General features: G+C 69.9%; 400 protein-coding genes, 1 tRNA gene and 1 pseudogene (2 of these 402 cut by a window edge). 212 read left to right on the forward strand and 190 right to left on the reverse strand.

The genetic code is table 11. The features are described from left to right. Positions 1–372: the 5' portion of an ABC transporter substrate-binding protein gene (locus OHA25_RS51670; protein WP_327584198.1), read on the reverse strand. It extends 993 nt beyond the left edge of the window; the window shows 372 of its 1,365 coding nt (coding positions 1–372); it begins with the start codon at positions 370–372; its stop codon lies beyond the left edge, outside the window. A 200-nt stretch (positions 373–572) separates the two neighbouring features. On the opposite strand from OHA25_RS51670, the gene OHA25_RS51675 reads away from it, so the two are divergent. The 5 genes from OHA25_RS51675 to OHA25_RS51695 all read left to right on the forward strand — a co-directional run bounded on the left by OHA25_RS51675 (position 573) and on the right by OHA25_RS51695 (position 7,906). Next, the gene (locus tag OHA25_RS51675; RefSeq protein ID WP_327584199.1) at positions 573–2,942 is read left to right on the forward strand and encodes a glycoside hydrolase family 2 protein; all 2,370 of its coding nucleotides are present in this window, start codon (positions 573–575) and stop codon (positions 2,940–2,942) included. 5 nt (positions 2,943–2,947) lie between these two features. Then, complete coding sequence (locus tag OHA25_RS51680; RefSeq protein WP_327584200.1) at positions 2,948–4,576, forward strand: hypothetical protein; 1,629 nt, start codon at positions 2,948–2,950, stop codon at positions 4,574–4,576. Positions 4,577–4,598: 22 nt separating this feature from the next. Continuing rightward, positions 4,599–6,155, forward strand: coding sequence for a hypothetical protein (locus OHA25_RS51685; RefSeq protein ID WP_327584201.1), 1,557 nt, complete (start codon positions 4,599–4,601; stop codon positions 6,153–6,155). Positions 6,156–6,220: 65 nt separating this feature from the next. After that, positions 6,221–6,682, forward strand: coding sequence for a GbsR/MarR family transcriptional regulator (locus tag OHA25_RS51690; RefSeq protein ID WP_327584202.1), 462 nt, complete (start codon positions 6,221–6,223; stop codon positions 6,680–6,682). Positions 6,683–6,703: 21 nt separating this feature from the next. Then, the gene (locus OHA25_RS51695; protein WP_327584203.1) at positions 6,704–7,906 is read left to right on the forward strand and encodes a cytochrome P450; all 1,203 of its coding nucleotides are present in this window, start codon (positions 6,704–6,706) and stop codon (positions 7,904–7,906) included. A gap of 2 nt (positions 7,907–7,908) precedes the next feature. On the opposite strand, the gene OHA25_RS51700 is transcribed toward OHA25_RS51695, so the two are convergent. Continuing rightward, positions 7,909–8,115, reverse strand: coding sequence for a hypothetical protein (locus OHA25_RS51700; RefSeq protein ID WP_327584204.1), 207 nt, complete (start codon positions 8,113–8,115; stop codon positions 7,909–7,911). Between the two features lie 28 nt (positions 8,116–8,143). On the opposite strand from OHA25_RS51700, the gene OHA25_RS51705 reads away from it, so the two are divergent. The 7 genes from OHA25_RS51705 (at position 8,144) to OHA25_RS51735 (ending at position 15,000) form a co-directional block, all read left to right on the forward strand. Further along, complete coding sequence (locus OHA25_RS51705; RefSeq protein WP_327584205.1) at positions 8,144–8,563, forward strand: hypothetical protein; 420 nt, start codon at positions 8,144–8,146, stop codon at positions 8,561–8,563. A gap of 11 nt (positions 8,564–8,574) precedes the next feature. Beyond that, positions 8,575–9,312: a TetR/AcrR family transcriptional regulator gene (locus OHA25_RS51710; protein ID WP_327584206.1), complete on the forward strand. Its 738-nt coding sequence runs from the start codon at positions 8,575–8,577 to the stop codon at positions 9,310–9,312. Between the two features lie 202 nt (positions 9,313–9,514). Further along, positions 9,515–10,900 (forward strand): APC family permease, encoded by a 1,386-nt coding sequence (locus OHA25_RS51715; RefSeq protein ID WP_327584207.1) that lies wholly within the window; start codon positions 9,515–9,517, stop codon positions 10,898–10,900. A 22-nt stretch (positions 10,901–10,922) separates the two neighbouring features. Further along, on the forward strand, positions 10,923–11,558 hold the full coding sequence (locus tag OHA25_RS51720) for a GOLPH3/VPS74 family protein (RefSeq protein ID WP_327584208.1): 636 nt from the start codon (positions 10,923–10,925) through the stop codon (positions 11,556–11,558). A gap of 70 nt (positions 11,559–11,628) precedes the next feature. Then, on the forward strand, positions 11,629–12,888 hold the full coding sequence (locus OHA25_RS51725; protein WP_327584209.1) for a lamin tail domain-containing protein: 1,260 nt from the start codon (positions 11,629–11,631) through the stop codon (positions 12,886–12,888). Between the two features lie 79 nt (positions 12,889–12,967). Continuing rightward, a complete protein-coding gene (locus OHA25_RS51730) occupies positions 12,968–13,528 on the forward strand; it encodes a hypothetical protein (RefSeq protein ID WP_327584210.1) in 561 nt (186 codons plus the stop codon). 137 nt (positions 13,529–13,665) lie between these two features. Continuing rightward, positions 13,666–15,000 (forward strand): glycoside hydrolase family 30 protein, encoded by a 1,335-nt coding sequence (locus tag OHA25_RS51735; RefSeq protein WP_327584211.1) that lies wholly within the window; start codon positions 13,666–13,668, stop codon positions 14,998–15,000. A gap of 54 nt (positions 15,001–15,054) precedes the next feature. Here the strand turns inward: OHA25_RS51735 and OHA25_RS51740 are convergent, their stop codons facing one another. From OHA25_RS51740 to OHA25_RS51750, 3 genes are read right to left on the reverse strand one after another with little or no spacing between them, the layout of a single operon-like run. Beyond that, positions 15,055–16,155, reverse strand: a complete 1,101-nt coding sequence (locus OHA25_RS51740) for a 5-methyltetrahydropteroyltriglutamate--homocysteine S-methyltransferase (RefSeq protein ID WP_327584212.1) — start codon at positions 16,153–16,155, stop codon at positions 15,055–15,057. Between the two features lie 6 nt (positions 16,156–16,161). After that, positions 16,162–17,631, reverse strand: coding sequence for an acyl-CoA synthetase (locus OHA25_RS51745; RefSeq protein ID WP_327584213.1), 1,470 nt, complete (start codon positions 17,629–17,631; stop codon positions 16,162–16,164). A gap of 43 nt (positions 17,632–17,674) precedes the next feature. Continuing rightward, a complete protein-coding gene (locus OHA25_RS51750; protein ID WP_327584214.1) occupies positions 17,675–18,457 on the reverse strand; it encodes a PaaX family transcriptional regulator in 783 nt (260 codons plus the stop codon). A gap of 104 nt (positions 18,458–18,561) precedes the next feature. Between OHA25_RS51750 and OHA25_RS51755 the strand changes: the two genes are divergently transcribed. Genes OHA25_RS51755 through OHA25_RS51775 form a run of 5 tightly spaced genes read left to right on the forward strand, consistent with a single transcriptional unit; the run spans position 18,562 to position 23,027 of the window. Beyond that, a complete protein-coding gene (locus tag OHA25_RS51755) occupies positions 18,562–19,749 on the forward strand; it encodes an ABC transporter substrate-binding protein (protein ID WP_327584215.1) in 1,188 nt (395 codons plus the stop codon). A 3-nt stretch (positions 19,750–19,752) separates the two neighbouring features. Further along, positions 19,753–20,508, forward strand: coding sequence for an ABC transporter ATP-binding protein (locus tag OHA25_RS51760; protein ID WP_327584216.1), 756 nt, complete (start codon positions 19,753–19,755; stop codon positions 20,506–20,508). A gap of 28 nt (positions 20,509–20,536) precedes the next feature. Further along, a complete protein-coding gene (locus OHA25_RS51765) occupies positions 20,537–21,196 on the forward strand; it encodes an ABC transporter ATP-binding protein (protein WP_327584217.1) in 660 nt (219 codons plus the stop codon). Then, the gene (locus OHA25_RS51770; protein WP_327584218.1) at positions 21,193–22,053 is read left to right on the forward strand and encodes a branched-chain amino acid ABC transporter permease; all 861 of its coding nucleotides are present in this window, start codon (positions 21,193–21,195) and stop codon (positions 22,051–22,053) included. The genes OHA25_RS51765 and OHA25_RS51770 overlap by 4 nt, the downstream gene beginning before the upstream one ends. Beyond that, complete coding sequence (locus OHA25_RS51775; RefSeq protein WP_327584219.1) at positions 22,050–23,027, forward strand: branched-chain amino acid ABC transporter permease; 978 nt, start codon at positions 22,050–22,052, stop codon at positions 23,025–23,027. Before OHA25_RS51770 ends, OHA25_RS51775 begins: the two co-directional genes overlap by 4 nt. Positions 23,028–23,030: 3 nt before the next feature. Here OHA25_RS51775 and OHA25_RS51780 read toward each other — a convergent pair whose 3' ends face one another. The 5 genes from OHA25_RS51780 to OHA25_RS51800 form a co-directional block, all read right to left on the reverse strand. Continuing rightward, a complete protein-coding gene (locus tag OHA25_RS51780) occupies positions 23,031–27,296 on the reverse strand; it encodes a cation-translocating P-type ATPase (RefSeq protein WP_327584220.1) in 4,266 nt (1,421 codons plus the stop codon). 131 nt (positions 27,297–27,427) lie between these two features. Further along, the gene (locus OHA25_RS51785) at positions 27,428–28,315 is read right to left on the reverse strand and encodes a universal stress protein (protein WP_327584221.1); all 888 of its coding nucleotides are present in this window, start codon (positions 28,313–28,315) and stop codon (positions 27,428–27,430) included. Between the two features lie 89 nt (positions 28,316–28,404). After that, positions 28,405–29,037: an MBL fold metallo-hydrolase gene (locus OHA25_RS51790; protein ID WP_327584222.1), complete on the reverse strand. Its 633-nt coding sequence runs from the start codon at positions 29,035–29,037 to the stop codon at positions 28,405–28,407. A gap of 395 nt (positions 29,038–29,432) precedes the next feature. Continuing rightward, entirely contained in the window at positions 29,433–29,636 is a 204-nt protein-coding gene (locus OHA25_RS51795; RefSeq protein ID WP_327584223.1) for a DUF397 domain-containing protein, read from the reverse strand. A 33-nt stretch (positions 29,637–29,669) separates the two neighbouring features. Then, complete coding sequence (locus OHA25_RS51800; RefSeq protein WP_327584224.1) at positions 29,670–30,542, reverse strand: helix-turn-helix domain-containing protein; 873 nt, start codon at positions 30,540–30,542, stop codon at positions 29,670–29,672. Between the two features lie 286 nt (positions 30,543–30,828). Between OHA25_RS51800 and OHA25_RS51805 the strand changes: the two genes are divergently transcribed. Next, positions 30,829–31,056, forward strand: a complete 228-nt coding sequence (locus OHA25_RS51805; protein WP_327584225.1) for a hypothetical protein — start codon at positions 30,829–30,831, stop codon at positions 31,054–31,056. On the opposite strand, the gene OHA25_RS51810 is transcribed toward OHA25_RS51805, so the two are convergent. After that, positions 30,996–31,760: a class I SAM-dependent methyltransferase gene (locus tag OHA25_RS51810; RefSeq protein ID WP_327584226.1), complete on the reverse strand. Its 765-nt coding sequence runs from the start codon at positions 31,758–31,760 to the stop codon at positions 30,996–30,998. The genes OHA25_RS51805 and OHA25_RS51810 overlap by 61 nt on opposite strands. A gap of 176 nt (positions 31,761–31,936) precedes the next feature. Here OHA25_RS51810 and OHA25_RS51815 point away from each other — a divergent pair, with 176 nt between their 5' ends. Continuing rightward, complete coding sequence (locus OHA25_RS51815) at positions 31,937–33,055, forward strand: DUF11 domain-containing protein (protein WP_327584227.1); 1,119 nt, start codon at positions 31,937–31,939, stop codon at positions 33,053–33,055. Here the strand turns inward: OHA25_RS51815 and OHA25_RS51820 are convergent, their stop codons facing one another. Beyond that, positions 33,056–33,514 carry an Lrp/AsnC family transcriptional regulator gene (locus OHA25_RS51820; RefSeq protein WP_305920767.1) on the reverse strand — a complete coding sequence of 153 codons (459 nt, stop codon included), beginning with the start codon at positions 33,512–33,514 and terminating at the stop codon, positions 33,056–33,058. It lies immediately after the preceding gene. 159 nt (positions 33,515–33,673) lie between these two features. Between OHA25_RS51820 and OHA25_RS51825 the strand changes: the two genes are divergently transcribed. Both OHA25_RS51825 and OHA25_RS51830 read left to right on the forward strand, forming a co-directional pair. After that, positions 33,674–37,063: an indolepyruvate ferredoxin oxidoreductase family protein gene (locus OHA25_RS51825; RefSeq protein ID WP_327584228.1), complete on the forward strand. Its 3,390-nt coding sequence runs from the start codon at positions 33,674–33,676 to the stop codon at positions 37,061–37,063. Further along, positions 37,060–38,199 (forward strand): acyl-CoA dehydrogenase family protein, encoded by a 1,140-nt coding sequence (locus OHA25_RS51830; RefSeq protein WP_327584229.1) that lies wholly within the window; start codon positions 37,060–37,062, stop codon positions 38,197–38,199. The genes OHA25_RS51825 and OHA25_RS51830 overlap by 4 nt, the downstream gene beginning before the upstream one ends. A gap of 228 nt (positions 38,200–38,427) precedes the next feature. Here the strand turns inward: OHA25_RS51830 and OHA25_RS51835 are convergent, their stop codons facing one another. Then, on the reverse strand, positions 38,428–39,108 hold the full coding sequence (locus OHA25_RS51835) for an adenylate kinase family protein (RefSeq protein WP_327584230.1): 681 nt from the start codon (positions 39,106–39,108) through the stop codon (positions 38,428–38,430). Between the two features lie 187 nt (positions 39,109–39,295). Between OHA25_RS51835 and OHA25_RS51840 the strand changes: the two genes are divergently transcribed. Together OHA25_RS51840 and OHA25_RS51845 are read left to right on the forward strand one after the other, a co-directional pair. Beyond that, on the forward strand, positions 39,296–40,543 hold the full coding sequence (locus OHA25_RS51840) for a C39 family peptidase (protein ID WP_327584231.1): 1,248 nt from the start codon (positions 39,296–39,298) through the stop codon (positions 40,541–40,543). 155 nt (positions 40,544–40,698) lie between these two features. Further along, entirely contained in the window at positions 40,699–45,147 is a 4,449-nt protein-coding gene (locus tag OHA25_RS51845; protein WP_327584232.1) for a caspase, EACC1-associated type, read from the forward strand. Here the strand turns inward: OHA25_RS51845 and OHA25_RS51850 are convergent, their stop codons facing one another. Beyond that, positions 45,148–46,656, reverse strand: a complete 1,509-nt coding sequence (locus OHA25_RS51850) for a glycoside hydrolase family 43 protein (protein WP_327584233.1) — start codon at positions 46,654–46,656, stop codon at positions 45,148–45,150. It lies immediately after the preceding gene. Between the two features lie 415 nt (positions 46,657–47,071). Between OHA25_RS51850 and OHA25_RS51855 the strand changes: the two genes are divergently transcribed. Then, positions 47,072–48,145: a LacI family DNA-binding transcriptional regulator gene (locus tag OHA25_RS51855; protein WP_327584234.1), complete on the forward strand. Its 1,074-nt coding sequence runs from the start codon at positions 47,072–47,074 to the stop codon at positions 48,143–48,145. Between the two features lie 50 nt (positions 48,146–48,195). Here the strand turns inward: OHA25_RS51855 and OHA25_RS51860 are convergent, their stop codons facing one another. The 4 genes from OHA25_RS51860 to OHA25_RS51875 form a co-directional block, all read right to left on the reverse strand. Then, complete coding sequence (locus OHA25_RS51860; RefSeq protein ID WP_327584235.1) at positions 48,196–48,621, reverse strand: cytotoxic translational repressor of toxin-antitoxin stability system; 426 nt, start codon at positions 48,619–48,621, stop codon at positions 48,196–48,198. Then, positions 48,621–49,034, reverse strand: coding sequence for a prevent-host-death protein (locus OHA25_RS51865; protein WP_327584236.1), 414 nt, complete (start codon positions 49,032–49,034; stop codon positions 48,621–48,623). Before OHA25_RS51865 ends, OHA25_RS51860 begins: the two co-directional genes overlap by 1 nt. Before the next feature lie 85 nt (positions 49,035–49,119). Next, positions 49,120–50,124: a zinc-dependent alcohol dehydrogenase family protein gene (locus OHA25_RS51870; protein WP_327584237.1), complete on the reverse strand. Its 1,005-nt coding sequence runs from the start codon at positions 50,122–50,124 to the stop codon at positions 49,120–49,122. Next, positions 50,117–50,248, reverse strand: a complete 132-nt coding sequence (locus tag OHA25_RS51875; protein WP_327584238.1) for a hypothetical protein — start codon at positions 50,246–50,248, stop codon at positions 50,117–50,119. The genes OHA25_RS51870 and OHA25_RS51875 overlap by 8 nt, the downstream gene beginning before the upstream one ends. 85 nt (positions 50,249–50,333) lie before the next feature. Between OHA25_RS51875 and OHA25_RS51880 the strand changes: the two genes are divergently transcribed. After that, on the forward strand, positions 50,334–50,903 hold the full coding sequence (locus OHA25_RS51880; protein ID WP_327584239.1) for a TetR/AcrR family transcriptional regulator: 570 nt from the start codon (positions 50,334–50,336) through the stop codon (positions 50,901–50,903). 67 nt (positions 50,904–50,970) lie between these two features. Here OHA25_RS51880 and OHA25_RS51885 read toward each other — a convergent pair whose 3' ends face one another. Continuing rightward, complete coding sequence (locus OHA25_RS51885) at positions 50,971–53,886, reverse strand: endo-1,4-beta-xylanase (protein ID WP_327584240.1); 2,916 nt, start codon at positions 53,884–53,886, stop codon at positions 50,971–50,973. A 221-nt stretch (positions 53,887–54,107) separates the two neighbouring features. On the opposite strand from OHA25_RS51885, the gene OHA25_RS51890 reads away from it, so the two are divergent. Together OHA25_RS51890 and OHA25_RS51895 are read left to right on the forward strand one after the other, a co-directional pair. Beyond that, entirely contained in the window at positions 54,108–56,363 is a 2,256-nt protein-coding gene (locus OHA25_RS51890; RefSeq protein WP_327584241.1) for a pectinesterase family protein, read from the forward strand. A 61-nt stretch (positions 56,364–56,424) separates the two neighbouring features. Further along, positions 56,425–56,811: a RidA family protein gene (locus OHA25_RS51895; protein ID WP_327584242.1), complete on the forward strand. Its 387-nt coding sequence runs from the start codon at positions 56,425–56,427 to the stop codon at positions 56,809–56,811. A 105-nt stretch (positions 56,812–56,916) separates the two neighbouring features. Here the strand turns inward: OHA25_RS51895 and OHA25_RS51900 are convergent, their stop codons facing one another. Together OHA25_RS51900 and OHA25_RS51905 are read right to left on the reverse strand one after the other, a co-directional pair. After that, positions 56,917–60,156, reverse strand: a complete 3,240-nt coding sequence (locus tag OHA25_RS51900) for a discoidin domain-containing protein (RefSeq protein ID WP_327584243.1) — start codon at positions 60,154–60,156, stop codon at positions 56,917–56,919. After that, entirely contained in the window at positions 60,153–61,541 is a 1,389-nt protein-coding gene (locus OHA25_RS51905) for a glycoside hydrolase family 43 protein (protein ID WP_327584244.1), read from the reverse strand. Before OHA25_RS51905 ends, OHA25_RS51900 begins: the two co-directional genes overlap by 4 nt. A 325-nt stretch (positions 61,542–61,866) precedes the next feature. Between OHA25_RS51905 and OHA25_RS51910 the strand changes: the two genes are divergently transcribed. Continuing rightward, on the forward strand, positions 61,867–62,754 hold the full coding sequence (locus OHA25_RS51910; RefSeq protein ID WP_327584245.1) for an intradiol ring-cleavage dioxygenase: 888 nt from the start codon (positions 61,867–61,869) through the stop codon (positions 62,752–62,754). On the opposite strand, the gene OHA25_RS51915 is transcribed toward OHA25_RS51910, so the two are convergent. Beyond that, positions 62,751–64,700, reverse strand: coding sequence for a translation factor GTPase family protein (locus tag OHA25_RS51915; protein ID WP_327584246.1), 1,950 nt, complete (start codon positions 64,698–64,700; stop codon positions 62,751–62,753). The two genes, OHA25_RS51910 and OHA25_RS51915, sit on opposite strands and share 4 nt — an antisense overlap. Before the next feature lie 236 nt (positions 64,701–64,936). On the opposite strand from OHA25_RS51915, the gene OHA25_RS51920 reads away from it, so the two are divergent. The 3 genes from OHA25_RS51920 to OHA25_RS51930 all read left to right on the forward strand — a co-directional run bounded on the left by OHA25_RS51920 (position 64,937) and on the right by OHA25_RS51930 (position 68,890). Further along, positions 64,937–66,913, forward strand: a complete 1,977-nt coding sequence (locus OHA25_RS51920) for an amino acid transporter (protein ID WP_327584247.1) — start codon at positions 64,937–64,939, stop codon at positions 66,911–66,913. 241 nt (positions 66,914–67,154) lie between these two features. Next, positions 67,155–67,739, forward strand: coding sequence for a TetR/AcrR family transcriptional regulator (locus OHA25_RS51925; RefSeq protein ID WP_327584248.1), 585 nt, complete (start codon positions 67,155–67,157; stop codon positions 67,737–67,739). Further along, positions 67,736–68,890 (forward strand): FAD-dependent oxidoreductase, encoded by a 1,155-nt coding sequence (locus tag OHA25_RS51930; protein ID WP_327584249.1) that lies wholly within the window; start codon positions 67,736–67,738, stop codon positions 68,888–68,890. The genes OHA25_RS51925 and OHA25_RS51930 overlap by 4 nt, the downstream gene beginning before the upstream one ends. Before the next feature lie 5 nt (positions 68,891–68,895). Here the strand turns inward: OHA25_RS51930 and OHA25_RS51935 are convergent, their stop codons facing one another. The 5 genes from OHA25_RS51935 to OHA25_RS51955 all read right to left on the reverse strand — a co-directional run bounded on the left by OHA25_RS51935 (position 68,896) and on the right by OHA25_RS51955 (position 77,011). Next, a complete protein-coding gene (locus OHA25_RS51935; RefSeq protein ID WP_442942245.1) occupies positions 68,896–69,207 on the reverse strand; it encodes an SRPBCC family protein in 312 nt (103 codons plus the stop codon). After that, positions 69,204–71,186 carry a zinc ribbon domain-containing protein gene (locus OHA25_RS51940; RefSeq protein WP_327584251.1) on the reverse strand — a complete coding sequence of 661 codons (1,983 nt, stop codon included), beginning with the start codon at positions 71,184–71,186 and terminating at the stop codon, positions 69,204–69,206. Before OHA25_RS51940 ends, OHA25_RS51935 begins: the two co-directional genes overlap by 4 nt. Before the next feature lie 162 nt (positions 71,187–71,348). After that, on the reverse strand, positions 71,349–71,738 hold the full coding sequence (locus tag OHA25_RS51945) for an SRPBCC family protein (RefSeq protein WP_327584252.1): 390 nt from the start codon (positions 71,736–71,738) through the stop codon (positions 71,349–71,351). Between the two features lie 45 nt (positions 71,739–71,783). After that, complete coding sequence (locus OHA25_RS51950) at positions 71,784–71,918, reverse strand: hypothetical protein (protein ID WP_327584253.1); 135 nt, start codon at positions 71,916–71,918, stop codon at positions 71,784–71,786. A 77-nt stretch (positions 71,919–71,995) separates the two neighbouring features. Further along, entirely contained in the window at positions 71,996–77,011 is a 5,016-nt protein-coding gene (locus tag OHA25_RS51955) for a hypothetical protein (RefSeq protein ID WP_327584254.1), read from the reverse strand. Positions 77,012–77,133: 122 nt separating this feature from the next. Between OHA25_RS51955 and OHA25_RS51960 the strand changes: the two genes are divergently transcribed. The 3 genes from OHA25_RS51960 to OHA25_RS51970 all read left to right on the forward strand — a co-directional run bounded on the left by OHA25_RS51960 (position 77,134) and on the right by OHA25_RS51970 (position 78,850). After that, positions 77,134–77,682 (forward strand): hypothetical protein, encoded by a 549-nt coding sequence (locus tag OHA25_RS51960; protein WP_327584255.1) that lies wholly within the window; start codon positions 77,134–77,136, stop codon positions 77,680–77,682. A gap of 42 nt (positions 77,683–77,724) precedes the next feature. Beyond that, the gene (locus OHA25_RS51965; RefSeq protein WP_327584256.1) at positions 77,725–78,099 is read left to right on the forward strand and encodes a hypothetical protein; all 375 of its coding nucleotides are present in this window, start codon (positions 77,725–77,727) and stop codon (positions 78,097–78,099) included. A 67-nt stretch (positions 78,100–78,166) separates the two neighbouring features. Next, positions 78,167–78,850 carry a DUF6766 family protein gene (locus tag OHA25_RS51970; protein ID WP_327584257.1) on the forward strand — a complete coding sequence of 228 codons (684 nt, stop codon included), beginning with the start codon at positions 78,167–78,169 and terminating at the stop codon, positions 78,848–78,850. Here OHA25_RS51970 and OHA25_RS51975 read toward each other — a convergent pair. Next, a complete protein-coding gene (locus OHA25_RS51975) occupies positions 78,823–79,623 on the reverse strand; it encodes a 1-aminocyclopropane-1-carboxylate deaminase/D-cysteine desulfhydrase (protein ID WP_327584258.1) in 801 nt (266 codons plus the stop codon). The two genes, OHA25_RS51970 and OHA25_RS51975, sit on opposite strands and share 28 nt — an antisense overlap. A 43-nt stretch (positions 79,624–79,666) precedes the next feature. On the opposite strand from OHA25_RS51975, the gene galK reads away from it, so the two are divergent. Further along, positions 79,667–80,779, forward strand: coding sequence for a galactokinase (gene galK, locus OHA25_RS51980; protein ID WP_327584259.1), 1,113 nt, complete (start codon positions 79,667–79,669; stop codon positions 80,777–80,779). A 300-nt stretch (positions 80,780–81,079) separates the two neighbouring features. Here the strand turns inward: galK and OHA25_RS51985 are convergent, their stop codons facing one another. After that, a complete protein-coding gene (locus OHA25_RS51985; RefSeq protein WP_327584260.1) occupies positions 81,080–81,853 on the reverse strand; it encodes an enoyl-CoA hydratase-related protein in 774 nt (257 codons plus the stop codon). A gap of 49 nt (positions 81,854–81,902) precedes the next feature. Here OHA25_RS51985 and OHA25_RS51990 point away from each other — a divergent pair, with 49 nt between their 5' ends. Then, complete coding sequence (locus tag OHA25_RS51990; protein WP_327584261.1) at positions 81,903–82,640, forward strand: tyrosine-protein phosphatase; 738 nt, start codon at positions 81,903–81,905, stop codon at positions 82,638–82,640. Here the strand turns inward: OHA25_RS51990 and OHA25_RS51995 are convergent. The 4 genes from OHA25_RS51995 to OHA25_RS52010 all read right to left on the reverse strand — a co-directional run bounded on the left by OHA25_RS51995 (position 82,612) and on the right by OHA25_RS52010 (position 85,888). Then, positions 82,612–83,748, reverse strand: coding sequence for a nitric oxide synthase oxygenase (locus OHA25_RS51995; RefSeq protein ID WP_327584262.1), 1,137 nt, complete (start codon positions 83,746–83,748; stop codon positions 82,612–82,614). The two genes, OHA25_RS51990 and OHA25_RS51995, sit on opposite strands and share 29 nt — an antisense overlap. Positions 83,749–83,995: 247 nt before the next feature. After that, a complete protein-coding gene (locus OHA25_RS52000) occupies positions 83,996–84,427 on the reverse strand; it encodes a hypothetical protein (RefSeq protein WP_327584263.1) in 432 nt (143 codons plus the stop codon). A 1,049-nt stretch (positions 84,428–85,476) separates the two neighbouring features. Next, complete coding sequence (locus OHA25_RS52005) at positions 85,477–85,713, reverse strand: hypothetical protein (protein ID WP_327584264.1); 237 nt, start codon at positions 85,711–85,713, stop codon at positions 85,477–85,479. 103 nt (positions 85,714–85,816) lie between these two features. Further along, positions 85,817–85,888 (reverse strand) — tRNA-Asn (locus OHA25_RS52010). A 129-nt stretch (positions 85,889–86,017) separates the two neighbouring features. Here OHA25_RS52010 and OHA25_RS52015 point away from each other — a divergent pair. Beyond that, positions 86,018–86,347: a YtxH domain-containing protein gene (locus OHA25_RS52015; RefSeq protein ID WP_327584265.1), complete on the forward strand. Its 330-nt coding sequence runs from the start codon at positions 86,018–86,020 to the stop codon at positions 86,345–86,347. A gap of 24 nt (positions 86,348–86,371) precedes the next feature. Here the strand turns inward: OHA25_RS52015 and OHA25_RS52020 are convergent, their stop codons facing one another. From OHA25_RS52020 to OHA25_RS52030, 3 genes are read right to left on the reverse strand one after another with little or no spacing between them, the layout of a single operon-like run. After that, on the reverse strand, positions 86,372–86,848 hold the full coding sequence (locus tag OHA25_RS52020; protein ID WP_327584266.1) for a hypothetical protein: 477 nt from the start codon (positions 86,846–86,848) through the stop codon (positions 86,372–86,374). Beyond that, positions 86,845–88,119 (reverse strand): amylo-alpha-1,6-glucosidase, encoded by a 1,275-nt coding sequence (locus tag OHA25_RS52025; protein ID WP_327584267.1) that lies wholly within the window; start codon positions 88,117–88,119, stop codon positions 86,845–86,847. Before OHA25_RS52025 ends, OHA25_RS52020 begins: the two co-directional genes overlap by 4 nt. Before the next feature lie 32 nt (positions 88,120–88,151). Next, on the reverse strand, positions 88,152–88,325 hold the full coding sequence (locus OHA25_RS52030; RefSeq protein ID WP_305920807.1) for a hypothetical protein: 174 nt from the start codon (positions 88,323–88,325) through the stop codon (positions 88,152–88,154). A gap of 178 nt (positions 88,326–88,503) precedes the next feature. Here OHA25_RS52030 and OHA25_RS52035 point away from each other — a divergent pair, with 178 nt between their 5' ends. The 7 genes from OHA25_RS52035 to OHA25_RS52065 are packed head-to-tail and all read left to right on the forward strand — an operon-like array spanning position 88,504 to position 96,812. Then, a complete protein-coding gene (locus OHA25_RS52035; RefSeq protein WP_327584268.1) occupies positions 88,504–89,673 on the forward strand; it encodes a hypothetical protein in 1,170 nt (389 codons plus the stop codon). Next, positions 89,670–91,811: a serine/threonine-protein kinase gene (locus OHA25_RS52040; protein WP_327584269.1), complete on the forward strand. Its 2,142-nt coding sequence runs from the start codon at positions 89,670–89,672 to the stop codon at positions 91,809–91,811. The genes OHA25_RS52035 and OHA25_RS52040 overlap by 4 nt, the downstream gene beginning before the upstream one ends. Beyond that, the gene (locus tag OHA25_RS52045) at positions 91,808–92,668 is read left to right on the forward strand and encodes a PP2C family serine/threonine-protein phosphatase (protein WP_327584270.1); all 861 of its coding nucleotides are present in this window, start codon (positions 91,808–91,810) and stop codon (positions 92,666–92,668) included. Before OHA25_RS52040 ends, OHA25_RS52045 begins: the two co-directional genes overlap by 4 nt. Further along, positions 92,661–93,947, forward strand: coding sequence for a vWA domain-containing protein (locus tag OHA25_RS52050; protein WP_327584271.1), 1,287 nt, complete (start codon positions 92,661–92,663; stop codon positions 93,945–93,947). The genes OHA25_RS52045 and OHA25_RS52050 overlap by 8 nt, the downstream gene beginning before the upstream one ends. Then, complete coding sequence (locus tag OHA25_RS52055) at positions 93,947–94,624, forward strand: FHA domain-containing protein (protein WP_327584272.1); 678 nt, start codon at positions 93,947–93,949, stop codon at positions 94,622–94,624. The genes OHA25_RS52050 and OHA25_RS52055 overlap by 1 nt, the downstream gene beginning before the upstream one ends. Further along, positions 94,621–96,006 carry a hypothetical protein gene (locus OHA25_RS52060; RefSeq protein WP_327584273.1) on the forward strand — a complete coding sequence of 462 codons (1,386 nt, stop codon included), beginning with the start codon at positions 94,621–94,623 and terminating at the stop codon, positions 96,004–96,006. The genes OHA25_RS52055 and OHA25_RS52060 overlap by 4 nt, the downstream gene beginning before the upstream one ends. Continuing rightward, entirely contained in the window at positions 96,003–96,812 is an 810-nt protein-coding gene (locus tag OHA25_RS52065) for a transporter substrate-binding domain-containing protein (RefSeq protein ID WP_327584274.1), read from the forward strand. The genes OHA25_RS52060 and OHA25_RS52065 overlap by 4 nt, the downstream gene beginning before the upstream one ends. 49 nt (positions 96,813–96,861) lie before the next feature. Here the strand turns inward: OHA25_RS52065 and rpoD are convergent, their stop codons facing one another. Next, the gene (rpoD, locus tag OHA25_RS52070; RefSeq protein WP_305920815.1) at positions 96,862–97,965 is read right to left on the reverse strand and encodes an RNA polymerase sigma factor RpoD; all 1,104 of its coding nucleotides are present in this window, start codon (positions 97,963–97,965) and stop codon (positions 96,862–96,864) included. A gap of 898 nt (positions 97,966–98,863) precedes the next feature. On the opposite strand from rpoD, the gene OHA25_RS52075 reads away from it, so the two are divergent. Continuing rightward, a complete protein-coding gene (locus OHA25_RS52075; RefSeq protein WP_327584275.1) occupies positions 98,864–99,721 on the forward strand; it encodes a PASTA domain-containing protein in 858 nt (285 codons plus the stop codon). Continuing rightward, positions 99,718–100,341, forward strand: a complete 624-nt coding sequence (locus OHA25_RS52080) for a hypothetical protein (RefSeq protein WP_327584276.1) — start codon at positions 99,718–99,720, stop codon at positions 100,339–100,341. Before OHA25_RS52075 ends, OHA25_RS52080 begins: the two co-directional genes overlap by 4 nt. 33 nt (positions 100,342–100,374) lie before the next feature. Here the strand turns inward: OHA25_RS52080 and dnaG are convergent, their stop codons facing one another. Beyond that, positions 100,375–102,219, reverse strand: a complete 1,845-nt coding sequence (gene dnaG / locus OHA25_RS52085; RefSeq protein ID WP_327584277.1) for a DNA primase — start codon at positions 102,217–102,219, stop codon at positions 100,375–100,377. A gap of 130 nt (positions 102,220–102,349) precedes the next feature. Between dnaG and OHA25_RS52090 the strand changes: the two genes are divergently transcribed. Then, the gene (locus OHA25_RS52090) at positions 102,350–103,246 is read left to right on the forward strand and encodes a M23 family metallopeptidase (RefSeq protein WP_327584278.1); all 897 of its coding nucleotides are present in this window, start codon (positions 102,350–102,352) and stop codon (positions 103,244–103,246) included. Here OHA25_RS52090 and OHA25_RS52095 read toward each other — a convergent pair. Both OHA25_RS52095 and OHA25_RS52100 read right to left on the reverse strand, forming a co-directional pair. Continuing rightward, a complete protein-coding gene (locus tag OHA25_RS52095) occupies positions 103,218–104,381 on the reverse strand; it encodes an NAD(P)/FAD-dependent oxidoreductase (RefSeq protein WP_327584279.1) in 1,164 nt (387 codons plus the stop codon). The genes OHA25_RS52090 and OHA25_RS52095 overlap by 29 nt on opposite strands. Before the next feature lie 90 nt (positions 104,382–104,471). Further along, positions 104,472–105,692: a deoxyguanosinetriphosphate triphosphohydrolase gene (locus OHA25_RS52100; RefSeq protein WP_327584280.1), complete on the reverse strand. Its 1,221-nt coding sequence runs from the start codon at positions 105,690–105,692 to the stop codon at positions 104,472–104,474. A gap of 82 nt (positions 105,693–105,774) precedes the next feature. On the opposite strand from OHA25_RS52100, the gene OHA25_RS52105 reads away from it, so the two are divergent. Together OHA25_RS52105 and OHA25_RS52110 are read left to right on the forward strand one after the other, a co-directional pair. Next, the gene (locus tag OHA25_RS52105; protein WP_327584281.1) at positions 105,775–107,265 is read left to right on the forward strand and encodes a M48 family metallopeptidase; all 1,491 of its coding nucleotides are present in this window, start codon (positions 105,775–105,777) and stop codon (positions 107,263–107,265) included. 72 nt (positions 107,266–107,337) lie between these two features. Then, positions 107,338–107,787, forward strand: a complete 450-nt coding sequence (locus OHA25_RS52110; protein ID WP_327584282.1) for a DUF6194 family protein — start codon at positions 107,338–107,340, stop codon at positions 107,785–107,787. A gap of 93 nt (positions 107,788–107,880) precedes the next feature. On the opposite strand, the gene OHA25_RS52115 is transcribed toward OHA25_RS52110, so the two are convergent. Continuing rightward, positions 107,881–108,312, reverse strand: a complete 432-nt coding sequence (locus tag OHA25_RS52115) for a DUF1003 domain-containing protein (RefSeq protein WP_327584283.1) — start codon at positions 108,310–108,312, stop codon at positions 107,881–107,883. A gap of 46 nt (positions 108,313–108,358) precedes the next feature. Beyond that, on the reverse strand, positions 108,359–109,699 hold the full coding sequence (locus tag OHA25_RS52120; protein ID WP_327584284.1) for a sensor histidine kinase: 1,341 nt from the start codon (positions 109,697–109,699) through the stop codon (positions 108,359–108,361). 114 nt (positions 109,700–109,813) lie between these two features. Here OHA25_RS52120 and OHA25_RS52125 point away from each other — a divergent pair, with 114 nt between their 5' ends. Together OHA25_RS52125 and OHA25_RS52130 are read left to right on the forward strand one after the other, a co-directional pair. After that, positions 109,814–110,653, forward strand: coding sequence for a S1C family serine protease (locus OHA25_RS52125; protein ID WP_327584285.1), 840 nt, complete (start codon positions 109,814–109,816; stop codon positions 110,651–110,653). A gap of 20 nt (positions 110,654–110,673) precedes the next feature. Beyond that, a complete protein-coding gene (locus OHA25_RS52130; RefSeq protein WP_327584286.1) occupies positions 110,674–111,348 on the forward strand; it encodes a response regulator transcription factor in 675 nt (224 codons plus the stop codon). A gap of 38 nt (positions 111,349–111,386) precedes the next feature. On the opposite strand, the gene OHA25_RS52135 is transcribed toward OHA25_RS52130, so the two are convergent. The 4 genes from OHA25_RS52135 to ppdK form a co-directional block, all read right to left on the reverse strand. Further along, positions 111,387–112,433 carry a class I SAM-dependent methyltransferase gene (locus OHA25_RS52135; RefSeq protein ID WP_327584287.1) on the reverse strand — a complete coding sequence of 349 codons (1,047 nt, stop codon included), beginning with the start codon at positions 112,431–112,433 and terminating at the stop codon, positions 111,387–111,389. A 116-nt stretch (positions 112,434–112,549) separates the two neighbouring features. Further along, positions 112,550–117,874, reverse strand: coding sequence for a non-ribosomal peptide synthetase/MFS transporter (locus OHA25_RS52140; RefSeq protein WP_327584288.1), 5,325 nt, complete (start codon positions 117,872–117,874; stop codon positions 112,550–112,552). Next, complete coding sequence (locus tag OHA25_RS52145) at positions 117,871–122,700, reverse strand: non-ribosomal peptide synthetase (RefSeq protein WP_327584289.1); 4,830 nt, start codon at positions 122,698–122,700, stop codon at positions 117,871–117,873. The genes OHA25_RS52140 and OHA25_RS52145 overlap by 4 nt, the downstream gene beginning before the upstream one ends. A 416-nt stretch (positions 122,701–123,116) precedes the next feature. Further along, a complete protein-coding gene (ppdK, locus tag OHA25_RS52150; protein WP_327584290.1) occupies positions 123,117–125,753 on the reverse strand; it encodes a pyruvate, phosphate dikinase in 2,637 nt (878 codons plus the stop codon). Positions 125,754–125,982: 229 nt separating this feature from the next. On the opposite strand from ppdK, the gene OHA25_RS52155 reads away from it, so the two are divergent. Then, positions 125,983–127,335: a cytochrome b gene (locus tag OHA25_RS52155; RefSeq protein ID WP_327584291.1), complete on the forward strand. Its 1,353-nt coding sequence runs from the start codon at positions 125,983–125,985 to the stop codon at positions 127,333–127,335. Here OHA25_RS52155 and OHA25_RS52160 read toward each other — a convergent pair. From OHA25_RS52160 to OHA25_RS52190, 7 genes are read right to left on the reverse strand one after another with little or no spacing between them, the layout of a single operon-like run. Continuing rightward, a complete protein-coding gene (locus OHA25_RS52160; RefSeq protein ID WP_327584292.1) occupies positions 127,327–128,496 on the reverse strand; it encodes a HAMP domain-containing sensor histidine kinase in 1,170 nt (389 codons plus the stop codon). The two genes, OHA25_RS52155 and OHA25_RS52160, sit on opposite strands and share 9 nt — an antisense overlap. Further along, positions 128,493–129,158 (reverse strand): response regulator transcription factor, encoded by a 666-nt coding sequence (locus tag OHA25_RS52165; protein WP_327584293.1) that lies wholly within the window; start codon positions 129,156–129,158, stop codon positions 128,493–128,495. The genes OHA25_RS52160 and OHA25_RS52165 overlap by 4 nt, the downstream gene beginning before the upstream one ends. Positions 129,159–129,183: 25 nt before the next feature. Beyond that, a complete protein-coding gene (locus OHA25_RS52170) occupies positions 129,184–130,035 on the reverse strand; it encodes a S1C family serine protease (protein WP_327584294.1) in 852 nt (283 codons plus the stop codon). Next, positions 130,032–130,973 (reverse strand): VWA domain-containing protein, encoded by a 942-nt coding sequence (locus OHA25_RS52175; RefSeq protein ID WP_327584295.1) that lies wholly within the window; start codon positions 130,971–130,973, stop codon positions 130,032–130,034. Before OHA25_RS52175 ends, OHA25_RS52170 begins: the two co-directional genes overlap by 4 nt. Further along, positions 130,970–132,019: a DUF58 domain-containing protein gene (locus OHA25_RS52180; protein ID WP_327584296.1), complete on the reverse strand. Its 1,050-nt coding sequence runs from the start codon at positions 132,017–132,019 to the stop codon at positions 130,970–130,972. Before OHA25_RS52180 ends, OHA25_RS52175 begins: the two co-directional genes overlap by 4 nt. Continuing rightward, positions 132,016–133,029, reverse strand: coding sequence for an AAA family ATPase (locus OHA25_RS52185; RefSeq protein WP_327584297.1), 1,014 nt, complete (start codon positions 133,027–133,029; stop codon positions 132,016–132,018). The genes OHA25_RS52180 and OHA25_RS52185 overlap by 4 nt, the downstream gene beginning before the upstream one ends. Further along, positions 133,026–133,172: a hypothetical protein gene (locus OHA25_RS52190; protein ID WP_305920842.1), complete on the reverse strand. Its 147-nt coding sequence runs from the start codon at positions 133,170–133,172 to the stop codon at positions 133,026–133,028. Before OHA25_RS52190 ends, OHA25_RS52185 begins: the two co-directional genes overlap by 4 nt. Positions 133,173–133,296: 124 nt before the next feature. Between OHA25_RS52190 and OHA25_RS52195 the strand changes: the two genes are divergently transcribed. Continuing rightward, positions 133,297–134,214: a dienelactone hydrolase family protein gene (locus OHA25_RS52195; RefSeq protein ID WP_327584298.1), complete on the forward strand. Its 918-nt coding sequence runs from the start codon at positions 133,297–133,299 to the stop codon at positions 134,212–134,214. An 81-nt stretch (positions 134,215–134,295) separates the two neighbouring features. Here OHA25_RS52195 and OHA25_RS52200 read toward each other — a convergent pair whose 3' ends face one another. From OHA25_RS52200 to OHA25_RS52210, 3 genes are all read right to left on the reverse strand, one after another. Beyond that, positions 134,296–137,403, reverse strand: a complete 3,108-nt coding sequence (locus tag OHA25_RS52200; protein WP_327584299.1) for a M14 family metallopeptidase — start codon at positions 137,401–137,403, stop codon at positions 134,296–134,298. Between the two features lie 479 nt (positions 137,404–137,882). After that, positions 137,883–139,268 carry a glycine--tRNA ligase gene (locus tag OHA25_RS52205; protein ID WP_305920845.1) on the reverse strand — a complete coding sequence of 462 codons (1,386 nt, stop codon included), beginning with the start codon at positions 139,266–139,268 and terminating at the stop codon, positions 137,883–137,885. A 95-nt stretch (positions 139,269–139,363) separates the two neighbouring features. After that, positions 139,364–139,657 carry an antibiotic biosynthesis monooxygenase family protein gene (locus OHA25_RS52210; protein ID WP_305920846.1) on the reverse strand — a complete coding sequence of 98 codons (294 nt, stop codon included), beginning with the start codon at positions 139,655–139,657 and terminating at the stop codon, positions 139,364–139,366. Positions 139,658–139,760: 103 nt separating this feature from the next. On the opposite strand from OHA25_RS52210, the gene OHA25_RS52215 reads away from it, so the two are divergent. Beyond that, entirely contained in the window at positions 139,761–140,105 is a 345-nt protein-coding gene (locus OHA25_RS52215) for a DUF6703 family protein (protein ID WP_327584300.1), read from the forward strand. On the opposite strand, the gene OHA25_RS52220 is transcribed toward OHA25_RS52215, so the two are convergent. Genes OHA25_RS52220 through sucC form a run of 6 tightly spaced genes read right to left on the reverse strand, consistent with a single transcriptional unit; the run spans position 140,102 to position 147,013 of the window. After that, positions 140,102–141,637, reverse strand: coding sequence for an aldehyde dehydrogenase family protein (locus OHA25_RS52220; RefSeq protein ID WP_327584301.1), 1,536 nt, complete (start codon positions 141,635–141,637; stop codon positions 140,102–140,104). The two genes, OHA25_RS52215 and OHA25_RS52220, sit on opposite strands and share 4 nt — an antisense overlap. A gap of 26 nt (positions 141,638–141,663) precedes the next feature. After that, on the reverse strand, positions 141,664–143,385 hold the full coding sequence (gene gcl / locus OHA25_RS52225) for a glyoxylate carboligase (RefSeq protein WP_327584302.1): 1,722 nt from the start codon (positions 143,383–143,385) through the stop codon (positions 141,664–141,666). Next, complete coding sequence (locus OHA25_RS52230) at positions 143,382–144,242, reverse strand: NAD(P)-dependent oxidoreductase (protein ID WP_327584303.1); 861 nt, start codon at positions 144,240–144,242, stop codon at positions 143,382–143,384. Before OHA25_RS52230 ends, gcl begins: the two co-directional genes overlap by 4 nt. Beyond that, positions 144,239–145,003: a hydroxypyruvate isomerase family protein gene (locus OHA25_RS52235; protein WP_327584304.1), complete on the reverse strand. Its 765-nt coding sequence runs from the start codon at positions 145,001–145,003 to the stop codon at positions 144,239–144,241. Before OHA25_RS52235 ends, OHA25_RS52230 begins: the two co-directional genes overlap by 4 nt. Then, a complete protein-coding gene (sucD, locus tag OHA25_RS52240; protein ID WP_327584305.1) occupies positions 145,000–145,881 on the reverse strand; it encodes a succinate--CoA ligase subunit alpha in 882 nt (293 codons plus the stop codon). The genes OHA25_RS52235 and sucD overlap by 4 nt, the downstream gene beginning before the upstream one ends. A 1-nt stretch (position 145,882) precedes the next feature. Further along, positions 145,883–147,013, reverse strand: a complete 1,131-nt coding sequence (gene sucC / locus OHA25_RS52245; protein ID WP_327584306.1) for an ADP-forming succinate--CoA ligase subunit beta — start codon at positions 147,011–147,013, stop codon at positions 145,883–145,885. A gap of 88 nt (positions 147,014–147,101) precedes the next feature. Between sucC and OHA25_RS52250 the strand changes: the two genes are divergently transcribed. The 3 genes from OHA25_RS52250 to OHA25_RS52260 all read left to right on the forward strand — a co-directional run bounded on the left by OHA25_RS52250 (position 147,102) and on the right by OHA25_RS52260 (position 149,516). Next, entirely contained in the window at positions 147,102–148,400 is a 1,299-nt protein-coding gene (locus tag OHA25_RS52250; protein WP_327584307.1) for an MFS transporter, read from the forward strand. Between the two features lie 105 nt (positions 148,401–148,505). Continuing rightward, a complete protein-coding gene (locus OHA25_RS52255; protein WP_327584308.1) occupies positions 148,506–149,249 on the forward strand; it encodes a GntR family transcriptional regulator in 744 nt (247 codons plus the stop codon). Between the two features lie 90 nt (positions 149,250–149,339). Further along, positions 149,340–149,516 carry a hypothetical protein gene (locus OHA25_RS52260; protein WP_327584309.1) on the forward strand — a complete coding sequence of 59 codons (177 nt, stop codon included), beginning with the start codon at positions 149,340–149,342 and terminating at the stop codon, positions 149,514–149,516. Positions 149,517–149,558: 42 nt separating this feature from the next. On the opposite strand, the gene OHA25_RS52265 is transcribed toward OHA25_RS52260, so the two are convergent. The 7 genes from OHA25_RS52265 to OHA25_RS52295 all read right to left on the reverse strand — a co-directional run bounded on the left by OHA25_RS52265 (position 149,559) and on the right by OHA25_RS52295 (position 159,422). Next, positions 149,559–150,524 carry a TerC family protein gene (locus tag OHA25_RS52265; protein ID WP_327584310.1) on the reverse strand — a complete coding sequence of 322 codons (966 nt, stop codon included), beginning with the start codon at positions 150,522–150,524 and terminating at the stop codon, positions 149,559–149,561. Continuing rightward, positions 150,521–151,009 (reverse strand): hypothetical protein, encoded by a 489-nt coding sequence (locus tag OHA25_RS52270; RefSeq protein WP_327584311.1) that lies wholly within the window; start codon positions 151,007–151,009, stop codon positions 150,521–150,523. The genes OHA25_RS52265 and OHA25_RS52270 overlap by 4 nt, the downstream gene beginning before the upstream one ends. After that, a complete protein-coding gene (locus OHA25_RS52275; protein ID WP_327584312.1) occupies positions 151,009–152,415 on the reverse strand; it encodes an Nramp family divalent metal transporter in 1,407 nt (468 codons plus the stop codon). Before OHA25_RS52275 ends, OHA25_RS52270 begins: the two co-directional genes overlap by 1 nt. A 164-nt stretch (positions 152,416–152,579) precedes the next feature. Beyond that, complete coding sequence (locus OHA25_RS52280; RefSeq protein WP_327591166.1) at positions 152,580–154,697, reverse strand: acetate--CoA ligase family protein; 2,118 nt, start codon at positions 154,695–154,697, stop codon at positions 152,580–152,582. A gap of 72 nt (positions 154,698–154,769) precedes the next feature. Beyond that, positions 154,770–155,996 carry a formyl-CoA transferase gene (gene frc, locus OHA25_RS52285; protein ID WP_327584313.1) on the reverse strand — a complete coding sequence of 409 codons (1,227 nt, stop codon included), beginning with the start codon at positions 155,994–155,996 and terminating at the stop codon, positions 154,770–154,772. A 202-nt stretch (positions 155,997–156,198) separates the two neighbouring features. Continuing rightward, entirely contained in the window at positions 156,199–157,869 is a 1,671-nt protein-coding gene (locus OHA25_RS52290; RefSeq protein ID WP_327584314.1) for a thiamine pyrophosphate-binding protein, read from the reverse strand. Positions 157,870–157,949: 80 nt separating this feature from the next. Beyond that, positions 157,950–159,422, reverse strand: coding sequence for a molybdopterin-binding protein (locus OHA25_RS52295; protein WP_327584315.1), 1,473 nt, complete (start codon positions 159,420–159,422; stop codon positions 157,950–157,952). A 124-nt stretch (positions 159,423–159,546) separates the two neighbouring features. Here OHA25_RS52295 and OHA25_RS52300 point away from each other — a divergent pair, with 124 nt between their 5' ends. From OHA25_RS52300 to OHA25_RS52340, 9 genes are all read left to right on the forward strand, one after another. Continuing rightward, the gene (locus OHA25_RS52300) at positions 159,547–160,524 is read left to right on the forward strand and encodes a 2-dehydropantoate 2-reductase (protein WP_327584316.1); all 978 of its coding nucleotides are present in this window, start codon (positions 159,547–159,549) and stop codon (positions 160,522–160,524) included. A gap of 37 nt (positions 160,525–160,561) precedes the next feature. After that, the gene (locus tag OHA25_RS52305; RefSeq protein WP_327584317.1) at positions 160,562–162,463 is read left to right on the forward strand and encodes a molybdopterin oxidoreductase family protein; all 1,902 of its coding nucleotides are present in this window, start codon (positions 160,562–160,564) and stop codon (positions 162,461–162,463) included. A gap of 4 nt (positions 162,464–162,467) precedes the next feature. Further along, positions 162,468–164,297 (forward strand): NAD(P)H-dependent oxidoreductase subunit E, encoded by a 1,830-nt coding sequence (locus OHA25_RS52310; RefSeq protein WP_327584318.1) that lies wholly within the window; start codon positions 162,468–162,470, stop codon positions 164,295–164,297. Continuing rightward, positions 164,294–165,136, forward strand: coding sequence for a 2Fe-2S iron-sulfur cluster-binding protein (locus OHA25_RS52315; RefSeq protein ID WP_327584319.1), 843 nt, complete (start codon positions 164,294–164,296; stop codon positions 165,134–165,136). Before OHA25_RS52310 ends, OHA25_RS52315 begins: the two co-directional genes overlap by 4 nt. A 20-nt stretch (positions 165,137–165,156) precedes the next feature. Continuing rightward, the gene (fdhD, locus tag OHA25_RS52320; RefSeq protein ID WP_327584320.1) at positions 165,157–166,017 is read left to right on the forward strand and encodes a formate dehydrogenase accessory sulfurtransferase FdhD; all 861 of its coding nucleotides are present in this window, start codon (positions 165,157–165,159) and stop codon (positions 166,015–166,017) included. 158 nt (positions 166,018–166,175) lie between these two features. Continuing rightward, entirely contained in the window at positions 166,176–167,150 is a 975-nt protein-coding gene (locus OHA25_RS52325; RefSeq protein ID WP_327584321.1) for a metal ABC transporter substrate-binding protein, read from the forward strand. Next, positions 167,147–167,947: a metal ABC transporter ATP-binding protein gene (locus tag OHA25_RS52330; protein WP_327584322.1), complete on the forward strand. Its 801-nt coding sequence runs from the start codon at positions 167,147–167,149 to the stop codon at positions 167,945–167,947. Before OHA25_RS52325 ends, OHA25_RS52330 begins: the two co-directional genes overlap by 4 nt. After that, complete coding sequence (locus OHA25_RS52335; protein WP_327591167.1) at positions 167,947–168,813, forward strand: metal ABC transporter permease; 867 nt, start codon at positions 167,947–167,949, stop codon at positions 168,811–168,813. Before OHA25_RS52330 ends, OHA25_RS52335 begins: the two co-directional genes overlap by 1 nt. Beyond that, positions 168,810–169,202, forward strand: coding sequence for a Fur family transcriptional regulator (locus OHA25_RS52340; protein ID WP_305920870.1), 393 nt, complete (start codon positions 168,810–168,812; stop codon positions 169,200–169,202). Before OHA25_RS52335 ends, OHA25_RS52340 begins: the two co-directional genes overlap by 4 nt. On the opposite strand, the gene OHA25_RS52345 is transcribed toward OHA25_RS52340, so the two are convergent. Then, positions 169,139–170,116, reverse strand: coding sequence for a DMT family transporter (locus OHA25_RS52345; RefSeq protein WP_327584323.1), 978 nt, complete (start codon positions 170,114–170,116; stop codon positions 169,139–169,141). The genes OHA25_RS52340 and OHA25_RS52345 overlap by 64 nt on opposite strands. Positions 170,117–170,151: 35 nt before the next feature. On the opposite strand from OHA25_RS52345, the gene OHA25_RS52350 reads away from it, so the two are divergent. Both OHA25_RS52350 and OHA25_RS52355 read left to right on the forward strand, forming a co-directional pair. Beyond that, complete coding sequence (locus OHA25_RS52350) at positions 170,152–170,679, forward strand: CGNR zinc finger domain-containing protein (protein ID WP_327591168.1); 528 nt, start codon at positions 170,152–170,154, stop codon at positions 170,677–170,679. Positions 170,680–170,727: 48 nt separating this feature from the next. Beyond that, a complete protein-coding gene (locus OHA25_RS52355) occupies positions 170,728–171,054 on the forward strand; it encodes a hypothetical protein (RefSeq protein ID WP_327584324.1) in 327 nt (108 codons plus the stop codon). Here OHA25_RS52355 and OHA25_RS52360 read toward each other — a convergent pair. Further along, entirely contained in the window at positions 171,051–172,325 is a 1,275-nt protein-coding gene (locus OHA25_RS52360; RefSeq protein WP_327584325.1) for an ATP-binding protein, read from the reverse strand. The genes OHA25_RS52355 and OHA25_RS52360 overlap by 4 nt on opposite strands. Before the next feature lie 645 nt (positions 172,326–172,970). Next, positions 172,971–173,747 carry an alpha/beta fold hydrolase gene (locus tag OHA25_RS52365; protein WP_327584326.1) on the reverse strand — a complete coding sequence of 259 codons (777 nt, stop codon included), beginning with the start codon at positions 173,745–173,747 and terminating at the stop codon, positions 172,971–172,973. A gap of 104 nt (positions 173,748–173,851) precedes the next feature. Between OHA25_RS52365 and OHA25_RS52370 the strand changes: the two genes are divergently transcribed. Then, positions 173,852–174,346 (forward strand): NUDIX domain-containing protein, encoded by a 495-nt coding sequence (locus OHA25_RS52370; protein ID WP_327584327.1) that lies wholly within the window; start codon positions 173,852–173,854, stop codon positions 174,344–174,346. A gap of 43 nt (positions 174,347–174,389) precedes the next feature. On the opposite strand, the gene OHA25_RS52375 is transcribed toward OHA25_RS52370, so the two are convergent. Continuing rightward, positions 174,390–174,947, reverse strand: a complete 558-nt coding sequence (locus tag OHA25_RS52375) for a dihydrofolate reductase family protein (protein WP_327584328.1) — start codon at positions 174,945–174,947, stop codon at positions 174,390–174,392. 207 nt (positions 174,948–175,154) lie between these two features. Continuing rightward, positions 175,155–176,027, reverse strand: a complete 873-nt coding sequence (locus OHA25_RS52380) for a hypothetical protein (protein WP_327584329.1) — start codon at positions 176,025–176,027, stop codon at positions 175,155–175,157. A 186-nt stretch (positions 176,028–176,213) separates the two neighbouring features. Between OHA25_RS52380 and OHA25_RS52385 the strand changes: the two genes are divergently transcribed. Further along, a complete protein-coding gene (locus OHA25_RS52385) occupies positions 176,214–176,678 on the forward strand; it encodes an alpha/beta fold hydrolase (RefSeq protein ID WP_327584330.1) in 465 nt (154 codons plus the stop codon). On the opposite strand, the gene OHA25_RS52390 is transcribed toward OHA25_RS52385, so the two are convergent. Together OHA25_RS52390 and recO are read right to left on the reverse strand one after the other, a co-directional pair. Continuing rightward, positions 176,648–177,421 (reverse strand): isoprenyl transferase, encoded by a 774-nt coding sequence (locus OHA25_RS52390; protein ID WP_305920878.1) that lies wholly within the window; start codon positions 177,419–177,421, stop codon positions 176,648–176,650. The genes OHA25_RS52385 and OHA25_RS52390 overlap by 31 nt on opposite strands. After that, positions 177,418–178,152 carry a DNA repair protein RecO gene (recO, locus tag OHA25_RS52395; RefSeq protein WP_327584331.1) on the reverse strand — a complete coding sequence of 245 codons (735 nt, stop codon included), beginning with the start codon at positions 178,150–178,152 and terminating at the stop codon, positions 177,418–177,420. The genes OHA25_RS52390 and recO overlap by 4 nt, the downstream gene beginning before the upstream one ends. A gap of 140 nt (positions 178,153–178,292) precedes the next feature. On the opposite strand from recO, the gene OHA25_RS52400 reads away from it, so the two are divergent. Continuing rightward, positions 178,293–179,804 (forward strand): CDP-alcohol phosphatidyltransferase family protein, encoded by a 1,512-nt coding sequence (locus tag OHA25_RS52400; protein WP_327584332.1) that lies wholly within the window; start codon positions 178,293–178,295, stop codon positions 179,802–179,804. After that, positions 179,801–180,520 carry a DUF5941 domain-containing protein gene (locus tag OHA25_RS52405; RefSeq protein WP_327584333.1) on the forward strand — a complete coding sequence of 240 codons (720 nt, stop codon included), beginning with the start codon at positions 179,801–179,803 and terminating at the stop codon, positions 180,518–180,520. Before OHA25_RS52400 ends, OHA25_RS52405 begins: the two co-directional genes overlap by 4 nt. A 54-nt stretch (positions 180,521–180,574) precedes the next feature. On the opposite strand, the gene OHA25_RS52410 is transcribed toward OHA25_RS52405, so the two are convergent. Beyond that, positions 180,575–181,852, reverse strand: coding sequence for an MFS transporter (locus OHA25_RS52410; RefSeq protein WP_327591169.1), 1,278 nt, complete (start codon positions 181,850–181,852; stop codon positions 180,575–180,577). Positions 181,853–181,923: 71 nt separating this feature from the next. Here OHA25_RS52410 and OHA25_RS52415 point away from each other — a divergent pair, with 71 nt between their 5' ends. Further along, a complete protein-coding gene (locus OHA25_RS52415) occupies positions 181,924–182,409 on the forward strand; it encodes a MarR family winged helix-turn-helix transcriptional regulator (protein WP_327584334.1) in 486 nt (161 codons plus the stop codon). A gap of 99 nt (positions 182,410–182,508) precedes the next feature. Here the strand turns inward: OHA25_RS52415 and OHA25_RS52420 are convergent, their stop codons facing one another. Next, on the reverse strand, positions 182,509–183,801 hold the full coding sequence (locus OHA25_RS52420) for an ATP-binding protein (RefSeq protein ID WP_327591170.1): 1,293 nt from the start codon (positions 183,799–183,801) through the stop codon (positions 182,509–182,511). A gap of 41 nt (positions 183,802–183,842) precedes the next feature. On the opposite strand from OHA25_RS52420, the gene OHA25_RS52425 reads away from it, so the two are divergent. The 3 genes from OHA25_RS52425 to OHA25_RS52435 all read left to right on the forward strand — a co-directional run bounded on the left by OHA25_RS52425 (position 183,843) and on the right by OHA25_RS52435 (position 187,019). Next, positions 183,843–184,688, forward strand: coding sequence for a hypothetical protein (locus OHA25_RS52425; protein ID WP_327584335.1), 846 nt, complete (start codon positions 183,843–183,845; stop codon positions 184,686–184,688). A 118-nt stretch (positions 184,689–184,806) separates the two neighbouring features. Further along, positions 184,807–185,514, forward strand: coding sequence for a vWA domain-containing protein (locus OHA25_RS52430; RefSeq protein WP_327584336.1), 708 nt, complete (start codon positions 184,807–184,809; stop codon positions 185,512–185,514). Between the two features lie 128 nt (positions 185,515–185,642). Then, on the forward strand, positions 185,643–187,019 hold the full coding sequence (locus tag OHA25_RS52435) for a glycoside hydrolase family 16 protein (RefSeq protein WP_327584337.1): 1,377 nt from the start codon (positions 185,643–185,645) through the stop codon (positions 187,017–187,019). Here OHA25_RS52435 and OHA25_RS52440 read toward each other — a convergent pair. After that, positions 187,000–187,959 carry an isopenicillin N synthase family dioxygenase gene (locus tag OHA25_RS52440; RefSeq protein WP_327584338.1) on the reverse strand — a complete coding sequence of 320 codons (960 nt, stop codon included), beginning with the start codon at positions 187,957–187,959 and terminating at the stop codon, positions 187,000–187,002. The two genes, OHA25_RS52435 and OHA25_RS52440, sit on opposite strands and share 20 nt — an antisense overlap. A 62-nt stretch (positions 187,960–188,021) precedes the next feature. Here OHA25_RS52440 and OHA25_RS52445 point away from each other — a divergent pair, with 62 nt between their 5' ends. Continuing rightward, positions 188,022–189,194 (forward strand): hypothetical protein, encoded by a 1,173-nt coding sequence (locus tag OHA25_RS52445; protein WP_327584339.1) that lies wholly within the window; start codon positions 188,022–188,024, stop codon positions 189,192–189,194. A gap of 6 nt (positions 189,195–189,200) precedes the next feature. Here the strand turns inward: OHA25_RS52445 and OHA25_RS52450 are convergent, their stop codons facing one another. Then, entirely contained in the window at positions 189,201–191,549 is a 2,349-nt protein-coding gene (locus tag OHA25_RS52450; protein WP_327584340.1) for a GH1 family beta-glucosidase, read from the reverse strand. Positions 191,550–191,642: 93 nt separating this feature from the next. Between OHA25_RS52450 and OHA25_RS52455 the strand changes: the two genes are divergently transcribed. The 3 genes from OHA25_RS52455 to rocD all read left to right on the forward strand — a co-directional run bounded on the left by OHA25_RS52455 (position 191,643) and on the right by rocD (position 194,270). Continuing rightward, positions 191,643–192,116 (forward strand): Lrp/AsnC family transcriptional regulator, encoded by a 474-nt coding sequence (locus OHA25_RS52455; protein ID WP_327591171.1) that lies wholly within the window; start codon positions 191,643–191,645, stop codon positions 192,114–192,116. A 134-nt stretch (positions 192,117–192,250) separates the two neighbouring features. Beyond that, the gene (gene ddaH / locus OHA25_RS52460) at positions 192,251–193,048 is read left to right on the forward strand and encodes a dimethylargininase (protein WP_327584341.1); all 798 of its coding nucleotides are present in this window, start codon (positions 192,251–192,253) and stop codon (positions 193,046–193,048) included. A gap of 1 nt (position 193,049) precedes the next feature. Further along, complete coding sequence (gene rocD / locus OHA25_RS52465; protein ID WP_327584342.1) at positions 193,050–194,270, forward strand: ornithine--oxo-acid transaminase; 1,221 nt, start codon at positions 193,050–193,052, stop codon at positions 194,268–194,270. Between the two features lie 249 nt (positions 194,271–194,519). Here rocD and OHA25_RS52470 read toward each other — a convergent pair whose 3' ends face one another. Then, on the reverse strand, positions 194,520–195,236 hold the full coding sequence (locus OHA25_RS52470) for a class I SAM-dependent methyltransferase (RefSeq protein WP_327584343.1): 717 nt from the start codon (positions 195,234–195,236) through the stop codon (positions 194,520–194,522). 21 nt (positions 195,237–195,257) lie between these two features. Next, on the reverse strand, positions 195,258–196,826 hold the full coding sequence (locus OHA25_RS52475; protein WP_327584344.1) for an alkaline phosphatase D family protein: 1,569 nt from the start codon (positions 196,824–196,826) through the stop codon (positions 195,258–195,260). 214 nt (positions 196,827–197,040) lie between these two features. Between OHA25_RS52475 and OHA25_RS52480 the strand changes: the two genes are divergently transcribed. The 4 genes from OHA25_RS52480 to OHA25_RS52495 all read left to right on the forward strand — a co-directional run bounded on the left by OHA25_RS52480 (position 197,041) and on the right by OHA25_RS52495 (position 201,822). Further along, complete coding sequence (locus OHA25_RS52480) at positions 197,041–198,318, forward strand: Glu/Leu/Phe/Val family dehydrogenase (protein WP_327584345.1); 1,278 nt, start codon at positions 197,041–197,043, stop codon at positions 198,316–198,318. A 249-nt stretch (positions 198,319–198,567) separates the two neighbouring features. Beyond that, complete coding sequence (locus OHA25_RS52485; RefSeq protein ID WP_327584346.1) at positions 198,568–199,935, forward strand: APC family permease; 1,368 nt, start codon at positions 198,568–198,570, stop codon at positions 199,933–199,935. Continuing rightward, positions 199,932–200,936 (forward strand): acetamidase/formamidase family protein, encoded by a 1,005-nt coding sequence (locus OHA25_RS52490; protein ID WP_327584347.1) that lies wholly within the window; start codon positions 199,932–199,934, stop codon positions 200,934–200,936. Before OHA25_RS52485 ends, OHA25_RS52490 begins: the two co-directional genes overlap by 4 nt. Before the next feature lie 58 nt (positions 200,937–200,994). After that, a complete protein-coding gene (locus OHA25_RS52495; protein ID WP_327584348.1) occupies positions 200,995–201,822 on the forward strand; it encodes a trypsin-like serine peptidase in 828 nt (275 codons plus the stop codon). On the opposite strand, the gene OHA25_RS52500 is transcribed toward OHA25_RS52495, so the two are convergent. Genes OHA25_RS52500 through OHA25_RS52510 form a run of 3 tightly spaced genes read right to left on the reverse strand, consistent with a single transcriptional unit; the run spans position 201,806 to position 203,957 of the window. Continuing rightward, on the reverse strand, positions 201,806–202,693 hold the full coding sequence (locus OHA25_RS52500; protein ID WP_327584349.1) for a Gfo/Idh/MocA family protein: 888 nt from the start codon (positions 202,691–202,693) through the stop codon (positions 201,806–201,808). The genes OHA25_RS52495 and OHA25_RS52500 overlap by 17 nt on opposite strands. Continuing rightward, entirely contained in the window at positions 202,690–203,601 is a 912-nt protein-coding gene (locus OHA25_RS52505) for an NAD-dependent epimerase/dehydratase family protein (protein WP_327584350.1), read from the reverse strand. Before OHA25_RS52505 ends, OHA25_RS52500 begins: the two co-directional genes overlap by 4 nt. A gap of 2 nt (positions 203,602–203,603) precedes the next feature. Next, entirely contained in the window at positions 203,604–203,957 is a 354-nt protein-coding gene (locus OHA25_RS52510; protein WP_327584351.1) for a YrdB family protein, read from the reverse strand. 115 nt (positions 203,958–204,072) lie between these two features. Between OHA25_RS52510 and OHA25_RS52515 the strand changes: the two genes are divergently transcribed. The 3 genes from OHA25_RS52515 to OHA25_RS52525 are packed head-to-tail and all read left to right on the forward strand — an operon-like array spanning position 204,073 to position 205,997. Then, on the forward strand, positions 204,073–204,771 hold the full coding sequence (locus tag OHA25_RS52515; RefSeq protein WP_327584352.1) for a TetR/AcrR family transcriptional regulator: 699 nt from the start codon (positions 204,073–204,075) through the stop codon (positions 204,769–204,771). 24 nt (positions 204,772–204,795) lie between these two features. Further along, positions 204,796–205,119: a PadR family transcriptional regulator gene (locus OHA25_RS52520; RefSeq protein ID WP_327584353.1), complete on the forward strand. Its 324-nt coding sequence runs from the start codon at positions 204,796–204,798 to the stop codon at positions 205,117–205,119. Then, positions 205,116–205,997: a hypothetical protein gene (locus OHA25_RS52525; protein WP_327584354.1), complete on the forward strand. Its 882-nt coding sequence runs from the start codon at positions 205,116–205,118 to the stop codon at positions 205,995–205,997. The genes OHA25_RS52520 and OHA25_RS52525 overlap by 4 nt, the downstream gene beginning before the upstream one ends. Here OHA25_RS52525 and OHA25_RS52530 read toward each other — a convergent pair. From OHA25_RS52530 to OHA25_RS52545, 4 genes are all read right to left on the reverse strand, one after another. Continuing rightward, the gene (locus OHA25_RS52530; RefSeq protein WP_327584355.1) at positions 205,984–206,586 is read right to left on the reverse strand and encodes a TetR/AcrR family transcriptional regulator; all 603 of its coding nucleotides are present in this window, start codon (positions 206,584–206,586) and stop codon (positions 205,984–205,986) included. The two genes, OHA25_RS52525 and OHA25_RS52530, sit on opposite strands and share 14 nt — an antisense overlap. 9 nt (positions 206,587–206,595) lie before the next feature. After that, the gene (locus OHA25_RS52535; protein WP_327584356.1) at positions 206,596–208,917 is read right to left on the reverse strand and encodes a PEP/pyruvate-binding domain-containing protein; all 2,322 of its coding nucleotides are present in this window, start codon (positions 208,915–208,917) and stop codon (positions 206,596–206,598) included. Then, the gene (locus OHA25_RS52540) at positions 208,914–210,296 is read right to left on the reverse strand and encodes an MDR family MFS transporter (RefSeq protein WP_327584357.1); all 1,383 of its coding nucleotides are present in this window, start codon (positions 210,294–210,296) and stop codon (positions 208,914–208,916) included. Before OHA25_RS52540 ends, OHA25_RS52535 begins: the two co-directional genes overlap by 4 nt. A 167-nt stretch (positions 210,297–210,463) precedes the next feature. Then, positions 210,464–211,405, reverse strand: a complete 942-nt coding sequence (locus OHA25_RS52545; RefSeq protein WP_327584358.1) for an ArsR/SmtB family transcription factor — start codon at positions 211,403–211,405, stop codon at positions 210,464–210,466. Positions 211,406–211,598: 193 nt separating this feature from the next. Here OHA25_RS52545 and OHA25_RS52550 point away from each other — a divergent pair, with 193 nt between their 5' ends. Next, positions 211,599–214,577: an AfsR/SARP family transcriptional regulator gene (locus OHA25_RS52550; protein ID WP_327584359.1), complete on the forward strand. Its 2,979-nt coding sequence runs from the start codon at positions 211,599–211,601 to the stop codon at positions 214,575–214,577. A 95-nt stretch (positions 214,578–214,672) separates the two neighbouring features. Here the strand turns inward: OHA25_RS52550 and OHA25_RS52555 are convergent, their stop codons facing one another. Continuing rightward, positions 214,673–215,893, reverse strand: coding sequence for an MFS transporter (locus OHA25_RS52555; RefSeq protein ID WP_327584360.1), 1,221 nt, complete (start codon positions 215,891–215,893; stop codon positions 214,673–214,675). A gap of 151 nt (positions 215,894–216,044) precedes the next feature. Between OHA25_RS52555 and OHA25_RS52560 the strand changes: the two genes are divergently transcribed. Further along, a complete protein-coding gene (locus OHA25_RS52560) occupies positions 216,045–216,224 on the forward strand; it encodes a hypothetical protein (protein ID WP_327584361.1) in 180 nt (59 codons plus the stop codon). Positions 216,225–216,598: 374 nt separating this feature from the next. On the opposite strand, the gene OHA25_RS52565 is transcribed toward OHA25_RS52560, so the two are convergent. The 3 genes from OHA25_RS52565 to OHA25_RS52575 form a co-directional block, all read right to left on the reverse strand. Beyond that, on the reverse strand, positions 216,599–217,594 hold the full coding sequence (locus OHA25_RS52565) for a hypothetical protein (RefSeq protein ID WP_327584362.1): 996 nt from the start codon (positions 217,592–217,594) through the stop codon (positions 216,599–216,601). A 139-nt stretch (positions 217,595–217,733) separates the two neighbouring features. Next, complete coding sequence (locus OHA25_RS52570; protein WP_327584363.1) at positions 217,734–218,573, reverse strand: hypothetical protein; 840 nt, start codon at positions 218,571–218,573, stop codon at positions 217,734–217,736. 495 nt (positions 218,574–219,068) lie between these two features. Next, positions 219,069–219,467, reverse strand: a complete 399-nt coding sequence (locus OHA25_RS52575) for a hypothetical protein (RefSeq protein WP_327584364.1) — start codon at positions 219,465–219,467, stop codon at positions 219,069–219,071. Between the two features lie 781 nt (positions 219,468–220,248). Here OHA25_RS52575 and OHA25_RS52580 point away from each other — a divergent pair. Beyond that, the gene (locus OHA25_RS52580) at positions 220,249–222,105 is read left to right on the forward strand and encodes a phytanoyl-CoA dioxygenase family protein (protein ID WP_327584365.1); all 1,857 of its coding nucleotides are present in this window, start codon (positions 220,249–220,251) and stop codon (positions 222,103–222,105) included. On the opposite strand, the gene OHA25_RS52585 is transcribed toward OHA25_RS52580, so the two are convergent. Beyond that, the gene (locus OHA25_RS52585) at positions 222,056–224,365 is read right to left on the reverse strand and encodes an OmpL47-type beta-barrel domain-containing protein (RefSeq protein ID WP_327584366.1); all 2,310 of its coding nucleotides are present in this window, start codon (positions 224,363–224,365) and stop codon (positions 222,056–222,058) included. The genes OHA25_RS52580 and OHA25_RS52585 overlap by 50 nt on opposite strands. Before the next feature lie 275 nt (positions 224,366–224,640). Continuing rightward, the gene (locus OHA25_RS61715) at positions 224,641–225,135 is read right to left on the reverse strand and encodes an ATP-binding protein (RefSeq protein WP_442941998.1); all 495 of its coding nucleotides are present in this window, start codon (positions 225,133–225,135) and stop codon (positions 224,641–224,643) included. A gap of 148 nt (positions 225,136–225,283) precedes the next feature. Here OHA25_RS61715 and OHA25_RS52590 point away from each other — a divergent pair, with 148 nt between their 5' ends. Next, the gene (locus OHA25_RS52590) at positions 225,284–226,111 is read left to right on the forward strand and encodes a helix-turn-helix domain-containing protein (protein ID WP_327584367.1); all 828 of its coding nucleotides are present in this window, start codon (positions 225,284–225,286) and stop codon (positions 226,109–226,111) included. After that, positions 226,099–226,311, forward strand: a complete 213-nt coding sequence (locus tag OHA25_RS52595; RefSeq protein ID WP_327584368.1) for a DUF397 domain-containing protein — start codon at positions 226,099–226,101, stop codon at positions 226,309–226,311. Before OHA25_RS52590 ends, OHA25_RS52595 begins: the two co-directional genes overlap by 13 nt. Positions 226,312–226,536: 225 nt before the next feature. On the opposite strand, the gene OHA25_RS52600 is transcribed toward OHA25_RS52595, so the two are convergent. Continuing rightward, on the reverse strand, positions 226,537–226,773 hold the full coding sequence (locus OHA25_RS52600) for a hypothetical protein (RefSeq protein WP_327584369.1): 237 nt from the start codon (positions 226,771–226,773) through the stop codon (positions 226,537–226,539). A 368-nt stretch (positions 226,774–227,141) separates the two neighbouring features. On the opposite strand from OHA25_RS52600, the gene OHA25_RS52605 reads away from it, so the two are divergent. The 3 genes from OHA25_RS52605 to OHA25_RS52615 all read left to right on the forward strand — a co-directional run bounded on the left by OHA25_RS52605 (position 227,142) and on the right by OHA25_RS52615 (position 230,175). Next, positions 227,142–227,384 (forward strand): hypothetical protein, encoded by a 243-nt coding sequence (locus OHA25_RS52605; RefSeq protein WP_138672816.1) that lies wholly within the window; start codon positions 227,142–227,144, stop codon positions 227,382–227,384. Beyond that, entirely contained in the window at positions 227,381–229,588 is a 2,208-nt protein-coding gene (locus OHA25_RS52610) for a hypothetical protein (RefSeq protein ID WP_327584370.1), read from the forward strand. Before OHA25_RS52605 ends, OHA25_RS52610 begins: the two co-directional genes overlap by 4 nt. Before the next feature lie 257 nt (positions 229,589–229,845). Then, complete coding sequence (locus OHA25_RS52615; RefSeq protein ID WP_327584371.1) at positions 229,846–230,175, forward strand: hypothetical protein; 330 nt, start codon at positions 229,846–229,848, stop codon at positions 230,173–230,175. Positions 230,176–230,309: 134 nt separating this feature from the next. Here the strand turns inward: OHA25_RS52615 and leuA are convergent, their stop codons facing one another. Further along, a complete protein-coding gene (leuA, locus tag OHA25_RS52620; RefSeq protein WP_327584372.1) occupies positions 230,310–232,016 on the reverse strand; it encodes a 2-isopropylmalate synthase in 1,707 nt (568 codons plus the stop codon). 194 nt (positions 232,017–232,210) lie between these two features. After that, positions 232,211–232,957, reverse strand: a complete 747-nt coding sequence (ddaH, locus tag OHA25_RS52625; RefSeq protein ID WP_327584373.1) for a dimethylargininase — start codon at positions 232,955–232,957, stop codon at positions 232,211–232,213. A 38-nt stretch (positions 232,958–232,995) separates the two neighbouring features. Here ddaH (OHA25_RS52625) and OHA25_RS52630 point away from each other — a divergent pair, with 38 nt between their 5' ends. Both OHA25_RS52630 and OHA25_RS52635 read left to right on the forward strand, forming a co-directional pair. Beyond that, positions 232,996–233,241 (forward strand): DUF2630 family protein, encoded by a 246-nt coding sequence (locus OHA25_RS52630; RefSeq protein WP_327584374.1) that lies wholly within the window; start codon positions 232,996–232,998, stop codon positions 233,239–233,241. 55 nt (positions 233,242–233,296) lie between these two features. Beyond that, positions 233,297–234,271 (forward strand): GNAT family N-acetyltransferase, encoded by a 975-nt coding sequence (locus tag OHA25_RS52635; protein WP_327584375.1) that lies wholly within the window; start codon positions 233,297–233,299, stop codon positions 234,269–234,271. A gap of 88 nt (positions 234,272–234,359) precedes the next feature. Here the strand turns inward: OHA25_RS52635 and OHA25_RS52640 are convergent, their stop codons facing one another. Then, positions 234,360–234,521 carry a hypothetical protein gene (locus OHA25_RS52640; RefSeq protein WP_327584376.1) on the reverse strand — a complete coding sequence of 54 codons (162 nt, stop codon included), beginning with the start codon at positions 234,519–234,521 and terminating at the stop codon, positions 234,360–234,362. A gap of 235 nt (positions 234,522–234,756) precedes the next feature. Between OHA25_RS52640 and OHA25_RS52645 the strand changes: the two genes are divergently transcribed. From OHA25_RS52645 to OHA25_RS52655, 3 genes are all read left to right on the forward strand, one after another. After that, complete coding sequence (locus OHA25_RS52645) at positions 234,757–235,668, forward strand: glycoside hydrolase family 16 protein (RefSeq protein WP_327584377.1); 912 nt, start codon at positions 234,757–234,759, stop codon at positions 235,666–235,668. Positions 235,669–235,833: 165 nt separating this feature from the next. Continuing rightward, a complete protein-coding gene (locus OHA25_RS52650; protein ID WP_327584378.1) occupies positions 235,834–236,727 on the forward strand; it encodes a hypothetical protein in 894 nt (297 codons plus the stop codon). Continuing rightward, positions 236,724–236,948: a hypothetical protein gene (locus OHA25_RS52655; RefSeq protein WP_327584379.1), complete on the forward strand. Its 225-nt coding sequence runs from the start codon at positions 236,724–236,726 to the stop codon at positions 236,946–236,948. Before OHA25_RS52650 ends, OHA25_RS52655 begins: the two co-directional genes overlap by 4 nt. A gap of 60 nt (positions 236,949–237,008) precedes the next feature. On the opposite strand, the gene OHA25_RS52660 is transcribed toward OHA25_RS52655, so the two are convergent. From OHA25_RS52660 to OHA25_RS52695, 8 genes are all read right to left on the reverse strand, one after another. Further along, the gene (locus OHA25_RS52660) at positions 237,009–237,623 is read right to left on the reverse strand and encodes a YesL family protein (RefSeq protein WP_327584380.1); all 615 of its coding nucleotides are present in this window, start codon (positions 237,621–237,623) and stop codon (positions 237,009–237,011) included. Beyond that, positions 237,623–238,384, reverse strand: coding sequence for an NAD-dependent epimerase/dehydratase family protein (locus tag OHA25_RS52665; RefSeq protein ID WP_327584381.1), 762 nt, complete (start codon positions 238,382–238,384; stop codon positions 237,623–237,625). Before OHA25_RS52665 ends, OHA25_RS52660 begins: the two co-directional genes overlap by 1 nt. A gap of 12 nt (positions 238,385–238,396) precedes the next feature. Then, positions 238,397–239,374: a carbohydrate ABC transporter permease gene (locus OHA25_RS52670; RefSeq protein ID WP_327584382.1), complete on the reverse strand. Its 978-nt coding sequence runs from the start codon at positions 239,372–239,374 to the stop codon at positions 238,397–238,399. Further along, a complete protein-coding gene (locus OHA25_RS52675) occupies positions 239,371–240,324 on the reverse strand; it encodes a carbohydrate ABC transporter permease (RefSeq protein WP_327584383.1) in 954 nt (317 codons plus the stop codon). Before OHA25_RS52675 ends, OHA25_RS52670 begins: the two co-directional genes overlap by 4 nt. A 2-nt stretch (positions 240,325–240,326) precedes the next feature. Beyond that, positions 240,327–241,319 (reverse strand): hypothetical protein, encoded by a 993-nt coding sequence (locus tag OHA25_RS52680; protein ID WP_327584384.1) that lies wholly within the window; start codon positions 241,317–241,319, stop codon positions 240,327–240,329. Between the two features lie 48 nt (positions 241,320–241,367). Further along, complete coding sequence (locus tag OHA25_RS52685) at positions 241,368–242,873, reverse strand: ABC transporter substrate-binding protein (protein ID WP_327584385.1); 1,506 nt, start codon at positions 242,871–242,873, stop codon at positions 241,368–241,370. Positions 242,874–242,921: 48 nt separating this feature from the next. Then, positions 242,922–244,256 carry a sulfatase family protein gene (locus tag OHA25_RS52690; protein WP_327584386.1) on the reverse strand — a complete coding sequence of 445 codons (1,335 nt, stop codon included), beginning with the start codon at positions 244,254–244,256 and terminating at the stop codon, positions 242,922–242,924. A 182-nt stretch (positions 244,257–244,438) separates the two neighbouring features. Then, positions 244,439–245,452: a LacI family DNA-binding transcriptional regulator gene (locus tag OHA25_RS52695; protein ID WP_327584387.1), complete on the reverse strand. Its 1,014-nt coding sequence runs from the start codon at positions 245,450–245,452 to the stop codon at positions 244,439–244,441. 251 nt (positions 245,453–245,703) lie between these two features. On the opposite strand from OHA25_RS52695, the gene OHA25_RS52700 reads away from it, so the two are divergent. The 6 genes from OHA25_RS52700 to OHA25_RS52725 all read left to right on the forward strand — a co-directional run bounded on the left by OHA25_RS52700 (position 245,704) and on the right by OHA25_RS52725 (position 254,206). Further along, positions 245,704–247,269, forward strand: coding sequence for a hypothetical protein (locus OHA25_RS52700; protein WP_327584388.1), 1,566 nt, complete (start codon positions 245,704–245,706; stop codon positions 247,267–247,269). Positions 247,270–247,278: 9 nt separating this feature from the next. After that, positions 247,279–248,415, forward strand: a complete 1,137-nt coding sequence (locus tag OHA25_RS52705; protein ID WP_327584389.1) for a mandelate racemase/muconate lactonizing enzyme family protein — start codon at positions 247,279–247,281, stop codon at positions 248,413–248,415. A gap of 27 nt (positions 248,416–248,442) precedes the next feature. Then, on the forward strand, positions 248,443–250,767 hold the full coding sequence (locus OHA25_RS52710; RefSeq protein ID WP_327584390.1) for a glycoside hydrolase family 6 protein: 2,325 nt from the start codon (positions 248,443–248,445) through the stop codon (positions 250,765–250,767). A gap of 119 nt (positions 250,768–250,886) precedes the next feature. After that, positions 250,887–252,200 carry an MFS transporter gene (locus OHA25_RS52715; protein WP_327584391.1) on the forward strand — a complete coding sequence of 438 codons (1,314 nt, stop codon included), beginning with the start codon at positions 250,887–250,889 and terminating at the stop codon, positions 252,198–252,200. 9 nt (positions 252,201–252,209) lie between these two features. Beyond that, positions 252,210–252,875: a response regulator transcription factor gene (locus OHA25_RS52720; RefSeq protein WP_327584392.1), complete on the forward strand. Its 666-nt coding sequence runs from the start codon at positions 252,210–252,212 to the stop codon at positions 252,873–252,875. Continuing rightward, positions 252,872–254,206: a sensor histidine kinase gene (locus OHA25_RS52725; protein WP_327584393.1), complete on the forward strand. Its 1,335-nt coding sequence runs from the start codon at positions 252,872–252,874 to the stop codon at positions 254,204–254,206. Before OHA25_RS52720 ends, OHA25_RS52725 begins: the two co-directional genes overlap by 4 nt. Before the next feature lie 16 nt (positions 254,207–254,222). Here OHA25_RS52725 and OHA25_RS52730 read toward each other — a convergent pair whose 3' ends face one another. Next, complete coding sequence (locus OHA25_RS52730) at positions 254,223–255,128, reverse strand: TAXI family TRAP transporter solute-binding subunit (protein ID WP_327584394.1); 906 nt, start codon at positions 255,126–255,128, stop codon at positions 254,223–254,225. 26 nt (positions 255,129–255,154) lie between these two features. On the opposite strand from OHA25_RS52730, the gene OHA25_RS52735 reads away from it, so the two are divergent. Continuing rightward, positions 255,155–255,880 (forward strand): Mut7-C RNAse domain-containing protein, encoded by a 726-nt coding sequence (locus tag OHA25_RS52735; protein WP_327584395.1) that lies wholly within the window; start codon positions 255,155–255,157, stop codon positions 255,878–255,880. On the opposite strand, the gene urtE is transcribed toward OHA25_RS52735, so the two are convergent. Genes urtE through urtA form a run of 5 tightly spaced genes read right to left on the reverse strand, consistent with a single transcriptional unit; the run spans position 255,877 to position 260,349 of the window. Beyond that, positions 255,877–256,566 (reverse strand): urea ABC transporter ATP-binding subunit UrtE, encoded by a 690-nt coding sequence (urtE, locus tag OHA25_RS52740; protein WP_327584396.1) that lies wholly within the window; start codon positions 256,564–256,566, stop codon positions 255,877–255,879. The two genes, OHA25_RS52735 and urtE, sit on opposite strands and share 4 nt — an antisense overlap. Next, a complete protein-coding gene (gene urtD / locus OHA25_RS52745) occupies positions 256,544–257,293 on the reverse strand; it encodes an urea ABC transporter ATP-binding protein UrtD (protein ID WP_305923327.1) in 750 nt (249 codons plus the stop codon). Before urtD ends, urtE begins: the two co-directional genes overlap by 23 nt. Then, positions 257,277–258,299 (reverse strand): urea ABC transporter permease subunit UrtC, encoded by a 1,023-nt coding sequence (urtC, locus tag OHA25_RS52750; RefSeq protein WP_327584397.1) that lies wholly within the window; start codon positions 258,297–258,299, stop codon positions 257,277–257,279. The genes urtD and urtC overlap by 17 nt, the downstream gene beginning before the upstream one ends. Continuing rightward, positions 258,296–259,144, reverse strand: coding sequence for an urea ABC transporter permease subunit UrtB (gene urtB, locus OHA25_RS52755; protein ID WP_327584398.1), 849 nt, complete (start codon positions 259,142–259,144; stop codon positions 258,296–258,298). Before urtB ends, urtC begins: the two co-directional genes overlap by 4 nt. Beyond that, positions 259,144–260,349, reverse strand: a complete 1,206-nt coding sequence (gene urtA, locus OHA25_RS52760) for an urea ABC transporter substrate-binding protein (RefSeq protein ID WP_327584399.1) — start codon at positions 260,347–260,349, stop codon at positions 259,144–259,146. The genes urtB and urtA overlap by 1 nt, the downstream gene beginning before the upstream one ends. A gap of 198 nt (positions 260,350–260,547) precedes the next feature. Here urtA and OHA25_RS52765 point away from each other — a divergent pair, with 198 nt between their 5' ends. The 7 genes from OHA25_RS52765 (at position 260,548) to OHA25_RS52795 (ending at position 265,989) form a co-directional block, all read left to right on the forward strand. Beyond that, positions 260,548–260,850: an urease subunit gamma gene (locus tag OHA25_RS52765; RefSeq protein WP_138710073.1), complete on the forward strand. Its 303-nt coding sequence runs from the start codon at positions 260,548–260,550 to the stop codon at positions 260,848–260,850. Beyond that, complete coding sequence (locus tag OHA25_RS52770; protein WP_305923331.1) at positions 260,847–261,158, forward strand: urease subunit beta; 312 nt, start codon at positions 260,847–260,849, stop codon at positions 261,156–261,158. Before OHA25_RS52765 ends, OHA25_RS52770 begins: the two co-directional genes overlap by 4 nt. Then, positions 261,151–262,869 carry an urease subunit alpha gene (locus OHA25_RS52775; protein WP_327584400.1) on the forward strand — a complete coding sequence of 573 codons (1,719 nt, stop codon included), beginning with the start codon at positions 261,151–261,153 and terminating at the stop codon, positions 262,867–262,869. The genes OHA25_RS52770 and OHA25_RS52775 overlap by 8 nt, the downstream gene beginning before the upstream one ends. Before the next feature lie 27 nt (positions 262,870–262,896). After that, positions 262,897–263,790 (forward strand): urease accessory protein UreF, encoded by an 894-nt coding sequence (locus OHA25_RS52780; RefSeq protein ID WP_327584401.1) that lies wholly within the window; start codon positions 262,897–262,899, stop codon positions 263,788–263,790. A gap of 15 nt (positions 263,791–263,805) precedes the next feature. Next, complete coding sequence (gene ureG, locus OHA25_RS52785; RefSeq protein WP_327584402.1) at positions 263,806–264,480, forward strand: urease accessory protein UreG; 675 nt, start codon at positions 263,806–263,808, stop codon at positions 264,478–264,480. 335 nt (positions 264,481–264,815) lie between these two features. Next, positions 264,816–265,511: an urease accessory protein UreD gene (locus OHA25_RS52790; protein ID WP_327584403.1), complete on the forward strand. Its 696-nt coding sequence runs from the start codon at positions 264,816–264,818 to the stop codon at positions 265,509–265,511. Positions 265,512–265,515: 4 nt separating this feature from the next. Continuing rightward, entirely contained in the window at positions 265,516–265,989 is a 474-nt protein-coding gene (locus OHA25_RS52795; RefSeq protein ID WP_327584404.1) for a hypothetical protein, read from the forward strand. A 73-nt stretch (positions 265,990–266,062) separates the two neighbouring features. On the opposite strand, the gene era is transcribed toward OHA25_RS52795, so the two are convergent. From era to OHA25_RS52835, 8 genes are all read right to left on the reverse strand, one after another. Further along, complete coding sequence (era, locus tag OHA25_RS52800; protein ID WP_305923337.1) at positions 266,063–266,971, reverse strand: GTPase Era; 909 nt, start codon at positions 266,969–266,971, stop codon at positions 266,063–266,065. Positions 266,972–266,989: 18 nt separating this feature from the next. After that, entirely contained in the window at positions 266,990–267,466 is a 477-nt protein-coding gene (locus OHA25_RS52805) for an NUDIX domain-containing protein (RefSeq protein ID WP_327584405.1), read from the reverse strand. Position 267,467: 1 nt separating this feature from the next. Beyond that, positions 267,468–267,785, reverse strand: a complete 318-nt coding sequence (locus tag OHA25_RS52810) for a cytidine deaminase (protein WP_327584406.1) — start codon at positions 267,783–267,785, stop codon at positions 267,468–267,470. 10 nt (positions 267,786–267,795) lie between these two features. Further along, complete coding sequence (locus OHA25_RS52815) at positions 267,796–268,428, reverse strand: hypothetical protein (RefSeq protein ID WP_327584407.1); 633 nt, start codon at positions 268,426–268,428, stop codon at positions 267,796–267,798. A 502-nt stretch (positions 268,429–268,930) separates the two neighbouring features. Then, positions 268,931–270,226 carry a hemolysin family protein gene (locus OHA25_RS52820; protein ID WP_327584408.1) on the reverse strand — a complete coding sequence of 432 codons (1,296 nt, stop codon included), beginning with the start codon at positions 270,224–270,226 and terminating at the stop codon, positions 268,931–268,933. Further along, positions 270,223–270,699, reverse strand: coding sequence for an rRNA maturation RNase YbeY (gene ybeY, locus OHA25_RS52825; RefSeq protein WP_305923342.1), 477 nt, complete (start codon positions 270,697–270,699; stop codon positions 270,223–270,225). The genes OHA25_RS52820 and ybeY overlap by 4 nt, the downstream gene beginning before the upstream one ends. Continuing rightward, on the reverse strand, positions 270,696–271,736 hold the full coding sequence (locus OHA25_RS52830) for a PhoH family protein (protein ID WP_327584409.1): 1,041 nt from the start codon (positions 271,734–271,736) through the stop codon (positions 270,696–270,698). The genes ybeY and OHA25_RS52830 overlap by 4 nt, the downstream gene beginning before the upstream one ends. A gap of 91 nt (positions 271,737–271,827) precedes the next feature. Beyond that, entirely contained in the window at positions 271,828–272,172 is a 345-nt protein-coding gene (locus OHA25_RS52835) for a histidine triad nucleotide-binding protein (RefSeq protein WP_327584410.1), read from the reverse strand. A gap of 279 nt (positions 272,173–272,451) precedes the next feature. Here OHA25_RS52835 and OHA25_RS52840 point away from each other — a divergent pair, with 279 nt between their 5' ends. Both OHA25_RS52840 and OHA25_RS52845 read left to right on the forward strand, forming a co-directional pair. After that, positions 272,452–272,964 (forward strand): SigE family RNA polymerase sigma factor, encoded by a 513-nt coding sequence (locus tag OHA25_RS52840; protein ID WP_080047132.1) that lies wholly within the window; start codon positions 272,452–272,454, stop codon positions 272,962–272,964. Next, positions 272,961–273,584, forward strand: coding sequence for a hypothetical protein (locus tag OHA25_RS52845; RefSeq protein WP_327584411.1), 624 nt, complete (start codon positions 272,961–272,963; stop codon positions 273,582–273,584). The genes OHA25_RS52840 and OHA25_RS52845 overlap by 4 nt, the downstream gene beginning before the upstream one ends. Positions 273,585–273,782: 198 nt before the next feature. On the opposite strand, the gene OHA25_RS52850 is transcribed toward OHA25_RS52845, so the two are convergent. From OHA25_RS52850 to hrcA, 3 genes are read right to left on the reverse strand one after another with little or no spacing between them, the layout of a single operon-like run. After that, on the reverse strand, positions 273,783–274,508 hold the full coding sequence (locus OHA25_RS52850) for a 16S rRNA (uracil(1498)-N(3))-methyltransferase (RefSeq protein WP_327584412.1): 726 nt from the start codon (positions 274,506–274,508) through the stop codon (positions 273,783–273,785). Continuing rightward, positions 274,505–275,644, reverse strand: a complete 1,140-nt coding sequence (gene dnaJ / locus OHA25_RS52855; protein ID WP_327584413.1) for a molecular chaperone DnaJ — start codon at positions 275,642–275,644, stop codon at positions 274,505–274,507. The genes OHA25_RS52850 and dnaJ overlap by 4 nt, the downstream gene beginning before the upstream one ends. Before the next feature lie 11 nt (positions 275,645–275,655). Continuing rightward, positions 275,656–276,669, reverse strand: a complete 1,014-nt coding sequence (hrcA, locus tag OHA25_RS52860; protein ID WP_305923347.1) for a heat-inducible transcriptional repressor HrcA — start codon at positions 276,667–276,669, stop codon at positions 275,656–275,658. A 497-nt stretch (positions 276,670–277,166) separates the two neighbouring features. On the opposite strand from hrcA, the gene OHA25_RS52865 reads away from it, so the two are divergent. The 3 genes from OHA25_RS52865 to OHA25_RS52875 are packed head-to-tail and all read left to right on the forward strand — an operon-like array spanning position 277,167 to position 279,258. Then, the gene (locus OHA25_RS52865) at positions 277,167–277,691 is read left to right on the forward strand and encodes a hypothetical protein (RefSeq protein WP_327584414.1); all 525 of its coding nucleotides are present in this window, start codon (positions 277,167–277,169) and stop codon (positions 277,689–277,691) included. A gap of 17 nt (positions 277,692–277,708) precedes the next feature. Further along, positions 277,709–278,515: a DUF3097 domain-containing protein gene (locus OHA25_RS52870; protein WP_327584415.1), complete on the forward strand. Its 807-nt coding sequence runs from the start codon at positions 277,709–277,711 to the stop codon at positions 278,513–278,515. Next, entirely contained in the window at positions 278,512–279,258 is a 747-nt protein-coding gene (locus tag OHA25_RS52875; protein ID WP_327584416.1) for a DUF4870 domain-containing protein, read from the forward strand. The genes OHA25_RS52870 and OHA25_RS52875 overlap by 4 nt, the downstream gene beginning before the upstream one ends. On the opposite strand, the gene hemW is transcribed toward OHA25_RS52875, so the two are convergent. Then, entirely contained in the window at positions 279,255–280,475 is a 1,221-nt protein-coding gene (hemW, locus tag OHA25_RS52880) for a radical SAM family heme chaperone HemW (RefSeq protein ID WP_327584417.1), read from the reverse strand. The genes OHA25_RS52875 and hemW overlap by 4 nt on opposite strands. Before the next feature lie 88 nt (positions 280,476–280,563). Here hemW and OHA25_RS52885 point away from each other — a divergent pair, with 88 nt between their 5' ends. Both OHA25_RS52885 and OHA25_RS52890 read left to right on the forward strand, forming a co-directional pair. Further along, positions 280,564–281,772: a styrene monooxygenase/indole monooxygenase family protein gene (locus OHA25_RS52885; RefSeq protein WP_327584418.1), complete on the forward strand. Its 1,209-nt coding sequence runs from the start codon at positions 280,564–280,566 to the stop codon at positions 281,770–281,772. Positions 281,773–281,839: 67 nt separating this feature from the next. Then, positions 281,840–283,084: a glycoside hydrolase family 18 protein gene (locus OHA25_RS52890; RefSeq protein WP_327584419.1), complete on the forward strand. Its 1,245-nt coding sequence runs from the start codon at positions 281,840–281,842 to the stop codon at positions 283,082–283,084. A gap of 25 nt (positions 283,085–283,109) precedes the next feature. On the opposite strand, the gene OHA25_RS52895 is transcribed toward OHA25_RS52890, so the two are convergent. Both OHA25_RS52895 and OHA25_RS52900 read right to left on the reverse strand, forming a co-directional pair. Then, a complete protein-coding gene (locus tag OHA25_RS52895; protein WP_327584420.1) occupies positions 283,110–283,736 on the reverse strand; it encodes an MOSC domain-containing protein in 627 nt (208 codons plus the stop codon). 35 nt (positions 283,737–283,771) lie between these two features. Further along, positions 283,772–284,080 (reverse strand): hypothetical protein, encoded by a 309-nt coding sequence (locus tag OHA25_RS52900; RefSeq protein ID WP_327584421.1) that lies wholly within the window; start codon positions 284,078–284,080, stop codon positions 283,772–283,774. Between the two features lie 106 nt (positions 284,081–284,186). On the opposite strand from OHA25_RS52900, the gene ccmA reads away from it, so the two are divergent. Both ccmA and OHA25_RS52910 read left to right on the forward strand, forming a co-directional pair. Next, the gene (ccmA, locus tag OHA25_RS52905; protein WP_327584422.1) at positions 284,187–284,810 is read left to right on the forward strand and encodes a heme ABC exporter ATP-binding protein CcmA; all 624 of its coding nucleotides are present in this window, start codon (positions 284,187–284,189) and stop codon (positions 284,808–284,810) included. Positions 284,811–284,832: 22 nt separating this feature from the next. Further along, the gene (locus OHA25_RS52910; protein ID WP_327584423.1) at positions 284,833–286,335 is read left to right on the forward strand and encodes a DUF6297 family protein; all 1,503 of its coding nucleotides are present in this window, start codon (positions 284,833–284,835) and stop codon (positions 286,333–286,335) included. Between the two features lie 7 nt (positions 286,336–286,342). Here OHA25_RS52910 and OHA25_RS52915 read toward each other — a convergent pair whose 3' ends face one another. Further along, on the reverse strand, positions 286,343–286,834 hold the full coding sequence (locus tag OHA25_RS52915; protein WP_327584424.1) for a GNAT family N-acetyltransferase: 492 nt from the start codon (positions 286,832–286,834) through the stop codon (positions 286,343–286,345). Positions 286,835–286,892: 58 nt separating this feature from the next. On the opposite strand from OHA25_RS52915, the gene OHA25_RS52920 reads away from it, so the two are divergent. Together OHA25_RS52920 and OHA25_RS52925 are read left to right on the forward strand one after the other, a co-directional pair. Then, complete coding sequence (locus OHA25_RS52920) at positions 286,893–287,186, forward strand: hypothetical protein (RefSeq protein WP_327584425.1); 294 nt, start codon at positions 286,893–286,895, stop codon at positions 287,184–287,186. Further along, positions 287,183–287,599 carry an acyl-CoA thioesterase gene (locus tag OHA25_RS52925; RefSeq protein ID WP_327584426.1) on the forward strand — a complete coding sequence of 139 codons (417 nt, stop codon included), beginning with the start codon at positions 287,183–287,185 and terminating at the stop codon, positions 287,597–287,599. Before OHA25_RS52920 ends, OHA25_RS52925 begins: the two co-directional genes overlap by 4 nt. Before the next feature lie 3 nt (positions 287,600–287,602). Here the strand turns inward: OHA25_RS52925 and lepA are convergent, their stop codons facing one another. Next, a complete protein-coding gene (gene lepA / locus OHA25_RS52930) occupies positions 287,603–289,432 on the reverse strand; it encodes a translation elongation factor 4 (RefSeq protein WP_327584427.1) in 1,830 nt (609 codons plus the stop codon). A gap of 55 nt (positions 289,433–289,487) precedes the next feature. Here lepA and OHA25_RS52935 point away from each other — a divergent pair, with 55 nt between their 5' ends. The 6 genes from OHA25_RS52935 to OHA25_RS52960 all read left to right on the forward strand — a co-directional run bounded on the left by OHA25_RS52935 (position 289,488) and on the right by OHA25_RS52960 (position 298,266). After that, on the forward strand, positions 289,488–290,474 hold the full coding sequence (locus OHA25_RS52935) for a hypothetical protein (protein ID WP_327584428.1): 987 nt from the start codon (positions 289,488–289,490) through the stop codon (positions 290,472–290,474). 109 nt (positions 290,475–290,583) lie between these two features. Next, the gene (gene rpsT / locus OHA25_RS52940; RefSeq protein WP_305923359.1) at positions 290,584–290,853 is read left to right on the forward strand and encodes a 30S ribosomal protein S20; all 270 of its coding nucleotides are present in this window, start codon (positions 290,584–290,586) and stop codon (positions 290,851–290,853) included. A gap of 157 nt (positions 290,854–291,010) precedes the next feature. Next, complete coding sequence (locus tag OHA25_RS52945) at positions 291,011–294,040, forward strand: FtsX-like permease family protein (RefSeq protein ID WP_327584429.1); 3,030 nt, start codon at positions 291,011–291,013, stop codon at positions 294,038–294,040. Beyond that, the gene (locus tag OHA25_RS52950; RefSeq protein ID WP_327584430.1) at positions 294,037–296,607 is read left to right on the forward strand and encodes an FtsX-like permease family protein; all 2,571 of its coding nucleotides are present in this window, start codon (positions 294,037–294,039) and stop codon (positions 296,605–296,607) included. Before OHA25_RS52945 ends, OHA25_RS52950 begins: the two co-directional genes overlap by 4 nt. Next, on the forward strand, positions 296,607–297,581 hold the full coding sequence (locus tag OHA25_RS52955; RefSeq protein WP_327584431.1) for an ABC transporter ATP-binding protein: 975 nt from the start codon (positions 296,607–296,609) through the stop codon (positions 297,579–297,581). The genes OHA25_RS52950 and OHA25_RS52955 overlap by 1 nt, the downstream gene beginning before the upstream one ends. Next, complete coding sequence (locus tag OHA25_RS52960; protein ID WP_327584432.1) at positions 297,574–298,266, forward strand: ABC transporter ATP-binding protein; 693 nt, start codon at positions 297,574–297,576, stop codon at positions 298,264–298,266. Before OHA25_RS52955 ends, OHA25_RS52960 begins: the two co-directional genes overlap by 8 nt. A gap of 102 nt (positions 298,267–298,368) precedes the next feature. On the opposite strand, the gene OHA25_RS52965 is transcribed toward OHA25_RS52960, so the two are convergent. Continuing rightward, complete coding sequence (locus tag OHA25_RS52965; RefSeq protein ID WP_327584433.1) at positions 298,369–299,358, reverse strand: quinone oxidoreductase family protein; 990 nt, start codon at positions 299,356–299,358, stop codon at positions 298,369–298,371. 86 nt (positions 299,359–299,444) lie between these two features. On the opposite strand from OHA25_RS52965, the gene OHA25_RS52970 reads away from it, so the two are divergent. Continuing rightward, on the forward strand, positions 299,445–300,035 hold the full coding sequence (locus OHA25_RS52970) for a CGNR zinc finger domain-containing protein (RefSeq protein WP_327584434.1): 591 nt from the start codon (positions 299,445–299,447) through the stop codon (positions 300,033–300,035). A 132-nt stretch (positions 300,036–300,167) separates the two neighbouring features. Here OHA25_RS52970 and holA read toward each other — a convergent pair whose 3' ends face one another. Further along, entirely contained in the window at positions 300,168–301,151 is a 984-nt protein-coding gene (holA, locus tag OHA25_RS52975; RefSeq protein WP_327591172.1) for a DNA polymerase III subunit delta, read from the reverse strand. Positions 301,152–301,271: 120 nt separating this feature from the next. Between holA and OHA25_RS52980 the strand changes: the two genes are divergently transcribed. Further along, positions 301,272–302,789 (forward strand): AAA family ATPase, encoded by a 1,518-nt coding sequence (locus tag OHA25_RS52980; protein ID WP_327584435.1) that lies wholly within the window; start codon positions 301,272–301,274, stop codon positions 302,787–302,789. A gap of 279 nt (positions 302,790–303,068) precedes the next feature. Here OHA25_RS52980 and OHA25_RS52985 read toward each other — a convergent pair whose 3' ends face one another. The 6 genes from OHA25_RS52985 to OHA25_RS53010 all read right to left on the reverse strand — a co-directional run bounded on the left by OHA25_RS52985 (position 303,069) and on the right by OHA25_RS53010 (position 311,987). Next, positions 303,069–305,603: a ComEC/Rec2 family competence protein gene (locus tag OHA25_RS52985; protein WP_327584436.1), complete on the reverse strand. Its 2,535-nt coding sequence runs from the start codon at positions 305,601–305,603 to the stop codon at positions 303,069–303,071. A gap of 1 nt (position 305,604) precedes the next feature. Beyond that, positions 305,605–306,174: a ComEA family DNA-binding protein gene (locus tag OHA25_RS52990; RefSeq protein WP_327584437.1), complete on the reverse strand. Its 570-nt coding sequence runs from the start codon at positions 306,172–306,174 to the stop codon at positions 305,605–305,607. Between the two features lie 896 nt (positions 306,175–307,070). Beyond that, a complete protein-coding gene (locus OHA25_RS52995) occupies positions 307,071–308,027 on the reverse strand; it encodes a DegV family protein (RefSeq protein ID WP_327584438.1) in 957 nt (318 codons plus the stop codon). Positions 308,028–308,066: 39 nt separating this feature from the next. Further along, positions 308,067–309,275: an amidohydrolase family protein gene (locus tag OHA25_RS53000; protein ID WP_327584439.1), complete on the reverse strand. Its 1,209-nt coding sequence runs from the start codon at positions 309,273–309,275 to the stop codon at positions 308,067–308,069. Positions 309,276–309,806: 531 nt separating this feature from the next. Then, positions 309,807–311,210, reverse strand: a complete 1,404-nt coding sequence (gene hflX / locus OHA25_RS53005) for a GTPase HflX (RefSeq protein ID WP_327584440.1) — start codon at positions 311,208–311,210, stop codon at positions 309,807–309,809. An 84-nt stretch (positions 311,211–311,294) separates the two neighbouring features. Beyond that, on the reverse strand, positions 311,295–311,987 hold the full coding sequence (locus tag OHA25_RS53010; RefSeq protein ID WP_327584441.1) for a DUF4097 family beta strand repeat-containing protein: 693 nt from the start codon (positions 311,985–311,987) through the stop codon (positions 311,295–311,297). A gap of 155 nt (positions 311,988–312,142) precedes the next feature. Between OHA25_RS53010 and aceB the strand changes: the two genes are divergently transcribed. From aceB to OHA25_RS53045, 7 genes are all read left to right on the forward strand, one after another. Continuing rightward, a complete protein-coding gene (gene aceB, locus OHA25_RS53015; protein ID WP_327584442.1) occupies positions 312,143–313,720 on the forward strand; it encodes a malate synthase A in 1,578 nt (525 codons plus the stop codon). 27 nt (positions 313,721–313,747) lie between these two features. Next, entirely contained in the window at positions 313,748–315,184 is a 1,437-nt protein-coding gene (locus tag OHA25_RS53020) for an FAD-linked oxidase C-terminal domain-containing protein (protein ID WP_327591173.1), read from the forward strand. Next, positions 315,184–316,371, forward strand: coding sequence for an FAD-binding oxidoreductase (locus tag OHA25_RS53025; protein ID WP_327584443.1), 1,188 nt, complete (start codon positions 315,184–315,186; stop codon positions 316,369–316,371). The genes OHA25_RS53020 and OHA25_RS53025 overlap by 1 nt, the downstream gene beginning before the upstream one ends. Then, positions 316,372–317,574 (forward strand): (Fe-S)-binding protein, encoded by a 1,203-nt coding sequence (locus OHA25_RS53030; protein WP_327584444.1) that lies wholly within the window; start codon positions 316,372–316,374, stop codon positions 317,572–317,574. It abuts the gene before it with no gap. 64 nt (positions 317,575–317,638) lie between these two features. Further along, positions 317,639–318,382, forward strand: a complete 744-nt coding sequence (locus OHA25_RS53035; RefSeq protein ID WP_327584445.1) for an IclR family transcriptional regulator — start codon at positions 317,639–317,641, stop codon at positions 318,380–318,382. Between the two features lie 19 nt (positions 318,383–318,401). Continuing rightward, the gene (locus tag OHA25_RS53040; protein ID WP_327584446.1) at positions 318,402–318,614 is read left to right on the forward strand and encodes a DUF2277 domain-containing protein; all 213 of its coding nucleotides are present in this window, start codon (positions 318,402–318,404) and stop codon (positions 318,612–318,614) included. 55 nt (positions 318,615–318,669) lie between these two features. Next, a complete protein-coding gene (locus OHA25_RS53045; protein ID WP_327584447.1) occupies positions 318,670–320,583 on the forward strand; it encodes a hypothetical protein in 1,914 nt (637 codons plus the stop codon). An 86-nt stretch (positions 320,584–320,669) separates the two neighbouring features. On the opposite strand, the gene OHA25_RS53050 is transcribed toward OHA25_RS53045, so the two are convergent. Continuing rightward, the gene (locus OHA25_RS53050; protein ID WP_327584448.1) at positions 320,670–321,086 is read right to left on the reverse strand and encodes a hypothetical protein; all 417 of its coding nucleotides are present in this window, start codon (positions 321,084–321,086) and stop codon (positions 320,670–320,672) included. 93 nt (positions 321,087–321,179) lie between these two features. Between OHA25_RS53050 and OHA25_RS53055 the strand changes: the two genes are divergently transcribed. The 6 genes from OHA25_RS53055 to OHA25_RS53080 all read left to right on the forward strand — a co-directional run bounded on the left by OHA25_RS53055 (position 321,180) and on the right by OHA25_RS53080 (position 326,329). After that, the gene (locus OHA25_RS53055) at positions 321,180–321,857 is read left to right on the forward strand and encodes a response regulator transcription factor (RefSeq protein ID WP_327584449.1); all 678 of its coding nucleotides are present in this window, start codon (positions 321,180–321,182) and stop codon (positions 321,855–321,857) included. After that, a complete protein-coding gene (locus OHA25_RS53060) occupies positions 321,854–323,092 on the forward strand; it encodes a sensor histidine kinase (RefSeq protein ID WP_327584450.1) in 1,239 nt (412 codons plus the stop codon). The genes OHA25_RS53055 and OHA25_RS53060 overlap by 4 nt, the downstream gene beginning before the upstream one ends. A gap of 35 nt (positions 323,093–323,127) precedes the next feature. After that, entirely contained in the window at positions 323,128–323,451 is a 324-nt protein-coding gene (locus OHA25_RS53065; protein WP_327584451.1) for a PepSY domain-containing protein, read from the forward strand. A 761-nt stretch (positions 323,452–324,212) separates the two neighbouring features. Further along, complete coding sequence (locus OHA25_RS53070; protein WP_327584452.1) at positions 324,213–324,779, forward strand: hypothetical protein; 567 nt, start codon at positions 324,213–324,215, stop codon at positions 324,777–324,779. Between the two features lie 86 nt (positions 324,780–324,865). Further along, positions 324,866–325,606 carry an isocitrate lyase/PEP mutase family protein gene (locus tag OHA25_RS53075; protein ID WP_327584453.1) on the forward strand — a complete coding sequence of 247 codons (741 nt, stop codon included), beginning with the start codon at positions 324,866–324,868 and terminating at the stop codon, positions 325,604–325,606. Between the two features lie 72 nt (positions 325,607–325,678). Further along, positions 325,679–326,329 (forward strand): hypothetical protein, encoded by a 651-nt coding sequence (locus OHA25_RS53080; protein WP_327584454.1) that lies wholly within the window; start codon positions 325,679–325,681, stop codon positions 326,327–326,329. Here the strand turns inward: OHA25_RS53080 and OHA25_RS53085 are convergent. Beyond that, positions 326,305–327,219, reverse strand: coding sequence for a ribonuclease Z (locus OHA25_RS53085; RefSeq protein WP_327591174.1), 915 nt, complete (start codon positions 327,217–327,219; stop codon positions 326,305–326,307). The two genes, OHA25_RS53080 and OHA25_RS53085, sit on opposite strands and share 25 nt — an antisense overlap. Before the next feature lie 10 nt (positions 327,220–327,229). Between OHA25_RS53085 and OHA25_RS53090 the strand changes: the two genes are divergently transcribed. The 8 genes from OHA25_RS53090 (at position 327,230) to OHA25_RS53125 (ending at position 334,434) form a co-directional block, all read left to right on the forward strand. Next, positions 327,230–327,742, forward strand: coding sequence for a methylated-DNA--[protein]-cysteine S-methyltransferase (locus OHA25_RS53090; protein ID WP_305923381.1), 513 nt, complete (start codon positions 327,230–327,232; stop codon positions 327,740–327,742). Positions 327,743–327,755: 13 nt separating this feature from the next. Then, positions 327,756–328,661, forward strand: coding sequence for a tRNA (adenosine(37)-N6)-dimethylallyltransferase MiaA (miaA, locus tag OHA25_RS53095; RefSeq protein WP_327584455.1), 906 nt, complete (start codon positions 327,756–327,758; stop codon positions 328,659–328,661). A 9-nt stretch (positions 328,662–328,670) separates the two neighbouring features. Next, positions 328,671–329,483, forward strand: coding sequence for a diaminopimelate epimerase (gene dapF, locus OHA25_RS53100; protein ID WP_327584456.1), 813 nt, complete (start codon positions 328,671–328,673; stop codon positions 329,481–329,483). 48 nt (positions 329,484–329,531) lie between these two features. Further along, positions 329,532–330,287, forward strand: coding sequence for an SCO6745 family protein (locus OHA25_RS53105; RefSeq protein ID WP_327584457.1), 756 nt, complete (start codon positions 329,532–329,534; stop codon positions 330,285–330,287). 19 nt (positions 330,288–330,306) lie between these two features. Beyond that, the gene (locus tag OHA25_RS53110; protein ID WP_327584458.1) at positions 330,307–332,583 is read left to right on the forward strand and encodes a tetratricopeptide repeat protein; all 2,277 of its coding nucleotides are present in this window, start codon (positions 330,307–330,309) and stop codon (positions 332,581–332,583) included. A gap of 240 nt (positions 332,584–332,823) precedes the next feature. Continuing rightward, positions 332,824–333,582: an SDR family NAD(P)-dependent oxidoreductase gene (locus tag OHA25_RS53115; RefSeq protein WP_327584459.1), complete on the forward strand. Its 759-nt coding sequence runs from the start codon at positions 332,824–332,826 to the stop codon at positions 333,580–333,582. A 25-nt stretch (positions 333,583–333,607) separates the two neighbouring features. Continuing rightward, positions 333,608–333,994: a hypothetical protein gene (locus OHA25_RS53120; RefSeq protein WP_327584460.1), complete on the forward strand. Its 387-nt coding sequence runs from the start codon at positions 333,608–333,610 to the stop codon at positions 333,992–333,994. Positions 333,995–334,125: 131 nt separating this feature from the next. Further along, positions 334,126–334,434, forward strand: a complete 309-nt coding sequence (locus tag OHA25_RS53125; protein ID WP_327584461.1) for a helix-turn-helix domain-containing protein — start codon at positions 334,126–334,128, stop codon at positions 334,432–334,434. A gap of 41 nt (positions 334,435–334,475) precedes the next feature. Here OHA25_RS53125 and OHA25_RS53130 read toward each other — a convergent pair whose 3' ends face one another. From OHA25_RS53130 to OHA25_RS53140, 3 genes are all read right to left on the reverse strand, one after another. Beyond that, positions 334,476–334,862 carry a hypothetical protein gene (locus tag OHA25_RS53130; RefSeq protein WP_327584462.1) on the reverse strand — a complete coding sequence of 129 codons (387 nt, stop codon included), beginning with the start codon at positions 334,860–334,862 and terminating at the stop codon, positions 334,476–334,478. Between the two features lie 29 nt (positions 334,863–334,891). After that, the gene (locus OHA25_RS53135; RefSeq protein ID WP_327584463.1) at positions 334,892–335,158 is read right to left on the reverse strand and encodes a ribbon-helix-helix domain-containing protein; all 267 of its coding nucleotides are present in this window, start codon (positions 335,156–335,158) and stop codon (positions 334,892–334,894) included. 67 nt (positions 335,159–335,225) lie between these two features. After that, on the reverse strand, positions 335,226–336,209 hold the full coding sequence (locus OHA25_RS53140; protein ID WP_327584464.1) for a helix-turn-helix domain-containing protein: 984 nt from the start codon (positions 336,207–336,209) through the stop codon (positions 335,226–335,228). A 249-nt stretch (positions 336,210–336,458) separates the two neighbouring features. Between OHA25_RS53140 and OHA25_RS53145 the strand changes: the two genes are divergently transcribed. Next, entirely contained in the window at positions 336,459–337,130 is a 672-nt protein-coding gene (locus OHA25_RS53145; RefSeq protein WP_327584465.1) for an HNH endonuclease family protein, read from the forward strand. Positions 337,131–337,479: 349 nt separating this feature from the next. Here OHA25_RS53145 and OHA25_RS53150 read toward each other — a convergent pair whose 3' ends face one another. Further along, positions 337,480–337,986 (reverse strand): winged helix-turn-helix transcriptional regulator, encoded by a 507-nt coding sequence (locus OHA25_RS53150; RefSeq protein WP_327584466.1) that lies wholly within the window; start codon positions 337,984–337,986, stop codon positions 337,480–337,482. A 92-nt stretch (positions 337,987–338,078) separates the two neighbouring features. Between OHA25_RS53150 and OHA25_RS53155 the strand changes: the two genes are divergently transcribed. Beyond that, positions 338,079–338,522, forward strand: coding sequence for a tautomerase family protein (locus tag OHA25_RS53155; protein WP_327584467.1), 444 nt, complete (start codon positions 338,079–338,081; stop codon positions 338,520–338,522). Between the two features lie 94 nt (positions 338,523–338,616). On the opposite strand, the gene miaB is transcribed toward OHA25_RS53155, so the two are convergent. After that, positions 338,617–340,113, reverse strand: a complete 1,497-nt coding sequence (gene miaB / locus OHA25_RS53160; RefSeq protein WP_327584468.1) for a tRNA (N6-isopentenyl adenosine(37)-C2)-methylthiotransferase MiaB — start codon at positions 340,111–340,113, stop codon at positions 338,617–338,619. Between the two features lie 138 nt (positions 340,114–340,251). Here miaB and OHA25_RS53165 point away from each other — a divergent pair, with 138 nt between their 5' ends. The 6 genes from OHA25_RS53165 (at position 340,252) to OHA25_RS53190 (ending at position 346,377) form a co-directional block, all read left to right on the forward strand. Further along, positions 340,252–341,007: an amino acid ABC transporter ATP-binding protein gene (locus tag OHA25_RS53165; RefSeq protein ID WP_305923394.1), complete on the forward strand. Its 756-nt coding sequence runs from the start codon at positions 340,252–340,254 to the stop codon at positions 341,005–341,007. 22 nt (positions 341,008–341,029) lie between these two features. Continuing rightward, on the forward strand, positions 341,030–341,893 hold the full coding sequence (locus tag OHA25_RS53170) for a glutamate ABC transporter substrate-binding protein (protein WP_327584469.1): 864 nt from the start codon (positions 341,030–341,032) through the stop codon (positions 341,891–341,893). Between the two features lie 58 nt (positions 341,894–341,951). Beyond that, positions 341,952–342,620 (forward strand): amino acid ABC transporter permease, encoded by a 669-nt coding sequence (locus tag OHA25_RS53175; RefSeq protein WP_327584470.1) that lies wholly within the window; start codon positions 341,952–341,954, stop codon positions 342,618–342,620. Then, positions 342,617–343,534, forward strand: coding sequence for an amino acid ABC transporter permease (locus OHA25_RS53180; protein ID WP_327584471.1), 918 nt, complete (start codon positions 342,617–342,619; stop codon positions 343,532–343,534). Before OHA25_RS53175 ends, OHA25_RS53180 begins: the two co-directional genes overlap by 4 nt. Before the next feature lie 112 nt (positions 343,535–343,646). Beyond that, the gene (locus tag OHA25_RS53185) at positions 343,647–344,492 is read left to right on the forward strand and encodes a glutamate ABC transporter substrate-binding protein (RefSeq protein ID WP_327584472.1); all 846 of its coding nucleotides are present in this window, start codon (positions 343,647–343,649) and stop codon (positions 344,490–344,492) included. A 49-nt stretch (positions 344,493–344,541) separates the two neighbouring features. Continuing rightward, a complete protein-coding gene (locus OHA25_RS53190; protein WP_327584473.1) occupies positions 344,542–346,377 on the forward strand; it encodes a S9 family peptidase in 1,836 nt (611 codons plus the stop codon). Positions 346,378–346,412: 35 nt separating this feature from the next. Here the strand turns inward: OHA25_RS53190 and rny are convergent, their stop codons facing one another. The 3 genes from rny to recA all read right to left on the reverse strand — a co-directional run bounded on the left by rny (position 346,413) and on the right by recA (position 350,865). Next, positions 346,413–348,032 (reverse strand): ribonuclease Y, encoded by a 1,620-nt coding sequence (rny, locus tag OHA25_RS53195; RefSeq protein WP_327584474.1) that lies wholly within the window; start codon positions 348,030–348,032, stop codon positions 346,413–346,415. A gap of 524 nt (positions 348,033–348,556) precedes the next feature. Beyond that, positions 348,557–349,687: a recombination regulator RecX gene (gene recX / locus OHA25_RS53200; RefSeq protein ID WP_327584475.1), complete on the reverse strand. Its 1,131-nt coding sequence runs from the start codon at positions 349,685–349,687 to the stop codon at positions 348,557–348,559. 86 nt (positions 349,688–349,773) lie between these two features. Further along, positions 349,774–350,865, reverse strand: coding sequence for a recombinase RecA (gene recA, locus OHA25_RS53205; protein WP_327584476.1), 1,092 nt, complete (start codon positions 350,863–350,865; stop codon positions 349,774–349,776). 338 nt (positions 350,866–351,203) lie between these two features. On the opposite strand from recA, the gene OHA25_RS53210 reads away from it, so the two are divergent. Beyond that, entirely contained in the window at positions 351,204–351,479 is a 276-nt protein-coding gene (locus tag OHA25_RS53210) for a hypothetical protein (protein WP_327584477.1), read from the forward strand. Here the strand turns inward: OHA25_RS53210 and OHA25_RS53215 are convergent. Together OHA25_RS53215 and OHA25_RS53220 are read right to left on the reverse strand one after the other, a co-directional pair. Next, positions 351,462–351,656, reverse strand: a complete 195-nt coding sequence (locus OHA25_RS53215) for a DUF3046 domain-containing protein (protein ID WP_305923404.1) — start codon at positions 351,654–351,656, stop codon at positions 351,462–351,464. The genes OHA25_RS53210 and OHA25_RS53215 overlap by 18 nt on opposite strands. Positions 351,657–351,904: 248 nt before the next feature. Continuing rightward, positions 351,905–352,393, reverse strand: coding sequence for a VOC family protein (locus tag OHA25_RS53220; RefSeq protein WP_305923405.1), 489 nt, complete (start codon positions 352,391–352,393; stop codon positions 351,905–351,907). A gap of 116 nt (positions 352,394–352,509) precedes the next feature. Between OHA25_RS53220 and OHA25_RS53225 the strand changes: the two genes are divergently transcribed. The 11 genes from OHA25_RS53225 (at position 352,510) to OHA25_RS53275 (ending at position 367,644) form a co-directional block, all read left to right on the forward strand. Next, positions 352,510–357,342, forward strand: a complete 4,833-nt coding sequence (locus tag OHA25_RS53225; protein ID WP_327591175.1) for an Lhr family helicase — start codon at positions 352,510–352,512, stop codon at positions 357,340–357,342. A gap of 158 nt (positions 357,343–357,500) precedes the next feature. Further along, positions 357,501–358,079, forward strand: a complete 579-nt coding sequence (locus OHA25_RS53230) for a TetR/AcrR family transcriptional regulator (RefSeq protein WP_327584478.1) — start codon at positions 357,501–357,503, stop codon at positions 358,077–358,079. A gap of 63 nt (positions 358,080–358,142) precedes the next feature. Continuing rightward, on the forward strand, positions 358,143–358,922 hold the full coding sequence (locus OHA25_RS53235) for a hypothetical protein (protein WP_327584479.1): 780 nt from the start codon (positions 358,143–358,145) through the stop codon (positions 358,920–358,922). 26 nt (positions 358,923–358,948) lie between these two features. After that, on the forward strand, positions 358,949–359,632 hold the full coding sequence (locus OHA25_RS53240; RefSeq protein WP_327584480.1) for a GntR family transcriptional regulator: 684 nt from the start codon (positions 358,949–358,951) through the stop codon (positions 359,630–359,632). 78 nt (positions 359,633–359,710) lie between these two features. Next, positions 359,711–361,324: an ABC transporter substrate-binding protein gene (locus OHA25_RS53245; protein ID WP_327584481.1), complete on the forward strand. Its 1,614-nt coding sequence runs from the start codon at positions 359,711–359,713 to the stop codon at positions 361,322–361,324. Beyond that, positions 361,324–362,283 carry an ABC transporter permease gene (locus tag OHA25_RS53250; RefSeq protein WP_327584482.1) on the forward strand — a complete coding sequence of 320 codons (960 nt, stop codon included), beginning with the start codon at positions 361,324–361,326 and terminating at the stop codon, positions 362,281–362,283. Before OHA25_RS53245 ends, OHA25_RS53250 begins: the two co-directional genes overlap by 1 nt. Beyond that, positions 362,276–363,106, forward strand: a complete 831-nt coding sequence (locus OHA25_RS53255; protein WP_327584483.1) for an ABC transporter permease — start codon at positions 362,276–362,278, stop codon at positions 363,104–363,106. The genes OHA25_RS53250 and OHA25_RS53255 overlap by 8 nt, the downstream gene beginning before the upstream one ends. Further along, a complete protein-coding gene (locus OHA25_RS53260; protein WP_327584484.1) occupies positions 363,103–364,068 on the forward strand; it encodes an ABC transporter ATP-binding protein in 966 nt (321 codons plus the stop codon). The genes OHA25_RS53255 and OHA25_RS53260 overlap by 4 nt, the downstream gene beginning before the upstream one ends. Then, positions 364,065–365,000, forward strand: coding sequence for an ABC transporter ATP-binding protein (locus OHA25_RS53265; RefSeq protein ID WP_327584485.1), 936 nt, complete (start codon positions 364,065–364,067; stop codon positions 364,998–365,000). The genes OHA25_RS53260 and OHA25_RS53265 overlap by 4 nt, the downstream gene beginning before the upstream one ends. 50 nt (positions 365,001–365,050) lie before the next feature. Beyond that, positions 365,051–366,913 carry a gamma-glutamyltransferase family protein gene (locus OHA25_RS53270; RefSeq protein WP_327591176.1) on the forward strand — a complete coding sequence of 621 codons (1,863 nt, stop codon included), beginning with the start codon at positions 365,051–365,053 and terminating at the stop codon, positions 366,911–366,913. After that, complete coding sequence (locus OHA25_RS53275) at positions 366,910–367,644, forward strand: sulfite exporter TauE/SafE family protein (protein WP_327584486.1); 735 nt, start codon at positions 366,910–366,912, stop codon at positions 367,642–367,644. Before OHA25_RS53270 ends, OHA25_RS53275 begins: the two co-directional genes overlap by 4 nt. 21 nt (positions 367,645–367,665) lie before the next feature. On the opposite strand, the gene OHA25_RS53280 is transcribed toward OHA25_RS53275, so the two are convergent. Continuing rightward, complete coding sequence (locus OHA25_RS53280; protein ID WP_327584487.1) at positions 367,666–368,319, reverse strand: M15 family metallopeptidase; 654 nt, start codon at positions 368,317–368,319, stop codon at positions 367,666–367,668. Between the two features lie 12 nt (positions 368,320–368,331). Further along, positions 368,332–369,489 carry an ROK family transcriptional regulator gene (locus OHA25_RS53285; protein WP_327584488.1) on the reverse strand — a complete coding sequence of 386 codons (1,158 nt, stop codon included), beginning with the start codon at positions 369,487–369,489 and terminating at the stop codon, positions 368,332–368,334. Positions 369,490–369,655: 166 nt separating this feature from the next. Here OHA25_RS53285 and OHA25_RS53290 point away from each other — a divergent pair, with 166 nt between their 5' ends. The 4 genes from OHA25_RS53290 to OHA25_RS53305 all read left to right on the forward strand — a co-directional run bounded on the left by OHA25_RS53290 (position 369,656) and on the right by OHA25_RS53305 (position 374,418). Further along, entirely contained in the window at positions 369,656–370,984 is a 1,329-nt protein-coding gene (locus OHA25_RS53290; protein ID WP_327584489.1) for an extracellular solute-binding protein, read from the forward strand. 101 nt (positions 370,985–371,085) lie between these two features. Continuing rightward, on the forward strand, positions 371,086–372,006 hold the full coding sequence (locus OHA25_RS53295) for a carbohydrate ABC transporter permease (protein WP_327584490.1): 921 nt from the start codon (positions 371,086–371,088) through the stop codon (positions 372,004–372,006). Continuing rightward, complete coding sequence (locus tag OHA25_RS53300; protein ID WP_305923420.1) at positions 372,003–372,854, forward strand: carbohydrate ABC transporter permease; 852 nt, start codon at positions 372,003–372,005, stop codon at positions 372,852–372,854. Before OHA25_RS53295 ends, OHA25_RS53300 begins: the two co-directional genes overlap by 4 nt. 79 nt (positions 372,855–372,933) lie before the next feature. Further along, positions 372,934–374,418, forward strand: a complete 1,485-nt coding sequence (locus OHA25_RS53305) for a glycoside hydrolase family 3 protein (protein ID WP_327584491.1) — start codon at positions 372,934–372,936, stop codon at positions 374,416–374,418. A gap of 23 nt (positions 374,419–374,441) precedes the next feature. Here the strand turns inward: OHA25_RS53305 and OHA25_RS53310 are convergent, their stop codons facing one another. After that, entirely contained in the window at positions 374,442–375,620 is a 1,179-nt protein-coding gene (locus OHA25_RS53310) for an ROK family transcriptional regulator (protein WP_327584492.1), read from the reverse strand. Positions 375,621–375,856: 236 nt separating this feature from the next. Here OHA25_RS53310 and OHA25_RS53315 point away from each other — a divergent pair, with 236 nt between their 5' ends. From OHA25_RS53315 to OHA25_RS53325, 3 genes are all read left to right on the forward strand, one after another. Beyond that, entirely contained in the window at positions 375,857–376,306 is a 450-nt protein-coding gene (locus OHA25_RS53315) for an RrF2 family transcriptional regulator (protein ID WP_305923423.1), read from the forward strand. A gap of 190 nt (positions 376,307–376,496) precedes the next feature. Then, positions 376,497–377,501, forward strand: coding sequence for a PP2C family protein-serine/threonine phosphatase (locus tag OHA25_RS53320; protein ID WP_327584493.1), 1,005 nt, complete (start codon positions 376,497–376,499; stop codon positions 377,499–377,501). 798 nt (positions 377,502–378,299) lie between these two features. After that, positions 378,300–379,085, forward strand: a complete 786-nt coding sequence (locus OHA25_RS53325; protein ID WP_327584494.1) for a DNA-formamidopyrimidine glycosylase family protein — start codon at positions 378,300–378,302, stop codon at positions 379,083–379,085. On the opposite strand, the gene OHA25_RS53330 is transcribed toward OHA25_RS53325, so the two are convergent. From OHA25_RS53330 to OHA25_RS53355, 6 genes are all read right to left on the reverse strand, one after another. After that, positions 379,082–379,438 (reverse strand): helix-turn-helix domain-containing protein, encoded by a 357-nt coding sequence (locus OHA25_RS53330; protein ID WP_091084154.1) that lies wholly within the window; start codon positions 379,436–379,438, stop codon positions 379,082–379,084. The two genes, OHA25_RS53325 and OHA25_RS53330, sit on opposite strands and share 4 nt — an antisense overlap. Before the next feature lie 286 nt (positions 379,439–379,724). Beyond that, the gene (locus OHA25_RS53335; protein ID WP_327584495.1) at positions 379,725–380,213 is read right to left on the reverse strand and encodes a CinA family protein; all 489 of its coding nucleotides are present in this window, start codon (positions 380,211–380,213) and stop codon (positions 379,725–379,727) included. Between the two features lie 6 nt (positions 380,214–380,219). Further along, complete coding sequence (gene pgsA / locus OHA25_RS53340) at positions 380,220–380,789, reverse strand: CDP-diacylglycerol--glycerol-3-phosphate 3-phosphatidyltransferase (protein WP_327584496.1); 570 nt, start codon at positions 380,787–380,789, stop codon at positions 380,220–380,222. Between the two features lie 82 nt (positions 380,790–380,871). Then, entirely contained in the window at positions 380,872–382,281 is a 1,410-nt protein-coding gene (gene rimO, locus OHA25_RS53345) for a 30S ribosomal protein S12 methylthiotransferase RimO (protein ID WP_327584497.1), read from the reverse strand. A 122-nt stretch (positions 382,282–382,403) separates the two neighbouring features. After that, on the reverse strand, positions 382,404–383,174 hold the full coding sequence (locus tag OHA25_RS53350; protein WP_327584498.1) for a helix-turn-helix domain-containing protein: 771 nt from the start codon (positions 383,172–383,174) through the stop codon (positions 382,404–382,406). A gap of 101 nt (positions 383,175–383,275) precedes the next feature. Beyond that, a complete protein-coding gene (locus tag OHA25_RS53355; RefSeq protein WP_442942000.1) occupies positions 383,276–385,645 on the reverse strand; it encodes a DNA translocase FtsK in 2,370 nt (789 codons plus the stop codon). Positions 385,646–385,932: 287 nt separating this feature from the next. On the opposite strand from OHA25_RS53355, the gene OHA25_RS53360 reads away from it, so the two are divergent. Next, positions 385,933–386,598: a tyrosine-protein phosphatase gene (locus OHA25_RS53360; protein ID WP_327584500.1), complete on the forward strand. Its 666-nt coding sequence runs from the start codon at positions 385,933–385,935 to the stop codon at positions 386,596–386,598. Here the strand turns inward: OHA25_RS53360 and OHA25_RS53365 are convergent. After that, a complete protein-coding gene (locus tag OHA25_RS53365; protein ID WP_327584501.1) occupies positions 386,588–387,208 on the reverse strand; it encodes a response regulator in 621 nt (206 codons plus the stop codon). The two genes, OHA25_RS53360 and OHA25_RS53365, sit on opposite strands and share 11 nt — an antisense overlap. After that, positions 387,208–391,224 (reverse strand): HAMP domain-containing protein, encoded by a 4,017-nt coding sequence (locus OHA25_RS53370; RefSeq protein WP_327584502.1) that lies wholly within the window; start codon positions 391,222–391,224, stop codon positions 387,208–387,210. The genes OHA25_RS53365 and OHA25_RS53370 overlap by 1 nt, the downstream gene beginning before the upstream one ends. 103 nt (positions 391,225–391,327) lie before the next feature. Between OHA25_RS53370 and OHA25_RS53375 the strand changes: the two genes are divergently transcribed. Continuing rightward, the gene (locus OHA25_RS53375; protein WP_327584503.1) at positions 391,328–393,763 is read left to right on the forward strand and encodes a SpoIIE family protein phosphatase; all 2,436 of its coding nucleotides are present in this window, start codon (positions 391,328–391,330) and stop codon (positions 393,761–393,763) included. Here OHA25_RS53375 and OHA25_RS53380 read toward each other — a convergent pair. The 3 genes from OHA25_RS53380 to OHA25_RS53390 form a co-directional block, all read right to left on the reverse strand. Then, complete coding sequence (locus OHA25_RS53380) at positions 393,753–394,688, reverse strand: aldose epimerase family protein (RefSeq protein WP_327584504.1); 936 nt, start codon at positions 394,686–394,688, stop codon at positions 393,753–393,755. The two genes, OHA25_RS53375 and OHA25_RS53380, sit on opposite strands and share 11 nt — an antisense overlap. Further along, positions 394,685–395,647 (reverse strand): LacI family DNA-binding transcriptional regulator, encoded by a 963-nt coding sequence (locus OHA25_RS53385; RefSeq protein ID WP_327584505.1) that lies wholly within the window; start codon positions 395,645–395,647, stop codon positions 394,685–394,687. Before OHA25_RS53385 ends, OHA25_RS53380 begins: the two co-directional genes overlap by 4 nt. 97 nt (positions 395,648–395,744) lie before the next feature. Further along, positions 395,745–396,539 (reverse strand): NAD-dependent epimerase/dehydratase family protein, encoded by a 795-nt coding sequence (locus OHA25_RS53390; protein ID WP_327584506.1) that lies wholly within the window; start codon positions 396,537–396,539, stop codon positions 395,745–395,747. Positions 396,540–396,675: 136 nt separating this feature from the next. On the opposite strand from OHA25_RS53390, the gene OHA25_RS53395 reads away from it, so the two are divergent. From OHA25_RS53395 to OHA25_RS53415, 5 genes are all read left to right on the forward strand, one after another. Then, positions 396,676–397,986: a sugar ABC transporter substrate-binding protein gene (locus OHA25_RS53395; RefSeq protein WP_305923438.1), complete on the forward strand. Its 1,311-nt coding sequence runs from the start codon at positions 396,676–396,678 to the stop codon at positions 397,984–397,986. Beyond that, complete coding sequence (locus tag OHA25_RS53400; RefSeq protein WP_327584507.1) at positions 397,983–398,909, forward strand: carbohydrate ABC transporter permease; 927 nt, start codon at positions 397,983–397,985, stop codon at positions 398,907–398,909. Before OHA25_RS53395 ends, OHA25_RS53400 begins: the two co-directional genes overlap by 4 nt. Next, positions 398,906–399,766, forward strand: a complete 861-nt coding sequence (locus OHA25_RS53405) for a carbohydrate ABC transporter permease (protein WP_305923440.1) — start codon at positions 398,906–398,908, stop codon at positions 399,764–399,766. Before OHA25_RS53400 ends, OHA25_RS53405 begins: the two co-directional genes overlap by 4 nt. 64 nt (positions 399,767–399,830) lie before the next feature. Then, positions 399,831–400,598, forward strand: a complete 768-nt coding sequence (locus OHA25_RS53410) for an IclR family transcriptional regulator (protein WP_327584508.1) — start codon at positions 399,831–399,833, stop codon at positions 400,596–400,598. A gap of 12 nt (positions 400,599–400,610) precedes the next feature. After that, positions 400,611–401,516 (forward strand): 5-dehydro-4-deoxyglucarate dehydratase, encoded by a 906-nt coding sequence (locus tag OHA25_RS53415; protein WP_327584509.1) that lies wholly within the window; start codon positions 400,611–400,613, stop codon positions 401,514–401,516. A 163-nt stretch (positions 401,517–401,679) separates the two neighbouring features. Here the strand turns inward: OHA25_RS53415 and OHA25_RS53420 are convergent, their stop codons facing one another. Further along, positions 401,680–403,149, reverse strand: coding sequence for an aldehyde dehydrogenase (NADP(+)) (locus OHA25_RS53420; RefSeq protein ID WP_327584510.1), 1,470 nt, complete (start codon positions 403,147–403,149; stop codon positions 401,680–401,682). 89 nt (positions 403,150–403,238) lie between these two features. On the opposite strand from OHA25_RS53420, the gene OHA25_RS53425 reads away from it, so the two are divergent. The 3 genes from OHA25_RS53425 to OHA25_RS53435 all read left to right on the forward strand — a co-directional run bounded on the left by OHA25_RS53425 (position 403,239) and on the right by OHA25_RS53435 (position 406,832). Next, positions 403,239–404,510, forward strand: a complete 1,272-nt coding sequence (locus OHA25_RS53425) for a glucarate dehydratase family protein (RefSeq protein ID WP_327584511.1) — start codon at positions 403,239–403,241, stop codon at positions 404,508–404,510. A 71-nt stretch (positions 404,511–404,581) separates the two neighbouring features. Further along, positions 404,582–405,715: a hypothetical protein gene (locus OHA25_RS53430; protein WP_327584512.1), complete on the forward strand. Its 1,134-nt coding sequence runs from the start codon at positions 404,582–404,584 to the stop codon at positions 405,713–405,715. 646 nt (positions 405,716–406,361) lie between these two features. Beyond that, a complete protein-coding gene (locus OHA25_RS53435; protein WP_327591177.1) occupies positions 406,362–406,832 on the forward strand; it encodes a DUF5946 family protein in 471 nt (156 codons plus the stop codon). Between the two features lie 122 nt (positions 406,833–406,954). Here OHA25_RS53435 and OHA25_RS53440 read toward each other — a convergent pair whose 3' ends face one another. The 3 genes from OHA25_RS53440 to OHA25_RS53450 form a co-directional block, all read right to left on the reverse strand. Beyond that, complete coding sequence (locus OHA25_RS53440) at positions 406,955–407,452, reverse strand: DUF402 domain-containing protein (protein WP_327584513.1); 498 nt, start codon at positions 407,450–407,452, stop codon at positions 406,955–406,957. A gap of 82 nt (positions 407,453–407,534) precedes the next feature. Beyond that, on the reverse strand, positions 407,535–408,176 hold the full coding sequence (locus OHA25_RS53445) for a response regulator transcription factor (RefSeq protein WP_327584514.1): 642 nt from the start codon (positions 408,174–408,176) through the stop codon (positions 407,535–407,537). Then, positions 408,173–409,420 carry a sensor histidine kinase gene (locus OHA25_RS53450; RefSeq protein ID WP_327584515.1) on the reverse strand — a complete coding sequence of 416 codons (1,248 nt, stop codon included), beginning with the start codon at positions 409,418–409,420 and terminating at the stop codon, positions 408,173–408,175. The genes OHA25_RS53445 and OHA25_RS53450 overlap by 4 nt, the downstream gene beginning before the upstream one ends. A gap of 112 nt (positions 409,421–409,532) precedes the next feature. Here OHA25_RS53450 and OHA25_RS53455 point away from each other — a divergent pair. From OHA25_RS53455 to OHA25_RS53465, 3 genes and pseudogenes are all read left to right on the forward strand, one after another. After that, a pseudogene (locus OHA25_RS53455) lies at positions 409,533–410,180 on the forward strand (ABC transporter ATP-binding protein); the annotation flags it as partial. Between the two features lie 68 nt (positions 410,181–410,248). Then, positions 410,249–411,013 carry an ABC transporter permease gene (locus tag OHA25_RS53460; protein ID WP_327584517.1) on the forward strand — a complete coding sequence of 255 codons (765 nt, stop codon included), beginning with the start codon at positions 410,249–410,251 and terminating at the stop codon, positions 411,011–411,013. A gap of 142 nt (positions 411,014–411,155) precedes the next feature. Continuing rightward, positions 411,156–411,932, forward strand: a complete 777-nt coding sequence (locus OHA25_RS53465) for an ABC transporter permease subunit (protein WP_327584518.1) — start codon at positions 411,156–411,158, stop codon at positions 411,930–411,932. A 115-nt stretch (positions 411,933–412,047) separates the two neighbouring features. Here the strand turns inward: OHA25_RS53465 and OHA25_RS53470 are convergent, their stop codons facing one another. The 3 genes from OHA25_RS53470 to OHA25_RS53480 form a co-directional block, all read right to left on the reverse strand. After that, positions 412,048–413,733 carry a ribonuclease J gene (locus OHA25_RS53470; protein ID WP_305923002.1) on the reverse strand — a complete coding sequence of 562 codons (1,686 nt, stop codon included), beginning with the start codon at positions 413,731–413,733 and terminating at the stop codon, positions 412,048–412,050. Positions 413,734–413,787: 54 nt separating this feature from the next. Next, positions 413,788–414,705, reverse strand: a complete 918-nt coding sequence (dapA, locus tag OHA25_RS53475) for a 4-hydroxy-tetrahydrodipicolinate synthase (RefSeq protein WP_327591178.1) — start codon at positions 414,703–414,705, stop codon at positions 413,788–413,790. Positions 414,706–414,817: 112 nt separating this feature from the next. Further along, complete coding sequence (locus tag OHA25_RS53480) at positions 414,818–415,264, reverse strand: GNAT family N-acetyltransferase (RefSeq protein WP_327584519.1); 447 nt, start codon at positions 415,262–415,264, stop codon at positions 414,818–414,820. A gap of 386 nt (positions 415,265–415,650) precedes the next feature. Between OHA25_RS53480 and OHA25_RS53485 the strand changes: the two genes are divergently transcribed. From OHA25_RS53485 to OHA25_RS53500, 4 genes are all read left to right on the forward strand, one after another. Then, on the forward strand, positions 415,651–416,367 hold the full coding sequence (locus tag OHA25_RS53485; RefSeq protein WP_327584520.1) for a GntR family transcriptional regulator: 717 nt from the start codon (positions 415,651–415,653) through the stop codon (positions 416,365–416,367). A 234-nt stretch (positions 416,368–416,601) separates the two neighbouring features. Further along, positions 416,602–417,258, forward strand: coding sequence for a JAB domain-containing protein (locus OHA25_RS53490; RefSeq protein WP_327584521.1), 657 nt, complete (start codon positions 416,602–416,604; stop codon positions 417,256–417,258). Positions 417,259–418,199: 941 nt separating this feature from the next. Then, positions 418,200–418,688, forward strand: coding sequence for a GntR family transcriptional regulator (locus OHA25_RS53495; RefSeq protein ID WP_327584522.1), 489 nt, complete (start codon positions 418,200–418,202; stop codon positions 418,686–418,688). A gap of 39 nt (positions 418,689–418,727) precedes the next feature. Then, positions 418,728–419,171: a GntR family transcriptional regulator gene (locus OHA25_RS53500; protein WP_327584523.1), complete on the forward strand. Its 444-nt coding sequence runs from the start codon at positions 418,728–418,730 to the stop codon at positions 419,169–419,171. Between the two features lie 168 nt (positions 419,172–419,339). Here OHA25_RS53500 and OHA25_RS53505 read toward each other — a convergent pair whose 3' ends face one another. Next, a complete protein-coding gene (locus tag OHA25_RS53505; protein ID WP_305923009.1) occupies positions 419,340–420,362 on the reverse strand; it encodes a hypothetical protein in 1,023 nt (340 codons plus the stop codon). A gap of 47 nt (positions 420,363–420,409) precedes the next feature. Further along, positions 420,410–421,426 (reverse strand): DMT family transporter, encoded by a 1,017-nt coding sequence (locus OHA25_RS53510; RefSeq protein ID WP_327584524.1) that lies wholly within the window; start codon positions 421,424–421,426, stop codon positions 420,410–420,412. Between OHA25_RS53510 and OHA25_RS53515 the strand changes: the two genes are divergently transcribed. The 9 genes from OHA25_RS53515 (at position 421,425) to OHA25_RS53555 (ending at position 432,194) form a co-directional block, all read left to right on the forward strand. Beyond that, positions 421,425–422,828, forward strand: a complete 1,404-nt coding sequence (locus OHA25_RS53515) for an aminotransferase-like domain-containing protein (RefSeq protein WP_327584525.1) — start codon at positions 421,425–421,427, stop codon at positions 422,826–422,828. The genes OHA25_RS53510 and OHA25_RS53515 overlap by 2 nt on opposite strands. 128 nt (positions 422,829–422,956) lie before the next feature. Further along, positions 422,957–423,472: a CGNR zinc finger domain-containing protein gene (locus OHA25_RS53520; RefSeq protein WP_327584526.1), complete on the forward strand. Its 516-nt coding sequence runs from the start codon at positions 422,957–422,959 to the stop codon at positions 423,470–423,472. Between the two features lie 44 nt (positions 423,473–423,516). Next, the gene (locus OHA25_RS53525) at positions 423,517–424,125 is read left to right on the forward strand and encodes a GNAT family N-acetyltransferase (protein WP_327584527.1); all 609 of its coding nucleotides are present in this window, start codon (positions 423,517–423,519) and stop codon (positions 424,123–424,125) included. Continuing rightward, positions 424,125–425,000, forward strand: coding sequence for a 1,4-dihydroxy-2-naphthoate polyprenyltransferase (locus tag OHA25_RS53530; RefSeq protein WP_327584528.1), 876 nt, complete (start codon positions 424,125–424,127; stop codon positions 424,998–425,000). Before OHA25_RS53525 ends, OHA25_RS53530 begins: the two co-directional genes overlap by 1 nt. Positions 425,001–425,168: 168 nt before the next feature. After that, positions 425,169–425,867 carry a GAF and ANTAR domain-containing protein gene (locus tag OHA25_RS53535; RefSeq protein ID WP_327584529.1) on the forward strand — a complete coding sequence of 233 codons (699 nt, stop codon included), beginning with the start codon at positions 425,169–425,171 and terminating at the stop codon, positions 425,865–425,867. 100 nt (positions 425,868–425,967) lie between these two features. Continuing rightward, positions 425,968–427,200: a KAP family P-loop NTPase fold protein gene (locus OHA25_RS53540; RefSeq protein ID WP_327591179.1), complete on the forward strand. Its 1,233-nt coding sequence runs from the start codon at positions 425,968–425,970 to the stop codon at positions 427,198–427,200. Positions 427,201–427,203: 3 nt separating this feature from the next. Further along, positions 427,204–428,175, forward strand: a complete 972-nt coding sequence (locus OHA25_RS53545) for a hypothetical protein (RefSeq protein ID WP_327584530.1) — start codon at positions 427,204–427,206, stop codon at positions 428,173–428,175. After that, positions 428,168–430,891 (forward strand): hypothetical protein, encoded by a 2,724-nt coding sequence (locus OHA25_RS53550; protein WP_327584531.1) that lies wholly within the window; start codon positions 428,168–428,170, stop codon positions 430,889–430,891. The genes OHA25_RS53545 and OHA25_RS53550 overlap by 8 nt, the downstream gene beginning before the upstream one ends. 70 nt (positions 430,892–430,961) lie before the next feature. After that, the gene (locus OHA25_RS53555; RefSeq protein WP_327584532.1) at positions 430,962–432,194 is read left to right on the forward strand and encodes an FxsB family cyclophane-forming radical SAM/SPASM peptide maturase; all 1,233 of its coding nucleotides are present in this window, start codon (positions 430,962–430,964) and stop codon (positions 432,192–432,194) included. Positions 432,195–432,245: 51 nt separating this feature from the next. On the opposite strand, the gene fxsT is transcribed toward OHA25_RS53555, so the two are convergent. After that, the gene (gene fxsT, locus OHA25_RS53560) at positions 432,246–434,759 is read right to left on the reverse strand and encodes an FxSxx-COOH system tetratricopeptide repeat protein (RefSeq protein ID WP_327584533.1); all 2,514 of its coding nucleotides are present in this window, start codon (positions 434,757–434,759) and stop codon (positions 432,246–432,248) included. A gap of 165 nt (positions 434,760–434,924) precedes the next feature. Between fxsT and OHA25_RS53565 the strand changes: the two genes are divergently transcribed. Further along, a complete protein-coding gene (locus OHA25_RS53565; RefSeq protein ID WP_305923020.1) occupies positions 434,925–435,083 on the forward strand; it encodes a hypothetical protein in 159 nt (52 codons plus the stop codon). Positions 435,084–435,238: 155 nt separating this feature from the next. Further along, a complete protein-coding gene (locus tag OHA25_RS53570; protein WP_327584534.1) occupies positions 435,239–437,263 on the forward strand; it encodes an nSTAND1 domain-containing NTPase in 2,025 nt (674 codons plus the stop codon). Here the strand turns inward: OHA25_RS53570 and OHA25_RS53575 are convergent. The 7 genes from OHA25_RS53575 to OHA25_RS53605 form a co-directional block, all read right to left on the reverse strand. Further along, positions 437,243–438,634: an MFS transporter gene (locus OHA25_RS53575; RefSeq protein ID WP_327584535.1), complete on the reverse strand. Its 1,392-nt coding sequence runs from the start codon at positions 438,632–438,634 to the stop codon at positions 437,243–437,245. The genes OHA25_RS53570 and OHA25_RS53575 overlap by 21 nt on opposite strands. 294 nt (positions 438,635–438,928) lie before the next feature. Continuing rightward, positions 438,929–439,414: a GNAT family N-acetyltransferase gene (locus OHA25_RS53580; RefSeq protein WP_327584536.1), complete on the reverse strand. Its 486-nt coding sequence runs from the start codon at positions 439,412–439,414 to the stop codon at positions 438,929–438,931. Between the two features lie 184 nt (positions 439,415–439,598). Beyond that, positions 439,599–440,336 carry a 4-hydroxy-tetrahydrodipicolinate reductase gene (gene dapB, locus OHA25_RS53585; protein WP_327584537.1) on the reverse strand — a complete coding sequence of 246 codons (738 nt, stop codon included), beginning with the start codon at positions 440,334–440,336 and terminating at the stop codon, positions 439,599–439,601. A 582-nt stretch (positions 440,337–440,918) separates the two neighbouring features. After that, the gene (locus tag OHA25_RS53590; RefSeq protein WP_327584538.1) at positions 440,919–442,229 is read right to left on the reverse strand and encodes a M16 family metallopeptidase; all 1,311 of its coding nucleotides are present in this window, start codon (positions 442,227–442,229) and stop codon (positions 440,919–440,921) included. Next, positions 442,226–444,565, reverse strand: a complete 2,340-nt coding sequence (locus OHA25_RS53595; protein ID WP_327584539.1) for a polyribonucleotide nucleotidyltransferase — start codon at positions 444,563–444,565, stop codon at positions 442,226–442,228. Before OHA25_RS53595 ends, OHA25_RS53590 begins: the two co-directional genes overlap by 4 nt. Positions 444,566–444,883: 318 nt before the next feature. Further along, the gene (gene rpsO, locus OHA25_RS53600; RefSeq protein ID WP_127930725.1) at positions 444,884–445,153 is read right to left on the reverse strand and encodes a 30S ribosomal protein S15; all 270 of its coding nucleotides are present in this window, start codon (positions 445,151–445,153) and stop codon (positions 444,884–444,886) included. Between the two features lie 159 nt (positions 445,154–445,312). Further along, positions 445,313–446,239, reverse strand: coding sequence for a bifunctional riboflavin kinase/FAD synthetase (locus OHA25_RS53605; protein ID WP_327584540.1), 927 nt, complete (start codon positions 446,237–446,239; stop codon positions 445,313–445,315). A gap of 82 nt (positions 446,240–446,321) precedes the next feature. Between OHA25_RS53605 and OHA25_RS53610 the strand changes: the two genes are divergently transcribed. Next, a complete protein-coding gene (locus tag OHA25_RS53610; RefSeq protein ID WP_327584541.1) occupies positions 446,322–447,341 on the forward strand; it encodes a TRM11 family SAM-dependent methyltransferase in 1,020 nt (339 codons plus the stop codon). 241 nt (positions 447,342–447,582) lie between these two features. Here OHA25_RS53610 and truB read toward each other — a convergent pair whose 3' ends face one another. From truB to rimP, 8 genes are all read right to left on the reverse strand, one after another. Beyond that, a complete protein-coding gene (truB, locus tag OHA25_RS53615; RefSeq protein ID WP_327584542.1) occupies positions 447,583–448,455 on the reverse strand; it encodes a tRNA pseudouridine(55) synthase TruB in 873 nt (290 codons plus the stop codon). Positions 448,456–448,507: 52 nt separating this feature from the next. Continuing rightward, on the reverse strand, positions 448,508–449,548 hold the full coding sequence (locus OHA25_RS53620) for a DHH family phosphoesterase (protein WP_327584543.1): 1,041 nt from the start codon (positions 449,546–449,548) through the stop codon (positions 448,508–448,510). Then, on the reverse strand, positions 449,545–449,991 hold the full coding sequence (gene rbfA / locus OHA25_RS53625; protein WP_327584544.1) for a 30S ribosome-binding factor RbfA: 447 nt from the start codon (positions 449,989–449,991) through the stop codon (positions 449,545–449,547). The genes OHA25_RS53620 and rbfA overlap by 4 nt, the downstream gene beginning before the upstream one ends. A 39-nt stretch (positions 449,992–450,030) precedes the next feature. After that, positions 450,031–450,327, reverse strand: a complete 297-nt coding sequence (locus OHA25_RS53630; protein WP_127930718.1) for a DUF503 domain-containing protein — start codon at positions 450,325–450,327, stop codon at positions 450,031–450,033. A 120-nt stretch (positions 450,328–450,447) separates the two neighbouring features. Next, complete coding sequence (gene infB, locus OHA25_RS53635) at positions 450,448–453,657, reverse strand: translation initiation factor IF-2 (protein WP_327584545.1); 3,210 nt, start codon at positions 453,655–453,657, stop codon at positions 450,448–450,450. 125 nt (positions 453,658–453,782) lie between these two features. Then, a complete protein-coding gene (locus OHA25_RS53640; RefSeq protein WP_305923033.1) occupies positions 453,783–454,082 on the reverse strand; it encodes a YlxR family protein in 300 nt (99 codons plus the stop codon). Beyond that, positions 454,066–455,070 carry a transcription termination factor NusA gene (nusA, locus tag OHA25_RS53645; RefSeq protein WP_327584546.1) on the reverse strand — a complete coding sequence of 335 codons (1,005 nt, stop codon included), beginning with the start codon at positions 455,068–455,070 and terminating at the stop codon, positions 454,066–454,068. Before nusA ends, OHA25_RS53640 begins: the two co-directional genes overlap by 17 nt. Before the next feature lie 12 nt (positions 455,071–455,082). Then, positions 455,083–455,568: a ribosome maturation factor RimP gene (gene rimP / locus OHA25_RS53650; protein WP_327584547.1), complete on the reverse strand. Its 486-nt coding sequence runs from the start codon at positions 455,566–455,568 to the stop codon at positions 455,083–455,085. Positions 455,569–455,788: 220 nt separating this feature from the next. Between rimP and OHA25_RS53655 the strand changes: the two genes are divergently transcribed. Next, on the forward strand, positions 455,789–456,274 hold the full coding sequence (locus OHA25_RS53655) for a hypothetical protein (protein ID WP_327584548.1): 486 nt from the start codon (positions 455,789–455,791) through the stop codon (positions 456,272–456,274). Beyond that, the gene (locus tag OHA25_RS53660) at positions 456,271–456,723 is read left to right on the forward strand and encodes a ferritin-like domain-containing protein (protein ID WP_327584549.1); all 453 of its coding nucleotides are present in this window, start codon (positions 456,271–456,273) and stop codon (positions 456,721–456,723) included. The genes OHA25_RS53655 and OHA25_RS53660 overlap by 4 nt, the downstream gene beginning before the upstream one ends. A gap of 141 nt (positions 456,724–456,864) precedes the next feature. Here OHA25_RS53660 and OHA25_RS53665 read toward each other — a convergent pair whose 3' ends face one another. Both OHA25_RS53665 and OHA25_RS53670 read right to left on the reverse strand, forming a co-directional pair. Beyond that, entirely contained in the window at positions 456,865–458,607 is a 1,743-nt protein-coding gene (locus OHA25_RS53665; RefSeq protein WP_327584550.1) for a proline--tRNA ligase, read from the reverse strand. Between the two features lie 91 nt (positions 458,608–458,698). Further along, positions 458,699–459,163 carry the 3' portion of a hypothetical protein gene (locus OHA25_RS53670; RefSeq protein ID WP_327584551.1) on the reverse strand. It continues 207 nt past the right edge of the window, so 465 of the gene's 672 nt are visible here — the last part of the coding sequence; its start codon lies beyond the right edge, outside the window — the gene reads right to left on this strand; its stop codon occupies positions 458,699–458,701.

Here is a 459,163-nt window from a genome sequence, read left to right on the forward strand (position 1 = left end):
GCTCGCGTGTGGCAGCTTCTCGACCTCTCCGGTGATGTCGGCGACCTGACGCCGCTTCACCATGCCGACCGGCTCGGTGAGCGGGACCTGGAAGACCGTCTCGAGCTGCCCGCCGGCCAGGCGGGCGGCGAAGGTCTTGGCCTCCCATTTGGACTCGCGCGGCTCGATGTCGATGTCCGGGTTCTGCTTCTCGAACGCCGCCACCTGGTCGAGGAACTGCTGGCGCACGTTCTGTTGGGTCGTGGGCGGCATATCCGCGACGGTGATCAGCGTCTTGCCGGCGGTGGGCTCGGATGAGGAACCGGACGAGCAGCCGGCGACCGTGGCAACGGCGAGCACGGCGGCGAACAGGCCCGGCAGTCGTTCTCGCATGAGAGCTCCGTTCAGGGGGTGGGCCTTCTTTACATGGCCGTCACTTTGCATTAACGAGCACAGGGCTGTCAATAGAGGGATATGAAGCGCCTCATAAACGCAGATGCCCATCTGAACTGGGGGTTGACGCGATCGCACACCGATCATATGGTCAAACTACTTATGCGCTTAAGTTACATCCTTCGACCTGTGGAGATCATGTGAGCGTGTACCGCCCGCTGGACCGCGGCTGGGCTGTGACCGCCGTCGCGGCCGAGCCGCCTGTCGAGCGCGTGCCCGCCACCGTTCCCGGCTGCGTGCACACCGACCTGCTCGCCGCCGGTCTCATCGACGACCCATACCTGGACGACAACGAGGACCGCCTGGCCTGGATCGGCCGCACGAGCTGGCGGTATGAGACCGAGTTCGCCTTCGGCGGGCCCGGCGACGACCAGATCGACCTGGTGTTCGAGGGGCTGGACACGGTCGCCACCGTGTCGCTCAACGGCGTCGAGCTCGGCTCCACCGCCAACATGCACAGGACCTACCGCTTCCCTGTGCGCGATCTGCTGCGCACGGGCAGCAACACGCTGGCCGTCGACTTCGAGTCGCCCTTTGACCACGCCGAGCGGCAGCGCGCCGCGGTCGGCGACCGCCCTGGGCCCTATCCGGCGCCCTACCAGTTCATCCGCAAGGTGGCCTGCAACTTCGGCTGGGATTGGGGTCCCGCCCTCGTCACCGCCGGCATCTGGCGGCCCGTCGGCCTGCACACGTGGAGGATCGCGAGGCTCGCCGAGGTCCGCCCCGAAATCACCCTTGACGGGCGCGACGGGTTGGTCCGGGTCCACGTGGCGGTGGAGCGGGCCGCCGACGTCCCCCTCACGGTGACCGCCGCGGTGGCCGGTACGGTCGCGGCCGCGTCGCTGGCGGCGGGTGAGCACGAAGCCGTGCTGGAACTGCGGGTACGGGAACCGGGCCTGTGGTGGCCGCGCGGCTACGGCGCACAGGCCCGGTATCCGCTCACCGTGACGCTGGAGCAGACCGGGGAGACCTGGACGCGCCTGGTGGGCTTCCGCTCGGTCCGGCTGGACACCTCACCGGACGCGGAGGGATCGGCCTTCACCCTCGTCGTCAACGACGAGCCGGTCTTCGTACGCGGCGCCAACTGGATACCCGACGACTGCTTCCCCGCCAGGACGACCCACGATCAGCTGGCCGAGCGGTTCGCCCAGGCGTGCGAGGCCAACGTGAACCTGTTACGAGTGTGGGGCGGCGGCCTCTACGAGAGCGACGCCTTCTACGACCTGGCCGACGAGCTCGGCCTCCTGGTCTTCCAGGATTTCCCATTCGCCTGCGCCGCCTACCCGGAGGAGGAGCCGCTCTCCTCGGAGGTGGCGGCCGAGGCATGCGAGCAGGTGGTGCGCCTGGCCCCGCACCCGAGCCTGGCGTTGTGGATCGGCAACAACGAGAACTTCCTGGGCTACGCCGACTGGGGCTGGGAGGAGCGGCTCGAGGGCCGCACCTGGGGCGCGGCCTACTACCTGGACGTGCTGCCGGGCATCGTCGCCGAGCTGGACCCGACGCGCCCCTACTGGCCCGGCACGCCGTACTCCGGAGACCCGGGCCGCCATCCCAACGCGCCCGAGCACGGGACCGTGCACATCTGGGATGTCTGGAACGAGCGGGACTACCTCCACTACGCCGGTTGGCGGCCCCGCTTCGTGGCCGAGTTCGGCTTCCAGGGCCCGCCGACCCACGCGACCCTGCGCCGCGGCAGCTCCCAGAAGCCGCCGGTCTCCCATCAGAAGGCGGCGGACGGTGACGCCAAGCTGCTGCGCGGACTGGGAGATCACCTGCCTCGCCCGCGCTCCTTCGACGACTGGCACTACCTCACCCAGCTCAACCAGGCCCGTGCGGTGGCCTTCGGGATCGAGCGGTTCCGCGCGCTCATGCCGTACTGCATGGGGGTGATCGTCTGGCAGCTCAACGACTGCTGGCCGGTCACCTCCTGGTCCGTCGTCGACGGCGAGGGCCGCCGCAAGCCCGCGTGGTACGCCCTGCGCCGTGCGTACGCCGACCGCCTGCTGACCGTCCAGGACGGCGACGTCGTCGTGATCAACGACTGTCCTCACCCGTGGTTGGGCGAGCTGGAGCTGGTCCGCCACAGTCTGTCCGGCGAGCCGCTGGCCAAGGAGTTCGTCCCGGTCCAGGTGCCGCCGCGCGGCCTGGCGCGGGTCCCGCTGCCCGTCCCGGCCGAGCCGGAGGCCGAGGTGCTGGTGGCCGTCCTCGGGGAGGCGCGGACCGTGCACTTCTTCGCCGAGGACACGGCGATCGCGTTCCCGCCGGCCGCGTTCGAGGCGGAGGTGCGGCCGGTGACGGACGGCCACCTCGTCACGGTCACGGCCCGGACGATCCTGCGCGACCTGGCGCTCTTTCCCGACCGGCTCGATCCGGACGCGACCGTGGACGACCTGCTGATCACGTTGCTGCCCGGGGAGCGGGCCGTCTTCCACGTGCGCGGCTCCCGGGATCTCGACCCCGCCGCGCTGACCTCGGCTCCCGTGCTCCGTTGCGTGAACGATCTGAGGTAGGACGAATGGGACTCGACGCGTACGTGGCAGAGCTGGACGCCCGATATGAAGCGGACGTCCACATGCCCTGGTCTCTTCACGCGGGGAACGACTACCACACGCGCCTGCGCAGAGGGACCCGCGTCCACCAGACCAAGGAGGCCGCCGACTACGCCCTCGCGCTGCTGCGACTCGGCAGGGCCGACCGTGCGGCCGACGTGCTGGACGCGCTGGCCGGCCTGCAGGTGACCGATCCCCTGTCCGAGCATTACGGGCTCTGGGGATGGTTCCTGGAGGAGCCACCCGGGCAGATGGCACCGGCCGACTGGAACTGGGCGGACTTCATCGGAGTACGACTGGCGCAGGCCCTGGCCGTCCACGACGAGTCGCTCGACCGCGGCGTACGCGAACGGGTGAGTGCCGCGCTGCGCCACGCCGCGCTGGCGATCTTCCGGCGGAACGCCGACCCCGGCTACACCAACATCGCGGTGATGGGCGCGGTGACCACCGCCGCGGCGGCCGAGATCCTCGGCCTGCCCTTCCTGCTCGACTTCGGCCGGCGACGCCTGCGCGCCGTGCTCGCCCTCCACGACCGGAGCGGAGGATTCACCGAGTACAACTCCCCCGCCTACGGGCGGGTCGTCCTGGAAGAGCTGGAGAGGGCGGCGCTGATCGTGGCCGACGACGGCTTCCGCGCCACCGCCGAGGAGCTGAGGCGGCGCACGTGGGCGGCCCTGGCCGAGCGCTTCCATCCGGGCACCGGCCAGCTCGCCGGGCCGATGAGCCGCGCGTACCACGACTGGCTCCAGCCGGACCTCGCCGCCTACCTCGCCGCGCAGACCGGCTCGCCGATCAAAGCCAGGGAGGAAGGGGTGGGTGCCCCGCTCCTCGTGCCGCCCCTGCCCTGCCCGCCGGAGCTCGCCGGGCGGTTCGGAGCCCTCAAGGAGGCGCCGGTCCAGCTGCGCACCCGCTTCACCGCCACCACCACCGGCACTACCTGGCTCGCCGAGGACGCCTGCCTGGGCTCCGCCGACGAGGAGTGCGCATGGGTTCAGCGGCGTCCGCTGCTCGGATACTGGCGGACGCCCGAGGATCCCGCGGTGGTCCTGCGCGCCAGGATGCTGCTCAACGGCCACGACCTGAGCGCCGCCTGGTGCCGCCAGCATCAGGACGGCCCGCGCGTGCTGTCGGCCTGGTGGCTCAGCTACGACTCCGGCGACGTCCACCCCGAGCTCGACCGCCCGCCCGGCAGCGTCTTCGATGTCAGCGACCTGCGGCTGCGCGTCTCGTTGCAGGGCCGTGGAGCCACGGTGCGCGAGCTGCGCGACGGCGTGTTCGCGCTGACGGCCGGAGCGCGCCAGGCCGTCGTGCACACCGGGCCCGCGGAGTTCCTCGGCACGCCGAGCACGTGGCGGGCCAGGGAAGGGGGCGGGGCGGCGGGCGCGGAAGTCGTGCTGTACGCAGGCCCCTCCGCGCCCGTCGACTTCCACCAGGCCAGACTGCACGCCGCCTTCGCCCTGGAGCTGATCCGGGTGGGACGGCACCACAGCACCGCCACCCTGACCGCCTCGCGGGAGGCGGCCGGGACCATCCGCTGGGGCTGGGACGGACTGACCGTGTCCACCCCGATCGACCCGACGCCCTTCGACCGGTAAGACCCGCGGCAAAGGAGTTCACATGTCCCCGATTTCGCGACGCAACCTGGTACTCGGCGTACCCGCCCTGGCGATGGCCGGCGCGCTCGCCGGGCAGCGCCCGGCCGCCGCCGGCACGCTGCTGGTCGACCGGTACGGCCAGTACCTCTACGAAGACTGGCCGGGCAAGGTCACCTCGGACGAGCAGTTGAAGCGCGAGTACGCCGAGGAACGGGCGAGACTGTCCGGGATCACCTTCGACTCCACCACCTACGACCGGTACGGCGGCCTGAAGAGGCTGGGACGCCGTGCGGCCACCGGATACTTCCGGCTGGAGAAGGTGGACGGACGCTGGTGGTTCGTCACACCCGACGGCCACCTGTTCTTCCTCAAGGCAGTGGACGCCTTCTCCGCTGACGAGTGGGGCTACGGCACCCTGTACAAGAACGCCGACGGCAGCCCCAGGCAGGTCTTCCAGGAACTGCCCGACCCCGGCCGGTTCGCCGCGGCGTACGCCGTCGTCGAGCAGGGGTTGCACACGGTGAGCTTCCTCAAGGCCAACCTGATGCGGAAGTACGGCGACGACTACCGGGACGGGTGGCGCGACCTCAGCAGGCGCCGGATGATCGATTGGGGGTTCAACGCGCAGGGCAAGTGGCATCGGGATCCGGCCGTGGTCATGCCGTACATCGAAAGGGCCCCCACCCCCGTCGACGTCATCCGGGTGCGATGGGGCATCGACCCGTTCGACCCCGACTTCTCCGCCAAGCTCGATCGCGCCTTCGACGACTTCGGCCTGCGGCGCTTCCGCGACGATCCCTGGCTGATCGGCTACTTCTTCGAGAACGAGCGCGGCTGGAACCGTGACGTCGTGGCCGAGGTGGTGCGGCAGGGCTCGGGCCTGCCGGCGAAGCGGTCGTTCGTCACCTACCTGGAGGAGACGTACGCGGACCTCGCCCGGGTCAACGACCTCCTGGGGACCGGCGCGGGCTCGTTCCGTGAGCTCACCGACCTCGCGATCGACATCGCCAGGGTGCCCGCACAGGACGTGCGGGCGTTCATCACCCTGGCCTCGAAGACCTACTTCAAGAAGGTGCGTGCCGCGATCAGGCGGCAGGACCCGCACCATCTGTTCATCGGCTCGTCCCTGGTGCCGACGTGGCGGACCAGCCCCGAGTGGAACGTCGGCGGGATCGAGCACCTCGACGCGATCTCCTTCGACTGGTATTCCAGGAGCGCCGACTACCTGCGGCAGTACGAGACCTACGACAAGCCGATCGTCAACATCGAGTTCTCCTTCTGCTATCCGAGCAGGGGCCTCACCTCGCACAACGCGGGGATCACCGCGACCAGCATCGCGAACCGCGGCGAGCTGTTCCGGTCGTTCGTCGAGGCACAGGCGAAGAGCCCGGTGTTCGTGGGGTACGCCTGGTTCGTCCACTACGACCAGGCCGTGACGGCGAAGCCGGGCGCCACCGAGTCGTTCAACATGGGCCTGGTGAACCAGCAGGACCAGCCGTACCACGAGATGACCGACATCATGCGCCTGACCAACAGGGACCTCGAAACGGTCCACCTGCGCGGCGCCGACGGCTTGTAAAAGGCGGAGGGCCGACGTAGCGTACGTAAAGTACGTACTTGACGAACCTCATGAGGTTGGCGCCGATGAATCCGCGGGAGAGCGAGTTCGTCGACCGGATGGGGCTGATCATGGAGCGTCTCGGCGGGACGCGGACGATGGGCCGGCTATATGCGTGGCTGCTCATCTGCGACCCGCCTGATCAGTCCCTCACCGATCTGGCGGCGGAGCTGGGCGTGAGCAAGACGGCGACCAGCACGGTGGCCCGGCAGCTGGAGCTGACCGGGATGATCGAGCGCGCGCCCACGGCGAAACGGGAGCACCGCTACCGGGTGGTCGGCGGCGGATGGACGCACGTCCTGCAGGTCCAGCTGGCCGCCGTGCGGCAGACACTGGACGTCCTCGACTTCGGACTGTCGATCATCGATGGAGACCGCCCCGAGCAGCGGGGACGGCTGGAGGAGACCCGGAAGTTCTTCGCCTTCACCGTGCAGGACGCGGACGAGATGCTCCAGCGCTGGGAAAAATATCGCGACAAGTCGGACTGAGAACAAGGGGAGGGAGAGGCGATGGCCACCATCGTCGAGCGGTACAACGTTCCCAAGCAACACTTCTGGCTGCACGGACCGCGAACCGGCCAGCCGGTCGAGTACGACCCCGACACCGGCCTGTGGAGCGTCTACGGCTACCCGGAGCTGCTGGAGGTCCTCGGCGACCCCGCGACCTTCTCCTCCGACACCATGCGCATCGTGCCCAAGGACCAGCTGCCCGAGGGCGAGGAGATCTCCTTGGCGGGCTTCATCACCCAGATCGACCCGCCCGAGCATGGCAAACTGCGCAAGCTGGTCAGCAGCGCCTTCACCCGCAAGGTCATCGCGGATCTCGAGCCGAGGATCGCCGCCCTCACCCGCGAGCTGCTCGACGCGGCCCGCGATCGCGACCGGTTCGAGCTCGTGACCGATCTGGCCTACCCGCTTCCCGTCATCGTCATCGCGGAGCTGCTGGGCGTGCCCACCAGCGATCGCGTCCTGTTCAAGGACTGGGCCGACGCGCTGTTCCAGCGTGACGCCAAGCTCTCGCTCAAGGAGACCCCCGAAGAACGGGGCGTGGACGTGCAGGCCACGATGACGGCGTGGCGGGACATGTTCGCCTACCTCGCCGGCCACGCCGCGGAGCGCCGGCGGCAGCCGCGCGCCGACCTGCTCACCAAGCTGGTCGAGGCCGAGGTGGACGGCGAGCGCCTGCCGGACGATCAGGTCGTCAACTTCGCGATGGTCCTGCTGCTGGCCGGGCACATCACCACGACGATGCTGCTCGGCAACACGGTGCTGTGTCTGGACGCCTTCCCCGAGCAGCAGGAGAGGGTACGGGGCGACCGCACGACGATCCCGGCCGTCATCGAGGAGTCGCTCCGCTACCTCACCCCGTTCGCCGCCCTCGCCCGCGCCACCATGCGCGAAGCCGAGCTCGGCGGGGTGACGATTCCGGCCGACACCCTGGTCATGTGCTGGCTGGCGACCGCCAACAGGGACGCCCGCCAGTTCCCCGACCCGGACGCCTTCGACCCGGACCGCGACCCCAACCCGCATCTCGGCTTCGGCCGCGGCATCCACTTCTGCCTGGGCGCCCCCTTGGCCCGGCTGGAGGGGCGGGTCGCGCTGGACATCCTGCTCGACCGGTTCCCCACCCTGCGCACCGACCCCGACGACCCCGTGGACTTCATCCCCACGCCGACGATGGCGGGAGTGCGCCGCCTTCCGCTGCTGGTCTGACGTCAGTAGGGGTGCTTCACGTAGGCGTCGCGGTGCGCGGCCGGCTGCGCGTGGCGGGGACGGCGGCGGCGCGCCCGCGCGGGATGGCGCTGGTGGCCCGGCCCCGCGAAGGCCTCCCTGGGGCGGCGTACGGTGTCCACCTGGACGTACAACGGCGTCGTGCCGGGTCCGCGGATCGAGGCCACGGCCGGGAGATCGTCAGAGTGCACCCAGCACGACCGCGGCCTGTACGGACCCTTGATCGTCGCCGACCCGCATGAGCCGCTCGGCTACGACGAGGGGTTCACGGTGCTGCTCGACGACTGGCTGGACGGCATCGGCGGCACCCCGGACGACGCGCTGCGCCGGCTGAACTCCACCACCCAGCACGACGACACCCTACGCAGTGACGCGCTCGGCGGCGTGGCGGCGGAGCTGCGCCATCCGCTCTACCTGGTCAACGGCCGCACGCCGGACACGCCCGCGACGTTCGCCGGCACGCCGGGACGGCGGGTCAGGTTCCGGGTGATCAACGCGGCCGCCGACACCGCGTTGCGCTACGACGTCCTCGTACGGGGCCGCGCAAGGGTACGGTCCGCCGCCTCATGGCGCCACCCACGGCCACTAGGCATCCGCGCACGACGTGCCCATTTGCGTACGGCGTGCGCCACGCGCTAGGGTGTGGTCCCATGGCAGCAGACAAGCAACCGCTTCCGTCGGTGTGGGCCCGCCCGCGCAAGGAGCGGGAGCAGCCGGTCCTGAGCAGGGAGCACATCGTGGCCGAGGCCGTGCGGCTCCTCGACGAGGAGGGCATGGACGCCCTGAGCATGCGCCGCCTGGGCAGCAGGCTGGGCGCGGGCGCCACCTCGCTCTACCGGCACGTGGCCAACAAGGACGAGTTGTTCGAGCTGGCCGTGGACGAGGTCTATGGCGAGCTGGCGCTGAGCGCGCCGGGTGATCCGGCCGCGTGGCGGGCCACCGTGACCGAGGTCGCCGGCGGACTGCGCGCGACGATCCTGCGCCACCCGTGGGTGGCCGCCAAGCTCGGCGAGGCAGGGCTGTCCTACCTCGGGCCCAACGTGCTGCGCCGCTCCGAGCACCTGCTCGCTGTGTTCGAGGGCGCCGGCTTCTCGCTGAAGGAGGCCGATCGGGCGATGAACGCCGTCATCGCCTACGTGCTGGGCGTCTCCACCAGCGAGGCCGCGTGGATCTCCATGGTCGCCCGCAGCGGGCAGAGCGAGCAGGCGTGGGCCGAGCAGCTGTGGCCGGCCGCCGAGCAGGCCGTCCGGGACTTCCCCCGGCTGCGCGCCCTGTATGCCGAGCAGCGCGAGGCCGAGCCGTCCGCGGAGAACGAGGACAACTTCGACTACGGCCTCCAGCGCCTCCTCGACGGCCTGGAAGCCCGCCTCCGCACCGCCGCGGGCTGACCCCGCCTCACCACGGCGGGCAGCATGGCCGCCCCGAGCAGGGGTGTTCCGAGCCTGGCTCACGATGTGATTCGCGTGGCACATCCTGGCCGGACCTTGCGACGTGACCCCGGGCTACGGAAGGATCACCGGGTCGATACACCCCCCTCGCGCCCTGGGCACCCCCCGCCCTATGGCCGCATGACGACATGGAGAGGCTGTCGTGCGCACACAGGAGAGCATCGAGCAGTTCGGTTACGAGCAAGAGTTACGACGCGGAGTCGGGCTGCCAGACCTCGTGTTCTACGGCCTGGTGTTCATGGTGCCGATCGCGCCTTTCGCGATTTTCGGCCTCGTCTACTCGCAGTCGGGCGGCATGCCGGCGCTGGCGTACCTGATCGGGATGATCGCGCTGCTGTTCACGGCCGCGTCGTACGCGCAGATGGTCAAGGCGTTCCCGCTGTCGGGGTCGGTCTACAACTACGCCGGCCGCGGCATCGCGCCGCCGGTCGGGTTCCTGACCGGGTGGATGGTGCTGCTCGACTACATCCTCGTCCCGTGCCTGCTCTACCTTGTGGCGTCCATCGCCATGAACTCCAGCGTGCCGCAGGTGCCCGTGTGGGCGTGGCTGGTCATCTTCGTGGTCGTCAACATGGTGATCAACCTGCGCGGCATCCGGATGACGGTCAAGCTCACCCGCGTGATGATCGCGTTCGAGCTCGTCGTGCTGGCGTTGTTCCTGCTGATCGGCGTCTGGGCGCTGCTGCAGGGCAAGGGCCAGGGCTTCAGCCTCGCGCCGCTGTTCAATCCCGAGACGTTCTCCTGGCCGGTGATGTTCGCCGCGGTCTCGGTCGCGGTCCTGTCGTTCCTCGGCTTCGACGGCATCAGCATGCTGGTCGAGGAGTCCACCGGCGGCTCCGTCCAAGTGGGCCGGGCCATGCGGGTTGCGCTGGCCCTGGCCGGGGTGTTGTTCATCGCGCAGGTGTGGGTGGCCGCGCTGCTGGTGCCCGACCCCGCGGGGCTGCTGAGTGAGGGCAGCGAAACCGCGTTCTACGACGCGGCGGCGCTCGCCGGCGGCGAGTGGCTCAGGCACGTCACCTCGACCGCCACCGCGCTCTCCTGGGGCCTGGCCAACACGCTGGTGGCTCAGGTCGCCGTGTCGCGCCTGCTCTACGCGATGGCGCGCGACAGACAGCTGCCGTCGTTCCTGGCCAAGGTGTCGGTCCGGCACTCGGTGCCGTCCAACGCCATCATCCTCATCTCCGTGTTGTCCATCGGGCTCGGGATCTGGATGACCACCCGCGACGACGGCGTCGTGCTGCTCTCCAGCCTCATCAACATGGGCGCTATGGTCGCCTTCGTGGTCCTGCACCTGTCGGTGATCGTCCACTACGAGTTCCGCATGCGGTCCGAGAACATGTGGTCACACCTGATCTCGCCGCTGATCGGAATGGCGATCCTCGTGTTCGTCGTGATCAACGCCAACGTGTGGGCGCAGGTGCTCGGCCTCGCCTGGTTCGGCATCGGCGTCGTGGTGCTGGGCGTACTGTACGGCCTCGGCCTCCGTCCCGCCCTGCCCGGCATGGGCGTCAAGTCGACCCGCCGGTAGCGGACAAAGGATTCACACCGCCATGAACCGGCTGCCGCTTCATCAGGACCTCTATCTCGTCGCGCACGACCAGTCCGGCAAGCCCTTGATCCATCAGTCCTCGATGGCGCTCGGGCTGGCCGGCGCGGCGCTGCTCGACCTGGCCCTGGACGGCCGCGTCGCGGTCGCGAGGGGCCGGGTCGCGGTCTCCGACCCCGTCGTCCCCACCGGTGACCCGCTCACCGACGACCTGCTCGCGCTCGTCGCCGGGGAGCCAGGGGACGTGCGGTCACCGATCAAGAAGGTGGCCGAGCGGGCCTACGACCGCACCCGGGAGGATCTGGTCGCGGCCGGCGTGTTGCTGCGGGTGACCAAGAGGGTGATGGGCGTGCTGCCGACCACGCGCTATCAGCTCGCCGACGTCGCCTCGGTCGTACGCGCCTCTTCGGGGGCGCGTTCCGCGGTCGAGGGCTGGAAGAAACCGGACGCCCGGGCTGCGGCGCTGTGCGGCCTGGTGGCCGTGCTGCGGCTGGAGGCGGAGCTCTACCTCGACCTGCCGTCGAGCGAGCTCGTCGGCCGGCTGCGCGAGATCGTCCGCGACAGTCCGCGGGTGGTCGACGAGTTGGTCGCCGTGGTGGACACGCTGGTCGCGGAGGCAGCAATAGCGGTATATCGCTGATTTGTCGTGATACATGGACGATGCCCCAAACGCGAGTTACGCTCCGCTCGCCGAGATATGGGGGGAATTCATGAGTTACACGCTATTACGGGGCAATTTTGTCATCCGATATCCGGACCTCCCGCGACAAGGGCCGGAACCGGACGGTGACACGGTCAAGTTCCTGCCCGACAATCCCGCGCTGGTCGAGGCGCTGCCCCGGCACTCCGGCTCGCCGCCGGACATCACGCGCCGCGGCATCTCCGCACGTCTGGAGGCCATCGACGCGCTGGAAACCCACTTCGGCGAAACCCACCAGGAGCTGACGGGTGCCGAGGCGGCAAGGGACGAGCTGCTTCGGCTGCTCGGCTTCACCAACGTGGTCTTCTGGGACGACCTGCCGAACAAGGTCCGCTCCGCCGACCAGGACGCGATCCGCGGCCACGTGCTCACCAACGGCATCGACGCCAACGGCCGGCTGATCGCGTTCGTGTTCGCGGGCGACCATCCGGGGGCGGACGGCTCCCGGGTGTTCCTGGACGGGCCGCTGGCCGACGCCTCCGTCAACGCCGCGCTGCTCGCCGCCGGGCTGGTCTATCCGGCGTTCTACGCGACCCTGCCCGCCGAGCTGCGTACGCACCTGGCGGACGTGTCGGCGGCGGCCAGGCAGAAGGCGCTCGCCACCGGCATCTGGCCGCGCTCCACCGCCGACCCCGACGGCGTGGCCGTCATCCCCGACCTGGCCGCGGCCGAGCAGCTGGTGATGTGGCCCAAGCTGTTCCGCCGCATCGTGCCGTACCTCGCGGCGGGATTCCCCGACTTCGACGGCTTCGACGCGTGGCTGCGGGCCGACCCGGTGCACCGCGACGACGAACTGTTCCTGCTCGACAAGCTCGAACGGGGCAACCTGCACGACGTCGTCTGGGCCTCCGGCCACCAGATCCAGCTGACGGTGTGGCCGGAGTCGTTCATCATCAACCCGGATCCCGCGCCGCCGGGCTCGACCGTCAACCCGCCGCTCATCGCCGTGGGCGACGTGCTGATCGTGGCCGCCCTGCCCGACCCCGTGGGCGCCGACCGCGGCGCGGAGTCGGTCACGTTGCTCAACGTCACGCCAGGCCCGGTCGACCTGTCGGGCTGGTGGTTGTCGGATGCCACCAACGCCCGCAAGGACCTGAGCGGGGCCGTGGCGGGCGGCACCACGCTGAGGGTGCCGCTCGACGGGGCGCTGCAGCTCGGCAACCAGGGCGACGGCCTCGTCCTCGTCGATCCCCGGGGGAACACGATCGATCAGGTGAGCTACAAGGGCGAAAGGGTACGCGCGGGCCGCACCATTTGCTTCGGCCGCTGAAGCACGGCGGTTCCGCTGGCCAAGGGCGGCCTCACGTCGGAGACTGGGCGTTCCGACCGGCGATACGAAGGAGTTCGCGATGTTCATGGCGCGGTACATGACACGTTCGATGCTCAGGTTCGCGGTGGGGGCGGCGGCGGGGTACATGCTCGCGGTGCGCCCGTGGCACCTGCGCTGGGGCGCCGACGACGGCGAGGTCTACGGTGAGATGGCGGGTGACGACATCGTCCGCACGCCGCAGTACCAGGCGACCCGCGCCATCACCGTCGAGGCCTCCCCTGCGGCCGTCTGGCCCTGGCTGGTCCAGCTGGGCGGTCCTCCCGCGGAGGAAGCGGAGCAGGGACTCAAGGTCGGCGACACGCTGCGCTCCGGGCCTGATGGCGCCGGGTTCGTCGTGGAGCAGACCGATCCGCCGCACACGCTCGTCCTGGTTCATCGGGGCGAAGAGGCCATCACCACGTGCTCCATCTCGCTCCGCGAGATCGACGACGGCAGGACCAGGATGGTGTTCCGCGTCCGGATCAAGGCCGAGCCAGGCCTGAGCGGCACCCTCTATCTCGCCAGGATGGACCTGGCCGACTTCCTGACCGTGCGGAGGCAGATGCAGACCATCAAGTCCCGCGCCGAGTCCGCGCGCTGAACGCGGGAGCCCAGCGGCGCCGTCCCCTTCCTCGGGGGACGGCGCCGCTTGGTGTTGACGGCAGACCTTGACGCCGATTACGGTTCCGGCACGATTGGTGAAATATTCGCCACTTTTCCGAAACTTTCGGAGGCACCATGTTACGAGGACTTGTCGCCATCACCGTGCTCGGTCTCCTGGCGGTGAACCCGGCGCACGCCGCGCCGGCACCGGCCATCACCGTGAACGAGCGCGTCACGCACCAGCAGATGGACGGCTTCGGCGTCTCTCAGGCGTTCCGCCGCAACGAGTTGCTCGAGGCGCTGTCGCCGGCGCAGCAGCGGGAGATCCTCGACCTGTGGTTCGACCGGGAGAAGGGGGCCGGCCTCAGCATCCTGCGGCTCGGCATCGGCTCCTCCCCCGCGGGCAGCCCGTACGACCACATGGTGTCGATCCAGCCGGAGAACCCCGGCGGCCCGGACGCCCCGCCCAAGTACGTGTGGGACGGCGACGACAACAGCCAGGTCTGGGTGGCCAAGGAGGCCAAGGCGTACGGCGTGAAGCGCTTCTTCGCCGACGCTTGGAGCGCGCCCGGCTACATGAAGACCAACGGCGACGACAAGAACGGCGGCAACCTGCTGCCGGAGTGGGAGAAGGCGTACGCGAACTACCTGCTGGCGTACACGAAGTTCTACGAGCGGGAAGGCATCAAGATCACCGACCTCGGGTTCACGAACGAGCCCGACTGGACGGCCACGTACGCCTCCATGCGCTTCACCCCGGAACAGGCCGCCCAGTTCGTCAAGGTGCTCGGCCCGATCGCCAAGGGCAACGTGAACCTGGTGTGCTGCGACTCCTTCGGCTGGAACCAGGCCAAGGCGTACACGGCGGCGATCGAGGCCGACCCCGAGGCCCGCCGCTGGGTCAAGACGCACGCCGGCCACACCTACGCCAGCCCCGTGGACGCCCCGCTGCCGACCAGCAGGAAGACCTGGATGTCGGAGTGGAACCCCAACGGCTCGACCTGGAACGAGGCCTGGGACGACGGCAGCGGCTACGACGGCTTCACGATCGCGCAGGCCATCCACGACGCGCTCACGCTGGGCGACGTCAGCGCCTACATTTACTGGCTGGGCGCCTCGCGCGGCACGACCAGGGCGTTCATGCAGGTCGACGACACGGCGAAGACCTACAAGGTGTCGAAGCGGTTGTGGGCGATGGCGGCCTACAGCCGGTTCATCCGGCCGGGCGCGGTCCGGGTGGACGCCTCGGCGGCGAATCCGGCGCTGAAGGTCTCGGCGTTCCGCAACACGGACGGGTCGAAGGTGATCGTGGCCCTCAACACGGGCACCGAGGCCGTCACGTGGGACGGCGTGCGCGGCAGGGCGACCGCGTACGTGACGAACAACGACAACTCGCTCACCCCGTCGGCCGTGACCGGCCGCACGGTGACCCTCCAGCCGCGGTCGCTGACCACCATCGTGGTCCGCTGATCGGCGGCGAGAGCCCGGAGCCGGTTTCCCCGGGCTCTCGCCGCATCCCTGCCGTCAGCCCCAGACCTCCTGGGCGGTCTCGACGATCAGGCGGAGCTTGGCGAACTGCTGGTCGGCCGTCAGCTCGTTGCCTTCGACTGTGGAGGAGAAGCCGCACTGCGGCGACAGGCAGAGCTGGTCGAGGTCGATGAACTTGGCGGCCTCATCGATGCGCCGCTTCAGCGTGTCCTTCGACTCCAGCTCCCCGTGCTTGGTCGTGACCAGCCCCAAAACGACCATCTTGCCCTTGGGCACGAATCGCAGCGGCTCGAATCCCCCGGACCGCTCGTCGTCGTACTCCAGGAAGAACCCGTCCACCTTCAGCTCACCGAACAACGCCTCCGCGACGAAGTCGTAGCTGCCCGAGGCGGCCCAGGACGAGCGGAAGTTGCCGCGGCACATGTGCGTCGTGATCGTCATCCCGGCCGGCTTGGCCGCGAGCGCGGCGTTGATCTGCTTGATGTAGCGCAGGTGCATGTGCTCGGCGTCGTCGCCCCGCGACTCCAGCTCCGCCCGCTGGGCCGGGTCGTTCAGGTAGGCCAGGCTGGTGTCGTCGAACTGCAGGTACGTGCACCCCAGCGCGCCGATCCTGCGCACCTGCTCGGCGTAGGCGGCGCTCAGGTCACGCCAGAACTCCTCGACGTCCGGGTAGACCTTCGGGTCGATGGCGGCCGGCCCGCCGCGGTAGTGCACCATGCTGGGCGACGGGATGGTCAGCTTCGGCACGACCGTGCTCACGGTGTCCCGCAGGAACATGAAGTCGTCGGCGAAGATCGGCTCACGCAGCTTGATCCGGTCGTGCACGCGCAGCGCCGCCGGGGTGAACTCGATGTCGCCCTGCTCGTTGTGGAAGCGGACCGTGATGTGCTCGTCGGTGGCCTGGCCGATGCCGCCGAGCCGGTAGATGAAGTCCATGTGCCAGGAGGCCCGCCGGAACTCGCCGTCGGTCGCGCTCTGCAGGCCGATCTCCTCCTGCCTGCGCACCACCTCTCGGATGGCCGCGTCCTCCGCTTCCCGCAGTTCGTCGCCCGCGAGGCTCTCGCGGGCGCGGAGCAGGGACTGCGGGCGCAGGAGGCTGCCGACGTGGTCGGCGCGGAAAGGCGGTGAGGTACGCATTGCGGATCAACTCCCGTAGAGCTTTCTGAGCGGGGCCTTGAGCAGCTTGCCCGCCGCGTTCTTGGGCAGTTCAGAGACGAATTCCAGATATTTCGGGATTTTGAAGCGGGCCAGCCGACCGTCCAGGTGCTTCAGCAGCTCCTCGGGCTCGGCCGTCGCGCCCGGCCGCAATACGACCAGGGCCTTGCCCACTTCATCCCACCGGTCGTCGGGCACGCCGATCACCGCGCACTCGGCGACCGCGGGATGGCTGTAAAGGACGCTCTCGACCTCGGCGGGGTAGATGTTCTCGCCGCCGGAGATGATCACGTCGTTGAGCCGGTCGGAGATGCGCACGTAACCGTCCTCGTCGGCGACGCCGACGTCGCCCGAGCGGAACCAGCCGTCCGGCGAGAGCACCTTCGCGCTCTCCTCGGGCCGGCGCCAGTAGCCGGGCATGACGTTGGGTCCCTGGACGTAGACCTCGCCGGGCTCGCCGGGGGCCGCCTGCGCGCCCTCGATCGTGACCAGGCGCACGTCGGAGAAGAAACACGGCACGCCGGCCGTCCCCGCCTTGTCGATGGAGTGCTCGGCGCCGAGGAAGAGCGCGCCGGGCGCGGTCTCCGTCATGCCATAGCCCTGCAGGAACGTCAGCCCCCGTTCCTGGTAGGTCGTGATGAGCGGCAGGGGCACCGGCGCGCCCCCGCACAGCAGGTGGCGCAGGCTCGACAGGTCGGCCTTGGGCCAGCGCGGCGACTGGGCGAGGAAGGCGAACATCGACGGCACCCCGAACATCACCGTCACCCGCTCGGCCTCGATCAGGTCGAACGTGCGGTCCACGTCGAAGGACGGCTCCAGGATGGCCCGCCCGCCCTTGAGCACGCTCGGGATCAGCGTCTGCGCCAGTGCCGCGATGTGGAACAGGGGTGCGCTGATCAGCGTCACCTCGTCGTGTGCGAGCGGCACGTCCACCAGCAGGTTGACGGCGTTCCACGTGAGGTTGGCATGCGTGAGCATCGCGCCCTTGGGCCGTCCGGTGGTGCCGGAGGTGTACATGATCAGGCACACGTCGTCCTGGCCGACCGGCTCGTCGATCGGCTCGGGCGAGCCTGACGCCAGCAGGTCCTCGTAGTCCGCGGCCGGGATGTGGCGGCCGGGCAGCCCTTCGCCGTCCCGCCCTTCGCCGAGCAGCACCACCGACGCGTCCGCGTCCTGGAGGATGAAGCGCAACTCGGGCGTGGCCAGCCGGGTGTTGAGCGGGACGAACACCGCCCCCAGCAGCCCTGCCGCGAAGAACGTCTCGACCAGCGCGCAATGGTTGGGCCCGAGGTAGGCCACCCGGTCGCCGCGCCCCACGCCCAGCGCGGAAGCCAGCCGATACGTACGTTCCCGCAGGTCACGGTAGGTGTGATCGCGCCCGCCGCAGGTCAGCGCCACCCGGTCGGGCGTCATGCGGGCCCTGCGTGCCGGCCACGATCCAAGCCCCTGGTTCCGCATCAGTGCTCCTCCAGGCTCAAGTTAGGCCACTAGACGATCGCTGTCATCGTTCTGCCCAACTTTCGTCGGGGACCGTGTCGAGGAGCCGCTCGGCGACCGCCGCGGCCTCCGGCCTGAACCGCTCGTGCAGCGCGTGGCAGACCCGCTGGGCCTTCTCCGCGGGCCAGTCGTGCGGCAGGTAACGCAGCGGGAGCCGGGGGTCGGTCCTGATGATCTGCAGCCAGCCGGTGAGCAGCGTCAGCGAGCGGGCCAGGTCGTCGGGCGCGTCGGGCGCGGGATCGGCCTGGTCCCAGCGGCGCAGGAACGCCCGGTAACGCTCACCCAGCCCGGCCAGGTCGTACGCGTCCCGTACCAGCGCCTGCATGTCGGTGGGCCGCCGCGGCTCGGCGGCGAACACCTTCACCTCCACCCCCGGCACCTCGGGCGCCTCCACCTCGCCGGGGGCGATCCACAACCCGTTCTGCAGCGGCCCGAACCCGGCCCAGATGAGCCGCGAGCGCAGCTCGTGCCGCTGCCGCTGCCATGAGGCCGGCAGCGAGAAACCGATGAGCGTCCACCGGTCCTCGCCGGCGTCGTTGACGACGCCGCTGTGCCAGATGCGCCGCTCGCCGTCCCTGAGCACCTCGGTGCTGGTCGGGGTGAGGCCGAAGTACATACGCCGCCCTGAGCGCTGCCGGCGCAACAACCCGCGGCGGACCATCCGGGTCAGCGTCGAGCGCGTCGCCTCCTCGGAGACGCCGACCTTGGCGAACGCCTCGATGAAGCTGCCCGAGAAGACGCAGATTCCGCGACCGTAAACGTGATCTCCGAGAAAGGTGAGAATCACCGATTGAGGCCGCACACCGCCACCCCCACGGATGTTGGGCATTGTCTTGACAGCCGTAATGTACCTGCCTACATTCAGGGCGACATCCGGCCCAGGAGGTCCTGATGCGCAGGCTTCTACCGTCTCTGGTGTGTCTCGTGCTGGCCGTGGCCGCGTGCGGCGGTAGTCCCGGCGGGTCAGGTGGTGACGGCCCCATCAAGGTCGGCCTCATCGTCTCCCTGACCGGCAACTACACGCCGCTCGGCAGCGAGGACAAGAAGGCCGTGGAGCTGGCGGTCGAGCAGGTCAACGCCCAGGGCGGCTTACTGGGCCGCACCGTCGAGCTGGTCACCCGGGACGACAAGACCGCTCCCGACCAGGGCATCGTGGCCTACAACCAGATCAAGGGCGAGATCGACGCGCTGATCGGCCCGGTGTTCTCCAACTCGGCGCTCGCGGTGGAGCCGCTCGCGCAGCGGGACAAGATGCCGTACCTGTCGCTGGCGCCCGCGCAGGAGCAGGTCGAGCCGATCAAGTCGTACATCTTCGTCACGCCCGCCCTGTCCAGCATGTACGCCGAGCGCTACCTGCAGTACATCCAGGCCCAGGGCATCAAGACGATCGCGGTGGCCTGGGACTCCAAGAGCGCGTACTCGGTCTCCGGCCACAAGTCCATGGTGGCGCTCGCGCCGAAGTACAACGTGACGATCGCCGTGGACGAGCCGTACGAGACCACGAACTCCGACTTCAGCGCGGTGTTCCAGCACGTGCGCGACTCCGCCGCCGAGGCGCTGGTGTTCTGGGGCTCGGGCGCGCCCGGCGTGACGGCCGCCAAGCAGTACGTCGCCTCGGGGCTCAAGACGCCGCTGTTCCTGACCGCGTCCCAGGCCAGCAAGTTGTGGCTGGAGCCGATGGGCCGCGACGCCGAGGGCATGACCGTGCAGAGCGCCATCGGCGTCGTCGGGGACCATCTGCCGGCCGGCAAGCAGAAGCAGATCATCGACCAGATGGCCAAGCCGTACCAGCAGAAGCACGGCTACCCGCCGCCGCAGTTCGCGCAGGACGGCTACAGCGCGAGCCTGCTGCTGTTCGAGGCGATCAGGAAGGCCGGCAGCACCGACAAGACCAAGATCCAGCAGGCGCTGGAGAGCATGGACCTGATCACGCCGAATGGCCGCTTCCGCTACTCCCCCACCGACCATTCCGGGCTCTCCCCCGAGTTCATCTCGGTCAACACGGTGAAGAACGGCCAGTTCGTGCCGACCGACTGGGCCAAGGAGCAGCTCACCAAGACCGTCACCGCGGCGGGGTAGCGCGTGCTGGCGGTCACCGGGGTATCCCGCTCCTTCGGGGGCGTCTACGCCGTCCGCGACGTCTCCCTGAGCGTCGCGGACGGCGAGGTCTGCGGCATCATCGGGCCGAACGGGGCCGGCAAGTCCACGTTGTTCAACCTGATCACCGGGCATCTGGCGGCCGACCGGGGCGAGATCTCCTTCCTCGGGCACCGGGTGGACCGGCTCGCGCCGCACCGGCGGGCCAGGCTCGGCATGTCGATCGTCTTCCAGGCGGCCCGCGTGTTCCGCGGCATGACCGTCAGGGAGAACGTCATGGTGGGGATGCACGGGCGTACCGGGGCGGGGTTCGTGTCGGCGGCGCTGCGGCTGCCCCGGCACCGGCGCGACGAGCGGCTCATCGCGACCGAGTCGGACGCCGCTCTGGAGCGCGTGGGCCTCGCCGAGTGGGCGGACCGGCCCGCCGACCGGCTCCCCATCGGGCAGCAGCGCGCGTTGCAGCTGGCCCGCGCCCTGTGCGCGCGGCCTCGGCTGCTGCTGCTCGACGAGCCCGCCTCCGGGCTGCGCGGCCAGGAACGCGAGCGGCTCGCGGCGCTGGTGGAGGAGCTGCGCGCGGGCGGACTGACGATCCTGCTCATCGAGCACGACGTCGCCTTCGTGACCCGGCTCGCCGACCGGCTCGTGGTGCTCGACCTCGGCCAGGTCATCGCCGACGGCCCGCCCGCCGAGGTGCGGGCCGACCCGCTGGTGCTCGCCGCCTACCTCGGACAGGCGTCATGACCCCCGCCCTCAGCCTCGGGCAGGCGTCATGATCGACGTCAGGGACCTGGTCGTCTCGTACGGCACCGCGACCGCGCTGGAGCACGTCACGCTGAACGTCGGCAAGGGCGAGATGGTCGCGTTGCTCGGCCCGAACGGCGCCGGCAAGTCGACGCTGGCCAACACGCTCGCGGGCCTGCTGAAATCCGCTTCCGGGACGGTGGAGATCGGCGGCAGGCTGGCGTTGATCCCGGAGGGCCGCCAGCTATTTCCGGATTTGTCGGTCGCGGACAATCTGGCGCTGGGCGGCTGGCGCTCCGGCGAGCGCGACCCGTCCTCCGTCTACGACCTGCTGCCCCAGCTGGCTTCGCTGGCGAGGCGGCAGGCGGGTGTGCTGTCGGGCGGCGAGCAGCAGATGGTCGCGTTCGGCCGCGCCATGATGTCGCGCCCGTCGGTGCTCGTGGTGGATGAGCTGTCCCTGGGGCTCGCCCCCAATGTCACCGCCGACCTGGCGGGACACCTGGCGGAGCTGAACCGATCGCAGGGCCTGACGGTGCTGCTCATCGAGCAGAACGCGCGGCTGGCCTTCGACCTGTGCCGGCGGGCTTACGTGCTGGAGTCAGGGCGGGTGGTGGCCGAGGGGGACTCCGCCGACCTGGCCGGCGATCCGAAGGTGGCCGGCGCCTATCTGGGGGGTGCGATCACATGAGCGCGTTCCTCACATACCTGCTCAATGGGCTGGCGGTCGGGTGCGCGATCGCGCTCATCGCCAGCGGCCTGGTCGTCATCCATCGGGTCACCGGCGTGGTGAACTTCGCCCAGGGCACCTTCGCCGTGGTGGCCGGGCTGTGCACGTCGTCGCTGCTCGGGCTGGGCTTCCCGCACGGGCTGAGCGAGGTGACGGCCATCCTGGTCGCGGCGGTGGCGGGGCTGCTGACCGGGCTGGCCGCCATCGGCAAGCCCGGTGTGACCCCGTTGTCGTCGCTGATCGTCACGCTCGGCGTCGGCGTGCTCGCCTACGCGGTCGACATCGTGTTGTGGGGAGACCAGCCGCGCTCGGCGCCCGGTCTGGCCGGCTCGGTGACGGTGGCAGGGGCGCGGATTCAGACGCAGCACCTGCTGGTGATCGCGGTGACGGCCCTGACGTTCGTCGCGCTCGCGCTCTTCTTCGGACGCACCTACCTGGGCAAGGCACTGACCGCGTGCGCGTCGAACCCCTATGCCGCCCGCGTCGTCGGCATCGACACCCGCCGCATGGGGCTGGTGGCGTTCGCGCTGGGCGGGCTGCTCGGCGGCCTCGCGGGGGTGCTGGTGACGCCGTTGCGGCCGATCTCGTTCGACACCGACGTCACGCTCATCGTCAACGGCTTCGCCGCGGCCGTCTTCGGCGCCCTCACCCGGCCGGTGATCACCTTGCTGGGGGCACTGCTGCTGGGCGTGGCCGAGACCATGGCCGCCGGCTACGGCTACGGGTCGCACCAACTGGAGATAGCGCTGGGTCTCATGATCATCGTCATGATCGTCCAGGCCGGCCGCCGCACCGCCATCTCCCAGGAGTCCACATGATCAGGCTCGTGGCCGGCGTGCTGGTGGCCGTCGTGACGCTGGCATTGCCCGCGCTGCTGGACGACAGCGCGCTGGCCGTGTACATCCTGCTCGGCCTGGCCGCCATGGTCACGGTCGGGGTGTCGCTGCTCATGGGGTACGCCGGACAGGTGTCGCTGGGCCAGGGCGCCTTCTACGGCGTCGGCGCCTACACCGCCGCCCTCCTCGCCCTGAGCGGCGTGCCACCGCTGGCCGGGCTGATCGCCGCCCCCGTGGCCGCGGCCCTGTTCGCCCTCGTGATCGGCATGCCGCTGCTGCGGTTGCGCGGCCACCACCTGGCGTTCGCGACCCTGGCCATGCAGCTCATCCTGCTCTCGCTCGCCGGGCAGCTGGAGTTCACCGGCGGGGACATCGGCCTGCAGGCCATCCCGCAGTTCTCGCTCGGCGGGTTCGAGGCGGGCAGTGCGGCCGCGTACGCGTACCTGACCTGGGGAGGGCTGGCGCTGGTGATGCTGGTGACGCACAACGTCATCACCTCGCGGCCGGGCCGCGCCCTGCGGGCGCTGGCCACGAGCGAGACCGCCGCCGCGTCGTCCGGCATCCCGGTCGGGCGCTACAAGCTGGTGGTCTTCGCCCTGTCGGCGGCGTTCGCCGGCCTCGCCGGCGGCATCTACTGCTTCTACACGGGCTACGTGGCGCCGGGCTCGTTCCCTGTGCTGATCTCGATCCAGTACATCGTCATGGCCGTGGTCGGCGGGCTGGGCACCATCTGGGGAGCCGTGGCCGGGGCTGGGGCGATCACGCTGCTCGTGCAAGGACTCGACGGCCTGGCCAGTCTGCCCGGGATGCCGTCGTACGCGCCGAGCGTGTTGTCGTACGCGGTGTACGCGCTCGTGCTGATCGTGGTCGTGCTGTTCCTGCCCCACGGCCTGGTGCCGGCCATCACCGGCCGCCTGTCACGCAGCCGGGAAGAACCTCCCGTGGAGACCCGCTGATGACTACTCCGCGGGAGACCGTTCGATCATCGCGGCGAGCAGCGCCGCGGTGGCCGCGCAGCCCAGGCCGATCCCCCAGCCGAGCGGGCCGACGGGGCGGCAGCCGAAGACCTGGCTGAGACCGGGCGTGGAGACGATCAGCACCAGCGTGGCCAGGGACAACAGCGCGGCCAGCACCACCACCCGGTCCCGCCCGCCCAGTGCGAGGGTCTGGAGCAGCTGGGCCGCCACCAGGCCGATGAGCCCGACCGTGTCGGCCCGGCCCCGCGTCCCGCTCATCCGCGCGAGCAGCCACGCCGCCCCCGCCGCGACGCCCGTGGCCACCGCCCGCAGGTAGATGTCCCTGGTCAGAGCGGCGCCGAGGGAGACCTCGGGTCCCTCGGCGAGCAGCCGCTCGGGGCTGGCGGCGCTGGGCGGCCGGATGGCCACCGCCATGGCGGGCAGCATGTCGGTGAGCAGGTTGACCAGCAGGAGCTGGCGGGCGTTCAACGCGGTGCGGCCGGTGAGCAGGCTCGATCCGAGCGTGAAAGCGATCTCCCCGACATTGCCGCCGAGCAGGATGCCCAGCGCGTCGCGGACGGAGGCCCACATGCCCCGTCCCTCGACGATCGCCTCGATGATCGTCTCGATGCGGTCGTCGAGCATGACGATGTCGGCGGCGGCCTTGGTGGCGGGAGCGGCGTGCGAGCCCAGCGACACGCCCACGTCGGCGAGCCGGATCGCGGGCACGTCGTTGGCGCCGTCGCCGGTGACGGCCACCACCCTGCCCGCCGCGCGCAGCCTGGTGACGATCCGCGCCTTGTGCTCGGGCGTGACCCGGGCGAAGACCGCCACATCCGGCAGCGCCTTGGCCAGGACCTCGTCGTCCAGCTCCTCCAGCTCGGGGCCGGTCATCACGCGCCGGCCGTCCAGCGCGCCGATCTCCGCCGCGATGGCCTCCGCCGTACTGGGATGGTCCCCGGTGATCATGACGACCTGTACACCGGCGCGGACGAGCCGCTCCACGCTGCGCTTGGCCGTCGGGCGCACCGGATCGGCCAGCCCGAGGAACCCGAGGAAGCACAGGCTCTCGATGCGGGACTCGTCGAGATCGGCACGGCTGGAGGCAGGCCGCTCCGCCACGGCGAGCACCCGGTAACCCCGCAGGGCGAGCCGGTCCACCTCCTGCTCCAACCGCCGCCTGATCGCAAGGTCCAGCGGCACGATCTGCCCGTTCACCACGACGTTCGTGGACTGGCCGAGCACCACTTCCGGAGCGCCCTTGACGCTCAGCAGCTGCCCCGACTCGCCGCGGCCGAGGACGGCGTGATAGCCCCGGGCCGGCTCGAAAGGCAGCTCGGCCACGCGGTGCCAGGTGCGCAGCCCCTCCTGAGGGGTGATGCCCAGCCTCTCGGCACCGTCCACGATCGCGCGGTCCGTGGGGTGCGGGATGGCCCGCCCGCCTCCGAAGCGCGGCCCCGCACGCAGCGCCGCGCCCACGATCGCCCGCAACTCGGGCGCGGCCTCCTCCACCTCCTGCTCGATCTGGCCGTCCGACACCAGGCGCAGGCTGATGTGGCCCTCGGTGAGCGTGCCCGTCTTGTCGAAGCAGAGCACGTCCACCCGGCCCAGCGCCTCGATCGTGGACGGGTTGCGGACCAGCGTGTTGCGGGTCGACAACCGCTTGGCCGAGGCCAGCTCGGCCACGGTGGCGACGAACGGCAACCCTTCGGGAACCGCCGCGACCGCCATGCTCACCGCCGGGGCGACGGCTTGGGTCAGCGGCGAGCCGCGCAGCAGCTCGACCAGCATGAGGACCACGCCGGAGCCGACCGCGGCCGGGAGTATCCGCCGGCTCAGCGCGCGCAGCCGCAGCTCCACGCCGCTCGGCGGCGGCTCCTGACGGGCCAGCCTGGCGGTCCTGCCCGCTTCGGTCGCCTCGCCGGTGGCCACGATCACGGCGAGCCCGTGCCCGGCCGCGACGGTCGTGCCCTCGTACACCATGGAGGCGCGGTCCGCGACGGCGGGCGCCGCGACGGGCGCCGCGGTCTTGGGCACGAGCTGAGACTCGCCGGTGAGCGGCGACTCGTCGACCTCGAGCCCGGCCGCCTGGATCAGCCTCCCGTCGGCCGGCACGGCATCGCCCGCCCTGAGCTCGATCACGTCGCCCGGCACCAGGTCGTCGGCGTATGCGGCCACCTCACCTGCGGCGCGGCGCAGCCGGACCCGGACGGCGGTGGTCTCCGTCAGGCGCCGCAGCGCCCGCCCCACGCCCCGCCGCTGGGCGCCGCCGAGCAGGGCGTCCACCACGATCACGCCGGCGATCAGCACAGCGTCGAGCACCGAGCCGAACGCGGCCGACACGCCCGCTCCCGTGGCCAGCACCGGGGTCAGCGGGTTGGCGAGCTCTCTCACGGTCTCCCCGGCCAGGGACTCCGGGCCGATCTTCACAGGGCGGATCGAGACGGTCCTGCGGCGCTCCGCCTCGGCCTCGCTCAGGCCGTCCGGCGAGGCCCCGAGCCGGGCCAGGACGTCGCGGACGGCCATGGCGTGCCAGGGCGTGTGGTCGGCCTGGACCGGCGGCTCCGCCCGCCCTATGCGCCGGCCCGCCCACTCCCCGGTCGCGAGGGCGGCCAGCACGGTCAGGTTGTGGACGAGCTGGGCGCGTCGAACCGCGGTCGCGGCCGGACCGAGCAACGTCACCCCGGTGCCGGCGATCGACCCGGCGGCCGCCGTCCACACGCCGCGCACACTCGCCCTCCTGGCTGCCGGCAGGCATTGGAGCAGCAGGTGCACGCCGTCGAGCCCGCCCATGACGTCGGCGTCCCACGGAACTCGCCGTACCCCGTCGAGTACGCCGACGCCCAGGTCGGCCTGCCGCAACGCGCGCCGCCCGCGCCGCGACACCACGGCCACGCCGTGCCCCTCGGCCTGCAACGCCCGCACCGACGCGGCCAGCCGCGACCCGCCGGGCACGACCTCCTCCACCCGCAGCCGCCCGGCCAGTCCCGGATCGGCATCGGCCAGCACCACCCGGCACGTCTGTTGGGGCGCCGCGACCACGGCCTCGGCAAGGGGATGGAGCTCGCGGGCCAGGCCGACCACGGCGATCGGCACACCGTCCCTGGCCACCGCGACCGGCCGGAGCCCCTGCTCAAGCCACCGCTCGGGCACGTCCTCCGGCGGCGCGGGCGCCGCGCTCCACCCGTCGCGCCGCCGCCGCGCCGCGGGGTCGGCGAGGTCGAGCAGCGCGTAGAGCCGGGCATGCAGGTCGTCGAGGTCCGCATCGGGGGCGAGCGGCATGACGCTGTCGATCGTCCACGCTCCTGTGGTGAGCACGGCGGCGTCCAGCACGACGGTGTCGATCCGGTCCATGCGGCGCAGGGCGTCGCGGTCGAGCACGATCGTGCCACGTCCGGCCAGACAGCGCGCCACGGCGCTGACGAAGGCCTCCCTGCCGAGACTGGCCGCCTTGGGGATGCCTGAGACCAGCATGGACACGCCCCGCTGGTAGCTGTGGCTGACGATCGTGGTCAGGCCGTGGGCGGCCACCGTCGCGGCGCCGGCCGCGTCGGCGTAGCGCTCCACGGGGCCGCGCGGCAGCGGCGCCGGACGCGTCGCGGCGGCGGCCCTGGTATGCCGGTACGCGCCCTCCTCGGCGGCGAACTCCTCCTCACGCCGCTCCCACGCCCGGCGACCGGCGCGCGCGTCGACGTACCGGCCGGCTGCGGCGACGGAGTCGATCAGCAGTGACAGCGGTCGCACCGCCAGCGTGGCGGAAACGACCCGGCCCGTCGCCAGCATCGTGTCCACGACCGGCTTACCGACGCGTTCCTCCAGCGGGCCGCGGACCCACGGGGTGTGCTCGATCAGCGCGAGGACGCTCGGCACCGCCACGGGGAGCCGTGGTGCGCGGGTCAGCGCGCCGGCCATGGCGATCCCGGCGCCGGCGAGGTGCAGGCAGAGGCCGACCGCGGCGCGGGCCTGCTGCTCCACGCCGTCGAGCACACGACCGTCCCCCAGCGGCTCGCCGCCCTCGTCGAGCTCCTCCACGACGGCCACGAACTTGTCCACGTCGGCCGTCTCGTCGCAGGCCACGAACACGCAGCCGAGCGCCCCGTTCACCTCGGCACGCGGCGCTCCCGCCGAGCGCAGCCGCTCTTCGAGAGCGCGGGCCGGCCGCTCGGTACGCGGCCCGCCGATGTTCCGTAGTTCGATCCGGACCCCGCCTGCACAGGCTCGGACCCGGCGAGCGCGCGGCAGGACGCTTCGCACGGGTTCGGGGAGCATATTCAGGAGCGTGTCAACGGAGAGCAGACCGGACAACGCCGTGTGACCTCCCGTCCGCGCTACTCGTTCTTGCGTCTCGTCGTCGTGGTCACGATGATCGTGACGGCGCCGATGAAAGCTATTCAGGTTCCTTATCCATCGCCTGACCCCTTATTCCGGGCGGTAGAGATTTGACCGTCTTTGCGGGCCGTAATCCCCGGCCGCACCACGGCGACCGGGCACCTCAGGTGGTGCAGCACCGCATGGCTGACCGAGCCGAGCACCGCCGAGGCGAAGCCACCCAGCCCACGCGAGCCGACCACGACCAGGTCGGCTGTGCCGCCCGCCTCGATCAGGAAGTTGACCGGATGGCCGACCACCGTCTCATCGGTGATCGCGACATCCGGATTCCCGTCGCGCCAGCGGGCCACCCGCTCCTGCGCCGTCTCGGTCTCCTGCTCGTAAGCGTCCTCCAGAAAGCTGCCGTACGCGGCGGCGTACGTCGAGACCACCGGGGCCTGCCAGGCATAGATGACGTGCAACGGAACCTCGCGAGCACGCGCCTGCTCGACGGCGTAGCGCATTGCGGCCTCGGAATGCTGCGAGCCGTCGTATCCGACGACAACCCGTCCGTGCACCACCACCGAAGTCTCGCGTACGACCACCACCGGACCGGCGGCGTGCCCGGCGACGCCCATGCTGACCGAGCCGACCATCATGCCGGCGAACCCGCCGAGCCCCCGGCTGCCGATCACCACGCTGTCGGCCGAGCGGGACTCGCCGATCAGCGTGTCGACCACGTTGCCGGACAGCAACTGCGTGGTCACCTCCACGCCGCGGGTCAGGGCGCGAGCCCGGTCGGCCGCCGCGGCCAGCGTTCCCGCACAGTATCGTGTCGTGTCCACGCGGTAGGGCCAGTCCTCGCACACGTGCAAGATCCGCAGGCTCAGCTCTCTGCGCTGGGCATCGGCCGCCGCCCACTCCACAGCCGCCGTCGCCGGTGCGGACCCGTCCACGCCGATCACGATGTGTCTGGCCATCACGCACCTCCCCCGTTCTCCCTCCAGCCTCGCACGACCCCGGCCCACAGAGCGCCCGCGCACGCGCTCCTATCAGCGAATGGCCGGGGCTAGCCAAGGGGGTAGGTTCGGCCCTCGACGCCCCACTCGCCGAACGGCGGCCGCTCGCCGCGGTCGATCGCCCGGATGGAGGGGCGGCCGATATGGGCGAAGACCAGCCGCCCCACCTGGAGATCGCGCGCCTGCCGCGCGACCTGGATCACGCTCGCGTGCCCGCCCACACCGCCGGCGAAGCGGATCGGCCTGTCCCACCCCGCGGAGTCGGCGAACATCAGGTCCACGCCGGCCGCCCAGGCGGGAAAGACCCAGAACTCCGGCGCCCAGGCGGCCTGCGCCCGATCCGTGCTGATCAGGTAGCCGTAGGTGGGGTGGGAGGTGTGGCTGACCGGCAGCGGCACGATCTCCACGCCCGCGGCCTCGTAGACCGCGACCCCGGCGCTCATCCGGAGCCCCCGCGCCGCGTGGCGGATCTGGGGCATCAGCTCGGCGCGTTCATCGCAGACCAGCCAGCCGTCGAGCCGCTCCCCGCCCGCCGCGTCGCCGCCCCCATCGAGCAGGACCCGGTTGTCCTGCCAGCTGGCCAGCAGCCCGGCGGGGCGGTAGCGCGGGGAGTTCATCGCCCCCACCCCCACCAGGCTGAGCCTCACGGCCGTCATCCGACGGTCCAGGTCACGTCCCCGCATGCCGTCAGCATGTCCCTCCCCCTGGGATCAGTATGCCCACGAGCAGTCCGCCGCCCCCGGCCGTTGATCAGCGGGCCAGGTGGCGGCATATGGCCAGGCTTGCGGGCGTCTCGTATGGGAGCCCGCTCAGCTTCGCCGTCGAGCGAGCCGAGGAGCCGGGAGGCGTCCTTGCGGTGTCACTCCCCTGCGCCCGGCCGGACAACCGGTCAGGAGAGCGAACGATCGTCGTCCGTCCCATCCTCGTCAACGCATGCATCCGGCGGGGGCGGCATCGAAGACACTAGGCGGCCGCGGTCGATGAGCGGGCCGCGGTGCCGGAGCGGGCCGCGGTGCCGGAGCGGGCCGCGTGACGGATGATCGGTGGCCTGCCACGGGTGAGCAGGCCACCGGAATCGCTATATCTTCCCCTGCTTGATATCCGTCAGGAGATCCCGGAACTCTTCGGCGGCCAGGACGATCGTGCCGCCCGACGGATTCTTGGAGTCGCGCAGTCCGACGCGGCCGTCCGTGAAGAGGGCGACTTCGACGCAATCTCCATTGGACATGCTGTGACGACTCTTACGCCACCCGCCCCAGCTGGGGTCGATGACCTCGTTCATTTCTCTACCTCGTTCCAGGTGAGGCAGAAGCACCTAGACCGTCGTCCATCTCTTCCCCTGGTTCTCAATGAAGCTCATGGTGTCCTGAGGACTCAAGGCCGCCTCAGAGATCTTCTTGAATGCCACAAGGTGCCGATGGGTTCGCATCTCGTCCTCATCGACTCCGCCGCCCTGCTCCGTCTCCACATAGAGAACATCAGGATGAAGTTCTCCCAGATTCTCAAACGTGGGAAATCTCAGCAGAATAAAGCTTTGAGCCAGCACCGGAGGGCCTTGGCTGTTCAAGAGAACCTGAAGCTCGATATTGGGCCTTTCGGCTACTTCCCGCAAGTGATGCAGCTGCTCCGACATGATTGATTCGTTCCCGAACTTCCGTCTCAGGACGGATTCGTCGAGGACGACCTTCGACGTCAAGGAAGGATCCTGCATGTATCTTTCCCTGCGCGCCATGCGAAGCTCAATACGGCGCCTGATCTGACGAGGAGTCAGTTCGCCCAGCGCGGCGCCTATTACGGCACCCGCATAGGCCTCCGTTTGCAGCTGGCCTGGGATCACCAGAGACTGCCACTCCCATCGCTCTGCCGCCGCGCTTTCGAAACCAAGGAAGCGTATGTAGCCATCCGGAATGGATTCCGAGTATTTCTCCCACCATTCCGGAGCCGAAGACAGCGGCACCAGATCGAGAAGCTGTGATCGATCCGGTTCCGGCATCTCGTAGAGATCCAGCAGTGCTTCTACGTCCTTGGCGTTCGGTAAGATCTGCCCGTTCTCCAGCCTTGAGATCTTCGATGTGGACCACTTGAGCTCAGTCGCCACCTGGGGTCCGCTGAGACCGACAGCCTCACGCCTCCGGCGCAGCTCCGCTACGAGTCGGCGTCGGTAGACGGTGGGGCTGCCGTCGGCCATTCGGTGCCTCCCCTCTAGTTGATCACGTGTACCCAGCTAAGGTCTTGCACAATCCTTGCCGGGATGTTCGGTCGTTGTACCGGCTGGCTTCCCTGAACTATTCCCAGCGGGAATTTCGCTCAGATTCCCTCCGGCATATCCTCAGGGTAGCCCGCCGAGACGCTGGATCAAGGGAGAAACGCCGAGATGAGGGTCTTCCGCCTGGCCGCCCGCCTCGCCGCCTGCCCCTCCAGGGGTTCTCCACCTGCACGCATCACATGGTCAACGTGAGAGGAACCTCTTGATCATGACCCACGGTAGGCGCATCCTGCACTGGCTCGCCCATGCGATCGAGACTGCCCTGATCGCCGGGCTGCTCATCTTCTCTGTCACCAGAGAACTCGGGGCCGAACCGCTCGCCGCCCTCGGCGCTGCGGCAGGTGCCTTCATGGCCGTCATGATGGGCTTCGCCGCCTACCTCGCCGCGACGGGAGCCGTAAGACCGCCGGATCCACCGGCTAGAGGTGACACCTGATTAATGCATCTCATGACGAGGAACACGGGAAACCTGGCGGCGTCGGCACGCTGCGCCGCCCAGTCGGGGGTGGGCTCGGGCTCGGCCATCTCCTCCAGCCAGAGGCCGTGGCGGCGGAAGGTGTTGACGTAGGTCGAGAGGGTGCGGTGGTTGGCGCCGACCTGGCGGCGCAGGGACGACAGCTCGCCGTCGGCCCGCCACCAGCCCTCGGTGTAATAGCTCGCGTCCCCGGACCACGACCCCGAGACGCCCCGGCCGCCCGGGAAGCACGGGTGCAGGATCGAGCACGCGAAGACGCCCCCGGGCCGGAGCACGCGGGCGGCTCCTGCGATCGCGCCTTCGAGGTCGTCGATGTCGGAGAGGCCGAAGCTGCAGACCACGGCGTCGAACAGGCCGGAAACGCCGGGAATGTCGGATGCGGCCGCGTCGGCGTGGAGGTAGCGAATGCCGAGCGGGGCGGCGTGCTCGGCAGCACGTGCCTTCTCGATCAGGGCTGACGAGAGGTCGACGCCCACGACGTCGGCTCCCCTGCGGGCGAGCGCGCGGCTGATCCGGCCGTGGCCGCAGGCGATCTCCAGGACCCGGCGGCCGGCGATCGGCTCCAGCAGGGCGAGCAGGCGGACGGCTGCGGGGTCGTCGACGGCGTCCGTCCAGCCGGCCGTGTAGAAGTCGGCGACGTCGTCGTAGCGCGCGGCACCTGGCATGCCCTCGACACTACGACGCCGAGCCCGTCGTGCCCGGCGTTGTTCGTCCAGCGCGCAATGTGCCGGCAAAAGATTCGTCATGACCGTGCATGGTCCAGGTGCGATCGACTCTCCGTAGCGTCCGTGTGATAGCAGGATCGCTCCCGGGTGGACCAGGTACGGGGGACGAAATGGGCGTGCCCGGAATTGCGGCGATCGTCGCGCTCGCTGCGTTGGGCGGAGGTGGCTGGAGTGGCCAGTCCCCGGCGGCCGTCTCCCTGCCCGGTGCCGGACCCGAGCTCCGGATCACCACAACGGTCACCCCGGATCCGATGACCACCGGTGGGGTGTCCGTCTACGCGGTGACCGTCACCAACACGGGGGGCGACGATGCCGAGGACGTGACGATCATCGACACCCTCGACCGCGGCACGTCCCCAGGCCGCCTCCCGGACGGCTGCTCCCTCGCCGGCCAGGCCATCACCTGCGGCGGACCCGGCCTGACCATCCCGCCGGGACAGAGCGTGACCTACGACATCCCCGTCACGACCGATCCTTCGCTCCCCGACGACACGGACGTCGTCGCCCGGGTTCACGTCACCGCCTCGAATGCGACGGGCGACACCACGCGGCTGATCAGCCGCACCCGGACGATGGCCGACGTGGAGATCGCCACGACCGGCCCGTCCAGCGTGAAGGCGGGCGCCGGCATCACCTACAGAGTGAAGGTCGGCAACAACGGCCCCTCTCCGGCGGTGGGCGTCACCGTGGAGGACCCCATCGACGGCGACCTGACCATGCCCACGGGTCGCCCGTCCGAATGCCCCGCGGGGAACTGCCGGCTCGGCACGCTGGCTCCGCGCGAGAGCAGGACGCTCGTCTTCACCGCCGCCGCCCCTGACGTCACCGGCGTGATCGACAACTGCGCCGCCGTCTCCACCGCGAGCCACGAGCAGAACACCGGGAACAACCGCTCCTGCACGTCGATCGCCGTCGAGGCGGTCCACAGCCCCAGTCCCTCGCCTGCCCGCACGCTCACCCGCGCCCCGCCGGAAAGGCGGGCCCCCGCGGTGGCCGACCGCGCCGAGCCCAGGCCCGGCGGCGACGGTCCGCGCAAGGAGCCACGCGCCACGGTCACCGGCTCGCGTCCGGGCGTGGACCCGTACGAGCCCAGCCCGGTCCCCTCCGGACAGCCGGCGGCACGCGACCACGAGCCCCTGCCGATGACCGGCGTGTCGCTGTGGCTGATCGGTCTCGGCGTGCCGGTGCTGCTCGCGATCGGCCTGCTCGTCCGCTGCCTCTCGAGCCGGGAGTGATCAGGAAGGGCTCCTGGACAACGCCTCCCGGGTCCACGACCCGAGCACCAGCAACGTCTTCGTCCCTGTCACGTCCCCGGCCCGGCGCAGCCGGTCGATGACCTGCTGCAGATGGCCGAGGTCGCGCACCCGTACGTGGATCAGCGCGTCCGGATCCCCCGCGATCGTGAACACCGCCTGCACCTCCGGCACCTCCGTGGCGGTGCGGACGATCTCGCTGACCGGCGTCGTGCCGGGATAGCGCAGCTCGGTGAACGCCTCGATGCCCCACCCGAGCTTGGCGTAGTCGATCTGCACGGTGAACCCCTTGATCACGCCGAGCTCGCGCAGCCGGTCCACCCGCCGCTTGACCGCGGCCACCGACAACCCGACCAGGTCGGCCATCTCCGAGAACGTCCTGCGCCCGTCCTCCCGCAGCAGCCTCAGCACGTGGTGATCGATCTCGTCCACGTCAGCCATGCCAGAACCCCTTCCTCAGGCGCAAAGAACATCAGCCAGACAGCCGGAAGCTTCATATTGTTTGCGTATTTGGGGCACCTTCTCATCTAATACTTGCGGATGTCCTGCCCACGTTGCTGTGCTGGGAATCACCACGTACGAAGCCAGGAGGAGGTGCGCGTGAGCGCGAGCGCGACTCCCGCCCCCGTGTCGCTCGACGACAAGTACACAGCCCCCGACGGCAGGGTGCTCATCTCGGGCATTCAGGCCCTGGTCCGCCTGACGCTGGAGCAGCGCCGCCTGGACCGCGAGCGCGGGCTGGACACCCGGGTTTTCGTCACCGGTTACCAAGGGTCGCCGCTGGGGGGTGTGGACCTGGAGATGGGGCGGGCGGCCCGGTTCCTGGACGAGGCGGGCGTGGTGTTCCAGCCTGGGCTGAACGAGGAGCTCGCGGCCACGTCGGTGGCCGGCACCCAGATGCTCGCCCAGGTGCCGGGCCGCCGCCACGAGGGCGTGACCGGCTTCTGGTACGGCAAGAACCCCGGCCTCGACCGGGCCGCCGACGCCATCAGGCACGCGAACGCGGCCGGCACCGCACCGCTCGGCGGCGCCGTGGCCTGGATCGGCGACGACCCGGGTTGCAAGTCCTCCACGCTGCCCAGCTCGTGCGAGCCCATGTGCCAGAGCCTGTCCATGCCACTGCTGGCGCCCGGCTCGGTCGCCGAGATCATCGAGTTCGGGCTGCACGCTGTGGCGATGTCCCGCGCCACCGGCCTGTGGACGGGCCTGAAGATCGTCGCGGACATCGCCGACGCCTCCGCCACCGTGGACCTCGGCCCGCTGCGGGCCGCGATCCCCGTCCCCGCCCGTACCGCGGGCAAGGCGACGCCGATCCTGCTCGGCCCGGCCGCGCTCGACGCCGAGCACGACATGCTCACCCGCCGGCTCGACCTGGCCCGCGAGTACGCCCGCGCCCACGGGCTCAACCGGGTGATGGCCGGAGCGGGGAACACCGCGCTCGGCATCCTGGCCTCGGGCACCACCTACGCGGTGGTCCTGCGGGCGCTGGCCGACCTCGGCCTGGACGCGGCGGCCATGGACGACCTGGGGGTGCGGCTGATCAGGCTGGCCATGCCGTTCCCCGTGGACTCCGAGGACCTGGCCGCCATGACGGCCGGCCTCGACCGGGTGCTGGTGGTCGAGGACAAGGTCCCGTTCCTGGAGGGGCAGGTCAAGCAGGCGCTGTACGGCGGCGAGCGGGTGCCGGCCGTCGTCGGCAGGGAGCTGCTGACCGCGCGCGGCACGCTCGGCGCCGAGGACGTGGCCAAGGCCATCGCCGCCTGCGTGGGCGCCGACCGGCTCCCGCGGCAGGCGGTCACGGTGACCAAGCGCAGGTCGCTGCCGCTCGTGGCGGCGCGAACCCCCTATTTCTGCTCCGGCTGCCCGCACAACGCCTCCACCCGCACCGCCGACGGCACGCTGGTCGGCGTCGGCATCGGCTGCCACGCGATGATCGCGCTGGACGGGCACGGGCGCGGCACCCAGGTCGGCATCACCCAGATGGGCGGCGAGGGCGCCCAGTGGATCGGGCTGGCGCCGTTCACCGAGGACCGGCATTTCGTGCAGAACCTCGGCGACGGGACCTTCCACCACTCCGGCTCCCTGGCCATCAGGGCGGCCGTGGCCGCCGGGGTGTCGATGACGTACAAGCTGCTCTACAACGACGCCGTCGCCATGACGGGCGGCCAGCGGGCCGAGGGCCGGCTCGACGTGCCCGCGCTCACGCGGGAGCTGGCGGTCGAGGGCGTACGCCGCATCGTGATCACGACGCCGGAGCCGGAGACGTACCGGGGCGTGCGGCTGGCGTCGATCGCCTCCGTACGGCACCGCGACGACCTCGCCGCGGCCGAGCAGGAGCTGGCCGCGCTCGACGGCGTCACCGTGCTCATCCACGACGACCGGTGCGCGGCCGAGGAACGCCGGCTGCGCAAGCGCGGCAAGCTACCCACCCCGGTCGAGAAGGTCGTGGTGAACGAGCGGGTCTGCGAGGGGTGCGGCGACTGCGGCGACGTCTCGACGTGCCTGTCCGTGCAGCCGGTCGAGACCGAGTACGGCCGCAAGACCCGCATCCACCAGGCCTCCTGCAACTCCGACCTGAGCTGCCTCAAGGGCGACTGCCCGTCGTTCCTGCTGGTCGAGCCGGGCACCCCTGCCGCTCGCCAGGCATCGCCGCCGCCTCCGCCCGTGGACGAGCCCGCAGGCAAGCCGGGCGAGGTGCTGATCAGGATGCCCGGCATCGGCGGCACCGGCGTCGTGACCGTCTCGCAGATCCTGCAGATGGCCGCCCACCTCGACGGGCTGCACGCGGCCGGGCTCGAGCAGACGGGCCTGGCGCAGAAGGGCGGGCCCGTGGTCAGCGACGTGCGGATCTCGCCGCACCCGCTCGCGGGGTCGGTACGCGCCTCGCACGGGCGCGCGGACGTGGTGATCGGGTTCGACCTGCTGGGCGCGGCCTCCGACGCCAACCTGGCCGTGGCTTCGCCCGAGCACACCGCCGCCGTGCTGAACACCGCCGTCGTGCCCACCGCCGCCATGGTGACCGGCCGGATGCCCGTGCCGGGGCACGCCTCCGCGGTCGCCCGCGTGGAGTCCGCCACGAGGAGCGTCGTGTGCCTGGACGCCCATGAGCTGGCCGAGGCGCTGTTCGGCGATCACATGCCGGCCAACCTGCTGCTCGTCGGCGCCGCGTACCAGCACGGCCTGCTGCCGGTGTCCGCCGCGGCCATCGAGCAGGCCATCACCCTGAACAGGGCCGCCGTCGAGCAGAACCTCGCCGCCTTCCGCTGGGGCCGCGCGGCGGTGGCCGACCCCGAGGCCGTGCGCCAGGCCGTCCTGCCGGCCACCGACGAGCCGGCCGAGAAGCTGGACGAGGTCGTGGCGCTGCGCGTGGCCGACCTGACCGGCTACCAGAACGCCGCCTACGCCGCCACGTACACCGAGGACGTGCGCCGCGTGAGCGACCTCGCGCTCGAGCGGGCCGGCGAGGAGGCCGGCACCGAGATCGCCCTCGCCTACGCCCGCGGCCTGCACAAGCTCATGGCCTACAAGGACGAGTACGAGGTGGCCCGCCTCCACCTCGACCCCGCCGAGCAGGCCAGGAGGGAACGCGAGTTCGGCGCGGACGCGGTCGTCACGGTGCTGCTGCACCCGCCGGTGTTGCGCGCGATGGGCATGAAGCGCAAGATCAAGCTGCGCCGCTCGGCGCCCATGCTGTTCCGCGGGCTACGGGCCGCCCGGGTGCTGCGCGGGACGGCGTTCGACGTGTTCGGCCGGGCGCGCGTGCGGCGGGTCGAGCGGGAGCTGGTCGGTGAGTATCGCGAGCTCATGCATGCCGCCCTGGCCCGGCTCACCCCCGCGACCGCCGGCACCGTCACCGAGATCGCGGGCCTGCCGGAGCTGATCCGGGGGTACGAGGACATCAAGCTCGCCCGCGTGGCCGAGTTCCGCGAGCGCGCCAAGACCGTGCTCGCGCGGCTGGAGGAGCCCGTTTCGAGCGTGGAGGGATCGTGACCGTCGACCGCCTGCTGCCCGGCCAGGACGCCAAGGACCTGATCGACCTGACCCGCGAGATCGCCGACAAGGAGCTCGCGCGGCGGGTCGACGAGCACGAGCGCGCCGAGACGTACCCGGAAGGGCTGTTCGCGACGCTGGGCGGGGCAGGGCTGCTGGGGCTGCCCTATCCCGAGGAGTACGGGGGAGGCGGGCAGCCGTACGAGGTGTATCTGCAGGTCATCGAGGAGCTGGCGATGCGGTGGGCGGCCGTCGCGGTCGCCACCAGCGTGCACACGCTCGCCTGTTTCCCCGTTTTCGCCTACGGGTCGGAGGAGCAGCGGGCGCGGTGGCTGCCCGACATGCTGGCCGGGCGCCTGATCGGCGGCTACAGCCTGTCCGAGCCGCAGGCCGGCTCCGACGCCGGCGCCCTGACCTGCAGGGCCGAGCGGGTCCCTGACGGCTACCGGATCAGCGGCAACAAGGCCTGGATCACGCACGGCGGCATCGCCGACTTCTACGCCCTGTTCGCCCGTACCGGGGAGGGGACGCGGGGCATCTCCTGCTTCCTCGCGCCAGGGGCGGCCGACGGGCTGACCTTCGGGCGGCCCGAGGAGAAGATGGGCCTGCACGCCGTGCCCACGACCAGCGCCCACTGGGACGGCGCCGTCCTGGAGTCCGACCGCCTGATCGGCGCGGAGGGCCAGGGTCTCCAGATCGCCTTCAGTGCGTTGGACTCCGGCCGGCTCGGCATCGCCGCCTGCGCGACGGGCCTCGCCCAGGCCGCGCTCGACGAGGCGGTGGCGTACGCCAAGCAGCGGGAGACGTTCGGCAAGCGGATCATCGATCATCAGGGGCTCGGGTTCCTGCTGGCGGACATGGCCGCCGGGGTGGACAGCGCGCGGGCGACGTACCTGGACGCCGCCCGCCGCCGCGACGCCGGCCTGCCCTACAGCCGCCAGGCCAGCGTGGCGAAGCTTGTGGCGACGGACGCGGCGATGAAGGTGACGACGGACGCGGTGCAGGTGTTCGGGGGGTACGGGTACACGCGGGAGTTCCGGGTCGAGCGGTACATGCGCGAGGCCAAGATCATGCAGATCTTCGAGGGCACCAACCAGATCCAGCGCCTGGTGATCAGCAGGCACCTGGCCAAGTAACCTCCGGACTGCTTATCAAGCTCGAGCCGCGATGAGTTCTGCGGCGTCCCGCGGTCGTCCTGGAGAGGTCGGCGTCTACCTGTTGGGACGACGGCTGCACGAGTGTTCTCCACCACGCTGTCGGCGGTGCAGGGCCATGCCCGCCTGGCCTCCGGTGGCCTGGCGGAGGAGATCGACTACATGGCGTCCGACGGTGTCGGCCGCCATCTCGGACAGCGTCAGAGCAGGTCAGCTGCGTGCTTCCAGCGGGTCGCCGACCCGCGACCGGTCGAACGGCGGCAGGTTGAATCGGTCGCGAATGGTCTGCTGGACGGTGAACTTGTCGGCCCGCGCGTCGACAGACATCACATATTCCTTGCCCCGGAACAGCTCGATCACCGGATCGATCTTGCTGTGATAGTCGCGCAGCCGCCTGGCCAGCACGTCCGGGCTGTCGTCCTCCCGGCTCACCAGCTCCCCGCCGCACACGTCGCACCGCCCCTCGACCTCAGGCCGGTGCGCGATCAGGTTGTAGTCCATGCCGCACTGCGAGCACAGCCGCCGGGCCAGGACGCGCCGGCGCACCTCCTCGTCGGGCAGATCGAGGTGGATCACGCCGTCGATGTCGTAGCTCTCGAGGAAGAACTCCGCCTGCCGGCGGTTGCGCGGGAACCCGTCGATGACGAACCCGTAGTTCCAGTCGTGCTGGTGGAGGCGGTCCTTGACGACGTCCTCCACCAGGTCGTCCCCCACCAGTTCTCCCGCCGCGACCACGCGGCGTACCTGGGCGCCGAGCTTGGTGTGGTTCTTGACATGCCAGCGGAAGATGTCGCCGACGCTGATGTGCACCAGATCGAGGTCGGCGGCGAGCAACTTGCTCTGGGTGCCCTTGCCACTCCCCTGCACGCCCATGATCACATATTTGCGCATATCTCTTCGCCTTCGCGGTCAGCTCATTCTCCGGGCATCGTCACCTTCCCATCTGCCCTGCACGCCTGAGAAGCCGCGTGGGGTGGCACGGCACCCGTCGAACGGCGATACGTACATTTGCCGATGCCTGGCATGGCTTCGGTGCTTACTCTCAGGCCCATCGAGCGCCCTGCGAGAAGGTGGGTACATGCGTGCGCTGACCGCGTTCCTCTCGTTCCTCATCGTGTTCACGACCACCCCCCCGCCCGCGAGCGCGAAACCGGCGCCCGCCACGCCGGCGGACGTGGTCTTCCAGCGGGCCGACTTCTTGGCAGGCACGTCGGAGGGCACGACGACCGGCGACGGCCTGTCGTTCGGCTCGCCCGCCGGCACCACCTCCTACACCGACGCGCTCGGCACCAAGACCTGGGAGTACGCGCGCTGGACAGGGCCCGAGCGGGCCATCGGGTTCCCCGCGAGCGAGCTGGTCGCCTCCTGGACCGCGGATCTGCCGCCGGGCAGCTGGCTGCAGGTCGAGACCCGCGCCAGGAACGCCGAGGGCCTGACGAAGTGGTATTCGCTGGGCCGCTGGGCGTACGGCGAGGGCGACATCCGGCGCACGTCAGTGCCGGGGCAGGGCGACGCGGACGCCACGGTCGCCGTGGACACGCTGGTCGCGGCGGCGGGCAAGCAGATCAGCGCCTACCAGCTGCGCCTCACGCTCTATCGCACGCCGGGCTCGTCGGTGACGCCGCGGGTGCGTACGTCCGGCGCCATGGCCTCCAACGTGCCCGAGCGCAAGACCGTGCCGGTCAGCCCGGGCGGCGGCGCCTGGGGGACGGAGCTGAACGTGCCGCGCCGCTCCCAGAACGTTCACGAGGGCCACTATCCCGAATGGGACGGCGGCGGCGAGGCGTGGTGCAGCCCGACCTCGACCACGATGGTGCTGGGCTACTGGGGCAAGTGGCCGAGCGCGCAGGACACGGCCTGGGTCGATCCGTCCGACCCGAACCCGGAGGTCGACTACGCGGCCCGCTACACCTACGACCACGCCTACCAGGGGGCGGGCAACTGGCCGTTCAACACCGCCTACGCGGGCCGGTACGGCTTGGACGGGTTCGTCACCCGGCTGCGGTCGCTGACCGAGCTGGAGCTGCTGATCAAGGCAGGCATCCCGGTCATCACTTCGCAGTCCTTCAAGAAGGGCGAGCTACCGGGCGCCGGGTACGGCACCAATGGGCACCTCATGGCGATCATCGGCTTCACCGCGACGGGCGACGTGATCGCCAACGATCCCGCCTCCCCGGACAACGACGCCGTGCGGCACGTCTATCCGCGGGCCGACTTCGAGAACGTCTGGCTGCGCAGCTCCAGCAGCGGCGGCATCGCGTACGTCATCCATCCGCCGGGCCACGCCCTGCCTGCCACGACCCCGGGACTGCCGGCCAACTGGTGAGGCTCTGGCGGCCGGCGCTCCCAGAGAACGGAGCGCCGGCCGGGTGACCCATGCGTGCCCGTCATCGGCGGTTTGCCCGACTCGACGGGGGACGGGGAGTTCCGTACCCTAACAACTCCCGATAACTGTGGGCCGACCACGCTGTGGAGCGCTGGATGACCGAGGACGAGTCTGCGTCACTGGAGACGACCCGGCTGGTTCGGCCCAGGTGGAACGGTCCACCGCTGCTGTTGTCGTCCGACGGCGTCCGCGTCCTGGTGGCGGGCACGGGCGCGCATCGCCCGGAGTCCCGGCTGCCGCAGGCCCCCGCCGTCCCGGCGACCGTCAACGACCTGTCCCAGGCCCTGGTCGAGCGGACGGGCCTGGCCCCGGCCAACCTCACCGTGCTGCTGGACCCGGCGACCCCGGCCAACCTGGGCGAGGCGCTGGAGCGGGCCGCGCGGGAGGCCACGTCGGTCCTGGTGTTCTACTACGTGGGTCACGGCGTCTTCACCCCGGACGGCGAGCTGCACCTGGCCACCCGCGCCACCGTGGACCTCGGCCAGGGCATGCCCGGCTACCAGGCGCTCCCCTACGGCATGGTGCGCACCATCCTGTCGTCGTCGCCGGCCGAGCTGGTCGTCGTGGTGCTGGACTGCTGCTTCACCGGCGGCGGGCGGCCAGCGCCGGCCAAAGCCGCCGACCGCATCTTCGAGGGCATGGGGCGCAGCGCTTACGTGCTGGCCTCCGCCAGCAGGGACGACAACGCCTGGGCGCTGCCCGGCGTCCGGCACACCGCGCTCAGCGGGGCGCTGCTCAGGCTGCTCAACGAGGGCGAGGCGGACGGGCCGCCGGCGTTCACGCTGGACCACGTCTACCACCGGCTGACCCACACCCTGCCCGGCGCCGGATTCCCCCGGCCGCGGCGGCAGGCCACGGACGTGGGCGACCGGGCGCCGCTGGCCGCCAACCCCGCCCATGCGGGGCAGCCCAACCGCTCGGGCCCGCCGATGGGCTCGCCCGGCGACCTGTCCAGCCCCTATCGCGGACTGGCCGCCTACGGTCCCGAGCACGCCGAGCTGTTCTTCGGGCGCGAGGAGCTGACCAGGTCGCTGACCACGCGGGTACGCCAGGCGCTCAGGGCGGACGGCAAGCCCGTCGTCATCGGCTCGCAGGCGTTCGCGGCCGGCGGACCACTCATCCTCACGGGCCCGTCGGGCGGCGGGAAGTCGTCGGTGCTGCGGGCCGGGCTCATTCCCGCCCTGCGGCAGGACGACGACGTGTCCTGCATCATGCTGGCGCCCGGCGCCGATCCGCTGGGCGCGCTGGCCCGCGAGCTGGCCGAGCTCTGCGGCGGCGACCCCGCGCGGCTGCGTGCGATCATCGAGTCCGATCCGAGCGGGGCGCGGCGCGGCCTACCCGGGCGGTTACTGCTGGTGGTGGACCAGTTCGAGGAGGTGTTCACGGCCTGTCCCGACGGGGCGGCGAGGGCGCGGTTCGTCGAGGCGCTCGCCGAGCTGTCCCGTGCGGCGGCCGTGGTGATCGCGGTACGCGCGGAGTTCTTCGGGCGCTGCGCGGCGTACCCCGGGCTGGTGGAGTCGATGCGGCGGCCGGAGGTGGTCTCGCCCATGACCGCGGCCGAGTTGCGCGCGGTGATCGAGCAGCCGGCCGTCCGGTCCGGCCTCAGCGTGGAGGCCGGCCTCGCCGACCTGATCCTGGAGGACCTGCGGGCCAACGAGGCGGCGCTGGAGCGGTCGGGCGGGCCGCTGCCCCTGCTCTCCCACGCCCTGCTGGCCACGTGGCAGCGGCGGTCCGGCGGCGTGCTGACCATGGCGGGCTACCGATCGGCCGGCGGCGTCACCGGGGCGGCGGCCATGAGCGCGGAGGACACACTCCGGGGGCTCGGCGCGGAGTTCGAGCCGGTGGCCCGCGACCTGCTGGTCCGGCTCGTACGCGTGGACGACCAGATCGGCGGCACGACGCGGCGGGTCCCGCTGGCCGAGCTGGCTCCCGACGCGCCTTCGGTCGGCGGGCAGGTGCTGGCCGAGCTCGCCAGGGCGCGGCTGGTCACGGTGGCCGGGGGCGAGGCGGAGCTCGCCCATGAGGCGCTCATCCGCGCCTGGCCCCGGCTGGGCGGCTGGATCGACGCCGAACGCGCCACCTTGCTCGTGCGCCGCCGCCTGTCGGAGGACGCGGCGACGTGGCACCGGGAAGGCCAGGACCCGGCCTACCTTTACACCGACAACCGCCTGCCGGCCGCCCAGGCCCTGGCCGCCACGACGCCGGGTCCGGCGGCGGGCGGCCAGGCGGCGCCGGGTGGGCCGCTGACCCCCCATGAACAGGCGTTCCTCCAGGCGTCGGTGCGGCGGCACAGCCGCCGGGCGCTGATCGGCCGGGCCGTCATCGCCGCGCTCTCCGTGCTCCTCCTCCTGGCCGCGACCGGCAGCGTGCTGGCCCTGCTCCAGTCCAGCCAGGCCTCGACCCAGGCCAAGCAGGCGACCGGCCAGCGCGACCAGGCACTCTCCCGTCAGCTCGCCGCCACCGCCAACAGCCTGCCCGACACCTCGCTCGCCGCCCAGCTGGCTCTGAGCGCCTACCGCGTCTCTGCCACCCCCGAGGCCCGCGGGGCGCTGCTCGGCACGCTGTCCCGCCCGCTCCCGGCCCGCATGATCGGCCACACCGCTCCCGTCGAGCGGGTGGCGTACCGCCCCGACGGGCGCGTGCTCGCCACCGTCTCCGGCGACTACACCGCCCGGCTGTGGAACGTCGCCGACCCCCTCCGTCCCAAGAGCGCGGGCATCGTGAAGGGCCACACGAGGGGCCTGACGGCGGCGGCGTTCAGCGCGAACGGCAAGATCCTCGCGACCGGTTCGGCGGACGAGACCGCCCGCCTGTGGGAGGTCTCCGACACCGCCCGCCCGCGCGCCCTGGCCACGATCACGGGCCACGGCGAGCCGGTGGTCTCGGTGGCGCTCAACCCGAAGGGCGACCTGCTGGCCACCGCAGGCGCCGACAAGTCCGTACGGTTGTGGAACATCGCCGACCCCGCCAAACCGCAAGCAGTGTCCGTGCTCAAGCAGACCACCGACCCCACCGAGGTGGCCTTCAGCCCCGACGGACGCATGATCGCGGTCACCTCGTCCACCGGCGTCACGCTCCTGGACGTGCTCACCCCCGCCAAGCCGAGCAGCCTGGCCGCGCTGACGGCGCCGGACGGCGGCGGCGTCAGGAGCGTGGCGTTCAGCCCGAACGGCCAGCACCTCGCCACCGCCTCCAGCACCGGCACGCTGCACCTGTGGAACATCACCACGGCCAAGCTCGCCGGCACCGCGACCGGGCACACGCAGGCGGCCGGCGACGTGGCCTTCAGCGCCGACGGAAACGTCCTGGCCAGCTCCTCCGCCGACGGCACCGCCCGCCTCTGGGACGTCTCGACTCCGACCGACCCGCAGCCGGCGGCCACGCTGACCGGCTTCGCCGGTGTCGTGACGGGGGTGGCGTTCAGCCCGAACGGCCAAAACCTCGCCACCTCGTCCGCCGACGGCGCCGCCCGCGTGTGGAACGTCGCCGACCCCGCCCGGGTCGCCGCCCGCGCCCGGCTGGCCCGGCACACCGCGCCGGTCAACGGGGTGGCCATCGCCAAGGGCGGCCGTACGCTGGCCAGCGTCTCCGACGACAAGACCGTCAAGCTGTGGGACGTCTCCGACCCGGCGTCGGCCACTCCCGTGTCCACGCTGCGCGGGCACACCGACGCCGTCGTGGCGGTGGCCTTCAGCCCGGACGGCCGCTACGTGGTGTCGGCGTCCCTCGATCGCACGGCCAGGCTGTGGCAGGTCGAGCGGCCGGCCAACCCGAAGTTCGTGGCGACGCTCCAGGGGCATACGGCAGGGTTGCGGTCGGCGGCGTACAGTCCTGACGGCAAGGTCGTGGTGACGACCGGGCGGGACGGCCGGACGATCGTGTGGGACGTGTCCACGCCCGCCACCCCCAAGCGGGTGGCGACGCCGGGCGCCGCCGACGACCGGCTCGACGTGGCCGCGTTCCGGCCCAGCGGAAGCGTCCTCGCGACCGGCTCGGGCACCGCCGCCGTGCGGCTGTGGGACCTGTCCAAGCCGGCCCAGCCGCGCCGGCTGGCCGACTTCGCCGCCGCCCCGGGTAGCGTGCTCGACCTTCAGTTCAGCCGGGACGGCAAGACCCTGGCCGCGGCGGCGTCGGACGGGACGACGCGGTTGTGGGACGTCACCCGCCCCGAGCAGCCCAAGCGGGTGTCCACCCTGCCAGGGCACGTCGCGGACGTGTCCGCGGTGGCCTTCAGCGCGGACGGCCGCATGCTCGCCTCGGCCTCCCGTGACCGCACGATCCGGGTGTGGAACGTCGCCGACCGCGCCCGGCCGGCACTGTGGGCGGTGCTCGGGGGCGCGAACGCGGTCGACGACGTGGAGTTCGGCCCGGACGGCACCGTCCTGGCCGGCACGTCCGACCTGGCCACTCAGCTGTGGGGGCTGAGCGTGGAGCAGGCGAGCGAGAGCGTCTGCCAGTCGTCGGGCATGTCGATCACCCGGGAGGAGTGGGCGCAGCACCTCCCCGGCCGGCCCTACACCCTCCCCTGCCAGGCCCAGAACTGATCAGGCCTGGTAGGTCACGTCGGAGAAGGTGGCTCGGCACCCTTCGCCCGCCAGGTCCTGCACCCACAGGCCGACGAACGCGCCGGTGAACCCAAAGGACCGGATCTGGCCGTCGATGATCTCGTCGGCGTTCTCGTCGGACAGGGTCGTGGCGTCCAGCTCCACGGGGATGGGCCGGCCGTCGGCGGAGAAGCGCAGCACCGGGCCGTCGAACTCGAGGCCGAGCCGGGCCGCGGGCTCCCCGGTGAAGTGCACGGTCCGCGTGCCCCGATCGCTGCCGGTCAGGATCAGGCCGTCGGTGGTGAGCGCGAGGTGGTACCAGTTGCGGGAGTTGTAGTAGGCGGTGATGCCGGCGGACTGGTGCACGCTGTCGGGCTCGAACGTCAGGCTCGCCTGGAACGTGCATGTCGCGCTGGTGACCCGGCGGGCGAGGAGGCTGGGGGCACGCAGCCCGTACGGGGACTGCCCGCCCGTGATCGTCACCAGGTCGCCGTCGAAGCTCACCCAGTCGGGCGAGGCGGGACGGCGCAGGGTGCTCCAGTGGTGCTCGGCCGGCTCGAGGTCCACGGGCTGCCACGGATGCGGCGGCAGGGCGGGCGCGGGCACCTCGACGGCGGGCACCGCTCCGGCCACGCGCGGCCAGCCGTCCACCCACGCGACCCGCTGGATCGCGGACTCCCTGCCCAGCACGCAGCGGCCCCGCTGCGTGTGGGGGCGGGCGGCCAGGTGCGCGACGTACCACTCGCCGTCCTGGGTCCGCACCAGGCAGCCGTGCCCGGCCTTCTGCAGCTCCAGGGTGGGATCGTGGCGGGAGGTGAACATCGGTCCCGCCGGGTCCGGCTCGTACGGCCCGTCCAGCGTGCGGGACCTCAGCACGCTGGCGCCGTGCTCGTAGCCGGTGCCGCCCTCGGCCACCATCAGGTAGTACCAGCCGTCGATCTTGTAGATGTGCGGTCCCTCGGTGACGCTCCGGTTCTCGAGAATGATCCGCGGCTTGCCTGCTCCCGCGCCGCCGTTGAGCTCCTGGAGCTCGATGCCGGCGAAGCCGTGTCCCGGGCGCGAGTCGAAGACCATGTTGAGCAGGTAGGTGGCGCCGTCGTCATCGTGGAAGAGCGCGGCGTCGAACCCGCGTCCGGGCAGCCTGACCGGGTCCGACCACGGGCCCTCGATGGACGGGGCGGTGATCAGGTAGTTGGCGATGTCCTTGTAGCCGTGGGCGTAGTTGTCCATGACGCCGTAGACCAGGTGGAACAGGCCGTTGGCATACGTGAGGTCGGGCGCCCAGATGCCGCCGGAGTCCGGCACGCCCGCCAGGTCGAGCAGCCGGTGGTCGGTGAGGACGCCGCCCAGCGGCCGCCAGTTGACCAGGTCGCGGGAGTGGTGGACGCGTACGCCCGGATACCACTCGAACGTTGACGTGGCCAGGTAGTAGTCGGCGCCGACCCGCAGGATGGACGGGTCCGGGTGGAAGCCGGGCAGGACGGGGTTGCGGATGGCCGTCCGTGTCATGGCTGCCTCCATTGGATAGAAACCGGTCGCCGCGAACGCTACGGCGATGAGTTACGGACCACAATAACGCGTTACGGACACGTTACCTTTGAATCATCTGACTCCGGGCTTCGCCTGCCAGGACACCCCTTGCCAAACCTCCCATTGACCGCAACCCCTCTCGCCCCTTACCGTAGGTACCGGTTTCTATCGCTGGAATGGAGGCACGTCCCTGTGCGCCCCCGCCCGAAGGCGTCTTCCATCGCGCCCGGAACAGCTCGCGATGCTTTCTACGCCACCGCTCTTGAGACGGGCGGTCTTGCGGATCGAGCGTACTCTCGGGGGGATGCCGAGCGGATCACTCCCGCCATAGACTGCGTTGAGGTCGCGGACCTCCGATGCTCAGCCTGTCGTCAACGACCATGAAGGGCCGGCCTTGTCGCGAAAAGTAAGCCCCAAGGAAGTGGGCGCGACGGACGAGCGCGTCACCGTCCGTGACGTGGCCGCGCGGGCCGGGGTGTCGGCCACCACGGTCTCCCGCGTGATCAAGGGCGACTACCCGGTCGCCCAGGCCACCAGGGCACGAGTGCTGCGGGCCATGCGCGACCTCGACTACGTGCTCAACGTGCACGCCCGAGCCCTGTCGGGGGCCAGCACGAAGATGGTGGCGTTCATCCTCGACGACGTCACCGGCCCCTCTTTCGCCCACGTCGCCAAAGGCGTCGAACAGCAGGCCACCGCCGAGGGCCGGCTCTGCATGGTGTGCACCACCCACGGCGACCCTGCCCGCGAGCTGGCCATCGTCGAGGCCATGCGCGAGCAGCGGGCCGACGCGGTCATCCTGGTCGGCGGCGGCACGATGGACGACACCTACCGCGAGCGCATGTCGCACTTCGCCCACGCCCTCGACAAGGCAGGCTCCCGCCTCGTGCTGTGCGGCCGCCCGCCCCTCGGCGTGGACGTGCCCACCACGGTGGTGGAGTACGACAACGAGGGCGGCGCGTACGCCATGGCCAGCCACCTGCTGTCGCAGGGACACCGGCGCATCGCGCTGGTAGGCGCCACCGCCGACGACCTCAGCACCACCAGGCTCGACCGGGTGCGCGGCTTCATGCGCGCCCACGAGTCCTTCGGTGTGCCCCACGACCCGGACCTGGTCGTCCCGGCGGGCTTCGACCGCACCGACGGCTACGACGCCGCCCGCCGCCTGATCGCGCTGGGCGCCGAGTTCAGCGCCGTCTTCGCCGCCACCGACATGGTGGCCATCGGCGTCCTGGCCGCCCTCCGCGAGGCGGGACTGCGCGTGCCGGAGGACGTCTCCCTCGCCGGCTACGACGACATCCCCTTCGCCGCCGACCTGACCCCCGGCCTGACCACCGTGCACATTCCCACGGAGGAGCTGGGTCGGACGGCGGTCCGCCTGGCCCTGAACCGCCAGGACCGCCAGCACGTCGTCCTCGGCACCCACATCGTCGTCCGCGACTCGGTCCGCCCCCCGTCCCGCCGGTAGGTATAGACCTCGTGAGCCGATCAGCAAGCCGCTATCGAAGGTGTTGTGGATCAGACGCCTTCAGCCCAGTACTTCTGTAGCCTCGCAACGGCGTCCTCCTTGCTCATCGCTGCGACCTCGGCCTCGTCCAGACCCACTCTGGAGATCAGCAGATGAACAAGATCGGCGGGCAATGCGTTTGACGGCGGCGTGGGCGCTCCGCGATCGGGCAAGGCACCGTCCTTGACGCACGCCCAGAACGTTGCCTCGTCCACCTGCAGCTGATCGCGCAGTATGTGACCCCATATGCTCCGGCCGTAAGCGCTTCGATCGACCGGATGGGAGATCCGCGTTCTCAGGATCCGGCCATCGGGAAGGTTCAACTCGTAGGTGACATAGTGGGTCCCCGTTCGGCCGCGGGCGTTCCGCACCGGACGCCAGCCTTCGAGCTGACAGAACCGATCGTGGTCCTCGCGTGTGGGCTGGGGCCAGGTCATCAGGCCTTCCCCACCAGCCATTCGCGCAGCTGATCGTCATCGCTGAGGCTGATCAACTGCACCAGCCCCCAGTTCTCGCGGTGGTTTGGGGTATCGAGCAAGTGGTCTTGCCAGTCTTCCGCGTATTCGCGGAGCGCATCAACCATTTCCGCAACGGCCTCATTGAAGGTGCGGCCGTCGGCTGCGATCGGCAACCCAGGAATGAAGATCGACCAACCGTCGGCCTCGGGAACCGCCTGGGCGCGAGACGGAGTGACCACGGCGAGATAGTGACGCAGTCTGTCGACGTCCACGAGGGCGGTCGTAGAGGACTCTCGACGAACCGTGGCCACACGGCCGCGTTCCGCCGCGTCCAAGAGCGCTTTGAGATGCGCACGGGCATCTGTATAGCTGTCGAAATGAACGGCGGTCATGCGGGACACCTCCACTGAAGTGTGCCTCCAGGATGCCTCCCCGAAGTAAGTACGTCAAGTACGCCACGTACTGACGGACAGTAGCTCAGAGCCGGATGACGATCTTTCCCAGCGCCTTGCCGGAGGCGTAGTACTGGTAGGCATCGGGCGCCTCGTCGAAGTCGAAGACGCGGTCTACGACGGGGCGGATCCGGTTGGCCTCGATCGCGCGGTTCATCGTGAGGAACTGCGCGCGGCTGCCGACGGCGATGGTGCGTACGGTGGCGCCGGAGGCGAACAGCACCCGCGGGTCGATGGGCGGTGCGGCGTTGGAGACGAAGCCGACGCAAGCGACATGACCCTCGATCGTCACCGCCTTGAGCGACTGCTCCAGCAGGCCGGCGACGTCCACGACGCGGTCGGCGCCCCGGCCGCCGGTCAGCTCCCGGACCTCGGCGGGCCAGTCCGGTGTGGCCCGGTAGTCGATGACCTCGTCGGCGCCCAGTTCGGCCAGACGTTGCGCTTTCGCCGGGCTGCTCGTGGTGGCGATCACCCGCGCGCCGAGGGCCTTGGCGAATTGAAGCGCGAACAGCGACACCCCGCCCGATCCCTGTGTCACCAGGGTTTGGCCTGGTCGCAGGCCGATGCCGTCGCCGGTGAGCGCGTTCCAGGCGGTGACGGCGGCGCAGGGAAGCGTCGCGGCCTCCTCGTACGACAAGTGATCAGGGATGGGGACGAGCCCGCTCTCCTCGATCACCGCGAGCTCGGTGAGCATGCCGTCCAGCGAACCGCCGCGCTGCGGCAGGTGCTGGACGCCGAACGGTCCGTCCTGCCAACTAGGGAAGAGCGTGGCGGCGACGCGGTCACCGACGCGGAACCCGGCGACGCCCGGTCCGACTGCGACGACTTCGCCCGCCCCGTCGGACACCGGGACGACGTCGGGTTTCACCGGCAGCACGTAGTCGCCGCGCAGCACCATCAGCTCTCGGTAGCTCAGAGAGGTGGCGTGCACGGCCACCACGACCTGCCCGGCCTCCGGTACGGGGTCTTCGTGCTTCCTGATCGACAGACCGTCGATCCCGGCACCGCTGTCGACGTGATAACTACGCACGGGAGTCCTCCCCATCAGCGGCGGCCAGCGGGACCTCGCCTGCGGAGAGGCCGGTGAGCGCGGCGGGGTCGTGCTCGACGAAGGCGCGATTGAAGCGGTCGATGACATCGGCAGGGGTACGCATGCAGGCTCCGCGAGATAGAACGTTCGGTCTATCGAACCATATCGACCGGTTGATCTACTCGTCAACGGATGGCAGGCTGTGAACCATGAGCACGCGCGCCACGCCCGGCCCCCGGGAACGCCTCCTGGAGGCCGCCCAGAAGCTGACCTACAGCCACGGCGTGGGCATCGGCGTCGACACCCTGCTCAAAACGGCAAACGTGGCCCGGCGCTCCCTGTACGAGCACTTCGGCGGCAAGGACGGACTGATCGCCGAGGTGCTCAAGCGCAGCACCGCCGAGGACGAAGCCCGCTACCAGGAGACCATGCAGGCGGCGGGCGACAACCCGCGTGACCGCCTCCTGGCCATCTTCGACAGGCTCGCCGGGATCATCGCCAAGCCGGACTTCCGCGGCTGCCGCTATCTGGCCGCCGACCTCGCCCTGGCCGACCCCGAGCACCCCGGGCACGCCATCACGCGCGACTACCGGCGGCGCGTGCACCAACTCCTCGAGGACGAGCTCATCAAGCTAGGGCATCCGAGGCCCGCGCACGCGGCCGGCCAACTCCTCCTGCTCATCGACGGCACACTCGCGGCCGGAGCCACCCGGCCCGGCACCGACCCTGCCGCCTCCGCCCGCGAACTCGCCGAGCAGATCCTCGACACCCGGCGTTAGCCCGGGTCCCGTAGGCGATGCCAGCGGCCCACCTCCTGAACGGTCAGGAGGTGGGCCACGTTGCGCCCTAGTCGGCCAGGCGGAGGACGCCCCAGTGGCTGGTGTCCAGGTAGGTGCGGCCCGTAGCGTCGTTCCAGGTCACCGCACCGGTACGGGCCGCGCCCGTCGCGTCGTTCACCTGGACGTCGAAGCCCAGCAGCGTCCCTTCCGCCAGCGTGATCGTGGGCAGTTTGATGGCCGCTTCCACGACATATCCACCAGGCACTGTCTTGGCCACCGCCGTCACGTTGTCCTTGACGCCGGCCGCGTCGAACGTGCCGCCGACCGTGACGCGGCCGGTGAAGCTGACCCGGTACTGGCCGTCGTCGTCCGTGTAGCCCTTCGTCTTGCCGTTGCCGGGGTCGACGAAGATCTCGACGGAGTCCTGTTCCCAGGGGTTCGGGGACTCCTCGCTCAGGGTCGGGTCCGTGACGTGGGCCAGGACGTACAGCGTCGACCCGCTCCACAACGATCTGACGCGCGCAGTGGCGCCGGACGTGCCCTGGATCCAGGTGGCGGTGCGGATGTCCGGCGCAGCCCGCCAGACCGGCTCCGCGACGCCGTCCACGACGGGGGTGCGGTGGGCGGCGGAGGTGAGCTTGACGGCGGGCACGGCGGTCACCTTGCCCGTCCAGGAGGTGGCGGTGCTCCCGTCGCGCACGGTCACGTCCACATCGACGCCCTTCTTGACCAGCGCCTCGACGCGATAGCCGGTCGCGGTCCGCTTCACCGCCGCCTTCGGCCCGCCGGCCCGGGTCACGGTGTGCGCGGTGCCGTCCACGGTGAAGGTCACCTTGTCGCCCGCGCCGACGGTCGTGTCGTTGACCTCGGCCAGGACGTACATGCCTGTGGCGGCGGAGCGCGCCTGGAAGCCCGCGGACACGTTCCCCACCCGGTCGAGCGGGGCGTCGGGCAGCAGGTCCCACTGCAGGTCCCGCTTGCCGTCCACCGACACCGTCCCCGCGGGCGCCTCCAGCTTGCGCACCAGCGGCGGCAGCTTGGACGGGTCCGCGACGGCCCAGTACGCGGGCTTGGCCTGCAGGTCGTGGTCGAAGAGGAGCGGCGCGTTGAGCCGCGGGATCGGCCAGGTGTTCAGCCAGCTGACGTCGTCGGACTCGCCCCACACGGTGACCGAGCTGAGCTTGGAGGCCTGCCGCCGGAAGACGTCGAACAGCGCCTTGTACCGGTGGCCCTGCTCGGCCAGCAGCTCCGGCGAGATCGACGGGTAGGAGGAGACGAAGTCGGTGTAGATGCTCACGTCCAGCTCGGTGACCTGCTGGTCCACGCCGAGCGTGGCGAAGCGCTCGATGGTGTCCTCGACGTAGGAGGCGGGCGGCTGCTCGATGTTGAGATGCAGCTGGTGGCCGACGCCGTCGATCGGCACGCCCTCGGCCTTGAGCTGCTTGACCAGCGCGTAGAGGGCTTCGCGCTTGCGCGGGAACTCCGTGTTGTAGTCGTTGATGAAGAGCTTGGCGTCCGGGTCGGCCTCGTGAGCGACGCGGAAGGCGGTGCGGATGTAGTCGAGGCCGGCGATCTCGTACCACTTGGAGCGGCGCAGCCCGTCCGGCTGGTTCTCGTCGATGACCTCGTTGACCACGTCCCAGGCCGCGATCTTGTCCTTGTAGCGGGTCACGAGCGCGCGCACGTGGTTCTCGACGCGGCGCAGCAGGGTCTCCTTGTCCGCACCCTCGAACACCCAGGCCGGGGTCTGGCTGTGCCAGACGAGCGTGTGGCCGCGCACGGTCATGCCGTGCTGGACGCCGAAGTCCACCAAATGGTCGCCGTCGGCGAAGGCGAACTCGCCCTCGCGGGGCTCGGTGGCGTCCCACTTCAGCTCGTTGCCAGGGGTGATGCCGTTGAAGTGCCTGGCCAGCAGCTCGCCGTGCACGCCGAGCGTGTCGGGCCTGGTGAGCGCCGAGCCCATGGTGAAGGGCACCTTGTCCTTCAGCGCGGGGATGTCGGTCTGGATGGGCTTCGGCGCGATGTAGGTCATCGCGAAGTCGTCCAGGTAGAAGGGGAAGGTGCCGCTGTCGGACTCGAGGTACACGCTAAGGAAGTCGACGTCGTACGCGAGCGTGTACGTGCCGGCGAGCTGCACCCACTGCCCCGCGGGCACGTCCGTGGGCGGCACGATGCGCTCGTAGCTGGGCGTGCCGCCGGTGCGCCGCTCGATCGACAGGCCGAGCCGGCCCGCGGCGGTGTCGGGGCCGAGCCGCACCCACACCGACAGGGCGTACTTGTCGCCCTTGCCCATCCGGCCGAGCACGTTCATGGCGGGCCCGTCCCAGGTGGCCGACCGGCCGGTGACCGCGAGACTGCGGGCGCCGCCGTGGGCGGCGGCCGTGCTGGACTCCAGGGTGGCGGCGGCGCGCGGCGACCAGTCCTGCGCAGTGCCGTCCTCGAAGTCGGTGCTGATCGGCTCGCGCGTGGGGTCGCCCTGGGGGCTGAAGACGATGTCGTCCAGGTAGTACTGGGAAGTGGCGTCGGAGCTCTCGGCATAGAGCTGGAGGTCGGTGGAGTCGGCGGTGAAAAGATAGGTGCCGGCCAGCCGCACCCACTCGCCGTCGGTCACGGTGGCCGCCGCGACGCGCTCGTAGGTGGTCTCCCCGCCGGTGGGGGTGCGCTGCACGGTCAGCGCGATCGTGCTGGCGGGCTGTCCGGTGACGAGCCGCGCGTACGCGGTCACGCGGTAGGTGACGCCCTTGACGAACGGCGCGGCGATCGAGGCCCCGTGCCAGGTGGCGGTCCGTCCCGTAGTGAGCAGGCTGCTCGTGCCCGCGTGAGCCGCGTCCGTGGTGACCGCGACGGAGACGTCGCCGCCGCGCGGGCCCCAGCCTTGCGTCGTGCCGTCTTCGAAGTCGTACGTGAGGTCCGCCGCGTGCGCGGGAAGCACCGGCACGAGGCATAAGAGGGCGGCGGCCACCAGGGCTCGGAGGGTGCGCACAGTGCTCCTGCGGGGTGGGATGAAAGTTTCAGGGATATTCCGATAAATGTCAGGCGGACTGTAGATGCGGCGCGCGGATGCGGTCAAGATGTGTCACAGACGCAATGGCTCCTGCAACCGCTTGTTGCAGCAAAAGTGCAGTTTTACTGCACCTATTGACGTGTACACAGCATTACGCGAACGTTTCGTGCAACCGATTGCCGCACTCTGCGAGGTTGCGCATGCGACTTCTGTTACTCATCCCGTTGGCAGGCCTGGCGCTGGCCATGGCGCCGCCCGCGACCGCCCAGTCCCGCACCACGATCGTGGTCGCGGCCGACGGAACCGGCGACCACACGACCGTGCAGGCGGCCGTCGACGCGGTGCCGTCCGGCAACGCCCGGCCGGTCACCATCCTGGTCCGCAAGGGCACGTACAAGCAGCAAGTGGTCATCCCCGCCGACAAGCCGCACATCTCGCTGGTGGGCGACACCAGGGACCCGCGCGCGGTGGTGCTCACGTTCGACGCCTCGGCCTCCACCCCCAAACCGGACGGCTCGGGCACCTACGGCACTTCGGGCAGCGCCTCGTACGTGATCAGCGCCCCCGACTTCACCGCCCGCAACCTCACCTTCGAGAACTCCTACGACGAGGCCGCCAAGGGCAACAGCCAGGCCGTGGCGGTGCGGATGACGGGCGACCGGCAGGTGTACGAGAACGTCAGGTTCCTCGGTAACCAGGACACCCTCTACGCCAACACCCCGTCCGCCGCCACGACCGCCCGGCAGTATTTCCGCGACTGTTACGTCGAGGGCGACGTCGACTTCATCTTCGGCCGCGCCACCGCCGTCTTCGACGGCTGCGTCATCAAGGCGCTCAACCGCGGCAGCACGGACAACAACGGCTACGTCACCGCGGCCAGCACGGAGCTGAGCAACCCGTACGGCTTCCTGATCTACCGCAGCCACCTCACCAGCAACGCCCCGGCGCGCACGTTTCATCTGGGCCGCCCGTGGCCGGCCGGCGGGTCGGCGACGGCGCGCGGGCAGGTGCTGGTGCGGGAGTCGTGGCTGGGGCAGCAGTTCAAGGACGCGCCCTGGACCGACATGTCCGGCTTGAACTGGCGGGACGCCCGGCTGTCCGAATACCGCAACCACGGCCCGGGCGCGACGGTCAATGAGAACCGGCCCCAGCTCACCCCCGAGCAGGCCGAGGCGTTCACGCCGCAGCGCTACCTCGCGGGCGCGGACGGCTGGAACCCCGTGCGCGGCCACCACGCGCACCCCGGGTATGGGATGGGCCGGGAGGCCCTCCCCCGCGACGACGGCTGGGCGGCGGCCACCACTGGCACTACGGGCGGCTCGGCGGCCAGGCCGGAGAACGTGCACGTCGTCTCGACCAGGGCGCAGTTGCGGGCCGCGCTCGGCGACCCAGCTGACAACACGCCCAAGATCATCTACGTGAGGGGCGCGATCGACGCCGACACCGACGACTCCGGCGCTCCGCTCACCTGCGCGGACTATGCGGTGAACGGCTACAGCCTGCCCGCCTACCTGGCCGCGTACGACCCGGCCGTGTGGGGCAGGACCAGCGTGCCGTCAGGACCGCTCGAGGACGCCCGCCGGGCCTCGTACAACAAAATGGCCGCGCACGTCACGGTGACGATCGGCTCCAACGTCACCCTGGTCGGTGCGGGCGGAGACGCGGCGCTGAAGAGCTTCGGCCTGCGGATCAGCAACGCGGACAACGTCATCGTCCGCAACCTGACCATCACCGACACCTCGGACTGCTTCCCGCAGTGGGACCCGACCGACGGCGCGGACGGCAACTGGAACGCCTCGTTCGACAACGTCGAGGTGTCCGGCTCCACCCACGTCTGGCTGGACCACAACACGCTCAACGACGGCGACAACCCGGACTCCGGCCAGCCGATCCACTTCGGGCGCCCGTACCAGGTCCACGACGGACTGCTGGACGTGGTGCGCGGCTCGAACTACGTGACGCTCTCCTGGAACCACCTCAGCGGCCACGACAAGGTGACGCTGATCGGCAACACCGACAACCCGACCAGGTACGGCGAAGCCGACAAGCTGAAGGTCACGCTGCACCACAACCACTTCGAGGGCCTCGGCCAGCGCACGCCCCGGGTGCGCTTCGGACAGGTGCACGTCTACAACAACTACTACACGGGCGGCCCCACGCACGGATACAGCATCGGCGTGGGCTTCGGCTCGAAGGTCTACGCCGAGAGCAACGCCTTCGACGGCATCGCGGCGGCGAAGGTGCTGTCGGTGTTCGGCGGCACCGCGGTCACCGCCAAGGACAACCTGGTGGACGGCGCCCCGGCCGACCTGGTCGCCGCCTACAACGCCGCCAACGGCACGGCACTCGGCACGGACGCCGGCTGGACCCCGACGCTGGTCACCCGCATCGACCCGGCCCAGGCCCTCAAGGCCCTGGTCCCGTCGGGAGCGGGCGCCGGCCGCCGCCACCTCTGACGACGACGGCAGGTGTGCCGGGGCCACCCCGCGTGGCCCCGGCACATGCTAGAACCGTCGCGTGACGACCTACACCCGCATCGATTCCCCCGACGCGCCCGAGCCGCAGGGCGGCTACACGCAGGCCCTGGCGGTCGAGGGCGCGTCGAAGCTGCTGTTCGTGAGCGGCCAGATCCCCGAAACGCGGGAGGGCAAGGTGCCCGGCGGTTTCGAGGAGCAGTGCCGCCTGGTCTGGGCCCACATCCTGGCGGCTCTGCGGGCGGCGGACCTGGACGTGTCCCACCTCGTCAAGGTGACGACGTACTTGTCGGACCGCCGCTACGCGGACGTCAACGGGGCGGTGCGCAGGGAGATCCTGGGCGACCACCGCCCCGCCTTGACCGTGATCATCGCTGATATCTATGACAGTCAGTGGTTGCTGGAGATCGAGGCGATCGCCGCCCTTTAGAAGGTTCCCGTCGATTGCCCGATTCTCCTGCGCTCCGTCACGGAAAGTGAAAGAGTGGCTACAGCGAGCCGGAAGGGCAGGGGGTGGCCCTTCCGGCTCGATGCATCACGCCCCGTAGGCCTTGACCTCCAGAAGGCCCACGGAGCTGCTGCCGTTGCCGGTGAGCAGCACCCGCAGCCGGGTCGTGCTCGTGGCGGTGAAGGTGACGTTGTTGTAGGCGTTCTTGGTCAGCGTGTACGCCGACGCGCCGGGCACGTCCACGTACGCGCTGCCGTTCCAATACTGCAGCTTCCACGACGCCGGCATGTCGATGCCCTGGTCGTCGTCGAAGAAGTACACCTCGGCCCGGTTGAGCGTGCGCGCCGAGGACCACGTGAGGTCCACCCACTGCTGCCCGGTCTCCGGCCAGCAGCCCCAGCGCGGGTTCACGGTGTCGTTGGACGACGGCGGGTCGATCCCGTCGTTGACGGCCGCGACGCTCTCCCACGAGGAGGTGTACGACGCCGACGGCGTGGCCTGCAGCGCCAGGTTGGGGTTGGGTTCCGGCTGGATCCCGCCCCGGTTGTGGACCTTGATCTCGGTGAGCCCGGTCCTGGCTCCTGAGGCGGCCGTGGCCAGCACCCGCACCCGCTGGGCGGTGACGGCGGAGAACTGCACCACGTTGTAGTTCGCCCGCGGCGTGGCCGGGGTTTTGGCCTGGCTGGGCACGTCCACCCAGGCGCTGCCGTTGTGGTACTGGACGGTGTAGGAGGCCGGGGCCCGGTAGGTGGTGCTGGCCGGGCGGCTGTCCTTGAAGTAGAGCCGGACCTCGTTGAACGTGCGGGCCGCGCCGAAGTTCAGCTCGTACCAGTCCTGCCCTGCGGTGGTGCCGCCCCAGAACGGCTCGTTGATCGGGAACCCGTCCTTCGCTCCCGCCGTGGAGCTGCCCGAGGCGGTAGTGGAGGCGGTGGGGGTGGCGTCGGCGGCCAGGTTGGTGAGGTTGGCGGTCAGGTCGACGCCGGCCTTGGCGAGCAGGTCGACCATGCGGGCGCCGGTGTGGTTCACCTGCGTGGGCGACTGGAGGCTCGGGACGGCGACGTTGTGCGTGACGGTGCCGCTGGTGGTGACGGCGCCGGTGGCCGGATCCCACGTGAACGGCACCAGCGACGACACCGTGGCCGCCCGGCTGCCGTTGATGTAGATCGAGTAGCCCTCGGGCACGCCGGGGTAGCGCACCACGCCGTCGGCCGGGTCGTCCCAGACGATGGTCAGGTCGGCGTTGCGGTAACGCAGGTTGTTGACGGTGAAGTGGGTCCAGCCGATGTTGATCGGCGAGAGCTCCACCTTGGCGTCGTTACGCGGCCGCAGCCCGGCGACGTCCTCGATGACCGTCCAGTTGCTGCTGCCCAGGATGTTGTGGTGGATCCAGGAGCGGTAGGTGATCGAGGAGCCGTTCCAGTCGGCCCAGAACTCGTTGGCGTCCGGCCACTGGGTGTTGCCGTTGACGTATTGGGCCCAGGCGTTCCAGTAGAGCAGCTTCTTGTACCAGGTCGTGTCGATCCACTCGTTGGAGTAGTTCCGCAGCACCGAGGAGAGCAGGCGGAACTGCACGGTGGAGTTGATCGTGGAGAAGTTGTTGCTGCCGGTGCCCGAGGCCGCCTTGTCGGCCTGGTTGGCGGTGTAGAACGGGAAGATCGGATACTGCGCCGGATCGTCGAAGAGGCGCAGGGCCTGCTTGTAGGTGGCGGTGTTGGGGATCGCGCCGACGGCGAACGGGTAGTAGTTGTTGATCTCCTTCCACGGCACGTATTCGTTGGTGGACTTCAGCCGGTGCTCGAACAGCTGCCTGCTCGGGTTCCAGAGCACGTTGACGATGGCGTTCTGGATCTGCGTGGCGAGCGTGCGCATCTCGGTCGCCTTGGCGGTGTTGCCGATCGCCTCGTAGGCCTGCGCGGCGGCCAGCGCGCCGCTGTACTGGTAGGCGGCCTCGGCGCGGTCCATGCGGCCCGGCTTCCAGTGGAAGGACACGGCGTCGGCGTCGTTGCCGGTCAGGGCGCCCCAGTCGTACTCGATGAGCTTGTTGTTGTCGGTGTCGTAGAACGACAGCTGGCCCTTGACGTCCTGCTCGGCGTAGCGGGCCAGGTTGGCGGCGATGGCGGGCTGGCCACCGTGGATCTGGTAGCTCTTCCAGGCGGCTTCGCCGATGTACTGGGTGTAGCTATTGGACCAGTTCTCCGGGTCGCCGGGGTTGTCCAGGAAGCGGCCGTTCTTGGAGGTCTGGCCGACGCTCAGCCAGTCACCGTAGGAGTAGATCGGGTTGCGCAGGTATTTGAGGTCGTCGATGTGCATGGGCTGGGTCAGCGCGATCGCGTTGTTGTAGCCCAGCACACCCTCCATCGACGTGGGGAACTGGAAGGTCTGGCCGGGGATGTCCGCGTCGAGGTGGTTGTAGCGCATCAGCCACCAGCGGTAGTAGATGTTCTTCTTGATGCCGGGCTCGGGCACGTCGATGTAGGGCACGTTCTCGGCCCACCACCGGTTGTACGCGCGCACGTGGGTGGCGAACGCCGTGGCGGGCGTGTAGCCGGCGTAGGCGTCGTACTCGGTGCGGGAGGCCGCGATCTCGTTGGTGACGAAGCCCATGACGACCTTGACGGTCACTGTGGCGCCGGCGGCGACGGTGACGGACCGGTTGAGCCCGCCGCTGGAGACCGTGAACCCGTCGCCGGTGAGCCTGGGGAAGATCGTGGTGAGGTTGTTGTAGGCGTTGACCTGGCCGGTCAGCTCACTGCCGCTGCCGGACGTCGCGTACGGCGAGGTGGCCCTGACCTGCAGCGTCGTCGAGGCGGAGCCGCCGTTCGTGATGGCCAGGTTGGCGACGGCCACGTTGTTGTCGGTGATGAACTTGGTCTGGTCGATCGTGATCGAGCCGCTGGTGTGCCGGCTCTTCCAGTGGCTGGGCGCCTGCCAGCGGGAGTTCACCTGCTCGGTGAAGGTGCCGGGGGTGACGGCGAGGGTGAAGGCGTTGTTGTTGCTGATGCTCTCCCAGTACGCCGCCTGCCCGGCGAAGCCGAGCGTGCCGGGCGTGTGGGTCTTCATGAACAGCGCCCGCCCGCGCGTCATGAGCCAGGTGCCGGCCGGGTCGTTGCCGGGGCGGGCCAGCAGCCGGTCCATCCAGAAGTCGGTGCCGGAGCTCTCGGCGTCGTAGATGGCCTGCATCATGTTGCCGGGCGTGTACGAGCCGGGCGGGGCGGGGACGGCCGGGCCGCCGAAGGTGGGGAAGCCGATGGTCTGGTCGGCCGCGGCCGGCGGACCGGCGACGACCAACCCGGCGATCAGCAGCAGGGCTAACAGGGCTCGCCTCATGAGAAGGCCCTCCATTCGAGCACGCCGGTGGAGTAACCGGACCTCGAGGTGATGTTCAACCGCAGCCGCGTCGTGCTGACCGGGGTGAAGGTCGTGGTGTTGAAGGTGTTGGCCGCCACGCCGCAGCCGGACGCGCCGGGCACGTTGACGTAGGCGCTGCCGTTCCAGTACTGCACCTGGCACGAGGCAGGCAGGTCGATGCCGAGGTTGTCGTCGAACCAGTACACCTCGGATCTGGAGATCGTCTGCGGGGTGGGCCAGGTGTACTCGATCCACTCGGTGCCCTGGTGGTTCCAGTTGCCGTAGGCGCCGTGGCTGTGGTCGGCCGAGTTGGCGGGGGTGTAGCCGTCGTTGATCGCGCCGAGCGTCTCCCACGGCGAGACGTAGGAGGTGGAGGGGGTGGCGCTCGCCGCCAGGTTGCCCGGCGTGGTGGGGCCGCCCGTCTGGACGACCTTCTGCATGGTGCCGTCGGCGTTGAAGAAGAGCTTGTCGATCGTCACCGAGCGGCGGAAGTTGCCCCCGCCCGGGGCGGCGGCGTTGTGGTAGACCATGTACCACTGGCCCTTGTACTCGATGATCGCCGGGTGGTTCGTGGTCGAGCTGACCTGGTCGAGCACGACGCCGCGGTGGGTCCACGGGCCCATCGGGTTGCCGGCGGTGGCGTAGCGGATGCATGCGTAGTTCGGCTGCGAGCAGCCGGAGTCGTTGGCCGCGTAGGCGAGGTAGTAGACGCCGTTGCGCTTGAACATCCAGGGCGCCTCCCAGAAGTTCGACACGCCGCTCGGGGTGACCACCGAGCCGTTGATCGACGTCATGTTGGCGTTGAGTCGGGCGGCGCGCAGGCCGTAGTAGGAGCCCCAGTACATGTAGACCTGGCCGTCGTCGTCCCTGAAGACGGTCGGGTCGATGTTGAGCGGCGAAGAGTTGGGGGTGCTGTCGCTGACCAGCGGGCCGCCGATGGCGTCACGGAACGGGCCGGTCGGGGTGTCGCCGACGGCCACGCCGATGTTCATCCAGCCGGGGCCGTTGCCGTTGATGGAGACGTACCAGTAGTACTTGCCGTCGGCGCCGCGCTCGACCTCGCCCGCCCAGGCGTCGGCGCCCGCCCACGGGAAGCTGGAGATCGACAGCTTGGCGCCCTGGTCGGTGAAGGTGGTGGCGTCGGTGGAGCTGAAGACGTGCCAGTCGCGCATGACGAAGTTCGTGCCGCCGCTCGGGGCCTCGTCGTGGCCGGTATAGACGTACAGGGTGTCGCCGACGACCAGCGCGGCCGGGTCGGCCGTGTAGATCGCGGTGGTGATCGGCGCGCCGGCGAGCGCGGGATGCGGGATGCCGAGGATGACCAGGAGTGCCGCGGCGAGGACCGCCGCCCATCGTCGTGTCATGAGAGTGTGCCCCTTAGTGTGTTAGCGCTAACATCACTGACCCGGAACGACGTAGTGAACCTGAAAGGTTTTCGGGAACGTAGAACGGGTTGATAGGGGCTGTCAATCGGCGACTGCAACTGTGTGCATCCGCGCTGAGCTGGTCTTTTTTTGGCTCATGGCCGCTGATCAGCTAACGAGCGCTTGGTCACGGTTTCATATCACCGAAAAGGGTTTCGACGAGCGGACCCGAACTCATCAAAGCTTCATCTTTCCCACAGAAGTCATCAAGGGCACGCCTTCTACCTTGAGGTCCGCACCATCGGATCAGCGGAGAGGGACGACAGTGGGACACGATCACGAAGGTCAGCGGGTCAGCAGACGGCGGCTGATCACCGGCATCAGCTCGCTCGGGCTGGGCGGCCTGCTCGCCGCGTGCGGCAGCGACGCCGGCACGGGAACGGCGACGGCCGTCACCACCTCCACGGGGGCAACCGTGACGCCGGAGGCCACCACCACCAACGACCTGACCTCACTTTTCAGCGAGGCGAGCACCTGCAAGCTGACCCAGACCACGACGCAGGGCCCCTACTACTTCGACGCGGACAAGATCCGCAGCGACATCCGCGAGGACAAGCAGGGCGTGCGACTGCGGGTCGCCATCAAGGTGCAGGACAGCGAGACCTGCAAGCCGCTGCCGAACGCGGTGGTGGAGATCTGGCACTGTGACGCGGCCGGTCTCTACTCCGGCGCGGAGGCGCAGTCCACCGGCGGGGGCGGCGGGAACCAGCCGAGCGGCACTCCCCCGAGCGGCGCGCCCACCGGGGCCCCGCCGAGCGGCGGCCCGGCCGCCGGCGGCGGTCAGGACGGCATGGCCGACCTGACGCCCACCGACGACAAGCGGTACCTGCGCGGCGCGCAGGTCACGAACAGCGACGGCATCGTGGAGTTCACGACCATCTGGCCGGGCTGGTACCGGGGGCGGACGATCCACATCCACGCCATGGTGCACTTCAGCAGCGAGCGGGTGCTGACCACGCAGATGATGTTCGACGAGAAGCTCAACAGCGCGGTCATGGCGATGTCGCCGTATTCGGAGCACACGGGGCGCGACACGTTCAACGACAACGACAACATCTACGACGACAGCATGCTCATGAAGGTCACCAAGGAGGACGACGGCTACCTCGGCGTCATCGTCTTCGCCGCCGACTCCGACAAGGACGGCTCTTAGACACGTCTGACGACGTGCAGCAGATACTCCTTCCGGTCGAGGGGGTTGTGGTCAGTACGCGGCCGTTCCGGGGACGGGCCGCGTACCGGCCGATAGCCGTCGAAGGCGGTCTCCAGCACGCCTTCCCCGCGGGTCAAGCCGGGCAGGCGCTGCTCGAGTTCGTGCACCCTGGCCGCCGGGATCTCGCCTTCGATCAGGGACGACGCCTGCGTGCGCGGCACGGCGCCCAGCCGGGCCAGCACCGGCAGCGCCGGGCCCAGGGTGTCGGCGGGCAGTTCCAGGGTGAAACGGTGCATCGGCTCGTACACCCTGGTCCCGGCCCGCTTCAACGCGACCATCAGGACCAGCGGCGTCAGGTTGCGGAAGTCTCCCGCGGTGCTCGACATGCTCTTGTCGAAGACGCCGCCCATGTGGCTCTGCCGCGCCCAGTAGCCCGAATGCGTCAGCGTGACCACGCAGTCGATCACCTGCCAGCCGTGCAAGCCCTGCAGCAGCGTCTCGTGGACGGTCTCCTCGATGGTCTTCATGAACGAATACGGCAGCGAGCCCAGCTCCACCTCCAGCCGGAACTCCACGCCGCTGCCGGGCTCGATGCGTAGGCCGACGGTCGCCAGGAACGGGTTGGGGTCTTTACCGATGAGCTCGAATGCGGACCCGGCGCCGATCGGCCGTTCGACGCAGATCGTGGTGGTCTCCCGGAAGGTGACGTCGAGCCCGAAGTCGTTCAGCAGCGTCGCCTGGATGACCTCCTTCTGGACCTCGCCGTAGAGCGAGACCGAGACCTCCTGCCGCAGGTCGTCCTGGCGCAGGCCGATCAGCGGGTCCTGCTCGGCGAGCTGGGTCAGGGCGAGGTGGAGCGCGCCGTTGTCCGCACGCCTGGCCGGGAGGACGACGGTCTCCAGGGTCGGCGGCGCGAAGTGACCCTCCGCGGCGCCCTTCGGCGGCTCGCCGATCGTGTCCCCGATCTGGATGTCGGTCAGGCCCCAGAGTCGGGCGATCTGTCCCGCGGCGACCTCCTGGCGGTGGGCGGCGGAGCCGTGGTCCAACACGCTGATCGCCGTGACCTTGCCCTCCTGCCCGCCGGTGAACCGCAGCCGGTCGCGGGTGCGTACCGTCCCGGAGAACATCCGGACGTACGTGATCTTCTCGCCGGCCGGGCCGCGCTCGACCTTGAAGACGGTGCCCGAGACCGGTCCCCCGGGGTCGCCCTGGGCCGCGGGCAGCAACTCGCGGACACCCGCGATCAGCGCGTCCACGCCGGCACCCGTGATGGCCGAGCCGAAGAACACCGGGTGCACCAGCGCCTGCCCGGTCTGGGCCACGAGCTCGGCGCGGAGTCTTTTGCACGAGACCGAGTCCTCGTCCGCCACGTACGCGGCCACCAGTTCGTCGCCGTGGTCGGCCAACACGTCGAGCAACCCCGGCGCGTCCGCGAAGGGGGCGAACGAGGCGCCGCCCGTGCCGAGGCCGGTGACCGAGCCCATGGCCACGACCGGGACGGAGAGCTTGGACGCGAGGTCGTCAAGCAGGCCGTCGTATCGGGCCCCACGCCGGTCGATCTTGTTCACGAAGACCAGGGTGGGGATGCCGAGCCGGCGCAGCGTCCGCATGAGCACGCGGGTCTGCGCCTGCACGCCCTCCACGGCGGAGACGACCAGCACGGCGCCGTCGAGCACGTTCAGGACCCGCTCCACCTCGGCGATGAAATCCGGGTGGCCGGGGGTGTCGATCAGGTTGACCGAGGTGTCGCCGATGACGAAGGAGACGACGGCGGACTTGATGGTGATGCCGCGCTGTCGTTCCAGGGCGAGCGAGTCGGTCTGGGTGTTGCCGTCGTCGACGCTGCCGATCTCGTCGATGACGCCGGCGGCGTGCAGCAGCCGCTCGGTCAGGCTTGTCTTGCCGGCGTCTACATGCGCCAGGATCCCCAAGTTGAGCGTACGCAACGAACGTCATGTCCTCCGTATCGAGCTTTCCTTTCGCTGGGGGACATGAACGTTGTCAGCATCGCGTGCTCCTGGTCGGCGGTCGTCGGCTGACGCCAGCACATCAGAGCGCCCTTCGCACGGGCAACCGAATTACGGGGCGCCGGACGCGTTGCCCACAGAATCGCCCAGCCGATCGCGGTGGTTTGGTGGAAAAGTTCTAGGGTGGTGTGCATCCCGACGAGAGGAAAGCTCCGGTGACCGGTGACCTGGCCGTCCCCGCGGTGGTCGACAGCCCTTCGCGCCCGGCGCCCCCGTCGAGCCCGGTGGCACGATGGTTGCTGCGTCACCAGGTCCAGCCGGTCGGCCCAGAGACGCAAGAAGGGCACGCCGTGCCGCAGGCCTGGTGGAAGGTTATGTGCCTGACCGGCGTCGACTACTTCTCCACGCTGGCCTACCTGCCGGGCATCGCCGCACTCGCGGCCGGCGCGCTGTCGCCGCTGGCCACGCTGCTCATCGTGGCGCTGACGCTGCTGGGCATGCTGCCGATGTACCGCAGGGTCGCCAAGGAGAGCCCGCACGGCCAGGGGTCGGTGGCGATGCTGGAGCGGCTGCTGCCGTTCTGGCGGGGCAAGGTGTTCGTGCTGGTGCTGCTCGGGTTCGTGGCGACGTCGTGGATCGTGACGATCACGCTGTCGGCGGCCGACGCGTCCGTGCACGTCGTGGAGAACCCGTTCTTCCCGAGTTTCCTGCACGGCCACGAGGTGGCGCTGACGGTGGTGCTGCTGCTGGTGCTGGGCGGGGTGTTCCTGATCGGCTTCACCGAGGCCGTCGGCGTGGCGATCCCGCTGGTCGCCCTGTTCCTCGGGCTCAACGCCGTCGTCGTGGCCGTCGGGATCGCCGAGGTGCTCGCGACGCCGGACGCGATGTCGCGCTGGATCGAGGCGCTGACCAGCGGCGGGGGCGGTCTCGGCGGCGTCATCGGGCCGGCGGTGCTGGCCTTCCCGCTGCTGGTGCTGGGCCTGTCGGGATTCGAGACGGGTGTCAGCATGATGCCGCTGGTGGCCGCCCAGGGCAAGAGCCCCGAGGAGCGGCTGGCCTCGCGCATCGCCAACACGCGCAAGCTGCTGACCGCGGCGGCGCTCATCATGAGCGTCTACTTGGTCGCGACCAGCTTCGTGACCACGGTGCTGATTCCGGCCGAGGAGTTCAGGCCGGGCGGCGCGGCCAACGGCAGGGCGCTGGCGTACCTGGCGCACGGGCAGTTGGGTGACGCGTTCGGGACGGCGTACGACATCAGCACCATCCTCATCCTCTGGTTCGCCGGGGCCTCGGCGATGGCCGGGCTGATCAACATCGTGCCGCGTTACCTGCCCGGATACGGCATGGCGCCCGAGTGGGGGCGTGCGGTGCGGCCCGTGGTGCTGGTATACACCGCGATCTGCATCGTGCTCACCATCGCGTTCGACGCGGACGTGGACGCGCAGGCGGGCGCGTACGCCACGGGCATCCTGGCCATGATGGTGTCCGGCGCGGTGGCGGTGACGATCTCCGCCGTCCGCAAACGGCAGCGGGCCGCCATCGCCGGCTTCACCGTGCTCACCCTGGTGTTGCTGTACGCCCTGGCGGAGAACATCAGGGAGAAGCCCGACGGCATCGCCATCTCCGGGGTGTTCATCCTCGGCATCGTCGTGATCTCGCTGATCTCACGCGTGTCGCGCACGACGGAGCTGCGGGCCGACCGCATCGAGTTCGACGAGGCGGCCCGGCGGTTCATCACCGACTCCCTCGCCTACGACGGGGCGCTCAACCTCATCGCCAACCGCCGCCAGACCGGTGACAAGGCCGAGTACGACGCCAAGGAGGCGGAGCAGCGCGGGCTCAACCCGGTGCCCGGGCGGGCCGACGTGCTCTTCCTGGAGATCGGCGTCATCGACCCGTCTGACTTCAGCGACGTGCTGCGCGTGCGCGGAGCCCAGGTGGACGGGCACCGTGTGCTGCGCGCGGAGAGCCCGGCCGTACCCAATGCCATCGCGGCCATCCTGCTCACCCTCAGGGACGCCACCGGCGTGCGGCCGCACTGCTACTTCGAGTGGTCCGAGGGCTCTCCGGTGATGCACCTGCTCCGCTACCTGATCTTGGGACGCGGGGACACGCCTCCGGTCGTCCGCGAGATCATCCGACAGCGCGAGCCCGACCCCACTCGCCGCCCGGGCATCCACGTAGGCGGGTGACTCCGGCCCCGGCTCCGCGGGGCCGGCGCGTCCAGGGCGGCCTGGTCATCGGGGGTGAGGTGGACGTCGGCGTCGGCCACGTTCTTGGGCCAGCCGCCCCATCGCGTGCTCGCTCCCCCGGTTGAGTAGACGGCTGACGGCGTGTGGAGCGGCCTTTTGCCGATAGACGGCTGACAAGCGCCGGTGGCGCGTTGTACCGTTTGGACAGTTGCCCAAGGCGAACGTCCAAAGAGGTGAGCTTATGGCCTCTCCTTCCGCGGCTCGCGGTCAGGAGACCCGGCAGCGGCTGCTCGACGCGGCCGTCGCACTCGTACCCGAGCTCGGATGGGGTGGCGTCACGACCAGGCTGGTCGCCGAGCGGGCGGGGGTGGCGCCGGGCGTGGTGCACTACCACTTCGCGTCGGTGACGGACCTGCTCGTCGCGGCGGGGACCGGGTTCAGCGGCGGCCTGCTCGACCAGACGGCCGGGGAGCTGACGGCGCACGCCGACATCAGTGAGGGGGTGGATTGGCTGCTGGGCGAGCTGGCGCGCTACAGCGGCGTGGATCCCGCGTCGCTGCTGGTGGTGGAGATGTTCCTGGCATCGACGCGACTGCCCGGACTGCGCCAGCGGCTGGGCGAGCAGATCATCGCATTCCGGTCGCGTGTCGCGTCGTGGCTGGCCGAGCGCGGCTACCAGGGTGACGCGCAGGCTGCGGCCGCGATGCTGGCGGCGGCCGTGGACGGAATCATGCTGCACCGCGCGCTGGATCCCGGCCTCGACATCGCCGCGCTGGCTGGTCCGCTGTGGGCCATGTTCGGGCTCAGGAAGGGAGGAAAGCGGTGAAAGCTCTCGTCTGCGGCGCCGGCATCGCCGGGCTGACGCTGGCCTGGCATCTGGAGCGGGCCGGCTGGGAGGTGGAGGTGGTCGAGCGTGCGGCGGCGTTCCGCGACGGCGGCTACATGATCGACTTTTACGGGCCAGGGTTACAGGTCGCCGAGCGCCTGGGGCTGCGGCAGCGGCTAATGGAGGCCCGTTACCCGGTCAACGAGCTGAGCTATGTCGACCGGACGGGCAGGCAGACCAGCCATCTGACGATGACGTCAGGGCTGGAAGAGGTGATCAGCCTGCTCCGCGGCGACCTCGCGCGGGCCATCGCCGGCGACGTGCGGGCGCGGATCACGTACGCAGCCAGCGTCGAGTCCATCGAGCAGGACGCCGACGGGGTGTCGCTACGCCTGACCGACGGCACGTCACGCGACGTGGACCTGCTCGTGGGCGCGGACGGGGCGCATTCGCGGGTGCGCGGGCTGGTCTTCGGCGACGTGGCTCCCCGTTATCTCGGGCACCAGGTGGCGGCGTACGTGGTGGAGGACGAGGAGCTGAGCCGCCGGGTCGGGACCCGCTATCAGATGCTCACGGAGCCGGGCCTGATGGCCGGCGCGTACGCACTGCGCGACGGCCGGCTGGCGCTGCTGTTCCTGCGTCGCGAGCCGGATCCGGCGCTGCCCGCCGATCCGGCGGCGGCGCTGGGCCGCCACTTCGGTCACCTCGGCTGGATCCTGGCGGAGGTGCTGTCGCGCTGCCCGAGCCCCCCGGAGCTGTACTACGACCAGGTGACCCAGGTCGAGATGGCCAGCTGGCACCGGGGCAGGGTCGTGCTCGTGGGGGACGCCTGCCAGGCCGTGTCACTGTTCGCCGGGCACGGGGCGTCGATGGCGATGGCAGGCGCATGGGTCCTCGCCGACGAGCTGGCCGCCGGCCGTGGGGACGTGCCGGGCGCGGCGGCGCGTTACCAGGCGCGGATGGCGCCAGCCATCGGCGAGGTCCAGCGGTTCGGGCGGCGGTTCGTGAAGTGGATGGCGCCGTCGAGCCGGTGGCGGATCGGCGCACGCGACCTGCTGTTCCGCGTCGCCGCCCTCCCCGGAGGAAACCGCCTGTTCGTCAACTCACTCAGCCCGGGCGGCCACAACCTGATCCCCAGCCGCTCCGGCTGACCCGATCAGGCCTCTACGCGCTTCTTCAGTGCCTCGTTGAGATTGTCGAAGTTTCTCTGAGTGCCCTCGATCATCTTGCCGAGGAAGGGCACGAGCAGGCCCTTGAAGCTCTCGCTCTGCGTCAGATGCGTGCCACCTTCCGGGGTGGCCGTGAGCGTGAAGTCGTGCGTGCCGTCGAACAACCCCGGCACCATGAAGTGACCGACCCACCTGAGCACCTTGCCCGGCTCGGCGGCCAGCACCTTGGGCTTGAATGTGATCGGGTACATCCGTAACGTGAGCGTCTTGAATTCTCTGTAGTTCTCTGAAGGAATCAGGCAATTCGAGCGGGCGTAGCCTGGCTCAAGCCGTGCCGGTGCTCGGCGAGTGCGAGCACCGGGGTGGCGTGGGCGTGGTGGAAGCCGGTCCGGTGGTGAGAATTCCTGACATGCCCTGTCCGGGACGGCGGGCGCCGTCCCGGCTGGGGTGCATGGCCCGCCGGACGCTGTCCACTCCCGGCAGGGAATGGGGCGGGCACCGTGCGCCGGTCGGGCACACGGCTGGAGGTCATCAAACTGCGTGTCGAGCTGGTGCGTGCCGGTCGTTTCGGGGTGGGACGGTCCTTGGACCTGTCCCGCGCCGCCGGCCGGGGGTGCAGGTCGGTCCGGGTATGGCGGGCGCGCCGGGCGGCCCGGGAGGGCTTACGACGGCGGCGGGCGCGGGCGACGTTGCCCTCCACCACCGTGCCGATGGTGCGAGTGCCGGTGGTGCGGTGGGTGCGGGTGGCCTGCTGGCCGAGCAGGCCGCGGGCCAGGATGCGCTCGGCCGCCGCCCAGTCCCGGTCACACGACAGCCCGCAGACCGGACAGCACGCCCACGCCCAGCCCGGCTCGGCGAGCCGGTCCGGGGCCCGGCAATGCCGCAGCACCGACCTGCCGTCCCCGCAGCGGGGACAGTACTTGGACGTCCCTCGCGCCGGGACGGTGACCACGGCGATGGTGGACTTGGCCGCCAAGTGCCGGATCGCCTCCACCACTTGCCCGCGCACCTGCCCCGACAGCCGCGCATTGGCCCGCCCGCGCCGTCCACGCGCTTCCAGCGTGGCCAGGTCCTCCAGATAGATGACCGTCGCCCCGGCCGCGATCGCTTGATCGACCGCCCAGCGCGCCGCCGACCAGGCCAGCGCCTTGTTCAAGCGCCGGATGCGCGCGCACACCCGCTCGTGCTCGACACCGAGGGCCTCACCAGCCGCGCGAAGGTTAGCAGAGCGGGGGTCGGCGGGAGCCAGGCCGGCCAGCAGCCGTTGCACATGCTCGTGCTTGGCGGCCAGGTGCTCACGCTCGGCCCGCAGCCGGTGCAGCTTGGCTGACACGCCGCTGGCGTCGTAGGTCAGTGGCCGCCCGTCGGAGATGACCCGGCCGTCGGCCAGGCGTCCTGTCGCACCGGTGAGGAGGGTGTTGACACCCCAGTCGAAGGCGCACGCGACCACATGTCCGGTGGCGGGCGTGAAGCCGATCGGGGTCTGGAACGGCAGATCGACACGCACCCGGCCCTTGCCCACCCGCAGGGTCGGACTGCACAGCTTCGCCTCCGCAGGGACGGTGGGTGGCAGGGTGATCGGCAGCACGTGCCAGGCCCAGTCCCTGCCGCAGGCGGGAGATGCGACCAGGGGCAGCTTCACCCGCAGCCGGGCGCTGCCCTCACCGGTGCGTTCCAGCGTGACAAGCTGTTTGTCGGCCGCGGCCAGCACGATCTGCACCGCAACGTTCGGGGGCTCTTCCAGGTCGGTCAGATCGGCTGGCAGCACGCCATGCTCGTCCAGGCAGGCGCGGATCTGCCGGGTGCGGTTGCGGATCTCCGCCGCGCTCACCCCGTCCGGCAGCATCTTGCGCAGCGCCTCCCATTCGGCGGCGGTCCGCTTGCGCGCATCGGCCGGCCAGGTGGTCGTGATCGCCGTCACCAGTGTGCGGCGGTGCAGCGCCAGCCGCAAGGTGCGGGCGGCCTGCTCCTGGGCGCAGCGCAGCACCCGATCGCACACATGCACACCCGGGGCCGGGGGCAGGCCCCAGCCCAGCCGCCGGACCGCCATCCAGCCCTTGGCCGGCAACGCCCGCCCGTCCAGCCCCACGCCGGACGCCAGCGTGTCCAGATCATCCGCCGTCCACCGCTCGGCGACCAGGTCGGCGGTCAAGTCCCGGGCCAGGCCGGCCAGCCACGCCACCCGCTGCACCAGCAGCGGCTGCGGGACGCTCTCCCCGGTCTGCTCCACAACCGCGCCATGAGCCGTGCAAGTCGCCGTCGCGGTGAGCTTACTCATGAAGGCACCGCCCCGGTTGCGGAGCGGTGTCGAAGCCGACGCACCGAGTTGGAATCGGGCGCCGTGGCCCCGTGTGGCCATGCTCGACCGACACCCCCGTGGTACCCCTACCCTACTCCGGCTTTCACTATCTGTGACCGTTAGACTACCAGTGATTGAACCCTACCGGGTAGAACATATGAACGACATGATGCCCGCCGCGCCTGTCGGCCTGGCCAGAACCGGCCACTGCCCGTTGCGTGGCAGACGTGAAGGTTCCGTGGTGTCACGCAAGAACCAGGTCGGCGGACCCCTCGCCGACGCATACGGGTTCGACAGGTGATCCTGCCCGGGGCTTGCCTTCGCCGCCAACCCGAAGAGCGCCACGACGAGATCAGGCCAGATGCTTAGGCTTTCATAGCGAACATGAAAGGCAGTCCATACCCTGCTGCCCACGACCGCCTCGCCGGAGCCCTCCCTGATGAACGGATTCCACGCCGGGTAACCGGCGAAGTCTATGAGGACCGCCCACACCTGGTCGGGAGACGCCTGGATGTCGATGGCGCATTTCATTGCTCCAGCGTGAACGCAGCCAGGCGAATCCTGCAGCGATGCTGGCTAGGCCGCCGTGTCGGTCTCATCCTCCTCGTCCGGTTGGTCGTCGCCACGGTCCAGGGTCAGCCGGGCCGCCCGGAAGCGGGCGCAGCGTGCTTCGAGCTCGCGTTCGTCCTCGAGGATCCACTGTTCGATCATGGCCAACCAAGGGATCACACTCTAGGGTCGGAAGCAGGGGGCTTGGCGGAGTCTTTTCTCATGCGGGCGAGCTGAGTTCACCCCATCTTCTCCAGGAGGAGCTCGGCCTGCGGGGCGAAGGCCGGGTCGCCGGTGTCCGCCGCCGCCTCCAGCAGCCGGCGGGCGAGCGTCAGGTCGCCGCGCTCGTACCGGATCTCCCCGAGCCTGCAGGCGGCCTCGGCCACCAGGTCGGCCTGCTCGGTCAGCCCCAGCGTCAGCTCGTAGTAACGCAGGGCGCCGTCGCGGTCGCCGAGCCAGTAACACAGCTCGCCCAGGTGCGCGGCGGCCATGCCGGACTCGCAGTCGCCGGCGTCGATCACGCGCTGGTACCAGGTGAGCGCCTCGGGGAAATCGCGGTTCCGCTTGGCCAGCGCGCCCAGGTACATCGCGGCCAGCGCGCCGGTGTGCCCGTCGTCTGCCTCGACGGCCCGCACGTACCACTCGCGCGCCCGTTCCTCGTCCTCGTCGTGATAGGTCTGGCCGAGCGCGACCATCGCCCGCGCCGCGAGCCCGTCGTCGCCCGCGTCGAGCACCCGCAGGTACGTCTCCCGCCCCTCGTCCACCATCCCGGCGCCGATCAGCGTCTGCGCGAGCGTGGCCAGCGCGATGGGCTCACCGCCGGCGGCCGCCTCCCGCAACGTGCGCAAGGACTCGGTCGTGTCGCCCCGGTTGTCCTGCAACATGCCGAGCAGGCTTCCGAACACGCCCTTGATCGGGCTGTCGGCGTCGGCCGCGTGCCGCCGTGCGACGTCGTAGAACGCCTCGTCGTCACCCTCGCCGTCGAGCAGCTCCAGCAACCTGCCGCCGGCGACGAAGCGCACCTCGGGCTCGCCGTGCTCGCTCAGCCGCTCGAAGATCGCCCGCGCCTCGGCCCGCTCCCCCAGGGCCGCCAGCCGGTCGGCGACATCCAGCTCGGTGAACGGCCCCCGCCCGGCCCGCTCGAAGTACGCCCGTACGGCGGCCGGGTCCGCGCACTTCCTCCCCAGCTCCCGCGCGACCTCCGCGCCCGGCTCACCCATCAGCTCCAGCACCTGACCGGCCACGTCGTGCGCGCCGCGCTCGAACTCCTCGTGGGCGAGGGCACGCAGGTTCCCCAGTGCCTCCTCGGCGAGCTCCGCGCCGGTGGCCGCGGCGGCGGCGAACGCCTCGGCGGCCCCGAGCACGTCGCCTTCGTCGTGCCGCCAGCAGCCGATCATGATGTGGCCGATGGCGGCGGTGTCCGGCTCCCCTGCCGCGGCGGCCGCCTCCGCCTGCTCGTACGCGCCTGCCCGCTCGCCCATGTCGTACAGGACCTTGGCCAGGTTCGTCCGCAGGCCGGGGATGAGCGGCGGGAAACCGCTGTCGATGCCCTTGCGGTACATCTGCGCCGCGCCCGCCAGGTCGCCCAGCCCCCGGCAGGCGTCGCCCCATCCCCAGTAGCCCGTGGACACGGTCCGCGGGTCGCCGGTGGCCACCGCCCATTCGGCCGCCTGGGCCGCGGCCTCGTGTTCCCGCTCGCCTACCAGATGGGTGACCAGCAGGCGCAGGCACTCCAGGTCGCCACCCGCCGCGCCGTCCGCCAGCGCCTGCCGTACGCCTGCCGCGTCGCCGCGCTCGCCCAGCATCTCGGCGAGCGCGACGGCCGTGCCGGGCATCCCGGAACGCAGGGCCTCCACGGCGCCGACGAGGTCGCCGCGGCGCTCGCGGACGATGGCGAGGTTGTGCCAGGCGGCGTGGGCCGTCTCCGGATGCTCGGTGGCGGGCAGGAAACACAGCTCGGCTCGGCCTGGCTCGCCGGCCTCGGCCCAGCTCGCACCCAGCGAAAGGTACGCCTCCGCGGCCATCTGCCGAACCTCCGCCGCCGTCTCCCTGGCGGCCCCGGCGGTCTCCCGATCGGCCAGCTCGATCACCAGGCGGTAGAGCCGTCTGGCCGTCGCCTCGTCGTCCTTGCCCCTTGCCACACGCAGCGCGTGGACCAGGCCGTCGCGCCTGTCGTCACCGGCGAGCGCGGCCAGCAGGCGGCGGGCGTGCGGCACGTCGCCGTTGTCGAGCACGAGCACCAGCTCGGCCAGCGCCGCCGAGCCCACGACCTCGGCCAGCGCCGCGATCGCCCCTTGCCGGTCGCCGTCGGCGGCCAGCACCCATCCCCGCTCCTCGGCCGTGCCCGTGCCCAGGCGCACCCGGGCCACGACCGCGGCCCATCCGTCCTCGTCCAGTGCGGCTGCCCGCTGGTAGGCGGCGCGGGCGTACTCGGCGTCGCCGGCCTCGCCGAGCAGCCGGGCGGCGGTCACCAGCGTGCCGCCCGCGGACTCGGACCCGGCGGCCACCGCCCGCTCGAACGCCTCCTTCGCACCCGCCAGGTCACCGGTCCTGGCCAGCAACTCGCCGAGCAACCGCGCCTCACCCCCACCGTCCGCGCTGGAGGAGTCGTCGGCGTGCGGGGCCGTCAGGACCGTCAGGGCGGCCGTCAGGTCGCCGTGGTCGCGCAGCATGCTCGCCAAGTACAGCCGACCCTCGGCCTCGAACGCCGCCAGCAGCTCGCGGGCCTCCTCGGGCTCGCCGCTCGCCACCAGCACGTCCGCGAGCCGCACCGTCGCGTCCGCCCGGCGCCGCTCGTCGCCGTCCCGCACCACCCGCCGACAGGCCTCGGCCGCCTCATCCAGCTGCCCCAGCTCCTGCCGCACCCGCGCGAGGTCGCTCAGCGCCATCGCGGCCAGGCCTTCGTTCTCGCCCTCCGCGGCCCGCGACCAGGCCTCGATCGCCCCCAGCTTGTCCCCGGCCTCGTTGCGCAAGGCGCCCAGGTAACAGTCCGCCTCCTGGCGGAAGCCCGGATGCCCGGCGGCGGCCACCAGTGAGAGCGCCGCGTCGGCGGCGGCCGTCTCGCCGCGCCGCTGCCAGGCGTGCGCGCTCTCCATCCCGAGCATGCTCGTCAGCAGCGCGTTGCCGCCTTCCGGCACGGCCGCGAGTGCCTCCGCCGCGCCGTCGAAGTCCCGGTCGAGCAGGCGCCTGGCGAACGTCCCCATCGCCGGTGGCTCGCCCGTCGCCAGCTCGAACGCGCGGCGCGCGGCGGCGAGGTCGTCGAGCCGCGCCCAGGTCAGCCCCAGCAACCAGGCGCTGCGCCCGGCCTCGTCACCGCTCTCCCCGGCGATCCGCCGCTCGTGCAGCCGGCAGGCCGCCAGCAGGTCCCCTTGCTGCTCGAACAGCGCCGCCAGCGACCCGGCCGCCTCGCTCCGCAACCCCTGGTGCGCGCTGTCCAGCGCCGTCGTGTACGCCGCCCGCGCCTCGGCAGGCTCGTCCTCCACCAGCCCGCCCAGCAGGTAGCCCACCCAGGGGGCCAGCACCGGATGCCCCTCCGCCCGGGCCCGCCGCAGCAGCGCCACCGCCTCCTCCCGGTCCGGCAGGATCTCCTTGGCCAGCGCCGCCGCGTACGACAGGGCGAGCGGCTCCCCGGACTCGGCCGCGTCGTGGAGCAGCTTGGAGGTCTCCGACAACGCGTGGCCGAAGGAGGCCAGCACCTGGGCGAAGACCGCCGTGCCCACCGCCACCACGGCCGGGTCGGCGTGGCTCATGGTCTCGTGGTAGCGGGCCAGCCCCTCCTCGCGCCCGAGCCGCTGGTGGTCGATCACCGCGCGCAGCACCGGGTGCAGGTCCTCGCCGGAGATCCGCAGCAGGTGCAGGAGGAACGCCGCGGCGAAGCCCTGCACGACGTCCTCGCCCTCGGCCACGTACGTCAGCAGCTCGTCGGCCTGCTCCCGGTCGCCCTCCCCCAGCTCCAGCTCCGCCAGCGCCATCATGGCCCGGATCGACTGCGCGGGCGCCCCGCAGTCGCAGGCCCCGCGCAGCAGCCGCCTGGCCTCGGCCAGGTCGCCGGCGCGCAGGTGGTCCAGCGCCGCGTCGATGTCCTGGACCGCCTGCTCCTCCACCGGGTCGGCGAGCGGCTGCCGCCGGTCGTCGTGGTCGAGCAGCAGCCTGGCCTTGAACGCGGCGTCGGGGTCCACGTGCCCGGCGGCCAGCCGCGCCAGCTCCATGACGTCGTCGTACGCCTGCGGATGCTGCACGAGCAGCAGGCCGAGCAGCGTCACGCAGACCGACGCCCACTCGCCCTCCTGCGCCTCCAGTACCGTCCGCAACGCGGCCAGCGCCTCGGAGACCTCGCCTGCCTCGGTGTGCATCTGGGCCAGGCACGTCTGGGCCTGCACGACGTACTCGCGCTGCCCGCTGGCGATCACCCGGCGGAAGATCGCCTTCGTCTCGTCCTCGTCGCCGAGCTGGGCGGTGACCTTGGCCAGCTCGATCAGCGACGGCAGCCGGACGTCGGGGCGAGGGTCCTCGGCGGCCACGCGGTAGGCGGCCGCGGACTCGGTGTATTCGCCCAGGTCCACCAGCACCGCGCCGAGCAGCTTGTGCGCCGTCGCCAGGTGGTCGGGGTGGCCGACGGCGATGGCGTGCTCGCATACCGCGCGAGCGGCGTCGAAGTCCTCCTCCTCGGCGTACACCCGGTAGAGCTGGAACGCTGAGAGCGACACGACGTGGGGGTCGCCGCAGGTCAGCAACACCCGGTAGTCGTCCTCGTCCTCGGCCTGCTCGTAGAGCTCGCGGGCCGAGGCCGGGTCCTGGTGGAACTCCGGCAGCTCCAGGCGCGCGGCCAGCTCGGCCACGGCGGGGCTGTCGCACCGGCGGGCCCGCTCCAGCGCCTGCTGCGCACCCCGCGCGTCGCCCAGCTGCGTGCACACCAGCACCATCGCCGTCTCGGCAAGGGCGGCCACCTCGAAGTCGGCGCCGTCCGAGGCGATCGTCAGCACCCGGTGCGCGGCCGGCCACTCCTTCGCCGTGACCAGCATCATGCCCATGGCCATGGCCGAGCGCTGGCCGAACACCGGGTCGCCCGACTGGATCACCGACCGGTGCGCCGCCTCGGCGCCCTCCAGATCACCCTGCTCCTGCAGCAGACCGGCCAGCAGGTGGGACGCCTCCGGGTCGCCCGTGGCCGCGATCTGCCTGAACAGCGCGGCGGCCCGGTCGAGCTCTCCCGCCTTCCAGCACGTCATGGCCGCGTCGAGCTCTTCTGACGCCATTCTCCACCCCAATGTCAGCCAATGATGTGAAAAAGCTACAGATGCGCCGCGTCGATCACAGGACATTCCGAGATCTCCGGTCCTCGCCCTGCGGAACGCCGGAGCGCCGTAGCGTAGATCCCATGGCCAAGGCGTTCTGGATCGACCAAGAGTTCGACAGGGACCGTGACGGGCGCTATGCCGTGCACGTGCGTAAGAACCTGGAGAAGTTCGAGTGGGGCGACATCGCACCCGTCCGGTTCGCCTGTGCGGCATGGCGGCTGGCCACGCCGCCGTCCCTCACACCCGGATACGTACGGTGGGACCGCCGCGTCCTGGAGGCCACCTGCCACCGCAACACCTGGGACGGGTCGCTCTACGCGCGCGTCAGGCTGGTCTCCCCGCTGCCCGAGGAGCTGACCCGCTCGCGGGCCTGGTGGCGCGATCGCGGCTGGCTGGGCTGGCAGGAGACCTTCGGCCAATTTGTCGATCCGTCGCAGCAGGACCTCGCCAGGATCCCGTTCCTGCGGGCGTCGCTGCTGGTCGAGGCGCCCGTGCCGCTCGAGGACCTGCCGCCGGAGCCGGAGGGCCCGCACGACGAGGTCGAACAGCGTGCCCACCGCGCGGTGACGGTGCTCGCCCGCGAGCTGAACGCGTTGGTGTCCCCCGTCCTCGATCAGCTCGGCGGCTGACCGACCAGCATGTTTGATTAACGGCTGGGTAGCAGGGGGCCCATGCGGATCCTGCTCATCGTGCTGGCGGTGGCCCTGACCGGCTGCGCCGTCGACACGGTCTCCCCCGCGCGGGTGGCGGAGCGTTTCCACGCCCTGATCACCGCGGGCCAGGACGAGGCCGCGTGCGGGATGCTCGCCCGCAAGACCGCCGACAAGCTGCCCCGTCGCGGCCAGTCGTGCGCCGACGCGCTGCGTGAGCTCAGGCTGGGACCCGGCGGCGTGGTCGTCTCGGTGAGCGTGTGGGGGGATGAGGCCCAGGTGCGGCTGGCCGGTGACACGATCTTCCTGCACCGCTACAGCGACGGGTGGCGGGTCAGGGCCGCGGGCTGCGAGCCGGTGCCCGACCTTCCCTACGACTGCGAGGTGGACGACTGATGCGCGTGATGTTCGCCCTCACCACGCTCGTGATCGTGGTGGGTCTCACGTTGTTCTTCTACGTGGGGTGGTCGAGGCTGTGAGGTGGGTCAAGGAGAACTCGCTCGCTCTGGCCTTCCTCATCATGTTCCTTCTGGCGGTCGCCGGCCAGGCGGTGGCCGGGACGCTGGAGTTCAACGACCAGCAGCGGGCCGAGGGGGCCCCGCCGGTCTCGGTGCTCCATTACGTGGCGTCCTCGGCGTTCGCGGTGAACGTGGCCGAGAACTGGCAGTCGGAGTACCTGCAGTTCTTCCTGTTCGTCATGCTCACCGTGTGGCTGGTGCAGAAGGGGTCGCCCGAGTCCAAGAAGGTGGACGCGATGGGGCCGGAGTCCGACCATCAGCAGCAGATCGGGGCGCACGCCACTCCCCAGTCCCCCTCCTGGGCCAAGGCCAAGGGGTGGCGGTTGTGGTTGTACAGCAACTCGCTCGGGCTGGTGATGGGGCTGCTCTTCCTGTTGTCGTGGCTGGCGCAGTCGGTGGCGGGGCAGGCCGCGTACAACGCCGAGCGGCTCGGGGACCTGCGGGATCCGGTCACGTGGGGCGCGTACGTCACCTCGCCGGAGTTCTGGGACCGGAGTCTGCAGAACTGGCAGTCGGAGCTGCTGGCCGTGTTGTCGATGGTGGTGTTGTCGATCTATCTGCGCCAGCGCGGGTCGCCCGAGTCGAAGCCGGTCGGTGCGTCTCACCTGGCCACGGGGGTCGAGGGCTGACCGGTGACGACGGCGACGACGCGGGTGCCGGGGGCGAACGCGCCCTGGCGGGCGAGGTCGAGGATCCCGTAGAGCATCTTGGCGACATAGACGCCTTCGACTCGATATTTCTCGATAAATCCGTCCAAAGCTGGTGTTGTCTTGGCGTATCCGCCGAAGTGATAGTCCAGGTTGAGCGACCAGTTCGGCCACGTGCGCCCGTACGCCTCCCGCTGCAGCCTGGCCACCTCGCCGGCGAGGAACCCCGCCCCCTTGAGCACCGCGAACCCGATCGCCCGCTTGCCCTCCGGCAGTCCCGCCGAGATCCCGGCCAGCGTCCCGCCGGTGCCGACCGGACAGCAGACGACGTCGTACGGCACAGCGATCTCCCCGGGCAGCTCGGCGCACCCGCGCACGGCGGCGGCGTTGCTGCCGCCCTCGGGCAGGATCGCCACATCCTCGCCCCACCGCGCGCGCAGCCGCGCCTGCACCTCTTCGGTGTGCTTGAGCCGATAGGAGGCCCGGTCGAGATAGGTGAGCGTCATCCCGCAGGCCTCGGCGTAGGCCAGGGACGAGTTGAGCGGGAGGTGCTCCTCGCCCCGGATGACGCCGATCGTCTCGATCCCGTGCCGGCGCCCGGCCTCCGCGACGGCCCTGATGTGATTGGAGTAGGCGCCGCCGAAGGTCAGCAGCCGGCGATGGCCCAGGTTGTGCTTGAGTTTGCGCGGCTTGTTGTCGTCATGCATCAGGAACACCCGGACCTGACCGAGCCCTGGATCCAGGAGCTCCTCCATGGCGCTAGTCTACGGTCGGGTCTTTGTTGAGGAGTGTTTGGTTATGCGCGTTGCTGAAGCTTTCCGTGCCGCCTACGGCGCGTCCCCCCAGACCGTCTGGCACGCGCCCGGCCGCGTCAACCTGATCGGGGAGCACACCGACTACAACGACGGCTTCGTGCTGCCGTTCGCGGTGCCGTGGGGCGTGACGGCCGCGGTCACCCCGCGCACGGACAAGACCATCCGCCTGCTCTCCCTCCAGTCCTCCGGCGAGCCCGTCACGATCACGAGCCGCGAGGAGTCCACGGGCTGGACCCGCTACGTCGTCGGCGTCCTGGCCATGCTGGGCGACCGCGTGGCCGGCGCCGACATCGCGATCGACGGCGACATCCCGTCGGGCGCGGGCCTGAGCTCCAGCGCCGCACTCGAGGTCTCCGTCGCCTCCGCGCTCAACGAGCTGCACGACCTGGGCATGACGCCCATGGAGATCGCCCTGCTCAGCCAGAAGGCCGAGAACGGCTTCGTCGGCGTGCCCTCCGGCATCATGGACCAGGCCGCCTCCGCCCTGTCCGAGGAGGGGCACGCCCTGTTCCTCGACTGCCGTTCGCTCGGCTCCCGCAACATCCCGCTCGACCTGGCCTCCCACGGGCTGAGCATTCTCATCATCGACACCCAGGTCCACCACGAGCACTCGGGCGGCGAATACGCCAAGCGCCGCGCGGAGTGCGAGTCCGCTGCCCGCAAGCTCGGCGTCCCGGCCCTGCGTGACGTGACCGATCTGGCGGCGGCCCTGGAGCTGCTGCAGGGCGACGAGCGCAAGCGCACCCAGCACGTCGTGACCGAGAACCACCGCGTGGAGGCCCTCATCGGCCTGCTGCGGGCCGGCGCCATCACCGAGATCGGCGCGCTGCTGAACGCCTCGCACCTGTCGCTCAGGGACCAGTACGAGGTGTCGTCGCCCGAACTGGACGTGGCGGTGGAGGCCGCCGTCAAGGGCGGCGCCCGGGGCGCCAGGATGACCGGCGGCGGCTTCGGCGGCTCGGCCATCGCCCTGGTGTCCGACGACCGCCTGGAGGCCGTCCAGCAGTCGGTCGTGGACGCCTACGCCGCGCACGGCTTCCAGCCTCCCCGCTTCCTCCCCGCCACCCCGGCCCCCGGCGCCCACCGCCTGGCCTGACCCGCCCCACCCGCCAACGGTCGCGGCGGCCTCCCGGGCACGGCACAGCTCCGAGACGGGGAGAGCCGCTTGCCACGGATCCGACACCCGACGAGCCCCAGGCACGGGCCTGGCAAGCGCCCCAGCACGCCGCACTCCGCGGTCATGCGCCTGCCGTCGCAGCGGGGCGCCCCAGCGTTACCCGCACGGAGACGCGCCACCGGGCCGGCGCGAGGCGTGTCGCCGCGCCGGGACCTGCCGGCAGCCGTCTCCGGCCCGGGGCGGCTCCGAGACCGGGAAGGGCCGACACCCGGCGGGTGGTCAGAGCGGCGGGAAGTTCGGCGGGCGGCGTTCCAGGAAGCCGGCGACGCCTTCGGCGAAGTCGGGGCGGCCGAAGGAGGCCATCATCTCCTGGACGGCCACCTTGGCGGACTCCTCGAGCGTGACGTCCCAATCCCGCCACACCTGCCGCTTGATCACCGCCATCGACGCCGGCGAGCTGTGCACGGCCAGCTCCCGCGCGTACGCCTGGGCCTCGGCCACCACCCCGTCCCCCGGCACCACCCGGTTGACCAGCCCCAGCTCGTACGCCTCCCGCCCGGTGAACACGCGCCCCGACAACAGCACGTCCATGGCCCGCTGCTGCCCCATGATCCGGGGCAGCACCCATGACAGCCCGTACTCGGCGATCAGCCCGCGCCGCGGGAAGGCGGTGGTCCACTTGGCGGACTCGGCCGTGAAGACCAGGTCACAGACCAGGGCATGCACCATGCCGAGCCCCGCGCAGGCCCCGTTGACCGCCGCGATGATCGGCTTGCCGATGGTCGTGGGGAAGGTGGTGGGCCGCGGATCGGGGGTCTCGTCGTAGGAGCCGGTCTGGATGGCGTTCAGGGTCTTGAAGTCGGCCCCGGAGCAGAACCCCCTGCCCGCACCCGTGACCACCACGGCCCGCACCCCGGGGTCCTTCTCCGCCTCCGCCAGCAGGTCGAAGTAGCGCCGCCCCATCGCGTCCGTCCAGGCGTTGAGCGTGTCGGGACGGTTGAAGGTCAGCGTGAGCACGCCCTGGTCGACAGCTGAAAGCACGAGTTCCGCCATGCTCCAACCGAACCATGTTCTAGCCCGCGACGGCAAGTACCGTGTCCCCATGGACCGAGACCTCGCCTGGGACGGCTGCCACAACGTCCGGGACCTGGGCGGCCTGCCGGCCGCCGGCGAGCGGCGCACCCGCTGGGGAGCCGTGGTGCGCTCCGACACGCCCGACCGGCTGACCGAGGCGGGCTGGGCGGCGGCAGCGGCTCACGGCGTACGGACCATCGTGGACCTGCGCACGCCGGGCGAGCACCGGGCGGCGGGCCAGGGCCATCGCCCGCCGTGGATGACCGTGATCGACGTGCCGCTGCACGAGCCCGGCGAGCCTCACGAGCACGGCGGCACGCCGCTCTATCTCCGCGCCTTCCTGGAGCGTCACCCGGATCGGTGCGCCCGCGTGCTGCGGGAGGTCGCGCAGGCGCCGCCGGGCGGGGTGCTCGTGCACTGCGTGGCAGGACGCGACCGCACCGGCCTGATCGCGTTGGTGCTGCTCACGCTGGCCGGGGTCGGCGCGCCGGACATCCTGGCCGACTACGAGCGGTCGACGGCCCGCCTGCGCCCGCTCTACGCCGCACTCGGCCAGCCCGACGACGACCTGCGGGTGCAGGCGTACCTGGCAAGGACGGGCACCACCGCACGTGAAGCCGTGCTGGCGGCGCTCGACGGCCTCCACGGCCTTGACGCCTACGTGAGCGCCGCCGACCTGGCCGCCCTGCGCGAGCGGCTCACCGCGAGCGAGCCGCGGGCGGAGGGTGGGCGGGCGGCTAACGGTGGTGGGCGAAGGCCGGGGTAAGGACGCTGGTGTCGTAGTAGCGATGGAAGACGGGCGTGGCGCTGCCCGACAGCGGCGGCACGATCCACGACCAGTCGGCCGGGCAGACGCGCCCCGCCTTCTCCTCCTTCGCCAGATGGGTGAGGAAGCGCCGCGACTCGGTGTGGTGGTCGGTCATCGTCACCCCGGCCTGCTCGAACGAGTGCAACACCGCCACGTTCAGCTCCACCAGCGCGTGGTCGCGCCACAGCGAGCGCTCGGTGGAGGTGTCCAGGCCGAGCCGCTCGGCCACCACCGCGAGCTGGTCGTACCTGTCGGTGTCGGCGAGGTTGCGCGCGCCGATCTCGGTCCCCATGTACCAGCCGTTGAACGGCGCACACGGGTAGCAGATGCCGCCGATCTCCAGGCACATGTCCGAGATGGCCGGTACGGCGTGCCAGCGCAGCCCCAGGTCGGCGAACCACGGGTACTCGGGATGCACCAGCGGCACCTCCAGCACGGCGTCGCCGGGCAGGTTGCACAGGAGCGGATCCCCGAACGCCGGCTGGATGATCACCGGCAGCACGTCGAACCGGCCGCCGGTGCCGCCGCGCCACCCCAGCGCCTTGGCCGTGTCGGTGAGCTCGGCGTTCTTCGGGTCGCCGACAACCTGGCCGCCACGAACCCGATGCCCGGCGTAGCGGACGAGCTGGTCGTTCAGTATGCGGGGCCCCGGCAGGGCGGGGGTGTCGGGCTGCAGGACGGTGACCGTGGGCCTGATCTTGCCGTCGCCGGTGGCCTCGCGCAGGTGGTCGACGCACTCGAGGGCCACGCCCTCGGCGGTGCTCACCTGCCTGCGGTCGCGTACCCGCAGCGAGCGCCAGTAGAGCCGGCCGATGCATCGGCTGCTGTTGCGCCAGGCCACCCGGGCGCCGAACTCAAGCTCCTCGAACGTGTGCGTGTAGGTCCCGGTACGGGCGACGTCCCTGGTGACGTCGCGCAGCCGGGCGTACAGGCCGCCCACGGAGGGGTTCTCGGCGTGGTAGAGCCTGATGAAGCGCTCCGCCTCGCGCAGGTCGGTGGTTCGCTCCAGCCATGACCGCATGGCGGGCGCGTCGAAGGGACGCAGGGACGTGATCCAGGTACGCACGCGGCAACCAGCACTTCTCCATCAGCGGATCGCCCCGCCGGTTCCGGGTTCGGCGGCACGTCCTTGGCGGGGGCGCCCTTTCCTCGCCTCCGTCTCGACCTTCCCGCGGCTCCGGCCCAGGGGACCGGCGCCTCCATCCTTGCCCGCCCCACCCGCCTTTGTCCCGCCAAATGAAAAATCATGTGCTCGTCGTGTCACAAAGCGTGAAAAGGCAGCGTGCCCCCGGAGCCTCCGGGGGCACGACGCTCTACTTCGCCACGAAGTCGTCCCACACGCAGGTGAGGTGGAGGACGCGACGCTCGTGCCAGCGCTTGCCGACGACCTTACGCGGCAGTTCCTTGGCGGGAACGGCGATCGACACCCGGTCGGCGGGAACGAGCGTGACGCCGTCCGCGGCGGTTTCCCAGGTGTTCTCCGGTTCGATGACCTTCTCATCGATGAGCTCGGCGACCTTGGCCCTGGAGAATGTCACGGCCTTGCCGCGGCCGCTGATCCAGCACGTCAGCTTGCCGCTGACGAAGACCGGTTCGGCCGGCTCGGCGTGCACCTTGACCGAGCCGTCGTGGCCTGGCTTGGGGTGCACTCTGATCGGCTCGTCGTCGGCCAGCGCGGTCCCGGCCATGCCGGCCAGTCCCAGCACGACCGCCGTCCCGACGATCGCGAGGCGCCGCTTCAACATGGGATCTCCCTCCCCGAGGTGATTCGGACTCCTGGAGGGTCGTACGCGGCGCCTGAAGCGGGGCTTAAGACACCCGAAGTGATCTTCAGCGATCTATGATCCCTATAAACGCGTCAAGGTGATCCCACAAAGCAACAAACCTCTCCCGAGAGGGAAGAGGCCTTGATGGACCCCTGCCCCCTTCGATGCGAAGCTTTTGGGGTCATCTCCCGACCTTGCGTTTTTGCCTGGTCAACCCGTCCGTTCATGTGCGCGTAGGGCATTGGTAGGTTCCCGTGGGCGTCTTCGATGTCACTCGCTTTGTCACTCAGGTCGGGGGTCAGATCTGTCGTTCCTGTGGCGGAGAACCCTTTCGTCACGCCTTTAGGTGAGTCCAGCCCGCCCGCCACGCGCCGTACGTAATGCCGTATGACTGCCCGCTGCAGGTTCCGTCCCGCTTGCACGGCTGCTTCGCGAACCTCAGTCGACTGACCTTCCCGCGCTCAAGGCCGTAGTAGTCCATCCTCCACCTCCAGAGATTAGGCCCGATTCCTTTAGTACAGATTGCAATGACTTCCGCGAGATTGTAGGCCTTTTCCCGAGTGGTGCTTTTCCCCGTAGGGAATCCATACGAGAAGCTGACGTGCTGCTCGCCGACTTTGTACCGCGAGATGCCGGTATCGTAGGTCTTTTTTGCGGTCCCCTGCTTGCATGTCGCGCCCCACTTGGTGTACAGGAATCCGGGAGACGCTGCAGCCGCTTGCGGTGTAATCGCTACTCCGCCAATGGCGATCATGGATGTTGCAAGCCCCACAGCGAATCGCCGCATGACTGAGCTAGCCGGTTTCCTCATGGTTCCGCCTTTCGTCGAAAGACACCGACGATGAGATCGTACGAGTGGGCGGTATATCTGAGGTATGTCGGAGATATTGCCCGACCACAATTACTCTGCGCTGCCTGCCCGTCTGCCGTCGTCCCACCGATGAGGTTGCGGGCCAGCCGCGGGGCTGACCAGGTGCGCGCCCGGGTCACGGTGGTGATGGAGCGAAGGCGGCCCCGCGGCTGGTCTGCTAGGGCTTGCCCTGGGACGGCGGCAGGCTGGCTTCCACCGCAACCCCGTATGGCGGGAACGTGATCTTGGTCTCCGGCCCGGAGTCGGAGTACCCCCGCCGGAGGGGTCTGGTCTTGTCTTTACCCGCGATGACGGAACCCTGCTTGATCCCATGCGTGTTCTGCGCGGCCTGCGAGGGGCATTCGACACCCAACACCACGCAAACCGTCTGCCGGCACCAGATCAGACCGGTCATCGTCCATGGATGTCGTCTTCCGGTGGCTCCCGGAACGGCTCAGGCCCCCTGTCCTTGATCTAGGAAGGGGGCCTGACCTGTGTGTTCCTCAAGCTCTAAAGAGCTCCCGCGATAGGACTCGAACCTATAACCTGCCGGTTAACAGCCGGCTGCTCTGCCGTTGAGCTACGCGGGATCGACACCGTCTCTGCGCTGATCACCAGGGCCTTCGGCCCTTGCGTCGTGCGCAGGAATAGATTAGCGCACTCCGGGAGTGCGTGTCGCATCGTGAGCGGGGTAGGCCCGGAGACAGCGGAGGTGCGAAATGCGATATCGGATGACATTCGCTGCGGGCCTGGCGATCGGCTACGTGCTGGGCAGCCGGGCCGGACGCGAACGGTACGAACAGATCAAGCGGGCGGCGCAGCGGGTCGCCGACAACCCCCGGGTCCAGGAGGCCGCGGGCGTGGTCGGCGCGCAGGCATCGAAGTACGCGGGAATGGCCAGGTCCAGGATGGGCGACACGCTGCAGCAGCGGATCCCGTTCCTGAGCCGTGAGGCCCACAAGCACGATGGCGGCACCGGCTGGCCGGAGGAGGAGGCCCAGGGCGAGGGCGTGGAGAAGAAGGCCCGCGAGAGCGGGATCCCGTACTGACCGAGCGCAGGGGTGTGCGCGAGGTCACACGCCCATGCTGCGGCGCACTCCCTCCAGAGCCTGCTCGGCCTGTGCGCGCAGGCCGGGATCCTCGGGGTCGAGGCCCTCGTCGAAGACGAGGGTCCAGCCCAGCACCTCGCCGCCGGGCCGGCGCCTGGCCACCAGCCGCACGCCGCCCCGGCCGGGCAGCTTGACGTGCTTGTTCACCACGATCGTGGCGTTGACGCGTTCCCGGACGGTCTCGGGCAGCATGCGCGGCTCGTCGATGCGCTCGGCGTAGGACCCGCCGTCCATGGTCGTGATGATCAGCCCCTCCTCGCTCCACGATGCCTTGTCGATCGTCTCGTAGGGCACCCGCGTCCCGTCGGGCAGGTAGAGGGCGAGGTTCGTGGCGACGAGGAAGCCGCCGGCCTGACCGGGCGCGAACGTCAGCACCCGCTCCCCCGGCTCGGTGGTCAACGATTTGCGCACGTCGGCGGGCAGACGGCGGAAGATGCTCATTCCTCAACGGTATCGGCGAGCAGGTCGAGGGTGAGCGCCGCGCTCCAGGAGAAGTCCCGGCAGCCCCGGCCGCTGCCGTCGAAGGGGTCGAAGCACTCCCGGAAACCGGCCTGCCTGACCAGGCGCAGCGTGCCGTTGGTGAGCTGCTGGGCGAGATGGTCGAGCGAATGCACGGCCGCGGCCCGGCGCAGCAGCCAGTTGGTGTTCACCCACGAGGGCCCGCGCCAGTAACGGGTGCGGTCGAACTGGGTGGCGCGGATCTCGCAACTGGGCACCGGGTAGCCGGTGGCGCCCATGAACCTGGCCGACTCCAGCATCTCGACGGCGGCGTGCAGGTGCTCGCTGGGCAGCCAGGGGTCGAGCAGCGGCCCGAACCCGCCCACTGTGGACACTCTGATCAGCCGGTCGGCCCGCAGGTCCCTGGCGTAGAAGCAGCCGTCCCACAGGCGCTCGAGCATGGCCTGCCTGATGCGCGCGGCCTGCTCGACGTGGGGTGCGGGATCGGCGTGCGCGAGCGGCGCCAGCTCCGCCATGGCCTGGCAGGAGGCCAGCCAGATCCCGTTGAACATCGGGTCCTCGACCGCGAAGGGGTGCTCGTCACGCAGGTAGCCGGGGCTGTATCCGGCGTCGCGGTAGCGCATGGCGAGCCAGACGTAGCGGTCGTGGTCGCTGTCGGGGTGGCGCTCCTCGAGCTCCACGTGGCGGTAGCCGTACCTGATGACGGGCAGCGCGGCCAGCGGCTCGTCCCAGGCGGGGCTGTCGTCCATGCCCGACTCCCACGGGTGCACGATCGCGGCGAGCCCCGCGCCGCCGAGGTCGCGGGCCGAGGCGAGGTAGTCGTGCTGGGCGACCAGCGCCGGGTACGCCTTCCTGACGAACGCCTCGTCGCCGGTGTGCTGGTAGAGCCACCACAACGCCAGCCCGTGCAGCGGCGGCGCGGTCAGTCCCGAGGTGAGCACGTGCGGCGCGGCCTCGTGCTCCTGTGAGCGCCATACGGAGGGTCCGGGAAAGTACGCCTCGCGCGTGTGGAAGACGATGTGCGGCACCATCCCCGTCGCCCACTGGCCGCGCAGCAGGCTGAGGAGCTCGTCGCGAGCCCGGTCCGGCCGGTGCCTGGCCAGGCCGATGACGACGAAGGCGGAGTCCCAGCTCCATTGGTGCGGATAGAGGCCTGGCGCGGGCACGGTGCCAGTGCCCGTCCAGTTCGCCTCGAGCACGGCCATGGCCTCGCGCCCGAGCGCGGCATCGTCAACCGCCGGCCGCGCCTCCATCACCCAACTATGACTGGGGATCCCTCAGGAAGCTATGTCCCCTGCCCCGACTTCCTTTGGACCCACTTCGACACGAACATGACGCCGAGAGCGACGGCGCCGATGATGAGGCCCCACTTGAGGAGCGTGAGCGCGAACCCCACGAGCGGGCCGAGCAGTACGAGCGCGGCGACGACCGCTGCGATGATCAGAAATATGCGTCCCATGTCCGTAACGCTAAGAGATCCTTCAAGCGGATTGCAGGCGACACAGGGTTGAATCAGGGACAAGTCAGGGGTCCCCCCGAGCCAAAGGAACTTAAGCCGTCCGACCCGCCGTTGAGCCGGTATAAACCGGGGCACGGGGGATCTCTTCACGGGGAGCGTGATGAGCCTGGGACCACCTATGAGCAGGGAAGGCGTCGAGCACGCACTGCGCGCTCGGGCCGACGAACGCGACCGCATCTCCGGCGACCTGCTCGATCTCGAATCCCATACCACTTACCGGTTACTCAAGGGGGCCACCTTACGCGGCGCGACCGAACAGCGCTGGGCCACGGCGCAGGAGTCACTGGCCCGTCTCTGGCGGCTGAACGACGCCTATCGCGCCGTGTTACGCGACGCCGAGCAGATCAAGGCCGCGCGGAGCAGGCTGAGCACCGAACAACTGGCCGAGCTGACCGAGCTGCTCGCGGGCACGTCCGTGTTGTTGCGGGCCGCCGCCAAACCCGTCGAGCAGCGCTCGCTGCTGCCCGAGGCGGACGAGCGGCTGACCCTCGACGCCACCGTCACGCAGATGGACGCAGCGTTCCGGGACGTCACCTCCGCCCTCAACGACATCGACGCCCAGTGGAACACCCTGCTACCCCGCCTCGACACCGCCGGCGCCGAGCTGCGGCGCATCCGCGAGCTGGAGCAGGATCTCGGCGAGAGCGCCGCCGGCCTGGACACGCTGGAAACGGAGCTGAAGCGGATGCGTGCCGCCGTCGTGGAAGACCCGCTCGGCGCGGCCGTCGAGCCCGATCTCGACCGGGTCGCCCGGCTCCTGACCGCCTCGCTGGCCGAGCTGGAGCTGGCCGTCGTCGTCAAGCAGGACTACGCCAGGCGCCGCGAGAACCTGGAGGCCGCGCTGGACCGGGTACGCGCGGCCGAGAGCGAGGCCAGGCTGGCCCACGGCGCGGTCGTGGTCAAGATCGCCCTGCCGCCCCAGGCCCAGCCCAGGAGCAGGGTCGACGCCCTGACCGGCGCGCTGGACGCCCTCGACGTCTCGGCCGACACCTGGGTGCTGCGGGCCAAGCGGCTGGCGGAGCTGGAAAGCGACGCCGACGGGGCGGCCGAGCAGGCGCAGACCACCGCGAAGGCGCTCTACGGGCTGGTCAGCAGGCGTGACGAGCTACGCGGGCGGCTCGGCGCCTGCCAGGTGATGGCGGTACGCAGGGGGATGGCGGAGGACCCGGCCGCCACCGGCCTGTTCGCACGGGCCCGCGCGTTGTTGTGGAGCGCCCCGTGCGACCTGACGAAGGCGGCGGCCGCCGTCGAGGACTATCAGCGCGCGATCCACGGAGGGACGTCATGAGCCGCTGCGCGCAGCCAGGCTGCACGGGCACGATCGACGAAGGCTACTGCGACCTGTGCGGCACCGCGGAGAGCTCTCCCGCGCCTCCCGCCTCGTACCGGACCCAGCCTTCGTCGCCGCAGACCAACCCGGTGAGCCGGCCGACCAGCGGGCCGACGAGCAGCGGCAGGTCGCGGGCCGGGGTGCTGGCCACCATCGCCGACCTGCCGTCGGCGCCCTACCGCGACCCGGCGACCGCCGTGATGACCAACCCCGAGGTGCCCGAGGAGAAGCGGTTCTGCGCCAACCCCGACTGCGGCAAGCCCGTCGGCCGCTCCAGGGACGGCCGGCCCGGGCTCACGGACGGGTTCTGCCCCCACTGCCGCACCGCGTTCTCCTTCACCCCGAAGCTGGACAAGGACGACCTGGTGGCCGGCCAGTACCGGGTGCTGGGCTGCCTGGCGCACGGCGGGCTCGGCTGGATCTACCTGGCCGCCGACGAGAACCTCGACGGCCGGTGGGTGGTGCTCAAGGGCCTGCTCAACACCAACGACGCCGAGGCGCTGGCGGCGGCGGAGGCCGAGCGCAAGGTGCTCACCACCGTCGATCATCCCAACATCGTCAAGGTGTTCAACTTCCAGCGTTCGGCCGGGCTCGGCTACATCGTCATGGAGTACGTCGGCGGCCAGTCCCTGCACGAGCTGCGCCGCCAGGGCCCGCTGCCGCTGCGCGAGGCCCTGATCTACGGGCGGGAGATCCTGCAGGCGTTCGGCTACCTGCACGAGGCCGGCCTGGTCTACTGCGACCTGAAGCCGGCCAACGTGATCAGGGTCGGCAAGGGGCTCAAGCTCATCGACTTGGGCGCGGTGCAGCCCCTCGGCTCGCCGCCGGGCACGTCGTGGGCCACGCGCGGCTATCACGCCCCCGAGCTGGAGACCCATCCGTCGTCGGTGACCTCCGACCTCTACACCGTCGCCAGGACGCTGGCGGTGCTGACGATCCCGGGGTTCAGCCCGGTCGTGAACGGCAATGCCGCCCCGCTGCCGCAGGACTGCGGGCATCCGTCGTTCACCCGATGGCTGCGCAGGGCCACCGCCGTCCATCCGGCCGACAGGTTCCAGAGCGCGTGGGAGATGGAGGAGCAGCTCCTCGGGGTGTTGCGCGAGGTCTGCGCCCAAGAGGAGGGGGTGCCGTACCCGCACCCGTCGACCCTGTTCGGGCCCGAGCGGGGCGCGGTGGGGACGGCGCTGTCGGAGACCGACGATGAGGTGTTCGGGCCGCTCGACCCCGTCGTGGTCGCGCACCGGCTGCCGGTGCCGCTGGTCGACCCGGGCGACCCGGCCGCGGGCGCGCTGGCCGGGCTGCTCGGCCGGGACGGCAAGGAGCTGCTGGACCAGCTCGCCGCGATGCCGCCGACGCCCGAGACGAAGCTGATGCGGGCCAGGCTGCTGGCCGAGGAGGGCGCGGCGGAGACGCCCGTCGCGCTGAGCGCGCTGGCCATGGAGCTGCCCGGCGACTGGCGGGTCACGTGGTACCGCGGCGTTCTGGCGCTGGCCACGGGGCAGATGGGGCAGGCGGTGTCGATGTTCGACTCCTGCGTGTCGCTGGTGCCCGGTGAGCTGGCGCCGAAGCTGGCGCTGGCGTTCGCGCTGGAGTGCGCGGGACAACAGTCGGGCCCGTCAGGCGCGGCCTCCTGGTACGAGAGCGTCTGGCGCACCGACCACGGCTGTGTGAGCGCGGCGTTCGGGCTGGCCAGGACCGGCAGGATGGGCGTGCTCGACGAGGTGCCCGCCACGTCGAGCCACCGGATGGCGGCGCAGGTCGCGCTGGCCGCCTCCGCGGTGCGCCGCCCCGACCCGGACGCGATCACCCCCGGCGATCTGGTGGCCGCGGCCGGCCGGCTGGCGAACCTGCCGGACCTCGAAACGCGCCGCCGCGAGTTGCTGACGGCCGAGTTGCTCCACGGCGGGCTGACCTGGCTGGAGACGAACGCACCGCCGCCGGACCTGGAGCTGGCCGGAGCCCGGTTCACCGAGCCAGGGCTGCGCAGGCGACTGGAGTCCATCTACCGCAAGCTCGCCGTCACGGCGAACTCCCGGCAGGAACGCTACGCGCTCATCGACCAGGCGAACGCCGTGCGACCGAGGACATGGCTGTGACCGGGGACACCGCGCGCGCCGCCTGCTGCCCGGTCTGTGAAGCTCCCGTGCTCGCGGGCGACACCTACTGCGAGGCCTGCGGTCATCCGCTGGGCGCTCCCACGTGCGCGTCCTGCGGAGCGGCCGCCGTCGACGCGGAGGGCTACTGCGAGCGGTGCGGCCTGCGCCAGCCCACCGGGCGGGACCACGCGGAGACCGTGCTGGACAACGGCGCGGCGGCCCTGACGGACAGAGGGCTGCGCCGCAGCCGCAACGAGGACGCGATGGCGCTGCTGGCCTCCGGCGACACGGTCGTGACCGTGGTGTGCGACGGAGTGGGCAGCTCGCCCAGGGCCGATGAGGCCTCCGCGGTGGCGGTGGAGACCGCGGCCGCCGGACTGGCCAGGGGGTTGTCGCAGGAGGAGGCGTTCGAGCTGGCCGGCCGGGCGGTGACCAAGCTGGCGACCTCCGTGTACGACGCTCCCGCCTGCACGTACGTCGCCGCCGTGGTCGAGCGGGACCGATTCACGCTCGGCTGGGCCGGTGACACGCGGGCCTACTGGTTGCCGGAGCCGGGCTCGGCGATCGGATACAGCTTGCTGACCGAGGACGACGCGGTGGAGACCGGCGAGATCACCGCCTGGCTCGGGGCGGACGCCGAAGACGTCACGCTCCACGTACGGACCTTCACCCCCGCCGCGCCCGGCCTGCTGCTCGTCTGCAGCGATGGCCTGTGGCGCTACCTGGACGGCTACGCCTTTCCCCGCTCCGGTGCCCCGCTCGACATGGCCCGCGAGATGTTGCGGCACGCACTGGACTCAGGCGGCCAGGACAACGTGACGATCGCCTTGATCCCCTTAGGAGATGCCCGTGAGTGACCAGCCCACTTTCACGTTGACCATCGACCAGAACAAGTACCTCCCCCTCGACGGCCGCGAGGTGCACGCCATCCTCACCGTCGGCTCCACAGGCGGCGTCACCACGCAGGTCGTGCCCGCCGATGCCGCCGAGGTGATCATCGTGGACACGTCGGGCTCGATGAGCGGCGGCAAGATCCGCGAGGCCCGGCAGGCCGCCGCCACGGCCGTGCGGACGCTGCGCGACGGCGTGCTCTTCGCGGTGATCGCCGGGACCGAGTCGGCCAAGATGGTCTACCCGGGCGGCAGTCCGCGCCTGGTCAAGGCCACCGCCGCCACGAAGGCGGAGGCCGAGCGGGCGATCGGCCGGCTGCTCGCGCACGGCGGCACCGCCATGGGCGAATGGCTGAAGCTGGCCGGGCACGTGTTGTCCGCGCATCCGTCGGCCATCAAGCACGCGCTGCTGATGACCGACGGCCAGAACAACGAGAGTGCCGAGGTCTTCGGCAACGTCCTGGCGGGCTGGAGCGGCAAATTCGTGTGCGACTGCCTCGGGGTCGGCGACGACTGGGTGCCGGCCGAGCTGCGGAAGGTGGCCGAGGCGATGCTCGGCACGTTTGACTTCGTCCGTAACCAGGGGGATTTGCCGGAGTACTTCCGTCGACTCACGCAGACGTCGATGAGCAAGACCGTGGCGGAGCTGTCGCTGCGGGTCTGGGTGCCGCAGACGGCGCAGCTCAAGTTCGTCAAGCAGGTCTCCCCCGTGCTGCTGGACCTGACCGGCAAGCGTGCCGACGTCAACCCGCTGACCGGCGACTACCCGACCGGGTCCTGGGGGGCCGAGGAGCGCGAATACCACGTGTGCGTCGAGGTGCCGCCCGGGCAGGTCGGACAGGAGATCAGGGCGGGCTGGGTCAAGCTCGTACGCCCCGACACCGGGGACGTGGTGGCCAGCGGCAACGTCCTCGCCCAGTGGACCGACGACCTGGCGCAGTCCACCCGGATCAACGGAAAGGTCGCCCACTACACCGGCCAGGCCGAGTTGCACGACCTGATCCAGGATGGGCTGAGCGCCCGGGCGATGGGCGACGTCGACACCGCCACCGCCCGCCTGGCCAAGGCCAGGGAACTGGCCGCCGAGTCGGGCCGCGAGGACACCGCGCGGCTGCTGGAGAAGGTGGTCGAGGTCGATCCCGCCACCGGCACGGCCAGGCTGCGCAGGAACGTCGACAAGGCCGACGAGATCGAGCTCGACACCGGATCGGTCCGCACCAGCCGGCTGCGCAAGGAAGGAAACTGATGGCGACCTGCCCGCAGGGGCACGCGTCCGGCGCCGACGACTACTGCGACGTGTGCGGCGCCCAGATGGCCTCCGCGCCTCAGGCGCCCGCCCCGGCTCCCACCTCCACCCCGGCCGCCGCCGAGAGCTGCCCCATCTGCCAGACGCCGCGTGCCGGGCAGTTCTGCGAGGTGTGCGGCCACGACTACAGCAACGCTGGATCCGCAGCGCAGCGAGGAAACCCAGCGCTGCACTCCGAGCAAGGCGGCAGTGCTCCCTTCCGGGTCCCAGCGGCCAGGTGGGAGGCCGTGACCGCCGCCGACCGCGCCTACTACGAGAAGGTCATCGCCGAGGGCGGTCCCGACGCCGACGCGGTCGCGTTCCCGCCGTACTGCCCCGAGCGCTCCTTCGGCCTGTACGGCGACCAGGTGCGCATCGGGCGGCGCAGCCGGGCCAGGAACCTGGAGCCCGAGATCGACCTGACCGGGCCTCCCGAGGACCCGGGCGTCTCGCACCTGCACGCCGTGCTGCTGGCGCAGCCGGACGGCTCCTGGACGCTGGTCGACCCGGGGTCGTCCAACGGCACCCAGGTGAACGGCAAGCTCCTCAAGGTCAACGTGCCCGTTCCGATCCGCCCCGGCGACCGCATCCACCTGGGCGCGTGGACCGTCATCACCCTCAGGGAGGGCACACCATGACCGTGATGGCCCCCGGCCGGGCCGTGGTGGCGCCGGGCGGGGCGGCCCCGCCGCCGGTCCGCAGGAGCGTGCCCGGCAGGATCCGGGTCATCTCCGGCATCACCGTCGCCTCGCTGGCGCTGCTGTTCGCGGCCCTCGCGGTCGGCAGCGCGAGCGCCCGCGACGGCCTGCAGGTCATCGGCCACGACGCCGGCCCTCAGGTGGTCGCCACCGCCGGGCTGCACCTCGCGCTGAGCGACATGGACGCGCAGGTCGCCAACATCCTGGTGATGGGCAACGGGTGGGCCAACCTGCGCCAGAAGGCCATGGTCCAGTACGAGCAGCGCCGGTCCGAGGCCAACCGGGCGCTGCTGAAGGCGTTCGAGTTGTCGGGCGACAACCCGGCCGAGCGGCGGACCGTGGAGTCGGTGCTCGACGGGCTCGGCGCGTACGAGCGGCTGGCCGGGCAGGCCCTGGTGCTCGACAAGCGGGCGAACCATCCTCCGGGACCGCCGCCCGAGGACGTCGTGGCGATCTACCGCCAGGCCACCGACCTGATGCGGAAGGTGCTGCTGCCGCAGGCGTACAACCTGACCCTGGAGACCGGCACGATCGTGCGCAGCACCTATGACGAGAAGGCGGTCATGGTGCCGCTCCTGCGGGTCGCGGTGGTGCTGGCCGGGCTGCTCGCGCTGGGCTGCCTGATCTGGCTCCAGGTCTTCCTGGCCACGCGCTTCCGGCGCATCCTGGGGCCGGCGCTGCTGGTGGCCACGGTGGCGACCGCGGTGGCGATGATCTCCGGGGCCGGCGCGCTCGGGCGGGATCAGGAGGCGCTGCGGCAGGCGAAGTCGGCCGGCTTCGATCCGGTGCTGACGCTGGCCAGGGCCCGTGCGATCAGCACCAGCATGCAGGGCGACCAGAGTCGCTACCTGCTGGACAAGGAGCGGGCCGACACCTACGAGCACACCTACCTCGACAAGTCGCTGTCGCTCATCTACAGCCCGGCAGGCAACCTGAGCGCCTACCACGGCGTCGTCAGCAAGGGTTCGGCGAGCGGCTTCCTCGGCCTGCTGGGACCCGAACTGGTCGGCAAGCAGGGCCAGGAGGTGATGCGGGCGTACCAGCGGTTCCAGGCTGCCGACGAGGCATTCCGCGACCTGGTGACGAGCGGCCGCACCGCCGAGGCGGTCCCGGCGCGACTCGGCCAGGTCAGCCAGGCGTTCGGCGCCTACGACCGCTCGCTGGTGGCGCTGACCGACCGGCATCAGGACGAGTTCGAGCGCGCGATCAAGCGCGGCGAGAGCACGCTGGACAGCCTGTGGACGCTGGAGGAGTTCGCGATGGGGGCGATCGGCCTGCTGGTGATCGGCGGGGTGTGGCCACGACTCAAGGAGTACCGGTGAAACGGGCGCTGGTGATGGTGCTGGCCCTGGCCGCGACGCTGGTCGCGGGCTGCGGGACCGGGGAGCCGGAGTCGATCGTCGATGACGACGAGGTCCTGCGCATCGCGGTGCGCGAGGATCTGCCCTCGGTCGGGTTCCTGCGGCCCGACGAGGAGTACGAAGGCTTCGACGTGGACGTGGCCCGGTACATAGCGGGCAAGCTCGGCAAGGACTACCACCTCGTCCCCGTGCTGGCGGCGGACCGGGAGCAGGTGCTGCTCGACGGGCGGGCCGACATGGTGGTGGCGACGTACACGATCAGCCAGGACCGCAAGGCCAAGGTGCTGTTCGCGGGGCCGTACCACATCTCCTACCAGGACATCCTGACGCGGCCGGAAGAGACGATCACGAACGTGCGCGATCTCAAGGGCCGCAGGATCTGCGAGGTCCAGGGCTCGAACGCGGCCCAGCGGGTCGTCCAGGAGCGGAGTGTGGCGGCGGAGCTCGTGCCGTTCGCCGACTACGCGCAGTGCCTGGCGGCGCTGAAGGGCAAGAAGGTGGACGCGGTCACCACCAACGACGTCATCCTGGCGGGCCTGGCCAAGCAGGACGGGTCGGGGCTGCGGCTGAGCAACGCGCAGTTCAACGAGCAACGCACCGGGGTGGGCCTGCGCAGAGGGGATGTGCCGGGCTGCGAGGCGGTCAACCGGGCGATCACCGACATGTATCAGGACGGGACGGCGGCGAAGCTGCTGCACAAGTGGTTCGACGGGTCGGGGCTGGACCTGAGCACGATCGCGGTACCGCAGTTCGAGGGCTGCTCCTGAACGTGCGAGCGGGCCGGGTCGTGTCGCCCCGGCCCGCTTCGCACGGCTCTCAGTCCAGGTAGTCCCGCAGCATCTGGGCGCGCGTCGGGTGGCGGAGCTTGGCCAGGGTCTTCGACTCGATCTGGCGGATGCGCTCCCGCGTGACCCCGAACTCCCTGCCCACCTCCTCCAGCGTGCGCGGATGCCCGTCGGCCAGGCCGAAGCGCAGCTGGATGATGCGCTGCTCGCGGTCCGACAGCGTGGCCAGGATGTCGTCGAGCTGGTCCTGCAGCATGATGAAGGCCGCGGCCTCCATGGGCACGACAGCGTCGGCGTCCTCGATGAAGTCACCGAGGTCGGAATCCTCCTCGCCGATCGGCGACTGCAGCGACACGGGCTCCTGGGCGATGCGCTGGATCTCCACCACCCGATCGACAGGGAGATCCATCTCCTTGGCGATCTCCTCGGGAATCGGCTCGCGGCCGAGGTCCTGGTGGAGCTGGCGTTGCACTCTGACGAGCTTGTTGATCGTCTCCACCATGTGCACCGGGATGCGGATGGTCCGTGCCTGGTCGGCGATGGCCCGGGTGATCGCCTGCCGGATCCACCAGGTCGCGTAGGTGGAGAACTTGTAACCCTTGGTGTAGTCGAACTTCTCGACCGCCCGGATGAGCCCGAGGTTGCCCTCCTGGATCAGGTCCAGGAACAACATGCCGCGGCCCACGTAGCGCTTGGCGATCGACACCACGAGCCTGAGGTTGGCCTCGATGAGCCGCTGTTTGGCTCGGGTGCCCTGCCAGACGAGCTCCCTGAACTCCGGGAAGGCCAGACGCGAGACCCCGTTGGCCAGCTTGTCCTCGGCGAACAGGCCGGCTTCGATCGACTTGGCGAGCTCCACCTCCTCCTCGGCGGTCAGCAGCGGCACCCGGCCGATCTCCCGCAGGTAGATACGGACGAGATCGCTGGTCGGGGCCCGTTTGCCTAGGTCTTCCTCATCGGCGCGGGTGGATTCCTCGTCGCCCTGGGGCTCGAGGACCTCCACGCCGTTCTCGGCGAGCATCCGCACGACGCGTTCCAGCGCGTCGGACGGCAGCTCGGATCGGTCAAGCGCGGCTGCGACGTCATCGACGGTTACGCTCCCGCGCTCTCTTCCCTTCGCGACGAGGTCCGCCACCTGATCTACCGATGGCGGACTGCTTGGCAGCACCGATGCACCCACGGGAGACAGTCTGCAGTATTGGTTCCATCAAATGGCAGACCCATTTTTGTCACTGAAGGTAAGGCGATCGTGCTTACCGAATTGAGATCGAAATAAGGTTTGGCCACAGTTCGATCAGGAAAGTAAAGTCAATTACGCGATCAGGATTCACGCGCCCGGCACGACCCTCCGGTCGGACGCAACTCCTTGGCTGCCTCTATCGCGTTGTCCGTCACCTTTGTCGCATGTTGGACCGGGCCAAGTTCCCTGGTCAACCACCCTGTAATCTCGATAACGATCGCGGCTGAACTGTTATCAACCGGCGACCGCTCCCGCCGCCTGCGTCCCAGGGGATCCGCTCAACGATCTTTTCGCCGGCGCCGTCGGCGTGGCCCGCTGATCGGCGCCGGGTCGCGCGGCGGCCGTGCTGAAGATCGTGTCATCACGCCCGGCCGTCCCGTCGGCCCGTATTTCCCCGTGCGCCGTTGAGTAGGGCCTACTCATGCGCTGGGCGGGCCGGGCGCCTAGCGTCGGCGCTGATGGCCTGGAGGTGGCGATGCGGTACCGCCTTGTGGTGAAGGCGCTGGTCGCTGTGTTGATCGTGCTGTCGGCCCCGGCGACGCCGACCGGAGCGACGGCGGCCCCTGCGACTGCTGACCCGTGTTGCGAACCGACCACACAAGAAACGCCGGACGTGCAGGAAACGCCGGGGCCGCGGCAGACCTGTCCGGCGCTGGGCGGCCGGGGCTTCTCGGTCGATACGGGACCTGTGCCCGACGTCACGGGGCAGACCTTGTAAGCCGCCACCGCCTCACTGGCTCGGAGTGGCTTCGCGACGGAGTTCCTGCCCTCCGACGCGGCGGCCCATTGGACGGTGATCGACCAGTCGCCGCCCGGCGGGACGAGCGAAATCTGCGGCTCCCGTGTGACCGTCACCCTCCAAGCGCCGCAGGTGCGGGTCCCGGACGTCGTCGGTGAGCCGGCGGACCTGGCGAAGGACCGGATACGGGAGGTGGGGCTCGAACCGGTGGTCGCCGAAGGCGCCTTCGCCGAGCCGGCCGTGGTGGCCTCGCAGGACCCCGCCGCGGGCACCCCGGTGGCGCCTGACACCGCCGTCACCCTGCGCCTGCGCGCGCCGCCGACGTCGCCACCCGACGAGCGCATCAAAGTCCCCGACCTGAGCGGGCTCAGCGCGGACGCGGCACGGCGGCGGCTGGATGACCGGGGGCTCACGCTCGTCGTCGGCAACGGGGATTCGGGCAGGGTGAGCGCCCAGGACCCTGCTGCAGGGAGCCTCGTCGAACGAGGCGGCTCTGTCACCGTCACGCTGACCCCGGGTACCAGGCCGGTCGGCACCGGCGGCCCTGAGGCCTCTCCGGCCGAGTCTGGCGAGTCCGGCGAGGGTGAGGAGTCACCGGGGATCGACACCGAGGACAGCGTCGAGACGGGGGCGTCGAGCGGGCCGTCGTCCCTCGTGCTGCTGATCGTGATCGCGGTACTGGCCGTGCTCGGCTGGTTGCTGCGGCGCGCTCGCCGTGGCGCGGGCGGAGCCGGTGACAGCCCAGGCGGCTCCGGTGACGAGCCACAGCCGTCGCCGCCTTCCGTCGTCTGTGTGCCGTACGCGGACCCCTCGCCGCAGGTGGAGTTCCGTGACGTCGCGCCCTCGTTCAGGCTCGACCTCGTCTGCCATCACGACCAGGGCCGCCAAGAGATCAGGGAGATCGTACGGTGACCGTCAGCTTCAGCACCGACCCGAGCACCGCCGACCTGCTGCTCTACGCCAACCCGCAGAAAGCGGGCGAGGAGCTGACGCGGCGCATGGACGGGGCGCTCGACGAGATCAGGCAGCAGGTCCGGACCCCGCCCGGCGAGCTGGCGGACAAGGCGGCCACGGCGGGCGTCGAGCTGCTGCGCGGGATCAACGTGGGCTCGGTCCTGCTGAGCGGCTGGGCGACGTACCGCAACCTGCGTGCCGCCGCCCGCCGTACCCTGGACAACCCGGGCACCGGCCAGATGGTGCCGCTGGTCGACCACGAGGTCGTCTCCCGCCACGAGCCCTCCGTCGAGGTCCAGGTCAACGGGCAGCCGGTGGGCCGGCTGCGCTTCGGCATCGAGCTGGTCCTGCACGTCACGGGGTTGCAGGCGAGCGTGCGCAACGGCCGGCTGATACGCCTGACGGGCGGCGACTGCGTGGCCTCCGCCGTGTGCAAGGTCCAGGGCGTCGAGGTGGCTCGGCAGGACTATGTGCTGGTCACGCTGCCGATCAACCGGGACCTCGGCGAGGGTTACCCGATCTTGCGCGAGGCGCGGGCGGCAGCGGGGACAGGAAACGACGAAAACGACTCGCCATAGCTGGACGCGCCGCCGAGGGCGATCGCGAACCCCTCACGGGCTGCCTGCGGCGCGATCGCGCAGGACCCGGCGTTGCTGCTCCAGCGCCACCAGCTCACCGAACAACTTGTTGTACTCCTGCTGCTCCTCCACCGGATTGAGCCGCTGGATCCGCGACTTCACCTGGGCAATGGCCCGATCGACCGCGATGGCCTCGATGGCGGCCAGCATCGCACCCGCATAGCGCTCCTCCGCGTGCGCGTCCGCCTGGATCGGCTCCACCGCGAACCGGGTCACCAACGCCCGAGCCCCCTCCTCATGGGCGTGCTCCAGCAACAGATCCACCCACTCCCGGCCACCGTATCCGGCCGCGACAACACCACCGGCGGCCGCGATGACCTTGTGCAGGGCGACATGGTCGGGCGCCGTGAACGCCTGCGGGTCCAGGGCGTCGAACCGCGGCCCGAGCAGCGCGGGCCGCTGCACGGCCAGCCTGAGCAGCTCGCCCTCCACCCGGATGCTCGGATCGACGGGCGCCGCCCTTTGCGCGCGTTGCGGGCGGCCCTGCAGCGCCCCGGCGACCGCGGCGATGCGCTGCATGACGAACCGCTCGTCCATGAAGCCGAGCCACCGGTCCAGGTCGATGGCGTAGCGCTTGCGCAGCCCGACGTCCTTGATCCCGGCCACGATCGGCGCGGCCGCGTCCAGCGCGGCGATCTTGCCTTCGTTGCTGCGCAGGTCGTAGCGGGAGATCGTGCTCCTGATCGCGAACTGGAACAGCGGCTCCCGGCTGGCGACCAGATCCCGCACGGCCGCGTCCCCCTGCTTGACCCGCAGGTCGCACGGGTCGAGCCCGTCGGGCTGCACCGCGACGTAGGTCTGTGTGACGAACTTCTGCTCGTCGGCGAACGCCCGCAGCGCCGCCTTCTGCCCCGCCTCGTCACCGTCGAACGTGAAGATCACTTCGCCGCGGAACTCGGCCTGGTCCAGCAGGAACCGGCGCAGGATCTTGATGTGCTCCGCGCCGAACGACGTGCCGCACGTGGCCACCGCCGTCGGCACCCCGGCGAGATGACAGGCCATCACGTCGGTGTAGCCCTCGACGATCACCGCCTGGGACCGCTTGGAGATCTCCCGTTTCGCCAGGTCAATCCCATAAAGCACCTGGCTCTTCTTGTAAAGCGGCGAGTCAGGCGTATTCAGATATTTCGGCCCTTCATCGGAATCAAGCAACTTGCGCGCGCCGAAACCGATCACATCGCCCGTGGCGTCCCTGATCGGCCAGATCAGCCGCCCGCGGAACCGGTCGATCGGCCCCCGCCGCCCCTCCTTGGCCAGCCCGCCCTTGACGAGCTCCTCGGTGGTGAATCCGCGCGCCAGCAGGTGCCGCGTCAGCGCCTCCCACTCGTTGGGCGCATATCCGACCCCGAACGTCTCCGCGTCCGCCCGCTCGAACCCCCGCTCCGACAGGAACCGCCGCCCGGGCGCCGCGTCGGGCCCGAACAACTTGCCGGAGTAGAACTCGGCCGCCGCCTTGTGCGCCTCGATCAGCCTGGCCCGCTCGCCGTGATCCCGCCGGGGAACGTAGCCGCCCTGCTCGTATTGCAGCTGGATCCCGGCCCGCTGCGCCAGCCGCTCGACCGCCTCGCCAAAGGTCAGATGCTCGATCTTCTCGACGAAGGTGATCACATCACCACCTTCGGAGCAACCGAAGCAAAAGTACATTCCGCGCTCGGGGGTGACGTTGAAGGACGGGGACTTCTCGTCGTGGAAGGGGCACAGGCCCTTGAGGTTGCCGCCTCCGGCGTTGCGCAACTGGATGTGCTCGCCGATCACGTCGGCGATGGGTGAACGCTCGCGTACGAGCGCGATGTCGACATCACGGATCCGGCCAGCCACGCCGGTGAGTCTATTCGGACCCACCGACGTTCCCGGCACCTGCCGCCAGAATGGCCTCACCCCAGGGTTGCTATAGAGGGAAACCGGCTCTGCGCGGGTCCCCGGTCGGCTACAAAGGTAAAGGTTGTCGGTGGAAACGGTGACGCGGGTGGAGATCATGCGATCGGGGCATCTCGGACGATGGGCGGCCATGGCAGGCGCGCTGCTGCTGACCGGCGCCTGCACCCAGGCCACCGGCCTGGCGGGCGTGAGCGCCCAGTCGCCCTCCACCGCCCCGGCGACGGGCACTCCTGCGGTCACGGCCACGATCCCGACGCCCAGCCCGTCGGCCGAGCACCAGGCCGCCGAACAGCCGCCGGAGGGCGAGGACCCGGTCAAGGTGCCGCCGCCGAAGTTGTCGAAATACACCTACACGTTCCCGGTCAAGGGCTGCAAGACGACCTACCAGCGCAAGCTGCTCGTGCTGCCCAAGACGACCATCTGGGCCGGCGAGGGATGCGCGTTCGTGGCGCCGATCGGCGGCGTGGTGGACGAGGTGAACACGCAGAACAAGTGGCGGCCGTCCACGGACGTGGGCGCCGACCGCGAGGGCAGGTTCGTCACGATCATCGGTGACGACGGCGTCCGCTACCTGGGCGGCCACCTGGACACGGTGGCCGACGGCGTCAAGCCGGGCGTGCGGGTGAAGGCCGGACAGCTGCTCGGGCGGGTGGGCCGGTCGGGCAACGCCCGTGACACCGGCCCCAACCTCTATTTCGCGATCTCGTGGAAGACCGGTCCGTCCTTGTGGTGGGTACGCAGGGGCATGGTCGAGCCGTGGGACTATCTGGACGCCTGGCAGTCGGGCAACCGCACGCTCTCGCCCCGCGAGGAGACGCTGGCGCTGCGCGGCAGGCTGGGGGAGACCCCGCGCTGCACCGTGCAGTGCTCATCGAAGAAGGTCGCGAACGACGGCCGGCCGGAGCCGCAGACCGGCGACGAAGAAGGCCCGGCCGCGGTCACGATTGCCCCGTCGCCAACTCCTTAGGGTTGACGATGGCGCGTGATCTGATCAGCTCCTGGATCTCTTCGACGACGTCCCAGACGTTGACGTTCATTCCGGCGATCACCCGGCTGTCGCGCAGCCAGTAGGCGACGAACTCCAGGCTCTCGACGTCCCCGCGGTAGACGATCTCGTCGTAGCCCTCGATGTCGCCGGAGAACTCCATGCCGAGCTCGTACTGGTCGGTGTAGAAGTACGGGATCGCGTCGTAGGCGACCTCTTGGCCGAGCATGGAGCGGGCGGCCGCGGGGCCGCCGTGCAGGGCGTTGGCCCAGTGCTCGACGCGCAGGCGGCGGCCGTACAGGGGGTGGAAGGGCTCGGCCACGTCGCCGGCCGCGAACACGTCCGGGTGCGAGGTCCGCAGGGCCGCGTCGGTGAGGACGCCCTGTTCGACCTCGAGCCCGGCGTCGCGGGCGAGCCCGACCTCGGGCACGGCGCCGATGCCGACCACGACGAGGTCGGCGGTGAGCCGCTCGCCGGAGCTGAGCCGCACGCCGGTGTCGGTGATCTCCGCGGCGGCGGTGCCGAAGCGCAGGTCGACGCCTTTACGCGCGTGCATGCGGGCGAACACGTCGCCCAGTTCGGGGCCGAGTGCCCGGTTCAGCGCGGTGGGCTCGGGCTCGACGACGGTGACGGCACGGCCGGCGGCACGGGCGGCCGCCGCGGTCTCCAGGCCGATCCAGGAGGCGCCGACGATGAGCACGCTCTCGGCCTGCTCGAAGCGTTCTTTCAGCGTCTCGCTGTCGTCGACCGTGCGCAGGTAGTGGCCGGGCCCCGGCAGGCGCCTGGGCGTGGCGCCGGTGGCGATGAGCAGCTTGTCGTACGGCTGGCGCGACCCATTGCCGAGCCTGACCACATGGTGATCGAGCTCGATGCGGGTGACCGGAATGCCGAGCCGCAGGTCCACGCCGTTGTCCGGGTACCACTCGGGGGCGTGCACGAAGATCTTCTCTCGTTCGCTCTTGCCCTGGAGGTAGTCCTTGGACAGGGGCGGTCTCTCATAGGGCCGTTCGGTTTCCGCACCGATCAGCACGATCTCGCCGTCGAAGCCCTCCTCGCGCAGTGTCTGCGCGGCTTTGGCCCCGGCCAGCCCGGCTCCGACGATCACATATGTGGCCATGGGCGCAGTATCCGCCCGCCGCGCAGATCCGGAAAGCGGGTTCTGTCAGGTGACCAGCCTCATTGGCAAACCTTGGTCAGCACGAGGGGGTCAGCGCGAGAGCCGGCGGTGCCAGGCGACGGCCGAGGTGTCGGTCAGTGAGGCGATCTGGTCGATGACCACGCGGACGCGGGCAGCGTCGTCGCGAGCCTCGGCGTACGCGGGGCGGAAGGCGGGCTCCAGCGTGCCCGGCGCGCCGAGGGTGATCAGGGACGCCAGCTCGGTGATGAGCTCGCGCTGCCTGGCCTGGTTGGCGTGGTGGTCCTCGGTGGTCATCACGTAGTGGGCGGTGACGCCTTTGAGCAGCGCGCACTCCAGCCGGGTGGCGTGCGGGACGACGAGGTCGGCGCGGTGGCGGGAGCCGTACACCCCTCTGGTGGCGGCCTGGGCGGAGCGGCAGAAGCGGCCGATGAGGCCACTGGTGAGGGCCTTGAGCCCGGCCAGGTCGGCGAGGGTGGCCTCGAAGCGCCGCGGCCAGAGTTTGTCGGCGATCAGCTTGGCGAAGACCTCCTCGAGCTCGTTGAGGTCGGCGCCGGGGGCGTACCAGGTGCGGGTGATCTCGCAGACGTGCCGGCGCTCGGTGGGCGACTGGAGCGCTTCGGGGGTGACGTGGCCGGAGTGCAGGGCGTCCTCGAGGTCGTGGACGGAGTAGGCGACGTCGTCGGCCCAGTCCATGATCTGCGCCTCGAAGCTCACCCGTCCCTCCGGGGCGCCCTTCCTGATCCACCGGAACACGGGCAGGTCGTCGTCATAAACACCGAATTTGGCCGACTTTTCGCATGTCCAGGGGTATTTGATGGAAGCGTCGAGCGCCGCCCGCGTCAGGTTGAGCCCGGCGCTGCGGCCGTCCTCGGTGAGGACCTTGGCCTCCAGCCTGGTGAGCAGGCGCAGGCTCTGGGCATTGCCCTCGAACCCGCCGCACGCGGCGGCCAGGCCGTTGAGCGCGACCTCGCCATTGTGGCCGAACGGCGGATGGCCGAGGTCGTGCGCCAGGCAGGCGGTTTCCACCAGGTCGGGGTCGACGCCGAGGGTGGCCCCCATCTCCCTGCCGACCTGGGCGCACTCGAGGGAGTGCGTGAGCCGGGTGCGCGGGATGTGCTGGCCGCCGCCGAGCGTCTCGCCAGGGCCCACGACCTGCGTCTTCGCGGCCAGCCTGCGGAGTGCGGCGCTGTGCAGGACGCGGGCGCGGTCGCGTTCGAACGCGGCTCGTTCAGGATTGCCGGGAGGTTCCGGAACCCAACGCTCCTGGTCATGCTGGTCGTAGTACGACATCTGTATCAGTAATTTTATCCAGTTTCCCGACTCCGCTAAGGTCGAGCATCGCGAGAAACCATTTCCTTGGGAGCCCTCCCCCATGACCACAGCGTTTCGAGCGGTGCTGGCCTTCGCCCTGCTCGCCGGCTTCTACGTCCTTGTCGGCCTCATCCTGGCCGCCGCCATCTTCTTCGACGTCATGCTGCTCGTCGACTTCCACGCGAACACCGTCAAGATCGCGATCGTGCTCACCCTGGCGGCGGGCGCGCTCGTCCGTGCCCTCTTCATGGTGAGCCGCCGCCAGGGTGGCGAGCAGCCGGGCGTGCCGGTGGGGCGCGAGCACGAGCCCGTGTTATGGCAGACGGTCGAGGACCTGGCCCAGCGGGTACGCACCGCGCCGCCGGACGAGATCCGGCTGGTCCCCGAGGTCAACGCGGCCGTGTCGGAGGACACGCGCTGGCTCGGGCTGCGGGCGACGAGGCGGCGGATGTTCGTCGGCCTGCCCCTGCTGCAGACGCTGACGGTGGATGAGATGCGGGCGGTGCTCGGGCACGAGCTCGGCCACTACAGCGGCGCCCACACCCGCCTGGGCGCGCCGGTCTACCGGGGCCGGGTCTCGCTCATCGCCACGGTCCAGGGGCTGGGCAACCACCCGTTCATCCAGCGGCTGTTCTCCTGGTACGCCAAGCTCTACCTACGCGCATCGCAGGCCGTCTCACGCAAGCAGGAGCTGGAGGCCGACCAGTTCGCGGTCGCGATCGGCGGCCGGCAGGCCATGGCGGGCGCCCTGCGCAAGATCCACGCCACCGCGCTGGGCTGGGACCTGTACGTCAACCACTACCTGTCGCTGACGGGCTCGGGCGGGGCCCGTCCCGCCTCGGTGTTCGGCGGTTTCCACGCGATGATGAGCGATCCCGCCCGCCAGGCCGAGATCACCAAGCTGGGCGAGGAGCCGGAGGAGGTCTCGCCGTACGACTCCCACCCGAGCCTCGTCGAGCGGCTGGCCGCCATCGAGCACCTACAGGAGCCGCAGCACGTGCCCGACCCGCGCTCCGCCCTGACCCTGCTGCGTGATGCGAACGTGGCGGTGCAGGCGGTCGAGCGGTCCATGTGGACGCCGGAGGCGCTGACCGGACTGCGGCCGGTGCCGTGGGACGAGCTGGTGGCGCACGGCATGTACGCGGGCCGCAACGCCGAGGCCCTGCACGACCTGGCGGTGGCCGGTCAGCGGGTGATGGGGGCGGCGCGACCGTACCTGGACGCGGCCTTCGAGGCGATCGCGCGCGGACGGCAGGCCGAGCTGGAGGAGCGGCTGCGCGAGCTGGGCTGGAACCCGTCGGACACCCTGCTCGCCGGAGTGCTGGGCCAGGCGCTCGAGGCGGTGCTGATCCAGCTCGGCGAGGCCAAGTGGACGTTGTCGTGGTCGGGGCCCGCGCGGCTGCTGTTCGACGACGGGGAGGAGGTGGCGCTGTCGGAGTACGCGGCCCAGGTGGCGGCCAACCCGGCGGCGGTGGCGGGGCTGCGCCGGTGGCTCGGTGATCACGGCATGCGCCACGACTACGTGCCCGTCCCGGAGCTTGCCGCGCATTGAGGGTTGGCGGCCGATTTCCTTGACTTTTGCGCGCAAAGTCTCACAGGGTCGTTCAATGACAGACTTCAAGGCATGACCGAGAAGGACATCATCGATTTCGTCACCGGCCTGCCCGGCGTCGTCGTCTTCACCGCGGGTCCCGGCACCGAGGCCCCGGAAGTGGCGTGGGGAGACACGTTCGTCTACTACGCCCCGGACGGCAAGGTGCCCGAGCGGCAGCAGCCGTTCGCCACGATCGTCACCAAGGACTACCCCGGCTTCGACACCGCCTCCGACCTCAACAGGCCGGAGGTGTTCCGGCTCAACGTGGCCGCCGGGCGGGCCGCGTTCGAGCGCCTCCTCGGCTACCCTCCGGCCGCGCACGCCGAACGTCACGCCGGCTTCGACTACACGGTCACGGACCGGGTCCTGCCACACCCTGTGTACGCCGTCCAGGGGTGGATCTCCATCCTCAACCCCGGCGAGCAGGCGCGTTCCCTGCTGGCCGACGCCCACACCCGAGCCGCCGCCCGCCACCGCTGAGTTCACGACCTCGACGCGGCGGCTCATTGCCACGTGCGCGGTGAGGGGCGGCAGGCAGCGCGGCGGCCGCGTGACGCTGCGGCGCAGCGCGGCTTAGAGCCGTGTCCTCATCAACGCCTCGACACGGGCCAGCTGAGCGGCCAGGTCGGCGACCTCGGAACGCAGCGAGGCGATGGCCACGGCCGTGCTCTTGTTGGTCTGGTAGTCGTGCATCGCGAGCTCGGAGGCCACCTGGTCGCTGCGCCTGCCTGCGATGAGCAGGACGGACGCCTGCAGTCCCGCCAGGCACGACAGCACCAGATTGAGCAGGATGTACGGATACGGGTCGAAGCCGTGCCGCCCGTTGCCGCTGATCCAGACGGCGAGCACGACGAGGAAAGTGATGACGAACGGCCACGACCCCATGACGAGCCGCGTCCGGTCGGCCGCCCGTTCGCCGAGGGTGAGCCGGCTGCCGGTGCGGACCCCCGGATGACGCTCCCAGCGGCTTCGCCAGGACCGGCCGAAGTGGTGATCGGTCTGCATGGCTCGATCGTGCCGGGCCGCGCATGAGAACCGGATGAAAGGGCGCCTAGGTCAGCGGCAGGCGGGCGGTGACCACGGCGCCGCCGAGGGGCGCGCCGTTGCGGGCCGAGACGAAACCGCCGTGCGCGATGACCACCTCCCGCACGATCGACAGGCCCAGTCCCGCGCCGGGCGCCGCGCCACTGCGGGCGTCGTCGCCTCTGGTGAAACGGGCGAACGCCGCGTCGAGCAGGCCGTCGGGAAAGCCGGGCCCATCGTCGGCGACCTCCACCGTGGCCGACTCGCGCTCGCCCGTGACCCGGATCCGCACGGTGCCCGCCCCGGCGGCCGCACTGTTGCGGGCCAGGTTGGCCAGGACCTGCCGGAGCCGCTCGGGGTCGGCGTTCACCACGACGGGCTCGCCGGAGGCCTCGATGCGCAGGCCGAGCGCGGGCCCGAGACGACGCGCCTCGGCGGCGGCCAGGTCGAGCAGATCCACGGCCTCGGTGCGGACGACGAGCGCGCCCGTCCGGGCCCGCGCCAGCAGCAGCAGGTCGTCGGCCAGCCGCGACAGCCGCTCCGCCTCGCCGAGCGCGGCCCGCAGCGACTGCTCGACCTCGCGGTCGTCGCCGATGGCGTCGAGTGCCAACTCCAGCTCGCCCCGCAGCACCGCGAGAGGTGTGCGCAGCTCGTGGCTGGCGTCGTCCACGAACGCCCGCTCGCGCTCGGCCGCGACGCCGAGCCGGGCCAGCATGTCGTTGAGGGTGCGGGCGAGCCGGGCGATCTCGTCGTCCCCCGGCACGGCGGGCAGGCTGCTGCCGCTCTCCAGCGACGAGATGATGGCGGCCTCGCGGGTCAGGGCGTCGACGGGCCGCAGCGCCGCACGCACGACCGCCCAGGCGCCGATGGCCAGCGCGCCGACCAGCAGGGGCGCGGCGATGAAGAGCACCAGCGCCAACCGATCGCGGGCGGTGTGGACGGGCTCGGCCGACACCGCGACCGCCAGCACGCCGGAGCCGAGGCGCTCGGTCAGCACCCGGACGGAGACCGGCTCGCCGTCCTCCCCGAGCGGCAGCGACCGGGTGGCCAGCGTCCCGTCCACGGCCTGGCGGACCTGTTCAGGGGTGAGCAGCCGCCGCTCCCGCAGCGCGGCGGAGCCGGCCAGCACGCCGCCGTCAGGGCCATACAGCTGGGCCATCGGGTCGTCGGTCAGCGCGACAGCGTCGCCGACCTCGAGCGCCACGGCCAGGTCGCCGGCGCGGGCGGTCAGCCCGGCGTCGATGGCGGCCCAGAGCTGGCGGTCGAGTGCGGTGTACAGCAGGGCGAGGCAGACGGCGAGCACGCAGGCGGCCCCCGCCGCGGTGACGAGGGTCACCCGGGCCCGCATCGAGGCTGGTAGCAGCCGCACGTGCACAGCCTGGCACAATCCGCCCGATCGGGCCGAGACGGCTCTCATCTGCCTCTCATCGACGGGCTCACATCCTGAAGTCACGAAGACCGGATCTCACCCGAGGAGCCTGTCATGAGCGTCCCCACCTTCGAGCCGCGCCAGTCGCACGTCCACCCCGAGCCCGCCCCCCACGTCCGCTCTCACCGGTCGCGGCGGGCGGGCGGCCGGGTGCTGGCCGCTTCCCTTGCCATCGTCGCCGCGGTGGCGGCCGCCGGCGCCGGAGGCTATCTGGGCGGCCGCGACGTCGCCAGGGCGAACACGCCTGCCGCCGCCGCGCCCGCGGTGTCCGGGGCCGCGGTGAACGCACCCGCCATCCTGGCCACGATCGAGCCGTCGATCGTCACGGTACGCACCCGCTCCGCCGGGGTGAACGCGCTCATGGAGCCGGTCGCCGAGCAGGGCACCGGCACCGGGTTCGTGCTCGCCGCAGGCGGCCTCATCGCGACGAACAACCACGTCGTCGAGGGCGCTCAGGCCATCACGGTCACGCTGCGGGACGGGCGGACGTTGACGGCGAAGGTGCTGCGCAGCGACCCGGCGGCCGACCTGGCCGTGCTGCGGGTGAACGCCACCGGCCTGCCGGTCGCGCCGCTCGGGGACTCCTCGACGCTGAAGGTCGGCGACCCGGTCATCGCGATCGGCAACGCTCTGGCCCTGCCGGGCGGGCCGACGGTGACCGAGGGCATCGTGTCCGCGCTGGACCGTACCGTCCAGACCGACGCGGGAGCGCGCCTGCAGCACGTGATCCAGACCGACGCGGCCATCAACCCCGGCAACAGCGGCGGCCCGCTCGTGGACGCCTCCGGCCGCATCGTCGGCATCAACACGGCCGCCGCCGGCGACGCACAGAACATCGGCTTCGCCATCGCCATCAACGGCGCCCGCCGCACGATCGACGACCTGCTCGCCTGACGGACGTTTAGGGTGGAATCATGAGGGTGCTGGTCGTGGAGGACGATCCCGGCATGTCTCGCATGCTGATCCGCGGGCTGCGCCGCGAAGGCTACGCCGTCGACGCCGCGGGCAACGGCGAGGACGCGCTGTGGAGCGTCACGGAGAACGACTACGACGCCGTCGTGCTCGACGCGATGATCCCCGCTCCCGACGGGTTCGAGGTGTGCCGGCGGATGCGCGCGGCGGGCCGCTGGGCCCCGGTGCTCATGCTCACCGCGCGCAACGCCGTGACCGACCGCGTCCGCGGCCTGGACTCGGGCGCCGACGACTACCTCACCAAACCGTTCGCGTTGTCGGAGCTGTACGCCCGGCTGCGGGCGCTGACCCGCCGCGACCCGCACGAGCGGCCGGCCGTGCTCGAGGTCGGGGATCTCACCCTCGACCCGGTCAGCCACGTGGTGCGGCGCGGCGAGTCGGCGATCATGCTGTCGCCGAAGGAGTTCGCGCTGCTGCACGAGTTCATGCGGCGGCCCGGCGAGGTGCTCAGCCGCACCCATCTGATCGAGCACGTCTGGGACTTCGCCTACGACGGCGGCTCGAACGTGGTGGACGTCTACGTCCGCTACCTGCGTGACAAGGTGGACCGGCCGTTCGGCCGCGACAACATCCAGACCGTGCGCGGCGCCGGTTACCGCCTCGACCCGGCGATCTGAGCTCCTCCTGACGCGGCCGGCGCCCGCTCGCGGCCGCCCTACGGCCGGATCTCGTAGACCATGTTGAACGCGGTCTGCGTGGCCCGCCGGAACCGGGTGAAGCCCGCCTCCGCGATCAGTTCGCGCATCGCCGCCTCGCCGGCCTGCGCGCCCAGCGCGTAGCCGCCCGGCTGAGACAGAGCGTTGGGCACGCAGAGGAACGTGGAGCCGCTGTAGTACAGCCGTCCCACCGGATTGAAGTTCTCCTCCACCTTGTCGGAGGCGTTCGGCTCCACCAGCAGCCACGTGCCGTCCGGAGCCAGCGCCTCCCGCACCCGGCGCGCGGCCGCGAGCGGGTCGCCCATGTCGTGCAGGCAGTCGAACATGGTCACCAGGTCGTAGCCCGACCCGGTGAAGGTCTGCGCCGTGGCCACCTCGAAGCTCACCCGGTCGCTGAGCCCGGCCTCCGCGGCCTTCTTGCGTGCCAGCGCGATCGAATCGGCGTGGTAGTCGGAGCCGGCGACCGTGACCCGCGGGTACGCCTCTGCCAGCAGCAGCGACGACGAGCCGAGGCCACAGCCGAGGTCGGCCACGCGGCCCCCGGCGGTGAGCTTCTCGTCGACCCCGTCCAACGCCGGGATCCAGTGCGGGATCAGCTCGGCCGCATAGCCGGGCCGGAAGAACGCGTCACATCCGACGAAGACGTCCTCGTGGTGCTCGTGCCAGCCGAAGCCTTCACCGGTGCGGAACGCCTCGGTGATCCGCGGTTCGGCACGCAACATGCCCAGCGCGATCAGGAACGCGGCCGGCAGGTTGGGGCCGTTCGGGTCGGCCAGGCAGTACGCCTGCTCCTCGGTCAGCGAGAAGCGGCCGGTCTCGGGCTCGTAGCTGATATACCCGCCGGCGGCCTGGCCGCGCAGCCACTCGGTGAGGTAACGCTGGTGGCAACCGGTGCGCTCGGCGAACTCCTCGGGCGTCGCGGGCCCCTCCGCGAGCGCCCGATAGAGACCGAGCCGCTGGCCGATCACGACGGAGCCGGCGGCTTCCGTCGCCGCCAGGTCGGCCACGAACCGGCCCAGAAACTCGTTCACCTTCTCCTGGTCCATAGCCGGTCTCCTTTCCCGAGGGACCGGCTCCTACCGGTGTCGCTCAGCAAAGACTCGGCCGTGGCCTTTCACGGCGCTCACCCGGAGGACGGCCTCGCTGTCGCGGTGGTGCGGCATCAGGTGTGTACGCGGGCCAGCTCCCTGTCCGCCTCCTCCTGGACGCTGTCGAGGTCGTCGGCGATCTCGGCGCCCGCCACCGCGTCCGGCAGATCGTCCTCCATCCGCCGCAACGGCCGGTACCACAGGCCCAAGGCGCCCCACACCACCAAGAGCGCGCCCGTCACGGCGAGCAGCAGTCCGACGCCCCGGCCGGGGCCGACGCCGACGAGGTCTCCGACGACCGTGCTCGCCAGCGCCCCACCGGGCTCCAGCGACGGGCCGAACAGGTCGGACAGCAGTGGCGCGGTGAGGAAGGCCAGCGGCGTCATGGACACCGCCAGCATCTGGTTGGTGGCCAGCACCCGGCCCTGCAGTTCCAGCCCCACCTTGAGCTGGATGAGCGACAACCAGTGCGTGTTCAGGATGCTGAGGAACAACCACGACAGGAGGCCGCCGAAGGCCGCCAGGGCGACCGACGGGCGCAGGCCGATCAGCAGGATCCCGAAGCCGAAGCCGCTGACGAAGCCGACCATCCCGATCGCCCGCCGCTCCGTGCCGCCCCAGAACACCATGACCAGCGTCCCGAGCACCGCGCCCAGCCCCTGGGCCGCGGTCACCGTGCCGACGGCCGCGACGTCGCCGAACGACAGCACGGTGGGCACGGTGACCGCGAGCGCGAGCATGCCGAGGTAGTTCTCCACCACGAAGAACCCAATCATGATCATCAGCGGCCGCCGCCGGATGAGGAATCGCCAGCCGCCGGCCATGGCTTGCGTGAACGTCTCCTCCAACCGGCGGAACAGCCGATCGGGGAAGCGCACCAGCAGCAGCGTCGACAGGCCGATGACGAAGGTGGCGATGTTCACCGCCGCCACCCCGTGCACCCCGATCATGGTGATCAGCGCCGCCCCGGCCAGCGGGGCCATGAGCATGCCGAGACCGGTCCCGAGGTTCGCGACCGCGTTGGCCTGCATGAGGTACGGCTTGGGCACGAGCTGGGCCACCGCCGCCAGGTACGCGGGCCGGTGGAAGGCCGTCACCAGCGACAACACACCGGAGATGGCGCCGACCTGCCAGACCTCGAGCCGCCCGGCGACCAGCAGGGCCACCAGCGCGGCCGTCGCCACGGCCGACACCGCGTCGCAGGCCAGCATCACCAGCCGGCGGTCCACCCGGTCCGCCACCGCCCCGCCGAGCGGGGAGGCCAGCAACGACGGCAGCGTGGCCAGCATCGAGACCAGCGCGTAGTCCGACACCCGGCCGCTCTCCTGGTAGGCCCACACGCCTAGGGCGAACGAGGTCAGCGCGCTGCCCAGCAGCGACGCGGTCTGACCGACCGCCACGGTGTAGAAGCGGCGCAGGTCACTGCGGGCGCGCTCGCCGACCACCTCCACGTCGGCCACCGGCTCGGGCAGCCGGCCCGCCGCCCAGTCGGCGAGGTGGCCGTCGATCAGCTCGGCCAGGCGCGGCGCCTGGTGCTTGAGGAAGTAGTGGCCCGCGCGCGGGATCGTGGCCAGCTCCACGCGCTCGGCGAAGGCGCCCCACTCGTGGTAACGCTCCTGGTAGAGCTCGGTGGAGCGGTCGCGTTCGCCGATCACGCACAGCACGGGGGCGGTGAGCTTGCGCGCGCCCGCGGCGGCCAGCTCGCCGCTGAACCACGCCTGCGCCTCCTCCACGTCGTGCCGCAGGCCACGCAGCATGATCGTGGTGTCGCCGGCTTCCTCGTCGAGGGCGCCGAGCGTACGCAGGAAGTCGCGTTGCGACCGGTCGGAGGACCACCTGTTGGCCGGGAACCTCCGGTTCCACCAGGCGGAGATCCGGCCGGGCAGCCGGGCGTCCGGGAAGCTGCCGCCGACGAACAACCCGGCGACGGGCACGCCCGACTCCTCCAGGCGCAGCGCCAGCTCGGTGGCGGCGGCCGAGCCCACGCAGTGGCCGTACAGGGCGACCGGCCCGGTGCTCAGCGTGGACAGCTCGGCCGCGACTCGGTCGGCCAGCTCCGGCAGCGTGAGCATCGGCTCGTCGGGCCGGGCCGGGTCGTGGCCGGGCAGTTCGACGGCCAGGACGGCGGTGCCGGGATGGCGGGCCGCCAGCTCGGTGGCGAGCGGCCCGTAGGCGGCGGCCGAGCCGCCACCGTACGGCACGCACAGCACGGTACGGCTCGCCGTCGCGGGACCGGCGAGCCGGTGCAGCAGCCCTGGCTCGGCGCCGTTGCCGGAGTCGAGATGGGCGGCCAGCTCGCGGATCGTCGGCCGGGTGAACAGGTCGATCACGCGCAGCGCCGGATCGATCTCCCTGACCGCGCGTACCGCCATGAACGAGTCGCCGCCGAGGGCGAAGAAGTCGTCGTCGACGCCCAGGTCATCGGCGCCGAGCACGCTCGCCCAGACCGCGGCGATCCGCACCTCGGCAGGCGTGCTCGGCGGGACCCGGTCGGCCGCGGCGGCCGCCTCCGGCATGGGCAGCGCCGCCCGGTCGACCTTGCCGAGAGGCGTGAGCGGCAGGGTCTCCAGGACGACGATGGCCGGCGGCACCATGTACTCGGGCAGCCGCTCCCGCAGCCCGGCGCGAACCGCCGCGAGGTCGACGGTGGCGGGCGCGATCCACGCGGCGAGACGGCGGTTGTGCGCCTCGCCGATCGGCAGCACCGCCGCCTCCAGCACACCCGGCTGGTCGTGCAGCGCGCTCTTGACCTCGCCCAGCTCCACCCGGAACCCGCGGATCTTCACCTGGTCGTCGACCCGTCCCAGGAACTCGACCATGCCGTCGGCGTTGAGCCGCACCCGGTCGCCGGTCCGGTAGCAGCGGGTGGTGCCGGTGACCGGGTCGGGCACGAAACGCTCGGCGGTCAGGTCGTCGCGGCCGAGATAGCCGCGCGCCAGACTGGGGCCGCCGATCCACAGGTCGCCCGGCACGCCGGCGGGCAGCGGGCGGCCGGCCGGGTCGACGACGTAGCAGTCCACGTTCGCCAGCGGCCGGCCCAGCGGGACGTTCGCGGAACCTGTGGGGGTCTCCGGTGCGACGCAGCTCAGCACGGACACCGTGGTCTCCGTGGGGCCGCAGTGGATCTGCAGCTCCAGGCCGGGACGGGCGGCCCTGACGCGTTCGGCCAGCTCCCATGAGGTCGCCTCGCCCGCGAGGATGAGCAGCTCGGCCGGCACCATGCGGGCCAGCTCGCCATGCGCCGCCAGCAGCTCCAGATGGCTGGGCACCATCTTGATCACGTCGATCGGATGGGCGGCGAGGTAGGCGGTGTAGGCGTCGGGGTCGGTGGCGGTCTCCTGGTCCACCAGGTGCACGGTGGCGCCGCTCAGGAGCGCGCCGAACAGGCAGGTCATCACCAGGTCCGAGGCCATCGTGGAGACCACGCCCCAGGAGGCGTACGGACCGCCGGAGCTCGCGTCGAGGCGCTCGGCCACCGCACGCAGGTAGTGCAGGACGGCCCGGTGCTCCACCGCCGCGCCCTTCGGCCGCCCGGTCGAGCCGGAGGTGAACAGCACGTGGGCCAGGTGGTCCGGCGCGACGGGCACGCCCGGCGCGGTCTCCGGCAGGTCCTCGGCCGGCACGTCCTCCAGGACCAGCGCGCCGGGCAGCCGTCCGGCCAGCGCCCGCTCGGCCAGCACCAGGCGCGCTCCGCAGGACACCATGTACGCCAGCCGCTCGTCCGGGTAGGCCGGTTCGAGCGGCATGTACGCGGCTCCCGCCTTGAGCACGCCCAGGATCGCGGGAACCAGAGGCCCGTGCCGTTCGGCGAGGATGCCCACCACGTCGTCGGCTTCCACACCGGCCGCCACCAGCCGGTGCGCGATCCGGTTGGCCTGCCGCTCGACCTCCGCGTACGTCATCGTGCCGTTGGGGTCGGCGACGGCGACGGCGTCGGGGGTGCGGGCCGCCCAGTCCTCGAACCAGGCGTGCAGCGGCCTGGACAGGTCGAAGTCCCGGCGCGGCCCGGCGATCAGCGGGCCGGTGACAGGCTCCAGGGGCACCGCACCCACCGGGGCGTCGAGGTCGGCGAGCATGCCGTCCAGCAGCGTCACGTACCAGCCGGCCATCCGCCGCGCCGTGCCCGCGTCGAACAGGTCGGCGCGGTAGGCCAGCGAGCCCTCGTAACCGTCGCCGGCGTTGGACAGCGCCAGGTTGAGGTCGTACTTGACCCTCCGCAGCGGCGGCTCGAACACCTCCGCTTCCACCCCCGGGAAGCACGGCGGCTCCGGCCGGGTGTCCAGGACGTTCAGCACCGCCTGGAAGATCGGCGTGGTGGCCAGGTTGCGCTCCGGGTGCAGCACCTCCACCACCCGCTCGAACTGCGTCTCCCGGTGCGCGAACGCCTCCAGCGCGAGGTCGCGGGCCCGGGCGAGCAGCTCGCGGCCGGTCGGGTCACCCGTCCGGTCGCCCCGCATGACCAGCGTGTTGACGAAGCAGCCCAGCATCTTCTCGGTGTCGGGATGCAGGCGGCCCGCCTCCAGGACGCCCACCGGCACGTCGTCGGTGCCCGAGACCCGGCCGAGCAGCTCCTGCCAGGCGGCCAGCAGCACCATGAACGGCGTGCCCCCGATTCCGGCGGCCGCCGCCCGCACCCGGGCCGCCAGGTCGGGACCGAGGCTGACGGGCACCTCGCCGCCGGCCCAGTCGGCGACGGCCGGGCGCGGGCGGTCGGCCGGCAGGTCGAGCACCGGTTCGAGGCCGGCGAGCCGCTCGGTCCACCAGGTCACATCGCCCGCCGGCTGTCCGGCGAGCCACTGCGCGTAGTCGCCGTACTGCACGCGCGGCTCGGGCGGGCGCTCGCCCAGGCCGAGCCCGGCGGTGTAGAGCGCCGCCAGCTCGGCGATCGCCACATCCCTGGACCAGGCGTCGAAGGCGATGTGGTGCACGGTCAGCAGCAGCACGTGCTCGTCGTCGTCCAGCCGGAAGAGCACGGCCCTGGCCGGCGGCTCGGCGTCCAGCGCGAACGGCCGGTACGCCTCCCGTTCCAGCCGCTCCGGGTCGTCCAGGTCCGCCACCGTGATCGGCACCCGGTCGGCGCCGACCACTACGGTGCGGTCCTGGTCGACGAGCGTGCGCAGCACCTCGTGCCGCTCGGCCAGCTCCCGTACGGCGGCCAGCAGCGCGGCCGTGTCCAGCGGCCCGCGCAACCGGACGGCCGTCGGCACGTTGTACGCGCCCCGGTCGCCCGGCTCTGCGAGTTGGTCCAGGAACCACAGCCGCGCCTGCGCGGGCGACGGCGGCGCGGGCGTGCCCTTGTCCCTGGCAGGGATGCCCGGCACGGTACGGGCCGCGGCCCGGCGAGCGGCGGCCAGCCGCACCGCCAGCCGGTCCTGCAGGCTCTCCTGCGTCTCCGTCATCGCCCGGCCTCCAGCTCCGCCACCAGCAGCTCCTCCACCGCCGAGGCGAACGCCGCCAGCACCGGCCGCTCGAACAACAACCGCACCGGCACCTCCATGGCCAGCGCTTCCTTGAGGCGGGCGGCGACCAGCATGGCCGCCAGCGAATGGCCGCCCAGCGCGAAGAAGTCGTCGTCCACGCCGACCGCATCCAAGGCGAGCACCGCCTGCCAGACGTCGGCGACGAGCAGCTCGGCGTCGCTGCCCGGCGGGACCAGGGTGCGGGTGGCGGCCCGGTCCGGTTTGGGCAGCGCGCCCCTGTCGACCTTGCCCGAGGAGGTGGTGGGCAGCGTGTCGAGCGTCATCCACTGGCGCGGGATCATGTAGTCGGGCAACCGCTCCCGCAGCGCGGCCTCCACCCCGCCGACGTCGTCCATCCCGCCGATCAGATAGCCGACGAGGTGCTCGTCGTGTACGGCGACCACCGCGTCCGGCACCCTCTCCCGCAACGCCGCCTCGATCTCGCCCAGCTCGATCCGGTGACCGCGAATCTTCACCTGCTGGTCGCGGCGGCCGAGGAAGTCGAGCGTGCCGTCGGAGCGCCAGCGGGCCAGGTCACCGGTGCGGTAGCGGCGCTCACCCGGAGCCGGCGGGTCGTCGGCGAACGCGGCCGAAGGCAGGCCTCTGTAGCCCCGGGCCACGCCCACGCCGCCGATCCACAGCTCGCCCGGGACGCCCGGCGGGACGAGGCGGCCCGCCTGGTCCAGCACGTAAGCCCGCTCACCGGGCAGCGGCCCGCCGATGGACACGCTGTCACCGACGGGGACGCCGATCCTCGTCATGGTGGAGTAGATGGTCGTCTCGGTCGGCCCGTAAGAGTTCCACAGTTCACCGACCCTGAGCAGCATCTCGCCGGCCAGGGCCGGATCGAGGACCTCGCCGATGCTGACCACGCGTACCCGGTCGCTGCCCGCCCAGCCGGCGGCGACCAGCATGCGCAGCGTGGTCGGGGTGGCGGTGAGCAGCGTGACGCCGGAGTCGTCGATGCGCCGTGCCACCGCGTGGCCGTCGACGGCCGAGGCACGGTCGAGCAGTTCGAGCCGGAGCCCGTTGCACAGGCTGACCCACAGGTCGAAGCCGAAGACGTCGAAGGAGAACGGGGTGAGGCCGAGCATGACGTCGTCGTCGCGGACGCCGGGCATGACCCGCATCGCCGCCACGAACGCGGCCAGGTTGGCGTGGGTGACCTCGACGCCCTTGGGGCGGCCGGTCGAGCCGGAGGTGTAGAGCACGTAGGCCAGACCGTCCGGTGTGGTGGCGGGCGTCGCGTCCCCCGTGGGCAGGCCGGCGAGGTCGGTGAGGTCCAGTACCGTCGCGCCGGTGGATGCGGCCAGCTCGCGCGCCACCTGGACGGTGTCGTCCGCGGCGAGCACGACCGTGGCGCCGGAGTCGGCGAGCTGGTGCCGCAGCCGCTCGGCCGGGTGGTCCGGTTCGAGCGGCACGTAGGCCGCACCGGCCCTGGCCACGCCGACGAGCGCGGCGGGCAGCCGCCTGTCACGCGGCAGGCACACGGCCACGACCTGGTCTCCCTCGGGGGCGGCCGGGCCGGTTCGGAGGGCGGCGGCGATGCGTGCCGAGGCCGACGCCAGCTCGGCGTAGGTCAGCTCCCCCGCCCCGTCCGCCACGGCCACCCGCTCCGGGTGCCGTCCCGCCTGCTCCAGCACCTCATGGACGACGGTCGCCGAGCCGGGCTCGGGGAGCGGCGCCCCGCTGCCCCAGGCCAGCAGCGTGGCCCGCTCCTCGGCGGTGACCAGCTCGAACGCCGACAGAGGCAGGTCAGGACCGGTCACCGCGGCTTCGAGCAGCCGCATCAGCCGATCGGCGAAGCCCCCGGCCTCCTCCCGGGTGAAGAGGTCGACGTCGTACTCGACCTGAATCTCGACACCCTCCACCGTCGTGTTCACGAACACCGTGCACGGCGCCTGCGCCCCGCCGCCGCTCAGCTCGCCGAGCAGCTCCACAGTGAGCCCGTCGCGCTCCAGCCGCACCGGCACGGCAGGCGGCTGGTACGACAGCACGACAGGGGTGAGCATCGTGCCCCGTGGACGCTCGATCCCGGAGACGGCCAGCCGTTCCCCAGGCGCGAGGCCGATGTGATCGAGCGACCGGGTCGTGGCGGCCGCCGACTGGACGATGGCCCGCCGTACGGACAGGTCGCCGTCGAGGCGGAGCCGTACCGGGAGCACGTCGACGAGCGGGCCGACGAGACCCTCCAGCTCGGGGTGGGCGCGGTCGGCGACGGCCGCGCCGAGCAGCACGTCGGGCCGGTCGGTCTGGGCCGCCACCAGCAGCCCGAGCACGGTGAAGTAGACCGCGAACGGGGTCGTGCCCGTCGCCGCGGCCAGCTCGGCCGCCCGGGCCGCCGTCCCCGCCGGCACCTTGTGCACCAGCCGGGCGCCGCGGAAGCGGCTGGGCCCGCTCGGCGTGCGCGTCGACAGATCGTACGGCGGCGCGGCCCCGGCCAGTTCCTCGGCCCAGAACGCCCGCAGTCGTTCCATCCTGTCCGGGTCGCCCGCGAGCTCCTGCTCCAGCAGGGCCACGTCGCCGACCTGGACGGGCTGCTCGGCGACGGTTCCGGTGAGCGCCGCCATGAGCGTGGCGTTGGACCAGCCGTCGTAGGCGGTGTGGTCGGTGACGACGATCAGCTCGGCCGTCCGCTCGTCGTGCCAGAGCAGGGCGGCGCGCAGCAGCGGGACGTCGGCGGACAGGTCGAAGCCGTGGACCGCGAGCCGCTCGGCCAGGCCGGGCGTGTAGGCGTGCTCCTCCAGCGGGACCGGCGCCGGCGGCCGCAGTTCGGCGACCGGTTCGCCGTCCCCGCCGATCAGGGTGACGGTGCGCAGCACCTCGTGTTCGCGAACGAGCGCATCCAGGGCGGCCTGGACGGGTTCAGCCGAGTCGAGGCCGGTGAGGCGCAGGCGGAAGGCGAGGGTGGTGGCGTTGCGCGTGTGGCTGACCTCGCGTAACAGCCACATGCCGTGCTGGGCTGAGGTGAGCGGATACCGGTCCCTGCCGGGGTGACGGGTCAGCCGGGGAGCGGGGGATCCCGAGGCCTCCGCCTTGGCGGCCTCCACGAGCGGGGCCAGCTCGGCGATCGTCGGCCTGCCGAGGAACGTGGTGAGTGCCATCCGCGCGCCCAGTTCCCGTTCGATGACCGCGCAGATCCGGGCGGCGGCCAGCGACTCGCCGCCGAGGTCGATGAAATGGTGGTGGACGCCGACCTGCTCGACGCCGAGCACCGCGCCGACGATCTCGGCGAGCCGCCGCTCGGTGTCGTTGCGCGGCGCGACGTAGGCGCCCAGCTCAGGGGCGAATTCCAGCGCCGGCAGCGCGGCCCGGTCGATCTTCCCCGTGGGGCCGAGCGGGATGCGCTCCATGAGGGCGATGCGGGACGGCACCATGTAGTCGGGCAGCCGCTCGCGCATCCACTGCCGCAGCTCCGCCTCGCCGACCCCCGCTTCGGCCGGTTCCACGTAGGCGACCAGGCGGCGTACCTCCCGGGCGTCGTTCTGGGTCAGCACGACCGCGTGGTTCACGCCGGGATGCCGGGTCAGGGTGCCCTGCACCTCCCCCAGCTCGACCCGGAACCCGGCCACCTTGACCTGGTCGTCATTGCGGCCCGCGTAGGAGCAGATCCCGTTCTCGCGGCGGACGAGGTCGCCGGTGCGGTAGTGGCGCACGCCCTCGTCGTCGGTCACGAACCGTTCCGCGGTCAGCGCCGGCCGGTTCAGATACCCGCGGCCGACCAGCGGCCCCGCCACCCACAGCTCGCCGATCTCACCGTCGGCCAGCGGCCGCCCGCCGGCGTCGCGCACGCTGAGCACGGAACCGGCGTAGGCCGAGCCGATCGGCGGTTCGCCCTCCTCGTCGCGGAGCACCTCGTGGGAGGTGCAGGTGACCGTGCATTCCGTCGGTCCGTATACGTTTACAACGCGGCGTACGCCGGGGTTGGCGTAGATGCGATCCGCCAGCGCCCGGGTGAGCGGCTCGCCGCCGGCGATCACCGTACGGACACCGGCCGGGAGCGGCTCGCCGAGCAGCGCCACCAGCGCGGAGGGCGCGCCGTACACGGTGGTCACCTCATCGCGGGCCGGCAGGGCGGACAGGGCCAGCAGGTTGTCCGCGACGATCACGGTCCCGCCGCAGAGCAGCGGCAGGAACATCTGCGTCACCGAGGGATCGAAGCACACCGACGTGGCGAAGAGCATGCCGGCCAGTTCGTCCGGGTACCGTGTGGCCTCGTAGCGCAGCAGCGCCATGGCGTTGCGGTGCTCGACGACCACGCCCTTGGGACGGCCGGTCGACCCGGACGTGTAGATCACGTACGCGGCATCCGCCGGGCCGCCGTCCACCTGCTCGATGGACTCGGCACCATCGCCGGCCACGGACTCGACGAACAGGGCTTCGGCGCCCGACGCTCGCAGCACCGCCTCCTGCCTCCGGGCCACGACCTCAGAGGTGATCAGCTGGGCCATGCCCGCGTCCTCGGCGATGAACTCCAGCCGATCGGCCGGATAGGCCGGATCGAGCGGCACATAGGCCGCCCCCGCCCGCCACACCCCCAGCAGCGCCGCGATCAGCGAGTCGTCCCTGTCCAGGCACACGCCCACCGAGTCGCCGGGTCCCGTGCCACGACGACGTAACTCGCCGGCGATCCGCCCGGCGCGGGTGTAGAGCTCCGCGTAAGTGACGCGGGTCCGGCCTGCCACCACGGCGATGCGATCAGGGGTACGTCGCACCTGCTCCGCTATGGCTTCGTGAACGCGATCGGTTTCCAGGATGCCAACCACGAAGGATCTCCCCGTTCAGCTCCGATTGATGGCGGCAAGGCTCGCATGATCGCGCGGATGACGGGACTTAGTCAGATACCGTTACCATAACAATGATCATGACTTTCGGTAGGCAGTCATGTCCTGTTGGTAATGCCGGTCACCGCGGGGTTCGGAGCTTCCGCCCGGCCGGATCTCGTCGACCAATCGGCTCGGAGCCGGCAGGATTATCATCGCGGGCAGGCCACGGCAACGTCTCCGCCTACGTCACGCATGCTCTCATGCGGCAATGGGAACACGACCGGCTGGGCGATCTCTTGATGGAGCGGCCTGCCCGAAGACCACGCCGAGATGCGAGCTATCGTCCGGCCCTACATGTCCCGACTGGGGGCGCTGTCTGGGCGAACCAGTAGCGCAGCGCCCCCGACGCGAAGACCTTAGCGGGTGTCGGAGTCGGTGTCGCTGAGGGCGGCGCGGCCCGCCTCCAGCCGGGCCACCGGGATCCGGAACGGGGAGCACGAGACGTAGTCCAGGCCCACCTCGTGGCAGAAGTGGACCGAGTCGGGGTCGCCCCCGTGCTCGCCGCAGATGCCCAGGTGCAGATCCGGCCTCGCGGCCCGGCCCTCCTCGACGGCGATCTTGATGAGGCGGCCCACGCCCTCCCTGTCCAGGGTCTCGAACGGGGAGACGCCGAAGATGCCCAGGTCCAGGTAACGGTGGAAGAACGACGACTCCACGTCGTCCCTGGAGAAGCCCCAGACCATCTGGGTCAGGTCGTTGGTGCCGAAAGAGAAGAACTCGGCGGCCTCGGCGATCTGGCCGGCCGTCAGGGCCGCGCGCGGCACCTCGATCATGGTGCCGATCAGGGCCTCGACGCCCACCTCCGCCAGGATCTTGGCCGCTTCCTCGCGTACCGACTCCAGCTCCTGTACGGCCGCCGCCAGCGGAATCATGATCTCCGGGCGCGCGCCGGGGACCTCCTTGGCGGCCTGGGCGATCGCCCGCACCTGCATCGCGAACAGGCCGGGGATCACCAGGCCGAGGCGCACGCCGCGCAGACCGAGCATCGGGTTCTGCTCGTGGAGGCGCCTGACCGCGGCCAGGAGCTTGCGGTCCTTGTCCGTGACGTCCTTCGATGTGGCGACCTTGACGGACAAGTCCACGATGTCGGGCAGGAACTCGTGCAGGGGCGGGTCGATCAGGCGAATGGTGACGGGATCGCCCCCCATAGCCTCAAATATCCCGATGAAGTCGGACTTCTGGAGAGGCTCCAGCGCGTCGAGCGCCGTCTGACGTTCCTCGTCCGTGGCCGCCAGGACCAGGTCCTCGACCAACTGCCGGCGCTCACCCAGGAACATGTGCTCGGTACGGCACAGGCCGATGCCCCGCGCGCCGAAGCGGCGGGCGCGGGCGGCGTCGTCCGGGGTGTCGGCGTTGGCCCGCACGCCCAGCCGGCGGGCCTCGTCAGCGCGCCGCATGATGCGATCCACGGCCTTGACGAGCTCGTCACCGGGCTCGGCGCCCTCGAAGTACTCCACCACGGCCGACGGGACCACCGGGACCTCGCCGAGGAACACCTCGCCGGTCGTGCCGTCGATGGAGATCACGTCGCCTTCCGACACGACCACCCCGTCCGGCGCCGTGAAGCTCCCCTCACGGGTGTTGACGTCGAGCTCCTTCGCGCCGCACACGCACGTCTTGCCCATGCCGCGGGCCACCACGGCGGCGTGGGAGGTCTTGCCGCCGCGGCTGGTCAGGATGCCCTTGGCGGCGATCATGCCGGACAGGTCGTCGGGGTTGGTCTCGCGGCGGACGAGGATGACGTCCTCACCCTGCCCGCTCAGCTCCACGGCCCGTTCAGAGGAGAAGACGGCCTTGCCGACGGCGGCGCCCGGGGAGGCGTTCATGCCCTTGGCGATCTTCTTCTTGTCGGCGCCCCTGTCGAAGCGGGGGAACATGAGCTGGGCCAGCTGGTCGCCGGTGACCCGGGTGACGGCGTCGTCGAGGGTGATCAGCCCCTGGTCGACGAGCTGGGTGGCGATGCAGAACGCGGCCGCGGCGGTCCGCTTACCGACCCGCGTCTGCAACATCCACAACTTGCCGCGCTCGATCGTGAACTCGATGTCACACAGGTCCTTGTAGTGCGTCTCAAGCGTCTCCATGATGCCGATCAACTCGTCGTAGGAGTGCTTGTCGATGCGCTCGAGGTCCTCCAGCGGGATCGTGTTGCGAATGCCCGCCACCACGTCCTCACCCTGGGCGTTCTGCAGGTAGTCGCCGTAGATGCCCTGCCGGCCGGACCCGGGGTCGCGGGTGAAGGCCACGCCGGTGCCGGAGTCGTCGCCGTAGTTGCCGAAGACCATGGCCATGATGTTGACGGCGGTGCCGAGGTCGGCGGGGATGCGCTCCTGGCGGCGGTAGAGGATGGCGCGCGGGGCGTTCCAGGAGTCGAAGACGGCCATGACGGCCAGGCGCATCTGCTCGCGCGGGTCGGTCGGGAAGTCCTTGCCGGTCTGCTCCCGCACGATCCCCTTGTACGTCTCCACCAGGCGCTGCAGCTCGTCCGCGTCCAGATCGGTGTCCTGACGCCTGCCCTTGAGCTCGTCGAGAGCGCGCTCGAACAGCTCGCCGTCGATGCCGAGCACCGTCTTGCCGAACATCTGGATGAGCCTGCGGTAGGAGTCCCAGGCGAACCGCTCGTTGCCGCCGGCCTGCTTGGCAAGGCCGTGCACGGACTCGTCGTTGAGGCCGATGTTGAGGACCGTGTCCATCATGCCCGGCATGGAGAACTTCGCCCCGGACCGCACGCTCACCAGGAGCGGATCGTCGGCCTGCCCGAGCTTCCTGCCCATCTTCTTCTCGAGTGCGTCCAGATGCCCGCCGACCTCCTGCTCCAGGCCGTCCGGCATGGCGCCGGCCGCCAGATAGTGGCGGCACGCCTCAGTGGTGATCGTGAATCCATGGGGAACGGGCAGCCCGAGATTGGTCATCTCAGCGAGGTTCGCGCCTTTACCGCCGAGAAGATCTTTGAGATTCCTGTTGCCCTCGGTGAAATCGTAAACATGCTTGGCCACCACAGCTCCAATCCAACGCCTCTGTCCCGGACTCTACCGGTGAAATTGATGATGAAACTGCACTCCCCTCCTATATCGGCATTCGCGCTGGTAGCAGGCACACAACAGGTCTAATCCAATTTTATGGCCGGACAGTTCAAGATTGGTTTATACCAATTGGTTTACACCAATTCTTGTGAAAGGGCGAGGGCCGGTGCAGAATTGGATCACACCCCCGCCAGGAGGCCCCATGGCCACTCCTACCAAGTCCAAGAGGCGCGCTCGTATCGTCGCCGGTTCGGCAAAGACGGCCCGCGACGCGGCGATCTATCTGGACGATCGGCTGCCCTTCGCGCGCTGGTTCCGGCCACAGCTGCGCAAACTCTTCCCCAGCCACTGGTCGTTCTTGCTGGGCGAGCTGGCGCTGTACTCGTTCGTGATGCTGGTGCTCACCGGCACGTTCCTGACGTTGTTCTACAAGCCCAACCCGGGCGTGGCTTTCGCCTCCGCCGTGGAGATCAGCTTGGAGGTGCGGGGCGGGCTGCTGATGCGGCAGCTGCATCACTGGTCGGCGACAGTGTTCGTGCTGGCGATCGTGGCCCACCTGTGCCGGGTCTTCTTCACCGGCGCGTTCAGGAAGCCGCGGGAGCTGACGTGGATGCTCGGGGTGGTGCTGTTCGGGCTGGTGCTCTTCGAGTCGTTCCTGGGCGTGTCGCTGCCCGGCGACCAGCTCGCGATGACGGGGCTGCGGCAGGCGCAGGGAGTGTTGTTGTCGATTCCGCTGGTGGGGACGTATCTGTCGGCGTTCGTGTTCGACGGCGGGTTCCCGGGCAACGTCATACCGCGGATCTTCGTCACGCACGTGCTGTTGGTGCCGGGGATCCTGCTGGCGCTGGTGCCGCTGCACGCGTTGGTCCTCACCTGGCGGCAGAAGCACACCGAGCGCCGGGCCACCGCCGCGGGTGAGCGCACCGTTACCGGCGGGCCGTTCTTCCCTTACTTCGCGATCAAGAACGGGGCGACGGCGCTGTTCACGATCGGGGCGATCGCGGCGCTGGCCACGTTCGCGAGGGTCAACCCAGTGTGGGAGCACGGAGAATACAACCCCGGCGGCTATCCGGTTTCGGCGCAGCCGTTCTGGTATTTCGGGGTGCTGGACGGCGCGCAGCGGCTCGTCCCGGGATGGGAGATCGTCGTCGGCGGGTACGTGCTCCAGCCAGGGCTGTGGGTGGCGCCGCTGATTCTGACGGCGTTCTTCGGCGTGCTGCTGCTCTATCCGTTCCTGGAGCGGCGTTTCACCGGCGACGGGGATCATCACCAGCTGCTGGACCGGCCGTCGCAGGCGCCGGTGCGGACGGCCCTGGGCGTCGCGGTCATCACGTTCTTCACCGTGTTGTGGGCGGGGATGTGGGTCTCGGAGATCCCGCCTGTGATGCGCTCCGCGCCCGGGTTCCCGCAGCCGCCGCCTGCTCCGCCGGCGTTGCTGACGGTTCAGCCCGCCACCTACGAGATGATCATCCTGGGGCTGCGGGTGGCCGTGTTCGTGCTGCCGGTGGTGGCCTTCCTCGTCGCCCGCGCCGTCTGCCGGAGGCGGTCAGCGTAGGGGGTTGTGATCGGGCGGCAAGCCGGGCACGCCGTCGCGCGGCGGGAGCCACAACACGAACGTCGCCCCCTCCCCGAGCCGGGAGAACACCGCGACCCGGCCGCCGTGCGACTCCACGATCTGCCGCACGATCGCCAGGCCGAGGCCCGTGTGGCGGTCACGGCGGCTGGGCTCGCCGCGCCAGAACCGGTCGAACACGCGCTCCTGGTCGGCCTCACGCAGTCCCGGGCCGTTGTCCCGGACCGCGACCCACAACCAGCCGTCCGAGCGGCCTGACGCGACCCTGATCGTGCCGCCGGGGGGTGAGAGCCGCACGGCGTTCGAGAGCAGGTTCGCGACCGCGCGGCGCAGTGCGTCGGAGTCGCCGATCATCTCCAGGCCGCGCCCCAGGTCGCGGGTGATCGTCAGGTCGCGCGCGGCGGCCGGGGCCGTGTACTCCTCGCACGCTTCCCCCGCCACCCGGGACAACTCGAGGTCGGAGTCGGCGAACGCGCCGCCCTGCCGCCTGGCGCTGGCCAGCAGATCCTCCACCAGCCTGGTCATGCGGGTGGTCGCGCGGTCCACGATGGTCACCGCCCTGGCCCGCTCCGCTTCGCTGGCGTCGGGGTCGGCGAGCACGGCGTCCACGTTCGCCCGGATGATGGTCAGCGGACTGCGCAGCTCGTGCGAGGCGTCGTCGATGAGCTGGCGCTGCGTCCGGAACGCCTCCTCCAGGCGGTCGAGCATCTTGTCGATGGTGTCGGCCAGGTCCTTCAGCTCGTCGCTCGGCCCGTTCAGGTTGATGCGCCGCTTCAGGTCCGTGGCCTGGATGTCCTCCGTGGTACGGGTGATCGACCGGACCGGGCGCAGCACGCGGCCGGACAGCACCCAGCCGATGCCCAGGCTGGCGACGTAGAGGCCGGCCAGGGTGTAGAGCGAGTAGTCGCGCAGCGTGGTCATCGTCCGGACGTTGATGGCGTTCTCCACCTCCTCGACGAAGACCACCGGGCGCTTGTCGACATACCGCCCGTCGTTGTACACCTTGGCGTACTCCGTGGTGTACGGGCGCTGGTCGGTCGTCTTGGAGACCGCGTAGTAGATCCCGCCGAGCACGAGCGCGGCCAGCACGAACAGCAGGCCCGAGTAGAGCACGGTGAGCCGGAAGCGGATGGTGTGGATCATGTCGGCTCCTTGAGCCGGTAGCCTCGGCTGATCACCGTCTCGATGAGGCCCTCCTCCTGCAGCTTGCGGCGCAGGTTGCCGACCGTGACGCGGACGGTGTTGGTGAACGGGTCGGCATGCTCGTCCCAGACGTGTTCGAGCAGCTCCTCGGTGGACACGACGTGGCCCGGCCGGGTCATGAGGTAGTGCAGGACGCCGTACTCCTTGGGGGTGAGCGCCAGCGACCTGCCTTCCAGCGTGACCTCGAGCCGCGCCGTGTCGATCCGCAGCCTGCCCACCTGGATCACCGAGGTCCCGCCGCCGGAGTCCCTGCGGAGCAGCGCCCGGACCCTGGCCAGCAGCTCGGGGAACGCGAACGGCTTGACCAGGTAGTCGTCGGCCCCCTCGTCGAGCCCGCGGACGCGGTCGTCCAGCCGGTCGCGGGCGGTGACCATGATGATCCGCACGCCCTTGCCCGCGGCACGTACGGTGCGGCACAGCTGGAAGCCGTCGCCGCCGGGCAGATTCAGGTCGAGCAGGACCAGGTCGTACGTGTTGACCTGCAGTTTCTCGTGCGCGGACGGTGCGTCGTAGGAGACGTCCACCGCGTATCCCGCGCGGATGAGGCCGACGCGCAACGCCTCGACCAGGTCCTCCTCGTCCTCCACCACAAGCAGTCGCATGCCCTGCACCCTAATCTGGGGACTACTAGTTTCGGATAATGCGTTCCGCGATGGGAGCGGCCCGGTCGATGGGGATGGCAAAGCCGATGCCGATGTTGCCGCCGCCCCGCCCGGCCGCGATCGCGGTGTTCACGCCGACGACCTCACCCCGGGCGTTCACCAGCGGTCCGCCCGAGTTGCCCGGGTTGATCGACGCGTCCGTCTGCACGGCCGTCCGCGGGGCGCCGCCCAGCCGCACCTCGCGGTCCAGCGCGCTGACGATGCCGGCGGTGACCGTGCCCGACAGGCCCAGGGGCGAGCCGATCGCGAGCACCTGGTCACCGACCGCCAGGTCCCCCGACCTGCCGAGCGTGGCGGGTGTCAGGTCGCCCGGGTACGACACCTCCAGCACGGCCAGGTCCTCGTCGTCGTCCTCGCCGATCACCTGGGCCGACAGCCGGCGGCCGTCGTTGAGTATCACGGTCACCTGGTCGGAGCCCTGCACCACGTGCGCGTTGGTGAGGATGTGACCGCGATCGTCCACCACGAACCCCGATCCGCCGCCCCGGCCGACCTCCACCGACACCACGCTGGGCAGCACCCGGGCCGCCGTCGCGCTGAGTCCGCCGAGGCTTGCCGAGGGGGCGGGCGCCACCCTGGGGAGGGCGGCAGCGGCGGGGGCCGGCTCGGACCCTTCGAAGAGCCGGGCCCCCGCCGCGCCCGCCGCCGCCCCGGTGACCGCCGCGACGAGCGCGGCGGCCACCAGCAGGCGTCCCCTGGGCGGGGCCTTGGGTGTCGTCGGGGCCGTTCTGGGCCCCTGCGGAATCGTGACGCCGGGGCGGTCCTCCACCGGCAGAGTGACGAACTCCGGCCCGCGCGGGTTGCCCAGCCCCCTCACGGGAGCCTCGAGAACCACAGCATCGACGTCACCGCCGCGATCAACGCGAAGATCAAGCCCGCCGCCACGAACCACTGCCATACCTCCTGACGCTCGGTCCGGAAGCCGACCGAGGTGCCGATGTCGTCGTAGACCGCCTGCAGCTCGTCGCCGCTCGCCGCCTCGTAGAAGCCGCCGCCCGCCGCCTCCGCCATACCGCGCAGCGCCGGGCCGTCCACCGGCACCGGGACCTCGCGTCCAGACAGGTTGATGGTGCCGCCGGGCGTGCCGTAGGCGATGGTGGTGACCGGGACGCCCCGGTTGGCCGCCTCCGCCGCGGCGTCGGTGACCGTGCGGCCGGTGGTGTTGGAGCCGTCCGACAGCAGCACGATGTGCGCGGGCGGCGCCTCCTCCTGCGAGTCGAGGGAGGCGATGGCCTCCAGCGAGGAGTAGACCGCCTCGCCGATCGCGGTGCCGGAGTCCATGCTGAGCCGGTCGATCGCCATCAGCACCGCCTGCCGGTCCGTGGTCGGCGGCACGGCGATCGAGGCGTTCGACGAGAACGACACCAGGCCCAGGTTGAACCGCTCCGGCAGGCCCCGCACGAACTGCCTGGCCGCCTGCTTGGCCGCCTCGAAGCGGTTCGGGGAGACGTCGGTGGCGCCCATCGACGCGGACACGTCGAACGCCACCATGATCGTCGCGCGCTCCCTGGGCACCGTGACCTCGGCCTGCGGCCGGGCGAAACCCACCACGAGCAGGGCGAACATCAGCAGCAGCGCCGCCGCCGGCAGGTGCCGCCGCCATCCCGGCCCTGTCGGCGCGACCTTGTCGAGCAGGTCGAGGTTGGTGAAGCGGACGGCGTACGCGCTGCGCCGCAGCTGCACGATCACGTAGGTGACGGCGAGCAGGGCCACGGGGATGAGCAGCAGCAACCAGATGGGTGCGAGCAAGGTCATGCCGCATCACCTCCGCCGGGCGGGCGACCCGTGGCGGGACCGCCCACACTCGGACCGCCCGCACTGGGGCCACCCGCACTGGGGCCACCCGCATTGGGCTCACCCGGGCTCGGGGTCGGCGGGCGCGCGGGGAGTGCCGGGCTGGCGGCCAGCGTGGCCAGGCGGCGCTGTCTCATGACGTGCTTGACCAGGTCGCGCACCCAGTCCCGGTCGGTACGCAGCCGCAGGTGGGTGGCCCCGGCCCGGCGCATCGCCTGCGCGATGGCGTCGCGTTGCCCGGCCGCCGCCTCGGCGTACCTGCGCCGCAGCCGCGCGCTGGCGGTCGAGACCTCGCGCCGCCGCCCGCTCTCCGGGTCGATCAGCGTCAGGATCCCGACGTTGGGCAGGGTCAGCTCGCGCGGGTCGAGCACCTCCACGGCCAGCACCTGGTGCCGGGCGGTGAGCTTGCGCAGCGGCAGCTCCCACGTCTCGGGAGGGTCCAGGAAGTCGGACACGACGACCATCAGGCCGCGCCGGCGCACCACCCGGCCCAGCTGCTCGGCCGCCACGCCGAGCAGCGGCTCGGCCACCCCAGGCGGCGTGCGGGGCAGCCCGAACGCGGCCTGCAGCACGGCCATCAGGTGCGGCCGGCCCGTCCTGGCGGGCAACGTCCTGACGCCGCCGCCATGCAGCATGTGGGTGCCGATGCGGTTGCCGGTCCGCTGGGTGAGGAAGCCGACCGCGGCCAGCGCGGACAGGGCCAGTTCCCGCTTCTCCATCGCCGCGGTGCCGAAGTCCATGCTGGCGGTGGCGTCGAGCAGGGCCCAGATCTCCAGCTCCCGGTCGGCGACCAGGTCGCGCACGTGGGGCACGTTCGTGCGGGCGGTGACGTTCCAGTCCATCCGCCGCACGTCGTCGTCCGGTTGGTACGGCCTGGTCTCCGCCGGCTCGCTCCCGGGACCTGGCAGCAGCCCCAGGTGTTCGCCCTGGAGCAGTCCATCCAGCCTCCTGGTGATCGTCAGCTCGAGCCTGCGCAGCGCGGGCTCTGCCATCAGATACGGCTTCATGCCACGGCTTCCTGCTGGTGGGGCATCTGGGGCTGCCCGTCGTGCTGCTGCGGGGCGATGACCGGCAGCGGCACGGCCGCCAGCACCCGGTCGACGATCTGCCGGGGCAGCACGCCGTCGGCCAGCGCGTCGAAGGAGAGCACCAGCCGGTGGGCCATGACGTCGTGCGCCAGGTCCCGTACGTCCTCCGGCAGCACGTAGTCGCGTCCCCGCAGCAGCGCCAGCGCCCGGCCGGCGGCCAGCAGGCCGAGTGTGGCCCTGGGGCTCGCGCCGAACGCCAGCAGCCGCCGCACGTCCTGCACCCCGTACCGGTCGGGGTCGCGGGTGGCGTAGACGAGGCGGACGGCGTACTCGGCGACCGCGTGGTGCACGAAGACCTCCTCGGCCCGCCGCTGCAGCGCGATGACGCGGGCGGGGTCGAGGATCGGCTGCGGCGTGGGCGGGTCCACGCTCATGCGGTAGACGATCGCCAGCTCCTCCGATTCGCTGGGATAGTCCACGTCGATCTTCATGAGGAAGCGGTCGCGCTGCGCCTCGGGCAGGTGGTAGACGCCTTCGGACTCGATCGGGTTCTGCGTGGCCAGCACCAGGAACGGCGTCGGCACGTCATGGGTGACGCCGCCGATGCTGACCTGCCGCTCGGCCATGATCTCCAGCAGGGCCGACTGCACCTTCGCGGGCGCCCTGTTGATCTCGTCGGCGAGCAGCAGGTTGGCCATGACCGGGCCGAGCTCGATGTCGAAGCTCTCGGTCGAGGGCCGGTAGATCCTGGTGCCGACGATGTCGGAGGGCACCAGGTCGGGCGTGAACTGAATGCGCGCGAACGTGCCGCCGACCACGGAGGCCATGGTCTCGGCGGCGAGCGTCTTGGCGATGCCGGGCACGCCTTCGAGCAGGCAGTGCCCCTTGGCGAGCACCGCCACGAGCAGCCGCTCGACCATATGATCTTGCCCGACGATCACCCGCTTGACCTCGAACAGCGCCCTTTCCAGGAGCGCGTGTTCAGTCATGGCTGGGTTTCCGTCAGGGGGCAGTCGTCCATGACGACGCGTAGCTCCAGCGCGCTCGGCTCGGGTTCGGCGAACGCGGCGCTCCCCGTCATCAGCGCTGCGCCTACGGCCAGCAGCACAACAGCGAAACGTGATGTACGCATGGTTTCCTTGTCCCTCGTATTGGCCTCATATCGGGCTTAGAAGGCATGTCATCAGACGACCGCGAAAACCGGCGTAACCCTCGCCTTTACACGATTTTTCGGTTGAGCAGGATAGACCTCCGGCATGACGCCCATCCAGCGCTACCTCGCCGAAGAGGTGGCCCACGACCACGCGGACGGCCTCATCCCCCGCCGCGAGGCGCTGCGGCGGCTCGCACTCATGGGCCTGGGACTGCCCGCCGCCACCGCCCTCCTGGCGGCCTGCGGCGCTCCCGAGGAGGCCGCCGCGCCCACCACAGCGGCGGCGACCACGCCCGCTCCCGCCCCTACGACGGCGAGCCCGGCGGGGCCCTCGCCGCTGCCGACGGAGGCGATCACGTTCGCCGGGCCCGAGGGCACGACGTTGCAGGCCGCGTGGGCGGCCGCCGAGGGCGACGCCAAGGGCGCCGTCCTGGTGATCCACGAGAACCGCGGCCTCACCGACCACATCCGCTCGGTCGCCGGCCGCCTGGCCGCGAGCGGCTACTCGGCCCTGGCTCTCGACCTGCTGTCGCGGGAGGGCGGCACCGCTTCGTTCGCCGACACCGCGCAGGCCACCGCCAAGCTCGGGGAGATCCAGCCTGAGCGGTTCGTGGCCGACATGAAGGCCGCGGTGGGCGAGCTGGGCCGGCGGGCCGAAGGGGCGAAGCTCGGCATGATGGGCTTCTGCTTCGGCGGCGGGATGACGTGGTTGCTGCTGTCGTCCGCCGAGCCCCGCCTGGCCGCCGCCGTGCCGTTCTACGGACCGCTGCCGGACAACGCGGACATGGCCGGCACCAAGGCCGCCGTCCTCGGGGTGTACGCCGAGCAGGACGACCGGGTGAACGCCACCAGGGACGCTGCCGAGGCCGCCCTGCAGAAGGCCGGGCTGACGCACGAGATCGTGACGTTCCCCGGCGTGGGGCACGCGTTCTTCAACGACACGGGACAGCGGTACAACGCGCAGGCGGCTTCCCAGGCGTACGAGCGGGTCCTGGACTGGTTCGGCCGCCACCTGTCCTGATCACCCGGCCCTCCGCAAGAGGTGCCGGTCACCATAGGACGGCCACCTCCGCCCAGGAGGTGGCCGTCCATCATGCCCGGATCAGCCGATCAGATACTTCATCACCTTCTTCAAGGTCGCGTTCCGCGCGCCATCGTTGCCCAGTTGCTCCAGCCCGAATCCCAGCAGCACCGTGTCCTTGGTGGTCACGGCCGCCGTCTTGTCGGCCTGTGCCCGGACGAAGTCGCCGGACCCGGTCGGGCTGCCCGCCGGAGGTCCGGGGATCGCCCACGGGCCGAGCCCACTCTCGAAGCCCTCGGAGTCCAGCGTGCCGCCGGTGGTGGTGACCCTGGTGTCGTCCACGAACGCGCCCACCCCCCCGGTGGACGGGTCGGTCACGTAGCTGATCGACACCTCGACCTGCTGCCCCGCGTAAGCGGACAGGTCGAAGGCGACCTGCTGCCAGCCGCCCGAGTTCTCGGTGAACCGGTTCCAGGAGCCGCTGGTCCCGGTCGCCGTGCAGGGGTTGCCCGGCGTCAGGTAGTGCAGCAGCCAGGGGTGCTCCTCCAGGAGGAACCCGGCCTCGCACTCCGTCGGCACCGTGGTGTCCGTGCCGCCGTTGAGGTCCGGCAGCGTCGTCCAGTTGTCCTGGCCGACCGTGTGGGCCTCGACGATGACGTTGTCGTACCCGGGCTCGGTGTCGAAGGACAGCTGGAACGCCAGCCGCGGCTGCTGCGCCGCCGGCACGGATCCCAGGTTGATCGTCCTGGTCAGCCGCATGTACGAGTCGTCGGCGTGCGAGCCCCTGATGTACCACTCCCCCTCGATCGGGTCGAACGGCCCTGGGGTGCCGAGCTGGTAGTCGGCCGCCGGCGCGCCCGTGAAGCGCGGGAAGTCCGTGCCCATGGGCAGCAGCACCCCGGCCTCGTCCGCCGGGTTGCCGGCGGTGGCCGGCCCGCCGAACGTGCCGCTCGTCCCGGCCAGCGGGCCCGTGCCGGTGAAGCCGGCGGGGTTCTCGCGCGGGATACGGCCGCCAACGCCGAGGTAGTACTGCGTGAAGTCGTCGGCCAGCAGCAGGCACTCGTCGAACAGGCCCTGGATGGTGGTGACCACGCAGTCGCCGTCCGGGTTGCCGTCGATGCCGTAGTAGATGCCGCCGACGATGGTGTCGAGAATGCCGTAGTACGCGGCTGTCTCGCCGGTGTAGAGGAGTCTGCCTCCCTCGTTGAGGTAGTCGCGGATGGCGATCGTCAGATACTGCTGCGACGGCTTGACGTCGGCGTCGGGAAGGTTGCCGAGCGGGGTGACGGTGACCACGTCTTGTTGGTCCATGGACAGCCGGTTGTCGCCCAGCTCCCACACCAGGCCCTTGAAGTGCGACAACACGCCCAGGTGGTGCGGCACGCCCTGGGAGTCCACGTCCCACGTCTCGGACGCGTACCCGGCGGACTTGAGTGCCTGCTGGTACGTCGCGGCGTACTTGGGCGCGGTCACCGAGGGCGGGTAGTCCGGGTTGAAGCCCGTGTAGTCCTCGTTGGCGATCACCAGCACCTTGGCCGCGGAGTCCTTGGCCAGCGTGTAGGTGAAGTGCGAGCTGGAGACGACGCCGGCGCCCGGCTTGAAGCCCTGGAACCAGACTTCGACCTTGTCACCCGGTTTCGCCCCGCTCACGGTGCCGCGGTACTCGGCGAAGTACAGGTCGTTCTCGCCGCCGTACCGCTCGCCGCCCTTCCATTCGCTCAGCGCCCTGGTCTGCGTCGGGCCGCCGTTGATGCGGAAGCGCAGCACCTTGCCGAGCAGCGACCGGCGGGCGGTGACCGCCACCGGTTGCGGGTCGCCGTACGAGACGGAGAAGGAGTCCGGCGCGAAGTCGGGCACCGTGCGCCCGACCACGGAGACGGGCTTGTCCGGCGTGTGCACGGTCTTGGCCGCGGCCAGCGCCAGGGGGATGTTCATGGTGAACTCCTCCTGGATCAGCTCCTCGTCGTCGGGGAAGGTGAACCCGAGCCCGCCGGCGCAGTCCGCGAGCGTCCACTCGTCATTGGGGTTGCGCTCGGCCGCCGCCTCGCACGTGGACATCTCCGGCGTGATCGACATGATGCCGCGCAGGTTGGTCATGTGCCCGTCGGTCTCGCCGTTGGTGGTGTAGAGCTCGGCGCCGATGTCCGGGTCGTACGTCGGCACCGCCGGGTTCGCGTCGTCGCCCAGCAGGGCCTCGAAGATCAGGTCGTCGGGCGATGGCGTGGCCTGCTGCCAGCCGATGCCGTACAGCAGCAGCATGGCCGCGGAGTGGTAGTTCAGCATGTACGTGAACCGCACCCGCTTGGTGAGGTTGTCCAGCGCCACGGTCTCCGGCTCGGACTGCGCCGCCGGCCCGCGGTAGGTCTGGCTGGAGAGGAGACTCGAGGAGCCCTCGTCGTCGTAGCGCCACTTGTAGGCGAAGTTGCGGTTGGGGTCGACGCCGTCGTTGCTGGTGATCTGGCCGTCGCCGTCGTTGTCACGCAGGTTCTTGCGCCACAGCCGGTTGTCGGGGGTGAAGCTGTAGTCGTAGCCGTCGGGGTTGGCCACCGGCAGGAACCACAGCTCCGTGGTGTTCACCAGCTGGGTCAGCTCGGCGTTGCTCCCGTAGCCGTTGAGGAAGTGGTGCAGCAGCCGCCGCACCATCTCGGGCGTGATCCACTCACGGGCGTGCTGGGCCGCCAGATACAGCATGGCCGGGCGGCTGCCGTCACGCAGCTTGCGCGCGTCCTTGGTCAGCTTGATCGCCGTGATCGGCGTGCCGTTGAGGCTGTTGCCGATGTTGACGACCTTCGCGATGCCGGGCTTGGCGTTGGCCGCGGCGATGATCTCCTCGCGGAGGCCGCCCGCACCCGCGTACCGCTTGAAGACCCCGTCGCCCTTCTGCGCGAGCCGCGCCCGGTTCGCGTTCTGGGCGGTGAGGGTGATGCCTTGCTTGGCGAGCGAGTCGGCCAGCGCGGAGGCGAGGATCACCTCGATGGTGACCTTGCCGTCGGCCCGCTTGACGATCCTCATTTCCTCGCGGTCCACGCCTGCCGCGACGAGCCTGGCCATCTGGTCGGCGGTGAGTTCGCCGGTGTAGACGAACACACCGTCGGGTCCTGCCGGTTTCGGCACCGCTGAGGCTGGGGGTGCGGTGACCGAACCGAGTAACAGGAGCATGCCGGTGAACATGACGAGTATGCGCTTCATCGCGCCTCCGAGAAGTCGGCCCCCGAATGCCGCTAGGGATTGCCCGCAATCTCCGTGTACGCCGGACGCTTGTCAATCATCACGGCCACATCCGGTCAATCCTGATCCAGCCGGAGTCCGGCTCCGTAGAGTCCTGCGAATGGGCGCCGTCGAACCACGGAGCCGGCCAAGCATGCGCGCGTAACGGTGGCGCGCCGGTGAGGCGGAGGAGCGTCCCCTGGAGGGCCCTCAGCCGAAGTGCGGCGGGAGGAGCCCACGTGGCCTGCCGTAAAGGATGGTCTGGCCTTTGCCCGAAAAGCGGCCGCGCGCCGAAAGTACGGCGGACGGCCCTTGCACGAGAAACGGCCGCCCGCCGAAAGTACGGCGGACGGCCCTTGCACGAGAAACGGCCGCCCGCCGAAAGTACGGCGGACGGCCCTTGCACGAGAAACGGCCGCCCGCCGAAAGTACGGCGGGCGGCCGAACACGACTCCAAGAAATCAGTCGTTGAGGTGCTGGCGCAGGTAGGACTCGACGCCGTCGATGGAGATGCGCTCCTGGGCCATGCTGTCCCGCTCGCGAATCGTCACCGCCTGGTCTTCCAGCGTGTCGAAGTCGACCGTGATGCAGAACGGCGTGCCGATCTCATCCTGCCGCCGGTAGCGGCGGCCGATGGCGCCCGCGTCGTCGAACTCGACGTTCCACCGGCGGCGCAGCTGCGCGGCCAGGTCGCGGGCCTTCGGCGACAGGTCGGTGTTGCGCGACAGCGGCAGCACCGCGGCCTTGACCGGGGCGAGCCGGTGGTCGAGCCGCATGACCGTGCGCTTTTCCATCTGGCCCTTGGCGTTGGGCGCCTCGTCCTCGCTATAGGCGTCCAGCAGGAACGTCAGCGTGGCCCGGTCGACGCCGGCCGCCGGCTCGATGACATAGGGGACGTAGCGCTCGCCGGTGTCCTGCTCGAAGAAGCTGAGGTCGACGCCCGACGCCTTGGAGTGGGAGGTCAGGTCGAAGTCGGTGCGGTTGGCGATGCCTTCGAGCTCACCCCACTCAGAACCGGTGAAGTTGAACCGGTATTCGACGTCGACGGTGCGCTTGGAGTAGTGGGACAACTTTTCCTTGGGGTGCTCGTAGAGCCGGAGGTTGTCCTTGTTGATGCCGAGGTCGGAATACCAGCGGAAGCGCTCGTCGATCCAGTATTGGTGCCACTCTTCGTCCGTGCCCGGCTTGACGAAGAACTCCATCTCCATCTGCTCGAACTCGCGGGTGCGGAAGATGAAGTTGCCCGGCGTGATCTCGTTGCGGAACGACTTGCCGATCTGGCCGATGCCGAACGGGATCTTCTTGCGCGCGGACTGCTGCACGTTGAGGTAGTTGATGAAGATGCCCTGCGCGGTCTCGGGGCGCAGGAAGGCCAGGCCCGACTCGTCCTCGACCGGGCCGAGGAACGTCTTGAGCAGACCGCTGAACTGCCGCGGCTCGGTGAAGGTGCCCTTGTTGCCGCAGTTGGGGCAGGTGATGTCGGCCAGGCCACCCTCGGGCGTCTTGCCGTTCTTCTCCTCGTACGCCTCGATGAGGTGATCGGCCCGGAACCGCTTGTGGCAGGACAGGCACTCGGTCAGCGGGTCGGTGAAGGTGTCGACGTGACCGCTGGCCCGCCACACCTCGGGCGCCAGGATGACGCAGGAGTCGAGGCCGACGATGTCCTCGCGGGCCTGGACCATCGACAGCCACCACTGCCGCTTGACGTTGTTCTTCAGCTCGACACCCAGTGGACCGTAGTCCCACGACGCGCGCAGTCCGCCGTAGATCTCGCTCGACGGGTAAACGAGCCCGCGGCGTTTGGCGAGGCTGACGATGGTGTCCATGACGTCGGTGCGTCGTGCCATTGTGGTTGGTTCTCTTTCCGGCTGGAGGTCGGCGAGTGAAATTGGTGAGCTCCCAGCTTAGGGGACGGTCGCACGTTCTCGCGCGCGAGAATTCGTCACGCGCCCTCTACGTCCTGAATGTAGACGTCCTCGTACGCGCTGGGCTCGTTGACCATGAGAATCATCAACGGATACATCGCCATCCGGGCGGCGGACAGCGCCCTGCGGTAGAACCCTGCTCCCTCCCACTCGGTGACCAGCGCCCACAGATTGGGCTCGTCCACCGACCGGGCCAGCCGGCCACGCTGGTAGCCCGGCTGGGTGGCGAACGTTTCGAGGATCGCGTGGGCCTGCTTGACGAAGTCTTGGGACTGGGACTCTGGAACGGTGTATCTGATCACAGCGAGCACGCGACCAGCCTAGAGGCGAAGCAGGCCCACTACGGGCCCTTAGGCGGGGTGTTCGCCGGCGCATTCCGCGCGGGCGTGCCTGCGGGTCCCGTAGGCTCGGGGCGTGGCTGCGAACAACAAGCGCCCGCTCCCTCAGGGTGAGCGGTTCTTCACGCCGGGCGCGACCGGGCTGCGCAAGGCCGTGGAGCAGCGGAGCGCGGTGCCGATGACCTACCTGTTCACGCAGGTGCCCCGGTGGGTGCCGCCCGTGTTGCTGGTGGTGTTGCTGCTGGTCGGGTTCGCCGTGGCCAATCCGCTGGGCGGGGTGGCGGCGCTGGTCGTGCTGGCGTTCGTGACGTGGCTGGCCTATCTGTCCTGGCCGTCGCTGCGGATCGGCGGGAGGCTGGTGCGGGTCGCCATGATGACCTTTCTGATCCTGCTCGCGGCGACCCGCTTCGGCCTCATCTAGGGCAGCAGCGTGTAGTGGGGGAAGTTGCCCGGGAGGCGCTCGGCGTCCGGGCCCGTGGTCACGGCCCTGACCAGGAGGTCACCGCCGACGAACGCGCCGCGCCAGGACGCCCCGAGGCCGCCGAAGAGCTCGTCGCGGTCGCCTCGTGAGCGCGGCCGGTTGTGGCCGACCTTGAAGGACCGCACCTCGGACGACAGCCGCTGGAAGGTCTCCTCCTCGTCGCAGGACAGGGTGGCGACGAGGGCGCCGTTGCTGGCGTTCATGGCGGCCAGCAGCTCCGCTTCGGTGTCCACCAGCACGATCGTGTCGACCGGGCCGAAGGGCTCGGCGTGGTGGAGAGGCGAGGAGGGCGGCGGGTTGAGGAGCGCCGTCGGGGCGAAGTAGGCGGAAATATCCTGCCCCGGAAGGAAATGTCCGGTGTCGAGGGACGCCCGGTGGACCGGGACGCCGCCCCGGGCGATCGCCTCGTCCACCTGGTCGGCCAGTTCTTTGGCCTTCGAGGCGTTGATCAGCGGGCCGAAGTCCAGCTGCGGCAGCGGATCGTCGGGATCTTGGACGGCGAGCGGGTGCCCGAAGCGCAGCGATCCGACCGCCGTCAGATAGGACTGCAGGAACTCGTGGAACAACGACCGCTGCACCACGAACCGCGGGTAGGCCGTGCAACGTTGCTTACCGTAGTCGAACGACGCCCGGATCTGCCGGGTGAGCAGCTCCCAGTCGCCGTAGCCCCACACGCCCCAGCAGTTGAGCCCCTCCTGCTCCAGCACGTGCCGTCGCCCGAGGTCGGCCACGGAGCCGGCGACCTTCGCCCCGGCGCTCCTGCCGCCGACGAAAGACACGCACCCGAGCGAGCGGCCCGCCACCAGCACGGGTGACAACTCCGAGCCGCCCCCGCTGACCAGCGTGAACGGCAGCCCTTCCCGTACGGCGAGCGCGCAGGCGAGGGTGAGGCAGCTCAGGCCGCCGTCCGTTGGGGTCTTGGCGATGACCGCGTTGCCGGCCAGCGCCTGCACGAGCATGGCGTGCATGAGCACGCTCATCGGATAGTTCCAGCTGGCGATGTTGCTGACCGGCCCGGGCAGCGGCATGCGGCCTGCGACCATGCGGTCGACCTCGGTGAGATACCACCGGACCCCGTCCAGGCAGCGGTCGACGTCGGCGCAGGCCGTCTTCCACGGCTTGCCGATCTCCCAGACCAGCAGCAGGGCCAGCAGGTCGCGGTGGGCCGCCATGGAGTCGACCGCGGCCGAGACCATGGCCTTGCGCTCGTCGAGCGGCAGGTGCCGCCAGCGCCGGTGTTCCTCGACCGCCCCGGCCACCGCCCGTCCCGCGCCGGCCCGGTCCAGCCTGGGCGGCCCGGCGATGGCGGTGCCGTCCAGCGGCGAGAAACCGGGCACGGGGCGCCCGTCACGGTGCCAGACGCCGCCCCAGTGGTTGAGCACGCGGTCGTCGTGGAAGGCCTCGGGCGCCACCGCACAGCAGCGGTCGTACGCGTCCCGCCAGGCCGTACCCGGCTTGAGCCGCATGTGCATCCCTCCAGAGTCGGAATCAGTCGGAATCAGTCGGACCAGTCGGCGGTCATGAGCTCGGGCAGCGGCTCGAACTCCTTGATGGCTTCCAGTGAGGGCCCCATGGCGGCGTTCGCCTCGCGCTCCACCATCACCTCGACGAGGACGGGCAGCCGCTCCCGCGCCGCCTCGGCCGAGGCCCAGGCCAGCGCGTCCCGCAGGTCCCCGGGCACCTCCACCCGGCGGGCCGGGCAGCCGAACGCCTCCATGGCCTTGACGTGGTCGATGCCGCCCTCGCCGTAGTGCAGGTCCACGGCGTAGTTCATGCCGTACGGGATCTCGGCCTGCCTGATCAGCCCCAGATACTCGTTGTTGATCATGACGATGACGAACGGGATGCGGTACTGGGCGGCGACCGCGATCTCCTCCATGAGGAACTGGAAGGAGTAGTCGCCCACCACGGCCACCACCTGCCGCTCAGGATGGGCGCACTTGACGCCCATGGCGGCCGGCACCTCCCAGCCCAGCGGCCCGGCCTGCCCGCACACGAGGTAGCGGCGCGGCAGGTACGTCGTCTGGAACTGCCCCGACCAGATCTGGTAGAGCCCGATGGCGGTGACGAACGTGGTGTCCCGGTCGAAGAACTCGTTGATCTCCTTGAACACCCGAGGCGGCTTGATCGGCACGTCGTCGAAGTCGTCGCGCCGCCCCATCGTGCGGCGCAGATCGGCGACCTTGCGCACCCACGTGCCCGGCTCCCGGCGGGCGGTACGACGGCGCGCCTGGTCCAGCAGCTCCGCCAGCACCGGCCGGGCGTGCCCGACGATCCCCAGGTCGGGCTCGAAGACCCGGCCGATCTGCGTGGGCTCGATGTCCACGTGGATGAACTTCCGTCCCCTGCGGTAGACGTCGAGGTCGCCGGTGTGCCGGTCCCCGAAGCGCGCCCCCACGGCCAGGACCAGGTCGCTCTCCAGGAACGCGGCGTTGCCCCACCGCGTCTGGGTCTGGATGCCGGCCATGCCGGCGAACAGCGGGTGGTCCTCGGGGAAGGCGCCCTTGCCCATGAGCGTCACCTGCACCGGCACCTGCAGGTGCTCGGCCAGCGCGCGCAGCTCCTCGCTCGCGTCGCCGATGATCACTCCGCCGCCGGCGAGGATGATCGGCCGCCTGGCCACCGACAACATGTCCACCGCCGCGCTCACCGCCCTGGGCAGCGGCCTGGGCTCCTCGACGGGCAGCGGCGCGTCCAGGTCCCGGTCGTACAGGCAGGTGCCGCGCTGCACGTCGATCGGCAGGTCGATGAGCACGGGCCCGGGCCGCCCGGACCGGGCGATCCTGAACGCCTCCCTGAACACCCACGGCGCCTGGGCAGGCTCCTTGAGCTGCACCGCCCACTTGGTCACCGGCCGGGCGATCTCCACGATGTCGACCGCCTGGAACGCCTCCTGGTGCAGCTTGGAAGTCATGGCCTGCCCGGTGACGCAGATCATCGGGATCGAGTCGGCCAGGGCGGTGTAGAGGCCGGTGATCATGTTGGTGCCGGCGGGGCCGGATGTGCCGATGCAGACGCCGACATTGCCCGTCACCCTGGCCCAGCCGTCGGCGGCGTGGGTGCCACCCTCCTCGTGGCGGACCGTGATGTGCCTGATCGAGCTGTGCTGGAGCGCGGCGTAGAGCGGCAGAATGGCCGCCCCGGGGATGCCGAAGACGGTGTCCACCCCCTCCGACTCCAGCACCGCGACCACGGCCTCCATGCAGGGCACCCTTTTCATCCGTTCAGCCTTTCCACGACCTTGAGCAGGGCGGAGTGGTCGAGCGAGCCGTGGCCCTGCGCCCTGGCCGCGGCCACGAGCTGGGCGACCTGCCCGGTGAGTGGCAGGCTGACCCCGGCCTCGCGGGCGGCGGCGAGCGCGATGCCCATGTCCTTGTGGTGCAGGTCGATGCGGAAGCCCGGAGCGAACTCACGCTTGACCATGGTGTGCCGCTTGAGCTCAAGGATCCGGGAGCCGGCCAGGCCGCCCGCGAGCACGTCGAGCCCGCCCGCCGGGTCCACGCCGGACGCCTCCAGGAGCACGATCGCCTCTGCCACCAGCCCGTAGATGCCGCCGACGACGAGCTGGTTGGCGGCCTTCACGGTCTGCCCGGCGCCGGCCGGGCCGACGTGCACCACGGTCGTGCCGAGCGTCGACAGGATCGGCCGGGCCGCCTCGGCGTCCTCGGCCGCGCCGCCGACCATGATCGAGAGCGTGCCGTCGATCGCGCCACGCTCGCCACCGCTGACCGGAGCGTCCAACGCCCGTACGCCGACGGCCGCCGCCTGCCGCGCCACCCACCGGGAGGTCTCCGGCTTGATCGTGCTCATGTCGATGTAGAGGAGGTTGGGGCGGCCGTACTCGATCACCAGCGGCGCGACGTCCTCGACCTGCGGCGAGTCGGGCAGCATGGTGATCACGACGTCCGCGCCGGAGACCGCGTCGACCACGCTCGACGCGCCCTTGCCGCCCAGGCCCGCGAGCTGGTCGACGCGCTCGGCGCTCACGTCATACCCGGTCACGGCATGCCCGGCTTTGAGGAGGTTGGCCGCCATCGGGCTGCCCATGATCCCCAAGCCGACGAACCCGATGTTCATCCCTGCCTCCAGTCGAACGCGCCCGGCCCTTCGTGCCGGTACTCCAGGCCGACGTGACCCCGATAGCCCGCGGCCTCCAGCCGCGCGAAGATCTCCCGGTACGGCATGCGCCCGCTCCCCGGCCGGCCCCTGCCGGGATCGTCGGCGATCTGCACGTGGCCGAACCGTGCGCAGTGCCGGTCGATGAGCGCGAGCACGTCCTCGCCCATCCGGTGCAGGTGGTAGAGGTCGGCCAGGAAGGCCACGTTCTCCCGGTCCACCTCGTCGATCAGCTCGAACGCCGCCTGTGACGACGTGATCGGATATTTCGGGTTCTCGTGGGAGTTGAGGGCCTCCACCACCACGGTCGCGCCGATGCCGGCGGCCGCGTCGGCCGCCGTGCGCAGGTTGTCCACGGCCAGGTCCCTGTCGACGTCGGGACCGTTGCCGTACAGGGCGTTGAGCACCCCGCAGCCCAGCTCGCCGGCCAGCCGCACGGCGGCGTCGATGTTGGCCTGGAACCGGGCCGAGCCGTCCGGCCTGGCCAGCAGGCCGCGCTCGCCCGCGGCCATGTCGCCGGCGTCGAAGTTCAGCCCGGCGAGCCGCACCCCGGCGTGCTCGATGGCCTGCCGCAGCGCGGCCAGCTCGGCGCCGGTCGGGTCCGGGCCGTCGAACGGCCACCACAGCTCGACGGCGTCGAACCCGTTCTTGGCCGCCGCGGCCGGGCGTTCCAGCAGCGGCAGGTCGGTGAACAGAATGGACAGGTTGACGTCGAATCTCACGAGACACCCGCCAGGGCCGAGCGCATGAGCCGGGCCGTCTCGGACGGGGTCCGGCCGACCCGCACCCCGACCGCCTCCAGGGCCTCCTTCTTGGCCTGGGCGGTGCCGGACGAGCCGGACACGATCGCGCCCGCGTGCCCCATGGTCTTGCCCTCCGGCGCGGTGAAGCCGGCGACGTAGGCCACCACGGGCTTGGTGACGTGCCCGGCGATGTAGGCCGCGGCCCGTTCCTCGGCGTCGCCGCCGATCTCTCCGATCATCACGATGGCGTCGGTGCCGGGGTCGTCCTGGAACGCCCGCAGACAGTCGATGTGGGTGGTCCCCACGACGGGGTCGCCGCCGATGCCGACGGCGGTGGAGAAGCCGAGGTCGCGCAGCTCGTACATGAGCTGATAGGTGAGCGTGCCGGACTTGGAGACCAGGCCGATGCGGCCGGCCGAGGTGATGTCGGCGGGGATGATCCCGGCCGAGGACTGCCCGGGGCTGATCAGTCCGGGGCAGTTGGGCCCGATGATCCGGGTACGGCCGTTCGCCAGCGCGCGGAACCGTACCGCGTCGTGGACCGGGACGCCTTCGGTGATCACCACGCACAGCGGCACGCCCGCCGCCACCGCCTCCTCCACGGCGCCGCCAGTGAAGCGCGGCGGTACGAAGACCACCGACACGTCGGCCCCGGTCTCGGCCATGGCCTCGGCCACGGAGCCGAACACCGGCACCGTACGCTCGCCGAAGTCCACCGACCGCCCGCCCTTGCCCGGGGTCACCCCGGCCACAACGTCGGTGCCGGCGGCCAGCATGCGGGCCGTGTGCCTGGTGCCCTCCGCGCCCGTCATGCCCTGCACGAGCACCCGGCTGTCCTTGGTCAGAAAGATCGCCATCTCACGCACCTGCCGCGAGTCTGGCCGCCGTCTCGGCGGCGCCGTCCATGGTGGAGACCTGGCGGACGGCCGGGTGCCGGGCCTCGCTGAGGATGCGCCGCCCCACCTCGGCGTTGTTGCCGTCCAGCCGTACGACGATGGGCCTGGCCCGGCCGCGCTCGCCGAGGAGCTCGAGCGCGGTCACGATGCCGTTGGCGACGGCGTCGCAGGCCGTGATGCCGCCGAAGACGTTGACCAGCACCGACCGCACGTCCGGGTCGGCCAGGATGATCTCCAGCCCGTCGGCCATGACCTGGGCGGACGCGCCGCCGCCGATGTCCAGGAAGTTCGCCGGCGCCGCTCCGGCCCCGGCCACCACGTCCAGGGTGCTCATGACCAGGCCCGCGCCGTTGCCGATGACACCGACCCGGCCGTCCAGCTTGACGTAGTTCAACCCCTTGGCCCTGGCCCGGTCCTCCAAGCTGTCCGTACGTTCGGCGTACTGCCAGGCGTGCCGGAAGTACGCGTTGTCGTCGAGGGTCACCTTGCCGTCAAGGGCCACGACGCGCTGGTCGGTCGTGCAGATCAGCGGGTTGACCTCGACCAGCAGCGCGTCCTCCGCGACCAGCACGTGCCACAGCTTCTCCAGCACGCCGGCGGCCTGCTCGGGGAGGCCCGCCTTGGCCGCCAGCAGCCGCGCGGTGTCCGCGTCCACCCCCGTCACCGAGTCGATCGGCAGTTTCACGATGGCGTCGGGGTCGGTGGCCGCCAGCTCCTCGATCTCCATGCCGCCCTGGCCGGACACCATGGCCAGGAAGCCGCCTTCGGCGCGGTCCACCAGGAAGGCCGCGTAATACTCCTCGAACGGCACGGTCGCCGCCTCGACCAGCACGCGGCGGGCGACGTGGCCCTTGATGTCCATCCCGAGCACGCGGGCCGCCTCCTGCTCGGCCGAGACCGGACCCGCCGCCGGTCTGATCCCGCCTGCTTTGCCCCGTCCACCGGTCTTCACCTGGGCTTTGATGACAACGGGCGCGTTCAGCTCGGCCGCGATCTCGCGAGCCTCGGCCGGGGTGGCCGCTACTTTGCCTGCCGGGACCGGGATCCCGTGACGCCCGAAGAGCTCCTTCGCCTGGTACTCGTACAGGTCCATTCGAGCCTCCTTTGTCTACGGTATACCGTATGGAATATTCTCCGTCTAGGTCTCGACAGGGGCCGGTCTTCTGGATATTCCATACAGTATGGAGAATGCAATCAAGGACTGGCGCGGGCGCGCGTACGTCCCCGGGCCCGTCCCCGCCGACCGCACCCGCATGTTCTGGCTGGCCTGGGCCGCGATGGCGGCCATCAGCCCGCTCCAGTACGGCTACGCCGCCCTCCTCGCCCAGCAGGCCGCCGGACTGACCCTGCTGGCGGTCTGGATCGCCTGCCAGGCCGCGGGCGCGCTGCCCGCGCTTCACCTGGTACGGCACGGCCGCCTCAGCGTGCGCGCCGCGCTGTTCGGCGGCGCCGCGCTCAGCGGGCTGGGGCTGTTCACGGCCGCGCTGACCACCCCGGGGGTCATCGCCGGGAGCGCCGGCCCGGTCGCCTTCGTGGGCTATGCGCTGCTCGGCGGGCTGGGCGCGGGCCTCGTCTACGGGGTGTGCGGCGAGGTGGTCTCCTCCTGGTATCCGGAGCGGCCCGCCGCCCGGGTCGGGCTCATCACCGGCGCGTTCGGGTACGGCGCCGTCCCCCTGCTCGTGTGGGCGGGGATCGCCCCGGGCGCGACGTCCGCCGCCTTTCTGCTCGCCGCGGTCGTCGCGGTGGCCGTCATCGGTGCGGCGGCCCGGCACCTGCGGCTGCCTCCGGCGCTGTGGTGGCCCGAGGACGTGGACCCGCGCACGCACGCGCTGGACGCCGCCCGGCTGCGCGTCACCCCCGATGCCGCCAGGCAGTTCCTGCTGCCGCAGGCGTTGCGCACGCGGACGTTGCCGGCGCTGGCTCTCATCCTGACGTGCGCGGGCGCGGTGTCGGTGTTCGACGTGATCGTGGTGGCGAGCACCGGATCATGGGCCGCCGTGGCTCTGCTGGTGGCGCTCAACGGCGCGAGCCGGTCGCTGGCCATGCGCTGCTCCGAGCTGCTCGGCCGCCGGCGAGTGCTCACTGGCGTCCTCGCCGCGCTCGCGGTGGGCCAGGTGCTGATCGCGCTCGCCGTGCAGGACGTCGCGGCGGCGAGTGCAGGCGCGTTGGGGGCGTCTGCGGCGGCGGCCAGCCCGCTGCTGTGGCTGGGCGTCATAGCCGCCGGGGTGGGCGGCGGGGCGTTCTACCCGCTCCTCGCCAGCCTGGTGCGCGAATTCTTCGGCGTCGAGCGGGCCGGCGACATCCATGCCGTCGTCTACAGCGCCAAAGCCTTGGCCGGGGTCGGCGCCGTCGCCCTCGCCCTGCTGGCGCTCACCACGCCCGCGACCGCCCTCCTCGTCGCCGCGACGTTGGCCGCGCTGCCGGCCCTGGCCACGCCGCGCCTGCGCATCCCGGGCCTGCCGGCCACCATCCCCGTGTGACAAGGCCTTGTGACGAGGTTCACCAGCCGGGTTCATCCAGCGAACGGTATGCTGTAGGCAGTCGACGAAAAACCGTTAAACCACGCAGCCCCTGGAGACGTGACCATGTTGCTGTCGGATCAGGCCGGTCAGACGGCGGCCACCAAGATTCAGCGTCCCGCCACGCTCCGGGAGAGCGTCATCGAGGCCATCCAGGAGCTCATCGTCTCCAGCCAGCTCAAGCCCGGCCAGCACCTGGTCGAGAGCGAGCTGGCCGATCTCCTCGGCGTGTCCAGGCAGCCGGTTCGCGAGGCCCTGCAGCAGCTCAGCGGCGAGGGCTGGGTCGACCTGCACCCCGGCCAGGGCGCGTTCGTGCACGTACCTACGGTAGAGGAAGCTGACCAGTTGCTCGCCGTACGCGCGCTGCTGGAGACCGAGTCCGCCAGGCTCGCCGCGAAACACGCCGGCGAGGACGGCGTCAAGCGGCTGCGCACCCTGTGCGCGCGCGGCATCGCCGCCGTGCAGACCGACGACATCGACGGCGCTGTGGCCATCAACTCGGAGCTGCACGCCCTGGTGACCGCGCTGTCCGGCAACAAGGTGCTCGCCGAGCTGGCCAGCCAGGTGGCCAGGCGGGTGCGGTGGTACCACACGCCGGTGGCCCGCCAGCGGGGCATGGCCTCGTGGGAAGAGCACACGGCGCTGATCGACGCCATTGAGGCAGGCGACGAGCGCCGCGCCGCGAAGATCATGCGCGAGCACACCGAGCACACCCGCGTCTCCTACATGGAGCAGCGGGAGAACGAACCCGTCCAGCCCGCCCCGAAGCCGGTGCGCCGCCGCCGTCCGCGCGCCCAGCAGGCGGGATGAGGACAGGTTGACCTGACGTTCACAGTAAAAGACATGCTGCGAAACACCTCGGACAGAGGATGGAGCAGCACGGATGGGAGGTGCATGACCATGAGGGCGTTCATCCGCTTTCTCCTTGGTGATCCCCCGGGCCAATCAGCAGATGGCCGGGCGATCGGCATCGGCCTGAGCGCAGCGCTCAGAAAGCACTACTCGGCCGACGACGCAGAGCGTTACCTGCGGCAGTGGGCCGCCGAGCACGACGTACGCAAGACCCCGAGGCGCTGAGCCGCGGCAGGGGCCGCCAGAGCACCCCCCACCGCGGCATGGTCAGCGATCTACGGAAACCGGCTCCTTCTTGGCGTCGCGGGCCGACTTGATCAGGCTCAGCACCGTGGTGACGGCGAGAGTCCCGACGATGACGCCGAGAGACACCAGGATCGGAATCTCCGGCGCCCACGACACGCCGTCGTGGTGCAGGGCCTCCAGGATGAGCTTCACCCCGATGAAGGCCAGCACCACCGACAACCCCTTGCTCAGGTAGACGAGCCGGTCCAGCAGGCCGCCGATGAGGAAGAAGAGCTGCCGCAGCCCCATGAGGGCGAAGGCGTTGGCGGTGAACACCAGGTAGGGCTCCTTGGTGAGGCCGAAGATGGCCGGGATGGAGTCGAGCGCGAACAGCAGGTCCGTGGTCCCGATGGCGACCATCACGATCAGCATCGGGGTCACCATCCTGCGCCCGTGGTGCACGGTGAGCCGGGCGCCGTGATAGGTGTCCGTCGTCGGGAGCACCCGCCGCACCGTACGCAGGGCGATGTTCTCGGAGAACTCCGCCTCCTCGTCCTCGTGCCCGATCAGCTTCCACGCGGTGTAGACCAGGAAGGCGCCGAACACGTAGAACAGCCAGTCGAACCGGGCGACCGCCTCCGCTCCTGCCGCGATGAACCCGCCCCGCATGACCAGCGCCAGGATGATGCCGATGAGCAGCACCTTCTGGCGATACTGCCGGGGCACGCGGAACCGGCTCATGATCAGCAGGAAGACGAAGAGGTTGTCCACGCTGAGCGAGTACTCGGTGATCCAGCCGGCGAAGAACTCCCCGCCGTGCGCGGGACCCGAGAGCACCAGCAGGCCGGCGCCGAAGGCCACGGCCAGGCCGACGTAGAACGACACCCAGCCCACGCACTCCTTGAAGGACGGCTCGCGCGGGTTGCGCGCCACCAGCCAGAAGTCGAGCGCGAGGATGAGACCGAATCCGCCGATCGTGGCCAGGCAGACCCAGACGGGCAGGTTCAACGCCGTGCTCCCTTCCTCGCGCGCAATGCCTCGGCGTGCTGGACGTAGAGGCCGAGCAGCGCCTCAGCGCGCGGGTTGGCGCCCGCGCGGCGCAGCAGCCAGTACGGCATGAGCCGTTCGTGGATCCAGACGAAGCCGATGGCGAAGCCGAGCGCCACCATCGCCTGGTAGGCGAGGAAGCCGAACACGCCGTCGGCCATGCCGACCCCGGCCACCCCTTCCTGGAGCAGCCGGGACAGCGGGAAGGCCGCCATCCAGTAGAGGCCCGCGGGCCCGAAGGTCCCCGGCCGGAACACGCCGTGGCCGAGCAGCGTGCCGTACATCCCGCCGCACACGGCGAGCGGTACGGCCAGCGCCAGCGCCGACAGCGCGGCCATACCGGCGGGCAGCCCTGCGAACAGGGTCAGCCCACCGGCCATGGCACCGGCGACGGCTCCGATGGACGCCCCTGGCAGGGCGAGCTCGATGCTGTGCCGTCCCTCCATCAGCCCACGACCACGCCGAAGGCGAACAGGCTGTAGAACAGCATCCCGAGGTAGAACACCGCGCCGAAGCCGATGATCGCGTTGGACCACCACTTCGGCCTGATCGGTTTGGGCAGCATGCGGTTGTTCACCAGGAGCAACGTCACGCAGTACGCGCCCATCGCGAACGTCGACAGGAACGCCAGCGTGTCCAGGATCCCGCTCGGCCCGTCAGCCGGCCCGAACAGCAGGATCAGGATGCCGAATATGATCACGCCCCAGAGGAAGCCTGCGTACAAGTGCGACATCCGCAGCTTCTTCGCCCCTGGCACGAAGTTGTAGGTCATGTCGGCCTGGCCCCGCGAGAAGGAGTCGAAGAGCCCCAGCGTCGCGTTCAGGCCGATCAGCGCGATGAACCCGAGGAAGATCGTGCCGAGCACGGAGCTGCCGGCCGAGGAGACGGCGTTGGCCATGGCGGAGAGCGCCACCTCCCGGTCGTCGCCCCGGATGACGTCGCGCACGCCCGGGTCGATCCGCACCGCCGACTGGGCGATCACCGTGAAGGAGATCGTGACCAGCATGGTGATGCCCCAGAACAGCAGCAGCGCGTCGAACGTGACCCAGCGCCGCCAGCCCTTCCACTTGGCCATCTCGGCCGGGTCCTCGGTGTCGAACATGAAGCCGCGCGCGGGCATGGCCTCTTGCTCGCCCGCGTGCCGCAGCCCGCGCACCTTGGGCATGTGCGCGCCCATGCCGGCCCCGGAGTCACGCAGGTGCAGCGTGTACCACATCTGCTGCATGCCCGAAGGACCGGCGAACGCGCACGCCCCCACGATCACCGGGAACCAGGCCGCCGACATGGCCTCGGGAGGCAGGTAGCCGATGGCGAACATGCCGGTGATCGTGGTGGCCACGTCGCCCCAGGAGCCGACCATGGCCGCCACCACGGCCGTGCCGAGCACGAGCGCGCCGATGAGCAGCGACAACACGTTCTCCAGCACGTTGTAGATCACCTTGGCCAAGCTGAAGACCACGCCGACCAGGATGAGTCCGATGACCGCGGTCACCACCCAGGGGATTCCGGTTATCTCCTCGAAGGCCGCCGCACCCGCCGACAGGTGCCCTGGCCAGATGTAGACGGCTATCGCGACGACGAAGAAGAACCACATCAGCGGCTTGAACACCCGGGCCGCGCCGGAGAAGATGCTCTCCCCCGTGGCCATGGCGTAGCGCGCCATCTCCAGCATGACCACGGCCTGGAGGGTGACGCCGATCAGGAACAGCCATCTGATCTCGGGCCCGAACAGCAGCACCAGGCGGGGCCACATGTACGACTCGCCCATGCCCACACCCAGCGCGACGAGGAAGACCGTCGGCCCGAGAATGTGCACCGAGGGTGGTGCGTCCGGGAGCTTTCTGATGGGCATCGGCTCAAGCCGGCCCGCTTTCCATACTCGTTGATCCTCAACCGGCGGCGTGGCAGTCGCCGGTGGTGTGTTTGATGTGTCCACCTACGGACCTCCTGGGGGGGTTGTTGCTTCCTCGTGCGCCCCGAATAGCCCCCTTATTGCCAGATCAGCTGCGCTTGGCTCTAGCGCAGCAGTCCGGCAGCCCTGGCCCAGCGGTACTTGGCACCGAGGACCGCAACGGGCTTCTCCGTCGTGTACGGGTACGCGACCACGCCATGCTCGAACAGGTACTCGCAGGCCTCCTCAACCTCGGTGTCACCGGCCAGTGACGCCACGACCGGCTTGACGTTGCCCTTCTCCCGCTCCTCCTTCACCACCCGGGCGATCAGCTCGGCGAAGACCATCGGCGGCGTCACGATCGTGTGCCAGTAGCCCAGGACCAGCGCGTGGATGCGCTCGTCGGCCAGGCCAAGGCGGACCGTGTTCGCGTACGTCGAGGGCGGTTCGCCGCCGGTGATGTCGATGGGGTTGCCGGCCGCGCCGAACGGCGGGATGTAGGCGCGGAATGCGGCGTCCAGGTCAGGCGGGATGTCCATGAGCGTCAGCCCGGCGTCCACGATGGCGTCGGACAGCAGCACGCCCGAGCCGCCCGCCCCGGTGATGATGACGACGTTCTCGCCCTGGGGCGCCGGCAGGATGGGCAGCGCGCGGGCGTACTCCAGCATGTCGTTGAGCCCGGGCGCGCGCACCACGCCGGCCTGGCGCAGGATGTCGTCGTACACCTTGTCGTCGCCCGCCAGCGCGCCCGTGTGGGATCCGGCCGCCCGCGCGCCCATCGCGGTGCGTCCGGCCTTGAGCACGATGACCGGCTTCTCCTTGACCACCCGGCGGGCAGCATCGACGAAGCCGCGCCCGTCCTTGAGGTCCTCCAGGTGCATGGCGACGGCCTTGGTGTTGTCGTCCTGCTCGAAGAACGTCAGCAGGTCGTCCTCGTCCACGTCGGCCTTGTTACCGACGCCGACGATGGCCGAGACGCCCATCTTGGTGGTGCGGCTGAAGCCCAGGATGGCCATGCCGATGCCGCCGCTCTGCGAGGTCAGCGCCACGCTGCCGCGGACGTCGTACGGGGTGCAGAACGTCGCGCAGAGGTTCTCCGGCGTGTAGTAGTAGCCGTAGATGTTCGGGCCGAGCATGCGCACGCCGTGCCGTTTGGCGATCTCCACGATCTCCTTCTGGCCCTCGACGTTCCCCGTCTCGGCGAACCCGGACGGGATCATGACCGCGCCGGCCACGCCCTTCTTCCCCACCTCCTCCAGTGCCACCGCCACGAACTTCGCGGGGATCGCGAACACGGCCACGTCCACGTCTCCCGGCACGTCGGAGACACTCTTGTACGCGGGCAGCCCCATGATCTCGTCGGCCTTGGGGTTGATCGGGAAGATCTGCCCCTTGTAGCCGCCGTTGATGAGGTTGCGCATGACCGAGTTGCCGATCTTGCCGGTCTCGGCCGAGGCGCCGATCACGGCGACCGAGCGCGGCTTGAAGATCCGCGTCATCTGCCGGAGGATCTCGTCGCGGGACAGCCTTTCGACCTCCTTCGGCTTCTCACCGATGAGGATGCGCACGTCGGCGGCGACCGCGCCGTTCGCGTCGGCGAAGACCGGGTTGAGGTCCACCTCGATGATCTCGGGGAAGTCGGACACGAGCTTGCCGACGCGCTCGATGAGCGCCCCCAGCGCCTCCCGGTTCGCGGGCTCGGCACCACGGGCACCACGTAGCACCTCGGCCGCTCTGATGTCGTCCAGCATCCCAAGGGCATCATCACCCGAAAGCGGGGCAAGTCTAAAGGTCACGTCCTTAAGTACTTCAACCAGGACACCGCCCAGGCCGAAGGCGACGACCTTGCCGAAGGTCGGGTCGGTGACGGCGCCGACGATGACCTCGTGACCGCCGCCGACCAGCTGCTGCACCTGGATGCCGTCGATTTTCGCGTCGGGATTGTAGGCGCGGGCGTTGACCAGGATCGTGTCGTAACCCTGCCGCACCTCCTCCGCGGTCTTCAGCCCGACGAGCACGCCGCCGGCGTCCGTCTTGTGCAGGATGTCGGGCGAGACGATCTTCAGGACGACCGGAAGCCCGATCTTCTCGGCGATCTCCACCGCCTCGGCCGCAGACGTGGCCAGCCCCTCACCCGGGGTGGTGATGCCGTAGGCCTCGCAGATCTCCCGTCCTTCGGGAGCCGTCAGGGCTGTGCGCCCTTCGGCGAATGCCTTGTCCAGTACTTCCCGGACTGTGTCTATGGTCGCGCTCCCTACGGGCCCGCCCTGGTTACGCAAGCTGCCGCTGTCGGACCCTACTCGCCGCTCCTCCACTTAAATGACTCCGTTCGTCTTGAGCTCCGCGAGCTCGTCGGCGCTCACACCGAGCTCGCCGTAGATCTCCAGGTTGTGCTCACCGAGCAGGGGCGGGGTGCGGACGTCGACCGGCGAGTCCGACAGCTGCAGCGGGCTGCCGACCGTCACGAACTCTCCGCGCTCGGGGTGCTCGACCCTGACGACGATGCCCTCGTCACGCAGCGATTCGTCCTCCACCAGCTCCTTGGTCGACAGGATCGGCCCGCACGGGATGTTCTCGGCGTTGAGCCGGTCGAGAACCGTCCACTTGTCGTGGCGGATGGTCCACTCCTCGATGAGCTGGAACATCTTGTCCAGCTTCGACAGCCGCGCCTCCGGCGTCGCCCACTCGGGGTCGTCGGCCAGCTCGGGACGGCCGATGATGTTCGAGATCGGCTTCCAGCCGACGGGCTGGACGATCACGTAGATGTAGTCGTTCGGGCCGCCGGGCGCGCACCGCACCGCCCAGCCCGGCTGGCCGCCGCCGCTGGCGTTGCCGGAGCGGGGCACCTCGTCACCGAAGGTCTTGTTCGGGTATTCGCGCAGCGGGCCGTGCGCCAGCCGCTGCTGGTCGCGGAGCTTGACCCGGCACAGGTTCAGCACGGCGTGCTGCATGGCCACCTGCACCCGCTGGCCGCGGCCGGTCTGCTCACGCTGGTAGAGGGCGGCCAGGATGCCGGCGACCGCATGGATGCCGGTGCCCGAGTCGCCGATCTGGGCGCCGGTGGCCAGCGGCGGGCCCTCCTCGAAGCCGGTGGTGCTCATCGAGCCGCCCATGGCCTGCGCGATCACCTCGTACGCCTTGAACTTGGCGTACCGGCCCTGGCCGAAGCCCTTGATCGAGGCGTAGATGAGGCGGGGATTGAGCTCCTGCAGCCGCTCCCAGGAGAAGCCCATGCGGTCCACCGCGCCCGGGCCGAAGTTCTCCACCAGGATGTCGGCCGTCTGCACCAGCTCGGTGAAGATCTGCTTGCCGCGCTCGCTCTTCATGTTGAGCGTGATGCTGCGCTTGTTGCAGTTGAGCATCGTGAAGTAGAGGCTGTCGACGTCGGGCACGTCACGCAGCTGCTGCCGGGTGATGTCACCGGTCGGGGCCTCCAGCTTGACCACGTCCGCGCCGAGCCAGGCGAGCAGCTGGGTGGCGGACGGGCCGGACTGGACGTGGGTCATGTCGAGAACACGGACACCGTCCAAAGCCTTGGGCATCTTCATTCTCCCTGACGGAACGTGACTTGACGCATACGGATTGCGAGCTTCTCCTCGGCCGGATATGGTGATCCAGGCCGCTGGGTCGGCGGTGACAGCGCGTGGAGACCTAGCCGATGGGCAGTCTGTGAAGCGCGAACCCCCGGATACTGGTTACTCGGTATGACGGGAAGCATCTTCCGCATTCGTGTGGAGGAGGAGATCATTTGTACATCGTCTGGTTCATGGTTCCGGGGGCGTAGACCTCCGGATCCACCCAGACGTTGATGAGCGAGGGCTTGCCCGACTCCCTGGCCCGCTCGAGCGCGGGGCGGATCTCGGCCGGGTCGCGCACCTCCTCGCCGTAGCCGCCGAGGAGCTTGGCGAAGTCGCCGTAGCGGATGTCGCCGAGCGTGTTGCCGACGCGGGCGCGGTCCTCGCCGTACTTGGCGGCCTGGCCGTACCTGATCTGGTTCATGGACGAGTTGTTGCCGATGACGCCGATGAACGGCAGGTCGAAGCGGACCATGGTCTCGAAGTCCCAGCCGGTCAGGCTGAAGGCGCCGTCGCCGAACAGGCACAGCACCTCCTTGTCGCGCCGCGCCTGCTTGGCGGCCATCGCGAAGGCCATGCCGACGCCGAGCGTGCCGAGCGGGCCCGGGTCCATCCAGTGGCCGGGCGACTTGGGCTGGACCACCTGGCCCGAGAAGGTGACGATGTCGCCGCCGTCACCGATGTAGATGGTGTCCTCGGTGAGGAACTCGTTGATCTCGTGCACGAGCCGGTACGGGTCGATCGGCTGGGCACCGGACAGCTGGCGGGGCAGCCGCTTCTCGTACGCCTGCGTCTCAACGGCGCGCAGCTCGTCCATCCACGCCTTGCGCTTGGCGGTGATGTCGCCGATGCGGCCGCTGGCGGCCTGGGCGGCCGCAGCGAGGATGAGGCCGGCGTCGCCGACGATCCCCAGGTCGATGTCGCGGTTCTTGCCGACGGTGCGGTAGTCGAGGTCGATCTGCACGACCGTCGCGCTCGGCGAGAGCCGCTTGCCGTAGCCCATCCGGAAGTCGAACGGGGTGCCGACGATGATGATCAGGTCCGCCTCGGTGAAGGCGTAGCGGCGGCTGAGCTGGAAGTGGTGGGGGTCTCCCGGCGGGAGCGTGCCGCGGCCCGAGCCGTTCATGTACGCGGGCACGTTGAGGGCCCGGACGAAGTCGATCGCGGCGTCGGTCGCCCGGCACGTCCACACCTGGCTCCCGAGCAGGATGCACGGCTTCTCGGCGTGCGCGAGGAGGTCGGCGAGCCGCTCGATCGCCTCGGGGTCGCCCTGCTGCCGGGTGGAGGCCCGGTAGTGCCCCGCCTTGGGGATGCGCGCCTTCTCCACGGGGACCTTCGCGTCGAGCACGTCGCGCGGGATCTCCAGGAAGGAGGGGCCGGGCGCGCCGTGGTAGCACTCGCGGAAGGCCATCGACACGATGTCGGCCACCCGTTCCGTGCTGGGCACCGTGGCGGCGAACTTGGTGATCGGGGTCATCATGTCCACGTGCGGCAGGTCCTGGAGTGAGCCCATCTTGTGCTGGCTCAGCGCGCCCTGACCGCCGATGAGCAACATCGGGCTCTCCGCTCGGAAAGCGTTGGCCACGCCGGTCACCGCGTCTGTCGTACCGGGTCCGGCGGTGACGACCGCGCAGCCGGGTTTGCCGGTGATGCGGGCGTACCCGTCGGCGGCGTGCGCGGCCACCTGCTCATGGCGTACGTCGATGACCTCGATGCCCTCATCGACGCAGCCGTCGTAGATATCGATGATGTGGCCGCCACAGAGCGTGTAGATCACGTCCACGCCCTCGGCTTTGAGTGCCTTGGCAACGAGATGACCGCCAGAGATCGTTTCCGACATTGTGCCACCTTTCCGGCGTCTGTCTTCCGCATACTGCATACCGTATGAAGGCAATAGTTACTCCGCCCGAATCGGCCTGTCTAGACCCCGGGGGGCAACTCGATCAGCTCGACCTGCTCACCGGCCCATCCCGGAGGGACCACGGCCAGGGCCTCCGCCAGCGCCGCTCCCCAGAGAGATCCCGGCCGGTCGTGCCCCACGGGCACGGCTCCCCGGCCCGTCCTCCTGACCGGCACGAGGCGGGTGTCGCGGGGATGCGCCCGCACGCGACCGGCCAGCGCACTCCTCTCCCCGCCCGCCGGCCTCCCGGCCCCGGGCGACTGCTCGCCCACCGCTCCCAGCAAGGCGCTCGTCTCGCCGGCAGCCACCCGCCCGGCCAGCGTCCGCAGGACGGGAGCGAGCAAGGTGAGAGATGCGGCGAGTGCCGCGAACGGGTTCCCCGGCAACCCGACGACCAGCCGGCCGCCGGGCAGCCGGGCGAGCAACTGCGGGTGCCCTGGCCGCACCGCGACACCGTCGACGAGGACGTCTGCGTCGAGGTCGTCCAGCACGGCCCGCAGATGATCGGCAGGCCCTTTGGACGACGCGCCGCACACGACGATCACGTCAGCCGCCGCCCCGCCGGCGCCATCGCGCCACGCCGCGCTGCCCGAGCGCGCGCCGGGCTGCTCGGCGCCGGCAGAGGGGATGGGTGGGCCGGCGTCGCCGGACGCAGGGGCGCCACCGGGCGGATGGGTACCGCCGGGCGGGTGGGTGGCATTGAGGTGCGCGGCGAGCGCGGCCCGGAGCGGCGCGGCGCCGTCGGGCAGCCGGACCGTGCCCGTGACGCGCCCCCCGGCCCACTCCACCAGGCCCGGCAGGAACGGCCCGATCGCGTCACGCACCCGGCCCGGCCCCGGTAGCCCGTGCTGCACGACCTCGTCCCCCGTGACCAGCACCATCACCCGCGGCTTCGGCCGTACCAGCAGCTCGTCGTGGCCCAGGGCGGCGGCCAGCCCGAGCGCGGCCGGCGTCACCACCGCGCCCGCCCCCAGCACCACGGCGCCCTCGGCGATGTCCTCGCCGCGCCGCCGGATGTGGCGGCCCGGCTCGGCGAGGCCGTCCACCCACACCGGCGGTGCCTCACCGCGCCCAAACCCCGGCTCGTCGCGCATCCGGGGCACTCCGGCGAGCCCCAGTGGCACATCGGGCGGCACCATGTCCGCCTGCTCGTAGGGCAGGACCGCCTCGGCCCCCGCAGGCGCCGGGGCGCCGGTGGCGATCTCCACCGCCTCCCCCGCCCGCAACCTGCCCTCGTAGAACGCGCCTCCGGCCAGGACGCGGCCGACCACCCGCCACGGACCTCCGCCCGCCACCGCGTAGCCGTCCATCGCCGCCACGTCCACACCCGGCACCGCCACCAGCGCCGTCAGGGGCCCGGCCAACCGGCACCCGAGCGCTTCTGACAACGGCACCGACACCGGGCCGAGCGGGCGGGCCGCGCCCGCCGCCACGACCCGCGCGGCGTCCCATGACATTGCTTCCACCACTGGTCCATGCCGCACAACGGTCACCGGCACACTCCTTGACCCGTGTTTTTCCATACTGTATACCGAATGCACGATGGCCTGCGTCCAGCGGGTCATCGCAGGTAGCGGATTCCGCACCTACAATCCGACGCGAGAACGGAGCGCGAGCATGAAGGTCGCTGTTCTTGGCGCCGGCGCCATCGGCGCATACGTGGGTGCCGCCCTCCACAGGGCGGGAGTCGAGGTGCACCTCATCGCGAGAGGCGAGCACCTGCAGGCGATACGCAGCACCGGTGTGCGGGTGCTCACCCCCCGGGGCGATTTCACCGCCCATCCCCATGCCACCGACGACCCCACCCAGGTCGGGCCGGTGGACCACGTCTTCCTGGGCCTCAAGGCGAACAGCTACGCCTCCGCCGGCCCCATGATCCAGCCACTCCTGCACGAGACCACGAGCATCATCGCCGCGCAGAACGGCATCCCGTGGTGGTACTTCCACGGACTCAAGGGCCCCTACGAGGGCTACCGCATCGAGAGCGTCGACCCGGGCGGCGCGGTGACGGCCGCGCTCCCGCTGCACCGGGCGATCGGCTGCGTCGTGTACGCCGCCACCGAGATCGAACGTCCAGGCGTGATCCGCCACCTCGAAGGCACCCGCTTCTCCATCGGCGAGCCGAGCGGCGAGCTCACCGAGCGGTGCCTGTCCTTCAGCCGGGCCGCGATCGAGGGCGGCCTGAAGTGCCCGGTCGAGCGCGATCTGCGCCGAGACGTGTGGATCAAACTCATGGGCAACATCGCCTTCAACCCGATCAGCGCGCTGGCCAGGGCGACGATGGCCGGCATCTGCCGCCACGACGGCGCCAGGGAGCTGGTCGTGGCCATGATGCGCGAGACGGTGGACGTGGCCAACAGGGTCGGCTGCGATCCGGGGATCTCCATCGAGCGCCGGCTGCGGGGCGCGGAGAAGGCGGGCGAACACAAGACGTCCACACTCCAGGACCTGGAGAAGGGCAAACCATTGGAGCTCGACGTGCTGCTCGCGGCGGTGGTCGAGCTCGCCGACCTGACCGGCGCAGAGGTTCCGACACTGCGAGCGATCCACGCGGTGAGTGACCTGCTCAACGAGAACCTTGTCCGTGCGGTCTAGCCCGAATACCGTAGCCTGTATACAGAATGGAGGGATCATGAGCTATGACCGCCTGACCCATCCACTGGTGCGCGAGAACGGCGTGCTGCGCCAAGCGACATGGGAAGAGGCGCTGGAGCGAGCGGCCGAGGGCTTTCGCCGCAACATCGCCAAGCATGGGCCCGACACCTTCGCGATGTTGTCCTGCGCCCGCTCCACCAATGAGATGAACTACATCGGGCAGAAATTCACCCGCGTGGTGATCGGCACCAACAACGTGGACTCTTGCAACCGCACCTGCCACGCCCCGAGTGTGGCGGGGCTGTCGGCGGTGTTCGGCAGCGGCGGTGGCACCTCCTCCTACCAGGAGGTCGAGGACACCGACGTCATAGTGATGTGGGGCTCGGCGGCCCGCAACGCCCACCCCATCTTCTTCCAGCACGTACTGAAGGGCATCCGCAACGGCGCCAGGATGTTCGCCGTCGACCCGCGCCGCACCGGCACCGCCCAGTGGGCCGACCTGTGGCTGGGGCTCAACGTGGGCACCGACATCCCGTTGGCCCACGCGGTGGCCAGGGAGATCATCCACGCCGGGCTGCACAACAAGGCGTTCATCGAGCGGGCCACGATCGGGTTCGAGGAGTTCAAGGCGTCCGTCGAGCCGTGGACACTCAGCGCCGCCGAGCAGGTCACGGGCGTGCCGGCGGAGGCGATCAGAGAGCTGGCGCACGCGTACGCCCGCGCCGACCGCGCCCAGCTGTGCTGGACGCTCGGCATCACCGAGCACCACAACGCGACGGACAACGTCCGGGCGCTGATCAACCTGGCCCTGCTGACCGGCCACGTCGGCCGCTACGGCTCGGGCCTGTCGCCGCTGCGCGGCCAGAACAACGTGCAGGGCGGCGGCGACATGGGCGCCATCCCCAACCGGCTGCCCGGTTTCCAGGACATCCTCGACCCGGCCATCAGGACCCGCTTCGAGGGCGCCTGGGGGCGGGAGATCCAGCCCCGCTACGGCCTCAACCTCACCCAGATGCTGGAGGCCATGGCCGAGGGCGAGGTGACCACCTGCTACATGATCGGCGAGAATCCGGTGCAGTCCGAGGCCGACTCCCTGTCCTGCATCAAGCGCCTGTCCATGCTCGACCACCTGGTCGTGCAGGACATCTTCCTCACCAAGACCGCCCAGATGGCCGACGTCGTGCTGCCGGCCAGCGCCGCCTGGTGCGAGGCGGACGGCACGTTCACCAACAGCGAGCGGCGCGTCCAGCGGGTGCGCAAAGCCCTTGACCCGCCGGGCGAGGCCCGCGACGACATCTGGATCATGTGCGAGATCGCCCGCAGGCTGGGCCACGACTGGCACTACGACGGCGCCGAAGAGGTCTGGAACGAGCTGCGCGCGATGTCGCCGCAGCACAAGGGCATGACGTACGAGCGGCTGGCGGAGTTGCAGGGCATCCAGTGGCCGTGCCCGTCGGAGGACTCGCTGGAGCCGCCGTACCTGCACGGGCGGCTGTGGGAGAACGACCCGGTCAAGCGGGGCGTGCCGGCGCCGTTCGCGGTGCTGCGGCACTCGCCGCCGGTGGACCTGCTGGATGAGGAGTATCCGCTGCGGCTGACCACCGGCCGCCGGCTCGACTCCTACAACACCGGAGTGCAGTCGTCGGGGTTCGCCTCTCCCCTGCGCCGGGGCGAGACGATCGAGCTGTGCCCCGAGGACGCCGAGCGGCTCGGCCTGGTCGCGGGCGAGGAGGTGCGGATCACCTCGCGGCGCGGCTCGGTGGTCGCCCCCGTCTACATCGATCCCGCGTTGCGGCCCGGGCTGGTGTTCATGACCATGCACTTCCCCGACGACGTGGACACCAATGCGCTGACCATCGAGGCCACCTGCCCGATCGCGGGCACCGCCGAGTTCAAGGCGGCGGCCGTACGTGTCGAGAAGCTCGTCAAGGCCGGGTGATCGGATGGACATCAGATTCCGCGGTGCCGAACCCTCCGAGGAGGAGCGGGCAGCGGTCGACGCCCTGCTCGGGCCGCCCGCGACCGCCTGGGATGGCGGCTCGAGGAGCGAGGCGGACCTGCGCGCCGCCGCCCGCGCCGAGTCCCAGCGCGACCTGCTGCTGCCGGCGCTGCACGCGGTGAACGACCGGGTGGGGTGGATCAGCGAGGGCGCGCTCGACTACATCTGCCGGCGGCTCACCGTGCCACCGGCGGAGGCGTACGGGGTGGCGACGTTCTACTCGTTGTTCTCCATGAAGCCGCGGCCCAAGCGGGTGCTGCACGTCTGCACCGACCTGGCCTGCCAGGCGAAGGGCGCCCAGGACGTGCGCCGGCGGGTGGAGGAGCGGTTCGGCCCGGCGGGGACGGACTGGCACGAGAGCCCCTGCCTGGGCCTGTGCGAGCGGGCCCCGGCCGCGCTCGCCCTGGAGGCCGGGCAGCCGCACCGGGCCGAGGTGTACGCCCCGGCCACCCCCGACACGATCACCACCGTGACCGAGGTGGCGCCGAGCTCCAACGGGCACGCGCCGAGCGTCAACGTCGCCGGTGAGACCCCGGTGAAGGACGCGGTGCCGCAGGCCGGCAACCCCGATCTGGTCCTGCTGCGGCGGGCCGGCGTCGTGGATCCGGCCAGCCTGGACGACTACCGGGCGAGCGGCGGCTACACCGCCCTGCGCAGGGCCTTCGAGCTGGGCCCCGCCGGGGTGATCCGCGAGGTGCTGGAGTCCGGCCTGGTCGGGCGGGGCGGCGCGGCCTTCCCGACCGGCCGCAAGTGGGACGCCACCGCCCGCCAGCCCGACCACCCGCACTACCTGGTGTGCAATGCCGACGAGAGCGAGCCGGGCACCTTCAAGGACCGGGTCGTCATGGAGGGCGACCCGTACGCGCTGGTGGAGGCGATGACGATCGCCGCCTACGCCACCGGCTGCGCCAAGGGCTACCTCTACATCAGGGGCGAGTATCCGCGGGCGACCGCGCGCCTCCAGCACGCGATCGCGACCGCCCGCGCCCGGGGCCTGCTCGGCGACGACATCCTCGGCAAGGGCCTGTCCTTCGACATCGAGCTGCGCAGGGGCGCGGGCGCGTACATCTGCGGCGAAGAGACCGCGATCTTCAACTCGATCGAGGGGCAGCGGGGCGAGCCGCGCAGCAAACCGCCGTTCCCGGTGGAGAAGGGCCTGTTCGGCAAGCCGACCGTGGTCAACAACGTCGAGACGCTGGTCAACGTGCTGCCGATCCTGGAGCGCGGAGCCCAGGCGTACGCGGCGGCCGAGCCCAAGCTGTTCTGCGTCTCGGGCGCGGTGGAGCGGCCCGGCGTGTACGAGCTTCCCTTCGGCGCCACCCTGCGGGAGTTGCTGGAGTTGTCCGGAACTACCGGCACGACCAGGGCGGTGCTGCTGGGCGGCGCGGCCGGGGCGTTCGTCACGGACCTGGACATCCCGCTCACCTTCGAGGGCACCAGGAACGCGGGCGCGACCCTCGGCTCCGGCGTGGTGCTCGTCATCGACGACACCGTGGACATGAAACGGCTGCTGCTGCGCATCGCGGAGTTCTTCCGCGACGAGTCGTGCGGCCAGTGCGTACCCTGCCGGGTCGGCACCGTACGCCAGGAGGAGGCCCTGCACCGCTTGTCGCGCCGCGTCGACCCCGCCAACTCGCGTCGAAGCGACGACGACGATCTCGTGCTGCTGCGCGAAGTCGGCCAGACCATGCGCGACGCCTCGATCTGCGGCCTCGGGCAGACCGCCTGGAACGCCGTCGAATCCGCCATCGACCGCCTGGGAGTGTTCAGATGATCCCGCTCCAGCCGCCCCGGCGGCTCATCGACGTCGAGATCGACGGCGAGGACGTCCGGGTGCCGGAGGGCTCGACCATCCTCGACGCCTGCCACGCGGCGGGCAAGGACGTGCCGACCCTCTGCTACGGCGACACGCTCACCCCCAAGAACGCCTGCCGAGTCTGCGTCGTGGAGGTGGAGGGCGCCAGGACGCTGGCGCCGTCCTGCTCCAGGAAGGCCGAGCAGGGCATGAAGGTCGGCACGGACACCGAGCGGGCCAGGCAGAGCCGCAAGGTCGTGCTGGAGCTGCTCGGCTCCTCGGTGGACCTGTCGACCACTCCGCGGGCGGCCGAGTGGGCCGAGGAGTACGGCGCCGACCCCGCCAGGTTCGGCGACGACGCGGCCACCGTCGAGCAGCCCGCCAAGGTGGACAATGACCTCTACGTCCGCGACTACAACAAGTGCATCCTGTGCTACAAGTGCGTGGACGCCTGCGGCGACCAGTGGCAAAACTCCTTCGCCATCGCCGTCGCGGGCCGGGGCTTCGACGCGACGATCTCCACGGAGTTCGACGCCCCGCTCACCGACTCGGCCTGCGTCTACTGCGGCAACTGCGTGGAGGTCTGTCCGACCGGGGCGTTGTCGTTCAAGAGCGAGTTCGACATGCGGGCCGAGGGCACCTGGGACGAGTCCCGGCAGACCGAGACCACGACGATCTGCAGCTACTGCGGTGTGGGTTGCAACCTGACCCTGCACGTGCAGGACAACAAGATCGTCAAGGTGACGTCACCGCACGACAACCCGGTCACGAAGGGCAACCTGTGCGTCAAGGGCCGCTTCGGGTACGGCTATGTCTGAGGGGTCCGAGGTGAGCGCCCATGTCTAGGGTCGCCGTCAAGCGGCGCATCCTGCGCGTCAAGGACAGCGCCCGGCTCAGCAAGGTCGACTCGCTGGCCGCCGAGGAGCCGCTGGAGATCCGGCTCGACGGCACCCCGCTGACCGTGACCATGCGGACCCCGGGCGACGACTTCGACCTGGCCGCCGGGTTCCTGGTCAGCGAAGGGGCCGTGGGCTCGGCGGAGGACATCGCCACGATCCGCTACTGCGCCGGCGCGACCGTGGACGGCTCGAACACGTACAACGTGCTCGACGTGCGCCTCGCGCCCGGCGTGCCCGCGCCGGAGCCGCGCAACTTCTACACCACCTCCTCCTGCGGCGTCTGCGGCAAGGCGTCGCTGGAGGCGGTGCGCACCGTGGCCCGCTGGAGCGCCGCCGACGACCCCGTCGCGGTGCGGCAGTCCACGGTGGCCACCCTGCCGGACCGGCTGCGTGCGGCCCAGCGGGTGTTCGACAGGACCGGCGGCCTGCACGCGGCCGGCCTGTTCACCGCCGACGGCGAGCCGCTGTGCGTCCGCGAGGACGTGGGGCGGCACAACGCCGTGGACAAGCTGCTCGGCTGGGCACTGCGGAACGGGCGCCTGCCGCTGCGCGGCACCGTGCTGATGGTGTCCGGGCGGGCGTCGTTCGAGCTGGTGCAGAAGGCGGTCATGGGCGGCGTGCCGGTGCTCGCCGCCGTCTCCGCGCCGTCCTCCCTGGCGGTGGAGCTGGCCGCCGAGGAAGGGCTGACGCTCATCGGGTTCCTCCGCGGTACCTCGATGAACGTCTACGCGGGCGAACGGCGGCTGGACCTCACCTCGGGCGTCGGCACTGGCTCTGCCGGCGCACGCCTACCGGGGTGATGGAGCGGGATGCCGCACACCACGTGCGGAGGGCCGCGTCACGCGGCTCACCGGACGGCGTCCGCGTAGCCCCCGGTACGCCGTCCGGCTTCCCGCTGCATTCAGGCTCTGCGGCCGGATTTTGACAACCGTTTTCATTTTGGCGCATACTGACTCACATGATGTCAGGATTTTCCCGGTCGCGTGCTGCCGGTCTGCTGGCCGGAGCCGTGCTGCTCACCACTGCTGCCTGCGGATCCGGCTCGGCCGAAACCACCGCTTCCGGTTCAGCCCAGACTTCCGCTTCGGGCGCCAAGCCCGAGGTGGTCGCCGCCTTCTATCCGCTGCAGTGGCTGACCGAGCAGGTCGGGGGATCCGACGTCCAACTGACGACGCTGACCGCGCCTGGCGTGGAGCCGCACGACCTGGAGCTCGGGGTCAAGCAGGTATCCGACATCCAGAACGCCGCGCTCACTGTCTACATCAAGGGCGTCCAGCCGGCCGTGGACGACGCCGTAGCCGCGGACACGAGCTTCGACGCCGCCACCGCCGTCACGACGCTGCCGGCCGGCGAGCATGCCGAGGAAGAGGCCCATGCCGAGGAGGAGGGCCACGCCGAGGAGGAGCACGGTCACGAGGAGGCCGGCTACGACCCGCACATCTGGCTCGACCCCTCCCGCCTGGCCACCGTCGCCACCAAGCTCGGCGAGCGCCTGGCCGCCGCCGACGCCGCGCACGCACAGGCGTACAAGGACCGCGCCGCCAAGACGGCTGCCGCGCTCGGCACGCTGGACCAGGAGTTCACCAAGGGCCTGACCACGTGCAAGGCCAAGACGCTGGTCACCGCGCACGAGGCGTTCGGCTACCTGGCCGACCGTTACAAGCTCAAGCAGGTCGGCATCACGCTCGACCCCGAGACCGAGCCGTCCCCCGCCCGCCTGTCCGAGGTCGCCAAGATCGCCAAGGCCGAGGGCGTGACCACGATCTTCACCGAGGCCCTGGTCAGCCCGAAGGTGGCCGAGGTGCTCGCCAGCCAGGTCGGGGCCAAGACCGCCGTGCTCGACCCGCTCGAGAGCAAGCCCTCGGGCGACTACCTGTCCGCCATGCGCGATAACCTCAAAACCCTACAAACAGCGCTGGGGTGTACGGGATGAGTGAAACGGCCTTCTCTATGACAGACGGCCAGGTCTCCTATGACGGCACGCCCGTTCTCCGGGGGATCGATCTGACCGTCTGTCCCGGGGAGGTCGTGGCCCTTCTGGGTGCCAACGGCTCGGGCAAGTCGACGCTGGTCCGTGCCTTGCTCGGCCTCACGCCGCTGACCGGCGGCACGACGTTGATCTACGGCTCGCCGCCCGGCAGGTTCCGCGACTGGTGGCGCATCGGCTATGTGCCGCAGCGGCTCCAGGTCGGCGGCGGTGTGCCCGCCACCGTGCGGGAGGTCGTGGCCTCGGGCCGCATCGCCAGGCAGCGTCGCCTCCACCGGACCAACGCGGCCGACAAGGCGGCCGTGGCCACGGCGCTGGAGGCCGTCAGCCTGGCCGACCGCGCCGGCGACCCCGTCCAGTCGCTGTCGGGCGGCCAGCAGCAGCGGGTGCTCATCGCCCGCGCGCTGGCCGGGGAGCCGGACACGTACGTCATGGACGAGCCGACCGCCGGCGTGGACGCCGGGACCCAGCAACTGCTCGCTGACACGCTGTCCCGGCTGGTGCTCGACGGCAAGACCGTGGTCCTGGTCGCGCACGAGCTCGGCCCGCTGGAGCCGATCGTCACGCGCGGCGTCGTGATCCGCGAGGGCGTCGTCGCCCACGACGGCCGGCCGCCGCGGCCGGAAGGCGAGTGCGCGCGGCCCGGGCACGAGCACCAGCACCCGCACGCCGCCGAGACCGTCGCGGGGCCGATCCCCGGGTGGCAGGCGGAACTCACCGGGTGGCAGGGGGAACCAAGGTGATCATCGAACTTCTGCAGGAGCAACTCTTCCAGCTGGCGCTCATCGCGGCGCTGCTGGTGGGGCTCTGCGCGCCTGCGGTGGGAACGTTCATCGTGCAGCGCCGGCTGGCGCTGCTCGGCGACGGCATCGGCCACGTGGCGCTGACCGGCGTGGCGCTCGGCTTCCTGACCGGCTCGGCGCCGGTGCTGACCGCCGTGCTCGTGTCCGTCGCCGGGGCCGTGGCCATCGAGCTGGTCAGGGCGCGCGGGCGGACGAGCGGCGACGTGGCGCTGGCGCTGCTGTTCTACGGGGGGATCGCGGGCGGCGTCATGCTCATGGCCATCGCGCCGGGCGGCAGCAACGCCAAGCTGAATTCCTATCTGTTCGGCGCCATCGCCAGCGTCACACCGCAGGACATCTGGATCATCGCCGCGCTGGCCGTGGCCGTGATCGGTGTAGTTGTGATCTTCGGCAGGGAGCTGTTCGTGCTCTGCCAGGACGAGGAGATGGCCAGGGCCAGCGGCCTGCCGGTGCGCTTCCTCAGCCTGCTCATCGCCGTCACGGCGGCGCTCACCGTCGTCATCGCCATGCGCGTGGTCGGGCTGCTGCTGGTCAGCGCGCTGATGGTGATCCCGGTGGCCACGAGCCAGCAGCTGACCCGCGGGTTCCGTACGACGATGGCGCTGGCCATGCTGTTCGGGGTGCTCGCCTCGGTCGGCGGGCTGCTGGCCTCCACCGTGTCGACCAAGGTGCCGCCCGGCGCCGCGATCGTGCTTCTTGCTCTGGCCGGCTTCGTCCTGGCCCTCGGGGTCGGTAAATTCGTACGGCGAGGCCGTAGCGAGGAGTCGAGAGTGAGTTCAAGGATGCGCGTCGAGGAGGTCGCATGACGACGAGACGCGATGCCGTGCACGACACCCTGCGTAGCAGCGAGGGTTTCCGCAGTGCGCAGGACGTCTATGCCGAGATGCGCCTGCACGGGGCCAAGATCGGTCTGACCACCGTCTACCGGGCTCTGCAGGCGCTGGCCGACAGGGGCGAGGTCGACGTGCTCCGCACCGACGAGGGCGAGTCCGTCTACCGGGCGTGCGCCAGCGAAGCCCATCACCACCACCTGGTGTGCCGCCGCTGCGGCCGCACGGTCGAGGTGGCCGGGCCCGCCGTCGAGCGATGGGCCGAGGCGGTCGGCAGCGAGCACGGGTTCACCGAGATCACTCACACGGTGGAGGTCTTCGGCACCTGCTCCTCCTGCTCCTCGGCCCCGGCCAAGGCAGGCTGAGCGCGGCGGGACCCATACAGGACGCCGAGCACGATCACCGCGCACCCGGCGAGTTGCCACACCGACGGCCGCTCGCCGAGCGCCACCGCCGACAGCGCCACGGTAGTCATCGGCTGGATGAGCAGCAGCAACGCGGTGAGCGCGGCCGGCTGCCGCGGCAGGGAAAACGTGATCAGCGACCACCCCAGCACCTGCGGCCCCAGCGCGAGCACCAGCAGCCACGCGTGCGCCGGCCAGCTCGGCACGAAGTCGGCGCCCCCGAACAACGGGCTGAGCAGGGCGATCATCACGGTCGCGACCACGGTCGCGTGCGCCAGAGGCCCCGCCGCCCGGTCCGAGCCGCCCTTCATCAGCAACAAGAACGCCGCGTACACGACGGACGTGGCGATTCCGGCGAGCACCCCCATGACCGGATCGCGGCCGTACGCGGCGCTGTCGAACACCCCGGAGATCAGCACCACGCCGCCGAACACCACGGGCGTCGCCACCATCAACCGCGTGGACGGCCGCTCCTTGAACAACACCCACGCGGCGAACGCCACGATGAACACCTGGAGATTCCCCAGCACGGTGGCCAGCCCCGCGCCCACGTAGTCGATGGCGTGATGCCAGAACAGCAGGTCGAGCGCGAACACCACGCCCGCGAGCCATGCTGGTATCAGGGCCCTGCGCGGCAGCGGCCCGAGCCTGCGTCGCTCCAGCCAGGCCAGGATCAGCATGGGTGGGATGGCGTACGCACACCGGAACAACGCGGACGTCGCCGGCGATACATCAGAGAGCCGAACCAAGGGAGCGGAGGTGGAGATGACGAGCGCGCCTATGATCGCGATCAGCACGATACGGCGATGTGCACTCACAGAAACCCCCCGATGCCCACGCAAGAGATACAGTTCGACCACGCTAAAAGCCGGCACGGACAGGAGTCAACATGCCGTTTGGCCATGACATGGTGCATTCTTTGGCCACCGTTGTCGAACTGGTCAACACCTCGCCCTCCACGGGGGGCGACGAGGGCCTGTCCAGCCTGGCCGAATTGCAGGCGTTCGTGCATTCCCGCCAGATCAGCGGCGTGAGCAGGCTCACACCCCGCGACCTGGGCCAGGTGCGGATGGTCCGCGAGGCCTTCCACCGCGTCTTCACGGCCTCCGACCAGGCGACCGCCGTCCGCACCCTGAACGCCTTGCTGGCCGAGACCCGCATCACCCCGAGGCTCACCGAACACGACGGCCACCCGCTGCACATGCATTACTTCGCCACGGACGCGACGCTGGCCGAGCACGTGGCGGCGGACTGCGGCGTGGCGCTGGCGCATTTGCTGGTGGAAGGCGAGGCCGAACGCCTGCGCACGTGCTCGGCCCCGGACTGCGACAGGGTCTTCGTGGACGAGTCGCGCAACCGGTCACGGGTCTACTGTGACAGCCGGACGTGCGGGAACCGCATGCACGTAGCGGCGTACCGCGCCCGCCGCCGCGCCTGACGACGTCACCTTGGATACCTAACTCAGGTCGCAAAATGAGCGGGGCACGTGACGTCCCTGCCCGTGCACGGGATGCTGACCGACCGGGACATCGTGGTGCGGGCGATCGCGCGGGGCCTGTCGCCCGAGCTGGTCTCGGCCGGCGACATCTGCAGCAGGAAACTTGTCACCGTCTCTCCGGACGACGGGGAGTCGTACGCGGTGGAGTTGATGCGCCTGCACGCGTGCGCAGGCGGCCCGTGCCCGACAACGAGCGGCTGGCGGGTGTGCTGTCCGCTGCCGTCGCCGGCTCAGCCGTCTGCCGGGAGAAGCAGGAGCGGGACGCGTCCGAAGGCGGAGCCGAACAGCGCCCCGGCCATGACGGCGGCGGACTAGGGTGAGATCCTCCGATAACTCGTCGCCCTCCCTCGCCCGCCCAGCTGCCTGACCAGATCTCTGGACCTTAGCTCCCGCAACGCCTTGCGAATGTTCGGCGTGGAAAGCCCGAGCTTCTCCCGAAGTGCAGCTGCGCTGAGCTCCCCCTCTGCCAGCGCATTGTAAACGCGGAGTTCGGTCTCATTGAGATCATCGCCGCGCCTCGTCCCGCCCTCCGTCAGATGGAGAACGACCGTGAAACGGATCGCCGCGTCTACGTAATGGGCTGGAGGAAGACCGGCCTCGGCAAGCGCTGCATTCACGATCGGAATGCCGGTTGCCAGGGCTTCGATGATCCGAGCGCCGCTCTCGGGAGTCCGGACGTGCTGGCAGATCGAGACCAGTCGGGCGTTACGCGCTGAGGTGACCGCATCTCGACCAAGGCGCTCCACCGTGATGCCGTACAGCCCTCCTGGGTTCGACACGACGAGACGATCACGACGGAGCCTCACTTCGATGGCCATACCGGCGGACCACTGATCGAGATCACGATGGACCAGGGCGTTGGCGATGATTTCACGGAAGGCGATGTACGGGTATACCGGCCTGTCATGAACGCTGCCGTTCGGCGCTGAGACGATCGTTGTGTCGAAGGTTCGCCGAGCCCACGCCATGGCTTCATCGAGCATGCGGGGAATAGGGCCGGTGATCGTCGCCTGATTCCGCGCACGAACCCCTGGAGGGTCGGTCAGCAGGGGCTCTGCCGAGACTTGAATGACGAACCGGGGAAACCACTGCTGCGGATGCGCACCCAACGCCAACAACCCCGCCACTGTCGGCGTCCCATCGGTCTGCGTCACACCCGCTCGTCGCAGCAGTTCCGCGTCATCGTGGAAGCGGCCCAGCCCATGTGGGTCTCGCTCGCGAACCGAGCGGAGGAATGTTTGCAGGAGCTCGTCATCCAGGTCTTCCCTTGCGGCGCCCTGCACTGCCTGCCGGTCGAAGGAGGGGGGTTGACGGGCAGCGAGGAAGGCCTGCTCCTCCAGCGGCGACAACGGGAAATCGCCGTCGTAACCGCGCACGTACGCGGTGCCCGATGCGGCCACCCGGCACGGCTTCATCGAAGGATCACACTCATGGACTCTCGCGATCACTATCGGGAAACCGTCGACGTCCGCGTCCGTGATGGTGACGTGGACAGGGGAGCGAAACAGCGTGCCTTCTGAGCCAAGCCCTGCTTCAGCGCTTGCGGATCCGAAGCCGAACTGGTCGAAAGTCCGTCCTCTCGTCAAGGCCCAATATGATCGTTCCGCCGCCGGGGTGATTCGCGAGGGCGCTGAGTGTGGAGGTGAGGGACTGCGGCAGTCCGCCTGCGGCGGACTTGACTTCCACCTCGGTGTAGTCGCCACCCGCAACGCGGAGGCGACCGATCAGCTGGCCTATGTCCTGGTGCACAGGTCAAATGTAACCAACCGTCGGTTACGTTTTCGCGGTTCTGGTTACATTTCCGGTTACATTTCGGGGTGCAGATGCCAGGCAGCCTGAGGCGTCAACTGCGCTATCAGCACTCTGCTCGTACCGGAGGCACCTGCGGGGCGTTCGACCCCGTAGACATGAACTAGTGGCCTCTAATGATCATTGGGTGGGCACGACGAGTCATCCCTTTGTGCCCGGCCAGGAGGATTTCGCGCAGATGAGAGCTAACCGGGTGATCAGTTACATTTGCCCTGGATCTAGCTACGTTTGAGTTACATCTGGAGGGCGTCCATCTGGTCGCCATCCCGGTCATGCGCCTGTGATCATTCGGGCACTGTCGAATGGTGGAACGGCATACCGCTCGCCAGGGAGTTGCGTTGCGGCCCCTGACCGGCAGGAAGCCGGGCATGTTCGTGCCGCCCGGGTTCGCGGTCATCGTCTGGTGTTCGCGCATACCGCCGTTAAGGATGCCCGCGGAAGAAGTCAGCCACCACTGGGGCGAGTTCCTTGTCCGGCACGCGGTGCCATTCGCCGGGCAGACTGCGTCCGGTGCCGTTGGGGAGGGCCTCGACGAGTGCCGCCGTTCCGTCCGTGAGGTAGTTGGAGCTACCGTGGCTGTCCAAAACCAAGGTGGGCGTGCGGACCGATCTGAGCAGTGTGTACGTTGTCGCGTTGGAGATCTCGCAGTCGTAGACGAGAGTGTGGGCGACCGCCTCAAGTGCGGGCATCGGCTCAGTGAGCATCTCAGCTGGTACGCCGATGCCGGTCAGGAAGCGGTTGACGGCGGCGGCTCGGCGGCCGGAGGCCACGAGTGCGGCGATCTCGGCAGTGAAGGCCGTGTCCGGCGGCTCATCCTCGGCGCGCACCGGTGGCTCGAAAAGGGCGAGCTGCCTGATGGGCAGCCCGGCGGCGGCCGCGTGCAGGGCGAGCAGGGCTCCAGAGGAGAGGCCGTACACCAGGGCGGTGCCGCCCGCTGCGGCGATCATGGCGGCCAGGTCCTCGATCTCGCGGGCGATCGTGTACGGCACGGTGTCGCCGCTCTTGCCGCGCCCCCGGCGATCGTAGGTGTGGACGGTGAACCCCTCAGCGGAGAGGACGGCCCCGAGGCCGCGGATGCTGTCGAATCCGGAGTATCCGCCGGCAGGGTCCACCATGACCACAGCGGGTCCGCTGCCGGAGCGCTCGAAGGTGATCTCGGTTCCATCAGCGGATCGTACGGTTCCCTGTGCAGTCTGCATGATCTTTGCGCCTCCTGAACATTCCCGTGGAAAGGGGCATGGGTCTTGTCGGGGTTGGACTGCGTTAGGGCGGGAAATTCGTCGGTCGCCTATCCTCGCGAATCATGCCTGAAGTGATCGTGCGCCGGTCCGCCCGCGTCATACTCGTGGACGAGTGCGACCGGACCCTGCTGTACCGGGCCCGGATGTCGACGGTGACCTGCGAGTACGCGTGGTTCACCCCAGGCGGCGGCGTCCGGGCCGACGAGACACCGGCGATGGCCGCCGCCCGGGAACTCCGTGAAGAGATCGGGCACCACATGGGACACGGCGAGGTCGGGCCAGTGGTGGCCACATGCTCGGGGCGCTGGAGCCCGGACGATCAGACCCTCTGGCGCTCCGTGGACTCCTACTTCTTCTTCCGCGTGGCCGAGGTCGAGGTTGATGTCTCGGGAATGGAGGCGCTGGAGCGGTCACTGCTGGACGCTTTCCGCTGGTGGACGCTGCCCGAGCTGTGGGAGACCACGGAACGGGTCTTCCCGGTCGGGCTGGCCGGCTTGTTACGCCGCCTCCTCGACGGCGACATGCCGACCAAGCCTGTGAGGCTGCCTTGGGAATAACCGCGTCGTGGCCGCGAGGAGGACCGCGAAGAAGGCATCCGGGTCACACGCTCGCTGTGAGCTTCGGGGTGTAGGTCAGGCCGAGCACGCCGTTCTTCAGCCGTACGACGTCGACGAGCGTCAGGAACGTCGTGTCGATGCCCTCGTACAGGCGTGCCCCGCTGCCGGCGATCACCGGGACCAGCCAGAACAGGTACTCGTCCACCAGCTCGTGCTGGAGCAACGTGCGGCTGAGCGGGCCGCCGGTGCCGACCTTCAGGATGTCGCCGCCGGGCCGGCCCTTCAGCTTGACGACCTCCTCCACCACGTCCCCCTCGATGAGGGTCGCGTTCCAGGTGGTCTGCTTCAGCGTGGTGGAGGCGACGTACTTCGGGATGGTGTTCATCCTGACCGCGTAGTCGCCGAAATGCTCCTCCATGTGCGGCCAGACCTCCGCGTGCTGCTCGTAGCTGACCCTCCCGTACAACAGAGCGTCGACCGAGAACAGCAGGTCCCGCGAGCGCTGCTCGAACTCTCCGGCCCACAGCTCGCCCAGCCAGTTCTGCGGGGTGCTGATCTGGCCGTCCAACGTCACCACACCCTGCTCGATGATCTTCCTCATGATCTCGTTTCCTCCTGCCATGTTGTCGCTCCCTGCTTACGCGTCGACGGGACCGGCTCGAATTCGACAGGAGGACACAGGATTTGCCGCGGCGGCTCTGGCGCCACACCACTCGCGGCGGACCAGTTCCTCGGCAAGTGAGCGGCGGGAGGGGTGAGGGGGAGCGTGCCGGGAGGCCCCGAGGATCGAGGACCTGCGGTGGTGTGGCTAACGGGGTTGTGCGTCCGGTTCGGTGAACAGGTCTTGGATGGTCCGGGCGGTGGCTGCGCAGGTGGCCCAGATTTCGAGCTGAATGAGATCGGTGCAGGCGGTGATGCGTGCGCGGGCGTCATCGGGGACGTCGAGGCCGCGGGCGGTCAGGACCAGGAGCACCATCTTTGCTGCCTCCTCCGCCTTGCCTTCCGCCTTGCCTTTCGCTTCGCCCTCTTTGAGGCCGCGGCCGAAGTGTTCACGGGCGAAGGGGCTGTAGACAGGCCAGTCGGTGGACGTCATGATGATCTCCTCCATGAGGCGCCGGATGTCAGGCCCGGCCATGCTGTAGGCGTATTCATAGTACTTCGGAGCGTGGTCGTCGCGCGTGTCGTTCAGTGCCGTGGCGAACGCCTCGACGACCTTACGGTCGCGGCCGTGGACCATGACCGACATGGCCGACAGGGCCAGGTGGTCCGCCGCCTCCTGGGGGTCGGTGATGACCGGGATGCCGTCCGGCCCCAGCACCCGGGCCTGCAGCCGATAGCCGGTCAACCCCGAGTCGATCGGCTGCGCGTAGTGGTCGGCGACCCCACGATCGGGGCAGATCACCAGCACCGTGACGTCGCAGCCCAGCATCAGCCACAGCGCGGCAGCGTAGCGGGCGAGCTGCCGGGGCTCCTTGGACTTGTCCTGCTGGATCTCCACGATGATGGCATGCGCGGGGTCTTGCGGGGATCCCAGAACGAACAGCAGATCGGCTTCGATATCGTCGGAACGCCGGGTGTTGAAGGTGCTGTCCTCTACACGGATCAGCGGAGTGGCGGGCAGTTGCACTCCCAGAAGGTCGCGCAGGATCTCCACCGCTAGTTGGGGACGCTCGGTGAACATCTTGATGAGGGCGTCATGTCGAGGGGACGGAATGTCACTTATTGTTACACGTCGAAGACGTAAAGTGATGGTGATTGATGCAACCGGGGAGATGGCACAGGTGGTCAAGGAGTATGCGGATGAAGGGCCGGCAGTTTCCACATATACGCGGTCAACCGGGCGCCAGGGATGCCCGCGGGTACGACCATGGCGGACATCGCCACCCAGCACGCCCAAGCTCTGGCCGAGCGGTTCGGCGAGCCCGTGGACGTGCTGGGCATGTCGTCAGGCGGGTCGCTGGCACTGCAGTTGGCCGCCGATCATCCGGAGGTCGTGAGGCGACTGGTGGTGGCCGGGGCGGCGTACACGTTGACTCCACGTACCCGCGAGGTCCAGCGGCGCTACACCGAAGCGGTGGCGGCCGGGCGGCGCGGTGCGCAGCACCGCGACCGGCTCACCTGCATCACGGCGCCCACGCTGATCATCGGCGGTGGGCGTGACATGGCCTACCCGGTGGAGCTCTTCAGGGAGACGGCCGAGCGGCTGCCGGAGTCGGAGTTGATCGTCTACCCCGGGCGAGCCACATCGGGACGTTCGCCCACCCGCGCTTCGCCGAGGACGTGGCGGAGTTCCTGGGTTAGTCAGACCTGGTTGGGGATCGCCCCGCCGTAGCGCCGGTCGCGCTTGGCGTAGATCTCGCACGCCTCCCACAGGTCCCTGCGGTCGAAGTCCGGCCACAGCCGGTCCAGGAACACCATCTCGGCGTAGGCCGACTGCCACAGCAGGAAGTTGGAGAAGCGCTGCTCCCCCGACGAGCGCACGAACAGATCCACCTCGGGGATCTCCGGCTCGTCCAGGTAACGCGCGAACACCTTCTCGTTGACCTTGCCCGGCTTGACCCGCCCGGCCGCGATGTCCTGGGCCAGCTTGACCGCAGCGTCGACGATCTCGGCCTGCCCGCCGTAGTTGACGCAGAACTGCAACGTCAGCTTGCGGTTGGAGACGGTCATCTCCTCGGCGGTCTGCAGCTCGGAGATCACGCTCTTCCACAGCCGGCCCGGCCGGCCCGCCCAGCGCACGCGCACGCCCATGGCGTTGAGCTCGTCGCGCCGCCGCCTGATCACGTCCCGGTTGAAGCCCATGAGGAATCGCACCTCGTCGGGCGAGCGCTTCCAGTTTTCCGTCGAGAACGCGTAGGCGCTCAAATAGGGGATGCCCAGCTCCAGCGCCCCCTCGATGACGTCGAACAACGAGGACTCGCCTGCCTTGTGCCCCTCGGTGCGCGGCAGGCCGCGCGCCTTGGCCCAGCGGCCGTTGCCGTCCATGACGATCGCCACGTGCCGGGGCACCAGCTCACGCGGGATCGGCGGCGGCGTCGCGCCGGACGGATGCGGGGTCGGAGGTCTGACGTTCACGCAAGCTCCCTTTCGACATGTCGAAGAGAGCGTATTCCGTGTTCGAGGTGCCACTGCAGATAAGCGGCGACCAGCCCGCTGCACTCGTTGCGATGGCGGGAGTCCGAGGCGTCGGCGGTGGCCCAGTCTCCGCGCAGCAGCGCCGTCATGAGCCCGATCGTCTCCCCCGCGGGCACCGCCGATCCGGCCGGCTTGCACGCCCCGCACACCACGCCGCCCGCGACGATGGCGAACGCCCTGATCGCCGGCGCCTGGCACTTGGCGCATGCCTCCAGCGCCGGCGCGTAGCCGGCCACGGCCAGCGAGCGCAGGAAGTAGGCGTCCAGCACCAGCCTGGGCTCGTGCACCCGGTCGGCGAGCGTGCGCAGCCCGCCCACCAGCAGCAGGAACTGCCGCAGCGCCGGCTCCTTCTCGCCGTGCGTGAGCCGGTCGGCCGTCTCCAGCATCGCCGTGCCGGCGGTGTAGCGGGGGTAGTCGGCGGCCAGCACCTCACCGTAAGGCCTGATCGTCTCCGCCTGCGTGACGACGTCGAGCGTGCGGCCGATGTGAAACTGCAGGTCGACGTGGGTGAACGGCTCCAGCCTCGCCCCGAAGCGCGACGTGGTCCTGCGCACGCCCTTCGCCACCGCCCGGATCTTGCCAGTGCGCTTGGCCAGGACGGTGACGATGCGGTCGGCCTCGCCGAGCTTCTGCGTACGCAGAACTACGCCTTCGTCACGGTAGAGACTCACTCGGACATCTTACGGCTGGATCGGGGACGAGTTACGGGCATGCTCTGATGACGCGACTTTACGTGACCCTCACTAGACTTTGACGTCTGTCCCCGCATTACCCGTTGTTCAACCCCCCGCTACCGTCTCGAAAGGGAGTCATGACCCGCGTGGTCCTGCTGGGCCCCTCGCCCGGCCCCGACACCTCTCCGACCGGCCTGAAGCTGGCCGCGCTGCCCGGCGATCCCACCGTGGCCGAGCGCCTGCGCAGCCAGCTCACCTCCCTCGATCCACGGCCCGCCGTCATTCCCTCCGACGATGTGGCCGCCGCCCTGCGAAGCCTGGCCGACGTCGCAGAGACCGCAACGGAGAGCCTGCTCATCATCCCGGAAAACTCGGTCGTCCACGACGAGCTGATCTATCAGATCACCAAGACCAAGCGCGGTGCGCTGGCGCTCGTCGCGAAAGAGCCGCGCCCGGACATGACGGACGAGGAGGCTCAGGAGGACAGCGTCCCGATCGACGAGGCCGATCCGGAGATCGGCCTCAGCCGGCTCGAGGGGCTGCCTGTGCGCTCTCGCGTCGGCAAATCGCGCGTGGTGTCCGTCGGCACCGCGGCCCACGCCGTGACCCGGCCCAACGCCGTGATGCTCGGCCCCGTGCACCTCAGCGCGCGCAACGCCCCCGTGCTCGCGCAGACCTGCCGGGAGCTGGCCGCCATGGCGCACACCTTCGGCCCGGACGACGACCTGGTGCAGCTCATCGTGTTCGGCCTGGTGCGCAATGGCGTGTCCGTCGGCATCCGCGGCCGACGCGACCTGTTCTACCGCCGGGTCACCACCCAGGAGGAGGTCAACGAGGCCGGCGCCGAGATGGCCGGCATGGACGAGGACCGCGCCCGGCTCAACAACGCGGTCAAAGGCGCCGATGGCTTCTTCACCACCTACTTCGTCTCCACCTACTCCCGCTTCATCGCCCGCTGGGCGGCCCGCCGCGGGCTGACGCCCAACCAGGTGACGCTGATCTCGATCGCGCTGGGCGTGGCCGCGGCCGCCTGCTTCGCCACCGGCGAGCGCCCGTGGATGGTGCTGGGCGGCGTGCTGATCTACTTCGCGTTCGTCTTCGACTGCGTCGACGGGCAGGTCGCCCGCTACGCCCGCAAGTTCGGCGTGCTGGGGGCGTGGCTGGACGCCACGTTCGACCGGTTCAAGGAATACGTGGTCTTCGCCGGCCTGGCCCTCGGCTACGTGATCGCCGGCAACAGCGACGACATCTGGATCCTGGCGCTGGCCGCGCTCGGTCTGCAGTCGGTGCGCCACCTGCTCGACTTCTCCTTCGGCATCTCCAACCGCCGCAAACCGCCCGCGCAGCTGCCCACGCTGCCGCTGGACGCGCCGGACGACCGCGCACTGCGCAAGGCCCTCGTACGCCGCAAAGAGGAGCGCAGCCAGGGCCTGCGGGGCCTGCTCAAGATGTGGACCAAGGCGGGCAAGTTCCGTGCCGTCCACTGGGCACGCAAGATGATCGTGTTCCCCATCGGCGAGCGGTTCGCGGCCATCGCGATCACCGCCGCCCTCTTCGACGCCCGGATCACCTTCCTCACACTGGTGATCTGGGGCTCCCTCGCCGCCGCCTACACCCTCACCGGTCGCTTGATGAGGTCCCTCGTATGATCACCGCACCGCAGGCCATGGCCACCCCCACGCCGGACCCCGACGAGGAGCGCCGGCGCATCCAGACCGCCCGTCTGCTCGCCTACCGCGACGACGGCCCCCTTACCCACCTGCTGGCGCCCCGGCTGGGCCGTGGCCTGCCGCCCGTGCCCGCCACGCTCGCCGCCCTCCTCGCCGTCACCGCCGTCGCGGTCACCGGGCTGCTCCAGCCCGGCCCGATCCTGCTCGTGCCCGTGGCGATCTGCTTGCTGCTCATCCTGCCCACGGCGCCGCGCGACCACCTGGGCCGCTTCGACTGGCTGACGCCGCCGCTGCTGCGCGCCACCGAGTTCATCGCCATCATCGCCATCGGCCTGGCCGCCGACGCGCCGAGGTGGTTGTTGTTCGTGCTGGTGTACGTCGTGGGCTATCACACCTACGACACCGTTTACCGCACCCGGCAGAGCATCTGGCCGCCCGCGTGGGTGTTCCACGCGGGGCTCGGCTGGGAGGTGCGGCTGCTGATCATCGGCGTGGGCGCGGCGCTCGGCATTCTGCCGCCCGTGCTGGCGGTGCTGACGGCGTACCTGTTCGTGTTGTTCGCGGTGGAGAGCGTGACGAGCTGGGTCCGCCTGGACAAGGCGTCCGCCCAGGCCGGCGCGGACGCCGAGCAGGACCTGGAGGCCTCCCCGGAGGACGCCCTGGAGCAGGCCACCGGCGAGGCCGAGAAGGGGTAACTTCCCTTTGTCTCGTTTTGTGCGGCGCCGCTGATCTCTAGCGGCGCCGCACTTTCATTCTCCCTCGCTTTGGGACGTCGCGACGGGGAGCGCGCGTTCGGCCTCCTCGGCGGCGCGCCTCCTGCGAGAACGCGCCATCGGGACGATCGCGGCCAGGTTGGCGGCGGCGACGAGCACGCCGCCCGTCAGCGCCAGCGCCGTCACCCCGGTCAGGCCGGCCAGCGGCGCCGCCACCGCCAGCCCGAACGGCCTGGACGCGAACGAGATGAGCTGGTCGAACGACCGCACCCGCCCCAACGCCGCTTCCGGAATCTCATCGGCCACGACCGTCTCCCACAGCGGGCTGAGCAGCCCCAGCCCGAACATCGCCACGAAGTACGCTCCCGCCATCACCGGCGCGGGCGCCGTCACGGCAAGGGCCACCATGGGGAGCAAGTAACACGCGGCACCGAGCTGCACCACGGCCAGCGGCCTCCGGATGGGCAGCCGAGGAGCCGCGAACACGCCCAGGACCAGACCAACCATGCCGCTCTGCACGATCAGCATCCAGCTCGCCTCGCCGCCCAGCTCCTGCACGGCGGCCACCGGGCCGAGCGTGAGGAACAACCCGGCCATGAAGTGCCACACGCCGTGTCCCAGCACGCACGCCATGAACCACGGACGCTCCCTGATCTCCCGCCATCCCTCGACCAGATCCCTGCCGAACGAGGAGGCCGCACCTCGCCCAACAAGTCGCCTCGCGGACGCGGCGGACGTCCGACGTGGGCCGGACGTACGAGCGCCTGGGGAAGCCGTATGGATACCGCCAAGGGTCAGCGCCGAGCAGGCGAACAGCGCCGCCGTGAGCGCGGCCGCCCAGCCCGGACCGGCGGCCAGCGTGACAGCGCCCGCCAGCGCCGGAGCCACCACCGCGGACAGGCTCGTCGCCACACCGATCCGCGCGTTCATCCGCAACCGGTCCGGCCCGGGCACCACCGCGACCACCAGCCTCGGCACGGCCGGGCTGCCGAACGCGATGGCCGCTCCCGCCACCGCCGACAACAGCGCCAGGTCAAGGAGACGGTTCACTCCGAGCAACAGCTCGACGGCTATGGCCGCTTGCGACAGGCATCGGGTCAGGTCGGCGAGCAACGTGACCCGTTGGGGCCGGATCCGGTCGGCCAGCACCCCGCCCACGGGGAGCAACAGCAGCAGCGGCACCATCTCGCTCGCTAGCACGGCGCCCAGCGCCGCGCCGTCCCCGGTCGCCCGCAGCACTGCGAGGGTCAGGGTGGTGGGGATGAGAGCGGTGGCGAGCGCGGACAGGCATCGCCCGATCAGCAGTCGGTTCATCACGACAAAGCACGATATTTCGCCAGCGAATGTTTCGTCAACAAAATACTTGCTGCCGTATGATCCGTCGCATGAAGGACTCGGTCGACCGTCACCTGGCCCGCTGGCGCGGCAAGGCGCCCTTCGACGAGCAGGTGGAGGCTATCGTGACGCGGATGCAGGTCCTCGTTAAGCACCTGGCCCACACCAAGGAAGCGGCGCTGAGTGACGTGGGCATGCAGGACTTCGAGTTCGAGACGTTGCACCGGCTGATGGCGCGCGGCGGCTCGGCCACGCCGTCCGAGCTCGCCACGGACCTCCTGCTGTCCCCGGCCGGGATGACCGGCCGGCTCGACACGCTGGAGCGAGCCGGCCTGGTACGGCGGGTGCGCAGCACGGAAGATCGCCGGCGGGTGGACGTCGAGCTCACTCCTAAGGGCCATGGCCTGTGGATGGACGCGATGACGATCCGGGCGGAGGTGGAGGCCACCATGGTCAACGCCCTCACCCCGGCCGATCAGGTCGTCCTGAACGACCTGCTCAAGAGACTCCTCGTCAAGACAGAAGCCACCCACTGACCCCACCGGCGACCGCCCGTGGATGGTGCTGGGGGCCTGACTGGACGCCACGTTCGACAGGTTCAAGGAATACGTGGTCTTCGCCGACCTGGCCGTCGGCTACGTGGTCGCAGGCCACGGCGACGACATCTGGATCTTCGCCCTTGCCGCGCTCGGCCTGCAGCCCGGCGGCGACTTACCCGCCACGGGACGAGAGTCTCGGCACGACTGTCTCCGGCTCTCTGTGATTCCACAGGATCGACAACGGCGAGAAGAAGATTCGGTCCCCCGACGGAAGATTCGTCGAACCGAGGGCAGGACATAACCGGCACGGAACCGATCGCCCAGCTTGTCCCGCAACCACCGCAGGTGCTTGGCATCCTCACTCTTCGGCGTGGCCGAGGCCTCGACCTCAATGCCGATCACACTGCCGTCACGTCGTTCCAGAATGAAGTCGACTTCGCGCTTTTCCCTGTCCCGGTAGTGACGCACGGCGACATGCCGCCGCGCGAAGGTCGACAGCTTGAGAAGCTCCGCGAAGACGAAGGTCTCCAGCAGCCCACCGAGGGCCGGGTGGCCCGGCATGAGGAGCGACTCCGCATCCACGTCCATGAGGTGGGCAGCCAATCCGCTGTCTGTTACATAGGTCTTTGGGGCGTGGGTCACTCTCGAGGTGAGGTTGTTGGACCACGCGGGCGCCGAGGCGACCAGGAACACGGTTTCCAGGTAAGCCAGATACGTACGCACGGTCACGACGTCGAGCCCGAGGCCGTCGGCGATGTGGGAGAGCACCAACTGACCGCCGGCTCTGGCCGCGACGAGCGCGATCAGATCGGGGATCGCCTGGGCCTTGTTGACATGGGCGAAGTCGCGGATGTCACGAGAGATCACGGTGTCCAGGTAGCCGCGGAACCATGCACGGATCGCCACGGCCGAGTTGAGGCGCAGGACTTCCGGATAGTCCCCTACGCGCTCGCTCACCGCAAAAGGCCACAGGTCCACGAAGGCCACCCGGCCCGCGAGCGACTCCGACAGCGTAGGGATGCTGAGGAAGCGCGTCGACCCAGGTAGCACGAACTGGCCTGGGGACCAGTCCTCGTCGACCACCTGCTTGATGGCGAGGATCAGGGGGTCACCGGCTCGCTGGATTTCGTCGATGATCATCGGTCGCGGTCGCGCGCGTACAAAGGTACGCGGGTCGTCCTTGGCGATGTCGAGCTCTGAGGGATCGTCAAGGGTGGTGAACGTGGCCTCACCGAAGCGCCTGCGGCGGGTTTCCCTGTTTCGCGGGCCAAGTTTTCCCTGATTCGCGGATTCTATTTCCCCTGTTTCGCGGGGCGCTTGGGCACAGAATCGCCGATTGTTGGCAACGCCGCCTCTGAAGTGAGCGCATAGTCTGGGGTTCAGGCAGATCCGGGCCGGGGTTCCGGTCCGGCTGGAGCCAGGAGACGCGGATGGCGTTCTTGTCGCGGCTGTTCAAGCGGGGCGATCCGCTGGCCGAGCGGGAGGAGGCGCGCCGGCAGGGGATGCGGGACGCCCGCCGACATCCCTTGGGCGAGTTCACGGATCCGGACTACCAGCCCGTGTACGTGACGGAGATCCGGGCCCGGGCCCGTGAGCAGGTCACCGAGGTCGATCAGCGGCTTGCGGCTGCGCGTACGGCGTTATTGGAGAGGGCGGCGGGGGCGCGGGAGGTGATCCTGCGGGAGCTGGGCCGGGGCGATACGCGGCCCGAGCCGCGGCCGTCGCAGGTGAACGGGCACGCGGCGGGCGATGAGGATGCGTTCATCTCGATCGCGGAGGCCAGGGCGCGGCGGGCGGAGGCGCGGCGGCGGGCCGTGGTCGAGGAGGCCAACGCCAATGTGCAGCGGGCCCGGGCCCGCATCGAGCAGCTCAGCCAGGAGTGGGAGAGCGCGCTGATCGAGCGCGACCATGAGGTGGAGGCCGTACATGCCAGGGCCGAGCAGCTCATCGCCGCGTACAAGGGCGGTGTGCTGGAGGCCCATCCGCGCCGGGAGGAGATTCCTTCCTTATGGAAGGGCGAGGTCATCGCGATGGAGGCGACCGGTGACACGCCCGTGGCGATCTCGGGGCGAGAGGAGATCGGGCGGATCCTGCGGGAGGTGGAGGGCCGGATCGAAGTGTGGCGGGCGGAGGTGATGCCGCGCGAGCTGACGACCGAGTCGCGCCGCCGGCTCGGCCCGGCGATCTCGGCCGACGACCACCCCACGGCCGAGCACACCGGGCACGACCACCCCGCCCAGAACGATTCGGCCGGGCCGGACCAGGACGCTCGGTGAGGATCGCGGCATGACGAAGGCACATGATGGCGGAGGGCGCCTGATGGCGGGGGACGGTGGCAAAGGGAGCGTTCACGGGCGGTGCGCGGCCTTACGAGCGCGGACCCGGCGTGGGGTCGTGCACAGGCTGGTCGCGGCCGTGTGCGGGTTGGTCTTGGTCGTGGCCGGGGTGGCGGGGTGTGGCACCGAGGCGCGTTCCGTCTGTGGTGTGATCGTCGACTCGACCAGCTACGCCGAGCCCGCCACCTCCAGGAGCGACGTCACCTCCAAACTGCCCCCCTTCGCCCAGAACTGTGACTGGATCGCCTTCGCCGCCGTCACAGGAAGCTCCGAGAGCAGTACGTGCCGCCAGGACCCCGTGGCCATCGCCGCCACCCGGGCCGAGAACCCCAACGAGAACCCGGTCGTCGAGGACCGCGTCAGGGCCCACCGCATCAAGGAGGTCCTGCCCAGGGCGGTCCAGCTGTTCGACTGCCCGACCGAGGGACAGGGTTCTGACGTGCTGGGAGCCCTGCGCTACATGGTCAAGCAGCTCAGCGCGCAGCGGCAGCCGGACAAGGCACACGAGATCATCGTGTTCAGCGACCTCATCAACAACCGGGGCGACCTGGACATCAACAAGCTGGACCTGAGTGAGGGCGCACGCAAGCAGAAGATCAAGGAACTGCGGGACGCACGGCTGCTCCCCGACATGTCGGGGTATGCGGTGGTCGTCCACGGCTTCCTGCGGGCGAAGACGTCGGACCCCGACCGGTTCCCTCGGCTCGAGGACTTCTGGCGGGAGGCCTTCGAGTCCGCGGGGGCGAGCACGGTCGATCTGCTGTGAGAGCGCTCACCAACACAGCCTCTTCCGAGGTGCGCGATATTGACAGCGCGTAAACGGCGTGGTCACATCGCTTGAGAGAGCGCTCTCTCACATCTCCGACGCCGCTCACACCCCCCAGGAGCGAAACGATGACAACAGCACGCAGGCGCAGGCGCCGCCTAGCGGCCGTGGCTCTGACCACGCTCACCGGCCTGCTCGTCCAGGCGGCCGTCAGCGCCTCGGCCGCCGTCCCGCCCACACCGTCCGGCTGGTCCCTGGTCTGGTCAGACGACTTCAACGGCAACGCCGGCACCCTGCCCTCGTCGACCGACTGGATCATCGACACGGGGCACGCGTACCCCGGCGGCCCGGCCAACTGGGGCACCGGCGAGATCCAGAACTACACCTCCAGCACCTCCAACCTCAGCCTCGACGGCGGTGGCAACCTGCGCATCACGCCCCTGCGGAGCAGCTCAGGCGAGTGGACGTCGGCTCGCATCGAGACCAGGCGCGCCGACTTCAAGCCCGCTGACGGGCGCATCCTGCGCATCGAGAGCCGGATCCAGATGCCGAACGTGACCGGCGACGCCGCGCTCGGCTACTGGCCGGCGTTCTGGGCGCTCGGGTCGCCGTACCGGGGGAACTACTGGAACTGGCCGGGCATCGGCGAGTTCGACATCATGGAGAACGTCAACGGCATCAACTCCGTCTGGGGCGTGCTCCACTGTGGCGTCAACCCGGGCGGGCCGTGCAACGAGACGACCGGCCTCGGCGCCAGCCGCGCCTGCCCCGGCTCCACCTGCCAGTCGGCTTTCCATTCCTACCGGTTCGAGTGGGACCGCAGCGTGAGCCCGAACCAGCTGCGGTGGTACGTGGACGGCCAGCAGTTCCACAGCGTGAGCCAATCCCAGTTCGACGCCACGACGTGGAGCAACATGACCGGCCACGCCGGCTACTTCCTGCTGCTCAACGTGGCGATGGGCGGCGCGTTCCCGAACGCCCTCGGCGGCCAGACCCCGACGGCGGCCACCGTGCCCGGGCGTCCCATGGTGGTGGACTACGTGGCGGTGTGGCAGAGCGGCACCACCACCCCGACCAACCCGCCGGGCGACGTGGACGCCCGCTCCACCATCCAGGCCGAGCGTCACCAGGCCCAGTCGGGCACCATCGTGGAGACGACCACCGACACGGGCGGCGGGCAGAACGTCGGCGCCATCTCCAACGGCGACTGGCTGCGCTTCGACGGAGTGAACTTCGGCACGGAGGCCGCCAGGCAGTTCAGAGCCAGGGTGGCCTCGGGAGCGGCAGCCGGGGTGAGCGGGCTCGTGCAGGTGCGGCTGGACAGCCCCACGGCCGCGCCCATCGGCGACTTCGCCCTCGCCAACACCGGCGGGTGGCAGAGCTGGCGCACGGTGCCGGCCAACATCTCGGCCGTCACGGGGACACACACCGTCTACTTGACCTTCAGCAGCGGTCAGCCGGCCGACTTCGTCAACGTCAACTGGTTCACGTTCTCGACCTCTTGACGTTCTCGAAGAGGGCCGGGAAGACCTTCGCGACCTTCGACAGCAGGTATTCGCCGTACGTGCCCGTGAAGTCCACCTGACCGTCCCAGCGGTGGCCGGGCGCGTACGGCAGGGGCGGCACCTCGTCGTCCCAGCCCGGGTCGAAGAAGAACGGGAAACTGAGGCGCTCGTTGCCGCTGCGGTTGCGTACGCGGTGCGGGGTCGAGCGGTAGTGGCCGCCGGTGAGCTTGTCGAGCATGTCGCCGATGTTGCAGACGAAGGTGCCCGCCAGCGGCGGGGCCTCGATCCAGCCACGCGGGGTGCGGACCTGCAGGCCGCCGTTCTCGTCCTGGAGGAGGAGGGTGAGCAGGCCGTAGTCGGTGTGCTCCCCCACGCCCCAGGTGCCGGTGTCGTCCGGCGGAGCGGGCGGATAGTGGAAGATCCGGAAGAGGATGGTCGGGTCGGCGGTGTAGCCGGTGCGGAAGTAGTCCTCGTCCAGGCCGAGGCTCAGGGCGATGCCCGACATGACGGCCTGGGCGAGCGCGGTCATCCTGTCGAGGTATTCGAGCACGGCCTCACGCAGCTCGGGGACCTGGGCGGGGAAGAGGTTGGGCCCGTGCAGCGGGAGCGGACCGGGCGGTTCCTCGGGGCCGAGGTAGATGCCTTCCTTCAGGTCGGGCCGGCCCGAGGTGAGCTCCCCGCCGACCGGGAAGAAGCCGCGCCAGGCCGTGCCGCCCTTGTCCATGGAGATCTCCGCTTTCACCTCATCAGGGAGGGCGAAGAAGCGCCGGCTCGCGGCGTCGAGCCGGGCGAGCAGCTCCGGCGGCACGCCATGGCCGGTGACGTAGAAGAAGCCGCTGTCGCGGCAGGCGGCGCCGATGGCGTCCGCGACGGCGCGTTTGGCGGGATCCGGGGCGTCGGTGAGAAGGGAAGCGACCTCGATGACCGGCAATTCGCTCACCACGCCATTGTTCTACAGTTCGGGCGCTTAGCATCGGAGGCAGGACCCTCGTTGGAGGCCCGATGCGCTTCTTACACCGCAAGCAGGACGAGTCGTTCGAGCCTGGCCAGGTCACCCGCATCACGCCTGCCGTCGCGTACGACGGCGACCTCTACCGCCTGCCCGACTGGCCGCGCCGCCGCGGCGAGGAGCGCGAGCTCGGCCGTACGCACGCCGCCGACGGCCAGATCGACACGCTGACGCTGCAGACCGGCAGCGTGCCGCGCTTCCACGAGCTGGAGGACGAGCGGCTGGCGGAGCTGGCCGAGCTCGACGAGCGCACCGAGCAGGAGATCCAGCGGGCGCGGGCCGAGTTCGAGTCCCAGAAGATCAGGCTCGCGGAGTCGCAGCGCACCTTCGGGGAGGCGCGCAAGGCCCTGGAGGACAGCCAGCGCCGGGTGACGGAGCTGGAGCAGCCCAGCAGACGGCCGGGCGACGGGCGGCCCAGCTCGATCGCGATCTCCGGCAGCCATTGGCCGTTGATCCGCCGCTGGCTGCCTGCCGCGCTCCTGCTGCTGCTCCTGCTGATCGTCGAGGTCCCGATCCTTTACCAGGTCATCCTGAGCTGGGGCGACAGCATCGCGATGACCGCGCTGCTGGCCGCGGGCGCGGCGCTCATCATGCTGGTCGCGCCCCACATGTACGGCAGGGCGTTCCGGTCCTGGCAGGAGCACGGCAGCTCGGCCAAGGGCCGCTGGCTGCTGATCGGCGTCGCGCTGGTCTGGCTCGGCCTCATCGTCGCCGTCGCCGTGCTGCGCAGGGACGCCCTGGTCAAGCCGCTGATCGTGGACGGTCAGGAGATCGGCCCCACGTCGGAGGGCGTCGGCCAGCTGCCCACGATGATCCTGCTGCTGGCGCTGCTGGTCGCCACCGCGCTCATCGCCGCCGACCTGGGGCGGCGCATGCACAACCCCAACGACCGCCGGCTGCGGGAGCTGCGTGCCAAACGCGACGCCGAGGCCGCCGCCAGCGCCGCCGCCCAGCGCGCCTACCAGCACGACGCCGGGTACGCGGAGAGCATCGCCCAATACCTGCAGGCGGTGGACCGCCGCAAGGCCAGCAGGCTGCGTCAGCTGGACAGCGGCTTCGACAGCCTGGCCACCGCGTACCTCGGCGGCGTGGTCGAGGGGCTCAAGGACCCGGAGGCGGCCAGCTGGGCCGAGCGCATCGTGCTGCGCCGCCGTACCCGATCCTGACAACGGTCAGGTGGAGTCGCGAACGACGAGGCGGGCGGGCAGGACTACGGACTCGGTGTGGCGGCCCTCCAGCCGGGACAGCAGCAGCCGGGCGACCGCCAGCGCCTGGTCGGCGACCGATATGCGGACGGTCGTGAGGCCGGGTGTGGTGGCCGAGGCGGCGTCGATGTCGTCGAAGCCCGCGATCGCCAGATCCTCCGGCACCCTCCGCCCGGCCTCCCGCGCCGCCTGCAGCGCCCCGATGGCCAGCTGGTCGGTGGCGGCGAAGACGGCGTCCAGAGCGGGCTCGTCGCCGAGCAGCTGCTGGGTCGCCGCCGCGCCCGAGGAGCGGGTGAGGTCGGCGAGGGCCAGCAGCGGCTGCAGGCCGGCCTGCCGCATCGCGGTCCGGTGGCCGTCCAGCCGGTCCTGTACGGCCACCAGGTCCATGGGGCCGCAGATCATGCCGATGTGGCGGCGGCCGCGGGCCAGCAGGTGCTCGGTCGCGGCCTTCGCGCCGCCGGCGTTGTCCACGTCCACGTACGGCATCATCGACGCGATCGCCGGCTTGCCGAGCAGCACGATCGGCACGCCGGTGCGGGACAGGCGCTCGGCCAGCGTGTCGCCGCGGTCCGGCGGCAGCAGCACCACCCCGTCCACCAGGCCCGCCTCCACGTGCTGGACGATGCGCCGGTGACTCTCGGCCGTGTCGGCGAGCATGAGCGTGATCTGCTTGCCCGCGCCTTCCAGCAGGCTGGTCACGTACTGGACGACGGCCGCCGTCAGCTGGTCGCCGCCCTGCCGGGGGACGGACAGGACGAGCGCGATCGCGTTGGTCCTGCGGGTGACGAGGCTGCGGGCGGCCGCGTTGGGCACGTATCCGAGCTCCCTGACCGCCCGCAGCACCGACTCCCGGACCTCGGGGCTGACCGACGCCTCGCCGTTGACGACGCGCGAGACCGTGGCACGGGAGACGCCGGAGCGGGCGGCCACGGTCTCGAGGGTGGGGCGCTTCGGGCGGGTCTCGGTCAGGCCGTTGCGCTTGACGACGTCGCGGTACCACAGCGCGCTGTCCTTGAGCCGGCGTCGCTGGGTGGCGAAGTCGACGTGGACGAGGCCGAACTTGCGCCGGTAGCCGTCGGCCCATTCGAGGTTGTCGAGCAGCGTCCAGACGAGGAACCCGCGGACCTTGGCGCCGTCCTGGACGGCCGCGCGGACGGCGCGCAGGTGCTCCTCGATGAAGCTGATGCGCTCCACGTCGTGGATGCCGTCGCCCGTCACCACGTCGACGAAGTCGGCACCGTTCTCGGTGATCATCAGCTCGGTGTCGGGGTACTCCGCGGTCAGGCGGCGCAGCAGGTGGGTCAGGCAGCCGGGGACGATGGGCCAGCCCATGGCGGTGACGGCGGTGGGAACCGTGCAGAACAGCACGCCCTCACTGCCCGGGTAGGCGGGGTCGGCGGGCTCGCTGGGCTGGGCCTGCACGACGAGCGGGGTGTAGTAGTTGACGCCGAGCAGGTCCATCGGCTGGGAGATGAGCTCCAGGTCGCCGTCGTGCACGTGGCCGAGCCCTGCGGTGCGCTCGATGATCGGCAGCAGCTCCGGAGGGTAGGCGCCGCGCAGCATCGGCTCCAGGAACTGCCGGTTGGCCAGCACGTCGATCCTGGCCACGGCCTCGGCGTCCTCGGCCGACAGGGCCCGCCCGGCGTCGCTCACCTGGCCGGGCGTCATGACGGGCGAGATGTTGAGCACGCCGCCCACCCTCGCCGCCCCGGCCGCGCGCAACGCCTCGGCGCCGAGCCCGTGTGCGAGCAGTAAATGGTGGGCGGCGCGGAAGGCGTCGGCGGCCGATTTCCGGCCCGGCGCGTGAATGCCGGACCCGTAGCCGAGAAAGGCGGCCACCCACGGCTCGTTGACGGTGAACCAGGTGTCGACCCGATCCCCCAGCCGGTCGGCCACCGCGGCGGCGTAATCGGCGAAATGGCGGGCGGTGTCCCGGGACGGCCAGCCACCGGCGTCCTCCAAAGCCTGCGGCAGATCCCAGTGGTAAAGCGTCGCATACGGCGTGATGCCCGCGTCGAGCAGCTCGTCGAGCAGCCGGTCGTAAAAATCGAGCCCGGCCGCGTGCAATTTCCCGGAGCCATCGGGAAACACCCGCGGCCAGCTGACGGAAAATCGGTATGCGGCCATGCCGAGGTCTTTCATCAACCGCACGTCTTCGCGATAGCGGTGGTAATGGTCGCAGGCGTCGGCGCGGTCCGCGGAAAAGGTGTCCCAAATGGACGGGCCGCGGCCGTCGGCAGCGGTGGCGCCTTCGATTTGGAAGGCCGACGTCGACACACCCCAGATGAATCCCTCGGGGAAGGCAGCTGTGCTCATTCTGGCGGAAGTCCTCCGGTGAAGCGGCAGAGCGTCCAGTCTCCCGCGCGCCGCTCGTCGCGCGCCAGCCTGGCCACGCTGTATACAGAGCGCGTGGAACTGGACCGGCTCGATCGTGACATCATCGCGGCGCTCGTCGACGACGCCCGCGCGACCTACGCGGAGATCGGCCACCAGGTGGGGCTGAGCGCGTCGGCGGTCAAGCGGCGGGTGGACCGGCTGCTCGACAGCGGGGCGATCACCGGGTTCAGCGCCGTGGTCTCGCCGCAGGCGCTCGGCTGGACGACCGAGGCGTACGTGGAGCTGTTCTGCCAGGGCAAGACGAAGCCGTCGGACATCGCGCTGGCGGTGGCTAAGTTCCCCGAGGTGGTGGGGGCGGCCACGATCACCGGCGAGGCGGACGCGTTGCTGCACATCAGGGCGACGGACGTGCGGCATGTGGAGCGGGTGATCGAGCGCATCGCGGCGCAGTCCTTCGTGGTCAGGACCAAGAGCTCCATCGTGCTGTCACGGCTGGTCGAGGCCCCTCCGGGGGTCGTACGCAATGGATCGCACACCACGGCCTGAAAGACGCAACAAACCCGCGCAAACACGCAATGCAACGACTTGGCCTGCATAAACATACATTCTTAGGCTGTCTCCGTCCCCTCCGATCAGATCAGATCTGGGACATCCGCTCATAAAGCTCGACGGAGACCTGCATGCCCAAACACTTCCTCATGTGCCGTCCGGAATACTTCACGGTCGAGTACGCGATCAACCCGTGGATGCATCCCGAGGCCGGCGCCGACCGCGACATCGCGGTCCGTCAGTGGGAGGGGCTGAAGGCCGCCTACGAGGAGCTCGGCCACCAGGTCAGCCTGATCGACCCGATCGACGGGCTGCCGGACATGGTGTTCGCCGCCAACGGCGCCCTGGTCGTGGGCGGGCGCGTCTACGGCGCCAGGTTCGCCTACCCGCAGCGCGGTCCCGAGGGGCCGGCCTACCTGCGGTGGTTCGCCGAGCACGGTTACCCGGTGCAGGCGCCGCAGCACGTCAACGAGGGTGAGGGCGACTTCCTCACGCTCGAGGACGTCATTCTGGCCGGCACGGGCTTCCGCACGGAGGTGGTGGCCCACCAGGAGGCGCAGGAATACCTGGGCCGCCCGGTGATCTCGCTGACCCTGGTCGACCCCCGCTTCTACCACCTCGACACGGCGCTGTTCCCGCTCGACGGGCACAACGTCGCCTACTACCCGGAGGCCTTCTCCGCGGGCAGCCGGGAGGTGCTGCGCCGGATGTTCCCCGACGCAGTGCTCGCCACCGCCGAGGACGCCGAGGTGCTCGGCCTGAACGCGGTCAGCGACGGCACGCACGTGGTCATCAACGCCGAGGCCTCCGGCCTGCAGTTGGAGCTCAAGCGCCGTGGGTACGAGGTCATTCCGGTCGATCTCTCGGAGCTGCGCAAGGCAGGCGGGGGCCCCAAGTGCTGCACACTGGAGATCAGGGGGGAGAACTGACATGACCAGCAGCGCAGAGCTGATCGAGCTCAGCGAGCGTCGCAGCGCGCACAACTATCATCCGCTGCCCGTCGTGATCCATGAGGCCAACGGCGCCTGGGTCACCGACGTGGACGGCAAGCGATATCTGGACTGTCTGTCCGGCTATTCGTCGCTCAACTTCGGCCACGGCAATCCGAAGATCCTCGAGGCGGCCCAGGAACAGCTGCAGCGGCTGACCCTGACCAGCCGTGCCTTCTACCACGACCAGTTCGCGCGGTTCTGCGCCGGGCTCGGCGACCTCACGGGCAAGGACATGATCCTGCCCATGAACACCGGTGCCGAGGCCGTCGAGACCGCCATCAAGGTGGCGCGCAAGTGGGGTTACGAGGTCAAAGGCGTGGAGCCGGATCTCGCCAACATCATCGTGATGGAGAACAACTTCCACGGCCGCACCACCACGATCATCAGCTTCTCCACCGATCCCGACGCGCACGACAACTTCGGGCCGTACACGCCGGGCTTCCGGATCGTGCGGTATGGGTCCATCGAGGCGATCAGGGAGGCCGTGGACGCCAACACAGTCGGCGTGCTGGTCGAGCCGATCCAGGGTGAGGCCGGGGTGCTGGTGCCGCCGGACGGCTACCTGACCGACATCCGGGAGCTGTGCACGGCCGAGGGCATCCTGATGATCGCCGACGAGATCCAGTCGGGGCTGGGGCGGACCGGGCAGACGTTTGCGTGTGACCACGAAGGGGTCGTGCCCGACATGTACGTCCTGGGCAAGGCGCTCGGCGGCGGCGTCGTCCCCGTGTCCGCCGTCGCGGCCAACCGGGACGTGCTCGGGGTCATCCACCCGGGACAGCACGGATCCACATTCGGCGGGAACCCGCTGGCGTGTGCGGTCGGCAACGCGGTCGTCGAGCTCCTCAACACCGGCGAGTACCAGGCCAGGGCTGCCAAGCTCGGCGAGGTGCTGCACGCCCGGCTGCGCGAGCTGGTCGGCAAGGGCGTCGTCGAGGTGCGCGTACGGGGGCTGTGGGCCGGCGTGGACATCTCTCCTGATCTCGCCACGGGGCGTGAGGTGTCGAAGGCGCTGATGAAGCGGGGTGTGCTCGCCAAGGACACCCAGGGGTCCACGATCCGGCTCGCGCCGCCGATCGTCGTCTCCGAGGAGGACCTCATCTGGGCGATCGACCAGCTCTCCGATGCCCTCTACGACATCAAAAACCAACACCCATAAAGACATCCATTCTTTACGGCTGCGCCGGCTGGGCCCGACCACCGTACGTGGCCGGGCCCTGTCCAGGGAGACGGTCCTGTGGTTTACGGGGTCGGGCGCCGTTACGGCGCACGGGCACCGGCCGCCGACCGTGGCCATGGCCCCGGTACGCCGCCGCTCCGCCCCGAGACGCCGGGCCGCGTACCTGTGGATCTCGTCGGCGTGCCGATCGAACAGCGCCGCGAAGCACTCGCCCGAGTCCGGTTCCCACTATTTCGTGAGCCGCCAGGCTTCCAAGCCGTCGGGAGCGCCGTCCCGGGTGAAGCCCGCCGCCTCCAGCTCGGCGACCAGTCGCTCCCGTGCCGGCCAGTGGCTCTCGGAGACCACCACGTCCTCGCTGATCACCACGCCGCGCTGCTTCACGCGGTAGAAGTAGCGGGTCTTGGCCGTCTCGCCGGTGACCGCGAGCACCTGACCCGCGATCTCGTACGTGTGCCTGCCGACCCGGTAGGAACCGACGACCTCCGGCTCGCCCGGCACGGGGGTGGCCCGCTCGCGCCAGTTGAACAGCAACAGCCCGCCCGGCTCCAGCTGCGTGCGCAGCACCCGCCACAGCTCCGCCCGCTGCTCGGCGTCGAAGCTGTGCAGCACCGAGATCATCACGATGGCCTCGACGGGCTCGTCGGCCTCCGCCTTCAGCGCGCCGCACGACAGCACGGTCACCCGGCTCAGCGCATCGGGGTCCTCGGCCAGCCGGTTGAGCAGGACGGAGCGCATGCCGAACGACGGCTCGACGGCGTAGACCTCCGCGGGCGTCTCCCGGAGGATCACCCGGGTGATCAGGCCGGTGCCCGCGCCGATCTCCATGACGCTCCGCCGCACGCCCTTCAGCAGGGGTGGCAGCAGCTCGCGGATCATCGGGACGTGCCCGTCCTCATGCCACAGGTCGTAGAAGGGCACGGCCAGCGAGTAGTGGTCTTCATCCATAGAGCGTGACGATAACCGTTTTCACTCGAGCCGTACAGAATCGATCGGCCTGAGCACCTCGTCGCGCGACTCGTACCAGGTCACCTGATCGGGCAGGGTGAGGGTCGCGACGGCGTTCTGGAACCACGGGCCCTTGGTGATCCGCCAGCGGAACGGCGGCCGCGGAATGCGCGCGAGGCGCGCCAGCAGGCTGCCCACCAGCGTGGCGATGGAGAACTGGGTGACCACGTTGGCCCAGCGCAGCAGGCGGCTGAGCGGGTTGCGGATCGGCGAGCAGACCACTTGGTAGACCGGGCCGAGGCGGGCCTTGGCCAGGTAGGAGTAGTGGACGTCGCCGGAGAGGATCACCACCGGCTTGCCGAGCCCGATGAACAGCCTCGACAGGTCGTCGAACGAGCGCCGGAACGCCGCCCAGTGCTCCAGGTCGAAGGCCTGCCGGAACCTCTCCGACCACCGCCGCACCACCGGACCCCACGCGCCGTCGCTCAGGGCCTCGTTCCAGTTTTGCACCCCGTGCACGCCCTCAGGCAGCAGGAACGGGATCGACGAGCCGATGATCAGGCGCTCGGCCGGGGCGGCGACCTGCTCCTCGAGCCAAGCCTGCTCCGCCGGGTCGAGCATGCGGCGCGCGCCGGGCGTGAGCTGCCTGGCGCACCGGGTGTCGACCATGATCAGGCGGGCGGGCCCGAGGTCGCGGGCGTAGCTCCAGCGGTTGCTCGATGGCTCGGCGTCGGCCTTCTCGGCGAAGGCGTCGAGCGCGTCGGCGCCGTCGCGGCCTTGGAGATCCAGCAGCGTGCGCAGCAGCGGGTCGGCCGCGCGCTCGGCCGGTGAGAGGTTGCCGAGGTGCTGGTAGACCCAGTACGCGCCGAGCCCGGCGACCACCCGGCGGCGCCACCAGCTGGTCCTGGCCATCTCCTCGCGCCAGGGTTGCGAGGTGTTCCAGTCGTCGCGCAGGTCGTGGTCGTCGAAGATCATCGCGGTCGGCACGGTGGACAGCAGCCAGCGGATCTCGGGGTCGGTCCACGCCTGGCGGTAGAGCTCGGCGTATTCCTCGAAGTCGGCGATCTCCCCCTGGGGCCCCGTTATGCCACTCGTGCTCCGGCGCGCGCGGACGTAGGCCAGCGTCTCGGGCGAGGGATTGTCGGCGTAGACCTGGTCGCCCAGGAGCAGCAGCAGGTCGGGCCACTCCTCGTCGCCGGAGCCCGCCAGGTGGCGGCCGTAGGAGCGCAGGACGTCCTCGCCATGGGTGCGGACGTGCGCCACGTCGTGGGGCACGCTGGTGCGGCACGACCCGAACGCCAGCCGGCGCGCCCCCTCCGGCGGCAGGAGCCGGATCCTGCTGGGCGGGCGACCCGCCGGAGGCCATACCTGCTCCCCGCCGAGGCTGACCGAATAGGAGGGGATATCCTGGGAGAGCTCTACGAGATCCACGATCGCGTAGTGGTGTCCGTGCACGGTGAAGGTAGGCGACCGGTAAGCCCTGCCACCCGCTTCGACGGTGACCGTGCAGGGTTCGGCGGACTCCACCCAGATCGAGGCGCTGTTGGCATCGACGTGTCGCAGCATCGGCCCCACGACGAGTGCGGGCATCCCACCTCCGATGTCGATTCGGCACACCCTCGTGGCCCAAGCCTGCCAGAGTGGCACGGTCCACAGCATCCCGATCAGCGGCCCGGATTTTTACCAATAACTAGGCAAGGTCAAATCCCCCGCTCTAGGATGATCGCGACAACATCGCCCAGAAGGTGAAGGCAATGGCGCTTTCCCTACAAATAGGGCGTATATACCAGGAGGAATCTCTTCCATGAGCATCATGGTGCCGTCAAAGACGCCGGCGCTGATCACTCCGGGCCGCCAGGCCCTCGACTCCGCTCTCTACCAGCTCGACCAGGCGGCCGAGCACCTCGGGCTCGACGACGGGCTCCGCACGGTGCTGGCCACGCCCCGCCGCTCGCTGACCGTCTCGGTCCCGGTGCGGCGCGAGGACGGACGGCTCAGCGTCGTCCAGGGCTTCCGCGTCCAGCACAATGTCTCGCGCGGCCCCGCCAAGGGCGGCATCCGGTTTCATCCCGGCACGGACATCCACGAGGTCACCGCGCTCGCGATGTGGATGACGTGGAAGTGCGCTCTGGTCGGCATCCCGTACGGCGGCGCCAAAGGCGGCGTGGCCGTGGACCCGACCGGGCTCACCACCCGCGAGCTCGAACGCCTGACCCGCCGCTACGTCAACGAGATCCTGCCGCTGATCGGCCCGGAGAAGGACATCCCGGCTCCCGACGTCGGCACCGACGAGCAGACCATGGCCTGGATCATGGACACCTACAGCGTCAGCGCGGGCTACTCGGTGCCCGGTGTGGTCACCGGCAAGCCGACGACGCTGGGCGGCTCGCTCGGGCGCTCCGGCGCGACCTCGCGCGGCGTGCAGATCGCCACGCTGGCCGCGCTCGGCCGCTCGCCCGAGGGCGCGAGCGTGGCCGTGCAGGGCTTCGGCAAGGTGGGCGCGCTGGCCGCGCAGTACCTCGCCGACGCCGGCTGCAAGGTGGTGGCGGTCTCCGACATCACCGGCGCCGTCTACGCGAGCGCGGGGCTGGACATCGCCGGCCTGCGCACGTGGGCGGCCGAGACCGGCGGCGTGTCCGGCTACCGCCACGCCGACGCCCTGCCTCTCGACGACCTGCTGGAACTGGACGTGGACGTCCTGGTCCCGGCGGCGCTCGAGGGCGCGATCACTGAGGCGAACGCGCCACGCGTGCGCGCCCGCCTGATCGTGGAGGGCGCCAACGGCCCCACCACGCCGGAGGCCGACGAGATCCTGGCCGCGAACGGGGCCACGGTCGTGCCCGACATCCTCGCCAACGCGGGCGGGGTGATCGTGTCGTACCTGGAGTGGGTGCAGAACATGCAGGCCTACTCCTGGAGCTCCGGGGAGGTCGAGGTCAAGCTGCGCGACCTCATGGAAAGCGCGTTCTCCGAGGTCAAGTCCATGGCCGCGGCCCGCGGGCTGACGCTGAGGCAGGCGGCGCACGTCATCGGCGTGGGTCGCGTCGCCGAGGCCCACCAGATGCGCGGTCTCTACCCGTGACCGCCGGCGGGGGCTCGCTCCGGCGGGCCCCCGCCCTCGCCTGATCCCCGCGGCCGTCGCCCATCGGGCCGTGACCGGGGACGACCGTCTCCAGCGCGGGCAGGACCGCCGCGCCACCGCGCACGCCGCCCTCCTCGCCGGTGCGATCTTGCCCTGAGCGATGCCGGGAATTCGTTCTGAAGAGATCTTTTCCCTATAAGACTTAGCCTCTAATGTGCGAATCGCCCCCCAAGCAGCGAGGAGCTGTACATGAGCGCAATTGAGCAGTTCGGCTACCGCCAGGAGCTCAACCGTTCCTTAGGCTTCGCCGATCTGATGATCTATGGCTTGATCTTCATGGTGCCGATCGCGCCGTTCGGCATCTTCGGAAACGTCTTCGCCGCCTCCCACGGGATGGTGGCGCTGGCGTACGTCATCGGGCTCGTCGCCATGGCGTTCACGGCGCTGTCGTACGCGCAGATGGCGCGCGCCTTCCCCATGGCCGGCTCGGTCTACACCTACGCCGGGCGCGGCATCGGCGCGCCGGTCGGGTTCATCGCGGGATGGGCGATCCTGCTCGACTACGTGCTCGTGCCGTCGCTGCTCTACCTGGTGGCCAGCGTGGCCATGAACTCGTTCGTGCCCGTGATCCCCGTCTGGGCGTGGCTGGTCGCCTTCGTCGTGCTCAACACGGTCGTGAACTACCTCGGCATCCAGATGACGGCCAGGATCACCCGGATCATGCTGGTGGCCGAGCTGGCGGTGCTGGCGATCTTCCTGGTGGTCGGCGTCGTCGCGCTGGCCCAGGGCAAGGCGCAGACCGGCTTCCTCACGCCGATCTTCGACTCCTCCGGGTTCGCGTGGAGCGTGGTGCTGGCCGCCGCGTCGGTGGCCGTGCTGTCGTTCCTCGGCTTCGACGGCATCTCGACCCTGGCGGAGGAGAACCGCGAGGACGCGCAGCGGCTCGGCCGGTCCATGGTGGCCGCGCTGGGCCTGGCCGCGGTGTTGTTCGTGGTGCAGACCTGGGTGGCGGCGCTGCTGACGCCGAACAGGGACAACCTGATCACGAACGGCGACCCGGCCGGCAGCGCCTTCTACGACACCGCCGCGTTCGCCGGCGGGGCCTGGCTGTCGGTGCTGACCGCCGTGGCCACGGCGGTCGCGTGGGGCTTCGCCAACTCGCTGGTCGCCCAGGCGGCCACGTCGCGGCTGCTGTTCGCGATGGGCCGGGACCGGCAGCTGCCCTCGTTCCTCGGCAGGGTGGACCCCAAGCACAAGGTGCCGGTCAACGCGACGCTCGTCGTGGCGGCGATCTCGCTGATCCTCGGCATCTACATGAGCACCAGGGCGAACGGCATCGGCGAGCTGGCCTCGCTGGTCAACTTCGGCGCCATGACCGCGTTCCTGCTGCTGCACATCTCCGTCGTCGTGTACTACGTCGTCAAGCGCGGCAGCCGCAACTGGCTCGCGCACCTGGTCGCGCCGGTGATCGGCTTCATCGTGCTGGTGGCCGTCGTGGTCAACCAGAACGTGCACGCCCAGTGGGTCGGCGGCATCTGGCTCGCCGTCGGCCTGGTCGTCCTCGGCATCACCTACGTCACGGGCCGCCGGCCTGTGCTTCCCAAGGAGGTCCAGTGAACGTCGTGTCCTACCATCCCTCGCCTGAGGAGCTGAGCTACACCTTCGGGGGGCGCCCGGCCCTGGGCAAGGTACGTCCGGGCACGATCCTGGAGTTGTACACCGAGGACTGCTTCGGCGGCCTGGTGCGGAGCGTGGACGACCTGCCGTCGCAGGTGTGCGAGTTCCCCTACCTCAACCCGGTGACGGGGCCGTTCCACGTCGAGGGCGCCGAGCCCGGCGACACGCTGGCCCTGCACTTCATCAAGATCACTCCGGCCAGGGACTGGGCGGTGTCGACCACGTTCCCCCACTTCGGCGCGCTGACCGGCACCCACACCACGGCCATGCTCCAGCCGCCGCTCGAGGAGCGGGTCTGGCGCTACGACATCGACCTCGGCAAGGGGGTCGCCGTCTACCACGCCCGCAACACCGACTTCAGCGTCGAGCTGCCGCTCGACCCCATGCACGGCACGGTCGGCGTGGCCCCCGGCGCGAACGAGGCCCGCATGACGATCACCCCGGACGCGCACGGCGGCAACATGGACACCCCCGAGCTGCGTGCCGGAGTCACCGTCTACCTGGGGGTCAACGTCGAGGGCGGGATGTTCGCGATCGGCGACGGGCACGGGCTGCAAGGGCACGGCGAGGTGTGCGGCACCGCGGTCGAGTCGGCCATGAACACGGTGGTCGCGGTGGAGCTGATCAAGGGCGTGGCCACGCCGTGGCCGCGGCTGGAGGACGATCTGCACCTGATGTCGACGGGCTCGGCCCGGCCGCTGGAGGACGCGTACCGGATCAGCCAGCACGACCTGGTCACCTGGACGTCGGAGCTGACCGGGCTGGACACGCTCGACGCGTATCAGCTGGTCAGCCAGGCGGGGCAGGCGCCGGTGGGCAACGTGTGCGACACCAACTACACGATGGTGGCCAAGCTGCCGAAGGCCTACCTCGGCAGGCCCGCCGTCTACGAAGACGCGCATGCCCGGCTGCGAACCCTGGGTTCCCAGTACACAGGTTAGGTAAAACAATGATTGTTGCAGATCAGCGCACTGATCATCTTCTGCTAACACTGGGAGGGTGCTCAGGCTGGTGCTTTCCCTGGTCCTGCTCGATCCAACCGCCGTCATCGCCGAGGTGTCGCAACGTAACATCCCCGTCCCCCAAGTTCTGACCCCGAACGGGGATCGTCTGGGTTACGCCCCGGTCCCGCGCCCCTATACGGGGGCGCGGCGGCTCACGGGGCTGCTGGTCGGCCGAGATCCCGTCACGCGGCGGGACGTGGTGTGCGGAGGCACGGTGATCGGGTCGCGCAGCCGCAGCCTGGTGCTGACGGCGGCGCACTGCCTTCATCACCGGGGCCGGCGGCTGAAGCAGCTCGCCTTCATACCGGGCTACGACCGAGGCCGCCCGCGGCTGGGGGTATGGCGGGTCGCGCGCACGTGGGTGCCGGCCAAGTGGCGGAAGGAGCCGTTCTCGGCCGAGTTGCTGCCGTACGACGTCGGTCTGGTCGGGGTGATGGCACAGCGGCGCCCGCTGGAGGACGTGACCGGGAGCGGGCTGCGGACGATGCCGACCGCCAGGGGGACCGCGCTGCGCGGGCTCGAGCTGCTCGGCTACCCGGCGGGCAAGGGCTATCGGGGGTTGCGGCTGCACCGGTGCCTGGGCGACGCGGTCGAGGGCGTCTCGGACGGCCGCGGCCTGATGATCACGCATAACTGCCACGCCGCCGCGGGCGGCAGCGGCGGTCCCGTGTTGTACGGCGGCGCGATCGCGGGCGTCGTGTCGTCGTCCAGCCCGTTGCGTGACGCGAAGGGCTATACCGTGCTGACCAGGTTGGGCGGCCGGCCCTTCGAGCGCATGCTCGCCAAGGCCGACCGGGCGATGCAGGTCAAGCGGCCTGACTGACGATCTGCTCGCACAGCTCGTGCGTGCGCAGCGCGTCGTTGGCGTCGATCCTGCGGCCCTCGCCGACGGCGGCGAGGAACTCCAGGCAGATCTGCTCGATGCCGCGCTGCCTGGCCACGGGCACCCAGTCGGGCCGCCGGACGAGCCGCTCGCCGTTGCGGTAGTCGATGACGTCGCCGAGGTTGACCACGCGGCGCTTGACGCCGTCGCCCATGGCCTCGCAGGTCTCTTCGGCGGCGCCGCTCATCCTGTTCATGACGCCGATGGCGGTGAAACCGTCGCCCGACAGCTCCAGGACCATGTGCTCGATCAGGCCGTTCGTGACGCGGGTCCGGATCGTGGTGGCGCTGATCGGGCCGGGGGCGAGGAAGCGGAGGGTGTCCACCACATGGATGAAGTCATCAAATATCACCCGACGGGGCTCGTCGGGGTGGTTGTCGCGGTTCTTCTCCATGAGGATGAGGTGTCGAGGATGAGCGGCAAGTCCGACATATCCGGGCGCGTAGCGGCGGTTGAAGCCGACCATCAGCGACCTGTCCTCGGCCTTCGCGAGCCGTACGAGGCGCTCGCACTCCCCCAGCGTGTACGCGATCGGCTTGTCGACGTAGACGTGGATCCCGGCGCTGAGCAGCGGCTCGACGATCTCCGGGTGCGCGTCGGTCGCGGCGTGCACGAACGCCGCGTCGACCCCCGCCTTGATCACCTCATCCACGCTCGCCGACCGGCGGGCGATGCGGTAGGCGTCGCCGAGCCGGTCGAGCCGGGCGCTGTTGCGGGTGCAGAGGTGGAGGTCGAGGGCGGGCTGGGCGGCGAGCACGGGCAGGTAGGCCTTCTCCGCGATGTCACCCAGGCCGATCATGGCTATCTTCACCCGTCGAGCGTAGCCTTGAGCGCCTGGTTGATCGGAGTAGGCGCCACGCCGAACGTGCGCTGGAAAGCCGACGAGTCGAGCACGAACGGCTTGGTGAACTGGTAGCGGACGTGCCCGAGCTCGCCGATCATGGGCGAGAAGAGGCCGACCGCCCGCACCACGGGCCACGGCAGCTGAACCATCCGGGGCGCGGGGCGTCCGAGCAGGGCGGCCATCCGCTCCCCGATCTCGCGGAAGGTCACCGGCTCGGCGGTCGGCACGTGCCAGGGCTTGCCCCAGGCCCGCTCGTCCCCGCCCGCCACGATCAGGGCGTCGGCCACGTCGGGCAGGTACGTGAAGCTGTGCGGGATGTCAGCAGGCCAGACGAGCTGGATCGTCTTGCCCGCCCGGAGCGGGACGAGGAACCGGTCACCCAGGTAGGACTGGTCGGTGGCGCCCGGGCCGAAGTAGTCGGAGCCGCGCACCTCGGTCGCCCTGATCCGGCCGGCCTCGTGGGCGGCCAGCGCGTCGGCCCACATCTTCGCACGCACCCGGAACTTGGGGTTGGTCGAGGCGAGCGGCAGGTCCTCGGTCATCGGGACCGAGACGGGCCCGTACGGGTAGAGGTTGCCGAGCATCACGTACACGGCGCCGCTCGCCTCGGCGGCGGCCAGGAAGGACGCGGCCATCGGCGGCCAGTCGGTGAGCCAGCGGTGATACTTCGGGTTGACGGCGTTGTAGAGGACGTCCGCCCCCCGGGTGATCTCGATCATCCTGTTCTTGTCGGCCACATCCGCGGCCACCTTGACCGCCCCTTCGGGTCCGCTGCCCGAGCGGGTCACCACGGTGACCTCGTGTCCTTGGTCGAGGAGCTTGGTGGCCAGGTGCGTGCCGACCTGGCCGGAACCCACCACGACGTGCTTACCCATGATCAGACCTGCTTCCAGACGATGCGGAGGACCGCGTTGAGGACGAAGAGAGCAGAGAAGACGGCCGCGGAGGCCGTCAGGCCGGAGGCGTAGAGCGCCAGGGCGCCGCCGCCGAACCAGAGGATCTCCAGGGCGGCGCGGGCCAGGCCGGTGAGCGGGAACGTGGCGTTCGCGCCGCCGCCGGCCCCGAACAGCGCCCATGCGGCGATGAACAGGGCCAGCCCGCCGAGCCCGGCCAGGAGCTTGATGACCCAGTTAGGGCTGACGCTGAACCCCCAGTAGCCCACGGAGACCAGCACGCCTAGCTCCAAGAGGAACATCAGGGCCGCGTTGGCGTGCTTGGCGAGGTCGAACATCCGGAGCCTCCGTGGGGCGGTGCCGTTGCTTACGAGAGCAATGCTCTCTCAATAGAGCACCGTCCGTCAAGAGCAGTGCTCTCGTTTCTTCTCACTGCTCTGATAGCCTGCTGGCATGACAGCCGGCCGTACCGCCAGAGAACGTGTCAGGGCGGAGCTCACCAGAGAGATCACCGACATCGCACGCCGCCAGCTTGCCACCGAGGGCGCGGGCGGCCTGTCACTGCGGGCCGTGGCGCGGGAGATGGGCATGGTCTCCTCCGCCATCTACCGCTATTTCCCGAGCCGCGACGATCTGCTCACCGCATTGATCATCGACGGCTACAACGCCGTCGGCGAAGCCGTGGAGCAGGCCGATGCGGGCTGCCCGCGAGAGGACTTTCTCGGCCGGTGGCTGGCCGTCTGCCACGCCGTGCGCGACTGGGCACTGGCACACCCGCACGAATACGCCTTGCTCTACGGCTCTCCCGTGCCCGGCTACCAGGCCCCGCAGGACACGATCCCCGCCGCCGTGCGCGACACGATCGTGTTCGGCCGCATTCTGTCGGAGGCCCACCAGGCGGCCGCCCTCACCCCGGCCCAGCCGGTGCCCCCTCCCCCGCCCTCGCTCCAGGCGGACGCGGCCGCCGTCCGCACCCTCATCCCCGACACCCCCGACGACGTGATCTTCCGCGGCGTGATGGCGTGGACCGCCCTGTACGGCTGGGTCAGCTTCGAGCTGTTCGGCCAGTACAACAACACCATCGAGGACCGCCACACCGCCTTCGACCACTCGATGCGGCTCATGGCCGCATTGATGGGTCTTGCTCAGTGAGACTTACTAAGTTTTACTGAATACATGGCACGGAGAACACAAGAGCTCGGCCGCTTCACGGACGTGGCAATGCTCGTCCTCATCAGCTTGGCCGAGGGGCAGAAGCACGGCTATCGGATGATCAATGACATCGAGGAGTTCTCGGGCACGGTGCTGGAGCCGGGCACGCTCTACGGAGCGCTGATGCGGCTCGAGGAGCGTGGCTGGATCGAGCCGGTGGAGTCGTCCGAGCGGCGCAAGCCGTACCGGATCACCGAGAGCGGCCGCGCCGCGCTGCAGGAGCAGCTGGCGACGCTGCGGCGAGTCGAGCAAGCGGGGGCCAGACGCGCGGCTTGGGGGCCGGCATGAACCTGCGATGCCTGGCGCGAGAGGCGCTCAGTTTCTATCCGCAGGCGTGGAAGGAGCGCTACGGCGAGGAGGTCGGCGACCTGATCGCGGCACGGCCGGTGCGCCTGCGCACGGTGGTGGACCTGCTCCTGGGCGCGGCCGACGCCTGGCTCCACGACCGTCGCCGGTCAGGGGCCACGTCGCCGGTCCCGCTCGCGGTGGCCCTGGTCGTCGGGGTGGGCGCCCTGTGGTTGTTGTGGAACCCGGGTGTGCGCGACCCGGCCAGCCTCCACGGCGCGTGGGCCGAGGCCGCGACCGCCGGGCCGATCGCGCTCGACCTGCAGGACGCGGCGATGTGGCTGTTCGTCACGGCAGGCGTGTCAGGGATGCTCTCCGGAGCTCCGGTGCTGCTCGCGTCGTGCCGCGCCATCAAATGCCGCGGGCAGGCGCCGCTCGACCGGGTCAGGGCGCGGAACGTGACCATGATGTTCGCGTACCTCAGCACCCCGGTGTGGCTGCTCTGCTTCGTCTACTACAAGCAGGCCGTCGCCCACGACGGCTATCCCGCCGGCCCGTTCGGTGACGCCATGATGGGCGGCTTCCTCGTGCCGATCATCCTGGCCTTGGTGGTGCCGCTGCCCCTGATCGCGGCACGCTCGCCCGCGCTGAGGGTCGCGGTGCGCACCTCCGCGCGCACCCTCGTGGTCTCCGCCGTCTGCAACGCGCTGGGCTGGCTGTTCGTCGCGGTTCTGCTGGTGCTGGGGCTGCCGAAGGCGTCGTGGATGTTCGTGGCGACGGTGACGGTGAGCGCGCTGCTGAGCAGCGGGCTGGCGGCGCTGGTCGCCAGGAGCGTGCTCAGGCGGGGCCGACCGCGGATCGGCCGGCTCAGCCCTGTGTGATCCGGCCGGTCAGCAGGGGGACGAGCACCTCGTCCACGATCTGGACGACGAACTCGTCGGGGATGGGAGTGCCGTTGAAGAGGAAGTAGTGGCGCAGGAGCACGTGCCCGCTGTCGAGGCGGCGCGGGGTGACCGCGTCCGGGTCGACCTCGCCGCGCTCCACGGCACGCCGGACGACCTCCTCCATCGTCTTCCTGCCCATGCCCTGGGACGTCCTGCGCATGGTGCTCAGCGGGGACCCGCTGCTGAGCGCCTCGCCCAGCAGCCCCCTCATCGCCTCGCCCGCGGGTCCCGACAGAATGTGCGCGGCCTGGCCCAGCATGGCCACCAGGTCTCCGCGCAGGCTGCCGGTGTCGGGCGTGGACTCCGGGGTGGGCAGCATGTCGCGGACCGCGTCCATCACCAGCTCGATGCGGGTCGGCCAGCGCCGGTAGAGCGAGGCCTTGCTGGCCCTGGCCCGCTCGGCCACCCGCTCCATGGTCAGCCCGGCGTATCCGCTCTCGGCCAGCTCGTCGAGCGTCGCCTGGTAGATGGCGGCGTTGAGCGCCTCTCCCCGGCGGCGCGGCAGCTTGCGGTGGTCGGTCACCATAGGGCGATCCTAGGCAGCACCGGTGACCGTACCGGTGTCGCCGTTGACGGTGACGAGCCGGCCGTCCTCCAGCACGGACGTCCCCGTGCCTGTGCCCATGACGGCCGGGATGCCGTACTCCCTGGCCACGATCGCCGCGTGCGACGCTGCGCCGCCGCTGTCCACGACCACGGCCGCGGCCTGCTGGAACAGCGGCGTCCACGAGGGGTTGGTGTAGGGGCAGACGAGCACGTCGCCGACCTCCAGCTTGCCGAACTCGGCCGGCCCCTTGATCACCTTCACCGGCCCGGTCACGACGCCGCCGCTCGCGGGCGACCCGGTGAGCAGCGCGTCGCCGGCCTGGCGGGCGGGGAAGATCGCGCCGGGGTCGATGAGCCGCGTGCCGGCCAGCTCCTCGCGTTTGACCGCCCGTGCCCGCGCGGTCTCCCGCAGCCGCTCCCGGTCCGCCGCGGTGTCCTGGAACGACTCCAGCTCCTCCAGCCGCAGGTGGAAGACGTCCTCGGGCTGGTCGAGCACGCCCTTGTCGCGCAGTCGCCGCCCGAGCTCCACCAGCGACCTGCGCAGGATGGGCAGCGGCATCGTGAAGGAGAAGTGGCTGTCCTCACGGAAGGCGATCCCAGCACGGGCGGCCGCTACCCAGCGCGTCATGCGGGCACGGCGGCGCGGGTGACGCAGGAGCGGGTGGTCGAGGAGGCGTTCCAGCGCGTCGTCGGATTCCTTCCGCTCCTGCGGCCCGGCGGCCAGCACTTTGATCAGCCCGCGAACGGTGTCCGGGTCGTCCGCCCAGGTGGGCGGGGTGACGAGGATGGGGCTGAGGGTCTCGCGGTGGCCGTACTCGGCCAGGAACTCCTCGAACGCGGCCTGGAACTCGGCGGGTGGCGGGTCGGCGTTGAGCGCGCCGGTGCGCGCGGCCAGCTCGGCCAGCCGCGTCAGCGCCTGATTGGCCTCACTGGTACGGGTGACCGCGCCGTGCAGCAGGCCGCCGAACAGCCTGCCGCGGCCCAGCAGCTTGACCGCCAGCAGCAGCCGCAGCAGCGCGAGCCCGGTGCCCGGCAGGTAGTCGATGCGCAGGTCGGCCACCGGCGCGACCAGGGCGAGCGCCTGCCGGGGCATGCGGATGAGCTCCGGCCACGCCATCTCGGTCAGTTCTTCGGCGGCCAGGCGCCGGACGGCCGCGAGATAGTCGCGGAAACGCGGGTCGTCGGTCCAGCGGGCGGGGTCGTACCGCCTGCTCTTGGACGCGACCCGGAACGGCGCGGCCAGGACCCCGAGCGTGGGGTGCGGCTTCGGCGGCAGCAAGGCGTAGACCACGCCGTCCTCCTCACGCAGGAACCCCTCGAACGCGCGGTGCAGCCCGAATGCGCCGGTCACCTTGGCCATGAGCCCGGCCGGGCCGTACGGGATCCAGGTCGACATGTCGATCGGGTACGGCCGAACGGGCAGGTATTCGAGCAGGACGGTGCCCAGGCGCCGCTGGAACGGGTTGAGCCTGCCGACCGGAGGCGGTGGCAGCGCCGTCATGGGCCGCGCCTGCAGCAGGTGGACCCGGCCGCCCGCCCATGCCCACTCGATGTCCTGCGGCCGCCCGAAGAGATCGGCGATCCGCCGCCCAAGAGCGGCCAGCTCGCTCACCACCGCGTCGGGCAACCGCTCCCCCGTCACACCGGCCTCACGCGTGACGCCGCCGCCCGCCCTGCCCCGGATGACGACCTCCCGGCGACCCGCCGTGAACTCCACCCCACCTGCCGCGTCCACGACGTAGTGGTCCGGGGTGACCAGGCCGGACACGACGGCCTCGCCCAGGCCGCTGCTGGCGTCGATGACGAGCTGAGTGCGGTCGCCGCTGACCGGGTTCGCGGTGAACATGACGCCTGCTGTGTCGGCCTCGACCATGCTCTGCACGACCACCGCGATGCTCACGTCCTCGATGCCCAGCCTGGCGCGGTAGGCGACGGCGCGGTCGGTCCACAGGGAGCCCCAGCAGCGTCGTACCGCGTCGAGCAGTGCTTCCTCACCGACGACGTTGAGGAAGGTGTCCTGCTGCCCGGCGAACGCGGCCCCCGGCAGGTCCTCGGCGGTGGCACTGGACCGCACCGCCACCGGCCCGCCGCCGAGCTCGGCGTAGGCGTCGAGGATCATGCGCCGCAGCTCGTCAGACATGTCCGTCGTGGTGCGGCCTTGGGCGACGAGGTCGTAGGCATGCGTGGTGACGACGAAGCCACCTGGGACCGGGAAGCCGTTCCTGACAAGCTCTCCCAGGTTGGCGCCCTTGCCACCGGCCATGGCCAGGTCGCCCCGGCCGAACGCGCTCAGGGGTGCGACGAGTTTCACGATGTCTCCTCGACGTAGGCTCGGGTGCGGAGGGGACGCGCGGGCAGGGCCAGCGCGAGGAAGAAGGCCACGGCGAGCAGCGGCGCCATGGCGGCGAACACGGGCGGCGCGGCCGCGGCGAACGCGTCGCGGACACCGTCCGGCAGGTCCGACGGGGTGGCGGTAGCGGGGATCCCGGACCTCAGCGTGATGAGCGCGCCGACCAGCGCGACCCCGGCCGACGCCCCGATCTGCCGCAGGAACGTCACCGAGGAGGTGGCGGTGCCGAGGTCGGCGTGCTCGACGGCGTTCTGCGCGGCCAGCACCATGACCTGCATGACCAGCCCGACCCCGAGCCCGGTCAGCAGCATCGCACCGGCCAGCGCGAGCGGCGAGCCCCCCGCGACCCCGACGAGCGCCAGCCCGACGGCCGCCGCCGCCGTACCCGCGATGGGGTATGGCTTGTACACCCCGGTCTTGGTAATCAGCCGCCCGGACACGATCGTGGTGACGAGGACCCCGCCCATGAGCGCGGTCACCAGCAGCCCCGCCTGCGTCGCGCTGGTCTCCAGCGCGATCTGCAGATACGCCGGCATGTACGTGATCGTTCCGAACAACGCGAACCCGATGAGCAGGCTGATCGCCACAGGCACGGCGAAGGCCCGATCGCGGAAGAGCCGCAGCGGCAGGATCGGATCTTTGGCGAAGCGGGCACTGACCAGCCACGCCACCACCCCGCCCCCTGCCACCAGCAGGTAGACCGGCTCCCGGGTCTGCCCCACCATGACGACACCCACGACGGCGACGGCCAGCGTGAGCGCGCCCACGACATCGAACGGCATCCGGTGGTTCCGGGGCCTCGGCAGGCGCAAGGTGACACTCAGCACGACCAGGGCCACCAGCCCGAGCGGCGGGTAGATGGCGAAGATCCACCGCCACCCGAGCGAGTCGATGAAGAACCCGCCGACCAGCGGCCCGCCCACGGCGGCCACGACGTAAGCGGCGCCGATGAACCCGAGATAGCGGCCCCGCTCACGCGGGCTGACGATCTCCCCGATGATCGCCTGCGCCCCGATCATCAACCCGCCCCCGCCGAGCCCCTGCACCGCGCGGAAGGCGATGAACTGCGGCATCGACGTGGCGAGGGCGCACAGCACGGCACCGGTGACGAAGACGACGATGGCGACCTGCATGGTGGGCTTGCGGCCGTAGCGGTCGCCGAGCTTGCCGTAGACGGGCATGACGACGGTGGCGGCGGCGAGGTAGGCGGTGACGACGGCGGGCATCTGATCGAGCCCGCCGAGACTGCCCGCCACGGCGGGGAGGGCGGGAGCCATGATCGTCTGATCGAGCGCACCCAGCAACATCGCCAGTATCAGACCCGACAACACAAGACCCATGGCACCACTCTTTAGAGAACGAGTCGTTCTCTAAAGAGAATACAATTCAGCCCATAGAAACGCAACGTTCACTATCGGGCCTGGATGCACATGGCCGCCATAGCGGCAGCCTGCTCATCGCTTCCGTAAGCTTGCCTTGCCGCCCACAATCGAGGAATCGCGCGATGTCACCAGCGCGGGCGCCGATCTCCAGCAGGCCCGCCGCCCGTTGGGCCCGCCAGCAAGGCCGCGCCCAAAGGGGTGATGGTGTGAATGACCTGGGTGCCCATCCTCCGGCTGACGATCAGGCCTGCTTCCCGCAACACCTGGGTGTGCTGGCTCACGCCGGAGGCGTAGATCCGCTGGCGCCGGGCAAGTTCGCCGGTCGTCGCTCCGTCGACGGTGGCACGGAGGATAGCGGCGCGGGTGGGGCCGAGCAGCCGGGCGTCAGGAGTGCCGGACGTCGGGCGTCCCTTTGGCGCGGCCAGCGGGTGATCTCGCTGGATCGGATAGACCACCACCTGCGGCAGCTCGGGATCCGCCAGCGGCACGGGCGCGCCCCAGCAGAAGTACGAGGGGATCAGCACCAGCCCTCGCCCGCCGAGATACACGTCCCGGTCCACCGGATGATCCATCGACAGCACGGGCGGCTCCCAGCGCATGATCGGCCGGAAGCCGGCCAGCATGCCGCCGACCCCACCGTCCAGGAACGCGCGTCCGCGCACCGCCCGGTCAGAGTCCACCATGCCCTGGATGTCGGACCAGTACGGTGCGATGACCGTGTCGAAATAGCTGTGCAGCCCGTCCCGCAGATCGTGGAAGGCGTCCCGGCGACCGTCGGCCAATCCCCAGGCCCATGACGGCGTACCCGTCCTGCCCGCCAGCTTGTCCAGCTCCCGGCGGAGCAGCCGCCGCGGCGTGCTCAGCACAGCGTCCACCCCCGCCTCCAGCCCGAGAACGCCGTCGGGAGGGGTGAGGAAGTCGGGAAAGTAGGAGGACTTGCTGGGGAAGAGCGGCGCCAGGACCCGCCGCACGGTGGCCATGCCGCCCGTCCGGGCCAGATCATCCCGGGTACGGCTCCGCCAGGCGGCGAACGCGCCCCTGCCCCTGCGCTCCGTCAGACGGTACATGCTCAGCGCGATCTCCCAGAGTGGATCGGCCGTCGTGGCGATCCGCGTCCGGGCAAGGTCCTCACTCGTGAAATGGATCCGTAACATCCGACTTCGCTGTTCATGCTGGGCTTTTCAGCCATGACTGCAGCGCGTGGACACCCCGTCACGCCCGTGGCCACGATTATCGGCAAACGGGGTGGAAGGCGTAAAGGTGGCTGTGCGGTTCCATGTTCTCGGACAGATCGAGGTCACCGTACACGGGGCTGTAGTGGATCTAGGGCTCCGCCAGCGCGAGTCGCTCGCGCTGATGCTGCTTCGCTCCAACCGCACGGTTACCGTGGACCAACTGGTCGAGGTGTCCTTCGCCGATCCGGTGCCCGAGTCGGCCCTGCGGCAGGTTCGCAACACCGTAGGACGGCTGCGCAGGACTCTGGCAGCGGCCGGCTGCCCCGCCGTGATCAAGACCAGGCCGGGCGGCTACCTGCTCGAGGCCGGCCCGGACACGCTCGACCTGCTTGAGTACGCCGGCCAGGTCGAGGCAGGCCGCCGCTCCGCCGCCGAGGGCCGGCATGCGCAGGCCGTCGCGTCGCTGCGGCGCGGACTGGCGCTGTGGCGGGGCCCCCTCCTGTCCGGCATCGACGCCACCATCCTGGAGGCGGAGAAGGCCGGCGCGGAGGAGGCCCGCCTGGCCGTACTGGAGGAATGTCTGGAGCTGGAGTTGCGGCTCGGCCGGCACCGGGAGCTGCTGTCCGAGCTGGCCACGCTCACCAGCGAGCACCCGCTGCGCGAACGGATGTGGGAGCTGCGGATGCTGGCCCTCTACCGGTGCGGCGCCAAGGCCGATGCGCTGGCGCTCTACCAGGCCGCCCGCCGGACCTTCGTGGCGGAGCTCGGACTCGAGCCGGAGCCGCGCCTGGCCCGGCTGGAGCAGGCCATCATCACCGGGGATCCCGCACTCGACCTCGACCGGGAGCCCGACCGGCCGTGCCCGGGCCAGCTACCGCCCGACGTGCCGGACTTCACCGGGCGGGACCGGGCGGCGGCCGAGCTGGAGGCGGTGCTGCGGCCGGAGACCGGACCCGCCATGGCCACGCTGATCGTCACGGGCAAGGCCGGAGTCGGCAAGACCACACTCGCCCTGCACGTCGCGCACTGTGTACGAGCACGGTTCCCGGACGGCCAGCTGTTCGCCAGGCTGAGTGCCGTGCAGGATCGGCGCGTGACACCCGGAGAGGTGCTCGCGCAGTTCCTGCGCGCGCTGGGTGAGCCGGTGCAGGACCTTCCCGCCGGGGAGGACGAGCGCGCGGCCAGGTTCAGGGAACTCCTGTCTGGGCGGCGGGTCCTGGTCGTGCTGGACGACGCCGTGGACGAGGCTCAGGTACGTCTCCTGCTCCCGGGCGGCGCGGGCTGCGCCGTGCTGGTCACCAGCAGGTCGAGACTGTGTGCCCTGCCCAGCAGCGGCCGCATGGAGCTGGGAGAGCTGGAGCCCGCCCAGTCGGTACGGTTCCTCGCCAAGGTGGCCGGCGCTCACCGGCTGCGAGCCGAACGTGAGGCCGCGGACGAGCTCGTACGGCTCTGTGGAAACCTGCCCCTGGCGCTCAGGATCGCCGGCGCCCGGCTCGCCGGCCGGCCGCACTGGCGGGTCGGCCACATGGTGGAGCGGCTCAGGGACGAGCGGCGGCGGCTCGACGAGCTCGCGCACGGCGATCTGGAGGTACGCAGCAGCATCGCGCTGTCGGCCGAAGGGCTCGATCCGGCCGCGCTCCGGCTGCTCTCAGCCCTTGCGCTGACCGACACCCCCGACCTGCCCGGCTGGACCGCGCTCGCCGCGAACGGGTCGCCCGACCTCGTCGACAGCCTTGTCGACGCCCAGCTCCTTCAGGTGGCCGGGCCTATGCGGTACCGCTTGCACGACCTCGTCCGCGTTTACGCCCGCGAGCTCGGCGAGCCCGGCGAGGCCGTCCCCCGCGTGCTCGGCGGCTGGCTGGCACTGGTCGAGCGGGCGCACCGGGCGGTGTACGGGGGCGACCACGCGATCCTGCACGGCACGGCCGCCCGCTGGCAACCGCCCGGCCTGGACATCGTCGACACCGACCCCCTCACCTGGTACGAGGCCGAGCGCCCGAACATCGTCGCCGCCGTCCGCCAGGCCGCCGCGCTCGGCCTGGACGAGCTGTGCTGGGACCTGGCCGTCAGCGCGGTTTCGCTGTTCCAGACCCGCGGACACTACGACGACTGGGAGGAGACGCATCGGGCCGCCCTCACCGCCACCCGCGCGGCGGACAACACCCGCGGCTCCGCCGCCCTGCTCACCGGGATCGCTCTGCTGGAGGCATACCGGCACCGCTACGAGCCGGCCGCCACGGCCATCGAGGAGGCCCTGGAACTCTTCGAACGGTGCGGCGACCGGCACGGCTGGGGCCTGGCGAACGCGGTGGCCGCGTTCGCGTCAGGCATGAGAGGCCTGTACGCCGACGCGGTCGAACAGTGCGAGAAGGCGCTGGAGGCGGTACGCAAGGCCGGGGACGCGGGCGCGGAGATCCTCGTGCTACGCCTGCTCGGTCAACTCCTGCTGGACGTAGGCCACCTCGACTCCGCCCGCCCCTACTTGGCCGAGGCCCTTGCCGCGAGCCGGACGGTCGACCCGCACGCGCACCCGGAAGTCGTCTACCGGATCGGCGAACTGCTCCTCGCGTCGGGACGGCTGGAGGAGGCCGAGCAGGCGTTCACCGACCTGCTCGGCACCGTCACCGGCCTCGGCGACCAGCGGGGAGAGGCCTTCGCCCGTTACGGTCTGGGATGTCTGCACATCGAGCGGGATCGTCTCGCCTCGGGCGAGGAGTACCTCCATCAGGCGATCGAGCTGGCCGGTGTCGTGGACGAGCCCTTGGTGGCGGCCAAGGCGTGGCTGGCACTCGGCGCGACCAGCAGGTTACGCCGTGACCACGAGACGGCGCTGCACCGGCTCGGCCGGGCCGAGCGGCTCGCACGGGCCATCGACTCACCGATCTGGCAGGCGCGCGCCCTGCACCAGGTGGCCGAGGTGCACGGCGAGCGCGGCTGCGAGCCGGCGGCCGCGGCAGCCCGCGCCCAGGTACGCGACCTCATCGCCGCCATCGGCGGCGTTGACCCGGACGTCGAAGCGGGAATCCCCGCCCGGCGGGCCCATCGGACCCGCCGGGCGGGATGAGCGGGCTCAGTGCCACTCGACAGGCAGCTGCCCTTCGCTGCGCTCCTGCCACTCGACCGGCGCGTGCCAGTCCAAGCCACGTCCGACCTCCATGATCATCCCTCCTTTCCGGCGTACTCGTAGGTGTGCCGGGTCGCCCGCCGCCAGGCGACGCCGACCGGAACCGCAGCCAGCACCCCGATGGCCGCGAACGCCGCGATGCTCGCCGCGGGCCCAACGGCCTCGGCAAGCAGGCCGGAGCCCAAGATCCCGAGACCCTGCGCGGCGAACAGCCCCGACGCTGCGATGCCGACCGCCTGACCGCGGTACTCGACGGCGATCGACATGACGAACATCGCGTTCGCGACCACCTGGTAGGCGACGAAGACCCCGGACAGCACGAGCAGCACCAGCGACAGCCAGACCGGCGGCGCGAACACCATCGCCACCAGGGGCACACCGGTGAGCACGGTCAACGGGCCCAGCAGCCGGGACCGGACCTCGGCCGAGAGCAAGCGGGTGAGCAGCAAGCCGCCCGCCACCGAGCCGACGGACTCGGCGGCGAGGAACAGGCCGACTGCCACCGCTCCCGCGCCGATCTGGTCCGCGTACGGCACCGCGAGGCCGACCGGCGCGACATAGAGGCCGTAGATCCAAGCCAGCGCCACCAGCGCGCGGAGCTTGCGGTCGCGCCAGACGAGCCGCACCCCTGCCCGGACGGAACCCAGCATCGTGGCGTCATGCCTGCTCGTGCGGCGCGGCCGGAGCCCGAAGCGGAACAGCAGCGCGGAGACGGCGAACGTACCCGCGTCCACGAGCAGCGCCACGTGCGGCCCCGCCGCGCTCACCACCACGCCGCCCAGGGCGAATCCACCGAAATAGGCGATCTGCGCGGCCGAGGACATCACCGCGAGCCCCACCGTGTAGCGATCGCCGCTGAGCATGACCGACATGTTCGCCGACCGCGCGGCGCGCGCCGGCGCGGTCGCCGTCTGCACTAGGAAAACGAGTAGCCACAGCATGGGCAACGGCAGGCCCGGGATCGCGGCGGCGGCGATGAGCACGGCCCGGACGAGGTCGCACGCGACCATCACCTCCCGCCGCGGGTAGCGGTCGGCGAGCCCGCTCAACAGCGGTCCGCCGAGCAACTCGGGCACGTACGTGAGCGCCACGCTGACCGCGGTGAACACCGGCGAGCCGGTGTCGGCGTAGACGAGGATGGCCAGCGCCAGCCGCGCGACCTGGTCACCGGCCGTCGAGAGACTCTGGGCCGCCAGCAGCGCGCGGAATTCCCCCACCGCGAACACGTCGCGGAACCCAGGCGGTCGCTGTCTCATGTGCCTGCCCCCAGACGCTGATGTGGTGCTCCGAGCAACATCGCCCGCCGCTGTCATATCGGCGTCATAGTGCTACGGCTATGACGCCGTTATGACACTGCTCGACGAGCGTGGGCAGCAGCACAGATCCGCTCCAGACAGGGGGAGAAACATGCGGATTGTCACCGGAATCGTCGCCGCGGTCATGGGAGTCACACTGCTGACCGGCCCGACGACTCAGGCCGCGTCAGCGGCCTCGGACAGGAGCGGGCTCGGCAGCAGCAGCGGAATCGGCTGGGGTAAGGGGATCAGCTCGACCCACGGGGGCAACGCGAGCAAGTTCGGCGGCTAGCCCACTTCGTGCGGCCGGTTGTGATGGGGCGGGGATGGTCAGCCACCCCGCCCCACGGCAAGGGGGCCCGGCGGGCCGCACAGAGAGCCGGTAACCGGTGACACCGGGAAAGGTTCACGTCGTCAGGACCGGGAAGGCGGACGGCACGCTCTCCGGACTCAGGTACGCCGAAGAGCGGAGGCGTACAGGGCCCAGTCCGCCGGAATCGATCACCCATCTGCCCGCGATGTAGCCGGGAATCTCGACAGCTTGCGTCGCCTTGAGGTCTCCATGGTCTTGTGGAGCGAGCAGGCCCCCGTCCCCGACGGGCCGGGAGCCACGCTCAATGGGAGCTGTTTCTCAACGGCGGCAGCTACATGGCGGCCGCCGTCACGTCACCCCTTCGGTACGCAGCCTTTCTCGATCATGTCCTGCTCGAATCCGCGGGCGCCCTCCGTGCCTTTCTTGTCTTTCCAGGCATGCTCGTTGTTCAGCTTGCCGGTGGCGTGCGCAGTCTCGTGAAGGAGGAAGAACACGCGGAACTGGTCCTCCGACCAGTGCCGGACCGCATTGGCGAGTGTCGTGAGCCCGGTCCGGCCGGACAGGCCCGCGCGGTACTGATCGATCCGGTCACGCTCGAAGAACGGCTTCCACAAGCTGATCGTGGCCTTGCCGCCCGTGCCGACATCGGCCGGGTCGACGGAGGCGTACGAGTAGTCGCCGTCTTTAAGGGTTAGGTGCGGGTAGGCCCGAATGGCGACCTTGGAGATCGTTTCCGTGGCGTCGTTGCCACCGAAGTCCAGGAACTCGTCGCAGCTGGGGTTGCCCGTCAGTACGGTGACAGCCCTTTGCCGAAACTTCTTGACCTTCTCCTCGGTAGTCTCGGCGGCGAATTCAGAGTTCGACTCGGCGTCCGGGTCAGAGCCGTCGCCGTTGGAGTCGATCTCGTTGGTGTCGGTGTCCTCGGAGTCAAGCGTGCTGCCGGTGTCCTCGGTGCTCTCCGTGCTGTCGGCGTCCTCGGTGCTCTGAGTGTCCTCCGTGCTGTCGGTGGCCTCGTCCGTTGTGGACTGCTCTGCCTCCAGAGTCGCCTCGGACACGGCATCCCAGTTCTCCGTCTTGACGGTGATCTCCTCGGAGACAGGTTCCTCGGTCTCGTCGGCGGCGGCAGCGTCGGTGGTGCCGGCCGAGTCCTCGGTCGGGTCGGTCTCGTCGTCGGGCATGGCCGCCGCGGCCAGGGACGCGTCGGTGCACTCCACGCTCGCGTCCGCGCTGCACGGGTCAGGATCCGCGGTGGCGTGGCTCATCGCCAGCTGCCCTCCGCCGGCCAGGACGGCGAGCGTGCCGGCCACGGCCACGAGGCGTATGCGAGTTGATCGGGACTTCAGATTCATGGGTTTACCTCGTCAGATGGGTCGGGTGACAGGCCGGGCGTCCGCTCGGCTCGGCTCTGTCTCGGCTTGGGGGCTGAGCCGGGCGGGAGCGTGTCGGCTCCCGCCGGGCGACTGCTGCGGGTCACGCCTTTGCGGCAGGTCAGCGGCGCCGGACGCGGCCCAGCACGTCGACGACCTGCTCGTTGCAGGTGTTGACGTACTTGACGAGCACGGTGTAGGTGACGCCCCGGTCCAGGAAGTTCGCCGAGTAACGGGTGCGGTCTTCCAGAACGGTGTTCTTGGCCACCCTGGGCTGCGGGCTGAAGGACTCGGCGTTTCGCCGGGACAGGAAGAAGTAGCTGGCGGTGCTCCGCGGCTTGAGCTTGTCGCCGAAGGGCGCCAGGAAGGCGTTGCGGCCGACGATCAGCGTCTTGCCGAGGTTCCTGCCGCCGATGAAGGCCTGGGAGGCGAACCTGCCGCTGCGGACCGTGGTCCCGAACAGGCGGACGTAGGCGGGCGGGCGGCACCTCTGCCCCTGCAGGCCCGGCCGGATCCGGCCGTACCAGTCGTTCGTTGCGAACGAACCGCCGTTGCGGGAGGTGTTCTTGGACTTGGTGCTCTTCTCGTACAGCCGCTCCAGGGCCACCTTGCCGAGCTTTTGCAGAGTGTTCCTGGCGAAGGTGGGGAAATCGAATCCGCCGATGATCGTGCCGCCACCGGACGTGCTTGGCGAGCTGCTCCCGGTGCGCGGGGCGGTCAGCCCGGAGCTGCCGAGGAAGTCGTCGACGAGACCGTTGAAGGTGTCGTCGATGGGGTTGCCGCCGCCGAAGGAGTCGGGCAGGCTGAAGACGCCCGGGTCACTCGAACCGCCGGACCCGAAGAACCCGCTGGAGCCAAACCCGCCGAACGGATCGGTGGCGCCGGCGCCGGCGCTTGCGCTGGTCGTATCGATGGCGAACACACCAGCGGCGACGGCGCTGCCCACTGCGAGCCCAGCCACCGCACGACGCACCTTTGAAGGTGATCTCACCTGTATCTCTCCTCTCGCGTGGATGTGATCCGGCGAGAGCGGCACCCGTGAACGAGAGCCGCAGGAGCGCCGAACCGCATCCGGACGTTTCCAGCGACTCCTGCGTACGTGTCCTGTTGATGATCAGCCAGGTGGCGATGTTGACCACTTGACCGAGAACTTTGACCAGCGAGGTCCGCCGGGCGCGAGCGACATGGCGCCAGACATGGCCCGGACGCTCGAGAGAGAAGCCTCACCGCCACAGCGGCCGGGGCGCGCGACGGCCCCATCAACGGGTCTGCGCTCAGCGGCTCGGCAGCGAGCGCGCCCAGCACGGCGCCCGCCGCGGCTGCCGAGGCGATGGCGCCGATGACCGCGGCGGTGAGCCCCAGGTCGTGCACGGCATAGAGCACGTAGAGGGCAGCGATGAACTGGCCGAAGAAGTTGAAGGTGGCCGCCTCCAGGGCGACAGGCCGGACGTAGCGGTTACCGAAGGTCGCGCGCAGCCCTTCGGCGATCTCCTGCCGGATCCGCCCACGCCAGCCGGCTCTGGGGCTGCTCGCTGTGCAGGATGCGGACCAGGAACAGCGCAGAGAGCAGGAAGGACAGCGCGTCGACGGCGAGCGCGACGGGTGCGCTGAGCACCTGGATCAGCAGGCCGCCCAGCCCTGGCTCGGCCAGCTGGGCGAGCGAAGCGCTGAACTCAGCCACGACGATCCCGACTTCGCCATCCGTATCGACGCCATCAACCGCATCGAGGGTGATGCCGCCCTTCCGTACCCCTCCGGCCGGCATGAGCTCAAGCGGCGCATATGGCTCATCCTGCTGGGCCCCCTGGCCGTCATCACCCTCTTGGTGCTCGCTGTCCTGGCCCGCATGTGACACAGCGCTGATCGTCGCTGCCGAGTGACAATGCTCTTACCGACGCGCCACCTCTCGAGCGGAGTCTCGGCTTACACCTGAGCCCGGCTTGAGAAAGGACTCATACACATCGATCAACATCCGCCGTTGCCGCTCGGTGATCGCAATGTCAGCCCAGATGGCCTCCAGCACGACATTACGAGGCCGCCGACCTTCGATGTCCTCAGCCAGCGCGTAAAGCATCCTGGCCGACATGCGCAACCCCGTGCCGATCAGACGGATGATCCCCGCGCTCGGTGTTCGCAGCCTGCTTTCTGCGTAACTCAGGTATGAGGCACAGCCATCCGTCTGCCCGGCGAGAACTTTCCGCTGACGTGGTGTATGGCTCGGCGTCACGTGCCGTCCTTGGCCGAAGCCGGACGCAAGTCCCGTCGGAGGACCCTGAGGCCGAACGCCGCCAGCGTCGCCGCCACAGCGGCAAGGGCCACAGTCAACAGGATCGCCTTGTTCATGGTGACATCCACCTCAGTCGCTCGTCGTATCCACATATTGCTGTGTGTAGTGTTGCCCGAGGCCAAGATCCGAACGCCACTACGTTGTCCAGCAATCGGCCAAAGAACGCCAGCGCAGGTCAGATCGCAGTGCCAGTTCCTCAACAGGGCACGGATGGAGACCTGGCATGGCCCCTCAGGCCAGCGAAAAGCACGGTCGATCGCACCGACCAGTCGGCAGGTGACACTATTCGCTATCCGGGTGCTTGCCAGCACCATGGCCGGAAGGAGCCGCGCCTGGCGAGGATGGAGCGGTGACGGACATTGACCTGAAGACTCAGTACGAGCGTGACGGCTATCTCATCCTGGAACACGCCTTGAACCTCGGCGAGGTCGGCAAGCTGGTCGACGAGGCCGTGCGCATCTGCCGTGGCGAGCTCGGCGACATCCAGGGCGCGCTACCGGCCGGGTCCGCCGACAGCGACGACGACGTGTTGCGCAGGTTTCTGTGCATCCACTACCCGCACAAGCTCTCCGGCCTGGTGCTCGCCACGATGCGCCATCCGTTGATCGTTTCGGCGCTCACCTCGCTGATCGGCCCGAACGTCAAGGCGATGCAGTCGATGTTGTTCATCAAGTCCGAAGGAGAGCCGGGGCAGGCCTGGCACCAGGACGAGATGTTCATCCCGACCCGGGACCGTTCGCTCACGGCGGCGTGGCTCGCGCTCGACGACGCCACCAAGGAGAACGGCTGCCTCTGGGTGCTGCCGGGCTCGCACCGCCCCGGCGTGCTCTACCCGAACCGCGAGCACGACGACCCGCGCTACGACTGCACCGTGGAGTCCTACGACTTCCCGTACGACGACTGCGACGCGGTGCCCGTCGAGATCGGGGCAGGCTCCGTGGTGGTGTTCAACGGCTACCTGCTGCACAAGTCGCTGCCCAACACCAGCCGGCGTGGCTACCGGCGGGCGCTGGTCAACCACTACATGAGCGCCGAATCCCTGCTGCCCTGGGGTGTGCCGCCAGAGGGGACGGCCATGGCACAGACGGACTTCCGGGACATAGTCCTGGTCGCAGGCACCGACCCGTACGCATACAAGGTCTCCAGGAGGTGCGCCGACCGCGGATTCGCCCGAACCGGGACGGCGGCTGTGACAAATGACGACCGCCGCATGATCTCCGTAGACCTGGTGGCCCGCCTCGGGCCGAGCGTCGCGGACTACCCGCCCGGCTCGACCTTCGGCCCGCGGGATGCCAGGTCATACCAGTTCGTCTGGCTGCTCCAGGGCAGCGCCACCTGGCTCTGGGACGACATCGTCCTACCGCTTGCTCCGGGACAGCTGCTCCTCATCCGGCCGGGCATGCGCGACTCCTTCCACTGGGATCCTCTTACCCCGACCCGGCACGCGTACGTGCATTTCACCCTCACCGGTCATGCACAGCAGAGCTCGGCCGACTGGCCGCTGGTGCGGGACCTGACCGGCCGGCACGACCCGATGGGCGCCCTGTGTCACTACCTTCTCTGGCTGGGCGCCGACTGCCCGCCCGGGTGGCAGTCCCAAGCCCTTGAGACACTCCGCCTGCTGGTGCTGACCTTCCTGGCCGAGCCCGCGCCGGCGGCCGGCACACCGGCGACCCTGCCGGAACCGGTCGTCGCAATGATGCGCGCGGTGCGCGAGCACTGGTCGGACGGTGTGGCCAGGCCGATCCCGATGCGGCAACTCGCCTCGGCCGCCCAGGTCTCGCCGAGCACGCTGTGCCGCACGTTCCGCCGGCGGTTCGGCGTCGGTCCAGTCGCCGCCATCGAACTGCTGCGCCTGACCAGGGCCGAACCGCTGTTGTGGCAGAGCAACCTGTCCATGCAGGCGATCGCCGTACAATGCGGCTTCGCGGACGCGTACCACTTCTCCCGCCGGTTCCGCGCGATCTACGGCATGGCGCCGACCACCTTCCGCGCCAGCGCGCCGGAGTACGCACCACCGTCACCACTTGAGTCCGGCGGCCTCGCAGCGTTGCAGTCCCTCCTCCGTGCCCCCACGCACGATGACGCGTGGAAGCGACTGAACGCGGGTGGGCCACCGGGCGTCCCGGTGGCCCACCCGCGCCGGTCGCATCGGGCTACAGGGCGGCGGCCAGCTTCTTTAGGATGGCGGCCTGGGCCGGAGTGAGGTAGTGGCCGTTGACGGCCGCGGTCACCTGGTTGAGGTAGGCGTTGATGGCGTTGGTCTTGGCCGTGACGTTCCCCCTGTCCTCGGCACGCTTGGCGGCGTCGAGTTGGGCGCACATGGCGTTGGCCTGGGCCACGCCTTCGTTGGTGACGAAGCGCTTGGTCAGAGTGCACAGGTCGGCATAGGTGACAACCAGCTTGAAGGTGACGGAGGACGCCTGCCCAGTGTTGCCTGCGACGTCGGTGGCGGTGGCCGAGAAGGTGTTGCCCGCGGGGTCGAAGTCGTAGGCAGGGCCGGAGATGTCCTTGCAGGTGGTGGTGGCGACGCCGGAGAGGTTGTCTGCGGCGGTGCAGGTGATGTCGACTGTTTCGAGAATGCCGTAGGTCTCCTTGGCGCCGGTGTAGGTGACGGTCGGCGCCGTCTTGTCGAGCTTGACCGTCAGGGACTTGGCTTCCTCGGTGTTGAGGGAGCGGTCGGTGGAACGGTACTTGACGGTGTGGACGGCGTCGGCCGAGAGGACGACCGGGTCGGTGTAGACGGTCCAGGGGCCTTCATCCACGGCGTACTCGGTCCGGGCGAGACCCGAGACGTCGTCGCTCGCCTTGAGGGTGACGGTGACATCGGTGTTGTTCCAGCCCGCTGCGTTCGGTGCAGGGGCGGCCTCGGCGATGGTGACCGGGGCCATGGTGTCGAGGGGCAGCACCTCGGCGTTCTCGGGAGGCAGGTCCTCCACCACCGTCACGATCGGCGGTTCGACGGCGGGCTGGTCGTATCGGCCGATGTCTCCGCGGGTGATGTCGATGGCCTTCCAGTCGTCATGGTCGACGAGGGTGTTCAGGGTGCCGGCCGGCTCGTTGTTGCTGTTGTTGACGTCGGCGCTCACCTTGGTCCCGGGGGCCGCGATGACGCCGTCGCAGTCCCAGTCGATGGGGTTGCCCGCGTCGGGCACAGGGATGCGGCCGGCCGGGACTGCGACGCCCGCGACGACCCTGGCCGGGCAGTAGTGCGAGGTCGTGTAACCCTTGCCTTTCGCGCCCAGACCGATGGACTCGTCCAGGCCAGGCGGGTTGACCTCGTTCAACGGGTCTTGGCCGCCGTGGGAGTAGTCCCAGGTCTTCACGCCGTTCTTCGTGACGCCTTCGAAGTCGAAGAGGTAGTTCATCGCGCTGAGGTAGTTCGGCTTGAAGTTGATCTTGTTGTCACCGCCGTGCCCGAGGCCGAGGGAGTGGCCGATTTCGTGCATGAACACGGCGACCTCGTTGTCGGCGTTATCCGCCATGCCGTTGAGGCTGAAGATGACGTCCGTGTCCCCACTCCGGGCGAGACCGCGGACGGCGGCGGGTCCGATCCGGTCGGCCGCCAGCACGTACCGGAAGATCTCCCCACGTCCGGTCGCGGGGAAGGCGGCATTCTTGATCGCGTCGAAGGCCATCCAGTTGTAGGTGGCGCCGCCGCCTGGATTGATCACCACGTTGCCGAGCTGGGCCTGGTAACCGACCGATCTCGCCCTGCTCAGGTTGCCCCAGGTCGCTCCGGTGGTGTCGAGCGGGCTCTGCGGGCCCGCGTCGATGTGCAGGAAGTATCCGTTGGCGTTGTACGTGGCGATGATCCGGCGCAGGGCAGCGGGGCTGAACTGCTCGTTGTGGGTGTTGTCCGCCATCCAGTCGAACTGAACGAAGATGTCCTTCTGACCGACGGCCGCGCCCATCGCGTTCAGGTCGATCTCCTGTTTGTTCAGCCCGTCCCCGTCGGGATCCATGACGACCGGATGGAGCTTCCAGATGTCGGGGATGTCGTCGATCGTGGAGGCCTTACAGGCGACGGTGAAGTCGATGTAAACGTTGTTGCCGTCCCCGGGCCCGCTCTGGCTGTGGGTGCAGCCAGGGTTTCCGCTGTTCTGAGCGGTGTTCGTCCCGAACGTGGGGACATCCCAGTAGAACCGGTAGATGACGTCGTCCGACGCGCCGTAGGGGCGGTACCAGACCTCACCCTCGGTCCCCGTGCCGATCGACAGGTCGCACGACTCGGCGCGCCAGCTCACCTTCTCCCCCGGTTTGACCTTGTCCGGCGGCGCGGCGCCTTCACCCCAGCAGCCGTGATCTAGTTTCTCGAACACCTTGATCATCGGCAGGATGCCGTCGTTCTTGAGCGTCGAGTTGGCGCTGATGAAGTCGGCGTGCGCCGGTAAGGCGGTCACCACGCTCGCCAGAATCAGTACAACGGTCAGCAGCAACCCCTGAAGCCATTTCAGTCTAGGCACCGAACACCCTCTTTCCGGAGCGTCCCCCTGCGCGCCCCGTTGGCTTCCGGTGACGCCCCCTCTTCGCCGCAGAAACTTACGGAGCCGCGCCCAGGGCGTCATGAGTAGCCCATACCTAGTGCCGCGTGTGGACTGTGACTTGGACGATTGCCTTGGCTCATGCGGTGTGCGAGCCTTACGAGTTGCCTGAGCAGCGCGTGGGCCACTCTGGCTTTGCGGGGCCCTGAAGCCGGCATGATCGGGCGGGCCGAAGAAGGATTCACGCGCTGTCAGCCTCAGGAAACACCCCGATGAAGTGCGCGAGCGCGCGGTGCAGACGGGCTTCGTGGTTCCCGAACAGCGGACGGCCCAACGGAAGGCGGGGCGGCTCGGATAGCGCACCAGACGGTACGGCCAAGCCCCATGCCGTGCTCTCGGACTCCCCAATCTTGGGAGATCTCGCTAATGATGAGCAGTCCGCGGCCGTCTTCCGCCTCCGGCTCCTGCCGGATGTGGGGCGCGGAGAATGTGGAGCCGGGGTCACGTACCTCCACGTAGACCACCCCATCTGCCACGGCAACAGTGAGGCCGATGAGGTCGTATGGCCTGGCGTTGGAGTGCCGGAGCGCGTTCGTCAGGAGCTCGGACGCGGCAAGCACGGCATCATCGACGGACGGATGGTCGTCTCCCAGCCATTTACGCACTTCGGAGCGTGCGCGTGAGACGGACTCCCGAATGCCCGCCAGATGGATCGAACCGATGACCGTCTGCTCGGCGCTCGCTGGTTTCATGGCTTCACCCACTCGAAGAAGTCGGCGTCGATGGCCTTCCAACCATCCCAAGGCTCAGCTACATTTAGTAGCCGATTGACTTCAACCAGTCATCAACGGTTTCGCCGGGCAGCCCGCTGAAACGTTGATGAAACCCCCCGGAGGTCAGATGCCAAGGGAAAGCGATCTATACCCCTCGGACTCACCGACCGCCCTCTTCGGCTTCGAGCTGCGTCGACACCGTAAGGCCCGAGGCTGGTCGCAGCGCCAACTCTCAAAGGAGGTGCCCTACTCCGTCGGTACCATCAGCATGATCGAGACCGCGCAACGGTCGCCCTCGGAGGAGTTCGCCCGTTACTGCGACGAGGCGTTGGAGGCGGAAGGAGCGCTGATGCGGCTCTGGCCGATGGTCAGTCGCACAGCGGCCCCTATGTGGTTCCGGCCATGGCTCGACGTGGAGGCCACCGCAGAGACTATTCGCACATGGGAACCGTTGATGATCCCCGGCCTGTTCCAGACCGAGGACTACGCTAGGGCTATCCTGAGCGGCGAACCAGGCGCGGGACCGGAGCAGATCGAGGAGCAGGTCACTTCTCGCATGGAGCGTCAGAGCGTTCTTAGACGAGCCATACCCCCCATGCTCTGGGTCGTCCTCGATGAGGGAATTCTCCATCGTCCCATCGGTAGCTCCACTGTGATGTCGGCGCAGCTCGACCATCTTGTCGAGCTCGCACAAGCACCCCGGATCACCCTTCAGATCCTCCCTCTCAACGCCTACTCCACCCCCGGACTTCTGGGAGGGTTCGCCATTGCCCAGACGCAGGGAGCCCCTGACACCGCCTACATCGAGTCAGCCGGGATCTTGGGGCGCGTAACGGAGCGACCAGAAGACGTCCGCGCTCTAACATTCAGATACGAAGGGATTCGCGCTGAAGCACTGTCACAGCGCGAGTCCGTGAAGCTGATCAAGGAGGCAACGCAGCGATGGACGAGTTGACTCAGGAACTCAGCACCGCTACATGGCACAAGTCCACCCAATCGGGAAGCGACGGCGGCAACTGTGTTGAAGTTGCTGAACTGTCCGGTGGACGCCGAGGCGTCCGCGACAGCAAGAACCCCGCCGGACCAGCGCTGGTCTTCACCCCAAGTGAATGGAACGCCTTCATCGGCGGCGTAAAAGCAGGCGAGTTCGACTAACCCATACCGGCCACTCTACGAGGAAGGCCCCTTGCCCAGGGCCTTTCTCGTAGGCCTACGGTTAGCAGTTCCGCCATCGTCCGTTCGGAGTCGACCATTGAATGCCACATTCAGTAGGGATGTCCTCAGAGCGGCGGCGTACTCATCCACCGCAGTCGAACTCGCGTCCGTGACAACTATAAGTCGATTGTAGTTCCACGAGACAGACGTACGCGAAACTAAAACTTAGTTGTAGTTTCGCCGCATCGTAGCCGCGTACGGATTCAGCAGGTCAATCGAGAACCTCCCGTAGGCGATCATGTCCACCGGAGCGGTCCGCCAGCCACAACGGGCTGCCCAGGTCTCGAAGCAGGGCAGGGCCAGCACGTTCGGCCTCCGCTCGACCGGGACCTTGAAATCGATCCACCGGAAGCTGATCCGCACCACGTAGCGGCAAGGATCCACCCGTCCGTGATGGTGCACTTGTCGACCACCTGGTCCCCGCCCTGCCTGTTTCAGTTGATGTTCAACGACCACCCCGGCGGGTTTCATTCTCGGTACGGAAAAGATCTATAAGCCACAAGGTCAATTCTTACCTGGCAAGACCTGCGGAAGACCACAATCGCCGCCAGACCGTAACGTTGACTCCGCATATTTCCCCTTTCGGGGGAGCCGAAGCGGTGCTCTAGTCAGACAAAACGCCCATTCTTGAACAAAACTCGAACGTCCTATACCTTTCAGCGAGTTTAAGCTTGTTTTGTTGACGTGATGTTGATTACCGTGTCGAAGATGTGGAGGACGCCGCCTCCTGATCTGTTCCGGTGCAGCGAGCCGTACGAGGAGGATCATTTGTGGCTGACCTCGATCGTGAGGCGATGCGGGCCGTTGCCCAGCGGATTCAGCGGCTGTCGGATGACCACTGGTGGGCGCTCGATCCGTCCTGCCGTTTCATGGAGAAGGACACCTGGGTGGGGCCGACGGGCGCCCGATTCGATACCCAGGTCCACGCTGACCAGCGGGAACTGCGGGCCATGCTCGCACAGGCCGTAGACAGCGCGAAACAGAAGCTGGCCTCGACTCCGGATAAGCCATGAGCGACTTCAGCGGGGTCAAGCAACCCGAATTCGACACGATGACCAGCAAGCACACCCAGACCGCCAGCCAGCTGCAAGAGCTGGCACAGGCGCTGCACAAGGAGCTGCAGAGCGCCGGGCTCGACGCTGCACCGGCGGCGCGGCTGCGGCAGTTGGCCGGACGGGTTACGACTCAGGCCGAGGACCTGCGGCGCCGACAGAAACTGGTCCACGAGCTGCAGCGGCAGAAGGTCACCTTCGGGAGGAGCACGCCTAAGGGGAGCTTCCTGGAGGTGCCTGACAGCCTGGAGGCGGCCCAAGGGCTGCTCGACGGGACGCTGGCGGGTCGTGCCGCGCTGAAGGCCGCGGACGGCGACCGCATGGCGCTGGGCGAGCTGGAGAAATACGCGTCGCGGACCGGGGATCCGGAGTTCGTCAAGTCATTCCTCCGCACGCTCGGCGCGCTCGGCGTGACGCGGTTGCCCGGGGCTCTCGCCATGGAGTTGCGCGACGCCAGGAGACGTCAGGACACCGAGGGCGTGACCCGGCTCTCGAGACAAGGGCAGAAGGTCCTGGGCATGCTGAGCACGGCTTTGGCCAAAGGGACGGATCCGAAGAGTCCCGCTTACATGGGCGCCGACTTCCTCAAGGGTCTGGTGAAGGAGGGGCGGGCCGAGCACAAAGCAGGTGACACCAAATACTCCGGCTACCAGGCCCAAGCACTCATCTGGCGTGCTCACGACGGGAAGCCGCCGTTCTCGAAGGAGTTCATGGAGGTCGTCGGGCGGGACGTGATCGTCTACGAGCACGAGCAGCGTAAGGACCAATGGGCGGCAGCCAAGGATCCGCTGGGCCGTTACGTCAAGGGAAAGCAACTCCCCATCATCGACCTGGCCGGCGCGCTCGGGCTCGGCACCATGCTGAGGCCTGGAGCGCAGATGGCCAGTCCAGGCGTGAAGAACCAATCATCAGTGGTGGAGGACCTGTTCCATGCGGCGAAGTCCAATCGGGAAGCGTCTCACGCGCTGCTCAACCACACTCCGGCGGGGTGGAAGGAGTCTGTGCTGGACTACCTGTTGACGACCCGATGGGGCGCTTCCCGCTATCTGAACGACCACAAGCCGATCAGCGACATGCTGACGATCGCGACGACCGGCCAGGACGCCACCTCCAAGAAGCTGGCCGCCGAGATGATCAAGGTTCTGTCCGACGAAGTGCGCGGCGCCTTCGGCAAAGCCGGAGACGGCAATCTGGAGATCAGGAATAGGGAGATATTCGATCGATACGCACCCCTGAGCTACCCCCTGGGGCGAGCCATCTCGGCCAACATCGACCAGCTCTCGCGTCTGTACCTGAACCATGCGACTTTCGGCAAGGTCGCGGCCAAGGACATGGCCTACGCCTTGGTACTGGCCACCTCCAGCAATGCCGGGTTCGAGGCGCTGGTGCGAGCGCAGACTGAGCACATGCGAGCGGCGCTCAACAGCGTGCCTCCGGTCGGTCTCAACGCGTCCAACGCCGAGCGACTCGGATTCACGAAAGCAGATGTGAAGCGCTTCGATCTCAATGGGAATGGGACGGTCGACAAGGCCGACGTCACAGATCTCCTGACGGACCGCACCGTAGAAGAGGCACGCCCCTTCAACCACATAGTAGAGACCCGCCGTCAAGTGCTGATCGCCCAGGGACTGGACGACAAGAAGGCGGACGAGGCGCTGAAGAGCATGGTGGGCAACGCGATCGGCCTTCTCCCTGTGCCGGGAGCCAAGCGGGTGGGCGAATTCGCCACCGGAGCCTTCGGCGAACTGGTCAGCAAGGGGTACGACAAGCTGGCTGGAGTGGCGTATGACGAGGTCGCTAAACATGTCGCCCACCAGATGTCCCAACACAGGCCAGGATTGGACGAGACGCACCGGACGCTGGCAGAGAACCGACTTGCAGTGGAGAGGCTAGCGGAGCAAATGCTCGCCACAGCCATGCTGGACAAGGGTGTGCTGGATGAAGTTCCTCGGAAGGGTCAGATATTTACCGCTGGAAAACCGCCGATGATCAAGTCTTTCACGGAGATGAGCTCGCAGGAATACAGCGAGTTCCTTCGTTGGGCTCGAGACAAAGGTGGAAGCAGTGGTCTCCTCGATCGATTCGGCGGCACCTTTCGCAGAACCAGTGAGGTGGATGACTATCTTGGCCTGCAGATCCCATCCTCCTCTGGAAGCGGAAGATGAGGGATTCGCGCCTACTTGGCTCCCTGTGCGCTCTGGTGTTGCTCGCGGCAGCATGCACCCCAGAGAAGCCAATCGTCTCCACACCGGCCCCAACTCCCCAGCCGATCGTGGACGCCCCGCCATACGTATGCAAGCTCGTCCCTGAGCAGGCGTTTCGTGTGGTGAGTGGGGTAACCGGATCTCTCGTGGAGAGAATGGCTGGCAGTGTGGAAAGCGGCGAGTGCTGGGCTCCTAACGCGACACCTTCGCCTCTTCAAGTGAACTGGCTGCAAGCGGACAGCAGGGCGAATGAGAAGCATCTGGACTTCCTCATGGACGATAGGCGTAGCGTTTACACACGGCACGGCGGGATTACACTCCCCGCCGACGTTGGCCATGGTATGGCCGCCTACCTGACGAATAGCCCCTTGGACGATCAACCGTACCGTGTGAGCGCGAAGTTCCGCTGCGGAGGCAAAGACCGGATGATCGACATATTCTTGGCCCAGATCGCCAAAGGCAGGGATGCCATCAAAGACATGACCGAGCTCATGCGCATCGCCCAGAAGCGTTACGGCGAACTATACGACTGCGCTCCTGGCACATAAAACAACTCGACCGCGCCTCCCGTTGGTCACGAGGCGCGGTCGAGTGATCAGGGCAGGGCCTTGTGGGCCGTGTGCCGAGCACCGTCCCCGCAGGTCATTGCGGGGCCGGAGTCCAAGGACCTACTAAGGAACGGTCAGCGGGAAGCGCGGTTGACCGCGGAGATGATGGCCTTGAGGGACGCCGTGGTGGTGTTGGCGTCGATGCCGACGCCCCACAGCACCTGCCCGTTGACGTCGCACTCCAGGTAGGACGCCGCCTTGGCGTCGCTCCCGGCGCTCATCGCGTGCTCCACGTAGTCGAGCACCCGCACCTGGATGCCGACCCCGGCGATGGCGTCGATGAAGGCTGAGATCGGGCCGTTGCCGGAGCCTTCGACCTCGCGGATCTCCCCGTCGAGGCGGACGTCGGCGCTGATGCGGTCCTTGTCGTCCACCGTGGACTCGTGGCGGTGGGCCATGAGGCTGAGGCGGCCCCACCGGTTGGCCGGGTTGGGCAGGTATTCGTCCCGGAAGATTTCGAACATCTCAGCCGCACCGACCTCGCCGCCCTGCTCGTCCGTGCGGGCCTGCACGACCTTGGAGAACTCGATCTGCAGCCGGCGCGGCAGGTCGAGCTGGTGGTCGGCCTTCATGATGTAGGAGACCCCGCCCTTGCCGGACTGGCTGTTGACGCGGATCACGGCCTCGTACGTGCGCCCGATGTCCTTGGGGTCGATCGGCAGGTACGGCACCGCCCACGTGAACTCGTTCACCGGCACCCCGGCCACCGCGGCGTCGCGCTCCAGGTGCTCGAAGCCCTTCTTGATGGCGTCCTGGTGGGAGCCGGAGAAGGCGGTGTAGACCAGCTCGCCGCCCCACGGGTGGCGCGGGTGCACGGGCAGCTGGTTGCAGTATTCGGTGACGCGGCGGATCTCGTCGATGTCACTGAAGTCGATCTCGGGGTCGACGCCCTGGGAGAAAAGGTTCATGCCCAGCGTGACCAGGCAGACGTTGCCGGTGCGCTCGCCGTTGCCGAACAGGCAGCCCTCGATGCGGTCGGCGCCGGCCATGTAGCCCAGCTCGGCGGCGGCCACGGCGGTGCCGCGGTCGTTGTGCGGGTGCAGTGACAGCACGATCGAGTCGCGGTGCTTGAGGTGGCGGTGCATCCACTCGATCTGGTCAGCGTAGATGTTGGGGGTGGCCATCTCGACGGTGGCGGGCAGGTTGATGATGACCTTGCGGTCGGGGGTGGGCTGCCACACGTCGTTGACCGCGTCGCACACCTCGACGGCGTATTCCAGCTCGGTGCCGGTGAACGACTCCGGCGAGTATTGGAAGTAGACGTCCACGTCGGTCGCGTCGGCGAGCTTCTTGACCAACTTGGCGCCCTCGACCGCGATGGCCGTGATGCCGTCCTTGTCCTGGCCGAACACGACGCGCCGCTGCAGCGTGGAGGTCGAGTTGTAGAGGTGGACGATGGCCTGCTTGGCGCCCTCGATCGACTCGAAAGTGCGCTCGATCAGCTCTGGCCTGGCCTGGGTCAGCACCTGGATGACGACGTCGTCCGGGATGCGGTCCTCTTCGATGATCTGCCGGATGAAGTCGAAGTCGGTCTGCGAGGCGGCCGGGAAGCCTACCTCGATCTCCTTGTAGCCCATGCGTACCAGCAGCTCGAACATCTTGAGCTTGCGGTGGGAGTCCATCGGGTCGATCAGAGCCTGGTTGCCGTCACGCAGGTCCACCGCGCACCAGCGGGGCGCCTTGGTGAGGACCTGGTCGGGCCAGGTGCGGTCGGTCAGCCGGATCGGTTCGAAGGGCTGATAACGATGGATCGGCATGGGACTGGGCTGCTGGGCGGTCATGTCAGATGCTCCTCGTCGGTCTTCGAATGGAAGCGGCCGACGCGCACGACTGGCTCCGCGGCGAGGGAGCCGGCCTCAGAGGCCCCCGCCGCGGCAGCTAAGAAGCAGCCCGCGCAGCATGACATGAACGTTACCAGAGGTCTCGGGATGCGCTGGGCCGGATCTCATATCTTGAGAACGCCGAAGGACGCCGATCACCCGTCGATCAGGACGCTGAGGCAGGTCACGCACCCCTCGAGCTTCTCAAACTCTGAAATATCGACCTTCGTCACACTAAGTCCGCGTCTTTCGAGCATCGCGGCGGTCTGGGGCGCCGAGGCGGCCATCAGGACCCGGTCGCCGCCCATGAGCACCACGTGCGCGCCCGACTCCTCCGGCGGCTCCAGCATATGCGGCAGGTTCACGTGCCTGGGATCGCCGATGAGCGTCCCGTCGGGGAGCGCCGTGACCGCCGACTTCAAGTGCAGCACGCCTGTCATGTTCACGGGCACCACTCGGCGCTCCGGCAGCAGGGCCGTCAGCTGCCCGATGCCGGCGTCGTTGGTGCGCGCCGACCTGCCGACGTACACGGTGGGGCCGACCTGCAGCACGTCGCCACCGTCGAGGGTGCCGGGCGGCGCGATGCTGACCGTCTTCATGCCCAGCTCCCGTACGGCCTGCGCCACGGACTCCACCTCCGGCCGCCGCTCGGCCGCACCGGGCCGGGTCAGCACGGCCAGCCGCCCCGCCACCAGCACCGCGTCCTCCACGAATGGCGCGTCGGGCAGGTCATCGGCGGGCTTGGCGTACGCGGGCCGCCAGCCGCCGGCGGCCAGCGCGGCCACGTAGGCGTCGTGCTGGGCGGCGGCCCGCTCGTAGTCCATCGGCTCGCGCTCGATATGGGTGACGATGCCCTCGGCAATACGGGGGCCAGGTTTCCTTACCAGCGCGATACCAGACATACGGCGTGTTCTATCACGCAGTGATTAGAGTCATCCGCATGCGGGACGACGAGATACTCACCAAGATCAGTGCTCTGGTCGACGAGGAGCACCAACTGCGCAACAAGCTGACGACCGGCGACGTGACGACGGACGAGGAACACGCGCGGGTGAAGGAGCTGGAAACGGCCCTCGACCAGTGCTGGGACCTGCTCCGGCAGCGCCGTGCCCGGCGCAGCGCGGGCGAGGACCCCGACGGCGCCGCCGTGCGCCCGCCCGGCGAGGTGGAGAACTACCGCCAATAGAGAGCCCATCGAAATTCATTAGCTCCGGCCGCCGCGGGTGCGCTTTGCTGGCCGCATGAGGATCCAAGCCATCGACCCAGGCCGGCACGAGGATCTGATCGCGGGTCTGCACGACGCGTACGTGGCGGCCAACTCCCACGATCCCGGCCCCTTGCTCTCCCTCCCCGTGTTCCGCCGCGAGGTCTGCACAGACCTGCCCGGGCAGCTGACCGAGGCATGGGCGGTGGTGGAGGACGGCAAGGTGGCCGGCGGCTACGGGCTGGCGCTGCCCAGGCTCGACAACACCCACATGGGGTGGCTGTTCCCGCTCGTGGTCAGGCCAGAGCGCCGGTGCCGCGGGCTCGGCACGGCGCTGTTCGAGCACGCCCTGGACCGGTTGCGCGGGCACGGGAGGCGGCTGCTGCTCGCCGAGACGCCTGGCACCGGCGTCGGCGCACGGTTCGCCCGGGCGCGCGGCATGACGGTGTCCCTCGCGGAGGCCCGCCGCACCCTCGACCTGCGCACGGCCGACTGGGGCGCGTTGGAACGCATGCTCCCCCAGGCCGACGGCTACTCCTTGGAACGGTGGATCGGACCCGCCGGCCCTGAGCTGGTGCCCGATCTCGCCCTCCTGATGAACGGCATGAACGACGCTCCGCGCGACGCCGACCTCGAGAACGCGGTCTTCAGCGCCGAACGCCTGCGCGACCGCGAGGAGCGCATCACTCCCAACGGCGTGACCTGCTACACCACGATCGCCCGCCGTGACTCCGACGGCGCTCCCGCCGGCTACACCCGCGTCTACCTCCAGGCCGACCGCTCCGACGGCTGGGGCAACCAGGCGGACACGATGGTGCTGCGCGAGCACCGGGGCCATCGCCTGGGGCTGCTGCTCAAGCTCACCAACCTGCTCTGGCTGCGCGAGCGGGAGCCCCACCTGGAGCGGATCATCACCTGGAACGCCACTTCGAACGGCCCCATGCTCGCCATCAACGAAGCCATGGGCTTCGAGCTCCTCGACGAGTGGAACGAGTGGCGGCTGGCGCTGTAGGCGTGGAAGACCCGTCGCCAGGAAGGATGGACCATGTGATCAAGAGGCGCGGGCGACACCGATGCGTATGGCCATCGGGAATTCGGCGTCAACGCGAGTTCGTCACCGTGCGGGTGAGGAAGTCGGTAACCGCCTTCTCGTAGCGGGCGGGGTCGGAGTTCCACGACTCGACGTGCTCCGCGTCTGGGAACTCCTCGTAGGTTACCGGCCAGTTCATCTTCTGGGCCGCCGCGACAAAGACGTGGTTCATCCGCAGCGGTGCCGGCGTACACGTCCTTGTCTACGGCGTATACGTAACGCTGGAAACGCCAACGTCTGCGCGCGACCCGACCCAGATGAAGATCCTCTTTCAGGGGTCGGCCGCCGGCCGCTGACACCTTTCCGCCATCGCCATGGCCCAGATGAGATCGCTTCGACGAAGCGTTGACTCCCTCGAACGTTACCGTTAACGTACTCGCCAGGAACGATCACAAGGGAGGTTCGCCATGAGTGAGCGTGCACTGCGCCGCCGTCGATTCCTGGGTACGGCCATGGCGGGAGCGGCCGGCGCCTTGGCGCTCGGCGGCGTGGCGGATGCCACCGAGTCGCTTGATTGGCCCCCGCACGGGGATGCGCCGCCCGTACTCCCGGCTCCCCCGGCCGGATTCACCTGGACGCTGGATCCCGCGAAGAGCGACGACTTTCGCGGAGACGCGCTGGACACCGACAAGTGGTCCACAGAACACTGGATCGAGATCAACAACAACATCGTCGCGTTCAAGCCGGACAATGCCACCGTGCACAGGGACAAGCTTCACATCTGGCTCAAGAAAGAGCCGTACAAAGGTGTCAATTACACCGGCGGTTACGTCAGGTCAAAGTTCTACATGGCTGAGGACACCTACATCGAGGTCCGCGCGAGGATGATCCCGCACGTCGCGAACGTCAACTCGGCGATCTGGATGTATGACGTGCCCGATCCCGCCTTGAACCCGAACGTGGAAATCGACATGCATGAGTATCTGCGTCCCCTGGACAAGCCGAACGAAGTGCACAACAGCTTCCACCTGTGGTACAAGAAACCCGGATCGCAGCCCGGACCTCCCGCCGACTCGCACACGTCCCTGGCCAACGTCGACTGGCTCAGCCGATCGAACCTGGACGCGGGCTACCACGTCTATGGGCTTGAGCGTAGAAAGAAGGGCACCGGGTCGGGCCGCCCGGGCGGGTTCGTCAGGTTCTACCTCGACGGTGTGCCCCACTGGACCTACGGCGCGACGTTCATACCCGAGTTGGTGACCCAGCCGCGGCCGCTCATCTTCAACGTGAACGGAAACGCCGGCATACCGGTGGACTCACACCTGCCGGCCAGCATGCAGGTCGACTGGGTGCGCGTATACAACCTGACCGAGCAATAGACCCTCTCTTCAAGACTGAGCGCGGTTCCGGTCTCTGACGAACGGAAAGCGACTGCTGATCGTGCTCGACAACGCCCTGGACACCGCACAGGTACGGCCGTTACTGCCGGCCGGCCCCCGGCTGCGGCGTGCTGATAACCAGCCGCAGGATGCCCGCGTCCCTCGATGGTGCCCACCAGGGGCGTCAGAGCCGGCTTCGCCGTCGGCTACCACGGTCTTGATCACGACCACCGGCACCTGTTCCGTCTCATCGCTCTACTGGACGGGAGCGACATCGATGCGCCCGTCGCCGCCGCCCTCGCCGACGTTCCCCAGTGGCGAGCCGAGGCCCTTCTCGACGAACTCTGCGAGGCCCGGCTCACCGAGTCACACACCCCAGGCCGTCACCGGATGCACGACCTGCTCCGCCTGTTCGCCAGGGAACGCGCCCTGGAAGAAGACGCCGAGGCGGAGCGTCGCCAAGCCATACGGCGTGGCCTGCACTGTTACCTCGCCACTGCGCGGGCCGCCGCGCGTCTGGCCAACTCGCGTCATCCGTGGCGTCTGGACCTCAACCGGGGCGACGGGCCCACGCTGACGGTCGTACTGGCCGCCGCTCTGTACTCCGTGCTGACCGTGCGGGGCCGCTGGACGGAGGTACGGGTGATCGGCGAGCGGGCGGTCAACGCCGCGGCCAGCACCGGCCACTCGCTCCACCAGGCGGTCGCCCACCAGATGCTCGGCGACGCGAATTCCAATCTGGGTCTGCAGACCGAGGCGATCGCGCACATGTGCCAGGCTCTCCTCGCCTTCCGATCGCTTGACGACACGCGTTCGGAGTCGGCTCAGCTGGGCAGGATCGCGATCGCCTACGCGCGGTCGCACCGATTCGAGGAAGCCATCGACCGCTTCCACGAAGCCCTCGCGCTCGATCGAGGGCAGGGTGACCGGATGGGCGAGGGAATGAATCTCACCAACCTGGGGGTCGTGTTCCGGCGCTGGGCAACCTCGCCGAAGCACTCCGTCTCGCGGGACACACCCAGTGGGCGCTCACGCGCCTCCAGCAGGCCCTGCGGGTGACCCACGAGCTTGGCAACCTGGGCACCTACGACGAGGCGGAAGTCAAATGGAGCCTCGGACGCGCCTGTGCCGACCTCGGCAAGACCGAGGAGGCCCGCTCCTGGTGGCGCGAATCGGCCGCCATTCTGCACAACCTCTCGCTGATCAGCGCGGCGGAGAAGCTGGATATCGAGACCAGCGTGGCCCCGCGGACGCCCGAGATCATCCTCCGAAACATGTGAGCACACCCACGTCGAAGCGGGAGAAGAGGCGAGGCCCGCGTGGCAGGACGGTGAATCAGGTCACCGGCCGAAGGCGCGAAGGGCCGCCCGGGTGGCAAGCAGGGCCGGGCCGCTGTAGGCGAAGAACGGCAGCGCGGCCGGCAAGACGACGGCCATACCCACCACCAGCAGCGCCTGGGCCACCAGCAGCGCCAGGGTGATCACGGGCTGCCGCCACGCGGCCAGCACGGTCGTCCGCCACGCGGCGACCGGTCCCAGGCCGACGTGGCAGAGCACCGCCGGCAGATACGAGAGCGTGGCGAGATAGGCCGCGGAGAGGATCGCCAGGGACACCGCCGCCGCCCGGAACTCGAGCGCCGCCTGGCTCGCCGCCGTCACCAGGTAGAAGCCGAGTACGAAGACGGTGGCGAGCGGTACGCCCAGACTGAGCTGAGCAGGGAGGAACCAGTCGCGCCACTGTCGCCAGAAGCCATGCCAGGGGCGTGGCCGGTTTCCGCGGCAGTACTCCAGCAGCAGCCAGGACCCCGCGACCGTAGCGGGGGCCAGGCCGGCGATCACCAGCCCGGCCAGCACACCCGCGATCCACAGGAAGTTGACCACCGCGAGCCGGTAGGCCCAGTCGAGCATCTGGTACAGCCGCCCGAACCGGCCGCCGATCTCGATTTCGCCCGCCATTACAACCCGCGACGGCAGAGTGAGGAGTCTACGGCGGCGAAGTCGATCTCATGAACATAGTCCTCCGCGTCGTCCGCGGGCGCATAGCCGATCTCGCGGCGAGCCGTGTCGAGGTCCCACCGGCCGCGGGCGTTGGCCGAGACGCCGTAGTAGACACCGAACCTCTGGTCGCTGCGCAGCGCCGCCGCGACGAGCCTGCCCAGGTCACCGGGGCTCAGCCACTCGACCAGGGCGCGAGGCAGGTGCGGGCGTGGCCGGGTCCAGCCCAGACGCAGGCAGGTGACCGCGATGTCGTACGTGTCGGCGTAGTGGCTCCCGATGGCCTCCACCGCCGCTTTGCTCGCGCCGTACAGGCAGCACGGGCGGGGCGGCCACGACGCCCGCACCGGCACGATGCCGTCCAGATCGTAGCCGCCGGAGGCGTGGATTGAACTGGCGTAGACGAAGGTGCCCACTCCGGCGCGTCTGGCCGCCTCGAACATCGTGACGGACAGGTCGACATTGACCGTTCGCAGGATGTCCCAGGACGCGTCGGGCGACGCGTGCCCCGCCAGGTGGACGATCGCGTCGGCCTCCGACACGGCCGCGGCGGCGAACTCGGGGTCGGCGAGATCGCCCACCAGGACGTCCTCGCCCGGCCTGCAGTCGACGAGTCGCAGGTCGAATGTCTCTCCGAGGCCGGCGCGCAGCAGCGTGGCGACGCGCCCCGAGCCTCCGGTGACGACGACGCACGGCCTGCGGCCCTCTTGGCGGTCGTCCATGGGTGCCCCCTCTCAGCCTTTGACGGCGCCGGCGAGGCCGGAGACGAAGAAGCGCTGGAGCCAGAGGAACACCACGATGATCGGCAGGATGGTCAGTACGGCCGCCGCGGCCAGGCCGGGCCAGTCGGTGCTGAACTCGCCGAAGAACGCGTAGATGCCGACGCCGAGAGTGCGCAGCTCCGGATTGGTGAGGGTGAACACCAGCGGGACCAGGAAGGCGTTCCACGAGGATATGAAGTTGAAGATGGCCACGGTGCCGATGACGGGCTTGGCGAGCGGCAGCATGATGCGCGCGTAGATGCGGGGATGGCCGGCACCGTCGATCAGCGCGGCCTCTTCGAGCTCGTTCGGGATCCCTGCGAAGAAGCCCATGAACAGCAGGATCGCGACCACATGGGCGGGCCCGGCCTCGGCGAGGATCACCCCGGCCAGGCTGTTGTCCAGTCCGAGGGCGTCGACCACGAGGAAGATCGGGATGATGGTGGAGATCTTGGGGATGAACATGGTCGCCACCAGCACCACCACGAGGACCTTCTTGCCGGGCAGGTGGCCGCGGCCGAGGCCGTAGCCGGCCAGCGACGAGATCACGATGACCGAGAGCACCACGGTGAAGGTCACGATGACGCTGTTGAGCATGTATTGGCCGAAGCTGGCCGCGTCCCAGGCGCGCGCGAAGTTGTCCAGATTGACCTGGTCGGGGAGGAGATCGAGGCCGCCGAGAAACATCTCCGACTGGCTCTTGAACGCGGCCGAGACCATCCACAGGAACGGGTAGATCCAGATCGCAGCGAGCGGGATCAGCGCGAGGTGAAGGGCCCATCGCCCCAGCCGCCGCCTTCGGCGGGGGCCGGGGCTCCCCGCTGGGGCGCTGCCTTGGGCCGGCGCGCCGGCTCCGGTGCGGAGCCTGTCGTTGGTTCTGGTGGCGGCCATCGAAGCGGTCACCTCCTCGGTATCGGCCCGCGCGGGGCCGTGGGTCCGGTCGTGGTTCATCGGCTGTCTCTGACGCGACGGGTGACGAGGTACTGCAAGGCGGCGGCCAGCGCCACCACGACGCCGAACATCAGCGCGATCGCGGAGGCGAAGCCGTAACGCGGGGCGAACTGCGCGGGATCGAACGCGGTGCGGTAGATGTAGGTCTGCACGATCTCGGAGGCTCCGCCCGGCCCGCCGGCGGTCATGGTCTGCACGATGTCGAAGGCGTTGAAGCTCTGGATGGTGGTCAGCAGCACGATGACGACCCCTAGCGGAATCAGCGTCGGCACCGTCACATGCCGGAAGGACCCCCACCGGGAGGCGCCGTCTACCTTGGCCGCCTCCAGCAGCTCGCGCGGCACGGTCTGCAACGCAGCGAGCCAGTAAACCAGGGTGACCCCGAACACCTTCCACAGGTCCACGGCGATCACCGTGGGCAGGGCCAGGCTCTCCGAGCCGAGAAAGTTGATCGGCTCGTCCACCACGCCCGGCTCGGTCAGGGCCGCGTTCACCGGTCCGTCCACAGGGGACAGCAAGATCAGGAAGACCACGCCGACCACCGCCGTCGTCGACACCACGGGCAGGAAGAACAGCATCCTGTACACGTTGCGCCCGCCCAGCGCCCGGTTGTTCAGCACCATCGCCAGCCCGAGGGCCAGCGGAAGCTGAATGAGCAGGGCGGCGGCGGTGAAGGCGAAGGTGTTGCGGAACGACTGCCCGAACGCCGGATCGCCGATGGCCTCGACGTAGTTGTCCCACCCGACGAAGTCGGTGAGCGGGCCGAACCCGTCCCAGTTGTAGAACGAGTAGAAAACCGTCGCCACGATCGGCCACAGCTCGAACACCAGGAACAGCGCGAGCATCGGGACGAGGAAGGCGTAGTGCCATCGGTGCTTCCTGATCCGCGCCCACAGGCCGCCCTCCGCCAGTGCCGCATGCCTGGCGGATGCGACGCCTAGCACGCCCACGATCAATCTCCCTTCTCGCTGGTGGGGCGCGGTATGCGGGTCACGCGCAGTTCGTGCGAGCCGTCGGCACGGGTCATCTCGTAGTACAGCCACCACTGCTCGCCCACGGGGACGACGTCCATGTAGCGGATAGAGCCGGTGTTCGTGCCCGAGGTCACCCACGGTCCTGCGGGTGTCAGGCGCTGCCAGTCGATCAGGTTGAACGAAAGCGCCAGGCCGGTGCGCTCCTCGTAGTTCTCCGCAGGGCCGGAGGATCCGTCGTAGAAACCCAGGTAGCCGCCGCCGGGCAGCGCCGCGAAGGAGTTGAGCCTGGCCTGGTACCGATCCCACCCGTGGCCGGTCTCCAGCACGGGGCCGCGCCAGTCGAAGGTGCGGCCGTCGAGGCCGATCGCCAGGCCGGTGGGGCAACTCGTGCCGCCGACGTTGTAGATGTCGCCGGTGGAGTGGGCCCGCGCGCGTGCGGCCTCGTCGAGTCCCGCGTCGGCGGCGAAGCTGGCGAACAGGTAGATCGCCGGGCCGATCCGCACCGCGTACGGGTCCTTGACCCCCTCCGTGCCGGTGCTCGCGGCGGTCAGCACCGGCTCCGCCGTGGCGACGTCGAAGGCGGCGTCGCCGCCCGCGCGGCACACGTCGACGCGCCAGCGCGAGTCGGCCGGATCCACGTAGCTGAGGTAGAGCAGGTAGCCGTCACCGTCGGGCAGCAGGCAGAACCTCTCCATGGAGGAGGTCTTCAGCTCCTCCTTCTCCACCGCCCAGATGTCGGTGAAGGAGAGTCCGTCGGCGCTCTCCGCGATGGCGCATCGCCAGCCGCGTTCCCTGGCGTCGCCGCGTGGCCGCCGCTGCCGATAGGTCATCAGAAAGCGCCCGCGCTCGGGCTCGTACAGGACGCCTGGGCAGCCTGTCCAGTAGCCGGCGCCTGTGGTCTCCGGGGGCATCACGAGCAGGCCCTGCTCGGGGTCGAACGCGTCGACCCGGCCGAAGGTCCGGTGTGTCATGCGGTAAGTCGCCTTTCGGGTCTGCGTGCGTGGGCCGATCATCGGATGTCAGCGGGTGGTGTAATCCTTCATCGGATCCCAGTCGGCGAACGTGAAGGTCCCGCGATCGATGTCGACCCCCTTGTCCTGGACCTTCTTCAGTTCCTCGGCGAAGACCCTGCCGAGCTTCGCGTCGAGTTCGTCCGCCGCGGCCTTGTAGTCGATCTTTCCGTTGATCGCGTCGAAGAAGATCTCCGCCTGGGTCGGCTTGGGGGAGTTCTGTGCGATCCCGGCCAGCACCGTGATCGCACCTGAGCTCCGGGTGAGCGGGTTCGGGGCCAGCCGCTGGGTCTCCCGGGCGAGCTCGAGCAGCCGCCGGTCGTCCTGGCTGAGCCGGTCGGCGTACTTGTCGGCCAGTGCGGTCGGTATCTTGCTCATTTCGTAGTAGGCGCGTTGCGGTTCCAGCCCGGCGAGGAACGCGAGCACCCGAGCGGCGGCCGCCGCGTTGGCCGAGCCCTTGCTGATCCCCCAGTACGGCTGGATGCTCCCCGGGTTCTTCGCGACGCCGATGGCGCCGTAGCCCTTGCGCCCGGAGTCGGGCACGGGCAGCGGAGCGTATCCGAGCTCGATGTCCGGCTTGAGCTTGCGGATCTCTCCCGACCACCAGGAGGGGATCACCGCCATCGCGACCCTGCCCGACGCGAACTGCTGGAAGAACTGCGGCGGCTTGAGGTTCTCCCACCCGACCGGCACCACCTTGCGCGCGACCAGGTCCCGCAGCAGGGCAACGGCCTCGACGAACGAAGGATGGCCCGCGCCCGGCTCACCGGTCTGGTAGTTGATGGGCGTGCCCGAGGGGTCGGTCATCTGCGGGCCCGCGGTGTTCTGCAGGGCGTACACGGTCACCCCCAGCGGCTCGGGGATCTGGCCCACCAGCCCGAAGCCGAACACTTCGCCCTTGGCATCGCGGGTGATCTTCTCGGCCGCCTCACGCAATTCGCTCCAGGTCGTAGGCGGCGTGCCGACGCCGTACTTGTCCATCAGCGCGGCGTTGTACATCAGCGGGCGGCAGGCCCCCCACGGCCGGTGGGTCAGCGACGGCATGCCATACAGGTCCTCTCCCACGTGCAGGCCGCTGGTCGTCGCGTCGCGGGCCTGCGCGGGATAGTCGCGTTCCAGGGTGGTGATGAGCTCGGGGAAGCCGTCGAGCGGCTGGATCCAGCCCTTCAGAACGGCCGCGGGCATCTCCGCCGGCTGCTTCACCAGGCGGAAGACGTCGGGCCTGTCATCGCCCTGGAAGAGGAGCTGGATGGAGTTGGCATACTGCTGGTCCGGATAGAAACGGGTGCGCACCTGGATGCCGGTCTGCTCGGTGAACCTGCCCAGCCATTCCGTCAGGAATTTCTGGTCCTGTTGGGTCGCGATGGTGGTGGCGAGGGTCACTGCGGCGGAGCTCCGCTCGGCGGGGTTCCGGCCACCGCAGGCCGCCAGGACGGGAACCGCCGCCGCCGCGCCGAGAAGCCCCAGCGCACCGCGGCGGGACAGTACTGTTCCCGATGAGACGCTTGTCGACATCTCTTGCACCTTTCAACTGCCGACCGCGCCGACGAGGCCGGTCGCTGATCACATGGAATGGGGCGTACCGCTCCGGTCGGACCGGCCGGGCAGGTCGTCCTGGGCGTCGATGAGCCGCGAGGCACGCGGTGGCACGGGGATGGGGCCGTCGAGGAGCGGATCGCCGGTCTCCCTCATCCACCGCAGCAGCCGGTCGTCGAGGGAGGCCACGGTCTCGGCCATCGCGGGCTCAGCGGCGATGTTGAGCTGCTCCCACGGGTCTTTGCGCAGGTCATAGAGCTCGACCGGAGGCCGGGGGGCGAGGTGTCCATCGCCGAACCCACGCCGGGACGGCGACTCCTCGATGTCCTTGGCCAGGACCAGGGCGGGGCCGTCGGTGAAGTTCCGGATGTACTTGTATTTAGAGGTACGGACCGCCCGCATCGGGTCATAGCGGTCGTGGAAGCTCTTTTCAAGAAAGAGCGTACGGTCGCGAGGACCGGCCGCACCACGCAGGTCGGGGACGATGCTGCGGCCCTCGTGACCGGGGCCTGCCGAGCCTCCGGCCATCTCCAGCAAGGTCGGCAGGATGTCCAGATGGCTCACCGCCTGGCCACGCCTGCCAGGAGGCACTCCCCAAGCAGCGGGCGGACGGACGATGAGCGCGACCTCCACGCCCGGGTCGTAGAGCGTGCCCTTCGCCCGGGGCAGCGCCGCGCCGTGGTCGGTGGTGAACACCACGGCGGTGCGGTCCGGGTCGCAGTGCCGGTCGATCGCGTCGATCACATGCCCGACGGCGGCGTCGAGTTGCCGGATCGCGCCGTAGAACGCGGCGAGGTCCTCTCGCGTGTGGGCGTTGTCCGGCAGGTACGGCGGGACTTCGACGGCGGCGGGGTCGGCGTGGGTGTAGTCCTCGGCCGGCCAGGGGCGGTGCACCTCCCACATCCCGACGGTGAGGAGAAACGGCCGGGACCGTTCTCGACGATTCCGCAGCCATGCCTCCGTCTCCCTGGCGACGGGCCATGCCCTGGGCAGGAATCCCGCGCCGTGCACCTCGTCGAACCCGAGGACCATGGGGTTCGGATGCTCGTGCTGCAGGCCGATCAGCGCGGTGTCGTATCCGAGACCGGACATCAGCTCGGGCATGGTGGCGACGCTGCGCCGGTAGCGCCATCCGGCGTGGGCGAGACCCATCAACCCGTTGACGTGGGGGGAAAGCCCGGTGAACAGCGACGAGCGGGCGGGCGTGCAGAGCGGGGCGGTCGCGAAGGCGTTGTCGAAGACGACCGACCGCTCCGCCAGCGCGTGCAGGCTGGGGCTGGGGATCGCCGGAGCACCGTAGCACGACAGGAACCTGCCGAGGTCGTGACAGTGGATCAGGACAACATCCGGCGGTCGCTCCACGGTCTGTTGACTCCTATCCGCGCGGCTCCCACGGGATCGGCGCGCGTTCGGTGATCGGTTGTGACGCGCTGCGGATGCGCGTCGCGGCCTCCATCGGGCCGTACGTTAACGGTAACGTACCGGCTATGCCAGTGGAAGGTCCAGGCGGAACTCAGCCGCCACACGCACGTAGGGGCCGGCCGTCAGCTCGCCGGCGGGAGCTCCCCGGACCCTCTCGGGACGAGATGTGCGGGAACGACCACCCGGGCGGGGCGCTCGCGCTCGCCGACACCGGTGAGCTGGGAAAGCAGCATCTCTGCCGCGTGCCTGCCCATCGCGGGAAGATCCTGGGTCACCACCGTGATCGGCGGGTCGACCAGCGAGGCGGCCTCGAAGTCGTCGAAGGCGATCAGCGCGACCGGGCGGCCGTGCGACCGGATGGCGCCGAGAACGCCCCTGGTGAGCAGGTAGTTGGTACTGAAGATGGCGGTGGCCGGGTCGTCCTGTTCCAGCAGGGACCGCGCGGCCTCCTGGCCGAACTCCGGGGTGATCGGCCCGATGCGGATCAAGCTGGGATCGTCCCCGACGCCCTCGCGAACCAGTGTCTCCTTGTAGCCCGCGAGCCGCTCCGCCGCGGGGAACATGTCCACGCTCGTCACGATCCCGATGCGGCGGTGGCCGTGCCGCAGCAGGTGCTCCACCGCGTCGCGGGTGCCGCCCCGGTTGTCGACGAGGACGGTGGACGCCTCGACACCGACGGGCGGGCTGCCGAGGAAGACGACCGGGCGGCCGCTGTCGAGCTCGGGCTTGAGGTATCGGTGGTCGGCGTCTTCCGAGAACAGCAGGATCCCGTCGAAGCCCCGCTCGATGAAGGCCCCGACCAGGGCACGTTCCTGGTCGACGTCGCGGTCTGAGCTCCCGGTGACCACGATGAGCCCCTCGTCGCGCACGAGCTCGTCCACCTCGACGGTGAGTGCGGTGAACAGCGGCGTGTAGGGATAGGGAACAACCATGCCGAGGAGCGACATTCCCCGCCGCCTGCGCAGGGTTGTCGCGAGCTTGTTGGGCCGGAAGCCCAGGGCCTTGACGACCTCCTCGATCCGCCGCGCGGTCTCGGGTCCGACACCCGGTTGCCCGTTCAGCACCCGGGACACGGACATGGCGCTCACGCCCGCCGCTCTCGCCACGTCCCGTACGGTCGGGCGGCGCTCAGCCATGGTCGGATCCTTCTTCTTCACGGGGTACGCAGGCTCCGTCATTTGTCTCCCGGTCCTCCCCTCCCCCATTCGCGGAGACGAGCCCGAGTCGTGGATCAGTTATCGGTAACTCTAGGCGAAGCGTTGACAGCGAAAGCGCCCACCACGACGATAGACAACGTTAACGGTAACGTTGCTCAATCAGGCGCGCTTCCTGTGATGGCGCACACCATCTCCAGTCCTCGCGGCGGACACCCACACAGAGGAGGCGGATGATGAACACGAGCGGGCCGGCCGGACTGCCCAGGCGCAGGTTCCTCGGCACGGCGATGGCCGGCGGCGTGGGCGCCTGGGGGCTCACGTCCCTCGGTGGTCCCGGTACGGCGCGGGCCGCGCGGTCGCTCGAGGATCCTGTGGCCGAGCTGCGGTCGAAGTTCTTCACCGGGCCGGTGACCGAGCGTATCGACCTGGACACCCTCGACCCCGCGCGCCGCCCGGACAGCTCGCAACTCGGCACCATCGGCCACTTCCAGTTCGTCGACCGGTATCCATGGATGACGCCGGACAACCTGCTCCCGTTCGCGGTGGCCGCCGGTATCAAGTGGGTGCGCACCGGATTCCGCCACGAGGACTGGGACTGGAGCGCCGGCAAGCCGGGCGCGATGCTGAAGAGCTGGGTGGACGCCGATCTCAAAGCGGGCATCAAGCCTCTGTTCACGACCAGCAACCGGAACCACCTCGGAACCCACAAAGAGGTCTCGGGATGGGTCGACATGGTACGCGCGGCGATCGGCGAGTGGGGTGAGGACGTCGGCGCGTTCATGCTCGACAACGAGCCCAACAACAGTAGCGAATGGAAGACGCACTACGGCGGCGAGTATTGGGGCGGCCCTTGGCTCGATGCCTACACGCGGTTCGCCGAGCAGTGCTGCGAGCAGGTCAAGACGGAGTTCCCGAACGTGTTCCTGGTCAACGGAATCCAGGTGGAGAGCCAGGCGATGGGCCAGATCAAGCGGTCTGCGCCGCGCATCGACGCGCTCTGTATGCATCACTACACCTACAAGCACGGGCTGCCGCCGGAATACACCCCGCGCACTGGAGACGCCAAGTTCCGCGACTTCGCCACCTCCGACGTCGAGTTCGAGCAGGCCATGAGCGATTACCTTCGCCAGGGCAGGATGCTGCTCGGCAGGCCCGACCTGCAGGTCTGGATGACCGAGATCGGCCTTCCCACGCTGTCCCAACGCGAGTTCCCGCCCGACACGCTGGAGCCGATGAGCGAGACCCAGCAAGCCAAGACCATCGCCAGGATGCTGGTCCTGGGCCTGCTCACCGCCACCAAGACGTTCCTCTACACCCTCGCCGACCAGGGGCATAACGCGGCGCGCGACGGCGACACCTTCGGCGTCGTGACCGACGACCTGCGGCCCAAGCAGGGCTTCTTCGTGCTCGGCAGGATCAGCGCGCTCACCGGCGGGCGGGCGACGCCCGATCCGGAGTTCCTGGCCATCGCCACCAGGTTGGACGGCACCCTCCCCGGCTATGTCAAGCAGGTCAACGCCAACACGCTGGTCAAGGAGGAGCTGCGGGCCGAACGCCTGGTCACCGCGGACGGGCGCGCCCTGGTCGCGGTATGGTCGACAGCGCCGCCGCGCGACAACTTCGCGCCGCGCCGCGCCACGTTCGCGGTGAACAAGACGCTCGGCAAACGACCGGTGCTCGTCGACCCCATGACCGGCCGCTCCCGCTTCCTCGTGACCCGCCCAGGACCCGGCGGCGCCGAGCGCTTCGACCTCGACGTGCGCGACTATCCGCAGTTCATCCTCGCCGAGAAATGACCAACAACCATGAAGATCACTGGAATAGAGGCCATCGCCGCGACGGGACGCCGCACCTATGTCTTCGTCCTGGTCGATACCGACGAGGGGATCACCGGTGTCGGCGAGTGCGGCCTGCCGGACGAGCGCGCCGCGATGTTCGGGACCGTCGAGACGGTGAAGGAACTCCTCATCGGACAGGACCCCTTCCGCTCGGCGCACCTGTGGCAAGTGCTCTCGCGCGGCCTCTACTTCCCCGCGCGCAGGGAGCTGTCAGCGGTGATCTCGGCCGTCGACATGGCGCTGTGGGACATCAAGGGCAAGGCTCTCGGAGTTCCCGTCTACGAGCTGCTCGGCGGTAGGGCACGTGACCGGGTGCCGTGCTACGTCCACGTGCGCGGCGGCACGGAGGACACCGCGCGGGTGGTGGAGTCGGCGCTCGCCGCCGTCGAGGCGGGCTGGCGGCACCTGCGCTGGGGGCTGCCCGCCCAGGGGGAAATCCTCCAGCCACGCAGAGCCGTCCGCGTCGCCGTCGAGCAGTTCGCCGCGCTGCGCGAGGCGGTCGGCCCCGACGTCGAGATCGCGCTCGACGTCCACACACGGCTCGCACCCGCGGAGGCCGTCACACTCTGCCGCGAACTGGAAGCCATGCGGCCGCTGTTCATCGAGGATCCGATCCGCGCGGAAAACCCCAGGTCGATGGAGATGGTACGGCTGCGCACCACCGTACCCCTGGCCGCCGGCGAGCAGTTCGGCTCGAAATGGGAGTTCCGCGAGCTGGTGGAGAACGAGTGGATCGACTACGCCAGGATCGATCTCGCCATCGTGGGCGGGTTCACCGAGGCGATGAAGGTCGCCGGCTGGTGCGAGACCCACTACATCGACGTGGTGCCGCACAACCCGTACGGGCCGGTCGCCAACGCGGCGGCGCTCCACTTCAGCCTGGCCTGCCCCAATCTGCTGGTGCTCGAACAGCCGGTGATGCCGGGCAGCGACCTCCTCGACATCGTTCCCGAGCAGCCGCGGTGGGCCGACGGGTGCCTTCTCCCAGGCGATGCCCCCGGGCTCGGGATCACCTTGGACCGGGAGGCGGCGCGACGTACCGCCGCGGCCGACCGGCTCCCCCAGAGATTCCGGCGCCCGGACGGTTCCCTGACGAACTGGTGACGCCCGGGATTCCAGACCTCGGCGACGATGGCGCGCCTGCGCGAACGAGAACCGCACCTGGAGCGGGTCATCACCTGGAACGCCACCTCCAACGCCCACATGCTCGCCATCAACGAGGCCACGGGCTTCGTCGAGCTCCCTCGACGAGTGGAACGAGTGGCGGCTTGCGCTGTAGCCGTGGAAGACCCGTCGCGGGGGAAGATAGCGTGGTCCTCTATGACCTTGGAGGCGTTGAGGGACAGGGACCCGCGCCAGGTGGGGCCGTACGCTCTGCTGGGCCGGCTGGGCGAAGGCGGGATGGGCGTCGTCTACCTGGGTCAAGGACCGGACGGCACGCGGGTGGCGGTCAAGCTGATCCACGCCAGGTTGGACACGGACGCCGGCTTCCGTCGGCGTTTCGCCCGTGAGGTGGCGGCCGCTCAGCGGGTCGCCCGGTTCTGCACCGCCCCCGTCCTGGACGCCGACGTCGAGGGAGAGGTGGCCTATCTGGTCACCGAATACGTCGAGGGGCCCAGCCTGGAGAGCGTCGTCCGCGAGTCGGGGCCCTTGACAGGCTCGGCGTTGGACGGGCTGGCCGCGGCGATGGCGATGGCCTTACGGGCCATCCACGGGGCCGGGGTGGTGCACCGCGATCTCAAGCCGTCCAACGTGCTGCTCTCCCAGGTGGGGCCCAAGGTCATCGACTTCGGCATCGCGCAGCTCGCCGACGCGGAGATGAGCAGCATGATCGTGGGGACGCCCGCGTACATGTCGCCGGAGCACGTGTCGGGCGCTCGGATCGGGCCCGCCTCGGACATCTTCTCGTGGGGGTGCACGGTGGGCTTCGCGGCGGGCGGCGCCCCGCCGTTCGGCTCCGGGTCCGTACCCACGATCCTCCTGCGCATCCTGAACGAACCCCCGGACCTGCGGGGTCTGCCCGGCCCGCTGCATGACCTGGTGCTGGCCGCCATGGCCAAGACTCCGGCCGACCGCCCCACGGCCCAGGACCTGCTGGACCGCCTCAGCGCTTCGGCTTCATCCCTGCCGTCGACCGCCCGGCCATGGGCCACCGGTCCCGCGCCTGCCACACCGGCGGACACGGACGCGGCGTCGCCCGGCGCGACGGGCCCAGGCCAGGCGATCTCAGGCGCGGCCGAGAGCGCGGCGGCCGAGAGCGCGGCGACGGAGAGCGCGGCGACGCCTGCCGCAGCGCGACGGAGAAGGCTGCTGGCGGTGGCTGCCGCGGTGGTCATGGCGGTCGCGGGGACGTCGGCGGCACTGGTGTGGCGCGGTCAGGGCGCTGCGGTCGGCGTTCAGGACCAGAAAGGCCGTGGCGACGCCACGGCTCAGGCCGCCGCCCAGCACCCGCTCAGAGCCCAGGACAACGTACGCCTCTACGCCCCCGCCGAGCCGGCCGCCAGCCGCCAGGCCGACCAGTGGGCCGAGGACCGCCCGCAGGACGCCGAGCTCATGCGCAAGCTGGCCGCCGTCCCCTACGCCATTCGCCTGGGCGAACCCGAGGTCAGAGCGAAGATCGACCATGTGATCTCGGGGGCGGAGCAGGCCGGCGGCGTCCCGGTGTTCCTGATCAACTACATGCCCGGGAGCGACTGCAAGCCCGCCACCCCGGCCGACCTGGCCGCGTACCAGGAGTGGATCAAGGGCGTGGCCGGCCAGATCGGGAGCGCCAAGGCCGTGGTGATCCTGGAGCCGGGCAGCCTGGTCAAGATCTCCGGCGCGAAGGACTGCGACCCGCAGGGCTCCCCCGACCAGCGCTACCAGGACCTCAGGAAAGCCGCGCAGACCCTCAAGGCCAACCCCGGCACGGCCGTCTACCTCGACGGCAGCCAGGATCTCTACCCGGGCACAGAAATCATGGCCGAGCGCCTGATCGGGGCGGGCATCGACAAGGTGGACGGGTTCTTCGTCAACACGGCCGGCTATCAGCGCACGGCCAGGGCCGTCGCGTACGGCAAGAGCCTGTCGGCCTGCATCGGCATCCGGCTGGCCACCGGCGACAAGACCTGCCCGTCCTCCACCACGGTGGACCCGTCCACGATGCCGCACTTCGTCGTCGACACCGCCAGGAACGGTCAGGGAACATGGGCTCCGGCAGAGCACTACAAGGATCCGCAGACGTGGTGCAACCCTCCAGGCAGGGGCGTCGGTGACCGCCCGACCACGGCCACGGGAGAGGAACTGGTGGACGCCTACCTGTGGATCACCAAGGCGGGCGCGTCCAGCGGCAGATGCCGGCGGGGCACCGACGGCGAGAAGGACCCCGCCCGCGGCGTCGTGGCGCCGGAGGCGGGCGAATGGTGGGGCGAGATGGCGCTCGAAAGGGCGAAATCGGCCAACCCACCGTTGCGGTGAAGTTACGTCAGTAAGGCCCCGACGTTAAGCGGATGTTAGATCTGACCCCGCATCCCTTGTCCGAACATCCTTCTGGGGTAAGGCTCTGACCTGCAACTACTCCCCCCAGGAGGTACAGAGTGAGCAAGGCACGCGTGCCGTGGAAGGCCGTGGTCGGCGGTTCTGTCGGCAATCTCGTCGAGTGGTACGACTGGTTCGTCTACAGCAGCTTCGCCGTCTACTTCGCCGCGTCCTTCTTCCCTGAGGGGGACGACACCGCCAAGCTGCTCAACACGGCCGCGATCTTCGCCGTCGGCTTCTTCATGCGCCCGCTCGGCGGCTGGCTGCTCGGCCGGTACGCCGACAGGAAGGGCCGCAAGGCGGCGCTCACGCTCACCGTCACCCTGATGTCCGCGAGCGCGCTGCTGATCGCGATCGCGCCGACGTACGAGACGGTCGGCTACTTCGGCGCGCTGGTGCTGGTGGTGGCGCGCCTCCTGCAGGGCCTGTCGGTCGGCGGCGAGTACGCGGCCAGCGCCACCTACCTCACCGAGGCCACCCCGCGCGGCCGCCGCGGCTTCGCCTCGAGCTTTCAGTACGTTTCCATGACCGCCGGCCAGCTGGTCGGCCTCGGCCTGCAGATCATCCTGCAGAACACCATGTCGAAGGAGGCGCTCGACTCCTACGGCTGGCGGATCCCGTTCGTGATCGGCGCGCTCGGCGCCGCCGTCGTGTTCTACCTGCGCCGCAACCTCCTGGAGACCGAGGCGTACGACGAGGAGGAGCGCGAGGTCGAGACCGAGAGCCGCGGCACGATCCGCGAGCTGCTCGGGCACCGCAAGGAGGCGCTGCTGGTCATCGCCCTGACCATGGGTGGCACGGTCGCGTACTACACCTACACGACCTACCTCACGAAATACCTGTCGAACACCGCGGGCCTGCCCAAGGAGACGGCCACACTGGTGAGCTTCTGCGCGTTGTTCCTGTTCATGTGCCTGCAGCCGCTGGCGGGGGCGCTGTCGGACCGGATCGGGCGCAGGCCGCTGCTGATCACGTTCGGGATCGGGTCGATGCTGGGCACGGTGCCGCTGATGACGGCGCTGGGCGGGGTGAGCAGTTTCGGCGGAGCTCTCGTGCTCTCCCTCACGGGTCTGCTGATCATCACCGGGTACACGTCGATCAACGCCGTGGTGAAGGCCGAGCTGTTCCCGACGAACGTGCGCGCGCTCGGCGTGGCGCTGCCGTACGCGATCGCGAACGCGCTGTTCGGCGGCACGGCCGAGTACGTGGCGCTGTGGTTCAAGAACACCGGCATCGAGTCCGGCTTCTTCTGGTACGTCTCGGGCTGCGCCGCGGTCTCGCTCGTGGTCTACCTGGTCATGCGCGAAACGCGCGACGCCGCGCTGTCGCGTGCCGAGCAGGTCACGGCGGGGTCCCTACCGGCGCGCGTCTAACCTGGCGTAATGCGAGTTCTGCTGGTCGAGGACGACGATCGGCTCGCCGCCGCGCTCATCACGGCCCTCGCCCGGCACGGCCATCAGGTCACCCGGGCCGGGCTGGCCGTCGACGCCCTCCGCCTGGCGGGGGGCGTCGATTTCGTCCTGCTCGACCTGGGTCTGCCCGACATGGATGGGCTCGACGTGCTGCGCCGCGTGCGCCGGTTGTCGGCGGTACCGCTGATCGTCGTGACGGCCCGTACCGAGGAGCGTGAGGTGCTGCGCGGCCTGCGGTCAGGGGCGGACGACTACCTGATCAAGCCGTTCCGAACGGCGGAGCTGATGGCGCGCATGGAGGCGGTGGTGCGGCGCGGCACCCGGCCGCAGCCGCGGCGCGACCACGTCGTGAACGTCGGCGACGTCCGCATCGACCTGGAGTCCAGGCAGGTCACGGTGGCCGGGGACCCGGTGACGCTGACCAGGCGGGAGTTCGACGTGCTGGCGCTGCTGGCCAGGGAGCCGGGCGTGGTGCGCAGCAGGGAGGAGATCCTCGACGAGGTCTGGGGCGACCCTCTGCTGTCGGCGTCCCGGTCGCTGGACGTGCACGTGGCGGGGCTGCGCTCCAAGACGGGCCGTCCGGGGCTGGTGGAGACGCTGCGCGGGACGGGCTACCGGCTGGGCTCGACGACGTGAACTCGCGGCTGGTGGTCACGTTCACCACGCTGATCGTGTTCCTGATCGCGGCGCTGGCCGTGCCGCTGGGGCTGGCGTACGCCTCGCACCGGACGAACCGGCTGCTCTTGGACCGCCGCGCCGACGCCACCCGCTTCGCGGAGCTGGCCGACCAGGCCGCGCGGGACGGCGACTACGCCGGGCTGACCGCCGAGATCACCCGATACGCCGACCTGTACGGCGCCGCCGTGCGCGTACGGGACCGCGACGGCTCCATCCACATCACCGCCGGCCGCTTCGAGGCCGACGACCGGGAGGCGACCCGCCTGGCGTTGTCCGGCCGCACCACCGACGACCTGCCCACGATGACCCCGTTCGGCCCGCCGAGCGTACTGCTGGCCGAGCCGGCCGGCCGGGACGCGCAACTGTCGGGTGTGGTGCTGCTCCAGGCGCCCACCGACCGGGCCAGGCTGGAGGTGTCGCTGGTGTGGGGCGCGCTGGCGGCCGGCGCTCTGATCGCGCTGGCCTACGCGGCGCTGGCGGCCAGGCGGCTGGCCCGCTGGATCCTGCGCCCGGTCACGGAGCTGGACCGCACCACCCAGGCCATCGCGCAGGGCCGGCTGGACGCGCGGGCGCACCCCGGCGCGGGGCCGTCGGAGCTGCGGCGGCTGGAGGAGCGGTTCAACGCGATGGCCGACGCGGTCGCCGGCGCGATGGAGCGGCAGCGGGCGTTCGTGGCGGACGCCTCGCACGAGCTGCGTACCCCGCTCACCGTGCTCGGGCTGCGGCTGGAGAACCTGGAGCCGCATCTGCGGGGCGAGGGCGCGGCCGAGCACGCGGAGGCCATGGCGGAGCTGGACCGGCTGGCGCTGCTGGTGGAGGATCTGCTGTCGCTGGCCCGGGTGGAGGCAGGCGCCGAGCTCGACGGCAAGGTCGTCGAGCTGGGGCCGCGGTTGAAGGCGTGGGAAGAGGTGTACGCGGCGAAGGGGGTGCGGTTGGTTACCGATATTGCGGAAATGTCGGTTGTTCCGGAGGCGGCGGCCAGGATCGCGGACATCGCCCTCGACAACGCCCAGAAGTTCGTGCCCAAGGGCGGGACGGTGACCGTCACCTTGACGGACGGCGTGCTGCGGGTGGCCGACGACGGGCCGGGGCTGAGCGAGGAGGAGCGGGCCGAGGCGCTGGGGCGGTTCTGGCGGTCGGGGGCGCACGCCAACGTGCCAGGTAGCGGGCTCGGCCTGGCCATCGCCGCCGAGCTGGCCAAGGCGTGCGGGGCCACGTTGGCGCTGCTGCCCGCCGCACCGCACGGGTTGGTCGTGGAGCTGAGCCTGCCGGGCGCAACACAGCCGTAGAACACAGCCGTAGAGCTCAGCCGTAGACGGAGCGGTAGTACCGGATGGCGCCGGGGTGGAGCGGGACGGCGCTGGTGCCGATGGCATACCGCTCATCGAGCCGTCCGCCGGGCGCCGACGGCGCCTGGAGCCGGTCACGGGCCCGGAACAGCGTCTCGGTGACGGTGTAGGCCACGTCCTCCGGCAGCGTCGTCCGGCACATCAGGTAGCTGGGGGCGCCCACCGTCGGCACCGGCCGCACCGCCCCGTACGCGTCCGCGGGCACCGACACGTGCTCGTACACCGGCCCGAAGCGACGCCGCAGCACCGGCACCAGCGCCTCCAGCGGAATCAGCCGGATGTCGCCGAGCGCGGCCAGCGCGGGCGTGGGCACGCCGCCCGACCAGAAGAACGCCTCGATCTCGCCGCCGCGCAGCGCCTTGATGGAGGCGTCCAGCTCGAGCCTGACGATCTCTGGGGGCCGGTCCAGCCCAGCGGCGGCCACCACCCGGGCGGCGATGACCGCCGTGCCCGATCCCGGCGCTCCGATGGACACCGACCGCCCGGCCAGGTGCCCGACCTCGGCGATCCCCGAGCTCTCGCCGACGACCAGGTGAACGTAGTTCATGTACACCCTTGCCAGCGCGGACACCGGCTGGTGGCGTACACGGATCGCGTCGTCGGCGCTGTCGGCCAGCGAGAACCCGACGTCTGCCCGCCCGTCGGCCATCATGGCGAGATTCTGGACGCTGGCGGCGGTCTGCGTCACCCGCACGGGGATCCCGTCGCGCCGCAGCTCCTTGGCCAGCTGGTCGCCCAGCTGCCCGTACAGCCCACCGGACTGCCCGGTCACCAGCCGCAGCTCGGCCGGCCGGGCCTCGCCGCCCGAGCACCCCGCCGTCAGCAGGGCGAGCCCGAGCAGGGACCGGCGGCTAATCAGCATGAATTCACGTTATCCGGTGACACAGAATGGACTTCGTGACCGCACGCCTGCGCATCGCCCCAGAGCTGAGGATGTTTCTGCCCGTGAGCCGCCGCCAGGAATGGCAGGAGGTGATCCCGGACGGCACGTCCACGCTGGGCCATCACGTGGAGTCGGTCGGCATCCCGCTGACCGAGGTGGGCCCGCTGATCGTGGACGGCCGCGGCGTGTCCCCCTCCTATCAGCTCACCTCCGGCGACGTGGCGGAGGTGCATCCGATGCCCCGGCCGCAACCTCTGCCCGAGGAGCCGCGTTTCCTGCTGGACGTGCACCTGGGCACGCTGGCGCGGCGGCTGCGCCTGCTCGGCATCGACGCCGCCTACCACAACGACAGGGACGACCCGGCGCTCGTGGCGCAGGCCAACGAGGAGCGCCGGGTGCTGCTCACCCAGGACCGCGGCCTGCTGCGCCGCCGCGCGCTGTGGCTGGGCGCGTACGTCCGCGGTTCCCGCCCCACCGACCAGCTACGCGACCTCCTCGAACGCTTCTCGCCACCGCTGCGCCCGTGGACGCGCTGCACGGCCTGCAACGGCCGGCTGGAGCCGGTCGCCAAGCATGAGGTCGCGCCGCTCCTGGAGGCCGGGACGCGGCGCAACTACGACGTGTACGGCCGGTGCCGGGAATGCGGCCAGATCTACTGGCACGGCGCGCACAGCGGCCGGCTGGAGCAAATCGTGCAGTCGGCACGCGCGTGGACTAATAGCGCAGGCTAGACGGCCAGCAGACGGCGGACGTCCTCGCGTTGCAGCTCCTCGGCCTCCCCGGTGCGTACGACGTGCCCGGCGTCGAGGATGAGGAACCGGTCGGCCAGCCGCAGCGCGATGTCCAGGTACTGCTCGACGAGCAGCACGGCCAGCCCGGAGGCGTGCAGTTGCTCGATGGCCGCCTCGATCTCGAGGATGATCGACGGCTGGATGCCCTCGGTCGGCTCGTCGAGGATGAGCATCCTGGGCTTGGTCACCAGGGCGCGGGCCATGGCGAGCTGCTGTTGCTGCCCGCCCGACAGGTGCCCGGCGCTGCGTTTGAGCAGGGGCTTGAGTGCGGGGAAGAGGTCGAGTGCCTCGTCGATGGCCCGTTGCGGCTGCTTGGCGGCCTCCACGGCGACCAGGAGGTTGCCCAGGACGGACAGCTGGGGGAAGCACTGGTGGCCCTGGGGGACGTACCCCATGCCGAGCCGCACCCGCTCGTGCGGCTTCAGCCTGGTCACGTCCCGCCCGTCGAACATGACGGTGCCCGCCGTCGCGGGCAGCACCCCCATGATGGTGTTGAGCAGGGTGGTCTTGCCCACGCCGTTGCGTCCCATGACGCACACGAGGCGGCCGGGATCGACCTCCAGAGAGACTCCGAACAGTACGCGTGCCCTGCCGTAACCTGCTTCAAGGGCGGTTACCGATAGCATCCTTGGGCCTCCTCCCCAGATAGACCTCCTGCACCCGCGGGTCGGCGCTGACCTGGTCGACCGACCCCTCCACGAGGATCTTGCCCTCGTGCAGGACGGTCACCTTCGAGGCGTGCCGCCGCAGGAACTCCATGTCGTGCTCCACCACGATCACCGTGTGATCGTCGGCGATCTCGGTGAGCAGTTTGCCGGTGCGCTCGCGTTCGTCGCCGGACATGCCGGCGACCGGCTCGTCCAGGAGCAGCAGCCGAGGCCGCTGCGCCAGCAGCATCCCGATCTCCAGCCACTGGCGCTGGCCGTGCGAGAGAACGCCGGCTGAACGCTCGGCGAGATCTTCGAGTCCCGTCCTGGCCAGGGCCTCCGCGACGGCCTCGGAGACGCCTCTGCGCCGCCTGGCCAGCGACCACAGCGGCTTGCGGAAGCTGGCGGCCAGGTCGAGGTTCTCCAGGACGGTGAGCTCCTCGAACACGACCGAGGTCTGGAACGTGCGGCCGACGCCCAGCCGGACGATCTGGTGCTCCTTCTTGCCGACGAGGTCGTAGCCGCCGAACCGCACGGCGCCCGCCGCGGGCTTCGTCAGGCCGGTGATCACGTCGATCAGCGTGGTCTTGCCGGCGCCGTTGGGCCCGATCAGGAAACGCAGCTCGCCCTCGGGCACGGTGAGGTCGACGCCGTCGAGTGCGCGGTAGCCGTCGAACACCACGTGCACGTCACGTAGTTCGAGCATGTCGCAACCTCCCCAGGATGCCCATGATCCCCTTTGGGGCGAGCGTCATGACCAGGATGAACAGCGCGCCCTGCAGGTAGAGCCAGCCGTCGGCGAACTGCTCGCTGAAGGCCGTCTTGGCGTAGCCCATGACCACGGCGCCGAGCACGGCCCCGGCCAGCGCGTGCCGCCCGCCGACCGCCACCGCGACGACCAGCTCCAGCGACGGCACCACGCCGAGCAGCGCGGGCGAGATGATGCCGACGACCGGCACGAACAGCGCGCCCGCCAGCCCGGCCATGCCGGCCGAGACGGCGAAGGTGACGGTCTTGACCAGGGCCGGGTCGTAGCCGAGGAACCGCACCCGGTCCTCACCGTCCCTGACCGCGACGAGGAGCCGGCCGAACCGGCTGTTCACCAGCTGCCGGGTGGCCAGGTAGAGCACCCCGAGCACGCTCGCCACGACCAGGTAGAGACCGCGCTGGGTGGAGTCCTCGGCGAGGTCCTGCCCGAACAGATCGAAGAAGTTGGTCATGCCGTTGGTGCCGCCGGTCAGCCCCTGCTGGCCGACCAGCAGGATGACCAGCGCGGCGGCCAGCGCCTGGGTGAGGATCGCGAAGTACGCCCCCCGCACCCGCTGCCGGAACACCAGCGTGCCCAGGATCACCGCGAGCGCCATCGGCCCGGCCACCGCCATGCCGAGCGCGAACACGGGATTGGCGAAGGGAAGCCACAACGCGGGCAGGTCCTCCACCCCGCTCCACACCATGAAGTCCGGCAGCCCGCCCGGCCCCGCCTCGGTGAGCTTGAGGTACATCGCCATCGAGTAGCCGCCGAGCCCGAAGAACACGCCCTGGCCCAGCGTGAGCATGCCGCCCTTCCCCCAGGCCAGCCCGATCCCGAGCGCGACGATCGCGTAGCACAGGTATTTGGCGAGCAGCCCCAGCCGGAACGGCTCCAGCAGCAGCGGCGCCGCGACCAGCGCCACCACCGCGATGGCGGCGAACGGCAGGTTCCGTTTGATCATGTAAGCACCCTCGACCTGAGCACGAACATCCCCTGGGGCCGTACCTGCAGGAACGCGATGACGACCGCGAAGACGATCACCTTCGCCAGCGAGGCGTCCGACCAGAACTCGGCGTAGGAGTTCAGCAGCCCCAGCCCGGCGGCCGCGAGCACCGCCCCGCGCAGCTGCCCGAGCCCGCCCGCGACCACGACGAGGAACGCGTCGACGATGTAGTAGGTGCCGAGCGCCGGCCCGACGGGCCCGATGAGCGTCAGCGCCACCCCGGCCACGCCCGCGAGCCCGGACCCGATGAAGAACGTCAGCATGTCCACCCGCCCGGCGTCGATCCCGCTGGTGGCGGCCAGCTGCCGGTTCTGCATCACGGCCTGCGTGCGCCGCCCCAGGCCGGTCCTGTTGAGATAAGCCCAGACCGCGACCACGCCCGCGATGGCCAGGGCCATGATGAACAGCCGGTTGTACGGCAGGATGCCCACCCCGCCCGCCAGCCACGAGGGGGCGGGCACCTGCACGTTCGGCGCCCCGAACAGGTCGCGGGCGAGCTGCTGCAGCACCAGGCTCACGCCCCAGGTGAGCAGCAGGGTGTCCAGCGGCCGGCCGTAGAAGTGCCTGATGGCGCCCCGCTCCAGGATCAGCCCCATCACTCCGGCCACCACGAACGCCGCCGGCAGCGCGAGCACCATGTCCTGCAGCAGGAACGCGGTGTACGCGCCCGCCATGATGAACTCGCCGTGGGCCATGTTGATCACCCCCATCTGCCCGAACGTGAACGTCAGCCCGAGCGCGATGAGCAGCAGCACCGCCCCGATCGACAACCCGATCGGTAGTTGGTTGACGAACGCCGACATCAGGAGGCCGCCAGGCCGGACGCCCAGGGGTAACCCTTGAGGTACGGGTCCGGCTTGATCGGCTTGCCGGAGTCCCACACCTGCTTGATCAGGCCGTCGGGCTGGATGATGCCGATGCGGGCGGTCTTGTACATGTGCTGGTTCTCGCCGTCGATGGTGACCAGACCTTCGGGGCGTTCGAGCGCGATGCCGGGCGCGGCCTTCTTGACGGCCTCGACCTCGGTCGAGCCGGCCTTCTTGACCGCCTCGGCCCACAGGTAGACGGCGTTGTAGCCGGCCTCCATGGGGTCGGAGGTGACCTTCTTCTCGCCGTACTTGGCCTTGAACGCCTTGACGAAGGCCTCGTTGGCCGGGGTTTGCGTGGTCTGGTAGTAGTTCCAGGCGACCGGGTGGCCGACGATGTTGTCCACGCCGATGCCGGTGACCTCCTCCTCGGCGATGCTCACCGACAGCACCGGCATGCTCTCGGCGGTGGCGCCGGCGCTCTTGAGCTGCTTGAAGAACGCGACGTTGCTGTCGCCGTTGAGGGTGTTGAACACCGCGTCCGGCTTGGCCTGCGTGACCTTGTTGACCAGCGTGGAGTACTCGGTGTGGCCGAGCGGGGTGTACTCCTCGCCGAGGATCTCCATCCCGTTCGCGGCCGCGTACGCCTTGATGATCTTGTTGGCGGTGCGCGGGAAGACGTAGTCGCTGCCGACCAGGAAGATCTTCTTCTTGCCCTGCTCCTTCAGGTAGTCCAGGCCGGGGATGATCTGCTGGTTGGTGGTGGCGCCGGTGTAGAAGATGTACGGGGAGCTCTCCAGCCCCTCGTACTGCACCGGATACCACAGCAGCGCCTTATACCGTTCGAAGACCGGCAGCATGGCCTTCCTGCTGGCCGAGGTCCAGCCGCCGAAGACAGTGGCGACCTTGTCCTGCCTGATCAGTTTGGTGGCCTTCTCGGCGAAGGTCGGCCAGTCGGAGGCTCCGTCCTCGACCACGGGGACGAGTTTCTTGCCGAGCACGCCTCCGGCCTTGTTGATCTCCTCGATCGCGAGCATCTCGGCGTCGCGGACGGTGACCTCGCTGATGGCCATGGTGCCGCTGAGCGAGTGCAGCAGGCCGACCTTGATCTCGTTCGACTGCGCGGCGGGTTGGGCGTCGGATCCGCAGGCCGCGAGGGTGAAGAGGACGAGCGCGGAGACGATTGCGCGAGATGTGCGCACAGCGGTTCCTTCCTGCCGGGCGTTCCTGCCAGAAAGGTGACTCCGCGAGGTTTCCCAGGTAGATCCCGGGCGTTAAGACGCCATTGCCGGGCGTTCACAAATGCACTTAATCCGATATGCGGGACTCAGCCGCACGGCGAAACCAACACGACATCACCCGGCAACAGTCAGGAAACGGCCGGTTCCTATGGTCCGGCCATGCGGCTTACCTCACACGAGCAGGAGCGGCTGCTCATCCACGTCGCCGCCGGGGTGGCGCGCGAGCGGCAGGCCAGAGGCCTGCGGCTCAACCATCCCGAGGCTACCGCCATCATCGCGTCGTTCCTCATGGAGGGCGCCAGGGACGGGCGCACCGTGGCCGACCTCATGGAGGCGGGACGGTCCGTGCTCGGCCGGGCCGACGTCATGGAGGGGGTGCCGGAGATGCTGGAGAGCGTCCAGATCGAGGCCACGTTCCCGGACGGCACGAAGCTGGTGACCGTGCACAGGCCGATCCCGTGATCCCGGGTGAATACGTCCACCCCGACGGCTTCCTCGCGCTCAACCCCGGGCGCGAGCGCGTGACCGTGCGGGTGGTCAACACGGCGGACCGGCCGGTCCAGGTGGGCTCGCACTACCACTTCGCGGCCGCCAATCCGGGGCTGGAGTTCGACAGGAAGGCGGCGTGGGGGATGCGACTGGACGTGCCCGCGGGCACCGCCATCAGGTTCGAGCCCGGCGTGGAGCGGGACGTGACGCTGGTGCCGCTGGGCGGCAACCGCGTGGTGCCGGGACTGCGGCCGGAGTGGGCGGGGCCGCTCGATGACTGACGGAGCCCAGATCTCACGCGCCCGCTACGCCGCACTCTACGGACCCACCACCGGCGACCAGATCAGGCTGGCCGACACCGACCTGTTCATCGAGGTCACCGAGGACCTGTCGATGGGGCCTTCCGGTCCCGGCGACGAAGCCGTCTTCGGCGGCGGCAAGGTGATCCGCGAATCCATGGGACAGGCCAGAACCACCCGGGCCGAGGGCGCGGTCGACCTGGTCATCACCGGCGTGGTGATCCTCGACCACTGGGGCGTGGTCAAGGCCGACATCGGCATTCGCGACGGCCGTATCCACGCCATCGGCAAGGCCGGCAACCCCGACACGATGGACGGCGTGGACCTGGTCATCGGACCGTCCACGGAGGTCCTCTCCGGCAACGGCAAGATCCTCACCGCCGGGGCCGTCGACTCGCACGTCCACCTGATCTGCCCGCAGCTGCTCGACGAGGCCATCGGGTCCGGTGTCACCACGATCGTCGGGGGCGGCACCGGGCCCGTCGAGGGCACCAAGGCCACCACCGTCACCGGGGCCTGGTATCTCGGCCGGATGCTGGAGTCGCTGGACTCCTACCCGCTGAACTTCGCGCTGCTCGGCAAGGGCAACACGGTCAGCTCCGACGGGCTGAACGAGCAGCTCAGGGCCGGGGCCTCGGGCTTCAAGCTGCACGAGGACTGGGGGACCACGCCGGCCGCCATCGACGCGTGCCTGAGCGTGGCGGACGCGTCCGGCGTGCAGGTGACCATCCACACCGACACCCTGAACGAGGCCGGGTTCGTCGAATCGACGCTCAAGGCCATCGGCGATCGGATGATCCACGCCTACCACACCGAAGGGGCGGGCGGCGGGCACGCGCCCGACATCATCCGCGTCGCCGCCTACTCCAACGTGCTGCCCTCCTCCACCAACCCCACCAGGCCGCACACCGTCAACACGCTCGACGAGCACCTCGACATGCTCATGGTGTGCCACCACCTCAACCCGTCGATCCCGGAGGACCTGGCCTTCGCCGAGTCGCGCATCCGGCCGTCGACGATGGCCGCCGAGGACGTGCTGCACGACATGGGCGCGATCTCGATGATCGGCTCGGACTCGCAGGCCATGGGGCGGATCGGGGAGACGATCATCCGTACGTGGCAGACTGCTCACGTGATGAAGGGGCGGCGCGGCTCGCTGGGCTCGGGACCGGCGGACAATCTCCGGGCTCGCCGATACGTAGCGAAATATACGATATGTCCGGCTATCGCCCACGGCTTGGATGACGAGATCGGCTCCGTCGAACGCGGCAAGCTCGCCGACCTCGTCCTCTGGGACCCCGCCTTCTTCGGCGTCAAGCCGGACCTGGTGCTCAAGGGCGGGGTGGTGGCCTGGGCCCAGATGGGCGACGCCAACGCCTCCATCCCGACGCCGCAGCCGGTGCTGCCCCGGCCCATGTTCGGCGCCTCACCGGTCACGGCCGCCGCCACCTCGCTCCACTTCGTCGCGCCGCTCGCCCTGGAGTCGGGGCTCGCCGACCGGCTGGCCGTACGCCGGCGGCTGGTCCCGGTCGCGGACGTCCGCCGGCGCGGGAAGTCCTCCATGCCCCTCAACGACGCTCTGCCCAGGATCGAGGTGGCGCCCGACACGTTCGAGGTCCGCATCGACGGCGACCTCATCGAGCCGGCCCCCGCCGCCACCCTGCCCATGGCACAGCGTTACTTCCTGTTCTGACCAGCGAGATGTGATGTATTCGATCTGATGAACCCGGCTCTGCTCCTGATCGCCGACTCCCGCCTGCCGGCCGGCGGCCACGCCCACTCGGGCGGGGCCGAACGCGCCATCGCGGCGGGGGCGGTGCACGACGTGCCGTCGCTGGACCGCTTCCTTCGGGGGCGGCTGCACACCTCCGGCACGCTCGCCGCCGCCCTGGCAGCCGCCGCCGCCCTCCAGGCGTCCTGTACGGCCACCCGGGACGTCACCCGCCTCAGCGCGGGCACTGCCCACGCGACCACCGGCATCGCGACTGACGGCGTCCACGCGCCTCTTGACCAGCCACCCGCGCCCGGCGGGGACACGTTCGCGACTCCAGCCCGACACGGTGACGCGGCCGGACGCGGCAGCCAGGCAGCCGGACACGGCGGGGATGATGGCGGCGACGTGTCACCCTGGGTGCGGCTCGATGACGAGGTGGACGCGCGGACCGCCTCACCTGCGCAGCGGGACGCCTCCAGGACGCAGGGCAGGCTGCTGCTCAGGGTCGCCCGGCGGGTGTGGCCGTCGGACGTCCTCGACGAGCTGGCGCGGACCGTACCCCATCCTCATCACCCGATCGCGCTCGGCGTGGCCGCGCACGCGGCGGGAGCCACGCCCGAGGAGGCGGCCATGGCGGCGGCGTACCACGCGATCAGCGGCCCCGCCACGGCGGCGGTCCGGCTGCTGGGTCTGGACCCGGTCGCCGTGCACGCGCTGCTGGCCGCCTTCGCCCCCGACCTCACCGCCGTGGCCGCCCAAGCCCACCTCGCCGCCACGAACGCGCACCCGGCCCCCCACCTCGCCCCCCTCTGGGAGGCGTTGCCCGCGTATTCAGCACCAGCACTGGATCTCCTGGCCGAGCAGCACACGCAGGCCGAGATCAGGCTGTTCGTCTCCTAAGGAAGGGACCCGTACATGGGAGCCAATCACGACGACCATCACCACGCACCCGACGGCCGCGGCCGGGCGCTGCGGCTCGGCGTGGGCGGCCCGGTGGGCAGCGGCAAGACGGCCCTGGTGGCCGCGCTCTGCCGGACGCTGGGCCCATCGCTGTCCCTGGGCGTGGTGACCAACGACATCTACACCACCGAGGACGCCGACTTCCTGCGCCGGGCCGGCGTGCTCGACGCCGAGCGCATCCTGGCCGTCGAGACCGGCTGTTGCCCGCACACCGCCATCCGCGACGACATCGCCGCGAACCTCGACGCCGTCGAGACCCTGGAGCACCGATTCGGCCCGCTGGACCTGGTCATCGTGGAGAGCGGCGGCGACAACCTGACGGCGACGTTCAGCCGGGGGCTGGCGGACGAGCAGATCTTCGTCCTGGACGTCTCGGGCGGTGACAAGGTGCCCCGCAAGGGCGGTCCCGGGGTCACGACGGCGGACCTGCTGGTGATCAACAAGACCGACCTGGCCCCGATGGTGGGCGCCGATCTGGGCGTGATGGCCCGCGACGCGGCCAAGGTACGCGGGGAGCGGCCGGTGCTGTTCACCTCGATCAGGCAGGACCCCACTGCCGCCGCCGTCGCCGACTGGGTCTCCGAACGGGTGACGACCTGGTCCCACGTCCACGCGGCCCCCGTCTCGTAATGCCTTCCCAGCCCACCGGCACCACCGAGGCCGCCGACACCCCGGAGCACGCCGCACCGCCCCTGCCCGGCCCGACCGGGTCCGTCGCTGACGAGCGCCCCGGGCCCGTCCAGCACACGGAAACGCCTCAGAGCACGACGCCTGCGGGACATGGCGGGCAGCACGGGCACGTAGGGCCTGCTGGGCCCGGCGGGCACGTAGGGCCTGCTGGGCCGGGTGGACGGGTGCGCGCCGATGGGGCGGCTCGGGCAGGGCGTGGGCGGCGACGGGCGATGCGGGCCAGTGCCGCCGTCGCGACCGCGCCTGCGGCGGACGGACGAACAATGATCAGCCGGATGGCCTCGGATCCGCCGCTGACGCTGCGCCAGACCGGCCCGTACACCGTCCACCTCGTCTCGACGGCGGCCGGGCCGCTCGGCGGCGACCGGCTGGCGCTGGACGTGGACGTCGCCCCCCGTACCACTCTGGAGCTGGGCTCGGTGGCGAGCACGCTGGTCCTGCCCGGCGAGGGCGAGTCCGAGATGCTGATCACCGCACGGGTGGGCGCGGGCGCGACCCTCCGCTTCACCCCCGAGCCGACAGTGCTCGCCGCGGGCTGCGAGCACCGTCTGATCGTACGGCTGGCGCTGGAGCCGGACGCGAGCGTCCTGTGGCGCGAGGAGATCGTCTTCGGCCGGTACGGCGAGGAGCCCGGCCGCTGCCACGCCCGTTTCGACGCCACCTGCGGCGACCGCCCCCTGCTCCGGCAGGAGTTCACGGTCGGCGACCCGGCGCTCGACACCTCGCCGGCCGTCTTCGGCGGGGCCCGCTGCGTCGGCACCACGTTCCTCACGACGACGGCGAAGGAACCACTCGTGGCCGACGGGGTCGTGGTCCTGCCCTTGGCGGCGTCAGGGACGCTGGTGTCGGCTCTGGCCGGAGATGCGGTGGAGCTGCGTTCGCGCCTGGAATGGGGGGAAAACGCGGCTTGCGTCGATGGTGATGACTCCGTTGCGTACGATGGCCGGACGGGCGGCCCCGGCATACAGTGATCGTGTGGCCGAAGACCTCAAGCCCGCGCCGCCCGGCACCCGTCGCGGCCATGCGCTGGCCGTGGCCGTCGCCGGAGCGCTCCTGGTGTTCTGCGCCGTCCTGCCGTGGGCGGGCCTGGAGGCGAAGATCGGCCTGATCGGCGGCGGGGTGACCGCCGACGTGCGCGGCATCGACGACGCGTTCGGCATCTACGCGCTGGTGGCGGGGCTGGTGGCGCTGGCGTGCGGCCTGGCCGGGCTACTCGCCCATCCGAGGCTCGCCGCCCTGGCGCTCGTCCCTGGTGCGGTGGCCGTGCTGGCGGTGGTGATGTTCGTGACCGAGGGGAGCGGCGTGCAGGACCGGATCTCCATCGACCTGGGCCTGCTGTCGGTCGCACCGGTGATCAGGTTCGGCTGGTTCGCGGCGCTGGCGTGCTCACTCGGGGTCGTGGTGCTCTCGGTCCTGGCGTTGTTCCGCCGCACGCGGGCCGACCACTGACCGCGCGGGCCGGTCGTAGAGCACGCCACAGGTCAGCCGCGCTGGCCGGCCGCTGCCCGCCGCCTGCCAACTGTCAGTCGTAGAAACCCAGCCGCCGCAGCTGTTTGGGATCGCGCTGCCAGTCCTTGAGTACGCTGATCCGCAGGTCCAGATAGACGCGCGTGCCCAGCAGCGCCTCGATCTGGGTGCGGGCCTTGGTGCCCACCTCCCGCAGCCGCTCCCCCTTGTGCCCGATGATGATCGCCTTCTGCGACGGCCGCTCCACGAACAGGTGCGCGTAGATGTCCAGCAGGTCGTCACGCCCCTCGCGGGGCAACATCTCGTCGACGACCACGGCGATGGAGTGCGGCAGCTCGTCGCGCACGCCCTCCAGCGCCGCCTCCCTGATCAGCTCCCCGACCAGCACCTGCTCCGGCTCATCGGTGAGCTGCCCGCCCTCGTAGAGCGGCGGCGACTCCGGCAGGTGCTCGATCAGCACGTCGGCCACCACGTCGAGCTGGTCGCCCGCCTGCGCCGACACCGGCACGATCGCCGCGAACTCCGCCACCTGCGACACCGCCAGCAACTGCTCGGCGATCTGCTGCTTGGAGGCCAGGTCGCACTTGGTCACCACGGCCACGACGGGCGTCTTCTTCACCGCGGACAGCTTGTCGGCGATGAACCGGTCGCCCTTGCCGATCGGCTCGTTGGCCGGCACGCAGAAGCCGATCACATCCACCTCGGTGAGCGTCGACAACACCAGGCTGTCGAGCCGCTCGCCGAGCAGCGTGCGCGGCCGGTGCAGGCCCGGGGTGTCCACGATGACGAGCTGGGCGTCGGGGCGGTGCACGATGCCCCTGATGGCCCGCCTGGTGGTCTGCGGCTTGGACGAGGTGATCGCGACCTTGGTCCCGACCAGGGCGTTCATCAGCGTGGACTTGCCAACATTCGGCCTCCCCACGAAGCAGGCGAATCCGGCGCGATGGCTGTCTGGCGAAGTCACACTCTGCATTGTGTCCCATCAACGAGCGTGTTCACGCCACCAGGTGAACGCCTCGGGCGCCACGAGCGGCGTCCACGGGGTCGTGCGCAGCTCGGCGAGCTCCCCCTCGGTCACCCATCGGTAAGCGTTGATCTCGACTCCGTCGGGCTCGGGCACACCCGAGACGAGCGCGCAGCCGTAGACGGCGATGACGTAGCCGCACTGGTGGCCGTTCGGATATTGCGTGCGGAACTCGGGGCCGCCGTAGACGCCGATCAGCCCGCGCACCGCGATCTCGATGCCGAGCTCCTCCTTGAGCTCCCTGACCACGGCGTCCTGCGGGCGCTCGTCGGGGTCGATGCCGCCGCCCGGCGCCGCCCAGAGCCCGACATCGCCGTGGCGGGCCACCAGCAGCCGGCCCGCGTCGTCGAACACGTAACCGGCCGCCGACGGCAGCATGAGCAAATCGGAGCCGACCTTCTCCCGCAACCTCGCCAGAAACGGCGACATCGGCATGTCAGCCCCGCAGGGTGCCGTCGGGACCGGCCACGAGCAGCGACTTGACGCCCAGCTCCGCGGCCACGGCCGCGTCGTCGGGGCCCGGCTCGCCGTCGGTCACGAGCGCGACCGCCTCCAGGGAACGCGCGCCGCTGGAGATCGCCATGGCCACCGCAACCTGCACCGCCGACAAGGTGAGCGAGGCAAGGGCCACGTTGGTCGCCGAGTAGGTGCGCCCGGTCTCGTCGCGTACGGCGGCCCCTTCGGGGGTGCCGTTACGCGCCCTGGCCGCCCGCGCCAACGTGATGATCTTGCTGTCTTCAGGATCGAGAGTCACGCGCACTAGGTTATGCGCCGGCCATGGCCAACGCAGCGGCGACCACCTTGCGGGTGCGGGTGCTGTCCACGTCGTTCATGCCGGTGTGGACCACCGACACGAGCGTGTCGCCCACCCGGGAGAACACGACGTCGAGCACGTACGGATAGCCGTGCAACCGGCCCTGCAGCCGCGCCCCCACGGCCTCGTCACCGGCGTCCTCGACCGGCAGCTCGCTCAGCCGCAGGTCGGTGCCGGAGGAGGTGCGTACCGCCCGGCACGACTCCCGTGCTCTGGCCAGCGCGTCGAGGTGCGCCTCGGCCTCTTCGCCCGCGTACCTCGCCAGGCCGACCGCGGCCTGCTCGCCCAAGCCGTCGCCCTGGTAGCTCACCGCCGCCTGGGCGGTCAGCGCGTGCGCGGGCGCACGGCCGCCGGCCGGCTCCAGCAGCGCCCGGCAGTTCCGGTCCGCGGGGCCGAACGGCATCCGCCACGCCTGCTCAGGACGAACCGTGAAGCCCTCGGGCAGCCGCGGCTCCTTGCGGAGCGCCTCGTGCAGCTGGGCCATGGCGCTCGGGTCGATGAAGCTCTCCGCGCCCTCGCCGCCGCATCCCGCCAGGGTGCAAGCGAGCAGGGCGCAACCGATGATCCCCTGTCTTCGTCTCATGATCCCCCCTGGCGCGAACCCTGCCCGACCAACTAATGCGGCAATCCATCGAAGGTCCCAGCAACACGCAAAAAGGGTGTTCTCATCCGGTTTTCTGGATGAGAACACCCTTTACGCCGATCAGCGTCTCAGCCGGCTACCCGACCGGGACGCTGTCGTCCCCCTGGATCCATCCTCTCGCCGCGAACCCCACCCGGCGATCGGATGCTTCCCCTCTGACACCCACCGCACTGGATGTCGTGATTAGAGAGTGCCGGAGGTCGCTTGCAGAAGACTTGTAGAACGCTTGCGGTATCCGTCCGCATTTGTCCCCCAGCCGCCCCCGCTCAGATCAGCCCACGTCACCACCTGTCCGCCGCTGCCCGGCACGTACCCGGCCATCGTGCCCTCCCAAGGGACGAGGAGGTCTCGGCGATGGACATTCGGAACCGGCACAACCGGCACCGCAGTCGCCGCCCAACAGGACCGGGCGGGACCGGGCGGGGCCGAGCGGAACGAAGGGCTAGTCGCGTTCGGCCGTGGCGGGGACGGCCTCGTCCTCCGGCGGCGTAACACGGTGAACCACGACGGTGCTGATGCGGTTGCGACGACCCGCCAAGGTCTCCGCGGTCAGCGACAGGCCGGCCACCTCCGCGTGGGACCCGGCGATCGGCACCCGGCCGAGGGCGTGGGCCAGCAACCCGCCCACGGTCTCCACATCGTCCACGTCGATCTCGACCTCAAACAGCTCGCCCAGCTCGTCGACCGGCATCCTGGCCGTCACCCGCAGGCCACCGCCGGGCACCCGCTCGACGCGCGGCGCCTCCTGGTCGTACTCGTCGGTGATCTCGCCGACGATCTCCTCCAGCACGTCCTCGATCGTGACCAGGCCGGCGGTGCCGCCGTATTCGTCGATGACGATGGCGATGTGGATCTGCCTGGCCTGCATCTCCCGCATGAGCTGGTCGATGGGCTTGCTCTCGGGCACGTATGCAGCCGAGCGCATGATCGACTCCACCGGCTCCTTGCCGCCGCCCTCCCCCGCCTCGTGGATCTTGCGGGCGATGTCCTTGAGGTAGGCGATGCCCACGACATCGTCCTCGTTCTCACCCACGACGGGAACGCGGGAGAAACCACTGCGCAGCGCCAGCGACAGAGCCTGGCTGATCGACTTGCCGCGCTCGATGTAGACCATGTCGGTGCGGGGCACCATGACCTCACGCACCAGCGTGTCACCCAGCTCGAAGACCGAGTGGATCATCTCGCGCTCGTCGGGCTCGATCACCCGGCGCTCCTCCGCCAGGTCCACCAGGTCACGCAGCTCGGCCTCGGAGGTGAACGGGCCGTCGCGGAACCCCTTGCCGGGCGTCAACGCGTTGCCCAGCAGGATCAGCAGCTTGGGAAGGGGGCCGAAGATGCGCGTCAGGCCGTACACGATGGGCGCGCTGGCCAGCGCGACCGGCTCGGCGTGCTGGCGGCCCAGCGTACGGGGCATGACCCCGACCACCACGTAGCTGACCACGATCATCACGGCCGCGGCCCACACGTAGGCCCAGCCCTGGTCATGCATGACGTCGATGAACAGCAACGTCGCGATGACCGTGGCGATCAGCTCGCAGCTCAGCCGCAGCAGCAGGAGCAGGTTGAGGTAACGCGGCGGGTCGGTCTCGATGGCCTGCAGCCGCACCGCGCCCCGCTTACCGTCCCGCACGAACTCCTCGGCGCGCACCCTGGAGATGCGCGTCAGTGCCGTTTCCGCACTGGCGATCAGGCCACCGATGATCACCAGGCCGATGGCTAGCAGCAACCAGCCGTTCACCGCGGGTCGCGCACCTCCTGCCACGACTCCAGGAGCTGGGCCTGGAGCCCGAACATCTCCTTGTGCTCCTCCGGCTCCGCGTGGTCGTAACCGAGCAGGTGCAGGATGCCGTGCGTGCACAGCAACTCAAGCTCGTCGGCCGTGCTGTGCCCGGCCTCCTTCGCCTGCCTGGCGGCCACCTGCGGGCAGAGCACGACGTCCCCCAAAAGCGCGGGGTCCGCCGGGCCGTCCGAGTCGCCGCGCGCGCCGCCGCCGGGGCGCAGCTCGTCCATCGGGAAGGCCAGCACGTCGGTCGGGCCGGGCTCGCCCATCCACTTCTCGTGCAGCTCGGTCATGGCGCCCTCGTCGACCACCACGATGGACAGCTCGGCGAGCGGGTTGATGCCCATCTCGCCGAGCACATGAGCGGCCAGCGCCACGAGGCCCTCCTCGTCGACCCCGACGCCGGACTCGTTGTTGATCTCGATGCTCACGGTCGCCGCTTCCCCCGATGCTGGATCTGCTTCGGCTCCTGAGCGGCCACCGTGGCGTCGTAGCGCCCGTAGGCGTCCACGATCTCGCTCACCAGCTTGTGACGGACCACATCGGCGCTGGTCAGCCGGGAGAAGTGGATGTCGTTGATGCCGTCCAGGATCTCCTGGACCACCCGCAGCCCGCTCACCGTGCCCGAAGGCAGGTCCACCTGCGTCACGTCACCCGTGACCACGATCTTGGAGTTGAAGCCCAGCCGGGTGAGGAACATCTTCATCTGCTCGGCCGAGGAGTTCTGCGCCTCGTCCAGGATGATAAATGCGTCATTAAGCGTGCGTCCGCGCATATATGCGAGCGGCGCAACCTCGATCGTGCCGTTGGCCATCAGCTTGGGGATCGAGTCGGGGTCGAGCATGTCGTGCAGGGCGTCGTAGAGCGGCCGCAGGTAGGGATCGATCTTCTCGTAGAGCGTGCCGGGCAGGAATCCCAGCCGCTCCCCCGCCTCGACGGCGGGGCGGGTGAGGATGATCCGGTTGACCCGCTTCTCCTGCAGCGCCCGCACGGCCTTGGCCATGGCGAGATAGGTCTTGCCGGTGCCGGCCGGGCCGATGCCGAAGACGACCGTGTGCTTGTCGATGGCGTCGACGTAGCGCTTCTGATTGACGGTCTTCGGCCTGATCGTGCGCCCGCGCGAGGACAGGATGTCGAGGGAGAGCACTTCGGCGGGGCGGTCGGAGGTCATGCGGAGCATGGCGATGCTGCGCTCGACCGCGTCGGGGGTGAGCTCGCCGCCGCTGCGCAGCACCTCGACGAGCTCCTCGAAGAGCCGCACTACGGTGCCGCTCTCGTCGGGGCTGCCGGTGACGGTGATCTCGTTGCCCCGTACGTGGATGTCGGCCCTGAAAGCACCCTCGATGACGCGTAGCAGCTCATCACGGGAGCCGAGGAGGCTGACCATCGGGTATTCGTCCGGAATCAGCACCTTGGCTTGTGTGCGCGAGGGAGGTGCCGTGCGTCGGGATTCGTGTAGTTCGGACATGGGCAGGCCAGTGGCCTGATGCCTCCCGGTCTCTTTCGGTGTGCTTCTCCGCCCATCGTATCCGGGGCCCGGCGGATTGCTCTCCTCAATATCACCCTGGAGGCCAGGTGAGGTCGCGCCCGCCCAGGACGTGGGCGTGCACGTGGAAAACGGTCTGGCCGGCGCCCGGGCCGGTGTTGAAGACGACCCGGTATCCGGTGTCGGCCACACCTTCCTGCACGGCCACCGCGTGGGCGGTCTTCAGTACGTCGTCGGCCAGCCCGTCGTCCGCGTCGGCCAGCACCGCCGCGTTGGCGTGGTGTCCCTTCGGGATCACCAGCACGTGCGTGGGAGCCTGCGGATTGACGTCGCGGAACGCCAGAGTCCTGCCGCTTTCATAGACGATCTCGGCCGGGATCTCCTTGGCGACGATTTTGCAGAAGAGACACTCGTTCACAGCAGCACCCTATCGAGACCCCTCCCGTTAGCGAGTCCGTTGCGAATCGGTAATCGTCAGTGTCGTGCGTGAGAAGATCCGCGCGGTTAGGGTGTGTGTGCGACACTTCAGAACAAAAGACGATTCAGGGTCGGGCGAGCGCCACCTGGCGAGGACACGACTGGCGTAATGCACCCTAAGGAACCGGGGAAACCTCAAGAACCGGAAGAGCGTAAACCCTCTGGGAAGGCCGCGCGTCCCACTGATGTGACCACCGAAACCCTTCTGGCCGACAGGTCGATGGGGGCGGTGCCAGTCGGGTGGGATGCCGACATGGCCGTTACCGCGCTGTACAGTGCGCATTTTCGGTCATTGGTGCGTCTGGCTGTGTTGCTCGTGCGCGACATAGCTACCGCTGAGGAGGTCGTGCAGGATGCGTTCGTCGCCATCCATGGCGCCTGGCGTAGGCTGCGTGACCCCGACAAAGCACTTGCCTACCTCCGTCAATCCGTCGTCAACCGGTCCCGGTCCGTGCTGCGCCACCGCGCGGTCGTCGAGAAGTACGCTCCCAAGGGCTTGCCGGACGCCCCGAGCGCCGAGAACGGCGCGATCGGCGAGCTGGAACGCTCCGCCGTCATCGAGGCGTTACGTGCCCTGCCGACCCGACAGAGAGAAGCACTGGTCCTGCGGTATTACGGTGATCTGTCCGAAGCTGAGATAGCCCACGCCATGGGCATCAGCAAGGGCGCGGTCAAGAGCCACACCGCACGTGGCATGGCCGCTTTGCGATCCGTCCTGGAGAAAATGTCATGACCCAGCCCCCCGACGAGCACGGCGACCTTCTTCGCCGTGCGCTCCGCGCGGAGGCGGACGCGGTCGTGCCCTCGCCGGACGGACTGGAGATCATCCGCGCCCGGATCGAGCGGCGCGGCGTACGTAACCTGTTCTGGTGGCGTGCGGGCGCGGCCGCCGCCAGTGCTGTCCTCGTGGCGGGGGCCATCGTGATGGCCGTTCCTGGGCTGCGCTCGCAGATCATCGAACAGCAGAGCGTCCAGCCAGTGGAGAACGAGACCTCCTCCAAGGTCCCGTCCAACTCCTCCACGACCCGCTCCCAGCAGCCGCCGCCCCCGGAGCCGACCGCCGACCGGAACCCGGCCGTGGTTCCCCCGGACACCCCGTCACCGCGACCGGCGAAGACGGCGAACTCGACCAGCAGGCCGTCGAAGAGCCCCAAGCCCACGTCCACGCCGTGCCCCTCCGAGGCCGAGACGGCCGAGGACTGCCCGACGGCCTCCCCCACGCCGACGCCGTCGGACGAGGATCCGACCACGCAGCCGTCGGCGTGCCCGCTGGAGGAGTGCCCGCCCGACGACGCCACCGACGCGCCCACCGAACTGGCCAGCCCGCTCGTGGACGCCTCTCAGACGCCGTGAGACGTTCACGAGCCGACTGAGCACCCTGAGACGTCACGAGCCATGTGAGCGCCCCTGAGACGTCACGAGCCGGCGCCCTGAGACCTCACGAGCCGACTGAGCGCGCGAGACGTTACGAGTCGGCTGAGCGCCTTGAGATGTTTACGAGACGATTGAGCATCTTGAGACATAGCGCGTCTTCTGAGCGCTATGGGGCGTTCACCAGCGTCCGGTACGCGCGAGCAGCACGGCCGCCGCCGCCACCCCCGCCGTGGAGGTCCGCAGAACCGTGGGCCCGAGGAGCACAGGCACGGCCTTGGCCGCCTGGAACCTGGCCAGTTCCTCCTCCGAGACGCCCCCTTCCGGCCCCACGACCACCACGATGTCGCCTCCGGCGGGCAACTGGACGCCGGACAGCGGCTCGGCCGCCTCCTCGTGCAGCACCAGCCCCAGCGCCGCGCCGGCCAGCAGCGCCTCGACCCGCGCGGTGGAGGCGAGCTCGGTCACCTCGGGCAAATGGAACCTGCGTGCCTGCTTGCCCGCCTCACGCGCGGTGGAGCGCCACCGGGCGAGCCCTTTGGCGACCCTGTCGCCCTTCCATTGGGTGATGCTGCGCGCGGCCGACCAGGGGACGATCGCGTCCACGCCCGCCTCGGTCATCATCTCGACCGCCAGCTCGCCCCGGTCGCCCTTGGGCAGTCCCTGGACGACGACGAGCCGCGGCTGGGGCGCCTCGACCCGGTAGCGGGCCAGCACGTCCAGCCTGAGCGCGTCCTTGAGGACCTCGCGGACGACGCATTCGGCGACCGCACCGGCTCCGTCGGTGAGATCGACGCGCTCGCCGGCCCGCAGGCGGCGCACGGACGCCGCGTGCCGGCCCTCGGGCCCACCGAGCGTCAGCTCGGGTCCGTCGAGCTCCTCTGAGAGGAAGACGGGTACGGTCACCGGCCGTTGAACGCGTCGCGCAGGCGCGAGAAGAAGCCCTGCTGCCCGGGCGCGAACTTGCCCGGCGGCCGCTCCTCGCCCCGCTGCTTGGCCAGCTCCTTCAGCAGGTCCTCCTGCGCGGTGTCGAGCCGCGTCGGGGTCTCGACGTTGACGTGGATCAGCAGGTCGCCTCTGCCGGACTCGTTGAGCCGCTGCACGCCGCGTCCGTACATGGTGATGACCTGGCCGGACTGGGTGCCGGGGCGAACGTCGACCTCCTCGGCGCCGTCGAGCGTCTCGACAACGAGCACGGTGCCGAGCGCGGCGGCCGTCATGGGGATCTGGACGGTGCAGTGGAGGTCGTCACCGCGGCGTTCGAAGATCTCGTGGGCCCGCTCGACGATCTCCAGGAACAGGTCTCCGGGCGGGCCTCCGCCGGGGCCGACCTCGCCCTCGCCGGCGAGCTGGATGTGGGTGCCGTCCTCGACGCCCGCGGGGATGCGGACCTTGATCGTACGGCGGGTGCGCACCCGGCCGTCACCTGAGCACTCCTGGCAGGGGTGGCGGATGATGGTGCCGAAGCCGCCGCACTGGGGGCATGGCCGCGACGTCATGACCTGGCCCAGGAACGAGCGGGTGACCTGGGAGATCTCGCCGCGCCCGTTGCACATGTCGCAGGTGTCGGGGTGCGTGCCCGGCGCGGCGCCGGCCCCGTGGCAGACCTCGCAGAGCACGGCCGTGTCGACGACCAGCTCGCGGGTGGTGCCGAAGGCCGTCTCGCGCAGGTCGAGCTCGACGCGGATGGTGGCGTGGCGGCCCCGGCGTGCCCGCGAGCGGGGCCCTCGGGTGCCGGCCGCCGAGCCGAAGAAGGCGTCCATGATGTCGCTGAACGGGAAGCCCGCTCCGAAGCCCCCGGCGCCCGCGCCTGCTCCCGCGCCGGCGAAGGGGTCGCCGCCCAGGTCGTACATCTGGCGCTTGTTCGGGTCTGACAGCACCTCATAGGCCTGCGTGATCTCTTTGAACCGCTCCTGGGTCTCAGGATCGGGGTTCACGTCGGGGTGCAGCTCGCGGGCGAGGCGGCGGTAAGCCTTCTTGATCTCGTCCTGACTGGCGTCACGGCGCACCCCGAGGGTGGCGTAGTAGTCGCTGTTTGCCACTTATCGACCTCTTATGATGCAGCCAAGATCTGGCTGACGTAGCGAGCCACCGCACGCACGGCGCCCATCGTCACGGGATAGTCCATCCTGGTGGGGCCCAGCACACCGAGCCTGGCCAGTTGGTTGTCGCCAGAACCGTATCCGGTCGCGACGACGGATGTGCCGCGTAGGTAAGGGTTTTCCGAACCGATGCGGACGGTGAGCGCAGAGGGGGTGTCCGAGGACGTCTCGCCGAGCAGCCGCATGAGCACGACCTGCTCCTCCAGCGCCTCCAGCACGTCACGCAGGCCCGTGGAGAAGTCGGCGCCGGCGAGGTTGGCCGCGCCGGCGAACACGATCTTCTCGTCGTGCCGCTCCACCAGGGTCTCCAGCAGCACCGACAGGATCGTCGCCACCGCGGGCCGGTCCTCGACGGGCAGGCGCTCCGGCAGGTCGGCGACCAGCTCGGGCACGTTACTCAGACCGCAGCCGTCGAGGCAGGCGTTGAGCACCGCGCGCAGGTGCGCGATGCGGGTGTCCTCCACCACCTCGGGCAGCTCGATCACGCGCTGCTCGACGCGGCCGGTGTTGGTGATCAGCACGAGCATGACCCGCCGGTCGTTGAGCGGCACCAGCTCCACGTGCCGGACCGTCGAGCGCGTCAGCGTCGGGTATTGCACGACCGCGACCTGCCTGGTCAGCTGCGCGAGCAGCCGCACCGTGCGGGTGACCACGTCGTCGAGGTCCACCGCGCCGGCGAGGAAGGTCTCGATCGCCCTGCGCTCGGCTCCCGACAGCGGCTTGATCTGCGAGAGCCGGTCGACGAACAGGCGGTATCCCTTGTCCGTCGGCACGCGTCCCGCGCTGGTGTGCGGCTGTGTGATGTAGCCCTCTTCCTCCAGCGCGGCCATGTCGTTCCTGACCGTGGCCGGGGAGACCCTCAGGTTGTGGCGCTCGGCCAGTGCCTTGGAGCCCACCGGTTCGTTGGTGGACACGTAGTCTTCGACAATGGCGCGGAGCACCGCCAATTTCCGATCGTCGAGCACGTGCTCACCTCCTGCCCTCTGCTTTCAGGAACGAAGTGTCTAGCACTCTGTGTTCCCGAGTGCCAAGTGTACGGCTCTCGCCCACAAGGTGCGATAACGCCGACTCCCATCCTGTTGCTAGCGTCTTACAAGCGACAGGGCCCAGACTTGCCGACATGTCGGACAATTCTCAACCTCCGTCGTACGGGCCGCCTCCAGGGCAGGATCCCTACTACGGCCAGCCACCATCGCCACAGCCCGGCTACGGACCCCAACCGGGCTCCCAGCCTGGCTACGGCCAGCAGCCCGGCTCCCAGCCCGGGTACGGACCCCAGCCCGGCTACGGCCAGCAGCCGCAGTACGGCGCGCCTCCGCCACCGCAGCAGCAGTACGGGAGCCCGTCCGCCCAGTACGGCCCGCCGCCTCAGTACGGACAACCTCAGTACGGACAATACGGCCAACAGCCCCAATTCCCCCCACAAATCGATTCCAAAGCCGTAAAGCCCAGCCTGTGGTGGGTGACGGCGGCCTGGGGCCTCGCCGTCATCTGCGGGATCGTCGGCGTCGTCATCTTCGTCGGCGGGGTGCTCGGCAGCGTGACCGACCTGGCCCCCACCAAGACGTTCTCGTCGGGTGAGAGCATCACCGTGACCGTCGACCCGGCGGACAAGCCGGCCGTCTACGTCGCCACCACCACGCGGATCAACTACGAGTGCCAGATCTCCGGCGGTTCCGGCCAGGCCAAGCTCGCCGAGACCAGCGGCAGCCAGTCGCTCACCGTCGGCAGCGTGACCTGGGAGCAGATCCTCGTGATCAATGCGCCGAGCAAGGGCGACTACCAGTTGACCTGCACCAACCAGGAGACTGCGGACGTCAAGTACGGCGTCGGCAAGCCGGTCGCCTCCGCGGCGGGCGGAGTCGCCGGCGGGGCCGCCGCGCTGTTCCTGGTCCCCGGCGCGGGAATCCTCATCGCGATCATCGCCACCATCGTCGTCCTGATGCGCCGTAGCTCTGCGCGCAAGCGCCTTGCGGTCGGCGGGTGATTTGCTACGGTCCCCGTGTGTACGAGGGCGATGTGCTGGCAGGCAATTGGCGGCGGCCGGGCAAGGGCAAGATCCCTAAGGTGGCCGCCGAGCCGGACCTTGTCGTGGAGGACGCCGACAGCGGCTTCTGCGGCGCGGTCGTGGCCTGCGACAAGGAGGCCGTCACGCTGGAGGACCGGTTCGGCAGGCGGCGGTTGTTCCCGCTGGCGCCGGCCGCGTTCCTGCTGGACGGCAAGCCCGTGACCCTCGTACGGCCCACGGCCGCTCCCGCCGGGCCCAGGCGCAGCGCGTCGGGCTCCATCGCCGTGGAGGGGCTGCGGGCACGGGTGGCCAGGGAGAGCCGGATCTACGTGGAAGGCGTGCACGACGCCGCCCTCGTCGAGAAGATCTGGGGCCATGACCTGCGCGTCGAGGGGGTCGTGGTCGAATACCTGGAGGGTGTGGACGATCTGCCGGCCATCGTGGCCGAGTTCGACCCCGGGCCGGGACGCCGGCTGGGGGTGCTGGTCGACCATCTCGTGCCCGGCTCCAAGGAGAGCAGGATCGCCGCCGAGATCACCTCGCCGGACGTGCTCGTGGTGGGGCATCCGTTCGTCGACATCTGGCAGGCGGTCAAGCCGTCCGTTCTGCGCATTCCGGCCTGGCCCGACGTGCCGCGCGGCGTGCCGTGGAAGGAAGGCGTGATCGCGGCCCTGGGCTGGCGTATGGAGCCCGCGGACGCGTGGCGGCGCATTCTCGGCGCCGTCTCGACCTTTACCGACCTGGAGCCGGAGTTGCTCGGCCGGGTCGAGGAACTCATCGACTTCGTTACGGAGGCACCATGAGCCAGGATCCGTCGCAACCCCCGCCGCCCGACGACGACGCCACGCGCCGGGTGTCCCCTTCGGACATCCCACAGGACCAGGGCTCAGGCCCGCAACAACCGGGCTATGGGTACGGCGGGCAGCCCGGCTACGGCTCCCAGCCCGGCTACGGCCAACAACCCGGCTCCCAGCCCGGCTACGGCCAGCAGCCGGGGTCCCAGCCAGGCTATGGCTATGGTCAGCAGCCCGGCTACGGCCAGCAGCCCTCCTATGGGCAGCAGCCGCCGTCCTATGGGCAGCAGCCGCCGCCCGGCTACGGTCAGCCGCAATCCGGCGGTTACGGGCCCCAGCCGGGTTACGGGCAGGCGTCTCAGCAGCCGCCCGGCTACGGCTACGCTCAGGGCCCCGGCGAGCCGTACGTCCCCGGCAGGTTCGGCCCCCGACCCGGCAGCGACGACACCACGATGGCCATGCTGGCGCACCTGCTCGGCCTGCTCGCCTCCTGGCTCGGCCCGCTGGTCATCTACCTGATGAAGAAGGACGAGTCCCCCTACGTCAGGGACCAGGCGGCCGAGGCGCTCAACTTCCAGATCACGATGTTCATCGGCTATGTCATCTCGGGCATCCTGGTGATCGTCTTCATCGGCGCCCTCATGCTGCCGGTGGTCTGGATCCTGTCCCTGATCTTCCACATCCAGGCCGCCCTGGCGACGAACAAGGGCCAGAACTACCGCTATCCGTTCGCCATCCGCCTGATCACCTAAACGAGCAGGTCCCTGATGAGGGCGTCGGCCAGCAGGCGCCCTCGCAGCGTGAGCACCATCAGGCCCGTCTTGAACGACTCGGGCTCGAGCAGCCCGCGCGCCAGCGCGCCGGCCACGGCCGTACGCGCGCCCGGCGCGACCTCGGCGAGCGGGTAGCCGGAGGCCAGCCGCAGCTCCAGCATGAGCCGCTCGGCGGCGCGGGCCTCGTCGTCGAGCACTTCGCGGGCGTGCGCGGGCGAGGTGTGCGCGGTCAGCCGCTGGGCGTAGGCGGCCGGGTGCTTGACGTTCCACCAGCGGGTGCCGCCGACGTGGCTGTGCGCGCCCGGACCGGCCGCCCACCAGTCGCCGCCGGTCCAGTAGAGCAGGTTGTGCCGGCACCGCGCCTCGTCGGACGTGGCCCAGTTGGACACCTCGTACCAGCGGAAGCCGGCCTCGGCCAGCATCTGGTCGGCGATCAGGTAGCGGTCGGCGGCCACGTCGTCGTCGGGCATCGGCAGCTCGCCGCGCCTGATCCTGGCGGCGAGCCTGGTGCCCTCCTCGACGATCAGCGAGTAGGCCGACACGTGGTCGGGCCCGGCCTCGATCGCCGCGGCCAGGGAGGCCCGCCAGTCGTCGTCGGACTCGCCGGGCGTGCTGTAGATCAGATCCAGGTTGACGTGCTCGAACCCGGCCTCCCTCGCCTCCCGCACGGCCGCGGCGGGCCGGCCCGGCGTGTGCCTGCGGTCGAGGACCTGGAGCACGTGCTCGCGTGCGCTCTGCATGCCGAAGCTGATCCGGTTGAACCCCCCGTGGCGGAGCTTCTCCAAGGAGGAGGGGTCCACGGACTCGGGATTGGCCTCCGTGGTGACCTCGGCGTCCGGCCGCAGCCCGAACTCGGAGTCGATCGCGGCCAGGATCCTGGCCAGGTCTTCGGGAGGCAGCAGGGTGGGCGTGCCGCCGCCGAAGAACACCGTCTCCACCGGCAGCTCGGCGTCGCCCAGGACGCGGCGGGCGAGGCGCACCTCTTCGACGGCCGTGTCCGCGTAGTCGCGGTGTGAGGCGCCCGGCCCCAGCTCGGCGGCGGTGTAGGTGTTGAAGTCGCAGTAGCCGCAGCGGGTCACGCAGAACGGCACGTGGACGTAGAAGCCGAACGGACGCTCTCCGAGGCCGCTCAGGGCGCTGTCGGGCAGTTCGCCCGAGGTGGGCACGGGATCGCCGTCAGGCAGGGTGGATGGCACTACTCCAGTCTGCCGGGCCGTTAAGGGTGCTCCAAGCCGGTCTCAAGCGCCTTCGCGTCCACTGGTGTCCACCAGCCGAGGGGGAGACATGACAGGCATCGGCATCGTGGGCGCGGGGATCGCGGGGCTGACCGTCGCGCTGCGGCTGCGGCAGCTCGGGGTGGAGACGACGCTGTACAGCGTGGGCGACGCGGACGCCATGCGTTCGGGGCGGCGTCCCGGCGCGGTCGCCAGGACGGGCGGCATGCGGGCACGGGAACGGGAGCTGGGTTGCGAGCACTACGCCGACCCCGGATGCCTGGTGGACGCGGCGAGCATCTCGATCAAGGGCGTGCCGCCGCTGGAGTTCACGGGGCGGATCGCGGACCCGTACAGCGTGGCGGATTCCCGGCTGCTGCTGCCCACGCTCATGGAGGACTTGGCCGGCAGGGGCGGGAAGATCGTCGTGACGGGGACGGAGCCGGACGCGGCGCAGGTGGATCGGTGGTCGCGGGAGCACGAGCTCATGGTGGTGGCGGCGGGGCCGCGCTCGGTGGCCGAGCTGTTCCCGCGTGATCCTGGGCGTTCGCCGTACGACGAGCCGCAGCGCAGGTTGTTCGCCGGCGTGTTCCACGGGGTGCGGGCCGGCACGACTTTGTCCTCCACCATCTCGCCGGCCTGCGGTGAGATCTTCTGCATGCCGATGCTGACGCGGGCGGGACTGGCGTCCTCGATCCTGGTCGAGGCGATTCCGGGCGGTCCTCTGGAGCCGCTCACCCGGATGGACCCGGCCGGCGTGGGGCCCGCGCTGCTCGCGGCGATCGCCGAGCACGCCCCGAGCCTGCGCGAGCGGATCGACACGGCCGCGTTCGAGCCGGCCGGGCCCCAGGAGGCGTGGTGCGGCGCGATCACGCCGACCGTGCGGGAGGCGGTGGCCAAGCTGCCGAGTGGGCGCGTGGCGCTGGCCGTGGGGGACGCCTGGATCGTCAACGACCCGCTGACCGGGCAGGGCGCCAACGTGGGGTCGGCCTGCGCGTGGATCGCGGCCGAGTCGATCGCCGCGGGCGGGCCGTACGACGTGTCCTTTGCCCGCGCGGTCGCCGGCCGGATGTGGGAGGAGGTGGCCGGCCCGGTCACCGCGTGGACGAACACGTTCCTGCAACCGCCGGCCGACCACATCCTCGACCTGCTCGCCGCCGCGGCAACCCGGACGGAGGCCGCCGACCTGGTGCTGGAGCTGCTGTCCGACCCCGCGCGCCACTGGCCGGTGCTGTCCAGCCCGGACGAGGTGAACAGACTCGTTGACGCGCTGGTGTGAGCGCTCTACGATCGCCTCAACTTATTAGGAAAGTTTCCTATAAGTTGAAGCCTCCGGGAGACGCTCGGTGAAGAACAAGGTCCTGATCACGCTCTCGCTCTTGCTGGGGCTCTCGGCGGTTTCCGTGCCCGCCGAGGCCCAGGCCGGTTTCAAGCGAGTCGCGTACTTCATCCAATGGGGCATCTACGGCCGCAACTACCACGTCAAGGACGTGGACGCCACGGGCGCGGCGGCCAAGCTCACCCACCTCAACTATGCGTTCGGGTTCGTCAACGCCGAGGGCTCCTGCTACTCGGCCGACCCATGGGCCGACTGGCAGCGGCCGGTGCCGGCCGAGCAGAGCGTGGACGGCGTGGCCGACGCGCCCGGACAGGCCCTGAACGGCAACCTGAACCAGCTCCGCAAGCTCAAGGCCAAGCACCCGGGGCTCAAGGTGCTGATCTCGCTGGGCGGCTGGACCGGCTCGAAGCACTTCTCCGACGCCGTGCTCACCGCAGAGTCGCGTGCCACGCTGGCGCGCTCCTGCATCGACCTGTGGCTGCGCGGCGACCTGCCGGGGCTGGAGCCGGGCGCGGGAGCCGGCGTGTTCGACGGGATCGACCTGGACTGGGAGTGGCCCGGCTCGTCCGGGGCCGAGGGGAACGTCATCCGCCCCGAGGACAAGCAGAACTTCACGCTCTTCGTGGAGGAGCTACGCTCCCAGCTCAAGGCCTACTCGAGGGCCGCGCAGCTGACGGCCTTCCTGCCGGCCGCCGCCGCCAAGATCGACGCCGGCTTCGAGGTACGGCGCGTCTTCAGCCAGCTCGACTTCGCCACCATCCAGGGCTACGACCTGCACGGCACCTGGGAGCCGCAGACCGGGCACAACGGCAACCTGTTCACCGACCGGCGGGATCCGAACCCCGTGAAGTACAGCGTCGACCAGACCGTCCGCGACTACCTTTCCCGTGGGGCGCCCGCACGCAAGATCGTGGTCGGGGTGCCCGCCTACGGCCAGGGCTGGACCGGCGTCACTGGCGGTGACGGCCTCTACAAGCCCGCCACCGGACCCGCTCCCGGCAAGTGGGCCCCTGGCAGCGAGGACTACAAGGACCTGGTGAACAAGCCGGGCAAGCGCTACCGGGACCTGCGCACCGGGGCGATGTGGCTCTACGACGGCAACGAGTTCTGGTCGTACGACGATCCGGCGATGATGCTGCAGAAGGCGGCCTACATCCGGCTCAAGGGCCTGGGCGGGTCGATGATGTGGTCGATCGACCAGGACGACGCGCGCGCCTCCCTCACCTCGGCGCTGTATTCGGTCCTGCGCTGAGAATCCCTGGCCGGGTAGGGGGCCTCTACCCGGCCAGCACCTTTTCCGCCATCTCGTCCCATCGACTGTCATGTCCGGGAACGGCAAGAATGCGGCGTAGAGCGTCCTTGTCCCCGTGGTGGGCACGGAACCAGTCGGCCACCGTCACCCCGATCTCCGGACGGGAGACGACCTCCACCTCGTCGCCGGCCCCCAGCTCGCCGAGCTCGATCACCCTCAGGTAGGCCCCAGGCCGCGCCGCGTCGGTGAAGCGCTTGACCCAGCCGGGCTCGTCCATCCAGTTGCGGAACACCACGCACGGCACCCGAGGCCCGGTCACCTCGAGCACGGCGCTGCCCACCCGCCACCGCTCGCCGATCACGGCCTCGTTGACGTCGAGGCCGTAGGTGGTGAGGTTTTCGCCGAACCGCCCGTCACGCACCTCCCGCCCCAGCTCGGCCTCCCACCAGTCGTAGTCCTCTCTGGCGTAGGAGTAGACGGCGTGGTCGGGGGACCCGTGGTGCTCCTTGTCGGCCCGCTCGTCGCCGGACAGCCCGTTGGCGAGGACCTCGACACGGTGCGTGACAGCTTGCTTGTCTATGGCCGTACGCCCCATCTTCCCGGCCCATTCAGCCTCGACCGTTGTGCCCACGTTGACGGAGAGAATGCGCATGAATCGGACGGTAACACTCCGCCCTGCGACTCCCTTCAGCCGCCACCTACCTCACCGCAGTTGAGCTGCGACTCGGCATCGAACCCGGCCAGCTGTAACAACGTCTCCAGCGCGGCCTGCCGGGTCTCCTCGACCGAGTCACCCCGCTCACCGAAGCACTCGGCCGCCACATCCAGCAGCGCCGTGACGACGGCGGCGTCGGGATAAGGCACGTCGACCATCACCGTTCCACCGTCTCCGTCCACTCCGGCCGCATCCAGGTGCCGGCTCAGCAGCCGTCTGGCCTCCTCGGCCACAGCGACCCCCAGCACCGCCGCACGCTCGAATCGCTCAGAAGCAATCACGCCACCCTCCAGTCGCACAGGCGTTCGGGAAGAGACGGTAGTCGGCGGCACCGACAGAATTCCGGCGCCTTGCGTGGGCGGCGGACGGACTGGTTAGGCTCGAACGGTGTACGACTCGATCATCAGCGTTTCCGGACTCACGGTGGAGCTCGGCGGCAACCCGGTGTTGCGGGACATGAGCCTGACCGTGGCCACCGGCGAGATCGTGGCCGTCGTCGGCCCCAACGGATCGGGCAAGTCGACCCTGCTGCGCTGCCTGGCCGGGCTCCAGCCCGCCGCCTCCGGCGAGGTGCGGGTGTTCGGGAAGCCTCCGGTCGACGACGGCCCCTTCTGGCACCGGGTCGCGCTGCTGGGCGACGAGCCCGCCTGGTATCCGGGGCTGACCGCGCGCGAGCACCTGGAGCTGATGGCGGCCGTGCATCCCACGGCGCGGATGACGGTCGAGGCGGCACTGGAGGTGTTCTCCCTGGTGGAGCGGGCCGACGCGGTGCCGCTGAACCTGTCGACCGGCCAGCGGCAGCGTCTCTCGCTGGCCGCCACGCTGCTCAGGCCGAGCACGTTGCTCCTGCTCGACGAGCCGGAACGCGGCCTGGACGACGATTTCCGCGGCCGGCTGGCCGGCCTGCTGGCCGCGTACACGGACGAGGGCGGCACCGTCGTCATGGCCACCCACGACCCGGGACTGGCCGCCCGCGCCCGCCAGGTCTCGCCGTCGGGCGTGACCGCATGAGCCGCGTTCCGGAGGTGCGGGCATGACGGAGTCCGGCGTCAGCGTGCGATCGGTGCGGGCTTTCGTGCGGTCACACGGCCGAACCCGCCGCAACGCGGCCGATTGGTACGTCACCGGGTTCTGCGTCGCGGTGTTCCTCGCCGTGGTCGGCGATCCGCTCGCCGACGTGCTGGCGGGGCTGGCCGGGCCCGGCCAGCCCGCCCGGATGGGGGCGGGAGTGGCGCTGATCGCGCTGGCGGTGGCCGCCTACCTGGCCGCGGCGCGGGCGGCGGGGCCGGTGATGCTTCCTGGGCCGGACGCGTCCTGGTTGTTGCTCTCGCCGCTGAACCGGCGGCACCTGCTGGGACCTACCGGACGGGCGCTCCTCATGGTGGCGGTGGTCGCGGGCGCTCTGCTCGGGCTGGGCGTGCTGGCGGTGCTGGGCGCGCCCGACCAGCTCGTGTGGCGGCTGCTCGGCGCGCTGGCGGTGGGCGTGTTCGCGGGCGTGGGCGGGATGGCGCTGGCGGTGCTGGCGCAGGCGTCCCAGTCGTGGCAGGTCTGGTTGACGGCCGCGATGGTGGCGTTCCTGGTGCTGGCGGCGGTGGCGGTCAGCGGGCAGCTCCGTACGGTGCTGGCCATCGCGGCCGGCGCACCGCTCCAGGCGGTGGCCGCGGCGGCGGGCTGCGCCGCCGTAGCCTCAGGCCTGCTGGTACGGCAGGCGTGGGCGGCGCTGGACAGGATCCCCGCCCGCGACATCATGGCGGCCTCGACCCGGGCCGGACACGTGGCGAGCGCGGCCGTCGGCATGGATCCGGGGACGTTCACGTGGATCGCCGAGGACAAGCACTGGAGGGCCAGGACGCTCCTCTCGCGACGGTGGCCATCGCTGCCGGCGCCCCTGGCGCTGGCCTGGCAGGACTGGCGCCGCCTGGCCCGCAGGCCGGGGCGCCTGGCGGCGATGCTCGCGACCGCCGCGCTTCCTGTGGTGCTGGCCCAGGCCGGTTTTTCGCCTGCGGCGCTCGGAGTGGCCGTGCTGGCGGGCGGGCTGGCCGTGGCCGCGTCGAGCGCGACGGGCGCGCGGCGTGACAGCGACAACCCGGCGCTGGCCAGGTTGATCGGTGTGGGCCACCGCCCGGCGCTGGCGGCCCGCGCGGTGCTGCCCGCACTGCTGAGCGGCGCCTGGACCGCCACTGCCCTGACCGGCTTGGTCCTGACCGGTGGGTCTCCTCTGACGGGCCCGGCAGGGGTCGCGGTCTCGTGGTTGGCGGGGCTGCTCGTCGCTCCCGCGCTGGCCGCTGGGGGACTGCGGATGGCGCGGCGGAGCCCGGTCGATCACTCGCTTCCGATCATCGAGACCGCTGGGGGCGCCATCCCGCTCGGGCCGGTGTTGTGGGCGGTCACGGGCGTGGACGTGGCGGTGGCCGGCTGCCTGCCGGCCTTGATCGCGCTGGCGTCCCCGGCACCCGTCCCTGGCGCGCTGCTGGCGGCCCAAGCGGTGGCCGGTGTGGCGGTGCTGGCGGGTTACGTGTGGCGGACCGCGCGCTGAAGCACGCTCAGGCGACGTACACGTCGCTCGGCACTCCCCCGTACGGAATCGTGCGGTCCCTGTGCATGCCCGCGCGCTCCGCCACCCTCCGTGACGGCGCGTTGGTGTCGCGGATCACGGCCACCACGGTCCCGAGCCGCTTGCCGACTCTTAGCGCCGCCTCGACGAGCTCCAGCGCGTACCCGTGCCCCCACGCCGACGGCCGGAACCGGTAGTAGAGGTTCAGCACGTGATCCCCGTCGACGATGGCGTGGCGCAATCCGCCGAAACCGATCACCTCCGGCTCCCCCAGCAGCCGTGCCGCCCAATAGCCGAGCCCGCGTTCGTCCCAGTCGGCGAGCCACAGATCCAGCATGGCTCGGCTGGACTCCAGATCGGGGGACGGACCTGAGGGGTTGTACACGCTCGTACGCGGGTCGGAGTGAAGCTCGTGCACGGCTGGCAGATCGTCGGCTGTGACGCGAGATAGCAGCATTCGCGCCGTTTGCACCACTTCCATGCATTCAGGGTAGCCGTTATCATCGATAGGCAATCGCTGCCGATTGATAGGCGATGGGATGGACGTACCGAAGATCCAGTCCGCACTGAGGCTCATCGCGCGCGGGCTGGAGGAGCTGGCGGGAGCGCTCGGCGATCAGGACGCGGGCGAGGACGAGCGGACGGCCCGGGTCATCCGGGAGTGGGGGCGCCGTGGCCTCACTCAGAAGGAGGCGTCGGAACTGTTCCAGCGGCACGGGTTCGCCCCGCAGACCACGGGGGGCTGGGCGCGCGGTGAGTGGGTGGAGCTCGGTGACGACGGGCTGCGCTACCTCACCGCCAAGTCCCATGCCTGGCTGGAGGAGCGCTCATGATCTTCTCGGTGCGCATCGCCGTACGCGGCTACGAGCTCGACACGCAGGGCCACGTCAACAGCGCCGTCTACCACCAGTACGGCGACCATGCCCGCTGGGAGTGCCTGCGCGCCGCCGGCATCTCGATCGACGACCTGCTGACCAGCGGCATCGGCCCCGTCACTCTGGAGAACACCATCCGCTACCACCGGGAGCTACGCGGCGGCGACGAGGTGGACGTGACGTGCGCGTTCGAGTGGGGTGAAGGGAGGACGTTCCTGGTCAGTCAGGAGTTCAGACGTGCGGACGGCGTCCTGGCCGCCGAGATGACCGGCGTCGGCGGGCTGATGGACCTTCAAGCCCGGCGGCTGCTCGGGGACCCCAGGTCACGCTGGCGTGCGCTCGCGCGCACACCGGAGATCCTGGGGCTCTGAACGTTACTTCTTGGCCTTGTCGGTGCTGGAGTCGGTGGACAGCGCGGCGACAAAGGCCTCCTGGGGCACCTCGACCCGGCCGACCATCTTCATCCGCTTCTTGCCTTCCTTCTGCTTCTCCAGCAGCTTGCGCTTACGGGAGATGTCACCGCCGTAGCACTTGGCGAGGACGTCCTTGCGGATGGCGCGGATGTTCTCGCGGGCGATGACCCTGGCCCCGATGGCGGCCTGGATCGGCACCTCGAACTGCTGCCGGGGGATCAGCTCGCGCAGCTTCTTGGCCATGTCCACGCCGTATGCGTACGCCTTGTCCTTGTGCACGATCGCGCTGAACGCGTCGACGGGCTCGCCCTGCAGCAGGATGTCGACCTTGACCAGCTCGGACTCCTGCTCCCCCGCAGGCTCGTAGTCGAGCGAGGCGTAGCCCCGGGTGCGCGACTTGAGCTGGTCGAAGAAGTCGAAGATGATCTCGCCCAGCGGCAGCGTGTAGCGGATCTCGACCCGGTCCTCCGACAGGTAGTCCATGCCGAGCAGCTGCCCGCGCCGCCCCTGGCAGATCTCCATGATCACGCCGATGAACTCGGCGGGCGCCAGGATGGTGGACTTGGTGACCGGCTCGAAGACCTGAGCGATCTTGCCGCCCGTGGGGAACTCCGACGGGTTGGTGACGGTGAGCTCCTTGCCGTCCTCCATGACCACGCGGTAGACCACGTTCGGCGCGGTGGAGATCAGCGACAGACCCCACTCGCGCTCCAGCCGCTCGCGCACGATCTCCATGTGCAACAGACCGAGGAAGCCGACACGGAAACCGAAGCCGAGCGCGGCCGACGTCTCCGGCTCGTAGACCAGCGCGGCGTCGTTGAGCTGGAGCTTGTCGAGCGCCTCGCGCAGCTCCGGGTACTCGTCGCCGTCGATCGGATAGAGCCCCGAGAACACCATCGGCTTCGGGTGCTCGTAGCCGGCCAGCATCTCGCTGGCGCCCTTGACCGCAGAGGTGACCGTGTCACCCACGCGCGACTGGCGCACGTCCTTCACGCCGGTGATGAGGTAGCCCACCTCGCCGACGCCCAGCCCCCGCTCGGCGACTGTGGGCTCGGGCGAGATGACGCCGATCTCCAGGGTCTCGTGCGTGGCCATGGTGGACATCATCAGGATGCGCTCACGCTTGCCCAGATGGCCGTCGATGACCCGGACGTACGTGACCACGCCCCGGTAGGTGTCGTAGACCGAGTCGAAGATCAGCGCCCGGGCGGGCGCGTCGGCGACGCCCACCGGCGCCGGGATCGTCGCGACCACGTGGTCGAGCAGCTCACGCACACCTTCGCCGGTCTTGCCCGACACCCTGAGCACATCGGACGGATCGCAGCCGATCAGCCCGGCCAGCTCCTCGGCGAACTTCTCCGGCTGCGCCGCGGGCAGGTCGATCTTGTTGAGGACCGGGATGATGTGCAGGTCGGCGTTCATGGCCAGGTAGAGGTTGGCCAGCGTCTGCGCCTCGATGCCCTGGGCCGCGTCGACCAGCAGGACCGCGCCCTCACACGCCTGCAGCGAACGGGACACCTCGTAGGTGAAGTCGACGTGCCCCGGAGTGTCGATCATGTTGAGCACGTGGCCGTCCCACGGCAGCCGCACGGCCTGCGACTTGATCGTGATGCCGCGCTCGCGCTCGATGTCCATCCTGTCGAGGTATTGCGCGCGCATGGAGCGTTCGTCGACCACGCCGGTGATCTGCAGCATCCGGTCGGCAAGGGTCGACTTGCCATGGTCGATGTGCGCGATGATGCAGAAGTTGCGGATCAACGCGGGGTCGGTCTGGCCAGGCTGAGTGCGCACCGAAGTCCGTTTCGACAGGGTTGAGGTCAAGCGTCTTTCATGGTGACATGCCCAGGTGATTGCCCGAACCGTCATCCGCCGCGGCCTGCGCCTGCTCGCGCTTGCCTTGGTCGTCGTGGTGGCGCTGGCCGGCCTCCTCGCCGCCGCGCTCCGCCTTCAGTTTACCGGTGCCCCGGCGGCCTGGGCGAAGAGCACCGGCAACGACGCCCTCTGGCTGGGCCACATGTGGGTGGACGGCCGCCGCACGGAACGCGACGTCGAACAGCTGGCGGTACGGCTACGCAGCACAGGCGTCAAGGACGTGTACGTGCACTCCGGCCCTTTCGAGTGGGACGGCAGCTTAAAACCGTCCAAATACCCCAGCGCAGCAAATTTCGTGACGTGGATGCACAAGCACCTCCCGGCCGTCCGCGTCTCCGCCTGGCTCGGCCAGAGCGTCAAGAACGGCCTCGACCTCGACGACCCCCGGTCCCGCGAGAACGTCCTCGCCGGGATCGCCGCCATCATGAAGCAGGGCTACGACGGCATCCACTACAACTTCGAGCCCATCGGCGACGACGACACCGAATTCCTGGACCTGCTGGAGCGGACCAGACCGCACACGAAGCTCCTGTCCACGTCGGTCCCCCAGATCGAGCCGTACCCGGGCATGCGCCTGACCGCCAGAGCGATCCTGACCCACGACAAATACTGGTCCCACGGCTACTTCCAGCAGGTCGTCAGCCGCGTCGACCAGGTCGCGGTCATGACCTACGACTCCTTCACCCCGCTGCAGTCCCTGTACGGCGGCTACGTGGCCCGCCAGGCCGAGCTGGCCCTGGACCTGGCCCCCGACGACAAACTGGTGCTCATCGGCGCCCCGGCCTACCACGATCACGGGCTGGCCTGGGCCGACGCGGCCGAGAGCGTCGCGATGGCAGCCGAGGGCGCTAGGCTGGCGCTGACCGAGCACGGCCGCCGCGAGCGCTTCGGCCTCGCCCTCTACGTGGACTTCGCCGCCACGGAGGAAGACTGGCGAGAGTACATGACACGCTGGCGTTGATTTGAGCGGCCTCCCCAGGTTATTGGTATGCTGTTCTACTGCGTGTGGCGCGCCCTCTCTCGAGCCCGCGCGCCCCATCCATCACCCAGACTCTCACCGAGGCTTCTTCGTGGCGAACATCAAGTCCCAGATCAAGCGCAACAAGCAGAACGAGAAGGCTCGTCTGCGTAACAAGGCGGTCAAGTCCTCTCTGAAGACGGCCGTCCGCAAGTTCCGCGAGGCCGCCGAGCAGGGCGACGTCGAGCAGGCTGTGGCGCTGCAGAAGACCGCCGCCCGTCAGCTGGACAAGGCCGTCAGCAAGGGCGTCATTCACAAAAACCAGGCCGCCAACCGCAAGTCGGCGATCGCCAAGCAGGCCGCGGCGCTGGCCGCCAAGTAAGACCTGGCAGACAGACGCCGCACCCGGATCAGGGTGCGGCGTTCTTGTTTTGTGTGCGCTTTTGTCACAGTTTCGATATCACATGGGCATACCGGGTCCGTCACCGTTGCGATGATCGCCTTCCGGTCCTTCGCTCAGAGCGCATTCAATGGGACGCATGCGGGGGCCATTGATCGTCAAGAGGGCGTTCAGCGAGCCATTGCTCCTCTTGGCCGCGTTCGGGTCGATCCTGCTGGCGACCACCACGTTGGTCGCCTTGACCATGTACGCCTCGTCCATCGCCGACGCCGGCGTCCGCAGGACGATGGAGACGGCCTCCTACCGCCAGACGGCGGCCACGGTTGGCGCCCAGATCACCGCCGAGACCTTCCCCACGTACGACCGGGCGGTGCGTGAGGAGCTCGCCCGCGCCTACGCCGCGGTCCCGGCCATCACCACCAGCTTCCGCTCCGATTCGTACGTCATGCCGGGCCAGGACGGCAGGGAACAGCCCGAGCTGCTCAGGTTCGGCAGCTACGACGGGCTCGACCGGCACGCCGAGCTGATCTCCGGCAGCTGGCCGCGCGCCGGCGGATCGACGATCGAGGCGTCGATCTCGCTGCCGGCGTCCTCGGCCACCGGCTTCGAGGTCGGCAGGGAGATCGTCACGAAGGGCCGGCTCGACCCGCGCCCGGTCACGGTCCGCATCGTCGGCGTCTTCCAGCTTCGCGACCCATCGGAGGAGCGCTGGGCCGGCGAGCAGTTGCTGAGCAGGGGCGTCGAGCGCGGCGACTTCACCACCTACGGGCCGCTGATGGTGGCGCGGGAGACGTTCGTGGCGCGCTTCGCCACCAACGTCAGGGCCATCTGGACGGCGGAGCCCGATCTGAGCGCGCTGACGCCCGAGCGGCTGCGCCCGACGGCGGACGCGGTGGCCCAGGTAGGCGAGCGGCTGACCGCGGCCGGCTGCGTGAGCTGCGTGGTGGCCAGCCGCCTGCCGGAGGTCCTCACCCAGCTCGACACCGCGTCGCTGGTGGCTCGCTCGACCATGCTGATCCCGGTGCTGCAGCTGCTGTTGCTGGCGGGGTACGCGCTGATGCTCACCGCGCGGCTGCTGGCCGACCACCGCCGCATGGAGGTGGCGCTGCTGCGCTCGCGCGGCGCGGGCACGATCCGCCTGGCCGCGCTGGCCGGGGGCGAGGCGCTGCTGGTGGCGCTGCCGTGCGCGCTCGTCGCGCCGTTCCTCGGCCCGCCGCTGCTCTCGCTGGTCCATCAGCTGCCGTGGATCAGGGCCTCGGGGGTGCGCCTGGCGCCGTCGGCCGACCTCGGCACGTTCCTCGTGTCGTTCGGCGTGGCCCTGGCGTCGGCCGTGCTGCTGATGCTGCCGGCCCTGGCGGGCGCGCGGCGCACGTACGTGGAGGAGATGTCGGCGCGCGGCCGCGGCGGTGTGCGCGGGCTGATCGAGCGGGCGGGCGCGGACCTGGGGCTGCTCGGGGTGGCCGCGCTGGCGATCTGGCAGCTGCAGCGCTACGGCGCGCCGGTCACCGCGAGGGCGGCGGGCGGGCTCGGCATCGACCCGCTCATCATCTCCGGGCCCGCGCTGGCGCTGCTCGCGGGCGGCATGCTGGGGCTGCGGCTGGTGCCGCGCGTGTCGAAGCTGGCCGAGCGGCTGACCTCCAGGCGGCCCACGCTCGCCCCCGCGCTCGGGGCGTGGCAGGTGAGCAGGCGGCCGCTCACGTACGGCGGTCCCGCGCTGCTGCTCACCATGGCGGTCGCGATCGGCATCCTGTCCATGACCACCGCCGCCACCTGGCGGGCCTCCCAGCTCGACCAGGCCCGCCACCAGACCGGGGCCGACCTGCGGCTGTCGGGGCCGCCGGACGGGCCTGAGCTGGGGTCGCTCGGACGGGGCACGGCGTTCAGCGCGTTGCCCGGCGTCACCGCGGCCGCCCCCGCCTTTCGCGGGCAGAGCGAGGTGAGCAACGAGAGCGCGCTGCTGCTCGGACTCGACGCGGCCCAGCTCGGTGAGCTGTTCCAGCTGCGCCCCGACCTGTCGGCGCAGACGGTCGCGGAGATGTCCCGGGCCCTCGTCGGCGAACAGGCGGGCAGGCTGGACCTTCCCGGGCAGCCTCGCACGCTCGCCGTGCGGGTCGAGACGGACGCGGAAGTGCCGGCGCGGCTGGTGCTGTCCGACGCGCTGGGCGTGTGGCGCGACCTCCCGCTCGGCGTGCTCCGCAAGGGCGAGAACCGGATCGACGTCGATCTGCGGCCGCTGGCCGGGCGGTCCGGGAAGATCACCTACCCGCTGTCGCTGCGCGGCCTCGTCGCGAGCGCGCCGACGGGGCTGAGGCTGCGCGGTCTGAGCGCCGACGGCCGGAACGTGGCGGCCCAGCCCTCCGCCGACCTACCCGGCGTGGCCGCCTTCGGGCCGCTGCGAGACCTCGGCCCGCTGCCCGTGGTCCTCACCGCCGACCTGGCCGCCACGCTCAAGATGGGTGCCGGGCAGGCCGGGCGCGTCAACATCGCCGGCCGGGTCCTGCAGATCAAGGTGGTGGGTGTCGTGGAGAGCATGCCGACCGCCGCGGCCGGCCAGAAGGCTGTGCTCGCCGACTGGGGAACGCTACAGGCGCACGAGCTGGCCGCGGCGCAGCCACCCAGGCCCGCCACCGAGTGGTGGCTCGCCACCGACGACACCGAACCGGCGCGGGCGACGCTTCGCAAGAGCCCCGAATGGGACGTGACCGCGGTCGACCAGCACGAGCTGGCCGCCACGTTGCGGGACGACCCGCTGGCCAGCGGGCTGCAAGGGGCGCTGATGCTGGGGTTCGCCGCGGCGCTGGGCTTCGCGACGCTCGGATTCCTGGTGAACGCGGCGGTCGCGGCGCGGGAGCGGAGGGCGGAGTTCGCCGTCCTGCGGGCGCTCGGGACCAGCTCCCGGCAGGTGCTCGGGCTGCTGACTGTTGAGCAGGCATTCGTCATCGGGTTGTCGCTGACGGCCGGCACCGGACTAGCCGTGGCCGTCGGGACGCTGGTGGTCCCGCACATCGTGCTGACCGGGCAGGCGTCGGCGGTGACGCCCAGCGTGCAGCTCGACATCCCCTGGACGGCCACGGCCGCGATGCTGGTGCTGATGGCCGGGGTGCTGTTCGCGATCGTCACCGGGCTGGCGCGACGCCTGTGGCGCGGGCACGTCTTGGAGGAGCGATGAGAATTCCCCTCCTGGCCCGGGCGAACGCGGGCACCCTCGCCGTGCTCGTCGCGCTGACGGCGGTCGCCTGCCTGCTCGTCGCCGGGCTGCCCCGCGCGACGCAGGCGTCGTTCGACCAGGCGCTGCGCCGGTCGCTGAGCACCGCTCCCGCCGTGCAGACCGACCTGACGGTGGCCTCGGAGCCGCGTACCCCCGATCAGGATCTGCACGAACGCGCCCAGTTCGCATCCCTCTACCGTCAATGGCGGCAGATCGTCCCGGCGCCGCTTCGGCCGCTGGTCGCGCCCGCCGGTCACATGAGCGCCAAGACCTCCCGCACGCCGGTCGCCGGGACCGGCGGGAGGACGTACATCAACCTCGGCTGGTTGTCCGACGCCGACCAGCGGGTGGATTGGGTCCAGGGCCGGGCGCCCGGCCCGGTGTCCACGACGCGCCACGAGGGCGAGACGATCCCGCTGATCGAGGTGGGCGTCGTGGACGAGGCCGTGCGCGAGATGGGCCTCGGGGTCGGCCAGAGCAAGGTGCTGGGCGAGAGCGACTACGTCGCCGTGAAGATCGTCGGCCTGTTCAAGGCCAAGAACCCGAACGATCGCTCCTGGAGCCACGACCCCGACCTCCTGCACGTCGCCAGGCACCTGCCCCCGGGCGGGCTGGACTTCGAGTTCCACGTCACGACGCTGATGTCCGACGCGGGACTCGCCGCGCTGAGCGGCGAGTCCCGCAACCTGACCTACCGTTGGGTCCTTCCCCTGGACGGGCGGACCGCGAGCGCGCTGGACGTGCCGGACATCGGCGCCGCGGTCGCCGAGCTCGAGCGGCTGCTGTCGGTCCAGGCGGTGAGCCCCGCCGCGCACCGCCTGGACACCGGGCTGCCCAACCTGCTCGGCGATTTCAGCGCGGCGCTCGCCAGTGCGCAGAACGTGATCTACCTGGCGCTCGGCGGGCTGCTCGCGGTCGCGCTCGGCGTGATCGTGCTGGCGGTCCGGTCGCTGACCGACCGGATGGAGCACACACTGGCGCTGGCGCGGGCGCGGGGTGGCTCACTCCTGCAGGTGGCGGGAGCCGGGGCGGCACTGACCGGCCTCGCCGTGGCGCCCGCGGCCGCGGCCGGGTACGCCCTGTCCTTCCTCGTACCCGGGCCGGTGCTGCCCGTCGTGCACGCGGGCCCGGCGGTCGTGGTGGTCACGGCCGTGGGGTTCGCCGCGGTTCGGGTGTCGTTCGCGCATCGCACGCCGCTGCACGAGCGGCGCGACGACGTGGCCGCGGCACGGCCGTCCGCCCGGCGCGTCACGCTGGAGGTGCTGGTCGTGGGGCTGGCGCTGGCGGGGGCTTACCTGCTGCGGGCGCGTGGGCTGTCCCAGGACCCCTTCCTGTTGTTCGTGCCGGTCGCGTTGACGCTCGCGGCCGCACTGATCACGTTGCGCTGCTACCCGTACCCGCTGCGGCTGCTCGTACGGCTGGCCGCACGCGGCCGTGCCGCCGTGGCGTTCCTGGGGCTGACCAGGGCCGCCCGGGCGCGCTCTGCCAGCGGGCTGCCGGTGCTGATCCTGCTGCCGGCGCTGGCGGTGTCGGTGTTCGCGACGGTGATCTCCGAGGGGATCGCGAGCACGCAGGTGCGGGCCTCCTGGCAGCAGGTGGGCGCGCCGATCAAAGTGACGTCGATCGGGGAGATCCCCGCTTCCGTCATCGAGAAGGTGCGCGCGACGGACGGCGTGGAGCAGGTGGTGCTCGCGCAGACCGGGCGGGTGCAGCTCGCGAACGCCCCCGAGTGGGCCGCCGCCATCGCGGTGGACGTGGCACAGTGGCGACGGCTCCTCGCGGGCGCGCCCATCAGCCTGCCGGCACTGTCCGGCGGCACATCCGCGCTGGTCTCACCCGAGCTGTCGGGGCGAGGTTCGTTCGAGGTCGGGTGGCTGGGGCGGCCGCGGGTGACCCCCCAGGGTGTGATCGATTCGGTCCCCGGGTTCTGGTCCAGCGGGAAGTTCATCGTCATGTCCACGAGCGCGCTGCCCCGGCTCGAGGTGAACACGTTGCTGATCAAGGGCGACGTCCCGCCGGCCGAGCTGGCGCGGATGGTGCCGGCGTCCACTGTGGACTCGCAGGAGCGGGCGCTGACCGCGATCCGGGACGATCCGCTCACCGGCGCGGTCCGCTCCACGCTGACCGTGGTGACGGTGGCGCTGGGGCTGTACGCGCTCGTGGCCGTCGTCCTGTCGCTGGTCGTGGGGGCCGCCGACCGGGCCAGGTCGGTGTCGTTCCTGCGTACGCTCGGGCTGTCGGACCGGCAGGCGCGGCGGCTGACCGTGCTGGAGGTGCTTCCCATGGTTCTCCTCACCGCACTGGTGGGGCTCGGGCTGGGGCTCGGGTTGCCGGCGGCGCTCGGGCCCGGTGTGGACCTGTCCGCGTACGCCGGGGACCTGCCCGTCGGCGACTACTCCCCCAACCTGCTCACGCCTGGCGCGCTGGCGGCGGGGCTGATCGTCGCCGCCGCGCTCGGCGCGTACGCGTACACCGCCATCGGCCGCCGTCGCAGCCTCGGCACCGCACTCCGAGTAGGAGATTCGTGATGAACCCGACCCTGCCCGACGTGCCCAAGTCCGGCACTATGTCCGACGTGCCCGAGTCCGGCACCCTGTCCGAGCTGGAAGCCAGGGCCACGCGCAAGAAGGCCGCGTTCGGCGGTGACGCGCACATCGTGTGCGACAACCTCGTCCGCATCTACAAGACCGAGGGCGTCGAGGTCGTCGCGCTGCAGGGCCTGGACCTCGTGATCGACAAGGGCGAGCTGGTCGCCATCGTCGGGGCGTCGGGTTCGGGCAAGTCGACGCTGCTCAACGTGCTGTCGGGGCTGGACGTCCCGACGGCCGGGGTGGCCAGGGTGGCGGGCATGGATCTGCTGTCGATGAGCCCGCGCGACCGGTTGCGCTACCGGCGGTCCGTGGTCGGCTTCCTCTGGCAGGAGACGGCGCGGAACCTTCTGCCGTATCTGAGCGCGCGCGAGAACGTCGAGCTGCCGATGAAGCTCGCCGGCTCCGCGCGGAAGGGCCGAGCCATGGAGCTCCTGGAACTGCTCGGCGTGGCGTCCTGCGCCAACCACAAGGTCCCCGAAATGTCAGGCGGCGAGCAGCAGCGCGTGGCCATCGCCGTCGCCCTGGCCAACTCCCCGCAGCTCATCCTGGCCGACGAGCCGACGGGTGAGCTGGACAGCGAGACGGCGGCGCAGGTGTTCGCCGCCCTGCGCACCGCCAACCGGGAGCTGGGGGTCACGGTGGTCATCGTGACGCACGACCCGCTCGTGTCGGAGCAGGTGGACCGGACGGTCGGCATTCGCGACGGGCGTACCAGCAGCGAGACGCTGCGCCGCGAGGGCGCCGAGGGGCAGATCGTCGCCGAGGAGTACGCCGTGCTCGACCGGGTCGGGCGCCTGCAGCTCCCACGCGACTTCATGAACGCACTCAACATGGAGCGCCGCGTACGCCTGGAGCTCGAATCCGACCACATCGGCGTCTGGCCGTCCCGAGAGGAGCCCTCCAGTGACTGATTCCCCCCTGGTCGTGGTGGAAGGGCTGCGCAAGATCTACCGGACCGGCCCCAAGGAGGTCGTGGCGCTGCGCGACGTGTCGTTCTCCGTCTTTCCCGGGGAGCTGATCGCGATCAAGGGCCGCTCCGGGTCCGGCAAGACCACCCTCCTCAACCAGATCGGCGGCCTCGACCAGCCGGACGCGGGCCGGGTCACCGTGTCGGGACACGACGTCACGGCGATGTCGGAAGAGGCGCTGCTGGAACTGCGCAGGGACGTGGTGGGCTTCGTGTTCCAGTCGTTCGGCCTGATCCCCGTCCTGTCCGCCGCCGAGAACGTGGGGGTGCCGATGCGGCTCGTACGGATGCCGGCCGAGGAACGCGAGGCCCGCATCCGCATGCTGCTGGCCCTGGTGGGGCTGGAACAGCACGCCAACCAGCGGCCGTACGAGCTGTCGGGCGGGCAGCGGCAGCGGGTGGCGATCGCCAGGTCGCTGGCGAACCGGCCGCGCCTGCTCGTGGCCGACGAGCCGACGGGGCAGCTGGACTCGCAGACCGGACGCCAGATCATGGAGCTGCTGCGCGCCCTCGTACGGAGCGAAGGCGTCACCGCCCTGGTCGCCACCCACGACCCCAGCTTGATCACGCTGGCCGACCGGGTGCTGGAGATCAGCGACGGCGTGGTCCGCGAGGCGGCTCTGACCTGACCCCTCAGCGGGCGAGGGCGACCCCCGGCCGCCTCCCGTGGGCACGCCCACGTGCCGTCCGGGAAGAGCACACGGCGCGCGCGGCCCGCCGAGGGCGACGGCTCACCCGGTCTCGGCGGTCGTGAGGACGTTCTTGCCACGGCTGTCACGCCGTTCGAGCCGCTCGTGGGCCTGGCGGGCCTGATCCATCGGGAAGACCGCCTCCACCGGAACCCGGTACGACCCCGACGCCACCCGGCCAGCGATCTCCCGCAGGTCGTCGCGGGGGTCGTAGCCGTGCTGCAACAGGTTAGTGAGCTGAAAGCCGAGAATGGCGGCGTTCTTGGGATAGAAATCACGGGTGTCGATGATGCTCGGTTCCAACGCGACGTTGGCCAGAGCGACCACGCGCCCGGCATAGGCGGCCTGGCGCAGGCTGTACGCGAACGTAGGCCCGCCCACCGCGTCCAGGACGACGTCCGCCCCGCGCCCGCCGGTCAGCCGCATGACCTCGGCCACCGCTGCTTCCCCGGGGTGGTCGGAGGTGTCGACGGTCTCGTGCGCGCCGAAGCCCGCCGCCCACGCGGCCTTGCCGGCCGAGCCCGCTACCGCTATCACCCGCGCGCCCAGCTGCGCGGCGATCTGCACGGCAGCGCTGCCGACCCCGCTGGCTGCGGCTTGAACGACCACCGTCTCGCCCGCCTCCACCCTGGCCAGGCGCCGCACGCAGTACCAAGCGGTCAGCCAGGCCGTGGGCAGCGCCGCGGCCTCGATCATGCTGATGTCCTTCGGCAGGACGGCCACCCGATCCGCGGGCACGGCGGCGAACTCCGCATACAGGCCGCTGCCCAGCGCCATGACCTGCTGCCCCACCTCGATGCCGTGCACGCCGTCGCCCACGGCGGCCACCGTGCCCGCCGCCTCCAGTCCGGGGATCAGCGGCGGGCGTCCAGCCCGATGGTAGGAACCCGAACGGATGAGGGCGTCCGCCCGGTTCACTCCCGCTGCCGCGATTCGTACCAGCACCTCGCCCGGCCCGGCGTCGGGGACCGGGACCTCCACAAGACGCAAGACCTCGGGTCCGCCGAATTCGTCGATCCGCACCGCGCGCATGCCGCACTCGCCCTCTCTGGACACTAGTTGAATAGGTGTCATCATGTATACCTATTCAACAGGTGTCAACCCAGTAGGATCGGAGCATGACCCGCCCGCCTGCCGCCTCCCTGATGGCGTTCCCTTTCATCGGCGGCCGCCCCTGTCTTGACTTCGTCGCTACGCTCGGCAAGCGGCACGCCGTTCCCGTCGAAAGGCTGCCGAACCCCGACGCACTCGGCCGCTGGATTCACGAGGCCGGACTCAGCTCGGATGTCCCCCAGGCCACCACCGCCCACCTGACGGACGCCCTGGGCCTGCGTGAGGCGATCTACCAGCTGTTGCGCGCCGCGATCGCCGGGCGTCCTGTCGACCCTGCCGACGTCGCGCTCACCAACGCGGTGGCCGCGAATCCCGATCTCGCCCCGCAGCTCTCTGTCAGCGGCGACTTGCCGTCCATCAGCCGGCAGAGCGCCGACGTGACGCCCGCCGCCTTGGCGACCGTGGCCCGCGACGCGGTGCTGTTGCTCGGCGGCCCGCTGCTGGAGCGGGTCAAGGAGTGCGAGAATCCAGACTGCTCGCTGCTGTTCCTTGATGACTCACAGGCACGGCGACGCCGCTGGTGCTCAATGGACCGATGCGGAAACCTGGCCAAGATCGCCGGCTACCGCTCCCGCACCCGTGCGCGTCCCGAGTGAGGCCGCCCCCGATCTCCGGCAGTAGGACGGTTTCGCTGCTCGGGCACCACCGAGCCAGATCCACCAGCCCACCTCACCACGAGCCAAACCTCAGCTCCTGACACAGCGGCGCACCTCCGGCGCAGCGGCGCACTACCTCCCAGTGCGGCTGGCCACGATTACCTGCACCGTATGCTCCAGCGCGTACGCCGGATCCGCTCCCCCGCCCTTGACCTGCTCGTCCGCGTCGGCCACCGCCTGGATGGCCCTCGACAAGCCTTCGGGCCCCCATCCGTTGAGCTGCCGCTTCACCCGATCCACCTTCCACGGTGGCATCCCGACGTGGCTCGCCAACTGCCCGCCCCGGAGATTGCGCGGCGCACTCCCCACCTTGGCGAGCGACCTCAGCCCTCCGGCCAAGGCGCTCACCAGCAGCACCGGAGCGACGCCGGTGCCGAGCGCCCACCGCAGTTGCTCCAGAGCGTCGCCCAGCCGCCCCTCGACCGCCGAGTCGGCCACGTTGAAGCCGGTGACCTCGGCCCGCCCCTTGTGATAGCGCGCCACGGCCGCCGCGCTGATCGTCTTGTCCTCGGTGTCGAACATCAGCTGGCTGCACGCCGCCGCCAGCTCCCGCAGATCGTTGCCGACGGCATCGAGCAACGCCTGCGCCGCGTCACTGGAGATTCCTCGCCCGGCCTGCTTGAACTCCCCTTTGACGAAATCCAGCCGCTCCCCCGCCTTGGTGACCTTGTTGATCATGATCACCGCAGCCTTGACCTTCTTCACCCCGTCGACCAGCGCCTTGCCCTTCACCCCGCCCGGGTGCACCAGCACGAGCGCGGTGTCGTCGGACGGCTGCTTGGCATAGGTCACGACCTCGTTGATCACTTCCTTGGGCAGATCCTGCGCCGACCGGACCACCACCACGGAACGATCGCCGAAGAGCGACGGCGAGGTCAGCTGCATCAGCTCCCCGGCCGTCATCTTGCTCCCTACGAGGTGGTGCACCTCGACGTCCGGATCAGCGGCCCGGGCCGCCGCGACGACGCCGCTCACCGCCCGCTCGGCCAGCAACTCTTCATCGCCGAGGACCAAGGTCACAGGTGCTGGATCGCTTCCCGCCATGCCTGGCAGCATGCCATGCGCCACCGACAACCTGGTACTCGACGATGTCAATCACGGCGGCATGCGGCCACCTGGGCTAGGCTTACCTATACGGATTTTGTTAAGGTCAACCTGAACAATTATGGGGGGGATGTGCCTATACCGCTAGCCAAGCCAGAGCGGCTGCTGGACCGTGATCACGAATGGGCGCTGTTGAACGGTTTCCTCGCCGATCCAGCCCCGGAGTTGCGGCTGGCCATCCTCTCGGGACGGCGGCGGAACGGGAAGTCGTTCCTGCTGGAGGCGCTCACAGAAGCAGCAGGCGGGCTATATCTGACCGCCGTACAAGAGGAAGGCCGGGTGCCCGCGCTGCACCGGTTCACCGAGGCGATCGCCGCGCACGCGGGAGTGCGACCTGGGGCGATGCGGCTGGACGACTGGCGGGATGTGCTCACCGCCGCGCTGGATGTGGTGAACCGGGCGCCGGGGGCGCCGCTGATCGTCATCGACGAGCTGCCGTATCTGCTACAGCACTCCCCGGAGATCCCCGGGTTCCTGCAATTGCTGTACGACCAGTCGCAGTCAGGCAAGGCGCCCGGTGGCCGGATCGTGCTTTGCGGCTCGGCTATGAGCGTGATGTCTGAGCTGTTGTCCGGCACCAAGCCGCTACGCGGCCGAGCCGTGCTGGACCTGCGCCTGCCGGCCTTCGACTACCGCACCACGCGCACCCACTGGGGGATCGAGGATCCGGCGGTGGCACTGCAGGTGGATGCCGTGCTAGGCGGCGCCCCCGGCTACCGGCCGCTGGCCGCGGGACCGGCGCCGCAGAGCGAGGCGGAGTTCGGCCCTTGGGTAGAACGCACCCTGCTGGACCCGGGGCGTGCCCTGTACTCACGAGTGGAGGCGGAGTTTCTCCTGCGCGAGGACCCGCGGATCACCCACCGCACGCTGTATTACGACGTGCTGTCCGCGTTGGCCCGGGGTGCGTCGACACCGGCGAAGGTCGGTTCGGTGCTCGAGCGGTCCCGCTCCGCCATGGTCGCTCCGCTGGAAGTACTCGAGTCCACCGGCTACATCCGCAGAGAGCAGGACATGCTGAAGGCACGGCATCCAGTCATCAGCGTGGCAGACCCGGTGATCCGCTTCAACCAGCTGATCACACTGCCCATGGTGGACCTGGTGGAACGGCGGCGCGGAGCCCAGGTGTGGCAGTCATCCCGCCCGACGTACCACTCGAAGATCCTCGGCCCGCACTTCGAGGAGACCGCCCGCGAGTGGGCCCGCACCTTCGCCTTCGACGAGACGCGGCTGTCGCTCGGCGCGGTCGGCACAGCGGAGATCGCCGACCCTGCCGCCCGGACCAGACATGAGGTCGACCTGCTCGCCATGGCGCTAGGTGAGCGCCCGCAAAGCCCTCGGGCGACCATAGCCCTGATCGGTGAGGCCAAGGCCACCATCCAGCCCCGCGGACTGAAGGACCTCCAGCGCCTCGAACACATCCGGACCCTGCTCGCCGACCAAGGACATCGGCCCGATGACGCGGTCCTTGCCCTGTTCTCCCTGTACGGCTTCCATCCCGATGTCATCGATGCCGCCCAACGCCGCCGCGATGTCCTCCTGGTCGACATTGGCGCGCTGTACGGGGACAGCCCCATCCACGGCCTGACATGACACGACACGCGCGACGCTCCATGGGCCGACCGGGAAGCGGCGCGCCGTCGTCGTGCAACCAGGAGCAGGCCACTCCATGGCTCGATGACGCCGACCGGTTCGTGGCGACGACCGCGGCATTCTTCGGACAAGGGTCGCGTGGCGAGGGATCGGATCGAACACCGCCCTGCCTGCCGGAATCAGACCGCCACACCCGACGGACCTGACCGAACGCCGCCTCGCAGGCCAGAACCGGGCTGCTGCACCCGTCGGCCTCCTCCACCTGCCCGCTAGGACGGACTACGGCCCACGCGCGACCACCGCCAATCCCCCATCGCGCTCGACCACCGCAAGATCTCCCGACTGGTCGGTACGGTAGATGGCCGCGCCGAGGCGCCGCAGCAGAGCGAGCGTGGACGGGGCCGGATGACCGTAGTCGTTGTCGGCGCCCACGCTGATCAACGCCGCCCGCGCCCCGAGGGAAGCCAGGAACCCGGGTGACTGCCGGTTGGATCCATGGTGCGGAGTCTTGAGGATGTCGGCCCGTACGCGAACGCGGCGTAGAAGCTCTTCCTGGGCCTCCGTCTCCAGATCACCGCCGAGCAGTATGGATCCCGAACGCCACCGTACGTGGAGCACCACGCTGGAGTTGTTGATCGCACTGCCCTCCCCTTGCCCGTGCATCTCGCTCATGGCGGGGTCGGGAGCGAGCACGCTCAGCTCCGAAGGCCCGAACCGCCAGCGGCTCCCCGGCGCCGCCGTCCATTCGGGTATCCGTCGCTGCGCCAGGGTGACCGATGTGTGCGCGCCGGCTCGGGGCTCCGTGCGGTGCGGGCTGACGACCACGGCCCCCACCCGCCGGTTCCTGAGCACTCCCGTGAGCCCGTCCTCGTGGTCGGCATGCGGATGCGTGACAACAAGCAGCGGTACGTCGTCAACGCCGACCCTGCGCAGGCATCGGTCCATGATGACCTGGTCAGGGCCGGTGTCGACGACGACGCCCCGGCCTGGCCCCGCCGCGATGATCAGCCCGTCCCCCTGCCCGACGTCGCACATCACCATCAGCCAGCCATCGGGCGGCCACGGCCCGGCGAGGGGACGTACCGCCAGGACGGCCACCAGCGCGCCGGCGGCGACCGTCAGCGCCGTCGCCCGCCAGGCCCGGCGGCGCAGGATGGGTATCGCGACGGCCACCGTGAGCCCGAGCAAGCCGATCCCCAGCAGGCCGCTGGGCCACGGCAGCGTGGCGAAGGGCAGGCCGATGGCCCAGCCGGCAACCGCGATGATCCAGCCGACGGCGTATCCGGCTGGGACGACCAGGAAGCTCGCCGCCTCAGGCCATAGGGGCGCCACGAGTGCGGCGCCGAAGCCGAGCAGGGTCGCGGGAGCCACCGCCGGCGCCACGAGGAGGTTGGCGAGCACTGCCACGGGCGTCAGTTGTCCCGACATCAGCACGAGCACGGGCGTCACGGCCACCTGAGCGGCCGCCGGCACGGCCACCGCCTCCGCCAGCCAGCGCGGCAACCGGTACGGCAGTCTGCCGTTGCCGCCCTGGACATCGCCGCCCCGGACATCGCCGCCCCGGACATCGCCGGCCTGGGCATGGCCGCCCTGGACATCGCCGCCCTGGGCATGGCCGCCCCGGACATCACCGCCCTGGACATCACCGCCCTGGACATCGCCGGCTTGGGACACGTCACTTCGCTGCTCTGTGGATGACAGGCGGTCACGCCAGCGCGGGGCGAGGATGAGAATGCCTGCGGTGGCCGCGACCGAGAGCGCGAAACCGTACGAGCGAGCCAATTCAGGTGCGAACAACATCAGCAGCAGGACCGTTGCCGACAGCGCCGCGAAGCCGTCTCTCGCACGTCCTGTGCCAAGGGCGACGGCGGCCACCAGGCCCATGAGGAGGGCCCGCAGGACACTCGGGGACGGGCGGGCCACGACGGCGAAGGCGAGCATCGCGATGGCGGCGAAACCCGCCCTCATGGGCAGGGAAAGGCCGATAAAGCGGGAGATAGCAAGGGTGGCGCCGGCGACGATGGCGAGGTTGGCCCCGCTCACCGCGTGAAGGTGGTTCATCCCGGCTTCCCTCAGATCGGATGCCACCTGCGGATCCATGCGCGAGACGTCGCCCACGACCAGGCCGGGGAGCAGTCCTCGCTGGTCCGGGGGAAGGACGTCGGCGGCGGCGCGCAGACCGGATCTCAGACTGCCCGCGACCGTCTGGAGCTGCGACGGTGGCGTCAGGACCCGTGGTGGACCCCGGACCAGGAGAATCGCCGCCACCAAGTCGCCAGGGGTCGCTTTCGCCAGGCGGCCGGTGACTTCGAGATGCTGGCTGGGGAGCAAGTCGCTCCATTCGCGCCCACTGGCGAAGACGGTGATGGGAACGCTGACGGCCTGTCTGCTTCCGGCTCTCTGAATGATCTCGAGGGTGGCCGGGACCACATAACTGTCCTGGTTGAAACGTCCGCCTCGAGATGCTCTGCGTTTGGGGTCGTCGGTGAGGGCGATCTGGGCGGTGATGGACGAGCCCTTCGCCGCCAGTGCGGCCGTCGGCCCGGTGGTGAGAGCCTGGACCCGGAAGCCGATCGACGCCGAAACTGCCGCTGCGCAGATGAGCGTGGCCAAGGCGACGTTGCGCCAACTCCTGGTAGATGCGCGAGTGCGCCACGCCACGGCGCAGGCGGCCAGGGCTGTGGACATTGCCACGATCAGGCTGACGGAAGCGGCGCAACCGAGGAGGATCAGGACACTGGCCCAGGCGGCCAGGGCGGGAAGCGTCAGCGGCCAGGCGTGCTTGCGCTCGTCGAAGTCCGTGCCGACGGCCATGTCAGACGCGAACCTTCGGCTTGATCTCGTCGAACTTGCGCGGGCCGATGCCGCTCACTTCGCGCAACTGCTCCACGCTGGTGAATCCGCCGTGGCTGTCACGGAACTCGGTGATGCGGGCGGCCAGGACCTCTCCCACGCCTGGGAGTTGCTCGAGTTGCTCTGTCGTGGCGGAGTTCAGGTCGAGGACGGTCGCGGCCGGGTCCGAGACGGCAGAGCCGGGAGCGGCCGGGCCCGCGGGGGTGCCCACCACGATCTGCTCCCCGTCGATCAAGCGTCTGGCGAGGTTGAGCGAGCCGGTGGAGGCGCCACGGGCCACCCCACCGGCCACCGTCACCGCGTCCGCGACACGGGCGCCCGCTGGGAGAAGGTAGACGCCGGGTTTGCGGATCTTGCCTGCGACATGGACGGTCACCTTCGCGGTCGGGGACGGCGTCGAGGACGAGATCGGGGTGGGAGGCGGGAGTGGCTCCGGTGTGGGCTGCGATCGCCAAACGAAGAAGCCGGCGACGGCCACCGCAAGGGCGCCGACGGCGAGCAGCACGCGAAGACCCGGCTTGCCGGGGTCCAAGGCAGGGCCCTGCGAGGCCAGCGCTGCCCGGAACGCCTGGAAGGAGGGCGGTATGGGGATCGGACCGCTGGTACGCCCAGGTGGTGCCAGGGTCGGGCCATCGATACCGCTCGGTGGGGCCGGGACTGGCCGGCCGTCGGGCCGAGGTGGTGGTGGGTGCGGGTCACCGCCATGCCATCCCGGCGCCGAGGCCGGCCCGCTCTCGGGCCGAGGCGGCAGTGGGACTCGATCACCTTCATGCCATCCCAGTGCCGAGGCCGGCCCGCTTTCCGCCTGAGGCGGCAGTGGGACCTGATCATCGCCATGCCATCCCAACACCGAGGCCGACCCGCTCTCCGCCCGAGGCGGCAGTGCGGCCTGATCACCGTCATGCCATCCCAGGGCCAAGGCCAGGCGGTCGTTGCGATCGGACAGCATGAGAGCTGTGTCGCCGTTGCGGCCGGAAGGGTGGGACGTGGCGGGGTCCTCGTCGTGGCCCGGTGCGGAAGTCTCGCCCCAGCCGAATGTCGTGGTGTCGTCGTCTCCGACGGCCGGCAAGTGGTCGGTCGTCTCCCGACGTGCGGTCGGGGGATCCTCGATCCCGGACCCGCGAGCCTGAAGCGTGGAGGGAGTGCCGTCGCCACTCTCCCTTGTCTCGACGCGCAGGGCGTGACCGCCAGTGCGCCGAGGCAGGAGTCGGCGGGGACGGCGGGCAGGGGTCATGATCGACCGTAGCCGGGATGCGGCTATGGCGCGCTCCGCGGTCGGATCAGGCGTTCGCACGCAAGAGAACGTAGGACCCTAGCGGCCGCTGTGAGGGCCCGAGCGACGTTCTGGGGACAGGAGACGCATGAGTGATAGGGCTGTGGACACAGAGGCCGCAGAGGCGCGCTTGAGGCCGCCACGGCCCCGGATGGCTACACGTGGCATGGGGTGACGGTCAGCCCCAGCATGCCTGGGCCGACGTGGGCGCCGATCACCGGGCCGACCTCCACCACCCGCAGGTCCACCAGCCCAGGCACTCGCTTCGGCAGACGTTCCGCGAGTGCTTCCGCACGGGATCTCGCCGCCAGATGCTGGACCGCCACCTCCACCGGACCCTCACCGGCCGCCCGCACCGCCAGATCCTCCAGGCGGGCGATCGCGCGCGTCGGCGTGCGGACCTTCTCCAGCAGGGAGATCTGGCCGTTCACGATGTGGAGGAGCGGCTTGATCATGAGAGCGGAGCCGAGCACTGAGGCGGCGGTGCCGATGCGGCCGCTGCGGCGCAGGTAGTCGAGCGTGTCGACGTAGAAGAAGGTCTGGGTGGTCTCGGCGCAGCGGCGGGCCACCGAGGTCACCGACTCCAGTGACCCGCCTTCCGCGGCGGCGCGCGCCGCGGCCAGCACCGGGTAGCCGAGGCCCATCGCGATCGAACGGCTGTCGATCACTTCCACCGGTACGGGTGCGTCACGGGCGGCTAACCTGGCCGAGTCGACGGTGCCCGACATGTCGCTGGACAGGTGGATCGAGACCACCCCTGTCGCGCCGGCTCCGGCCAAGGACGCATAGCAGGCGGCGAAGCGGGCCGGTGAGGGACGTGAGGTGGCCGCGGAGGCGAGGTCCGCACGATCCGGCACCCCGCCACCCATCGTGCCGCCCGAGTCCGCACGATCCGGCACCCCGCCACCCATCGTGCCGCCCGAGTCCGCACGATCCGGCACCCCGCCACCCATCGTGCCGCCCGAGTCCGCTCGATCCGGCATCCCGCCGCCATAAGAGCCCTCGTCGTACGGCGTGCCCTTCACGATCACCTGCAACGGCACGACGGCGACACCCGGCACTGCAGGCAGGTAAGCAGATGAATCCGTGACAACGGCAACGGTGGGCGACATATGCCGAGATTAGCCAGTCGGCCCGTCGCCCTGAAGCGGTTACTGGACCGGCGTGCCGCCCCGCCACACGCGGCGCGGCTTGAGGCCGAAGGACCAGGCGAAAGCGCCCTCGTGGTCGGCGTCCCACTGCACGATGTCCGCCAGCCGCCCCGGCGCCAGGACGCCACGGTCGGGAGCGCCCAGGACGGTGGCACCGCCGAGGGTGGCCGCGCGGAGCGCGTCGTTGACGCTCATCCCGAACGCCGACACCGCCATGGCGATCACCAGCGACATCGACGTGATGCCGCAGTAGCCGGGGTTGTGGTCGCTGCCGAGCGCGATCTGCACGCCGTGCTTGATCATCTGGCGGACCGGCGGCAGGTGGCCACGCTGGAGTGCCGTGGCGGGGCAGACGACCGCGGGCACGCCGTAGCGGGACATGATGGCGATGTCCTCGTCCGACATGTGGTGCAGGCCGTCGGCGGAGGCGCAACCGAGCTCGGCGGCCAGCTGGACCGCGCCGCGGCGGCTGTAGAGGCCGGCGTGGATGCGCGGCAGCAGACCGACGTTGCGGCCGGAGGCGAGGACCCAGCGGGATTCCTCGGTGGTGAAGTGGCCCTCGTCGCAGTAGACGTCGACGCTGTCGGCGCCCGCCGCGGCCGCGTCGGCGCACCAGGCGCCCACGGCCTCGACGTATTCGCGCTGGCGGCCGAAGTATTCGGGCGGGACGGTGTGCGCCGCCAGGAAGGTGACGTGCAGACGCGGCATCATCGGCTCCTTCTCCAGCTCGCGCAGGAGCCGCACGTCGGCCAGCTCGCCGTCGCGCGTGAGATGGTAGCCGGTCTTGGCCTCGACGGTGGTGGTGCCGCTGAGCAGCCAGCCGCGCAGCCGCTCGCGTACGCCGTTGCACAGGGTCCACGGGTCGGTGCCGCGGGTCACGGTGACGGTGGAGCCCACGCCGCCGCCCGCCGCGGTGATCGAGGCGGCGCTGGAGCCGCCGGTGCGGATGGCGAGCTCGGCGTAGCGGTTGCCGGCGTAGACGGGATGCGTGTGGGCGTCGATGAGGCCGGGCGTGACCAGCGCACCGCCAAGGTTTTCGACGTGGTCGACGTCGACGATGTCGTCGACGACTCCGGGCACGCTCTGCGGCAGGTCGGGGGCTCGCCCTACCCACGCGATGCGGTCGTTGTGAACGAGAATGGCCGCGTTGCTGAGGACCTCGTTGCCGGTCCAGAGGCGGCCGATGTTGGTGAGGAGCCGAACGGTCACCGCATCACCGCCCTGCGTGAGCCCCAGCGCGGGCACAGTGCCCAACGCACGGCCTGTGCCGCGCCCACTGAGTCCGCTCCGGGTCCGGACGACATGGGGGGTCTCCTGCTCTCATCCGCTCGAGTTGTGCGGTGACCGTATCGCCAGAGTCATGATCCGGCGATTTCGGTTCAGTTACGTTATTTCACATGTTGGGCTGGTGTACAGGGTTATTCGGAAGAAAGACCACAGATCCCAACCGCCACCCAGCCCCGCCTCGTACTCCTGGCCCCCGCTGACGACTTCGACACCATGAGTCATCATCTGAAACCCAGAACCCACACCCAAAAGCTAGAAGACCTACGTCAGGTCTGGCCAATCCTAGCAATAGCCGGGGCTCGGGGACCACTGTCGCTTTTAGGCAACTCTGCACGCTTTGCGGCCAGTGCTGCCCAACCATGCCGTGATGAACCGCCGATGGCCGCCGACGGCATCATCCGTGCCGAGCGGCCCCACCGTACCGCAGCACGGCGGAGTCGCCCAGCGGAATCGTCAAAAGACGCGTTCGACCGGCTTGCCCACCCGCTCCAGCTCCTGGAACAGGCTGGGCAGCACGCGAGCGTGCAGGATCGTGCCGTCCTCCACGTGGTCCACAGAGAGCACCTCGCCCTCCTTGTGAGCCCGTGAGATCAGGTCGCCCCGCTCGTACGGCACCAGCAGGTGCACCTCGAGGTCCAGCCTGGGGAGCTCGCGCTCGATGAGCGTGATCAGCTCGGGGATGCCCTTGCCCGTCCGCGCCGACACCACGATGCTGTCCCGCTCACGCCGCAGCACCCGGTCGATCACGTCGGGATCGGCCGCGTCGGCCTTGTTGATCACGACGATCTCGCGGATGTCCTGCGCGCCGTCGATGTCGGCGAGCACCTCGCGCACCGCCGCCAGCTGCCCCTCGGGGTCGGGGTGCGAGCCGTCGACCACGTGCAGGATCAGGTCGGCGTCGGCGACCTCCTCCAGCGTGGAGCGGAACGCCTCGACCAGCTGGTGCGGCAGGTGGCGCACGAAGCCGACGGTGTCGGCGATCGTGAACAGCCTGCCCTCGGGCGTGCGCGCCCGGCGCACCGTCGGGTCGAGGGTGGCGAACAGCGCGTCCTCCACCAGCACGCCCGCACCGGTGATCCGGTTGAGCAACGAGGACTTGCCGGCGTTGGTGTAGCCGGCGATGGCCACGGCCGGGACCTCGCGCCGCTGGCGCTGGTAGCGCATGGTGTCACGGGCGGTGGACATGCCGCCGATCTGGCGGCGCAGCTTGGCCATCCGCTCGCGGATGCGGCGGCGGTCGAGCTCGATCTTGGTCTCACCGGGGCCGCGGCCGCCGATGCCGACGCCGCCCGCGGCCCGGCCACCGACCTGCCTGGACAGGTTGCCACCCCAGCCGCGCAGGCGGGGCAGCAGGTATTGCAGTTGCGCGAGCTCGACCTGCGCCTTGCCCTCGCGGCTCTTGGCGTGCTGGGCGAAGATGTCGAGGATCAGCGCCGTACGGTCGATCACCTTGACCTTGACCGTGTCCTCGAGCTGACGGAGCTGACCGGGGGTCAGCTCGCCGTCGCAGATCACGGTGTCGGCGCCGTGGGACTCGACCACGTCGCGCAGCTCCAGCGCCTTGCCGGAGCCGATGTATGTGGCGGGGTCGGGCTTCTGACGGCGCTGGATGAGCCCGTCGAGCACCTGCGACCCGGCCGTCTCGGCCAGGAGCTTGAGTTCGAGCAGGGAGTTTTCCGCGTCCTCGGCGGTGCCCGAGGTCCAGACGCCGACGAGGACGACCCGCTCGAGTCGTAGCTGCCGGTATTCGACTTCGGAAATGTCCTGGAGTTCAGTGGACAGACCTGCCACACGGCGGAGCGCCTGGCGCTCCTCGAGGTCGAAATCGCCGGATTCGAGCGTGATGTTTTCGTGCATTCGTGTCATCTCTATGAGGGAACGTCTGGACACCTCGGTGTCTTCCCACGATGGTGGCAGACATCCCCGGGGTAAGCATCTGAGTTATGCGGGCACCACGCTGACGTTGCCGGAGCCCGCGCTCAAGGAGATCTTGTTCGGTGACGAGCCGTCGTCCTTGACCGAGACAGTCACGTCGCCGGAGCCCGTGTCGGTCTTCACGTCGTAAGCCCCGTCGGGAACGTTGAGCACGATGTCTCCCGAACCGGCCTTCAGCTGTGCGCTGGTGGGCGCCGTCGTGTACTTGAGCTCGACGTTCCCCGACCCCGCCTCGGCGACCACCGTCTTGCCCGCCAGGCCCGAGCCGTCCACGTCGCCGGAGCCGAGGTGCACATCGACGTTCCCGGTCAGGGCCCTGAGTGTGATGTTGCCCGAGCCGCTGTCGAGGTCGACCGCCAGTCCCTTCGGGACCTCGATCTCGTAGTCGACGCTGCAGCTGCCCCAGTTCGACGGGCAGTCGTACGTCACGAACAACGCGCCACCCTCGACCTTGTGCTCCGGCTTGGGCTTGTCGTCGCCGCGCCAGCGGAGCTTCTCGACGACCCGGATGGCCGTGCCGTCGGTCTCGGTGACGACGGTGTCGCCGGCGTGGCTTTCGAGCTGAAGCTTGGTGACCTTGTCCGTCACCTCGTAGGACGTCGTGTCCTGGTTCGTGGGGCCGGCGAGGTCGCCGAGCCCGCACCCTGTCAGCAGCACCGCCGAGGCCAGCAGCCCGCCCGCGATCGCAATCGTCTTCATGCGTTGAATCCTTTCGCGGTGAGGCCCTCGATCCCATCAGGAACTCCCCCGAGTAACCCCCGAGGAATACCCCACCTTTGACCCGGGAAGCAGGAGGGGAGTAGCTTCACTTCCACAATCCAGAAGTGATTTTCCACAGAGCGGAAAGAGGTCCCATGGAGATCACCGGCCCGATCCTCGACCGGTTCGACGAGATCCTCACGCCGGAGGCGCTCGGTTTCGTGGCGGCTCTCCAGCGGGAGTTCGGCGCCAGACGGCTGGAGCTGCTGGAGGCACGGCAGACGCGGCAGGCGGAGCTCTCAAACGGCGGCTTGCTCGACTTCCTCCCCGAGACCAAGGAGGTCAGGGAGGCCGAATGGCAGGTCGCGGCGCCGGCCCCCGGCCTGGAGGACCGCCGGGTCGAGATCACCGGGCCCGTCGACAAGAAGATGACCATCAACGCGCTCAACTCCGGCGCCAAGGTGTGGCTGGCCGACTTCGAGGACGCCAACTCCCCGCTCTGGGAAAACTGCGTGGCCGGCCATCTCAATCTGCGTGACGCGCTCGACCGCACGATCGACTTCGAGACCGGCGGCAAGGCATACGCGCTCAAGCCCGACGACGAGTTGGCCACGGTCGTGGTGCGGCCGCGCGGCTGGCACCTGGACGAGAAGCACGCCCAGGTGGACGGGCAGCCGGTGTCGGGGTCGCTGTTCGACTTCGGGCTCTACCTCTTCCACTGCGCCCAGCGGCAGATCGACAAGGGCAAGGGCCCGTACTTCTACCTGCCCAAGATCGAGTCGCACCTGGAGGCGCGGCTCTGGAACGACGTCTTCACCAGGGCGCAGGAGCTGCTCGGCATCCCCTACGGCACCATCAGGGCCACCGTGCTCATCGAGACCTACCCGGCCGCGTTCGAGATGGAGGAGATCCTCTACGAGCTGCGTGACCACTCGGCCGGGCTCAACGCGGGCCGCTGGGACTACCTGTTCAGCGTGATCAAGAAGTTCCGCACCAGGGGCCGGGAGTTCCTGCTGCCGGAGCGGAACGCGGTGACGATGACGGCCCCGTTCATGCGCGCCTACACGGAGCTGCTGGTGCGCACCTGCCACAAGCGCGGCGCGCACGCCATCGGCGGGATGGCGGCGTTCATCCCCTCGCGCAGGGACCCCGAGGTCAACGCCGTGGCGCTGGAGAAGGTGCGGGCGGACAAGACGCGCGAGTCGGGCGACGGGTTCGACGGGTCATGGGTGGCCCACCCGGACCTGGTGCCGATCTGTCGCGAGGTGTTCGACGGGGTGCTGGGCTCGCGGCCCAACCAGCTCGACCGGCTGCGTGAGGACGTCAGCGTGACGGCGGCCGACCTGCTGGCGGTCTCGGAGACGCCCGGCGAGATCACCGAGACGGGGCTGCGTAGCAATGTGGACGTGGCGCTGCGTTACCTGGCCGCTTGGATGGGCGGGCTGGGCGCGGTGGCGATCCACAACCTCATGGAGGACGCCGCCACGGCCGAGATCTCGCGCTCGCAGATCTGGCAGTGGATCCACAACGACATCACGCTCGCGGACACGGGCGCGCAGGTGACCAAGGAGCTGGTCGAGCAGATCATCTCCGAGGAGCTCGCCAAGATCGCCGGGGAGCCGGGCTACGACGAGAAATTGTTCGACCAGGCCACCGCGTTGTTCAAGGAAGTGGCGCTGGACGACGACTTTGCCGAGTTCCTGACTCTTCCCGCTTATGCCCGCATGCCGTGAATAATCGGAAACGGAGGTGATCGAGTGCTGGACACCCTGGTGGCGGCCCTGCGTTCGCTGCTGCCCCCCGACTCGGTGATCACCGATCCGGTACGCCTGCGCACCTACGAGTGCGACGGCCTGACCTACCACCGGGCGACCCCGGGCGTGGTCGTGTTGCCGGACACGGCCGAACAGGTCGCCCGCGTGGTGCGGCTGTGCAACGACTTCGGCGTGCCGTTCGTGGCCAGGGGCTCGGGCACGGGGCTGTCGGGCGGCGCGCTGCCGCGCGAGGACGGCGTGCTCATCGTCACCTCCAAGATGCGCGCGATCCTGGAGGTCGACCTGGACGATCGCCGGGTGGTCGTGGAGCCCGGCGTGACCAACCTGGCCATCACCGAAGCCGTGCGCGACCGGGGTTATTACTACGCCCCCGACCCCTCCAGCCAGCAGGTCTGCTCGATCGGCGGCAACGTGGCGGAGAACTCCGGCGGCGCCCACTGCCTCAAGTACGGCTTCACCGTCAACCACGTCGAGGCCTGCGAGATCGTCACCCCCGACGGCGACCTGGTCACGCTCGACCGCATGGACCCCGGCTACGACCTGCTGGGCGCGTTCATCGGCTCGGAGGGCACGCTGGGCATCGCCACCAAGATCACGGTACGGCTCAGCCGCGCGCCGCAGGCCGTGACCACGGTGCTGGCCGCGTTCGAGAGCATCGAGCAGGGCGGCCAGGCCGTGTCGGCGATCATCGGGGCGGGCATCGTGCCGGCCGCGATCGAGATGATGGACGCCCTCGCCATCGAGGCGGCCGAGGCGGCGGTGGCCTGCCGCTACCCGGAGGGCGCCGGGGCAGTGCTGATCGTCGAGCTGGACGGGCCCGAGGCGGAGGTCGAGCAGCAGTTCGCGCAGCTCACCGAGATCTGCTCCGGGGCGTTCGAGCTGCGGGTGGCAGCCGATCCCGCCGAGCGGGCGGCGATCTGGAAGGGACGCAAGTCCGCCTTCGCCGCCGTCGGCCGCATCAGCCCGGCGTACATCGTGCAGGACGGCGTGGTGCCGCGCACCTCCCTGCCGAGCGTGCTGGCCGCCATCGACCGGCTGTCGGCCGAGCACGGGATCAGGGTGGCCAACGTCTTCCACGCCGGCGACGGCAACCTGCACCCGCTGGTGTTGTTCGACGACGCCGAGCCGGGCGCGGGCGAGCGGGCCGAGGTGGTCTCCGGCGCGATCCTGGACCTGTGCATCGAGCACGGCGGCTCGATCACCGGCGAGCACGGCGTAGGCGTGGACAAGAGCCGCTACATGCCGAGGATGTTCAGCGAGACCGACCTCGACACGATGCAGCTGGTCCGGTGCGCGTTCGACCCCCGAGGGCTGTCCAATCCGGGCAAGGTGTTCCCCACGCCGCGGCTGTGCGGTGAGGCGCCGGGCGTTCGCAAGGGTGCGCATCCGCTGGTGGAGTCCGGAAAGGCGGAGCAGTTCTGATGCTGCTGTCTGACGCTGAGGTGACGGTCAGGGAAGCGGGCGCGGACGACGTCGTCAGCGGGGTCAAGCCGCGCTGGGTGGCGTTGCCGGAGACGGTCGAGGAGATCGCGGCCGTGCTGCGCGTCTGCGCCGAACGGGACCTCGCGGTGGTTCCCGCCGGCGGCGGCACGAAGCTGCACTGGGGCCCGCCGCCGGAGCGGTGCGACGTCCTGCTCGACCTGTGTTGCATGAACGAGATCCTGGAGCACGCGGCCGGTGACCTCGTGGTGCGGGCGCAGGCCGGGGTGACGATGGCCGCCCTGGCCGCCGCGCTCGCGGGCAAGGGGCAGGAGCTCGCGCTGGACGTGCCGTTCGCCGAGGACTCGACGGTCGGCGGCATGCTGGCCACCGCGCCCGCGGGGCCGCGCGCGTTCCGCTACGGCACCGCCCGCGACCTGCTCATCGGCATCACGGTCGTGCTGGCCGACGGGACGATCGCACGCTCGGGCGGCAAAGTGGTCAAGAACGTTGCAGGCTACGACCTCGGCAAGCTCTTCACCGGCTCGTACGGGACGCTCGGCGTCATCGCGGAGGCCACGTTCCGCCTGCACCCGCTGCCCGCCGACCGCCGCTGGATCACAGCGGAGCTCGAGCGCGACGAGCTGCCGCCGATCGCCGCCGCGCTGGCCGCCTCGCAGGCCGAGCCGAGCGCCGCCGAGGTGGACTGGCCGGATCCCGGCGGGCCGCTGACCTTGGCCGTGCTGGTCGAGGGCGCGGCCGCCGGCTCCAGGGCCGAGGTGCTGCGCGCGCTGGTAGGCAAGGGCACGGTGACCGGCGAGCCGCCGTCGTGGTGGGGACTGATCCAGAACGACGAGGTGCTGGTCGAGGTACGATTCCCGGCCACGGGCACGCAGGCCGTGCTGGACGTGGTGGCCGGCACCGGGCTGTCGCTGCGAGGCTCTGTCCTGTCGGGGCGGGTGCTGCTGGAGTCGTGGGGGGCGATCGCGGAGCCGGAGCTGGCCGCGGCGGTGTCCGGGTTGCGCAAGCGGGTCGAGGCGGCCGGCGGGCGGGTGAGCGTGCTCGCCGCTCCTTACGCGAGCGTCGACCGGTGGGGGCAGGTCAGCGGGTTGCCGCTGATGCGGCGGGTCAAGGAGCAGTTCGATCCCGGGCGCAGGATGTCTCCCGGCCGCTTTGTGGGAGGGATCTAGATGGATCCGAAGCTGATCAACGATTGTGTGCACTGCGGGTTCTGCCTGCCGACGTGTCCGACGTACCTGCTCTGGGGCGAGGAGATGGACTCGCCGCGCGGGCGGATCCACCTGATGCAGCAGCATGTCGAGGGCACCCCGATCACGCCGGAAATGGCCGGGCATTTCGACGCTTGCCTGGGATGCATGGCGTGCGTGACCGCCTGCCCGTCCGGGGTCAAGTACGACCGGTTGATCGAGCTGACCAGGGCGGAGGTCGAGCGGCGGCACGAACGCGACCCGCAGGAGCGGGCCGTGCGCGGCATCGTGTTCTCCCTGTTCCCTTACCCGCGCAGGCTACGGCTGCTGCGGCCGGGGATGTGGCTGGCCGAGCGGATGGCGCCCTTGCTCACGCGCGTCAACCCCAGCCTCGGGGCCATGGCCGCGCTGGCGCCGCGCGTGGAGCGGCGGCAGCGACTGCCACGCGTGGTCCGGGCTCGCGGGGAGCGCCGTGCTGTGGTCGGCATGCTCACCGGGTGCGTGCAGGGCGAGTTCTTCCCCCAGGTGAACGCGGCCACGGCGCGGGTGCTCGCGCTGGAGGGCTGCGACGTGGTCATCCCGCGGGGTCAGGGCTGCTGCGGGGCGCTCAGCGTGCACTCCGGGCGCGAGGACCAGGCCAGGCGGCTGGCCCGGCGCACGGTCAGGACGTTCGAGCAGGCCGGGGTGGACACCGTCGTGGTGAACGCGGCCGGCTGCGGCTCCACCATGAAGGAGTACACCGTGCTGCTCGGCCGCGAGCCCGGCTTCAAGGTGCGTGACCTGTCGGAGTTCCTGACGGAGCTGGGACCCGTGGCCAGGCGGCATCCGCTGCCGCTCACCGTCGCCTACCACGACGCCTGCCACCTGGCCCACGCCCAGGGCGTGCGCGCCCAGCCGCGCGAGCTGCTGAGCGGCATTCCCGGCCTGGAGCTGCGCGAGATCCCCGAGTCGGCCATCTGCTGCGGCTCGGCGGGCACGTACAACATCTTCCAGCCGCAGGCCGCCCGCGACCTGGGCGACAGGAAGGCCAAGGCGGTCGGCTCGACCAGAGCCGAGCTGCTGGTCTCCGCCAACCCCGGGTGCACCATGCAGATCGCCGCCGCCATGCGGCGGGCCGGCGCGGAGATCAGGGTGGCGCACACCGCCGAGGTGCTGGACGCCTCGCTGCGCGGGGTGGGCCTGTGAGCGACCGCAGGGAGCGAACCATTAGACGCAGCAGTGTACTCGCCGGGCCGACGGAGGAGGACCGGTGAGTGTCCAGTCAGTTGAGCGGGCGCTCGATGTGCTGGAGGCGCTGGCCGCGCATGGCGGCGAGGCCGGACTGTCGGAGATCGCGGCCAGGACCGGGCTGCCGTACGGCACCATTCACCGGCTGCTGCAGACCCTGCTCGCGCGCGGCTACGTGCGTCAGGAATCCGACAGAAGGTACGCCCTGGGCGGCGGCCTGGTGCGGCTCGGCGGCATCGCGGAGAGCATGGTGGGCGTGTGGGCGCAGCCGTACCTGACGAAGATGGTCGAGCTGTCCGGCGAGACCGCGAACCTGGCCGTGCTCGAAGGAGACTTCGTCGTCTACGTGGCGCAGGTGCCCTCGCCGCGGAGGCTGCGCATGTTCGCCGAGGTCGGCAGGCGGGTGCTGCCGCACAGCACCGCCGTGGGCAAGGTGCTGCTGGCGGGGCGGCCCAACGGCGAAGCGGTCGCCGTGTTCGAGCGGACCGGCATGCCGCGCCGCACCCCCAACACGATCATCGACGTCACCGGCATGCTCGCCGAGCTCGACGTGGTCAGGGCCCGCGGCTACGCCATGGACCTGGGCGAGGAGGAGCTGGGCGTGCACTGCCTGGCCGTGCCTGTGTGGGACGGCAACCGGGTGGTGGCCGCGATGTCGGTGTCGGGGCCCGCCGAACGCATCGACGCGCGGGACCGCGACGAGCTGGCCGAGGGCCTGCGCAAGATCGCCCTGGACTTCGGCAACGAGCTCAGCCCTCCGTCTTAGGGCCGGTTACCGTTGAGGCATGTGTAGGAGCATCAAGACCCTGCGTCCCCCGTTCACCGAGAGCGTGACCGAGGAGGACGTGCGCGCGGCCGCGCTGCAGTACGTCAGGAAGATCTCCGGCTTCCGCGCGCCGGCGGCGCACAACGCCGAGGCGTTCGACCGGGCCGTCGAGACGATCACCCGGGCGTCGGAGGAGCTGCTGGCGGCGCTTCAAGTTCGTGGATCTCGTTGACAGGCTCTCCTGGCGGGGGACGATGTAATCCCTGACGATTCCCCCAGGAGCTGCCATGATCAGCGGGTTGTACGAGGGGCAGGACGGCGACTCGCGGCTGGCGCTCCGCGTCGACGTCGACGGGACCAGGCCGACCGGGCGGGTGAGCGGCGACCTGTTCGCCGTGGCGGGCGCGACGATCTCGTATGTCGGGTCGTTCGTGGTCAACGCCCCCGCCGTGCGGGCCGAGGGTGCCGAGGCCCGGATCGACGGGCGCGGGGTGTTCACCTTCGACACGCCGGACGAGGACGTGAGCGTGACGATCATCGACGGGTCGGGAACGGCGGCGCTGGCGGGGCGTACCTATCAGCTGTCGTTCTCCTCGCCGTTCTTCCGGCGGGTGCTCCTCGAGCAGGACTCGGTGACGGGCACGGTGCCGTTCGTGTCGTACCGCACCGGGTCGCTGCCGGGTCCCAGCGGGTCGCCCGCGAGGGAGCTGAGCGTGACCGCCGCGTACGCCGAGGCGGGCATCGAGCTGACGACGGCGGAGCCCGGGGTGATCCCGGTGGACGGGTCGGGGGCGGATCTGGCGTGGAACGACGCCGAGCTGCACCACGCGATGACGCAGCAGTTCAGCACGTTCGCGGACGCGCCGGCGTGGCGGGTGTGGCTGCTGGTGGCCAGCAAGCATGTGGGCGGCTACCGGGGCATCATGTTCGACTACAACGACGCCCATCAGCGGCAGGGGGCGGCGGTCTTCTACGACGCGATCAAGGGCGACTCTCCGCAGGCGCAACGCGCACAGCTACGGACGTATGTGCATGAGTTAGGGCACGCCTTCAACCTGCTCCACTCCTGGCAGAAGAACCTCGCCACCCCACCCCAGCCCCTCGGCCCGGACGGCGGCTTCGGTGATCTGTCGTGGATGAACTATGTGCAGAACTTCAGGCCCGGTGGCGAACAGGGCTATTGGGCGGCCTTCCCCTTCCAGTTCACCGACCCGGAGCTGGTGCACCTGCGCCACGGCTTCTTCCGCGACGTCGCCATGGGCGCGAACGCGTTCGGCACCGGGGCGGCCGAGATCGAACCGTTCGAGCAGCCGGTCGAGGACCATTCCGGGCTGCGGCTGGAGTTGCGCGCCAAGGAGTCGTTCGAGCTGGGTGAGCCTGTCGTGGTCGAGCTCAAGCTCGCCTGCGCCGGGGAGCCCCGCGTCACCCACGGCCACCTGCACCCGGACTCGGAGTTCACGCAGGTGTCGATCACGCAGCCGGGCGGCAGGACCGTGTTGTACCGGCCGATGATCCGCCACTGCGTGGACACCTCGCCGGACATCCGGCTGGACGAGGGCAACCCCGCCCTGTACCGCAGCGCGTATATCGGGCACGGCCGCGACGGGCATTACTTCCAGCAGCCCGGCGAATACCAGGTCCGCGCCCAGTACATCGCCGCCGACGGCTCCCGCATCGTCTCTCCCGCCTGCCTGGTCAGGGTGCGTTTCCCGGTCACCCGCGACGACCACCAGGTGGCGGAGCTGATGCTGGGCGAGGAGCAGGGCAAGCTGTTCTCGCTGCTCGGCTCCGACTCACCGGCGCTGCGCTCGGGCAACCTGGCGCTGGACGAGGTGATCGACAGGTACGGCGACCACCGGCTGGCCACGTACGCCCGGATGGTGAAGGGCCTGAACGCGGAGAGCGAGTTCAAGGCGCTGACGGCGGACAAGCGGCTGCGCGTGCGCCCGCCGGACCCCAAACAGGGCATCGAGCACCTGACTCGGGTCGCGCAGGAGGCCACCATCGACAACATCACCCTGAACCTGGTGATGCGCCGCCTCGCCAGGGCCCAGGCCAGGCAGGGTGATCTGGGGCGGGCCAACGCGGTCATGGACAAGATGGTCGCTACGTTCCAAGCCAAGGGGGTGAACCCCGTCGTCATGGGGCAGATCCGGCGGCAGGCCGAACTGACAAGGGCGGCGCTCAGCGCCGAGGCCTGATGCCGCAGCTACGTGCCCTGCTCGACGCGGGTCATGACGTCGCTTGCCACAGCCGAGGCAGCGAGCTGAGCTGCGCCGTCATGACGTCAATGCGCGGCGGGGCTCCCGCTCACACAGACAATCTTCAGCTCGACGTCTTCGCCCTCGTCGGGCTCGAACTCCACCGTGGCCTCGTTTGCGGGACCCGGTTCCACGCCGTCCACAGAGTAGCCCTGGGCCGGACTCCACGAGCGGAGTACGACCTGGTCGCCGGTGCATGAGGCGATCACGGTGCCGCCCGCGCTGCGGATCAGCTTGCCCTGTTGCCCCTGCGCGGGCGTGCCTGCCGGGGCGGTGGTGGCGGCGCGTGGGGTGGCGGTGGCCAGGGCCGCTCGGGCCTCTTCCTGGCTGAGCACGCGGCTGGCGGTCCCGGTGACCCCGGCGCCGACCAGGCCGAGAACTGCCAGGGACGCTCCGGTGGCGGCCACGGCCGTGACGGCCCAGGCCAGTACGAGTCTCTTCATCGCCCTCAGCTTTCCCCATGTCACGCTAAGGCGGGGTTAAGGGGACGCTAAGGGCTCTCAAGGCAGGGTCAGCGACCGTCTACGTTCATGTATATGGCTGACATCCTGCTCATCGAGGACGACGTGGCGATCCGTACGGCGCTCGGCCGGGGGCTGCGGGAGCTGGGCCATGCCGTCTCCTCCTCGCCGACGGAGCTGGACGGACTGCGGCTGGCCGTGCAGGACCGGCCCGACCTGATCGTGCTCGACCTGGGGCTGCCCGACCTGGACGGGGTGGAGCTGCTGCGGATGTTGCGGGCGGTCAGCCGCGTGCCCGTCATCGTCGCCACGGCACGCGACGGCGACGCCGAAATGGTGCCTGTGCTGGACGCGGGGGCCGACGACTATGTGGTCAAGCCGTACAGCGCGGCGCAGCTGGACGCGCGGGTCCGGGCCGTGCTGCGGCGGGCGGGCGGGTCGGCGCCCGAGCCGCTCGCGGTGGGGGCGCTGCGGGTGGACCCGCGGGCGCGTACCGCCACGCTGGACGGCACGCCGCTGGATCTGACGCCGCGCGAGTTCGACGTGCTGCACTATCTCGCCGCCCGGCCCGGCGAAGTGGTCACCAAGCGGGAGCTGCTGACGGAGGTGTGGCAGCTGCCGTACGGGGGCGCGGACAAAACCGTGGACGTGCACCTGTCGTGGCTGCGCAGGAAGCTCGGCGAGACCGCCGCCGACCCTCGTTATCTGCACACGGTCCGCGGCGTCGGGGTCAAACTGGTCGATCCGTCATGAGGCGGTGGCTGGCACTGCTGGTGGCGGCGACAACGTCCCTCGTCCTGATCGCGTTGCTGGTGCCGATGGCGCTGCTGATCCGGGCGGTGGCCGAGAACGGCGCGATGAGCCGGGCCACGACCGCCGCCGAGTCCGTGGCGGTCGCGGTCGGCACGCCCGATCTGGAGCTGGCAGTGGAGCAGGTGTCGCGTCCGGTGACGGTGTTCCTGCCCGACGGGCGGACGGTGGGTGCGGCGGCCCCCCGTTCTGACGCCGTACGCCTGGCCGCGGCTGGGCGCAGCGTGACCGCCCACGTCGCAGGGGGCAGGGAGGTGCTGGTCTCGGGGCAATCGCCCGAGGGCACGGCCGTGATCAGGGTCTTCGTGCCGGACGCCGAGCTGACGCGGGGCGTGCGCGAGGCGTGGACGGCGCTGCTGGTGCTCGGTCTCGCGCTGGTGGTGCTGGGTATCGTGCTGGCCGACCGGCTGGCGCTGGCCGTGACCCGGCCGGTGGACGGGCTGGCACGGGTCTCGCACCGGCTGGCCGGGGGCGACCTGACCGCCCGGGCCGAGCCGGGCGGGCCGCCCGAGGTGCGCTCGGTGGCGCTGGCGCTCAACCATCTGGCCGGGCGGATCGACGAGCTGCTGGCGGCCGAGCGGGAGTCGGTGGCTGACCTGTCGCACCGGCTGCGTACTCCGCTGACGGCGCTCCGGCTGGACGCCGAGTCCTTGCGCGACCCCGAGGAGGCGGCGCGCGTGCAGGCCCGGGCGGACGCCTTGGAGCGGGCGGTGAGCGCGGTGATCACGGAGGCGCGCCGCCGCACGGCCGGGCACGCGTCGTGCGACGCGGCGGCAGTGGTGCGCGAGCGGGTGCGGTTCTGGTCGGTGCTGGCCGAGGACCAGGGGCGAGAGGTGTCGATCTCGTTTCCGTCCGGCCCGCTGCCGGTCGCGGTGGGCGCCGAGGATCTGACGGCGTGTGTGGACGCGTTGCTGGGCAACGTCTTCGCGCACACGCCCGAAGGCGCCGCGATGTCCGTACGGCTGACGCCGCATCCGTCCGGGGCGTTGCTGACGGTCGAGGACTCGGGGCCCGGGTTCGATCCGGCGCTGCTGGAGCGCGGCAACAGCGGCGGCGGCTCGACCGGGCTCGGGCTCGACATCGCCCGGCGCACGGCCGAGTCGTCCGGCGGCCGGCTGACCGTTTCCTCGCCACCAGGGGGCGGGACGTGCGTAGAGGTGCTCTTAACCACTGGTTAGCGCGCGGTTACCCGGCATCCCGATGTCCTGGAGTCATGCGAATCACGAAGAAGCTCATCATTGTCGGTACCGGGATCGTCGCGCTCGTCGCCGGCGGGGGCGCGGCCTACGCAGCCACGGCGGCCGCGGCGCCGAAGGTCACGGCTGAGAAGGCCATGGAGATCGCGCACGAGCAGGTGCCCGGCGCCTGGGTCAGCGAACTCGACTACGACCGGCGCGGTACGCGGCCGGACGTGTGGGAGATCGAGCTGGCCAAGGGCTCGGTGCGGCACGAAGTGGACGTCGACGCGGCCACCGGCAAGGTCACCGAGCACGGCACGAAGCGGGCCGACGACGACGGCGATCGGGACGACGACTGATCCCGGCACTGTGACCGGCCCGCCACCGTCATCGGTGGCGGGCCGCTGACGTTATCCGGCGAGCCGGTTCAGGAAGCTGTAGCAAGGTTGCCGCCGGAAGTCATGGAAGGTGGCACAGGGGTCGGCGACTTCCCCCACGAAGATCGGTGGCCGCTTCGGCTCCGGCTCCGGCCGCTTTGACTCCGGTCGCTCGGAGGGAGGCGCCTGCGGGGTGGGTGAGCCTACTCGGCGGCTCGGCTTGGGAGGCTTGGGTACGGGTGTCCGGGGAGCCGCCGACCGCTGGGGGCGGGCTGCCTGCATGATCGGCGGCGCCGGGGTGGAGGACGGGACCACCGCTCCAGGCGGGGGCACGGCCTGCAGCCACGGGGCCGGGACGGGGACCGTGATATGGAACGTTCCATGGACCCGTATCGGCGATGCGATCAATGTCATATGGGAGACGGCGGAAGTAGCGGAGGGTGAATTCGATCTTACGGAAAGCCGCGTTTCCTCATCCATTTCCTGAGTTCTTTGTGAGGACCGTTCCGAGGAACCGGTGAATGCCAGGAATATTCCCAGGACCGCGGTGACGAGGACCCCGGCCGCTCCTGCCACCGATCGCAGGTGCCCGCGGCTACCTGCGGAAATGGATCTAAGCGGGGACAAGTCGTGATTCCTTTGTGATTGGTGTGCGAGCATTCCTCTCTTGCGGCTAGTGTGGTCCATCACCCTCGAAGCCGACGAGTTTTCCCCCGATACGACCGCAGGGAGATGTCACCGCAATGCAAGATCCGAGCGAGCCGGATCGTCCCGAGATCCTGTCCGGACCAGGGGATGTCCGCCTGGCCCAGAGAAGCGACGGCCGCGGCGCCGAACCCCCGAAGAACAACAAGAAGATCATCGCCATCGCCGCTTCGGCGCTCGTCGCCGTGCTCGCGGCGGGCGGCGTCGGCTACATGCTGGCCGCCAACCCCACCACTCCCGCCACGCAGCAGGGCACCGGCGGGCCCGCCGCCTCCCAGAGCGCCGACCCGAACTTCCAGGACGAGGACGCCACCATGGGCGACGTCGCCACCGACGCTCCCAAGGACGGCCTGCCTGACGACGGCAGCATGGGCGACGCCGACGCCGACACCGATACGGGCACCGGCGGCGACCCCGCTGCCGACACCGGCGGCGACACCGGCTCGACGGGCTCCGACCCCTCGCGCGGCACGACCCAGACCGGCACCGGCCAGCGGCCCTCGACGTCCTCCCCCACCAAGGCGCCGCAGGCACCGGAGGGCGACACCCCGGCGGACGGCCCGGCGGGCGAAGTCGTCGGCCAGTGCGCCACGAGCGGCTGCTGACCGAGCCGGCCAGTGTGAAGTGGCTTGCCGTTAATGGACCGTATTGGACCTACAGCGGAAGCCACCTTGCTCCGTAGGGTCGTCGTATGACGACTGACAAGGCGGGCGTGCTGCGCGCGCTGCACGTGCCCGGGAGCCCCCTGGTCCTGCCCAACATCTGGGACGCCGCCTCCGCACTGGCCGTACAGGAGGCCGGTTTCCCGGCGGTCGCCACCGGCAGCGCCGCCGTCGCGAGGGTGCTCGGGTACGCGGACGGCGAGGGCACGCCGGTCGACGAGATGATGGCCGCCGTCTCCCGCATCACCAGGGCCGTAGACGTGCCGGTGACGGCCGATGTGGAACGCGGCTACGGGCTCAAGCCCGCCGAACTCGTGGAACGGCTGGCCGCCGCCGGCGCCGTGGGCTGCAACCTGGAGGACACCGACCCCCGCACCGGCGAGCTGCTCGACGCAGGCGTCCAGGCGGAGTTCCTGGCCGAGGTGCGGGCGGCCGCCGGGCAGGATCTGGTGATCAACGCGCGGATCGACACGTACCTCCTCGGCAGGACCTCCACGCAGGAGGCCCTCGAGCGCGCGCGGCTCTACCGCGAAGCGGGCGCCGACTGCGTCTACCCGATCACGCTGGCCGACGAGGACGGGATCCGGGCGCTGGTGGCCGAGGTCGGCGGGCCGGTCAACATCCTGTTCAGGCCGGGCACGCCGTCGCTCGGGCGCCTGGCCGAGCTGGGGGTGGCCAGGATCAGCTTCGGGGGCGGGCTGCACAAGGCGGCCCATGCCTACGCCGAGAGCCTGTTCGCGAAGGTGCGGGACGGACAGAGCCCCTACTGACGAAGTGGCGGTCGGCGGCACCTTCCGCCCTGCTGACCAGGTGGCGCGCGGCGGCATCGTACGCTTGCGCTCGTGCTTGCCGCCGCGGCCGTCTGCCCGCCCACTCCACTGATCGTGACCCAGCTGCCCGATCTCCGCTCCGCCTGCGACACCGCGATCGCCGGCCTGCTCGCGACCCGCCCCGACACGCTCATCGTCGTCGGCGGGGACGGCCACGCCGCCTCGTACGGCGGCCACGCGACGGGCACCCTGCGCCCCTGGGGCCTGGACGTCACGACCGGCCCCGGCGAGCCCGTCCTGCCGCTGTCCCTGACCGTCGGCCGCTGTCTCCTGCGTGACCACGCCCCCAACGCCTTTCACTCCGTGGCCTTCGCCGCCACGACCGAGGAGTGCCTGTCCCTGGGCGCCAAGCTGGCGGCGGCCGGGGAGCGGGTGGCACTGCTGGTCATGGCCGACGGCTCGGCCTGCCTCACCCCCAAGGCCCCGGGCAGGTATGACGACGCCGCGCAGCCGTACGACGACCTGATCGCGCACGCCATCGCCACCGCCGCCCCCGAAGCACTCGCCGCACTGGACCCCGAGGAAGCGGATCGCCTTTGGGTGAGCGGCAGGGCAGCCCTGCAAGTGCTGGCCGGAGCCGCGGAGACGGCGAGGCTGCACGGCCGCCTGCTCACGCGGGCGGCCCCCTACGGCGTCGGTTACATCGCCGGGCTGTGGACCTGACGGCGCGGCACCGGGATCGTCATCAGGTCGCGGGCGAGGACGACCTCCCCGTCGTAGTGACGCCGTACCTCGGCCACGAAGGCCGGCTCGTCGCCGAACCCGTACCGCTCAGAGAAGTGCGTGAGCACCAGCCTGCGCGCCCCCGCGTCCGCCGCCACCAGCCCCGCCTCGAAGGCCGTCAGGTGCCCGTATTCCTTGGCCAGCGCGCTCTCCGACGACAGGAACGTGGACTCGATGACCAGCAGGTCCACGCCGGAGGCCAGCTCGAAGACCGTGTCGCAGAGCCGGGTGTCCATGACGAACGCCACGCTCTGCCCCGGTTTGGGCACGCTGCATTCCTCGAGGGTGACGCCGCGTACGGAGCCGGTGCGCTGCAGCTCGCCGACCTCTGGGCCGCGGATCCCATGGGCTGCCAGCTTGTCGGGCAGCATGCGGCGCCCGGCCGGCTCCTGGACGCGGTAGCCGTACGACTCGACGGGATGGGACAGGCGGCGTGCGATGATCGGCCCGACGCCGGCCAGGTCGCCGGAGATGGGATGCTCGCTGATGACCGGTGTGTCGGCGAAGGCGGCGGCGTGGCGCAACCGCCGCCAGTACGTCTCCCCGGAGGCCGGGAACACCGCCCGCACCGGATGCCTGACCTTGTCGCGGGCGATGCGCTGGATGACCCCGGGCACGCCCAGGCAGTGGTCGCCGTGGAAGTGCGTCACGCACACCCAGTGCACGTCGTGCGCGCTCAGCCCGGCGTGCACCATTTGCCGCTGTGTGCCCTCCCCCGGGTCGAAAAGGAAGCCCTGACCGTCCCAGCGCAGAAGGTAGCCATTGTGGTTACGGTGTCGGGTAGGGACAGCGCTGGAGGTGCCGAGCACCACGAGCTCACGTGAGGACATCATGGCCCCAATGAAGGACGGCGTGGCCTTCGCTGACGTGCCGACGCCGGTGGGCACGTTCGTGCTGGCCGTCACCGAGGCTGGTCTCGTCGCGTCGGGCTGGGGCTCCCGGGCGGGGCTGGCCGACCGGCTCGGGCTCGCGGAAGTCCATGATTCGGATCGTACGGCCTCCGTGGTCGCGGAGCTGAACGCTTATTTCGCCGGAGAGCTGAAGGAGTTCGAGACGCCCGTGGACTGGCGGCTCATGTCCGGCGCGCGGCTCCAGGTGCTCCAGGCCCTGCACAAGGTCCCGTACGGCACCGCCGTCACCTACGGCGAGCTGGCCCGGCTCAGCGGCTCGACGGTGCCGGCCCGCGGGATCGGCTCGATCATGGGCTCCAACCCGATCCCGATCGTCGTCCCCTGCCACCGGGTGATCGCGGGCAACGGTCTGGGCGGTTTCAGCGGCGGCGAAGGTGTGGAGACCAAGCGCTGGCTGCTGACCCACGAGGGTTATCTGCAGCCGACACTGCTCGACCTCTAGCAAACTTGTGCACGTGCGCCAGCAGCCAGTCATCGCCGTCGTCGGCCCCACCGCGGCCGGAAAGTCCGACCTCGCCGTGGAGATCGCGCTCCGCCTCGGGGGCCAGTGTGTCAACGCCGACTCCATGCAGCTCTACCGCGGAATGGACATCGGCACCGCCAAGCTGAGCCCGGCCGAGATGCGCGGCGTCCCCCACCACCTGCTGGACATCTGGGACGTCACGGTCACCGCCAGCGTGGCCGAGTACCAGCGGCTGGCCAGGAAGGTCATCGACGCCGTCGAGGTGCCCGTGCTGGTGGGCGGCAGCGGCCTGTATGTGCGGGCGGCGCTCGACGACCTGGAGTTCCCCGGCACCGACCCGGACATCAGGGCGCGGCTGGAGGCCGAGCTGGCCGAGCGGGGCCCGGCCCCACTGTACGAGCGGCTGCGCGAGCGGGACCCGGCGGCCGCGGCGGCCATCCTGCCCAGCAACGGCCGCCGCATCGTGCGCGCGCTGGAGGTGATCGAGCATTCCGGCCGCCCGTTCTCGGCCACGATGCCGTCCTACGACGCCGTCTACCCGAGCGTCCAGATCGGCCTCGACGTGCCCAGGCCGGAGCTGGATGAGCGGATCGCGCTCAGGGTCGAGCGGATGTGGCAGGCGGGCCTGGTCGAGGAGGTGCGGACGCTGCTCGGTCAGGGACTGGCGGAGGGCCGCACGGCGAGCCGCGCCCTCGGATACGCCCAGGTCATCCGCTTCCTCGAGGGTGAATGGAGCGAGGAGCAGGCGATCGCGGAGACGATCAGGGCCACCAGGCGCTTCGCCCGCCGCCAGGAGTCGTGGTTCCGCCGCGATCCGCGGGTGTGCTGGCTGCCGTACGATGCCCCGGACCTTCTCGAGCGGTCCCTCGCGCGAGTCGCCGGCCATCCCTGCGCATAAACTCCTACAATGCGGTTTCTGAAGGGCCACGGCACCGAGAACGACTTCGTCATCCTCCCCGATCCCGACGGCGAGGTCGACATGTCGACCGCGCTCGTCGCCAAGATCTGCGACAGAAGGGCCGGCATCGGAGCCGACGGCGTGCTGCGGGTGGTGCGCACGAAGCAGTGCCACGAGGTGGCCGAGCAGGCGGCCGCGGCCGAGTGGTTCATGGACTACCGCAACGCCGACGGCAGCACGCCCGAGATGTGCGGCAACGGCGTGCGCGTGTTCGCCCGCTACCTGATCGACGCCGGGCTGGCCGATCCGCAGGAGTTCGCGGTGGCCACGCGGGGCGGCGTACGCATGATCCGCGTCGAGCCCAACGGCGACATCACGGTCGACATGGGCAAGCCCGTCGTGCGCGGCCAGAGCGTGGCGAGCGTCGGCGGCCACGAATACACCGGCATCCACGTCGACATGGGCAACCCGCACCTGGCCTGTCCCATCGGCGACCCGGTCGTCCAACTGGACCTCACCCACCAGCCCGGCTTCGACACCGGCGTCTTCCCCGCCGGGGTCAACATCGAGCTGTTCAACCCGGTCGGCACCAGCCGCGCGGTCATGCGCGTCTACGAGCGCGGCTGCGGCGAGACGCGCGCCTGCGGCACCGGCGCGGTGGCCACGGCGGTCGCCGCCGCGAGCCTGTCAGGCGACACCACCGGCACCTGGACCGTCGAGGTGCTCGGCGGCACGCTGACCGTGATCCTCGATGAGGACACGAGCTACCTTTCCGGTCCCGCCGTGCTCGTGGCCAGCGGAGACCTGATGCTTGCAGAATGATGTTCTCCTGAGGGATGCTGGGTCTACTTCACGGACCGAGGGGTGGACATGGCAGACCCACGCACCACCGCAGCGCAGGTGAAAGCGCCCATCGGCCAGTTCGGCGGCGGATTCATGGTCTCCAGAGAGGCCAAGGCGATCTGCGACGAGCTCGGCCTCGGCGCCCGCGAGCTCTACTTCAGGGGCCGCTGCGGCGTGCTCGGCGAGTGCGACGCCGACGTGGTCAATTCGGTCGTCGTCTTCTTTCCGCCCGCACACGTCGAGGAGAGCTGGAACGGCGGCCGCAAGCTCCCCGTCGACCAGGCCGTCGAGCTGTACGCCGAGGCGTGCCGGGCCTGGGGCAGGCGCAAACTCGGCGGCTACGACGGCTGCGCCAGAATCGCCGAGCTGCTCGAACGCGTCGTCCAGCGGGCCCCCTCCACCGGCGCCCCGCTGTTCGCCGGCTGGCGGAAGGTGCCCCTGGCCGACGACCCGCCCGCGCGGGCCGTCCAGCTCATGCACTGCGTACGCGAGCTGCGCGGCGGCCTGCACGCCAACGCCGTGATCGCGGCCGGGCTGCACCCTCTGGAAGCCACGCTCGCCGCCGACCACGACGCGACCCCTTTCGGGCTCGCCTCGGGCGAGATGATCGCGAAGTTCTTCACCTGGCCCGAGCCGTACGCCACCCCGGCGCCCGAGGTGGTTGCGCGCCGCGCGGAGGTCGAGGAGCGTACCGACGATCTCATGGCATCCATGTTTTCGGCCCTCGACGACGGAGAAACGGACGAGCTGATCGAGCTCTTGCGTTTTGGGCACGCTCGTTGACCTGGCAGACTGACTGCCCATGGACGTGGACATCTGGGCCTGGGTCGGCGACACCCAGCAGCAGCTTTCCGAGGCGGGCAACGTTGGCCTCGCCATGGCGCTGGGAGACCTCCCCGCACAGGCCTACGAGGGCCGATATCCCCAGCTCGACGTCATGGCCCCGGCCATCGCGCAGCAGGCAGAAGCCCTGGAGCTGCCCTGGCTCGAGTTCTACGCCCGCTACTGGCACCTGGTCGGCCGCATCGGCGACCGGGCGCAGGGCGCGGTCGCCATCGACGACGCGCAGCAGTTGGTGGTGTTCGCCCAGCGCGAAGACGTGCGCGAGTGCCCGTCCGCCCCGGCGGCGGTCGAGGCGCTGGCCGTCACGTGGGCCAACACCGACGGCCCCGGTTACGCGAGCGAGCGTCTGGAGACGCTGGGGGGCTACATCGAGGGCATGAGCCCCGAGAAGCCCGCCTTCACCGGGCTCGTGACCCACTACGTCGCCGCCCTGATCGACGCCGGCAAGCCGGGCGAGGCCGTGACCTACGCCGAGTCCGCCGTCGAGCGGCTGCGCGTGGCCGGGCGCGAGGCCAGCTGGGAGCTCGGCGCCGAGAGCGCCCGTGCGCTGCTGGCGGCCGGCCGCCCGGAGGACGCGCTCAACGCGCTGCAGGCGGCCGCCGGGTTCCAGCCTGACGACCCGGTCGCCAAGGAGCACCGCGACGGCGTGCGCCGGGCGCTGATCCTGGCCAAGCTGGGCCGCACCGCCGAGGCCGTGGACGCGCTGCCCGATCTCGACGTGGTCGGCGAGCACCCCCGCGTGTTCGTGGAGTGGTCGCGGGCCGTCGCCCTACTGGCCGGTTCCTCGCAGATCACCAACACCTGGCAGCTCGGCCGCGTGCTGCGCCAGTGGATCGACTACTTCGGCATGATGGGCGGCTACCGCGCCCGCGTCGAGCTCGCGCTGATCGCGGGCGACCTGGCCGTCGCCCGGCAGGGCGTGTGGCAGGCCAGGCTGCTGGCCGACCTGGCCGAGTCCGGCACCGCCGAGCTGCGCGACACCGAGGGCCTGGCCGAGCGCATCGCCGCACTGCGGGCCGCCGCCGACGCCGCCACGGAGCCCGAGGCCCCTGGGCCGCTCGATAACCGGGTGGGCCTGTTCGACGCGGCCGACGGCTTCAACGCCGACCCGGAGAAGTGGGTCGGCTGGCTGGCGCCGCTGTCCGGCGAGGACGTCGAGGCCACCCGCCGCCACACCACGACACTCGGCTTCCTCGGCTACCCCGCCACGGGCGCCGACATCTACTGGAGCCTGCTCGTCGACTCGGGCAAGATCGCCGAGGCTGAGGAAGACGACGTGGCCTTCCTGACCACGCTGCTCATCGAGGCCCGCCAGGACGAGCGGCTGGAGCAGATGGCCGCGATGTTGCCGCACGCCGCCCAGCAGGTGACGCTCGCCCGCCTGCACAGCGCGCGGGAGCGGTGGGAGGAGGCGCTCGACGCCGCCGAGCACGCCGTGGCGGCCGGAGCCGGCATCGAGGCCCGCCGTCTGCTGTCCGGCGCCGCCCAGCAGCTCGACCAGAACGCCAAGGCCGCCCAGTCGCTGCTCGAGGTGATCGAAGAGCTCAGCGACGAGGACGTCTGGCGCATGATCGTCATGGCCACCTCGGCGGAGGACTGGGACACCGTACGCAGGGGCGCGGCCAAGATCGGCATGCCGATCAAGTCCAAGGAAGGGCCGATCGAGGAGGAAATGGGCCTCATCCGGGTCATCCTCCCTGCCCCCGATGGTGGGCAGCGCCAGGTGCTGTCGATCCGCACCGGCCCCGCCACCGCCAGGCTGGCGCTGCCGCAGCCGCGCGGCATGGACTACAACGCCGGCGACCTGGTGGTCTTCGACCCGCAGCTGCTGGAGCCCGTGCCCGAGGACCCGCAGGAGCAGCAGAACTTCGTGCCGCCCTTCGCCGCGGTGCGCATCCTGCGGCCCGGCGGCTACACCAGCTACTTCTTCGACGGCGCGGCGCCGAGCGAGGAGGACTGGGCGGAGTTCACCGAGGTCATGGCCGAGCGCGGCTGGCCGATGTGGGTTTACAGCGACGAAAACTACAAGGTCAACCACCCGACGAGCGGGGAGCCGCTGCCGGGCGTGTTCGGCTGGGTCGCGGTGCCGCCGGACGTCTCGCCCTCCGAGGTCGACGCGCTGCTCGACGACGCGACCGAGCGGTGGGTGCATCCGCTGGCCTGGCTGGACCTGGCACGGGAGATCGACGTCGAGGTCGAGCGGCACGAGCGGATCGTCAAGGAATACGGCCTCTAAGGGCCTCAGAGGTGCTGAGCGCCCCGGTCTCGACAGCATGTCGGGACCGGGGCGTTTCGGTCTGGACAGCATGTCGGGGCCGGGGGGCTGGACAGCATGCGGAGGCCGGAGCATTCCGGTCTCGGCAGCACGTGCGCGTCGGGGCCGTCCCCGAAGGAAGGCACGCAGTGTGGCACTCTCGTCCTAACGAAACGCGCGTGCGGGATCGTTTCGGTCTCGACCGGGAGGGCGGGGGTTGACGTGCTGGAGCTGTTCCGGCTGGATGGGAAGGTGGCGATCGTCACCGGGGCTTCGTCGGGCTTGGGCGTGGCCTTCGCCCGAGGGCTGGCCGAAGCGGGCGCCGACATCGTGATCGGCGCCCGGCGGGCGGACCGGCTGGAGGAGACGCGGCGGCTGGTTGAGGAGACCGGCCGGCGGTGCGTCGCCGTGCCGACGGACGTCGCGCGTCACGAGGACTGCAAGGCACTGGTCGCCGCCGCCGTCGAGACGCTGGGCAGCGTCAACGTGCTGATCAACAACGCCGGGATCGCCACGGCCGTGCCCGCGGTGCGCGAGACGCCCGAGGAGTTCCGGCAGGTCATCGACGTCAACCTGCACGGGACGTACTGGATGGCACAGGCATGCGCGCGGGTCATGCCGCCGGGTTCGTCGATCGTGAACATCGGCAGTGTGCTCGGCGAGACCACGGCCGGACTGCCCCAGGCCGCCTACAGCGCGTCCAAGGCGGCGGTGATCGGCCTCACCCGCGACCTGGCCCAGCAGTGGACCGGGCGGCGCGGGATCAGGGTCAACTGCCTGGAGCCGGGCTTCTTCGCATCGGAGATGACCGAGCAGTACAAACCCGGCTATCTGGAGCGGATGATGGAGTCGCGGGTGGTCATGGACCGGCCCGGCGACCCGGCCGAGCTGGTGGCCGCCGCGATCTTTCTCGCGAGCGACGCCTCCTCGTACATCACCGGAGTGACGCTGCCGGTGGACGGTGGAATGCTGATCACGTAGAAGACCGGACGCAAGGAAGGGCTCCATGCCTCGTCTTACCGACGCCACCGTCTGGATCCTGGTCCTGGCGATCGCAGGCGCCGCTGCTGCGGGAGTTTGTCACCTGACCTCGCCCGTGGTCTCGCCCGGCGCACCGCGAGATTTCTTCGACTCTCCGTTCCTGCTCCTGGCTTTCCTCGGCCTAGCCGTTGTCTCCGGGATGGCTGCATGGTTCGTCCCGCAAGGCGGGCTCTGGTGGGGCCTGTTGGCAGCGAGTCCCTTCTACGTCCTCTTTCTGATTGGTGTCGTCCGGGAGGGCGGAGGCGGCCAGGGGCTATGGCCGGTGGGCCTGCTGTTCCTGATCTTCTATACCGCGATTCCAGTGATCGCGGCGCTGGCGGTGTCATTCGCCGCGACACGGGTCCGTTCCTAGAAGAGCCGTGACGCTCGCGAAACAGCCATCTAGCGCACATGGCGACAAGCGAAACGTCAGCAGCAGGATGTTCTGCGACGCTCTGATCGACGAGGCCCTACGACAGTACGAACTGTGGCGGAAGTTAGAGAATGACGATGAATGAGCGCAATGATCTGACCGAGATCTTCGATGCCCCCGGAGAGATGGAAGAGATCCGTACTGAAGCCGCGCTGCTGCGGGCAGGACTGCGCTTGGGCGAGATCCGCAAGCGCCTGGGCTTGACTCAGCGGGAGGTCGCCGAGCGCATGGGTGTCACTCAGGCCCGTGTGTCCGCCATCGAAAGCGCGATGGTCATCGACCTGAAGGTGGACACTCTCCGCAGCTATGCCAGGGCATTGGATGACCAAGCGACCGTAACCCTGACCGTCTTCGGAGAAAGCGTCAACTTGGTCGCGTGACCTAACGTCGCATCGGAAGCTGATGTCGCCGTAATAGCACGTCAGTTGATCAGGTCGAACGGCAGCCGTGGCTCGATCTTCGCGAGCCTCGTAGCCCCGGCCCGGCTCGTCAGCACGGGGGCCGATCGGTTGAGAGCCAAATCCGCAGTCTGCGCATCCTCGACCGTGAGACCCAGCACGTTCATGAGGAAACCGGATCGGATCGCGCGTTCAGCGCTGCCGCCTCGGTCGACGAGGTGGTCGACGACGACGGAAGGGTTCGACAGTAGTGCCTCGACGCGGGCATTGAGCCGTGCGAGGTACAGCTCTGGATAGCCGCTGGTGGCCGTCGTTAGCACAGTGGAGGGCAGAATGAGGGTCACCATCTCGCGAGCCGCGGCCGACAGCATGATACGCAGATCCTTGTCACCGCCGAGATAGCCGACCACGGCCGGGGTGTGCAGGACGCGACCGCGAATCATGCGGCATCGTGCTTGTTGTCGTCGAGGACCTCGGCTGTGGAGCGACGCAGCCGAGCGGCCCAGTAGTCCTCACGATCCGGATCGTCGGGAAGCGGCTCACCGAAGGCTTCCGCGTCGCGGGCAAGCCAGGCTTCTCGTTGACGAGCGCCCGCGATCAGCGCGGCCACGCCCGCCGAAAAAGAAGCGACATCGCCTGACTGCACCTTCTGGTCGAGCCATGCGGCGTCCTCGTCTGGCAGGCTGATCGCCCTCTTCTCGGTCATACCATCACGGTACCCCAGTAATACCTGGTTGATCTACGCAACCCAAAGAAAGGCAGGACGGTCCTGATCACTTGGACAGCAAGTCCTGCTGGGCGGCAAGGAAGCCGGCGTGGAAGCGGGTTCTGGCGCCCAGGCGCTCGCTCAGCACCTGGACGCGGCGCTGCACCGTACGCGGGCTCAGACCCAGTTGCCTGGCGATGGCATCATCCTTCATGCCGGCGGCCAGGAGGGCCAGCACCTCGGCGTCCGGGGCCTCGCGCTCCTGTTCCAGGCCCTCCGTCGACAGGCGCAGCGGCACGGCGGCTCGCCACAGCGTCTCGAACAGGCCGACCAGGGCGTCGAGCAGCGCTGACGGGTGGACGACGAGGGCGCTCTCGACAGCTTGGCCCTCGTCGGAGACCAGCGGGAGGATGGCGGTGGCCGCGTCGGCTATGGCTAGTTTGACTGGCACCTGGCCGAGCCTGGCCTGCTCGCCGTCGGCGATGGCGCGGCGCGTGTGGGCCAGCATGCCGGGGTGTTCGAAGGCCTGAGGGCTGTAGATGCCGCGGGTGACGGGTGCTCCCCTGCGGGCCGCTCGTTGCCGGTTCTCCCGGTCGTCGCTGATGTCCACCGCGTACGGCGGATGCACCAGCACCAGCATCTCCCGCGTGGCGTTGCGTTCCAGCTGGAGGTAACGGCGGGCAACAGCGTCGCGGCCGGTCACCACCTCCAGCACCTCCTCCGGCTGCGGCCCGCTGCGGGCGGCTACTTCCGTGGCCAGAAGCGCGGCGGCGGCGCGGCTGTGGGTCAGCTCCTCCTGGCGGCGGGCGACGAGGATGTCGATGGCGATGGTGGGTGGAGTGGCGATGAGGCGCAACGGCCGGCCGGCCACGCGGGAGATCAGGCCGAGGTCCTCCAGCCGGGGCAGCATGCGGCGGATGGCAGCGGCGGACGAGCCGGTCTCGGCCGCCAGCTCGCTCAGCGTCGCGGGACCGTGTCTGAGCAAAGCCCGGTACGCCGATTCCTCAGCGCCCGTGACCCCAAGTCCTTCGAGTAAGCGCCGCTGCGCCATGCCGCCTCTTCCCGACGTGTCATGATCCCCGATCAGCGTACGACAAGGCTCGTTCTCTCTCCCCGTGGGACGAGGGCCCCGCGGCCGCCTTCGCCGCCCGCTTCGAGGTGGCGATCATGCCGTCCGCCCGCCTGCGCGAGATCCCGTTCGCGCCGAAGTAGGAGACAAGACGCCCCTGAGGCGTTATAAGACCATTTACGGGCACTTGCTATACCTTGACTTTACGAAAGGCGAAGTCTGGGGGCAGGGGTGCGGGTTCGGACGTTCCTGGCCGGTCTGGCCACGATGACGGTGTTGACCGGCTGCGGCGGCTTAGAAGCGCAGTCCACTTACCCCGACACCCCCGGGAAACCCGACTCGGCCTCGGTCTCGGACGCCCGCAAGAAGCTCGCCAAACTGGACGTCAAAGGCCGGGCTCCCAAGACGGGCTTCGACCGCGACGAGTTCGGCCCGGCGTGGGCGGACGTGGACCGCAACGGCTGCGACACCCGTAACGACATCCTGAAGCGCGATCTGGAGGACGAAACCTTCAGGCGCGGCACCCAGGACTGCATCGTCCTGACCGGCACGCTGAAGGACCCCTACAGCGGCAAGACGATCGAGTTCAAACGTGGCCAGGACACGAGCATGGACGTCCAGATCGATCACTTGATCCCGCTGTCGGACGCCTGGCAAAAGGGCGCCCAGCAATGGTCGGCCACCAAGCGCAAGGAGTTCGCCAACGACCCGCTGAACCTCCTGGCCGTAGACGGGCCGCTGAACAGCCAGAAGAGCGACTCGGACGCCGCCACCTGGCTGCCGCCGCGCAAGGCGTACCGGTGCACGTACATCGCCCGGCAGATCGACGTGAAGGCGAAGTACGACGTGTGGGTCACGTCGGCGGAGAAGAACGCGATGGAGTCGATTCTCGGGAACTGCTGATCCCCTCGTTACTGACAGCGGGGACCGCGTCCGCTGGTGTCCTCCCCGTGGCGATCGATCGCGCGACGCAGCCTCTTGCGCGCGACCCAGAAGGACAAGGCCTCGTCGGTGGCCGCCGAGAAGCCGCGCGGACCCCTGAGCTGCTCCACTTCGGCAATCAGGCGACGACGCAGGGTTACCGATCTGCGTGCTGTGGTGCCGGACTCCGGGACGGACATACGTTCTCGCCTTCAATGTTGAGGAGCCATCTCGAAAGACGTTCTCGCGGTTTGCTGATTCCAGCTGCGACGCCGGACCTGCAGTGGAGACGGACAGGGCAATCGCTGCCACCGGGCCGACCGGCTTGGTATCACGACACGTCTGATTGAGTGAGTCGCTCGGCGAGCAGCCAGGTGCCGGGGCCGACGCGGCCTCCGGGGCCTGGGTGGACCTTGACGTCGTCGGCGGTGACCTGCTCCCCGCAGTGCGGGCAGACGATCAGCGGCGTGAAGAGGTTTCCGCACGGCCGGTGTTCGAGAACGGCCGGCGGGCCGTCCGTCAGTCCGGCCCACCGGTTGCCCCATGCCATCAGGGCCATCAGCACGGGCACGAGATCCCGGCCGGCTTCAGTGAGGCCGTACTCGTGACGCGGGGGGCGCTCCTGGTAGCGGCGCCGTTCGAGGATCTGCTGGTCCACCAGGTGATCGAGCCGGGCGGTCAGCAGGTTGCGGGAGATCCCGAGATCGGTGACCAGGTCGTCGAAGCGGCGGACGCCGAGGTAGACGTCACGAATGATGAGGGGCGTCCACCAGTCCCCCACGATCTCCAGACTGCGGGCGATGGCGCAGCTCATGTCGGCGAAGCTCGTACGGCGCATGCTGTTCAGCCTAGAGGGTTGCCTTATTGAACGCACACGGGATAGCTTCCGCTTGGAAGTAAGTTCAATAAAGCAACCCTTAGGAGGAGGGCATGCCGTTCGTCGAAGTGTTCGTTCCCCGCGGTTCGCTCCGCGAGGACCAGCGCGCCCGCTTGTCCGAGGAGCTCGTCGCGGAGGTCATGCACGTGGAGGGAGCGCCCGACACCGCGGCCGCGAGGTCCATTTCCTGGCTGGTCTTCCAGGACGTGGACGCCTGGTCTGTCGGCGGGCGCCCGGTGACGGCGGACGAGCCGGCCAGATACGTGGTCCGGGTGAGCGTTCCGGCCGGATCCTTGGACGACGACAAGCGCGCCGAGATGATGCGGAGGGTCACGGCCGTGCTGGCCAAGGCCGACGACGATCCCGACCGGCTCTCCAGTGAGCCGTCCGCTTGGGTGCACATCGTCGAGATCCCCGACGGTAACTGGGGAGTGTTCGGCCGCGTCGTCCGGCTTCCCGACATCATCAACTTCGTCATCGAGCAGCAGCCCGCCTGACTGCTGCGGTCCCGCCGGCCGGCCGAGGCGCGGGAATCCTGCTCAGGCGGGAGATCACCCTGCCGTCACGGCCGGCCATGACGGCAGGCCGGTCTCAGTGCGCTGAGCAGGCACCCGTCGGCGCGGCAGGCAGCGGGTCGGGACGGCCGATCGTGGGCATGCCCAGCAGGACCCCGGGTCCGGTCGCCGGGCCGGCCTGGCGGGCCTCCCAGGCGTCGCCGGCCCGAGTCCGGCGAACCGACCGCACGGGCCCGTCCGCCACCAGGTGGTGCGGTGCCGCGTACGTCACCTCTACCGTCACCATGTCCCCAGGCCTCGGCACCTCGGACCCCACCGCGAAATGCACGAGCCGGTTGTCAGCCGCCCGGCCCGACAACCGCCGGGTGGCCTCGTCCTTGCGGCCTTCGCCCTCGGCCACCAGCACTTCCAGCGTCCGGCCGACCTGCTTCTTGTTCTCCTCCCAGGAGATCTCCTCCTGCAGGGCGACCAGCCGCTCGTAGCGCTCCTGGACGACCTCCTTGGGCACCTGGTCGGGCATGGTGGCCGCCGGGGTGCCGGGGCGGATGGAGTATTGGAAGGTGAAGGCGTTGGCGAAGCGGCTCTGGCGGACGACGTCGAGCGTGCCCTGAAAGTCCTCCTCGGTCTCCCCCGGGAAGCCGACGATGATGTCCGTCGAAATGGCGGCGTCGGGCATGGCGGCGCGGACGCGCTCGATGATGCCCAGGTAACGCTCGGCACGGTAGGAACGCCGCATCGCCTTCAAAATGCGTGAAGAGCCCGACTGCAGCGGCATGTGCAGCTGATGCATGACGTTGGGCGTCTCGGCCATGGCGGCGATCACGTCGTCGGTGAAGGCGGCCGGGTGCGGGGAGGTGAAGCGGACCCGCTCCAGGCCCTCGATGTCGCCGCAGGCACGCAGCAGCTTGCCGAAGGCCAGGCGGTCGCCGAACTCCACGCCGTAGGTGTTGACGTTCTGGCCGAGCAGGGTGACCTCGAGGACGCCCTGGTCCACCAAGGCCTGGACCTCGGCGAGGATGTCGCCGGGACGGCGGTCCTTCTCCTTGCCGCGCAGCGACGGCACGATGCAGAACGTGCACGTGTTGTTGCAGCCGACCGAGATGGACACCCACGCCGCGTAGGGAGACTCGCGCTTGGTGGGCAGCGTCGAGGGGAAGACCTCCAGGGACTCCTTCAGCTCGACCTGCGCCTCGCCCTCGATGCGGGCCCGCTCCAGCAGCACCGGCAGTGAGCCGATGTTGTGGGTGCCGAACACCACGTCGACCCACGGCGCCTTGCGGACGATCTCGCCCTGGTCCTTCTGCGCCAGGCAGCCGCCCACGGCGATCTGCATGCGCGGGTTGCGGGTCTTGGCGGGCCTGAGGTGCCCGAGGTTGCCGTAGAGGCGGTTGTCGGCGTTTTCCCGCACGGCACACGTGTTGAACACGACCACGTCGGCGGTCTCACCGTCCGGCGCGGGCATGTAGCCGGCGTCCTCCAGCAGGCCCGACAGCCGCTCGGAGTCATGCACGTTCATCTGGCACCCGTATGTGCGCACTTCGTACGTGCGGGCGCCCTCCTGGGTCACAGTCATGGCATGTTCAAGGGTAGTCGGTGTCGGGCTTGCGACGGCCCTCACAGATCTAAAAGACCAGCTTGACGGCCGGATGTGATCGGATCGGTACCACTCGGTTAGTGACCAGCGCCTTTATGCCCTCTACCGTTTCGTTCCATGACGGAGAACGGCGACGGCACTCCACTGGTTCAGTTGGAGGACGTCAACAAGCACTTTGGGGCCTTGCACGTCCTGAAGAACATCAACTTGACCGTCTCTCGTGGCGAGGTCCTGGTCGTCATCGGCCCGTCGGGCGGGGGGAAGTCAACGCTCTGCCGGGCGATCAACCGGTTGGAGACGATCGACGACGGGAAGATCATATTTGACGGCCAGGTGCTGCCCGCCGAGGGCAAGGCGCTGGCCAGGCTACGCTCTGAAGTAGGCATGGTTTTCCAGTCGTTCAACTTGTTCGCCCACAAGACCATCCGGGAGAACGTCACCCTCGGCCCGACCAAGGTGCGCGGCGTCGCCAAGGACGCCGCCAACAAGCGGGCGATGGAGCTTCTGGAGCGGGTGGGCATCGCGGCGCAGGCGGACAAATACCCGGCTCAGCTCTCCGGCGGCCAGCAGCAGCGGGTCGCGATCGCCAGGGCGCTGGCCATGGACCCGAAGATGATCCTGTTCGACGAGCCGACCTCGGCACTGGACCCCGAGATGGTGCAAGAGGTGCTCGATGTCATGATCGGGCTGGCCCGTGACGGGATGACCATGATGGTCGTCACGCACGAGATGGGCTTTGCCCGCCGGGCCGCCAACCGGGTTGTCTTCATGGCAGACGGCCAGATCGTGGAGGAGAACACTCCCGACGAGTTCTTCACGAACGCGCAGACCGACCGGGCGCGGGACTTTCTTTCGAAGATCCTCACGCACTGACTTATTACGAGGGCAGGTACACATGCACATGCGTCGAGCGGGAGCCATAGCGCTCTCGGTAGCGGCACTGGCCGCGGGCCTGACCGCTTGTGGCGGCGGAGACCAGACCTACGCCACTGTGGTGGAGAAGGTCCAGGGGGCGAGCAAGATCGTCGTCGGCACCAAGTGGGACCAGCCGAGCTTGGGCCTGAAGAAGGGCGCCGAGCCCGAGGGTTTCGACGTCGACGTGGCCAAGGCCGTCGTCAAGGAGATCGCCGGCGGCAAGGACGTGGAGATCGAGTGGAAGGAGTCGGCCTCGTCCAACCGCGAGCCGTTCCTCCAGAACGGCACGGTCGACATCGTCTTCGCCACCTACTCGATCACTGAGGAGCGCAAGGGCAAGGTCACCTTCGGTGGCCCGTACGTCGTCGCGCACCAGGACGTCATGGTCCGCAAGGACGACACCTCGATCAACACCCCGCAGGACCTCAAGGGCAAGAAGATCTGCAAGGCGGCGGGCTCCAACTCGTACAAGCGGATCACCGACCCGCCTCCGGACGGCGAGCTCGACATCGACGCGACGACCGTCGACGCCGCCAACTACTCCGAGTGCGTGCAGAAGCTCAACGGCAGCAACCTTGACGCCGTCACCACCGACGACCTGATCCTGGCGGGCTTCGCCAAGCAGGCCGGTGGCAACTTCAAGGTGCTGGGCCAGGGCTTCACGGACGAGAAGTACGGCATCGGCCTCAAGAAGGGCGACACCAAGACCTGTGAGGCCGTCAACGCGGCGGTGAAGAAGCTGTGGGACAACGGCACCATGAAGCAGCTGCTGGACAAGTGGTTCGGCGGCATTCAGGGTCTGCAGGTGTCCACGTCGGCCCCGCCTGCCGAGGGCTGCAGCTGATCACGTCAGAGACGGCGGCCGGGATCCCGGCCGCCGTCGCTCTATGCGGTGGAGCACGATGGAAGATCTGATTAGATACGCACCCGACCTCAGCCTGGGGTTCCTGGAGAACATCAAGCTCGCCATCGTGGGCGCGATCGCCTCCCTGATTCTCGGCACCGTCCTGGTGGCGATGAGAGTTTCCCCCACGCCGGTCCTGCGCGCGGCAGGCACGATCTACGTCAACGTCGTGCGCAACACCCCCCTCACGCTGGTCCTGGCCTTCTCCGCACTCGGCCTCAGCGACCAGCTCGGCCTGGTCTTCTCGAGTGTGCCCAGTATCAACTCGTTCTGGATCGTCGCGATGGGCCTGTCGGCCTACACCGCGGCCTTCGTCTGCGAGGCGCTTCGGTCCGGCATCAACACGGTGCCGCTCGGCCAAGCGGAGGCGGCCAGAGCGATCGGCCTGACGTTCATGCAGTCGCTGACGATGATCATTTTGCCGCAGGCTTTCCGCGCGGTCATCGCGCCGCTGGGCAGCGTGATGATCGCTATGATCAAGAACACGACGGTCGCGGTGGCCGGCGGGTACGCCTTCGAGTCCGCGAACAAGATGAAGGAGGCCTTCGACCAGGTCGGCGCCTCGATTCCGATCTTCCTGGGCATCGTGGTCGCCTTCATGTGCGTGACACTGCCGATCGGTTACTTCACCGGCTGGCTGGCCAAGCGTCTGGCGGTGGTTCGATGAGCAGCGCCGTCCTGTTCGATGCACCGGGGCCGCGCGCCCGGGTCCGCAATGCCCTCCTCACGGTCGTCAGCGTCGTGGCGGTCGCCGCCGTCCTGTATGGCATTTATGCCGGTTTCGACGCCAAGGGTCAGTGGGAAGCCAAGATCTGGCAGCCGTTCCTGGAATGGGACACCTGGCTGAACTTCATCATCCCCGGCCTGATCGGCACGCTCCGGGCCGCCGCGGTGGCCGCAGTGCTGGCCCTGCTCTTCGGCGCGGTCTTCGGCCTAGCCAGGCTCTCCGACCACGCCTGGATCCGGGTCCCGGTCGGCGTGGTGGTCGAGGTCTTCCGGGCCATCCCGCTGTTGCTGCTGATCTTCTTCATCTTCTACCTCGCACCCGCGGTGGTGGGCGGCGGCGACTACACATTCATAGCTGTGATCCTGGGCCTGACCTTCTACAACGGCTCGGTGCTGGCCGAGGTGGTCAGGGCCGGCGTGAACGCGGTGCCGAGGGGCCAGTCCGAGGCCGCGTACGCGGTCGGCATGCGCAAGAACCAGGTGATGCGGCTCGTGCTGCTGCCGCAGGGCGTCACGGCAATGATGCCGGCGATCGTCAGCCAGCTCGTGGTCCTGCTGAAGGACACCGCGCTCGGCTACATCATCGCCTACGTCGACCTGCTCAACACCGGCTTCAAGATCCTGCCCGCCGCGTTCTTCGGCTCGCTGATCCCGGCGGCGATCGTCATCGGCATCATCTATGTGGCGCTCAACATGGCGCTGAGCTACATGGCCACCTGGCTGGAGCGGCGTAGCAGGCGCAGCCGCAGGACCGCTGCCCGGCCCGTCGCGGCGCCCGGCTCGGCCGCCGTCGGCATCGGCGCCGGTGAGGGCACCGAGGGCGGCGGCGTGGCGCCCGACCGTCCCGTGGAGTAACCGGGCGGCGGGCCTTCCGCCCGCCGCCCGTGTACCCGTAAAACGCCAAGAAACGTCCATATTTCGGGTAAGGCCGGTTTCCTGGCGTTTCCCAGCGCACACACTCGTAACCATGCTGGGGGCGGCGTTCGCGTGTGCGGCCATGGTAGTGACCCTGGCCGCGTGCCAGGGCGGGGGCGCGTACTCGACCGTCGTGGAGAAGATCAGAGGCGCCAAGAGAGTCGTCGTCGGCACCAAATGGGACCAGCCGAGCCTCGGTCTGAAGACCGGCCCCGGCGACCCTCAGGGCTTCGACGTGGACGTCGCCAGGTACGTCGTCAAGGCACTGGCCGGCGGCGAGGACGTGCAGATCACCTGGCGGGAGTCGCCTTCGTCCACCCGCGAGGCGCTGCTCCAGAACGGCAGCGTGGACATGATCTTCGCCACCTACGCCATCACCGAGGCCCGCAAGCGCCACGTGACCTTCGGCGGGCCGTATGTGCTCGTCGAGCAGGACACGATGGTCCGCGCCGACAACACCACCATCAGGAAGGTGACCGATCTTCGGCACAAGCGCATCTGCCTGGCGGAGGGGTCGAACTCGTACCGGCGGATCGTGGACCCGCCGCCGGACGGCAAGCTGGATCTGCCTGCGGAGCTGGTGCCCGCGAGAAACTACTCCGAGTGCGTGAGCAAGCTCGCCTCCGGCCGGCTCGACGCGGTCAGCACCCAGAGCTTGATCCTGGCCGGGTTCGCCGAGGCCGAGCCCGGCCGGTTCAAGCTGCTCAACGACCCCTTCTTCCAGGAGAAGTGGGGTGTGGGGCTGAAGATGGGCGACACCGCCACCTGTGAGGCCGTCAACCGGGCGATCATCGAGATGTGGCGGGACGGCACAGCCACGAGGCTGCTGCACAAATGGTTCGGCAGGACGGGGCTCAAGCTGCCCTCGTCCCTCCCGCGGGCCGAGGGATGCCCCTGATCTCGGGGGACCGCCCGCACGCTCGGCGATCTTCCGGCAGGATGCGGGTATGCCTTTCTGGCCCTCCCCCATTTCGACCAGAGACGTGGCGGGCTCGGGCGTGCGTCCCGCCTGGCCGGCGGCCCAGGACGGCCGGGTGTGGTGGACGGAGGAGCGCCCCGGAGAGGGCGGGCGCACCACGCTCATGTGCCGTGCCGCCGATGGCACCTGCCGTGAGCTGCTTCCCGCGCCGTGGAGCGCGCACACCAGGGTCCACGAGGACGGCGGCCGCCCCTACGCCGTGACCCCTGCGGGTGACGTGGTCTTCGCCAACCACGAGGATCAGCGCCTCTACCTTCTGGGAGATAACGGCGAGCCGAAACCTCTCACACCGGAGGGCTGCCGCTACGCCGACCTGCTGGTCCACGACGGCCAGGTGTGGTGCGTACGCGAGCGGCACGCCGAGGACGGCAAGGTCACCAGGGCCGTGGTGTCGGTCCCGCTGGACGGCGGCGACGTCCGCGAATGGGCCACCGGTTGCGACTTCTACGCCTCTCCCGCCGTTTCGCCCGACGGGCGGCATCTGGCCTACGTCTGCTGGAACCATCCACGCAGACCATGGGACGGCACCGAGCTACGCGTCACCTCCCTGTCGGGCGGAGACGCGTGGACCGTGCGGGGCGGCGCGTCGGAGTCCGTGCTGGCGCCTACGTGGAAGAACGACTCCCGCCTCTACCTCGTCTCCGACTCCTCCGGCTGGTGGAACCTCTACGAGGTCGGCCTGCACGGCGACGGCGCGCAGGCGCTCTGCCCGGCAGAAGAGGAGTTCACCCCTGCGCCGCGACTCCTGGGCGGCAGGCCGTACACCGTGCTTGGGGATGGGCGACTGGCCGTCCTGCACGGGCACGCCGACCTGCGCCTGGGCGTGCTCGACCCGGCGTCGGGCACGCTCACCGACCTCGACGTGCCCTACCGCGGGTGGGACGGGACGCTGGCCGCCGACGGCGCGACCGTGACCGGGATCGCCTACGCCCCCACCGTTCCCCGGACCGTCGTCAGCGTGGACACTCCCTCGGGCCGGAGCCGGGCACTGCGGCAGAACATCGAGCGGTTGCCGGAACCGGCCTTCCTGCCCGTGCCGCAGGCGGTGCGGGTGCCGCGCTCGGGCGAGGACATTCACGCCTTCCTCTACCCGCCGCACGATCCGGCCGCCGAGGGCGGAGCGCCGCCCTACGTGATCTTCGTGCACGGGGGGCCGATCGCACACGCCGACACCGCGCTCGACCTGGAGAAGGCGTTCCTGACCTCGCGCGGCATCGGCGTGCTCGACCTCAACTACAGCGGCTCGACGGGCTATGGAAGGGCCTACCGCGAGCGGCTGAAGGGGCAGTGGGGACTGCTGGACGTCGCGGACACGCTCGCCGCCGCCACATGGCTGGCCGCCGAGGGCCTGGCCGACCCTGCCAGAATCGCGGTACGCGGTGGGAGCGCGGGCGGCTGGACGGTGATGGCCGCCTGCTGCCGGTCCGATGTGTTCGCCGGCGGCGTGGCCTACTACGGCATCAGCATGCTGGGCCCGCTCGCCGCGCACACCCACGACTTCGCCTCACGTTACGTGGAGTGGCTGGTCGGACCGGAAGACCCGCAGGTCTACGCCGCTCGCGAGCCGCTCGCCCTCGTCGAGGGCGTCTCCTGCCCCATGCTGTTGATGCAGGGGCTCGACGATCCCGTGGTGCCGCCTGAGCAGTCCGAGGCCTTCGCGGACGCGCTGTCAGAGCGTGGGGTCGCCTGCACGTATCTTGCCTTCGACGGCGAGTCACACGGTTTCCGCCGCACCGAGACCCGCACCGCCGCCCTGGCCGCCGAACTGGCCTTCTACCAGCAGATCTTCACCGTAGCGGGCTGATTACTGAACGGGCTCATGCTCAAGGGGCTCAATGGTCAACGGGCGAACTCCGTGGCGCGCGACTCCCGTACGACCGTGATCCGGATCTGCCCGGGGTAGGTGAGCTCCTCCTCGACCTGCTTGGCCACGTCCCTGGCGATCACTTGGGCCTGGATGTCGTCGATCGCGTCCGGCTTGACCATGACCCGGATCTCCCGGCCGGCCTGCATGGCGAACACCTTCTCCACGCCCTCGTACGACTGCGCGATCTCCTCCAACCGCTCCAGCCGCTTGACGTACGCCTCCAGGGACTCGCGGCGGGCGCCGGGCCGGCTGCCGCTGATCGCGTCGGCGGCCTGCGTGAGCACCGCTTCGACGGTGCGTACCTCGACCTCGTTGTGGTGCGCCTCGATGGCGTGCACCACGTCCTCCTCCTCGCCGTAGCGGCGGGCGATCTCCGCGCCGATCAGCGCGTGGCTGCCCTCGACCTCGTGCGTGAGCGCCTTGCCGATGTCGTGCAGGAGGGCGCAGCGCTTCATCAGCGTCTGGTTCATCTTCAGCTCGGCGGCCATGATCCCGGCGATGTGCGCGGACTCGATGAGGTGCTTGAGCACGTTCTGCCCGTACGAGGTGCGGTATCTCAGCTGGCCGAGCAGCAGCGTCAGCTCCGGATGCATGTCGGTGATGCCCAGCTCCACCAGGGCGTCCTCACCGGCCCGCGCGCACAGGTCCTGCACCTCCTGGCGGCTGCGGTCGTGGGCCTCCTCGATGCGCTGCGGGTGGATGCGGCCGTCGAGCACGAGCTTCTCCAGTGTGAGCCGCGCCGTCTCCCGCCTGACCGGGTCGAAGCACGACAACAACACCGCCTCGGGGGTGTCGTCGATGATGAGATTCACGCCGGTGGTCGACTCGAAGGCCCGGATGTTGCGGCCCTCGCGGCCGATGATGCGGCCCTTCATCTCGTCCCCAGGCAGGTGCAGCACGCTGACGACCGACTCCGCGGTCTGCTCCGCCGCGACCCGCTGCACGGCCAGCGTCACGATCTTGGTCGCCCGCTTCTCGCCCTCCTTGCGGGCGTCGCCCTCGATCTCTCTGACGATCAGCGCGGCCTCACGCTTGGCCTGGTTTTCGATCTCCTTGACCAGCTCGGACTTGGCCTGGTCGGTGGTCAGCCCGGCGACCCGCTCCAAGATGACCCGGCGCTGCTCCTCGACCTGGAGCAACTCCTCGCGCCGGTCGGCGAGCTCGATCTCGGTCTCGGCCAGTTTTCTGTCCCGCTCGGTCTGCCGTCTGGCCTCCTCATCCAGCCGCTGCTCCCGCTCGGCCAGCCTGGCCTCCCGGCGTTCGAGGTCGGCACGGAGCTCCTTGAGCTCGGACTTGAGTATCCGGCTCTCCTGCTCGACCTCGCGGCGCATCTGCGCGGCGCTCTCGGCGGCCGCCTCTGACCTGCGCAGGATCTCATCGGCGTCGGTCTCCGCCTTGTGGCGGATCTCCCGCGCCTCCTCACGTGCCTGCTCGATCTCCTCGTGCACGGCCTGCAGCTGCTCGGGGCTCGGCTTGGCCCCCGCTTTCGGTACGCTGCCGGAGGTGCGGCGTATGACGACGAGAAGCGCGACGATCATCCCGAACGCGAGCACGAGCACCGCCACCATCAGCACCACGACCAGCGGCCCCATGTGCGCCCCGCCCTCCTCGCGTCGTCAACACCTCATAACGCGGACCAAACATGGGAGGGGTCACAAGCGCGCCGCGCAGAGCCCGTTCGGCGCCGGGATCGATGTCAAGCCAAGGCTGACCGGGCGTCGACTGGGACAGCCGACACCTTGCCCGCCTCGATCAACCAAGCTCGTTCGTCCGTCGTTCACCGGTATGGCAATCCGCGCTGCGCGGAGTAACTCCCTCACTGCCGTCGAGGTTATGCGTCGAACTGGTCACGAGCAAGCAAACGCACCATCAAGCGTGTCTTACAGGCCTGCAGCTCCACATTCGACCCAATCTCCCCCATTAATGCCGGTATTGCCCCCATCCGAGCCAGTCAGCCCCCTACGACCAGGCATTCCGGGGACCACGGCGATGGTGGGTGACCTGGTCCGATACAGCCACACCGGGGGGCCCAATCCCTGCGACAGAGCCGAAAAAGGTGAACGAAACGCAAACTCCCGATCTTTGCCCTGGGAGGGAGAGAGCGGAGCGCCAGAGGTCAGGGGAAGTCAGCTTCGAGATCGATGCCTTCCTCCTCCAGGGCCTCCCGGATGACGCGGTAGGCCACGCCGGAGGAGTAGCCCTTGCGGGCGAGCATGCCCGCGAGACGGCGGGTGCGCGTCTGCGGGTCCAGGGATCGGGTGGCGGCGAGCTTACGGTCCACCAGCCGACGGGCCGTCTCCGCCTCCTGGTCGGGATCCAGGCGCTCCACGGCTTCCTTCACCGTGTCGTTGTCCACGCCCCGGTGCCGCAACTCAGCCGCCAGCGCACGTCGGGCCAGGCCGCGGCCATGGTGGCGGGAATCGACCCAGGCCGCCGCGAACGCCTCGTCGTTGATCAGGCCCAGCTCGGAGAACCGGCTGAGCACCGCTTCGGCCGCCTCCGCCGGGACATCACGTTTGCGCAGGGCCTCGGCGAGCTGGGCTCGCGTCTTGGGGGCCATCGTGAGGAGACGGAGACAAATGGCCCGGGCCACCGACTCCGGGTCGGCATCGGGTCCGGCTCCGGCAGGGCTATCAGCGTCGGGTCCCTCAGGCTTGCTGCCACGATCCCGTCCGCCCTCAACCTCCCGCCTGCCGGAGCGGCTCCTCCGCCCTCGCTTCTTGGATCGGCCACCGAAGCCACCGTCGGATCCGCCATCGAAGCGGGCGTCGGATTCGCGGCCCTTGCGCGCTCGTTGGGTGCCGCCGTCCGCCGGCTGCTGTGCGAACCAACTGCTGCCAGCCAGCACTTCGGAGTGCCACCCGCCGTCCCCATGCTTCCCACCTCCGGGTTCTTCCCAGCGGGACGCCTCATCGCGGGACGCTTCCTCGCCAGCGTCTGCTTTGGACGGGCCCGCCTGTCCAGCTGGGGCGTGGGTATACGGGCCGTCTGCGGCCATGCTCCTAGCGTCTCTGGCATCGGGGACCTGTGCGTCCTCCCGGGACGGCGCGTTCACCCTCGAGGGTGGGGATCCGGTCGTAGTGGCCTGATCTTCGTCGGGTCCTGGATCAGAGCCATCAGGTGACGCCTCCGAGGGCTGGAGACGGTTGCGGTGCTCGCGCCATTCATCTACCGACGGCCAGCCATCCGACGCCGAACGAGCCAGATCTCGTCCGCGCGACCATGCGTCGTTCGGCGAGCTACCCATAAGCACCCCAGGCGCGGGACTGGTCGGGCCAGGCACCCCGGGGCCGGGGCGCCTGTGGCCAGTTCGTTTCACTCATGGGCGGACGATCAGACGTCGCCCGGCTTGGGAGTGGACTTCGAGCCGCGGCCCGAAGGCGCCGCAGCCGGGACCGGAGCAACGGCGGGCTCGGCAGGGGTGTCGAGGCGGGGGCCCACGCCCAGCTTGTCCTTGATCTTCTTTTCGATCTCGTTGGCCATGTCAGGGTGGTTCTTCAGGAAGTTGCGGGCGTTTTCCTTGCCCTGACCGAGCTGGTCGCCCTCGTACGTGTACCACGCCCCGGACTTGCGGACGAAGCCGTGCTCCACGCCCATGTCGATGAGGCCGCCCTCACGGGAGATGCCCACGCCGTAGAGGATGTCGAAGTCGGCGACGCGGAAAGGCGGCGCCATCTTGTTCTTCACGACCTTGACCCTGGTGCGGTTGCCGACCGCCTCCGTGCCGTCCTTGAGCGTCTCGATACGGCGAATGTCCAGTCTCACCGAAGCGTAGAACTTTAGAGCCTTTCCGCCCGTTGTGGTCTCAGGTGACCCGAACATCACGCCGATCTTCTCGCGGAGCTGGTTGATGAAGATGGCGGTGGTGCCGGTGCTACTGAGGGCGCCGGCGACCTTGCGCAGAGCCTGGGACATGAGGCGGGCCTGGAGGCCGACGTGGCTGTCGCCCATCTCGCCCTCGATCTCGGCCTTGGGCACGAGCGCGGCCACCGAGTCGATGACGATGATGTCCACGGCGCCGGACCTGATCAGCATGTCGGCGATCTCGAGCGCCTGCTCGCCCGTGTCGGGCTGGGAGACCAGCAGGGCGTCGGTGTCGACTCCCAGCTTCTTGGCGTATTCGGGGTCGAGGGCGTGCTCGGCGTCGATGAACGCCGCGATGCCGCCCGCCCGCTGGGCGTTGGCCACCGCGTGCAGGGCGACCGTGGTCTTACCGGAGGACTCGGGGCCGTAGATCTCGACGATGCGGCCGCGTGGCAGGCCGCCGATGCCGAGTGCCACGTCAAGAGAGATCGACCCTGTGGGGATCACCTCGATGGGAGCTCGGGCGTCATCGCCCAGGCGCATCACTGAGCCCTTGCCGAACTGCCGCTCGATCTGAGCGAGCGCGGTCTCGAGGGCCTTCTCGCGGTCGTTGATAGCCATGGGAGCTCCCCCTGGAGGGTCGTGGTCCGATCAGTCGAGTGAAAAGCTACGGCCTGCCACCGACATTTTTCTGCGACTGCCGGGGAAGACGTGGCTCGGCGTGGTCCCATCGTAGCCGAACGGCTGTTCGATCACATCAGGAACACGCGGGAACACGGGCCGCCGTCAAACCGGCCGTCCGCGGGGCGGCGAGGAGGCGCGGGGGCCACTTGGAACAGCTCCGGGCGGGCCGTGCCCCGGGGCGTCCCGATGACATTCACGACGGTTGGCGCCTGCGTGTTGTCATGCGGGGTGAGCTGGGGAGACTCAGTGCAGGGGCGAGAGTTGGAGGCGGCGACGTGGCGAGCGGCTATACCGGGGAACGGCGCGCCCATCTCGAGGCACTCGCCGAGTTGCTGCCCAACCAGGGACTGGTGAGCCGCCTGGTCGGTGGCGACGATCCGGTGTTGTGGGTGTGGGACCCCAGCACGGGCCGGCAGACGATCATCTTCGCCACCCCGACGGCCCACGGATGGCAGTTTCTGTGGTCGAGCGGAGGCCATGGTCGCGCGGACGATCTGGAGCGTACGGCCGGAGCGCTGCGGGAGACCCTGGGCTCAGCGCAGCTTGGGTGAGACGTCCTCCACCTGGCAGACGGCCCGCCAGACGGTCTTGGCGCTCTCCCCGTCGTTCAGCGCCTGCATGACCGTGCGTCCGCCGAGCGGGGCGATCACGTAGTCGCGGGCCCACGACTCGGCGTACGTCTCACCGAAATGAGCCTTCATCCGTCTCCAGAACTCCGTCAACCGCATGGAACCAAGTATGGAATCGCGCGGAGGGTGGGTAAGACAACCGCATGCCAAAGACCGCCAAGTCTTCACCCCCGAAGTCCGCCAAGACGAAGGCCAACCGGAGCAGGCGCCGCCGATTACTGCTCACGCTGCGCCTCGCCGTACAGAAGGAGAAAGCCGAGCGATCAGAAAGGCATGCCGGTATCAGACAGGAGCCCCGTGCGGGCAGGCCGCGTACGCGCAGGGCGTCGCGGCGTTAGCTCACAAGCTCACAACACCCGCGCGCCGTACATCTCACCGAGATGGTCGGCGAGCAGCTCCAGCCGGGCGCCATCGGGGTCCTTGAAGTAAATGGAGGCGCCGCTCTCTATCTGGTGCGGCACGCCGGCCATCTCCAGCTTCCCGCGCAACCGCTCCCACGTGGCGGGGTCGACCGAGATCGCGATGTGGTGCAGCCCGCCGAGCACCTCCTGGTAGGGGCCCAGGTCGAGCCCCGGGAAGTCGAAGAACGCGAGCAGGTTGCCGTTGCCGATGTCGAAGAAGAAGTGGTTCGAGCCTTTGTAGTCGCGGTTCTCGATGATCTCCGTGAGCGGGAACTCCAGGAGGTCCTGGTAGAACTGGATGGTGCGCTCCACATTGGACGACAGCAGGGCGATGTGGTGCAGCCCGCGCGCGCTGCTCGATGGTCGGCGCGGTAAGACATAGCGCTGCCTGATTTCCGCTCGGCGGGCTTCGATGGCCGCGTAATCAATGGTCACGGTCGCTGTATGTCCGCCAGAACCCCGCCTCAATCGCACGCTGCCGCGCCAATGCGATTTCTGTCGGTGGCGCGAGGCAGTATGTCCTGGTGAGCTCGCTAGCCCAGTTCAGCCAGATGACCAGGCAATGGTTCGCTGGAGCCTTCCAAGCTCCCACGGCCGCCCAGGAGGGGGCGTGGGAGTCGATCTCGCGTGGCGACAACACCCTGGTCGTCGCGCCCACCGGGTCGGGCAAGACGCTGGCGGCGTTCCTGTGGTCGCTCGACCGGCTGGCGGCAGCGCCGCCCAAAGGGCCGCTCCAAGAGCCGCTCAAAGGGCCGGCCGGGCGCAAGGGGACGCGGGTGCTCTACGTGTCGCCGCTCAAGGCGCTGGCCGTCGACGTGGAGCGCAACCTGCGCGCGCCGTTGGCCGGGCTCAAGCAGACGGCGCGGCGGCTCGGGCTGCCCGTGCCGGAGATCTCGGTGGCGATCCGCTCCGGCGACACCCCCGCCGAGGACCGCAGGAGGTTCGCGGCCAAACCGTCCGACATCCTGATCACGACGCCGGAGTCGCTGTTCCTGCTGCTCACCAGCCAGGCGCGGGAGGCGCTGCGCGAGGTCGAGACGGTGATCGTGGACGAGGTGCACGCGGTCGCGGCCACCAAGCGCGGCGCGCATCTCGCGCTCAGTCTGGAGCGGCTGGACGCGCTGCTGGAGCGGCCCGCGCAGCGGATCGGGCTGTCGGCGACCGTGCGGCCGGTGAGTGAGGTGGCGGCGTTCCTCGGCGGGACCCGGCCGGCCACGGTGGTGCAGCCGCCGGCGGACAAGCGGATCGAGGTCGAGGTCGTGGTCCCGGTCGAGGACATGACCGAAATGGAAGGCCGACCGCGCGCGGAGGGCGACGACTTCGCCCTGGAGACTCCGGAGCCCGCCAACAGGTCGATCTGGCCTCATGTCGAAGAGCGGCTGTTCGATCTGATCGGAGAGCACAGCTCCACGATCGTGTTCGCCAACTCGCGGCGGCTGGCCGAGCGGCTGTGCACCAGGCTCAACGAGCTGGCCTACGAGCGGGAGAGCGGCGGCGCCGATGCCGTCGACCTGTCGATCTGGGAGACTGCGCCGGACGAGGGAGCGCCTGCGGATCCGGGCTGGGAGCCGGGCCAGGGAGCACCTGCAGGTCCAGGCCAGGAGCCGGGCCAAGGAGCACCTGCAGGTCCGGGCCGGGACCGGGGTCAGGGAGCGCCTGCAGGTCGGGGCCGGGACCCGGGTCAGGGGGCGCCTGCCGGTTCGCGCTGGGAGCCGCCCAAGCGCACACCCGCCGAGATGATGGCGCAGGCCGGGGGCAGCAAGGGCGTCGTGACGGAGATCGTGCGGGCGCACCATGGCTCGGTCTCCAAGGAGGAGCGGGCGCAGATCGAGGAGGCGCTCAAGTCGGGCCGGCTGCCCGCCGTGGTCGCCACCTCCAGCCTGGAGCTGGGCATCGACATGGGCGCGGTGGACCTGGTCGCGTGTGTGGAGGCGCCGCCGAGCGTGGCCAGCGGCCTGCAGCGCATCGGCCGGGCCGGTCACCAGGTAGGCGCGGTCTCCAAAGGCGTGATCTTCCCGAAATACCGCGGCGATCTCGTACAGACCGCCGTGGTGGCCGAGCGGATGAAGAGCGGCCAGATCGAGGAGCTGCGCTATCCGCGTAATCCGCTCGACGTGCTGGCCCAGCAGATCGTGGCGATGACCGCGCTGGAGGAGTGGACGGTCGACGAGCTGGAGTCGGTGGTCAAGCGGGCCGCCCCCTACGCCACGCTGCCGCGCACCGCGCTGGAGGCCACGCTCGACATGCTGGCCGGGCGCTACCCGAGCGAGGAGTTCGCCGAGCTGCGCCCGCGCGTCGTGTGGGACCGGGTCACCGGCACGCTCCAGGGTCGGCCCGGCGCCCAGCGGCTGGCGGTGACGAACGGCGGCACGATCCCCGACCGGGGCCTGTTCGGCGTGTTCCTGGTGGGCGAGCGGGCCTCCAGAGTGGGCGAGCTGGACGAGGAGATGGTCTACGAGTCGCGCGTGGGCGACGTGTTCGTGCTGGGCGCCACGTCGTGGCGGATCGAGGACATCACCGCCGACCGGGTGCTCGTCTCGCCCGCGCCCGGTCAGCCGGGCAAGCTGCCGTTCTGGCACGGCGACGCGCCGGGACGGCCGGCCGAGCTGGGGCAGGCGATCGGGCAGTTCCTGCGCGAGCAGGCCAAGGACGACTCGACGGAGCGGATGCGGGCGGCCGGTCTGGACGAATACGCGGCGGGCAACCTGCTGGCCTATCTGCGGGAGCAGCGGGAGGCCACCGGCTACGTGCCCGACGACCGCACGTTGCTGGTCGAGCGGTTCCACGACGAGCTCGGTGACTGGCGGGTGGTGATCCACTCCCCCTACGGCGCACGGGTGCACGCCCCGTGGGCGCTGGCGATCAACCGGCGGCTGCGCGAGCGTTACGGGGTCGATGTGCAGGCCGTGCACTCCGACGACGGCATCGTGCTGCGCATCCCGGACACGCTGGCCGAGCCGCCCACCGACGTGGCCGCGTTCGACGCCGAGGAGATCGAGCAGATCGTCACCGAGGAGCTGGGCGGGTCGGCCATGTTCGCCTCCCGGTTCAGGGAGTGCGCGGGGCGGGCGCTGCTGCTGCCACGCCGCGTGCCCGGCCGGCGCAGCCCGCTGTGGCAGCAGCGGCAGCGGGCGGCCCACCTGCTGGGGGTGGCGTCACAGTACGCGTCGTTCCCGATCGTGCTGGAGACGATGCGTGAGTGCCTGCAGGACGTCTTCGACGTGCCGGGGCTGGTGCGGCTCATGCGGGACATCGCGGCGCGCAAGGTGCGACTGGTGGAGGTGGAGACCTCGCAGGCCTCGCCGTTCGCGGCGTCGCTGCTGTTCCACTACGTCGGCGCGTTCATGTACGAGGGCGACGCGCCGCTGGCCGAGCGCCGGGCGCAGGCCCTGGCGCTGGACACCACGCTGCTGGCGGAGCTGCTCGGCCAGGCCGACCTGCGCGAGTTGCTCGACCCCGACGTGATCTCCGACAGCGAGCGGGAGCTGGCCAGGCTCGACCGGCCGCTGCGCGACGTGGAGGACCTCGCGGACCTGCTGCGCTCGCACGGACCATTGCTGGCTCCCGACGTGAGCGTACGCGGCGGCGACCCGGCCTGGCTGGAGGAGCTCGTACGCGCGCGACGAGCCATCAAGGTACGGATCGCGGGCGAGGAGCAGTGGGCGGCGATCGAGGACGCGGCGCGGATGCGTGACGCGCTGGGCGTGCCGCTCCCCGTGGGGGTGCCGCACGCGTTCCTGGAGCCGGTGGCCGATCCGCTGGCGGACCTGGTGGCGCGGCACGCCCGCACCCGCGGCCCCTTCCACGCCGGCACGGCGGCGTCCCGTTTCGGGCTCGGCGTGGCCGTGGTGACCGACGCCCTGCGGCGGCTGGCCGCGTCCGGGCGGGTCGTCAGCGGGGAGTTCCGGCCTGGCGGGCGGGGTGAGGAGTGGTGCGACGCCGGGGTGCTGCGGATGTTGCGGCGCCGGTCGCTGGCCCGGCTGCGGAAGGAGGTCGAGCCGGTCGCCCCCGAGACGCTTGCCCTGTTCCTGTCTGTCTGGCACGGCATCACCGGCACGGGCGGTCCGGCATCCGCGGGCCCCGGCTGGGCAGGACCGGGCGCCTCGGCTGGGCAGGGCGGGGCCGGTGGCTTTGGGACGCGGGGCGGAGCGGGGGCGGCGCGAGCCATGGACTCGCTGGTCCGCTCCATCGAGCAGCTCCAGGGAGCCGCTGTGCCCGCGTCCGCGCTGGAGACGCTCGTGTTGCCGTCGCGGGTGCCGGGCTACCATCCGGCGCTGCTCGACGAGCTGACCTCGTCGGGCGAGGTCATGTGGGTCGGGCAGGGAACGCTGCCGGGCGGTGACGGGTGGGTGTCGCTCTACTTCGCCGACACGGCGCCGCTGCTGCTGCCGGAGCCTGCCGAGATCACGACGACGCCGGTTCACGAACGGGTGCTCGAGCTGCTGGGCGGCGGCGGTGCGCTGTTCTTCCGCGGCATCTCCGACCAGCTGGGGTCGCTGGACGACCAGACGCTGGTGTCCGCGCTGTGGGACCTGGTGTGGTCGGGGCGGGTGTCCGGGGACACGCTGGCGCCGCTGCGGGCCACGCTCGGCACCGGGCGTCCCGCGCACCGGCCGGCCACGACGCGGCGGCGCCGGGCGGTGCTGCCGACCAGGAGCGGGCCGCCGACCGTGGCCGGGCGGTGGTGGCTGCTGCCCGCACCGGCCGCCGACGCGACCCAGCGGGTCCAGGCGCAGGCCGAGGTCCTGCTCGAACGGCACGGGGTGGTGACCCGGGGTGCGGTGACGTCGGAACGGCTCCCCGGGGGATTCACGCCCATTTATCAGGTCTTGCGGGCGTACGAGGAGAGCGGCCGGTGCCGCCGGGGCTACTTCGTGGAGGGCCTCGGGGGCGCCCAGTTCGCCCTGCCTGGGGCGGTGGACCGGATGCGCGCGATGGCACCCGGCATCGCCCCGACAGGCGGCGACGGGTTCGGGCAGGGTGCGAGCGGCGGGGGCTTTGGCGGGGCGGCCGGGGGGTCGCGGGCCGTGGTGCTGGCCGCCGCCGACCCGGCCAGCCCGTACGGCGCCGCGCTTTCCTGGCCGCAGCATCCCGGCGACGTCGGCCACAAGCCTGGCCGGAAGGCCGGGTCGCTGGTCGTGCTGGTCGACGGCCACCTGGTGCTCTACGTCGAACGGGGCGGCAAGACGCTGTTGTCGTTCACCGACGGCGAGCGGCTGCAGCCCGCCGTGGACGCGCTGGCCCTCGCCGTGCGTGACGGGGCGCTCGGGAAGCTGACGGTCGAGCGGGCCGACGGCGCTTCCATCATCGAGTCGCCGCTGGCGGCGGCGCTGGAGGCGGCCGGCTTCCACCCGACGCCCCGGGGGCTGCGCCTGCGCGCCTGACCTGCCCGATGCCGGCCGGGGCCGCCGCCAGGGTGGGCCCACATGGCCGGCGGGCCAGCGTGAGCGAGCGGGCCAGCGTGAGCGAGCGGTCAGCAGCCCGGGGTGATGAGCAAGGTCGCGCAGAATATCGCCACGCTGTGCTCAATAGACTGGGAGGTATGGAGCAGGGCTCGCTCAGGGAGCGCAAGCAGCAACGGTCCCGTGAGGCGATCATCGAGGCGGCCCACGCGCTGTTCGAGGAGCGCGGCTTCGACAAGGTCACGGTCGCCGACATCGCTGAGCGCGCGGAGGTCGGGCGGGCCACCTTCTTCCGCTACTTCGGAGACAAGCAGGAGGTCGTCTTCGCCGACGGGGGCGATCTCGGAGCTGTGCTGGCGGAGGCTACGGAGATCACCGCGGACCGGCCGATCGGGGACGCTCTGCCTGCCGCGCTGGCCGTGGCGCGCCGCGTCGTCGCCTCCTACGTGCGCCGGATCACCGCCGAGCCTGCCGGCTACACCCGGCACGAGCGCCTGGTGGCCAGCCATCCCGAGTTGCTCGCCCGCAGCCTCACCAAACAGCGCCGGTATGCCGAGCTCCTGCGTGACCTGCTCGCCGGCCAGGGCGCGAGCCCGGAGATCGCCGCCATCGCGGCGGAGATGGGATTGGCGGCCTACTACGCGGGGAGAGCGCTCGCCGGCGACGATCCGGCGCGGCTGCCGGCCGCGGTGGAGTCCGTCTTCGACCGGCTCTCCTAGCGTCGGGAATGTACGGCACCGGTCTGTGGATCGTGCGCCACGCCAAGGCGGGAAACTGAGTGCATGGGTCCCCTGAAGCGCTTACGCGCGGACGTCAGCACCGGCAAGAACCTCGAGATCTACCTGACGGCGCTCATCGCGCTGGTCGTCGGCGTGCTCGGCGTCTTCAGCGTCGTCAACCCGCAGGTCGTGAGCGCCGCGATCCTGGCCACGCTGGCCCTGGTCGCGGTGAACGCGCTCGGTCCCCGTCACCAGGTCGCCGACCTCGAAGCGCGGGTCGCCGAGCTCAACCGCCTGGTGGAAGCGAAGCTGGCCGGCGACGCCTTCCTGACCACCGTGCGGCAGGGGCTTGACGAGCGGGTCGCCCGCGCCGCCGACATCCGCTTCGCCGGGGTGACGCTGAGCCGCACGATCCGTGCGCACGTCGAGCAGCTGCGTAAGGGCCTGGCGCGCGGGGCGTCGGTCCAGGTCCTGCTGATCGATCCGAAGGGCGCGGTCCCGGAGGAGGCGGCCAGGAGGAGCACGATTCCCGAGCAATCCGACGTGTTCGAGCACCGGGTCAAGTCCACGATCTACCTGCTGCGCGATCTGGAGGGGGTCGAGGTGCGGTTCCTGCCGTTCGTGCCCGCGTTCGGGCTGGTGCTGCTGGATGCCGGTGAGGACGACGGCGTCATCCACGTTGAGCTCGGCACACACAGCGCGCCGGGCAGGGACCCGGTCTTCACGCTCACCCCACGTCGCGACCACTTCTGGTACGAGCACTTCAAGGCGGAGTTCGACCGTATGTGGGAGGTCAGCAGGGAGGCGACGGAGGACGACTGGCGTCCCGAGCGGACGAAGTGACGGCGCTGTATACGATGAGTCCCGAGATGGCTGATGTGACGCTGGGCGCGGCCCATCGGAGCTTGCGCGACGAGGTCACCGGGGAGCTGCGGCGCCGCATACTCTCCGGCGAGCTCCCCCAAGGCGCGCGGCTGGTGGAGGACCGGCTGGCCGCCCAGCTGGGCGTGTCGCGCAACCCCGTGCGGGAGTCCATCCGGGTGCTGGCCGCCGAGGGTTTCGTCGAGGTCGTCCCCCGCCTGGGCGCCACGGTGGCGCGCCTGTCCGCCGCGGAGGCCGAGGAGCTGTTCGACGTACGCATGGCGATCGAAGGGCTGGCGGCGCGGCTGGCGGCGCGCAAGCGCACCCCGGCCACCGCCGAGCGGCTGCGCCGGATGCTCGAGCAGGCCAAGGAGGCCGTGGAGGCGGGCCGGCTGGAGGAGGTGGCCGACCTCAACACCGCCTTCCACCTGGCGGTGGGCGAGGCGACGGGCAATTCCTATCTCAGCCTGGTGATGAAGCCGATGCTGCAGCGGGCGCAGTGGGTCTTCAGTCAGACGGCCTCCACACGCGGGCCGCACTCCTGGTCGGAGCACCTGGGCCTGTGCGAGGCCATCGCTGCGGGCGACGAGGACGAGGCGCAGGCCAGAGCCGTCGCGCATGTGGCGGCGGCGCGGCGGTCGTTCTTGGCGGCAGCGGGCCGCGCATCGAGCAAGACCGAAATACCGAGTTAACACCCAGCCGTAATCTGAACACCAGTGAAATGTAAGGTCTTGTATACAGTCTCCTAAACCGTTCCCACGGAGGCCCATATGAGACCCAGGCTCGTCGCGGCACTCGCCGTCCTCCCCCTCGGCCTGACGGCCTGCGGCGGAGGAGCCGGCTCGAGCAGCACGCCCGCCGCCCCTCCCTCCATCGCCGCCGCCACGGCCGACAACCGGCCGGTCAAGGCCGGCGGCACGCTCAATGTGGCGCTCAACGCCGACCCCGACGCGCTCGACCCGAGCATCTCGACCACGCTGGTGGGCCGCGAGGTGTTCGCGAACATGTGCGAGAAGCTCTACGACATCGACGCGCAGGCCACGCTGGTCCCCCAGCTGGCCGCCGCCCTGCCCGAGGTGTCCGGCGACGGCAAGGAGGTGACGATCAAGCTGCGTGAGGGCGTGAAGTTCAACGACGGCACGGCGTTCGACGCCGAGGCGGTCAAGAAGTCGCTGGACCGGCACCGCACCTGGGAGAAGTCCGCGCGGCAGGCCGACCTGGCCGCGGTGTCCAAGGTCGCCGTGGTCGATCCCACCACGGTGACGCTCACGCTGACGCGGGCGTTCACGCCGCTGACCGCCCAGCTCGCGGACCGCGCCGGCATGATCATGTCGCCGAAGGCCCTGGACGCGGCGGGCGACAACTTCGGCGCGAGCCCGGTGTGCGTGGGACCGTTCAAATTCGCCGGCCGCACGTCGGGCAGCCAGATCGCGCTGGAGAAGGCCGCCGACTACTACGACGCGGCCAAGGTCAAGCTCGACAAGATCGTATACAAGATCATCGTGGACCCGAACGTCCGGGCCGCGAACCTCAAGTCCGGCGACGTGCAGGTGGGCGACCAGCTCGCCACGACCACGGTCAAGGGGGTGCAGACCGATCCGAACCTCACGGTCGTGTCGGGCGGCGGCCTCGGCTACTACGGCATCACGATCAACACCGGCAACGCCGACGGCTCCACCGAGAAGCCCGGCACGGTGAACACGGCCCTGGCCCAGAGCCCGCAGCTCCGCGAGGCCTTCGAGCTGGCGCTGGACCGCGACCTGATCAACAAGACCGTTTACAACGGCCTGCACGAACCCGACTGCTTTCCCGTGCCGCTGGACAGCCGGTTCCGGGCCCAGGATCTGACCTGTCCCAAGCGCGACCTGGCCATGGCCAAGCAGCTCGTGCAGGCCAGCGGCGTGCCGACGCCGATCCCGGTCACGCTCACCAGCCCCAACGACGCGACCAACGTACGGCTGGCGCAGGTCATCCAGCAGATGACCAAGGAGGCGGGCTTCAACGTGAGCGTGCAGACGGCCGAGTTCGTCAGCACGCTGGAGCAGGGCAAGTCCGGCAAGTTCGACGTCCTGCTGAACGGCTGGTCGGGCCGCGTGGACCCGGACGGCAACCTGACGAACCTCATCACCAGCCGCGGCAGCAACAACTACAGCGGCATGTCCGACCCGGGCATCGACGACCCGATCAAGCAGGCCGCCGCCGAGTCCGACGTCGCCAAGCGCGCCGAGCTGTACGCCTCCGCCATGAAGAAGGCCGCCGAGATCAGGGGCGTCCTGTACCTGTACCACAGCAAGTACTACCTGGGCATGAGCAAGACCGTCGCGGGCGTCCAATACTTCAAGGACGGCCTGCCGCGCTTCGTCACCGCCGGATTCGCCGCGTAATGCTCTGGTTCATTCTGCGGCGCTGCGGGTCGGCGGTGATCGTGTTGTTCCTGGCCAGCATCCTGATCTTCCTCGGGGTCAGGGCGCTGCCCGGCGACCCGGCCACGGTCATGGCGGGCGAGGAGGCCTCGCCCGCCGTGGTCGAGGCCATCCGCAAGGAGTTCGGCCTGGACAAGCCGCTGCCCGCCCAATACGTGGACTACGTCGCCCAGACCCTCACCGGCAACTTCGGCCGCTCGACGCAGGACCAGCTGCCGGTGATCGACATCATCGCCGAGCGGCTGCCCGTGACATTGGAGTTGTCGGCGCTGGCCATCCTGGTCGCCATCGTCGTCGGCGTGGGCGCCGGCATCGTGGCCGCCGTCCGGCGCGGCAGGTTCGCCGACTACGTGGCCACCGGGTTCGGCCTGGCCGGGCTGTCGGTGCCGCACTTCTGGCTCGGCCTGCTCAGCATCCTGTTGTTCGCGGTCACCTGGCGGGTGCTGCCCGCCTCCGGGTATGTCCCCTTCACCGAGGACCCGGCCGCGAACCTCCAGCGCATGATCCTTCCCGCCCTCGTGCTCGGCACCGGGTTCGCGGCGATCCTGATGCGGCAGACCCGCTCGGCCATGCTGGGCGCGCTGTCGGCCGACTACGTCAGGACCGCCAGGTCGAAGGGCCTGTCCGAGGTGAAGGTCGTCGGCGCGCACGCACTGCGCAACAGCCTGACGACGGTGGTGACCGTGCTCGGCCTGCAACTCGGCGCGCTCATCAGCGGCGCGGTCGTGACCGAGCAGATCTTCGTGATCCCCGGCTTCGGCAAGCTGACCGTGGACGCGGTGCTGACCAGGAACTACCCGGTCATCCAGGCTGTCGTGCTGATCACGGTCGTCGGGTACGTCCTGGTCAACCTGCTGGTCGACCTCGCGTACGCGGCGCTCAACCCGCGGATCAGGCTGTCGGGGGTGCGCCATGATTGACCGGTTGTGGCGGCGCTTCCGCCGGCGGCCGATGCCGATGGCCGGGCTGGCGCTCGTGACCGCGTTCCTCCTGCTGGCGCTGGCCGGGCCGCTGGTGACCGGCGACCCGGCCGCGCAGGACTACCTGGCCACGCTGGCGCCGCCGTCGCCCGCGCACCCGATGGGCACCGACGACCTCGGCAGGGACGCCTTCGCCAGGATCGCGCACGGCGCCCATGTGTCGCTCCAGGCCGGCGTGCTGTCCACGCTGCTGGCGATGGCCGTGGGCATCCCGATCGGGCTGGTCGCCGGGTTCTACCGGCGCTGGCTGGACCCCGTCGTGATGCGGCTGGTGGACGTGACGCTGGCGTTCCCGTTCCTGGTCTTCGCGGTGGGGCTGGCGGCGATCATCGGGCCGTCGCTGAGGGGCGTGGTGCTGGCGCTGGGCTTCGCCCAGCTGCCGGCCGTCATCCGGATCACGCGCGGCGAGGTGCTGGCGGTCAGGGAGATGGACTATGTGGCGGCGGCCATCGCCGACGGCGCGAGCGACGCCTACCTGATCTTCCGGTACGTGCTCCCGAACTGCGCCAATCCGCTCATCGTGCAGGCCACGGTGGCCATCCCTGCGGCCATCATCGGCGAGTCCACGCTGTCGTTCCTGGGGCTGGGCGTGCAGCCGCCGACACCGTCGTGGGGCGTGATGCTGACCACCGCCCAGCAGTACCTGGGCGACGCGCCGTGGCTGGCCATCTGGCCCGGCTTGATGATCGCCCTGGCCACGCTGGGCTTCAACCTGCTCGGCGACGGCCTGCGTGACGTCCTGGACCCGAGGAGCTTCCGATGAGCCTCTTGGAGATCGCCGACCTGGCCGTCGGCTTCGACACGGAGGACGGCCTGGTGCAGGCCGTCAGAGACATCTCACTGACACTGGAGGAGGGCGAGATCCTGGCCTTGTGCGGCGAGTCCGGCTGCGGCAAGTCGGTCACCGCGATGTCGGTCCCCCGGCTCCTGCCACCGGACACGACCAGGTTGTCCGGGTCGGTGAAGCTGGGCGGACGCGAGCTCACGACGCTGCCCGAGGCCGAGATGCGGCACGTCCGCGGCAAGGAGGTGTCGGTCGTCTTCCAGGAGCCGATGACCTCGCTCAACCCGTCGTTCACCGTTGGATACCAGATCATCGAGGTGCTGCGCAGGCACGAGCGGCTCTCCCGCCAGGCGGCCCGCCGCCGGGCCGTCGAGCTGCTGGAGCTGGTCGGCATTCCGGCGCCGCAACGCAGGATGAGGGAATACCCGCACCAGCTGTCCGGCGGCATGCGGCAGCGCGTGATGATCGCGATCGCGGTGGCCTGCTCGCCCCGGGTGCTGATCGCCGACGAGCCCACGACGGCGCTCGACGTGACGATCCAGGCAGGGGTGCTGGACGTGTTCCGCGACCTGCGTGACCGGCTCGGCACGGCGATCATCCTCATCACCCACGACCTGGGCGTGGTGGCCGACATCGCCGACCGGGCCGTGGTCATGTACGCCGGCCGCGCCGTCGAGCAGGCCGCGGTGACCGAGTTGTTCGCCAACCCGCGGCACCCGTACACGCTGGGTCTGATGAAGGCCCTGCCGTCCGCCGCCGTCAACGGGCGGCTGGCCGAGATCCCCGGCATGGTGCCGTCACCGCTGTCCGACCCGGACGAGTGCGCGTTCCAGGCCCGCTGCCCGCGTGCGCAGGCAGACTGCCGGATGGAGCGGCCCCCGCTCGACCAGCACGCGCCCGGCCATCTGGCGGCCTGTTTCCACCCCGGAGGCGAGCAGTGATCCTGCGGATCGACAACCTGGTCAAACACTACGGCCCGGTACGCGCGGTGGACGGACTGTCGCTGGAGATCGGCCAGGGTGAGGTGCTCGGCCTGGTCGGCGAGTCCGGCAGCGGCAAGTCCACGGTCGGCAAGTGCGTGTTGCGGCTGACCCAGCCCACGTCCGGCCGGATCGAGCTGGACGGGCGCGACGTCACCCACCTGTCGCGCCGGGCCATGCGCCCGCTGCGCAGGGACGTCCACATGGTCTTCCAGGACCCCTACTCCTCGCTCAACCCGCGCTTCACCATCGAGCGCATCGTCGGCGAGCCGCTGCTCAGGCACCAGGCGGCCGACCGGCGGGAGACCTCCAGGCGCGTGTCGGCCATGCTGGAGAAGGTGGGGCTGCGGGCGGAGATGCGCACGCGGTTCCCGCACGAGCTGTCCGGCGGGCAGCGGCAGCGGGTGGGGCTGGCCAGGGCGTTGATCCTGGAGCCCAAGCTGGTGGTGGCCGACGAGCCGGTGTCGGCGCTGGACGTGTCGGTGCAGGCGTCGGTGCTCAACCTGATCACCGATCTGCAGCGGGATATGGGCTTTTCATGCCTGTTCATCACGCATGATTTGTCCGTGGTGGAGTTCCTGGCCGACCGGGTGGCCGTCATGTACCTGGGCAAGATCGTGGAGTCGGGGCCGACGGCCGAGATCTTCGCCGAGCCGCGGCATCCGTACACGCAGGCTCTGCTGTCGGCGGCGCCGGTGCCGGATCCGGTCAGGCAGCGGGAGCGGCGCAGGATCGTGCTCAGCGGTGATGTGCCGAGTCCGGTCGATCCGCCGTCGGGGTGCCGCTTCCATACGCGGTGCCCGCTGGCGTACGACGTCTGCCGGACCGACGAACCCCCGTTGACCGGCACCGGCCATCCGGCCGCGTGCCACCTTGTTACAGCAAGTCGATAAAGGGAGAGAGCTTGTTCACCACCAGGCCCGAGCTGTCGGGCGACTTCGGCATGGTCGCCGGCACCCACTGGCTGGCCTCGGCCACCGGCATGAGCGTGCTGGAACGCGGCGGGAACGCCTTCGACGCGGCGGTGGCCGCCGGCTTCGTGCTGCAGATCGCCGAACCGCACCTGAACGGCCCCGGCGGCGAGGTGCCGATCCTGCTGTGGAGCGAGGCCGAGCAGAAGGTGTCCGTGGTGTGCGGGCAGGGCGTGGCGCCCGCCGCGGCCACCATCGAGCGCTTCACGGAGCTGGGCCTGGACATCGTGCCCGGCACCGGGCTGCTGGCTGCCACCGTGCCGGGGGCCTTCGGCGGGTGGATGCTGATGCTGGAGCGCTGGGGCACCTGGCGGCTGGCCGACGTGCTCGCACCCGCGATCCACTACGCCGAGCACGGCATTCCGGTGCTGGAGCGCATCGCGGCCACGATCGAGTCGGTCGAAGGATTGTTCAACGCTGACTGGCCGACGTCGGCAGCGACGTGGCTGCCCGGCGGGCGCGTGCCCGCGCCCGGGTCGAAGCTGGCCAACCCGGTGCTGGCCGCCACGTACCGACGGCTGGTGGCTGAGGCGGAGTCCGCGGCGAGCAGCCGAGAGGGGCAACTCGCCGCTGCCCGCACGGCCTGGTACGAGGGGTTCGTCGCGGAGGCGATCGCCGAGTTCAGCGCCAAAACGGCCTGGCGGGACAGCTCCGGCGAGGTGCACGGCGGGCTGCTCACCGGCGACGACCTGGCGCGCTGGTCGGCATCGGTCGAGGAGCCGCTGACCTTCGACTATCGCGGGCACACCGTGTGCAAGACCGGGCCGTGGGGTCAGGGACCGGTGTTCCTGCAGCAGCTGGCGTTGCTCGACGGGTTCGACCTGGACGCGATGGGCTATCTCAGCGCCGACTACGTGCACACGGTGACCGAGGTCGCCAAGCTGGCCTTCGCCGACCGCGAGGCCTGGTACGGCGACGCCCACGTGACCTTGTCCGACGCGCCCGAGTCCGGCACCATGTCCGACGTGCCCGAGTCCGGCACCTTGTCCGACGTGCCCGAGTCCGGCACCATGTCCGACCTGCTGAGCGCGGCGTACAACGCCGAGCGCCGACGGCTGGTCGGCGTGGAGGCCAGTCTCGACCTGCGGCCGGGCGCTCCGGGCGGGCGCGCGCCGAGATTGCCGGCTTTCCCCGCGCCCGGCACGGCCAGCAGCGCGCCCGGCATCTCCGGGGCGCGCGCGCCGCAGGGTGCCGGACTCGGGCACGTCGGACAAGGCGTCGGCGAGCCGACGGTGGCCCGCGACGGGACCGTCCGGGGCGACACCTGCCATGTGGACGTCGTGGACCGCTGGGGCAACATGGTGTCCGCCACTCCCAGCGGCGGCTGGCTGCAGAGCTCGCCCACCATCCCCGAGCTGGGATTCTGCCTGGGGACGCGGGCCCAGATGTTCTGGCTGCAGGAGGGGCTGCCGGCGTCGCTGCGGCCCGGAACACGGCCGCGCACCACGCTCTCGCCGTCGTTCGCGCTCAGGGACGGGCGGCCGTGGCTGGCGTTCGGCACGCCGGGCGGCGACCAGCAGGACCAGTGGAGCGTGAACTTCTTCCTGGCCGTCGTCCACGGCCGCCTGAACCTGCAGGAGGCCATCGACGCGCCGATGTTCCACTCCGAGCACTTCCCCAGCTCGTTCTTCCCGCGCGGCTCCCGCCCCGGAGTCCTGCACACCGAGGACCGCCTGGACCCTGACGTGGTGGCAGAGCTGCGGCGGCGCGGGCACGAGGTCGAGCTCCAGGGCTCGTGGACGCTGGGCAGGCTCAGCGCGGTGGCTCGCGACGGCGCCTTCCTCAAAGCCGCCGCCAACCCCCGCGGCGCTCAGGGTTACGCCGTCGGCCGATGACGGATCTGCTCTTCCTGATGGTGGCCGGTCTGCTGGCGGGGGCGGTGAACGCCCTGGCCGGCGGCGGTACCCTCATCTCCTTCCCCGCTCTCGTGGCGTTCGGCTATCCGAGCCTGACCGCGTCCGTGACGAACGCGGTGGCGTTGTGGCCGGGATACCTGGGCGGCGTGCTCGGCTACCGGGCCGAGCTACGCGGGCAACGACGCAGGGCCGCGATGCTGAGTGCCACGGCCGTGCTGGGCGCGGGGGCGGGCAGCGCGTTGCTGCTGCTGACACCGGGCAGGCTGTTCGAGTCGCTCGTGCCGTGGCTGGTGGCGTTCGCCAGCCTGGCGCTGCTGGCGCAGCCGTGGCTGCGCCGGCGATTCGGCGGTGACGGGCGGCCGAGCAAGCTCGTGTACGCCGGGGTGTTCCTGGGCGGCTGCTACGGCGCGTATTTCAACGGCGGCATGGGCGTGCTGCTGCTGACCGTGCTCGGCATGTTCCTGCACGAAGGCCTGCACCGGGTGAACGCCGTGCGCGCGGTGCTCGCGCTGGTGATCAGCACCGTGTCGGTGGTGGCGTTCTCGCTGTTCGGGGCCGTGCAGTGGCAGGCGGTGGCGGTGATCGCACCGGCCAGCCTGGCGGGCGGGCTGCTGGGCACGCGGGTGGCACGGCTCATGTCCGCCAAGGTCCTCCGGGGCGTGGTCGTCGCGTTCGGACTGGGGGTGGCCGTGGCGCTCGCCCTGCGCTAGCCCGGCTTGCGGCCGCGAGGGTCAGTGGGCCGGGCCGTAGAGGGCGTGGGGAGAGCCCGTCATCAGCGCCCAGTAACGGTCGCCGTAGGACCAGTGCCACCATTCCGTGGGGTAGTTGACCAGGCCCGCCGATTCCAGGGCGGTCGCGAGGATCTTGCGGTGCCTGCGCGCGTCCCCCGGGATCCCGGCGGCGGCGGTGTAACAGGCGCCCGCACTCTGCTCGGGAGTGTCGTTGATCGCGGTGCCCAGGTCGTATTCGGCGCCGTCGGCGTCGCAGAGCGTGAGGTCCACGGCAGCCCCTGCGGTGTGCGGGGCCACCTCGACCGGCGAGACGTAGCGGCTGGCCGCCGCATGCAGCTCGTCGGCCGTCATGCTGGGAAAGCGATGGGCGAGCTCGGCCCGGTAGTCGTCGAAGGTCTGGCGCTGGTTCGCGATGGACCGGTGGCCTTCCACGATCAGGAGGTGGTATCCGGCGGGCAGCTCCTTCTCCGCCCGCTCGAGCCGGTCGAGCAGGCCGGCACGCAGGCGGCCGTACGCGCCCTCCTCGTCGGCCATCCGGTCGTCGAGTCTCAACCGTCCCCGCACTTCGACCAGCGGCTCCCCGTTGTCGTGGACGGGGATGGCGGTCACGCGGGGGTCGGAGATCAGGACGATGCCGTGTGCGGGGTGCCACATGGGCAGAAATTCTCACACAGTGTCGGAGAAAACCTGCTCTCGGGCCTGCTCCAAGGCCGCGACCAGGGCGCCGCGCAGCACGGGGTTTCCGGCGACTCCCGTGGTGACCACGCTGGGCCGCGTCGGGCAGACCTTCGCCACCGCCTCCTCGACCCTGGCGGCCAGCTCAGGACCTCCGGCCCGCCCGACGTCGCCGGCGAGCACGATGAGCCCGGGGTCCAGCACGACGCTGACGGCCGCGACGCCGACGGCCAGCCGATCCGCGACGGCGTCGAGAAAGCCGGAGCGGCCGTCGGCGACGGCGGCGCGGACCAGGTCGGCGCTCGGCCGCAGGCTCATGCCGTGGCCCCTGGCCAGCCCGTCCATCGCCGCCTGGCCCACCAGCCGCTGGTAGGAGCCCGACTGCGGCTGGGTGACATCGGCGGGCAGCGGCTCGCCGGGCACGGGCAGCCAGCCGATCTCGCCCGCGCCACCGGTGTTACCGCGGTGCAGGCGGCCACCGAGCATGACGCCCAGACCCTGGCCGACGCCTGCCCAGAGGACCACGAAATCGTCGACGCCGACGGCGGCGCCGTAGTGGTGCTCGGCGAGGGCGACAAGGTTGACGTCGTTCTCGATGGTCACCGAGGCGCCGAGGGCCCCGCGCAGGCTGGCCAGCACGCCGACGTGCCAGGACGGCAGGTCGTAGGAGAAACGCACGTCGCCGGTGGCCGGATCGACCACGCCGCGGGTGCCGATGACGAATGAGCGCAACTGCGGCAGGGTGATCCTGGCCGCCTCGCAGGCCCGCCGTACGGCCTCGTGCACGGTGGCGACCGGGTCGCCGTCGGTCGGATTGACCACGACCTCCACCACGGTCCTGCCGGTGATGTCGGCCACACCAACGGTGATGGCGTCGGGCAGCACCTCGAGGCCGGCGACGTGCGCGCTGGAGGGGACCACGCCATAGAGGGCGGCGTTGGGTCCGCGCCCGCCGGCCCGCTCGCCGGCGACCTCCACCAGCCCTCGCTCTTCCAGCCTCGCGAGCAGCTGTCCCGCGGTCACCTTGGAAAGCCCGGTGCGTTCTCCCAGCTCAGCGCGGGTGAGCGGGCCCTCGGTGAGAAGGAGCTCCAGGGCCGTCCGGTCGTTCAGGCGGCGCAGCAGGCGTGGCACACCGGGATTTCGTGTCACGGGACCTCTCCCCTCTGGCAACGAAACGCTAACGGCAGTTTCTTTTAAGAAAGTTTCTTGTTAGTTTAGCACCAATTCGACACTGACGATCAGCCAGGTGCGGACCACAGGCTCAGCACCCGATGAGCGCAGACCCGACGCGATTAGCCGGGAAGGGAGAACGCTAGTGAGGATCGCGAAGATCACGGCCACTACGGTCACCACGGCCGCCCTGGCCCTGGGCCTGGCCGCATGTGGCTCCGGAGAGCCGAGCACGCCCCAGCCGCAGGCCTCAGGCTCCGCCTCCGCCTCTGGCCCCAAGTACGCGGGCCAGAGCATCACCGTCTGGCGCCTCGGCGACCCCAACGAGCCGTCCCAGAAGTACATGGACGACCTCGTCGCCGAGTTCAAGACCCAGACCGGTGCGGATGCCACCGTGCAGTGGATCCCGTGGCCGCAGGTCAACGACAAGTTCACGGCTGCCGCGGCCGGCGGCGAGGGCCCCGACGTGACGGAGATCGGCAACGACCAGGTGCCGCTCTGGCAGAGCCAGGACGCGCTGGCCCCCGTCACCTCGATCACCGCCGGCGGCGAGCACGCGCAGATCCCGAAGAACCTCTTCGGCCTGGAGACCATCGACGGCGAGGTCTACGCCATGCCGTGGGGCGCCGGCACCCGCGCCGTCATGTACCGCAAGGACTGGTTCGAAGACCTCAAGATCGAGGTCCCGAAGACCTGGGACGACGTCCTCGCGGCGGCCAAGAAGATCCAGGACGAGAAGGGCAAGGACGTCGACGGCTTCGCCTTCAACGGCGGCTCCGACGCCAACCACCTGCTCGGCGCGATGGCCTGGTCCGAGGGCGGCGAGTACGCCGTCAAGGAGGGCGACAAGTGGGTCGGCAAGCTCACCGACCCCGCCTTCAAGACCGGCTTCGAGACCTATACGGGCATCGTGTCCTCGGGCGCGTCCAGCAAGTCCCGCCTCACGCAGAACACCACGGACATCCGCACCCGCTTCTCCAACGGCAAGGTCGGCATGTACCTGACCGCGTCGTGGGACATCGCCACCATCAAGGAGGAGAGCAAGGGCAAGGTGAAGGAGGACGCGATGGCCTTCTTCCCGCTCCCGTCCAAGAGCGGCGGCGAGACCCCCGCGTTCTTCGGCGGCAATGACATCACCGTGTGGAACGACGCCAAGAACAAGGAGCTCGCGACCGAGTTCGTGAAGCTCGCCACCAGCAAGAAGTGGGCCGACCGCTACGCGCTGGACGGCGGCCTGCTGCCGGTCTACCCGGACACGCTCGCCGAGCTGGCCAAGGACCCGGCGCAGGCGCCGTTCGCCGCCGCCTTCGCCAAGGCCAAGGCGTTCCCCGCCGACCCCCAGTGGACGGAGGCCAACGAGACCAAGGCGGTCCTGCAGAACGCGGCCCGCTCGGTCATCGAGGGCAAGGCCACGGCCGATGAGGCGCTCGCCAAGGCCAACAAGGAACTCGAAGACATCCTCAACCAGTCGTGACCATGGCGAACACGTCAACGCTCGCGCCCAGGGGCGGAGGCAACCCCTCCGCCCCTGGGCGGCGCCGCCACAGTTCACGCAAGCCCGCTCGAGGCAGCGGGATGCCCGGATGGTCCATCCCGTACGTCCTGCTCGTCCCTGGGATTGTGGTCATCGCGGGGCTGCTGCTCTACCCGATGATCCAGATGATCATCATGTCGTTCCAGAGCATCAGCCTCCGGGTGATCCGCGGCGTCGCGGAGCCGGAGTGGGTGGGGCTGGACAACTACACCAAGCTCTTCGACAACGACATCTTCTGGTCCTCGCTGCGGAACACGGTCGTCTTCGCGGCCGTCACCGTGGCCCTCACCCTGATCCTGGGCACCGCCGTCGGCGCGCTGCTCAACCGGCTGAGCAAGCGGATGTCCACCTTCGTGATCATCGGCATCATGTCCGCGTGGGCGGTCCCACCGGTCGCCCAGGGCACGATCTGGCGCTGGCTCTTCGACGCCGAGGCCGGCATCATCAACTGGGCGCTCAATCTGCTCCCTGACGCCTTGTCGACCTTGATCTTCGGCCGGGCCGACTGGACCGGCCAGCCGTGGCTCAACGACGCGTGGTCCGTCTACGTCGTGCTGGTCCTCACGGTGGTCTGGGCGTCCTTCCCGTTCGTCGCGGTGTCGGTGCTGGCCGGACTGCGCGGCATCCCCGCCGAGCTGTACGAGGCGGCCAGGGTGGACGGCGCCACCCCGTGGCGCACGTTCAGGAAGATCACCTTCCCGCTGCTGAAGCCGGTCTTCGCCGTCCTGACGATCCTGTCGATCATCTGGGACTTCAAGGTGCTCAGCCAGCTCTATGTGCTGCTGAACGGGCCGACCAACCGCGAGGCGTTCAACCTGTCGCTCTTCTCCTTCGCCGAGGCCTTCAAGGCGCCGCCCAAGATGGGCACGGGCGCGGCGATCGCGGTGGTGCTGACGATCATCCTGCTCATCGTCACCGCGTTCTACACCCGGCAGATGGTCAAGCAGGAGGACCTGACATGACCCCCCTGGCCCGCAAACGGCTCAACAAGATCGCGCTGAACACGGCCGGGGTTCTGGTCTTCCTCTTCGCGGTCTTCCCCGTCTACTGGATGGTCTCGACCTCGTTCAAGGCCAACGACCAGATCTTCACCACCGACTTCATCCCGTTCCCCACGCACTTCACCTTCGAGCACGTCAACACGGTCCTCACCGACGGCGTGGCGGGCAACTCGATCTGGGTCTACATGCGCAACAGCGCGATCGTGGCGCTCGGCACGGTGCTCATCGGGTCGGCGTTCGCGCTGCTCGCGGCGACCGCCGTGGCGCGTTTTCGCTTCAAGGGGCGTACGAGCTTCCTGATCACCCTGCTCATCGTGCAGATGATCCCGACCGAGGCGCTCCTGATTCCGTTGTTCCTGAACGTCCGGCGCCTCGGGCTCTACGACAACCTGCTCGGGCTGATCGTCATCCAGGTCGGTTTGACGTTGCCGTTCGGCATCTGGATGTTGCGGACGTTCGTCGCCGCGGTCCCCAAGTCGCTGGAGGAGGCGGCGTGGATCGACGGCGCGAGCCGGTTCACCACCTTCTGGAAGGTGCTCTTCCCGTTGGTGGCGCCGGGTCTGGTGGCGACGAGCATCTTCTCGTTCATCACCGCGTGGAACGACCTGATCTTCGCGCTGGTCCTGATGAAGGACACCACGGGTTACACCATGCCGGTGGCCCTGCAGTTCTTCTTCGGGCAGCGGGGCACCGACTGGGGCGCCATCATGGCGACCTCCACGCTGATGACCCTGCCGGTCATCGCCTTCTTCCTGCTGGTGCAGCGCCGTATGGTCTCCGGCCTGGTGGCCGGGGCTGTCAAAGGCTGATTTCTCCATATTTCGCAGGGCGGGTGCGGCCTTCACGCGGGCCGTACCCCTGACCCTGCCCTGAACCTGATGAGGAGCCATGAGTCAGAGTGATCGGGGGCTGCGCCGTCTCGCGGCCGGCACGCTGCTCGTCGCCTTCGACGGCACGACCGCGCCCGGCTGGGTCCTGAACGAGCTCGAGCACGGTCTCGGCGGCGTCACGTTGTTCGGTTTCAACGTCGCCACGCCCGAGCAGGTGACGGGGCTCACCGCGGCGTTGCGGGCGGCCGGCGACCCGTTCATCTCCCTGGACGAGGAGGGCGGCGACGTCACCAGGCTCGCCTATCACGTCGGCAGCCCCTACCCGGGCAACGCCGCGCTCGGCGCCGTGGACGACGTCGAGCTCACCCGCCGGGTCTACCGGGCCATCGGGGCCGAACTGGTCGCCGCCGGGGTCAACCTGGACATGGCGCCCGCGGCCGACGTCAACACCGCCGAGGACAACCCGGTGATCGGCACCAGGGCCTTCGGCGACGACGCCGCGCTGGTCGCCAGGCACACGGTGGCCGCGGTCCAGGGTCTGCAGTCGGCCGGGGTCGCCGCCTGCGTCAAGCACTTCCCCGGCCACGGCGCCACCACGGTCGACTCGCACCTGGCCGTCCCGGTCGTGGACGTCACCCTGGACGTGCTGCGTTCCAGGGAGCTGGTGCCGTTCATGGCCGCCATCGAGGCAGGGGCGCGCTCCGTCATGACCGCGCACGTCGCGGTGCCCGTGCTGACCGGCGACCAGCCCGCCACGCTCTCGCCCGCCGCGATCACCGGGCTGCTCAGGGGCGAGCTCGGCTACGACGGCGTAGTGGTCAGCGACGCGCTGGACATGCAGGCGATCAGCGACGGCGTCGGGCTCGCCAAGGGCGCCGTCCAGTCGCTCACGGCCGGGGCCGACCTGCTCTGCCTGGGGCCGAAGCCGGGCTACGACGAGATCCTGGGGATCATCGCCGAGATCGTGGCCGCCGTCGGCGACGGGCGGCTGCCGGCCGAGCGCCTGGAGGAGGCCGCGGCCCGGGCCGACCGGCTGCGGGCCTGGTTCGGGTCGGGGGCGGGCACGCAGGACGAGCCGGCGGACGTCGGCCTGGACGCCGCCAGGCGCGCGGTCAGGCTCCACGGGTCGGCAGGGCCGTTGACCGATCCGCTGGTCGTCGAGGTCGACACGCCTCCGACGATCGCGGTCGGCGACGTCCCGTGGGGCGTTGCGCCGTGGCTGCCCGAGGGCGAGGTGGTCCGGGTCGCGCCGGCAGAGGCCGTCGCCGAGCGGCTCCTGGAGCGTGCCAGGGGTCGCTCGCTGGTGGTGGTGGTCAAGGACGCCCATCGGTACGCCGACAGCCGGGCGCTCGTCTCCACCCTGGTCGCCGCCCGGCCCGACACGATCGTCATCGAGATGGGGCTGCCCATCTGGCGGCCGGGAGGCGTGGCCTATCTGGCCACGTACGGGGCGGCCCGGGCCAACGCCAGGGCCGCGATGGAGCTCCTCACGGACGGTCGGCGGCCTCGCGTCGCCTCCCTCGAGCCGAAGCGCTCGGCGTAGGCGGCCGGCCTGCCGCCGCGAGGCTAGGAGCTGAAGATCTCCTCGCGCGCCTGCTGGAGTGCCGCCAGCACAGCTCCCCGCAGCACCGGATTGCCCTCTACGGTGCTGGTGGCCACATGGGGCCGCACGGGGCAGATCTTGGCGACCGCCTCCTCCACGCGGGAGGTGAGCGCCCGGCCGCCCGCGTGCCCCACCTCACCTCCGAGCACCACCAACCCGGGATCGAGGATCACGCAGACCGCCGCGACCCCGAGAGCCAGCCGGTGCGCGATCTCATCCAGCAACGGCTCGCCCTCGGCTCCGGCGGCCACCGCGACCTTGACGCACTCGCCGGCGCTCGCGGCCGCGAAGCCGTACTCGCGGGCCAGCTCGCTGACCGCCTCGGCGCTGACCAGCGACTGCAGACCACCCGCCAGGGAGGGCAGCCGCCCCGGCAAGGTGCGGATGTCCTCGGGCAGCGGCACACCGGGCACCGGCAGGTAGCCGATCTCGCCCGCACTGCCGGAACGCCCCCGGTGCAGCTTGCCTGCGAGCATGACGGCCATGCCCAGGCCGCGGCTCGACCACAGCAGCACGAAGTCGTCGAGGCCCTTGGCGGCCCCGTCGGCGCGCTCAGCGATGGCGGCGAGGTTGACGTCGTTCTCGATCGTCACCTCGCGCCGCAGGTCGCCGGCCAGGGCCTCGTGGATGCCCTCGTGCCAGCCGGGCAGGTCGAAGGAGAAGCGGACGTCGCCGCTGCGGGGATCGACCACGCCCGGGGTGCCGATCACGACCCCGCGGAGTTTGCCGAGACCCACCTTGGCGCCGCGGCACGCCTTCACGATCGCGTCGTGCACGGCCGAGACCGGGTCGTCGTGGGCGTGCGGATCGACCGTGACGTCGGCGATCGTGTGGCCGTGGATGTCGGCGATCGCGCTCGAGATCAAGTCGGGCCCCACCTCGAGCCCGGCCACGTATGCGCTGGAGGCGATCACGGAGTAAAGCGCCGCGTTGGGTCCGCGGCCGCCGGCTTGCGCGCCGACCACCTCGACCAGGCCGCGCTCCTCCAACCTGGCCAGCGTCTGCGACGCCGTGACCTTGGACAGGCCGGTCAGATCGCCGATCTGACCACGCGTCATGGGGCCGGTGGCCAGTAACAGCTCCAGCGCGGCCCGGTCGTTGATCTCCCTGAGTAGTCTGGGCACACCAGGGCGTCGCTCCACGCTGAATCCCACCGTCACATCGGAAAAGGTTGTTGGAAGTTTAGCGCTCCCATCCGCGCGTGACGTCGCAGGTGAACACGAGATTTCCGCATGATCACCCCGTCGTCGCGCCCCCTCGCTCGGCATCGTAACCCGCCGATCAGCCCCGGCTGGAAGGCCCTGCCAGATTCGGGTCTCGTGCCCGTTCTGACGACCTTGCGCCTAACCAGTGTTGACCAGGAGGGATAATCGAAAACATGCGCCTCTCCGCTCGTGTCGACTACGCCCTCCGAGCCGCCGCCGAACTCGCCGCAGCCGGTGCGGGCCCGACCACCGTGGGCGAGCTCGCCAAGGAACAGGACATGCCACCCAAATACCTGGAAAACATCCTGCTCCAGATGCGCCGCGCCGGGCTGGTACGGGGACAGCGGGGGCCGGAGGGTGGATACGTGCTGGCCAGGCCCGCCTCCGCCATCTCGTTGGCAGACGTGATCAGGGCCGTGGACGGCCCGTTGGCCAACGTACGCGGCGAGCGGCCCGAGCACGTCGGCTACCGGGGGCCGGCGGAATCGTTGCAGCAGGTGTGGATCGCGTTGCGGGCGACCGAGCGCGCCATCCTGGAGGAGGTCACGCTCGAACAGGTCGCCTCCGGGGCGCTGCCCGAGCGCGTCCGCCAGCTCGCTGCCGACCCCGCCGCCTGGGACTGAGCCGGCACACGCCGGCCAGGGCCTCGCCAGTTTGCCGGAATCGCCACCGCAATGTCACTAAGAGTGAGAAGGTGGCTACTCGGCAACTGCATGGATTGCCCCGAGGCAGCAGTCCAAGGAGGTCCCCATTCCGTGGCGAACCCCCTTCAAGGGCCGGCGCCGGCTCCTGCCGGCCCTGCTGGTGGGCGAGATGTTCGTCGCGCTGGCCGACGCCTTCTCCACTCCCGTCGTGTTGTCGGCGCTGCTGGCCGGGCCGGTGATCGCCGCGCACTGCCTGACCGTCCGCCAGACCACCTTGGTCACGGCCGCGGCGCTCGCCCTGACCGTCCTGCTGCCGTTCTTGGGAGACGGCTCGGAGCTGCCCCACTTCCTCATGCGGATGCCGATCGTCGCCGTCGGCGGGCTGCTGTGCGTCGCCCTCGCCCGCCGTCATGAACGGCAGCGCGCCGACTTGAACCGCATCACCCGGATAGCCGAGCGGGCGATGATCCCTTCGTTGCCCACCGAGCTGGGCGGCGTCCACCTGGCCGCCCACACCCGGTCGGCGACCCTCGGCGCCCGCATCAGCGGGGACCTGCACGAGGCCATCGCCACGGCCACGGGCGCGCGGCTGATCATCGGGGACGTCAAAGGCCACGGCCTGGACGCGGCCCATCTCAGCGCTGCGGTGCTGAGCGCCTTCCGCCGTACCGCCGCCACCGCCCCCGACCTGGTCTGCCTGGCTCGTGACCTGGACACCCGCATCGGCCCCGACCTGGGTCCCGAGGACTTCGTGACCATCCTGCTCGCCGAGTTCGTGCCCGGCGGAGTTCTGCTCGTCAACTGCGGCCATCCCGCCCCCATCCGGATCGGCAGCCGGCTGCGCGTGCTCGAGCCGCCCCGCCCCTGCCGGCCGCTGGGCCTGTCCCCCGACCCGTACGTGTGGCGCGTCCGCCTGCTGCCGTCGGACCGCCTGCTGCTGTTCACTGACGGGCTCACCGAGACCCGCGACCGGAGCGGCGCCCAACTGCCGTTCGACGAGCATCTGCATTCCGCCCTGACCGCCCCGACACTGGCGGAGGCCGTGCGTGACCTGCTGGACCTGCTGCGCGGGCACGCCACGCGCACCCGATCCGACGACCTGACCCTGATCCTGGCCCAACCGGCCCCGCATCCGCCGCCATCCGCCGGCGCCCAACACCACCACGAGGCCTGACCAGCCACCCCCTTGCACCACCTCTGCGCGCCGGCGAACGGGCGGGTCACTTCCGCGTGAACCAGAGCGCGACCTGGTTGATCTCGGCCGCGGGCCTGCTCGCGAGGATCCGGACGACGCGGCCGTTCAGGTCACCACGGAGTCGGCCCACAATGCGCGCGTAACGGCGGCCCGCCGCAGAAGGGCTCAGAGGCCGTATTCCTGGAGGGCCCTGCTTATGGTCGCGCTCGCACGGGCCTCCGCTGGTCACGCAAGCTACCGCTCTCCGCCCCGGCTCGCCGCTCCGTGCCTATGGTCGCGCTCGCACGGGGCTCCGCTGGTCACGCAAGCTACCGCTCTCCGCCCCGGCTCGCCGCTCCGTGCCTATGGTCGCGCTCGCACGGGGCTCCGCTGGTCACGCAAGCTACCGCTCTCCGCCCCGGCTCGCCGCTCCGTGCCTATGGTCGCGCTCGCACGGGGCTCCGCTGGTCACGCAAGCTACCGCTCTCCGCCCCGGCTCGCCGCTCCGTGCCTATGGTCGCGCTCGCACGGGGCTCCGCTGGTCACGCAAGCTACCGCTCTCCGCCCCGGCTCGCCGCTCCGTGCCTATGGTCGCGCTCGCACGGGGCTCCGCTGGTCACGCAAGCTACCGCTCTCCGCCCCGGCTCGCCGCTCCGTCAGCCGAAGTATGCCGAGTGGCGGCCCAATCGGCCCCGCCGTAAAGAATGGAGGTTGTGGCCTTAGCTTGGAGAACGGCCCCGCCGCAAAAAAGCGGCTTAACCTGGAGAGCTGCCTAGAGAGGCCTGGAGGCGCCGAGAGATGCCTGAAGGAGACGCCGTCTATCGGACGGCCGCACGCCTGCGGGACGCTCTGGACGCCCGCATCCTCATCAGGTCCGACTTCCGCGTCCCTCGATATGCCACCGCAGACCTGACGGGCCGCGCAGTGCTCACCACGCTCTCACGGGGCAAGCACCTGCTCACCCGCGTCGAAGGCGACCTGACCCTCCACACCCACCTCCGGATGGACGGCAGCTGGAGAATCAAGCCGGCCACGGCCCACATCACACCACCCCCCGGTGACCAGGTCAGGCTGATCCTGGCCAATCAGCAGTGGACGGCGATGGGCGTCAAGCTCGGCATGGTGGACCTGGTCAGAACCGGCGAGGAGGCACGCGTGGTGGGCCATCTCGGGCCGGATCTGCTCGGCCCGGACTGGGACCCGGACGAGGCCGTGCGGAGGCTACGAGCGGCGCCCGGCAGGACCATCGGGGAGGCGCTGCTCGATCAGCGCAACCTGGCGGGGATCGGCACGATCTATCGCGCCGAGACCTTGTTCCTGCGGGGGATCTGGCCGTGGCGAAAAGTCGGGGAGATCGAGGATCTCAACGGGCTCGTGTCGTTGGCGCAGCGACTCCTGGACGCCAACAAGACGTACGCGGGCACGGTGACCACAGGTGATCGCCGCCCGGCGAACCAGACCTGGGTCTATGGCAGGGCGGGGAGGCCCTGTCGCCGTTGCGGCACCCGCATCAGCCGCGGGGAGATGGGGGCGCAGCCACAGGAGCGGCTGATCCTGTGGTGTGCCGGCTGCCAGCCGGGCTAGGCAGCCACCATGTCCTTGACTTCGGGGAACACGGAGTCGGAGATCGACCCGGGAACCGTCTCGGCAAGGGGCAGGCGCTCGTGCTCCGGCACATCGGCAAGCACAGGAGCGGCCTGGAGCTCCGCCAGCGCAAACTGGTCGGACACTTCACGCAACACCTGCGAAAGCGGCACCCCGAGCGCGCCGCAAATGGACGCGAGCAGCTCGGACGAGGCCTCCTTCTGGCCGCGCTCCACCTCGGACAAATAGCCGAGCGAGACACGGGCAAGCGTGGACACCTCGCGTAGCGTGCGTCCCTGCCGCACCCGCAACCGCCTCAGCACATCGCCGAGCAGCTGACGCAGCAGAATCATCTGTCGCTCCCTCCCCGGCGCGGAAGTTTTCACCACGCCTCGCGCGATCGGATCGTGCCGCACTTTGGTCTTCTTAGCTTCGTACATACTCCTCGCCGTCATCACTGGGCGTCGCTGCCCCTGAACCGCCGCTCGTGCCTCATTGCGCGACTCATCAGGCCCGCCTGCCGGGCGCTCGGTGCTTGCAGTTGGCTTACGGACCTCACTCACAGCTCCACCGTACCCGTATCCACCGACACCGCGTCAGACCGCGTCAGGCATGTTCGCTGGGGACGTAACACGGTAATCATCCGGATTGTTCCCCTATGTTCGCCTTCAGCACACCTGCCAGGAGATCAACGGCCTCGTCCACCGTCTCTACCCTGATACGTTCGCGCGACCCATCAAGTCTCAATTCCCGGGACCAAATCTGCCCGCCAGGTCCGGAAACGGCCATATGCACGGTCCCCACGGGCTTGCCGTCCTGCGGCTCAGGCCCGGCCACCCCGGTCACGGCCAGCCCGTACGTGGCCCCGCACAGCCGTGCGACCCCCGCCGCCATGGCCGCAGCCACCGCCGGGTGCACGGCCCCCTCACGCCGCAGCAGCTCCCCCGGCACGCCGAGCAGCTCCCGCTTGAGATCGGTGGCGTAGGAGATCACCCCACCGCGGAACGCCTTCGACGATCCGGACACCGACGTGAACGCGGCCCCGATGAGCCCGCCGGTGATCGACTCGGCCACTGCCACCGTGGCGGACCGCTGCACCAGCATGGACAGAACCCCGGCCACATCCATCGTCGATCACTCCCCGCGCGCTTGCCTGGCCACCTTACGCAACCTCACGGCCCGGATCACATAGTCGACGCCGGTGGCCACCGTGACGATCAGCGCAGCGCCCATCACCACCCACCGCACCACGTCGGGCACCCACGGCAGGAGATAGAGGACGATCGCGGCGATCTGCAGCACTGTCTTGACCTTGCCGCCATAGCTGGCCGGAATGACCGCGTGCCGCAGCAACACGAACCTCAGCGCCGTGACGCCCAGCTCCCTGCCCAGGATGACCCCCGTGACCCACCACGGCAGCTCACCCAGGATCGACAGGCACACCAGCGCGGCGCCGGTGAGCGCCTTGTCCGCGATCGGATCGGCGATCTTGCCGAAGTCGGTGATCAGGCCGTACCGGCGGGCCAGCTCGCCGTCGAGGTGGTCGGTGAAAGAGGCCACCGCGAACACCGCCAGCGCGGCCACCCGCCAGCCCGCGCCCGGCAGGAAGAGGCAGACGACGAAGAACGGGACGAGCGCCAACCGGAGGACCGTGAGGATGTTGGCGATGTTCCACGGGCTCACCACCCGGCGCTCGTCTTTCATCACGAGACGGCCTCCGGAGTGAGCATCGCAGGGAGCGCCGGCGACCGAGGAGCGGAGCGGAGGAGGCCGTCGGGGAGCACAGTCATGGACTGGCCTTGATGCGCGCGATCAGGTCGACCCCCTCGGCGTCGACCACGAGCGCGCGCACGATCTGCCCCCTGACCAACCCGATGCCCTGCACCGTGACCGAGCCGTCGACCTCGGGCCCCTGGTGGGCGGCCCGACCCTCGTAGCCGCCGTCGCCCAGGTCGTCGTCGATCAGAATGTCGACCTCGGTGCCGATGCGCTCCTCCGCCCGCTGAGCGGTCAGCTCCTCGGCCAGTGCGGTGAGCACCCGCACACGCTCGTCGATGACGTCCTGGTCGAGCTTGCCCGGCAGGTGTGCCGCCTCGGTGCCGTCCTCGTCGGAGTAGCCGAACACGCCGATGACGTCGAGCCTGGCCTCCTCCAGGAAGCTCACCAGCTCGCCGAACTCCTCCTCGGTCTCCCCGGGGAAGCCCACGATGAAGTTGGAGCGCACGCCGGCCTCAGGGGCGCGCTCACGCACGGCTCCCAGCAGCCCCAGGAAGCGCTCGGGATCGCCGAACCGGCGCATCCTGCGCAGCACGCTGTTGCTGGCGTGCTGGAAGGACAGGTCGAAGTAGGGGGCCACACCGTCGGTGCCGGTGATGACGTCGATCAGGCCGGGACGCAGCTCGGCCGGCTGCAGGTAGCTGACCCGCACCCGCTCGATGCCGTCCACCCCGGCGAGCTGCGGCAGCAGCTTCTCCAGCGCCCGCAGGTCGCCGAGGTCCTTGCCGTAGGACGTGGAGTTTTCGCTGACGAGGACGAGCTCGCGCACGCCCCGGTGGGCCAGCCAGTCGGCCTCGGCCAGCAGCTCGTCCGGCGTGCGCGAGACGTAGGAGCCGCGGAAGGCCGGGATGGCGCAGAACGTGCAGCGCCGGTCGCAGCCGGAGGCCAGCTTGAGCGAGGCCACGGGGCTCTCGTCGAGCCGCTTGCGCAGCACGCGCGGCCCGCTGGAGGGCGCCAGGCCGTCCGGAAGGTCGCCGTGGCCGGGGATGTGGGTCTTGGGCGCGCTGGCACGCTCCACCGGCGAGATGGGCAGCAGCGTGCGCCGGTCACGTGGCGTGTGGGGCTTGAGCGGCCGGTCCGCGAGCACGTCGTCGAGCCGGTCGCCGATCTCGGCGTAGTCGTCGAAGGAGATGACTGCGCTGGCCTCGGGCAGCGCCTCGGCCAGCTCGTTGCCGTAGCGCTCGGCCATGCAGCCCGCGGCGACCACCTTCGCACCGGAGTCGGAGGCCGCCAGGAGCGTGTCGATGGAGTCCTTCTTGGCGGAGTCGATGAAGCCACACGTGTTGACGACGACGACATCGGGGTCGTCGTCGCCCAGCTGCCAGCCGGCAGCCTCGAGTCGCGCGGCCAGCTCCTCGGAGTCGACCTCGTTGCGGGCGCAGCCCAGAGTGATCAGCGATGCGGTTCGGCGGGATGACATGGTGAACACTACGGTATCGGGAGTTGGCCACTACCCGATGCACGGGTCGCGGGAAGCTTGCTTCCCCCGACAAACAGAACGCCTCTCCTGCGCCTTGTTTGGGGTCGCGTGGGCCTCGCGGATTATCTCGCGCGCTGTCGCGTCTGCTGTTTCGGCGCCTCGAACGAGCGTCGCACCGCCTCCCCCCGCCCCCCGAGCCCCGTCACCCTCTTGCCGTTGACCAGCACCGACACCGCACTGGCGTCACTCAGGACCAGGTTGACCTTCTCCGGTGTGCGCCAGGTGGAGGTCCGGCCGGCCTTCAACGTCCCGGAGAACAACGGGCGACCTTCCGCGTCATGCACGTTCACGTACGACGACCGCCTGGCCTTGAGCTGCACGGTCACCATGCGCTTGCTGCTCACGCTGCGTGACGGTTTGGGCGTCTCCGTGATGGGTGTGTTGGGCGGAACGCTCGGCCGGGCCGAGACCTGCCGCACGCCGGCGGTCTGCACGTGGTCGCCCGCCCCGCCCACCACCCGCATCATGCCGAAGACCACCACGATCGCCAGCGCCACCCCGAGCGCCATCGTCCAGTTGGGCCCCCGCCGCACCGGCACGTTGATCTTCCTGTCGGCCTGGAACACCGCCGCCGCCCGCACCGGCTGGGGCGCCCCGCCGTGCTGCTGGTCGTAGAGGTGCACGGTGGCCTCGGGATCCAGCCCCACGGCGTGGGCGACGGCCTTGACGTGCCCCCTGGCGTAGAACTCGCCACCACACTGATCGAAGTCGTCCTGTTCCATGCCATGGATGATCGCCTCGCGGATCCGGGTGGCCGCGCTCACCTGCGCGACCGTCAGCCCCGCCGACTGCCTGGCTGCCGCCAGTATGGCTCCGATGCTCTGCTCCTGCACGGCGAAACGCCTCCCCGATGGCGCCTGGTCTGAACCACCACGACAACATTGCGTAGTGGTTCATATTCAACCAGTAGCTACCCCGCAGGGACGCATTGGGGTCATTCGCCACGCAGGTCGGCCAGCAAACCCGCGAGGTCGTCCGGCTTCACGAGCACCTCGCGAGCCTTGGACCCCTCGCTCGGGCCGACCACGTTGCGGCTCTCGAGCAGGTCCATGAGCCGCCCGGCCTTGGCGAAGCCGACCCGCAGCTTGCGCTGCAACATCGAGGTCGAGCCGAACTGGGTGGTCACGATCAGCTCCGCCGCCTGGATCAGCAGCTCGAGGTCGTCGCCGATGTCCTCGTCGATCTCCCGCTTGATCGGCGCGGCGGCGACGTCATCGCGGTATTCGGCCTGCATCTGCTCCTTGCAGTACGCGACGATCTCGGCGATCTCCTTCTCCGAGACGAACGCGTTCTGGATGCGGATGGGCTTGCTCGCGCCCATCGGCAGGAACAACGCGTCACCCTGGCCGACCAGCTTGTCGGCGCCCGGCTGGTCCAGGATGACCCGCGAGTCGGTGAGCGAGGAGACCGCGAACGCCAGCCGGGACGGCACGTTCGCCTTGATCAGGCCGGTGACCACGTCCACGGACGGCCGCTGGGTGGCGATCACCAGGTGGATGCCGGCCGCGCGGGCCAGCTGCGTGATCCGCACGATCGAGTCCTCGACGTCGCGCGGCGCCACCATCATGAGGTCCGACAGCTCGTCCACGATCACCAGCAGGTACGGGTACGGCTGGTAGACCCGCTCGCTGCCGGGCGGCGGCTGGAGCTTGCCCGCCCGCACGGCCTTGTTGAACTCGTCCACGTGCCGGAATCCCGACGCGGCCAGGTCGTCATAGCGCCGGTCCATCTCCCCCACCACCCATTCGAGGGCCTCGGCGGCCTTCTTCGGGTTGGTGATGATCGGGGTGATGAGGTGCGGGATGCCCTCGTACACGCTCAGCTCGACCCGCTTGGGGTCCACCAGCACCATGCGCACCTCGTCCGGCGTGGCCCGCATGAGGATGCTGGTGATCAGCCCGTTGACGCAGACCGACTTGCCGGCGCCGGTGGCGCCCGCGATGAGCAGGTGGGGCATCTTGGCGAGGTTCGCGACGATGGTGCGGCCCTCGACGTCCTTGCCCAGCCCGACGATCATCGGGTGGTGGTCGGCCTGCGCCACCTGGGAACGCAGCACGTCACCGAGCGACACCAGGTCCTTGTCGGCGTTCGGGATCTCCACCCCGATCGCCGACTTGCCTGGGATAGGCGACAAAATCCTGACATCTGCGGATTTAACGGCGTAGGCGATGTTCTTGGTGAGGGCCGTCACCTTCTCGACCTTGACCGCGGGGCCCAGCTCGATCTCGTACCGGGTCACGGTCGGCCCCCGGGTGAAGCCGATCACCTGCGCGTCGATCGTGAACTGCTCGAGCACGCTGGTCAGCGCGTTCACCACGGTGGTGTTGGCCTTGGTCTGCGGCTTGGGCGCGCTGCCCTGCTTGAGGAACTGCAGGTCAGGCAGGCTGTACGGTCCCGCCTGCGGCGACAGCACCAGCTGCTCGACCTTGCGCGGCGCGGGAGTCGGCTGCGGCGGCTCGGGCCTGCGCTCCGCCTCGGCGGCGGGCGGCTCCTCCTCGTCGGTCAGCCCGGGCACGATCTCCGGAGAGTGATCGGCCCGTTTGTCCGGCTTCTCGGCCAGGACAGGGGTGTCGTAGGGCTTGACCGTGTCGCCGCCCTCGCCGGCGTCGGACTTCTTGACCCGGGTCCGCTTCCTGCCCGGCTCGCGCGGCTGTGGCTCGGCGTGCCGCTCGAACAACATGTGCTTGAGCTCGCCCAGCCGCTCGGGGATCCGGTGCACGGGGGTGGCGGTGATCACCAGCACACCGAACCCGGACAGGAGCAGCAGCAGCGGGATCGTGATCCACGGCGGCAGGAGGCTCATCGGCGGCGCCGACACGATGAACCCGATCATGCCGCCGGCGGCCGACACCTTGTCCATGCCCTGACCCTCGCCGGCCGGGTATGGAGTGCCGTTGGCCACGTGGATCACGCCGAGCACGCCGACGAGCAGCGCCGCCCAGCCGATCACCATGCGGCCGGTGTCGGCGTTCTGGTCGGGGTGGCGCAGGTAGCGCCAGGCCAGCAGGCCCAGCAGCAGCGGCAGCGCCCAGGCCAGCGACCCGAACACGCCGCGCACGGTGGTGTTGACCACGCCGGAGATCGCCCCGTCGGCGTTGCGCCAGGTCATGGCCGCCAGCACGATCGCGCCCGCGAGCACCGTCAGCCCGATCCCGTCGCGACGGTGCGCCGGATCCAGCTCGCGGGCGTTCTTGCCCAGCGCGCGAGCCATGCTGCCGACGCCGTTCGCGAACAACATCCACAGTCCGACGATCAGCTTGCCGATCATCGTGAAGACCCAGCTGATCGGATCCTGGTGGGTCATCGAGGGCTTGCGGCCAGAGGCGGCTCCCCTCGCCCTGGACCCCGCCGACGTTCCGGTCCGCTTCGCGGGGGTCGAGCGAGCCGAGGTCGACCGCTTCGCCGGCCCCTTCGATGCGCTTTTCGGCGTACGGGTGGCCATGATGCCAAAGGTACGTCGGAGACACCGCGCCGCGCGCGGAGGCTCGCCGAACACCCCTCACATCGCCCTCGTCAAAGGTGACGAGAGATTCACTTCATGTCCACGCAAAGGCCGCATGGCCGCAGGCAAGGCCTTCCTTACTGGGATACATGCCTCTCCTCAATTTCCGGGACGTGGCGGTGGAGACCGCGCTGCGCCCGGGTGTGCTCTACCGCTCCGCCCAGCCGCACACGCTCACCCTCGCGGACGCGGAGCTGGTGGCGGGCCTGCGGCTCATCGCCGACCTCCGCGGCGACGACGAGCGCACGCCCGGCGACTGGGCGCCCGTCCTGGGCGGCGCCGTCAGGCACGCGCCGCTCGGCGCCGGCTCCGTCGCCTCGCCCGCTCACCTGGCCACACTCCCGGCGGACCTCGACCTCGGCGAGATGTACGTCGGCCTGCTCGAGCACAGGAGGACCTGGCTCGCCGGGGTCGTCGCGGAGATCGCCGACGGGCTGCCCGCGCTCGTCCACTGCGCCGCGGGCAAGGACCGCACGGGCATCGTGATCGCGCTGATCCTCGACCTGGTCGGCGTGGACCACGAGGCCATCGTGCGCGACTACGCGCTCACCGCCAAGGCGCTGCCGGACCTGATGCTCACGCTCGGCATCGCGCTGCCGCCCGGCATGCCCCCGGCGCTGCTGGAGGCGCCCGAGAGCGCGATGCGCACCTTCCTGGCCGCGCTGAGCGTACAGGGTGGCGCCGAGCGGGTCCTGCTCGCCGGCGGCCTGACCCCCGCTCACGCCGTGCGCCTGCGGGCCGCCCTCATTCCCTGACCCGGCCCTCCACGGAGGAGATCACATCGAAAGCGGCCTGCATGGCCGCCACCCGGTCGGCCAGCTCCTTGACCGTGTCCCGAAGCCCGTCGTCGCCGGAGGCGGCCTCGGCCACGCTCGTCAGCCGGGACTCGACCGCGCCGAGCCGCTTCGCGAAGTCCGACAGCGCCTCGTGGTCGTCGACGAGCTGGGTGAGCAGGGTGGTCTGCTCGACCAGCACCGCGGTCTTGCGGAACAACTCGATGAAGACCGCGACCTTGCTCCTGAGCACCCACGGGTCGAAGGGCTTGGTGAGGTAGTCCACCGCGCCGACCGCGTAGCCGCGGAAGGCCGAGCCCGAGCTGGGCTCGGTGCCGGTCAGGAAGATGATCGGCACGTCCCTGGTCTGGTCGAGCCGCTTGATGTGGGTGGCGGTCTCGAACCCGTCCATGCCGGGCATGAGCACATCGAGCAGCACGACCGCGAAGTCGTGGCGCAACATGAGCTTCATGGCCTCCTGCCCCGACCGGGCCTTGAACAGCCGTTGCTGGAGTGGCCGCAGGATGGCCTCCAGCGCGACCAGGCTCTCCTCGTTGTCGTCGACCAGCAGGATCTTGACCTGGCGGTTCATCACTCGATCCACCCTCGCATCACTTCGAGGAGATGGTCGAGGTCGACGGGCTTGGGCACGTAGTCGGACGCGCCGCAGGAGATCGTCTTCTCCCGGTCGCCGGGCATCGCCTTCGCGGTGAGCGCGATGATCGGCAGCTCGGCGAACCTCGGCATCTCCCGTACGGCGGCGAGCGTCTCGTAGCCGTCCATCTCCGGCATCATCACGTCCATGAGCACGAGGTCGATGCGCTCGTCACGTTCCAATGCCTCGATGCCCTCCCTGCCGTTCTCGGCATAGACGATCTCCATGCCGAGCCGGCCGAGCACGTGGGTGAGGGCGTAGACGTTGCGGATGTCGTCGTCCACGATCAGCACCCGCCGCCCCGCGAACGCCTCCCCGAGCGGGCCGTCCTTGAGCAGGCTGAGTTTGGTGGCGGACTGCCACAGGTCGTCGGTGTCCACGGCCGGCCACTCGGCCTGCGGCTGCGCGGCACGGGCTTCCACGGGTTTGGGCGCGGGCTGCCAGTCGGTGTCGCCGGTGACGCCCGCCGCCGGGCACCCGGCGGGCACGTACAGCGTGAACGTGCTGCCGACCCCCGGAGTGCTGATGGCGTGGATCTCACCGCCGAGCAGGCGGGCGATCTCGCTGCTGATCGACAGGCCCAGTCCCGTGCCGCCGTATTTGCGGCTCGTGGTGCCGTCGGCCTGCTGGAACGCGCCGAAGATGGCCGGCAGCTTGTCGGCCGCGATGCCGATCCCGGTGTCGCTGACGGCGAACGCCAGGACGTCGCCCTCCGGCGTCCGCCTGGCGGGATCGACGGACACCTGCAGGCGGACCTCGCCGGAGGAGGTGAACTTGACGGCGTTCGACAGCAGGTTGCGCAGGATCTGCTGGAGCCGGCGCTCGTCGTTGTAGAGCTCGCGCGGCGTGCCGGGGCGTACCTCGATCTCGAACGTCAGCCCCCGGTCCAGGGTGAGCGGCCGGAACGTGGCATCCACGTAGTCGAGCAGCTTGCTCAGCGGCAGCTTCTCCGGGCGCACGTCCATCCGCCCCGCCTCGATCTTGGACAGGTCCAGGATGTCGTTGATGAGCTGGAGCAGGTCGCTGCCGGCGTTGTGGATCGTGGTGGCGAACTCGACCTCCTGCGCCGACAGGTTGTCCTCCGGGTTGTCGGCCAGCAGCCTGGCCAGGATGAGCAGGCTGTTGAGCGGCGTGCGCAGCTCGTGGGACATGTTGGCGAGGAACTCTGACTTGTAGCGGGAGGAGGTGGCCAGCAGGTGGGCCTTCTCCTCCAGCGCCGCGTTGGTCTTGCGCAGCTCGGCCTGCTGGCGCTGCAGCTCGTCCGAACGGCCCTGCAGCTGCTGGGCCAGCCGCTGCGACTCCGACAGCAGCGCCTCGGTGCGAGAGTTGGCGATGATCGTGTTGATGGCGACGCCGATGGTCACCACGAACTGGTCGAAGAAGGCCAGGTGCACGTCGCTGAACCGGCTGAACGAGGCCAGCTCGATCACGCCGAGCACGTTGTCCTCGAACAAGATCGGCAGCACCACGACGCTGGCCGGGGCGGCCTCCCCCAGCCCCGAGTGCACCTTGATGTATCCGGGCGGCACGTCCTCCAGCAGGATGCGCTTGCGCTCCAGCGCCGCCTGCCTGATCAGCCCCGACCCCGGGCTGCCGGGTCCGGGCAGCACGTCGTGGGCCGCGCCGTAGCCGGCGATGTAGGCGAGTGAGCCGTCAGGAGAGTCGTGGCCGGCCAGGAAGAAGGCGCCGTACTGGGCGCTGACCAGCGGCGTCAGCTCGCGCAGGATGAGGTCGGCCACCTCGACGAGATCCCGGTGACCCTGCATGAGGCCGGCGATGCGGGCCAGGTTGCTCTCCAGCCAGTCCTTGGCACGGGTGGTCTCGCGCAGGTTGGCGACCATGAGGTTGACGTTGTTCTTCAGCTCGGCGACCTCGCCCTTGGCCTCGACGCTGATCGCGCGGCTCAGGTCGCCCTGCGCGACGGCGCTGGCGACCTCGGCGATGGCGCGGACCTGGGTGGTGAGGTTGGAGGCCAGCTCGTTGACGTTTTTGGTGAGACGTTCCCACGTGCCGTAGACGCCCTCGACCTCGGCCTGCCCGCCGAGCCTGCCTTCGGAGCCGACCTCGCGGGCCACGCGGGTCACCTCGGAGGAGAACGACGACAGCGTGTCCACCATCGTGTTGATCGTGGTCTTCAGCTCGAGGATCTCGCCGCGGGCGTCCACGTCGATCTTCTTCGACAGGTCGCCGTTGGCGACGGCGGTGGCGACCTGCGCGATGTTGCGGACCTGGCTGGTGAGGTTGGACGCCATGAAGTTGACGTTGTCGGTGAGGTCCTTCCACACCCCGCTCACCCCCCGCACCTGGGCCTGACCGCCGAGCCGCCCCTCCGTACCCACCTCACGCGCCACCCGGGTCACCTCGTCGGCGAACGCCGACAGCTTGTCGACGGTGGTGTTGATGGTGTCCTTGAGCTGGAGGATCTCGCCCCGGGCGTCCACGGTGATCTTCTTGGACAGGTCGCCGTTGGCGACGGCGGTGGCGACCATGGCGATGCTGCGCACTTGGCTGGTGAGGTTGGAGGCCATGAAGTTGACGTTGTCGGTGAGGTCCTTCCACACCCCGCTCACCCCCCGCACCTGGGCCTGACCGCCGAGCCGCCCTTCCGTGCCCACCTCACGCGCCACCCGGGTCACCTCGTCGGCGAACGCCGACAGCTGACCCACCATCGTGTTGACGGTGTCCTTGAGCTGGAGCATCTCGCCCTTGACGTCCACGCTGATCTTGCGGCTGAGGTCGCCCTGCGCGACGGCGGTGGCCACCTGGGCGATGTCGCGGACCTGCTCGGTCAGGTTGGACGCCATGAAGTTGACGTTGTCCGTGAGGTCCTTCCACACCCCGCTCACCCCCCGCACCTGGGCCTGACCGCCGAGCCGCCCCTCCGTACCCACCTCACGCGCCACCCGCGTCACCTCGTCGGCGAACGCCGACAGCTGACCCACCATCGTGTTGATCGTGTCCTTGAGCTGGAGGATCTCTCCCCGGGCATCGACAGTGATCTTCTTCGACAGGTCGCCGTTGGCCACCGCGGTCGTCACCTGGGCGATCGAGCGCACCTGGGTGGTCAGGTTGGAGGCCATGAAGTTGACGTTGTCGGTGAGGTCCTTCCAGGTGCCGAGCACCCCCTTCACCTCGGCCCGTCCGCCGAGCTGGCCCTCGGTGCCGACCTCGCGCGCGACCCGCGTCACCTCGCTGGCGAACGACGACAGCTGATCGACCATCGTGTTGACGGTCAGCTTGAGCTCCAGCAGCTCGCCGGTGGCCTCAACCGTCACCTGCCTGGTCAGGTCGCCCCTGGCCACGGCGGTGGTGACCACCGCGATGTCGCGCACCTGCGCGGTCAGCCGCCCGGCCATGGCGTTGACCGCCTCGGTCACGTCGCGCCAGCTGCCCGACATGCCCTGCACCTTGGCCCGGCCGCCGAGCCGACCCTCGGTGCCGACCTCGCGCGCCACCCTGGTGACCTCGCTGGAGAACAGGGCGAGCTGGTCGACCATGCGGTTGACGGCCTTGCCCATCAGCCGCAGGCCGCCGCGCAGCGGCCGGTTGTCCTCCTGGAGATCGACCCGCTGCGACAGGTCGCCGTCCGCGACCGCGTTGAGCACGCGGGTGGCCTTGGCCGCGGGAATGACCAGCGCGTCGACCAGGGAGTTGACCGCGGTCACGTTGACCGCCCAGCTTCCCGTGCCGGGACTGGAGGCGACCCGCTCGTCGAGGCGCCCGTGCTTGGCCACCTCGCCGCGCACCCGGGTCAGCTCGGCGGTCAGGTGCTCATTGCGCTCGACGACCTGGTTGAACACGATCGCCAGCTCGGCCAGGACCGGATCGTCAGGCACGTCGAGGCGATGCCGGAAGTTCCCGTCACGCAGCCCCTGCAGCGCTGTGAGCAGGGGCCGTAAGTCCGACGGGTGGAGCGATCCACGTACGTAGGGGGGTTCCAACTGCGCGACCATGGCGGCCTTCTTCACAACTGGAGAACTGGAGGTATCAACGGCATCAGTCTGCCACTCTGAGAGTGACCGAACTGCCACATCGAGTGATGTTCTAGGACGCACAGTGGACACGACCCGGGTGTCGAGCACGGCCTTCGACGGCACTCCCCATGCCCCGGCACATGCGCGCAAGTTCGTACGCCAGGTGCTCGGCGAATGGCGGCTGGGCCATCTGGCGGAGGACGCCGTGCTGCTGACCAGCGAACTCGTCACCAACGCCGTGGTGCACGCGGGCACCGGCATCGAGCTGACCTGCCGACTGAACGTGGAGGCCATCCCGGCGAAGCTGGAGATCGAGGTCGACGACCACCATCCGACGAGGACCATCGAGGAGGCCGAGGCCGTTCCTGCCGACACGATGCGCACCTCGGGGCGCGGGCTGGCGCTCGCGGGCATGCTGGCCGACGCCTGGGGCGTCACGTACACCAAGACCGCCAAGCGGGTCTGGGTACGCATGGAGCTCGGCGACGGCTTCGACCGGCAGGAGGCCCTGTCCGCCTCGCTCCCCATCGCCCCGCCCGTCGAGTCCCTGCATGTCGGCGTCATCGTCTGCGACCGCGACGGGGTCGTCGAGTCGTGGAACTCGGAGGCGGAGAAGCTGCTCGGCTGGCAGGCCGATGAGGTCGTCGGCGGGTCGCTGGAGAAGCTGGTCGCCTGGCGCGGCCACGGCCCGTACGCGCTCACCCTCGCCGACACGCTCGGCCTGGGCCGCTGGCGGGGCGAGGCCCGCATGCGGCACCTTGACGGCAGGATGATGCCCGTCTACGTCTCGCACCTGCGGGCACGGGGTCAGCGGTCGGCCATCTGGATGGTGGTGGCCGCCGACCACCGCTACGTCCTGACGCCGCCGCCCGCGCCGATGCGCAGGGAGGCGGGGCGGCGGATCAAGGACCTGCTGGACCAGGACATGCCGTTCGCGGAGCTGCTCGACACGATCGCGCAGATCGTCCAGGTCTCCAGCGGCGGCGACGCCGCGTACGTGCTGCTCTCGACCGACGGCGGCGACAGGTTCGGCGTGGCGGCGGGCGCCGGCGCGACGGCGGGATTGGTGGGGGTGCTGGCCACGGGCGTGTTCAGCGCCGACAGGAAGGCGCCCACAATGCTCGACGACCTGCTGGCCGAGGACGTCGAGCTGGCCGAGCAGCTGCGGGCCCGCTCGCTGGCGTGCGCGCCGCTGCTGGTGTCCGGGGAGGTGACCGGCTACATCGTGGTGACGGCCACGCAGCCGGGGCGCTTCGACCAGGAGCTGACGGTCAGCCTGCAGCACATCGCCGACCAGGTGGCCGTGCCGGTGCAGCGCGAGCGGCTGGCCGAGGAGGACCGGGCGCACCGGGGGCGGCTGTCGTTCCTGGCCGAGGCGGGCGAGCTGCTCGCGGGCGTGCACGACGAGGAGTTGATCGCGGCGTTGACCGCGCAGCTCGTCGTCCCCAAGATCGCCACCTGGGCGGCGGTCTACCTGACCGATCTGGCGGGGATGACCAGGCTCGCCCACGTCTGGCACAGCGAGGAGCGGCACAACGCCGAGCTGCGCACGTTGTTGCCGGCCATCCCACGCACCGCGCTCACCGAGGTGAGCTGGCCGATCGGCCCGGAGACAGTGCTGTCGTTCCCGCTGCTCACCCAGGGCAGGTCGCACGGCGCCCTGGTGATCGGCCGCACCGAGCCGACCCTGCCGCTGGAGCTGGCCGACCTGCTGGCGGACCTGTGCCGGCTGGTGGCGCTCAACCTGCACACGGCCATGCTGTACGCCCGGCAGGCCACCACGTCGCGGGTGCTGCAGCGCAGCCTGCTGCCCATGCGCGTGGCCCCCATGCCGGGGCTGGAGTCGGCGGTCGTCTACGAGCCGGCCGAGGAGGGCGCCGACGTGGGCGGCGACTTCTACGACCTGTTCACGGTGGCCGACCACTGGTGCTTCGCGCTCGGCGACGTGTGCGGCAGCGGGCCCGAGGCGGCCGCGGTCACCGGGCTGGCCAGGCACGCCGTACGCCTGCTCGCCAAGGAGCACTACACGGTGGCCGACATCCTCGACCGGCTCAACCAGGCGCTGCTGGAGGAGGGCGAGGACGGCAGGTTCCTCAGCCTGCTGTGCGGCGAGCTGACCCCGCTCCCCCACGGCGGCGCGCTGTGCACGCTCGCCTCGGCCGGCCATCCGCCGCCCCTGCTGCTGCGGGCGGACGGCACGGTCCAGGCGGTCGCGACGCCGCAGTTGCTGCTGGGCATCGAGGCGGACGCCAGGTTCTACGTCGAGACGTTCGAGCTGGCGCCCGAGGAGGTGCTGCTGTGCGTCACCGACGGCGTGACCGAGCGGCGCGACGGCGACCGCCTGCTCGACGACGGCGACGGGCTGGCGGCGCTGCTGGCCGGCTGCACGGGGCTGAGCGCCCACGCGGTGGCCGAACGGGTGCGGCACGCGGTCGAGACGTTCGCCGCCGAGCCGTCGCAGGACGACGTCGCCCTGCTGGTGATCAAGGCCGCCCCGCTGCGGCAGGTCAGGACGTGAACCTGTAGGTGGTGGTGGAGGTGCGGCGCTCGCCCGGCCGCAGCACGGTCGAGGGGAAGTGCGGCTGGTTGGGCGAGTCGGGGTAGTGCTGCGTCTCCAGGCACAACCCGGCGAACGGCCCGTACGGCGTCGCGACCCCGTCGAGCATGCTGCCCGTGTAGAACTGCACGCCCGGCTCGGTGGTGGTGACCTCCATGGTCAGGCCGCCGGCCGTGACCTGCATGCCGCCATCGAGGACGAAGCAGTGGTCGTAGGCGCCGTCGTAGCGCTCGGCGACGGCGTGTGGCTCGGTGAAGTCGAACAGCGTGCCCTTGACCGGCGCGAGCTCCCCGGTGGGGATCTTGTGCTCGTCCACCGGCAGGTAGTGCTCGGCCTCGAGGCGCACCACGTGGTCGCGTACGTCGCCGCTGCCGGCCAGGTTGAAGTAGGAGTGGTTGGTCAGGTTGACCACGGTCGGCGCGTCGGCCTCCATCGCGTAGTCGATGCGCAGCGCGTCGTCCGCCAGCGTGTAGGTGACCTGCGCGGTCAGCGTGCCCGGGTAACCCTGGTCGCCGTCGGGGCTGGTCAGCGTGAGCGTCACCGAGTCGCCGGAGAGGTCCTGGACGGTCCACACCTTGCGGTCGAAGCCCTCGAGGCCGCCGTGCAGGCTGTTGAGGCCGTTGTTGATCGGTAGCCGGTACTCCACGCCGTCGAGGGTGAAGCGGCCGTTCGCGATGCGGTTGCCGTACCTGCCGACGACCGCGCCGAAGTAGCGGCTGCGGGTCAGGTAGTCCTCCACCGAGTCGAGACCGAGCACGACGTTGCGGCCCGACACCTCCAGCGAGCGCACGATGCACCCCAGGGTGAGCACTTCGGCACGCAGCCGTCCTGACGACAGCTCCACCTGCTCGACCTGCTCCCCCGACGGCAGCGTTCCGAAGATCATTTTTGCGCCCTTCCCGTGGACTCGCGAACTATGAGGGCGGTGTCGAGGGTCACTGTCGCGCCCTCGCCCCCCGACTGCAGCAGCAGATCGACGGCCATCCTCCCAGCTGCCACGGCGGGCATGGCCACCGTGGTCAGCTTGGGCCGGTTGAGCCGGCCCGGCAGGATGTCGTCGAACCCGATGACACTTATCTGGTCTGGTACCCCTATCTCCATCGCGGTCAGCCCCTCGATCAGGCCAAGCGCGACGAGATCGTTGTACGCCAGCACGGCGGTCGCCCCGCAGGCCGCCACGTCCGCGGCCACGGCCAGGCCCCCCGACTCCGTGGGCTGGTTGGGGCCGAAGAAGACGAGGTCGAGCCCCGGCGCCTCGGCGGCGACGCCCTGCATCTCGTTGCTGGTCCACGAGCCGATCGGGCCCGACACGAGGGCGATCCTGCGGTGGCCGAGCCCGGTCAGGTGCTCCAGGGCGAGCTTGGCGCCCTGGGCGACGTTCATGAGCACCGCGGGCATGCCCTTGATCCGGCGGTTGATCACCACGAACGGCACGTCCTCGGCCAGGCGCTCGATCATCCGGTTGGACAGGCGGGGGCTGCACAGCAGGACGCCGTCCACCTGCTTGGTGAACGTCCTGATCAGCTCCTCCTCCACCCGCGGGTCCTCGTCGGTGTCGGCCACGAACACGTGGTAGTCGCGGCCCCTGGCCTGCGCCTGGGCGGCCTTGATGAGCGGCGGGAAGAACGGGTTGGAGATGTCGGCCACGATGAGGCCCATGTTGAACGTGCGTCCCGTCGTGAGCGCCCTGGCCGCCCGGTTGGGGCGGTAGCCGAGGTCGTCCGCGACGGCCATCACCTTGCTCCTGGTGGCAGGATTGACCAGGTGCGGTGCGGAGAAGGTGCGCGACACGGTGGACACGTGGACGCCGCAGGCGCGCGCCACGTCTTTGATCGTCGCCGTCATCGCCGTCCTCCCTTGCAAACGGTTGCCAAGACTAAACCTTGACGTTCGCCAGTCCGATCGTCAAGGTTCCTGCAACCGGTTGCTACCGCATCCGCGGTTACCAGGAGCCGCCCAGCTCGTTGAGCGTGAAGACGCCGCCCGCCCGGTCGTGGATCGGCTGCGCCAGATCCGGCTCGCCGTGCTCGGCGATCAGCGCCGGCGCGAACGACTCGGAGTCGTCCCGGGAGACGTACCCGAGGGAGGTGGCCTCCTCCAGCGACCACCACCGCCGCGTGTTGTCCGAAACCCCCCAGACGACGTGATACCCGGGCGCCACCAGCGCGGCCTCCACGAGACGGGTCAGGTCGTCGGGCGAGATCCAGGTCGCCAGCCCACGGGTGTCGAGTGGCCCCTCGTTGCAGGTGCCGAGCCGGACAACGGTGATGTCCATGCCGAACCGGTCATGGTAGAGGCCGGCCAGCGCCTCCATGACGACCTTGCTGACCCCGTAGTAGGTGTCGGGCCGCGGAAAGGCGTAGTCCGGCAGGTCCTCGCCGTCCGCCGGGCGGGTGTGGAAGCCGGCGGCGTGGTGACTGCCCATGAGCACGAGGTGCTGGACGCCCTCCTGACGCGCCGCCTCCAGCAGCACCTGCATGCCGTTGATGTTGGCGTGCACGATGTCGACCCAGGGACGCTCCCGGCTCTGGCCGCCCAGGTGGAGCACCGCGTCCACGCCCTTCATCGCCTCTGCCATGGCGGCGGGGTCGGCGAGGTCGGCCGTCACCCATTCCTCCCCCGGGCCGGTCTCCACCGTCTGGAGGTCGGAGAGCCGCAGGATGCGGCCCTCGCGGGCGAGCCGCGGGCGGAGCAGCGTGCCGACTTTCCCCGCGGCACCGGTCATGAGAATGCGCATGCATCCATGGTGTACACGATTCTGACTGAAATTCACATCCTTGAATATTGACCGTGATGCATACGTGTAGTTACGTTCACACCCACGAGTTCAAAATCCGGACTCATGTCCACGTATGTGAACGGGAGGCGGTCTGATGTCACGTCGCTTGCTCGGGACCGCGATCATCGCGTCCCTGGCCGTAACGCTGACAGGCTGCGGTTCCGGGGGATCATCAGCTACTGACGACACGTTGGAGATCTGGATCAGGCAGGCGCCCGATTCCGACTCCGCCAAGACGGCGAAAAAGCTCGCCGACGCATTCACCCAGGCCAGCGGTGTCAAGACGAAAGTCGTGGCCCTCTTCGACGATTTCGAGACCAAGCTCAACCAGCAGGCCGCCCAGAAGCAGCTTCCTGACATCGTCATCAACGACACCGCCCAGCTCGGCAACATGCAGTCGCAGGGCTGGTTAAGAGAGGTCGACAAGGCCTCGCTGGCCGGCGGCGACAAGCTGTCGGACCGGGCGTGGAGCGCTGCCACCGGCAGCGACGGCAAGGTGTACGCCGCCCCGTTCTCGGCTCAGGCGTTCGCGCTGATCGTCCGCAAGGACTGGCGCGAAAAGCTGAAGATGGAGCCGCCGCAGACGTGGGAGGACCTCGCCAAGCTGGGCACCGCGTTCACCGAGAACGACCCCGACGGCAACGGCCAGAAGGACACCAGCGGCTTCGTCATCCCCGCCGGCACCAAGCGCGGCTACGCCTCCTGGTACGCCTCGTCGCTCATCTACGGCAACGGCGCCGACTTCCTCAAGGCAGCCGGTCCCGGCAAGTACACGGCCACCGCCAACGACCCCAAGTTCGTGGAGGCCGTCCAATACCTGCAGGACCAGTTCTGCAAGTCCAAGACCGTCAACCCCGGCGCGGTCAGCAACGACACGACCGTCACGCACGAGGTGTTCGAGAAGGGCCAGGGCGGCATCTATCTCGTCGGCCCGTACGTGCTGGCCCGTTTCGTCAAGAGCATCGGCACCGACAAGATCGAGGTCCTGCCCGTGCCCAAGGGCCCGTCCGGCGGCCCCGGCACCCTCGGCGAGGGCGAGAACGTCTACATGATGGTCGGCTCGTCCATGGAGGACGCCCAGAAGAAGTTCGCCGAGTACGCGATCTCCCCCGAAGGCCAGAAGATCGGCATGAACAAGGACGCCAACGGCGCCATCGTCCGCCTGCCGGTCAACACCACCGTGGACATGGCCGCCGAGCGCCAGGACCCGCGCTGGAAGGTGTTCCAGGAATCGTACGAGTTCGCCGTGTACGCCCCGCCGGTGCCGAACTGGGCGCCCATCCGCCAGACCTCCGCCGACGCCATCAACACGGTCTGGGCCGACTGCACGGCTGACGTGAAGACGGCGATGGACGGGCTCAACACCAAGCTCACCCAGGAACTGCAGAGCCAGAAAGCGTCATGACGTCGACCCTCACCCGGGCCGGGGCCCGGACAGCGCCCCCGCACCGCCGCACCAAATCGGTGCGGTGGCGGGGGTCGCTGATCGCGTGGCTGTTCCTGGCACCGGCGTTGCTGCTGTTCCTGTACTTCAAGTTCATCCCGATGGCCCTAGGCCTGTGGAAGAGCTTCCACGAGGTCCACTACATCACTGACACGTGGGTGGGCCTGGACAACTACAAGACGATCCTCACCGACGACGCGTTCGGCGCCGCCATCTGGCACAGCATCCTGCTGGCGCTCGGCACCACGATCGGCTCGCTCGTGCTCGGGCTCGGGTTCGCGCTGCTCATCGAGGGTCCGGCCCGGTATCTGTGGTTCGTCAGGACGGCGGCGTTCCTGCCCGTCGTGACCACGATGGCGGCCGTGGCCGAGGTGTGGCGGATCATGTTCCACCCGGCCGACAGCGGCATGCTCAACACGATCATCGGCTGGGTGGGCGTCGATCCGCAGCCGTGGCTGGCCAGCGAGAACTCCTCGCTCTGGTCGATCATGCTGATGAGCATCTGGCGCGGCACCCCGTACGACATGATGATCTTCCTGGCCGGGCTGGTCGGCGTGGACCGCACGCTCTACGAGGCGGCGGCCGTGGACGGCGCCTCCACGTGGCGGCGGCTGCGGCACATCACGCTGCCGGCGCTGCGGCCGGTGTTCTGGATCCTGTTCACGCTGGCCGCCATCCGCGGGCTGCGGGTGTTCGTCGAGGTCTACGTGCTCACGAACGGCGGTCCCAACGGGTCGTCCGAAGTGCTGATGACCTTGATCTACAAGCTCGGGTTCCAGTCGAACGAGCTGGGGGTCGCCTCGGCGGGCGGGATCGTGTTGTTCCTGGCCACGCTGGCGCTCACCGTGGTCGTGCAGTTGTTGCGCAGGAGGCAGGCGGCATGAGGTTCGACAGCGCTCTGGGGTTGGAGTCGCGCAGAGGGCCTGTGGCCATCACCGGAAAGGTCATCCTTTATGGCCTCATGGTGATCGTTTTCACCGGACCTCTGGTGGGGTTGCTGATCAGCGCGTTCAGCAAGACCCTTGACCCGACGTCGTTCACGCTGTGGCCGGAGGAGTTCACGCTGGAGAACTTCGTCCAGGCCAAGGACAAGAACGTCTACCTCTACCTGCTCAACTCGTTCATCGTCGTGGGCTTCGGGCTGCTGCTGCAGATGCTGGTGAGCGTCTTCGCCGCGTACTCGCTGGCCCGCAAGAAGTTCCGTGGCATGACGTTCGTGATGCTGCTCATGCTCGCCACGATGATGCTCCCCGAGGAGATCATCGCGATCCCGCTGTCCCTCGTCCTGGCCGACATGCCGGTGTTCCACACCAACCTCATCGGCACGTACGCCGGAATGATCCTCCCGGTCGGGGCGTGGGGCTTCTCGATCCTGGTCATGACCGAGTTCATGAAGGAGGTGCCGGTCGAGCTGGAGGAGGCCGCGCGCATCGACGGCGCCGGCGAGCTGCGGATCTTCGCCACGATCATCGTGCCGTTGTGCCGCCCCGCGCTCGGCGTGATCGGCGTCTTCGGTTTCACGATGATCTGGGACCAGTATCTGCTGCCGTTGATCGTCGCGCCCCAGTCGGACATGTGGACGTTGCCCATCGCGCTGCGCTCGCTCCGCTCCGACGAGGAGGTCGGGATCGGTGTGCTGCTCGCTGCCTCGCTGCTGGCGCTCCTGCCGTCGATCATCGCGTTCCTGGCGTTCCAGCGGCAGTTCATGCGTGGTCTGACAAGCGGCGCGGTCAAGGGTTAAGCGTCCATGTATCTGGACGCTATCCCATATCCTGGATCTTTGAAGCCGCAGGGCACGAGATGGGATGAGCATGGAGCCCCAGCTGGTCAAGTCCGCCGAGCGGACGGTACGCATCCTGGAAGTCCTGGCCGAGTCGCACGACACGTTGACGCTGTCGGAGCTCCAGCAGCGCACCGGGTTCCCGCGCAGCAGCCTGCACGCCCTCATGCGCACGCTGGTCGAGCTCAACTGGGTCGAGACCGACTCCGGCAGGTCCGCGTTCGGGATCGGGCCGCACGCGCTGCTGACCGGCACCGCATACCTGGACAAGGATCCCGCGCTGCCGTTCGCGCAGGAGATGCTGGAGGACCTGCGGGACGAGATCGGGCGTACGGTGCACTTCGCCCGCAGGGACGGCGCGCACGTACTCTACCTGGCGACCAGGGAGTCGCGCGAGGCCGCGCACGTGATCCCCAGAGTGGGCCGGCGGCTGCCCGCCCACGTCACGGCGCTCGGCCAGGTGCTGCTCGCCCAGCTCACCGACGACGAGGTCGTGGCGCTGCTGCCGCATCCCCTGGTCTCGCTCACCGAGCACACGATCACCGACCTGGCCAAGCTCACCGGCGAGCTGGACCAGGTCCGCACCAGGGGCTGGTCCTACGAGCGCGAGCAGGGCACGCCCGGCGTGGCCTGCGTGGCCGTGGCGGTCGACTACCGCATTCCGGCCACGGACGCGATCAGCTGCTCCATGCCTGCCGGTCTCCCGCCCGCCGACGTCGAGCGGATCACCGAAGCGTTGATCAAACACACCCGCAAGCTGGCTGCCACTCTGCGCAGGGAGGGCATCCGCTAGAAAGGACTGCTGATGCGGCTAGATGGTGTTCTCTTCTTTCCGGTGACCCCCTTCGGGGCCGATGGGGAGCTGGCCGAACCGGTGCTCGCCCGCCACGTCGCCGACGGGGTCGCGGCCGGGGCGGGAGGAGTGTTCACCGCGTGCGGCACCGGTGAGTTCAACGCCCTCGATCTCGGCGAATACAGCCGGGTGGTGGCCACGGCCGTCGCCGCCACCGAGGGGCGCGCCCCCGTCTTCGCCGGGGCCGGCGGCACGTTGCCCGCCGCCAAGGCGATCGCCCGCGCCGCTGCCGCCCAAGGCGCCGACGGGCTGCTGCTGATGCCTCCCTACCTGGTCACCGGCCCCGCCTCCGGCCTGGTCCGGTATGTGCGGGAGGTGGCCGAGACCGTCGAGCTGCCGATCATCGTCTATCAGCGGGGAACCGCACGCTTCACGCCCGAGGCCGTGGCGTCGCTGGCGCAGCTGCCCAACGTCGTGGGCTTCAAGGACGGGCTCGGCGACTTCGACCTGCTGCAGCGCATCATCCTGACCGTGCGGCAGTCCACCGACCAGGAGTTCACCTTCTTCAACGGCCTGCCGACCGCCGAGTTCACCGTGCCCGCGTACCGGGGGATCGGGGTGAGCCTGTATTCGAGCGCGGTGTTCGCGTTCGCGCCCGAGATCGCCCTCGCCTTCTACAAGGCCGTGACCGGCGGGGACGAGGTGCTGGTGCAGCGGTTGCTCACCGGGTTCTACCTGCCGCTGGTGGAGCTGCGGGACACCGTGCCCGGCTATGCGGTCTCGCTGGTGAAGGCAGGGGTGCGGCTGCGCGGGCTGGACGTCGGGGGTGTGCGGGCGCCGCTCATGGATCCGTCGCCTGAGCATGTGGCGGTGCTGGAGCGGCTCATCGCCACCGGACTGGAGATCGCCGGGGCCTGAGCAGGTCGCGACGCTCGAGCGGCTCGCCGCCACCGGACTGGAGATCGCCGGAGCTTGAGCAGGTCGCGGCGCTCGAGCGGCTCATCGCCACCCGGCTGGAGACCGCCGGAGCCTGGCGATGCGCCTGGAGGCGGCATCGACGCCGCCTCCAGGCCTACGCGCTTCACACCTGCAGACGCCCATCCACCCGTCGCGGAATGGAGAGCGGGTTGTCATCCTTCAGCTCGTCCGGCAACAACGCCCCCGGCCAGTCCTGGTATGCGGTCGGCGCCAGCCAGCGGTCGATGGCCGTGGCCCCGACGGAGGTGTGCGTCGTCGTGGCGGCAGGCCAGGGGCCTCCGTGCTGCATCGCCCAGCACACGGCCACACCGGTCGGCCACCCGTTCCAGATGAGCCGCCCGGCCCTCCTCCTGAGCACCTCCACGACCTCACCGGCCTCGTCGGTGTCGGTGCCGTGGACGGTGGCGGTCAGCGAGCCGTCCAACCGCTCGAGCACGGGCCGCAGATCGGAAATTTCCCGATATGTCACCACGATCGACGCAGGCCCGAAGCACTCCTCGCCGATGTGCGGCAGCTTCCCGGCGAAGGTGTCCAGATCCGTGGTGAACACCTTCGGCGTGACGGCCCAGGCGCCCTCGCCCGGCTTGCCCTCGGCCAACAGCTGCAGCTCGCCGAGCCGTTCGACCCCGCCCAGATACCCGTCCCTGATCCGCTCGGCCAGCATGGGCCCGCCGCTGGTCCCCTCGACGGCCTCCACCAGGGCCTTGCGCAGCTCGTCGCCCTCGGGCACGAACATGAGCCCGGGATTCGTGCAGAACTGCCCGACTCCCAGCGTCAGCGACCCGGCGAACCCGGCGGCCACTCCCTCCACCGGCGCCGACGGCAGCACGACCACGGGGTTGACGCTGCCCAGCTCGCCGAAGAACGGGATCGGCACTTCCCGCTCGTCGATCAGCTTCTGGATCGCCTTCCCGCCGGCCACGGACCCGGTGAACCCGGCCGCGACCACCGACGGGTGCTGCACCAGGTCGATGCCCGCCTGCATGCCCTGCACGAGGCCCAGCAGGTCCGGGTACGGGAGCGCGTCCCGCACGATCTTCGCGACCCGCTCGGAGGTGTTGGGATGACCGGGATGCGCCTTGACGACCACCGGGCAGCCCGCGGCCAGCGCGGAGGCGGTGTCGCCGCCGGCCACGGAGAACGCGAACGGGAAGTTGCTGGCCGAGAACACGGCGACGACGCCGGACAGCGGATGCTTCATCCGCCGCACGTCGGGCCGGGGCGGCGTGAGCGACGGGTCGGCGTGGTCGATGATGGCCTCGACGTACGCGCCGTCCCTGAGAACCTGGGCGAAGAGCCTGAACTGCCCGGCGGTGCGCGCGACCTCGCCGCGCAGACGTACCTCGCCGAGCGCGGTCTCCTCGTCGGCGAGCTGCCACAGCTCGTCCACGTGCGCGGCCAGGGCGTCGGCGACCGCCTCGAGCGCGATCGCGCGCTCGGCCGCCGGCGTCGACCGCCAGGCCTGGCCGGCCGCGGCCGCGGCAGAAACGACCATGTCGACCCCGGCGCTGTCGGTCTCTTGCAGGGCGGCGCCCACGGTCTCGCCGGTCCTGGGGTCGTGTCCGTAGATCATCGAATGGCCCTTCGGAGTCTTGACACTTCTTCAGCCCGATTCTTACAGTTTTGGCAACTTGTCCACAAATCTGGCTATTGTTCACATATATGGACGGCGGTCGTATGATCATCAGGGAGATCCGCGTCACACCCGTTGCCTTCCGGGATCCGCCCCTTCTGAACGCCGCCGGGGTCCACGAGCCGTGGGCCCTCCGTACCATTGTCGAGGTCGTCACGGACGAGGGCCTGACCGGCCTCGGTGAGACGTACGGCGATCTCGAGCACCTCGGCAGGGTGCGTGAGTGCGCGCAGGCCCTGATCGGGCTCGACGTGCACGCCGTGAACACGATGTACGCCCGGATCAACGCGCTCGTCGGTGAAGTGGTGACCGATCTGCACGGCCTGACCGGCGTCGCCACCAAGGAGAAGAGCGTCGACCGGGTCTTCGCCGCCTTCGAGGTGGCCTGCCTGGACATTCGCGGCAAGGCGGCCGGTGTGCCGGTCGTCGACCTGCTCGGCGGCCGGGTCAGGGACGCGGTGCCGTACAGCGCGTATCTCTTCTACAAGTGGGCCGGCCACCCGGGCGAGGAGCCGGACAAGTTCGGCGCGGCACTGGACGAGGCGGGCGTTGTCGAGCAGGCCGCGCTCCTGATCAAGGAGTATGGCTTCAAGTCGATCAAGCTCAAGGGCGGCGTCTTCCCGCCCGATCAGGAGATCGCCGCGACCAAGGCCCTGCACGAGGCGTTCCCCGGCGTGCCGCTCCGCCTGGACCCCAACGCCGCCTGGTCGGTCGAGACCTCGATCCGGGTCGGCCGCGAACTCGAAGGCACCCTCCAGTACCTGGAGGACCCGACGCCCGGCATTCCCGGCATGTCCGAGGTCGCCGCCGCCGTCCCCATGCCCCTCGCCACGAACATGTGCGTGGTCACCCCCGAACACCTGCCACCCGCCATCACCTCCCGCGCGATCGGGGTCCTCCTCCTGGACCACCACTACTGGGGCGGACTCGTACGTTCCGCGCATATCGCCACCCTCTGCGACACCTTCGGGCTGTCGCTGTCCATGCACTCCAACTCCCACCTCGGCATCAGCCTGGCCGCCATGACCCACCTGGCCGCCGCCACCCCGAACCTCACCTTCGCCTGCGACACCCACACCCCGTGGCAGGACGGGCAGGACGTGGTCGTGCCGGGCAGCCTCCGCTTCACCGACGGGGCCGTCCCCGTCCCCAGCGGCCCCGGCCTGGGCGTGGAGCTCGACCGGGACGCGCTGGCCCGCATGCACGAGCAGTATCAGAAGTGCGGGATCGTGGCGCGTGACGACACGACGTACATGCAGCGGTTCGAGCCTGGCTTCACGGCGGCGAGGCCGCGGTGGTGACCCCTGTTTCGTCTCACTGAGCCCCGTCCGATGAACGCCACACCCGGCCCGTCCAGCAGGAGACCGCTCCGATGAACATCGCCTACGTCTACCCCTGGGACGTCGTCGGCGACCCTTCCGCCCCCGAGCGCCTGGCCGCGCTGGGCGTGGACGCGGTCGCCCTGGCGGCCGTCTACCACTCCACCCGGGCCGCCACGCCGTACCATCCGTCCCATCGCGTCCTGGACGTGCCCTATCCGGCCTTCTACCTCCCGGTACGCCCGTCCGCCTGGGGCCGCCTCGTCCCGGCCGCCCCCACGTGGACCCCCGCAGACGCCTACCTCCAGGCCAGGGACGCGCTGAAGGCCGTCGGCCTCCCCGTCCACGCCTGGACCGTCCTCACCCACAACTCCCACCTGGGCGCCGCCCATCCCGACCTGGTCGTACGCAACGCCTTCGGCGACCCGTACCCGTACGCACTGTGCCCGGCCCACGAGGACGTCATCGAGTACTGCGAACGTCTCGTCCAGGAGATCCTGACGGTCGGCGAGCCGGACGGCCTGATCCTGGAAGCCTGCGGACCGCTCGGCTTCGGGCACCAGAGCGTGCACGAGAAGACCTCCGGAGCGGACTGGACCTCCGTGGACGCGGACCTGCTGTCCCTGTGCTTCTGCGAGGCATGCGCCCCCCGCTACCCCGAACCCACCCGAACCCAGGTGCGCGCGGCGATAGACCGCACGGGCGACATGTCGGCCCCCCAACCCACCACCGTGGAGGAGGCCCTCGGCCCGGTGGCGGACGAGGTCCTCGCCATCCGCGTAGGCCTGTCCACCTCCCTCAGGGAACGTCTGATCGCCGTATCCCGAAGGACCGCCCCGAACGTCCCCATCACCCTGCACGCCAACCCGGACCCGTGGGCGGCCGGCGCCTTCGCCCCGCTCCCCGCGGGCGAGCCGGGAGCGGACGCGCTGGTGGCCAACTGCTGGGGCGACCCGTCCACGGACGCCACCCGCCTCACCCGCCTTACGGAGCTGTCCCGTGCGGGCCAGCGAGTAGGCGCCTATGTCCTCGCCCTCCCACCCCGCCCCGCCGACGCAGCCGTCCTGACCGACCACCTGAGGACGTACGCCAAGGCAGGCGCGACAGAGTTCCACCTGTACCACGCTGGGCTCGCCTCCCGAGAACGCCTGACCGCCCTCACGGAGGCCCTTCGCCAGATCACTTAGTCGGCGGGGTATGGGGAGAGCGCCCAACGTGAGCCACGGCACGGATCCAGGGCTCAAGCCGGTCCTCCGAGCGGCTTTCCCTCTCGTCAGCGACCCAGCTCTCGTCGTAGATCGTGCAGGTTGCGCCTCAGGGCCTCGATCCTCCCGATCGTGTCAGGTCGAGCCGAGTTGACACGCCCCGTCTGTCCGGCGGCGAAGGCCCGCGACGTCGTCGCCGTCGAGAACCAGCGGCACACGGGGCCGGGTGCGATTTTCTCCCCCGCCCCATGCATACCACCGATCAGGACATCCCCACATGCCCCGCTCCGACCGTCTTGTCCGGGAGAGGAAAACCACCCCTGGTGAGGTAAAAGTTCCACTTGCTCACTGGGGATCACGCGACCACCAAACTGTGACGAAACACACCGCCGACGCCCTAACGACCGATGCGACCCGGTGGCTACGCCTCTAAGAGCGGGATTTGGTGTCGGGGGGTTTGAGTCAGGAGACCCCGGGGCGTGGTCATTATCGGACTGTTGACCCGTGAACGGGAGCGGCCTCCCGGTAGCTGAGGTGTTGTCTCATCCCCAGCAGGTTCTTAATGAAATGCCGTCGACAAGGCTGTCGCCGACCACCTACGTTGCAGGCCATGACAGACAGCCCCAGTATGGGTCAGTGTGACTGCGGTGCGACTGCCGGTCCGCTGGGCGCGTGCGTGGACTACTACCACGCAATCCTGGCTGAAGAGCAGGCCGATCCTCAGATGTACAGGTGGCACGCGCCCGTGGTCTGCGCATATCTCCTGCAGCATCCTTCCAGAGCCCACGAGAAGTACCTCGACAGCCAGTTCCGCCTGCTACAGCTCTACGTGGACAAGGGCATTGACGCGCTGCTCCGCGTGGCGGCTCATCAGGTGGCGCGAAACAACCACAGGGCACGGCCGAGCTACGACATGGCGCCCTTGGCGGAGTATGCGCCGCTCCCGCAGAATGGATCCCCCGGACCCTTCCGCGCCACCTTCTGCGGGTTGCCGTTCAGGGACAGTAGCTTCGTGTCTGATGGGCATCTGGCATATGGCCGCCGCATAGAAATCATCGCTGAAGCGACTGTGGAATCCTGGAGAACCCTCCAGGCCTGATGCTCGACCCGGCATTTCTGCGATCGGAGGCCCGCTCCCGTTCACCGGCACATCACGCAAAGATCACTTACCCAGACCGTCCCGGGACCGCTCACAGCCACCAAACCCTTTGCCAGCTGGCTCTAAGACACCATCGCGAGCCACTCCAGATGAGCGCCCCCGAAGGGCCCTTTCCGCTCCCCGACCGCATCGAGCAACCACCGCGCGCTCCCCTCCGCCTGCGCGATCAACTCAGGCGGATACCCGAGCAACACCTGATGCTCGGCGAACTCGTCCTCATCATCGACAAAGAACCGCCCATCCGGCGTCCGAATGACATCAAGATCGAGATCGAGCATGGTCACCTCACCGTCCCTCCACTCGGGAACGGTGGTGACGTCGACGTAGATCTCCATCCAATGCGGCTGCGAGTAGAACGCCGCCGTCCACCAGGCATCCCGCGGAAACAACATGACCGCGGTCGCCTCCCAAGTGATAGGCGGTGCCTCCCCCTTGCGAGCCAAGGTCCCACTGGGCACAACCACCCATACCCCATGCTCGTCCTCACCAAGAAGCCGACCTGGATGATTCCAGTGCAACGCCCCGCCGTACTTCCGAAACACGATCCGTACGTCACTCACAGAAGGAATTTATCCACCTCGAACATCCCGCAATGCCTCAAATGATCGACGACAGCCGCACCGGGGATCCGCTCCAGTCGCCTCAACCCGCAGCCGAAACCAGCCCGCTCTCATAAGCGGCAATGACGAGTTGCGCCCGATCCCGCGCCTCCAGCTTGGCCAGCAACCGGGTGATATGCGTCTTCACCGTGGCCATGCCGACCTGAAGATGATCGGCGATCTCGTGATTCGACAACCCCCGCGCGATCAGCGTCAACACCTCCCGCTCCCGCTCGGTCACCCCATCCAGTCCCTTAACCCGCGGCACGCCAGGAGTCCGCGCGAACTGCTCGATCAGCCTGCGCGTCACCGTGGGCGCCAGCAACGCCTCCCCACCCGCGACCACCCGAATGGCCGCCAGCAGATCGGCCGGCGGCGTGTCCTTCAGCAAGAACCCACTTGCCCCGGCCCGCAACGCATCGTAGACATACGCATCCAGGTCGAACATGGTCACCACGAGGACCCGGGAGACGTCCTTGATCCGCCGAGTGGCCTCGATCCCATCCATCTCCGGCATGCGCACGTCCATGAGCACCACGTCGGGACGCTGCTCCATCGCCACGGACACGGCCTCCACCCCAGTAGCGGCCTCGCCCACGACAACCAGACCGGGCTCGGAGTCCACGAGCACCCTGAAACTCCCCCGGAGCAACGCCTGATCGTCGGCGATGACCACCCGGATCACGCGGCCTCCCGGTATGGCAGCCGGGCAAAGACCCGGAACCCACGCCCAGGAAGCCTCCCGGCCTCGAACGTCCCGCCGTACACCATGACCCGCTCCCGCATCCCGATCAGCCCATGCCCATCCCCTTCCGCCGCCGGCAACGTACGCCGCCCAGGCCCGTCATCGATCACCTCGATCCGCACATCCCTCCCGTCGGCGACAACGGACACCCGGCAACGAGCAGGCGAGGCATGCTTGACCACATTGGTGAGCGCCTCCTGCACAATCCGATAAACCGCCAGCTCCACCCCCTCAGGCAACCGCGCCCTCCCAGAAACCGCAGACCCCGGCGCCCTGCCACCGTCGCGCCCACGCACTCCTCTTCCATCCCCGGCCGGTCCGCTGCCATCGTCTTCCATCCGAAGCTCGAACTGCACTTCCACCCCCGCAGACCGAGTCCGCTGCACCAAGCCCTCCAGCCCTTCAACTCCCGGCGCGGGCCCCAGCTCGGGCACCTCAGCAGACCTGAGCACACCCAGCAGATGCCGCATTTCGACCAACGCGCTCCTGCTGGCGGTCTCGATCACCCGCAGAGCGTCGTGCGCCTCCTCCGGCCTGGTCGCCATCACGTGGTTGGCCACGCCGGCCTTGACCGCGATCAACCCGACGCTGTGGGTGACGACGTCGTGAAGCTCCCGGGCCATGCGTAACCGCTCCTTCGTCACCGCCTGCGCCGCCAGCCGCTCGGCGTCGCGCGCGGCGAACAGCCTCCGTTCGTGCACAGCCCGTCCGATTGTCCAAGCGCTGCCCAGCGCCGCGATTCCCATGAGCGGCTGATCGAGGTGCACCATCCACTCCGGTGCGTGCTGCCGCGGCGTGCCCGCCACGGCGAGTCCCACGATGGTGAGCAGGCTCAACGTCCCTATGGCGGATACAGGGAACAACGTGCCGGAACGCTTGGTCAGAGCGACCACATAGAGGGCGTACGCAGGTGCGAAATAGGCCAACCCGACGGCGCCGACAAGGCCGGCGAAGATCGCGAGCACCAGCGTGAGGAGGAAGACAGCCAGCGGCCACAGCCTCCGTGCAGCCAGCGGTAACCCCAGCGCGAAGGGGAGGGCGATCCTCATCCAGGGCGGCAGCGCCATCGCGTTGGCCGTCGACGAGAAGAGCACGAAGGCCGTCACCAGCCCCGCCACCAGATCGAGCAGGATCAGCTGGCTGCGGCTCCGGCGCCTGGCGAAGAAGGGGTGGGTCTCGTCCACGTGTTGAACCGTAGCCGCCGGCATGGCCTCCGCACGTCAGCCCACGGTCTGACCTAGAAGTTCGAACCGTGGTCCGACGCGCGGGCGGCCCTCCGCACCGCATCCTGACGACGTGATCGAACTCCAGAATGTCACCAAACGCTACGGCGACTCGCTCGCCGTGGACGACCTGTCGTTCACGGTCGAGCCCGGCCACGTCACCGGCTTCCTCGGCCCCAACGGCGCGGGCAAGTCCACCACGATGCGCCTGATCCTCGGCCTCGACGCCCCGACGTCCGGCCAGGCACTGGTCAACGGTCGCCGCTACACATCGCTCAGCAGACCGATGCACGAGGTCGGCGCGCTGCTGGACGCCGGCGCCGTCCACGGCGGCAGGAGTGCCTACAACCACCTGGCCTGCCTGGCCCGCACCAACGACATCAGCGCCACACGCGTGGCCGAAGTGCTCGAGCAGGTCGGCCTCTCAGGCGTGGCACGCAAGCGCATAGGCGGGTTCTCCCTGGGGATGAAGCAACGGCTCGGCATCGCCGCCGCACTACTCGGCGACCCTGGCGTGCTCATGTTCGACGAGCCCGTCAACGGCCTGGACCCTGACGGAGTGCGCTGGATCCGCGACCTCATACGCTCCCTTGCCGCAGCTGGCCGCGCGATCCTCCTCTCCAGCCACTTGATGAGCGAGATGGCTCTCACCGCCGAGCGCATCGTCATCATCGGCCGAGGCAGGCTGCTCGCCGAGGCCACCGTCGCGGAGCTGACCGCCCGCTACCCGTCCCTGGAAGACGCCTACATGGCTCTCACCGCCAACAGCGTGCAATACGGAGTAAGCCGATGAAGGCGATCCTTTCCTCCGAATGGCTGAAGTTGCGCTCCGTGACCTCCACTTACCAGGCGATGGGCACAGCAGCCCTCACGGTAGCCCTCGGCGTGGCGTGGACGTTCTATGTGAGCGGCCTGGCCGACGAGCGCGGTTCACTACGGGCGGCGGCGCCGGAAGAGGGTTTCCTCCCGCTCGTCCAGATCAGCCTCGCGGTCCTGGGAGTGCTCGCGATCACGAACGAATACGCCACCGGCATGATCCGCACCAGCCTCATCACCGTCCCGAAGCGGGGCACGTTACTCCTCGCCAAGGCCGGCATCGTGGGCCTGGCCACATTCGCGGCCGCGAACGCCATCCTTCTGGTCACCTACTCAGCGAGCCGCCTGATCGCGAACGGCCGCCACCTGGGCTTCAACGACACGCCTTTCGCCGACGACCTGCCCAAACTGCTCGCGTCGGGCTTGTCGGTGACCGCTCTGGCGCTGGTGGGCCTCGGCCTCGGCGCCGCCATCCGCTCGACGGCGGGGGCGATCGTGTCGGTCGTGGCGCTGCTGTTCGTCCTGCCTGGCGTCGTCAACTACCTCCCACCGCCGTGGAACACCCGCGTGGCGACGCTGCTCCTGCCCAACCTCGTGCCCCAGATAGCGGACGAACGCCTGTCCACCCGCCTGGGCGACGGATTCCTGCCTCCCTGGGCAGCACTCGCCGTCCTGGTCGCCTACCCGATCGTCGCTCTCGCCATCGGCTCCTACCTGCTCGCTCGGAGAGACGCTTGATCACGCCCGTCAACGACAACCCCCGCCCCCTTCCCCACCACAAGGCCCACGAGGCACCCCACGCCAATGCAATCGATAGGGCCGCAGCCGACCTACCTGCGGCAGGACGCCGGGCCTTTCCGACCGCTGGAAGGACACGAGCATGAGCGTCTTCACCGCGGAATGGCTGAAGGTCCGCTCGGTCCGCTCAACATACTTGATCATCGGTCTCAGCCTCAGCGCCATCCTCCTAGGCCTCGGACTCGCGGTGATGGCCGCCGGCATGTACGACAGCGCTCCCCCGGACAAACGGCCCAGCGCCCGGATCGCCGATTTGGAAGAGGTCGTGGTGATCGTGCCCCAGTTGTGCACGGGCATCCTCGGCGCCCTCGCCATAACGTCGGAATACGTCACCGGCTTGATCAGGATGAGCCTGACCGTCGTCCCCCGCCGCTGGCCCCTGCTCGCCGCCAAGGCCGCGGTCGTGGGCACGCTGGGCGCCGTAGTCGGCCCAGCGGCGGTGTTCGGAACCTACCTCGTCTCCCGATGGGTGCTCGGCGGCCGTTTCTCAGGCGCCTACGCCACCTCGCTCCTGGACAAGCTTCCGCTGCTGACCGCCACGAGCCTCACCGTGCCCGCATTCGCCCTGCTCGGCCTGGGCCTCGGCGTCATCCTGCGGTCCGCCGCAGGCGCGATTACGGTCATCGTCGGGCTGGTCTACGTCGTACCGATCATCATCGGCAACATCCCGGAGCCGTGGAGCGAGCGCGTCGGATCCATCATGATCGGAGCGCTTCCCCGCCAGATCACCGGCGACGGCAACGCCTCCTCGGTGTACGGCTCGCTCCTGTCGCCGGCTGCTTCCGCCGCGGTGCTGATCGCCTACGCGGCACTCCCCCTGTTGGCCGCCACCTGGCTGCTACGCAGGAGAGATGCCTGAAATGTTGTGCTGGTTCAGGACATCCGAAACCCTGGGCGGCCATTCCATCGGTGGCGAGCCTTCCGTTGGTGCGGCAGACGGAAACGTCTGCCGCACCATCAGGAAGTCAGGAGCCTCAGACCTCGACCACCACGGGGATGATCATCGGCCGTCGACGATAGGTGTCGCTCACCCAACGCCCGACCGTCCGCCGGACCACCCGGCGGATCTCCTGAATGTCGATCACACCGTCCGCGGCCTTCTCCTCGAGGGCCCGCTGGATCTGCGGAATGAACTCCTCGAACTGCATGGGATCGATGCCGGACCCGCGAGCATGGATCTCGGGCCCTGCAGTGAGCTTGCCCGTGTTCGAGTCCACCACGACCACCACCGAGATGAACCCCTCGTCGCCCAGGATCCTGCGATCCTTCAGCGAGGTGTCGGTGATCTCTCCCACGGAGGTGCCGTCCACGTAGACGTACCCCGCGTGCACCGCGCCGACGATCTTCGCCCTGCCGTCGACCAGGTCCACCACGACGCCGTCCTCGGCGATCACGATGTGATCGTCGGGGACACCGGTGAGGGCGGCCAGCTTGGCGTGGGCGCGCAGGTGCCGCCACTCGCCGTGCACGGGCATGAAGTTCGACGGGCGGGTCAGGTTGAGGACGTAGAGGAGCTCGCCCGCGGCCGCGTGACCGGAGACGTGCACCTTGGCGTTGCCCTTGTGGACCACCCGGGCGCCCCACCTGGTCAGCCCGTTGATCACCTTGTTGACCGCGGTCTCGTTCCCCGGGACCAGGGACGAGGCCATCAGCACGGTGTCGCCCTGGGCGATGCGGATCGGATGATCGCGGTTGGCCATCCTGGACAGCGCCGCCATCGGCTCGCCCTGCGAGCCGGTGCAGATCAGCACCACGTCCTGCGGTGGCCATTCCTCGATGTCGCGGGAGTCGACGATCAGCTCCGGCGGCACCTTGAGATAGCCCAGGTCGCGGGCCACGCCCATGTTGCGCACCATGGATCGGCCGACGAGCGCGACCTTGCGGCGGTGCTTGGCGGCAGCGTCCATGACCTGTTGGATGCGGTGGACGTGCGAGGCGAAGCTGGCCACGATGACCCGCTGCTCGGAGGTGCGGATCACCTCGTCGATGACCGGCGCGATCTCCCGCTCGCTGGTGACGAACCCCGGCACCTCGGCGTTGGTGGAGTCGGACATCAGCAGGTCGACACCCTCGGTGCCGAGCCTGGCGAAGCCGCCGAGGTCGGTGAGGCGTCCGTCGCTCGGCAGCTGATCCATGCGGAAGTCGCCGGTGTGCAGGACGATGCCGGCCGGCGTTCTGATGGCCACGGCCAGGGCGTCGGGGATCGAGTGGTTGACCGCGAGGAACTCGCAGTCGAAAGGCCCGAAGGCGTGCCGTTCTCCCTCGACGACCTCGTGTTTGGTCGGCTGGATCCGGTGCTCGGTGAGCTTGGCCTCGATCAGGGCCAGCGTGAGCCTGGATCCGATGAGCGGGATGTCGCGCCGCAAGCGCAGCAGATACGGCACCGCCCCGATGTGGTCCTCGTGGGCGTGCGTCAGCACCACGGCCTCGACGTCGTCGAGCCGATCCCTGATGTATTCGAAGTCGGGCAGGATGAGGTCGACGCCCGGCTGTTCGGGGTCGGGGAACAACACCCCGCAGTCGACGATCAGCAAGCGGCCGTCGTATTCGAAGACCGCCATGTTTCTGCCGATCTCCCCCAATCCGCCGAGCGCGACGATGCGCAGGCCGCCATCGGGCAGCGGTGGCGGAGGGCCAAGCTCAGGATGCGGGTGGCTCATGCTTGGCCCCCATGGTCAAATCGTGTGCTCAAAACTCCCGGTTCCTCCCCGTTCCTATGCGTCTGTCAACTTCACCCCGCCGGCTACCAGGCAAGCACGCAGCTCGGCGATTTGCTTCTCTGTGGCGTCCACGAGCGGCAGCCGTACCGGACCGACCGGTACGCCGACCATGCTCAGCGCCGCCTTTGCCATGATCGCGCCGCCGGCGCGCAGCATGATCCCGTCGACCACCGGGGTCACCTGGCCGTGAATCGCGAGGGCCTGGGCGACGTCGCCGTTCTTGTGCAGGCGAATCATGCGTGCCAGCTCGGCTCCCACCACGTGCCCGACGACGCTGACGAACCCGGCCGCGCCGAGCGAGAGCCAGGCGAGGTTGAGCAGGTCGTCACCGGAGTAGAAGGCGAGATTTGTAGCCGTCATCACCTGACTCCCGGCGAACAGGTCACCCTTGGCGTCCTTCACGGCCACGATACGCTCATGCTGCGCGAGCCTGATCAGGGTCTCGGTCTTGATCGGTACGCCGCTGCGCCCCGGAATGTCGTACAGCATCACGGGAAGCTCGGTCGCGTCGGCGACAGCGGAGAAGTGCCGGTACAACCCCTCCTGCGGGGGCTTGTTGTAATACGGCGTCACCACCAGCAGCCCGTGTGCCCCGGCACGCGCCGCCTGCTTCGCAAGCTCGACGCTGTGGCGGGTGTCGTTGGTGCCCGCACCGGCCACCACGGTCGCGCGATCGCCGACCGCGTCGAGGACGGCGCTGACGATGCGCTGCTTCTCCTCGTCGGAGGTGGTGGGCGACTCACCGGTCGTCCCGTTCACGATCAAACCGTCGTTGTGCTGCTCGTCCACCAGATAAGTGGCAAGGCGGCGCACAGCGACGTAATCGACCTCGCCGTCGGAGGTGAACGGCGTGACCATCGCGGTCAGCATGCGGCCGAAGGGTGCGTCCGTGGTTCCAGTTGGCGATGCCATAGTGCGAACGCTACCTGGATTCGGAAATCCATTGGACGCCGCCACCCCGCTTTGCCTGCCTGGAGCCGCTCTTCGACCGCTTTCGCCGACCTTTTCGCCGGCCGACGGCACCCTAGCCGGGCAGTTCGATCTGATACCTGATGAAGCCCCGGTTCTCGCTCACTCTGTCGTACAGACGGCGGGCCGTGCTGTTCGACTCATGCGTGTTCCAGTACACGCGTGAGCAGCCGCGCTCCCGCGCCCACCCGGTCACGGCTTCGATCAACGCCCGTCCCACACCCCTGCCACGCACGTCCCGCGCGGTGAACAGATCCTGCAGGTAGCAGACGTCGGTGTCGGGTGCCGACGTATTGCCATGAGTGAGGAAATGCGCGATCCCGACAAGCCCCCCATCCAGCCTCGCCCCGAGGGCATGCAGCCGGGTGTCCGCCTGGAACTCCGCCCATGCCCGGTCGTACATCTGGTCCGGCTCGCTCCGCTCGTAGAAGTCGATGTACGCGCGGAACAGGCGCTCCCAAGCATCCCGATCGGATGGAAGGAGTTTGCCGATGGTGATCATTAGGCCTCCGCAGGAAGGGCGTACGGCTGGAACAAGACGCCACAACCTAGGAGAGAACGGCCCTCCGCACTACGGCCACTCTGCGGCGATCCGGGCTGACCACTTGCCCGCCGCACCGCCGGACCAGCCCAAGCTACCGCCGGCCCTCGGGCATCGGCCGGTCAAGGTGCGGTCATTGGAAGAGGTCGCCGATATGTGCTCGGGGGTACACACATCGACGACCTCTACCGGAGAATCGGTGTCCCTTACATCTGCGTTACAGGGTTTCTCCGATAATTTTCCGCCATGGCAAAGTTGGGGCTCCAACAGTCATCGATGACGGTCGGTTACCTGCCGAATACGGCAACATGGGGCAACGCCTCACACGAACCCCCAGGGATGGACTAGTGGCCACCTCAGATCCCGTCTACCTGCGTGTCGTCGAAGACATCCGGCGACAGATAACCGACGGCAGCCTTCCCCCAGGCGCGCCCATTCCCTCGCGCGCGCAGCTGACCCGCAAGTATCAGGTCGGCGAGACCGCCGCCCGTCACGCGCTGCGCGTGCTCGCGGGCGAAGGCCTCATCATCGGCCGCGTCGGGTCGGGCCATTACGTCAGGGAACGCCCCGACCTGACGTCACTGCACCGATGGCGTTACCTCGATCACCCCGCCCCGTTCGCGGCCGACCTGCAGTCACAGGGCAGGCGCGTGACCTGGGACTGGCACAGCGAGCCGATCGACGCGGGCCCCGACATCGCCAGACGGCTCCGTCTCCAGGAGTCGACCCCGCTCACCAAAACCCGCTACGTCTTCCGCGCCGACGGCAGACCCCTCCAGCTCGCCACCTCCTATGAGCCGCTGGAGTTCGCCCCCCATTCGGACGAGGAACGGCGGAGCCTGGTCGCCAGGATGTACGCGCACGGCGTAAAGATCACCGAGATCGTCGAGAGCGTGCACACCCGCGTGCCCCGCCCGGGCGAGAGCGACGCGCTGGACCTGGCGGCAGGCGTTCACGTGCTGCACGTCGAACGCACACACTGGGCTGGCGATCGCCCCGTGGAGACGAGCGACATCGTCATCCCGGGCGACCGTTTCCGGGTCACATACAGCATGCCCATTTAGAACGGAAGGCTCCGGGCAGGCCCGCCTCACGCCCGGAGCCTCCGCCCTCGGCCTACCTCAAGCCCGCCTCCCATCCGCAACCTCCGCCCGGCTCCCCTCGAGCTCCCTCCCATCCCGTAACCTCCGTTCGGCCTGCCTGACGACGAACACGCAGGTCACAGAGTGTCGGTAGGCGTTGACGCGCAGGTCAGAGATTGTCGGTGCGCGTTGATACAACGGTCGCGGAGGTTGCCGATGCGACTCAAAGACCTGTCCAAACACGACCGGCCCCGCGAACGGCTCATGTCCAACGGCGCGACCGCCCTGGCCGACCGGGAGCTGCTGGCCGTGATCCTCGGCTCGGGATTCCGTGGTTCGAGCGCCCTGGATCTGGCCACCCAGGTGATCGACCACTGCGGAGACCTGGACGGGCTCGGCCGTTCCGACCCCCATCGGCTGCTGACCGTGCCGGGCGTCGGCCCGGCCAAGGCCGCGAGAGTCGCCGCGGCCTTCCATCTCGCGCGCCGTGCGAAGGACTGGCCCGAGCGAGAGCGCATCACCAGCACCACCGACCTGGCCAACCACTGCGCTCCGCTCCTGCACGGCCATACCCAGGAGCGCCTCGTCATGGTGGTGTGCGACACCGGCGGCCGCATACTGAAACGCTCGGTCGTCACCGAGGGTGGCGCCGACCACACGGCGCTGCCGATCCGAGAGATGATCACAGAGGTGCTCACCACGGGCGGCGCGATCTTCGGCCTCGCCCACAACCACCCGAGCGGCTCCCTCGACCCGAGCGCCGCCGACATCGAGGCGACATCCCGCCTCATCGAGGCCGCGGAAACTGTCGGCCTGCGGCTCCTCGACCACCTGATCATCACAGACGCCGCCTGGAGACGTATCCCCATCTAAACCCATGCCACCCACCCACCGACCGTCAAAGGGAATGATCCCGTGTATAGCGCCGAACAACAGTTTTCCAAGCGCAGGCCATGAGAACCTAATGGCGCGGGTAGGCCGATACGGACGTCAGCCGGCCATTACTCGTCGTGGCGTGGTCCTGTGCCTGCTGGCAGGCACGGGGCCAGGTCCACGCTTCCGCGCCGATCCCAGGCGGGGCGCATTTCGGTCGCGTCGGCGGTTCCCTTTGGCCGTGGCGCTTCGCCTGGGGTTGCGCGAAAGTGCACAGCGCGTGAAGAACAGCGGCTTCACGCGCTTTGGCAGGGGTGCCCATATGCGGCAAATCTGCGCAGTCGCCCCAATCCGGGCCCCCTGCCACACCTCCAGGAAATGCGGTGTGCCTCGGCAGTGACAGAAGGAACCGGGAGTCAGCCGAGAAGATCGGGAATTGCGGTTCGCTACGTACAGGCGGCGACAGTTGCGACGGATCAATTCGTCACACAGGCGGCCATCCTGCAGCCCGCTCACCCACATCGGCCAGGGTCCCACCGATAGGGCCGACATTCGCATCAGGCTTCGGTGAACAACTGCTCCCAGAGCCGCACTACTTCAGTGCGGCGAGCCGTGAACTCTTCGATCGCCAACCGCCCGCGCTCCCTATGGGTTCTCCGAATGAATGCAACGCCGCCGGCCTCGCACAGCTCGTAGACCGTCGGCATACATTCGCAGGTGTAATCCCGCACACGCACTCGCTCAAACCGCTGCGTCTCAGGCCTCCATGCGATGGCTGACTCACAGCCTGGTGCCAATACATGCTGGCCCTGACAGCCGTCCTTCGATCCCATGCCGCCACTATAGCTCAGATGTATGTCCTGGTCTATACACCGTATCTATTGGTCTAATGACCGTGTCCGCTTTGCGCGGTCATGTATGGTTTCGTCTACAATGCCAACGTGCTCGATCGCGAAGGCCCCGTCCCCGTCTACAAGCAGGTCGCCGACCTGGTCCGCGACCAGATCGAACGCGGAGAGCTCAAGGCGGGCGATCCCGTACCTAGCGAGGCCGCGCTCGAGAAGCACTACGACATCGCCCGTACGACGGCCAGACGCGTGGCCCGCGAACTACGCGAGCAGGGGCTGGCGTACACGGTTCAGGGCGAGGGAACTTTCGTCGGCCCGCCTGGCACGCCACGCTCGCCCAAGAGAATGCCCGTTTATCAGAAGATTGCCGAGGAGGTCGCGGAACGCATCCGACGCGGGGAAATTCCACCCAATAGGGCCATCCCTGGCGAAAAGGTTATGATGCACCGGTACGGCGTCGCAAAGGTGACAGTACGCCAGGCGGTTGGGTACCTCAGGGAACAAGGATGGGTCTTCACTGTCCCTTATCGGGGCACATATGTTAATGAGCCCGATAAATGGCCCATCAACAAGGACTCATAGTCGACCTGCATTTACCGATCTTTTAGATATCCTTGCCGAGTGCTGGATCGCGAGGGTGACACCCACCTCTATCTTCAGATCAGCGAGATCATCAGATCGCGCATTGTCGCCGGACTCTCTCCAGGTGATCCCGTGATCAGCGAAGCGGAGATCCAGCGGGAGTTTGGAGTAGCGCGCACGACCGCGCGCCGAGCCATGCGGGTCCTGCGGAACGAAGGGCTCATTCACACGCGTCAGGGAAAGGGCAGCTTCGTGGGCGCGCCCGGCGAAGCGGAGCCACGCGAGCGCCGGATGCCGCTATATCGGCATATTTCCGAGGAAGTCCGTCTGCGCATCGTGGCCGGCGAGCTGGCTCCCTCCCGTCCGCTTCCGAGCGAATCGGGCGCTGATGCAACAGCACGGCACCGCACGGGAAACCGTACGGCGAGCGATTGCCTTGCTCCGGGATCAAGGGTGGATCTACACCGTTTCCCACCGCGGTAGCTACGTCTCCCCCAAGGAGCGATGGCCGGAGTGATCGACGACGCGGAACCACAGTCCACGACGCAAAGTTTTTCGCGGACGTGTTCCGCCTTCTCCCCCCTCCGCCTCGTAATCGAGGGCGAGGAGCTCGGCGGTGGCAGTCTTCTCGCGGCGAGGACCACGTTGAGGTCAGAAGACCGGGATGATCTCCTCCGGATCGATGAACTCGACCGGCACGCCTTCCAGGTCCAGCTCAGGAATGGCGGGGAAGGCGATCCCCCAGCGTTCCACGATGGCGCGGATCTTGGCCATGGCGACGCGCCAGTTCTCGGCCTGTTCCTCATACGACAACACCCCCAGTCCGGCGTCCCTGGCGTGGTTCATGAGGACGCGGTGGTTGGGGAGGAAGTAGGGCGGGAGTTCCCAGAAGCCTTCCGGGGGCTCCCAGAGGATCATGCTGAGGAAGACGAAGCCGGCTCTGAGCTGGCGGGTGATGAGGGTGCGGATCTCGTCCGTGAGACCCGGCCATTCGTTTTCCAGAATGGTCATGCAGATCTGGAGGTGGCGGGACTCGTCGCGGCCGATGCGGTGGAACATCTCGCTGAAGACCGGGTGCTGGGTGCCTGACGCCATGCCCCTGAACAGCGTGGAGGCGGCCATCTCGCCCATCATGAAACTGGTGAAGAGCACCGGGAGCGAGTATTTGCCCACGGCCGCGGTGTAGCCGTTCCAGTAGCGGCCGCCGTTGTGGTAGAGCCAGCCGATGTTGTTGTGGGCGGCCGATTCGAGATCGTCCGACGGGGTCCAGTCGAGCGGGCCGCCCGGCCAGAGTTTGGCGATGGTGCGCTGGCAGCACTCCTCGTGGTTCATCTCATCGCGGGTGATGGAGAAGAAGCACTTCCTGACCGGGTCCTCTTCATGTTTCTCGAAGGCCTGGATCGTGGCACGGGCGAAGACGGCCGGTCCCGAGGCGTCGAAGTTGGCCAGGACCGCGAACCAGTACATGATCCCGAGGCGCTGCTCCCGGGTGAAGTCCTCCGCGTTCAGGCCGTCCCAGGGAAGGTCGGCCGGATTCCAGACCATGCGCTTGGACTTCTCGTAGATGGCGGCGAGCTTCTCCGTCTCGACGCGCCATTCCATGGGATAGATGTTGGGCTGCGGGATTTCCGGCGCCGGCCAGAAGCCGCCCTCTGGGATCGTGAGGTCCGCCATTGTTGTGACACCTCCTCCCCCAATCCTGCGGGGCAGCGTCACGGCTTTCAAGTACGGGCGCGCTGGGTGATGGCCACGCAGACGAGCACCGCCAGCGCCGCGGCCACGGTGACCAGGCCGAATCTCTCGCCCATGAGGAACCAGGCCCAGAGGAGGGTCAGGAGGGGCTGGGTGAGCTGGGTCTGGCCGGCTCTGGCGATGCCGCCCTTGGCCAGGCCCGCGTACCAGGGGAAGAAGCCCAGGAACATGGAGATGGCCGCCACGTACGCGAAACCGGCGATGGCGTGGGGCGTGAAGGTGGTGGCGGTGGTCAGGGCCAGGACGATGGTGATCGGGGCCGTCAGGGGGAGGGAGAGGACGACGGCGTAGGAGATCACCTGCCAGCCCGGCTGCCGGCGGGACAGGCGGCCGCCTTCGGTGTAGCCGACCGCGGCCGAGATCAGGGCGCAGAGCAGCAGCAGGTCAGGCCAGGATGCGCTGCCCTGGTGCTGGGTGAAGGTGAACGTGGTGATGGCGATGGCGCCGGCCGAGCAGGCCGCCCAGAAGAGAGGGCGGGGGCGCTCGCCCGCTCTGAGCACGGCGCAGACGGCCGTGGCGGCGGGGAGGAGTGCGATGACCACGGCGGCGTGCGCGGTGCTCGCACCCAGCGCCAGGGCCAGGCCGCTGAAGACGGGGAAGCCGAACACCACCCCGAGCGAGATCAGGGCGTAGGACGGCCAGAGAGGTCTCGCGGGGAGGAGGGGCTTACCCATGGCTTTCAGGCAGGCCAGAGCCAGCAGGCCGGCGATCGCGGCCCGGCCGATCGCGACCAGCCAGGGGTCGAAGCCTTCCATGGCGTAGACGGTCGCGGGGAAGGAGCCGGAGAAGGCCAGGACACCGAGGAAGGCCAGGGCCGTGCCTTGGCGGTGGCGGGGCTTGTGGTGGGGGCGGTGACGGATGTCGCCGTAATGCGCGTCGCCTGCGTGCTCAACGTCATGACCGTCGTGGAGCGTGGCGGCATTGTGCGTGCTACGGGGCGGGACCGCTACTCCCTCAGGGACAGTAGCGCTATTCTTATCTTTCATGAACAACGATAGCAGTATCGCCCAGATCGCCGCGATACTGCGTGACGAGGCCGCCCGGCTCGGCCCCGGCGCACGACTCCCGTCCAGCCGGGAGATCATGCGCAGGCACAACGTCAGCCCCGTCACCGTCTCGCGCGCCATCGGCCAGTTGGCGGCCGAGGGCAGGGTCGTCACGAAGCCGGGCAGCGGCGCCTTCGTGGCGCAGCAGCACCAGGTCGGGAAGGGGCAGGACACCGCCGACCTGTCCTGGCAGACGGTCGCGCTCGGGGACCGGGTGGTCGACGACGGTCCGGTCGCGGAGTTGCTGGCGTCGGTCCCCGAGGGAGTGGTGCCGCTGACCGGTGGCTATCTGCACCCCGGACTGCGGCCCGACAAGCAGCTGGGGGCCGCGGCGGCGCGGGCGGTGCGGCGGCCGGACGCCTGGGCCAAGCCGCCCCTGACGGGACTCCCCGAGCTGCGGCGGTGGTTCGCGGCCCAGACGGGCGGCGACGTGACCGCGGCCGACGCGTTGATCGTCAGCGGCGGTCAGGCGGCGCTGACGCACGCGTTCAGGGCCCTGGCGGCCCCCGGCACACCGGTGCTGGTCGAGACCCCCACCTACCCCGGCGCGCTGGCGGCGGCCAAGGCGGCCGGGCTGCGCGCGACGGCCGTGCCCATGGACAGGGATGGCGTACGGCCGGAGCTGCTGGCCGAGGCATTCGCCGTCACCGGCGCGCGGGTGTTCTTCTGCCAGCCCACGCTGCACAACCCGACCGGCGCCACCCTGCCCCTCGAACGCAGGGAGCAGGTGCTGCAGGTGGCAAGGGCGGCCGGGGCGTTCCTGGTCGAGGACGACTATGCCCGTTACCTGACCGAGCACGCGCCTGCGTCGCTGGCGTCCATGGATCAGCACGGGACCGTCGTCAATGTGGGCTCGCTGACGAAGATCCTGTCGCCGAGCATGCGGGTGGCCGCGGTGATCGCTCGCGGACCGGCCGCGCACCGGCTGCGGGCCAGCCAGCTCGTGGAGTCGTTCTTCGTGGCGCGGCCGCTGCAGGAGACGGCGCTGGAGTTCGTCGGGTCACCGGTCTGGCGGCGGCATCTGACGGCCGTGCACGCCGAGATCCGGACGCGCCGTGACGCGCTCGCGGCGGCGCTCGCCGCACGCATGCCCGAGGCGGAGCTCCACCTGCTGCCGATCGGCGGGATGCACGTGTGGGTACGTCTGCCGGCCGAGGTCGACGAGAACGCATTCGTCGAGGCCGCCCGGCGGAACGGGGTGCTGGTGAGCCCGGGCAGGATGTACTACCCCTCCGAGCCGCCGGGGCCGCGGATCAGGGTGACGCACATCGCGGCCACCCATCTGCCGGAGCTGCACGAAGGAGTACGCCGCCTCGCCCAGGCCCTGGCGCAGGTCCGATGACGGTCCTGGCGCAGGTCCGATGACCGTCCTGGCGCAGGGCCGATGCCTTAGTGCCTGCGCCCAGGCCGTGGACGACCCACCCGGGGCGCCGACCAGTTCTTGATCACAGTGCCAGTAGAGTGGCGGGCATGTCGTTCTCCGCGGAGCTCATCCGAGACTTCGTGAACACCTACGACGTCGAATCCGACACCGACGACCTCTCCTCCCCCGCCGACCTGGCCCTCTGGCTGCGCGAACGCGGCCTCATTACCCCCCGCGACCGCGCCACCGACGACGACCTCCACACCGCCCACACCCTCCGCGAGGCCCTCAGAGCGGCTCTCAGGCGGGAACGAGCCGACTTCCCCGCCCTCCCGCTTCAGGTGAACGCCCAGGCGAACGGCGCCCCGGAGCTGGTGCCGGCACGGAGCGGCGTACCCGGGGGTCTGGCCAGGATCGCGGCCGCCACAGTGGGGGCGGGGTGGGACCGGCTCAAGGTGTGCGCGGAGGGAACCTGTCAGTGGGCGTTCATCGACTCTTCGAAGAACCGTTCCCGCTCGTGGTGTTCTATGCGGGTATGCGGCAACCGCACCAAGACACGCGCTTACCGGGCGAGGAAGCGGGGTTCGCGTCGTCTCCCAGTGTCAAACACCGATACGGTGTAACTCGTGCCTTGTGGCACGTACGGCAGGCGAAGGAGCGGGCCGAGATGGCAGACGTAGGCGTTCGGGCGGCCCGGCGCGAGGATGTGCTCCAGGTGGCGAATTGCCAGATTCGCGCCTGGCGCTACGGCTATCGGGACTTCCTCCCCGAGGGGCCGCTTGAGCAGATGACCGGCCCGGCAGCGGAGAAGATGTGGCTGCGGCAGTGGGACGAGGCGATCGTCGCCCCTCCCACCCCCATGCATCGCGTGCTGGTGGCGGTGGAGACCATCCTCGACACCGAGGGTTTCCCGGCGCTCGGCGCGGGCGGCAGCGCCGCCCTGGTCACCCCTCGCGGCGGCGAGCGCGTGGTGGGCCTGGCCTCCCACGCCCCCGCCGAGGATCCCGACCTCGACCCCACCGTGGTGGCCGAGATGCTGACGCTGCTGGTCGACCCCGACTTCGTCCGCAGGGGCCACGGCAGCCGCCTGCTCAACGCCACCGTCGACTACCTGCGCGACGACGGTTTCCGGCAGATCGTCACCTGGGTGTTCGCCGACAACCACCCGGTGCTCGGCTTCCTCGAGTCGGCCGGCTGGGGCGAGGACATGGCGGAACGCGTCCTGGACATGGGCCGCCCGATCAGGATGGTCCGGCTCACGACGGATATCAGCTGATGGCCACTCCCGCACAGTGGATCGCGGGCGCACGCCCGCGCACGCTCCCCAACGCCATCGTCCCGGTCATGGTGGGCACCGGCGTGGCGATCGGCGAGGGCGGCTTCGTGTGGTGGCGGGCGCTCCTGGCGCTGTTCGTGGCCCTTTCGCTGCAGATCGGCGTCAACTACGCCAATGACTACAGCGACGGCATTCGCGGCACCGACGATCAGCGGGTCGGCCCGATGCGGCTGGTGGGCTCGCGCGCGGCCACGCCCCGGGAGGTGCTGATCGCGGCGCTGGGCTGCTTCGCTGTCGCGGCGGTGCTGGGGCTGGTCCTGGTGCTGGTCACGCAGGCCTGGTGGGTGCTACTGGTGGGCGCGGCGGCGATCGCGGCCGCCTGGTTCTACACCGGCGGCAAACGCCCGTACGGCTACCGCGGGCTGGGCGAGCTGGCCGTGTTCGTGTTCTTCGGCATCGTGCCCGTGGTCGGGACCGCGTATGTCCAGACAGAGTCGCTGAGCTGGGCCGCCTTCCTCGCCTCGATCCCGGTGGGGCTGCTGTCGTGCTCCATGCTCGTCGTGAACAACCTGCGTGACGTGGGGACCGACGGTCAGGCCGGCAAACGGACGCTGGCGGTGGTGCTGGGGGCCGAGCGCACCCGGGCGCTGTACGTGGTGTGCCAGGTGGTGCCGTTCGTGGTGGCGCTGGCGATGGTGCCGATCACGCCGTGGGCCGCGCTCGTGCTGCTGGCCGCGCCGCTGGCGATCACTCCGATCAGGACGGTGCTGAGCAAGGCCGTGGGTCCTGCGCTGATCGCGGTCCTGCAGCAGACGGGCAAGCTGCAGATGGCGTACGGCCTGCTGTTCGCCGTGGGCCTCGCGATCGTCTTCTGACGAGCGCCCTGATCTTCTGACGAGCGCGTGCCTCCCGGCGGGCGTCGCGGAACGGCATGAGGCGTTAGCGTAGGAACCCCTTACTAGGGCAGTCTTTTAGTCCAGTGGTCCGGAGAAAGTGACCCGCCGTCGCACCTAGCGCGAGGGATCTAATTGAACCGGCCAAGCGTGCCCACGGACATCGAGGAATTCGAACGGGCACTCGCCGAGTGCGTCAGCATCGCCACCCGCGCGATGCCCGACTCCCCGATGGTCAGTATCGCGCTGCCCGCCGAGCAAGGTCTGCGTACCGTCGCCTGCTCGCACGAGCGTGCCGAGGTGCTCGATGAGCTGCAGTCGGCCGCCGGTCAGGGGCCCTGCCTCGACGCGCTGGACACCGGAGAGCCGGTGACGGCCACGGACCTGGGCGCGGACTCCCGCTGGCGCCGGTTCGCGGCCGAGTCGGGCCTGCTCAGCCTGCACTCGGAGCCGTTGAAATCGGAGGGCAGGCTGCTGGGCGTGCTCACCCTCTATTCCGGCCGGTGCGGCGGCTTCAGCGAGGAGACCTGGGTCGCCGTACGCGTGACCGCCGGCCATATCGGCGTGTTGTTCCGCGCGGCGGCCGACGCGGCCCGCTTGCGGGAGGTCGCCGCGCAGCTGAAGGAGGCGCTCATCACCCGCGCGATCATCGACCAGGCCCTCGGCATCGTCATGGCGCAGCGCCGGTGCACCTCCCACCAGGCGTTCGAGGTGCTCCGGCACGTCTCCCAGGACAAGAACGTCAAGCTGCACCAGGTCGCGGCCACGATCGTGGAGAAGGTGACCGGAGAGCCCCCGCAACACTCCCGTTTCGAGGACCCGCCACCGCGCAAGGCGGACCTGGCGTAATCAGCGCCGGCGCGTGTTATCACAGTTCGATAACCGCAGGTTTTCTGGGCCCCAGAGGATGCATCCTCTTCCTCAAGGGGGGACGATGCCCGATATCGCAATGCTCTCTGATGCGCCGGTCAATTGGCGCGGAGATCTGCTCCAGTTTCGCCGGTACGTCGACCCGCTCGTTTCGGTCATTACCAATCCCCGTACGCAGACGCCGTTTACCATCGGCGTTTACGGCGCCTGGGGCAGCGGGAAATCTACCTTGCTGAAAATGGTGGACGAGCGACTCCTGGACCGGCACGGCGAGGAGTTCGTCCGCGTGCATTTCAACCCCTGGGTGCACCGCCGCGAGCCGCAGATGCTGCTCCCCCTCCTGAACGCCCTGCACACCGAGCTCAACGAGGACCCCAAGCACCGCTTCGCCGACACCGCCAAGCGGATCGGCGCGATCATGCTCAATCTGGCCGCCGACGAGATGCTCAAGAAGATCAACCTGGGCTCGGCGAGCGTGGAGAAGATCGGCAAGCTGGCCCAGCAGTACGCCGAGATGCGCGGCCAGGTCGACAGCCAGACCGGACGGCTGCGTACGCTCCTGCAAAAGGAGGCCGACCGCCTGGCCGAAAAAGGCAGAAAAATCATCTTCTTCATCGACGACCTCGACCGGTGCGAGCCCGACCAGATCATCGACGTCCTGGAGTCGATCAAGCTCTTCCTGGACATCGAGCACGTCTTCGTGCTGATCGCCCTGGCCAAGGACGTGGTGGACCGGGGCGTGTCGATCAAGTATCAGCCGTTCGGCTTCACCGCCACGGACCGCCTGGGTGACGAATACCTGGACAAGATGATCCAGCTCCCCCTGCACCTTTACCCGCTCGGCCCTGCCGAGGTCGGCCGCTTCATCCTGGACTCGGAGCCCGGGGAGCTGGCCGGCGCGCACGTGAAGACGCTGGAGAAGATCCTCTCTGCCAACCCACGCAAGATCAAACGCGTGCTCAACCTGCTACGCGTGACCGAGGCGATCATCGCGGGCACCCCTGGCCTGGCGGGCCTGGACAAGGGCCTGGTCATCCGCCTGGTGGTGCTGCGCGTGCAGACCCCGGAGCTGTTCGCGGACGTGGTGCGCACGCCCGCCCTGCTCGTGGCGCTCGAGTTGATCTACCAGAACAAGCTGGTGCACCGCCTGCCGGAGTTCAACGTGCGGTTCAAGCGGCAGGCCGATCGCATGATGCACCTGGTGGGCAGGCATTACAACGCTCAGGACTTCCTGGCGCCGCTGTTCTCCGACTCCGACTTCGAGGCGTTCGAGGACGAGCTGCCCGTCTACCTGACCATGATCGGCGGGTGAGCGATGCACGTCACCGACGCCCGCTACGAGCTGTACGGGCTGCCGTCGGGCAACCCCTACGCCAGCCGCCCCCTGGACCCCCTCGGCTGCGAGGACGACCGCCACCGCCTGCTCGACCTCGAGGGCTTCGTCAGGCTCGCCGCGATCGACGCGACCGTGGAACGCGCCGCCGCCACGGACACACCGGCTTTCTTCCTCATCACCGGCATGGGCAACAGCGGCCGCACCTCCCTGGCGAACCACGTCATGTACCGCTACCAGAGCGCCAGGACCGCCCATCTGCCCCTCTTCAGGCTCGTCAGGCATGACGCGGAGCGCGGCGAGATGACGCACGACGCCTACCGGACACTGCGCTCCACCCTGCTCTCGCTACGCGCCAAGATGCGCGCCAACAAGATCGATGTCCCGCCCGCGCTGGCCGAGATGTTCGCGGACCTGAGCAAGCGGCCGCGTGCGCAGGCCATGGACGACTACGAGCTCCAGGAGATCGCCGACTACGCCGCCTCTGTCTTCGCGGCGCACGACATGGGCTTCGGCATCCGCTACGAGGGCGTGGCGACCAAGGAGCTCATCACCCAGGCCACCAGGGTGTTCGAGAACGCGGGCACGGTCGTCGTGTTCACCGTCGACAACTACCGGCACGCGACCGCCGTACAGCTCACGAGGGCGGACCGGCAGGAGTTCGCCAGGCGCGGGCACATCACCGATCTGAGCCCGCTGTCCCCCGCCCAGATCGCGGCGCTCGCCCACCACCGGTGGACCGGTCACCCGCCCTGCCCCTTCGACTCCGATGACGTGTGCGAAGCCTTCCAGGAGCATTCCTGCACCATCGGCCAGGCCCTGCGCCACCTGCACAGACTGCTCGACACCCGGCTGCGCCAGTACGACGGTGACGTGCCGTGGCCGACCGACGGCCTGCGTATCCATGAGAGCTGGCTCCGGCTCAACCTGCGCAGAGGAGGCTTCCATGGCTGAACACCTCGCCCGCAATCCTTTCCCGGCCCGCGGCACGGTCAGCGCCGAGGAGACCGTCCTGCCGGACGTCCTGCGCGAGTGGGCGGATCGTACGCCGACCGCGCCGCTGCCCGGCGTACGCGAGGCCGAGCGCCTGGCCGAGGAGTACGTACAAGGCTTCCAGGACGAGGCCACCAGCCACGGCGGCCTCGGCTGCCTGTACGGCGCCCACGGCGCGGGCAAGACGCACGCGGCCCGCCGCATGATGGCCAGGATCGCCCTGCTGGAGCCGGAAGCGGTCCAGTTGTACGTGCGCTTCCAGGACGACGATCTGGTCGCCGCCTACCGCCGTCTGGTGCCCCAGCTGTCCCAAGGCCTGCTCACGGACCTGGTCGTGCGCTACCTCGGCACGCTCGCCGGCGACCAGGCCGCGAACGCGGGCGTGCCGGCCGATCGGGGCAGGCTCATGTCCGCGCTCGACACCGAGCCGACAAGGGTGTTCGACCTGTTCGATGCCCACCTGATCGAGGCGGGCCGGGTGCTGGAGGCGCAGGCCAGGGAGATCGCCGCGGTGACCGGTGACGGGCGGCGATTCCAGCGGGCGCTGTCGTTCCTGATCCGCCCCGAGTTCTCCGACGCCGCCTACGACTGGTTGTGCGGCCGGCCGATCGACCTCGACGCCGCCAGGGCGCTGGGAGTCGGCGAGCAGATCGACGATCCCCAGACCTGCCGCTACGGCCTGCAGCTGCTGGCCACGCTGGTGACCCGCGGCGGCCGGCCGTTCGTGCTGGTCTTCGACCAGTGCGAGAAGTTCCTGCTCGAGGACGGGGTCCCGGTGCCGGCGAACCTCGGGCTGCAGCAGAGCCTGGCCGAGGTGGTCCCGCGGGCCGGCGGGCTGCTGCTCCTGGTGGCGAGCGAGGCCGGCTGGCAGGCCATGCCACAGGACCTGCACCAGCGCATCGGCCCCGGCGCCGTCCACATGATGCCGCTCGTGCCCGACGACGCCCGGCTCGTGCTGCGGGTCTACCTCGACGCCGTACGCCGGACACCCCGCGAGGACATCAGGCCGATCACGGAAGCCGGACTGCGCGAGCTGCTGCGCCACAGCGGCGGCAACGTCCGGCTGCTGCTCCAGCTTGCCTGGGCGAGCTTCGAGGCGGCGGCCGCGGGAGCGGAGATCAACGCGGACGTGATCGGGACCGCCGCGCTCCGCTACCGGCGCGCCCCCGGACTGCCGGAGCTGGCCATGCTCGTGGAGTCGAAGCTGCTGGCGGCCGGGCTCAACGCCGAGCGCGTCCCCGGCAAGGACGCCTCGACGACGTTCCGGCTGCCCGGGCCGCCCAAACCGCAGGTCGTGATCAAGCTGAGCGAGGCGGTCTTCTTCGACGACGAGGTGTCCAACGCCGCCGACATGGTGGCGCCGGGCGGGGACATCACATCCGCCTACACGGCCCTCCTGGTCACCGGGTACGTCAGCCCCCCGGTCCTGACCGCTCTGCGCCGCGTGGTGCACACGGTGCTGGTCGCCGACGGCTCCCCGGCGTTCTCCCGCGAGCTGGACGAGCTCGTGGCCCGGGCCGCGTCCGTGCTGGCGGCCAAGGACCGGACCGCGTCGGATCCGGCGCTGCTGAGCGAGACGTTGCGGGAGCTCAGGGCGTATCTGGAAGAGCTGGGGTCGCAGCGGCGCGGCGAGTCCGCGGCGCTCACCCGCAACCTCGCCGCCGTGGGCGGACCGCCCGAGCCCAGGGCGGCGTCGGGGTGGCCGGCCAGGCGCGCGGAGCTGATCCACCGTATCGCCGAGGTCAGGGCAGCGCGGGCCGCGACGGACTGGGACGACTTCCGCAAGGCCCGCGCGCGCGTGGTACGGGAGTGGAAGACGCGGGTCGTGCTGGTGATCTGCGCCGCCGTCGCGGCCGTGCTGCTGCTCATGCTGAGTGCTTCACTCGGCGGAACATCCCCATCCGCCCAGCTGGTCGCCGGCGCCGTTCTCGCGGTGCTGGCCGGCGGCGTCCCCGCGACGCTGCTGGCGAGGTCGTGGGTGTTCCGGCCAGGCGTGTCGCTCGACGCCCGTGCCGACCTCGACCAGCTCGGCCGCGACCTGCGCCCGCACGCCCGTCCCCGCGCCGCCGACCCCGCGATCCGGTACGCCCACGCCTGCCAGGAGGACCCGGACGCCGGATACCGCGCGCTGGCGAACGCCATCCTGGTGGAGCCGCTGGCGCTCGTGCGGCAGGCCCTCGGCCGCCGCCTGGCGATGACCGAGCGCTCCCCCTCCGAGTGCGTGGAGGAGGTGCTGCGTGGCCTTCGTGAGCGGATTCCGGAGGTGCAGCTGCTCCTCGCGCGCAGGCAGCAGCACACGGATCCGGAGAGACCACCGCGCACGCTCCGGGACCTGCGGCCGGAGCTGCGCATTCTCGTGGCGCTGGCCAACCCGGACCGGCTGGAGCTGGCCGCGGGCGCGCCGTCCAAACAGCCCGCCGAGCTGGTGCTGGCCGCGCTCGGCGTGCGGGGGCCGAATCATCCGCTGGCGCGAGCGTACCGGGGTGGGGTGGCGCAGCTCGCTCCGGGCGAGATCCCGCCGAACGAGCTCAGAGCGGCCGCCCGCCTGCTGTCCCCGCTCGAACCGGACGGGCTGGGCGCCTACGACTGGCTCCCCGTTGTTCCCGAAATCGACGAACTTTACCTACATTTCGAGGAATTGCTGTATTACCAAGAGGAAATTCGCTCTTATCGGTAGAAATCTTGACTCACCAGCGAAATCGTGAGAAATAAAGACCGGGGTGTATCACGACGCTAAGAGGTAGCCGTTGTTACCAAGCTCTGAACCGAAGCCCCTGCGCACCGGGGGGTTCCCCGACTTTATCGACGTCGACGCGTTGCTGGCGGAGGGCTGGAGGCCGTTCGCCTTCCAGCAGTTCATCCTGAAGGTCCACAGCCGCTGCGACCTCGCCTGCCGCCATTGCTACGTCTACGAGATGGCGGACCAGAGCTGGCGCGAGCAGCCGCGCAGGATGTCCGACGCCATCGCCGACCGCGCGGTCGAGCGCATCGCCGAGCACGCCTCCAGCCACGACCTGGCCGAGATCGACGTCATCCTGCACGGCGGCGAGCCGCTGCTGGCGGGCCCTGAGCTCATCTCCCGCGTGGTCTGCGGTGTCCGCGGCGCGGTGGGTACGGGCACGAAGGTCAACGTCCACATCCAGACCAACGGCGTCCGGCTCGACGAGGCGTACCTGCAGTTGTTCGAGTCCCTGGAGATCCGCGTCGGCGTGAGCCTGGACGGGTACGCCGAGGCCCAGGACAGGCACCGTCTCTTCGCCGACGGACGCGGCAGCCACGCCCTGGTCAGCGAGTCCCTCCGGCGGCTGACCGCGGGGCCGTACCACCACCTGTTCAGCGGCATCCTGTGCACGATCGACGTGCGCAACGACCCCGTGCGCACGTACCAGGCGCTGCTGGACTACGACCCACCGGCGATCGACTTCCTGCTGCCGCATGGCAATTGGGCCGCGCCGCCCCCGTTCCGAGAGCCGGACTCCCTCGCGACGCCGTACGCCGACTGGCTGATCCAGATCTTCGACATCTGGTACGACAGTCCGGTCCTGCAGACCGAGGTCCGTCTGTTCAGGGAGATCATGCGGCTGCTGATGGGCAGTCATTCGCGCGCGGAAGCCGTCGGGCTGTCCCCGGTGCGCATGGTCGTGATCGAAACCGATGGCAGCATCGAGCAGTCCGACATCCTCAAGAGCGCCTACCACGGCGCTCCCGAGACCCGGCTGCACGTGCTGCGCGACTCCCTGGACAGCGCGCTGCTGCACCCGGCGATCGTCGCCCGGCAGATAGGTGAGCTGGCTCTCTCCCCCACCTGCCGCCGCTGCGACCTCGTCTCCACCTGCGGCGGCGGCCAGTACGCCCACCGCTACAGCCCGGCCGCCGGCTTCGCCGAGCCGTCGATCTATTGTGCCGACCTGTACCGGCTGATCAGCTACATCAGCGCACGATGCGAGCGAGACGTCGCGCGGCTGCGGGGAGCGAGATAAGGGATCCGCGCCACACACGATCGACGCCGCGTGCTGATCAGCGGCGGCACCTTAAATGGGCGGCGGGTCGAAGTCGCAGTTGAGCCGCTCGCCGGCGAGCAGTGCGAGGGCCTCGGGATGCTCGCGCCCCATGACCGCCTCGAAGCGCTGAGTCGTCTCCCCGAACAGACGCTTGGCCTCCTCCTCCGCCCCCGTCGCCTGCAGGTCCAGGCACAGGTTGGCGGCGCACACGAGGCCGAGGTAGTGGTCGGGGGTGAAGGACGTCCGGATCCGCCGGAGGGTCTCCTCGCCCAGGGCGCGGGCCTCAGCGTGCCTGCCCAGCGCGGCCAGGTCGTTCTGCAGATTGATGGCGCAGCTCAGGGCATAGTCGTGGTCGGGGCCGACCCGGTCGCTGAGACGGGCCAGAATGCTCGCGTCCATGTCCTGTGCGAACGCCGGGTCGCCGCTCAGCCGCAGGAGCAGTGCCAGGTCGATCCTGGCCGCGTGGGTGAACGGATGCTCGTCGCCGAACACATCGGGGTAGTGCTCGACCGCGGGCTTGGCCATGTCCAGCGCCTCTTCGAGATCGCCGTTCGCGCGCAGCGCATTGGCCAGGCCCAGTGCGGCCGCCATCGTGCTGGCGTGCCCGTCTCCGTAGAGCCGCTGCAGCCGGGTGTGGGTGTCGCTCATGAGCTGGAGAGCGTCCGCCAGCCGGCCGCTGCGGCGCAGGGAGATCGCGAAGTCCTTGGCGGCCAGGAGGGTGTTGGGGTGGTCGTCTCCCAGTTGTGCGACGCCGTAGGTGTAGGCCTCTTCGGCCATGTCGGTCGCCACCTGGAACTGGCCGCTCAGACGCACGGCTCGGCTCATGTTGATCCACGTCAGCAGCAAGGCGCGTCTGCCGATGCCCTCCACGCTGCTCTGGTGCAGGAAGATGTCCCGGAGGATCTCGCGAGCCTGGTCGTATTTGCTCGTCACGGTGTAGTCGAGCGCCAGGTTGTAGCGGGCTCGCTGGGTCAGCTGGTGCGTGTCGCCGTGCAGGCGCTTGTAGATCTCCGCGGCTTCGGCGTCGAGTTGCCGCGCCGCGGAGAAGTCGCCCCGGGCGCGCAGTGCCGCGGCGTAGCCGGTCTGGGCCCACAACGTTTCCGAGTGCTCGGGACCGAGAGAGTCCCGCATCTGCTCGAAGGTCTCCGCGAAGAGTCGCTCGGCGTCGGCGTACGTGGCCAGCTCCAGGTAGGTGTTGCTCAGGTGGACCTGGGCGGCCAGCACGTCCTTGTGCTGGGCGCCGCTTGCCTGCGACCACCTGTCGATGTACTCGTTGAGCAGCGTCTGCGCCTGCCGGTAGCTGCCGCGCACGTACATGTAGCGCACGAGGTCGAGGGCGAAACTGCGCACCTCCGACACCTTGCAGTCGACCAGGCCCGACGGCTCCAGGTGGGCGGCGAGTTCCTCGAAACGCGCCCAGTTGGTCGTGTCGTCCGGGTCAGCCGGCGCGGTGCCCGACATCAGCAGGTGGACCTCGTGACGGAGCTCGGCGCGGTCCTTCTCCGGGGTCTCGTCGCGAAGCAGCGCCTGGTTGAGCCGGTGGACCTGGAGGGTGCGGGTGGTCGGCTCGACTTTGACCAGGGCCAGGCGTTCCAGGTGGCTGAGCGCGTTGGTGAGCTCGATCGGGTCGGACAGGATGGGTGCGAGCCGCGGGCCGACGACTCGGTTGCCGCGGCGGAAGACGTCACGCGGGATGGGCTCGGGGCCGAAGAAGGCGCAGCAGCGCAGCACCTCCACGGCCGCGGGGACGCGGTCCTGGAGCTGGGAGACCGACAGCTGCCATGCCGCGGTCATGGACTGGGGGTAGGTCGGGGCCTTCTCCAGGCTGAGCAACTTGCTCGTCTGCTCATCGAGCAATGAGAGGTATTCCTCCACCGACATCAAGGTCCTGGCCAGCAGAGCGGCGGCCTGCTCCAGCGCGAGCGGCAGGTCACCGAGCTTGTCGGCCAGCTGGTCGGCCTCCTCGGAGCTGATCGCGTCGCCCAGGCGCTTGCGGAGGAACGCTACGCTCTCCTCTCTCCTGAAGACGTCCACCTGGATCGTCGGCTCGTGGTCGCTCCAGCGCGAGTTGCGCGAGGTGATGAGGACGTGACCGGGGCCTCTCGGAATGAAGTCCTTGATGTACTCGGGATCCTCGGCGTTGTCGAAGATCACCAGCCAGCTCCGGTGGGGAGATCCGCTCTCCAGCGCACGCAGGACCGCCTGGGTGGCTTGCTCCACACCGGTGCTGGTCGCGGGCGGCAAGCCCAAGATCGGCGCCATCCCCGCCAGCACCGATGGGACGAGCAGCGGCTGGTCCGCGGAGACCCACCAGACCAGGTCGTAGTGGGCGCGGTATTGCCAGGCGTACTCGATCGCCAACTGGGTCTTGCCGACGCCACCCAGACCTTGCAGCGCCTGGGGCTGGGCCACGACGGCGGTCACGGTGTTGATGCTCTTCCTGAGCGCCGTGAGAAGATCCTTACGGCCGGTGAAGTTGGGGTTGCGCTTGGGGACGCGTTCCCAGATCTTCGGCCCCTGCGATGGCACGGAATTTTCAGCCACGTTGGTCCTCCGCTGCACGCCCGAAGAGGTAAGGCACCCGTAGGACCCCCATCCTAGAGGTTGATTAGTCGCCCTGTTTATCACAGAATGCTAAATAGAAACGTGTTCGAAAAAGCGCCTGCTTGTCGTCCGATATTCGGGTGACCGGAAATGGATGGAGTGCACATGCGTGACGGGCACCACGGGCCGAGCCCGCTGATCGACATCAGCGGTGTTCCCTTGCATGAGATGCGTACGATGGAGAGCGCCGCACTTCGAGCGGTGCTGGCTTCGTGCCTGGCCGACGACCACGAGCGGGTCGGAGGCTTCAGCAACTCCATCTGAGGGAGGCTTGTCACATACGCCGGCGAGCGGTGAGCTGAAGGCATGTCTCAAAAGCACCTTTTCTCCCCGGGTAGGTGTGCTGATCGCAGCGTGCATGGGAAAATGTCGCCCGGAGAATTGCGACTGCGGGTGGGATCAGCATGGCGACTTCCGGCATGAACGCACACCAAGCTTCTCAGGGGCCGTATCAATGCTTACGCCCCTTTCACCGGGAGGACCGCCACCGATTCTTCGGACGTGACGAGGAGTCCCGGGAATTACGCGACCTGTGGCAGTCGCAGCGGCTGACCGTGCTTTACGGCTCCTCCGGGGTCGGCAAGACCTCGCTGCTCCAGGCGGGCGTCATACCGATGCTCGGCTCGCACACGGCCGATGTGCTGCCCCTTGGCCGGGTCTCCTATGGCTCGGCCTTTCCCCGGGCCGCGCTCCCGCCACACAATCCGTACGTTCTCGCCCTGCTGATGTCGTGGTCTCCGCAGACGCCGCCCAATCGGCTGGCGGGCATGAGCATCCCTGCCTACCTCCGCGCCCGGCCGGCCAAACGCGACGCCTTCGGCGACCGTGTTCCCCGGCTGGTGGCCATCGACCAGGCCGAGGAGCTTTTCACCGGCGACCGGCAGCACCGGCTCTACCGGGACTGGTTCTTCGGCCAGCTCGCCGAGGCGCTACGCGCGGACGACGACCTGCGGCTGCTGCTGTCCATCCGCGTCGATCGGCTCATGGACCTCCTCCCGTACGAATGGGAGCTCGCCGCAGCCGACCGGAGGAGTGCCTCGGACGATGAGGACATCGATGCGGAACGCTTCCCCCTGGAGGCGTTGAGCTTCGACGGCGCCCTGGAGGCCGTGCAGAAGCCGCTCCAGGGCACCGGCCGGGTGTTCGCCGCGGACACGGCCGAGCAGGTCGTGCGCGATCTCATCAAGGTCAGGGCACGCACGAGCAGCCGGAAGCAGGCGCAGGAAGTGGAACCGGTCCAGCTGCAAGTGGTCTGCGAGGCCCTGTGGAGATCGCTGCCGCCGGAAACCACCGAGATCACCAAGGCCCATGTGCACGATCACGTCGACACGGCGCTGTCCGAGCACTACGACAAGGAGATCAGGGAGATCGCCTCCGAGCGGTTCGACGGAGACGAGCGCAGGCTGCGGACGTGGCTGCGGCTGACGTTCGCCGACCGGCAGCCCGTGCGCCGGAGCGCGATCAGGACCAAGGGGATCGGCAATACCCTGGTCGCCCTGCTGGTGAAGCGGCATCTGCTCAGGGCCGACCAGCGCATGGGCGAGGGGTCGTACGAGCTGGCCTACGACCGGCTGCTCCAGCCCGCCCCACTGGCCGACCGGCCGACCGGCCACTCTTCGGCCCGCCGGACGCCAGAGGACTTCCTCCATGGGGCCGAGATCGCTCTGCGCGAAGGTGACCTCCTCCTGGCGGCCACGCTCGGCGAGAAGGCGCTGGGCCGGTCACAGGAGCGTGATCTGTCGCTACGCGCGCGGATCGAATCATTGCTCGGCAACGTGGCACACGAGGGCGGCGATCTCGTCAGAGCCATCGAGCACTACAGCTCGGCCGCCAAAGGTTTCGAGACGGCGGGCGCGGCCGCCGCCGTCGGCCCTCTGCTGACCGCCATCGGGAGGTTGCGGCTGGCCCAGGGTTCTCCCGCCACGGCGGTGCGCGAGCTGTACGCCGCGATGGTACGCGTTCCCGCAGACCTCACGATCCAGACGGAACTGGCCTTGGCGCTCTGGCACGGCGGTCATCCTGACGCGGCGATAGGCGTGCTCAACGGCGTGCTGGACAGGGAGGGCGACAACACCGACGCCCTGCTCATCCGCGGCCAGATCCTGGCCGGCATGGGCAAGGCCGAAGCCGCGCTGCGCGATCTCGATCGCGCCAAACCGTTGCGGTGGCCGTTCGCCAAGGTCGCACACGCACTCGCGCTCGCTCAAAGCGACAGCGTGATGCAGGCGCAGCAGGAAATGGTCGAGGCGCTGGCGGAGACGGCCGGCAACGACCCAGCCGTGGCGCATGGCCCACTGTTGCTGTACGCGGCGCGGGTGGAGAAACTCGCGGGCAAGACCACGTCGGCGGCGGATCTGGCCAGGCGGGCGATCTCGGCGAAGGCGCCCGCGTTGCCCGGCCACTTGGTCAACCACGCGAGGGAGCTAGCCGTCAGCGCCGGGTGACGTCGCCAGGTCCTGAAAGAAGTACAAGCCGCCGCTCAAGCCGCTCAGACCGCTCAGCTTCTTCGGCAGATCGGGACTCGGCAGGCCGGGCGGCAGGAGCGGGGTCAGTTTCGCACGTGCCGGCTTCCAGCTGGTCAACGCCGCCGCGAGCAGCATGAGCAGGCACAGGGCCCAGGAGCCGCCCGTAACTCCGCCCCAGGTCACCATGAGGCCGCCCAAAGGCGCGGCCAGGCAGAGCGCACCGTAGGAGGACAGCCTCGAGACGCCGATGACACGGGCCAGCGTCCCCGGATCGATCGTGTGAATCTCCACGGACCTGATCGCCACATTGCTCAACGCCCCGCCGATCCCCGTGCAGAGAAGGGCGGCGGCGAAGAAGTATGACGGAAGCCCGAGCTCCGCGCCCACCGCCGCCAGGGTCAGCCCCACGACCCAGATCCACATGTGCAGCCGCAGCACCCGACGCACGGGGGGCAGGAGGAGGGCCAGAACCGAACCCACCACGCCACCGACGCCGCCGGCCGCGAGCACGATCCCGATCTTGAGCGAGGACATGCCCTCCGATCCGGCGACGAAGATCATGATCAGCGTGTTCACGATCAGGTTGGTGAAGGTGATCACCACGATGGAACTTCCGAGGAAGGGCTGCCGGGTGAGCTCGTGAAATCCCTTGGACAGATCCCGCAACCGCGAAGGCCGTGCCGAACGTTTCACGGTGTCGCGCCCCCACCCGAAGAACAGACCGCAGGAGAGGGCGAAGAGCACAGCATTGACGACGAAAGGGACGTAGCGCCCGACCCCGAAGAGGTAGCCGCCCAGCGGCCTGCCGGCGATGGAGGCGAGATGGCTCGCGCCTTCGCTCTTCGCCAGCGCCTGGTGCATCATGACGGGCTGCACGATGGACGGCAGCAGGGCCGCCTCCGCCAAGGTGTAGAGCACCCACAACGTCCCCTCCGCCGCCGCCGCCAAGAGAAGATGCGTGAGGGACGGGCCCCCGGACGGCATGACCGCGAGCACGGAGACCACGCTCACCATGCGCCCGAACTCCGCGCAGAGAATGACGCGGCGGGGGGAGATCACGTCGACGAGAAGCCCGCCCGGAATGTAGAAGAGGAGAATGGGAATCGTCAGAGCGAACCCGGCCCAGCCCGCGGCTGTGGGCGAACCAGTCTGCACCAGGGCAAGGAGGGGATAGGCGACACCCAGCGTCCGTGTGCCGACCGTGGAAATAGCCGAACCCGCCCATACAAGGGCAAATCTGGCCCTTTTCGGCGCGGACGGCGTCGAACCGCCGTGCACCCGATCAACCGGTTTGTCCACGCCCCCTACCTTTTCGGGCTCGACCTTTCGGTCAAGAGCGAGGTCGAGCATGACACAACCCGCCTCTTTGCTTGGGGGGATAGGACTGCTTACCAGATCTTTCCGGTCGCGACCCGTCGAAGTATAGGGGACCAGACCTGAGACTACCCACCTGGCGCCCGTTTAGGACCGCCGCTATCTGATGCGTAGGTGAAACTTAATACGCCGCATGATCAGCCGAATGAATAAAAACCGTAATCAGACAAAACAGACCTAGCAGATCACCACTGGCCATGGTCTGATCTCAATGCGACATCACGCGGCGATCGACCTCTAATGTCAGACTTTGCCCTACTAAGTCGCGATTTAGCGGTGCATGGCGCGGCTCATCACCACGCGTGGGGCGACCTCGATGCCCAGCTCCCGCTCGTGCTCCACCAGCGCCCGCAGCTCCGGCCCCCATTCCTCCTCGGGGAGCACGGTGAAGCCGTGGCGCGCATACCAGGGCGCGTTCCACGGCACGTCCCGATACGTCGTCAGCGTCACGTGCGGCGCGCCGACCGCCCCCGCATGGTCGATCACCGCGGCCACCAGCCGCCCGCCGATGCCCTGGCGCATGTGGTCAGGATGGACCGCCAACTGGTCGAGATGCAGGTTGCCGTCCACCCAGCCGACCAGCGCGAACCCGGCCGGCGGCGCCCCCTCGACCAGGACGGTCCCGGGGTCGTCCACTTCCTCGATCATGGTGGTCCCGGGCGGAAACGTGATGCCCACCTGCTCGAACAGCCGATCCGCGGCCAGCTCGATCGCCACCAGCCCGGCCAGCTCGCCGGCCACCGCCCATCGCACCATGCCGACACGATCTCATGTTTCGGGCGGATCTCGCCGCTCGTATTAGTGTTGATGATCGTAGGCCCGGCTGTGCGGAGCCGGGGCCCTCTCCTCACGACGTGCCCACGACCCGCCAGGTGGTGGGCACGCCGTGCAGCCAGGTCAGAGCCGCCACAGAGCCACCTCAGCGCACTGCGGCGCTTCGTCAGAGGTCGAGCAGCGGCTCCAGGCCCACGGTGAGGCCGGGCAGCTCGCGCACCCTGCGCACGCCCAGCAGCACGCCGGGCGTGAACGCCGACCTGCTCATCGTGTCGTGCCTGATCGTGAGGATCTCGCCGTCGCCGCCCAGCAGCACCTCCTGGTGGGCGATGAGCCCGGACAGACGTACCGAGTGCACATGCACCCCACCCACGTCGGCGCCGCGGGCGCCGTCCAGCGCGGTGCTGGTCGCGTCGGGCATCGGGGCGGAGCCTGCCTTGGCCCGCGCCTCGGCCACCAACTGCGCGGTACGGGTGGCGGTGCCGGAGGGGGCGTCGGCCTTGTTGGGGTGGTGCAGCTCGATGATCTCGACGGATTCGAAGTGACGCGCCGCCTGCTGCGCGAAGTGCATCATGAGCACGGCCGCGATGCCGAAGTTGGGGGCGATCAGGCAGTTGGTGCCCGGGGAGTCCGTCAGCCACCCGCGTATGGTCGCCAGCCGGCCCTCGTCGAAACCGGTCGTGCCCACCACCGGATGCACGCCGTGCGCGATGGCCCATTCGAGGTTGCCCATGACCACGTCGGGGTGGGTGAAGTCGACCACCACCTCCGCGCCCTCCAGGCCCTCGATGGAGTCGTCCTTGTCGAGCGCGGCCACCAGCTCCATGTCGGGTGCCGCCTCGACTGCCTTGCACACCTCGGATCCCACGCGGCCGCGGGCGCCGAGCACACCTACCTTGATCACACGCCCAACCCTATCCCAAGCAGGAACGCGCCCATCAGACCACCGCCCCGGCGCGTGCTTGCCACCCGGGCCCGCCACCGCCTTACCACTACGTCGCGTCACGTCGCTCACGTCGCGTTACGTCGCTCACGTCGCGTTACGTCGCTCACGTCGCGTTACGTCGCTCAGGTCGTGTTACGTCGCTCAGGTCAAGTCGCGTCCGTCGCATCGCATCGCGTCACTCAGGTCGCGCTGCTCAAGTCGCGCTGCTCAAGTCGCGCTGCTCAAGTCGCGCTGCTCAAGTCGCGTCGCGCGCGTCACGTCGCTCAGGTCGCATCGCATCGCGTCGCTCAACTCGCGCCGCTCAAGTCGCGCTGCTCAAGTCGCGTCGCGCGCGTCACGTCGCTCAGGTCGCATCGCATCGCGTCGCTCAACTCGCGCCGCTCAAGTCGCGTCGCTCAGGTCGCGTCGCGTCGCATCACGCCACGTCAGGCGCACCGCGCACCTGCTCAAGGACGGAAGGCGGACCGCAGCACGCGGCCCGCCTGAGGTGGAGTGTAGCGGCGGGCCGCTGCCTGCGGCCCGCCGCGATGACGGCCCGGGTCAGCGGACGGCGTCGGTGAAGTCCTTGTCGCCGTACGGGCCGATCACGGCGAGCGTGAGCGGCCGGTTGAGCACGTCCCTGGCGATCTCGGAGATCTCGTCAGGAGTGACGGCCTCGATGCGGGACAGCACCTCGTCCACGGACATGAGCTCCTCGTAGACCAGCTCGTTCTTGCCGATGCGCGACATGCGCGAGCCCGTGTCCTCCAGGCCGAGCACGAGCCCGCCGCGCATCTGACCCTTGCCACGCATGATCTCGTCGGCGCTCAGCCCTTGGTCCACCACCCTGATCAGCTCGTCCCGGCAGATCTTCAGCACGTCGTCGATCTTCGACGGCAGGCATCCGACGTAGATGCCGAACTGACCGGTGTCGGCGTACGCCGAGGTGTAGCTGTAGGCGGAGTAGGCCAGGCCGCGCTTCTCCCTGATCTCCTGGAAGAGCCTGGACGACATGCCGCCGCCCAGCGCCGCGTTCAGCACGCCCAGAGCGAACCTGCGATCGTCGGTACGGGACAGGCCGGTCGTGCCGAGCACGAGGTTGGCCTGCTCGGTGGGCCGGTCGAGCACCCTGACGCCGGAGCGTGAGCCGGCGCCCGGGCCGCTGGTGCGCGGCGCGGCGAACTCGGCGGGGCCGCTCAGCGCGCCCGCCCGCTCATACGCCCTGGTGACGAGCTCGACGACCTCCTCGTGCCGTATGTTGCCCGCCACCGACACCACCGTCCGGCGGGGCCGGTAGTAGCGGTGGTAGTACTCGACGATCCGGTCGCGCCCGAGCGCGTTGATCGACTCGACCGTGCCCAGGATGGGCCGGCCGATCGGCGAGTCACCGTAGAGCTCGGCGGCGAACTGCTCGTGCACTACGTCCGAGGGGTCGTCGTCGTGCATGGCGATCTCCTCGAGGATCACGCCACGCTCGGACTCGACGTCCTCGTCGGTCACCAGCGAGCTGGTCACCACGTCGGCGAGCACGTCGACCGCGATCGGCAGGTCCTCGTCGAGCACGCGGGCGTAGTAGCAGGTGTATTCCTTGGCGGTGAAGGCGTTGATCTCACCGCCGATGCCCTCGATGGAGGCGGAGATCTCCATGGCGTCGCGGGTCGGAGTGCCCTTGAACAGCAGGTGTTCGAGGAAGTGGGTGGCCCCCATGTGCTCGGGGGCCTCGTCACGCGAGCCGATGCCGACCCACATGCCGACCGCGACGCTGCGCACGGTCGGCATGGTCTCGGTCACCACGCGCAACCCACCCGGAAGGACGGTGCGCCTTACCACCCCGGCTCCGTCCTTGCCGGGATGCAGCGTGGTCGTACTCACGTGTTGCGGTCGTCCCCCTCGCCGCCGCCATTGCTACTGCGGGTGCGGACGCGCGTGCGGGTGCGGCGGGGCCGCTCGGACTTGTCCTCGGCCGGCGCGGCGGCCTCCTCGGGCTCGGTGGTCTCGCCATCGCCCGCGGGGGCCTTCGCCTCCTTCTCGGCGGCCTCCTTCTCGATGACCTCGACCGGCACCAGCGAGAGCTTGCCGCGGCCGTCGATCTCGGCGATCTCGACCTGGATCTTCTCGCCGACGCTCATCACGTCCTCGACGTTCTCGATGCGCTTGCCGCCGTGCAGCTTGCGGATCTGCGAGACGTGCAGCAGGCCGTCCTTGCCCGGCATGAGCGAGATGAACGCGCCGAAGGCGGCGATCTTGACGACCGTGCCCAGGTAGCGCTCGCCGACCTCCGGCATGTGCGGGTTGGCGATGGCGTTGATCGCCGACCGCGCGGCCTCGGCGGACGGGCCGTCGGTGGCGCCGATGTAGATCGTGCCGTCGTCCTCGATGGTGATCTCGGCGCCCGTGTCGTCCTGGATCTGGTTGATCATCTTGCCCTTCGGGCCGATGACCTCGCCGATCTTGTCGACCGGGACCTTGATGGTGATGATGCGCGGCGCGGTCGGGTTCATCTCCGCCGGGGAGGCGATCGCCTCCTGCATCACGTCGAGGATCGCCAGGCGGGCGCCCTTGGCCTGCTTGAGCGCGGCGGCCAGCACGGAGGCCGGGATGCCGTCGAGCTTGGTGTCGAGCTGCAGGGCGGTGATGACGTCCTTGGTGCCGGCGACCTTGAAGTCCATGTCGCCCATGGCGTCCTCGGCGCCGAGGATGTCGGTCAGCGTGACGTACGTGTCGCCCTCGCCGATCAGGCCCATCGCGATGCCCGCGACCATCTCCTTGAGCGGCACACCGGCGTCGAGCAGCGCCATCGTGGACGCGCACACCGAGCCCATCGAGGTGGAGCCGTTGGAGCCGAGCGCCTCGGAGACCTGGCGGATGGCGTACGGGAACTCCTCGCGCGTGGGCAGCACCGGGATCAGCGCCCGCTCAGCCAGCGCGCCGTGGCCGATCTCGCGCCGCTTGGGCGAGCCCACCCGGCCGGTCTCGCCGGTGGAGTAGGGCGGGAAGTTGTAGTTGTGCATGTAACGCTTGGTCCGCTCAGGGTTGAGCGTGTCGATGTTCTGCTCCATGCGCAGCATGTTGAGCGTCGTGATGCCCATGATCTGGGTCTCGCCACGCTCGAACAACGCCGAGCCGTGCACCCGCGGCACCACGTGGACCTCGGCCGACAGCGCGCGGATGTCCTTGGTGCCGCGGCCGTCGATGCGCACGCCCTCCTTGATGACCCGCTCACGCATGAGCTTCTTCATCACGGAGCGGAACGCGGCGCTGATCTCCTTCTCGCGTCCCTCGAAGTCGGGCAGGATCTTCTCGGCGGCCAGCGCCTTGATCTTCTCCAGCTCGTTCTCGCGCTCCTGCTTGCCGGCGATGGTCAGCGCGGCGGCCAGCTCGTTCTTGATGGCCGCTTCGACCGCGGTGTAGGCGTCCTCCTGGTATTCCAGGAAGACCGGGTATTCGGCCGTCTCCTTCGCGGCGACCTGTGCGATGCGCGACTGCGCCTCGCACAGGACCTTGATGAAGGGCTTGGAGGCCTCCAGACCCTGCGCGACGGTCTCCTCGGTGGGCGCGACGGCGCCCTCGGCGACCAGCTTGAGCGTGTCCCTGGTGGACTCGGCCTCGACCATCATGATCGCGACATCGCCGTCGTCGAGCACCCGGCCCGCCACGACCATGTCGAACGTGGCCGACTCCAGCTCGTGGTGCGTCGGGAACGCCACCCACTGGCCCTCGATCAGCGCCACCCGCACGCCGCCGATCGGGCCGGAGAACGGCAGGCCCGCCAGCTGCGTCGACAGGGACGCGGCGTTGATGGCGACCACGTCGTAGAGGTGGTCGGGGTTGAGCGCCATGATGGTGGCCACGACCTGGATCTCGTTGCGCAGGCCCTTGACGAACGACGGGCGCAGCGGCCGGTCGATCAGGCGACAGGTGAGGATGGCGTCCTCGGAGGGACGGCCCTCACGGCGGAAGAACGAGCCGGGGATGCGCCCGGCGGCGTACATTCGCTCCTCGACGTCCACCGTCAGCGGGAAGAAGTCGAACTGGTCCTTCGGAGTCTTCGACGCGGTGGTCGCCGAGAGCACCATCGTGTCGTTGTCGAGGTAGGCGACGGCGGAACCCGCCGCCTGGCGGGCGAGCCGTCCGGTCTCGAACCGGATCGTGCGCGTGCCGAATGAGCCGTTGTCTATGACGGCTTCAGCAGTGTGGACACCCTCCACGGGGGACCTCCTTGTGGTCGGTCTCCCGCGCCCTTTTCTCACCGGCACCCTCGTTAGGTGCAGCGCCGGTCTTCGATCGAAGCGCCCGGTTGAATGTCACAGTCAGACATGCTGTCACTGCTACCGGAAGCCACTACCGAGGACCGGCCCGCAGGCGTCGCGGGTCGCATGGTGCTGAGCGGACGCGGGGGCTGTGTGTCTCGGAATCTTCAGTTGTACGTCAGGCGGTGGGACCATTTCACGTCGCCACGCGCCCGCGCTCATATGAGCCTCTACCCATATGGAGAAGGGAGCGGCGCGGTGCCGCTCCCTTCCATGTTATCGGCGCAGGCCAAGCCGCTCGATGAGCGAACGGTAGCGCTGGATGTCGACCTTCTGCAGGTACTTCAGCAGGCGGCGCCGGCGACCGACGAGCAGAAGCAGGCCACGACGGCTGTGGTGGTCGTGCTTGTGCGTCTTCAGGTGCTCAGTGAGCTCGCTGATGCGCTTGCTCAGCAGTGCGATCTGCACCTCGGGCGACCCGGTGTCACCCTCGGTCGTGGCGTATTCGCCGATGATGGACTTCTTGGCAGCGGTGTCGAGGGACACGGCTCTCCTTCTATCTACGGGCACGCGCTAATGTGGCGAATGCGCGAACGACCGTGCGTGCCTACAGTCGCCGCATGAAGGCCGTCATGGGCAGCGCGCAGCGCCGCCGTTACAGAGCCGACATGCAAGACTACCACCTAGGGCCGGGTGCTCGGGTGTTCAGCTTGTGAGGCGCCGAGTGGCGGCGACGTCGGCATGGATCTGCTCGATCAGCGCGTCGATCGACTCGAAGCGGGTGTTGCCGCGCAGGCGGGCGGCGAAGTCCACCGCCACGTGCACCCCGTAGAGCTCCAGGTCGTCCCGGTCCAGCGCGTACGCCTCCACCGTCCGCGGCACCCCCTCGAACGTCGGATTCGTGCCGACCGAAATAGCCGCCGGCCACCGCTCCCCCGCGTACAGGGCGGGCAGGTTGGCCACGGGCACGCACTCCAGCCAGCCCGCGTAAACCCCGTCGGCGGGGATCGCGGTGTGCTGCCGCGTCTCCACGTTCGCGGTCGGGAAGCCGAGCTGGCGCCCTCGCTGATAGCCGCGGACGACCACGCCTTCCACCCGGTGCGGCCGCCCGAGCGCCGCCGCCGCGCCCACGACGTCCCCGGCCACGATGAGCTCACGGATGCCGGTGGACGAGACGCCGCCGAGCCTGGGCACGACCTCCACCTCGAAGTCGTACTTATCGCCCAGCGTCCGCAATGTCTCGACGTCGCCGCTCGCACCCTGGCCGAACACGAAATCCTCCCCCACCACCACGACCGCGGCCTGCTCCCGTTCGGCCAGCACCGATTGCGCGAAGTCGGCAGGACTGGTCCGCGACACCTCGAGCGTGAACTCCACCACGTCGATCTCGTCCACCCCCAGCCCGGTCAGCAGTTCGGCCCTGCGCCTGGGGCTCGTGAGCCGCTGCGGATGCGACCCGGGTCGCACGACCTCATCGGGATGCGGCTCGAACGTGACGGCGACCGCACGCAGCCCCCGCTCCCCGGCGACGGCGACGGCCCGCTCGACAACCCGCTGGTGCCCGCGGTGGACCCCGTCGTACACACCGATGGTGACGACAGACCTTCCCGAACCCTGCACGCTAGGCCCCATTCGCTCGTGGCGGATCAATCCCCCACAAGCCTGCCACGCGCGTCACGGTTCCCCGCAACCGAGGGGGATAGGATCGAGCATCATGCCTCGATACGCGCTTCTGATTCTGCCTGCCTTCAACCGGGTCTACGGGGAGAGCTCCGTCCGGCTGACGAAGAACGAGCTGGCGGTCTTCGGCGCGCGGGCCCTTCAGTGCGAGGTGCTGGACAGCGCGGAGACCGCCATCGGCGGCGTGCCGTACGTGACGTTCGAGACGGCTGAGCCGCTCACCCAGCCGGACATTTCGGTTTTGTCAAACCTTTCCTCGGTTTACGCAATTTTTGGCATCGAGGGCGAGCTGCTCAGACCGCTTCCGATGCAGTCGCTCGACCGGCTGAGCAGCGACCTGATCACGATCCAGAAGTACGCGGGCAAGACCAACGAGCACTTCACCAAACTGCTGCTCAATGTCACCGCGTTGGCCGGAGACAAGGGGCTGGGCGAGCGGCTGTCGGTGTTCGACCCGCTGTGCGGCCGGGGCACGACGCTCAACCAGGCCCTCATGTACGGCTACGACGCCTACGGGATCGACGTCGACGGCAAGGACTTCGAGGCTTACTCCGGTTTCATCAAGACCTGGCTCCGCAACAAACGGCTCAAGCACACCGCCGAGACCGTGCCGGTGCGCCGCGAGCGGGCCCTGGTCGGGCGGCGGCTGAACGTCACGTTCGGGCTGTCGAAGGAGGCGGTCAAGGCGGGCAACGTGCAGCACCTGGCCATGGTCAACGCCGACACCCACAAGAGCCGCGAGTTCTTCAAGCCCCGCTCGTTCGACGTCCTGGTGACCGACGCCCCCTATGGGGTCCAGCACGGCAGCAAGGGCGGCTCCGGCCTGTCCCGCAGCCCTCTCGAGCTGTTGCGCCAGGCGGTGCCCGTGTGGGCCGAGTTGCTGCGTCCTGGCGGCGCCATGGGCATCGCCTGGAACACCTACGGCGGCAAGAGCTCCGACCTGGCGGAGATTCTCACCGCGGCCGGTCTCCAGGTGATGGACTACCCCGACTTCGAGCATTGGGTGGACCAGGCGATCGTCCGCGACATCATCGTCGCCCGCAAACCCGCCTGAGCGCCGCAAACCCGCCCAAGCGGCCGCAACCCGCCCGAGCGCCGGCAGACTCGCCGACCGTCCGGCACCGCCGCCACACGGCACGGGGCACCATCGGGCACGGGGCACCATCAGCACCGGGGCCCCGTCGCACGGACGCCCGCGCATGTGCGGGCGTCGAGTCGCCGCACGCACACGCCACCGACCGGCGGCGGTCGTCGGCTCACGGCGCGACGCCGCGCGGTCCGTCCGGCGAATCGGCTCAGCCGGCGAAGACGGCGAGGGGTTTGGCGGTTTTGCCCTGCTCCTCGACCAGCGCGAGCAACTCCCCCTCCGGCCCGAACACGCCGATCGGCCCTTTCCCGAGACCGGTCGCGGGCAGCCGCCCGCCGTGCGCGACGACGCGGGCCTCCTCGGCCGTCACGTCCCTGCGCGGGAACGCCGCCGCCACCGCCTCCCCGATCGGCAGGATCACGCATTCCTCGGCAAGCTGCTCGATGCTCCTGGCCAGTGACAGGTCATAGGGCCCCACGCGGGTACGCCGCAGCCGCGTCAGATGCCCCCCGACCCCGAGCGAAGCACCCAGGTCGCGTGCCAGCGAGCGGATGTAGGTGCCGCTGGAGCAGGTCACGACCGCGTCCACATCCACCACGTCGTCGTGGACCCTGATGTCGAGCACGTCGAACCCCCGCACGGTGACGGGCCTGGCCGACAGCTCGACCGCCTCGCCCGCCCGGGCCATCTTGTAGGCCCGCTGCCCGTTCACCTTGATGGCGCTGACCTGGGGCGGGACCTGCATGATCTCCCCGGTCAGCGCGGCGACGCCCTTGTGGATCTCGGCCGCCGTCACGCCGGCCGCCGAGGCGGTGGCGGTCACCTCGCCCTCGGCGTCGTCGGTGTTCGTGCTGACGCCGAGCCTGATCGTGGTCTCGTAGACCTTCTCGGTCAGCGTCAGGTGCCCGAGCAGCCTGGTCGCCTTCTCCACGCCGATCACGAGCACGCCCGTCGCCATCGGGTCGAGCGTGCCGGCGTGCCCCACGCGGCGGGTGCCGGCGATGCGCCGCATCTTGGCCACCACGTCGTGGGACGTCCACTCGGCCGGCTTGTCGACGATGATCAGACCGCTCTCGGCCATCAAGCCATCCCCTGCCCTCGCCCGAACGCCATTCCGCCTGGTCCGGCTGCCCTCACGCCATCCCCAGCTCGCGCTTGAAGGCGGCCATGGTCTCCTCCACGGTGGCGTGCGAGGTGTAGCCGGCCGCGTTGTGGTGCCCGCCGCCGCCCAGCGCCGCGCACGCGGCGGCCACGTCGGCGGTGCCCTTGGACCTGGTGGACACCTGCCAGGCGCCCTGGTCGTCCTCTTTGAGCACCACCGCCACCTCGGCCTCGTCGGTGCGCCGCACGATGTCGATGATGCCCTCGAGCTCGGCGTACGGCAGCCCGTACGCGGCCCGGTCCACCCGCGTCACGTACGTCCACACCAGCCCGCCCTCCAGCATCACCCGGTCCAGCGCGGCCGACAGCACCTTGAGGTAGCCGAACGGCGAGCGGTCCCACAGCTCGCGGGCGATCTCGTCGGTACGCAGCCCCGTCGCCACGAGCCTGGCCGCCATCTGGTGCACGGCAGGCGTGGTCGAGGAGTGGCGGAAGGAGCCGGTGTCGGTCACGAGGCCCGCGTACAGGCACGTGGCGATGTCCCGGTCGAGTCGGCCGCCCAGCCGGTAGATGAGCTGTTCGGCCAGCATCGCGGTGGCGGCGGCCTTGGCGTCGATGAGCGCGAGCGTGCCGAATCCGGCGTTGGACGGGTGGTGGTCCACCACGATGACCTCGCGCGCCCTGGCGGTGTTGTCGCTGAGCGGCCCCAGCCGTTCGAACGTCGAGGAGTCGAACGAGATCACCAGCTCCGGCGCGGCGGGGAACTCCTCCGGCGGCACCAGCATCTCCTGCCCGGGCAGGAACCGCAGCAGCCGCGGCACCTCGAACGGCCGGTCGCCGAACGACGCCGCGACGCGCTTGCCCATCGACCGCAGCACGAAGGCCACGGCCAGCATCGAGCCGAGCGCGTCACCGTCGGGCGTCACGTGGCAGACCAGGGCGACCTCGTCGGCCTGGTCGATCAGGTGCAGCGCCCGGTTCCAGGCGCTCTCCGGTATCGTGCCGCCGCCGACGCCGTTGCGGGACTCAAGGCGTGCCGGCCGGTCGGCCCGGTCTCTGACGTCGGGCGTCACGCCGGCTCGTCCTCGTCCTCGCCCTCGTCGGGCTTCCGGTAAGGATCCGCGTCGCCCGCGTACGCCGCCTCCTTGGCCTGGCGCGCCACCTCGGCGTCTCGCGCCCGGGCGGCGTTGATGAGCTCGTCGAGGTGGCGGGCGCTGTCGGGCAGCGGGTCGTGCTTGAAGGCGAGCGTCGGGGCGAAGCGCACGCCGGTCTGGCGGCCGACTTCGGAGCGGAGGATCCCCTTGGCGCTCTCCAGGGCGGCCGCGCTGTCGGCGCGCTCGGCCTCGGAGCCGAACACCGTGTAGAAGACCGTCGCCTCCCGCAGGTCAGCGGTGACGCGCGTGTCGGTCACGGTGACGAAGCCCAGGCGCGGATCCTTGATCCGGCGCTCCAGCATCTCAGCGACGATCTGCTGGATGCGGTCGGCGAGCTTGCGCGCTCGTGCGGCATCCACCATGTTCGCTCCCCCTCACGCACGACCTGGCCGTGCTGTCGTTCAATCTTCGTCGGTGTAGAGCCGCTGCCTGGCCGACAGCAGCTCGATCTCAGGGCGGAAGGCCACCATCCGCTCGCAGGCGTCCATCACCTCTTTGCAGTTGCCCGCGGAGGCGGAGATCACCGCGACGCCGATCTCAGCCCTGCGATGCAGGTCGAGATGACCGGTCTCGGCCACCGCGATGCTGGGATAACGTCGCTGCAGCTCGGCGATCAGAGGCCGGACGGCAGAGCGCTTCTGCTTCAGCGAACGCACGTCGCCGAGCAGGATGTCCAGGGTCAGAGCACCCACATACATTGTTGGCTACCACCGCTTGGCCTGGTGTGGTGAACGCACGGGCGGCCTGCTGCGGTGGGGACCAGGCCAGGACGTGCGAGAGGCGCCCGGCGGATGTCCCGCCGGGCGCCATGCCGCGTGTCAGTCTCGCGGCTTCTCCCGCATCTCGAAGGTTTCGATGGTGTCGCCTTCCTTGATGTCGTTGTAGCCGACACCGATGCCGCACTCGAAGCCCTCGCGGACCTCGGTGACATCGTCCTTCTCCCGCCGCAGCGAGGAGACGGTGAGGTTGTCGGACACGACGACGCCTTCGCGGATGAGGCGCGCCTTGCTGTTGCGCACGATCCTGCCCGAGCGGACCACCGAACCGGCGATGTTGCCGATCTTCGGCACCTTGAAGATCGCGCGGATCTCCGCGGTGCCCAGCTGGACCTCTTCGTACTCGGGCTTGAGCATGCCCTTGAGCGCCGCTTCGATTTCCTCGATCGCCTGGTAGATGACCGAGTAGTAGCGGATGTCGACGCCCTCGCGCTCGGCCAGGTCGCGCGCCCGAGGCTCGGGGCGGACGTTGAAGCCGATGATGACCGCGTTGTCGTCGGCGACGGCCAGGTTGACGTCGTACTCGGTGATCGCGCCGACCGCGCGGTGCAGGACACGGAGCCTGACCTCGTCGCCGACATCGATCTTGAGCAGGGCGTCTTCCAGGGCCTCCACCGAACCGGACACGTCACCCTTGATGATGAGCTTGAGCTCGTCGACGCGGCCCTTCTCGAGGTCGCTGAACAGCTCCTCGAGGGTGCGGCGACGGCTCGACTTCGCCATGTCGGCGCTGCGCTTGCGCGCCGCGCGCTGCTGGGCGATCTGGCGGGCCATCCGGTCGTCGGTGACGACGATGAAGTTGTCACCGGCGCTCGGCACGGCCGTCAGACCCATCACCAGGACCGGACGCGACGGCGTGGCCTCTTCGACCGCGTCGCCGTTGTCGTCGAGCATCGCGCGGACGCGGCCGAAGGCCTCGCCACACACGATCGAGTCGCCGACCCGGAGCGTGCCGCGCTGGACCAGGACGGTCGCGACGGGGCCACGGCCCTTGTCGAGGTGCGCCTCGATCGCGATGCCCTGGGCGTCCATCGTCGGGTTGGCCCGCAGGTCGAGCTCGGCGTCGGCGGTGAGCAGGATGGACTCGAGGAGCGACTCGATTCCGGTGCCGTTCTTCGCCGAGATGTCGGCGAACAGCGTGGAACCGCCGAATTCCTCGGCCACCAGACCGTATTCGGTGAGCTGGGCCCGCACCTTGTTGGGGTCCGCGCCCTCCTTGTCGATCTTGTTGACCGCGACCACGATCGGCACGTCGGCCGCCTGGGCGTGGTTGAGCGCCTCGATCGTCTGCGGCTTCACACCGTCGTCGGCCGCGACCACCAGCACCGCGATGTCGGTGGACTTGGCGCCTCGGGCACGCATGGCGGTGAACGCCTCGTGACCCGGGGTGTCGATGAAGGTGATCCTCCGGTCTTGGCCCTCGTGGTCGGCGGACACCTGGTAAGCGCCGATGTGCTGGGTGATGCCACCCGCCTCGCGCGCCACCACATTGGTCTTGCGGATGGCGTCGAGCAGCTTGGTCTTACCGTGGTCGACGTGACCCATGACGGTCACGACCGGCGGACGCGCGGCCAGGTCGGCCTCGTCGCCCTCGTCCTCGCCGAACTCGATGTCGAAGGCCTCGAGAAGCTCGCGGTCCTCCTCCTCCGGGCTGACGACCTGGATGTTGTAGTCCAGCTCGGCGCCGAGCAGCTGCAGCGTCTCCTCGTTGACCGACTGAGTCGCGGTCACCATCTCACCGAGGTGCAGCATGATCTGCACGAGCGCGGCGGGGTTGGCGCCGATGCGGTCGGCGAAGTCGGACAGCGACGCACCGCGCGGCAGGCGGATCGTCGCGCCATTGCCGCGAGCGACCTGCACGCCGCCGATCGCCGGCGCCGACATGTTGTCGAACTCCTGGCGCCTCTGGCGCTTGGACTTGCGGCCACGAGCGGGACGCCCGCCGGGACGCCCGAAGGCTCCCGCGGTGCCGCCGCCACGGCCACGACCGCCGGGGCCCGGACGACCGCCGAAGCCGCCACCGCCACCGGGACCGCCGGTGCCGGTGCGCGGACCGGCACCGGTGCCGGCGCCACCGGGACGACCGGCGAAGCCGCCGGGACGACCGCCACCGCCGCCGCCCCCACCGGGACGACCGCCACCGCCGCCGCCCCCACCGGGACGACCGCCGCCACCGCCGCCCCCACCGGGACGACCGCCGCCACCGCCGCCGCCGCCCGGACCGCTGGGACGGCCCTGAGGCATCATCATCGGGTTAGGACGCGGACCACCGGGACGGGGACCCCCCGCACCGGGACCCGGACGCGGACCGCCGGCAGGCGGACCGGGACGCGGCCCAGGAGTGGGCCTGTCGCCGCCACGACCCTGCGGCGGACGCGGCATCGCGCCGTCACGACCGTCGCGCGGCGGACCGTCGCGACGCTCGCGCTGGCCGGGGCCGCCGCTGTCGCGCTGACCACCGGGCCGCGGCGGCCGGGCCTGACCCATGCCGCTGGCCGTCGACGAGAACGGGTTGTTGCCAGGACGCGGGCCACGCGGACCCGGCTTCGGTCCTGGACCAGGGCGCGGACCGCCGCCACCGGCGGGCGCGCCGGGACGCGGAGCGCCGCCTTCGCGCTGGCCACCGGGCCGCGGAGCACCGCCGTCGCGCTGACCACCGGGCCGCGGCGCCTGCGCCGAGCCGCCGCCACCGGGACCACCCGGACGAGGGCTGGGACCGGGCTTGGGACCCGGGCGAGCGCCCGGGCTCGGACGCGGACCAGGAGTCGGCCGAGCGGGCGCACCGGAGCTCCCGCTCTCGAATCGCGCCTGCGGAGCCTGAGGCGTCTCACCACGCGCGGCTTCCGGCTGCTGCTCCGGCTGGTGCGGCATGGGCACCGGCGGGCGCGGCTCAGCGCCGCCGCCCGCGGGACCCGGACGCGGGCCGGGACCAGGCCTGGGACCTGGACCTGGAGCCGGAGCCGGACGCGGAGGACTTGGAACCGGCGCCTGTGGGGCGCCGTTGCCGGCCTGGCTGTCCGCCGGCCGGGGAGCAGCCCTTGGCGGCTGCGGTTTGTTGGACGGCTGTCCGCCGCCCCTAGAGGGCCCACCCTTCGATGCGCCCAGAGCTTCGGTGAGCCTGCGGACCACCGGCGCTTCGATGGTCGAGGACGCCGAACGGACGAACTCTCCCATCTCTTGGAGCTTGGCCATGACGACCTTGCTCTCTACGCCGAACTCCTTAGCGAGCTCGTATACCCGGACCTTCGCCACTGCACTCCCTTACTCGGCCCGGGAGGCTGGCTGTGCCGTCCGGACCGTCGCTACCTTGACGTCTTCATCGCCGCGTGCTCATCAGGCGCTCATAGCAATCTGACTCCGCCCATCAACTCGGCGTCCTACATGACATTTCGTGGTTCTCCCTCTAGGTGTGCCCGCACACTCGAGACGTCGAGCGGTCCCGGCACGCGAAACGCGCGTGGAAACGCCCGGCGCCGCTCGGCGAGCTCCAGACAGCTCAAGGACGGATGCAGCGACGCACCCCGGCCAGGAAGCCGTCCTCGCAGGTCAGGGACCACATGGTCCTCGACCTTCACCAGGCGGAGCAGCTCGGACTTAGCCGTGCGAACCCTGCAGCCCACACAGGTGCGCTGTGGGCCCGCTTGGCCACCATATTCCAGCTTACCGTGTTGACGCATCTACGGAACCGGCGGCATCTTCCGCTTGGGTGTCGGGCCGGATGTCGATCCGCCATCCCGTGAGCCGTGCGGCAAGCCGGGCATTCTGCCCCTCTTTCCCGATGGCCAGCGACAGCTGGTAGTCGGGCACCGTCACTCTCGCGACACGCCCCTCCAAATCGAGAACCTCGACATGGGAAACGCGTGCGGGCGACAGGGCATTCCCGACGAACTCCGCCGGATCCTCCGACCAGTCGATGATGTCGATCTTCTCGCCGTGAAGCTCCGTCATCACGTTGCGCACGCGCGAGCCCATCGGCCCGATGCACGCGCCCTTGGCGTTGACGCCGGGCTTGCGCGACCTGACGGCGATCTTCGTACGGTGCCCGGCCTCACGCGCCACCGCGGCGATCTCCACGGTGGCGTCGGCGATCTCCGGGACCTCCAGCGCGAACAGCTTCTTCACCAGCCCGGGATGCGTGCGCGACAAGGTGATCGAGGGGCCCTTGTGGCCCTTCTTCACCTGCACCACGTAGGCGCGGATGCGCTCGCCGTGCACGTATTCCTCGCCGGGGACCTGCTCGGCGTGCGGCAGCACGGCCTCGACCTTGCCCAGGTCGATCAGCACCACGCGGGGGTCCTTGCCCTGCTGGATGACGCCGGAGACCAGCTCACCCTCCCGGCTGGCGAACTCACCGAAGTTGATCTCGTCTTCGGCGTCGCGCAGCTGCTGCAGGATGACCTGCTTGGCGGTGGTGGCGGCGATCCTGCTGAAGTTGTTGGGCGTGTCGTCGAACTCCCTGACGACGTCGCCCTCCTCGTCGAGCTCGGCCGCCCAGATGGTCACGTGACCGCTGCCCCTGTCGAGCTCGGCACGCGCCTTGGAGGCCGCGCCCTCGGTCCGGAAGTATGCGATCAGCAGCGCGTCCTCGATCGCCTTGACCACCAGGTCGAAGGAGATGTCCTTTTCACGTTCCAGGCTGCGCAGGACGCTCATGTCGATGTCCACGGCGGCTCCCCCTTAGCCTTCGTCGCCGTCGACGTCGTCGATCCGGCGGAACTCCACCTGCACCCGTCCCCGGGCCAGGTCTTCGTAATCAAGCCGGCGTGCGGCGCCCGCGATGTCGAGGTCGACGCCGCTCTCGTCCGCCGCCGTGATCCGGCCCTCCACCACGGTGCCGTCTCGCATTTCGGCCTTCACCAGGCGTTTGGCAGCACGCCGCCAGTGGCGCGGCTCGGTGAGAGGGCGGTCGACACCCGGCGAGGAGACCTCCAGCGTGTAAGCCGCCTGGCCCATCGCGTCGTCGTCGTCCAACGCCGCGGAGACGGCCTGGCTCACGTCGGCCACGTCGTCGAGGCTCACGCCGCCGTCGCGATCGACGATCACGCGCAGCAACCGTCTCTTGCCTGCCTGGGTGACCGTGATGTCCTCCAGGTCGAGACCCTCCGCGCTGACCAAGGGCTCCAGGAGCTTTATCAGGTGGTCGCGGGATGATGCGCTGCCCATATCGACCTCCCCTATTGTCATGTCTCAGCCGGGCGGACCTCGCCTCTGGCTCTCCGCCGCCTGGCCGCACAGCCAGCGACGACAGTTGACACCCTATCTGTATGAGGGCACGAAAAGAGCGCCACTCGTCTCGGCCGAATGGCGAGCGTCACCGACAGCGATCGCGGGCAGGAGCCCGTACGATGCTATCCGGGTCCCGTAATACTGGAGGTTCCTGTCCGTGCGTCCGCGTCACCTCTCCCGGCGGGTCTTGCTGGCGGGCGGAGCGGCCGCTCTCACCGCCTGCAACGCCTCCGGCCCGCCGCAGCCACCCGCCCAGGCCCCGGACTCCCCCGAGACGCTCCTGCTGAAAGGCTTGATCGCCGAGAAAGAGCGGACGATCGCCCTTTATTCCTCCCTGATCGCGGGAGGGGCGCAGAAGCTGGTTCCCTTCAGGGACCGCCACCAGGCCCATCTGGACGAGCTGCGCAAGCACGTCAAGGCCACCGCCTCGGCCCCTGCGAGATTGTCCGCCTCGGGCTCCGCGACGCCGTCCGCCACCGCCACGCCGAAGACGTCGCTGTCGCGGCTGCGCGACCTCGAGCGCAAGGCCGCGGCGCTGCGAGCCCGCCAGCTCGCGAGCGTCTCGCCCGGGATGGCCCAGCTCATCGCCAGCATCGGCGCCTGCGAGGCCGCCCACGCCGCCGCCCTGCCGAGGTCCCTGTGAACGCCGGCGACGTCGAGAAGTTGCGCAAGGCGCTGGCCGCCGAGCACGCCGCGCTGTTCGCGTACGGGCTGCTGGGGGCGCGGACGTCCGGGTCGCTGCGGGACAGGATGAGCGCGGCGTTCGACGCCCACCGGGCGCGCCGCGACCAGCTGCGGGGGTTCATCACGACGCGCGGCGGCCGGCCGATCGAGCCCGACGCGTCCTATGCGCTGCCGTTCTTCCCCTCCAACGCCACGCTGGCGGCCAAGCTGGCCGCGCACCTGGAGAGCGGTGTCACGGCCGCCTATCTGGAGCTGGCGGCCGCGCAGGATGTGTCGCTGCGCCGCTACGCCGCGCTGGCCATGCAGGAGGCGGTCACCCGGGCCTACTCCTTCCGGCCCGCCCAGCCGTCGGCGTTCCCCGGCATGCCGACCGCCGTCCCTTCGCCCACGCCGACCCCCTCCGGCTGAGTGTCACCGCACCACACCTCGCCGACGCGGGGTGGGCGGCACGGAAGGCGCGACGGCCGGAGGACATGACGGCGCCGGGTCGGCGAGACGCCGTGCGGAGCGAGCCCGTGCCGCGGCAAGGGCTCGCTCAGGGCAGGGGTGTCAGGCGATGGCGGCGGTGACGCGGTCGGCGGCCTCGGCCAGCGGGATCTCCGACCTCTCGCCCGAGACCCGGTCCCGCAGCTCGACCAGGCCCTGCGACAGCCCGCGCCCGACCACCACGATGGTCGGCACGCCCAGGAGCTCGGCGTCCTTGAACTTGACGCCAGGCGACACCTGCGGCCGGTCGTCCACCAGGACGCGGACACCGCGCGAGGCCAGCTCGCCGGCCAGCTCCAGCGCCGCCTCCACCTGGTTTTCCTTGCCGGTGCCGACGATGTGCACGTCGGCGGGCGCGACCTCGCGGGGCCACACCAGGCCGAGCGGGTCGTGGGCCTGCTCGGCGATGACCGCCACGGCACGCGAGACGCCGATGCCGTAGGAGCCCATCGTGATGCGGATCGGCTTGCCGTCGGGGCCGAGCGCGTCGAGGCCGGCGGCGTCGGCGTATTTGCGGCCGAGCTGGAAGATGTGGCCGATCTCGATGCCCCGGTCGATGGACAGCTCCGCGCCGCAGCGAGGGCAGGGGTCGCCGGCGCGCACCTCGGCGGCCTCGATCGTGCCGTCAGGGGTGAAGTCGCGGCCTGCGACCACGTTGGCGGCGTGCTTGCCCGGCTCGTTGGCGCCGGTCACCCACGAGCTGCCGGTGACCACGCGCGGGTCGACGAGATAACGGATGCCCAGCTCACGCAGGACCTGCGGCCCGATGTAGCCGCGGACGAGCCCGGGGTGCCTGGCGAAGTCGGCGGCCTCGAAGATGGCGGGCTCGCCGGGCGCCAGCGCCGCCTCCAGGCGCTTGAAGTCCACCTCGCGGTCGCCGGGCACGCCGATCACCAGCGTCTCGATCTTGTCCGAGCCGGGCGTGGCGACCTTGACGACGACGTTCTTCAAGGTGTCGGCGGCGGTGACGGACAGGCCGTGGTGCTCGTTGACATAGGAGACGAGCGACTCGATGGTCGGGGTGTCCGGAGTGTCCATGACCCGCAGGGCCGGCGTGTCCTCGTAGGAACGGGCGGCCGGGGCGGGCGTGGTGACGGCCTCGGCGTTGGCCGCGTATCCACAGGAATGGCAGGCGACGAAGGTGTCCTCGCCGGTCGGCGTGGGCGCGAGGAACTCCTCCGAAGCCGACCCGCCCATGGCGCCCGACTGCGCGAACACGATCTTGTAGCGGATGCCGAGCCGGTCGAAGGTCCGGATGTAGGCCTCGCGGTGCTGCTCGTAGGAGCGCTTGAGCCCGTCGTCGTCGAGGTCGAAGGAGTAGGAGTCCTTCATGAGGAACTCGCGGCCCCGCAGGATGCCGGCCCGCGGCCGCGCCTCGTCGCGGTATTTCGTCTGGATCTGGTAAAGGGTGACCGGATAGTCCTTGTAGGAGGAGTATTCGCCCTTGACCATGTCGGTGAAGAGCTCCTCGTGCGTGGGCCCGAGGAGGTAGTCGGCGCCCTTGCGGTCCTGGAGCCTGAACAGCGTGTCGCCGTATTCGGTCCAGCGGCCGGTGGCCTCGTAATATTCGCGGGGCAGCAGGGCGGGGAAGAGCACCTCCTGGGCGCCCATCCGGTTCATCTCCTCGCGGACGATCCTGGTGACGTTTTCCAGCACCAGCTTGCCGAGGGGCAGCCAGGAGTAGATGCCGGGCGCCACGCGGCGGACGTAGCCGGCGCGGACCAGGAGCTTGTGGCTCGGCACTTCCGCGTCTGCCGGGTCGTCCCGCAGGGTGCGAAGAAACAACGACGACATGCGCAGCAACACGGCTACTCCTTGTTCGAACCTGGATGGAGGCTTACAGGCTATCGAGTCGGGGCAGCCGCTCGCTCGGTGTTAAACCTCCGCCCCGGCGTCGTCAGATCGCCAAGGGTATCCAGCCGGCGACGAAGGCGGCCAGGCAGACCGTGAACACGCCGGCGAAGACCGCCGACAGGGCGAACGCGCGGACCCGGGCGCGGGCGTTCCTGCGCAAGACGAACACCAGCGCGACCGACAGCAGCCCGATGACCAGCGCGGGCAGCGGCCAGGACGACTGCCCGCCGTCGATGAAGCCGGGTGTCGCGCGGTCCACGACGTCCGCGATCAGCACCGCGCCGACCGCGCCTGCCGCCAGGTCGCCCCAGACGTCGTCCCTGCGGGTGACGTACGCCAGCAGGCCCAGGCCGACAAGGAGGGCGAGCATCCAGTTGAGCCCGGCGGCGCTGCCGCCGATGACGTCGAAGGCCACAACGCCGCCGAGCGCCCCGGCTCCCAAGGCGGCGACCAGCGTGGACACGGCCGCCAGGAACGTGGTCAGCAACGCCCATCCGAACCCCGACGC

Origin of the sequence: Nonomuraea sp. NBC_00507, assembly GCF_036013525.1 — a bacterium.
GTDB lineage: Bacteria > Actinomycetota > Actinomycetes > Streptosporangiales > Streptosporangiaceae > Nonomuraea.

Bases quoted from the DNA above. Each gene is read 5' to 3' on its own strand.
- OHA25_RS51680 (WP_327584200.1), top strand. From the start codon at position 2,948: ATGGGACTCGACGCGTACGTGGCAGAGCTGGACGCCCGATATGAAGCG.
- OHA25_RS51685 (WP_327584201.1), top strand. From the start codon at position 4,599: ATGTCCCCGATTTCGCGACGCAACCTGGTACTCGGCGTACCCGCCCTG.
- OHA25_RS51690 (WP_327584202.1), top strand. From the start codon at position 6,221: ATGAATCCGCGGGAGAGCGAGTTCGTCGACCGGATGGGGCTGATCATG.
- OHA25_RS51695 (WP_327584203.1), top strand. From the start codon at position 6,704: ATGGCCACCATCGTCGAGCGGTACAACGTTCCCAAGCAACACTTCTGG.
- OHA25_RS51710 (WP_327584206.1), top strand. From the start codon at position 8,575: ATGGCAGCAGACAAGCAACCGCTTCCGTCGGTGTGGGCCCGCCCGCGC.
- OHA25_RS51720 (WP_327584208.1), top strand. From the start codon at position 10,923: ATGAACCGGCTGCCGCTTCATCAGGACCTCTATCTCGTCGCGCACGAC.
- OHA25_RS51725 (WP_327584209.1), top strand. From the start codon at position 11,629: ATGAGTTACACGCTATTACGGGGCAATTTTGTCATCCGATATCCGGAC.
- OHA25_RS51730 (WP_327584210.1), top strand. From the start codon at position 12,968: ATGTTCATGGCGCGGTACATGACACGTTCGATGCTCAGGTTCGCGGTG.
- OHA25_RS51735 (WP_327584211.1), top strand. From the start codon at position 13,666: ATGTTACGAGGACTTGTCGCCATCACCGTGCTCGGTCTCCTGGCGGTG.
- OHA25_RS51740 (WP_327584212.1), bottom strand. From the start codon at position 16,155: ATGCGTACCTCACCGCCTTTCCGCGCCGACCACGTCGGCAGCCTCCTG.
- OHA25_RS51745 (WP_327584213.1), bottom strand. From the start codon at position 17,631: ATGCGGAACCAGGGGCTTGGATCGTGGCCGGCACGCAGGGCCCGCATG.
- OHA25_RS51755 (WP_327584215.1), top strand. From the start codon at position 18,562: ATGCGCAGGCTTCTACCGTCTCTGGTGTGTCTCGTGCTGGCCGTGGCC.
- OHA25_RS51765 (WP_327584217.1), top strand. From the start codon at position 20,537: ATGATCGACGTCAGGGACCTGGTCGTCTCGTACGGCACCGCGACCGCG.
- OHA25_RS51770 (WP_327584218.1), top strand. From the start codon at position 21,193: ATGAGCGCGTTCCTCACATACCTGCTCAATGGGCTGGCGGTCGGGTGC.
- OHA25_RS51775 (WP_327584219.1), top strand. From the start codon at position 22,050: ATGATCAGGCTCGTGGCCGGCGTGCTGGTGGCCGTCGTGACGCTGGCA.
- OHA25_RS51780 (WP_327584220.1), bottom strand. From the start codon at position 27,296: ATGCTCCCCGAACCCGTGCGAAGCGTCCTGCCGCGCGCTCGCCGGGTC.
- OHA25_RS51785 (WP_327584221.1), bottom strand. From the start codon at position 28,315: ATGGCCAGACACATCGTGATCGGCGTGGACGGGTCCGCACCGGCGACG.
- OHA25_RS51790 (WP_327584222.1), bottom strand. From the start codon at position 29,037: ATGCGGGGACGTGACCTGGACCGTCGGATGACGGCCGTGAGGCTCAGC.
- OHA25_RS51795 (WP_327584223.1), bottom strand. From the start codon at position 29,636: ATGAACGAGGTCATCGACCCCAGCTGGGGCGGGTGGCGTAAGAGTCGT.
- OHA25_RS51800 (WP_327584224.1), bottom strand. From the start codon at position 30,542: ATGGCCGACGGCAGCCCCACCGTCTACCGACGCCGACTCGTAGCGGAG.
- OHA25_RS51805 (WP_327584225.1), top strand. From the start codon at position 30,829: ATGACCCACGGTAGGCGCATCCTGCACTGGCTCGCCCATGCGATCGAG.
- OHA25_RS51810 (WP_327584226.1), bottom strand. From the start codon at position 31,760: ATGCCAGGTGCCGCGCGCTACGACGACGTCGCCGACTTCTACACGGCC.
- OHA25_RS51820 (WP_305920767.1), bottom strand. From the start codon at position 33,514: ATGGCTGACGTGGACGAGATCGATCACCACGTGCTGAGGCTGCTGCGG.
- OHA25_RS51835 (WP_327584230.1), bottom strand. From the start codon at position 39,108: ATGCGCAAATATGTGATCATGGGCGTGCAGGGGAGTGGCAAGGGCACC.
- OHA25_RS51840 (WP_327584231.1), top strand. From the start codon at position 39,296: ATGCGTGCGCTGACCGCGTTCCTCTCGTTCCTCATCGTGTTCACGACC.
- OHA25_RS51845 (WP_327584232.1), top strand. From the start codon at position 40,699: ATGACCGAGGACGAGTCTGCGTCACTGGAGACGACCCGGCTGGTTCGG.
- OHA25_RS51850 (WP_327584233.1), bottom strand. From the start codon at position 46,656: ATGACACGGACGGCCATCCGCAACCCCGTCCTGCCCGGCTTCCACCCG.
- OHA25_RS51860 (WP_327584235.1), bottom strand. From the start codon at position 48,621: ATGACCTGGCCCCAGCCCACACGCGAGGACCACGATCGGTTCTGTCAG.
- OHA25_RS51865 (WP_327584236.1), bottom strand. From the start codon at position 49,034: ATGACCGCCGTTCATTTCGACAGCTATACAGATGCCCGTGCGCATCTC.
- OHA25_RS51875 (WP_327584238.1), bottom strand. From the start codon at position 50,248: ATGCGTACCCCTGCCGATGTCATCGACCGCTTCAATCGCGCCTTCGTC.
- OHA25_RS51880 (WP_327584239.1), top strand. From the start codon at position 50,334: ATGAGCACGCGCGCCACGCCCGGCCCCCGGGAACGCCTCCTGGAGGCC.
- OHA25_RS51890 (WP_327584241.1), top strand. From the start codon at position 54,108: ATGCGACTTCTGTTACTCATCCCGTTGGCAGGCCTGGCGCTGGCCATG.
- OHA25_RS51900 (WP_327584243.1), bottom strand. From the start codon at position 60,156: ATGAGGCGAGCCCTGTTAGCCCTGCTGCTGATCGCCGGGTTGGTCGTC.
- OHA25_RS51905 (WP_327584244.1), bottom strand. From the start codon at position 61,541: ATGACACGACGATGGGCGGCGGTCCTCGCCGCGGCACTCCTGGTCATC.
- OHA25_RS51925 (WP_327584248.1), top strand. From the start codon at position 67,155: ATGGCCTCTCCTTCCGCGGCTCGCGGTCAGGAGACCCGGCAGCGGCTG.
- OHA25_RS51940 (WP_327584251.1), bottom strand. From the start codon at position 71,186: ATGAGTAAGCTCACCGCGACGGCGACTTGCACGGCTCATGGCGCGGTT.
- OHA25_RS51945 (WP_327584252.1), bottom strand. From the start codon at position 71,738: ATGAAATGCGCCATCGACATCCAGGCGTCTCCCGACCAGGTGTGGGCG.
- OHA25_RS51950 (WP_327584253.1), bottom strand. From the start codon at position 71,918: ATGATCGAACAGTGGATCCTCGAGGACGAACGCGAGCTCGAAGCACGC.
- OHA25_RS51955 (WP_327584254.1), bottom strand. From the start codon at position 77,011: ATGGCGTCAGAAGAGCTCGACGCGGCCATGACGTGCTGGAAGGCGGGA.
- OHA25_RS51960 (WP_327584255.1), top strand. From the start codon at position 77,134: ATGGCCAAGGCGTTCTGGATCGACCAAGAGTTCGACAGGGACCGTGAC.
- OHA25_RS51965 (WP_327584256.1), top strand. From the start codon at position 77,725: ATGCGGATCCTGCTCATCGTGCTGGCGGTGGCCCTGACCGGCTGCGCC.
- OHA25_RS51975 (WP_327584258.1), bottom strand. From the start codon at position 79,623: ATGGAGGAGCTCCTGGATCCAGGGCTCGGTCAGGTCCGGGTGTTCCTG.
- galK (WP_327584259.1), top strand. From the start codon at position 79,667: ATGCGCGTTGCTGAAGCTTTCCGTGCCGCCTACGGCGCGTCCCCCCAG.
- OHA25_RS51985 (WP_327584260.1), bottom strand. From the start codon at position 81,853: ATGGCGGAACTCGTGCTTTCAGCTGTCGACCAGGGCGTGCTCACGCTG.
- OHA25_RS51990 (WP_327584261.1), top strand. From the start codon at position 81,903: ATGGACCGAGACCTCGCCTGGGACGGCTGCCACAACGTCCGGGACCTG.
- OHA25_RS52000 (WP_327584263.1), bottom strand. From the start codon at position 84,427: ATGTTGAAGCGGCGCCTCGCGATCGTCGGGACGGCGGTCGTGCTGGGA.
- OHA25_RS52005 (WP_327584264.1), bottom strand. From the start codon at position 85,713: ATGACCGGTCTGATCTGGTGCCGGCAGACGGTTTGCGTGGTGTTGGGT.
- OHA25_RS52015 (WP_327584265.1), top strand. From the start codon at position 86,018: ATGCGATATCGGATGACATTCGCTGCGGGCCTGGCGATCGGCTACGTG.
- OHA25_RS52020 (WP_327584266.1), bottom strand. From the start codon at position 86,848: ATGAGCATCTTCCGCCGTCTGCCCGCCGACGTGCGCAAATCGTTGACC.
- OHA25_RS52025 (WP_327584267.1), bottom strand. From the start codon at position 88,119: ATGGAGGCGCGGCCGGCGGTTGACGATGCCGCGCTCGGGCGCGAGGCC.
- OHA25_RS52030 (WP_305920807.1), bottom strand. From the start codon at position 88,325: ATGGGACGCATATTTCTGATCATCGCAGCGGTCGTCGCCGCGCTCGTA.
- OHA25_RS52035 (WP_327584268.1), top strand. From the start codon at position 88,504: ATGAGCAGGGAAGGCGTCGAGCACGCACTGCGCGCTCGGGCCGACGAA.
- OHA25_RS52040 (WP_327584269.1), top strand. From the start codon at position 89,670: ATGAGCCGCTGCGCGCAGCCAGGCTGCACGGGCACGATCGACGAAGGC.
- OHA25_RS52055 (WP_327584272.1), top strand. From the start codon at position 93,947: ATGGCGACCTGCCCGCAGGGGCACGCGTCCGGCGCCGACGACTACTGC.
- OHA25_RS52060 (WP_327584273.1), top strand. From the start codon at position 94,621: ATGACCGTGATGGCCCCCGGCCGGGCCGTGGTGGCGCCGGGCGGGGCG.
- OHA25_RS52095 (WP_327584279.1), bottom strand. From the start codon at position 104,381: ATGGCCACATATGTGATCGTCGGAGCCGGGCTGGCCGGGGCCAAAGCC.
- OHA25_RS52100 (WP_327584280.1), bottom strand. From the start codon at position 105,692: ATGTCGTACTACGACCAGCATGACCAGGAGCGTTGGGTTCCGGAACCT.
- OHA25_RS52105 (WP_327584281.1), top strand. From the start codon at position 105,775: ATGACCACAGCGTTTCGAGCGGTGCTGGCCTTCGCCCTGCTCGCCGGC.
- OHA25_RS52110 (WP_327584282.1), top strand. From the start codon at position 107,338: ATGACCGAGAAGGACATCATCGATTTCGTCACCGGCCTGCCCGGCGTC.
- OHA25_RS52115 (WP_327584283.1), bottom strand. From the start codon at position 108,312: ATGCAGACCGATCACCACTTCGGCCGGTCCTGGCGAAGCCGCTGGGAG.
- OHA25_RS52125 (WP_327584285.1), top strand. From the start codon at position 109,814: ATGAGCGTCCCCACCTTCGAGCCGCGCCAGTCGCACGTCCACCCCGAG.
- OHA25_RS52130 (WP_327584286.1), top strand. From the start codon at position 110,674: ATGAGGGTGCTGGTCGTGGAGGACGATCCCGGCATGTCTCGCATGCTG.
- OHA25_RS52135 (WP_327584287.1), bottom strand. From the start codon at position 112,433: ATGGACCAGGAGAAGGTGAACGAGTTTCTGGGCCGGTTCGTGGCCGAC.
- OHA25_RS52140 (WP_327584288.1), bottom strand. From the start codon at position 117,874: ATGACGGAGACGCAGGAGAGCCTGCAGGACCGGCTGGCGGTGCGGCTG.
- OHA25_RS52155 (WP_327584291.1), top strand. From the start codon at position 125,983: ATGGCCACTCCTACCAAGTCCAAGAGGCGCGCTCGTATCGTCGCCGGT.
- OHA25_RS52160 (WP_327584292.1), bottom strand. From the start codon at position 128,496: ATGATCCACACCATCCGCTTCCGGCTCACCGTGCTCTACTCGGGCCTG.
- OHA25_RS52165 (WP_327584293.1), bottom strand. From the start codon at position 129,158: ATGCGACTGCTTGTGGTGGAGGACGAGGAGGACCTGGTCGAGGCGTTG.
- OHA25_RS52175 (WP_327584295.1), bottom strand. From the start codon at position 130,973: ATGACCTTGCTCGCACCCATCTGGTTGCTGCTGCTCATCCCCGTGGCC.
- OHA25_RS52180 (WP_327584296.1), bottom strand. From the start codon at position 132,019: ATGAAGCCGTATCTGATGGCAGAGCCCGCGCTGCGCAGGCTCGAGCTG.
- OHA25_RS52185 (WP_327584297.1), bottom strand. From the start codon at position 133,029: ATGACTGAACACGCGCTCCTGGAAAGGGCGCTGTTCGAGGTCAAGCGG.
- OHA25_RS52190 (WP_305920842.1), bottom strand. From the start codon at position 133,172: ATGCGTACATCACGTTTCGCTGTTGTGCTGCTGGCCGTAGGCGCAGCG.
- OHA25_RS52195 (WP_327584298.1), top strand. From the start codon at position 133,297: ATGACGCCCATCCAGCGCTACCTCGCCGAAGAGGTGGCCCACGACCAC.
- OHA25_RS52200 (WP_327584299.1), bottom strand. From the start codon at position 137,403: ATGAAGCGCATACTCGTCATGTTCACCGGCATGCTCCTGTTACTCGGT.
- OHA25_RS52205 (WP_305920845.1), bottom strand. From the start codon at position 139,268: ATGGCACGACGCACCGACGTCATGGACACCATCGTCAGCCTCGCCAAA.
- OHA25_RS52220 (WP_327584301.1), bottom strand. From the start codon at position 141,637: ATGCACATGCGGCTCAAGCCGGGTACGGCCTGGCGGGACGCGTACGAC.
- gcl (WP_327584302.1), bottom strand. From the start codon at position 143,385: ATGAAAAGGGTGCCCTGCATGGAGGCCGTGGTCGCGGTGCTGGAGTCG.
- OHA25_RS52230 (WP_327584303.1), bottom strand. From the start codon at position 144,242: ATGAACATCGGGTTCGTCGGCTTGGGGATCATGGGCAGCCCGATGGCG.
- sucD (WP_327584305.1), bottom strand. From the start codon at position 145,881: ATGGCGATCTTTCTGACCAAGGACAGCCGGGTGCTCGTGCAGGGCATG.
- sucC (WP_327584306.1), bottom strand. From the start codon at position 147,013: ATGGACCTGTACGAGTACCAGGCGAAGGAGCTCTTCGGGCGTCACGGG.
- OHA25_RS52250 (WP_327584307.1), top strand. From the start codon at position 147,102: ATGGAGAATGCAATCAAGGACTGGCGCGGGCGCGCGTACGTCCCCGGG.
- OHA25_RS52255 (WP_327584308.1), top strand. From the start codon at position 148,506: ATGTTGCTGTCGGATCAGGCCGGTCAGACGGCGGCCACCAAGATTCAG.
- OHA25_RS52260 (WP_327584309.1), top strand. From the start codon at position 149,340: ATGAGGGCGTTCATCCGCTTTCTCCTTGGTGATCCCCCGGGCCAATCA.
- OHA25_RS52270 (WP_327584311.1), bottom strand. From the start codon at position 151,009: ATGGAGGGACGGCACAGCATCGAGCTCGCCCTGCCAGGGGCGTCCATC.
- OHA25_RS52275 (WP_327584312.1), bottom strand. From the start codon at position 152,415: ATGCCCATCAGAAAGCTCCCGGACGCACCACCCTCGGTGCACATTCTC.
- frc (WP_327584313.1), bottom strand. From the start codon at position 155,996: ATGCCCAAGGCTTTGGACGGTGTCCGTGTTCTCGACATGACCCACGTC.
- OHA25_RS52290 (WP_327584314.1), bottom strand. From the start codon at position 157,869: ATGTCGGAAACGATCTCTGGCGGTCATCTCGTTGCCAAGGCACTCAAA.
- OHA25_RS52300 (WP_327584316.1), top strand. From the start codon at position 159,547: ATGAAGGTCGCTGTTCTTGGCGCCGGCGCCATCGGCGCATACGTGGGT.
- OHA25_RS52305 (WP_327584317.1), top strand. From the start codon at position 160,562: ATGAGCTATGACCGCCTGACCCATCCACTGGTGCGCGAGAACGGCGTG.
- OHA25_RS52310 (WP_327584318.1), top strand. From the start codon at position 162,468: ATGGACATCAGATTCCGCGGTGCCGAACCCTCCGAGGAGGAGCGGGCA.
- OHA25_RS52315 (WP_327584319.1), top strand. From the start codon at position 164,294: ATGATCCCGCTCCAGCCGCCCCGGCGGCTCATCGACGTCGAGATCGAC.
- fdhD (WP_327584320.1), top strand. From the start codon at position 165,157: ATGTCTAGGGTCGCCGTCAAGCGGCGCATCCTGCGCGTCAAGGACAGC.
- OHA25_RS52325 (WP_327584321.1), top strand. From the start codon at position 166,176: ATGATGTCAGGATTTTCCCGGTCGCGTGCTGCCGGTCTGCTGGCCGGA.
- OHA25_RS52330 (WP_327584322.1), top strand. From the start codon at position 167,147: ATGAGTGAAACGGCCTTCTCTATGACAGACGGCCAGGTCTCCTATGAC.
- OHA25_RS52340 (WP_305920870.1), top strand. From the start codon at position 168,810: ATGACGACGAGACGCGATGCCGTGCACGACACCCTGCGTAGCAGCGAG.
- OHA25_RS52365 (WP_327584326.1), bottom strand. From the start codon at position 173,747: ATGCAGACTGCACAGGGAACCGTACGATCCGCTGATGGAACCGAGATC.
- OHA25_RS52370 (WP_327584327.1), top strand. From the start codon at position 173,852: ATGCCTGAAGTGATCGTGCGCCGGTCCGCCCGCGTCATACTCGTGGAC.
- OHA25_RS52375 (WP_327584328.1), bottom strand. From the start codon at position 174,947: ATGAGGAAGATCATCGAGCAGGGTGTGGTGACGTTGGACGGCCAGATC.
- OHA25_RS52380 (WP_327584329.1), bottom strand. From the start codon at position 176,027: ATGTTCACCGAGCGTCCCCAACTAGCGGTGGAGATCCTGCGCGACCTT.
- OHA25_RS52385 (WP_327584330.1), top strand. From the start codon at position 176,214: ATGGCGGACATCGCCACCCAGCACGCCCAAGCTCTGGCCGAGCGGTTC.
- OHA25_RS52400 (WP_327584332.1), top strand. From the start codon at position 178,293: ATGACCCGCGTGGTCCTGCTGGGCCCCTCGCCCGGCCCCGACACCTCT.
- OHA25_RS52405 (WP_327584333.1), top strand. From the start codon at position 179,801: ATGATCACCGCACCGCAGGCCATGGCCACCCCCACGCCGGACCCCGAC.
- OHA25_RS52410 (WP_327591169.1), bottom strand. From the start codon at position 181,852: ATGAACCGACTGCTGATCGGGCGATGCCTGTCCGCGCTCGCCACCGCT.
- OHA25_RS52415 (WP_327584334.1), top strand. From the start codon at position 181,924: ATGAAGGACTCGGTCGACCGTCACCTGGCCCGCTGGCGCGGCAAGGCG.
- OHA25_RS52425 (WP_327584335.1), top strand. From the start codon at position 183,843: ATGGCGTTCTTGTCGCGGCTGTTCAAGCGGGGCGATCCGCTGGCCGAG.
- OHA25_RS52435 (WP_327584337.1), top strand. From the start codon at position 185,643: ATGACAACAGCACGCAGGCGCAGGCGCCGCCTAGCGGCCGTGGCTCTG.
- OHA25_RS52445 (WP_327584339.1), top strand. From the start codon at position 188,022: ATGCGCTTCTTACACCGCAAGCAGGACGAGTCGTTCGAGCCTGGCCAG.
- OHA25_RS52450 (WP_327584340.1), bottom strand. From the start codon at position 191,549: ATGAGCACAGCTGCCTTCCCCGAGGGATTCATCTGGGGTGTGTCGACG.
- ddaH (WP_327584341.1), top strand. From the start codon at position 192,251: ATGCCCAAACACTTCCTCATGTGCCGTCCGGAATACTTCACGGTCGAG.
- rocD (WP_327584342.1), top strand. From the start codon at position 193,050: ATGACCAGCAGCGCAGAGCTGATCGAGCTCAGCGAGCGTCGCAGCGCG.
- OHA25_RS52470 (WP_327584343.1), bottom strand. From the start codon at position 195,236: ATGGATGAAGACCACTACTCGCTGGCCGTGCCCTTCTACGACCTGTGG.
- OHA25_RS52475 (WP_327584344.1), bottom strand. From the start codon at position 196,826: ATGCCCGCACTCGTCGTGGGGCCGATGCTGCGACACGTCGATGCCAAC.
- OHA25_RS52480 (WP_327584345.1), top strand. From the start codon at position 197,041: ATGAGCATCATGGTGCCGTCAAAGACGCCGGCGCTGATCACTCCGGGC.
- OHA25_RS52485 (WP_327584346.1), top strand. From the start codon at position 198,568: ATGAGCGCAATTGAGCAGTTCGGCTACCGCCAGGAGCTCAACCGTTCC.
- OHA25_RS52505 (WP_327584350.1), bottom strand. From the start codon at position 203,601: ATGGGTAAGCACGTCGTGGTGGGTTCCGGCCAGGTCGGCACGCACCTG.
- OHA25_RS52510 (WP_327584351.1), bottom strand. From the start codon at position 203,957: ATGTTCGACCTCGCCAAGCACGCCAACGCGGCCCTGATGTTCCTCTTG.
- OHA25_RS52515 (WP_327584352.1), top strand. From the start codon at position 204,073: ATGACAGCCGGCCGTACCGCCAGAGAACGTGTCAGGGCGGAGCTCACC.
- OHA25_RS52520 (WP_327584353.1), top strand. From the start codon at position 204,796: ATGGCACGGAGAACACAAGAGCTCGGCCGCTTCACGGACGTGGCAATG.
- OHA25_RS52525 (WP_327584354.1), top strand. From the start codon at position 205,116: ATGAACCTGCGATGCCTGGCGCGAGAGGCGCTCAGTTTCTATCCGCAG.
- OHA25_RS52530 (WP_327584355.1), bottom strand. From the start codon at position 206,586: ATGGTGACCGACCACCGCAAGCTGCCGCGCCGCCGGGGAGAGGCGCTC.
- OHA25_RS52540 (WP_327584357.1), bottom strand. From the start codon at position 210,296: ATGGGTCTTGTGTTGTCGGGTCTGATACTGGCGATGTTGCTGGGTGCG.
- OHA25_RS52545 (WP_327584358.1), bottom strand. From the start codon at position 211,405: ATGTACCGTCTGACGGAGCGCAGGGGCAGGGGCGCGTTCGCCGCCTGG.
- OHA25_RS52555 (WP_327584360.1), bottom strand. From the start codon at position 215,893: ATGAGACAGCGACCGCCTGGGTTCCGCGACGTGTTCGCGGTGGGGGAA.
- OHA25_RS52560 (WP_327584361.1), top strand. From the start codon at position 216,045: ATGCGGATTGTCACCGGAATCGTCGCCGCGGTCATGGGAGTCACACTG.
- OHA25_RS52565 (WP_327584362.1), bottom strand. From the start codon at position 217,594: ATGAATCTGAAGTCCCGATCAACTCGCATACGCCTCGTGGCCGTGGCC.
- OHA25_RS61715 (WP_442941998.1), bottom strand. From the start codon at position 225,135: ATGAAACCAGCGAGCGCCGAGCAGACGGTCATCGGTTCGATCCATCTG.
- OHA25_RS52590 (WP_327584367.1), top strand. From the start codon at position 225,284: ATGCCAAGGGAAAGCGATCTATACCCCTCGGACTCACCGACCGCCCTC.
- OHA25_RS52595 (WP_327584368.1), top strand. From the start codon at position 226,099: ATGGACGAGTTGACTCAGGAACTCAGCACCGCTACATGGCACAAGTCC.
- OHA25_RS52610 (WP_327584370.1), top strand. From the start codon at position 227,381: ATGAGCGACTTCAGCGGGGTCAAGCAACCCGAATTCGACACGATGACC.
- leuA (WP_327584372.1), bottom strand. From the start codon at position 232,016: ATGACCGCCCAGCAGCCCAGTCCCATGCCGATCCATCGTTATCAGCCC.
- ddaH (WP_327584373.1), bottom strand. From the start codon at position 232,957: ATGTCTGGTATCGCGCTGGTAAGGAAACCTGGCCCCCGTATTGCCGAG.
- OHA25_RS52630 (WP_327584374.1), top strand. From the start codon at position 232,996: ATGCGGGACGACGAGATACTCACCAAGATCAGTGCTCTGGTCGACGAG.
- OHA25_RS52635 (WP_327584375.1), top strand. From the start codon at position 233,297: ATGAGGATCCAAGCCATCGACCCAGGCCGGCACGAGGATCTGATCGCG.
- OHA25_RS52640 (WP_327584376.1), bottom strand. From the start codon at position 234,521: ATGAACCACGTCTTTGTCGCGGCGGCCCAGAAGATGAACTGGCCGGTA.
- OHA25_RS52645 (WP_327584377.1), top strand. From the start codon at position 234,757: ATGAGTGAGCGTGCACTGCGCCGCCGTCGATTCCTGGGTACGGCCATG.
- OHA25_RS52650 (WP_327584378.1), top strand. From the start codon at position 235,834: ATGGTGCCCACCAGGGGCGTCAGAGCCGGCTTCGCCGTCGGCTACCAC.
- OHA25_RS52660 (WP_327584380.1), bottom strand. From the start codon at position 237,623: ATGGCGGGCGAAATCGAGATCGGCGGCCGGTTCGGGCGGCTGTACCAG.
- OHA25_RS52665 (WP_327584381.1), bottom strand. From the start codon at position 238,384: ATGGACGACCGCCAAGAGGGCCGCAGGCCGTGCGTCGTCGTCACCGGA.
- OHA25_RS52670 (WP_327584382.1), bottom strand. From the start codon at position 239,374: ATGAACCACGACCGGACCCACGGCCCCGCGCGGGCCGATACCGAGGAG.
- OHA25_RS52680 (WP_327584384.1), bottom strand. From the start codon at position 241,319: ATGACACACCGGACCTTCGGCCGGGTCGACGCGTTCGACCCCGAGCAG.
- OHA25_RS52685 (WP_327584385.1), bottom strand. From the start codon at position 242,873: ATGTCGACAAGCGTCTCATCGGGAACAGTACTGTCCCGCCGCGGTGCG.
- OHA25_RS52695 (WP_327584387.1), bottom strand. From the start codon at position 245,452: ATGGCTGAGCGCCGCCCGACCGTACGGGACGTGGCGAGAGCGGCGGGC.
- OHA25_RS52700 (WP_327584388.1), top strand. From the start codon at position 245,704: ATGATGAACACGAGCGGGCCGGCCGGACTGCCCAGGCGCAGGTTCCTC.
- OHA25_RS52705 (WP_327584389.1), top strand. From the start codon at position 247,279: ATGAAGATCACTGGAATAGAGGCCATCGCCGCGACGGGACGCCGCACC.
- OHA25_RS52710 (WP_327584390.1), top strand. From the start codon at position 248,443: ATGGCGCGCCTGCGCGAACGAGAACCGCACCTGGAGCGGGTCATCACC.
- OHA25_RS52720 (WP_327584392.1), top strand. From the start codon at position 252,210: ATGCGAGTTCTGCTGGTCGAGGACGACGATCGGCTCGCCGCCGCGCTC.
- OHA25_RS52730 (WP_327584394.1), bottom strand. From the start codon at position 255,128: ATGCTGATTAGCCGCCGGTCCCTGCTCGGGCTCGCCCTGCTGACGGCG.
- OHA25_RS52735 (WP_327584395.1), top strand. From the start codon at position 255,155: ATGGACTTCGTGACCGCACGCCTGCGCATCGCCCCAGAGCTGAGGATG.
- urtE (WP_327584396.1), bottom strand. From the start codon at position 256,566: ATGCTATCGGTAACCGCCCTTGAAGCAGGTTACGGCAGGGCACGCGTA.
- urtD (WP_305923327.1), bottom strand. From the start codon at position 257,293: ATGCTCGAACTACGTGACGTGCACGTGGTGTTCGACGGCTACCGCGCA.
- urtC (WP_327584397.1), bottom strand. From the start codon at position 258,299: ATGATCAAACGGAACCTGCCGTTCGCCGCCATCGCGGTGGTGGCGCTG.
- urtB (WP_327584398.1), bottom strand. From the start codon at position 259,144: ATGTCGGCGTTCGTCAACCAACTACCGATCGGGTTGTCGATCGGGGCG.
- OHA25_RS52765 (WP_138710073.1), top strand. From the start codon at position 260,548: ATGCGGCTTACCTCACACGAGCAGGAGCGGCTGCTCATCCACGTCGCC.
- OHA25_RS52775 (WP_327584400.1), top strand. From the start codon at position 261,151: ATGACTGACGGAGCCCAGATCTCACGCGCCCGCTACGCCGCACTCTAC.
- OHA25_RS52780 (WP_327584401.1), top strand. From the start codon at position 262,897: ATGAACCCGGCTCTGCTCCTGATCGCCGACTCCCGCCTGCCGGCCGGC.
- ureG (WP_327584402.1), top strand. From the start codon at position 263,806: ATGGGAGCCAATCACGACGACCATCACCACGCACCCGACGGCCGCGGC.
- OHA25_RS52790 (WP_327584403.1), top strand. From the start codon at position 264,816: ATGGCCTCGGATCCGCCGCTGACGCTGCGCCAGACCGGCCCGTACACC.
- OHA25_RS52805 (WP_327584405.1), bottom strand. From the start codon at position 267,466: ATGCCGATGTCGCCGTTTCTGGCGAGGTTGCGGGAGAAGGTCGGCTCC.
- OHA25_RS52815 (WP_327584407.1), bottom strand. From the start codon at position 268,428: ATGAGACGAAGACAGGGGATCATCGGTTGCGCCCTGCTCGCTTGCACC.
- OHA25_RS52830 (WP_327584409.1), bottom strand. From the start codon at position 271,736: ATGTCCGAACTACACGAATCCCGACGCACGGCACCTCCCTCGCGCACA.
- OHA25_RS52840 (WP_080047132.1), top strand. From the start codon at position 272,452: ATGGGGGCGGTGCCAGTCGGGTGGGATGCCGACATGGCCGTTACCGCG.
- OHA25_RS52845 (WP_327584411.1), top strand. From the start codon at position 272,961: ATGACCCAGCCCCCCGACGAGCACGGCGACCTTCTTCGCCGTGCGCTC.
- OHA25_RS52875 (WP_327584416.1), top strand. From the start codon at position 278,512: ATGAGCCAGGATCCGTCGCAACCCCCGCCGCCCGACGACGACGCCACG.
- OHA25_RS52885 (WP_327584418.1), top strand. From the start codon at position 280,564: ATGACAGGCATCGGCATCGTGGGCGCGGGGATCGCGGGGCTGACCGTC.
- OHA25_RS52895 (WP_327584420.1), bottom strand. From the start codon at position 283,736: ATGCGCATTCTCTCCGTCAACGTGGGCACAACGGTCGAGGCTGAATGG.
- OHA25_RS52910 (WP_327584423.1), top strand. From the start codon at position 284,833: ATGACGGAGTCCGGCGTCAGCGTGCGATCGGTGCGGGCTTTCGTGCGG.
- OHA25_RS52915 (WP_327584424.1), bottom strand. From the start codon at position 286,834: ATGGAAGTGGTGCAAACGGCGCGAATGCTGCTATCTCGCGTCACAGCC.
- OHA25_RS52920 (WP_327584425.1), top strand. From the start codon at position 286,893: ATGGACGTACCGAAGATCCAGTCCGCACTGAGGCTCATCGCGCGCGGG.
- OHA25_RS52925 (WP_327584426.1), top strand. From the start codon at position 287,183: ATGATCTTCTCGGTGCGCATCGCCGTACGCGGCTACGAGCTCGACACG.
- OHA25_RS52945 (WP_327584429.1), top strand. From the start codon at position 291,011: ATGCGGGGGCCATTGATCGTCAAGAGGGCGTTCAGCGAGCCATTGCTC.
- OHA25_RS52950 (WP_327584430.1), top strand. From the start codon at position 294,037: ATGAGAATTCCCCTCCTGGCCCGGGCGAACGCGGGCACCCTCGCCGTG.
- OHA25_RS52955 (WP_327584431.1), top strand. From the start codon at position 296,607: ATGAACCCGACCCTGCCCGACGTGCCCAAGTCCGGCACTATGTCCGAC.
- OHA25_RS52965 (WP_327584433.1), bottom strand. From the start codon at position 299,358: ATGCGCGCGGTGCGGATCGACGAATTCGGCGGACCCGAGGTCTTGCGT.
- OHA25_RS52970 (WP_327584434.1), top strand. From the start codon at position 299,445: ATGACCCGCCCGCCTGCCGCCTCCCTGATGGCGTTCCCTTTCATCGGC.
- holA (WP_327591172.1), bottom strand. From the start codon at position 301,151: ATGCTGCCAGGCATGGCGGGAAGCGATCCAGCACCTGTGACCTTGGTC.
- OHA25_RS52985 (WP_327584436.1), bottom strand. From the start codon at position 305,603: ATGGCCGTCGGCACGGACTTCGACGAGCGCAAGCACGCCTGGCCGCTG.
- OHA25_RS52995 (WP_327584438.1), bottom strand. From the start codon at position 308,027: ATGTCGCCCACCGTTGCCGTTGTCACGGATTCATCTGCTTACCTGCCT.
- hflX (WP_327584440.1), bottom strand. From the start codon at position 311,210: ATGCACGAAAACATCACGCTCGAATCCGGCGATTTCGACCTCGAGGAG.
- OHA25_RS53010 (WP_327584441.1), bottom strand. From the start codon at position 311,987: ATGAAGACGATTGCGATCGCGGGCGGGCTGCTGGCCTCGGCGGTGCTG.
- aceB (WP_327584442.1), top strand. From the start codon at position 312,143: ATGGAGATCACCGGCCCGATCCTCGACCGGTTCGACGAGATCCTCACG.
- OHA25_RS53025 (WP_327584443.1), top strand. From the start codon at position 315,184: ATGCTGCTGTCTGACGCTGAGGTGACGGTCAGGGAAGCGGGCGCGGAC.
- OHA25_RS53030 (WP_327584444.1), top strand. From the start codon at position 316,372: ATGGATCCGAAGCTGATCAACGATTGTGTGCACTGCGGGTTCTGCCTG.
- OHA25_RS53040 (WP_327584446.1), top strand. From the start codon at position 318,402: ATGTGTAGGAGCATCAAGACCCTGCGTCCCCCGTTCACCGAGAGCGTG.
- OHA25_RS53045 (WP_327584447.1), top strand. From the start codon at position 318,670: ATGATCAGCGGGTTGTACGAGGGGCAGGACGGCGACTCGCGGCTGGCG.
- OHA25_RS53050 (WP_327584448.1), bottom strand. From the start codon at position 321,086: ATGAAGAGACTCGTACTGGCCTGGGCCGTCACGGCCGTGGCCGCCACC.
- OHA25_RS53055 (WP_327584449.1), top strand. From the start codon at position 321,180: ATGGCTGACATCCTGCTCATCGAGGACGACGTGGCGATCCGTACGGCG.
- OHA25_RS53060 (WP_327584450.1), top strand. From the start codon at position 321,854: ATGAGGCGGTGGCTGGCACTGCTGGTGGCGGCGACAACGTCCCTCGTC.
- OHA25_RS53065 (WP_327584451.1), top strand. From the start codon at position 323,128: ATGCGAATCACGAAGAAGCTCATCATTGTCGGTACCGGGATCGTCGCG.
- OHA25_RS53070 (WP_327584452.1), top strand. From the start codon at position 324,213: ATGCAAGATCCGAGCGAGCCGGATCGTCCCGAGATCCTGTCCGGACCA.
- OHA25_RS53075 (WP_327584453.1), top strand. From the start codon at position 324,866: ATGACGACTGACAAGGCGGGCGTGCTGCGCGCGCTGCACGTGCCCGGG.
- OHA25_RS53085 (WP_327591174.1), bottom strand. From the start codon at position 327,219: ATGTCCTCACGTGAGCTCGTGGTGCTCGGCACCTCCAGCGCTGTCCCT.
- OHA25_RS53090 (WP_305923381.1), top strand. From the start codon at position 327,230: ATGAAGGACGGCGTGGCCTTCGCTGACGTGCCGACGCCGGTGGGCACG.
- dapF (WP_327584456.1), top strand. From the start codon at position 328,671: ATGCGGTTTCTGAAGGGCCACGGCACCGAGAACGACTTCGTCATCCTC.
- OHA25_RS53105 (WP_327584457.1), top strand. From the start codon at position 329,532: ATGGCAGACCCACGCACCACCGCAGCGCAGGTGAAAGCGCCCATCGGC.
- OHA25_RS53110 (WP_327584458.1), top strand. From the start codon at position 330,307: ATGGACGTGGACATCTGGGCCTGGGTCGGCGACACCCAGCAGCAGCTT.
- OHA25_RS53120 (WP_327584460.1), top strand. From the start codon at position 333,608: ATGCCTCGTCTTACCGACGCCACCGTCTGGATCCTGGTCCTGGCGATC.
- OHA25_RS53125 (WP_327584461.1), top strand. From the start codon at position 334,126: ATGACGATGAATGAGCGCAATGATCTGACCGAGATCTTCGATGCCCCC.
- OHA25_RS53135 (WP_327584463.1), bottom strand. From the start codon at position 335,158: ATGACCGAGAAGAGGGCGATCAGCCTGCCAGACGAGGACGCCGCATGG.
- OHA25_RS53140 (WP_327584464.1), bottom strand. From the start codon at position 336,209: ATGGCGCAGCGGCGCTTACTCGAAGGACTTGGGGTCACGGGCGCTGAG.
- OHA25_RS53150 (WP_327584466.1), bottom strand. From the start codon at position 337,986: ATGCGCCGTACGAGCTTCGCCGACATGAGCTGCGCCATCGCCCGCAGT.
- OHA25_RS53155 (WP_327584467.1), top strand. From the start codon at position 338,079: ATGCCGTTCGTCGAAGTGTTCGTTCCCCGCGGTTCGCTCCGCGAGGAC.
- miaB (WP_327584468.1), bottom strand. From the start codon at position 340,113: ATGACTGTGACCCAGGAGGGCGCCCGCACGTACGAAGTGCGCACATAC.
- OHA25_RS53165 (WP_305923394.1), top strand. From the start codon at position 340,252: ATGACGGAGAACGGCGACGGCACTCCACTGGTTCAGTTGGAGGACGTC.
- OHA25_RS53170 (WP_327584469.1), top strand. From the start codon at position 341,030: ATGCACATGCGTCGAGCGGGAGCCATAGCGCTCTCGGTAGCGGCACTG.
- OHA25_RS53175 (WP_327584470.1), top strand. From the start codon at position 341,952: ATGGAAGATCTGATTAGATACGCACCCGACCTCAGCCTGGGGTTCCTG.
- OHA25_RS53180 (WP_327584471.1), top strand. From the start codon at position 342,617: ATGAGCAGCGCCGTCCTGTTCGATGCACCGGGGCCGCGCGCCCGGGTC.
- OHA25_RS53185 (WP_327584472.1), top strand. From the start codon at position 343,647: ATGCTGGGGGCGGCGTTCGCGTGTGCGGCCATGGTAGTGACCCTGGCC.
- OHA25_RS53190 (WP_327584473.1), top strand. From the start codon at position 344,542: ATGCCTTTCTGGCCCTCCCCCATTTCGACCAGAGACGTGGCGGGCTCG.
- rny (WP_327584474.1), bottom strand. From the start codon at position 348,032: ATGGGGCCGCTGGTCGTGGTGCTGATGGTGGCGGTGCTCGTGCTCGCG.
- recX (WP_327584475.1), bottom strand. From the start codon at position 349,687: ATGGGTAGCTCGCCGAACGACGCATGGTCGCGCGGACGAGATCTGGCT.
- recA (WP_327584476.1), bottom strand. From the start codon at position 350,865: ATGGCTATCAACGACCGCGAGAAGGCCCTCGAGACCGCGCTCGCTCAG.
- OHA25_RS53215 (WP_305923404.1), bottom strand. From the start codon at position 351,656: ATGCGGTTGACGGAGTTCTGGAGACGGATGAAGGCTCATTTCGGTGAG.
- OHA25_RS53225 (WP_327591175.1), top strand. From the start codon at position 352,510: ATGACCAGGCAATGGTTCGCTGGAGCCTTCCAAGCTCCCACGGCCGCC.
- OHA25_RS53230 (WP_327584478.1), top strand. From the start codon at position 357,501: ATGGAGCAGGGCTCGCTCAGGGAGCGCAAGCAGCAACGGTCCCGTGAG.
- OHA25_RS53235 (WP_327584479.1), top strand. From the start codon at position 358,143: ATGGGTCCCCTGAAGCGCTTACGCGCGGACGTCAGCACCGGCAAGAAC.
- OHA25_RS53240 (WP_327584480.1), top strand. From the start codon at position 358,949: ATGGCTGATGTGACGCTGGGCGCGGCCCATCGGAGCTTGCGCGACGAG.
- OHA25_RS53245 (WP_327584481.1), top strand. From the start codon at position 359,711: ATGAGACCCAGGCTCGTCGCGGCACTCGCCGTCCTCCCCCTCGGCCTG.
- OHA25_RS53250 (WP_327584482.1), top strand. From the start codon at position 361,324: ATGCTCTGGTTCATTCTGCGGCGCTGCGGGTCGGCGGTGATCGTGTTG.
- OHA25_RS53255 (WP_327584483.1), top strand. From the start codon at position 362,276: ATGATTGACCGGTTGTGGCGGCGCTTCCGCCGGCGGCCGATGCCGATG.
- OHA25_RS53260 (WP_327584484.1), top strand. From the start codon at position 363,103: ATGAGCCTCTTGGAGATCGCCGACCTGGCCGTCGGCTTCGACACGGAG.
- OHA25_RS53270 (WP_327591176.1), top strand. From the start codon at position 365,051: ATGGTCGCCGGCACCCACTGGCTGGCCTCGGCCACCGGCATGAGCGTG.
- OHA25_RS53275 (WP_327584486.1), top strand. From the start codon at position 366,910: ATGACGGATCTGCTCTTCCTGATGGTGGCCGGTCTGCTGGCGGGGGCG.
- OHA25_RS53280 (WP_327584487.1), bottom strand. From the start codon at position 368,319: ATGTGGCACCCCGCACACGGCATCGTCCTGATCTCCGACCCCCGCGTG.
- OHA25_RS53295 (WP_327584490.1), top strand. From the start codon at position 371,086: ATGCCCGGATGGTCCATCCCGTACGTCCTGCTCGTCCCTGGGATTGTG.
- OHA25_RS53300 (WP_305923420.1), top strand. From the start codon at position 372,003: ATGACCCCCCTGGCCCGCAAACGGCTCAACAAGATCGCGCTGAACACG.
- OHA25_RS53305 (WP_327584491.1), top strand. From the start codon at position 372,934: ATGAGTCAGAGTGATCGGGGGCTGCGCCGTCTCGCGGCCGGCACGCTG.
- OHA25_RS53315 (WP_305923423.1), top strand. From the start codon at position 375,857: ATGCGCCTCTCCGCTCGTGTCGACTACGCCCTCCGAGCCGCCGCCGAA.
- OHA25_RS53320 (WP_327584493.1), top strand. From the start codon at position 376,497: ATGTTCGTCGCGCTGGCCGACGCCTTCTCCACTCCCGTCGTGTTGTCG.
- OHA25_RS53325 (WP_327584494.1), top strand. From the start codon at position 378,300: ATGCCTGAAGGAGACGCCGTCTATCGGACGGCCGCACGCCTGCGGGAC.
- OHA25_RS53330 (WP_091084154.1), bottom strand. From the start codon at position 379,438: ATGATTCTGCTGCGTCAGCTGCTCGGCGATGTGCTGAGGCGGTTGCGG.
- OHA25_RS53335 (WP_327584495.1), bottom strand. From the start codon at position 380,213: ATGGATGTGGCCGGGGTTCTGTCCATGCTGGTGCAGCGGTCCGCCACG.
- pgsA (WP_327584496.1), bottom strand. From the start codon at position 380,789: ATGAAAGACGAGCGCCGGGTGGTGAGCCCGTGGAACATCGCCAACATC.
- rimO (WP_327584497.1), bottom strand. From the start codon at position 382,281: ATGTCATCCCGCCGAACCGCATCGCTGATCACTCTGGGCTGCGCCCGC.
- OHA25_RS53355 (WP_442942000.1), bottom strand. From the start codon at position 385,645: ATGACCCACCAGGATCCGATCAGCTGGGTCTTCACGATGATCGGCAAG.
- OHA25_RS53360 (WP_327584500.1), top strand. From the start codon at position 385,933: ATGCCTCTCCTCAATTTCCGGGACGTGGCGGTGGAGACCGCGCTGCGC.
- OHA25_RS53365 (WP_327584501.1), bottom strand. From the start codon at position 387,208: ATGAACCGCCAGGTCAAGATCCTGCTGGTCGACGACAACGAGGAGAGC.
- OHA25_RS53370 (WP_327584502.1), bottom strand. From the start codon at position 391,224: ATGGTCGCGCAGTTGGAACCCCCCTACGTACGTGGATCGCTCCACCCG.
- OHA25_RS53380 (WP_327584504.1), bottom strand. From the start codon at position 394,688: ATGATCTTCGGAACGCTGCCGTCGGGGGAGCAGGTCGAGCAGGTGGAG.
- OHA25_RS53385 (WP_327584505.1), bottom strand. From the start codon at position 395,647: ATGACGGCGACGATCAAAGACGTGGCGCGCGCCTGCGGCGTCCACGTG.
- OHA25_RS53390 (WP_327584506.1), bottom strand. From the start codon at position 396,539: ATGCGCATTCTCATGACCGGTGCCGCGGGGAAAGTCGGCACGCTGCTC.
- OHA25_RS53395 (WP_305923438.1), top strand. From the start codon at position 396,676: ATGTCACGTCGCTTGCTCGGGACCGCGATCATCGCGTCCCTGGCCGTA.
- OHA25_RS53400 (WP_327584507.1), top strand. From the start codon at position 397,983: ATGACGTCGACCCTCACCCGGGCCGGGGCCCGGACAGCGCCCCCGCAC.
- OHA25_RS53405 (WP_305923440.1), top strand. From the start codon at position 398,906: ATGAGGTTCGACAGCGCTCTGGGGTTGGAGTCGCGCAGAGGGCCTGTG.
- OHA25_RS53410 (WP_327584508.1), top strand. From the start codon at position 399,831: ATGAGCATGGAGCCCCAGCTGGTCAAGTCCGCCGAGCGGACGGTACGC.
- OHA25_RS53415 (WP_327584509.1), top strand. From the start codon at position 400,611: ATGCGGCTAGATGGTGTTCTCTTCTTTCCGGTGACCCCCTTCGGGGCC.
- OHA25_RS53420 (WP_327584510.1), bottom strand. From the start codon at position 403,149: ATGATCTACGGACACGACCCCAGGACCGGCGAGACCGTGGGCGCCGCC.
- OHA25_RS53425 (WP_327584511.1), top strand. From the start codon at position 403,239: ATGGACGGCGGTCGTATGATCATCAGGGAGATCCGCGTCACACCCGTT.
- OHA25_RS53430 (WP_327584512.1), top strand. From the start codon at position 404,582: ATGAACATCGCCTACGTCTACCCCTGGGACGTCGTCGGCGACCCTTCC.
- OHA25_RS53435 (WP_327591177.1), top strand. From the start codon at position 406,362: ATGGGTCAGTGTGACTGCGGTGCGACTGCCGGTCCGCTGGGCGCGTGC.
- OHA25_RS53460 (WP_327584517.1), top strand. From the start codon at position 410,249: ATGAAGGCGATCCTTTCCTCCGAATGGCTGAAGTTGCGCTCCGTGACC.
- OHA25_RS53465 (WP_327584518.1), top strand. From the start codon at position 411,156: ATGAGCGTCTTCACCGCGGAATGGCTGAAGGTCCGCTCGGTCCGCTCA.
- OHA25_RS53470 (WP_305923002.1), bottom strand. From the start codon at position 413,733: ATGAGCCACCCGCATCCTGAGCTTGGCCCTCCGCCACCGCTGCCCGAT.
- dapA (WP_327591178.1), bottom strand. From the start codon at position 414,705: ATGGCATCGCCAACTGGAACCACGGACGCACCCTTCGGCCGCATGCTG.
- OHA25_RS53480 (WP_327584519.1), bottom strand. From the start codon at position 415,264: ATGATCACCATCGGCAAACTCCTTCCATCCGATCGGGATGCTTGGGAG.
- OHA25_RS53490 (WP_327584521.1), top strand. From the start codon at position 416,602: ATGCGACTCAAAGACCTGTCCAAACACGACCGGCCCCGCGAACGGCTC.
- OHA25_RS53505 (WP_305923009.1), bottom strand. From the start codon at position 420,362: ATGGCGGACCTCACGATCCCAGAGGGCGGCTTCTGGCCGGCGCCGGAA.
- OHA25_RS53515 (WP_327584525.1), top strand. From the start codon at position 421,425: ATGAACAACGATAGCAGTATCGCCCAGATCGCCGCGATACTGCGTGAC.
- OHA25_RS53510 (WP_327584524.1), bottom strand. From the start codon at position 421,426: ATGAAAGATAAGAATAGCGCTACTGTCCCTGAGGGAGTAGCGGTCCCG.
- OHA25_RS53520 (WP_327584526.1), top strand. From the start codon at position 422,957: ATGTCGTTCTCCGCGGAGCTCATCCGAGACTTCGTGAACACCTACGAC.
- OHA25_RS53525 (WP_327584527.1), top strand. From the start codon at position 423,517: ATGGCAGACGTAGGCGTTCGGGCGGCCCGGCGCGAGGATGTGCTCCAG.
- OHA25_RS53530 (WP_327584528.1), top strand. From the start codon at position 424,125: ATGGCCACTCCCGCACAGTGGATCGCGGGCGCACGCCCGCGCACGCTC.
- OHA25_RS53540 (WP_327591179.1), top strand. From the start codon at position 425,968: ATGCTCTCTGATGCGCCGGTCAATTGGCGCGGAGATCTGCTCCAGTTT.
- OHA25_RS53545 (WP_327584530.1), top strand. From the start codon at position 427,204: ATGCACGTCACCGACGCCCGCTACGAGCTGTACGGGCTGCCGTCGGGC.
- OHA25_RS53550 (WP_327584531.1), top strand. From the start codon at position 428,168: ATGGCTGAACACCTCGCCCGCAATCCTTTCCCGGCCCGCGGCACGGTC.
- OHA25_RS53565 (WP_305923020.1), top strand. From the start codon at position 434,925: ATGCGTGACGGGCACCACGGGCCGAGCCCGCTGATCGACATCAGCGGT.
- OHA25_RS53570 (WP_327584534.1), top strand. From the start codon at position 435,239: ATGAACGCACACCAAGCTTCTCAGGGGCCGTATCAATGCTTACGCCCC.
- OHA25_RS53575 (WP_327584535.1), bottom strand. From the start codon at position 438,634: ATGCTCGACCTCGCTCTTGACCGAAAGGTCGAGCCCGAAAAGGTAGGG.
- OHA25_RS53580 (WP_327584536.1), bottom strand. From the start codon at position 439,414: ATGGTGCGATGGGCGGTGGCCGGCGAGCTGGCCGGGCTGGTGGCGATC.
- OHA25_RS53605 (WP_327584540.1), bottom strand. From the start codon at position 446,239: ATGGGGCCTAGCGTGCAGGGTTCGGGAAGGTCTGTCGTCACCATCGGT.
- OHA25_RS53610 (WP_327584541.1), top strand. From the start codon at position 446,322: ATGCCTCGATACGCGCTTCTGATTCTGCCTGCCTTCAACCGGGTCTAC.
- truB (WP_327584542.1), bottom strand. From the start codon at position 448,455: ATGGCCGAGAGCGGTCTGATCATCGTCGACAAGCCGGCCGAGTGGACG.
- rbfA (WP_327584544.1), bottom strand. From the start codon at position 449,991: ATGGTGGATGCCGCACGAGCGCGCAAGCTCGCCGACCGCATCCAGCAG.
- OHA25_RS53630 (WP_127930718.1), bottom strand. From the start codon at position 450,327: ATGTATGTGGGTGCTCTGACCCTGGACATCCTGCTCGGCGACGTGCGT.
- OHA25_RS53640 (WP_305923033.1), bottom strand. From the start codon at position 454,082: ATGCGTCAACACGGTAAGCTGGAATATGGTGGCCAAGCGGGCCCACAG.
- rimP (WP_327584547.1), bottom strand. From the start codon at position 455,568: ATGGGCAGCGCATCATCCCGCGACCACCTGATAAAGCTCCTGGAGCCC.